A 369,451-nucleotide genomic window follows, 5' to 3' on the forward strand; every position below is an offset into this window, starting at 1 on the left:
TTCCTGAAATGATCGTGAAAATCGGCAGGCTTAATTGCGGAAATCCGGGAGAACTTCCCAAAACGGTGCGGGGCGAGGGTGGGGACGGGACGGAGAGTCGTCGGGCCTGATCGAGGACGGGAGGTGACGGGGACGGCGGATCTGGGTCGTGATGCGTCGGGCGGGATCGGCCCGGGTGCTTCGGTCGAAAACGGTGAGCTAGGGTTGGGGGTGCGTGCCTCGGGGCGAGTGCGCCGCGAGCGGGCTTCGAGGCGCGGTGCTCGATCGCGAGGCCCCGTGCCGGTCTTGCCCGGCGGGCGATGGCCACCGATTTTCGACAGGAATAGCGCCACGATGACCTCCCTTTCTTGCTCCCGGCGATGGCTGGGGATCGGCCGACCGACGACGATGGCCCCGTGGTCGAGGCTCCCCTCGCGGCCCCGATGGCGGGACCGGGGGCGGCTTGGGCGACGGCGTCGCGGGAAAGGGTGGACGCCGGGGATGGAGGGGCTGGAGCGGCGCGAGGTCCCGGCGACCTTCCAGGTCCAGGACGTCGCCGATTTGATCGCCAGCATCAACGCCGCGAACGCGAACGGGGACGAGCGGAACGTCATCGAGCTGGGGCCGGGGACGTACACGTTGACCGAGGCGCAGGACAACTGGTTCGGGCCGAACGGCCTGCCGACGATCACCAGCGACCTGACGATCGTCGGGAATGGGGCCGTGATCACCTGTGCCCCGACGCAATATGACGAGTTCTTCCGGATCTTCTGCGTCTCGGGCGGTCCGGGGCTGGGCGGGCTGCCCCTGGGGTCGCTGACGCTGGAGGGCCTGACGCTCAGCGGGGGAGTCGCCCAGGGGGGCGACAGCGGCACCGGGGGGGGAGGCATGGGGGCCGGCGGGGCGATCTTCAACATGGGGACGGTCAACCTCGTCGGGGTGACGATCGCGGGGAACTCGGCGATCGGGGGGAGCAGCGACGGCTCGGTCTCGACCTCCGGCGGCGGGATCGGCGAGGATTCGCAGTCGGACGGCGGGGGAGGGTTCGGTCCGCTGTTCACCCCCGGCTCGAACGGCGGCGCGGGCGGCCTGAACGGGCCCGACGGCGCGGGGGGCGGGGGTGGGTTCTCGGCCGCGGGAGGGTCGGCGCCCGGGGAGAGCGGCGGGGGGGGAGGCGCGGGGGGCGGGCTGAGCCAGCTCGGCGGGGCGGGGGGTAACAGCCCGCGATACAACGACCCGGGCGGGGCGGGGGGCGACGGCGGCGGGGGAGGCGCCGGAGCGTTTCCGTACTCGTTGTCGTACGGGGGGGACTTCGGCCAGGGGGGGATGTACTCGGGGCCCTTCTACACGGGGGTCAACCGGATCTTCTTCTACGGCGGGGGCGGCGGGGGGGTCGGCGGCGGAGGCGCGGGGGGCGGTGTCTTCACCGACATGCACAAGGGGAAGGACACCGGGGGCGGCGGCGGCGGGTTCGGCGGCGGCGGGGGCGCCGGCAATGGGGCCGGGGGTTGGGGAGGGTTCGGCGGCGGCGGCGGGGGCGGATACGGGCACGGCGGCTACGGCGGCGGATCCGGATCGGGCACGACCGGCGGCGGGGGGGCCGGCATGGGCGGGGCCATCTTCAACCTGTACGGCAGCGTCAGCATGGTCAACAGCACCCTGACGCAGAACTCGGCCGTCGGCGGGGGGGGCATGGGGTATTCCGGCAGCGGGCTCGGCGGCGCGGTGTTCAACCTGAACGGGACGTTGACCATCGTGAACTCGACGCTGGCGAACAATGCCCTCGGATTCTATGGGTCCTCCTCGGGGGATGGGCAGTTGAACGGCGCCGCGGTCTACAGCCTGACCTTCGGCTTCCTGCCGACGGGTGAGCCGACCAGCTCGGCCGTGAACGTCGGCAACAGCATCCTGGCCGCGACGAGCACGAGCGCGATCGCCCCGATCGTGTCGTACGGCATCACCGGTCCGTCGACCATCAACGCGATCGGCCCGAACCTGGCGACGAAGGTTCCGGACCTCTCGGCGATGGACCTCTCGGCGAGGAGGGCGGCGCGATCGGCCGCCGTGGGGGGATCGACCCTGTTCTCGACCGGATCGGCGGCCGGGAGCTTCGTCGGGGTCCCATTCACGATCGGCAGGCCATGGCTGGCCCCCCTGCGGTCGAACGGCGGTCTGGTCCCGACGATGCGATTGCTGCGGGGGAGCCGGGCCATCGACGCCGGCGACCCGGGCCTCACCGCGCGGGACGGATTGGCCCTCGACGCTCGGGGGGACGGATTCCAACGCTGGATCGGCCGGTCGGTCGACCTGGGGGCGTTCGAGTACCAGCCGCCGACCACCTCGACCACCCTCGCGATCGGCCCCGACGCCGGCCCGACCGGGGCGGGTGCCGGCGATCGGCTGACGGCCCGGGTGATCGGGGTCGCGCCGGGGTCGAATATCCCCCGGGGCTTCGTGATCTTCCGGGCCGGCCGGGCCCTGCTCGGCCGAGCACCGCTGGTCGACGGCGTGGCGAGCCTCTCGGTTCCGACCCGGCATATCCAGGGTCGCCCGGTCATCGCGCGGTACGTGGGGGCGATCGAGGGGCGATTCGACTTCGCGCCGAGCGTCTCGGACGTCGTCTGGCGGCATCGGGTCGGGGCGAGGGGCCGATGATCGATGATTGGTCCGGCACGCGGACGCCAGGGTGAAGGAGAAGGGGACGATCGAGATCCTCGGTTCACGGGCGGGAGCGGGCCGAGGTAGGCCGCCGAGGGGGATGACCGGGCTGAGCCGAGGGATCGCGGAACATGTAGGCCTTGGGGATGCTCGACGCGGGGGGAGGGGCGGCGCGGTCGGTGAGGAAGCGGCCGAGGATGAAGTGGCGGACGGCGCGATACGGGCGGCGGACGAGGCTGTGGAGGATGAGGATGGCCCCCTTGCGTCGGGCGGAGGAGAGCTCGGCGTCGGTGAAGTCCTCGGGGCGCTGGCGGCGGTGGAGCTTGCGGAGGTGGTAGCGGTCGACGCGCTGGAGGTAGGAGACGATCGGGCGGCCGAGCCATCGGGGGAACAGTTCGAGGGCGATCTGCAGGTCGATGATGGCGGGGGAGCCGTCGGGGAGGACCAGGACGTTCTCGGGCTTCGAGAGGTCGTTGTGCGAGACGCCGCGGCGGTGGATGGCGTCGAGGATCCGGAAGAGGCGGGGGAAGTAGTCGGCGTCGACGCGGCGGCGCTGGCCGCGGAAGAACTCGCGGAGGTTGACGCCGTCGAGGTACTCGCGGACCAGGCCGTTCGGGCCGAACGATTCGAGGAACGCGGGGACGCCGTCGACCCCGGCGAGGCGTCGGAGGTAGTGGCGCTCGCGGTGGGCGAGATAGCGGCCGAGCAGGGAGAGCGGGGGGAGCCACCAGGGGTCGGTGTGGTAGATCTTCAGGAGGATCTGGGCCGGATTCGGGGAGTCGTCGGCGACGCGGCGGTAGAGGCCGGTGACGGCGTAGAAGTCGGACTTGAGGGTTTTTTCCAGGGCGTAGGCCTCGCCGCCCAGGAGCGTCGCCGAGTCGGGCAAGGCCTGTCCGCGGAGTGATCGGTAGCGGACCCAGTCGGCGTCGGGCATGGGATTCGGCCTCTCCTTCGGCTCGGTCAGACTCCTTCTGTTGAGGAATATCGTCCGACCGGGCAAAAAGGTCCAGAGAACGTGGGGGAGATTCCGGGCGAGAGGGGGGGGAACGGTGGGGGATGGGAGGGGCATTGTGCGCAGGGACGCGGAGGTGCGGAAGAGAGGATGGGAGGAGTGGGGAGGGGCGTCGGGATCGGACGACCTGTCCGGGTTCTCCGCGACTCGACGTCTCCGCGGGAGGTCGCTTCCCCCGCCGTCGGGGGTTGGATTCCGCGTCGAGGGCTGGATTGACGGTCGGGGGGGCGGGTGTTAGGGTCTGGGGACCTCTCTCAGCCCTTAGAAGGCGGCGATGATCGCCCATGAATCGCAGAGTGACCGACGCGGGACCGTTTGATCGGTATGAGCGGAACGGATTCGACGAGATGTTCGCCGAAGACGGTCGGCCGCGCTTGCATTACGATGCGCTTTACAATCGCCTGGCGACCCTGAGCGCCGAGGACATGGAGTCGCGGCACCACATGGCCGACCTGGTCATGAGGCGCCAGGGGATCACCTTCACGGTCTACGGCCGGGGCGAGGGGCTGGAGCAGATCATCCCGTTCGACCCGATCCCCCGATTGATTTCGAGCGAGGAGTGGGAGACCCTGGAGCGCGGGCTGGAGCAGCGGGTCCGGGCGCTCAACGCGTTCGTGCACGACGTGTATCACGACCGCCTGATCTTGAAGGATCGGGTGGTGCCGGCCGAGCTGGTGGTGGGGGCGTCGGGGTATCAGCGGGAATGCGTCGGGTTGCGTGTGCCGCGCGACATTTATATTCATATCAGCGGGATCGACCTGATCCGTGACGAGTCCGGCCGCTTTTTGGTGCTGGAGGACAACGCGAGGACGCCGTCGGGCGTCAGCTATGTGTTGAACAACCGGCACGTGATGAAGCAGGTCTTCCCGTTCCTGTTCCAGCAATACAACGTCCGGCCGATCGACGACTACCCGGCGAATTTGCTGGCGACCTTGCGGGCGATCGACCCGAGCGGCCGGGACGACCCGACCGTCGCGGTGATGACGCCGGGGGTGTACAACTCGGCCTACTTCGAGCACAGCTTCCTGGCCCGGCAGATGGGGGTCGAGCTGGTCGAGGGGCGCGACCTGTTCTTCGACGGCGGGTTCGTGTACATGAGGACGACCCGGGGGCCGAGGCGGGTGGACGTGCTCTATCGCCGGGTGGACGATCGGTCGCTCGACCCCTTGGCGTTCGACCGGAACAGCGTGCTGGGGGTGCCGGGGCTATATGGGGCCTTGCGGGCCGGGAATCTGGGCCTGGCCAATGCGCTCGGCACGGGGGTCTGCGACGACAAGGCGATCTACCCGTTCGTGCCCGAGTTCGTGCGGTATTACTTGCGGGAGGAGCCGATCCTGGCGAACGTGGAGACGTTCCGCCTGACCGAGCCGTCGCAGCGGCAGCACGTGCTGGCGAACCTGGAGAAGCTGGTGGTCAAGGCGGTGGACGGGTCGGGGGGTTACGGCATGCTGATCGGCCCGAACTCGACGAAGGCGCAACGCGACGAGTTCGCCCGGAAGATCGAGGCCGACCCGAGGCGGTTCATCGCCCAGCCGACGATCAGCCTGAGCCAGCACCCGACCTTCGTCGACGGTCGGCTGGAGGGGCGGCACATCGACCTGCGGCCGTTCGTACTCTTCGGCGACCAGGTGAGGGTCCTGCCCGGCGGCCTGACGCGGGTGGCCTTGCCGAAGGGGAGCCTGGTGGTGAACAGCTCGCAGGGAGGCGGGACGAAGGATACGTGGGTCTTGCGGGGGGAACCTCCGGAATCGATCAAGGGTCCCGCTGAGCTTCAAGGGGACGAACGCTAATGCTCAGCCGGGTTGCCGAGAACTTGTACTGGATCAGCCGCTATCTGGAGCGGGTCGAGAGCGTCGCGCGCTTGCTCGACGACAGCTTCCAACTGGAGCTGGACGCCGCGGGTTTGCATGCGGCGGCGCTGGGAGAGCGGCCGGTGGAGAGCGTGCTCTCGATCCTCGGCTGCAAGGAGCTGTTTCGCCAGCGGCACCCGAACGGGGGCCGGGCCGAGGTCCTGAAGTTCCTGACGTTCGAGCGCGAGCACGCCGACTCGATGCTGTCGATGATCGGCCGGGCCCGCGAGAACGCGAGGGGGACGCAGGAGACGTTGAGCGCGGAGGTCTGGGGACAAATCAATCGTTTGTATCTGTACCTTTGTGGAAGGCCGGCGCGCAGGAGGTATCGGACCAGCCCGTCGCGGTTCTTCGAGGGGATCAAGCGGTCGTGCATCCTGTACACGGGGCTGGTGGAATCGACCCTGCCGAGGTCGGAGGTCTATCACTTCCTCCAGTTCGGCCGGTATCTGGAGCGGGTGATGCAGTTGAGCCGGATCCTGGGGGTGAAGGTCCAGGCGCTCCGGCAGGTGGAACCCCTCGCGGCGGGGTCGCTGCGAGTCGTATACTCGACCAGTCTCCTGCAAAGTTGCTCGGCGTACGACGCATACATCCGGCAGGCGCATGAGCAGATCGATCCGTTGGGGGCGGTCGGCTACCTGATGCTTGACCCCGATTTCCCCAGGTCGATGCGGTTCGGGGTCGATCGGGCCTGCGGGGCGCTCCGGGCGATCTCGGGGGGGGATGAGCACGGGTTCGCGACCGAGGCGGAACGCCTGCTCGGCCGATTGGGGAGCGACCTGAGGTTCCTCGACCTGGACGAGGTGGTTCATCGCGGGCTGGATTCGTTCTTGAACGAGGTGCTGACGACCTGTCATCGGGTGGCGCACGAGGTCCACCAGACCTATTTCCTGGCGTGAGTGCGGGCGATTGGGGCGATCGCGGGCGCCGGGCGACGGCACGCGATCGGGTTCGACGCGTCGATCATTGTGCGGAGGCGGTTGGCGATGTTGCTGCGGATCAATCACGAGACGCGCCTGACCTACTCCGAGCCGGTGTCGGAGACGATCTTCGAGGTGCGGATGGCGCCGCAGTCGGACGAGGACCAGACGGTGCTCGGCTACCGCTTGCGGATCAGCCCGAGGGGCCCGGTGACGACCTTCCGGGACGGGTTCGGCAACCGGGTCGATCTGTTCAACCTGACGGCGCCGTATCGCGAGCTGGTCCTGCACGCGACGAGCTACGTGAGGACGCACCGGAGGCTCGGCGTGGCCGGCTTGGCGGGGGTGCCCTGGCCCGGCCGCGGGCCGATGCCCTCCGAGGCGTTGGAGTTCCTATTGCCGAGCCAGCAGGTGGCGCACACGCCGGAGGTTGACGCCTTCGTCCGAGGATTGCCCGAACCGCAAGGGACGCTGGCGGACGTGACCCGGATGGTGATGGAGGCGGTCGATCGGCGGATGGCCTACCAGAAGGAGGCCACGACGGCGTTGACGAGCGTGGAGGAGGCGCTCTTGCTCGGCCGGGGGGTCTGCCAGGACTTCGCCCATTTGTACATCGCCGCGTGCCGAGGATTGGGATTGCCCGCGCGTTACGTGAGCGGATATGTGCATCAGACGGGGGAAATGGCCACGCATGCCTGGTGCCAGGTCTGGGCCGGGGAGCCGTCGGGCTGGGTGGACGTGGACCCGACGCACGGGGTATATCCGGAAGATGATCATGTGGTCACGGCGATCGGCCGCGATTACGCCGACGTGCCGCCGAACCGGGGGATCTTCCGGGGGCAGGCCGAGGAGTCGATCCACGTGATGGTGACGGTCGAGCCGGTCCACCGGATCCCGCCGCAGTGGCAGGAGTGGGGCACCCCCCTGCCCTTGAACGACGGGTCGAAGGGCTCGGGGGGCGGGGAAGGGTCGTCGTCGCGGTCGTCCCCCCGGCGTGGGAAGTCGCTGGGGCTGGGGCATCGGCCCGACATGCCGCCGGGCCTGCGTCAGCAGCAAGGCCAGCAGCAGCAGTGACGCCTCGGCCTGGGCGGCGCCGGATCGACGGCCGAGCGACGCGGACGTATTGAGTATTGAGCATCGAGTATTGAGTGAGGAGCCCCGATCGTGCCGAGCCGACACGCCGAGTTCACCCGGACCACGAAGGAGACCGACATCCGGCTGGGCCTGGACCTGGACGGGACCGGGCAGGCGACGATCGCGACGGGGATCGGGTTCCTCGACCACATGCTGGAGGGCTTCGCGCGGCACGGGGCGTGTGACCTGACGGTCTCGTGTGCCGGCGACCTGCACGTCGACGACCACCACTCGGCCGAGGACGTGGGGATTTGCCTGGGGATGGCGATCGACCGGGCGCTCGGCGACCGCTCGGGCATCCGGCGCTACGGGCACGCGATCTTGCCGATGGATGAAGCCCTGGTGCTGTGTGCCATCGACCTGGGGGGCCGCCCGTATTTCGCCTGGGAGGCGGCGATGCCGACGGCCAAGGTCGGGACGTTCGACACGGAGCTGGTGCCCGAGTTCTGGCGGTCGGTGGCGACGCTCGGGCGCATGAATCTGCACGTGAGGGTGCTAGCAGGTTCGAATACGCATCACGTGATCGAGGCGATCTTCAAGGGGCTCGCCCGGGCGCTCCGCGACGCCTGGGAGGCGGACCCGAGGTGCGGCGGGGTGCCGTCGACGAAGGGGAGCCTCTGACGCAAGGCGAACCGCACGCTCCCCCGTCTCGGATGAGCGGGACTCAGGGCCGGGCTGGGCGTCGAACGCGAGGACCCCTCACCCCGACGTCGGGGAGAGGGTGGCAGAGTTCGCTCGTCCGAAGGGGGACGGAACGGTCAATCTGAGAGCGCTCAGGAGAGTTGCTTGACGATGATCCGGGAGCCCTGGACGTCGACGACCTGGATCAGGCTGTCCTGCTCGATGAAGTTGCGCTCGGCGGTGACCTCGGCGATGATCTCGCCGAAGCGGGCGCGGCCACTCGGGCGGAGGACGGTGGTGGTGCGGCCGGTCTCGCCCAGGAGGAAGGCGAAGGGGGACTCGGGCTCGAAGACGTCCTTCTCGACGTCGGTGCCGGAGAAGCTGAAGGGGTCGGACTTGAGGATCAGCTTGTCGAACAGCGGCAACGACGGGAAGAAGCGGCCGAGCAGGACCGCGCCGACGACGACCGCGGCGATCGAGACCATCAGCAAAATGAGGGTCCGGCTGAGCTGGCGGTACTGGAAGTCCTCGGTCGGGATGATGAAGCTGTGGCTGGCCATCACCACGCTGAAGAGGATGAGGAAGACGCCGCTCATGCCGAAGACGCCGAACCCGGGGAAGACGAAGAGTTCGAGCGCCAGGCAGAGCAGGCCGACCATGAAGAGGATGATCTCCAGGCCGTCGGCCGTGCCGCCAAGGTAGCGGCTCCAGAAGAAGAGGAGGAAGGCGAGGCAGGCCGTGATCGCGGGCAGGCCGATGCCGGGCAGCTTCATCTCGACGACGAGCATGAAGAAGCCGACGAAGAGCAGGAGGCCGCTCATGAACGGGGTGTTGAGCACGCCGACGAGCGAGTCGACCCAGGACGGGCCGCGGAGGCGGACCAGGTCGTCCCCCAGGCCGTAGAGCGCGGAGAACTCCTCGTCGCTGGCCAGGACGGTGCGGGCGAGGTCGAATTTCTGGGCGTTGGCGGCGGTGACGGTCAGCAGCTCGTCGCCGAGCACGAGGGTCCCCTGCTCGATGTAGCGGTCGGGGTCGGCCTGGATCGCCTCGCGGTCGACGAGGGTGACGGCGGCGGTCTGGGTGTCGATCGCCTCGACCACCTCGACATCGGGCCTGACGAGCGCCCGGGCGACGGCGGTGGGGTAGCCCTTCTGGTCGGCGAGGGCGGCGAGCCGGTCGGCCAGGACCTCGCGGTCGCGGTCGCCGAGCGGCTCGACCTTGCCGCCGCCGGTGACCGTGGCGTCGATCTTGCCGAGCTTGCCGTCGTCGTGGAAGACGATCTCGTCGCAGGCGAGGGCCAGGAGCGAGCCGACGCCGAGGGCGCGGTCGCGGACGTAGGCGACGGTCTTGACGGTCTCGAGGCGGAGGATGCGCTGGGCGAGCTCGTCGGCCGGCTGGATCTGGCCGCCGGGGGTGTCGAGCTGGAAGACGATCAGATTGGCGCCTGATTTCTCGGCCCGGGCGATCTGGCGGCTGATGAACGACTCCTGGATGCCGTCGATGGGCCGGGCGACCTGGATCCAGACGGGTCGGAGCGTGTCGGCCCCGAGGGCGGTGGAATCGGTGATGCGGTCGAGGTCGTAGATGCGGGCGAGCTGGCCGCGATCGGCGGCGAAGCTGCGGACGATCCCCTCGCTCCGGGCGGCCTCGGCGGCGAGCTTGCCCCGGGCGCCGGCCTGCCAGACCGGCTCGGTCGAGAGGACGGCGTTCTCGGTCTCGAACTGGGGGAGGCGCGAGCGGAGGACGTAGTCGGTCCGGCCGTCGGCGGTACGCACCCGGAGCAACTCGTTGGACGGGTCGAGCATGCCGACGATGAGGTCGGGGGGGCGGCCCTTGGTCCTGGCGAGGGTCTCGGCGAAGCCGATGAGCCCCTGGTTCACCTCCTCGCCGGCGGGGGTGATCGGCCCGAGCGAGGCGGAGGGGCCGAGGACGATCTCGTCGCAGGCGAGGGCGACGAAGAGGGCGTAGCCGGAGAGCGGCTCGGGCACGTAGGCGACCGTCTTCTCGGCCCGTGAGAGTTTCTGGGCGATGAAGTCGGCGACCTGGATGCAGATTCCGTAGTCGCTGGTGCCGGGGCGGATCTCGAAGACGAGGATCGGCTCCGCGCCCCGGGCGGTCGCCGATCGGACCACGGTCTCGACGGCGCTCCTGAGGCGATCGGCCCGGGCGGTGTCGATCGGCTGCTCGACCTGGAAGAAATGCCCGGGCGTCTGCTCGCGATCGACCGCCTGGCCGATCGCGGCCGAGGCGACGCCGAGGACGCCAGCGACCAGGGCGATCGGCAGGGTCATCCGGGAGGACCGCGACCGATCAGGCGAGAGCACTCTCATAGACGCCGGACTCCCCCGATGCTCAGGCTCCATCGACACGATCGGGCGACCGATCCGACCCGGCCCATCCCGTCCGAGACGGGCCGCCCCCGACGAGGGCCGAGCGGGCAGCGATCGGGTCGATTGAGCGAGCGAGCGAACCACGGGTCACCCGCCAAGGGCGAAGACGATCCGTCACGATTGACGCCGTTCGGAAGTCCAGGGCGTCTCGGTTGAGGTGATTATAGGCCGCCCGTCGAGGGGGAGTCAAACCTGCAACGCCCGGCGGACGGGCCTCGGGATCCGGTCGCAAGCCGGGAGGATTCTCGCGCATCGATCGCAAGGGGGCGAGAGGGCGCCGCGTGGCGACGCCCCGATCGTTCGGACGGTGCGCCTTTGCTGCGTCGCGGGAGGTCACCGGTGCGACAAACGGGGCCGGGCGGGGACTGAGGACTTTCGGGGAGGGTTCGGGCATCGTATTCTGACCCGCGATCGCGTGGCGAATGGTCGGGATCGGCGGCGCCGGGATCGGATCGAGTCGGATTGAATGGAGATGGGACGGCCGGTGCGGGCTGCCTCGGTCCTGGACGCTTCGGGCCGGGCCGAGCGGGCCGCGATCGGGTCCTTTCCGGGGGAGACGGCGTGATGGATCGTCGCCAGTGGCTTCAATGCTCCGCAGCGATGGCGGGGGTCTCGGTGACCGGCGGGGCCGTCGGGATCGGCCGGAGCGATGATCGGCCCGAAGGGGCCCTGGAGATCGGGTCGCGTCGAGAGTTGTTCATCGATCGATTTCTGGTCGACCGGCTGGGGGGGGCCGCCTCGTTCGCACTGGCCAGGCCGCGAGACGAGGGGGTCGCGCTGGCCTTCGATCGCCCCTGGGAAGGGGCCTTCTGCGGCTATGCGACGGTCTTGCAGGACGACGGGCGGTATCGCCTGTATTACCGGGGGCTGCCGAAGTCGGGGAGGGACGGCAGCGCCGACGAGGTGACCTGCTACGCGGAATCGACCGACGGCCGGTCCTGGGATCGGCCGGAGCTGGGGCTGTTCGCGTACGAAGGGAGCCGGGCGAACAACCTGGTGCTGGCCGACCAGGCCCCCTTCTCGCACAATTTCTGCCCGATGATCGACCCGAGGCCGGGGGTCGCCGCCGACGCCCGCTACAAGGCCCTGGCCGGGACCGGCAGGACGGGGCTCTGGGCGTTTACTTCGCCCGATGGCCTGCGGTGGGATCGGGTCGGCGAGGGGCCGGTGATCTCGGACGGGGCGTTCGACTCGCAGAACGTGCCCTGCTGGTCGGAGCACGAGGGGCGATATCTGTGCTACTTCCGGGTCTTCAAGGACGGATTCCGGAGGGTCGCGCGGACGACCTCGGCGGATTTCCTGGACTGGAACGGGCCGGAGTTGATGACGTACGACGACGACCGGCCGATTGAACATCTCTACACAAATCAGACAAGCCCCTACTTCCGCGCCCCGCACCTGAACGTGGGGATCGCGGCGCGGTTCATGCCGGGGCGTCGGGTGATCTCGGCGGAACAGGCCGAGGAGATCGGGGTCGACCCCGGATACTTCAACGACTGCTCGGATGCGGTTTTGCTGACCACTCGGGGCGGATCGGTGTACGACCGGACGTTCATGGAGGGGTTCCTGGTGCCGGGGATCGGGCCGGAGAACTGGGTGTCACGGACGAACTACCCGGCCCTGAACGTGGTGCAGACGGGCGAGGACGAGATGTCCTTCTACGCCAATCAGAACTACGGGCAGCCGACGGCGCACCTGAGGCGCTATTCCCTGCGGCTCGACGGGTTCGCGAGCATCCGGGCGGGCTACGACGGCGGCGAGGTGATCACGAGGCCGATGATCGCGGACGGGGACGCGCTGCTCCTGAACTTCGAGACGTCGGCCGCCGGCGGGATCCGGGTCGAGGTGCAGGACGCCGAGGGGGCCCCCCTGCCCGGCTTCGCGCTCGACGACGCGGTGGAGACGATCGGCAACGAGATCGAGCGGCCGGTCTTCTGGGAGGGCGGTTCCGACGTGTCGTCGCTGGCAGGCCGGCCGATCCGGCTGCGATTCGTGTTGAAGGACGCGGCGGTGTACGCCTTGCGATTCCGAGGGCGGGCCTGAGGGACGAGGAGACGACCGTGACGATTGTCGAGCTTGAGGTCTGCCCGCTGGTGGGCGCGACCGTGGACGGGGGCTGGCCGCAAGGGCACGAGCCGCAGGAGAACCTGCATACCCTGGTGATTCTCCGGGCCGAGGGCGGGCTGGAGGGGGTCGGGAGCTGTTTCACGTCGGGGGCATTGGTGTCGGGGGCGGTCGAATTGCTCTGGCCGATGCTCAAGGGGCAGTCGGCGGCGGAGCCGGAGCGGGTGTCGGAGACGCTCCGGCAGTCGAGCTTCTGGCAGGGGCGGGGCGGGTCGGTCGAGCACGCGATCAGCGGGATCGACCTGGCCCTGTGGGACCTGATGGGGAAGATCTGCGGCCAGCCGGTGTCTCGGCTGCTGGGGGGAGACTACCGGCGTTCGATCAAGCCGTATGGATCGATCCTGTTTGATGAGCCGGAGCCCTTGCGGAAGACGCTGGCCGACGTGGTGGGCCGGGGATTCCGGGCCATCAAGCTGGGATGGCGCCCGTTCGGGCGTCGGGACCGGGGCTTCGACGAGCTGCTCGTGAAGACGGCCCGCAAGGAGGTCGGGGACGAGGTTGACCTGATGGTCGACGCGGGGGGGAGCGAGCAGTTCTGGCCGCACGGCGTGAACTGGGCGCGGAACACGGCGGAGATGCTGGCCGACTACAACATCGTCTGGTTCGAGGAACCGCTGCCGCCGGACGACATCGACGGGTATGCCGAATTGACGAGGGTCTCGCCGGTGCCGATCGCCGGGGGGGAGGTGCTGACGAGGCGGCAGGCGTTCGTCCCCTGGATCGAGCGGCGGGCGGTCGACATCCTCCAGCCCGACTGCACGAAGAATGGGGGCCTGACCGAGTCGAGGCGGATTGCCTGGCTGGCGAGCGAGCACAACGTGCAGGTGGTGCCGCACGGCTGGAACACGGCCGTGGGCCTGGCGGCGGACCTGCAATTCTCGGCCTCGATCCCGGTGGCGCGTTACGTCGAATATCTGACGCCGTGCGCTTATCTGGATGCGATCACGGTCGAGCCGTTCCGGATCGACGACCGGGGCCACCTGGAGATCCCGACGGCGCCGGGGCTGGGGATCGAGCTGGACCCGGATGCCTTGAAGCGGTTCTCGCCGACGAGGAAGGTGTTCCGATGACGGCGTCGCGGTCGCCGGAAAGGGCAAACGCATGAGTACCCGATCGGTCGTGATGCCGGAGGCGCTGGACCTGGAATCGCCGGGGCGCCGAGATTACTGGGTGGCGCTGGAACACGACACGATGTGGGGGGTGCAGATGATCCCCCTGACCGTGTTCGTGGGGCCCCGCGCGGAGGCGGTCAAGGGGCTGGTGGCGTTCGGGTCGACGCACGGGAATGAGTACGAGGGGCCCTCGGCGATCAAGGGGTTGCTGGGGGAGATCGACCCGAAGCGGGTGCAGGGGCGGATCATCCTGGTGCCGGTGCTCAACCCCGAGGCGTTCCGGACGGGGACGAGGGACAGCGTCGGGGCCGACGGGGTGAACCTGAACCGGGCCTTCGTGGAGGGGGCGGGGCATGGCGCGCCGCTCGGGGGGATCACCCACCGGATCGCGAAGTTCGTCCGGGATCGAATCTGGCCCCATGTGCATGTGGTGCTCGATTTGCATTCGGGGGGCCAGCAGATTCGGTTCGACCCGTGCGCGAGCTTCCACCCGATCGACGACCCGGAGCAGGCGAGGGCGACGGCCGAGACGGCCCGTTGGTTCGGGACGCCGCTGATCATGGTCTATCAGAACCGGACGCCGGGCTTGCTGACGAGCGAGGCGGAGCGGCTCGGGAAGATCACGGTGGGGACGGAACTGGGCTGGGGCGAGGCGGTGCTGTCGCAGGGGGTCCGCTACGGACGGCAGGGGGTGCTGGCGGCGGCGATCCACCACGGGCAGCTTGAAGGGGAGATCGAGCCGATCGACCACCACGCGAGCGGGGCGCAGAAGTGCGCGGCGATCGTGGACTTCGAGTGCTACGTGCCCGCGCCGTTCTCGGGCCATTATGAAGAAGTGTTGCGGTGTGGGACCCGGGTGAGACGCGGGGATCTGGTGGGTCGGCTGCACGACTTCGCCCGGATCGACGAGCCGGCCTGGCCGGTCGAGGCGCCTCTGGACGGGATCGTGGTGGGGCAGGCGTGGGGTGCTCGGGTGCGGCAGGGGCAATTCATCTGCTGCGTGGGCGTCGAGCAGCCCTGGTGACGGGGAGGGGTCGGTCCATGAGCACTGACGATCGGATGCGTCCCACGAATGTGCGCTGGGGCGTGTTCGCGATGGCGTGCGGGATGTCGTTCCTCCTGTACCTGCACCGCTATACCTGGAACATCATCGGGCCGGAGTTGCAGGAGTCGTACGGGTTCTCGAACACGCAGGCGGGGTTCCTGTTCTCGTTGTTCTATTACACGTACGCGGCGGGGCAGATCCCGAGCGGAGTGATCGTGGATCGGTTCGGCCCGCACCGGTTCCTGGTGGCGAGCGTGGTGGGCTGGTCGATCTCGCTGGCGGCGCTGGGGCAGACCGGGTGGCTCTGGCTCCTGGGGGGCTGGCGATTGCTGTTCGGGGCGACGCAGGCGGGGTGCTATCCGGCGTTGACGAAGGTGACGCGCAACTGGTTCCCGGCCGCCCGCCGGACGGTCTTGCAGGGGTGGATCGCCACCACGTTCGGGCGGTCGGGGGGCGCGCTCTCGCCGATCCTGCTGGGGACGGTGTTGATGGGCTGGTGGGGCCTGTCGTGGCAGTCGGCCTTGCTGGTGCTGGGGGGGATCGGGGTCGTCTATGCGGTGGTCTTCGCCGCGTTCTTCCGGAATACGCCGGAGGAGCACCCCGGGGTCAACGACGCCGAGCGCGCGTTGATCGAGGCGGGGCCGCGCGGCCGGGCGTCGACCGATCGGGCGGTCCTGCCCGCGGGCCGGGCGCTCCGGAGCCGGAGCATGCGATTCTTCGTGCTCCAGCAGTTCCTCGACGCCGGGTCGGACGTGGTGTTCGTGGCGTTGATCGGGACGTACTTCCTGCGGGCGCGCGGCTTCGACATCGGCCAGACGGGGTGGCTGGCGAGCCTGCCGCTCTGGGGAGGTGCGCTGGGCGGGATCGCCGGGGGATGGCTCAACGACCGCTTGATCGCCCAGACGGGCAATCGCCGATGGTCGCGGAGCGGGGTCGGCTTCTCGGGCAAGGTGATCGGCTGCGTGATGCTGGCCCTGGTGGTCGGGCAGTCGAGCGGGGTGGCGGCGGCCTGGGTCCTGATGGTGGCCAAGTTCTTCAGCGACTGGAGCCAGCCGACGGTCTGGGGGACCTGCACCGACCTGGGGGGGCGGTTCAGCGCGACCGTCTTCAGCATCATCAACACGGCCGGCACGCTGGGGGGGGTGGTCATGCCGATCGTCTTCGGCCTCGTGCTCGACGCCTTCACCACCGAGGCGACGGGGCCGGAGGGGGCGGCCGTGACCACCGACTGGGGCCCGTTGTTCTTCGTGCTGGCGGCCATGTATCTCGGCAGCGGCCTCTGCTGGCTCCTGATCGACTGCACGCAGTCGCTCGATCCGGAGGAGTGAACCCGTTTTTTCCCACAACCGTCCACACGGACGACGGAGATGAAACACGATGTCCCGATCGGCGACGGAATACCGCTACAACCGCCTGACCTGGCCGGAGATCAACGAGGCGATCGCGCAGGAGAAGCTGATCATCCTGCCCACCGGGTCGACCGAGCAGCACGGCCATCATCTGCCCCTGGACGTGGATCTGTTCCTGTGCGAATCGGTCTGCCTGGAGGTCGGCAAGCGGGCGGCCGATCGGGTCCTGGTCTTGCCGCCGATCTCCTACGGCCTGAACCTGCACCACATCGACTTCCCGGGGACGATCCACATCGAGCCGGATGTGTTCATCAACTTCTGCCTCAATATCACCAAGAGCGTGGCGTATCACGGATTCAAGAAGATCCTGATCGTCAATGGGCACGGGTCGAACGCCCCGCTGATCGACCTGATCGCGCGGAAGACGGTGCTGGAGACGGAGTCGCTCTGCTTCGCGACCACGTATTTCTGGTTCCTGATGGAGGCGTTCGAGAAGGTCAGGGAGTCGAAGGTGGTGGCGCATGCCGACGAATTCGAGACGTCGCTCTACTTGCACCTGGCGGGGGACCGGGTGCAGATGGACAAGGCGGTCGAGGACAATGACCGGATGGGCCGATATGTGAGCAGCGACAGCACGATGAATTACTTCGTGCGGTTCAACGACTACTGGGGCCGCTGGACGAAGACCGGGGTGCACGGCGACCCGACCAAGGCGACCGCGGAGAAGGGGAAGATCATCTTCGAGGCCGCGGTGGACGGGCTGGTCGGCCTGGTGGACGAGCTGCGCGCGTGGCCGATCGAGCGGAGGGCCGACATGCACACCCACCCCGTCCAGTCGCAGATCCGCTGGACCTGACCGGAACCAGGCGGTTCGGATGGGTTCCCGTCGCGAAGTCTGGTACAATCAATGTTGAATCTCTCCGGCTTGTGTTCGCGCGTGCCCCCGATCACCGGTTCGCCCAGCGGAAGAACTCGCGATGGATATCCTGAGAACGATTGCCTGGGTCTGCCTCCTGGTGCTGTGCGGCCGGCAGGCGCACGCGGGGCTCGATGACCGGGCGGGGGCCGACTTCTTCGAGTCGACCATCCGCCCGATGCTGGTCGAGCATTGCCTTTCCTGCCACGGGGAGGAGAAGCCGAAGGGGGGGCTGTCGCTGACGAGCCGGCAGGCGATGCTGATGGGGGGGCATTCGGGGCCGGCGGCGGAGCCGGGGAAACCGGGCGAGAGTTTCCTGATCGAGGTGCTCCGGTACGATTCGGAACCGAGGATGCCGCCGAAGGGGAAGCTCTCGGACCGCGAGATCGAGGCGATGACGCGATGGGTCGAGCTGGGCATGCCCTGGCCCGAGAGCCCGGAGCCGACGACCACCGCGACGCCCGGTCAGGCACCTTCCGAATCGCTCGGATCCCTGGAAGACGCCGTGGCGGCCCACTGGGCATTCCAGCCGGTCCGGGCGGTGACGCCCCCCGAGATCCGCAACCCGGGGCTGGCCCGCACGCCGATCGATCACTTCATCCTGAAGCGGCTCGAGGACGAGGGGTTGGCGCCGGCCCCCGAGGCGGACCGGCGGACGTTGATCCGGCGGCTCTCGGTCCACCTGACCGGGCTCCCGCCGAGTGCGGCGGAGGTCGAGGCGTTCGAGCGGGACGACGCGCCCGGGGCGTACGACCGCCTGGTCGACCGGCTGCTCGATTCTCCCCGGTTCGGCGAGCACTGGGCGAGGCAGTGGCTCGACCTCGCGCGCTACTCCGACACGAAAGGGTATGTGTATGCCCGCGAGGAGGCGTCGTGGATTCATGCCCGGACGTATCGGGACTGGGTGATCCGGGCGATCAACGAGGACTTGCCGTACGACCGGTTCCTGACGCTTCAGGTCGCCGCCGATCAGGTGGCCGACGACCCGAGCGACCTGGCGGCGATGGGATTCCTGACCCTGGGGCGGCGGTTCCTCGGGGTCAAGCACGACATCATCGACGACCGGATCGACGTGGTGACGCGGGGCATGCTGGGGATGACCGTGGCGTGTGCTCGCTGTCACGATCACAAGTATGATCCGATCCCGACGGCCGACTATTACGCGCTCTACGGCGTCTTCCGCAACAGCGCCGAGGCGGTCGTCCCGGCGTTCGACGCATCGGCACACCCGGGCTCGAGCAATGCGTTCGAGGAGGGGTTGCGGGAGCGTCGGGCCGCGCTCGAAGATCGGCTGGCGGGCGAGCGGGCGGAGGCGGCGGATCGGGTCCGGGCACGGGTGACGGAGTACCTGCTCGCGCAGCTGGCGCTGGGAAAGTACCCGGACGAGGCGTTCAGTCAGATCCTGACGGCGGAGGATCTCATCCCGGCATCGGTCCATCGGTGGCAGGAGACCCTCGATCGGGCGGCGATCACGGGGGATCCGATCTTCAAGCCCTGGCATGACTATATGAACCTGCCCGCGGCCGAATTCGAGGGGCGTGCCCGGGCGATTTCCGGGGCACTCGCCGAGGGCGGGGCTGGTCGGGTGAATGGGAGGGTCGCCCGGGCGTTCGAGACGGGCCCCGCCGATCGGGCCGAGGTGGCCAGGCGTTACGGGGAGCTGTTCGAGGGCGTGATCGCGGACTGGGAGGAGCGACTGGCCAGGGCGGAGGAGCGAGGATCGGCGCGGCCGGCGGGGCTGGACGACCCCGACTCGGAGGCGATCCGGCGGGTGCTCTACGGCCCCGACTCTCCCTGCGAGGTGCCCGACGAGTCGCTGGTGAATATCGAGTTCTTCTTCCCGACGCAGACGACCTCGGAGCTGTGGAACCTGCAAGGGGAGGTCGATCGCTGGTTGCTGCGATCGGACAAGGCGCCCCCGTTCGCGACGATCCTGGAGGACCGGGACGCGATGATCGAGCCCCGGATCTTCCGGAGGGGGAACTCGGCGAGCCCGGGAGAGGTGGTCCCCAGGCGGTTCCTGCAGGCGATCGCGGGGACGGATGCCGAGCCGTTCGTGCATGGCAGCGGTCGGCGGGAGCTGGCTCAAGCGATCGTCGACCCGTCGAATCCGTTGACGGCGAGGGTCGCGGTCAATCGGGTCTGGATGGGCTACTTCGGCGAGGGCCTGGTCCGATCGCCGGGAGACTTCGGCACCCGGGCCGAGCCGCCCAGTCATCCCGAGTTGCTCGACTGGCTCGCGTCGCGATTCGTGGCAGGGGGCTGGAACGTGAAGGATTTGCATCGGCAGATCGTCCGGTCGGCGACGTTCCGGCAGTCGGCGAGGGGGCCGAGCGATCCCGAGTTGGCGGCCCGGGCCGAGCGGGTCGATCCCGAGAACCGGCTCCTCTGGAAGATGCCGCTGCACCGCCTGACGTTCGAGGAGTTGCGCGACGCCATGCTGAGCGTCTCGGGGGCGCTGGACGATCGGATCGGGGGGGCGGCCGAACCCTTGTTCTCGCCGCCGTTCTCGACCCGGAGGACGGTGTACGGCAGGGTCGATCGGGAGGACTTGCCGAGCATCCTCCGGGTGTTCGACTTCGCCAATCCGGATCTGCTCATCCCCCAACGCTCGGAGACGACGGTGCCCCAGCAGGCGCTCTTCTTCCTGAACCATCCGTTCCTGCTGGATCGGGCGAGGGAGTTGGCCCATCACCCGGACGTGCTGGGGGCCGGCGGCGGGGCGGAGCGGGTGCGACGACTGTACCGCAGGATCTATCAGCGCGACCCGACGGCGGCGCAGGTCGAGGCCGCCCTGGCCCTGGTGCGGGCGGCCGAGGCGGGGGAGGCGGCGGAGGATCGGTCGCGCACCTCGGACGATTGGCAATACGGGTACGGGACGCTCGACGAGGAGTCGGGGCGGGTGGCGGGGTTCCGGCCGCTCCCCTTCTTCTCCGGAGGCGCGTGGCAAGGGGGTTCGTCGTGGCCGGACGGCGAGCTGGGATGGCTCCAGCTCACGGCGGAGGGGGGCCATCCGGGGAACGACCGTGATCATGCCGTGATCCGTCGATGGGTCGCCCCGAGAGGGATGAACGTCCGGGTCGAGTCGACCTTGATCCACGAGGTGGCGCAGGGCGACGGGATTCGGGGGTTCGTCACGGGCAGTCGCGCGGGGCTGCTGGCGAGGGCCGAGGTCCTGAACGACCGTGCCCGGCTCGACGCGGAGGACGTCTCGGTCGGGCCCGGCGATACGATTGACTTCGTGGTGGATCTGCGGGATTCGCTCAACAGCAACCAGTTCCTCTGGTCTCCCGTCGTGACCGAAGTGTCGGGCCTGGAGCCGACGACCTGGGACGCGCAGGATGATTTTTCCGGGAGGGGTGTCGAGCGCCTCGGACCCTGGGAACAATTGGCGCAGGTGCTGTTGATGGCCAACGAATTCTCGTTCGTGGAATGATCGTGCTCGGCCGCGAACCCTGGGAGCGAGTCTGATGAATCATCCGGAGCAGGATCGACCGCAACTGACCCGACGCGCCCTGCTGGCCCGATCGGGCCTGGGGCTGGGGGCACTCGGGGCGCTGGGGGTGCTGGCGGATTCGGGGTCGCTGGGCGCCGCGCCTCGCGGCGCGGAGTCGGGGAGCCTGGCGCCCAGGCCGCCGCATTTCGCGGGCAAGGCGAAGCGGGTGATCCACTTCTTCCTGAACGGCGGCCCCTCGCATGTGGATACGTTTGACCCGAAGCCGAGTCTGAGGAAATATGCCGGGCAGGCGCTCCCGGAGACGCTCCTGACCGAGCGGAAGACGGGGGCGGCGTTCCCCTCCCCCTTCCGGTTCCGGCGCCATGGCGAGAGCGGGATCGAGGTGAGCGAGCTGTTCTCCGAGACGGCGAGGCACATCGACGACATCGCCGTGATCCGATCGATGTACGCCCAGGTGCCGAACCATGAACCGTCGCTGATGCTGATGAACTGCGGCGATTCGGTCCAGTCGCGGCCGAGCGTCGGCTCGTGGGTGATGTACGGCCTGGGGACCGAGAATCAGAACCTGCCCGGATTCCTCGCCCTCTGCCCCGGGGGCTACCCGATCAAGGGGGTCGAGAACTGGCAGGCGGGGTTCCTGCCGGGCGGGTATCAAGGGACCTACATCGACTCGAAGCACCAGACGATCGACCGATTGATCGAGAACATCGAGCACCCGCACGTCGCGACCGAGGCCCAGCGGAGGCAGCTCGATCTGCTCGGATTGCTCAACGCCGAGCATCAGCAGACGCTGGATGACAGCCGGCTCGATGCGCGGATCCAGTCGTTCGAGCTCGCCTTCCGGATGCAGATGGAGGCGGCCGAGGCGTTCGACCTGTCGAGCGAGCCGACGCACATCCGGGCCCTCTACGGGGAGGGGGTGCACGGCCGGCAGACGCTGATCGCCCGGCGGTTGGTCGAGCGCGGCGTTCGGTACGTGCAGCTCTGGCACGGCGCAGGCCAGCCCTGGGACAATCACGACCAGATCGAGGCCAACCACCGCCGGCTCGCGGGCGAGATCGACCGCCCGATCGCCGCGCTGCTGACCGACCTGAAGGCCCGGGGACTCCTGGACGAGACGCTCGTGCTCTGGGGTGGGGAGTTCGGCCGGACCCCGACCGTGGAGTTGACGGCCGACGGGAAGTCGATGCAAGGGCGCGACCACAACCACTACGGGTTCAGCGTCTGGATGGCCGGCGGGGGGATCAAGGGGGGGACGACCTTCGGGTCGACCGATGAGTTCGGGTTCCGGGCCGAGCGTGACCCGGTGAGCGTCCACGACCTGCACGCGACGATGCTGCACCTGCTCGGGTTCGATCACGAGCGGCTGACCTTCCGCTACGCCGGTCGGGACTTCCGGCTGACGGACGTCCACGGGCGCGTGCTGCACGAGATCGTCGCCTGACCGGGGGCCCGTCGCCGGCGAGGGGGCTCGAAGGCAAGGACGCGAGCGTCGAGGCGCGACCGGGCGGGACGTCCCCGAGGGGGTGTCGTCTCGTCGCGATGCGTCGCTGCGCGATGTTCAGGCGTGCGGCGCACGCGGACACCCCGCAGACTCACGCAAGGGGAGGGCGAGCGGGGCGGTTGCGAAGGGGCTTGAATGGGAGTGAAGCGGAGAGGGTGGGATTCGAACCCACGGTACGGTTTGACCCGTACACGGCATTTCCAGTGCCGCACCTTCGACCACTCGGTCACCTCTCCCTGATCTAACTGCTTCGGAACAGGTTACTTGCGTTGGATGGATTTGTAAAGACGTCCTGCGGCCGATTCCGCAAAAATCGCGGCCCCTCGGGCCGGTCCCGGTCGGCGATGGGCACGAGTGTACGATACGCGGGCGATCGGGGGCAAGGGGAAGGGCTCGAATCGAACGGGCCGGGTGGGCGGGGGGCGTCCCGCCCGGTTCCCTCGCTTTTCCGGGCAGTTCATGTATCCTGGAAGCAGAGGACGAATTGGACGACTGGTCAACGTCCAGATCGGCCCGTCGGCGTGGGTCGGCCGGTCTGCCGTCGGAAGAGACCTCCCCATGTTTCGAGAGGCGCGTTCTCGGTCCCGGAGTTACGGGATCGCGGTGGGAGCCGCACTGGTCGCCCTGCTGGTGAGCCTGGCGTTGAGGCCGGTGACAGGGGCGTATCAGGTGACCGGCCTGTTCCTGCTGGCGGTCGCCGGGGTGTCTCGGCTCGGGGGCGTCGGGCCCTCGATGCTGACCCTGGTGCTGGGGGCGGTGGCGAGCGTCGGCGTCGCGCTCGGCGCCGGTGTGCCACCCGGGGCGAGCGGGGCGGCGTTCGGGGTCGACCTGCTCGTTTATGGGGCGGTCGGGTCCTCGCTGGTGCTCCTGGGCGGCGGCCGGGCGCGGAGGAGGTCGCGGGACCGATCGCCCGATCGGATCGACCTGGACTGGGAGGGGCGTGAGCAGCGGGGCGAGGCCTCGGCCCCCCAGGTCAGCGCCCGGCGCTTCCGGCTGCTGGCCGACACGATGCCGCAGATCCTCTGGGCCGCCCGGTCGGACGGCGTGGTCGAGTCGTTCAACGGGCGCTGGTACGAGTATACGGGGATGAATGCCGAGGAGGCGCTCTCGCGCGAGGGATGGCTCACGGCGGTCCATCCGGAGGACGAGCCCCGGATTCGGTCGCTCCGAGAGCGGGCGTTCGGCCAGGGGGATCTGCTCGAGGCGGAGGTCCGGCTGCGACGACACGACGCGACGTACCGCTGGCATTTGGTCCGCTCGGTGCCGGTCCGGGACGAGTCGGGGAGGTTGATGCAACGGTTCGGCACGGCCACCGACATCGACGACCGCAAGCAGACCGAGGAGCGGCTGCGGGGCAGCGAGGAGCGGCTCCGGCTGGCGCTCCAGGCGGCCAGGATGGGGACCTGGTCCCTGGAGATCGGCGGCGATCGAATCGAGTGGTCCGAGAACGTGGATGAGGTGCTGGGTGTCCCCCGGGGGGCGGTCGGCGGCTCGGTCGAGGGGTTCTGCCGCCTGATCCACCCGGAGGACCGGGAACGGGTCGAGTCGGCCGTGGACCGGGCCGTCGTCGAGCGATCGGGGGACGAGATCGAGTTCCGGGTGATCCGGCCGGACGGCTCGGTCGGCTGGCTGCTCGGCAAGGGGAATGTCGAGTCGGAGGCGGCCGGCGGGCCGGCCCGGCTGCTCGGGCTGGTGATGGACATCACGGGGCGGAAGGAGGCGGAGCGGGAGCGATCGGCCTTGCTCTCGAGGCTGACGACGCTGGTCGACAACACGCCGCTGGGCGTGATCGAGTGGGATGCGCGGTTCGTCGTGACCCGGTGGTCGGGGCAGGCGGAGAAGCTGTTCGGCTGGACCGCGGCCGAGGTCCTCGGCAAGCGGATCGACGAGATCCCGCTCCTGTTCGAGGACCGCGAGCAGGTCGAGGGGATCCGGGACCGGCTGCTCGACCCGGCCAGCCGGTTCGTCGTGGCCCAGAACCGCAACCGGAGCCGAGCGGGCGACGAGCGGTCGTGCGAGTGGTACAACTCGGTGCTGCACGACGAGTCGGGCCGGATGGTGGCGGTGCTCTCGCTGGTGCTCGACGTGACCGAACGCCGCCGGATCGAGGAGCGGCTGCGATCGGAGCGGGAGCGGGTGCAGCTGGTGGCCGACGCGGTCCCGGCGCTGATGTCTTATATTGACAAATATGCATACTATGCGATGAACAACCGCTCCTACGAGACCTGGTTCGCGGTCCGCAGGGAGGATGCCCTCGGGAAGCACATGAGGGACGTGCTGGGCGAGAACGCCTGGGAGACGCTCATTCCCCATGTCGAGGCGGTGCTGACGGGGAAGGTGGTCAATTACGAGGCGGAGGTCCCGTACCGGGAGGGCGGGACGCGCTGGATCAACGCCACCTATATCCCGGACGTGGGGGAGGGAGGAGAGGTCCGGGGATTCGTGGCGCACGTGACCGACATCACCGAGCGGCACCAGCGCGAGGAGCAGTTGCGCGAGAGCGAGGCGCGGTTTCGGCAACTGGCCGAGGCCATGCCCCAGATCGTCTGGGTCACCGACCGGGAGGGGAAGGTCACCTACCTGAGCCGACATTGGGAGGCCTACACGGGGACCTCGATCGAACAGGGGATGGGGGACCGATGGATCGATTGCGTCCACCCGGACGACCGCCCGGCATTGCTCCGGACGTGGCACGCATCGATCCGGGAGGGGTCGCCCTATCGGGCGGAATATCGCCTGAGGGACCGGGACGGGGTCGACCGATGGCACATGGATCTCGGGGTCCCGGTCTACGACGCGACGGGCCGGGTACTGCGCTGGTATGGCAGCATCACGGACATCGACGAGCCGAAGCGGCTGGCCGAGGCGCTGCAGGACGCCGACCGGCGCAAGGATGAGTTCCTGGCGACCCTGGCGCACGAGCTCCGCAATCCCCTCGCCCCGATCCGGCACGCGGTCGCCTTGCTGAGGAGGCAAGGGCCTCCCGATCCGGAATTGATGGCCCACCGCGACGTGATCGACCGCCAGATCGCCAACATGGCCCGGCTGCTCGACGACCTGCTCGACGTGTCCCGGATCACCCGGAACAAGCTGGAACTCCGCCGCGAACGCATCGACTTGCAGGCGATCGTCCGGATGGCCGTGGAGACGAGCCGGCCGCTGATCGAGGTGGGCGGTCATGCCCTGGTCGTCGACGTGCCGCCCGGGCCGATCATGCTGGACGCCGACCCGACCCGGCTGTCGCAGGTGATCGCGAACCTGCTGAACAACGCCGCGAAGTACTCGGACTCGTCCGGGACGATCACGCTGAGCGCCCGAGAGGGGGACGGGGGGGTGGAGGTTTCCGTCCGGGACACGGGCATCGGGATCGACGAGGAACACCTGGGCCGGATCTTCGAGATCTTCTCGCAGGTCGAGCCGGCCTTGCACCGGTCGCAGGGGGGGCTCGGCATCGGCCTGGCCCTGGTGAAGGGCCTGGTCCACCTGCACGGCGGCTCGGTCGAGGCGAGGAGCGACGGGGTGGGGACCGGCAGCGAGTTCCTCATCCATCTGCCGGTCGCCGGCCCCCTGGAATCGCCCCGTCCCGCGGTCGCCCCCGAGGAGCCGGGGGACTTCGCGTTCGCCCGCCTGCTGCTGGTGGATGACCATCAGGATGCGGCCCGGACGCTCGGGAAGTTGCTCACGCTGTCAGGGCTCGAGGTGCAACTGGCGTACGATGGGGCGTCGGCGATCGAGCGCGTCGCGACATTCCAGCCGGAAGTCGTCGTCCTCGACATCGGGCTGCCCGACATGGATGGTTACGAGGTGGCCCGCCGGATCCGCAAGCAGCCGGGGGGACCGGCCCGGACGTTGATCGCCCTGACGGGATGGGGGCAGGAGTCTGACCGCCTCCGGTCGCTCGAAGCCGGGTTCGACACCCACCTGGTCAAGCCCGTGGACCCGGAGGAGCTGATCGCCCTGCTGCATCGGGTGAGCCCGAAGCCCCTCTCCGCGTGACGAGGGCCCGGGATCGAAGACTCCCGGGGACGAGGCGGCGGTTCGTGCTCGACCATGCCGAGGGGAGGACGGGCGTCAGGCCGGCTCGCGCCTGGACAGTCCTCGGGCCGGGCGTTACGCTCCGATGCGATCGCGAGCGAGGGATCGCCCGGCCGACGCGGTCGGGGAGAACGGGCTCGCGGCCTCGCAAGGCTCCTGGCCCGGACATCGGAATCGGGCGACCCGGCCCGATCGACCTGAGAAAGCACGAAGAGATGATGATGGCACTTGAGCGATCGCGTCGGGCGTTCCTTCGGCTCTCCTGCGCGGCGGCGGCGGCGACGAGCACGGCCCTGCTGGCGCGATCGGGGGGGGCGAGCGTGGGGGACGACGAGGGGGGGGAACTGCTGGCCTACGTCGGCACGTTCAGCTCACCGCTGCGGGATGTCTTGCCGACGCAGGTGGATTTGCCGCCGGGCAACGGCCGGGGGATCCACCTGTTCCGCGTCGATCGGCAGACCGGGGCGTTGACCCCCGCCGGCCTGTTCGAGATGGGGACCAGCCCGAGCCACCTGGCCATCAATGCCGACGGGACCCGGCTCTACTCCGCGAACGAGACGGACCGGATCGACGAGGCCAATCAGGGCACCGTGAGCGCCTTCGCGATCGACCCGGCCGACGGGCAGCTGGCGATGCTCAACACCGAGGCGTCGGGCGGGGCCGGGCCGACCTACGTGAGCATCCATCCGTCGGGGCGGTTCCTGCTGGTGGCGAACTACTTCGGCGGCTCGGTCGCGGTGCTGCCGATCCTGGAAGACGGTCGACTTGGGCCGGCGACCGACATCAAGGTGGACGAGGGGGAGATCGGCCCGACACGGGCTACGCACGCCCCGCCGGGCAGCTTCGCCATCAGCGGCCACGATCGGACCCATGCGCATATGATCGAGGCGCATCCTTCGGGAAGGTTCGTCCTGCACGTGGATCTTGGGCTGGATCGGATCTTCATCTGGGACTTCGACGATCAGGACGGCACGCTCAGCCCGACTGATCCGGGGGGCGTCTCGCTTCCCCCGGGAGACGGCCCCCGTCACTTTCATTTCCATCCGAACGGCCGGTGGTTCTACTCGATCCAGGAGGAAGGGTCGACGATCGTCCTGTTCGACTTCGACGGCGAGACGGGGGCGTTGAGCCCGAGGCAAACGATCTCGACCCTGCCGCCGGGGTTTGCGGGCAGTAACTTCTGCTCCGAGATCCTGGTGTCGACGGACGGGAAGTTCGTCTATGCCGGGAATCGGCTGCACGACAGCATCGGGATCTTCGCGATCGGGCCGGACGGCACGTTGTCGATGGTCGGCGACGAATGGACGCGGGGGAATTACCCGAGGAGCTTCGCCTTCGACCCGACCGGCAGCTTCCTCTACTGCTGCAACCAGCGGGCGGACCACGTGACCGTGTTCGAGGTGGATCGGGACGGGGGCGGATTGACCTTCACCGGCCAGTACACGCCGGTCGGCAATCCGTCGTGCGTGGTGTTCCTCGACCTGGCCGCCGCGCGGCCCGGAAAGTAAGGGAGGCCGGGCGACACGCTCCGATCGTCGGCTCGGAGCGTGTCAAGGCGAGCCAATCGTGGACCACGGCCCGGAGCCCGGGGGCCGGGGCGGCCTCCGAGGGTCTCGGCCGCATCCGTCATCGGCCGGCCCAGTAGGCGACCTCGGGGGTGTACCGGTCGCCGGAGGCGATGCCGGGCGGGAAGGACGCGTTGAGGCGTACGAGTTCTTCGGCGTTGAGGGTGACCGAGACGGCCCGGATGTTGGCGTCGAGGTGGGTCCGGCACTTCATGCCGGGGATGGGGATGACCTGGTCTCCCTGGGCGAGGACCCAGGCCAGGGCGACTTGGGCCGGCTCGACGCCGTGAGCCAGGGCGATCTCCTTGAGAGGCTGGAGCAGGGCGAGGTTGCGGGCGAGATTCTCGTCGGTGAAGCGGGGGTTGGCGGCGCGCCAGTCGCTGGCGGTGATGGCCTCGCGGGTGGTGAGGGCGCCGGTCAGGAAGCCGCGCCCGAGGGGGCTGAAGGGGACGAAGGCGATCCCCAGCTCTCGGCAGGCGGGCATGACGTCGGCCTCCGGCTCGCGGGTCCAGAGGGAGTACTCCGACTGCAGGGCGGCGATGGGATGCACGGCGTGGGCGCGCCGGAGAGTCGACTCGGCGATCTCGGAGAGGCCGATGGCCCGGATCTTCCCCTGGGCGACGAGCTCGGCCATGCCGCCGACGGACTCCTCGACCGGGACGTCGGGGTCGATCCGGTGGAGGTAGTAGAGGTCGATGACGTCGGTCTTGAGTCGGGTGAGGCTGGCCTCGCAGGCGGCCCGGATCCGTTCGGGGCGGCCGTCGACGCCGACGACTTCGGTGCCGTCGGGGCCGGGGCGTTTGACCCAGCCAGTCTTGGTGGCCAGGACGAACTCGGAGCGGCGGCTGGAGAGGACCCGGCCGACGAGGGACTCGTTGTGCCCGTTCTCGCCGTAGGAGTCGGCGGTGTCGATCAGGGTGATCCCCCGGTCGAGGGCCGCGAGCAGGGTCGCCTCGGACTCGGCCTCATCCGCGGGGCCGTACGAGCCGGACATCCCCCAGCACCCGAGGCCGATGGCCGAGGCACGCAGGCCGCTGGATCCAAGATCGCGGTGTTGCATCAAGACAGTCCCCCAGGTTGATCGCGAGACGGTTGCTGAATTCGGGCCGGTTCGAGCAACGCATTCGAACACACGTGCTCAGGATTGATCAAGGGCCGGAGGATTCGGGAGGCCGACGGCGGGCCCGGCGCGTGACGAACAGTTCGAGGCTGCGGCCCGCCCGCGAGAGGATGACGAAGGTGAGCAGGGCGATCAAGACGGCGGTCGCCGGGCGACCGAGCCCGACGGCCATGCCGAGCGACGCCGTGAGCCAGATGCCGGCGGCGGTGGTGATTCCCCGCGTCCGGGTCGCCTCGCCCGATCGGAAGATCACCCCGGCGCCGAGGAACCCGACGCCGGTCAGGAGCCCCTGGATCACCCGGCTCAGGTCCCCTTCCCGGATGCCGAGTTGTTCGGAGACGAGCACGAAGGCGGCCGAGCCGACCGCCACGAGCATGAACGTGCGCAGGCCGGCCGGCCGCGCATGGATCGAGCGTTCCAGGCCGATGATGCCCCCGAGGAGGGCGGCGAGCGAGAGTCGGATGAGCGCCCGGAGGAGGCCCGCCAGGTCGCCGAACTCGGCGAGGTCGCGGCCGATGGCGTCGAGGAGCAGGTGCCGGAACGCGTCGATCATGCCCGATCCTGGGAAGGGGGGGATCGCCGTCGGGTGGGCGGGGATGGCGCGACCCGCCGGATCGGCGGTCCGGGCGGATCGATCGGGGTCGTCGAAGCAAGCGGGAGCGTATGGGAATCGAACCCACCGACGACCTGTCTCCAGGCCGCCCAACTGGTTTTGAAGACCAGGGCCGGCACCAGCCGTGCGTCCGCTCCCCGAGGGGTTGAACGACTCGATCGTATCGGATCGCCGCGAGCACCGCGAGGGGTGCCCGGCCCGATCGGGCGGCGCGGGCACGACCGCCGGCCGTGAACCTCGGCCCGATTCGGGTCCGAGGGGAGTGGCCGGTGAATGGCGGGCCGGCGTCGGCGAATGACGATTACGGCCGTCGAGGCGGGAGGCCGGCGGGGTCTTCACCGGGAGCCTGGCCGCCGTTACGATGCTCCCGGCGAATCACGCCGAAGGCTCGCCGACGACATGACCATGACGCCACAAATGACCCGTTTTGTGTTCCGATCAGGAGTTGCACGCGATGGCCTCGGACCCAACCGCTAAAGATCAGAGGCAGCCTCCTCAGATGATCGAATCCGTCAAGATCTTCTCGTATCCGAAGGTCATCTTCCTCTGGCCCACGATGGTCTTCGCCTTGATCTGTGGGACGGGCATGCTCATCGTCGGCGACCTGAAGCCGGAGCCGGCGGTCCTGCCCGAGGCGACCGCAGGGGTCGGGGCCGAGGAGCCGGCCGGGCCGGTCGCCCCGGTCGAGCCCGCCGACGACGCCGTCGAGGAGGCGGCGGCGATCGAGCCCGACGGCGAGGTCACCGAGGTGGCCGTGACCCCGGAGCCGGACGCCGAGGTCGAGGTCGAGGGCCTGGCGCCGGCCGACGCCGAGGTGCTGGCGACGGCGGAGGACGTGCCGCCGGGTGCTCGCCGCTTCTCAAGCTGGCAGAACATCTTCGGCGCGGTCTTCCTGATCGTCTTCGCCGTGAACATGATGGTCATGTCGCTCGACTTCCCGAGGTTCACGCTGATCGCGGTGATCCTCTTCGGCCTGACGATCACCTTCCTGCTGCTCTACCTGGCGTCGCAGGGGGTGGACTTCCTGTCCCCCTTGACGGCCCTGTCGCGGCACCTCTACTTCACGGCCAACGCGGGCTTCTTCTTCGCGATCGCGTTCATTCAAGGGATCATGTACGCGATCATCTGGGCCACCCGGTATCTCGATTACTGGGAGATCCGCCCGAACGAGGTGCTGCACCACCACGGCCCGCTGAGCGACCTGGAGCGGTTCCCGACGATCCAGTTGAAGTTCTCGAAGGAGATCCCGGACATCCTCGAATTCCTGCTCGGGCTGGGGGCAGGCCGCCTGGTCCTGAACTTCTCGACGAACGATCGAGTCGTGACCCTGGACCACGTGCTGTTCATCAACTCGAAGGAAGATCAACTGAAGCGGCTGATGAGTCAGCTCCAGGTGCGGATGCCTGGTCAGGAATTCTGATCCCGACGTCCGGTCGTACCCGAATCGCGCTGTCTGCCTGATCGCCCTTCCGCCTGGAATGGGCGATCAGGCCGCCTCGCGTCGGGGGGCCTGATCGGCGAGCAACTCGTCGCGGACGGGGCCGAGCAGGGCCGCTTCGAGGTCGCCGAGCCGGCGGGCGATCTGGGCACCGTCGAGGATCCGGTGGTCGTAGATCAGCTTGACGGTGACCCGGCCATCGGGGTCGATCGGGCCGTAGGTGAGGGTCGTGGTCAGGGGGCTGATGGGGTGATACGACTCGGCCCCGAGGCTGCCGTAACTCGACAGGCCGAACGTCCCGAGCCGCTTGGCCCGCTTCGGCCCCGAGACGTGGAGCGTGCTCCACCAGAGGAAGCGGCGGATGGGGGCCGGGTAGCCGCTGATCCGGAGCATCTGGCGGAAGAAGCCGACCTTCTCGATCGGCCAGGTCCGATACTCGTCGAGCGATTTCTGGAGCTCGGCGATCGACTGACGCTCGGGTGCCCGAAACAGGCCGACGACGATGACCGGTTCGCCGTCGTGCTCGCGTTCCATGGCCAGCGAGGCGATCGAGAACGGGTGCTCGTAGAGCCTCAGGTTGGGGACGCTGAGCAAGGCGTGACGCAAGGGGGGGTGAGCCTCGCAGACGATGCCGAACCCCTTGAGGAAAAGCACAGCCCAGGACGGCCGGAGCGGGTGGGATCGCCGGGCCTCGGCCAGCGGCCCGAGGTTCATCGTCCGACCGACCGGCACCGAGGGGACCTTTGACGCATAGTGCATCATGTCCAGGATGAACCGGCGAGGGCCGGAGAGCGGCAGCGATCGTCCCTTGGGCTCGGGCATCCGTGCACCTGCGCGTCGGGAGGGTGGAGTCTGATGAACGCCCGAAACCTTACGACGATCGGGAGTCTTCGGGAAGGGGAATCCGGGGGCTCCGGCCGGCCGCTCCGGGAGAAACCGGGGGCTCCAACCTAAGGGAACGCAAGCGGATGAACACGAACGCGACGGTCCAGGTGCACCTGCTCCCCGCCCTGATCCCCGACTCGGCCCTGGCGGGTGGGGTGGCGGTCGTGGTCGATGTCTTGCGAGCAACCTCGGTGATGGTCCGGGCGCTCGCGTCGGGATGCGAGGCGATCATCCCTTGCCTGGAAATCGAGGAGGCGAGGCAATCGGCCCGGGCGTTGCCGGGCGGGTCGGCCGTGCTGGCCGGGGAGCGCCAGGGGGTGGCGATCGAGGGGTTCGACTTCGGGAATTCGCCGGGCGATTTCACCCCGGAGGTGTGCCGGGGGAAGACGGTCGTGATGACCACGACGAACGGGACGAGGGCGATCCTGGCCAGCCTGGAGGCCGATCGGGTCCTGATCGGGGCGTTCGCCAACCTCAGAGCGATGCGGGAGGAGCTGAGCCGGGAGGATCGACCGATCCACGTCGTCTGCTCGGGGACGGATGGATTGATCAGTTTTGAGGATACGCTGCTGGCGGGTGCGATCGTCGGCGACCTGGAACGGGTCCGGGGAAGGACGTTGGCGAACGACTCGGCCAGGATTGCGGCCCTCGCCTGGTCGAGCGTGACCTCCGGGAGCGAGGATCTCGATGAGGTGCTCCGCACCGGCCGAGGCGGGCAACGGGTGACGGAACTCGGGCTCGGTCGGGACATTGTCGAGGCCGGCGCGGTGGACACGATCGACATCGTACCGGAATTGCGGCGCGATCCGCTCCGAATTGTGAGGGCGGGGGCGACCGGAGCGGCCGGTATCGGTTAGAATCGTGACTCGATTCACAGGCGGCCGGACGCGGCGGGAGTCCCCGTCGGCTCGATCGAGGAGCCGATCCCGCCACCTCATCTCCGAATGACCTCCCTTTTTTATTGAAGAGCGGGGCGGCCCATGCCAAGGTCTGCCCCAGGAGACGCGACCCGATGGACATGGAGAAGATCGTTTCCCTTTGTAAGCGTCGCGGGTTCATCTTCCCGTCGAGCGAGATTTACGGGGGCATCAACGGCTTCTGGGATTACGGCCCCCTGGGCGTCGAGCTGAAGCGGAACATCAAGGACGCCTGGTGGCGCGATTGCGTCTCGGGGCGGGATGACATGGTCGGGCTCGATTGCTCGATCATCATGAACCCGAGGGTCTGGGAGGCCTCGGGGCACGTCGGCGGGTTCGTCGACCCCATGGTCGATTGCCGGGCGTCGAAGGAGCGTTACCGGGCCGACCAGCTCTATGTCTTCGGCCTGGCCCGCGAGATGCCCGACCCGAGCACGGCGCAGCATGCGTACGAGGGGGCGACCGGCCGGATGTTCCCGGACTGGGTCGAGGTCTGCGTCTCGGGGGTCGGCGCCTCGCCGCTCGACGCCTGGGAGGCCGTGCGGCCGAAGGCGGCGAAGCTCCTGAAGACCAAGCCGGCCAACCTGGGCGAGCCTCCCGCCGCGACGACGGTCCTTTACATCCACCTGGCCCCCGAGCAGCGCGACCGGGTGCAAGGGCCCGCGGCCGACGAGCCGGGCACGTTGACAGCCCCCCGGCAGTTCAATCTGATGTTCAAGACGAGCGTCGGGGCGCTGGAGGATGCATCGAGCATCGCCTACCTGCGGCCCGAGACAGCGCAGGGGATCTTCGCCAACTTCAAGAACGTGGTGGACACGAGTCGGGTGAAGCTGCCGTTCGGGATCGCCCAGATCGGCAAGAGCTTCCGGAACGAGATCACGCCGAGGAATTTCACCTTCCGATCGCGGGAATTCGAGCAGATGGAGATTGAGTTCTTCTGCCGCCCCGAGGAGTCGGAGCAGTGGTATGCTTACTGGCGGGACGAACGCTTCAACTGGTACGTGAAGCATGGTTTGCGGAGCGACCGGCTCCGGCTCCGGGATCACGACCCGGACGAGCTGGCCTTCTACTCGAAGGCGACGGCCGACATCGAGTATGAGTTCCCATTCGGCATCAGCGAGCTGGAGGGGATCGCCCACCGGAGCGATTACGACCTGAAGCAGCACCAGCAGTTCAGCGGCAAGGACCTGACCTACTTCGACGAAGAGACCAAGCAACGCTTCCTGCCGCACGTGATCGAGCCGTCGGCCGGGGCGGACCGGGGGACCTTGGCATTCCTCTGCGAGGCGTACACCGAGGACGAGGTCGGGGGCGAGTCGCGGACCGTCCTGAAGTTCCACCCGAGGTTCGCGCCGATCAAGGCGGCGATCTTCCCGCTCGTCAAGAAGGACGGGATGCCGGAAAAGGCCAACGCGATCTATCGGGATCTGAAACGGCGGCACAATGTTTTCTATGACGAGAAGGGGGCGATCGGCCGCCGGTATCGCCGCCAGGACGAGGCAGGGACCCCTTACTGCATCACCGTCGACGGCCAGACCCTGACCGACGGCACCGTGACGATCCGAGACCGCGATTCGTTGGTGCAGAAGCGGATCCCTTCGGAAGGGCTCTCCCGCTTGGTGGAGGACCTGCTCGACGGCTCGACCGAGATCAACGCGATCGGCTCCTGACCAACGAGGAAACGGAGGGCCAGACCGAGCGTAAGGCTGGCCCTCCCCTGCCCCTCGACCTGACCGCCCGACCCACGCCCCACCGCGCAACACGACGACGAACCCGTTCCCCACCGCGACGAGACAGGATTTCGCATGGAGCCGTGCATCAATCAGGCCACGACGCTCGGAACGCCGTTCGAGGCGGACCTCCCGGCGTACAGTCGGGTTGGCTGGCAGGCGATCGAGCTTTGGCTGACGAAGCTGGAGGAGTTCCTTCGCAATCACTCGGTGGCCGAGGCGCGCTCGATGCTCGACGGCGAGGGGCTTCGCCCCGTTGCGGCGTCGTTTCAAGGGGGCCTGATGCTCTCTCAAGGGGCGGAGCGGAGCACGCACTGGGATCACTTCCGCCGCCGGCTCGACCTCCTGGCCGAGTTGAACGTGCCGACGCTGGTGGTCGTGCCCGACTTCGTCTCGGTCCCCGGGCCGGACGACCTGGCCCGGTCGGCCGCCTCGATCACAGAGGCCGCCGAGCTGGCGGCGACCAAGGGGGTGCGGCTGGCCCTCGAATTCCAGAAGACGGCGCGGTTCTGCGCGAGCCTCGACACGACGGTCGCCCTGATCGCCCAAAGCGGGGCGCCGAATGTCGGGGTCTGCTTCGACGCGTTCCACTACTACACCGGCCCGAGCAAGTTCGAGGATCTCGGATACCTGACGGCCGAGAACCTGGCACTGGTGCAACTGAGCGACTTGAGCGGGGTCCCCCGGGAGCTGGCGAGCGACTCGGATCGGATCTTCCCGGGCGACGGCGACCTGCCGCTGGGGCCGATCCTGGAGCATTTCGGGCGGATCGGGTACCAGGGGCCGGTGTCGCTGGAGGTGCTGAACCCCTTGTTCTGGGAGATGCCGGCCGATCGGGTGGTGGGCATTGCGCTGCAGGCGATGGAGCGGACCCTGGGAGATTGGTTGACGCTTCCCGAAACCGAGGCGACGGAGGCGGAGGGCTGAACCGTGTCGATCGTCATGGTCAACCGATCCCCGGTGGCGATTTACCGGGAGGAACAGTGGTTTCACGGCTGGATCTATGCCGTCTTGCTGGGCATGGCGGGGCTGGCGCTCGGCGCGGTGCTCTGGTCATGTGACCCGAACAGCCTGATCGACGCCCTGCAGACCCACCGCGCGTTCCCTCTGGCCGTCGCCGTGGGCCTGAGCGTGCCGCCGATGCTGGTCGTCGGCCTGCTCCGCATGACCACGGAGGTGCACCCGACGGAGCTTCGCATCTGGTTCGGCCTGGTGCCGACCTACCGCCACGTGGTTTCCCTGACCGAGATCCGCGGCGTCGAGCCGACCACTTACCGTCCCCTGGCCGATTGCGGCGGGTGGGGATTCCTCCGGAGCCGCAACGGCGACCGCGTCTTCACGGCCCGGGGAGACCAGGGGGTGCGGATCACCCTGCACGACGGCTCGACGCTCCTGATCGGCAGCCAGCGGCCGGAGGAGTTGGCGAGGACCTTGAACCAGGCCGTGCGCGACCTCTCCTGATTCGCGTCCGGGCGGTCGAGCCGGGCTCGATGCTTCAGATCGTGAGGGCTCGATCGCGAGCGACGACCGGCCAGCGGTCGACGACCTTGCCGCCTTGAATCACGAAGGCTTCGCGGTGCAGGGCGCAGGTCGGGCAGATGTGCACGGGGATGGCCAGCACGGGGGTCCCGGGGGGGAAGTCGGACGCGGCGGGGGTCTCGACCATCAGGTGCTCCTCGTTCTGGCGGCCGAGTTTGGCGTCGGGGATCCCGAGCACGGCGACGCGGTCTCCGACCGGGTCGGAGGCGACGGACTTGGTACCGATGTCGAGGCAGAGCAGGCCCGGTTTGGGTCGGCTGGCCACCCGGCCGAGGAGCAAGGCGGCGGGGGTGAAGGGGAGGTCGCCGAACTTCGCGCCGTAGCCGACGTCGTGCAGGACGATCGTCCCGGGAGAGCATTCCAGGCGGGGCAGGTCCAGGCCGGCGTAGATCGGGAACGGCGGCGTGCCGCCCATGACGATCCGGGGGACGGGGAGCCCCCGGGCTTCGAGGCGGTCGCGCATGGCGGCGACCCGCTCGACGATCGCCATGACGAGCGATCGGCGCCGTTCGGGGTCGGGGTCGGAGGAATGGCCGTCGTAGGCGTGCAGGCCGTCGGGTTCGAGGCCGGGCAGGCGGCTGATCTCGGCGTAGAGGGCGTCGGCCTCGGGGCCGGGGACGATCCCGGTGCGGTCCATGCCGACGTTCAGGTCGATGAGCGTGGGGAGCGATCGGCCGACGCGGGAGACGGCGTCGGAGAGGGCACGGGCGGGCCCGGGTTCGTCGACGACGGTGCGGAAGGTGGTGTCGGGGTAGGTGGTGAGGAGGCGGGCCATGCGATCGACATTCGGCCCGACCGGCTGGTAGGCGAGCAGGACGTCGGGCGCCCCGGACTGGGCGAGCATCTCGGCCTCGGCGATGGTGGCGCACTTGTGCTTGGTGATGCCTTCGTCGAGGGCCATGCGAACAATGGCCGGCATCTTGTGTGTCTTGACGTGCGGGCGGAGCCGATCGGGATCGCCGACCATGGCGACCATCTTCCGGAGGTTCTCTCGAACGATGTCCACGAAGATGACGAGCGAGGGGCTCGGGATCTGGGAGAGGTCGTCGATGCGATACCGCTCGGCGGCCTGTTCGGGGGCGAGCAAGGGCATGGTCGGGTGGCCTTCGGGGGATTGATGATGGCCCGCCTGCAACGGCGTCGATCTGGCTCGGGCGGCTGGTAATCGGGCCGCGCTTTCGAGACAATATCGGCTTTTCCGCGATCGGGCACAACCCACCGCAACCCCACCCACCTCAACGCAACGCGAGGCACCGCCCCTCATGGCATTCGACACCCGCCACCGCAGCCGAATCCTCCTCGACGGGCCGAGCCGGGCCGCCGCCCGGTCGTATTTGAAGGCGATCGGCTTCACCGATGACGACCTGCACAAGCCGATCATCGGGATCGCCAACACCTGGACCGAGACGATGAACTGCAACTACCACCTCCGCACGCTCGCGGAGGACGTGAAGCGAGGCATCCGCGAGGCCGGGGCCACGCCGATGGAGTTCAACACCGTCGCCATCAGCGACGGCATCACCATGGGCACCGAGGGGATGAAGACCAGCCTCGTCAGCCGGGAGGTGATCGCCGACTCGATCGAGCTGATGGGCCGCGGCCACTACTTCGACGCCGTCATCTGCCTGGCCGCCTGCGACAAGACGATGCCGGGCAGCGCGATGGGCCTGATCCGTCTCGACGTGCCCGGCCTGGTCCTCTACGGCGGCTCGATCGCGCCGGGGCGTTACCACGACAGGGACGTGACGGTCCAGGACGTCTTCGAGGCCATCGGCGCCCACTCCCGGGGCCGGATCACCGACGAGGATTTGCACGAGCTGGAAGGGGTGGCCTGCCCCGGGGCCGGCGCCTGCGGCGGCCAGTTCACGGCCAACACGATGGCATTGGCGTTCGAATTCCTGGGGATTTCGCCGATCGGGACCGCCAGCCCCCCCGCCACCGACCCGAGGAAGAAGGAGGTCGCCTTCAAGGCCGGCAAGCTCGTCGTCGAGCAACTGACGACGGGGCTCAAGCCGAAGGATCTGCTCACCCGGTTGGCCTTCGACAATGCCATCGCGGGGGTGGCCGCGACCGGCGGCTCGACCAACGCGGTGCTCCACCTGCTCGCGATCGCCCGGGAAGTGGGCGTTCCGTTGACGATCGACGACTTCGACACCGTCAGCAGCCGGACGCCGACCCTGGCCGACCTGAAGCCGGGCGGCCGGTTCGTCGCCGCCGACCTGGACCGCGCCGGCGGCGTCCCGCTGGTGGCGAAGCGGCTGATCGAGGCCGGGAAGCTCGACGGCGCTCAGGTGACGCCGAGCGGACGGACGATCGCCGAGGAGTCGGCCGTGGCGGTCGAGACGCCGGGCCAGGAGGTGGTCAGCTCGCTCGAACACCCCCTGAAGCCGACCGGCGGCCTCGTGATCCTGAAGGGGAATCTGGCCCCCGAGGGGTGCGTCATCAAGGTGGCCGGGTCCGAGCGGAAATACCACCAGGGGCCGGCCCGGGTGTTCGACTCGGAGGAGCAGGCGATGGCCGCCGTGCTCTCCGACCAGATCCAGCCGAACGACGTGCTGGTGATCCGCTACGAGGGGCCGGCCGGCGGCCCGGGGATGCGGGAGATGCTCGGGGTGACGGCGGCGATCGTCGGCGCCGGTCTGGGCGAGTCGGTCGCCCTGATGACCGACGGCCGGTTCAGCGGCGCGACCCGGGGCTTCATGGTCGGCCACGTCGCCCCCGAAGCGGCCCGAGGCGGGCCGATCGCCGCGGTCCGGGACGGCGACGTGATCACGCTCGACATCGCCAACCGGCGGCTCGACGTCGCACTCTCCGACGACGAGCTGAAGGCGAGGCTCTCCGAATGGTCCGCCCCGAAGCCGAAGTATGACACCGGCGTGATGGCCAAGTACGCCGCGTTGGTCTCATCGGCCTCGGAGGGGGCCGTGACCCGGGTCCCGGTGCCGAAGCCGGATGCGAAGATCTGATCCCGATCCGTCCGTCGCGACGAGAACGGAAATCGGGGGAGCCTCGGGGATCGCCATGCCATCGCGGGCGGTCCCCGAAGGCTCCGGGCGTTCGGCGATGGCCCGCGAAGTTCGGCAAGATTGTGTTTGACACGCCGAATGGCCCCGTTAGGATAGGAATAGCTCGAACCCGCCTCGCGTCGTCCCTGTCGAGACGCACTGGCCTCGGTCGGCGCCGATCTGTCGGGCCCTCCGCATCGAGGTTCGTCATCCCCGCCCGTGCTCTGGACGACCGACCATCTCACGCGTGTGACCGGCGATCGTGCGTCGCGATCCCCTCGGCGGGCCCTGGTCCCGGCGATCGTGGAACGACCGGATGTGATCGCCGCGTGCGATCGCGCCCCGGCATTGCGATCTCCCCGGGCGATTCCGGCGAGGTGTCGCCGTGTTCTGGAAGCTCTTGCTGACGATCGCCGTCATCCTGCTCCTCTTCGGGCGGACCTCGGTCCTGCACCATCCGATCCTCCGGCTGGTGCTGCCCCGATCGTGGGTGACGGCGCTCTCATTGCTGCCGACCTCCGCGCCGAGGCGCGGACCGCCGAGCCGCCGGGAGGGACCGGCCCCCGCCGAGGCCGACCCCGAGCCCGCGGTCGATGCCCGATCGCGCCGATGGCTCGACGGGAAGATTCGGCTCATCCTGTTCGCGCTGTTGCTGCTCGGGATCGCCGCCTGGATGGCGACCCGGGTCGTGATCATGGCGGACACCGACGCCGGGGCAAGCCTGCCGGCGCCGTGAGCCCACCGCTCGGTCCCGCGTCCCGCGTGCTGAGTTGACCGGTTTCCCAACGAACCCGACTTCCACCCCAACGTACCCCGATCGTCGCTGACCCTCGACCCGATCCATTCCGGAGGCTCCCCCGATGTTTCACGACCTGTTCACCGTCGCCGTGCTGCACATGTTTGGCCCCTGGGAGATGGCGGCGATCGCCATGGTCTCGCTCCTGATCTTCGGCAACCGGCTGCCCGGCGTCATGCGGTCGCTCGGCAAGAGCGTGACCGAGTTCAAGAAGGGGATGAACAGCATCGAGGAGGAGATCGAGGAAGGGGCCGCCGCCGACTCGAAGAAGCCCGAGCCCGCGGCCAAGGACGTCTGAGTGACGGAAGAAGGCGCCTGGGACGATCTCGCCGACCCGCGCCGCGGGTCGTCCCTCGCGCCCCCGACAGGGCGAGCCCGCATTGACTTCTCGTAGTGTGGAGTGCTTCCGATGCTCTATGCCTTGCTTCCCGGGGTTGGCCCGCAGGAAATGCTCGTGATCGCGATCCTCGGCGTCTTGCTATTCGGCAAGCGACTGCCGGAGGTCGGCAAGTCGCTGGGCAAGGGGATCGCCGAGTTCCGCCGAGGCTTCAGCGGCGTCGAGAACGAGCTGCGGTCGATCGGCCGGCAGGCGACCTCGACCGCGCCGACCCCGTCGCGATCGTACAGCGGGAGCTCGACCGCGAGCAGCACCCCGGCGGTGACGAACGACCTGGCACCCGATCCGACCGTGCCCAAGTTCGAGCCGCCGACGGCCGCCCCCTCCCCCGCCCCTCGGGGCCAGACGGCCTCGGCCTACGACCCGCAACCCTACCACGACTGATCGCTCGGCCGGGGGCCGTGCGGATGATCGGCCCCGTCGACGCACCCCGGGGAGCGTCACGAGCCGCCGCCGACCTTCCGGCTCCCGATGGCGGCGAGGATGGCCTCCGGGTCATACACGCAGCCCCCCCAGGTTCCCCCGCCGAGGGACTGGAGCGCGGCCCAGAGGTGGGTGTCGTCGGGCAGATCGGGATCGGGGGAGAGGTCGGGGTGGGGCGATCGCTCCACCAGGATTTCTGCACCGCGTTCGGGCCCGAACTCGTCCGACCCGACGCCGACCAGGTCGACCCGGCCGGTCAGGCGATTGCGATCGACCTCGATCCGGATCAGGTCGCCGTCCCGGACCCGGCCGATGGGGCCGCCCGCCAGGGCTTCCGGCCCCACGTGACCGAGGCACGCACCGGTCGAGACGCCCGAGAAGCGGGCGTCGGTGATCACGGCCACATGCTTGCCGAAGGGGAGGTGTTTCAGGGCGGAGGTGATCTGATAGGTCTCCTCCATGCCGGCCCCCATCGGCCCTCGGCCCATGAGCACGATGATCTCGCCGGCGGCGATGGGAGCCTGCCCCCCCTGCCCCTTGATCGCGGCGACGGCGTCGCGTTCCCGGGTGAAGACGCGAGCCGGTCCGACCTTGCGGTAGACCCCGTCGGCATCGACCACGGAGGGATCGATCGCCGTGCTCTTGACCACCGAGCCGAGCGGCGCGAGGTTGCCGATCGGGAAGGTGACGGTGCTGGTCAGGCCGCGTTCCCGGGCCCGGTCGGGGCTCATGATCACGTCGTCGGGATCGACCCCGTCGAGCCGATGCAGGGTCTCGCGGAGGCGGGCCCGACGTTCGGAGCCGCGCCACCAGTCGAGCACCCGGCCCAACGACTCGCCGGAGACGGTGAGGACGGTATCATCGATCAATCCCAGGTCGCGGAGGTGGAGCATGACCTCGGGCACCCCTCCCGCCAGGAAGGCGCGGACGGTCGGGTGGTCGTCGGGGCCGTTGGGCAGGACGTTCACGAGCCGGGGGACGCGACGATTCACGTCTTGCCAGTCGTCGACGGTCGGGCGTCGGAGTCCGGCCGAGAATGCGATGGCGGGGATGTGCAGCAGGAGGTTCGTCGAGCCGCCGAACGCGGCATGCACGACCATCGCGTTGCGGACGGCGGCATCGGTCAGGATGTCGGACAGAGGCACCCCCCGGTTGGCCATCGCGGCGGCGGCTCGGGCGGACCGGCGGGCCATGTCCTCCCAGATCGGCTGACCGGAGGGGGCGAGGGCGGCGTGGGGGACGGTCATGCCCAGGGCCTCGGCCACAACCTGGGTGGTGGCGGCCGTCCCCAGGAACTGGCAGCCGCCGCCGGGAGTGGCGCAAGCCCGGCACCCGAGGTCGGCGGCCTCGGCCAGGCTGAGTTCCCCGTGGACGTAGCGGACGCCGATGGTCTGGATCTTGCCGGCGTCCTCGCCTCGGGCCGGGGGCAGGGTCACGCCGCCGGGGACGAAGACGCAGGGGATCTGCTTCGAGCCGGCCAGGGCCATGAGCATGGCCGGAGCCCCCTTGTCGCAGGTCGCGACGCCGATGACCCCCCGACGGCGCGGGAGGGAGCGGATGAGACGTCGCATGACGATGGCGGCGTCGTTGCGGTAGGGGAGGCTGTCCATCATCCCGGTCGTCCCCTGCGATCGACCGTCGCAGGGGTCGGTGACGGCCCCGGCGAACGGCAAGGCGCCGAGGGAACGCAGCTCGTCGGCCGCGGCGCGGACGAGCAGCCCGATTTCCCAGTGCCCGGTGTGGTAGCCCAGCGCGACCGGCCGCCCCTGGTCGTCGCGGAGGCCGCCCTGGGTGCTGAGGATCAGGAACGGGTCGTCGGCGGCCGTGGCCGGGTCCCAGCCCATGCCCGTATTCTGCGAGAGGCCGAACAGGTCGCCCGAGGGCCAGGAGCGGAGCATCTCGTCCGTCAAGGGGAGCGATCCCGCCGGCCCGTCGGCGCGGGTCTGGACGTCGAGGCAATCGCCGGGGGCGTCAACGATCTCTGGGAAGGTGAAGGAGCGGGTCCGGTCCATGGTCTTCGGAACCTCGGGCGAGGGGCGGCCAGTCAGCGACCGGTCGGCATGCAGTCCTTGATGACGATCGCCCCATCGTAACCCGTCGGCCCGGGGATCGCACGGGCTTGGCACGCAAGATGCTCAAGTAGCGGAATGTCACGCTCGCAGGGCATACGGTCCGAGGGCAACGCGGCCCCGGAGGCTCCGACCCGCGAGGAAATCCAAACGAGGTGAGTCATGGATATGATTGGATCGGTCATCGGCTGGATTGTGTTCGGTCTCGTGGTGGGGTTGCTGGCCCGCCTGCTGCACCCGGGCAAGGACGAGATGGGGCTGCCGGCGACCATCCTCCTGGGGGTGGCCGGGTCGTTGCTGGGCGGCGGATTCTGGTATCTCCTGCAGGGGGGAGGCGACGGCTTCAGCCCGGGAGGCTTCTTCTCGGCCCTGATTTTTTCGATCGTCTTGCTGGCGGTCGGGCTGTTCGCGAATGACTCTCGGAAGCGGAAACTCCGGGGTTGATCGCAGCCTCGCCGCGGATCGGGGACGGCCGGGGGTCGGTCTGCTCGCGAAGTCACTTCCACCACGAGGCAATGATGGCGACCACGAAACCGACCCGAGTCCGGGCGGAACGGATTCCCTCCGAGGCGAACGCCGACGACCTCCTGCTCGACCGGCTCGCCTGGTTCATGGATGCGAATTTCCGGATCCCGGGGACCAAGATCCGGTTCGGGGCCGATCAGCTCGTCGGGTTGATCCCGGGGGTCGGCGACGTGACCGGCGGCGCCGTCCAGGCGGCCCTGATCCTGATGGCGATCTACTATTACAAGCTGCCGAAGTCGGTGATCGTCCGGATGGTCATGAACTCGGTGCTCGATACGACCGTGGGGGCCGTTCCCGTCCTCGGCGACCTGTTCGACGTGGCCTTCAAGGCGAACATGCGTAACGTGAGGCTGCTCCGCGAGGCCAACGCGAAGCAAAGGGGCGCGACCGGCACCCCTTTCCGTTGAGCCGATCGCGCGGCGAAGAAATCGTCGCCCGGCCCCGGGGTTCAGGACAGTTCCTGGATGGCGTGGCCAGAGTCCACCAGTCGGATCGGCTGGCCGTCTGGGGTTTCGAAGCGGTGCTCGGGGTTGATCCCGAGGGCGGTGAAGACGGTCGCGGCCAGGTCGCTCGGTGAGACCGGGCGATCGACCGGCTGGTCTCCGTGGGCGTCGGTCGCGCCGAGGACGAGGCCGGCGGGAATCCCGCCGCCCGCGAGGAGCAGGCTGTTGGCCCGGCCGTGGTGGTCGCGACCGCCGGCGTCGTTGATCCGCGGGGTGCGGCCGAACTCGCCCATCATGAGGACGAGCGTCTCGTCGAGCAACCCGCGCTCGTGGAGGTCGGCGATGAGGGCCGACACGCCCCGGTCGATCGGCGGGGCGAGGGTGTCGCGAAGCATCGGGAAATTGTCGAGGTGCGTATCCCAGCCGACCGGCCCCGCCCCCTGGTCGTTGACGGTGACGAAGGAGACCCCGGCCTCGACCAGGCGCCGGGCGAGCAGGAGTGACTGGCCGAGCTGGGTGCGGCCGTAGCGCTCGCGAACCGGCTGAGGCTCGTCCCCGATCCGGAAGGCCTCCTGGGCGGCGCCGGAGGTGAGCAGGTCGAACGCCTGGTCGGCGAAGGAGTCTCGGCTGGTGGTCAAGGGCGTATCGATGACGGCGTCGGCGGCGAACCGGTCGAGCGTGGCGACCATCGATCGTCGGCGACGGAGGCGATCGAGCGTGAGGCGGTCGGGCGGCGTGAGGTCGCGGACGCGGAAGCCGTCCTGGTTGGGGTCGCCCCCGACGGCGAAGGGGTCGTATGCAGGGGTGAGGTAGCCGCTCGAGGCAAAGAGCGGTGCCGACGGGATGGCCGTGTGGGGCGGGAGGGTGCTGGCGTCGAACCCCCGGACCTTGGACACGACGCTGCCCATGCTCGGATAGACGAGGGCCGGGCTGGGTCGATAGCCGGTCAGGAGGTGGTGCGAGGCGCGGTCGTGCTCGGCCTCGGGAGAGGTCATGCTGCGGATGAGGGTCACGCGGTCGAGGACCCGGGCGAGCTCGGGGAAGATCTCGCTGATCCGGACCCCCGGGACGGAGGTCTCGATGGGATCGAACTCGCCGCGGAATTCGCCCGGGGCGTCGGGCTTGGGGTCGAACGTGTCGATGTGGCTCGGGCCGCCGGAGAGCCAGATCAGGATGCAGGACTTCGCCCGGGGCGTGCCGTCGAGGGTCGGCCGCGTCCCGTAAGCGTTCTGGCGGGCGGAGAGGGAGCGGAGGCGGAGGACGTCATCGAGGGCCAGGCCGAATGCGCCGAGCACCCCGGCCCGGAGCACTGCTCGGCGGGAGGGTCCGGGGCAGGAGCGGGACGGAGGGGTTGATCGCATGGCAAGGTCCCTTGTTCGATGGGGTCATTCGCCGTCCGCGACGGTCGGAGGGCGGGCCGGCCGATCAGTGATTGAACGCGAACTCTCGGGAGTTGAGCAAGGCCCAGAACAGGTCCTCGGAGGCGTCCCGGACCGAGTCGGCCTCGTCCAGCAGGGCGGACCAGTGCTCGGATTCCTCGGCCGAGGGCTTGCGGCAGAGGGTACGCAGGTACAGATTCTCGACGATCTCGGCGTGGCTCGGTTCGAGTTCGAGGAGGCCGGAGAGGTAGCCGTCGAATCGGCCGATGCGGTCGTCGATTGCGTTCCCACCGACGAGGAGGAGTGCCTGCCGGAGGCTCAGGGTCGGGGTCGCCACGGTCGAGCAGCCGGCCACCCGGGGGCAGCGGCCGAAGGTATCCAGGAGGACGCTGGGGATGGCCGGGTCGCTCACCTGGACGGCCTTGCTCGACCGCAAGGTCCCCTGGCTGCCCCGGCCGAGGTTGAAGAGGAGTTCGGTGTCGGTGGCCTGGGCCAGGGCGTCGGCCATCTGGTGCGCGGTCAGCGGACGCGGGGCCTGGTGAGAGAAGAGCCGGGTGTCTCCCTCGTTGCCCGGGATGGGGCGGGACGACAACCCGTACGCCTCCGAGGTGGCGATGGTCCGGATCAGGTGACGCAGGTCGAAGCCGTGGGAGACGAAGTCGTCGGCCAGGGCGTCGAGCAGCTCGGGATGGACGGGGGGATTGGAGTCGCTCAGGTCGTCGCTCGGGTCGGCCAGGCCCCGGCCGAAGAATTGCGCCCAGGCCCAGTTGGCCGCGGTCCGGGCGAAATAAGGATTCTCGGGCGCGACGATCCAGTCGGCGAGGACGGTGCGGGGGTCGATCTCGGCGTCGACCGAGGCGACCTCGCCGCCCGGGAGGGTCGGGACCGCGGGCTCTCCGGTGCGGAGGTGGGCGATCGTCCCCTCCGGGTTCACCCGGACGTCACCGGGCGCCATCATCCCATCCCCACCGGGGATTGCGCGGCCGACCTTGGCGAAGAAGGCGGCGAGGCCGTAGTAGTCGTCCTGGGTCCAGCGATCGAACGGATGATCGTGACACTGGGCGCAGCGGAAACGGAGCCCGAGGAACCGCTGGGCGGTCAATTCGGCCTGCTCGCGGGCGTCCTGCCCTTCGAGGGCGTAGTTGACCGGCCCGCCGTCGAGGGCATTCGGATTCCCGAGGGCCGTGAGCAGGGTGTGGACGAATTCGTCCCAGGGGGTGTTGGATGCGACCTGTTCCTTGACCCAGTCGTTGTAGCGATAGACGCCGTCGCCGAAGCGGGCCTGGCTGATCTGGAGCAGGTCGCCGAGCTTCAGGTGCCAGAAATCGACGAAAAGGGGGTCGGCCATCAGGCGATCGACGAGCTTGACGCGGCGGTCGGGGTCCGGGTCGTCGAGGAAGGCGCGGACCTGGTCGGGGCGCGGCTGCTGCCCGGTCAGGTCGAGCGAGACGCGGCGGAGGAAGGCGGCGTCGTCGGCCGGAGGGCTGGGGGGGACATTGAGCGCCTCGAGCCTGGCGAAGAGGTGTTCGTCGATCAGGTTGCGGCGAGGGATCGCCGTGAAGTCGAACTCGAGCCCCGGATTCATCCGGGTGCCGATCCGGGTCGAGATGACCGAGGTCCGGTAGCGGACGATCAGATCCGTCTCCGCGCGGCGAAGCAAGGTGACCAGGCCGCGATCGTCGACCGTCGCGGTCGCATCGTCGCGGACCTCGAAGCGGGAGAGGCGAGTCACATCGCGTTGCTGGCCGTCGGCGAACCGGGCGACGACCCGGACCTGGTGCGTGCCGGGTTCGGCCAGCCGGAGGTCGCCCGGGACGACCTCGACGGCGACGAGCTGGCCGTGGTCGGCGCCCCGATGCTCGGGGGCGCCGGCGCCGATCCACTCGCGGACGGTCCGATGGGCCTCGGAATTCGAGGGGAGCGCCGGCCCTCCGCCGTGGGGGATTCGGCCCAGCCCCTTCAGGAGCATGAGGCTCGAATCCGGGTCGGTCAGGGACAGGCGACGCCCGCCGGCGGCTCGCGTGAGGGATCGATAGTCGGCGGCCGGGTCGTATCCGAACAGGGAAAGATGGAAGCCGTTCTGGCCATCGGCCTTGCCGTGACAACTGCCGCCGTTGCAGCCGAATCGGGTGAAGATCGGGACGATGTCCGTCGCGAAATCCCAGGGGCGCTCGGCGGATCGCTCGACGACGACCTCGGCGGAGACCGAATCGCCGTCCTCGAAGATGGCCGTCACGGTCTCGGTGCCCCCCTGCCCTCCTTCGTTCGGGACGAGGTAGCCGGACGGCTCCAGTCGGACCCGATCGTCGGAGGAGGTGCGCCAGGCGACGGCTTCCCGGGTCACGTCGCGTCGCGTGCCGTCGGGGTTCATCCGGGTCACCAGGACCTGCACCCCGGTCGCATCGGCCGGCAGGATCACCGAGGAGGGCTCGAGCACCAGGGTCGGTCGACGAGGAGCCTCGGCCGGCTCCGAGGCGGGGGCGAGATCTGAATTGGGTTCGTTTGGCGCCGGGGGTGCTGGGCGATCCGCGAGCGAATCGGCACCGGGCCCCTCGGCGGGCCGGCCTGAACCCCCACCGCATCCGGAGGCGAGGAGCACCCCGGGGAGGAGCAGCAGCCAGGACAGGCGCACCATGCGAGAAGGCATTCGACTGGTCTCCTCTCCTGACCTGCCGATCATGACCGACCGACTGGCGAGACGGCAGGACGCTCGATCCGAAGTTCTGAACGACTCGAACGCCGAGAGATTCGTTCGTTCAATCCTAATCTTCTCGGCGATTCGGGAAAAGAAAAATCTGACAAGCGTCGGAGGAAGTGCGGCCCGGACGCTTCGGCGTGGTGAATAGCACTCGATTCGCGAGTCCGCACGCGCGGACGGTTGACGAGCGATACCGACAGGGTATGATCTCACAGACATTTCAGTCCAGACCGAAATGGATGAAGCTCTCGTGGAACTGACACCGGCGGCCTTGAAATTCGTGTTGCACTGGGGAGAGATGGGCCAGGCGTGGGGGATCAACCGCACGATGGCGCAGGTGCATGCCCTCCTGTTCATCTCGCCCGAGGCGTTGGATGCGGCGGCGATCAGCACCTTGCTCGGCGTGAGCCGGTCGAACGTCTCGACGAGCCTCAGGGAGCTGATCACCTGGGGAGTCGTGCGGCGGGTGCATGTGATCGGGTGCCGCTGCGACCGGTTCGAGGCCCTGAAGGACGTGTTCGAGACGTTCCGGGTCATCATGGCGGAGCGGAAGCGTCGGGAGATGGATCCGACGATCGCGCTGCTGGAACATTGTGTCGACGAGGCCAAGGCTGCCGGGCCGGACGAGGCCTATACCCGGGAACAGCTTGAGAAGATGCTTGAATTCACGCGGATGGTGACCCTGTTCTACAGCCACATCGACCGCTTGCCGACCCCTGCCCTCCAGGCCCTGTTCAAGGGGGGAGCGACTCTCTCCCGGCTGTTCGGACCCAGCCGGAACGGCCCGGACGCCGGATCGGGTCGGGCGTCGATCCCGGTCGGGTCTTCGGCCACCTCCGATTCCGAGTGATTCCTTGCAGGTGAGGGCGGGACACGGGGCACGAGGCGGGGATCAGAAGGGGACAGAGCCTCCGGCGCCGGAAGGGGTCCCGGGCCGAGCGGGTGGGGAGTCCGGCGCGGCATTCTGCCCTGTCGACGACGAGCCGGCCGCCCGGGAGGCCGGGGCGGGCGGCGGGGTCGTCTCGGTCGAGCGGACCAGGGGGCTCGCGGCGGGGGCGACGGCGGATCCGTCGGGAGCCTGCGATCGCTGATAGGCGTCCAGGAACGCCTGGTACGCCTCGTCGTCGAGATAGCGTTCGATCAAGGCACGCGTCTCGGCCAGCTCGGCCTGGGCGGTCCGGGTGAGGATGGGGACCCCGCGCTCCGCCTGCGTCAACTGCGCGGTCTCGGAGAGCCGGGCGAGGCGTTCTTCGAAGTCGCGACGGGGGGGAAGCTGCTCGTACTCGTCGAGCAGGCGCTTAACCTCATCCCAGGCCTCGCCGGTGGCCCGGGCGTCGAGCCGGGCCTCCAGCACCCCGCGCCGGGCGATCAGGTCGACGATTTCATCCTGGAGGGCTTTCAGGCGGAATTCGAGGGCGACGGCTTCGGGACGGGGTTCGACCGGGATCTCTCGTTCCTCGGGGGTTTCGCCCGGCAGGACCGGGAACTCGCGGAGCGGTTCGACCCCGGCGGCGAGCAGGCGGAGCATGACGAGCTTGTCGGAGAACTTCGGCGGCAGGGTGATGCGCCCTTCGCGGTCCGTCGTGCCGACCTCGGACGCGACCCGATCGCGCAGGCCGCGAGCGGTCAGGACATACCCGGCGGCGGGGAGCTGCTGGTCTCCTTCCCCGGACACGAACCGGAATCGGGTCGGGACATCCGCGGGATTGAGCCCGAGCGCGACGAGTCGGTAGCGGCCGGCGACCTGTTTGGGCAGGGGTTGCCTCAGGCCGCTGACGATCTGGCACCGGGCGAGGGAGCCCTCGACCTCGTCGACATGGAGATAGGTGAAGGGGATGGACCGGATTTCCCGGATCGTCTCGTTCGGCCCGAGGAAGATCCAGTAAGGGCGGAAGACCAGGCCCGGTTCGGCCACGCGTCCGAGCCGATCCGGGGTCGGCAGGGCTGCCCCCTGCACCCGCAGCTCGGCCCCCGGATCGGATCGGACGACCTCGGCGACGGGCGCGAAGACGCGACGCGTCAGCTCGAACAGGGAGCGAGCCGCATCCTTCGGGAAGGGGGCCGGCTGGCGATAGAGCGGCCCGAGCTGCCGGACCGTGGCGTCGTATTCTCGACCGACGAGGGTCAATCCCCCCCCCGTCGGCGCCGGCTCGACCCGGAGGAACCACCCTTTCTCGACCCCGTCGACCAGCGGGCCGACCAGCTCCGGCTCGAGCTGCTGGGGCGACCGGCCGCGCAAGGGGCCTTCGTCGGGTTGGATCTCGATCTGCCAGGGGGACCCGACGAAGCGTTGAGCGAGGGTCAGCCACCGATCGACGAGGGCCCGGGTCGAGCCCTGGCCGAGCCGGGCGGCGGGGTCGACGGAGAACCAGACGCGGATGGAGTACGGCCGACGCTCGATCTCGGCCGAGGCGGCCGGCTCGGCCGACGCCGACGCGTCCTGGCCCGAAGCGTCGCCGACCGCGAACCAGCCGCCCAGTCCGAGCAAAAGAGGGACGATCGTGCCCCTTCGCGCGAGGGGGAAAAGCCGCATCATGGGGTCTCTCGGGAGAACCAAGGGTCGATCGTCCACGACTCAATCCCCTCGTACAACTCGCCAGCCTCGGCCGGGGGGCCGTTCAAGCGGGCCCGCCAGGCGAAGTGCCCTTGCAATTGCCAGAGGGGGAGGATCGGAAGTTCGTCGCGCGTCTCGCGGTCGATGGCCAGGAGCTGCTCGCGGGCCGACGGGAGATCCTGCACCTGTTCCAGCTGGAGCAAGAGCTGCAAGATCCGGGCGCTGGCCAACGCCCCGAGGCCATCGGCCTGGGGAGGGGCGGAATAGCCGGGACAGAGGATCGGCCCGATCTCGAGGACCGGGTCGGTGATCGGGGCGACGCGATAGGCGAGGTCGAATCGGAGCCCCTGGCGCAGGTCCCGTTCCAGGTCGGATTGAGGCCGCTCGACCGGCTTGAGCACCACGCCAGCGTCGGCGCAGGCCTCGACCAGTTTGGAGGCGACCGCCCGGGCGGACGGGATGGATGGATAGGAAAACGTCAATTCGATGACGTCGATCCCCATCTCCTGCTTGGCGGCCCTCACGAGCATCTTGGCCAGCAGCGGGTCGTGGGTCAGCGGGGGGACCTCGGGGTCGTCGGCCGCCGAGCCGGCGGGGAATGGGCCGTCGCTGGGGATCGTCGAGTCGTTGAGCGGGGCGCGGAGGATGCCTTCCTGGAGCAGTTCCTTGCGGTTGATCGCGAAGCTCAGGCCGCGGCGGAGCGATCGGTTGCGGAGCACCGGGTTGCGGCCATCGATCGCGATCCAGTGCATCCGGGGTGCCCGGTACCGGCCGACCTGGATGTCGGGATCATCCTCAAGTAGGCGAAGCTGGTCGAGGGGGACCGCTTCGAGCAGCGAGACCTCGCCGCGTCGCAGGGCGGCCACGGCGTCGGCGGGGGTCTCATAGCGGCGTTCGTTGATCCGGGCAAGCGTCGGGGTCCCCTCATCGACCTGATCGGCGCGGTCGATCCGGGCGGATGACTGCGAGAGGGGGCCGAGCGTGAACGGGCCGCTCCCGATCGGCCTGGGGCCGGAAGGGGTCCAGACGAGGCCGTCTCGGCCTGCATGGGCGGGCCCGACCGGCAGGAGGAGCCACGCCGCGGGATCGAGCGGGGTGCGCCTGAGCGTGACTTCGAGCGTCGTCTCGTCGATGGGCCTGACGCGCGTCAGCAGATTCGACCACCGGGCATCGTAGCCGATCGTGCTGGGCAAGGCGCGATCGGTCAGGGTCCGGGCCACGTCGATGGCATTCACCGACCGAGAGCCGTCGTTCCAGGAGATCCCCTCCTTGATCCGCAATTCGAGTCGACGGCCGATGTCTCCGACCGTCAACTCGGCGGCGATTTGGCCGGGGAGTTCGCCGCGCGTGGCCTGCTCCGACGACTCCGCGAGCAGGGGACGGTAGAGCAAGTTCATGACCCGGGCGTCGGCCGGGCATTCGAGGAACGGCCCGGGGCGTCGGGGAACGTCGAGCACGGCGACGTCGAGGACGGGCGCCTCCAGGAAGGCTTCCCGATACCGCTCGGCGATCGCGTCGTCGTTGGGCCAGACGCGGAGGGCGTCGGCAAGCCGCTCGACCCGGTCGGGGCCGCTGAGGCGTTCGGCCTCGTCTGCCCGACGCTGGGCGAGCGAGATGAGGCGTTGCCGCATGCGGTCGACCTCGGGGGCGTCCGGGGTTAGGCCCCTGAGCTCCTCGAGCACGCGACGGGCCAGGGCATACGACCCCTGTTCGATGGCCGATTCGATGCGTCCGGCGTACCCCTTGGCGAGCAGGGGCTTGAGGTTCGGGGTGTCTGGGGCCCGCTCGTACAGCTGCCCGAGCAGCCGGAGTCCGTCGTCGACCTGGCCGCGGTCGAGGGCATGCTGGCCTTCGAGGAAGATGATGCGATCGGCGGTCTCCCGGAGCCCTTTCCAGTTGGGATCGCGCGATCGGACGGCCAGGACCAGCTCGAAGGCCCGGTCGAAGTCGTTGGACTGGGCGCGGCGGAGGGCCTCGGCCAGGAGGATGTCGTCGAAGTAGTCGGCCGACCGGATGGAGGTGATCTTGACGTAGTAGTCCCTCGGCTCGTCTTCCTGGGTCCGGATGACGATGGCATTGTCGCTCGGGTCGCGGTTCAGCTCGGGGGCCTTGCTGACGAGCAGTCCGCCCACGCGCTCGAATCGGGGGGATTCCTTCGCTTCGGCCGCTCGGATCGCCTCCTTGTCCGGCAGCGGACGCGGGCTGACGGGGTCGACGAACAGCACGGTGCCGTCGATCAGCGTGAGCCGGTCGAAGGGGGGATCGCGCAGGAGGTCGCGATTTGCGGGAATCGAGACGTCGGGCAGTTGGGTGCCCCTCAGCTCGGCACCGAGTCCCGCCAGGACGACACTCCCGAACGTGACCAGCAAGGACATGGTCCGGGCCGAGCGTCGAGGGCTTCGCATGAGGGTCCGATCCATTGAGGTGACTCGGAACGAGACGGAGGGGGGACAGGACGCCCCCTGAGATCATCGTATCGTGCCAGCGTTGTGGAGGAAACCGTCGGAAGGCCTCAAAGGTCGGGGACGGCGAATCGCCCGACGAATTGCGTGACCTGGGGCAGGGCTCGCCGTAAAATCGTCGCGACCTGCAACGTCCGAATTTCTAGAGTGGGAGGATGCCCGGGCGCCGTCGCCGCGGCGTCTTCTGGGCGTTCCCCCGGAGATGCGTTGGAGCTGCACGATGATTCGATTGAGGGCCCTGGGCGTCGGCCTGCTTGCCCTGGTGTCGGGTGTCCTGGCGGGCACCGCGACCGCGACCGCCGAGACGAAGTTGCTCCGATTCCCGGACCTTCACGGATCGACGGTCGTTTTCACCTACGCGGGAGACCTCTGGACGGCGCCGGTCGGGGGAGGGTCGGCTCGCCGGGTGACGACGCATCCGGGGCTGGAACTCTTCCCGAAATTCTCGCCCGACGGGTCGCAGATCGCCTTCACCGGGCAGTACGACGGCGACGAGCAAGTCTACGTGATTCCCAGCAGCGGGGGCGTCCCGCGGCGATTGACGCACTATCCGGCCCGAGGGCCCCTGCCCCCTCGATGGGGATACGATAATCAGGTCTACGGCTGGACTCCGGACGGCTCGTCGGTCGTGTTCCGATCGATGCGAGACGGCTGGGACCTGAGCGACACGAGGCTTTACACCGTCTCGGTCGAGGGAGGGCTGCCCCAGGCGCTGCCGATGCCGGTTTCCGGCGGCGGGGATCTGTCGCCAGGGGCCGATCGGATCGTCTACTCCCCCCTGACCCGGGAATTTCGATCGTGGAAACGCTACGAAGGGGGATGGGCACAGAACCTCTACATTTTCGACCTAGAGAGCGCGGAGCTGACCCCGGTCTCGCACTCGAACCGGACCGAGCGGGACCCGATGTGGATCGGGGACGCGATCTACTTCGCCTCGGATCGATCGGGGACGCTGAATCTCTACGAATTCGACCCTGAGACGGGAGAGACGACCGCACTGACCGAGGAGACGACCTGGGATGTCCGCTGGCCGAGCAAGGCCGACGACGCTCGGATCGTCTTCGAGAAGGCGGGGCAGCTGCACGTCCTGGATCTCGACTCGGGGGACGTTCAGCCGGTTCCCGTGACCGTGCCCGACGACGCCCTGCCCCGCCGCCCGCAGCGGGTCGACGCTTCGGACGTCCTGGAAGACTTCGAGCTGAGCCCGAAGGGCGAGCGGGCCCTCTTCGTGGGGCGGGGAGACGTCTTCAACGCCCCGATCGAGCACGGCCCCACGAGGAACCTGACGCGATCTCCGGGGGCTCACGATCGCGCGGCCCGATGGTCGCCGGATGGAGCGTCGATTTTATATGTCTCCGACGCATCGGGCGAGGAGGAGCTGTATCTGGTGCCGCAGGATGGCATCGGCGAGCCGACGGCACTGACCCGGGAGAGCACCGGGAGGAAGCTAAACCCCCTGTGGTCGCCCGACGGCGCACGGGTCGCGTACTCGGACCAGACGGGCACGATCTTCGTGGTCGAGGTCGAGAGCAAGGAGGTGGTCGAGGTGGCGCGAGAGGCGTCGGGCCGATCACTCGATTATGCCTGGTCTCCCGACGGTCGTTGGCTCGCGTTCAGCCTGAGCGAGCCGAGCGATTTCCGCGTGCTGAACCTCTGGCAGGTCGGCGACGAGGGCCCCACACCGATCACCGACCCGATGTTTAACGCCTACAACCCGGCCTGGGATCCGGCGGGCGAGTTCCTCTACTTCCTGAGCGATCGCGACTACGCGCCTCAGATCTCGACAATTGAATGGGATTACGCGTTGAATCGCGAGGTCGGGCTGTTTGCCATGGCCCTGCGGAAGGACGTGGAACACCCATTCCCCCCCCGGATCGACGAGGTGACGATCGACGAGGATGAGGAGGATGAATCGGATAAGGAAGGCGGGGACGACGAGTCGTCGGACGGGGAGGATGGGCCGGACGAAGACGCCGAGGAGGACGAGAAGGAGGACGAGGAATCGTCCGCGAAGGAGCTCGCGATCGACCTCGACGGGCTTGCATCCCGGGTCAGCAGGGTGCCGGTCCCTGCCGAGAACTACTCGGGATTGTCGGCGACCGGAGGCCACCTGCTCTATGTTCGTTCGGGGCCGTTCTTTTACGGCCGCGATTCGGGGGTCACTCCGACGCTGGTGATCTTCTCGATCGAGGACCGCGAGGCGACGGACCTGGCCGAGGATGTCGGCGGGTACGTGCTCTCTGGGGACGGGACGAAGGTCCTGGTCCGGAAGGGAGGGAGCTTCACGCTGCTCGACGCGAAGCCGGGAGGGAAGGATTCCGGGACATCCGTCTCGACCCAGGGCGTCCGGCTCGATCGCGTCCCGGAGGAGGAATGGCCGCAGATCTTCGACGAGGTCTGGCGCCGGTTCCGCGATTATTTCTACGTCGAGAACATGCACGGCTACGACTGGGAGGCGATCCGGGAGCAATACCGCCCGCTGCTCGACCACGTCGGGCATCGATCGGATCTGAATTACGTGATCAGCGAGATGATCGCCGAGCTGAACGTCGGCCACGCCTACATCACGGGGGGGGATTACGAGGTCCCGGATCGCCCGGCCGTGGCGCTGCTCGGCTGCCGATTCGAGCTGGACGAGGAGGCGGGGCGCTACCGGATTTCCCGGATTTTCGCCGGCCAGAACGAGGAGGAGACGTATCGATCGCCGTTGACCGAGGTGGGGGTCGACGTGGACGAAGGCGACTATGTCTTCTCGATCGACGGCGTCGATCTGACGAGCGATCGCAACCCGTTCGAATTATTGCGGGACAAGGCGTCGCAGCCGGTGACGCTGGAAGTCAACGACGGGCCGGATCGCGACGGCTCGCGATTCGTGACGGTGAGGCCGAGGGCGAGCGAGACGGATCTGATCTATCTGGCCTGGGTCGCCGAGAATCGCCGCAAGGTGGCGGAAGCCTCCGATGGACGCCTCGGCTATCTGCACATCCCCAACATGGGGGCGGAGGGGCTTCGGGAGTTCATCAAGACCTTCTACCCCCAGATCCGCAAGGAAGGGCTCGTGGTCGACGTGCGCAACAACGGGGGCGGGAATGTCTCGCAGATGCTGATCGAACGACTGGACCGGAGCCTCCTCGGGACGCGATTCAGTCGGCATCAGGACCGGGTCGGGACCTACCCGAACCAGGTCTTCTACGGGCACATGGCCTGCGTGATCAACGCGAACAGCGCCTCGGATGGTGATATTTTCCCGGCTCGGTTCAAACAGGCGGGGCTCGGCCCCCTGATCGGCAAACGGACCTGGGGAGGGGTCGTGGGGATTACCGATCACGGACCGCTGATCGACGGTGGAGGGGTCAACGTGCCGGAATTCGGCACGAACGACGTGGACGGGTCGTATATCATCGAGGGCTATGGGGTCGATCCGGACATCGAGGTGGAGAACGACCCGGCTTCGGTGATCGACGGGGAGGATCCGCAACTCGATCGGGCGATCGCGGAGATTTTGCGGGCGATCGAGGAGGAACCGCGGACCCTGCCCGATCGGCCACAGGACCCGGTGAAGCGCGACTGAGGGCCGGAGCAGGACCGGCGGAAGCGTCGGTATCGCCCCCGGGGAGGGGGGAGACGGGACGTGCTCGATCCCGTGTTCCCCCTCCCCGGGAGTCGCAGAGGGCGTCGAATTCGTCGAGGGCCCACGGCGACGGGGCAGCCCCCCGATCACGACCGGTGAAGGACGCCGCGACGCCTGGCCGAGCCGGGATCGAACCGTGGACTGATGGGCCGGAACGCCCCGAAGGTCATTCGCATCGACAAGCAGGAACGGTATTTCTGGCATCCCGCGTCCAGGCCGGTCAACGGGCCTGATTGAGAGTGCAGCCATGGCGTCCGGTTCGGTCGAAGCATTCTATGATGGCCGAGGCATCCCGGTCGAACTGAGCGAGGTCGAGCAGGCGCTCGATCAGCTCTGGGGCCCGGCGGCCGAGAAGACGGGGGGGCCGGAACTCGACGCCCCGGCCGTCACCCGGGTGGTGCTGGCCAACGTCGTGATCGTGAATCTCGGGCCCGCCCGGCCCGGGATGGACGAGACGATCGAGGCGATCACGACGCAGTACCCCTCGCGGTTGATCGTGCTCGGGACCGATCCCGGGGCGGGTCGCAAGCTCCGGGCCGAGGTCTCGGCGCAGTGCCATCTCCCGGCACCGGGACGACCGCAGGTCTGCAGCGAGCAGATCATCCTCCGGGCCAGCGTCGAGGGGCGTGATTTGCTCCCCGCCGCGGTGCGGTCGCTGGTCGAGTCCGACCTGCATTCGGTCCTCTGGTGGTGTGACGACCCTCGGGAGGCCCCTGCGTTATTCGAGCAACTTGCCGGGGAAGCCACCCGGGTCATCCTCGACCTGCCCGATCCGGCGGCGGATCCGGCGGCGCTGGCCGCGGCGATGGAACCGAAGGGGTGTCAGACGGCCAGGGACCTGGCCTGGTTCAGCCTGACGACCTGGCGGAGCCTGATCGCCGACCAGTTCGATGCGGCCGCGCTCGGGAACCTGAAGCGGATCGGCTCCATCCGCGTCCGATCGGTGGGCGAGGTGGGCGAACGACCGACCCGGTCCGCGGCGTGGTTGGTTGCCTGGCTGGCAGGGCAACTGGGCTGGAAACCGGAGGGACACCCCCGCTCGACGGGCGATGGTCGAATCGAGGCCAGCCTCCGGGGGCAGGACGGGGCGGTCCGGGTGGTGCTGGAGTCTGGCCCGAGCGAGCCGGGCGCCCTTCCTCGGGTCGCCGAGGTCGAAATCGGCCTTCGTCCTGCGCCGAACGCGGTGACCACCCTGAACATCCAGTGTGATGGCGAGGGGACCTGCGAGCTCTGCGTGACGGACGATCAAGGAGCGGGTTGCGCGTTCCCGAGGCTGGTGAAGGTGCCGGTGGCCGAGACGGCGCGACGGGTCTCGGCGGCCTTGCTCACGGATCGCTCGGATCCGCCGTACCATCGAGCGTTGCCGATCACCCTCTGGCTCCTCGGGGATTGAGCCGGCGGGAGCGGGGTGCGCGTCCCCTATTCCAAGTCGAGCGGCGGGACGAATCGCCCGAGGACCTGCGAGAAACCGTCGGCCAGCGTGACCGCCTCGGGAAAGAGGTCCTGGGGGGAGGGGCCGATCGCGAATGCGAACGCCTCCTGCTCCAGATTGACCCGGATCAGGCCCATCGGCACGACCCGAGTGCGCGAAGGGCTCGGGAGCGCAAGGGGCAGGAATTGCTCGTCCGAGGGAGTGACCGGGTCGGTCGTCACGACGACCGTGGTCAGGCCGACCACGAAGCCGGGCCCCCCGGATGGCCATGGTGGGTATCGACCATGGACCGCACGAGCGACCCGGAGGAGGAGTTCGCGATGCGAGGCGGCGGTCGCCGTCACGTCTCTCGGCTGGTGCACGATCGCCACCACGCTGAGCGCCCGGCCGACGACCGGAATCCAGTGGAGCCGGACGGCCCGGACCTCGTAGCGGAGGACGTCGAGCGGCGGATCCTGGAAGTCTTCCCCGTCGTCACAGGAGCAGTGCAACGGTCGAAGGAGGCGGGAACACAGATCAAAAAACTCCTCGTATGTCATCCGATGAGGCCCTGCTCCCCCCTGGCGATCCGAACCTGAGTGGCCGTAGGATAGCCGCTCGGCACCGTTCCGGCCACGTGCCGGCCCTGAGAACTACGAGCCCCAGTCTCGATTCCTTGATGCCTCATCGGGAGGACCGCAATGATTGACCGATTCACGAAGGCCGCCCTCTTGCTCGTCGGTGTGACAGGTCTCCCCGCGATGGGTGCGGACGTGACCGTCAGCCTGGTCGGCGGCGGGGTCGAACTGACCGACGCGCCGGTGTTCCTCGCGATCGAGGATGCGGGGGTCCAGCCGGGATCGTATTCGCTGAAGCCGGTCGAAGCTGATGGCGAAGCCCTCACGGCGCAGGTGGTCCGGGTCGGCGATGCGCTGGCGATGGCCATGGTGATCCCGTCGCTCGGCGCCGAGGAGACGATTCAGTATTCGATGTCGCCGTCGTCGACGTCGGCCGAGGGGGTCTCGATCACGGCCGAAGGGGAGGATCTGCGGGTCGAGATCGACGGCGAACTCTTCACGATCTATCGCGCCGCAGACGGCCCGAAGCCCTACTTCTTCCCGGTCATCGGCCCGACGGGGACGCCGATCACGAGGGCTTACCCGATGGAGGATGTGGAGGGGGAGGACCGCGACCATCCCCATCAACGATCATTCTGGTTCACGCATGGCAATGTCGATGGCGTGGATTTCTGGGCGTCCGATCCGCTGAACCGGCCCAACCCGAAGTTCGGGACGATCGCCGAAATCGACCGACCGGGGGTCGTCGAAGGCCCCGTCGCGGGGGTCATCGAGACGATCAACGCCTGGAAGGGGCCGGAGGGCCAGGTGCTCTGCACCGATCATCGCGTCTGGCGCACTTACGATCTCGACGGGGTCCGGGTCATCGACTTCGACGTGACGATCGCTGCAGGCGACTCCCCGGTCACCTTCGAAGACACGAAGGAGGGGACCTTCGGCCTGCGACTCGCAACATCGATGAACGTGAATAAGAAGATGGGAGGCAGGATCGTCAATGCCGAGGGCGTCGTCGACACCGACGCCTGGGGCAAGGCCTCGCCCTGGGTGGATTACACCGGACCGATCGGCGATGAGACCCTCGGCGTCGCGATCCTCAATCATCCCAGCAGCTTCCGATTCCCGACGACCTGGCACGTCCGAGATTACGGCCTCTTCGCGGCCAACCCGTTCGGCTACCGCGATTTCAAGTACGCCGACTCGGGGACGCATACCATCGCGCCGGGCGAATCGATCGCATTCCGCTATCGGGTGATCCTGCACCGGGGAGACACCGAGGCCGCTCAGATCGCCGGCGCCTTCGAGGCCTACGCGCATCCCCCGAAGGTCACGATCAGCACGACGGAATGACCGGCCGGTTCCCTCACCTCGATCGGGCGTTTCCGGAACGGTGCTCAGTCGACGGAGACACGTCGAGTCTCAATCCTGGAAACGCCCGGGGGGCGGCGCCTCGGCCGGGAGCGCCGAGGAGAGCCATGAGCGTTCCGCACCGATGACCCCGTGGACGGGCTGGTCGTGCGGTTCGGTCGGGATCTCGTCGACCCATTGAGGCTCGAGCACCATGGCGAGGCGGGGTGTCGGCGGCCTGAGCAAGGGGAGCAGCCGATCGTAATAACCGGCCCCCCGGCCGATCCGGAATCCCCGGGCATCGAACGCGATACCGGGGATCAAGGCCCAGTCGATCCGGTCCGCCTCGATTTCGGGCGACCCCGGCTTCGGCTCGGGGATCCCGAACGGCCCGGGCACCAGGTCGTGCGCGGGGTCGTCGAGCTGGTAGAGTCGGAGTCGACGTTCCTGGCGATCGACTCGGGGGCAGGCCACGGTCTTGCCCCGCTCGATGGCGGTCGCGATGAGCGGGAGCGTCGGGAATTCCTCGGGGAGGTGAGCGACGAAGAGGAGGACCGTCGCAGCCCGATCGAAGCCGGGGAGGCTCGGGAATCGCTCGAGGAGGGCCTTCTCCTGCCGCGCCCGGTCGTCCGGGTTCATGGCCAGGATGCGATCGACGATCAGTCGGCGCATCTGGGTCTTGGCGACGCGAAGGGGATCGTTCGACACGGAGAATCATCCCCTCGGTCGCAAAAGCCAAGAGCCCGTGCTTTGCTTCCCCGGTGGGGGAGACAAAGAACGGGCTCGATGGATACCTCCACCCTAATGCCGTCCAGGGCGGTTTTGAGAACCCGCAGTTCAGGTGGGACGCTCAGATCCGCTGGCAAAGCCGAGGGATCGTACGGGCCCCTACGGGTCTTAGCGTTGGTTCTCCAATAAGCGACACCCCTCGCGAACATGGCAGAGGGCCTGGCGAACCAGACGACAAAACTGTAGCACGTCGGGCCCGACTCATCAAGAGGTGGGGCTCCGATCGGTCGGGTTCGGGGAGCTTGCGACGCGAAGCCGCTGGATCTGATCGCGGATGCGAGCGGCTTCCTCATAGTCCTCCCGAGCGACGGCGAGCTGGAGCTGGTCGTCGAGGCGCTCGACGGGGTCGGTGCGTCGTTCCCGGTCGATCTCTCGACGCAGCTTGCGCAGGAGGATCAATTCCTGAGAGGTGTTGAGCTGCTCCTGCTGGTCGTATTCCCGGAAGAATCCCTTGATGGAGGCGATCGCCTCGTCGAGCACGTCGATCGCGGTGCGATGGTCGCCGCGATCGATCGCCTGATGGGCCAGGGCGCGTGCTCGCATCATGGTGACATAAGGGCGGTACTGGTCGAAGGCGAGCTTGTCGCGGTCTCGGGTGGCGTACGCCTTGACGAAGTCGAAGAGCCGAAGATTGCGCTCGGTGTCTCGCGAGACGAGGTCGTAGCGCCCGAGATGAAAGAGCGCGACGTAGCGGTGGTAGAACTGGACGCCCTCGCGCATCAGTTCTTCGCACTCGGCGGGTTCGAGCGAGAACGGCCCGGTCGTCGCGGACTGTTCCACGGCCCGAGCCTCGTGGTACTCCAGCAAAGAGTCCGCGCCGAAGGGTTTCTTGCCGTCGGGCCTGCCCTCGAGTTCCATCTGGAGGACGCCGAGATCGAGGCGCATCTGGAGTTTGTCCCGGCCGTCGAGGCCGGCGACGATCCGGACCTGGAAGTCGTCGGGGTCGTGGTCCCATCCGGCCAGGATGGGTCGAATGTCTTTACTCACGGTCAGAACCTCTCGGCCGTTCGTCCGGCGATCGGCGCCGAAGGGGCAGGAGCCGAATCAACCGGAAAACCTTTCTAGAGAAGTCTATGTCGGGTCGATCGATTCGACCAATAAAAAGACGCCGCGACTCCCCGGGGAAATCGGTGAGGAGTCACGGCGTGGGATTCGATCGAATCAGGGCGAGGAGGAGCGTGGAGAGCGGACGCCTCAGAGCTCGTTCCCGTCGTGAATCATGGGCTCGAGTTCCTTGGTGTTGCGTTCGACGGCCAGGACGATCGTTCGCTCCTCGACGCCGTCGGGGCTCGACGACACGGCCGGGATGATCTGCCGGCTGTCGGGCAGGCTGAAGCGGACGCTGAAGGAGCCGTCGGGGCGGAGTTTGACCGGCTCACCCTGGAGCGTGACCTTCGCGTTCGGCTCGGTGGTCCCGTAGACGATCAGCTCCGCGTCGATCTCGAAGTGGAAGTTGCGGTCCCCGTGCGAGCCCTGGAGCGCCCCGGTGCCGAGGCTCGAGAAATTCAGGGGGTTCATCGGCCGTCGGAGGCGTTCCTCGAAGATCTCGAGGAGGTCGCGCGAGGCGGACCCGCCGTGGAGCGATTGCTTGAAGATGGTCTGGTACTGGGAATCGACGCTGGCCCAGTGCTCGTCGAGCAGGTCGTTGCAGCCGACCCGGGGGGTCGTGACGACGTTCGATCGGGCCAGGACGAAGAACCGCCCCTGTCGGGACAGGTAGCCGATGTCGACGCGGTACGAGCGCGGGGGTTCGCAGACGTCGATGTACCAGTTATTCACGCCTCCATGGATCGGGATGTCCCGGACCACTCGTTCGGCGTTCGAGGTGGTGTCCTCGCTGGTGACGTCCATCAGCCGGAGGATGGGGCGGGCGCGATGCCATTCCTGCCCCATGGCGGCCTGGGCACGCCCCAGGGTGGTCCGGCTCAACTCCCAGTAGGTGTGCAGCCAGTAGGGATCACGCACGGAGGTGATGATGCGGTCCTTGACGCAGCCATGGTCAAGCGTCCTGGGAGGGGAGGCCTGGGCCGAGGCTGCTTCCGACTCCGATTCCGGCGAATCGGGGCGGGGGCGGCGGGGACGGGCGTCTCGGGACTTGACGTCGCCCGTATTCTGTTTTTTGATGCCGGAGGAGCGGCCAGGCAATGACGAGGGGGCGATTGCGGTGGTGAGTGCTCGGACGAGCTGGTCTTTTCGCATCGCATGCCAACCGGGGATTCCCCGGTCTTTCGCCATCCGGGCCAGCTCCTTCTTGTTGCAGTCCTTGAGCGTCTCGACAGTCATCTCTGGCCACTCCGAGTCCGAGCCGCAGGCGGGGGCCGGTGCGGCCCGTCGTGGTCATCGCGGACATCATCCGTGAGTGGGCCGATCCGGAGAAATCCTTATCTCCCGGACTGCGAACTGGCGGAAGCGACCGGGACGTTCACCTGCAAGCGGGGACGAGGAATTGCCGGAGTTGCACGAGACATACCCACCAGAAACACCGAAGGCGGCCGTCTGATTCCCCGTCTCGGGAACCAAATCGCCGCCTTTACGAGGAAGATCGAGTCGTGAGTAAGCGTGTGCCCATCGGCAAGCCCTTCATCGGCTTAGAGGGGGACGCGGACAAAGCTTCCAGCTACGATTTAGATACCATTGATAACCACTTCTTGTCAATGAAAAAATTGTCCAGGGTGTCCGTCAGCGGACACTTGCGACGAGTTGGCACAGTTTCCGAGGTCTTCGGGGTGCCCCGGACACCGATCTGTGAAAAATTTCTCAAAGTGGGCACCTGGGGAGTTGACAGCACCCGGCCGGCCGATGTATCAAGTGATTCCAACGGGGATCACCGGAAGGTATTCGCGACCCGTTTCCCGGCGCGGCCCTGATGATCCCGAGCGGATTGTTCCCGAGCGCGTCACGCGTCCTGTTGCGAGGCGGGACTGAGGTGAGTTGATTGCCTTCCCCATCATCCCCTGGTCCGGTGTCGGCGGGGCTCATCTGGGCCTATCGGATCTCGACGTTGGGCCTGGAGTTCTCGCTGCCTGCCCTGGCAGGCTTCGCGCTCGATCGCCGCTGGGGTACCGCCCCGACGGCGACCCTGGTGGGGGCGGGCCTGGGGTTCCTGCTGGGCATGCTCCACATGATCCGGCTCGCCTCCGCGACGCACTCCGATAAATCGCGAGAGTGATCGCACCCCGGATTCGGACGACCTTCCCCCCGACGAATCACTCGAAACTCAACGACCACCTATGGCCGACGAACACGCACACGAACACAGCCCGCTCGACCACGTGATCGACCACCCGACCCTCGAGGTCCCGTTCGTCGGCGAACTGGATCTGCCGATGGTGTTCGGGATCCAGGTGACGCGGTTCATGGTCATGGAGACGATCGCCGCGCTGCTGCTGCTCGCGGTGTTCATCCCCCTCGCCCGGCATGCCGCTCGGCAGCAGGTCACGCGGGGGCGGTTCCTGAACATGTTCGAGTCGGTCCTGGTCTTCATCCGGGACAAGATGGCCAGGCCGGCCATCGGTCATCATCACGCCGACCAGTTCCTGCCCTATCTCTGGACCGTCTTCTTCTTCGTGCTGCTGTGCAACCTGCTGGGGATGATCCCCGGCGGGGCGTCGGCCACGGGGAACATCAACGTCACGGCCACGCTGGCCCTGATGACCCTCGGCGCCGTCGTGGTGGCGGGGGTCAAGGAGATGGGCCCGGTCGGGTTCCTGACGAACCTCGTGCCGCACATGGACGTCCCCTGGATCATGAAGCCGATCCTCTGGCCCTTGATGTTCGTCATCGAGGTCGCCGGCCTGTTCATCCGGCACGTGGTCCTGTCGGTGCGATTATTCGCGAACATGCTCGCCGGCCACATCGTGCTGGCGGTCATCCTTGGCTTCACCCTGACGGTGTCGCAGGCGGCCCTGTACATCAAGGGCCCGGTGATTGCCGCCAGCGTTGGCGGCGTGGTGTTGTTGAGCCTGCTCGAACTGTTCGTGGCGTTCTTGCAGGCTTACATCTTCACCTTCTTGTCGGCGTTGTTTATCGGTGCGGCCGTCCACTCGCATTGAGTTCGCGGCGGACGGGCAATCCAGCGGCGGGTGTCCGCTGGTGACCACGCCCTCGCCCCATCGATCCCCTGCCCCACAACCCATTGAGGAGTGTTCCCCCCCATGTCCTTCGCGAAGATCGCCGCCCCGATTCTGGTCTTCACTGCCGCGCTCTTGGTCCCCGCCATCGCTTCGTTCGGCCAGGACGGATCGGCTGCCGTCGCCTTCCAGGCTGAGTCGGCCGAGGATGCGGCCCGGATCGCGAGCGCCGCCTCGCCCAAGGGTGCGTTCGCCGATTCCCGGGCGCTGGGCGCCGGCCTGGTGATCATCGGCGCCGGCTTCGGCATCGGCCTGCTGACCCGCTCGGCCGTCGAGAGCATGGCCCGCCAGCCGGAGACCGCCGGCAACGTCCAGACCGCGATGATCATCTCGGCCGCCCTGATCGAGGGTGTCTCCTTCTTCGCCTTGATCATCATCGGCTTCATCCTCACGGCGTACTGAGTCGTCGAGCCTGGGATCGATCGTCCGGGGCTCCTTGACCATTCAAGGAGTCCTCGGGCGATTCATCCGCGCAACCTCGTTGTTCCCCTTCTCTTCCCTTCGCACTCCCTGATCGCCGCGAACCGACTCGATCGCGAGGCCCCCCTGCGATGCTCCGGCGCAAGCTTTCGGCCCTCGGGCCACTGATGACGACGCTGCTGACCCTGACCGCGATCTGGATCGCCGGTGCGTCCCCCGCACTTGCCGAACCGCCGATCGAGGACGCTGTCCCGGCCGAGGCAGGTCACGGAACCGACGTACACGCAACCAGTGAGGGCGAGATCGATATCCTCGCCCCCGAGCCTTCGCTCGCGATTTACACCGTCACCGTCTTCCTGCTGTTGCTGGTGTTGCTCTATCGGTTCGCCTGGGGGCCGATTTCCAAGGCCCTGGACGACCGAGAACGATCCCTGGAATCGGCATTCCGGGACGCCGAGAACGCTCGAGCCGAGGCGTCGGCCCTGCTGGAGCAGCATCGCAAGCAGATGGAGCAGGTCCAGGATCAGGTCAGACAGATCATGGACGAGGCCAACCGCAAGGCCGAGACCGCCTATCAGGAACGACTCGGCCAGGCCCGGGCCGACGCCGAGGCGACGGCCGAGCGAGCGACCCGAGAAATCTCGGCGGCCAAGGAACAGGCGGTCGCCGAGCTTTACGAACGCTCTGCCGACCTCGCCGTCGCCGTCGCCGGGCAGGTGCTCCGGCGGGAGATCGCCGGTGACGAGCACCGCCGCCTGATCGAGGTGGCCTCTCAGGAGCTCCAGGCGGTCGGGCCGAACGGCCGAGGAGGTTTGAGCTGATGAGCAGCATCGAGCCTCCCGTCGACGTCAGCGGGACCGTCTTCGAAGAAGGTGCTGAGGAGATCGCCCACAGCTACGCGGTCGCCCTGCTGAATGTCGCCGAATCGGGCGACGAGGCAGAGCTGGTGCTGGACGAGCTCGATGAGTTCGTCACCGACATCTTCCAGCACCAACCCGCCTTCGCCCGCCTGCTCTCCGGGGGAATCTCGGATCAGCAGCGTCGGGATCAACTGCTGGTCTCGACATTCGAGGGCCGAGCCCATCCGACGCTCCTGAAATTCCTTAGGGTCCTGAACCGTCGGGATCGACTCGGCCTGCTCCCCCTGGTCGCCCGAACCGCGCGGGCGATCTGGGACCGACAGAACAACCGCATCCCCGTGACGATCCGATCCGCCGTTCCTCTGGACGCCGATCAGCGTGCCTTGCTGCAAGACCGGCTGGTCTCGCTGGCCGGAGGGGCGACCCCGATGATCACCGAAGAGGTCCGGCCGGAACTCATCGGCGGCCTCGTGGTTCAGATCGGGGACCAACTCTACGACGCCTCGATCCGAAACCAGTTGCGACGCATGCACGAGGTGCTCCTCCGCAGTCGGGCCGGAGAACTTCGCAGCCGCCTGGATCTCGTGGTCGACTGACCCGCCCTGAACGCTTCCCGAAGACTGCCGTCGGTAACGTCGAACGATCCCGTTGCCGCCGCCTTTGAGCGATCCCCCCCATCGAAGGTCGACCCATGAAATTCCGATCCGACGAGATCACCTCACTTATTCAACGCGAGATTCAGGAGTTCCGGGCCGATGTCGACCGGGTCGAGGTCGGCCGGGTGCTCGAGGTCGGCGACGGCATCGCTCGCATCCACGGCCTTTCCGGCATCATGGCGGGAGAGGTCGTCGCCTTCGAGAACGGGATTCGGGGCATGGCCTTGAACCTCGAAGAATCCTCGGTGGGTGTGATCATCCTCGGGGATTTCAAGCAGATTCGGGAAGGTCAGACCGCGACGGCGACCGGCGAGCTGCTCAGCGTCCCGGTGGGAGACGGCATGGTGGGCCGCGTCGTCAACCCGCTCGGCGAGCCGATCGACGACGGGGGGCCGATCCTCACCGAGATGCGGCGGATGGTCTTCTCCTCCGCCCCGGGCATCGCCGAGCGGCAACCGGTCGATGAACCGCTGCAGACCGGCATCAAGGCCATCGACTCGATGATCCCGATCGGCCGGGGCCAGCGCGAGCTGATCATCGGCGACCGCAAGACCGGGAAAACGGCCGTCGCCATCGACACCATCCTGAATCAGAAGGGCCAGGGGGTCATCTGCGTTTACGTGGCGATCGCCCAGAAGGAGTCGACCACGGCCCAGCTGGTCGACATCCTCCGACGCGAAGGCGCCATGGATTACACGATTGTGGTCGCCGCCGGGGCGAGCGACCCTGCCCCGCTGGCGCACATCGCGCCGTACGCCGGTTGCGCCATGGCCGAATACTTCATGTACGAGAAGGGGATGGCAACCCTTTGCGTGTACGACGACCTGTCGAAGCAGGCCGTCGCCTACCGCGAACTGTCCCTGCTGCTGCGGCGGCCGCCGGGCCGTGAAGCCTATCCGGGCGACGTCTTCTACATCCATTCCAGCCTTCTCGAACGATCGGCGAAGCTGGCGGAGAAGTATGTCATCGTCCCGGAGAGCGCCCCGACCGAGAACGCGAACGACCCCGTGGCCGAATCCTGGGGCGTCAACGGCAAGGTTTATGTGGGCGTCCCCGGCAAGGAAGAGGCCGCTCATGACCTGAAGGCGAACTACGCGACGGGCCACAAGATCGCGAAGACCGCGAAATCGGGGGGCTCTCTCACGGCCTTGCCGTTGATCGAGACCCTCGAAGGTGAAGTCTCGGCTTACATTCCTACCAACGTGATCTCGATCACCGACGGGCAGATCTACCTCCAGCCCGACCTGTTCTTCGCCGGTGTTCGTCCGGCGGTGGACGTCGGCATCTCGGTCTCCCGCGTGGGCGGCAAGGCCCAGGTCCCGGCGATGAAGAAGGTGGCCGGCGGACTACGGCTCGACCTCGCGGCGTTCCGGGAGTTGGAGGCTTTCGCCCAGATCGGCACCGAGCTGGACAAGGCGACCCAGCAGCAGCTCGACCGGGGCTATCGCATGGTCGAGTTGCTCAAGCAGCCGCAGTATCAGCCGATGAACGTCGCCGATCAGGTGATGAGCATCTTCGCCGGCTCCGAAGGGTTCCTCGACACCTTGCCCGTCTCCCAGGTCCAGCAATTCGAGCAGGAGTTCCTTCGGTTCATGGCGACCGAAAAGAAGGACCTCCGCGACCGTCTGGTCCAGGAGAAGAAGTTGACTGACGAGATCGTCTCCGGACTCCGGGCGGCGCTCGAGGAGTTCCGGACGCGTTACTCGACGACCCATCCGTCTCAGGCTTCGAGTGCAACCGCCGCGGTCGCATCGGCCTGATCGGTTCCGATCGGACGATCGTCGGCCCCTCCTTCCGTGCGACGCGTCGTTGATCCTGAGGGGTTCAGGACCGCCCCTGAACGGCGATGCTCGAACCCAACCCCTCGGGTCACGGCGCGTTGAAGCGACTGGACCTTATTGAATTGGCCTTCTCCGCCGCTGATTCGACCCCATCGGATCCGGCCCATCCTTTGAAGAGACGTTCCTGATCATGGCCAAGGCCCGAGCGATCATCAAACGCCGCAAGTCGGTCCAGAATATCAAGAAGATCACGCGGACGATGGAGTTGATCGCCACGGCCCGCTTCCGCAAGGCGCTGGACCGTGCTACCGAGGCCGAATCCTACACCCGCAAGATCGCCGAGATCGTCAACGACCTGAGCGAAACCTCATCGACTCAGGTCAGTCACCCGCTGCTGGAGCAGCGTGATCCGGTTCGCCGCGTCGGCATGCTCGTCCTGACCAGTAACCGGGGACTCGCCGGCAGTTACAACGGCAACGTCCTTCGCCTCGCCACGCGCAACTACGAAGAATTCCAGGAGACCGGAACCACCACCTTGCTCGAAGTCTCGGGGAAGCGGGGCATCAACTTCCTCCGGTTCCGTCGGATCGCGGTGGACACGACCTACACGCAGTTCGAGGATCGACCCCAGTTTGACGAGGTCGAGGCCCTGGCGAACCGTTATCTCGGGATGTTTCTCCGGGGCGAGATCGATCGATTCGAGGTCGTTTACACCAAATTCGTCACGGCTTCCAAGCAGATTCCGGTCAGCGAGACCCTGCTGCCGATGACCGTCGATCGCGCGAAAGAAGACATCAGTCGTCATTCGGAGAAGAAGACGGCGGGCGCGGGCAGTCGCTCTCGGACGCCCTACGAGTTCTTGCCGGACCCGGGAAGCATCCTCGAGGAGATCGTCCCGGCCTCGTTCAAGGTCAGATTGTTCAAGTGCTTCCTCGATGCCGCCGTCAGTGAACAGATCATGCGTATGATTGCGATGCGAGGAGCCACGGAAAACGCCGACGACATGGTCAAGACCCTGACGCGACAGTACAACCGCGCCCGTCAGTCGCAGATTACGCGAGAATTGTCTGAGATCATCGGTGGCGCTGCAGCGCTTGGTTGATCGGTGCGTTGAATTCCTCGCGCCGACCGCGCCGGAACCAGAATCGATCGAATCTCCCCCCACGCTTTTGAATCCAAGGGTAACTCCCCATGGCCACCGCCACCGCTACCGGACGGATCACCCAGGTCATTGGATCGACCTTCGACGCCGAGTTTGACGAGGGTCATCTTCCCGAGATTTACTCGGCCTTGAAGGTCGAGACCGAGGTCAAGGGGGTCACCGTCAGCCTGACCGGCGAGGTGCAGCAGCACCTCGGTGGCAATCGTGTCCGCTGCGTCGCCCTGGGAAGTACCGACGGACTGGTCCGGGGCATGGATGTCGTCGACACCGGGGCGCCGGTCAGCGTCCCGGTCGGGACCGAGACGCTGGGGCGTGTCTTCAATCTGCTCGGCGAGCCGATCGATGGCCGCGGTCCTGTCCCCGCGCAGGAGCACTGGCCGATCCACCGGCCCGCCCCCTCGTTCGACCAGCTTTCGCCCAAGACCGAGGTGTTCGAGACCGGCATCAAGGTCATCGACCTGCTGACCCCGTTCGTCCGGGGCGGCAAGATCGGCCTGTTCGGCGGTGCCGGCCTGGGCAAGACCGTCATCCTTCAGGAGCTGATCGCCCGAATCGCGAAGGTCCACAGCGGCTATGCCGTGTTCGCCGGGGTGGGGGAGCGGACCCGGGAGGGGAATGACCTCTGGCTCGAGATGCAGGAGACGAAGACCGGTACGGGCGCCGACGCCAAGTCGGTGATCGACAGCACGGTCATGTTCTTCGGCCAGATGAACGAGCCCCCGGGTGCCCGGCTCCGCGTCGCCCTGTCGGCCCTGACGAATGCCGAATGGTTCCGGGATGCCACCGGGGCCGAGACGCTCCTGTTCGTCGACAATATCTTCCGGTTCAGCCAGGCCGGCTCCGAGGTCTCGGCCTTGCTCGGCCGGATGCCGTCGAACGTCGGCTACCAGCCGACGCTCGCGACGGAGATGGGGGCCTTGCAGGAACGGATCACCTCGACCACGAAGGGCGCGATCACCTCGGTCCAGGCGGTGTACGTGCCGGCGGACGACCTGACAGACCCGGCGCCGGCCACGACCTTCGGCTTCCTCGACGCCTTCATCGTCCTGGCACGGTCGATCTCCGAGAAGGGGATTTACCCGGCGGTCGACCCGCTCGGGTCGACCAGCCGGATCCTCGACCCCCAGTTCATCGGGGTCGAACATTACGAGGTCTCGCGACGGGTCCAGACGATCCTCCAGCGGTACCGCGAATTGCGCGACATCATCGCGATCCTCGGCATCGATGAGCTTTCGGAAGACGACAAGGTGATCGTGCATCGCGCCCGGCGGATCGAGCGGTTCCTCTCGCAGCCGTTCTTCGTGGCCGAGGTCTTCACCGGGAAGGCCGGCAAATACACCCCGCTGGCCGATACGATCCGGAGCTTCAAGGAATTGTGCGACGGCAAGTGGGACCACCTGCCCGAGAGCGCATTCCTCTACGTGGGTGCGATCGAAGAAGCGGAGGAGCAGGCGAACCGGATGGCTCGCTAAGCGACCCATCCCCGGTCGCCGTCGGGCGAACGATGGGGGACGAATCCCGCGTCGTTCGCCCGATCGAGCCGCGGACTATTGGTGACAGTTGATTCGTTGATCCACGCTCCGAGCCTGTCTTGCAGCGAGCCTGACCCGGGAGAACTGAGCGGCCATGTCCACGACCGCGGCCCTGATTGAACCTGAGGAACCGTTCGATGTTCCACCGGGTAATCCAGTGAAGAAGGATCATCACGGCGTTCGCTGTCTGGTGGTGACTCCCGAGGCGACCATCCTCGAGGATGTTGCCGAGTTCGTCGCGCTCCCCCTCTTCGATGGTGAGCTTGGCGTACTCCCGGGCAGGACGCCACTGATCGGCCGGCTTGGTTACGGAGCACTCCGACTCCGCACCGGGACGTCGGAACGCCGCTATTTCGTGGATGGTGGGTTCGCCCAGGTCCGAGACGACGTGGTCACCATCCTGACGTCCCGGGCCATGCCGGTCGAGAAGATCGATCCGGCGACCGCGCAGCAGGAACTCGAGGCCGCGAAGGCCAGGAAGGCGACCTCGACTCTGGAACTGACCGAAAAGTCCCGAGCCGAAGATCGCGCCAGGGCCCTCCTCCGACTCGCCGCCAAACCGACTTCAACCCACTGACCCTGGCACGCTCAGGTCGTCATCCGTCGAGACGCCAATCAAAGGTCGCCCTCTCGTTCGGAGGGCGACCTTTTTTTCGTATCGGGGGCCAGAGCGGGTCGTCCTCCTTGATTCCCGAGCCTGGTCATTCCGAGACGGGGTCGAGGGTCGGATCGCGAAGCATGCGCAAGGTCCCCGGAGACGAGGGGAGGACCATCGTCCGCTCGACCGGGCTCGGCCCGCCGGCGGGGAGCGGCGTCAGATCGAGTTGCTCACGTGACGCCCCATCGCCTCGGGCCCGACGGTGCAACGTCCCGCCGAGCGTGGACAACCAGACGTCCTCTCCTTCGATGATCGGGGGGCCGGACAGGGTATCTCCCTCCAGATCGATCGTCCAGAGGCGTTCGCCGCCCACTCCGAACGCGATGACCTTGCCCGAGGCATCCGCGACGAGGACGGTCCCGGAGTCGAGGTCGGTGAACGGCCCGAGGGCGACCGGCGCATCCAGTTCCCAGGCCCCTGATGGGCTGAGATCCCGCGAGGCGAGCGCACGGATCCAGCCGTCAGCCGTTGCGAGGAAGATGGTATCACCCGTCGATCCCGGGGGAGCAACGAGCGGTTGCCCGAGCGCGACCTCGTTTTCGATCATCAGCCGGGGGCGTTCTCCATCGTCCTTGATCACACGTCGGACGACCCCGCTTCGGTCGGCGAGCGCGATTGCGTCCGAGTCGATCGGCACGGGATCAAGCCAGGCGATCGGCCCATCGCCGGTGAAGGTCGGGAGGAGGGGGTCGGCCTTGGGGCCTCCAGTCGTCGGGTCGATCAGGTAGACCCGGCCATCGACCCCGGGCACGAGCAGATCATCCTCCCAGATGAGAGGGCGGGCGCTGAGGGGAGAGGGAAGCGTGACCCGCGACAGGGTGGCCCCGTCGTCCTGCCTGACGAACAGGTGATCGGTGTCGGGAGCGGGGATGATCAGGGTCGCGGAGCCGGCATCGATGCGTCGGAGCTGTCCCACGGGGAGACGACGGTCTCCGGGCCTCGGGATCGGCTCGACGACGAATCCTCCGTCCTGCAGATCGTCGACCGGGATCAGCAACCGACTCCCGTCCCCGGAAAGCGAGGCCAGTCCTCGACGATCGAGCATCGGCTCGGGCGGAGACGGCCAGGGAGAGCCGAGGATCGTCCTCCAGGCGACCGATCCATTTCGGGGGTCGACCGACCAGAGCGCGGCACCTCTGCCCCGCTCCGGGGCCTGGGTCAGGATCATCCGGTCGTCCCGGATTTGAGGAGCTGCGAGCGCGGCGCCGGCCTGCGAGAGGGTCCAGGCGGTGGCGAGGGTCGCTCGCTGCGGGTCCAGGTCGTAGCGAGCCGATCGGGCGGAGGCGACCCAGAGTTCTCGGTCGGTCCGGGCGTAGGTGAACGTCGGCCCGAGCCTCGTCCCTTCCGGCTCGATCCGGGTGATCAATCGAAGGGGATTTTCCTGCTCATAAGGGCCGATGGCGTAAACATCGATGCTCCCTCGGTCGCTGACGGCCCAGAGCACCTGCCCGGAGGATGCCGGGGTGTCCCACGTCCAACCGACATGATCCACGCGCTGTCGCAGCCGAAGACGAGTCCCCTCCGCCTCGATCTGGAACAGGGACCAGCGGCCGGATTCGGGCCGGCGGTTCTCGGCGACGAGCAGATAATTCCCGATTCGGGCCGGGGACGCGGCGGCAAAACCGAGATCGTGGCCGACGTACTCGACCGCGACGCACTCGACCGGATCGCGCCGGACCACGAAGGCCACCGCCGCCTCGCCGAGGACGTAATAATGCCGCCCCAGGTCATCCGCGACGGGGGTCTTCGCGAGAGGCCGTCCCAGATCGATCGACGCCTGGCGTTCGCCGTTGACCAGATTGATCAGCACGAGCCGCCCCGCTGCCGTCGGCTGCGCCAGTTGATTGCCGAGAATCAACGGAGGATCGACGACCGCTTCCCCCAGTTCCTGCCGCCAAACGAGTCGGCCATCCTGCCCCGCGAGTCGCAACAAATCCTCATGACGGGAATCGAAGACAAGAACATCGCCGCGGGCCCCGGGAATCGGGATCGGCGGAAACGGGCAATCCAGCCCGACGGGGACATGCCAGACCGGGGCGCCGTTGGAGGCATCGAGGGCATACGCGAACCCATCGGCGACGGCGTACGCGAGCGAGGGGTTCTCGGTCGCAGGCTCCATCGTGGAGCGGAGGACGAGGGAGGTCGGGGGGCCGAGCGGGTCGGGCCGAGGTTCCGCGGAGGCCCGCACCCTGGAGAGGTCGACGGACGTCTCGGCCCGGATCAGCTCGTTGGCGGATCGGAGCCGAGTGATCACCTCGGGGTCGTCGGCCTGATCGGCGTACTGGGTGACGAGCACATCGCGGGCTTCGTAGGTCGCGTCGGGGTCGCCGGCGTCGAGCGCGGCATCCATCGCGCCGAGCGCCGTCTTCCGGGCCTCGTTCTTCAGGACCGAGGCACGAGCCTCCTCGAGCCTCGTCGGCACGTCGGCCCGTTCTCGGGCCAGCATGGCCGCCGAGCCGCCGATGCGATCGTGCAGCGTGACCGCGTCCTCGGCCAGTTCGAGGGATTGACCATCGGCAAATCGCTGGGCACGATCGACCAGCCCGTTGGTCACATCCAGCACGGCACCGGCGAGGTCCGCCCTGGCGTCCGGATACGCGGGCTCCTCGCGGAGGTCCTCGAACATCGCGCCGGCCGCATCAAGGGCATTGGCCCACGCGGGGTTGCTGCCCGTGGTGAACTGGCGGACCTGGGCCAGGGCGCTCAGGACGCGAGCCTCGGAGACGAGCGAATGCCGGGGATAGTTCTCGACATAGAGGTCGAACCGTTCGATCGCATTGCGATATTCGGCGTTTTCGAGACTCTCCCTTGCCTTGGCGAAGGCTCGATCGGCGGCCATCTCCCGGATGATCCCGAACAGGCCGAAGCCGAGCGAAACGAGGATCGCCAGGGTGAGGACCAGGATGATGACGACCGGGGAGGAGAGCACCCGCTCCTCGCCCGGGGCCTGATCCTTGCCGGTCAGCACGGATCGGACCCATCGAGCGGGCAGCATCAGCAAGGGATGCGGTTTGCCCCGGTTGCTTTCGGGAGGGGCGGCCGCGGAGCCCCGCTCTCGGGCCGATGGCGTTGACGCGGCGGCTGGGCTGGATGAAGCACGTCCTCGACGTCGAGGCGGAGGGGCAGGTTGTTCGAGGATCTCCTCGACGTCATCGAGGGCCGATTCCAGGGAAGGAGGCTCGACCTCGCCGGCCATCGGGCCCATCTGGCCTGCCCATCCGCCCGCCACGGGGGCACCGGGGCGTGCCTGAACGCGTGTCTTCTCGAACTGGGCGGGCCCGTCGTCCGGGGTGATCAGGAAGATCCGAGCCTTCCCGATCCGGAGCTCGCTCCCCTGGCGAAAGCTGGAGGAGACCACCCGCTTCCCGTCGACCTCGACGGTGCTGGCCTCTGGCGTGGCCTCGACCTTGTAGCGGTCGTTCTTCCATCGGAGCCGCCCGTGGAAGGGCATCGCCTCGCGGTCCTGGATCACGATGTCGCATTTCGGGTCCGAGCCGATGAGAACTTGCTGACTCGGGGAAATCGTCAGGTATTCGACACGGCCCTTGCCGTCGTGAATCTCCAGCGTTGCCATGCGGGGCGTCCAGGGGGGTGATGACGGTTGATGAGCGAGAGGTGTCGGTCGGTAACTCTCCAGCGAGCGGCCCCGGACGGCGATCCGCCGGGGTTCAGTTCAGCGGTTGCTGATCGATGACCTCGAAGGCGAAACGGTTGCCGGCCGGGACCACGCTGAATTTGGTCGTCCGGATCTCGAGCGGCTGCAAGCCTTTGTATTGCTGCTCGAGTCGAGAGAGGATCTGCTCGACCTGTGCCGGGAAGAACTGGAAGATCACCCCGCGCTGGCCGACGTCGATCCCGGCCTTCCGCAGCAGCTCGATGTCCGATTGCCGTCGCCCGCCGCCCTGCCAGAGGAAGTACAGCCGGTCGTCGTTCCCGCGGTTCGCGACCCGGACGTCCGGCCGAGGCTTGTTGAAGTTGGAGACGTAATGCATCTGGTTGTCGAGCACGGTCGCCATCTCGACCCCGAAGAAATCGAGCAGCCGAGCATATTCGTCGAGCGTCTGACCGGGGTTGTAGATGATGCTCCAGCGTTGCTCTCGTGGGACCCCGCCGTCTCCGGCACCCAGGCCATAGGAGGCGGCCCCGGTGCCGAGCTTCGAGGCCCGGATTCCGGTGGCGAGGGCCCCTCCCTCGGGCATCTCCTCGGCCAGGTCGGCGAATTCCTGATTGGCCAGCGCATCGACCATGGCGGACGGGACCTGTTCGAGCGACGGCTCCTCGAAGTCCGCCGGGGAGAGTTCCGCGTTCGAGGCGAAGGCCGCGGCGGCGGCGTCGGGCACGTCGATTTGCTCGGTCGAGTTCTCCTCGCCGTCGAGCCGGCCGCCCCCCCCGCCGTAGACCTCGATGATCTCGATCTCGGCCGGCACGCTCCGGGCGTAGGAACGATTCGTCAGGTAGATCAGGGCAAGCCAGCCGACGATGATCACCGCGCTGATGATGACGGCCATGAGCAACGAGGTGACACGGTCGTAGTCCGTCTCCCCTTGGATCTGAGGCTGGAGGCTTCGAGACGCCTCCCCCTCCCCTGCGGAGGCGGGGGGAGGGGGAGCGGCAGCAGAGGGCGCGGGAGATGGATTGACGGTCATGGGAGCGATCCCCTCGCGGGGTCAAGGGCGATCGGGGGCGTTGGCGCGATCGACCGAAAGGGCGGGTTGGATCGAATCATACCAGCGCCGCCAATCGGCCGCGGCGGCTCGTTTCTGCGCGTCGTCGGCTCCGGCCGGGAGTCCGCCGCCATCGAGCCTCCGACTCAGGAGCCGAAGGCCGTAGTCGGCAGTGGCGGCGACCTCGTTGTTGCGATCCTCGATCGCCGCGATCAGGTCGGGGACCACGTCGAGGTCGCCCGTCCGGGCCAGGGCCCAGGCGGCCGTCAATCGCTGCGCGGGGATGCCCTCGATCAGCAGGACGCGGAAGCGATCCTTGTACGGCTTGAGGGCGAGCGGACCGCTGGTGAAGTAGCGGTCGATGAGACCGGCGAGGGCCGATTCACCCTCGTCGGCTCGGGGGTCCTCCAGGATGGAGAGCATCTCCTCGATGGCCCCGTTCATGGGTCGGACGACGACTCGCCCCTGCGCCACGGTCAGGTTCTCGAGATTCTCGGGGAGCCCCCGGCCTCCGAGCAAGGTCCCCGACCCGAGCCGCTCAACCTTGATCCGCTCGAGCGTCTTCTCGGTCGCTCGCGTCAGGAACAGGACGGCCCAGGAGGTATTGGCGACCGCCTCGAACATGGCGTTCCAACTGCCGTTGCCTGTCTGATTCGCGGTGATGTACTGCGCACCGACCCGGAACCAATCGACCGAGCCGAACTGGGCCAGGTTGCCCAATCCGCCGACCCGTTCGCAGCCATAGAGACCGTAGAAGATCGAGGGGCCGAACAAATTCGATTGGTCCGGGCGGTAGTTGCGGGCAAGCCAGGTGATCCCTTGCCCGATCGCCTGATCGAGCTGGGCGTCGGTCAGGCCGACCCGGAATTCGGCCTGGTCGGTCTCGGGGACGAGCGGGACGAGCAGCGGGCTGGTGGTCCGCTCCCGTCGCTTCCGGTAGGGGGCAAGTTGCATCTTGCAGATTAAGAGGCTGCCGGTCCCCGCGGCGGTCATCGAGACGGTGGGGGGGCTCGGGGCATCGGGATGGTAATTCCAACCGCCGCCACGCTGGACCGACATGTACCACCGGGCCGCTCGCTCCCAGACGCTCGGGGGGACGCGGACCCCGGCGCTCTCCGCCTCCCAGAGCCCGAGGATCGCGTATTGGGAGATCGAGCAATCGCCTGTATCACCTGATCGGCCGTCGTAGTCCCAGGCGCCGTTGCTCTTCTGCTTGGCGATCAGGTACGAGGCCGCCGACTGGATCATCGGGCGGTAGACGTTGGGGTCGAGATTGACCAGCATCATGCAGGCGATGCCGGTCTCGTAGATGTCGGCCCCGCCGGACCGGGCTGGCCGGTAACCTTCGCTGTTCGAGGCGCTGAGGGCGTTCTGGATCGTCTGGACCAGAGCGGGGTCATCCGTCGGGACACCGGCCTTGAGCATCGCCAGGGCCGCGAGTGCCGACTCCCCGGGGGTGACGGACGGCCCCCGCGATTTCAGGAATGCAACCCCCTGAGAGATGGAACCGTCCTGCGCCCCCGCGGACGGGCATGGGTTCAGGGTCGCGAGCGGAATCAGCAGCGCGAAAATGATCTTGTGGGCGAAACCACGCATGATGCCCCAGAGTCTCGCGGATCGAGGAACATCGGGCCGGAACACGCATTGTTGATTGATTATTCAGGAGCCGTCGGCCGGAGTAAAGGCCGACGGCTCTTTCGTCAGTACTCAGTCGCGCAGGATCGGCCGGACTTCGAAGCGTCGGCAGTGCAACTCGGCCCCTTCGGACTGGAGGAGAATCTTGCCCTTCGTCAGGCTCGCCTCGGTCCCGACGTTGACGACATAACCGTTGACGATGTTGGTGATGGTCGCCCCGTCGCAGATGACTTCCATCGTGGTCCACTCACCCGCCGGGCTCTCGACGTCTCGGGGGCCCCGGACGTTGATCACGTCCTTCCACTCCGGGTCGCGGCCCCACCAGTTGTAGCGGCCCGAGTCTCGGGTCACGGGCTTACCGTCGACGGGGTCGTAGTAGAGCTGGTTCCCCTCGCCTTCCCGCACCACGCAGGTCAGGCTCGGGCGCTCCGCCCCCCCGACCATGATGAAGTCGCCGCACCCGCCTTCGATGATCTGGCACTCGATCGACTCCATCCAGCCGGAGCCGGCGGCGCCGTCCTCGCCAACGCAGTGCAGGAGGAGCCCGGAGTCGCGCGACCTGTCGACCCGGGGGGGGAAGGTCTTCGGGCCCCATCGCCATTCGATGATCAGGTGGTAGTTCTCGAATTCCTCGTCGGTGATGATGCCCCCGAATTCCTCGCCGGAAATCCGGAGCATGCCGTCGACCACGCTGAAGACGTCCTTGGGATCGTCGTATCCGCTGTCTTTCAGGTACGTGTAGAACCCGGAGAGATCGTTCCCGTTGAACTGGAGGACGGGCTCACCTGACCGGATCTCTGGGCGATCGAGTGCGAAGGCGGGAATATCCCCACGGTCCTGGACCGAGGGGGAGGGGCTGACAGCCGCGGCCAGCAGGGCCACGCCGAGGGAGGTTGAGGAGATCATCGGGATGCTCGATCGTGTTAGCGGGAGGAGGGGGACACTCAGGTGCGCTGACGATGGACCTCGGCCCCGAGCGACCGACAGAGCGATTCGACGCGGTCGATGGAACCGGGATCGGGGCACGGGATGGAGAGAACCATGCCCTGGTGGCCCTCGATCCGGTCCGGCGGGGTCACGCCGAGACGGTCCGAAGGGATGCCGAGGCCGACGAGTCTCTGGATCGCCAGATTGCCCTGGGACGAATTCCGGAAGAAGGCGACGATGCGAGAAACGGCGTCCGCCGCCTGCATCTCGCCCGGGCGGACCATGGGAGGCTCGATCATTGTCGCGCGTCCAACCGGGTCAGGATGGTGTGAAGCTCGCGGATCGAGGTCATCGTCGGCACCTCGATCCGGGTCTCGGAAAGTCTGCCAGGCATGTCGAGGCGACGCAAGGCACTGCCGAGCCCGCGAGCAACCGCCGGCTGACAGCGGCCCTCGGGGGTAGATCGGCGTGAGGCATCGTCACTCGTCCTTCGGGGCGGAGGCGAGCGCCCTGAGGTCGTTGGCGACAACCGCCATGGTCGCATACCGATCTTCCTTGCGGCGAGCGAGACAGCGATCGATGACCTTGGACAGGTCGGCCGGGAGATTGGGGGCGACGTCGGCCATGCGGAGGGGATCGGCGTTCATTCTGGCCCGAATCATGGCCATCTGGTCGCCGGCCATCTCGTAAGGGAGCCGGTTCGTGAACATCTCGAATGCCATGACACCGAACGAAAAGACGTCGATGCGGCGGTCGGTCGACTCGCGCCGGATCAACTCGGGGGCCATGTATTGGAGCGTGCCGGTCCGATTCCCGGGGCGGTGGAAGTGCGGCTCATCGGGGACGGCCAGGCCGAAGTCGATGATCTTGACCACATTCTCGCGGTTCACCAGGACGTTCTTCGGCCCGAAGTCGTGGTGAATGAACCCTGCTTTGTGAACGGCGTCCAGGCCTTCGGCGGTCTGGATCAGAAGCCCGACCTTGTTGCTCAGGTCTCGGGCGCCGATTTTCCGGATTTCGGAGAGGCTGACCCCCTCGACGAACTCCATCGAGAGCCAGTGCTCCTTCTTGGTCGAGAGGCCGTAGTCGAAGGTCAGCACCACGTTCTTGTGCCGGATTTTCGAGCCGATGAAGCCTTCGGGCGGGCGGCCTTCCCGGGAGGCCCGGGCCAGCGCCTCGGCAGTTTTCTCGCTATTCTGGACCTTGAGACAGACCGACCGTTGCTGTTCGTTGTCCAGGGCCTTCGACACGTGAGACATGCTGCCCTGGCTAGTTTCCGCCAGGACGGTGAACCGCTTCGCCAGGTTCACCCGCTTCATCTTCGGGATCGGGACGGCCTTCACCTTCCCGGCGAGTTCGGGGGCTTTCTTCGATTCCTTCGATCCGAATAGCTTTCCGAACATCGTGCCGTCGTCTCCCGAGAACGGGTCGGCCCGATTCTGGGGCCGATCGGGTTGAGACCATTCATCGAACCCGCGGGTCGATCGTATCGTAGCCTAAAGGACCGGGAAACAGGCCCCTCCGCGAATTCGAGACGCGGCGTCGAGTCGGGCTTGCTCTCCAATCTCAAGAGGATTCTACGGCGAGCCGGAGAGCCTGGTGACGCTCGGGTTCTCGACGGATTGCCCCGACTCGACCTCGCGGAATCGGTCGATCCGCGCCGCCCAAGGTGATCTTGGGTTATCGTCGAGGGGCCACCTCCGGTAGAATGAAGAGGCGGCGAAATCGATTCTCGCCACTCGGCTCGGTCCATTCCCTCCCCCGTTCCACTCCCTTTCGTCCTTCAAGGAGGCCTGATGAGCGACCTGATGGTCATCGCGTTCGGCGCCCTGATCGCAGTCGGTTCGACGAACTCCGCCCCGCAAGACCAGCCGGCGCAGCAACCGGCCGCCCGCCCCGCCCCCGCCAACGCGGACCTCTCCGACCTGAATTCCAAGGCGAGCTACGGGTTCGGCCTGAACATCGGCCGGACCCTGAAGATGCAGTCCGAGCAGTTCCAGCTCGACGCCAGCCTGGTCGCCCGAGGCATCGTGGACGGCCTGAACGATGCTCAGCCCATGCTGACCGATGAGCAACTGGCCCAGGTCATGGAAGAGTTCGAGCAGCAATTGCTCGCCCGGCAGGCTGAGGCCGAGCAGGCGATGCTCGAACAGAACAAGGAGAAGGCGGCCGAGAACAAGACCGCCGGCGACGCCTATCGGGCCGAGTTCGCGAAGAAGGAAGGGGTCAAATCGACCAATTCCGGCCTGCTCGTCGAGGAACTCAAGGCCGGGGACGGCGCCTCGCCGACCCTGTCCGACACGGTCACGATCCACTATAAAGGCACCCTGCTCGACGGTTCTGTCTTCGACTCGACCGAAGGGAAGGAACCCATGACCTTCCCGGTAGCCGAGTTCATCGAAGGGTGGAAGCAGGCGCTCCAGTTGATGAGCGTCGGAGACAAGTGGAGAGTGGTGATTCCGCCGGAGCTGGCTTACGGCGAGTTCGGGACCCCCGGGGGGCCCATCCCTCCGAACTCCACCCTGATCTTCGAGATCGAATTGCTGGGGATTAGCGGCGAATGACCGCAGTGTTCGAGATCGCCGATCACGAACACCTCCCGTCGGGTAGTCGCCCGTCAGCCCTCGATCGATGATCCAGCAACGAGCACGTTGTCATGGATGCCCCTTCAAGTTGACCAGGCAGCCCCGGATGCTCCGGCAGCCGGGGCTGCTCGCATCGAAGTCCGTTTCTCTCGAAACCTTGCTGCGAAAGGAAATCCTTCGAATATGAGGATCTACGTCGGAAATCTGAATTATTCGGTGACGTCCGAAGAACTGCGTGCCATGTTCGAGCCGTTCGGCACCGTCGAGTGGGCCGAGGTCCAGACCAAGATGCGGACCGGCCGCTCCCGGGGCTTCGGTCTGGTCGACATGCCCGACGACGACCAGGCCCGATCGGCGATCGACGCCCTGGATGGGAAGGACATCGACGGCCGTGCGCTCTCGGTGAACGAATCGCGTCCCCGCCGCTCCGTGCGCGACCTCTACGCCGGGGGCTGGTCTGCCTCCGCCCGCCGCTGAGTCGCCCGAACCGTCCCTCCGCGGCCCGGCGTGTCGCTGCCGGGCCGCTGGCGGGACCGAGCGTCCGATTGCCTTGGATCACGGCCGGTCGTATGCTTAAGTTCAATGTACCGGGCCGGTCCGGTCCAGTTGCCCCGGTTTCTGCCGATCCGCCACTTGCCCCGCTTGCGTCATGAACGCCTCGAATGAAGGTCGCACCCTTGCCGTCTTTATCGACCTGGAAAACCTCGCCCTGGGGTTTGAGAACCAGAAGAAGCCTCGGTTCGACATCCACAAGGTGCTCGAACGGCTGGTCGAGAAGGGCAAGATCATCGTCAAGAAGGCCTATTGCGACTGGAGTCGCTACCAGGCATACACGGCCCCGTTCCACGAAGCCGCCATCGAATTGATCGAGATCCCGCGTCGCAGTCAGACCGGGAAAAACTCGGCGGACATCCGTCTCGTGGTCGATGCCATGGATTTGGCCTGGAGCAAATCCCACATCGACACCTTCGTGATCGTCTCCGGAGACTCGGACTTCTCGCCGCTCGTCTCGAAGCTCAAGGAAAATGACAAGCACGTCATCGGTCTTGGGATGAAGGGCTCGACCTCGGAGTTGCTCCGGGATAATTGCGACGAATTCATCTATTACGAAGATCTGGAACGGATCGAGAAGGACGAACGCGAGGCCGTCGAGCAACTCGACTCCTCCATCCCCGAGAAAAAGCGGGAAGTGTTCGCCCTCCTGATCGAGGCCTGCAACGCCCTCACCCGGGAGAACGCCGATGTTCTCTACGCGTCGTTGATCAAGGAAACCATGCGTCGGAAGAAACCCTCGTTCGACGAAGGGTATTATGGTTACCGGTCCTTCACTCATCTGCTCGAAGACGCCGACAACGCGGCGATCGTCGACATCGAACGGAGCCCGAAGAGCGGCACCTATGTGGTCACGCGATTCGGAGACCGCAAAGCGATCCTCAACGGCAGGGCGCGCCCATCCAAACGGTAGCCGCCGGCTCGATTGCCCGCTGGCGATGCCCTGCGAGCATCCACCCCAGAGCGATCATGGGCTGCCCCCCGTGGTGTGACCGCGGCGAGCAAAGGCTTCGGGTTGGGTTCGCGATCTGTCGCGATACCCTGGGACCTCCGTGAAACCCCATGATCATCTCGTCCCGCCGATCGATGCGCATTCTGGTCGTTCCCCGAGAGGGTCGTCGGCCGCTCTTCTATTACGAGCCTTCGATCGATGATGCCCCGACGCCGGATTCGTCGACCGATCGCGGAGGACCGCACCGGCAGAGCAGGTTCCGGGCCTGGGTCGGCCGTTGTGTCGACGGTGCTCGACACCTCGAGCACCATGTACCAGGCCGACTCCAGGCGCCGATCGCCTGGCTGAAATCGCGATTGCCGGCCGACGAGCGGCTCTTGATGGCCCTGAGGCACGCCGACAGGCTCGTGTTCGTCCATCCCCCCTCGCTCGCGTTCGAGGACCTGAAATCCTTTTGGGCGGGCTATCTGGAGAGCCGATTCCAGCGCCGGATGATCTGGTTCGTGGTGTATCTCCTGTTGTTCATCCCATCCATCCTCCTTGCCGTGCTTCCCGGTCCGAACGTCGTCGGTTTCTGGGTGACGTATCGGCTGGTGGCTCACGGCATGGTGCTCTACAGTCTGATCCGGGCATCGCGGGACCGACTGGTGCTCGAATCGGAGCTCTCCGAGATTCTTGACGGTCCAATCTTCACCGATCGCCGCGCAGCCGAGCGTGTCCAGTCGCGATTCCACCTGTTCGGTCTGAAGAAACAGATCCGCCGTGCCCGGATCTGGCAGCGACTCCTCCGAAGGCGATCGCCTCGCCAGGTTGCTTCATCTCGAGTCGAGGGCTGACGGTGAGTCGAGACTCGGTCACTGCAAGGCTGATCCTGCCGAACGCGCTGACCTTCCTCAGGTTCGGCCTGGCCGCGGTCTTCCCGGTCGTTCCACCGGCCTGGAGGCCGGTCATCCTGATCGTCGCCGCCCTGAGCGACGCTTGCGACGGGGCGTTCAGCCGATTCTTCCACTCGGCCAGCACGTTCGGTCAGATCCTCGATCCGATTGCTGACAAGGTCTTCGTAGGGGTGGTCCTCGTCACGCTCCTCATCGAGCAATCGCTCTCCCTCCCCGCCTTGATCTTCGTGGCGGCGCGAGACCTGGCGGTGGCGTTGGGTGTGATCGTGGCCCTGATCCGGATCGGCTCCGACGCGATCCGCCGGATGCCTCCGCATCTCCTCGGGAAGGCGGCCACGGCGTTTCAGTTCGCGTTTCTGTTCTGGGTGGTGTACGATCAATCGGTCCCGACCCCGCTGCTGGCGATGACCGGAGCGATCAGCGTGGCCGCGGGAATCGACTATCTCAGGAACCCTCACTGGAAACGGCCCGAGAGCGCGGCGCATCACGCCGCTCCCGACGATGCGACTGCTGACCTATAACATCCACAAGGGGATCGGGGGGCGAGACCGCCGCTATGACCTGGACCGGATCGTCTCGGTGATCGCCCAGGAAGAACCCGACCTGATCTGCCTGCAGGAAGTCGCCGAGGGGATCCCCCGGGCCGGTGGCGAAGACCAGAACGCGTTGCTGGTGGCGTCGTTCCGGGGGTACACCTCGACCTACCAGACGAACCACCGATTCCGAATCGGATCCTACGGCAACTTGGTGCTCTCTCGATGGCCCATCCGTCGGGCACATGACGTCTGCCTGCAGTACCTCAATCGGAAGAAACGAGGGGCCCAGCTCGTCGTGGTCGATTCGCCCCACGGGGCATTTCACCTCGTCAACTGGCACCTCGGCTTGCATGAAAGCACGAGGCAGTGGCAGGCCAGCTATCTGCTGGAGCACCATTGCTTCCGAGAATCGTCTCACTTGCCGACCATGATCGTGGGCGATTTCAACGACTGGCGGAACACGCTGGCCGACGGCCCCTTCGCCCGGCACGGCATGAGGCAGATCACGGAACCGCTGCATCGCTTCCGATCGTTCCCGGCCTACCTGGCGATGAGCGCGCTCGACAAGGTCTTCTGCTGCGACCAGGTCGACGTCACCCACGCGGAAGTCGTCCGTTCTCCCCTGGCCAGGCGGGCGTCGGACCACCTGCCGCTCGTCCTCGATTTCTCCGTCCGGAATCGGACCGACTCGACCAATGGGTTCGGACGATCGATCGAGCACCGGGTCCGCCCGGACCCCCAGCAAACCTGAACGACCGGCCAATCCGTCTCAGGCGACCTCGCGGCGGTCCCCCTCCAGGGTCCGGGCGACCACCGACCAGACCCGGTCGGGGGAAAGCTCATCCATGCACTCCATCCGGTCGCAACGTCGGACGCAGCTCGCCGCGCACCAGACCCCCGTGCGGACGACCCGGGCCCTGGCGCCGTAAGGGCCGGTCTTGTCCGGATCCGTGCAGGTGAAGATCGCGATCACCCGGGCTCCCGAGGCGACGGCCAGATGGAGCGGCCCCGTGTCGTTCGAGAGCACCAGATCCGAACGCTCCATGATCGCGGCCAGCCTCATCAATGAGGTCTGGCCGGTGAGGTCACGGATGGGGAGGCCGAGCGGATCGAGTTCCCTCCGGATCGCGGCGGCGAGCGGTCGATCCTCGGCGGCCCCGACCACGATCAGTCCCGCGCCGAACCGCCCGACAGCCCTCCGGGCGACCTCGGCATAATGGCCCGGTGGCCATCGCTTGGTCAGCCAGCGGGCCCCCGGATTGAGCACCAGGAATGGCCTCGGCAAGCCGGCGAGCGCCGACGTCGCCCACTGGCGATCCTCGTCGTCGATGGCCAGGTCGAAGCGAGGCGAGCCGTCTCTCGCTCCCAGGGCTTTGGGAATGGCCAGGAGCCGATCGACCGCGTGGGAGGCATCGGACGACACCCGATGGGTGTAGAAGAGAGATGCCCCTTCACGGGCGTCGGCCCGGCCGATCCGGACGGGGGCGGCGGTCGCGAAGGTCATGAGGCCGGATCGGAGGAGCCCCTGGAGGTCGATCGCCAGGTCGAAGCCCCGGCGACGGAGATCGACGACGAAGCGCGAGGTCAGCGCGAGCCCTCGGGGCCCGAATCCGGCCCGGGACCGGTCGAACGGGATCACGTCATCCAGCGCCGGATGCCCCCGGACGAGGTCGACCAGCCCCTGGTTGATGACCCACGAGAAATGTGCCGAGGGCCATCGCTCCCGGAGCGTGGCCAGGACGGGGAGCGCATGGATGACGTCGCCGAGGGCACTCGGCTTGATGAGGCAGACGCGACGAGGAGACAGGGCTCTCAAATCGACAGTCGAGGACGCGGCCGGCATGATCCAACTCTCCCTCCCCCCGGACGATCGGGGCCGGTATGCTAACCAGGAGAGCACTCCTCGCCTATCCGAATCGAAGCCTTCGGGAGTCCCGGAGCCATGACCGCCTCGCTCCTCCTCGCCATCGTGCTGAGCACCTCCCATCAAGGCGAGGTCACGGTCTCGCCTGATCCCGAGGAGGCGACGGTCCCCGAACTCTTCCGCATCGCGCCATCGACCTTCGGTTTCGACCTCCGGATCCTGCGCCAGACCCCGCGGTATGTGGTGTCGAAGCTGACCTTCCCCTCCCCCGTTGTCAGCCCCGACCCGCAGAACAACACGGTCCACGCCGAGTACTTCCAGCCGAGGTGCCCGGGGAAGCGGCCCGCGGTGGTCGTCCTGCACATCCTCGGGGCTGACTTCGCGCTCTCGCGGTATCTGGCGGCCAGGCTCGCGGAGGAAGGGGTGGCCGCCCTGTTCGTCAAGCTTCCCTATTACGGGGAACGACGACCGGCGAATCTGAATGTGCGATTCCTCTCGTCGGACCTCGAGCGCTCGGTCATCGCCATGCGCCAGGGGGTCTGCGATGTCCGGCGGGCGGCCCGGTGGCTTGGCGAACGGGTCGAGGTGGATCGCTCCCGGATCGGGGTGACCGGGATCAGCCTCGGGGGGATCGTCTCGTCCCTCGCGGCCGGGGTCGATCCCCGGATTGGTCACGCCGCGATTTTACTGGGAGGGGGCGGGTTGGCCGAGATCCTCTGGGAGATGCCCGAGGCCGAGGCGCGGAACTCCCGGACCGCCTGGATCGAATCCGGTCGCACGAAGGAGGACCTCGCCCGCCTGATCCGGCCGTTCGACCCGCTCACTTACGCACCAGGCCTCCGGGACAAACGCGTGCTCATGATCGCCGGGCGAGCCGATGAGGTGATCCCGCCCTCGGCGACGACCCGGCTCTGGGAAGCAGCGGGGCGGCCACCGATTCGATGGCTCGACTGCGGGCATTACTCGGCGGCCGGGTACCTCCTGCCGGTCTTCCGGGACGTGGTCGCGTTCTTCGCCGCGGAGCCCTGAATCGGGATGGCATGACGTTGAGATTCGATTGATCAGAACGCGATGGGCGGGTATGGTTCGGCCGATCATCCGATCAATACCGGCTGCGGGGGACGGGCATGACTGCCAGGGTGACGAGCGTCTTTCTGTATGTGAACGACATGATCCGGTCGCGAGACTTCTACCACGAGGTCGTCGGGGCGACGGTGGTCCAGGAGCTGGCCGAATACGACGGCGGGCCGATTGCCCTCGTCGTGCTCCGCCTCCACGACTTCACCATCATGCTCCACCCTCAGGACGCCCACGACCAGGAATTCCGCGACCAGCGGGTCGGCCTCGGGATCCATCTCCAGCTCAGGGTCGATCAGGTCGACGCCTTCTACCAGCACTGCATCGAGCAAGGGGCGATGCTGAGCCTCTCAGGCGAGCCGGTGGACCAGGCCTGGGGGTGGCGAGAATTTGCCCTCAGAGATCCCGACGGCTACGTCTGGTCCATCTATCAGGATCAATCGGGGGGCCAGTGGACGACCGCCTGATCGGCCCCTCTAGTCATTCGTTGGGACGACGAGATCGGCGTGCGCGGATCGTCACGGAGCCGCTCCTCCCATCGCGAGGAACGCCGCGCTCGCCGCGATCCCGGCGGTTTCGATCCTCAGGAGATTGGGCCCCAGGCCGATCGTCCGCCATCCGACCGCCCGGGCCGCCTCGATCTCCTCGTCGGTGAACCCTCCCTCGGGACCGATCGCGAGCACCACGCGGGGAGCCGGTCCATGGCGGGCGATCGGATCGCCCCCGGGATGCGCAATTAATCGAAGCGCCTCGGCCTCGGTCGCGAGGAAGTCGGACCACGAGGCCATCGGCTCAAGCTGCAGGACGTGGTCTCGACCGCTCTGCTTGCACGCCTCGACCACCAGGCGGCGGAGCCGATCGAGCTTCGACGTCCGAGGGTCGACGACCGATCGTTGCGTCCGAAGCGGGATGATCCGGGCGACTCCCAGCTCGGTCGCCTTCTCGATCAGCCAGTCGAACCGGTCTCCCTTCGGGACCGCGGTGGCCAGGGTGACGTCACTCGTCGGCAAGGGTCGGGGAGGAAGCCGGTCCTCGACGACGAGTTCGAGGCCGTTCCGTCCGGCTCGGTCGACGCGAGCGAGCACCACCCCTCCCAGTCCATCGAAGACCTCGATGCGATCTCCCGGACCGACCCGCCGGACGCGGGCCAGATGGTGGGCCTCCGGCCCTGTCACCTCAAGGCGATCGCCGTCGAGGGCATGGGGGTGATAGACGCGTTCCATTGGGAGATTGATTCGAAAGGGGAGAAATCGAGCAAGACCATCAGTCATCCTAACCGATTCAAAGCACAGAGTGAGACGTGCGCAATCGTCCGTTCGGATGACTGCCTCGCGTTGAACCGGGGAAGGAACGTGCACCAATGACCTGGTTACGCCATTGGGACCTGCGGTTTGACCCGTTCCGGCCCGGGGCCGTCCCATTTGTCTCGATCCCGGGGCATGAGGAAGCGGTTGCCAGGCTCGTCCATCAGGTGGAACAGGGCGATCGGACGGGAGAGGTCCGGGGAGTCGCCGAGCTCGGGAAATCGGTCATCCTTCACGAGGCGCTTCGACGACTCAAGCGGCCGGGCCGGCGCCTCTGCGTCGTTCGCCGCCCGTTCGATGAAGGGGCGATGATCCGGGGGCTTTGCCTCGGCTTCGGCAAGCGGTTGGATGTTGGAATCTCCGTCGCTGAGGGGATGGGGCATCTACTGGACTGCTTCCGACTCGACCAAGCACAGAACAAGGAGATCGTCCTGGCGATCGACGGGGACGACCTGATGGCCTGGGAGTCGGACCGCAGGGTGGTCGACCGGATTGAGGCCCTCGGGCATCAAGGCGGTGGTGCGGTTGCCGTCCTGCTCTCGGGGCGGTCTGAGATGAATGATCACGCCCGATGGGCGGTGCGACCGCGACTCGAACGCCTGACGCGACGGGTGACGGAAACCTACGTCCTTGCGAAACTGCACGCGGCCGGCCGCTCCTCTCCCGTGTTTACGGACCGGGCGATCCTGAGGCTGCATGCCGTGGCCGAGGGCTTGCCGGGTGTCATCGACCGGCTGTCCAGCCTGGCATTGAAGGCCGGTGCGCTCGATCAACGGCCCTCGATCCCGAGCGAACTCGTCTCTGGGATCGCGCAGGAAACGGACCGCATGGCCGATCCGATCGCCGCCCCGAACTAGCCAAACGGCTGCGGACCATGATAGATTGATCGTTCCGCGTCGATGGCCCTTTGCCACAGTCCGAGCGACCCCACCGCTGCTCATGGATCACCCGACGACCGCCACCGATGTTCCGTTGAAGAATCGTTCCCTCGCGGCGCTCCTCGCGTTGACCTGGCCCGGCCTGGGCCACCTCTATCAAGGGCGGAACGCGAAAGGGTTGCTTTACTTCGTCTGCATCTTCGGCCTCTACGCGGTGGGTTTCGCCCTGGGGGAAGGGGCGAACGTGTACTGGACCTGGGTCAATCCGCTCCGGAATCCGGAGCATTTCCGGCTCTACTACCTCGGCCAGTTCTGGGTCGGGCTGCCCGCCTGGCCGGCCTTGATCCAGGCGACCTTGATTCACCAGGGATACCAGCCGTTATTCAACGGCTTCATGGCCGCCCCGATGCTCGACCCCACCATGGACAACGGGGTTCGAGAGGTAATGCAGGAGGTCGTCCGCCGCGTCTTCTCGCTCCATCAGAAGTACGGGGGCCTGAAGGAGATCGGCGACATCTATACCACCATCGCCGGCCTGCTGAATGTCCTGGCGATCTACGACGCGTTTGAGGGGCCGGCAGTTCGGTCAGGACCGACCTCGTCTGCCGAGGCTCCCTCGACGACAACGACCGAGGCGGAGTCGGCCTGATGATGATCCCATCGCTCGGGTTCTTGCCCCTCCTGGGCCTGATGAACGCCTACTGGTTCGCTCCCCCCCTGATCCTGGTGATCAGCCTGGTCTATGCGGCCTCGCGGCACGAGGCGTGGCCCTTGATCTTCCGACACGCCACCCGACTCTTCCTGATGATCGCCGGCATCCTGGCGGTCGTCACGGTGATCCTGCTCGTGATCAACACGCAGGTCTGACGATCGATCAGCGCGAGGATGGCCTGAAATTGTAAGGGTCGTCCTCCTCGTCGTCCAAGCCCGGATCATGCCCGTAGGACGGGTCGAGGATGACGGGCCCGAAGGCGTCGAGGAGCGGGTCGAGATGGACGTGCGGGAGCGACGGCGCCTCGACCCTCGGCTTCGGAGCTTCGGTCTGCAGTGATTCCGGGGCCGCCCCCGGCGACGGGGCGTCCGTCTGCGGCTGCGGCTGGGTGTGGGCGGCCGGCGGGGCCGGGGAGGTGACCGTTGCCTGAGCAACCGGCTTCGGTCCGGCATGGTGAGGCGACCGATCTTCGAGCAAATGCCCCACGTCGGCCCGTTCGCCGAGGTAGTAGCGCCGGACATCGGGATTTTCAAGGAATTCGACGCGATTGCCCTCGGCCACCACGCGCCCTTGATAAATCAGGTAGTTCCGGTCGGTGACTTCGAGCGTCTCGCGGAATTCGTGGTCGGTCAGCAAAATGCCAATGTGAAATTGCTCGGCCAGCTCTCGGATCGATCCCTGGATCTCCTTGACGGTCTTCGGGTCGATTCCCGCGAACGGCTCGTCGAGCATGATCAGGCTCGGCTCGGTGATCAGGCACCGGGCGATCTCGAGGCGGCGCTTCTCGCCACCGGAAATGAATTGGGCCTTCGTCGACCGGATGTGATCGAGCCCGAACTGATCAAGCAGCTGGTCGCGTCGCCGTCGGCGTTCCTTGCGTCCCAGATCGGAACGCGTCTCCAGGATCGCCATCAGGTTGTTTTCGACCGAAAGCTGGCGGAAGACGCTGGTTTCCTGGGGGAGGTACCCGAGTCCGGCCCGCGCCCGGCGATACATCGGCAGATGGGTAATCTCGTGACCGCCGAAGGTGATCGAGCCGCCATCGGCGGCGATCAGGCCGATGGTCATGCGAAAGCTGGTCGTTTTCCCGGCGCCGTTGGGCCCGAGCAGGCCCACCACCTGCCCCTGCTCGACTTCGAAGTCGACGCCGCAAACGACCTGACGCTTGCCGTACCACTTCTGCAGGTCGCGGACTTCCAGCAAGGCCATGGGGCCGATCCTCCTTGATCGGTGCCGGGGACGCCCGAGAGCGTATTCACCGAATCCACTGCATCCGTTCGAAATAAGGGCGGAATGGGATTCGGAAGTCCCTCGAGACGCGGATGTCGGGGCCGAACGGTCGTCCGTGAGGCCAGTAAACGAAAAACGCCTTCCCGACGATTAATTCCTCGGGCACTTCGTGGGGGGCGCGTTCGGCGGCGGACCAGGGGCCGATCTCCCAGCGTTGGCCCGCGTCGTCGTAATAGACTCCCTCCGCCTCCAGCTGAGACCAGGCCCGACTGTCCTTGCTCCGGGGGCTGTTGTCGCCCATCATCATGTAACGGCCGGGGCGAATCGCGAAGGTCCGCGGGGCATCAAGCCGGGCGAGTTCGGGGAATCGAGCCGGGTCGGCCATCGCGAGCTGGAGCCATCGGAATTCGTTCTGCCGAAGCATCCCGAAACTCTCAAAATCCGAGGCGTTCGGCTCCAACGTATAGTAGATGTCGCGATGCAGGACAAGGCCGCTTACCCGGAGATCGGCCGATTCGGCACCGATTCCGACCGGCTCCAGGTCGGCGGTCGTCGGCACGAGGGGCTCCGATCGGTCCGCCTCATACGCGAGGCCATCGCCGAACGGTGTCCGACCGTCGACCCAGAGGGTCAACCGGTCGTCGATGTTGGCGAAGGCCAGCCGGTAACGCCCGGTGCGGTCGATCGGGCACGGCGCCGGCTCTCCGAGGACCGTGTCGTCTCGGGTCAAGGTGGCCAGGCCTTTCGCGAGGTCGATGGTGCAACGGTTCGAGACACCCGCCTCGATCAGCTCGAGAATCAGCTGGCCGCGAGGCGCCTCGACCTCCAGGTCGAACTCGATCGACAGGTCGCTGACCCAGTGGGCCTCGACCACGGGGGCGCCGCTGTCTCTCCGCCATTGATTGGAATTGTAGGAGGAGAAATCATCGATCAGCGACGGCGTCGGGGGGCGTTCCGGGGCCCTCCCGCGGAGGATCGCCTGCCACTGGTCCTGATCGGGAATCAGGTGACGGTAACGGAGCCAGGACATCCGAGCGCCTTCCCGACTCTGTGATAGAAACGTCCCGGGGTCCTCGGCCGACTCGGTCCAGGCATCCGGCCCGGAGGGGGCCCAGCGGTGCCACTCCGGGAGCGACTTCAGGGCGATCGGGCGATACCGGTCGTCGTAGACCGGGACTTGCATCGCCCGGAGATGGCGCAACGGCTTCCGGAGGATCTCGAAGGGCGAGTCGCTCTCAAGAGGTCGGGCAAACAGGTTCCCGCCGTGAATCATCAGCTCCTCGCCGGGTAAGCCGACGAGTCGCTTGATGTAGTTCTGCTCGGGCGCCTCGGGGTAATGGAAGACGACCACGTCCCAACGCGCGGGGCGCCCGGCCATCGGGAGGAACGAGAGTTTGTACGGGAACTTCATCACCAGGATGCGATCGCCGTTGAAGCTCGGGAGATCGTCCACCTGGGTCCTGAGCCGGCAATTGGAGCAGGTGCCGAAGGCCACGGGCCGGCCCGTTCGCGGTTCGTCGGCGGCGTTGACCGTGAAGGTCACCCCGCACTGGGGACACTCGACCTCCTTGTGACGCCCCATCAGCGTCGGGGCCATCGACCCGGTCGGGATCACGAAGGCCTCGGCCGAGAACCCCCGGATCAGCAGGGCGAGCATGAACGCCACGACGATCGATTCAATCGTTTCGCGATGCGATTCCGCCGGCCGGGCCGCTTCGGTGCGAGAGGAGGAATCGGGTTTCACCTTGCGGCGGTCGGCGGTCCGGGTCATGGGGCTCCCCTGCGATGGGTCAACGTCGAGCGGCTGGCTGGGCTATCGAATGTATCGGATCTCGCGAGGGTCGGGAAGCCAGTACGGCTCGCCGCCGAAGACCCGGACGGGCACTCCCTGGCTGGGCAGGTGGACGAGGAAGGGTTTCCCGAGCAGCATCGATCCCGGCACGACGGGACTTTCCTCCCAGAAGCGCGAGTCGTTCGAGACCGGGCTGTTGTCGCCCAGCACGAAGTATTCGTCGGTTCCGAGCGAGTATGGCTCCCCGACTCCAAACGGTCGAGAAGGGCTCTGCGAAAGCCCATCGGTGTAGTAGACGTCCCGGAAGACCTTGAGCGCGTGCACCCCCACTCCCGTCCCGAGGACCCCGAGCGCGACCGGAGGCTCATCGATCCGGGCGGGAATGGGGCGAGATTGCGGGGGCTCCAGGTCGAGCGGTTCGAAGAGCGGCTCGCCATCGAGGGCCACGATCAGGCGATGGTCGAAGAACGACGCTTCGAGCGTCCTCGGGCCCTTGCGCACCGCCCAGGCGGCGGCGACCCCGGCGGCGCGGTCTTCGGTCCGGAAGTCCCTCCCCAGGAAATCGACCTGAGGGGGGGCGCCACCATCGAGCGGGATGGTGAGGACCACCGGATCCGCCCCGGAGAGGAATCGGACGGTCAGGGCCTCGGTCCCCGGCGCGAGTTCAAGGCGAGCCTCGATCGAAAGATCCTGGACCCGACGTCCCGAACCCAATCGGGCGCCGTTGTATGCGACGAAGTCGCGGACGGGACCGTAGTGGGAGCGATCGGGATCCACGTGCCTGTACTCGAGCCAATCGATCGCCCGATCGGGAGGCCCTGGTCCGGGGGCTTGATGTCGAAATCCGGGGCCATCGGCCGTCCATCCCGAAGGTCCGTTCGACTCGTTCCGGAACTGCCAGCGCGGGAACCATTCGGGGCCCGGCGGGCGATAGCGGCTGTCATGCACCAGGAGCCGGACGGCCTTTTGCTCGTCGATTGCTTTCCTGGCGATGTGGCCGTCGACGAAGATATCGCCGTTGCGAATCTCGATTGCTTCCCCCGGCAGCCCGACGACCCGCTTGACGTAAGCCTGATCGGGTTCCGAAGGATTCAGGAAGACCACGACCTCCCAGCGTTTCGGAGGCCGCCATCGGAAGAAGTTCTTCTGGACGAGGAGGCGGTCCCCGGTGCGATCGACCGCGGGGGCCTCTTCGAGATCGGCCCCGCAATTGGGGCAGAGCGGCCGGCCGGCATTGCCATCTTCATCGACGCCCAGCGCGAAGACGAACGCGCATGAGGTGCACGAGACGTCGCGATGGACACCGAGCAGCGTTGGCGCCATCGAGCCGGTCGGGACGATGTACGCCTCCGCGGCGAAGGTCCGTACGAGGAGCATCCCGATGAAGAGGATCGGGATCGATTCGATCAACGGCCGGGACGCCGAAGGAATCGACTCCTGCCGGTCGGCCATGCCCTGAGAACGAGCGACGTTGCATCCGGGGGTCGGCAACGTCACCTGACACTGGGTCTCCGGCAACCGATCGGGTGTCTCGATCTGATTCATTCGACGCCCCGAATCGAGTCAATGCCCATCCGAGAGGCATTCGCCCCCCGGGAAATCGCCGAGTCTGGCAGAGAGATCGCCAGGCGACGGTGGCTCCGAAAGCGCGTGATGCGGCAGTGGGAACGCTCAGGATTCTCCGGCCTCGAGGACCGACAGGAAGGCCTCCTGGGAGATCTCGACGTTGCCGACCTGCTTCATGCGCTTCTTGCCTTCCTTCTGCTTTTCGAGCAGTTTCCGCTTCCGGGTGATGTCGCCCCCGTAGCACTTGGCGGTGACGTTCTTGCGGAGCGCCGAGATCGTCTCGCGGGCGATGACCTTCGTGCCGATCGCCGCCTGAATCGCGACCTCGAACTGGTGGCGGTCGATCTCCGACTTCAGCTTCTTGACGAGCTTCCGCCCCCTGCGATCGGCGAAATCACGATGGACCACCACCGAGAGCGCGTCGACCCGGTCCCCAGCGACTAACACGTCGAGACGGACCAGATTGTTCGGCCGATAACCGATCAACTCATAGTCCATCGTGCCGAAGCCACGGGTGGCGGACTTGAGTTTATCGTAGAGGTCGTAGATCATTTCTGCCAGGGGCAGCTCGTAGGTCACGATGACCCGGGTCGTGGTGATGTAGTCGGTCTTGATGTAATTTCCTCGGCGTTCCTCGCAGAGGGACATGATGGCCCCAATATTATCGGACGGCACGAGGAAGTTGACCCTGGCATAAGGCTCTCGGAATTCTTCAATGTCACCCGGTTCGGGGATCCGGGTGGGGTTCGAGACGTAGAGGGTCTCCCCCTTCTTGGTGAGGATCTCGTACGTGACGTTCGGAGCCGTCTGGACGAGCGCCAGGTCGCTTTCTCGTTCCAGACGCTGCTGGACGATCTCCATGTGGAGCATGCCCAGGAACCCGCACCGAAACCCGAAGCCCAGGGCATCGGACGTCTCGGGCTCGAACGTGAAGCTCGAGTCGTTGAGCGCGAGCTTCTGGAGTGCGGTCCGGAGATCCTCGAACTGGTTGTGCGTCGCCGGGAACAATCCGCAATAGACGACCTGACTCGGCTCCTGATAACCGGGAAGCGCCCGGGCGGCCGGCCGGTGGGCGTCGGTGATCGTGTCACCGATCCGAACATCCGAAAGTTGCTTGATGTTCGCCACCACGAATCCGACCTGCCCGACCCCGAGCTCCTGACAGGGAACCTCCCGAGGCCGGAACTGCCCCAGGCCGATCACTTCGTACTCGCGCTCCATCGCCATCAGGCGAATCTTCTGCCCGACCCGGATCACACCGTCGATCACCCGGACGTAGACGACCACCCCCTGGTAGTCATCATATTTTGAGTCGAAAATCAAAGCCCGGAGCGATCCGTTGACATCCCCCGACGGGGAGGGAATGCGGTCGATCAGGGCTCGGAACAGCTCGGGGACGCCGTTCCCCGTCTTCCCGCTGACCGAAAGGATCTCGTCGGGATCGAGGCCGAGGGTGTTGAACACCTCCTCCTTGATCTCGTCGGGCCGAGCCGCCTGCATGTCGATCTTATTGAGCGCCGGCACCAGGGCCAGGTCGCCCGCGATGGCGAGGTAGGCGTTGGCGACGGTCTGGGCCTGGACCCCCTGGGTCGCATCGACGAGCAGGATCGCCCCTTCGCACGCGGCGAGGCTCCGAGACACCTCGTAGTGGAAATCCACGTGCCCCGGCGTGTCGATCAGGTTCAGCTCGTACCGCTGACCGTCCTGATCGTAATGCAGGCTGACGGCGCGAGCCTTGATGGTGATCCCTCGTTCGCGTTCGAGGTCCATGTCATCAAGCAATTGCTCTCGAAATTCGCGTTGCGAGATCGCGCCGGACTGGAGCAAGAGCTGGTCGGCGAGCGTGCTCTTGCCGTGGTCGATGTGGGCAACGATCGAAAAATTGCGGATGAACCTGGGATCGAAGGCCATGGGCAGTCCAGGCAGAAGGCCAGGGACCAGTCGATCCGGCGGACCGAGCTGGAGGGGCGAGCGGAATCGGGGCGTGGGACGTCGAAGGACAGGGCATCGGCTCTCGGGACGAGAGCCGGGCAACGCCGTGGAAGACAATCGTCCTCATATCATAGCAACGGGAGGCACTTCAGGCGAGTCGATCCCCCCTCGAAGACGAGGATGACTCGATTTTGAGGTTCGGTCGTCGATGAGGCGGCGGAACCGTCTCAGTCGTCTCGCGTCGCACCGGTGCCGAAGCTCATGCGTGCGCAGCCGGCAGCGCCGATGTAACCTGCTTCCTCACCGAGGGTTGCGTAATCAATCGTGGTGTTAGATGCGGGCAGGGGGAACGCCATGCGTTTGACGCCCTGGCGGATCAACTCCATGAACTCTGGTCCCGCATTTGACATGCCGCCGGCGAACAAAATGATATCCGGATTGATGGTGTGCATCATGCAGACCGCGCCGACCGCGAGATAATGGGCGGTTTCTCTCATAAGACGCGCGGCGACCGGGTCCCCGGCGAGCGACGCCTCGTTGATCGACCGGGCCGAGAGGCGTCCCGCGGCGAGATGCTTTCGCAGGACGGTCTCTTCGTCCGCGATTTCCAGCGCCTCTAGCGCTCGTTTGACCAGGGCCGTCGCCGAGGCATAGGCTTCCAGATGCCCGTAGCCGCCGCACCCGCACTGCCGGCCGTTTTCCATCTGGATGACGATGTGCCCGCACTCACCACCGTGGCTATGACGGCCTTCGATAATCCGCCCTCGCTCGACGATCCCGCCACCGACGCCGGTCCCGAGGGTGAACAGGACGAGGCTCGTCACCCCCTTGCCGGCCCCCGTCCAGTACTCGCCGTAGGCGGCGGCGTTGGCGTCGTTCTGGAGGACGGTGGGTTTGCCAAGACGTTCGGCGAGCAGGTCCCGGATTGGTAAATTTTGCCATCCCGGGAGGTTCGGCGGGTCCAGGAGCATGCCGGCCGCGATGTCCATCGTACCGGGAGATCCGAGCCCGACGGCCGCAATGTCGTCCCAGCTTAACCCACTCGCTTCGACCGCCCGGCGACCGGCCTCGGCGAGGGTGGCAATTCCTGCTTCCGGCCCACGATCGGCATGAGTTTTGATACTGATCGAGGAACGAGGTTGACCGGCGTCATCAACGACCCCGCTCTTGACGTTCGTCCCACCCAGGTCGATTCCCAGATAGAAGGGCGGGCGGCCTACCGATGCACTCATGCCGTTCCTCGGGCGACGTGTCGATCGCGTTCCAAAACGCTCTGGAGGGGAGTACGATGCTGGCAGAGCAACTGTAACGGCCCCTTCAAAATCGGTCAATCAAGGGTCCATCACGACCTTGCAAGCGGGCAGCATTCGACCGGGTGAGCGTCGCGTGCTCGCCCGCAATCGGAGCAACAGCCCACTCGTTCCGAAGTCCGCCCAGGCCCGCTCGCCAGACACGAAGGAGGAGACGATCCGGGTCGTCGGCCTCCTCGATCCTCCTCGAGTTGCATCCATGAGACGCCGCAAAATCTTGGTCTGGGGCCTCCTGGCCCTGGTGTCGTTGTCGGTAAGCCTGGCCGCGGCGCAACAACGGTTCCTCCAGGACCGGCCGTTGCCCGATCGGGTGAATGTCCGATACGGCCCCCATCATCGCCATCGGCTCGACTTCTGGTCGTCCGGGACCGATCAGCCGTCCCCCCTGGTGGTCTACATTCATGGAGGGGGTTTCCAGGGGGGCGACAAGCGAGGCATCCCCGTCGATCTGCTCCAGGAGTGCCTTCGATCCGGCATCTCGGTCGCCTCGATCAACTATCGCCTGTCGCATCACGCCCCCTACCCCGCCCCGATGCTCGATGGCGCCCGAGCGATCCAGTTCCTCCGATCCAGGGCCGACGAATGGCACATCGATCCGGAACGGATCGCGGCCTCGGGCGGCTCGGCCGGAGCGGGGATTGCGCTCTGGGTCGGGTTCCAGGACGACTTGAAGCAGCCGGAGAGTGACGACCCGATCGAGCACTTCTCCAGCCGGCTCCGCTGCATGGCGGTCTTCGGGGCCCAGACGACCTACGATCCTCGGGTCATTGCGACGATCGTCGGCGGCAGGGCGCATGAGCATCCGGCCCTGACCCCGTTCTTCGGCCTCTCCGGCGAGCAGCTCGACACCCAGGAGGTGCACCGACGTTACCAGGAGGCGTCACCCGACACCCACGTCTCCGCGGATGACCCGCCGGTGTATCTGGTTTACAACGAGCCAAGAGGGCCGCTCCCCCCCGACGCTCCGCCCGGCAAGGGGATTCACCATCCGAATTTCGGCGCCTATCTGGCGTCAAAACTCGATGCTTTCGGCATCGCGTGCGACACGGAACACGTCGAAGACCTGGCGGACCGAGGGACCTCGCCGCATCTCCAGATGGTCGAATTCTTCCGCCGGCAATTCGGGATCGCGGAAATCGAGGCGCCTTCGGAGTCTGAGTGATGCAACGGAACCGGCTGGGACCCCGACTGACTCGCCGCCATTGGCTCGCGAGCACCGCGACGATCGCACTGCTGGGCTCGGCCCGGGGATCCGCCGCAGCGACACCGAGCAACGAACCGGAACAGGAGCGCCTCGACAGGCTCCGGCAGCGGGCCGCCGAGGCGGGCCTGCCGGAGCTTCGGCTCCACGAAGGGGAACGTTACATCGCCCTCGGCTCGGCTCCTGATGATTTCATGCTCGGGGCACTCCGACTCTGCGAGGGCCTGGCGGACGATTTCCTGGGCCATTTCCAGGCGAGGGATTTCAAGGTCGAAGCCCCGGCGACCCGCATGACCATCGTTGCCCTGGCCCATCAGGACGAGTTCAACCGGTTCCTGGGGACGGATCTCCCCGGCGACGTGACCGGGATCTACGAGATCGTTTCGAATTACCTGGCACTCTACGACGGCCGCAGCGGCAGTCCGGCCGGACCTCGCGCCGAACGAGCGAACTCGATCACGCTGTTTCACGAGGCCACGCACCAGCTCACCTTCCAAACCGGCTTGCTTGACCGGACGAGCGATATTCCCCTCGCCATCCTGGAAGGTCTCGCGATGTATGGCGAGGTTCGCCGACCCAATGGCAGGGTCAGGATCGGGGCGGTCAACCAGGAACGACTAGGAGTCCTCGTGGGAGAGTTGCGACGAGGAGGTTCGCTCCTCCCCACTCGAGACCTGATCGAGACCGATGGCCTGTTCGGCGGGGATTCGACCGTCCAGCTGGCGTATGCCCAGTCGTGGCTGCTGATCTACGCCCTCTTGCGAGAGCAGCGGGCGGCCGATCGCTTGCGGAGCTATCTGGAGGCGATGAATAACCCCCAGGAGCCCCGCGCCCGTCTGGAAGCGGCAAGCAAGAGCCTCGGAGATCTCGACGAGCTCGACGCGTACCTCCAGAGCCTACTTGTCCGGCTCGGCCGGGGACGCTGAACCGAGCCGGAGCGAGCGAGCGTCGTATTGACGGCCGGAATCAGCCGAGGACCGGATTCAATCCCATGTTTTCCCGCATCTCGGCGCGGTGCTTCTCGTAGTGCATCAAGAGGCGTCGATCCTTGCGGTGCTGCCGTTCTTTCTTCGCCTGGGCACGGACGAACAGTTTCCGGAAGCCGGGACTGGTGAGCTCTCCCCGTTTCGCGTATCGGGCTCGCAGTCTCCTGGCCGGCTTCTCGCCGAAGGCTTCAATCAGCTCATCCTCGAGCGAGAGGAAGAACTGGACGTGCCCCGGGTCCCCTTGTCGGGCAGAGCGACCGGCGAGCTGGCGATCGATCCGGAACGATTCGTGACGCTCGGTCCCCAGGACGTGAAGCCCCCCGAGCCGGGCGACCTCCTCGCCGAGCTTGATGTCCGTCCCTCGACCCGCCATGTTCGTGGCGACCGTCACCCGTCCGGGCTGGCCGGCCTGGGCCACAATCTGGGCCTCGATCGCGTGATTTTTCGCGTTCAGGATTTGATGCTCGATCTTCGCCTCGTTGAGCAACGCGCTGAGCTTTTCCGACTTCTCGATGGATCGGGTCCCGACCAGGACCGGCACGTTCTTCTTGTTGAGGCGGACGATCTCCTCGGCGACGGCCCGGAATTTCTCGTCCTCGGTCGAGAAGACCCGGTCCTTGATCCAGGTCCGGCGGCTCGGCTTGTTCGTCGGGACCGGGAAGACGTGGACCGTGTAGGTCCGGCGCAACTCCGAGGCGTCGCTGCGGGCGGTACCGGTCATCCCCGAGAGTTTGGAATAACGCTTGAAAAACTCCTGGACCGTCACGCGCGCCGCGGTGATGGTTTCCAGGGTGATTTCGATCCGCTCCTTGGCCTGGATGGCCTGGTGCAGGCCGTCTTGCCACTGGCGGCCCGGCATGAGTCGGCCCGTGAACTCGTCGACGATCACCACATCGGGCTGCCCTTTTTCGTTGGGCGCGACGACATAGTCCTTGTCCCTGATGTAGGCGATCTGGGCACGCAAGGCCCGCTCGACATACTCGTAGAGCAGATCGACGGTCAGCATCGAGAAGGCGGAGTGTCCGGCCTTGGCCTGGACTTTTCGGCGGCCCGAAGCGTTCAGCTCGGCCTTGCGCTCCACCGGGTCGTATTTGAAGTCCTTGATCCGGACGAGCGTCGCGGCGATCTCGTCGGCGCCGAAGTAGGCCGAGGCCTCTTCCTGCGTCGGCTGATTGTTGGCGCCGATGATGAGCGGCGTCCGGGCCTCGTCGATGAGGATGCTGTCGGCCTCGTCGATGATGGCGTAGTGGTGGGCCCGCTGCACCGGACGAGCGGCTTCGGCCGTGGTCGAGCCGGCGACGAACGCTTGCATGAAGGTCTTGCGGTGATTGTCGCCGTGCTGGAACTTCTTCAACTGGTCCCGGAGGAAGTCGAAGCCGAACTCCTTGCCGGTCCCATAGGTGATGTCGCAACCGTAGGCGGCCCGGCGGATCGAGTCATCCTGGCCGGTCTGGATACAACCGACCGTCAGCCCGAGCTTTTGGAAGATCGGCGCGTTCCATTCCGCGTCGCGGTGGGCGAGGTAATCGTTCACCGTGACGACGTGGACCCCTTTTCCGCTCAACGCATTGAGGTAAGCCGGGAGGGTGCAGACGAGCGTCTTCCCCTCGCCGGTCTCCATCTCGGCGATCGATCGGTGATGGATCGCGATCCCGCCCATCAGTTGCACGTCATAATGGCGCATGCCCACGGTGCGCTTGGCGGACTCTCGGACCAAGGCGAAGGCCTCGACGAGGAGTTTGTTGACCGGATCTCCCTGGCGGGCTCGTTGCCGGAGGGCATGACTCCGAGCGACGATCTGCTCGTCCGATTCGCGCTGCAGCTTCGGCTCCAGGGCATTGATCTGTTCGACCAAGACCGCGAACCGACCGTACCGGGCCGGATAGGTCGGCCCGGCAATCCCCTTCGCACGGTTCAGCCAGTTGGGTCCCAGTCGATTCGACATCGCCCCGATCTCCCGAAGCTCCCGGTGTTCCGAGTTCACGCCGATCCGACCATCTCCCCCAGCCTGGGCGAGCGGAGCTGACGGACCCTGCTTGAATCAACGGGACGCCGAACACCCGGATCTTCCCGGGGCGACCGCCAGGGCTTGAGGGACCGGTTCGAATCAGATCGGGGGGAGCCAGACCGGGCCTCTCGTGGTGAAGCCGAGCGCGCCCTGGTCGAGCGGGCGGTCGATCCCGCCGCTGGAGATCCAGTTTCGGAGCATCTCCCACTTCTCGATCGCCGTCGGCTCGCCCGATCCCTCGGCGCCGGGGGCGGCGTCCCAAACGACCCAGAGGACCCGACCGTCGGCGAATTGGTGATAGATGTAGAGTTTTCGGGGGTCCCCCTGGAAGGGGTGGATTCGCCGGAACGGGATGGTCTGCCCGGACCGCGTCTCGGGCCAACCATCGCGGTCGGCCTGATCCAGGAGGAATCGAGCCAGCCGGGCCGCCGCCTCGGCGGCCCGGTCGGACTGGACAAGTTGATCGGACGGGTCGGGCCGTGGCCAGGGCTGACCGATCGTGATCGTCTGGGGGACGGACAGGCCACTCAATACGACCAACTCCGTCGAGAACGTCCGCCCCGAATCGGAGTTCACCGGGACCCGGTCGAGGATCAGTCCCGTGCGATCGATCACCAGATAATCGCGACCGGCGGGATGCCCGGCGGCGTCGGGGGGGTCGATCGGCGCGATCGCCACCGGACGTCGGTAGTCGACGGCAACGCTCACCCCGTTCGGATAGGAGCGTTGGATGCCTCGCACTCGCTCGACCCAGTACACATTCTTGAACGCCCGCTCCACGGCCCCGAGGTCCAGATCCAGGACCGACCCCTGATCGAATGCCCGGAGCGGCTCGGCGACCGCGGACAGGACCCCGCGTTTCCCCGATCGGAGCCACGAGGGCGGTTCCGGATCCAGGGAGATCTGCGCAATGGCCCAGTCGTACTCCGGGCGGTCGTGGACCCAGGCGCGGACACGTCCCGGCAGCCCACTCACGACCAGCAAGCTGAGGCCAAGCACGGCGACCGCAACCAGCGCGGCATGAGTACCCCGAGGACCGAGCACGCCGACCATCAGCGAAAGCCAGGCGGCTCGATCCGCAGCGGGGGGGGGAGTGTGTTCGTCGGCATCCGTTGCCAGGCGAAGCATCGTCCAATCCTCGGACCAGGAGCGGGGCCCAAACCGGACTCGGGCCCGTTCCTTGGCTGGATCGGCTTACCAGATCTGGATCTGGAGTTCGAGTTCGTAGCCGAACTGGCGCAGGACCTCCTCACGCGTGAAGTCGATCAACTCCAACACGTCGGAGACCGTCGCGCCGGGTTCCGCGATGATGTAATTGGCGTGACGATCGGAAACCTCCGCCCCGCCGACCCGATGGCCGGACAGCCCCGCCTGGTCGATCAACGTCCCCGCCGAGATCTCGGGCGTCGGGTTCTTGAAGATGCAGGCCGCCGACTGATGGCCGTACGGCTGGTTTTCCTTCTTGACGATCCAGACGCTGCGCATGCGGCGGACCACGGCCTCGGGGTCGTCTGCCTCGAGCTCAAGCTCGGCGGAGAGGATGACGCAATCATCCAGATTCGATCGCCGGTACGAGAAAATGAGGTCATCCTGTTCCCGGGTCCGGATCTGGCCGTCGGCCTCCAGGACCGTGGCCCGTCGGACAAATTGCCCGATGGCCCCCTGCCTGCCGCCGCTGTTCCCCCGGATCGCCCCCCCGATGGTGCCCGGAATCCCGGTGAGGGTCTCGAGCCCGGCCAGGCCGGCCCGGGCCGTCTGCGAGATCAAGGCGGTCATCGGGACCGCCGATCCGGCGATCAGGCGATTCCCGACGATCTGGACGTCGGAAAACGAGGGACTCTCAAGGTGGATCACCAGCCCTCGAACCCCTTCGTCCCGCACGAGGACGTTGGACCCACCGGCGAGCACTCGCCAGGGAAGATTCGCCCCCGCGCAGGTGCGGACGAGCGTCGCGACTTCCTCGGCCGTACTGGGACGCGCGAAGAAATCTGCCGGACCACCCAGGCGGAACCAGGTCAACGGGGCCAACGGTTCGCTGGCCCTGACCACTCCAGGAAACTCGTCGAACGGCTGCATCGTCGGTCGACACCTCGGCCGAAAGCGGGCCGACGCTCTTTCAATCGCTGGAAACGACCGTTCCAGCTCGTGGCGAACGCCTTCCCTGGCGATAATTGAGGCATCCTAGCCCCAAACCTCGCGGTGAGTCAAGATGGAGGGGCAAGGAATCTCGACCCCACCGTATGGATTCCTCGGCCGCGTTTGAGGGGCCGAGGCGCATCCGTCTCCCGGCCAAGTGACTCAGCGGTCCTCATCCACCTCGGCCCCGGGACCGAGCAGGGCGTTGAAGAAGGGGCGGAACGAGCCGTGGGGCTGCCCCCGGTGTTGCGCGGGGAATCCGAACAGGACGACACGGCCGTCACCATAGGGGAGATCGACGAGCGCGGCCTTACCTTCGAGATACTCGGGGCCGAGCAACCAACCGCTCTCCAGGAGGTCGGTCGAGGCATAGCGGCAGGCAATCGCCCCGGGATCCGGGGCGTCATCGCCCAGCTCGAACCCCTTCGAGTTCGAGAAATAGATCGAGCCGTTCACCGGCATTCCGGCCGTCAGGTAGGATGCCCGCCCCCCTTGATCGTACTCGACGGCGAGGATCGAGCCCGGGCAATAGAAGTCGTTCGAGGAAATGCCGGCCAGCGTGTTCTTGACGGGGAGATCGAGCATCTCGATCGCGACGGCGGTCGAATCATCGAGGCAAACCAGGCGGCCACCGCGTTCGACGAATCGCCGGATCGACTTGACCCCTTCACCGGCCAGGCCGCCCACGTAGGCTGGTTCCGACTGGTCGGGGCGGTAGCCCTCCATGAACGTCCGGCGGCCGATGGAGGGCAGGACGATCACGTCGAATCGATCGTTCAGGTCGCCGATGGTCAGATCGGCGTTGCGAACCGTCTCATAAGGGATCTCGAATCGTTCCAGCACGAGCCGCGTCCAGCCCTCGTCCATGCTGGGGACCCAGGGCTGATAGAGGCCGATCCTCGGTAGCTCCCATCGCATCCGTCGAGGTCCATCCGGGTCATCCGCATCCTCCGACGGCCCCCTGGCGTCTTCCCAGGGAGAATCCACGGCAATCGCGATCGATGACCGCTCCGGAAGGATCGAGTCGAGCACCCGTCGCGTCTCCGCTGTCGCCGGGATGCGCAGCGTGTGGGCCGGGAACTCGCGGTCGCCGATGACGACCGGTTCGACGATCCGCTCGACCGCCTGGCCGTCGGCAAGGAGCGAGAAGACGACCGTGAAATCGTCATTCGAGCGATTGAGGAGGTAGAAGGCGTCGGCCGCCTCGGCGTCTCCTTCGACCCGTCCTCCGACGGTCTCCACGTCCTCGACCGCCTCGGTCGAGGCGTCGAAGCGCTCGGGGATCGTCGCGACCTTGACTCCCATCTGCAGGGGAAGGGTCCAGCCGGCGACATCGTAGGGACGCTCGGGTCGGCCGTCGGCTCCGATCCGATCGGGATAGACCTGCCGCTCCATCATGTCCTTCAGATGCGCCCGATACGGTTGCGAGGCGAAAAGGATCCAGGAGTCGGCGGGATACGATACCCCCGCGGCTTCGAAGGGCTCGGTCGCCCGATGAACCTCGATGCCGGTGGCATGGAGGATCTCGACCATGGCCGCGGCCGTGCCGGGATCGCGCTGGTCGGCCGAGACGACCCAGGCGAAGGGCGGCCGTTCGACCCCTGCTCGGATCTGGTCGAGCGCGATGGCCCGGTAGTTCGACTGGAACCAGTCTCCGTAGCGTGCGGCCAAGGTCAGGAGGGCCCGGGCGGCGATCAACTCGTACTCGACGATGTCGGCGATCCGCCACCAGCCACCGGGCCAGGGGTCGACGAAGGTGACCCTCGGCTCATGGTCCGGAAAGCCTCGGCTGCCACCTCGGAGGTCGGATTGACTCTGGAAGATCGGCGAGGCCAGTTTCACGCTGGCGGCCTCGGTCAGGATTCCGACCATGTTATGCCGCTGGGGGACCGTCCGATTGCCCCCGTTCCACCAGTTGTCGTACATGGAGTGGGTCGCGACCCCTTTCTTGCCGCCCTGCGCCAGGTCGGCCGCCATGTGCGCACCGATCAGGAAGATTCCCTGGCTGATCCGGGGGTCGAGGTTGGGGTTCACGGGATCGAAGAACGGCGGGACGAACAACCGAGGCCCGGTCGACCCCATCTGGTGAACGTCCCAGGTGATCGTCGGGAACCATTCCTCGTAGAGGAACCGGGTCAGGATGCGAGTCTCGTCCAGGTTGAGCATGAACCAGTCGCGGTTGGTGTCGTGCCCCGCGTACGGATGATAGAGCCAGGGCATCCCGGATCCTTCCCAGGGGGTCCCCTTCGATCGTTCGTACCAGTCGTGGACGAGATCGACCCCATCCGGATTGACCGACGGGATGATCAGGAGAATGGTCTCGTCGAGGATCGCCCGGGTCTCGGGATCATCTCGCGTGGCCAGCTCGTGCAACAGCGTACAGGCCATGAGCGTCGAGGCGGTTTCCGAGGAGTGGATCGTACAGGTCATCAGGACCGTCGCTTTGCTCTCGGCGATCAGCGCCTCGGCCTGCTCCTCGGAGACGCCCGGATCGGGTTGCGCGAGTCGACGCTGGATCGACTTGTACCGGTCGAGATCGGCGACGGTTTCCTCGGATGAAACCACCGCGGCGAGGAAGGGCCGGCCCTGAGTCGATCGGCCGATCTCGACGACCTCGACTCGATCCGAGGTGCGGGCCACCTGCTGGAAGTATTCCACCACGTCCGACCAGGGGGCGAGTCGGAAGTCGGCCCCCGGCTCGAACCCGAGGACCTGAGCAGGGGCCGGGATCGTCCGCTCCTGCGCCTCGACCGATGGCCAGGCCCCCATCGCCAACAGACCACTGGCAATCATCACCAAACCGTTCGACCTCATGGGGCCTCCTCTCTCATCGGAGTCTTGGAGCGGACAATCGAAAGCGTCGCCACATGATCAGGCCCCCAGCGAGGCAATGCAACGGTCGGCCCAGGGGTGAGGCCGGTGCTCGTCCTGTCGGGCCGGGCCAGCAGACTCCAAGGAAAACAGACGCGAACACGACACATTCCTTTGATGACACCCGCTCCCGGCTTCGAGGCGATTCTGCGTCCCCGAGCACCGCCCCCGGGGCCTCGCGGTCGGTTTGACCTTTCTTGCTCCCCGATCGTATGATCCCAACAGACGCATTTCGTTCCATCGAGTGAGCACCGCGAGAGTCCGGACCGTCATCGGCGGGGCCGTCTCGCGGCACCTTCGCTCATCCCCCGGGGTGTGGTCTCGGTCTGACTCGTACAGGTCATGTCGTTCGCGAGTTGCACCGCTGGAGCCCCTCATCATGCCTCCCGCAGCCCCGCTCTCTCGAAGTGAACCGAGGATCGTCACCGATCGACTGCCCGGCCCCCGGGCCGCCGCCTGGATCGCCCGGGACGAGCGAGTGACGTCCCCCTCGTACACCCGGATGTATCCCCTGGTGGTCCGGCGGGCTCGCGGGGTGATGATGGAGGACCTGGACGGGAATCGCTTCCTCGACTTCACCGCGGGAATCGCCGTGACCAACGCGGGCCACTGCCACCCGAGAGTGGTGAAGGCGATCCGCGATCAGGCACGACGCCTGATCCACATGTCGGGGACCGATTTCTATTATCGCCCTCAAATTCGACTCGCGGAGACGCTTGCCCGGCTCGCTCCCGGTCCCGGGCCGAAACGCGTCTTCTTCGCCAACAGCGGGGCCGAGGCCGTCGAGGCGGCCCTCAAACTCGCGCGCTTTCATACGGGTCGTCCCCGGGTCGTTGCATTTCGGGGAGCCTTTCACGGCAGGACCTACGGCGCGATGAGCCTGACGGCGTCCAAGTCGATCCAACGGAAAGGCTTCTCGCCCCTCGTCCCCGAGATTCAGCATGCCACCTACGGCGATCTCTCCAGCCTGGACGTGCTGTTCCGAACGACCTGCCCGCCCGAGGAAACCGCGGCGATCTTCGTCGAGCCGATCCAGGGCGAAGGGGGATACATCGTCCCCCCCGACGATTTCCTGAGGGGCTTGCGGACCGTCTGCGACGCACACGGTATCATGCTCGTCCTCGATGAGATCCAGACGGGCATCGGGCGGACCGGTCGGATGTTCGCCTCGGAGCACTGGGGGGTCCACGGCGACGTGGTCTGCCTGGCCAAGGGGCTCGCCAATGGCCTGCCGCTGGGGGCGATCGTCGCCCCGGAATCCATCATGGACTGGCCCCCGGGGAGTCACGCGAGCACCTTCGGCGGGAATCCCGTCGCGTGTTCGGCCGCGCTCGCCACGCTCGGCCTGATCGAGCGGCGATACGCCGAGAATGCCCAGGATCGTGGCCTGGAGCTGGCAGAGGGCCTGAGGGAACTGGGCGAAACCCACCCCTGCCTCGTCGACGTTCGGGGCAAGGGCTTGATGATCGGCGTGGAAATCGGCTCCCCTGATGGCCCCCTTCCCGGTTTCCGGGATCGAATTATTCTGGAAGCCTTCCAGCGAGGTTTGCTGCTCCTTCCGTGCGGACCGAGTACGATTCGATTCTGCCCACCGCTCTGCCTGACCAGGAAGCAGGTCGCGATCGGCCTCGACCTCTTCCGATCAACCCTGGCTGCCATGTGTGGGGGGTGCCCGTCGTCCCCGTAACGCTCCAGGATCAGGCCCTCTCCCGCCGGACACGATCATCCGGCCGATGGGGCATCGTGAATTCGCTTCGATCCGAACGTTCTCCGAGTGATTCCCATGTCGACCGCGTCGCACGGTTCCACCGCTCAGTCCTTCGATTGGCAACGATGGCCCGAAACCGAACAGTTCCTCGGCAAGGCGGTCTGCGCGGCCCTCGGGGGAAACGCCTTCGCCGCCGAACTCGATCGGCGGATGGCCGCCGAGACGAGCACCCGGATTACCGACTGGATCGATCATCTGGTCCTCAATGACCGCCCGAATCTCGTCGAAGGACTGGCCCGACTCGGTTACGAGCGGACGCCCGAACCCTATGGAGTGAATGCGCCGACCTTCCGTCACCCGGGGGGACAGTTCCCGCCCCTCGCCGTCGTCCCCGGTGCCGGGGGCGGCCCCCAGGTTTCCTCGATCGCCTTGAAGGTCGAGTCGATCGCCTCGTTCAGTGAGGCGAATCGATTGGGCCTCGCGATCGTCGGCTACCCGGTCGGTCCGTATCGCTTCGCGAAGGTCGAGGTGATGGGGGCAGAGACCTCGATGATCGTGGTGGAGCGTCGGGGCTATCTGGGCTTCGAACCGTTCCCCAGCTCCTGGGCCCAGGGAGGCCGCATGGCCCCGCACTCGACCCGAGACGCCCTGGCCGCTCGGGAGCTTTGGCAGGCCCGCCGACGCCATTTCCCCGACGACGCAGAAGGGTTCGACGTCGCCGAAGAGGTCCTGGGTCAGGTCCTGGAGCGGGCCGGGTCGACGGACCTCGCCTGCCATCTCATTTTCGAAGTCGAGCGTGAGTACTGGCAGTCCCGGAATACGGCGGCACGGGTCCAGAAGCGTCGACAGGATCGGCTCGGGCTGGGCTGGGCCAATCACGACCACCACACCTTTCGCTGCTCCCGGCGCTTCTTTCCCAGGGTCATCGGCATCTTCGAACGACTCGGTTTCACGCTCCGGGAGTCGTTCCACGCCGGGAAGGAGGCCGGCTGGGGGGCCCAGGTCCTGGAGCATCCGACGACCGGCATCGTGATCTTCGCTGACCTCGACCTCGCTCCCGAAGAAGCCGAGGATGACTTTGCCCGGAAGGCCCTGCCCGACTTGCCCCAGCCCCATACGGTGGGCCTCTGGGTCGGACTGCACGGCGAGTCGCTGCTCGATGCGGGGATGCACCACCTGGAGGCCCAGTTCGATTTCGATGCCCTTCGCATTGCGCTGCAGGACGAGGCCGGCATCGAGACGATGAAACCCTTCAGCGATTTCTCGTTCCTCCGTCAGGCGTTCACCCGGGGCGAGCGATGGCCTGTGCAGGCTCATCGTGCGGACCGCATGCGCGATCTCGGGTGGATCGATGAGGAACAGCATGCTCGGTTCCTCTCCGAGGGAGCCATCGGCAGCCACCTCGAAAACTTGCAGCGGCGGGAAGGGTTCAAGGGGTTCAATCAGCAGGCCGTGAGTGCGATCATCGCCGAAACCGATCCGCGACGGCTCTGATTTGTCCGTGCCTCGTCGCCTGACTCGGCCCGAGCCTCGTGTTAGAATGACTCTGGGAACCTCTCGAGGATCCCGGGCGTCGAAGGCGTTGAGGCCTACCCGGCCACCGATCTCACCGGCCCGTCCTGCCAGGAACGGTCTGAATCCACGTCTCCATCAAGGTTTGTGAATCATGATCGATGCGATCGCACCGGCTTGGGCGCGGAACCTCGGCCGAGGGCTCGCTTTGCTCCTGATCGTGGGAGGACTCGTGTCACTCCCGACGACGTCGGCCCGGGGCCAGCAGCCCGACGACCAGGCAAACGGCGAGGTCGACCAGGATGCGCCGATCGACGGCGAGATGACCCCGGAGAAGCAAGACCAACAGGACGTCCTTGCAGACTCGATCTACGTCGATCCCGTCGCCGCGTCGATCATGCGCGGTCGGTACGACCAGCTGCACTCGACCGTGCTCGTGCCCCCGAACACCGACCGGACGATCGCCCAGATGGCCCGGGGCGGAACTCGACTCGATGCCGGGCTGATCGATCGCTTCATCAAGTATGCGGCCCGACAGTTGACCGACCACGATAACATCAACGCGGTCATGTCCGGTGGCCAGCAGAGTCGTATCCAGTCCATCGAGGACGCGGGCAAGTATCTCGCCCTGCCGTACGCCGAGGTCCCCGCCAATCAGCGCGATCGGCGGTTCCTCCAGGAGTTCAATTCCCGGCTCCTCGCGCTGGCCCCCGAGCTGCTCAAGAACCACCTCTACGCCCGGGTTCAGGTCATGCAGGCCCTGAGCCGGATCGGCGATCCGGTCGCCTTGAGTTTGCTGATCGAGCAGCTCCGCAATCCGGAACAACCCCTGATCGTGAAACAACTGGCGGCCGAGGGCGTGCGTCGGATCGCGGTCGAGGCGGGCGACTCGCTGTCGACGGCCGATCGCGAGAACGCGGCCAATGCGCTCGTCGAGTTCCTCCGAGACAATCCCGAGGCCTACTGGTTGTCCCACACCCGGGCGCTGCAGGCCCTCGGGACGCTCCGCCGCATTTCGGGGGTCGAGAATCGCGATCAGGCGGTCTTTGCCAATGAGCTGCTGGCGGTCCTGAGCTCGGCGGATCAACGCCCCGAGAGCCGGGCCTGGGCGGCCTGGGCGCTCGGGATGCTGGAAGTTCCCCCGAATTACCCGCAGCTCAATTTCTCCCTCGCGGCGTACCAGGTCGGCACGCTTGCCGTCGAGATCGGGCAGCGGATCGTCGACCTGAGCGATCCTCGAGAGCTTGAAGCGTACAACCCTGAGCGGGTGAAGTACCTGACCGCCTTGATCGTCGCCCCGGTCTTCTCGTCGCTGGACGGGGCCCCTGAGCTCCGGGGCTCCGGACTGCGCAACACGCGGGGCCTGGGGCCGCATCAGCAGTACGTGGTCCGAGTCCACCAACTCATCCGGCAACTTGCGGTCGCGTCGGTCGAACTGACGAACGCCCGGGGGGCGCAGATCACCGGGGCTCGCGATCGCGTGATCGGTCGGCTCAACGAACTGCGCACCTTCCTCAACGAGAACCGCCCCGAGGATGGGACCTTCATCTCGGGGGGCCGGGAATTCGCACTCCAGGATGCTTCTTGACCGCGATCGGACGATGAATCAACCGCCCTCGGCGTTCGAAATCCCCGTTTCGCTGGTGCGAGACTACCAGCAGATCAACCGGGAAATCCTCCTGGCCCTCGACTCCGGTCATCGGCTCGTCCGATTGACCGAGGTCGAGGGCCAGCGTTTGCTTGCGTCCGGGCTCCGCGGGCCCTGGGACGCGGTCATCGAGGTGATCGGGAATGCCGGCCCCGAGCTCGGGGCGGGACTCGATGCGCCGGGAGTGACCATCCTCTGTCACGGATCGGCCGCCGACGGCGCCGGTCGCGGGCTCCGGTCGGGCCGCCTGGCGATCTCAGAGCGATCCGGCGATGCCCTTGGCGCCTGGATGTCGGGGGGCGCCATCGTGGTCCGAGGGGCGACCGGCCATCGGGCCGGCCTCCGCCAGCGGGGCGGGACCCTCGTCTTGCTGGGCGAGGCGGGCCGATTGCTCGCCGATCGCCACTCCGGCGGCCTGATCATGGCCGATCCGGGCGTGATCACCTCGGCCTCGGGTCGTGGCCGTTCCGAGGGCCTACTGGTCCCCTTGCCGCAACACTCCCGGGGTTTCGACGCCCTCTCAAGAGCCCATGCGAACGGACTCCTGAGTACCCTTCGAGGACTCCCTCGGGAGTTCCGCCTCGCGTTCGACCTCGGGCCCCTCCCGGATTGATCCTCGTGGCGGCCCCGTTCCTGAGGGGCCCTTCAACGGCGATCGTGATGCGTACTCGATCCGGCACCAGGTGCGGGAGAACTCATTGAAGTCCGATCCAGGCTCTGCCCGAAGGTGGGTGTATTCGTGGCTCCTGGCCCTCCCTCTCATCGGAGTCGGTTGCGCCGAGGAGTGGGGCGTGGAGTGGATTCCAGGGGCCGAGGTGTCGGGGCGGATTCACCGATCGGGTGACCCTCTGACCCGCGGATGGCTGGAATTCCTCCCCGTCGACGGCGCGATCGGCCGCCTGCGATCGGTGCCGATCCGTCCGGACGGGACCTTCCTCGCCGACGGGGTCGCTCCCGGATCGGTCGCAATTCGAGTGATCGGGGCCGACCTCCCGGCCTCGGACGAATCGATCTTCGGTCAGATCTACGTGATTCGTCGGGTCGTATTGGATGCCCAGGCGAACAAGTTCGACATTGACCTCGATCAGGAACGGCGTCGATTGTCGTCAGGCCAGCCTGACTGAATCGACGGACCTGGCCCGGAAGGCTTCGGGGGAAGGGAGACATTGCGATGTCACACCGCTGGCATCTCCGACCAAGTGACCCGGCCCAGGTCGCTTGGTTCGCCGGGGAAACTCGCGTCCCCCCCCTGGTCGCGCAGATTCTCCTGAATCGGAAGATCAACGACCCGGAGAAGGCGAGAGACTACCTCGAAGTCCGTCGGAAGAAACTGCACGACCCCGAGCTGCTCCCCGGCGTGGTCGACGCGGCCGATCGCATCGTCCGGGCGATCGAGCAAAATCGAAAGATCGTCATTTACGGGGATTATGACGTCGATGGCGTCTGCGGCACGAGCATCCTCTGGTCCTGCCTCCGCCTCGCGGGTGCCAGGGACGTCGACTATTACATCCCGAACCGGGTCGAGGAGGGCTACGGCCTCAACGGAGAGGCGTTGAGCCGGATCGCCTCCGAGCATGCGGACCAGGTCGTCGTCACGGTCGATTGCGGGATCACCTCGGTCAGGGAAGCGAAGCTGGCCCGATCGCTCGGGATCGAGTTGATCGTCACGGATCACCATACGATCGGGCCCGAGCTGCCCGAGGCCGACGCGCTGGTTCACCCGAGATTGCCGGGCGGCTCATACCCCTTCGGCGAGCTCTGCGGGGCGGGGGTGGCGTTCAAGCTCGCCTGGCAGGTCTGCAAGAGTTTCGGCGACGGCAAGCGGGCGTCCCCCCACCTCCGCGACTTCCTCCTCAGCGCCTTCGGCCTGGTCGCGTTGGCAACCGTGGCGGACATGGTGCCGCTGGAAGATGAGAATCGCATCTTCGTCCGGTACGGGCTGGACACGATCCACGCCGACCCGTCGCTCGGACTGACTGCCCTGATGCGGGTGGCGAACTGCCTGGGCAAGAAGAAACTGACGACCGGCAGCGTCGGGTTCGGACTGGCCCCCCGGATCAACGCGGCCGGCAGGCTCGAATGCGCCATGATGGCCGTGGAAATGCTGACGACCTCCGACCCGGCTCGCGCCGAGCATCTGGCCGCGGAGCTCGACGCCTGCAACCGGCGCCGTCAGGAGATCGAGCACACGATCGTCTCCGAGGCGCGTCAGATGGTCGACGCCCTGGGAGGCCTCGGGGAGCGAGGAGCGGTGGTGCTCGGGCATCCGAAGTGGCATCCAGGGGTCATCGGCATCGTTGCGGGCCGCCTCGCCGAGCTCTACCACCGCCCGAGCATCGTGATGGCCCTCCGAGACGACCTGTGCCAGGGTTCGGGGCGATCCATCCCGGGCTTCGATCTGTATGACGCGATCCGGTCCTGCTCCGAGGGCCTCCTCGGTTTCGGGGGACACCGCGCCGCCGCCGGTCTCCGCATGAAGCCGTCCGACTTCCCTTCCTTCGCGGAGCGGTTCGAGCAGCACTGCCGGACGGCGTTGACGGATGAACAGAAGCAACGCCGACTCGACATCGATGCCGAGGTCCGACTGGCCGACCTGAGCATCAAGGTCGTCGAGTGGATCGAAGCCCTGGAACCTTACGGCATCGGGAACCCGCGTCCGATCCTCTCGACGACTGGGGCTCGGATCGTGGGCCAGCCCCGGATCGTGGGGGAACGCAAGAATCATGTGCAACTCCGGCTCTCGCAGAATGGGACGACCGTCAAAGCGATTGGCTGGAATATGGCCGAGAAGCTCGGGGCGTTAGCCGCCGGTACCGAATGCGCAATCGCCTTCCTTCCGTCGATCAACGAATGGAATGGCCGTCGAGAAGTCCAGCTCGAACTTCGCGACGTTCAGGTCAGCCCCGGCGGAGAACAGACTCATGCCCGATCAGCCTGATGTGCGTGCCCGGGAACTGGCAAACCATCTGAGGCAGCGAGGGATCACCGATGCGAAAGTCCTCGAGGCGATCCTGAACGTCCCCCGCGACCAGTTCGTGCCGCCGGCGATGCAATCAGACGCCTGGGAGGATCGAGCGCTGCCGATCGCCTGTGAGCAGACGATCAGCCAGCCGTTCATGGTGGCCCTGATGACCCAGGAACTCGCGCTGACCGGTGCCGAGCGGGTGCTCGAGGTCGGGACCGGGAGCGGATACCAGACCGCCGTCCTCTCGAGACTCGCCCGGGAGGTCTTCACAGTCGAACGCCATGCCGCCCTGTCTGAGGCGGCTCGGGAGATGCTCGATGGACGCCTGAAGCTGACCAATGTGCGGTATCGCGTCGGAGATGGTACGATCGGATGGCCGGACGCAGCCCCCTTTGACCGCATTCTGGTCACCGCGGCGGCGCCGGATCTCCCAGAAACGCTGTTTCAACAACTGGCCGAAGGGGGACGTATCGTGATCCCCATCGGCTCGGAATCTCAGCAACAGCTCAACGTCATCGATCGCAGGGATGGCAAACCGGTCCACTTCCGCTCGGTCTCTTGCCGGTTCGTACCCCTGGTGGGAGAGCACGGCTGGGACGGCACCGACCGCACGCCTCGCACTCAATAAATCCGGTCACCACACCTCGGACGATCGAACTGTCTATAATCCGCTCATGGGACGCGGCGTCTGGTCTGCACGATCGACCGGTGCCCAGGCGAAACGATATTCTTCGAGTTTCAAGGGCGCTTTTCCCATGGTTGAGCGACGTTTCGTGTTTCCCGGCGTCATCGAGCTGAATGTGCAGGCTCGTCGTCGCCTGGGGGTCAATATCTACCTGATCGATGGGGGGGACGGGTACATCCTGATCGACGTCGGGTTCCTTGATGAGCTGGGCGACGTCCTGGAGTTGATTCGTCAGATGAATTACAGCCTCTCCGCGTGCAAGATGATCGTCGCGACGCATGCCGACGCCGATCACACGCAGGGGCTAGCCCGGGCCCGCGACCTGTTGAAGTGCCCTGTGGTCGCCCACCCGAAATCGGTTGCGCCGCTGGAATCGGGAGACGAGGTCACGACCTACGCCCGGATCGATGCCCAGAACATCCACATCCCCATGCCCCCCTGCAAGGTCGACCGGACAATCGATGAGGGGGACATTCTCGAGGTCGGCGACAAGCGGCTCGAGGTCTGGAGCACTCCGGGCCACACCGCCGGACAGCTCGCGTTTCGGATGGGAGAGCTGCTGTTCTCCGGTGACAATATCTTCCGGGACGGCAGCGTGGGTGTCATCGATGCGCACCACGGGTCGAACCTGCCCGATTTCGTGAAAAGCCTCCGGCGGATCCGGGGCGCGGATGTCGAATTCCTCCTCCCGTCGCACGGCCCGATCTTCCGGAAGGACAATGGCCTGATCGACGCGACCATCGCCCGGCTGGAGACGTACATGCACCTGGCCGACTTCGGCACGTGCGCCGTCGATTGGCCGCTGCTCGACGAATGGGAAGAAGAACTCGCCTCGGGGAGACTCCCCGGCTAATCGGACCGCATCGGCCCCTCGAAATCGACTTCCCCTGGCATCAGGCCCGGCCCACGATACTTTCGTTGACGCTGGGTGTTTGATAGGACGGCTGGCAACGATCGAGGTCGCTCGGCAGGCCTCCCGGTAGTGTCCGGGGACGCGCGAACGTCGATCGGAAGCACCAACGCCGTCCCAGGGAGACTTGCTCGATGCCACGATCTTATCAACTGGCGCTTGCACTCGGCCTTTCGGTGATCCTTTCCGCCCCGGTCCTGGCGCAGCGCCCCGGAGGCCCCGGGCAGGGTGGGCCGGGTCGGCCAGGCGGGATGAGGGGGATGCAGGGAGGACTGGTACAGATCCTCTCCATGCCCCCCGTCGTCGACGAGCTCGAACTCTCCGAGGAGCAAACCAGCAAGGTCCGCACGATCGCGGATCAATTCCGCGAGGAGCTGATGGGCCGAATGAGGGAAACCCGCGAAGCACTGGCGGATCTCGGGCCGGAGGCGCGTCGCGATCGCTTCGAGGAGATGACCAGGACCCTCGATGAATCCGCCCAGGAACGACTTCAAGAGGTGCTGGAACCCGAGCAGATGACCCGGCTCCGCCAGATCCAGCTCCAACTGCAAGGGGTCCAGGCCTTTGCGAACCCGAGAGTCAAGGAATCCTTGAAACTGGATGACGAGCAGCAATCGAAGCTCTCCGAGTTGATCGAGGCGTATCGATCCGAGACGCAATCGCTCATGGCCGACGCGAGAGAAGCCGACCAGCGTGGCCAGGTCATGCGCGATCTGATGGAATTGCGCCGCGAGACCCTCGACAAGGCGATGTCAATCCTGACCGATGAGCAGAAATCCTCCTGGGACGAACTCACCGGCGAGACGTTCCAGATGGGGCCCGGCGCGGGGGGGCGGCGAGGCGGCTTCGGACCGGGTGGGCGTCCCGGACCCGGCGGTCGTCGAGGGCCGGGCGGTCCTCCGAGTGCTCGTTGATCTGACGATCGGCGTGAGCACCTTCCGCTGATGTCGAGTGGATCAGCCTCGGCGTCGGGAGCCCTGGTCGTCATCCGGGAGGCTCCCGACGTTCTCTTCAGTCCTCGGGATGAACCTGAGTTCGCAGAGTACCGATCCAGGTCCCGTCCTCGCCTCGTACGGGTTTGACGAGGATCGCGTCGTTCAGCGGGGGGTCGCCACTCGCCTTGATCCAGGATGCGGGCCCCTCGATCCTGAGATCAATCGTGCCCTCGCGATTCGTCGCACCCTGATCGTCCTGCAACGCCCATGTCTGGCCATCGACCGCCAGGATCACGGGCGTCAGGTCATCGGGGACATCCTGCACCTCGACGCGACGCAGCCAACCCTCCCGTGTCGGTTCAATCACCTCCGTCACCCGGAGACCGGGGTGGCTGGATGCATGGAGATCATAGTGGAGGCGAACACCGTTCCCCTCGAACGTCAATTCCTGGAACGTCCCGAAGCGATCCCTCCGTAGCTCGGGAAATGAGAGTCGACCATCGGGCTCCTGCAAGAGGATCGGGGGCAGTTCGTCTCGCGCCACCCAGAGGGTCCTCCCTTCTGGGTGCCATTCCCAGAGGCGTCCTTCCTTCGTCCGAGAAAGGAAGCCCTGATCCCACCACTGCACCCAGATCAACTGATCCGTATCGAACAGGACCGAACGATCCCCCTTCAAGCCGATCGCCAGGCCCCTGGGATAATACGCCAGGGGGGCATTATCCGGCAGAATCATGTCCCTGACGACCAGGGCACGATCGCCCTGACGCTCGAGGAATTGTCGAGTCGATGTTGAGGCGTTCTCGACCAGGCCGGGGTTGCCGAGTGCTTCCCAGACCGCTCCCAGTTGCTCGGAAATCGTCCCCTCAATCCCCGGCGCGGGCAGGAGGAATTGCGGCATGGCCGTTCCCGGCAGGATGCGCTGCGGATCGCTGAGCCAGCGATCGAAATACGGTCGCGACATCCGTTGGTGGGCCAACGCGAGATCCGGTCCGAGCGTTTCCGCCTCCCCTCCTGGCGGAATCTTCCCATCCAGCACATGACAGGACAGGCAGCCGAACCCCTGGCGCCCGAGTAGGGTGATGCCCACGTCGGGTCCGGGATGCATCGGTCCGAGTTTGGTCTGCTCACGCTCGGCCGGGTCAACTCGGTCATGGTCTCTCAAGTAGCTCGCGATGGCTTCGGCCTCTCCAGGCTCGAAGTCGAAGCGAGGCATCCGGACCGAGAGCCAGGGGCGAGCCGTGGGGGCCTCTCCCCGAATGGCGAGATCGAGTGCTTCCGGCTTCAGCTTCGCCCCCACCTGAGAGAGGTCCGGAGGCGTCAAGGTCCCCTTGAACCCGTTCAGTTCTCGGTCCTCGGCGAGGAATCGCGCCAGTTGCGCCCCGAGGGCTTCCCCTCCCCGGCCATCTCGGGCGTGGCAACCCAGGCAGTTGTGCCGACGCAGTCCGTCCTCGGCTCGGGTCCAGGACGAAGGGGGAGCAGATCGCAGGGAGGATTCCGAAAGAAAGGTCCTCAGGGCCAGCCGTTGCTCCTCCTCAAACCCGAACCGGGGGACGCCGAATGGCGGGTTCGTAGAGAGGCACCCTCCCTGAAGATCCGCTGTCCGATCGAGAGAAACCGACGAGGGGATCGCGCTTACACCCGGGATCTCGTGACAGGATGCGCATCCCACCTTCTCGATGAGAACCCTTCCCCGGCCCGAGTCACCCGCAGGCTGAGGCCGCTTGAGCTCTGGCAAGCCAACGCTCTCGTCCGAGGTGAGGTAGGCGGCGAGGTGTGCCGCGGCATCCGTCGAGAGGCCAAGATGCGGGCGATGCCGACCGGGCTGAGATCGAGACGGCCCTGCGAGATAGCTCGCGACGGATTCGAGGGTGCGCTTGGCCCCCAAATCGGACAGATCAGGGGCGACATCGATGTGATCCGGGCGTTCGTCATCCAAGTCCCGCGTGTGGCATCCGAGACAACCGGCCGAACGGAAGAGCAGTCGTCCTCGCCCCGGGTCCGCCACGTTGATCGCCATTTGCGCCTCGCGATCGAGATCGGTCGGCTTCTCCGCCTGCGAGTCGAGGGCTGCGAGCACGTCGGCGACCTGCTGGTCATCGAGACCGAAGCCCGGCATGGGCGTTCCTGGTCGTCGGTCCTCGGGATCGAGGAGCCAATCGATCAACCAGTCGTCGTGAATGGAGTGGACCCCCGAGAGTGAGGGCCCCATGGTCGGGTGCGGGGTCAACCCCGCGATGGCATGGCAGTTGGCGCACCCGACCCGATCCGCCAACTGCCGACCACGTTCGACGGGATCCGCGTCCGGGGTCTGTCCCGCCTCGTGATAGACTTGAGACGGGGGCAGGTGCTCGAACCCAAACGACGGCCCTCTCCAGTCGATGACAAGTCGACGGTCCGGCCCCTGGTGAACGGATCGGACTCGGATTGGAACCAAGCCAGGCCGCAGCGTCACGGACTGGGAGACGAACGCAGCACCGCCCTCGGTGCTGACGGCGACATCCCCGAGTTCCAGGTGAACCAGTCCATCAGAGTCGATCCGAAAGCGGTACGATCCCGGCTCTCTGACCAGAAGCCAGCCGGCCCATCGGGCCCGGAAACCTTCGATCGGCAATCGAGGGTCAGGAACGGTCGCCCCCCATCGGTCGACCAGAGTCGATGCGACGCGAGTCACCTCGGGTTGATCGTGCTCTCTCGGCATCCAGCGCACGACCAGGCCGGGAACGAGTTCCTCCGGATCGGGTTGCTCCTCGTCGGCCTGCGTGCTCAAGCCAATCGAAGGGAGCCAGAGGACGAGCCCAATCACGCCAGGGAGCATGCGAACGAACTGCAGGGGGAGGTCCATTGGTCTTCCGGGAGCAACGCGGAGTTGAGGATCGCGAAGGAGAACCGAGTCTAGTCCCGCATCGCCCGGCCCTGCAAGTCAACGCCACAAACGAAGACCGGGCCGGGAGCACGCGAGCGTCTCCCGACCCGGTCAACATGTGCGAACACGTTCTTCAATCGGGCCGGTCAGCGGACCCCGAGTGCGGGATCGGCGGGGTTCGGCAGGATCCCGGTATTGGTTTGCTGCCCCTGGAGCGGGATATTGAGGAACCTCAAGCTCTGGGACGCGAAGGAGTAAATCTGGATCCCGTTGACCACCGTGAAGAACGGCTCGGCGATGCGGTTGAGGAACACGCTGGTCCGCACGATCGGGTCGCGATAGACCACGATCCGGTCGCCCGGCATGAGCTGGTAATTGGTCGTCGTGTCGCCGGCGTTGACGATCGCCGCGAGATTGACCGGGAGCACCTGGGCACAGCAGGCCCCAGGCGGGGCCGGCCGCACCAGCCGGATGTTCTGCGTCGCCGCCGTCGGGAGCAGGCCACCCGCGTAATTGATCGCATCCAGCACCGTCTCGTTGCCGGTCAACACCAGGCGGCCCGGCTGGATGACGTCTCCCTGAATGTAGTAGACCTTGCTGTTATACGAGGAAATGTCCACGAAGATACGATTCGATTCCGTCGGTGGAATCCGCTCGTATTCCAGGGTGTCGGGATTCAGCTCGATGAGCCCGAGTGCCTCATCCGTCAGGAATTGACGGAGGTGGATGATGACCTTTTCCTTGACTTCCGAGACCGTCAGTCCGGCCACGTAGATTTCGCCGTAGAAATCGAGCGAGACCTTGCCATCAGGTCGGACGAGCCGCTCACCCGTGATCGGTCGGCCAGGCAACGCCTCGAGCACCTCGATCCGGATCAGATCCGGCGGCTCGACCACATATTCTGGCATCGAGGTCTTTTCAAGTTCCCTCGGGAGGTTGCTCTGCGCAATTTTCTCCTCGGGGGTCCTGACCGTCTGGCATCCGCAGGCGATCAGGGCGAGCAGCGGCACGACCCAGGGCAGCCGCCATCGAGCCGTCCGTGTGCGATCCATGCGAGACTCCTGCCCGTCGAACCGGGTCCGGCCGTCGGTGGGTCGACTCAGCCCCCCGCCGACTCCTCGGGGGGAACGACCACAAGCACAATGCTCGGGGACGGCCACCCTCCCTCCTGATCTCCGGAGCTTTCCCCTTGACAATTAAGTCAGGGGCAAGCTCGACTCACACTAACCATCGGCAAGAAAGGCCCGAGGCTCAACTCCGATCTCCTCAACGCCCCGATTCCCTGTTCCTTCGACCGAAAAAGTGCCGGTACCGATCGGACTGCATTGGCCGCGCGGGTGCATTCGATCGCCCGATCAGGGTTGATCGGCCGAAGTACTGGGCCGCAGACGCCCCCCCCGGTCGTGACTGATGGTAGGGCGACCGAGGCCGCTCCGTCCCGGCCTCGCTCCGCTGTTCCTCTCGCCGTTCGAGGATCGCCGACCGCTGCCGGGCCGCGAGCGCGAAGAGCGAGAGCCCGCGATTCCCGGTCACCCCGGGCCACGCAGGAGTCGTGAGGTAAGGGTCGGCGAACCGGGTCTGGGGCGTGCGAGCCCGATCGAACTGCTGGGCATTCCCGACAGCACCACCAAGCCCCATGCCCAACACGACCAGGCACAGGCGGAGCAACGTTTGGCGCGGCATTGAGATCCCCTCTTCCTTGAGATGAGTCACCTTCCTCCGCGTTACCATCGTTCCAGGCGCACGCCGGACATCACATTCCTCCGAAACATTCGTCGCCTCCGATCAACTTGATTCGGAAGGCCAACGGGCACCGCTCGGTCTCACGAGGCGGGTTACGCCGGCTCTGAACTCGCCCCGAGAGCGCAAGTGCCACTTGAAGCGTCTCCGAACGAATGGGAGAACAGCCAGTCCTCGCCCATCTTGCCCGAATTTCCAGCAGGACGTGGTTTCCCCCATTTACTGAAGGTTGCTCCGGGGATTGCCCGATCGTTGTGTTGAGAGGCTGGGGAGCGGGACTCAGGGAGGTCTCGGAGCATCCCGAAGCCAGGACACTATGCAGCGAGGCGAGGGCAATGCGATTCAGGAGGAAAACCCGGGGATGGGGCTGGGGAGCCTTGCTGGCGGTCGTCCTGGCTCCTTCGGCCGCCCAGGCCCAGTTGTTCCCGAACCTGCCGACCCAGAAACGAGCCCGGATCGATTGCGCCGAGGAGCTCCCGGTCTACGGGATGTATCGGCATAAGTATTACGGGTATTATCCGACCTGCTGGCGCCAGTTCCCCCCGGGATGGGGTTGCCCCAGTACGGAATCGCCCGATTGGCAGGCGGAGCTGGCCCGGCAGCCGCTCGATATCCCCGAAGACGAGTTCGCAGGGCTCGACGGACTTGGTGCCGACCCGTTCGGCGATCCCGCGGATGATGACCTCCTGCCGGAGCTCCCCCGGCAACGATCGCCGTTCGAGTTGGATCAGCCGGGAGCGGGGGAATCTCCGCCCGATGCTCCTCGACGTGCCCCCTCGCCCTTCGGGGCGGATCCGTTCGAGACGCCGGATCGTGGCGGACCTGCGCCCTCGTCCCCTGCCCCGTCTCCGTTCGATCTCCCGGGAGCCTCGTCGACGGGGCCGGATGCGGCCCCCTTGCTCAACCCCCCGATCACCTCGGGACTTTCCGAATCCGAGGGCACTGACCCCATCGCATCGCTCCCGCGACTGCCTCACGCCTCCGAACTGGCGGTGCTGCCGGATTCCCGACCAAGGCCAATCCGACTCCCGTCAGAGTCCGGGGCAGCTCCGTTCGTGAATGCCTCGACCATGAGTGAGGTTCCGCAAGAGGTGATCGGGGCGGACGTAACCATGCCGAACGCACTCACCTCCCGACCCGTCGGCCCACTCGCGACGGATCCCCTCGCACCGCCTCATGACGTCTCGGCGGGGGTGATCACCGACCCCAGGGGAGTCCAGTATGCTCCTGCCCTCGGGGGGGCTGAGGTCCCGGTCGAGATTGAGTACCCTGAGGCACGTCCCAGGCGACGTCTCTTCTCGGGACTCTTCGGGCGAGGTCGATAATCGATCCCCTCGGCCGTTCCCAACGCGAGCGAACTTCACTCACGCCGTCCTCGCCCCATGGGCGAGGACGGCGTCTCGTGTTTGTAGGAATGCTCGATTCTTTGTTCTTTGTCCCGCTCTCGCACGCCATGACTCCACCACCGCGATTGATCGATCACCGTTTGAGCCAAGGAGCAGCGACCCGGCACACGCGATCAGCTCCGGTTCGATGGGGCCCACGGGTCTGCCGCCAGACAGGTTCTCGGCCATTCAGCAGCGATGACGAGCCTCCGTGCATCCTCAACGGTTCTGGGTCGTCACCCTCGGCCTCACCGAAACTTCTTCTCGAATCCGATCCGGTGACCGAGCCCTCGCTTGCCGAGCACGATTGGCGGCCGGCACGGACCACCAGGGGAGTTGCCGAACCGACGCATTTTCCCTGCTCTCACACGAGCAAGACGGCGACGGTACGACCAACCTGGGGGCCCAAGGCAGACCCGGTTCGAGAGAGGATCAGTCGAGGGATTGGACGGGTTTTCCGCCACGTCGGTAGGCTTAGGTTTTCGAAGAATCGAGGCTACCATCACCGGTGTCGGCCGGCTATAGTCAGTGGCATCCCATAGATCGACACCGTCATAAGACGATCGCCCTGCGTGGAGCTGGTGGGCCTCGTCCACGAAGCGGGCCCAGATATCCCATCTGGACGCGCTTCCACCGGGAGGTGGCTTCTGGGCGTTTGTCTCTGCTGAACACGGAGGGTTCGCGTTGAATGCCGGGGGAGTGATCGCTCGAAGCCCGATTCTCGACGCCCTGAGCGACGCGATCATCGTGATCGACCGGAACGAGCGGATTGTTCTGGCGAATCGCATTGCGGAAGAAACTACCGGACGCCCCCAGGGATCGCTGACGGGGATGTTCCTGAAGGATCTTCTCCACCGATCAGAGTGTGATCAGGACATCATTCCGCTTGCGAACCCGAGGAAGGCTCACCCTCTCGACTTCCAGGCGACGTTGTCGCGTCCGGACGGCTCGAGCATCGCGATCGATTGCCGATTCGGTTCGACGTTCCGCGAGGCAGACGACGACCTGACCGTCGTGACCCTCCGCCCCAAGGTCGATCCGTCATCCGGACGAGGCCGGGCTGCCCTGCTCGATTACCTCAGGATGACGGCCCGTCTCACCGATCGGCTCGGATCTCGACCGAGTCTTGAGCTGGTCCTGGCGACCGCCATCGAGACATTGATCCAGGATTTCGGGGCAGCAATGGCGCGCGTCTGGCTGTTCGATGCCGTCACGCAGGACTATCGGCTCGCCGCGTCGGGGGTCCCTGGAGAAGCCATCAGCATCGACCCCTCGTCTGTCGACCAGGCGGACAGGCTCCCGCCCGAAGTGATCGAAGTCGCCCGCAGCGGCATGCATTTCTTCGTCGAAGATCTCCAGACCGACCGACGTTTCGATCGCGACTGGATCGCGGAACACCAACTCGGATCGCTGATCGCCCTGCCATTGAGCGTCGCGGGGGAGCGACACGGGATCCTCGTCGCCGCGATGCGATCCGAGCCGAGCGACGAATGTCTTGATGCGTTGCTCGGATTTGCGTCCATCATCTCCGCCTCGCTGAACGACGTGCAGCTTCTCTTCGGCGAGCTTTCAGCCCGCGTCGACGCCGAGGCCGAACATCGGCGTTTCCAATCGATCGTCGATCTGATCCCGATTGGAGTCGTGCTCGTCACCGGCCCCAACCCGCGCGTTTCCCTGATCAACCCCGCCTGCCGGGAGCTCCTGGGCAAGGACGATCTGGGGCCGATGCCCCTCCAGCAGTTCTCCAGACTCTTCCCCGCTCGATCGCTCGACGGTTCGCCCATCGCCGAATTCAATCGCCCCTTGTGGAGGGCCTTTTATCGCGCAGAAGAGGTCCGAGAGACGATCCGATACGTTCGGCCCGATGGGGTGGAGCGCATCTTCGAGGTCATCGCCCACCCCTTCCCCACGGTCGATGGCGGCGCGATCGCCACCTACCACGACATCACCGAACGAAGCGAGTTGCAGTCCGATCTCTCCATGAGAGCCGCACAACTCAAGGCCCTGCTCGACCACCTGCCCGTGGGGGTCGCATACTTCGACCTCGACTGTCGGTGTCGAGCCTGCAACGGACCGGCCTGGCGGATCCTCGGCCGATCACGGTCGCAGATCATCGGCGCGACGGCCTCGGACCTCTTCGCAGACTCGCCGGGATTGCTCTCTGCCGTCCGTCGATGCGTGGCCGACCTGGAGCCCCACGTCCAGATCAATGCTCCCTGGACCGAGTCGGTCGGCAGCGATTCCATCCGGTACCTGGAGTGGCGGTTCGAGCCGCTCCTGACCTCGAATCGAGAACCGATCGGGGCGCTTGCCCTGATCGGCGACGTCACGGCCCGGAAACGCACGTCCGACGCGATGCAAAAGGCCAAGGACGACGCGGAGCGATCCGCTCAGAACAAATCCCGGTTCCTCTCGGCGATCAGCCACGACCTTCGTACTCCGGTCAATGCGCTCAACTTGCTCGCCGAAACCATCGCTCGGAGGCTCGATGAACTCCCCCAAGACGCTGAGCTCAACCAGCTCTCGAATTACCTCAAACGGGCATCGGGCAATCTCGCCGAGCTGGTCAGCGACCTCCTCGACCTGACCTGCTTCGATTCCGGGGTGATCCATCAACAGCAGGTCGAGTTCCCGATCGAAGAATGGCTCGACTCGACACTCGGCCCGATGCGACTCGCGGCAGAGGAGAAGGACCTCGCGTTTTCCTGGGAATTCGAGGGGAATAATGGCTGGGTCCGCGCCGATCGCGTCAAGCTCGGGAGGGTGCTGTCGAACCTCGTCGGGAATGCCATCAAATTCACGGAATCAGGCTTCATACGGGTCAAGGCCTCCCTGCCGTCGGACGGTCGCCTCCAATTCTGCGTGGAGGACTCTGGGCCTGGGATCCCCGAGACTCAGTTGGGACAGATCTTCGACGAGTTCGCGCAGCTCCGGAACCCCGAGCGAGACCGCTCCAAGGGAACGGGCCTCGGGCTAGCAATCTGCAGGCGTCTCGTCGAGGCCGTCGGCGGCCGCATGGATGTCTCCAGCGATTCCGGCCAAGGAAGCCAATTTCTCGCCGTGTTCCCGGTCACTCCCCTGCTGTGTCCCCCCGGATCGTCCCCTCCTCTGGAACATGTCCCGACGGAGGGCCCAGCCCCGGGCAGGCGACCCCGCGTCCTTCTGGTCGAGGACGACGAGACGACCCGATTGCCCATGAGTCACCTCCTTGAGCTGTCCGGATTCGAGGTCGTGACCGCCTGCGATGGGCCAGAAGCGCTCGATATTCTCGGCTCCGAGCGGCCCAGTCTGGTGCTCTTGGACCTCATGATGCCCCGGATGGACGGCATCGAAGTGCTTCGACGAATCCGATCGACTGATCGCCTGGCCGATCTTCCCGTGCTGATCCTTTCAGGGGATGTGCTGGATGATCGGATTCAACAGCTCCATGCACTCGGCGTCAGCGGCACGCTTTCCAAGCCGATCGACTTCGACCGCCTGCTCTCCGTGCTTGAAGAACTGCTGCTTCGACCTGCATGAAGCGTTTCGCGAGGAAGGCCGAGGCTGAGGCCGGAGAGCGACTACTCGAGGAGTACGTGCTCGTCGTCGATCAGCACCAAGCGTCGCTCAAGTCAATTTCACCGCACGTCAGCGTTCAACAATGGCCTGGACGGGCTTCTACGTGAACATGGGCACCTGTTGATGCTTGAAGACGCTCCTTGAACTTTGGTCCTGGAACCCAGAAAAAAAACCGACCGAGTCGACTCGGTCGGTCGAAGAATTTCCCGGCGAAACGTCCGCGAGGAAGCTCAAACACGCGCAGGAAAGTTTGTCATGTTAGTGACCACCGCTTGAGTGGTGCGCGTCCGTCTCACCAGCATGAGTCCCGTCTTCGAGTGCGGTATCCGGATCCGGGAGTCCTCCGAAATACGCAGCGGCGATCTCGCGGGATTCACCCGAGTGAAGGACCGGCGAGATCCAGTCGCGACTCAGGAAATCGGACAGCGAGAAGGCGATGAGGATCAGGAGCCAGAACGTGCCGGAGCCGGCAAACAGCCACGTCAAGCGACTGCTGTATCTGAGATGCATGAAATACAGCATGATCACGACGGCTTTGATCGTCGCGATGGTCAATGCGATCGGGATCTCAAGCAGCCCGAGATCGAGATACAAGGCGACCACAACCGTGAGGACCATCAAGGCCATCAAGATTGCAAAGACGATCAAGTTCGCCCGGATCGAGAAGACGTGCTGGCTCATTGGTTAATCAGGTAGAGGATTGGGTAGAGGAAGACCCAGACGATGTCGACGAAGTGCCAGTAGAGGCCAAGCATCTCGATCTGGGTGGCGCCGCCGCCAGTAAACCATCGTCGCTGGACGAGGACCGCCATGATCGCGATGATCACAATACCGATGATCATGTGCAACGCATGGATGCCGGTCAGGGTGAAGTAGAACGACCAGAAGAGGATCTGCCGCCCGGGATAGCGCTCGAGGTCGAAATTGATCCCCGGGATGAGCGCCTCGTGGTAATCGTGGATCCACTCGTAGGCCTTGACTCCGAGAAACGCCGAGCCAAGGACGATCGTCGCGACCAAGAACAGGACCGTGTTTCGCTGCTGCCGAAGTTGGGCAGCTCGCACGGCCAGCGCCATGGCCAGACTGGAGACGAGCAATACTGCCGTGTTGTAGGCCCCGAGGATGGGGTCGAGGTGCTCGCTCGCAGCCTTCATCGCCGGTTCGTAGAGGGTCTGGACGACCGCGAAGGCGCCCAGGACCCCCCCGAAGAACAGGACCTCGGTCGAAAGAAACGCCCACATACCGAGGCTGGAACTTTCGTGCTGCTGCTGCAGATCTTCGAAGTGATGGTACAGGTACGTGTCGTCCTGACCATAGGTATTGTCGTGGGCGGTTGCCGATGCACTAGACAATGCCTTGCTCCTGCACTGCGCGGTGCGAGTCAGCGTATTCCTGCAACTCGTAGTCGTAGGGACCGCTGGTCACAATCTTGGTATCGAGGAAGTTGTGAGTCGGGGGCGGGCTGGCGGTTTCCCATTCGAGCCCTGAGGCCGCCCAGGGGTTGGGGCCTGCGATCTTACCGACCTTGAGGGAGATGAGCAAATACAGCAATGGCATCATGTACCCGACGGCCAGGACCGACGCGCCGGCGGTCGACATGACGTTCAGGACCTGATACTCCTCGGGATACTCGTAATAACGACGAGGCATCCCGATATAACCCAGCAGGAACTGGGGGAAGAATGTCAGGTTGAAGCCGATGAACACGGTCAAGGCCGAGAGCGCGCCCCAGAACTCGGAGTACATGCGGCCGGTGATCTTCGGCCACCAGAAGTGAAGCCCGCCCAGATACGCCATCACCATCCCACCGACCATGATGTAGTGGAAGTGGGCCACGACGAAGTACGTGTCATGCACATGGACGTCGGTCGCCATTGTGGAGAGGACCAGGCCGGTGAGCCCGCCGATGGTGAACAGGCCGATGAACCCCAGGGCGTAGAGCATGGGGGTCTTGAACGAGACCGACCCTTTGTACAGGGTCGCGGTCCAGTTGAAGACCTTGATCCCGGAGGGGACCGCAACGAGGAAACTCAGCACCGAGAAGATCATGCCGGCGTACATCGACTGGCTCGAGACGAACATGTGGTGTCCCCAGACCAGGAAGCCGAGGACCGCGATCGCGAGCAAGGCGCCCGCCATGAACGTATAGCCGAAGATCTTCTTGCGGGCGAAGGCGGTGACAATCTCACTGATCACGCCGAAACTCGGCAGGATCATGATGTAAACCGCCGGGTGGCTGTAGAACCAAAAGAGGTGCTGAAACAGGAGCGGATCGCCCCCATAGGCCGGGTCGAAGATCCCGACCTTGAACAACCGCTCCACCGCGACCAGGATAATCGTGATCGCCAGGACAGGCGTGCCGAGGACGATGATCAGGCTCGTCGCGTAGTTCGCCCAGATGAACAGCGGCAGTCGCAGCCATGTCATCCCCGGCGCTCTCATCGTGTGGATGGTCACGATGAAGTTGAGGGCGGTCAGGATCGAGGAAAAGCCGACGATGAAGATCCCGAGGGCTGCCGCGATCACCTGGGTGTTCGAGAACATGGTCGAGTAGGGCGTATAGAACGTCCACCCGGTATCCACTCCTCCTGCTACCAGGGCATAGAGGGTGAAGAGACCGCCGATCATGTAGATGTACCAGCTCATCAGGTTGAGCCGGGGAAATGCCAGGTCGCGGGCGCCGATCATCAAAGGGACCAGGAAGTTCCCCAGGACTGCCGGCACGCCAGGGATCAGGAAGAAGAACACCATGAAGACGCCGTGGATCGTGAACGACCGGTTGTAGTCGTCGGGTGACCCGAAGACGTCTCCCCGCGGCGTCATGAGCTCCAGTCGGAGCAACGAGGCCGCAGCCCCGCCGAGCAGGAAGAACACCGTGATCGAGATCATGTACAGAAGACCGATCCGCTTGTGGTCGGTCGTCAGGAGCCAACTTTTGATGGTGTAGTCGGCTCCCAGGTAACCCATGCTCGAATCCGACTCTTTGATCGCCTGAGAGTCATCGGATCGCGGTGCTGAATTCATTGGTCCGTACCTCCGTTCGCCGACGCCCCACCCATGAAGTCGGTAATGTTGGACGAGGCCCCTTCTCCCTCAGACATCCCTCGATCCGAAAGCGTCCGGCCCGCGCGGCCCCGACCGATCGACTTGATGTAGGCGACCAGCTTCAAAAGGTCTTCCTCCGGGATCTGGCCCGCGAAGGACGGCATCAAGGGCTCGTAACCGGAGACGACTTCATCCATCGGGCGTAGGATCGAGTCGCGGACGTAGCGTTCATCCGCGACGATGATTTTCGAGCCGCTCTGCGGGTCCTTCGGGTCGTTGAGGAGGGGTACCGGTCCTCCGAAAACACCCTCGAGTGGGGGGGCCTTGACGGTCGAGTTGGCACCGTGGCAACCGCTGCAGTGATATTGACGGAACAGCGCCTCGCCCTCGGCGGCGAGCCCGTTCGTCTCGCTGCTCCCTTCCAGCCAGGCCTCGTAGGCGGAGGGTTCCATTACGGTGACCCAGCCCCCCATCCGAGAGTGTTCCGTCCCGCAGTACTCGGTACAGAACAGCCGGAACCGACCAACCTTGGTCGGATGGAACCACATCGTGGTGTATCGTCCCGGGAGGACGTCCTGCTTGGCCCGGAAGTCGGGGATGAAGTAGCTGTGGATCACATCCTCGGAAGTCATGATCAAGCGAACCGGCTTCCCCGCCGGGACGTGCAATTCGTTGATCTCGCTGCTCCCTTCGGGATGCTGCGCCTTCCACATCCACTGTTTTCCAGTGACGTAGATCTCGATCGAATCCGCAGGGGGACTGATCAACTCGAAGTAGATAATCGCCCCCCAGATGAAGAGGCCGATTCCCATCAGAGTCGGGACCGTGATGTAGATCGCCTCGGCCAGGGGGCTCGAGTCGCGAATGTTGGAACGGTCTGCGTTCGAACCGCGCCGATATTTCACGGCGAAGAAGAGCACGAAGAAGGCAAACGCAAACGTAAACGCCGCGCTGATCAGCACGAGCCCGATGTAGAGGGCGTCGACCTTCGGCGCGAACGTTGATGCTGAGTCGGGGAAGAGTGGGAATTCCCACATAGTTCCATGTTCTCGCTTAACGGTCCGAGTGGGCGTTCGATGTCTGAGTCATCGCTGCGGAGGAAACCGCTGACCTCCGCCGGTCCCTGACAAACATGGCAAGCATGAATGAACCAAGACTGAGCACGGTGACCATACCCAGGAATCGGACAACATTCATGATCGCGAAACTGTACGACCCGCTTTCCGGGTCGTACACGTAGCAGAGCAGCAGTGCCTGCTCGACTACACCACCAATTGTCCCTTCCGAGGCATCCGAGAGTGCCAGCCTGAGATTGCGAGCGGGATAACTGATCCCGTAGACATATCGAGAGACACGTCCGTCTGGGGTCAGGAAGACCAGGCCCGCGGCATGGGCATACAGCTTGGATTCGGGGTTGTAGCTGTACGAGAAACCGACCGATTCCGCGAGGGCATCGATGGCGGATTGATCCCGGGTGGTCAGGAAATGCCAACCGCTCCTCGCTTCATCGCCGGCGAAGTGGTACGCCCGCATCACCGCCGCTTCTTTCGATAATGCGGACTGAGGGGTGTCATCGGGATTGATGCTGACGCTGATCACATCGAACGCCTGTCCGACCGTGTAATCGTTGAGGACGTTCAGGCTCCGCACCAGGCCGTCGAGCACTTGGTTGCAGAGCAACGGGCAGTCGAAATAGACCAGGTTCAGGATGACCGGACGGTCGCCTATCAGGTCACCGAGTCGAACGTTCTCACCGGACTCGGTGACGAATTGGAGATCCAGGGGAACCTGAGCACCCGGTTTCTGTTCGAAGCTCACGCGACGGAGGATGCCGGGCTGAGGAGTCAGTTCAGGTTGTTCCGTTCGTGTCGGCGAGGGCTGACCGAACGCTGGGGCTGCGAAAGAAAGCCCCAGCGTCAGCAGGAATGCCCGACCGCCGACGTGCAACGAACGGAGGTAGTCATTCATTCCGAAGTTCCTCCAGGTCCCGACGACCGCGTGGGCAGGCCCTGTTCTGCGACAATCGAGAGGGCGCGATCGATCGGAATATGAGCAACACCGGTCTCGCGGTCGACCCATCCGTAGGAACCGAGGCGATCATCGACCTCGCGACGCATGATCTCCATATCCCGACTCGGTTTCTCCTGGAGCCGAGGCCCGGGATAGAGTTCATCATCGTCCAACACGAAGAGAGGGGGACGTTGTTCCGCGAGTCGATCCTGGGCCTGGTTGAAACGGTTCGTCAGAAACGCGATCGCGACGAAGACGATCACGACAACGACGGTCAATCCGACCGTGAACATTGCGATCGGCCCGATGTGGATCCGATCCTCCTGATAGCCACGAGCGTGCGGGTTGAGCGAGTCATCGTGATGGACGTGGTCAGCCATGAGTCGGGCCCCCCCCCGAGTGAGCCGCATGGGCAGCGTCGAAACGTCGAAGTTCGACCAAGGCCGGGTCATGATTGGCGAGCAGAGGCCGAGCGTTCAGGAAAAAGACGAAGGCTGCCAACCAGAGGCCACCGAGTCCCAGGATCGCCGCAAGGTCGAACAGATGAGGGACCGGGCTCCGGTATCCAAGAGAAGGCCCGAGGAGCCAGAACAGGTCCACCATGTGGATCACGAAGATGAACGACGCGATGGCACGCAGCCGCACGGGGTTCTCCTTGTTCGACCGGAAGAGAAGCACGAAAAACGGCAAGAAGAAGTGGAAGACCGCCAGGAAACCGACCACGTACTGCCAACCGCCCTCTGAACGACGGAGATACCAGGGGATTTCCTCGCTGAGATCACCACTCCAGACAATCAGAAACTGGCTATACGAAGTGTATGCCCAGAGCATCACGAAGGCGAGCATCAGGTTGCCGAGATCCCTGAGCCGCTTCGGCTGGGGGAGTTCCCCGAGCGCACCCCGTTCAGCGAGCAAAGTGGTCACGATGTTGAGCAGGGCAAACGTCTGGAGCCCCATCCCGACGATCAGCATGGCCCCGTAGATGGTCGAGTACCAGTCGGGATCGAGTGCCATACCCCAGTCGAACATCGCGAACGTGCCGGTCAAGAAGGCGAGAATGAGCCCAGGTGCCCCCAGCAATGCCATCTTCCGGGTCGGCAATGCCGGGTTCGAAGCGCGATCCTGCTCGTTTGACCATCGGATCAATAGGAAGGCCAGAATCCCCCAGATCACGAAGTATCCCGCCGACCTCCCGTAGTAAAAGGGAAGTTGGTACCAGAGTTCCTTGTGATTGAAATGCGAAGTGTGGCCGTGCTTCTCGGAGTCCCCGTGATCGTGTTCAGACTCGGTCGACGCGTGCGCGATATCGGCGTGCTCGGCCGCGTTGTCGACCTCGTCCGCGTGATCGTGGGAATCGGCCTCCGAATCGTGACTCATCCCATGGTCGGCGCCTGCCCAGGGGTAGATCTGGCTCACGCCGAACGCGATCGGCAAGAACAAGGGGGTCATCAACACCAAGGTCGACGCCCCCGCTTCGAGCGGCCGGCGGAGGATGAGTCCCCACGTCCCGCCCGCGAGGTGATTCAGGAGCAAGAGGCTCAGGCATGCGAAGGGCAGCCCGAACCAGAAGATGTAGGCGAGGAGATAGGAGCGGAGCACCTGCTGGACGTCGTAGAAGGCACCCAGGATGCAGACCAAGAGCCCAGCGATGCCCACAATGCCAGCGATCCGAAAAATCTGCTCCAGGCGACTGGCCAGCGGATCGCCGTTCCCGTCACCACCACCGAATTTTCCAAGGAAACTCGTCACTGGGCCGCCTCCTGGGACTGCTCAACCCGCTGCCGGTCGGCCTCGTCAAGGCTGTCAATAGGAGCATTCTGACTCAACTGAAGGGCTTTGATGTACGCGACCACCGCCCAGCGGTCCTGGGGCTTGATCCGATGTGCATAGGAGTACATCGCCCCATAACCTCGGGTGATCACATCGAAGAAATGGGCCACCGGGATCTCTCGGAGGCGCTGTTCGTGCAGGCTGGGGGGCTTCGGCATCCCTCGCTGCACGATCATCCCCTGCCCGTCTCCGATCCCCCCGTGACAGGGCGAGCAGAAGACGGTGAACTGGTCGCGGCCGCGTTCGAGCACCGCTTCATCCACGGGGAAGGGGAAGGTCGTTGCCAATTGACCATCCTCCTGGCCGTAGTAGAAGTGCTCGTCCGTTCGAGACCAACCGCGTGCCACCGTACCCGGGACCAGGGGGCGTGCGGAGAGACCGTCGGGGAAGAAGACGCTTGGCTCGAATGTGTCGTAGCGCGGTTGATCGTACATTTCGGAACGGCAGCCGACAGTCCCGGAGGTACCGATCACTAGGAGCACGAGCGTTGACCACATTCGACGGCTCGATCGGACTCGCGACGCTTGCGATGAATGGATCATTGTCGCACCTCCGAGAGGGATTCGGGTTCGAACCCCTCGAGGAACGTCCGGGTCTCCTGCTCATGGAACTGCTCGTCGTCCCATCGGATGAACAGGAAGAACCGATCGTGAGAGGCGCGGACGAATTTCTCCACGCCGAAAACCGGGTGATAAGGCATTGGGAGCCCGTTCAGAAACAACATGCCGAAGACTGCCGCGAACGCAGCGGCCAGGATGGTGCATTCGAAGGTCACCGGGATGAACGCCGGCCAGCTGTTCAGCGGTTTGCCGCCGATGTTCAGGGGATAATCGATCACGGAGGCGAAATACTGCATGGTGAACCCGCCGAGTCCACCGAGCAGTCCGGCCGTGAAGACGATCGCCGGGATCCGGTTCTTTCGAAAGCCGATCGCCTCGGCGAGGCCCTCCACCGGGAAGGGGGAGTGGGCCTCCATCCGCCGATAGCCGGCCTCGCGAGCCTTGGTCGCCGCGCCGACCAGTTCGGACGGCGATTTGAACTCAGCGATGTACCCGTAGAGTTCAGGGTGGGTCTCGTCCATCGTTCAGTTCCACTCCCGATCAGGCGTGCGACGAGTCGCTAGTGCCGTGTCCGTCGTTGCCAAGACTCTTGCGATGATCCACTTCGTACGCCAGTTCCTGCATCTCGCTGATCGCAATCGCGGGAAGGACCCGGATGAAGAGGAACAGAAGGCAGAAGAAGACGCCGATCGTCCCGAGGTAGAGCGACCAGTCCCAGAACGTTGGGGTGTACTCTTGCCAGTTCGCGGGGACGAAATCCTGGCTGGTGCTGGTGATCACGATGACGAATCGTTCGAGCCACATGCCGACGTTCACCACGATGGAGATCACCCAGAGCACGTACACGTTCCGCCGGGCGAACCGGAACCAGAGCAATTGCGGGATGACGATGTTGCAGGCAATCAAGCTCCAGTAGTAGGCCCAGTAAGGGCCGAAAGGCCGGCCAGGCCCGAGCATCATGAAGAACTCATATTCATTCTCGCCGTACCAGGCGATGAAGTCCTCCATCAGGTAGCCGTAGGCGACGATCAGGCCCGTGGCCAGCATGACCTTGGCCATGTTGTCCAGGTGGCGATCCGTGATGAAATCCTTCAGGTTGTACACGGCCCGGAGCGGGATCGCCAACGTCAGGACCATGGCGAATCCCGAGAAGATCGCCCCCGCGACGAAGTAGGGCGGGAACACCGTCGTGTGCCATCCGGGGACCACGCTCACGGCGAAGTCGTACGACACGATCGTGTGCACCGAAACGACCAGGGGCGTGGCCAGGCCCGCCAGCAGCAGGTACGACGTCTGATAACGCGCCCAATGGCGGGCCGAGCCGCGCCATCCCATCGACATCGCCCCATAAATCAGCTGTGCGAACTTGTTTTTCGCACGATCGCGGAGGTTGGCGAGGTCGGGGAGCAGGCCCACGTACCAGAAGAGTAGGGAGACGGTCGCGTACGTCGAAACCGCGAAGACGTCGAAGACCAGCGGGCTCCGAAACTGGGGCCAGAGGGCCATCGTGTTCGGATACGGCATCAGCCAGTAGAACACCCAGGGACGGCCCAGGTGGAGGATGGGGAACATGCCGGCACAGGCGACGGCGAAGAGGGTCATCGCCTCGGCGAACCGGTTGATCGAGGTCCGCCATTCTTGCCGCAGCAGGAGCAAGATGGCCGAGATCAAGGTCCCCGCGTGACCGATGCCGATCCACCACACGAAATTGACGATTGCGAAGCCCCACATCACGGGGACGTTGAGGCCCCAGATGCCCGTACCCTTGAGGAAGAGCACGGTGACGGACATCAGGAACAGCATCACAAACGCGAAGGAGATCGCAAGGCCGAGGACCCAGCTCTTGCGAATGCGGTCGAGCAGGACAACTGCGGTCAGCTTGTCCGAAACCGTCGCGAAGGTATGCCCGGGGCCAATGATCGGCATTTCTTCAACGCCGGCCCGCCCCGTCAGATCGTTCTCACTTGCCATCGACTCCGCCTCACGCCGTCGCGATCTCGGGATTCGGGTTGGTCACGCGAGCCAGGTACGTCGTGCGAGGCCGAGTGTTCAGGTCCTCGGCCAGCATTCCGTAATTGCGCGGCGACTTCTTGAGCCGGGTCACCTGCGCCGATTCATCGTTCAGGTCACCGAAGACCAGGGCCTGGGTCGGACAGGCGGCCTGGCAGGCGGTGACGATCTCGCCGTCCCGCACGCGTCGCCCCTCGATTTCCGACTGGATCTTGCCTTCGTAGATCCGCTGAACACAGTAGGTGCACTTTTCCATGATGCCTCGAGAACGGACCGACACGTCGGTATTGTTCAGGAGCACCAGGGGGGAGAAGCCCGATCCGAGTTCCGACTGCTTCAGTTGGATTTCGGGGTAGTTCAGGAAATTAAACTTCCGGACTTTGTACGGGCAGTTATTGCTGCAATACCGCGTGCCGACGCAGCGGTTATAGACCATGTTGTTCAGGCCCTCGTGGTCGTGCACGGTCGCCCCGACGGGGCAGACCGGCTCGCACGGAGCCTTCTCGCAGTGCATGCAGAAGCGCGGCTGGTACGCAATCTTGGGGTTCGCGAGATCGGGCTCCTGGCCAGCGGGCGTTTCGATCGCGAAGTAGCGATCCACCTCCATCCAGTGCATGACCCGGCCCCGGATCACTTCCCGCTTGCCCACGACCGGGATATTGTTCTCAGCCTGGCAGGCGACGACGCAAGACGCGCAGCCGACGCAGCGGTTCAGATCGACGGTCATTCCCCAGGCGTATCCCGGATGACCGTTCCACCCGTCCCCCCGGTCCGCCGAATAATCGTATTCGGGGTAAAGCGAGTCGGTCGTCTCTCCGTGACGAGCGGAGAAGTGCTGGTTGAGGTGGGCGAAGTCGGGCCGAGCCTCGTACTGCTCCAGCGTCGCCTCGCGGTACAGGTCACGCCCGTCGAGGGCGCCTTGCAGTTGCGTGGAAGCCAGCTCGTACTTCTGGGGCGTCCGGTTGATCGACACCCCCGGAACGATCCAGGGGAAGGCAGACGACCGGAGGGAATAGGCGTTGAACCCGGTCCCGTTCCCGACCCGGCCGGCCCGAGTCCGACCGTACCCGAGGTGCAGGGTGACGGCCCCTTCGGCATGCCCGGGCATCACGAAGATGGGGACATCCAGGGTCAAATTCCCCAACGTCAACCCGACCACGTCCCCGGATTGCGAGCCCGCGAGCGGACCGCCGGAGGCCTCCTCCACCATCGACGCCGGGACCATCAAGGCATTGTCCCAGGTCAATTTGGTGATCGGTTTCGGGCATTCCTGGAGCCAGGCGTTGTTGGCAAATCGGCCGTCGAAGACCGTCGGGTCGGGGGCGAGAACCAGTTCGAGCGAGCCCTCGACCGGCTCGAAATCCTCGGCCGTCGCCAGCTTCGTGGGGTCCGCGATCGACACCTCGACCCGCTGGCTCGCCGTGTCCGCGATCATCCCGTCGTGAAGGCATTGTCTCCACGTCCGAGAAAATGCGTCCGTGTCCCCACCGCCCTCGGAATCCGAAGCGTCCCCCCCACCGAGCTCGTCCCGCCAGTAGGCCTCGACCAGGGCACGCCCATCAGGATTCCGGTCGCCGCGGATGGCCGCGACCACCTCGATGCTCGATCGGCCGCCGAAGAGGGGAGCGATCAAGGGCTGGACCAGGGACACGGTCCCATCGAAGGCCCGACCGTCGCCCCAGGCTTCCAGGAAGTGGGCCTGCGGGACATGCCACTGGCACAGTTCTCCCGTCTCGTCCAGGGTTAGCCCCAGGTGCACCCGGAGTGTGCCCTCGGCATCGAGCAACGCCTCTCGGAAATTCAGGTCGGCCGGCGCATCATAGACGGGGTTGACCTCGAGCATCACCAGCAAGTCGACGGCGCCGGCGTTCAGGTCATCCACCAACTCTCGGAGCCCTTCCCCCTGATTGTCCGACGGGGCAACCGGCTCGATCCACTCGATCGTCTTGCCGAAGTTCCCGAGCGCCTCGTTCATCGCGTGGGCGAGCGCGTGGACGACCGGAGGCTGCCCGTCACCGACCAGAACGAGCGAAGCTCCCGGATGCCCTCGCAGGTCGCGAGCGAGCGGCCCGATCCAACGGCTCGCCTCCTCGGGGAGGGAATCCGATGGCTCCGGAAGGCCCGTGATGCCCAGTTCCTTGGCCAGCATCAAGGCGAAGTCCTTGATCCGGCTCGCCGCGAGCGGCAATCGATGGTCGGCGTTCGACCCGGTGAGCGTCAGGTTGCACTCGACGGCGTAGTGCCGGCTCATCCCATCGGGGTGATCGGGATTCCGACGATCCGCGTAGCCCCGAGCCTGCACCAGGTGGCCCGGGCCGTAAGCCAGGAAGTCGGCGTCCAGCGTCAGAAGCCGATCGGCGCGCTCGACGTGCGGGATGGCGTGCCGGTCTTCGCCGAACGCCCGGATCGCCCCGTCCCGGGCATGATCCCGGTTCACCGGCTCGTACTGAATCCACCGGGCGTCCGGGAACTCGTCGAGAAGCCCTTGAATCTGCGATCGGAGCGTCGGCGAGGTGATGGTCCGGGTCAGGAGCCGGAGCCCATCGCCCCCCCCCTTCGCCTTGAGCTGCTGGTACTGCTCCACCATGGCGACCTGGAATTCCTCCCAGGTCTTCGGCCTGCCGTTGCGAAGGACCGTCTGGGAACGATCCGGGTCGTACAACGAGAGCAGTTCCGCCTGGCAGAAGAGGTCGGTCGACCCCACCGAGGCGTTGATCGGCGTGGCGTCTGCCCGGGCCGCCTGGTTGACCTGATCGACCACCTCCGCCGCGAGCGACGCTGGGGACGCCGGATGCAGGCCATTCCCCTCGATCTTGATGGGGCGGCCTTCCTGGCTCTCGACCAGCAGGCCGATGCAGTCGCCGGCGAGGCTCATCGAGGTCGCGAAGAAGAGCGGCTTCCCCTGGACCAGCTCCTCGGGAGCCTTCACATAGGGGACGATCTTCTCCTGGGGCTGGAACGCGCAACCACTCACCCCAGCCAGGGCGAGCGACGCGGCCATCAGCTTGAGGAACTGGCGACGACTCTCGGGATCGTCCCAGGAGTCGGCCTGCTCGGGGAATTCCCGCTGCATGTAGCTGAGGAACTCATCCGTCTCGGTCAGCTCCTCCAGGCCACGCCAGTACCGCGGCCCGGTCGCCCCTTCGAGTCGGGAGCGAATGCGAGCCAGGTTCAACGGCGTCCGCTTCGGAGCGTGCTGGGACTCTCTCATCGGTGGCAAACCGCGCAATTGGTCAAGGGAGTGTTATGGCCGAGCGTGGGGACCTCGTACATCGCAGCGAGGAGCTGCCCGAGTTCCTCCTGCGAGACGTACTCGTCGGACGCCAGGAACTCCAAGGTCTCGGAACCGGCCTCACGCTGAACGAACGCCTTGACAGCCTCTTGGTCGTTGTCGACCGACCATTCAAGGTTATAAATCTCTTCCTTCGGGCGCAGGTGTTTCTCCGGGTTTCGGTGGCACTCGAGGCACCAGCCCATGCTCATCGACTCTTCCTTCCAGGCCAGCGGCATCTGGTCGACGCGGCCGTGGCAGGAATAGCAACCGACCCCCTTGTTCACGTGAATGGCGTGATTGAAGTAGGTGTAGTCGGGCACGTCGTGAATCCGATTCCACTCCAGCGGACGGTCCAGCGCCAGGCTCTCCCGAACCGGGGCCAGCATCGGGCTGTCGGTCCAGATCTGGGAGTGGCAGCTCATGCACGTGTACGTGGGAGGCAGCCCGGCGAACGACGATTCTTCCACCGACGTATGGCAATAACGGCAATCGATCCCCAACCCCCGAACGTGGTGCTCGTGAGAGAAGGGGACCGGCTGCGATTTGACCACATGGACATCGGTCTGGTACGGCGACCGAATCACCAGGTGGGTGACAAGAACCGCCCCCAAGGCAACGAACGCCCCGCCGAAAATGCTCGCTCGGGCAAGCGTATTGGCGCTCGGGTGAAAAATCTGAGGCATTGCTCTCCTCGACTCGCCGACCAAGGCAAGACCACTCGGGCGACTGTCCGCCGGAGTCCCGCCAGCCAGGACTTCCGCCACTCTTTAACCCCAGGCGCCCGGAAAGGCAAACCTTAAGGTCACCAGCACCGCTCGTGATTTATTTCACGAAGTTTCCGAAAAAACAAGGATTGCTCTCGAATCCACAGGCATGTGGCTCGCCGACTCAAGGGCATCGATCACGTTGTTCTGGATTCGGAGGCAACCCGCGAAGAACCTGCAGGCGGGCGGCTGATAATGCGGGTCAGTTCAAGGAAGATCGTTGTGTTGAACCAACACCGTTTCCAATAGACTACCCAACGAGCAGTTCGAGGACAAGACACCGGTCCGGCATTCGATTCGAGATTTCGCCGTATTTTCCCTTTCTCTCGCCCCCTCACGGGTTTAGAACTTGGTTTCGGCCGTTTCGCCCCGCCCCACCCTCGGGTTGTCCCACGGAAAACGATTGCGTTCTGCGACCTCGATTCGTCAAGTCTGGTCGCCTGAGAAACGATTGCGGAATCCCGACTCCGGGGAGAAGGCGAGCAACCAGGGAGCCGGTTGCATCGTATTCGGTAGGTCACACCGAAGGAGATTCAGGCGATCCCGGCTGAGGCTCACTATCCACTCCCGTAATGCATTCGATTCCGATTGTCCGACCGCATGGCCGGGATAAGCGACCACGGTCACCAGGCCCCCAGGAACGACCCGGGCCAGGGTGGCCTCGATCGCGACGATCGTCGATTCCGGTCGGGTCGCGATGAAATGATCCCCACCGGGAAGATAACCGAGGTTAAACATCACGACCTTCGGCCGAGTCGTCGAGCCGTCGCGGGCAAGGACGTGATCGATCCTCTCGTGTCCGGCCCGGACCAGCAAGACCCGGTCGGTCACCCCGGCCTCGGCCAGACGTCTCCGCGCGGCCCTGAGTGCGACTGACTGGACATCGAGTCCCAGCACCCGCCCCGTCGAACCGACCTGTCGAGCTAGCCAGAGGGTGTCGTGCCCATTCCCGACCGTCGCATCGATCGCGAAGTCCCCTCCAGAAAGCGTCCGAGCCACCAGAAGACGAGCCAGTTCCACGATCCGAGGCAAGCCGCTCACGCAGGCAACTCCTCAAGGTGACGTTGTCGATCACACTCGGCCGGGTCTTCATCGAGTGCAACGGACAGGGGATGCTGGCCAGCCTCGTCCCCTCCATCTCCTCGGACCGCGATTTCGTGATCTCAGGCCCGCACGTCCTCGCTGCTCGGCGAGAACCACCGTCCGGGGCGGAGAAATGCGAGGCTCAGCATGAGGATCCAGAGGCCGACGAGGATGAGTGCCGGCCATCGGTCCACGAAGGCGATGGCAGATCCGTCGGCCGCCGTCAGCACCTGGATCAAGCGTTCCTCAAGTGGGCCCCCGAGGATAATCCCCAGGACCACGGGCCCGAGCGGGATGGCCCGCCGTTCGAGGAAGAAGCCGAGCAGCCCGAAGACCAGCATGACCCCGATGTCGAACGTGCTTCCATTGATCGCGAACGAGCCGAGCACGCAGAACAGGAGAATCACCGGCATCAAGATCCGCCTGGGCACCTGAAGCACCAGCCCCCCGGCCTTGATCGCGGCCAGACCGACCGGCAAAAGGACCAGGTTTGCAAGAATGAAGATCAGATACAGTCCATAGACGAGAGTCGCTTGCTTCTCGAAGATCTCCGGCCCTGGCGTCAGGTCCTTCATCATCAACACACCGATGACGATGGCGGTGACCGAATCCCCGGGGATGCCCAGCACCAGGGCCGGAATCCAGGCGCCCGCCAGCGCGGAGGAGTTGGCGGTCGTGGCGGCACCGAGATCATCCAGCGCCACCTCATCGTCGGCCTCATCGGATGATGCGGCCGTCCGACGACCGATCCCGAGCGAGACCCAGCTTGCGATGTCCGCACCGGCCCCGGGAAGCATCCCGATCACCGCGCCGATGGTCCCGGATCGAAGGCTGACGACCGGCCGACTCACCCAGCGGCGGATTGCACCCGGGACCTCCCTGAGGGGATGGCCAGGCGAAATGCCCCCCGCCGCGGCGTGCCGATTCGTCGGCGTCTCGGACCCTGGCAACAAGGTCAGCAGATTCTTGAACACTTCCGAGACGCCGAACAACCCGATCATTGCCGGGATGAAACCAATCCCCTGATACAATTGGGGGTTCCCGAAAGTGAACCGCGACTGGGCGTGCACAGCACTCAGGCCGACCGTTGAGACGAGCAATCCCAGCAACACGGCCAGCGCCCCCTTGATCGGGGCGCCGTGCGAAACCACGACGGCGCAGGTCAGCCCCAGGACATATAGCCAAAAGTGTTCCGCGGGGCTGAACAGGGTCCCGACCTGGGCGAGCTGACTGCCGAGGAAGATGAGCACAACCGCGCCGAAAAGCCCTCCGCCGATACTGGAGATCAAGGCCGTCACCAGGGCGGCATCCGCCCTGCCTCGGGCCGCGAGACCGCTGCCGAGATCGGCGTACGCGGCCGAGGCGGGCGTCCCGGGTATCCGCAGCAAGATCGTCGGGATGTCCCCCGCGAAGATGGCACAGGCGACCATCGTGACGATGGCGGCCAGCGCCGGGAGCGGCGGCAACCAGTAGGTGATCGGGACCAGCAGGGCCATGGCCATCGTGGCGGTCAGCCCCGGTACCGCCCCGACAAACACGCCGTACAGCGCCGAGGCAAGAATCACGATCCAGATTGTCGGGTCCAGCGCGACCTGAGCGGCCGCCTCCACGATCGCGGGATCCATCACTCCGAAGTCCCCTCTCCGGCCTCGACCGCCGGCGTCACCATCCCAGCCATCCCCAGGGAAGCGGCACCCGCAAGGCCACCGCGAACACCTGATAGGTCATCGGAGCAAATACCAAAGCGACCGCCAGGGCGACGGGCGTCTTCACCCCGAGGCCGCGCAACAGGGCCACCAGCAAGACCCCGGCCGTCAGCACGTAGCCGACCCGATCAGCCAGGATCAGGTAGCCGAGCACGAAGCCCACCGCCATCCCCATGCGGATCATGCCCTCGCGATCGATCCGAGACGCCTCGCTCGACCGCCTGAGCCCCCCCTGCACCGCCAGGATGACCAGCACCATTGAGAGCAGGACGACCAGGATCCCCGGGAAAATCATCGGGCCGTATCGGGTCGAACGGACCGACTGAAACGCGTCTCCCGTCAGGATCACGCCCAGCTGCTGGTCAAACGCTTCCATGATCTCCCGGAACGCTTCAGGACCGGCGGGGGAGACGTTGAAACCCGTACTCTCCATGAACCCGAGGTACTCGTCGCCCTGAACGACCTGCTGAATCGCCGACTCAAGGCGTTCGGCCCGCTCCTCAGGCACTCCCAGGGGCAGGGCGAGCCCTCGCCACCCTCCCATCGTCCAGTCCGATCCCTGCTCCCGGAACGTCGGGACGCTGAGAAACCCCTGCACGCGATCCTCGGCCATCACACCGAGGCTCCGAATCCGGCCGGACTCCAGCAGGGCGGCGGCCTCGGGGAGGCTGCAACAGACCACCTCGACACCCCCGGACATCAACGCGTCGAGCGAGGGCCCGGCTCCATTGATCGGGACCCAGAGGATGTCGCCGGCATCCAACCCTTCGTCATTGAGCCAGCCGGCCAGGCTGACATGCCAGATCCCCCCCTGGGCCGTGCCCGATGCCCTCAATGCTCGCGGGGACGCGACGACGGCCTCCTTCAGCTCCGAGATCGACTGCCACGGAGCATCGGCCCGGACGAACAACGCCGCGTCGTCCCGATTCAGCAGCATCAAGGGTCGGAACGCGTCGGGGGTGATGTTCGTCAAGCCCCGCCAGTGCAGCATGTTCAGCTCGACGGTCACCATCGTCATCGTGTAGCCATCCGCCGGGGCAAGCGCGCCCCGAGTATGGCCGGTCACCCCCGATCCCCCGGTGGCATTCACGACATTGACCGGCACCCCGAGATCCCGTTCCAGCAGGGCGGCCACCGTCCGGGAGACGGTGTCCGTGCCTCCCCCGGCCGACCAGGGACAAATCAGCATGATCGGCCGATCCGGGTAGACTTCACTCTCGGAACAGCCGCTGAGTACAAGCAGCGTCAGCATCCAGATCGGCAGCCGGATGTGGGGGGCCTTGGGGCGTGTCATGAGGTACTCGGCAACATGGGGGATTTCGCAACCCGGCAACCGCTCATGTGTCAGAGAGTCGAGACATGATCACGTCGATTCAAAACGATAAACCACGAGTGATCGAGGCCGCAATCCCGAACAACCCTCAATCAGCGTCACGTCCACCCGGCGAGGAGCGGGATCATCCGGGGCTCAGAATGGGTGCCGAAGATTGAGCATCCCACTGTAAATCACCACGGCCGCGGCGGCGATGATCCCGATCCGGAGCACCAGCTTCCCCCGCCCTGCCCTGGCATACTCGACCCCCTCCGCGATCACGACCACCCCGGCGATCAGGAGGAACTTGTACGCGACCAGCCCCTTGATGTTGTACCGGTGGAACACCCAGGCCGCCACCGGGTTCGACTCGATGAATTGGGGGCCGCGGGCCAGCAACGCCCAGGTCAGGAACACGTCGAGCACGCTGAGCAAGATCAGCCAGGCGATCTCCGACTCCAGGAGAAGGTGCCGGGTATGCCACGCAGACTGCCCTGAGTCCTGGCGACGATCGTGCTCACTCATCGCAGAATCCGGAAACGAGATGACGTCGATCGGTCAGCGTGGCCACTCGGCGCCGTCCTGGATGAATCTGCCCCATCGATCTCGTGCCCGAGGATGACGCCTCAACCCTCGACTTGCAAGCGTCTCCCGAAGTTCGCCACGATTGACAGGAGACCCAACCGGCTCGTAGCGTGGAACGGCCTTGCCCTCATCATCCTTGCGATTGGTTCCGATGTCCTGCTTGGTGAGCACTCATGACCGCCCCCCGAAAATCCGCTCGTCGCCAGGCGCTCGAAGAAAGTCTCGCGGCCGATCCCTCCGACACCTTCCTTCGCTACGGACTCGCCCTGCAGTGTCTCCGAGAAGGAGACCTCGATGAGGGCCGGGAACGACTCGAAGCCCTGATCGCCGATCATCCCGACGACCAAGTCGCCGCCTATCAGCAACTCGGCCAATCTTACATGGACGAGGGGGATTCGGAACGCGCCCGCGACTACTTCACTCGGGGAATCGCCAGGGCCCAGGTCGCCGGAGACCTGAAAGCCGCGGGAGAGATGCAAGGATTCCTCGAACTGCTCGGCTGAGCGTTCTCCCCCAACGTGCCGAGCGTCGCCGTCATGGTGTCCACCTTCTCGTTTCCCCTCCGCATCCTCTTCGGTGACGGCGCGATCTCGGAACTCCCCGCCGAGCTGGCCTCGCTCGACGTGCGCCGTCCCCTCATCGTGACCGACCCGGGGATCGTCGCCGCCGGCCTCCTCGATCGGGCCTTGCACGAGATGGCTCGGGGCAGCGGCCATCGCTCGGCCGTTTTCGTCTTCGCGGAGGTCCAGGCCAATCCCCACGAACGCGACGTGCTGAATGCGCTGAATCTCTATCGCGAAAACCGGTGCGATGGCCTGATCGGCCTGGGTGGCGGCAGCCCGATCGATGCCGCCAAGGCCACTCGGCTGCTCGTGACTCACGCCGGCCGGCTGGCGGATTACGACGTCTCGACCGGTGGCACCGCTCGCATCCGGGCCGACCTCCCCCCCATGATCGCCGTGCCCACGACGGCCGGGACCGGCTCGGAGGCCGGCCGAGGGGCGCTCATCCAGCTTCCCCAGACGGGCCGGAAGACCGCGATCCTCAGCCCCCACCTGTTACCGAGCGTCGCGCTCTGCGACCCCGAACTGACTCGCGAACTGCCGCCGGTCCTCACCGCCGGGACCGGCATGGACGCCCTGACGCATTGCATCGAGAGCTTCCTCTCGACGACGTATCACCCCATCTGCGACGGGATCGCGCTGGAGGGCCTCCGGCAGGTCGCGAGGGGGCTGGAGCCGAGCGTCCAGGACGGGTCACAACGCGACGCGAGGCGGAGCCTCATGATGGGAGCCCTGCTCGGCGGGGTCAGCTTCCACAAGGGCCTCGGGGTGATTCATTCCCTCTCCCATGCCCTCGGCTCGGACGGTCGCGCGCACCACGGCACATTGAACGCAGTGCTCCTACCGCACGCCTTGCGGTTCAACTTCGAGGCGGCTCAAACGCGACTGGCCGACCTGGCCGCGCAGCTCGGCCTGGGCCGAAGCGGAGACGGCCCCGGGCATCTCATCACCCTGGCCGAGATTCTGCTCGCTCGCCTGCCCTTGCCTCGACGGCTCGGCGAGATCGACGGGCTCGATCGCCGCCGGATCCCCGAGTACGCCCGGCTCGCGATGCTCGATCACTGCCACCGGACCAATCCCCGTCCCTGCGACGAATCGTCGTTGATCGGACTGCTCGAAGCCGCCTGGTGACGGTGTCCGATCTTCGACGACGATGGCCCGTTGAACCCTTATCAAGGAGGACAACGGGCCGCCCATCGGTCAGAGACGGTCGGTCAGGCCCCGATCAGAACTGATCCGCGCTGATGACCTCGCCACCCCGGACCGTGTTCAGGCCGACCCAGATCAGGGGGTTGATCGTGTCCTTGAGGAAGCGGACCGAGCCGTCACCGAGGACCACGTTGATCCCCCCGGCGTGCCGACTCCGAGCAGCGGCGAACGCCTGACTGTCCCCGGCATCTCCGGTGCAGGGCAAGCGATCTTCGGGGACGCAGAAGATCGGCCGGTTCAGGAAATCGCCCCCTTGAACGAGATCCAGGTAATCCCGGAACTGGTTCGGGGCGAAGCGCGTCATGAACGAGCCGCCACCAGGAACACTCGACCACATGACGCCCCGGACATCATAGCGGTCGCCCTGGAGCACTTCCGCGATGAACACCGTGTTGCTCGTCCCGTCTCGCACGTCGGCCAGCTTGACCGTGCGGTGGCCGAAGGCCGACTGGAGATACTGCTGTGCCCCGATCGCCTCCTGCCGCCAGTTGGTGTTCCCCCAGCTCACCGCATAGTTGCCCTTCGTGAACACGGGGCCGCTGAGCAGGCCGCCCTGATATTGGGGCGTGATCTGGAACTGGCGCTCCTCGTCGCTCGGGCACTGGAAGATCGAGATCTTCGTCCCCGTCACGGTGCTGTTCGCGAAGAGGCCCAGGGCGGGAGCCAGCGGCCCGCCGATGCCCCAGTCCGTCGGCACCCCCTCGGCGCCCAGCTCGAAGTTGAAGGCGTTATAGAGCGCCTGCTGCTCGAACTGGGGCAACATCAGGATGAACCACGTCGTATTCGGCGTCCCGGAGAAAATCGTGGGGAACGCTGGCCCCGGCGGGCCGGCCCGCCAGATGCGACCGGGTGCCAGCGTATTATGGATATCGTGATAATTGTGCAGCGCCAGGCCGAGCTGCTTCAGATGATTCGTGCACTGCGCGCGCCGGGCCGCCTCTCGGGCACTCTGCACGGCGGGCAACAACAGTGCGATGAGCACGCCGATGATGGCAATCACAACAAGCAACTCAATCAGCGTAAAGCCGCCGCGAGATCGTCGCATGGACGCGACCTCCTCATCGAGAACGGTGAGCGAACAACCGAACGAATGAATGGGGAACCCCGAAGAGACAGGCGGGTCCATCGTGTCAAGAACAGACCGATGGCTCCCAACCTCATCCTAGTCGAGCAGGCAGCCGAAAGCGAGCACGATCCCATGAATTCTCCAAAGACCGCATGGAATCCCTTGACCCGATGAGTTCATCCACCCGGTACAGAAACAGACCACTCCCGGAGTCCCGAGTCAAGCACTCCTGGCATGATGAGGTCAAGAATCATCAAACCTCCTCAATCCAGCGATCCGTACCGAATTCCCCTCCCCGATCGAACCACCCCACCGGAGCCGGAGGCCCCGTCCATGAGTCATGACCCATCCCGTGCGATCGTCCTCCTCAGCGGCGGTCTCGACTCCTCGACCGTGCTGGCGGAATGCCTCGATCGGGGATTCACGCCCTATGCCCTCACGGTGCACTACGGGCAGCGTCATCACGTCGAGATCGAGGCGGCGAGGCGTGTCGCCCGCGCCTTCCGGGTCGCCAATCACATCGAACTCCCCCTCGACCTCCGCCCCTTCGGCGGCAGCGCGCTGACCGACCGGATCGAGGTCCCGAAAGACCGGAACGAGGCCGAGATCGCCGAAGGGATCCCCATCACCTACGTCCCGGCCAGGAACACCGTCTTCCTGTCGCTCGCACTCGCCTGGGCCGAGGCGATCGCGGCCTTCGACATCTTCATCGGCGTCAATTGTGTCGACTATTCCGGGTACCCCGACTGCCGCCCGGAATTCCTGACCGCCTTCGAATCGCTCGCTCGAGTCGCGACCAGGGCGGGAGTCGAGCACGAGGGACGCTTCCGCATCCACGCCCCGCTGATCACCATGACCAAGGAGCAGATCATCCGGCGGGGGCTCGATCTCGGCGTCGATTACGGCCTGACTCACAGTTGCTACGATCCGGACGAGCGCGGGGTCGCCTGCGGCCGATGCGACTCCTGCCGCCTCCGGCGCGACGCCTTCGCCCGACTCGGCCTGAGCGACCCCGCCCCCTACCAGTCCTGAACGATCTTGCAAATGCCCGAAGGCCCGCCTCCGCTCGATCGCGGAAGTCGGGCCTTCACAAACTCGACGCGTCGTGTTCGGGTCCGGACAACGATCAGTCGTAGATCCAGGTAAACCCGGGGGCGATCAGCCGGAACTCGCGTTCGCGGACGTCGAACTCATCCCCGGGGGTCGAGAAGTCGAGGCGGAGCGTCTTGTACCGCACGCCCGAGTCCTCCCCATCCGAATCGTCGCCGTACTGGAGGCCGTCCGAGAGCCCTCGGATGAAGACGGAAAGCGCATCGGATCGGGCGATCTCGTCGTTCAGGATCCAGAAGGCCACCCCGTGGACCGCGTCATCCACTTCTTCCTTCGTGCTCGGGGGAATCATTCCGGTGACCGAAACCGCCCCCAGCAGCGGGGCGCCCACGATCGGCGGACGCGTGTGCTCGCGGGCCTTGACCACCTCGACCGCCTGCGGGAGCACCACATCCGGGAATCGCTTCCCTTCGTCCGTCTCCAGGAAGAACTGGGGGACGAACATCCGAGGCTTCCCGCTCTGGTTGATCACGCGGTAGTAGAGGTAGAGGACCGTCCGACGCCCCATCCCGGGAACGTCGATCGTCCGCGTCCGGAGCGGCTTGAAGCTGAAGTCGAGGACCCAGATCCCCTCGCGCAGCCCCGTGTCGGCGGTGGCCGAGCCGGTGTTCGATCCAGACAGAGCTTCCCCCGCCTGGAATTCCCCCGTCACCTCGCCGAGGGTCAGCGTCCCTCGCAGCCCCTGGTCGTCGTCGGCCAGAATCGTCCCGCTTGCCCCGCTCTCCTGGCCCGTGACCTGTTCGCCGATCGAGAAATTGGCGACCTGGTCCCGATAGTCGACCTGAGGGGCCTTGTCCCGGGGCAAGGGCGTGGCATCGATGATCGTCTCATTCACCCGGGCCGCTCGCGGGACCTCGACCGTGGGCAAGGTCTGCGAGAGCGAAAATTCGGGGATCGTCGGTAACCCATCGTCCTGAACTGCTGCCCCAGCACTTCCAAACGGGTACCCAAGGGCGAGTCCGCACGCAAACAACCAGGGAACGTGACTTCGCACAGAAGGGACCTCCCGCATCGAGGGATCGGGTGGAAAGGAATCGGAAGCGAGGAATGCAGTCCGAAGGCAGGCCAATCGACGTGAGTCTCCTCATTCTAACAACAGAATTACACTTACGTCAAGCCGACCGCGAGCACCTCGCCCCGCTCCCCCTTCCGGTTCGACCATCTGCACCATCAAGGACGGCCCCGGACGGTCGCGGAGCCCGGAATTCGCCGGGTGCTCACGACCCTGAGGAGCCGCCGGCGACCGGTCGCGAGGGGGCTCCGATCAATCGGCCCGGCGGACCGTGACCCGCCTGCCCTTGATCGTGCTGGTGCGGAGCGCCGCGACCACCTCGCCGGCGACGTCTTCAGGGACCTCGACGAACGAGAAGCGGTCGGCGATCTCGATCGCGCCGATCATCCGGCCGCTGATCCCGGCCTCGTTGGCAATCGCCCCGACCAGGTCCCCGGGCCGAACGCCCGACTCCCGACCCGCCCCGATGTAGAGCCGGGCCACCCCCGAGCCGAAGCCCGCGTTCGAGGACTCCGACCGGCGAGACTTCCGGGGGCCTTGCTGCCCCTCCCTGGCGGGCCTCCTCGGCTCCCGGGGGGGGCGACGATCCCGGCTCGATCGCTCCGATCGCGGGGCGACCACCGGGATTTCCTGGTCGTCCTCCTCGTCGTTCCCGAGCGCATTGTGCGCGAGCTTCAACGCGGCAAGGGTCACGGTCAGCACGTCGAACTCGCCGGTCAACGATTCCAGGACCACGCGGAAGCGGTCCAGCTCTCCCTCGATCAACGTCTCTCGGACGGCGGCCACGGTCAGGTCGAGCCGCTTCGAGCGAACGTCCGCGACGGTCGGCACCTGGGCCAGCTCGATCTTCCGCTTCGTGGCCCGCTCGAAATTCTGGAGCAGCCGGTGCTCCCTCGGCTCGGCCAGCGTGATGGCCACCCCCTCTCGACCGGCTCGGCCCACCCGGCCGATCCGATGGACGTACGATTCCGCCTCGGTCGGGGGGTCGTAGTTCACCACGTGAGAGAGCTGCTCGATATCGAGCCCCCGGGCCGCCACATCCGTGGCGATGAGCAGATCCGCGTTCCCCGACCGGAACTTCTTCATCACCCGATCACGCTGCTCCTGCGACATCCCCCCGTGCAGCGGCTCGGCCCGATAGCCCCGGGCGTTGAGCATCTCCGCGAGCTGATCCACCTCGTCGCGCCTCCGGCAGAACACGATCGCCGAGGTCGGATTCTCGAGGTCGAGCACCCGCCCCAGCGCCGCGATCTTGTACGCCCTGGGCACGAGGTACGCCAGCTGCCTGACCTTCGGGATCGCCCCGGCCGGGAGCTTCTCCTTGGCGATGGTGATCTGGACCGGGTCCTTGAGGTGCCTCCGCGCGATCGCGGCGATCCGAGGGGGCATGGTCGCCGAGAAGAGGACCGTCTGCCGAGCCTCCGGGGTCGCCCCCAGGATGGCCTCGATGTCATCGGCGAAGCCCATGTCGAGCATCTCGTCGGCCTCGTCGAGGACGACGGTCACCACCCCTTGCAGGGGCATCGTCCCCCGCTTGATATGGTCGAGGGCCCGGCCGGGGGTCGCGACGACCACATCGACCCCGCGCTGCAGGGCCCGGAGCTGGGGCCCGTACGCCTGGCCCCCGTAGATCGGCAGCACCTCGATCCCGAGCTTCTTCCCGTAGCGATGCACGGCCTGCGCCACCTGCATCGCCAGCTCTCGGGTCGGGACGAGGATCAGGCACGACGGCTTCCCCCGATCGGGGCCCGCCACGCTCAAGCGTTGCAGCAAGGGCAACGCGAAGGCCGCCGTCTTCCCGGTCCCGGTCGCGGCCTGGCCGACCAGGTTCCGCCCTTCGATCAGCGGCGGGATCGTCTCCCGCTGGATCGGCGTAGGTTCCTCATAGCCAAGTTCGGCGAGCGTCTCCGCGAGGCGGGCGTCGAGGCCAAGCGCGTCGAACCCAGGGCCCGCGTCGTTGGAGATCGGAGTGGACATCCCAGACATTTCCTCTTGAAGTTGCAGGGGTCGAACCCGACTCACTCGTCTGAAGGCAGTTCGACCATCAAAACGGACCAGTGTAACAAAGTCCCGCAATCCGTGAGGGGTCCGAATGGGAGAATTCGGGTTCTCGGCCCGGCAGCCGCCCCGCGGGCCAGCCCCGGCCGTCAGGCACCCTGTCGCAATCGCCCCGAAGGGCCGCTAGAGTCAGGGACACCTTCCCCGACCCCGATCCCAGCGTAACGCAAGAACGCCCGAGGCAGGTCATGAAACGTCGACGGTTCTTCCAGGCAACAGCGGCCGGGCTCGCCCTCTCGGCCGGGGCTGGGTCGGCGAACGCCGCCGCCGCCATGCAAGGCAAGCGAGTCGGCCTCATCGGCACCGGCTGGTACGGCAAGGTCGACCTCTTTCGGCTGCTCCAGGTGGCCCCGGTCGAGGTCGTCGCCCTCTGCGACGTCGACGCGAAGATGCTCGCCGAGGCCGCCGAGATGACGGCCGATCGCCAGCAATCCGGCAGGCGCCCCCGCACCTACGGCGATTACCGCACGATGCTCGACGAGAACGAACTCGACATCGTCCTGATCGCCACCCCCGACCACTGGCACGCCCTGCCCATGATCGCCGCCGTCGAGCGCGGGGCCGACGTCTACGTCCAGAAGCCGATCAGCGTCGACGTGGCGGAGGGCAAGGCCATGCTCGACGCCGCCCGGAAACACGGCCGGGTCGTCCAGGTCGGCACCCAGCGCCGGAGCACCCCCCACCTGATCGAGGCCCGCGATCGCATTGTTCGAGAGGGTTTACTCGGAACCATCGGTCATGCCGAGGTCTACTGCTATTATCACATGCGCAATCGGAGCCGGGCCGCCGACACCGCCCCCCCCGACCACCTCGATTGGGACATGTGGACCGGCCCCGCCCCCATGCGACCGTTCAACCCGATCGTCCACCCCCGCGGCTGGCGAGCCTTCACCGAGTACGGCAACGGCATCATGGGCGACATGTGCATCCACATGCTCGACGCCGTCCGATGGATGCTCGACCTCGGTTGGCCGAGGCGGATCGCCTCGACCGGCGGCATCTACATCGACCCCGGCAGCCGGGCCAACATCCCCGACACCCAGACCGCGACCTTCGACTTCGACCAGTTCCCGGTCGTCTGGCAGCACCGCTCCTGGGGCCACCCGGTCGACCCCGACTATCCCTGGGGTGCCACCATCTACGGCGACAAGGGGACGCTCAAGCTCAGCGTCCACCGCTACGACTTCATCCCCCTCGGCGACGGCCAGCCGATCCACGGCGACGTCCTCTACGAGCTGGACGAGTACCCCGAAGACCGGACCGAGAAGGACCTGGAGCAGCACGTCGCCCCGGCCGTCCGTCGCCACATGCTCGACTTCCTCGCGGCCATCGAGTCGAGGGGCAAGCCCGTGGCCGACATCGAGCAAGGGCACATCTCCTCGGCCTCCTGCATCCTCGCGAACCTGGCGATGGATCTGGGCCGGACACTGACCTGGGATGCCGACCGCGGCCAGGTCGTCGGCGACGACGAGGCGAACGAGCGGCTCGCGCGCCCCTACCGCCAGCCCTGGACCCACCCCGGTTCATCCCCCGCCTGAGGCCTCCGACCGGACCGCGGCCGATTGCCCCCGCCCCCGGCGTTCATCCCAGAGCGTCGGGGATTTTCACGCGCGGCTGTCGGCATCGGGCCGGGGTTTCCGAATGATCGTACGGATCGGGCTACGCCGCCCGGTCACTTCGGGAAAAATTTCGGGATCGCACTGGTACGACCTGCGGCCGATCTGTTATAGAGTTGCCGTGCCATGGCCTTTGCCGGACCTTCAGGATGAGCGTCACGACGAGGCAAATTTCCGCTCCCCACCAGGGCACTCACCTCCGAGCGAACCGCGCCATGGACGGCACCTTGTGACAGAGTGATACGTCACCCCTTGAGGATGGAACCCCGCGTGCTCGCCGCATTCGCGAGCCCGACCGCAATTCACCTTTGCCAACCGATCTTCTGCCGAGCGGAAGGGTTGTGAATGGATTCGAGCGCGCGATCCCTCGCGACGCTGCATCTTGCACGGAGGAGAAACCGATGTCCGTCCGCTGGAAACCCCTGATCGTTCTCTCAGGGCTCTTTGTGACCGTGGCCCTCGGAGGGCTCGCGGCCTTCGTCCTCGTCTCCGGCCAGTCGAATGTCGAGGATGTCCTCACCCAGGCCCGCTCGGCTCGTGAGGCCGGCAAGTTCGAAGAGGCGGAGATCTACTACCTCCAGGCGAATCAGATCGAATCCCGCAACGCCGAGGTCCATGCCGAGATCGCCGACTTCTACGGCGACTGGATCGCCCAGGCCGACGCCTCGAAGCGGTCGCACTACCAGGGATTGCGGCTCCGGCATCTCCTCGAAGCCACCAAGTTCGACAAGGCCGCCCTGCAGCCCCGCCTGGCCCTCCTCTCCGAGAGCCTCAAGGGTGACAACACCCCCGAGCAGATCCACTGGGCTCGCCAGGTCATCGCGCTGGCGCCCAACGATCTCGACGCCCTGTACGTCCTGGCCATCGAAGCCCTCGACGAATCCCCCACCAATATCAAGGAAGCCGATCGCCTGGTCAAAGCCCTGCAGGAAGTCGCCGCCGACCGCGATCGCACCTCCTGGGTCGAGGCCCGCATCGCCCAGTATTCCAAGAATTCCGCCGAGCTCCAGCGCATCCTGGGCACGGCCCTCGATCGGGAGCCGGTCGCCTCGGCCGACGAGATCGACCAGCTCAGCCGCCTCCGCCTCCTCGTCCTGCAACTCGAATCCGCGAGCGGAGTCGAGGGGCAGGACGCCGTCCTCGAGCGCATCCTCTCGCAGAACGAGCGCATCCTGGCCCAGGAAGGCATCCAGGGGACCCGGATCGTCGAGCTGCAACGCCTCGCCCGCCGGGTCCGCGAACAACTCCTGAACGTCGAGAACAGCACCGCCGAGGCACGCTGGGAGCCGCTGGCCGAGGTCATCGACCGCGGGTTCCAGGCGGCGCTCACGTCGGACGAATTCGTCGGCGTCTGGATCCACCAGGCCTATGCGGAGCACCTGAACCTCCGGGGGCACCGGGTCGCCTGCCTCGACGTGATTCAGAACGCCCTGACCCCCGAAGTGATCAAGGACGCCTCGCTTCAGGACGAGGTCATGCGTCTCCGAGAGACGGCGATCAAGGCCGCCCTCTCCGACTCCGGCGACGCCGGCCGCTTCGACAAGGCTCAGCCCCACATCGAGGCCCTGATCGCCGGCACCCGTCCCGAATACCAGGGACTCGGGCACCTCTTCCAGGGGGTCATCGACCTCGAACGCTCCGGGCTGACCGGCCCCCGCTCGGGGTCGGGCGCGACCGAGGCTTCCCGGCCGCTCACCGAGGCTCGTGACCATCTTCGCGAGGCGACGCTCAAGCTGCCCGACGTCGCACTGGCCAAGGCGCTTTATGGCGTCTCCCTGCTGATGTCCGGCGAGACCTCGCTCGGCCGTCAGCACCTGCTCGAAGCCCAGCGTATGGGGCCGCTCGAAGCGCGGTATCAGATCTGGGCCGCCTGGAGCCTGCTCGAAGCCGGCTACCCCGAAGAGTCCGAGCGGATCGTCAACCGCGTCATCGAGCTCGGCAACCGAGATCCGGGCCTGGCCGCGCTTGCCGGCACGCTTCAGCTGCTCCAAGGGGAGATCGCCCGCAGCCGGAAGTCCCCGAAGGATCTCGAAGTCGCCCGGGCCGCCTACGCCGGGTCGATCGTCGACGGAGACGAGGTCCCCCCCGCCGTCTCGCTCCGTCTGGCCGAGCTGACCATCGCCCTCGACGGTCCCGAGGCCGGCCTGGCCCAGCTCGACGACATCCGACGGCACGGCGGCAGCACCCCTGCCCTCGAAGCCCTGGCCGTCTCCACCCTGGTCGAATTGGATCGGATCGACGACGCCCTCGCGACCCTCGACGCCGCCCGAGAAGTCTCCCCGGACGACTCCCAGCTTGCCGTCCTCCACGCCGCCATCGCCCTGAAGCAGGACAAGGCCGAAGAGGCCGACGCCCTCCTCGCCGCCTTCCTCGCCGACCACCCCGACGACCTGACCGTCGCCCAGACACGGGCCCGGATCCTCTCCGGGGTCCTCGATCGCCCGGATGAGGCCCGGACCGTCCTGACCGAGATCGGCGAGCGGACCGGGGTCACCGCACCCTTCGTCCAGCTCGCCATGGTCGACCTGGCCAGGAACGACCTGGCCGCCGCCTCGAAGACCGTCGAGCTCATCCGCAATCGCTGGCCCGAAGCCTCGGCCGGCGACCTGCTCGATGCGCAGATCGCCCTGGCCGAACGCGACTTCAGCGCCGCCTCCAAGCACCTCCAGGCCGCCATCGAGAAGGACCCGAGCAACAAGGTCGCGCTGTTCTGGAAAGCCCAGCTCGACAGCCGAGGCGCCGCCCCGTCCCGAGCCGCCGAGGACTTCGAGAAGCTCGTCCGAGACGGCACCATGAAGGAGCTCGGCAACGGGCTCTCGCTCGCCACCGCGGCCGAATGGTCACTCGCCGCCATGGCGATGGAGAACAAGGACTTCGACAAGGCGATCGCCCGCCTCGAATCCATCGTCCAGGGCGAGAACGCCGGGTCGATGGAGCGGGCCGCCCGCTGGCAACTCATCGCCGCCCGGTCCGAGAAAGGGCAGTGGCCGGAGGCCCGCAACGACCTGGTCGCCCTGCTCAAGGAGCCGCAATCGACCATCGACGAGCGAGTCCAGGCCGCCGACTTCTTCCGCCGCAACGGCGAGACGAAGAACGCCGAGCAGCTCGTCGATCAGGTCCTCGACCACAAGCCGGGCCACGCCGGGGCCGTGATCATCAAGTCCTACCTGCTCAGCGAGCAGGGCAAGACCGCCGAGGCCCTCGATCTCCTCCACGCCGCCATCGAGCACGAGGAACAGCCCCCGGCCGTCTACCTCATGCTCGCCGCCTTCGCCGGCGAGGCCGAGACGTCCGGCGACGCCATCGCCACCATCCGCAAGGCGCTCGAACAGGGCCTCGAGGCCCATCCCCGGTCGATCGAACTGCTCCGATCGGTCTACGAGGTCATCCGACGCGCCGACGGCACCGACGCCGCCCTCCAATTCGTCGAGGCGCGCACCGCCGACGACGCCGACGACGACCGCATCCAGCGCCTCCTGGTCGACCTCTATACCCACGAGGGTCGGCTCGACGAGGCCGAGTCGCTCCTCGGGACGCTCATCGAGCGGCAACCGAAGAACGCCCGCCTGGCCGCCGGGATGATCACGATCGTCAGCACCAAGGCGAGCCAGGCCGCCCGACAGAACCAACGCCAGGAAGAGCAGGAACTCAACGCCCGGGTCTTGAAGCTCCTGGAAACCTTCCGGGCCCAGTTCCCCGACGACCTCCGCTTCCCGCAGGCCGAGTGCGAGCTGGCCATCCGTCAGGCCGATTACACCAAGGCCGAGGCCGTCGCCCGGGAGATCGAAGCGCTGAACCCCGAGTCTCCCATCGGCCCCCTGCTCCGGGCCCAGGTCTACCGCGATCAGGGGTTCGACGAGCGGGCGATCCAAGCCTATCGGGATGCACTGGAGCAGAACCCCCTCCGCGACGACATCCGCATGGTCCTCGCGCAACTCCTGCTCGACCTCGGTCGGGCCGATGAGACGCTGACCGAGGCCGCCCGGATCCTCGACCGCGCCCCGGGGCGACCCGATGCCGTCCTCCTGAAGGCGTCCGCCCTCGCCTCGCAGACCGGCACGGCCGAGCAGATCGATCGCTGGCGAGACCAGGCGGTCACGCTCCTCGAAGACGCCATCGCCAAGGATCCGAACTTCACCAAGGCGTATCTCGAGGTCGCCCGGATCAGCCACCTCCGCGGCCGGGTCGAGGACTCGATCGCGACCCTGACCGCCGCCCGGGAATCGTTCCCGAACGACGAGCAGCTCCTCTCGGGGCTGATCCGGTACCTGGTCGAACCCCCGGCCGATGGTTCCGCCTCGGGCGAGGCCCACCTCGCCGAGGCGCTCCGGATCGCCGACGAGATCGGCCTGGATAACGCACCGGGGACGCTGGCGCTCGCCCTGGCGCTCGGCTTCCACCGCGGCGGCCGGTCGGACCTGGCCAAGCCCTGGGCGGAACGGGCCGTCTCGCTCATCGACGAACCGCTGGTCCACCTGACCTACGGCGACATCCTCCTCTCGTTCGCCGAGTCGCAGCGAGACGCCGGCTCGGCACGCGGCCTGTTCGAGGAGGCGGTCGGGATGTACGACAAGGTCCTCTCCCGAGACTCGAAATCGATCGAGGCGGTCAACAATAAGGCCTGGATCCTCCATCGCCACCTGGGCAAGGACCAGGAAGCCCTCGACCTGATCGAAGGGCTCCTCAACCGGGTCGAGCAACGCACCCTGCCGGGCGAATTCTTCGACACCCTCGGCGCCATTCAGCAAGCCGTCGGGCGCAACAAGGACGCCGAGCAGTCCTACACCGAAGGCCTGAAGAAGTCTCCCGACCTTGCCGTCCTCAATTTCCACCTCGGCCGCCTCATCGCGACCGATCCCGAGCGATCGGCCCGCGCCAACCAGTACCTCACCCGAGCCTGGGAGGCCCGCGCCCAGCTTTCGGGCGAGGATACCGCCGAGCTCGAATCGCTGATCAATCGCGTCGGCCACTGACGCAACTCCCGGGGCGTCACCACCGTCCCCTCTCGATCGCGAACAGGTCCCCCGCCCCCGCGAGCTTCGCCTCCGAGCGACTCGCGGGGGCGTGTTCGTTGATCGCGAGTCAAATCCCGGGGCATTCCGCCTTCAGGGCCTCGATCAGGCGATCCACTTGCCGCTCATCGTGGCTCGCCGCCAGGCTGATGCGCAGCCGGGCCGTCCCTCGGGGCACCGTCGGCGGCCGGATCGCGGCGACCAGCATCCCCGAGGCGAGCAGCCGGGCCGCCGCATCCATCGTGCGATCGACCTCCCCGAGGATCACCGGCACGATCGGCCCCTCCGACTCCAACACCGGCAAGCCGATCCCCCTCAACCCCTCCCTCAATCGCCGACCGAGGCCCTGGACCCGTTCCCGCCTCCAGGGCTCCTCCCGGATGATCCGCAACGCCTCGCGAGCGGCCCCGGCCGCCGCGGGCGGCATCGCCGTCGAGTACACCAACGTCGGCGCGTGATTGTTCAGATGATCGACCAGCCGCCGGCTCCCCGCCACGAACCCCCCGACCGATCCGATCGCCTTCGAGAGCGTCCCGACCCGGATCGGGACGCGCCCCGCCACGCCGAGCGCCTCGCTCGCTCCCCGGCCCTCCGGGCCGAAGACCCCCGTGCCGTGCGCCTCATCGACCAGCAGCATCGCGCCGAATCGCTCGGCGATCGCGACCAGTTCCGGGATCGGCGCCAGGTACCCGTCCATGCTGAACACGCCGTCGGTCGCGATCAATGTCCTCCGGAATCGCCCTCGATCGCGTTCGAGCAGGTCTGCCAGCCGCCCGTGATCGCGGTGCGGGAAGACCCGCAGGCTCGCCCCCGAAAGGCGGGCCCCCTGGACCAGGCAGGAATGATTCAGCCGATCTCCATACACGGCGTCTCCCGAGCCGACCAGCGAGGCAATCGTCCCCAGGTTGGCGGCGTAGCCGCTCGGGAACACGGCGACCGCCTCGGTCCCCTCGAACGCGGCCAGCTCCTCCGCCAGGGCCTGATGGACGCCCCTCCATCCGCTCACCAGCGGAGAGGCCCCCGCGCCCCAGCCGTATAGCCGCGCCGCGTCCACTCCCGCGGCGATCACGCGAGGGTCGCCGGCAAGCCCGAGATAATCATTGGAGCAGAAATCGACCAGCCTCCTGCCGTCCCGCTCGATCCATCCCGGAGTGGCCGCCCCGTGGGTCACGATCGACCGTTGCAGGTTCGGTCGCGAGCGGGCCTCGGCCACCTCGTCGATCCAGGCCAGCGGGTCAAGAGTCATCTGATCGTCCTCCTCTCGGGACCCGTCCCGGGCGATCTCGCCTCGGCCCCCCCGGTCGGCGTACCACGAGCACGGCGAGATGCCCACCGAAGCCGAGAGACAGCTTCAAGGCGGCCCGGATCTCCCGGGATCGGCCGACCCCGGGAGTCCCGTCCAGGTCACACGCCGGGTCGGGATCGGTCAGATTCACCGTCGGCGGCACGAACTGATCGCGGATCGAGAGGCAGGTGATCGCCAGTTCGGCGGCCCCTGTCCCCCCGAGCAGGTGGCCGATCTGCGCCTTGTTGGCGGAGCAAGAGACGGAATCGGCATCGGCCCCGAGGGCGTCTCGAATCGCCCGGCATTCGAGCGGATCGTTCACGCGGGTCGCCGTCCCGTGCACATTGATGAGGTCAATCTCCCCGGGTTCCACCGCCGAGCGCCGCAGCGACTCCTCGATCAGCCTGGCCAGCCGAGCCGGGTTTGGGTCGAGACTCGTCAGGTGGACCGCGTCGGAGCCGAGCGCCCCCCCCGCGATCTCCGCGTACGGCAAGGCCCCGCGATCCCGGGCCAGATCCTCACGCTCGAGGACGAGCACGGCCCCCCCCTCCCCGACCAGGAATCCGCTCCGCGACCGATCCCAGGGGCGGACCGCGAACCTCGGCTCCCCTTCGACCCTGGCCATCGCCCCCATCCGGTCGAATGCCCCCAGCACCAGCGGCTCGAGGGATCGATCGACGGCGCCGGCCAATGCCAGGTCGCAGACCCCTTGCCGGATCAATTCCGCCGCGCGCAGGACCGCGACCACTCCGGTGGCACACGCGGCGATCGGCGAGAGCCGGGGCCCTTGCAGGTCGAACGCGCGGCCGATCGCCCGGGCCCCCGCGTCGGGCCAGGCCTCGCTCCAGTCACCCGGCGAATCGGCCGTCCCGTGGCGCACCGACAGATGCCGGCGGATCAGGCTCGGCACGTCCCCCTTGCTCAGGCCGACCACCGTCGCGGCCCGGGTCCGATCGAAGGGGAAGGCCCCCGAGCCCAGGAGCCCGGCATCCTCCAGGGCGGCGCGGGCCTCGACGACCCCCGGCCCCTCGCCGTCTCGCTCCGATGCGGGCATCGGGAACCCGGCCCAGACGCGCCCAGGTCCGGCGTCCAGATCCAGGAACGCCGCGGCCGACCGCCCCGACCGGAGCCCCTGCCAGGTGGACTCGGTGGTGGGACCGAGCCCCGATCGAAGGCCGATCCCCGTGACGACGACCCGGGGCGATCCCATCCTCGACGACTCTGCCATGACTCAGACACCGGACCCGCCGGCCCCGAGGAGGGGGCTCAGCGCGGATCGGCCTCCATCGGCTTCAGGCCGAGCTGATCGAACATCAGGCGGTCGGCATCCACGTCCGGATTCGGCGTCGTCAGCAGCTTCTCGCCCGCGAAAATCGAGTTGGCCCCGGCCAGGAAGCAGAGCGCCTGCTCGGCCTGGCTCATCGACATCCGACCGGCCGAGAGCCGGACCCGCGCCGTCGGCATCAGGATCCGGGACGTCGCGATCGCCCGGACCATCGACCACACGTCCAGCTTCGACTGACCGGCCAGGGGAGTCCCCTCGACCGGCACCAACGCGTTGATCGGCACCGATTCCGGGGGCTCCGGCAGATTCGCCAGGGTGTGCAGGAGGCTGATCCGATCGTCCTCCGACTCCCCCATGCCCAGGATCCCGCCGCAGCAGACCGAGACCCCCGCCTCCCGGACGTGCCGGAGCGTCTGGAGCCGGTCCGAGTAGGTCCGCGTCGTGATGACCCGGTCGTAGTATTCCTCGGACGTGTCGAGATTGTGATTATACGCGTCCAGCCCCGCTTCCTTGAGTCGCAACGCCTGGTCGGCATTCAGCATCCCGAGGGTGACGCAAACCTCCAGGCCGCCCAGCCCCTTGATCCGGCGGATCATCTCCAGTACGCGCTCGAACCGGGGGCCGTCCTTCACCTCTCGCCAGGCGGCCCCCATGCAGAACCGCGTCGAGCCGTCCGCCTTGGCCGCTTCGGCGGCGGCGACCACCGCGTCCACGTCCATCAACGGCTCCGCCTTCACCGGCGCCTCGTAGTGGGCCGACTGCGGGCAATAGCCGCAATCCTCCGGACAGCCGCCGGTCTTGATCGAGAGCAGGCGGCAGACCTGGACCTCCCCGACCTCCTGGTGCCGCCGGTGCACGTCCGCGGCGCGTAGGACCAGCTCCAGCAAGGGCGTCCGGTAAATCGAGGCAACCTCGTCGATCGAGTAGCGCGGGGTCGAGGCAGTGAGCATAATTGGCTTCTTCGGCGGGTCAGGCGGAGGGCGAGACGAGTCGGCCGCCGGATTCCCCTCGGCGGCCCGGACTTACACGAACGAATCGAGGACGACCCGTCGGGATCAACGGCGTGCCGACAGGCTGACGACGAACATGATCGCGAGGCAACCCGCCCCGGCGGCCAGGTACCCGAACAGCGGCTTGCCTTCGCTCTCCTCGCCGGCCACGGGGACACCGGCCTCTTGCGCGATTGCGGCCGCGGGAGCAGCCAGGCCGAGGACCATCGCCAGGACCAGCCCTCGGGCAATTCGGGTGAACAGGCTCATCGAGAAGATTCCTTCGAGGTCTGGGACGAGGTCGAGGTCGATCCGGGCCGAGCGTCCCCGGCGGTCATCGGCAACCAGTCGTCGAGCGGTCGGACGCGCTTCCGGAAGGCGAGCCGGGCCATGGCCACCGCCTTCCACGCCGGGCCTCGCGATCGCAGGTGCATCAGGTAGTCGTCGAGGCCGACCGCCCAGAACCGATAAATCCGCCCCCGGAACGAGAATCCCCCCTCTCCCGGGGGGAGCCCGAACGCCGGCGGACGCTCGGCATACACGAACGCAAGGACCGACTGGAACGACGGCCCGAACAGATCTTGCCAGCGGACCAGGCCGTCCAGGTCGTCGGTCGTCACCCAGTTCTCCCACCGGCGTCGGCCCGAAGCATTCTTACCGCGTTTGCCTTTGACTTCCACCACCAGGTTCGGGCCGAGCCTGGGATAGAGCAGAAAATCCGGAGATTTCAAACCACCTTCCGGCGCCAACGACCGCTTCGCCTCGTCGACCGCGACGCACGGAACCTTCCGGGCGCGGATATACGCCTCGAAGGCCGCTTCATAGTGATTGGAGCGATTGGCCATCACCGTCTCAATCCGGGTCGAGTCGCCTGGCCTCCGGTTCGATTCGCGAGCAGGCCTTCCGGGGCGAAATCGAAGGCAGGCGGTGATCGGGTCGCAAGTCGCCGCCGGATATCTTATCCGGCCTCGGCCGATCCCGCGAGCCATCGACGCCGCCAATCCGGCGACGTTCTTGCCCTCGCGATTCCCGCAGAGGATCGCCTGCCGCTTGGCCCGACCGGAACCGCGGGCCTCCGAACGCCGGTCGGCCGCTCAGGGCCGGTGCCGAACCTCGACGGAACCGTCATCCTTCCCGATCAGCACCCGGCTGGCCATTCCCAGGAAGAAGCCCGTCTCGACGACCCCCGGGATGGCTCTGATCCGACCGTTCAGCGTGCCCGGGTCCTCGTCCAGGTCCGAGAGGTCGACGTCGATCGTGTAGTTGCCGTTGTCGGTCGGGATCGGTTGACCTTCCTGGGCCCGCAGCTCCGCCTGGAGCCCCAGCCGCGCCAGCTTCCGCTGCACGAGCGGCAGGCCGAACGGGACGACCTCCACCGGGAGTTGCCGGCAATAACCCCGGCCGAGGCGGTCGGTCAGCTTCTCCTGGCCGACCAGGACGATCAGGGTGCGGGACGACGCCGCCACGATCTTCTCCCGGAGCAGGGCACCGCCCAGCCCCTTGATCAGGTCGAGCCGGGGGTCGACCGCGTCGGCGCCGTCGAACGTCGCGTCGATCTCCTCCACGTCGCCGAGGCCGAGCAGCGGGACCCCCACCTCTCGGGCCAGGGCCTCGGTCGCCCGGGACGTGGCGATCCCCCGCACGTCCAGCCCCTCCCTGACGTGCTGCCCCAGGCGTCGCACGAATTCCGAAGCGGCCTGCCCGGTGCCGAGGCCGATGACCGTCCCATCGACGACCAGCTCAAGCGCCTTCTCCGCGATGCTCACGACTGCGTTCCCTCGATTTTCGTCGCACGCCCCGACTCGAATCGACGGAGCACGCCCCCCGGATGACCCCGCCCCTACGATGACAGACGCTCATCCCCCTGGCAAGCTGTCCGACTCGTTTTCGAGGCCCCATCGCATCCCATTCCGATCCGATCTTCCCCCAGCCCCGTCCCCTCCCGATCGAGCGCCCTTCATCCCGATCCGACAACCGGTTGACCGCGACCCGGAATTGCTACAATCGATCGTCCGCGAGCGTCGTCCTCTCCGTCCGACCGCCTCCCTCAGCAGCAATCCACCCCCGCGATGAACCTCCCCGCCATCATTTTCGACTTCGGCAACGTGGTCGGTTTCTTCGATTATGTCCGGGCCTGCGAGGCCATCGCCCTCCCCCGGGGTCTCGATGGTCCGGCCCTGCTCCGAAACGCCCGGGAACGCGGGCTGAACGAGCTCGTCGCCCGGCTCGAAATCGGCCAATTGCCGGCGGAGGCGTTCGTCTCCTCGTGCTGTTCCTTGCTCGAACTCGACGCGCTGACCCCCGACGAATTCCGCGACGCCTGGTCCGACATCTTCTGGCCGAACGAGTCGCTCGTCCCCCTGATCCGGCGGCTCAGCGACGCCGGGCATCCCCTGATCCTCGGCTCGAATACCAACGGCCTGCACGCCTCGCGGTTCCGGGGCCAGTTCGCCGACACCCTCGCCGCGTTCGATCGCCTGATCCTCTCGTATGAGATCGGCCACCTGAAACCGTCGATGGGCTTCTACCGTGCCTGCGTCGAGGCCGCCGGCGCCGACCCGGCGCACTGCATCTTCATCGACGACCTGCCCGAGAACGTCGAGGGGGCACGCCGGGCCGGGCTGCACGGCCTCTGCTACCGCGACACCCCGACCCTCGAGGCCGACCTGCTGCGGCTCGGCGTGGCCGCGGCGGCGCGTGAATCCTGACCCACCGGCGGTCGCAATCGCCCCGTCCCCGGCGTCCCGCCGCGGGGGAATCCCGGGCAATCCTGGAACATCCCGATCATCCCGTCCGATCCTCAGCCGCCGGGCCCGATCCGCGTCCCGGGCGTTTGACTCGGCCGCCCCAGGCCCCACACTCCTAATCGAGCCACGGCCCAACGGAACGTCCAGCCGCTCGGGATTGTTGCGACAAACACACCCCTTGATCTCACTTCGAAAAAATCCCACGGACAGGGACTTGACTCGCCCCGGGGCACGGCGCCATGATTGGGTGAGTGCATTCATGCCATCTACGTCCGAGCGTTTCGATCGAACCAACTGTCCCGACCCGACCGAAGGCCCCCGAAGCTTGGGGGATCCGGCGGCCGATGACATTGGGGGAGGTCGGCGCGCGGGGCGGCATTCCATCGCGTCGGGACCCCGGCCGGGTTCGGCCGGGACGTTGGAACACTTTGGGATCTGATCGCACCTTATCTCCGAGCATCCCCCGGGAGAAACTCCCCGTTCGTCGCGGGGCATCGTCGGCACGCCACGCGATTGTCCGGCGGACGAGTGGGGGGGCGGGACCAATTCCAGGAGTCGTTCGATGGGCAGCTTCAAGGGTGACAAGCGCAAGCCGGGCCGGAATCGTCCTCGCTCCCTCAGCGGGCTCGCTCGACGCGACATGAGCCCCGAGCGTTTGGAAGAGCGGACGCTTCTCTCATCAGGGTTCACCACTCCCCAGCAGGTCACCGCCGCGGCCCTGAGCGGGCCGGTCTTCGACACCGGGGGCAAGCACCTCTCGGAGCTCTTCGAGGCCAGCCGCGTGGGCGGCAACGCCCTGCAGCAGACGATCGCCGCCAAGTCGCAGTTCATCACCTTCCGCAACGGCCTGGTCGGGGTCGACATCTACAGCGACCGATCGCTCGGTTTCGATCGGCTCTCGAAGACGTTGACCGATCTGGGCATGCAGATCCTCGCGACCGACTCGCGCAACCAGATCGTCGAAGGGTTCTTGCCGCTCAATCAGCTCGGCACGGTCGCCCAGATGGCCGGCGTCCGGACCATCAACCCGATCTTCACCCCGGCCGTCCGGTCGCAGGGCTCCGCCTCGAACCAGGCCAACGAGGTCATGCGGGCCGACGTCGCCCGCGGCCAGTTCAACGTCGACGGCAGCGGCGTGACCATCGGCGTCATCTCTGACAGCGTCGACCGCTTCCAGGGGGGCCTGGACGACTCGATCAACACGGGCGACCTGCCGCCCCGACCCCGGATCAACGTCCTGCTCGACGAGCCGGTCGGAGGGAACAACTCCGACGAAGGCCGGGCGATGCTGGAGTTGATCTACGACATCGCCCCGGGGAGCGACTTCGCCTTCCACTCCGGATTCGTCGGCGGCCCCGTCACCTTCGCCGATGGCGTCCGCCGGCTCGCCCGGGAAGCCGGCTCCGACCTGATCGTCGACGACGTCGGACTCGTCGGCGAGCCGGTCTTCCAGCCCGGCCTGATCGCCCAGGCGATCACCGACGTCACCAACGAGGGCGTCACCTACTTCAGCGCCGCCGGCAACGACGGCGACCAGGGCATCGAGACCAACTTCCGAGGGGTCAACGCCACCGTCAACGGCGTCGGTGCCGGCCGGTTCCTCGACTTCGACCCCGGTCCGGGCGTCGCCACCACCCTGCAGGTCACCACGAATCAGGCGAATTCCCGGGTCGTCATGTGGTGGGATGACCCCTGGTTCACCGGCAATGCCGCGACGAACCTGGACTTCTTCCTCCTCGACGCCAATGGCAACGTCGTCTCGTCCGGCGTCAACAACAACATCGGCAGCGCGACCCCGCAGGAATTCGAGGTCATCCCCGCGGCCGGGACCTATCAGCTGGCCATCCGGGTCACCGGCGGCCCCGACCCCTCCCGCGTCCGGTTCCAGACCTTCTTCGACAGCCTGACGGTCGACCAGCAATACGGGAACGCCGGCACCACCACCTATCCGACGACCTTCGGCCACCCGGCCCACTCCGACGCGATCGGCGTCGGCGCGGTCAACTTCTTCGACGCCCCCCCCTTCTCCACGCAGTCGCCGACCCCGACGGCCGACTTCACCTCGCTCGGCCCGGTCCTCTACTTCTTCGATGCCGCCAGCAACCGGCTCCCCCAGTCGCAGTTGCTCCTGAAGCCCGACGTCGCCGGCCCGCAGGGGACGAACACCAGCTTCTTCGGCAGCGACATCCCGCAGGACCCCGACACCAACCCGAACTTCTTCGGGACCTCGGCCGCCGCCCCGAACGTCACCGGCCTCGCGGCCCTGATGAAGCAACTGAACCCGACGTCCCGGCCGGACGACATCCGGCAGGCCCTGACCACCACGGCCACCCCGGTCAACGGCACCCCGGCCCGGGCCTGGGACAACCGCGGCGGCTTCGGCATGGTCGACGCCGTCCGGGCCATGACGGCCATCGATCAGCTCCGCGTCGTCGCCTCGACCCCGGCCAACGTGGCGGTGCTGGCCTCGGCCCCCTCGTTCATCGAGGTCGAATTCTCGAAGGCCATCGACCCGTCGACCGTCCAGGCGTCCGACCTGACCTTCCCCACCACGCCGAACGGGGTCACCATCTCCGTCGGGACCCCGGTGGTGGTCGACCCGATCCGGGTCCGATTCCCGATCACCATCAACACCGCCTCGCCCGAGGTCCAGGTCAACGGAACGTACGTCTTCCGCCTCGCCGACAACGCCATCCAGGCGCAGGACGGCAGCGAGCTGGTCGGCCTCGACCGCGCCTTCTCCATCAGCGACGTCACGGCCCCTCGCGTCACCAACACGATCCTCCAGGGCCGCATCCTCGTCGTCCAGTTCAGCGAGGCCATGCGGGCCTCGACCATCAATCGGGGGACCGTCCAGCTCGTCCGGACCGGCGGGGTCGGCGAGTTCGGCCGTCCCGAGAACCGGGTCGTCACCGACGATCCCCGGGCGCTCTTCTTCTACGACGCCCCCAACAACCGGGCCATCTACGACCTGCGCGGCCTGCCGCAGACGGCCATGCCGTCCGACATCTACGCCTTCGTCGTCAGCGACGCGGTCCGAGACGCGACCGGCCTCCGGCTGGACGGCAACTTCAACGGCCAGTTCCCCTCGGGCGACGGCGTCCAGGGCGGCACCTTCGTCCAGAATCTCGGCGGCCGGATGGTGATGGCCCCCCAGATCGTCCAGCTCGGCCTCACCGCACAGTCCGACACCGGCCTGCCCGGCGATCGCAACACCAACCAGGCCCGGCCGACCTTCTCCGGATTCGTCGCGGCCCCGTTCCCGGCGACCAACGCCGGGCTCCAGGTCGCCGTCCAGTTCGTGCAGGATCGGGCCGGCGGCCTCGACCTCGACGTCGGCACCGACGGCCAGGGCTTCGTCGGCTCCCCCGACCTCATCGTCACCACCGACGCCTCCGGCTTCTTCACCTTCCAGGCCCCGGAAAACCTGCGGCAGGGCTTCCACCAGGTCCGGATCGTCGTGGTGGGCGAGTCGGACAATTCGTCGGAGGACGGCGAGGCCAGCCGCGCCGACCTCTCCTTCCGGGTCGATGACACCGGCCCGCTGGTCACGGCCAGCTCCATCCCGATGGACTCCCGGATCTCGAACCTCCGCAACATCACCCTCAACTTCTCGGATCCGATCCGGCCGACCGACCCGAACGACCCGCTCGCGGTCCCGGCCCAGCTCGACATCCCGGCCCTCGACCCCCGGACCGCCGAGAACCTGGGGAACTACTCGCTCTACAACCTCGGGCCCGACCGGACCCTGGGCACGGCCGACGACATCGACCTGTCGCGGTTCATCCAGAGCGCGACGTTCACCTCGACCACCAGCCGCGGCGTCTCGACCGATCCCTACACGGCCCAGGTGGAGCTGAACTTCTCCGACGGGTTGCCGGAAGGCCGCTACGTGCTCGTCGCCCGGACCCAGGGCTCCGGCTTCTCCGGCATCCGAGACGCCGCCGGCAATCCGCTCGACAACAACACCGGCCAGGCCGGCAATCAGAGCTTCTTCACCTTCTTCGAGCTGCAGCCCGAATCCGCGTTCGTCAGCAACTTCACCGCCTTCAGCCCCTCGCTCACCAACCCGGGCCAGATGGTCCCGAGCGGGCCCCGGGCCTTCTACGAGGTGCAGGTCCCGGGCTTCACGCCCCGGGCCCAGGCCCCTCCCACCATGTTCCACATCGATTTCTCCAACACCCTGGAGGATCGTGACTACACCAACGCGGTGCAGCTGATCCGGTCCGCCAACACCGCCGGCGGCGATCCCGACGGCGACTTCGGCCTCAACGGCACCACCGGCTTCACCACCGTCTCCGGCCTCACGGTCGAGCTGGCCAACTCGGTCCCCGGCGCCACCTTCGGCCAGCCCGGCTTCCGCAACCGCCTGGTCGTCCGGATGCCGGCCGGCCAGCTCCCCGCCGACTACTACCGCGTGGTCCTGCCGAACACCGGCACCGAGATCATCCGGGACGTCTTCGGCAACCACGCCGACCTCGAATTCCTCGGCAACCAGAAGCCGACTGGCACCGACTACGAAGTCTTCATGCCCGATGGCACCTATCGCGAGGGCCTGACCGGCGACGGCGTCGAGGGCGGCACCTTCGTCACCGGCTTCGTGGTCGTACCCGGACAGCGGGTCGACTCCAGCGGCCGCGTCCGGGGCAATGTGATCTACACCCGCCCCGACTACCAGGACGACCCGTTCCTCTCGTCCGACGACCCGGACGGCAGCGTGCAGCGCCCGTTCGCCACGCTCCTGCCCGAGGCCCGGTCGAACTCCCTCAACGGCGGCGACCTGAACTCGGCCGCGAACTTCGGGACCGGCTTCAACCCCCTGCTCGACCGCAACGGCAACGGCCGGTTCGACCGCTCCGCCTTCTTCGAGGCCGAGCAGAACAGCTCGGCCGGCCCGGTCGTCATCGTGGCCCTGCCCGGCATCCCTCGCCCCGGCACCGGCGACTTCGACACGGTCCAGGAGACCTTCGTCATCGCCCCGCCGGCCGGGATCGACCCGACCATCCCGGAAGGCAACGCCAGCGGCTCCGTGCCGGAGATGACCACCCTGGTCTTCAATCCCGGCTCGGCCCTGAAGATGTTCAACGCCTCGCTGTTCGTCCAGAACCAGGGCTCGGCGCTGCAAATCCGCGGCGGCTCGAACCCGGGCGAGACGGTCGTGATCACCTCGTACCTCGACGACTCGGTCGGCGGCGACACCAACCGAGACCGCGCCAACACGACCGCCCGGGGCGGCGACTGGGGCGGCATCGTCTTCCGCAACTACGACGACGTCTCGAACGGCCGCGCCGCGCTGGCCGGCCAGTTCCCGGTCGACGGCAAGCTCGGCCTCTCGGGCGCCTCCGACGTGATGTCGCTGATCAATCACGCGAACATCCGGTTCGGCGGCGGTGCCGTCCCGCAGACGATCGGCACGCGGTACGACACGATCACCCTCTTCAACAGCCGGCCGACGATCACCAACACGGTCGTCTCCGAGAGCCGGGGCACCGGCGGCTCCCAGGCCGCCATCTCGGCCGACCTCGACTCGCTCCGTGAAGACGCGATCGCCCGAGGCCCCCTGATCCGCCGCGTCGACTTCGTCGAGAACTCGATCAACGGCATCCTGCTCCGGCCCGCGGTGGGGACGCTCCAGGCCCAGGAGACCGACGCGCAGTTCTTCCCGAACAACCCGTCGTCGCTGGGCGGCGTCCGGAACTTTGTCATCGACGACCCGATCCCGTACGTCCTCAACTCCCAGGTCATCATCGGCCAGCGGCTCAACACCCTGACCGGCGGCGTCCAGGGCGGCATCGGCAGCCGGCTCTACGTCCAGCCGGGCATGATGGTCAAGGCCAGCCCCGGCTCCTCGATCGCGGTGGCCAGCGGCAACGCCAGCCTCAACATCGGCGACCGGACGTACATCTCCCAGTACGACGCCAACCCGAACTTCGGCCCGAACAGCCCCGGCTTCCGGCCGAGCGACCAGGGCGACGCCAAGCCGCTGTTCACCACGCTCTTCGACGACGCGGCCGAGACCTTCTTCTTCGACCCGACGACCGGCGTCCGTCGCACGATCGTCCCGGCCAACGCCACCGACGGCAACTCGAACAACCCGCAGCCGTCGCCCGGCAACATCACCTCGGCGCTCCGCTGGGGGAGCATCTCGGTCACCCCGGGCGCCCGGGCGGTCATCGACGAGGCCGAGTTCCGCTACGGCGGCGGCCGGATCATCGTCCCCGGCGGCGGCCTGGGCAACCGCCAGGTGCTCAACCTCTCCGGGGGCGGCGCGGGGGCCTTCGTCTCGGTCACGAACAACGACTTCTACGACAACTTCGACACCCCAATCCTCGTCTCGCCGAACCAGTTGCTCGCGGCCGACCCGACCCGCCCGCTGCTCTCGGGCAACCCGTTCTTCCGCGGCAACGTGATGCAGCGGAACTCCATCAACGGCCTCGGCGTCAGCACCGGCGGCTTCGTCATCCCCCCGGTGAACTTCCAGGGCGACTTCTACGCCGAGAGCGTCCCCGCGAACTCCTGGAGCCCGAACCAGAACGTGGACGCGGTCTGGGATGACACGGACATCGTCCACGTCCTCCGCGGCACGGTCATCCTCGCCGGCTGGAGCAACGGGGCGGGCGGCAAGCCGCTCCCGAACCCGACCGCCTTCGAGGAGGAGCTGGAACCGGCCGTCTCCCTGACGATCCAGAGCGCCTTGCCCGACTCCCTGCTCGCCAATGGCGAACGGATCGCCCGGCCCGGCGAGGAGATGGTCGTCAAACTGTTCAACGACACGCCGATCGGCAACCCCGGCCCCGGCGACGCGATCGACCCGGCCCTGGGCAGCCAGACCGGAGGCGTCGCGATCAACCTCTTCGGCGCCGGCTTCAACGTCGGCTACGACGACGGTGTCGAGGACGACGGCCTCGGCCCCTTGATCGACCCCGGCTACGGCAGCCAGATCCGCATCATCGGCATCGGCTCGAACGAGTCGACCGGCCAGCAGCGGGTGCCGGTGGTCATCACCTCGCTCCGCGACAACACCGCCGGGCCGGTCGTCCGGGGGATCGATCAGTCGGATACCTGGTTCGCCGACTTCCGCGGCCGCACCCTCGATCTCGACACGCCCGTCGCCGGAGACGGCGGGATGATCGGCATCGGTGGCGGCAGCCTCTTCGACTACAACCTCCTCGACCCTCGAAACGGCAGCCTCATCGACAACGCCGACATCCGATTCTTGCACCGGATCGAGTTCCAGGGGGGCGGGCTGATCGACGTGCTCGACGTCGACGCGAGCGAGGCCATCGACATCGACGACTCCCCGAGCTTCCAGCGGCTCGGGACCGATCCGGAAGTCCAGTACAACGCCCTGCACGGCTGGACCGTCTCCAATTCGAATCTCTCCAGTTTCAGGGACGCCGGCATCCTCGCCGATCAGGGCTTCGACCTGATCGCTCGCCGCCTCATCCGCGTCGGCGATCAGCTCTTCATCAACAACCTCCCCGATAATCCCGCGACCCAGCGCATCGGCGGCCAGCGTGGGCAGCCGACCAACCTGTTCTTGGTCAATAACACCATCGCCGACATGCCGGTGGGCGTCCGGGTCAACGCGACGACGGGCAACAATGAGACGTCGCAGACGCCCACGTCGATCGTCATGCTGCACAACACCTTCTACAACAATGGTGTTGCCTTCCGGGCCGAAGCCCCGGTTTATGCGGGCGGGCCGCCGCCCAACAGCCTGTCGCACGTCTACTTCTTCGGGATGAACAACATCTTCGACGGGGGGACGATCGGCAGCCAGGCCGGGGCCGCGGCCATCCGGACCAACGGCATGGTCGGCGGCAGCGAGCTGCTGTTCAACGTCTTCCACAACTACACGTCGAACGTCGAGATCAATAACCCCGCCATCTCCGGCTTCGGATTCCTGGGGAACAATAACCCGATCTTCGGCGACCCGCTGTTCCTCGACCCGCAGAACGGCAACTTCTTCCTGCAGCCCGGCTCCGTGGCGATCGACGCCGCGATCAGCGAAATCGGCCCGCTGGCCATCGGCAACATGCTCCGGCCGATTTCCAACCAGGTCCTCGATGCCAGCGGCGGGATTCGGAACGCAACCGGACGAAGCAACCCGTTCGGCAGCCTGGGCAGCCCCTCCTCGACGCTCGACGTCATCACCTTGCCCGGCACCCCCGGCCGGGGGTTCGTCGACCAGTTCATCCCGGTCCTGCAAGGCACCCCCGGCGGCGTGCTCGGGCCGGCGTCCAGCGCCGCGACCTTCGCGTTCCGGCCGCTCGGCGGCGAACGCGACCTGGAGGGCTTCCTCCGGATCGACGACCCGAACACGCCGAACCTCGGCTTCGGCAGCCGTCCCTACTTCGACATCGGTGCCCGCGAGTTCCGGATCTTCAATCCCCCGGTCGTCACGAACCAGGGTGCCCCCGACGTCAACGGCGACGGGGTCGGCGACGGCGTCTTCGCCGCGATCATCGACCCGTCGACCAACAGCCCGCAGAACATCAGCATCTACACCCCCGGCGGCGTCGCGGGCGTCAACCAGTCGCCGCAGTCGATCAGCTTCCAGATCAACAAGGATCTGGACCCGCAGACGGTCAACAGCCAGACGGTCGTCCTCCAGGCCTCCGGCGGCGACGGCATCTTCGGCAACGCCAACAGCCCGTCCGACCGCACCATCCCGCTCTCGGGCCTGGTGAGCTTCGACCCGGCCACCAACCGGCTGGTCATCGAGCTGGCCTCGGCCAACCTCTTGCTCCAGAACGACCTGTACCGGATCACGCTCATCGGCACCGGCGGCAACGTGATCCGAGACCGCCAGGGCAACGCCCTCGACGGCGAGAACATCGCCACCGACGGCCTGCCCGGCCCCCTGCCCTCGGGCGACGGCTTCCCGGGCGGAAACTTCATCCTGCCGTTCACGATCGACACGAGGGCTCCGGAGGTCATCCCCGGCTCCTTCCGCCTCGACCCGACGAACGACCCGACCTTCCCGGTCGGCATCACCAACGTCGACATGCCGACCTTCGTCGGCAGCGTCACCGACCTGTTCCCGCCGGTCAACCCGCTGATCAACCAGACGGTGGTGCTCGACGTCGACAGCAACGGCGACGGCGTCTTCGACCTGCTCGGGGTCGGACAGGCCATCACCGACGCCAACGGCAACTTCGTCATCACGGCCGGCCAGGCCCTGCCCGACAGCCCGTTCAACGTCGGCCCCGACGGCATCTTCGGCACCTCCGACGACACCGGCTACAGCCGGGCCCGCGTCCGGGTGACCGACGTCTCCGGCAACGAGTCCGACCCGGACGACCCGAACGCCATCATCCGGTTCGTCGTCGACACCCGATCCCCGCGGATCACCTCGACGACGCCCGAAGACGGCTCACAGGTCGACAGCGGCGGCTTCCGCGTCTCCTTCACGGCCGACGAGAACCTCCTGCTCTCCAGCCTCACGGCCCCCGGCTCCATCCAGGTCGCCGGCGCCGGGCAGGACGGCATCTTCGGCACCGGAGACGACCGCACCGCCAGCGTCGTCCTCTCGTCGCTCAACGTCGAGTACCTCGCCACGTCCCCGAGCGGCCCGGTCCGGGTCAGCTTCGACGTGACCGGGGCCGATGCCAACGACATCTACCGGGTCACCATCAACCCCTCGGTCACCGACCGGGCCGGCAACCCGATCGAGGGCGGCGGCTTCAACCTCGACATCATCGTCTTCACCCCGGGCCAGGAACGCCTGCTCTTCGTCGGCTCGCCGACCTCGGGCAACCCGACCGGCTCCCGCAACAACCCGTTCCCGACGATCGCCGCCGGCCTGGCCGAGGCCACCGTCGGCGACACCGTGGCCGTCCTGCCCGGCACCTACAACGAGGCGGTCACGCTCAAGTCGCTCGTCCGCCTGGTGTCGGCCGACCCGTCGAGCACCGACGGCAACGTCGTCCCCGGCCGGGCCCAGGCCACCATCATCCGGGCCCCGATGAATCCGAACGGCCCGGAGGTCACCGTCTCCGGCACCGACCTGATCGGCCTCGGCGGCGATGTCGACACCGAGCTTCGCGGCTTCGCGATCGTCTCGCCGCTGTCGAACGTCAGCAGCGGGCAGCTCCAGGAAGACTCGACCGGCCTGCTGCTGATCAACTCCGGCGGCCTCTTCCACCGGAACATCATCATCAATGGCGGCCGCGGCATCGACATCACCCCTCGGTCCTCCGGGTCGAACCCTCGGGTCGAGAGCAACGTCTTCGCCGGCAACCGCACGGGTCTGGTCATCATGGACGGTGACAACACCGACCCGATCGCCCCGGTCCGGGTGGCGAACAACACCTTCGCCCTGAACAACGGCGGCATGGTCGTCTACGACGCGGCCCTGAACACCGGCTCGATCCTGCTGGCCGACGTGGTCAACAACATCTTCTGGCAGAACAACGCCCGGACCCCGGGTGCCACCGACAGCCACCTGGCCGTCTACCCGCCGGTCGCCCAGGTCCGCGGCAACATGTTCGGATCGAACCCGAACAACCCGCTGCTCGGCTTCCCGGTCGGTGCCCTCAGCACCACCCCGAACCCGGCCGCCGCGTTCAACTTCATCGGCGAGCCGGCCTTCGCCGCGGCCCGAGACCCGAGGCCCGGGTTCGACGGCCCGACGATCACCCTGCTCGACGGCAACTTCGGCCTGACCCCCTCCTCGGCCGCCATCGACGCGGCCCTCGGGCAGGCGGCCCCCTCGGTCGACTTCCTCGGCCGGGCCCGGGTCGATGTGCCGAACCGCGGCTTCGTCAACCTCGGGCCGGCGGACGTCGGGGCCTACGAGTTCCAGCCGTCCAGCCAGGTCATCATCCCCGGCTTCCCCGGCATCCCGGGATCGCCGATCTCCCCGACGCCGACCCCGACGCCCCCGGGCTCGATCCTCTTCGGTGCCCCGGCCCCCGGCTCGACGAGCCAGCCCGGCTCCCCGGTCAACGTCGGCTCCGGCAACCCCTCCGTCACCTTCCAGCCGGGCACGGGCGTCGGGCGGGCCGCCCAGACCGGCGGCACGCAGCAGGCGACCGCCGGCCAAGCCCGCCGCGACCGCGACGCCCTGCGGGGTCTCCTCACCGGGAAGCAGACCAAGGTCGCCGAGACCAACGCCCCGCAAGGCAAGCGGGCCTGGCACGACCTGATCGCGCTGACCCGCTTCCGCCGCGGAAACTAATCGGTTCCGCCAGGCTCTTGTGACAACGCTCGCAGGCGAGCGGTCCCTTGCTCGGGACCGCTCGCCTGTTTCTTCGTTTCAGAACAGTGAAACAGCCTTGCGATCACCCCCGCCCGAGGTCGGAGACCCACCCGCGTCTCACGGTCGATCCCGAGTCCCCATGTCCGGCCCTTCAACGGTCCACCCACTCGGTCTGAGTCTGGGGAGACGGCCAGAAATCGGCAGCGAGGCGTCCTTCACAGGCACCCTTTGCCTGACTGATCCATCATGAAGCAAAGGGCCACCCACGGCGAATGGATGGCCTCGGATTCGAGGACATGCTTCGTCAGGACTTGCCCGCGCAGCCTTCACCTTCCAGCGCCGGCTTCTTCTCCGTGATCACGGGACACTTCGGCGATTCTTCCGCGTTCAGCGGGGTGAAGTCCTTCCACTCGTCGGGCACGTTGTCCTCGTGGAAGATCGCCTCGACCGGGCATTCCGGCACGCAGGCCTCGCAGTCGATGCACTCCTCCGGGTGGATGAACAACATCTGCGCCCCTTCATAGAAGCAATCGACCGGGCATACCACGACGCAGTCGGTGTACTTGCAGTCGAAGCATGGCTCGCAGACGATATGCGCCACGTTGCGCTCCTTTGTTTTCTGATGATCGTGAGAGAGTCTTGGAATCGAATGGACCGAGCGTTCGGCCGGATCGACCTGGGAGTCAACACCAATTGTAAAGAGTTTGCAAGTCCACTGCACGCCGACCCGGGCGTCCATCCGGGGATTCCCGGCCGAAACACTCCCGCAATGCGGCTCCCTGCTCGATCGACCCATCCCCTCCCGAAAGGGGGCTGCGGCCTGCCCCCCCACCCACCGGAAACCCAGACAACCGCCCTGGTTCGCGCTCGTCTTTTGCTTGACGCGCCCCGCCGATCCGCCCTATGTTGAAGAATTGACGGAGATTCGGCGGACACTCTCGCCGGATCGGTCCTCCTCGTGCCCCGGTCCTCCCGCCATCGCCTCCGAGGAGCAAGCCCTGTGCGAGTCCTCCCCTCCCGCTTCTGCTCCCGCCTCGGGCTGGCCATCCTGGCACTGAGCCTCGCCTCCGTCTGCCATCGAGCCGCCCTTGCCGACACGACCTCGCTCCATTCTCTCGCGATCGAACCGCCTTCAATTCAGCTCACCGACCCGAGCGATCGCCAGCAAGTCGCGGTGACGGCCCGCTTCGACGACGGCTCCGTGCGCGATGTGACGACCGAGGCCACCTTCTCGGTCGAAGGCCCTGCCGTCGCCCACGTCACCCCCTCCGGCCTGGTCACCCCGGCCTCGTCGACCGCCGACGGCCCGACGCGGCTGGTCGCCCGCCTCGGAGACTCCTACGCCGAGGCCGACATCACGGTCGCCCCCTCCGATGCCCCCCGGCCGATCAGCTACCGGCAGGACGTCGCGGCCGTGCTCTCGAAGGCCGGATGCAACATGGGGGCCTGCCACGGCAACCTCAACGGCAAGGGCGGCTTCAAGCTCACCCTCCGCGGCGACGACCCCGGCCAGGACCTGCTGACGATCACCCGGGGCGTCTTCGCCCGCCGGATCGACACGACGGCCCCCGAGTCGAGCCTCATCCTCCTCAAGGCCCTCGGCCGGCTCCCCCACGAGGGCGGCCGACGCTTCGGACCCGACGACATCGAGGCCCACATCCTCCGCTCCTGGATCGCCGGTGGCGCTCGCGACGACCTCGGCGCCGTCCCCGAGGTCACCTCCCTCTCCATCTTCCCGGCCGATCGGATCAACGCCGCCCCTGCCTTGACACAGCAGGTCATCGTCACCGCCACCTTCACCGACGGATCGACACGCGACGTCACCCGCCTGGCCGCCTTCGACGTGGACGACCCGACGGCCGTCGCCGTCTCTCCCTCCGGCCTGGTCCGTCGCAGCGGGTCGGGAGAGTCCGTCGTCTCGGCCCGATTCCTCGGCAAGCACGCCGTCTCCCGGCTCGCCTTCCTGCCCGATCGCGCGTCTTTCGTCTGGGACGGCCCCGCGCCGAAAACCCCCTTCGACGAGGCCGTCTTCGCCAAGCTCGAAGCCCTCACAATCCACCCCTCGCCCCCTGCCCCCGATCACGTCTTCCTCCGCCGCGCCTATCTCGACACCATCGGCGTCCTGCCCACCCCCGACGAGGCCCGCGCCTTCCTCGACTCCGACGACCCCGACAAGCGCGCCCGGCTCGTCGACTCCCTGCTCGATCGCCCCGAGTTCGCCGACTTCTGGGCCCTGAAGTGGGCCGACCTGCTCCGCAACGAGGAGAAGACGATGGGGCCGAAGGGCGTCTGGGCCTTCCAGCGCTGGCTCCGCGACCAGATCGCCGCCGACGTCCCCCTGACCGACTTCGCCGAGGCCCTGCTCACCGCGTCCGGCTCCTCCTGGGGCAATCCCCCGGCCAGCTACTACCGCACCAACCGCGACCCCGAGACCTGCGCCGAGAGCTTCGGCCAGATCTTCCTCGGCGTCCGCTTGCAGTGCGCCCGATGCCACAACCACCCCTTCGACACCTGGACCCAGGACGAGTACTACGGCCTCGCCGCCGCCTTCGCCAACATCGAGCGCAAGGAGGTCAACAACTCCCGGCGCGATCGGCTCAACTCGCACGAGATCAACGGCGACGTGCTCATCCACCTCAAGGGTTCCCCCCGGATGACGCACCCGGTCTCCCGAGCTCGCGTCGATCCCCAGGCCCCCGGCGGCATCCTCCTCGAATTCGACGACAACGACGCGCGCGCCGCCCTCGCCGACTGGCTGACGCAACACGACGAGCAGTTCGCCCGGAACATGGCCAACCGCGTCTGGTTCCACCTGTTCGGCCGAGGCGTCGTCGACCCGGTCGACGACTTCCGCTCCTCCAACCCGCCCAGCAACCCCGCGCTCCTCGACGCCCTGACCGACGCCTTCATCGCCGGCGGCTACCGCGTCAAACCGCTGATCCGCCAGGTCATGACCTCCGCCGTCTACGGACTCGACTCCACCCCCCGCCCGACCAACGTCGACGACGAGGCCAACTTCGCCCGAGCCCGGATCAAGCTCCTGCCCGCCGAGGTCCTGCTCGACGCCATCGCCTCGGCCCTCGACCGCCCGAGCGACCTCGACGGCGTCCCCCCCGGCACCCGCGCCGTCATGCTCGCCGGCGCCAACACCGGCCCCGAATTCCTCGACGCCTTCGGCAAGCCCGACCGCCTCCTCACCTGCGAATGCGAGCGATCCGAGGAAACGACCCTCTCCCAGGCCTTCCAGCTCATCAACGGCTCGTCCGTCCGCGCCATCCTGGAAGATCCCGATAACCGCCTTGGACAACTCCTCGACTCCCACCTCAGCGACGAGGCCATCCTCGACGAACTCTACCTCGCCTCCCTCTGCCGCTTCCCCGCTCCCGAGGAACGCAAGGGTGCCCTCGACTATGTCTCCTCCGCCGAGAACCGCCGCCGAGCCTGGGAAGATCTCGCCTGGGCGCTCGTGAATAGCAAAGAGTTCCTCTTGCGACGCTAGACGACTCGCTCGATCGCCCTGCCCTCCCCCCTCCGACCGGGAGATCGCCCGATGAACCGCGGATGCCCCGACTTCCAGGCCGCCTGCCGACTCAACCGCCGGAGCCTCCTCCGCGTCGGGAGCCTCGGCCTCGCCGGCCTCTCGTTGCCGAACGTCCTGCGGGCGGCCTCCGGCCCGAGCACGCCCTATCGCCCCGCGACCGCGAAGAACGTCATCTTCCTCCACCAGTTCGGCGGGCCGAGCCACATCGACACCTTCGACATGAAGCCGGACGCCCCCGAAGGGATCCGCGGCGAGTTCTCGCCCATCGCGTCGGCCGTGCCCGGCGTCAACGTCACCGAACACCTCCCCCGGTTTGCGCAGGTGATGGACAGGGTCGCGCAGATCCGATCCGTCCACCACCGGATGAAGAATCACAACTCGGCCAGCTACTACAGCCTGACCGGCCACGCCCCCCCGCTCGACGACATCCGCCTGCGCGACACGCTCGAACTGTTCCCGTCCTACGGTTCCGTGGTCGCGAAGCTCCGCCCGAGCGACGACCCGGCCGTCCCGTCCTACGTCTCCTATCCGCACGTGATGCGCGACGGCAGCGTCACCCCCGGCCAGCATGCCAGCTTCCTCGGCAAGTCGTATGACCCCTTCTTCATCGGCCAGGACCCGAGCGAGCCCGGCTTCCGCCTCCCCGAGCTGGACTTGCCCGAATCGACTCCCCTCGGCCGCCTCGACGACCGCCGCGGCCTGCTCGACCTGATCGACCGCCAGGCCCAACTGCTCGAATACGACGCCACCGCCCGCGGCATCGACGACTTCTACGGCCGGGCCCTTTCGATGCTCGCCTCCCCCCGGGTCAAGGGTGCGTTTGATCTGAGCCAGGAGCCCGACCTCATCCGCGACCGCTACGGCCGCACCACCTATGGGCAGTCCTGCCTGCTCGCCCGCCGTCTGGTCGAGACCGGCGTCCGGTTCGTCACCGTCTACTTCTCCCGATCCATCGGCGGCAACGGCTCGAATGGCTGGGACACCCACCAGGACAACTTCAACGACCTGAAGAACCGCCTCCTGCCGATCACCGATGTCACCGTCCCCACCCTGATCCAGGATCTCGACGACCGCGGCCTGCTCGACGAGACCCTCGTCGTCTGGATGGGCGAATTCGGCCGCGGCCCGAAGATCGGCGACCGCGACGGCAAGGGGCGCAACCACTGGCCCAGTTGCTACACCGTCCTCTTCGCCGGCGGCGGCACCACCGGGGGCGCCGTCTACGGCTCCAGCGACCGCATCGGCGGCTACCCCTCCACCGACCCCGTCCCCCTGGAGAGCATCGCCGCCACCATGTATCATGCCCTCGGCATCGACCCCGAGACCGAGGTCTCCGACCGCCTCAACCGCCCCCTCGCCATCGCCTCGCAACGCCCGATCACCGAGATCTTCTCCTAAATCACCGAAGCGGAGGTTGAGCCACGGATGGAACACGGATGAAACACGGATTCAAACCAATTGAATCATCGAATCGGAGCGCAGGGCACCTCTAACCCTCGCGCCCGCCCCTTCCGCCATCCCGCCCCCTCTGCCTTCCCAAAACTCTCCCTTTCCCTTCGCTCCCCATCCGTGTTCCATCCGTGTTTCATCCGTGGCACCAAACTCCCCCTTTTCCTTCGACCTCGTTGACCCTCCCATGAGCGACCCCCCGACCAACATCCGCGCCCACCAGGCCGACCAGGCCCTCGAACTCTCCTGGGATGACCTCGGCACCTCCCGCGTCCCCTACCACTTCATCCGCAGCGAGTGCCCCTGCGCCTCCTGCAAGGACGAGTGGACCGGCGCCCGCATCCTCGACCCCGCTACCATCCGCCCCGACCTCCGCATTGAGGCCCTCGAACCCATCGGCAGCTACGCCGTCCGGATCGCCTGGAACGACGCCCACTCCTCCGGCCTCTACACCTGGGACCACCTCCGCGACCTGACCCGGCGCCACGAAGCCAACACGAAGACGTCCTGACTCTCGCCCTGCGTTGGCCGGTTCGACGCTTCGAGGGCCCTCCAGCCTGTCGGGGGGAGGGGAGGCAGGGAAGTCACTCGATTCAGGGCTCCTCCCCGTCCCGTTCCCGCTTCAGTCGCTCGACTTCACCCCGCAACACCCGCAATTCCTCGAAGAGCATCAGCGTCTGGAATCGGGAGGTCATGGGGCCGCGATCGGCCGTGACCACGAGGTAGCCGTCCGGATGGAGCCAGTAAATCAGGTCGATTTGGTCCAGGAGCAATCGGAGCGTCGTCTTCAGCGGGACCCCTTCCAGCGTGAGGCGAGTGGTCGATCCGAGCGATCGCTCGACCATCTTCAGTCCGAGCTCATCGACCACGATCGGCACGCCTTCGGGGAATCTCGGGGAAACCGTCGCGTCCCGGACGAACTCCAGGACCTCCGACAGCGGCGTCTCCTCGCCAAAATCCAGGTCCAGCGGCTCCTCCAGCACGTTTGCCACCGCGGCAGACGCCTCGCCCCGCGGCTGAAGCAATTCCGCCTCTCGGGCCTTCCGCTGTTCCTGGACCTGCCGAAATCGTTCGAGATAATCCGGCTCGACCTGCCCCGAAGAACGCTCGCTCGCCGCGACGCTCATCATCAGCATGACGCCCGCCTGAATTGCCCGGCACTGGAATCGGCTCCCCATCGTCGGTGCTCCCTTCCCAGGAGATATGGCGATCCTGGCCGAGTCCGCAACTCATCGCCGCGATGGCCTCGATTCCAAGTCATGACAACCCTATCATACGATTGCAACCCCCTGACGGGTTGAATTCCGGACATTCTCCGCGACCCATGGACTACCCCCGGTGCCCCCTCACCTCACGATCGCCATCCCCACCTTCAACGGTGCCCGTCACCTCGCGGACACGCTCCGGTCGATCCTGGAGAACCTCCCAGGCCGTCCCTGCTCGCTGGTCCTCTGCGACGACCGTTCCGACGACGACACCCTTGCCATCGCCGCGCGCGAACTCGGGGATCGTGCCCGGATCCTCGTCAACCCGGAACGCCTCGGCCTCGCCGGCAACTGGAACCGCTGCGTCGCACTCGCCGAAACCGACCTCGTCACGATCATCCATCAAGACGACCTCATCCTCCCTGGCCACTTCTCCGCCCATCTGGCCGCCTTCGACCGCTCCCCAAACCTCGCGATGACCTGCGGCGCGATCCAGGTCATCGACTCGGCCGGCCTCCCGATCCCCCCCTCGGTCATCGAACGCCCGGACCTCGGCCCGACCGATCGCCTCTTCCCCCCCGGCACTTTCGTGGCCGAGCTGGCCGCGCGGAACCCGGTCCGATGCTCCTCGGTCATGCTCCGGGCCGAGGCCCTGAACGAGGTCGGCGGCTTCGACCCGGCCTATCGCTATGCCGTCGACTGGGACTGCTGGCTCCGCATCGCCCGCCGCCGGCCGGTCGCCTGGGTCGCAACCCCTACCGTCGCCGTCCGCTGGCACCCCGAGAGCGAGACCCACCGCTTCCGCCGCGGGACGGCCGACCTCGACGAGGTGGCCGCCTTGCTCGATCAGGTCCATACGCTCGACGCCGCCCGCTTGCCCGACCCCCGTGCCTCGCGTCGGGCCGCCGATCGAGCGCTCTCGGCCGCCTACCTCAACCGATCCCTCGACGCGCTCCACGCCGGAGACGCCCCCCTGGCCCGCTCGTGCCTCCGTCGCTCCCTCTGGCTCCATCGCTCCGCCCTGGGTCGCATCCTCCGCGACCCTCGCCTCGGCCTCCAGATGGCCGCCCTGGCCCTCGCTCCCCGCCTGGCCTCTCGACACAATCAGCGTCCCGGAGCCCCGTCGGCGTGACGAATCTCCCGACACGCCCGATCCAGGACCACCCGGCCGGCCCGACCCAGGCCGGCCGGGACCGACCCCCTGGACGGTTCCGAGGAAAATGTGACTACCGCCCTGGAAATTCTCGATCATTCTGGTGTCAGGCGATCCCGAACGACGTCCCGATCCTCGCGGGCGTCATGGTCGCCTGCCCCCTGCTCCTTGGCAATTCGCCCCGCCCTCACGCTCCGATTGCTCCCTCGTGGTTCGTCGTCCCCCGCCGGCGCGAAACAAAGCCACTTCCGTCGGAATCCGCCGCACGAAACGAACCCGTTCCCTCACGTCGATTCTCGGAACGAACCCAATTCGAATCCCGCAAACCCCGACTGAGAAAGCAATTACCGGAAAATCGCCCGAGCGCTCCCGAGCGTTCCCTGTGCCGTCCCGAGCGCGTGCTCGGGGGCGTTCCACGACCATTCGCCCTCCCCCCACCCTGGCCCCCGATCGTGCCGGGTTCGCGGTCCGGGCGGGGCACGATCGCCGGAGAATCCAGATCGTGCTCGAACTTCCCCCGCCCCGCACCGTACAATTGATCTGCTCAGGACCGAAGCCCCAGCCAGCCATCCCTCGACTCGCAAAACCCGACCCCTGGCGATCGCCCCTCATGGACCTCGTTCAACTGCAACCGACCGATGCCGCTCGGGACGAGCCGAACCGTGCTCTGACCCAACTGCCCGTCCTCGACGATGACGCCCCTTGCGCCCTCCCGCCGCTGCCCGCCACCCGGGCGGAAATGGACGCCCGGGGCTGGGATGCCGTCGACGTCGTCTTCGTCACCGGAGACGCCTACGTCGATCACCCTTCCTTCGCCAACGGCATCCTCGCCCGGGTCCTCGAGGCCGCCGGCTACCGGGTCGCCGTGCTCGCCCAGCCCGACTGGAAGAGTGCCGACCCCTGGCGCACCTTCGGCCGCCCCCGCCTGTTCTTCGCCGTCAGCGCGGGGAACATGGACAGCATGATCAACCACTACACGGCCAACAAGAAGGTCCGCAACGACGACGCTTATAGCCCCGGCGGCCGCATCGGCCTGAGGCCCGACCGCGCCACCCTGCCCTACTGCCAGCGGGCCCGCGAGGCCTTCCCCGGCGTCCCGGTCATCGCCGGAGGGGTCGAGGCCTCCCTCCGACGCCTGGCGCATTACGATTACTGGAGCGACACCGTCAAACGCTCCATCCTGCTCGACGCGAAGGCCGACCTCGTCGTCTTCGGCATGGGAGAGCAACCGATCCTGGAGATCGCCCGGCGGCTCTTTGCAGGAGAAACGGTCAGGGACCTCCGCGACATGCGGGGCGTGGCTTATTCCCTCGGCGCGAAGGAAGAACCCCCGGCCGATTGCCTCGTTTTGCCGACCTTCGAGGAGGTCAAGACCGATAAGGTCCAGTTCGCCAAAGCCACCCGGATCATCCACCACGAAACCAACCCGCTCAACGCCCGACGGCTCGTCCAGTACCACGACCGCCAGGCGGTCGTCTGCAACCCCCCGGCCTTGCCCGTGACCGAGGCCGACATGGACCGCATCTACGGCCTCCCGTACACCCGGCGGCCGCACCCGATGTACGGCGACGAGCCGATCCCGGCCTTCGAGTCGATCAAGGACTCCGTGACCATCATGCGCGGCTGCTTCGGCGGCTGCACCTTCTGCTCGATCACCGCGCACCAGGGGCGGATCATCCAGTCCCGCTCGAAGGACTCGGTCCTCAAGGAACTGCACGCGATTGGCCAGGACCCGCAGTTCAAGGGGGTCGTCTCCGACATCGGCGGGCCGACCGCCAACATGTACCAGATGAAATGCACCCGTCCGGAGGTCGAGGCCGTCTGCAAGCGTCAGTCCTGCGTCCATCCGAAGATCTGCAAGCTCCTGGGCACCGACCACGGCCCCTTGATCGACCTGATGAAGGAGAGCCGCGCGATCCCCGGGATCAGGAAGGTCCTGGTCGCCTCGGGGGTCCGGATGGATCTGGCCCAGCAATCCCCCGAGTACCTCCAGCAACTCGCCGCCCACCACGTCGGCGGCCACCTGAAAGTCGCCCCCGAGCACACCGACCCCGAGGTCCTGAAGCGGATGAAGAAGCCGGAGATCAACGATTACGAATCGTTCGACTCCGCCTTCCGCGCCGCGAGCCGGCGGGCCGGGAAGACCCAGTACACGGTCCCCTACTTCATCGCCTCGCACCCCGGCAGCGACCTGAAGGCGATGATCAACCTCGCCCTGTTCCTCAAGCGCAACGGCTACAAGCCCGACCAGGTCCAGGACTTCATCCCGGCCCCGTTCGACGTGGCCACCTGCATGTACTACTCCGGCCTCGACCCGTTCACGGGAGAGGAAGTCTACATCGCCCGGCACCTCCGCGACCGCAAGCTCCAGCGCGCCTTGCTCCAGTTCTTCAAGCCCGAGAACTACTTCGAGGTCCGCGACGCCCTGCTCAAGGCCGACCGATCCGACCTGATCGGCTCCGGCTGCGACTGCCTCATCCCCGCCCAACCTCCGAAAGCCGCCCTGCGAGCCCGGATGGAGCGCGCCAACAAATCCATCGCCGAAGGACGCTACGTGCATCAGATCGACGCGAAGGCGAAGTCACCCGGCCCCTCCGCCGCCGCCGCTTCGTCGGGGAACGACCGCCCCGGCAACGGGCCACGCTCGGCAGGCTACCGTCCCGGCCGCTCCGGCGCCCGGAGGCGCAAGCGATGAGGCATCCCCGACCCGCCCGAGGCCGACGCCCCGGCCCCACTTCGACCCGCCCCCCTCGGCCCGACCGGAATCAAGGACCTGGCGAGGAAGACCCGACAGCCTCGCTCGTCGCTCACGCCGTCCCCGCGCCCGACCTGGCGAGGGCGACGGCGTCGATCGCCTTGCAGGCCGAATCCGCCCTCTTCGTCGATCGCAGGAGGCCCGAGTCGCTCATCGCGGCATCCCTGAAGCGGCACCGCGCCTTCTCGCTGGTCGACCGCCTCTTCGTCTCGCGATCCATTGACTCGCTCTTCCGCTGGCGGGGCTGGATCGAGCCGCTCCGACTCGACCCGATCGAGGCCAGGCTCCTGGTCGCGGTCCTGCTCGATCGCCCGGACGTGCCCGAAGCCTGCCGGGTCTGGGCCAGGCACCTGGGCGTCGATCCCCGCTGCCTCTCGCCGATCGGCAACGCCCCGAGCTGGGCCCGGCGGGCCGAGGCCTTCCGGCGCCTCGTGGAACAGCCCCGGGCGACGACCGAGCCCTGGGCCCTGTTCCCCCGATGGCTCCGGGACGAGCTGCTCGAACCGCCCGGCACCCAGCCGCTCAAACACCGCGTCGCGGACCTCCTGCAGACGCTCCAGCGACCCGGCCCCTCCTGGGTCCGCGTCTTCAAGGGGCGGCCCGAAGCCATCTGGGACGAACTCCGAGGCGCCGGCTGCCCCCCGACCGTGCACCCGCACCACCCCGACGCCGCGACGATCGATTCGGGCACGATCCTGCAGACGCTCGAACCGTTCCGGCGCGGCGACCTCGTCTCGCAGGACCTCGCCTCGCTGGCGGTCGTCGCCTCGTGCGATGCCGATCCCGGCGAACGCTGGTGGTATGCCGGCAAGCCGCGAGGCGAGCGCGCCGTCCTGCTCGCCGACCGCATGGCCGGAAAGGGGACGCTCATCGTCGCCGAGCTCGACCCCCGCAACCGCGCCCGGACCGCCCGAATCGCCCAGAAGGGCCCCTACTCGAACGTGGCCACCCGCATCTGGGACGGCCGCCACGTGGTCGGCAAGCCGGCGACGTATCACGGGGTCTTGCTCGAACCCCCGAGCTCGGGGCTCGGCCTCTGGCGCCGTGACCCGTCGCTCCGATGGCAGACCGACCGGGAGCAGCTCGATCGGCTGGTCGAGCAGCAGGCCGGACTCCTCCGCGCCGTCGCGGCCGGCGTCCGCCCGGCCGGCGTCCTGATCTACGCCGTGCCCTCGCTGGTCCGATCCGAGACGACCGCCCAGGTGGAGCAGTTCCTCGCGAGTCATCCCGACTTCCAGCTCGAACCGTTTCCCGACCCGATCGACGGGACCCCCACCGATGGGACCTTCGTCCTCTGGCCCGGTCGGTCCGACACCGAGGCCTGGTTCATCGCTCGAATGATCCGATCGCCGCAGTCCCGAATTCAGGAAATTTCCCCCGAAAACCAGGAGGTCTAGGCGTTCTGATTTCCTCGATTTCGCCACAAAAAGCCTCATATTGACGAGTTTCAGCAAGATAAGGCTGAAACGACACTTTCTCGATCACGAAAGCGAATTTGCCATGATGGATGAGCCTTGACACTGTCCAAGGCTTCACCCCATAGTGCATGGAGACCGCAGGGACACGACCGTCTTCGTGAAGCGAACATTCGTCATCGCTCGGATCTGAAGGAGCCGTCTGATGCCGCTCTATGCTCCTCACACACCACCCGACCTCCGCTTTCATCAACTGCTTCGCGAGGCACGAGATGGGTCGACCGAGGCGCGATGGCTCGTCGTTCAGATGTTCCGGACGATGATGCTGAGCATCGCGAACGACGAGGTCGATCAGGCCGTCCAGGTGCGCGAGGCCCCCTCGGACATCGTGCAGGAGACGATCGTCGAGGCCCAGCGCGACCTGGATCGCTTCCACGGGATGACCGAACGCGAGATGAAAGGGTGGCTCCGGACCGTCCTGAAGCGCAACATCCAGAACCTGCACCTGAAATACCGGACGATCAAGCGCGACCTCAATCGCGAGCGGCCGATGGAGCTCCAGGCCCAGTGCAACGAGCCCAACCTGGCCGATCCTTGCCCCTCACCGAGCACCGTGCTCGACCAGCGTGAGCGGCTCCAGGGGATCGACCGGGCCTTGAAGACCTTGCCAGAGCACTATCGTCTCGTCATCGAGCTCTACTATCGGAAGGGCCTGTCCTTCGCCGAGATCGGCAAGTTCATGGTGAAATCCGAAGGCGCGGTCCGCCAGCTCCACGCCCGATCACTCCACGAACTCAGCAAACGGATCAAATAAAGGCCGGAGCAGACTCGATCGTCGTCGATCGAAAAGCGAGAGGGAGCGACCTCCTGGTTCAAACAGGACGTCGCTCCCTCCGACGATCCGGGGTTCACGGCGTTGCATCGACCCGGACCTGGGCGAGATCCTCTCGCGGTGCGGTCTCGCTCTCGGGGGCTTCGGCGTCCGATCGCCCCGGGGTCGGTTGATGGATGGCGGCCACGGCGGCCTGTCGGCTCGCGGTCTGGAGCGGACCCGGAATGCATCCCAGCACCAGACTCAGGATCGCACAGGTCCCGATCGCAGCGACGACCGGCCAGCTCGGGCGAGGACGATCGGCCACGCCAGACGCCTCGGCCGGCGTGCCGTAGTACATGGCCGCGACGATCCGGAGGTAATAGTACGCACCGACGGCGGCATTGAGCACGCCGATGAGAGCCAGGAGCCGGAGCGACGGGATCCCCTGGATCGGCGCCGCGTTCCAGGCCGAGGCGAAGATCAGGAACTTGCCCCAGAACCCGGCAAGCGGCGGCACCCCAGCCAGGCTGAACAGGCAGATCGCCATGGCCAGGCTCAGCAGCGGTCGGGTCCGGGCGAGTCCCGAGAGATCATCGATGTTCTCGGCCCGCTCCCCCACCCCTTCGAGCAGCAGGATCACCCCGAAGGCACCGAGGGTCATCAGAGCATAGGCGGCCAGGTAGAAGATGATCCCTTCGGCCCCGGAATTCGGGCCGAGGTTCGCGGGGTCTTCGACCGTGGCAAACGCCACCGCGATCCCGATCATCAAATAGCCCGCGTGGGCGATCGAGGAGTACGCGAACAGCCGCTTCAGGTTCGTCTGCACCAGGGCCACGGTGTTGCCCAGCACCAGGGTCGCGGCGGCGATGATCCAGGCGAGGAACACCGCCCGTTCGGCCAGCATGGGGTCGCCCACGCTCACGACCGAGGTCAGGACGCGGAGCATGGCGACGAACCCGATTCCCTTGGGGATCCAGGCCAGCAGCGCGGTGATGATGGTCGGGGCCCCCTGGTACACGTCGGGGGCGTAGAAGTGGAACGGGACCGCCGCGACCCGGAATCCGAGCCCCGCGGTGATGAACACCACGGCGATCAGGCCGAATGCCACGTTCCCGGAAGTAATGATCCCTTCACCTTCATGGAGCAAATACGCGAGCGCCTTGAGATTCGTCACCCCGGTCAGCCCGTACAGATAGGCGAACCCAAAGAGCAGTAACCCGGTCGAGAAGACGCTCAGGAAGAAGTACTTGGTGGCCGCTTCCTGCGCCGGACGATCGCGCCTGGGCAGGTAGAGCAGGAGATAGGTGGGGATCGAGATCAGTTCGAGTCCCACGAACAGGAAGACCAGTTCGTTCGCCGTACTCACGAGCATCGAACCGGCGACGATGAAGAGCATGGCCCCGAAGAACTCGGGGGCACGATCATCGCCAATCTGGTTCGAGCCCATGGCCAGCAAGATCAGGCCGGTGAGCAGGAACGCGAGCCTGGCATAGAGCGAGAGCGCGTCGTTCAACGCGACCGCGCCGTAGACGAAGTCGGTCGTGTCGTACCGGGCGACCGCCAGCAAGGCCACGAGCGACGCGATGATGGCCGCTCCGGAGAGCCCGGCCCACAGCGAACGCCCCCATCGCACGAACGGTCCCGCCACCATGATAGTCGCGGCGGAGATCGAGAGGACGATCTCCGGCAGCAAGATCAGGAGCGTCCGGGAGAGTGTTTCCGACTGATCGGGAGTCATTGGGCGATCACCTGCGCCGGTCCGGCGAGAAAGGCTCGAGGCTGCACGTTGTCGCGCTCGGCCGAGACGGTCTGAGTCGAATCCTCGGACCGGGCCGCCCCCACCTCGGGGAATCGAGCGACGATCGGCTCGACCGAAGGAGTGATCCGGTCAAAGAACGGTTTGGGATAGACGCCAATCACCACGATGAGCACCAGCAAGGGGGCGAGCCCCGCGATCTCGTACCACCGGACCGGCGGGACCTGGGTGTCGTGCGAACCGGCATGCCCGTGGTGGTCAGGCTCACGGAGCGGGCCGAAGACGACCCGCTGGAGCATCACGAACAGGTAGTAGGCACCCAGGATGATCCCGAACCCGGCAAATACCGCGGCGGCCGGGAACCGGGCGAAGCTGCCGACCAGGATCGGGAACTCGCCGACGAACCCGTTCAGGCCCGGGACCGCGGCCGACCCGAGCGAGGAGAGGATCAGGAAGAACGCGAGCAGGGGCATCCTGTTCCAGACGCCCCCCATCTGGCTCATCTCCCGGGTGTGATATCGCTCATACAGGATCCCGACGCAGGCGAAGAGCGCCCCGGTCGTCAGGCCGTGATTGATCATCTGGAGCACGGCGCCATCGACGCTCACCAGGGTCATCGAGAACAGGCCGAGCGCGATGAACCCCATATGGCTGACCGAGCTGTACGCCACCAGCCGCTTGACGTCGGACTGGGCCAGGGCGGTGAGGGCCCCGTAGAGGATGCCGATCACGGCGATGGTGACGAGCACCGGCGCCAGCGCCGCGGCCCCCATCGGCGTCATGGCCAGATTGAAGCGGAGGAAGCCATAACCGCCGACCTTGAGCAGCACGCCGGCGAGCAAGACCGAGCCGGCCGTCGGGGCTTCGACGTGAGCCAAGGGGAGCCAGGTGTGGAACGGGAAGAGGGGGACCTTGATGGCAAACCCGGCGAAGAGCAGCAGGAAAATCAGGACCTGCGGCTGGAGGAGGAAGGCGCCGTACCCCTCCGTCCCGACGGTCGTCTGCGTCTGAGTCCAGTCGTTCCAGGGGAGATTGGCCAGGCCATTGGTCAATTCCGGGATCGAGAAGGTCAGGACGTGCTCGGGCGAATACTGGTAATGGACGACGATCAGGGCGATGACGCCCAGCAGCGTCAGCAGGCTTCCCGCGAGCGTATACAGGAAGAAGGTGATCGAGGCTCGCTTCCGTTCGGGCCCGCCGAACAGGCCCACCAGGAAGAAGAGCGGGATGAGGGTGAACTCGAAGAAGATGTAGAACAGGACGACATCCAGGCTCGCGAACAGGCCGAGCAGCCCGGTCTCGAGGAACAGCAGGAGCGCGTAGTAAGTGGGTGACCGATCGACGATCGACGACCAGGAGGAGAAGACCGCCGTGATCATCAGCAGGGCGGTCAGCGTGAACAGCGAGAGGCCCAGGCCATCGAGCCCCATCGCGAACCGGATGCCCGGGCCGTCACCGACGGAGACCCAGGACAACCCGTAGTGCCCCTCACTCGACTGGGTCGAGAACTGGGGGGCCGCCGAGCCGACCTCGAAGGCGATGGTGAGGATGAGCGAGAAGGCGAGGGTGACGAGCGTCATCGCCAACGCGACCGATCGGGCGACGGTATGGTCGAGCCTGGGCGCGAGCAAGAGCGCGAGCCCCCCAATCAGGGGGAGCAAGACCGTGATTACCAGAAGCGTTGCCATCTCGGATTCCTTCTCACCTCGGATCGACGCGGGGGCTTGGAGCGGGGCCAGACTCTCGGTCTTCGAAGGGTCAGCCGACGAACATCAGGAGGATCAGCAGGGCGGCGATCCCCATCGCGGTCACGACGGCGTACGACTGGATCAGGCCGTTCTGGAGCGGTCGGAGCGCGTCCTGGCCCACCAGGCGGGGGACGAAGGCCACGAACTTGACCAGCCCGTCGATGACATACACGTCGAAGTAGCGACTGATGGTGGCGAGGAGCCGCGTCGGTGCCACCACCAGCATCGCGTACACTTCGTCCACATAGAACTTGTTCCACGAGGCGTTGGCCAGCGGCCGGAGGGCGCCGGAGATCTTCTCGGGAAGCTCGGACGGGCGAGCGTACATCAGCATGCTCAGGCCCAGCCCGATCAGCGCGGCGAGCGTCCCCGTGATGGCGGTCGCCCAGTCGAATTCATGCTCGTGGTGTTCGAGCAGCTCGAACGTCGGCGTCGCCTCGACGTGATGCGCGAACCAGTGGGTCATCGGCCCGAAGAGGATGCCGACGAGGACGGCGCAGGCGGCCAGCACCATCAGCGGCACGGTCATGATCGGGGGGGATTCGTGACCGAAGTGGGAGTCGTGCCCATGATGATCGCCGGCCCCGTGCCCGTGGTGGTCTTGCGGGACCGGTTCGTGGGTCGAACTCGCGACCGGGTCGGGCAGGTCAGCAGGGCGATGAGGGATGGCGTCGGGACCGGCCGCCGAGGCGCCGGGGACGCTCCGGTGAGCCCCCATCGCCGACTCGTAGCGCGAGAGCTCGGAGGACTCGGGAGCCGGGGTATCGACCCCATAGGCCGGCCCGCCCGAGGAGACATGGGGATCGTGGGATGCTTCGGCGATGGCATGGGGGCCGCCAGGACTGGGCAGCTTCTCGGGACCCCAGAAGGTCTTGAAGAAGGCCCGGCCGGTGTAGAAGGCCGTCAGCAAGGCGGTGAAGGTCGCGACCCAGTAAATTCCGAGATAAAGCCCCGCGTACCTGACCCCTTCATCGTGCCCCGCGGCGCTCAAGGCGGCCAGGATCTCGTCCTTACTCCAGAAGCCGGCCAGCGGGAAGAGACCGCAGAGGGCCAGGGCCCCGATCGCGAACGTCCAGCAGGTGTAAGGCAGCCGGTGGCGAAGCCCGCCGAACTGCCGCATGTCGATCACGCCGCCCATGGCGTGCATGACCGATCCGGACCCGAGGAAGAGCAAGGCCTTGAAGAAGGCGTGCGTGAACAGGTGGAACACCGCGGCGATCACCGCGAACTGGGCGATGTGCCCCACCGCCGCCCCCAGGCCCATGAACATGAAGCCGAGCTGGCTGACCGTCGAGTAGGCGAGGACTCGCTTCAGGTCCGTCTGCGTCAAGGCGATCAGCGCCGCGAGCAGGGCGGTGGCGCATCCGATCGTCGAGACGGCGGCCTGGAGACCCGGTTCGGCCGCCAGCAGGAGGCTCGATCGGGCCAGCAGATACACGCCCGCCGTCACCATGGTCGCGGCGTGGATGAGCGCGGAGACGGGCGTCGGGCCTTCCATCGCATCCGGCAGCCAGACGTAGAGCGGGAGCTGGGCGCTCTTGGCCGTCGCCGCCCAGAACAGGAGCAGGACCACCCAGAACAGGGCCGACTGCCCGAGGAACAGCGGGGTCGAGGCCAGGATGTTTCGGGTGTCCAGCGTCAGGATGTTCGAGTAGCTCAGGTCGTGGTTCGGCGCGTAGGTCCAGAGGAGGAACAGGGCGATGGCGAACCCGAGGTCGCCGATCCGGTTCACGAGGAACGCCTTCTTGGCGGCCTCCGCGGCCTCCGGCTTCGCGTACCAGAAGCCGATGAGCAGGTAGCTACACACCCCGACGCCTTCCCAGAAGGCATAAGTGAGCAGGAAATTGCTGGAGAGGACCAGGCCCGTCATCGAGAAGACGAACATCCCGAAGACGAAGAAGAAGCGCGGATATCCCGGGTCGCCCGCCATGTAACCGGCCGCGAAGATGGCGACCAGGCAGGCGACGAAGGTGACCATGCCGAGCATCATGGTCGTCAGGCCGTCCACCCGGAACTCGATCGGGACGATCAACGCGGCGTCTCGGAGGTCGTCTCCGGCGGCATCGCCCGATGCGGTCGTCTGATCGATATTCAACCAGGTGTAGACCTGGGTGGTCTCGGAACCGTCGGTCCCGAGGAGGATCGTCAGGCTGAGCAGGAACGAGAGGGCAATACCAGCGATCACCGGCAGGTGGTTCCAGCCCTGCAATCGCCGGCCGCCGACGAAGGCGATGAGCCCGCCCAGGAGGGGCAGCAGCGGGATCAGCCAGACGTTGCGGATCAGCGACTCAACCACGACGTTGCTCCCAGGGCTGGCGGGGGTGCGGCGGTTCCACGCCGGACGGGGTCAGGTTCGGATAGCTTTCGGGGCCGGGCAGCGGGACGTAAGGCTCGGCCTTATCGGTGTCGAGCGACTCGGGCAGGCCCGACTCGCGGAGACCTTGCCAGAGCGAAATATCAAGCGACCGGTTCCGGTTGAACAGGACCAGGATCAGGGCCAGGGCGAGGGCCGCCTCACTGGCGGCGACGGTCAGCATGACGATGGTGAAGACCTGGCCGGTCCAGTTGCCGTGGAACCGACTGAACGAGACGAGCGTCAGGGCCGTGCCCTGGAGCATCATCTCGGCGGAGAGGAACATGACGATCAGGTTCCTCCGCGAGAGGAACCCGAGCATGCCCAGCGACATCAAGGCGGCGCCGAGAATCAGGTAATTCGAGAGCTGATCGAAGGAAAATGCGTAGTCCGTCATGGATTCAAGGGCCTCAGTCGGTTTCTCGCTCCATGGAGATGGAGAATCAGCTCACGCATCAGGCGGTTCCGGCAGGAGCAGACGAGGAGGATCCCGGGGCCGAGCCATTCGAGCGATCGGGCCGGACCGGGATCCGAGGCGTCGCGATGGCGACCGCGCCGATCAGGGCAATGAACAGCAGGAGGCCGATGACCTCGACCGCCAGCAGGTGATCGGTGAACAGCGTCCCGCCCAGCCCGGCGACGTGCGGGGGCCGCTGTCCGAACTCGTGCGGTTCCGGGAGCCGGGCCGTCTCGCGAACGGCCGTGGCCGCGACCAGGGCCACCGGTTCCGTGGCGGGATCACCTTTGACCAGGTCATTGACCGAGACGACGGGGGAGGGCGTCTCCTCCGTCACGCCGGAGCCGGTGGCGACGATTGAAGCGACCAATGCCCCCAGGAGCAAGAGGCTCGTGAAGGACGACGCCAGGGGTCGGCGGGCGCTGCGGTCGTAGATCGCCTGCCCGTGCGATTGCGCCAGCATCAGGACGAACAGGAAGGTGACGATGATCGCCCCCGCGTAGACGATGACCGTCCCCGCGGCCAGGAACTGCGCCCCGGCCAGCAAGAACAGGCCCGAGCTGGCGAGCACGACCGTCGCGAACCAAAGGGCCGAGTAGACCGGGTCTCGGGCGGTGATCATCAGGACCGCGCCGATCAGCGAGAGCAGGCTGAAGGCGTAGAAGAAGAGGGTCGGCAGCAGCGGACCCGGCGGCGTCAGGAGGGGCAGGAACAGCAGCAGCGCGATCCCTGCCAGCAAGGCCCCCACCGAGGTCACCCGGGTGGTCCGAGACCCGCCGTGGCGATGGGGCAAGAGGAGCCACATGCCCACCCAGCCGAGCGCGACGATCGCCAGGATCCAGCCAAAATCGCGAGTGTCGAGCAACGTCACGGGGTCAGCTCCTGGAGGGCATGTCTGCGGAGGATTGGGATCGAGGGCCAGGCCCCCCGGGTTCAAGCGGAGAGGTCGGCAGGGCGAGCGTCGCCGGGGGGTTGCCCGACTGCATCGGCTCGGCATCCTTGGTCATGTCGAAGACCGACAGGAGCTTGGTCTTGTCGTAGATCATCTCTTCCCGGCTCAGGCCGGTCAGGTCGTAGAGGCCGGTCAGCTCGATGGCGTCGACGGGGCAGGCTTCCTCGCACATCCCGCAGTAGATGCAGCGAAGCTCGTCGATCACGAAGCTCTCGGGATACTTCTCGCGGTCGTCCCACTCGGCCGGGGCCGTGGCGCCGACAATGTCGATGCAGTGGGCCGGGCAGGCGGTGGCGCAGAGCATGCAGGCGACGCACTTGACGCGGCCCTGCTCGTCCTTGTTCAGGCGATGCACGCCGCGATAGTTGGCCGAGGGGACGTGCTGCTCCTCAGGATACTGGACCGTGATGGCCTTGCCGCCCAGGGACGCGCCGAGGATGTGACGCCCGGTCACGACCAGCCCGCCCAGGATCTGCGGCAGGTAGGTCTTCTCCAGCAGGGTGAGCTTGGGCGGCTCGAGACGCTTCAGGTTGGGGTCGTCCAGTTTCATGAGAGTCCTCCGGGAGTGAAAGGGGTCGGGAGTGTCCGCTGCGGTTAGCCGATACCCCGGAAGAGTTGCAGCAAGATCATGGTGACAATGAGGTTGAGCAGGGCCAGGGGGATCATCCCCTTCCACGCCAAATTCATCAGTTGGTCGTAGCGGAAGCGCGGCAAGGTCCAGCGAATCCACATGATGAAGACGACCATGAGGAAGACCTTGAAGAACAGGACCCCCACCTTGATGACCGCGGGGATCCAGCCATTCGAGCTGAGGTCGAAGAAGAGCGGGTCCCATCCCCCGAGGAAGAGGATGGACATGAGGAAGCTGACCGTGATGACGTGCAGATACTCGCCGAGGAAGAACATGCCGAACTTCATGGCCGAGTATTCGGTGTGGAATCCACCGACGAGTTCCTGCTCGGCCTCGGCAAGGTCGAACGGGAGGCGATTCGTCTCGGCGAAGGCGCTGATGAGGAAGATCAGGCAGCCGAGCGGCTGGACGAGGATCCCCCAGGCGGGGATGAATCCCCAACCGTTCTCGACCTGCCACGACATGATCTCGCCCAAGTCGAGCGACCGGGCCATCATCACCATCCCGATGACGGAGAGCCCGAGCGGGATCTCGTAGCTGATAATCTGGGCGCTGTTCCGCAAGCCACCGAGGAACGAGTATTTATTGTTCGAGGCCCAGCCGCCGAGGATGACCGCGTAGACCGCCAGGCTGCCGATGGCGAAGACGTAGAGGATCCCGATGTCGACGTTCGGGGCGATCTGGAATTCGATCGCGTGCCCGTTGACCGTGGGGGCATCGGCCCCGACCGGGCCGAACGGCACGACGGCGAAGCCGATCGTCGCGGCGACGATCGCGATGGCCGGGGCGAGAATGTAGATCGGGCGGTTCACATACCCGGGGATCACGTCCTCCTTCAGCAACATCTTCGCGCCATCGGCGAGGGGTTGCAGGAGGCCGAACGGCCCGGCCCGGTTGGGGCCGACGCGGTCCTGGGCCCAGGCCGCGATCTTCCGCTCGAGCATGATCATGTAGGCGACGGCACCCTGGAACAGGCCGACGATCACTACGATCTTCACCAGGATAACGATGATCTGCCAGGTCGCCATTGCCCGATTCTTCCTTCGATTGGCTTCAGGGATTGAAAGTCAATGCACCCCGTCACTACTGACGGGCCATCATCGAGCCAATGTGACCTTACCCCGGGGGGCGTGCCAGGGGTCGACATACACGGCCATGCCCCCGGTCGGAGTCTCTGCGTCATCGAGCGGGAGCCCGAAGGCAGGGAATTCTCCCTCAAGGCGACTCACCGCCTCGAACCCGGGGACCTGCTGGGCCAGCTCCGCCAGGACATCCCCCGAGGAGACCGGGCCGCCGCCCGGGCGTTCCATGAGGATCGCCAGGATGTCGAGATCGGGCAGGCTCCCGTCCCTCGGCGGCAGGGCGGCGCTTGCATATTGCAGCCGACCGCCGGCGTTGACGTAGCAGCCGGCCTTCTCGGCGAAGGTCGCGGAGGAGAGGATCACATCCGCCAGGCCCGCCAGGTCCGTCGGCCAGACGTCCTGGACGACCAGAAACTTCGCGGCGTCACGCAGCGAGGTCATCTCCGGGCCTTCGTAGACGGGGTCGTGGCCCCCTCCGGTGATCACCAGGGCGTCGAAGGGTTGCGAGGCCGCATCGGTGCGGAACCGGTCGAACGGGATCACCGAACCCTGGAAGTGCTTGAGGATGCGCTCGACCCCGTTCCGGTTCGGGCACTTCTCGGCATGGATGGTGAAGGGACGCGAGACGACGAAGGAGGTGTCTCCGGTCCGGCCCGCCCGCTGATCCGGCGAGAAAGTGACATCGTCTCCCTCGACCGGGTACGGCCCGAGCACCAGTTGTGCCGATTCACTGAGCCCCTTCACATAGGAGCAAAGGAGGTAGGCTTCCTCCACCGTCAGGAAGGGAGAGACGACGGCGGCAATCCGACCACCCTCGGTGGCGATCCCTTTCAAACGCGTCCGGGCCACGTCGAGGGCCCGGTCAACAGGTGCTTCCTGAAGCGAGCCGCCCTCTCGCACATACATCGCCGGCAGCAGGTTCGCGTCGTTGGCCGACTTGTAGCTGTAACGGCCCTCGTCGCAGATCCAGTAGTCGTTGACCTTCGGATTGTAGCGGGCCCTGAGCCGCCAGATCTGCCCGCGGTTCTCCTCGGCCGTGACGTTGCAGCCGGTCGAGCAGCGGGTGCAGATCGACTTGTGCTGGTCGTTGAACCAGAAACGCTGCTTGTGGAGGAAATCCTTGTCGAGGAGGGCGCCGACCGGGCAGAGGTCGACCACGTTGCCGGCCAGCGGGTTGTCGAGCGGATGGTCGGGGAAGGTCGTGATCTCGGCGTGGTTGCCGCGCCGCTCGACCTGCAGCTCGTTGGTCCCGGTGATCTCCCGGGTGAACCGGACGCAGCGGGTGCACATGATGCACCGGTCCATGTTCAATTGAATCTGATCCGAGACGTCCTTGCGGGGGTTGACGGTCCGCTCCTCGACGAACCGGTGGACCGACTGGCCGTGCTTGAAGCTGTAATCCTGCAGCCCGCACTGGCCCGCCTGGTCGCAGACGGGGCAGTCGAGCGGGTGGTTGATCAGGAGGTACTCCATGATCATCGACTGGTGCGCCTGGACCTCCGGGCTGTCGGTGACGATCACCGTCCCGTCCTTGGCCGGCGTCTGGCACCCGGGGACCATCTTGGGGATCATCTTGATCTCCCCGGTCTTCGGGTCCTTGGCGCCGACCTGGATCTCGCACATCCGGCAGTTGGCCACGACGGAGAGGGCGGGGTGCCAACAGTAGTACGGGATCTCGATCCCGAACCGCTGCGCCGCCTGGATGGCGTTCAGCCGCTCGCCCTCGGGCAGCGTGTACTCCGTACCGTTGATGATGATCGTGGCCATCGAAGGTCCTGGGCGTCTGGGAACCGTTCAGTGCGTGAGCGGGAACGATCGAACCGGTGTGTGGTCAAGCGGGGCGGGCCGATCAGGGCCCGGGCGTCAGCCGAGGGTTGTGCCCCGGGGCATTCGGCAGGGCCAGCGGCTCATTCGGTTCGGGCATGCTGGTGTCGAACCGGGAGGGGGAGACGCCCTGGAAGATCGCCTCCTGGAGCGGGGTCGGCCGCGCCTCGGGGCTCTGATGCGTGCGGATGTAGTCTTCCAGTTCGGGCCGGAACTTGGCCAGGGCGTTCTTGATCGGCCAGGCGGCGCCGTCGGCCAGGCCGCAGATGGTGGTGCCGGGGGTCAGGCCCATGTTGTTGGCGAGCTGGCCCATCAGTTCGAGGTCTTCGGGGCGGCCGCCGCCGGCCTTGATCCGCTTCATCGTCTTGTAGAACCAGGTCGTCCCCTCGCGGCAGGGGGTGCACTGGCCACAGCTTTCGTGGGCGAAGAAGCGGCAGGTGTTGTACAGGACGTCCATGATCGGGGTCTGGTCGTCGATCACCGTCACCGCGGCGGTCCCGAGGCCGAGGCAGCCGGTCTTCCGGATCTCCTCGAAATCGAGCGGGACGTCCAGTTCCTCGGCGCTCAGCAGGCCCATGCTGATGCCACCGGGGACCGCGGCCTTGGCCTTGCGACTCTTCCAGACGCCACCGCCATGCTCCTCGATCAACTGCCGGGTGGTCACACCGAGCGGCAGTTCGACGCAGACCTGCTTGTTGACGTGGCCGGAGATCGTGTACAGCTTCGGGCCGTAGCTCTTGGGGTTCCCGATCGACTTGAACCAGTCGACCCCGCGCTCGATGATGTGCGGGACGCAGCACAGCGTCTCGATGTTATTGACGACCGTCGGCTTGCGGAAGGCCCCCTCGACGGCCGGGAACGGCGGCTTGATCCGGGGCCAGCCCCGCTTCCCTTCGAGGCTCTCGATCAGGCCCGTTTCCTCGCCGCAGATGTACGCCCCGGCGCCCCGGTGGACGTAAATCTCCAGGTCGAAGCCCGAGCCGAAGATGTTCTTGCCGAGGTAGCCCGCCTTCCGGGCCTCGGCGATCGCCTTCTCCATGATCCGGGTGGCGGTGATGTACTCGAACCGGTTGTAGAGATAGGCGGTGCTCGCCTTCGTGGCGAAGCAGGAGATGATGATCCCCTCGATCATCTGGTGGGGATCGCGTTCGAGCAGGTAGCGGTTGTTGAAGGTCGCCGGCTCGCTCTCGTCGCCGTTGACGCACATGAACGTCTGCTGGCGATCCTTCGGGAGGAAGGTCCACTTCAGGCCGGTCGGGAACCCCGCGCCTCCCCGCCCGCGAAGCTCCGAATCCTTGACGAGCTGCACCACCTCATCCGGGGACATCGTGGTCAGGGCCTTGCGAGCGGCCTTGTAACCGCCCCGAGACTCGTAAACCTTGAGGGCTTGGCTGTCCTCGACGGCGAAATTTCGCGTCAAGACGGGTTCGAATGCTGCCACGGTCGTCACGCTCCCAGATCGATCGTTTATATTGGGCGGCCGGATGAATGTTGAGACGTCAGGACCTGGCGGGTCATTCCTCGGCGGCGGGGGCCCGCGACGGGTCCCGCACATCCCGGATCATCTCGGCAACCTTCGTCTCGTCGAGCGGCCCGTAGATTCGCCCGTCGTCGCAGAGGGCGGCCGGGGCGTGGTCGCAGATGCCGAGGCATTCCGCGAACTCGACCGTCAAGGCCCCGTCCTGGGTCGTCTGCCCGGAGCCTCCCACCCCCGCGGCCTTGCAGGCGACGTCGAGCAACTCGTCGCCGCCGCGGAGCATGCACGAGATGGATCGGCAAATCCAGAGGCGCTTCTCGCCGATCGGCGCCTGCGGGAAGAAGCCGTAGAAGCTCATCGTGTCGTGCACGTCGGCCGGCTTGAGGTCGAGGATCTCGGCGATCTCCTCCATCGCCCGGTACGGGACGCATCGCAGGTGCTCGTGGACGATGTGCAGCGCGGGGAGCGTGACCGCCCGCTTGTCGGGGTACCGAGGGATGTACGCGCGGATCTTTTCCCGGATCGACTCGTTGAGCAACGGGGCGGTGCTGGGACTCTCGGCAGCGGGCATCGGCGTCTTGGTCCTTCTTCGACAAGAGGCGAAGGGCGAGGGCGTTCGGTACGGAACCCCCGGGAAATCCTCAGCGATCCAGTTCCGCGGCGATGATGCTCAGGCTCCCCAGGATCGCCACCACGTCGGCGATCAGGTGATCCTTGATCAGGTGCGGGAAGACGGCAAAGTGGATGAACGAGGGCGGGCGGGTCCGGGTCCGCCAGGCGACCTGCGACCCGTCGGCCACGAGGTAATACCCGAGTTCGCCGTTCGGGCTCTCGACCGCGGCGTAGACCTCGTCGCGAGGGGTGTCGGGCCCACGGTTGGGCATGATCAGCTCGAAGTGCTGGATCAGGCCTTCCATGCTGTTGTACGCGGTCCCCTTGTCGGGCAGGGGGAACTTCTCGGAGATCGGCACGTTGGCCGGCCCGCCCGGCAGGTTCTTCATCGCCTGGCGGATGATCTCCAGGCTCTGGACCATCTCTTCCATGCGGACCTGGAAGCGGGCGTAGCAGTCCCCTTCCGTGGCGTAAGGGACCTGGAATTTGAAGTCCGGGTAGGCGAGATACGGCTCATCCTTGCGCAGGTCGTACGTCACGCCGCTCGCCCGGGCGATCGGCCCGCTGCAGGAGAGGTCGACGGCCATCTCCTTGGTCAAGACGCCGACGCCGCGCATCCGGTCGAGGAAGATCCGGTTGCGGAAGAGGAGCTTCTCCATGTCCTTGAGCACCTTGGGAGTCTGCTGCATGACTCGCTCGATGCGCTGAAGGACCTTGTCGTCGAAGTCGTAGAGCACCCCGCCGACCCGGGTGTAGCCCGGATGGAACCGATAGCCCGACATCTGTTCGTAGACGTCGTAGATCAGCTCGCGCAGGTTGAAGGCGAAGAGGAAGGCCGTGAACGCCCCCAGGTCGAGCGCCGCCGCCCCGGTGCAGAGCAGGTGGTCGCTGATCCGGGACAGCTCGCCGATGATCACGCGGATGTACTTGCACCGCGGCGTCAGCTCGATGTCCAGCAGCTTCTCGACCGCGTGATGCCAGGCCACCTCGTTCATCGGCGGGCTGATGTAATTCTTGCGGTCGGCGACCGTCACGTACTGGTTGAACGTCAGGTGCTCGCCCAGCTTCTCGAAGCCGGAGTGCAGGTAACCGATGTGGGGCGTCGCCTTGACGATCCGCTCGCCATCGAGCTCCAGGACCAGGCGCAGGGTCGTGTGGGTGGCCGGGTGTTGCGGGCCGAAGTTGAGCGTCCAGTGATATTCGTGCTCGCCCGTCCCGAAGGTGGCGTCGAGGTCGTCTTCGAGCAGATTGACCGGCATTGCTGGACCTCGCGGGTAAGAAAAGGGTGCTGGACGGTGCCGGGATCGAAGTCAGATCACCCGGTTCTGGAATCATTTGCAGGGCAGGAGCAGCGGCGGGGCCAACCCGCGCCGAACATTCGCGGTGCCGGACCAGGGTCAGGACTGCTCTCGGGTAATTTTCGGGAAGTTGTGGCGCTCGCCCCGCCCCCGGAGCGGGTAGTCCTTCCGCAACGGGTACGAGGTGAACTCATCGGGCATCAGGATGCGTCGCAGGTCGGGGTGCCCCTCGAACCGGATCCCGTACATGTCGAACACCTCTCGCTCCATCCAGTCGGCCCCCCCCCACAGGGGCATGGCCGAGGGGAGCGACGGGTCCGGGTCGTCCACGCCCACCTTGATGATGATCCGCTCGGAGGTCTCCTGCTTGAGCAGGACGTAATGCACCTCGAACCGGGCCCCCTCCGACCGCTCCGGGTAGCCGAGGTAATCGACCCCGCCCAGCTCCGAGAGGAACGCGTAGCCGGCCTCTTGCTTCAGGAACGTGAGCACCTCGATCAGGCCCGACCGCTCGACGAGCACCCGGAGATTCCCCCGAAACGTCGACGACCGGATCACGGACGCGACGAATCGTTCGGTCAACTGCTCGACAATCGGATGCGAGGTCATCGAGGTCTCCGCGCTCATCAACGGCTCCGGACGTTCGGGCACTCGTGCTCAGGGGGTCGATCGGCCAGGGGAACGGTCAGCGAGTCTCATCGATGCCGAGCGACGCGTCGCCGCCGGGAGACTTGTAGCCGAACCGCCCCTCGTCGCCGCGTTCGGGGGCGAGGGCCAGGCCCGCGGGCAAGTTCCGCTTCTCGGCGAGCATCTTCTCGCGTTCGGCCAGCTCGGGCAGGCCGGTGCCGAAGACGGTGCCGCCGGCCTGGATCTTCGCCTGCATGTCCATCAAGGCCCGCAGGATCTGCTCGGGACGCGGGGGGCAGCCGGGGATGTACACGTCGATCGGGATGAACCGGTCGACCCCCTGCACGACGGCGTAGGTGTCGAAGATCCCCCCGGTGCTGGCGCAGGCCCCCATGCTGATCGACCACTTCGGCTCGGGCATCTGGAGCCAGATCCGCTGCAGGACCGGCAGCATCTTCATGGCCACGCGGCCGGCGACGATCAGGAGGTCGCACTGCCGGGGGCTGAAGCGCATCACCTCGGCGCCGAACCGCGAGATGTCGAAGCGGCTGGCCCCCACGGCCATCAGCTCGATCCCGCAGCAGGCGGTGGCGAACGGCATCGGCCAGAGGCTGTACTTCCGGGCCGCGCTGACGACGGAGTCGACCGTCGTCATGATGACGTTCTCGGGAACCTCGATTCCGCCCTTCGTTGCGGGCATGGCCGCGGCAGGACGATTGGTCAGAACCGGGCGGGACGAGGCCGGGACGGAGCCGCCGGTGTTCTGGTTCATCGCCATTCGTAGACCCCCTTCTTCCAGGTGTAGGCGAATCCGGCGACCAGGATTCCGAGGAACGCCAGGACGCCGAAGAAGGCCATCGTCCTCAACTCCAGCGGCACGCCGAACGACGCCCCGAGGGCGGTCGAGGTCTCGTCGCGGTGCCACTGGCCGACGGCCCAGGGGTAGAGTAGCAGCAGTTCCACGTCGAAGATGAGGAACTCGATCGCCACAAGGTAGTACCGGATGTCGAACCGCTGCCGGGCATCGCCGATCGGGTCCATCCCCGACTCATACGGCATCTGCTTGACCCGGTTCGACTGCGTCTTGCGGCGACCGGGGCTCAGCAGGAAGCTCATGGTGAGCATGCCCACGGCCACGGAAATCCCCACGAGGATCAACAAAAAGATCGGCGTGAATTCCAGGCCCACACGTCCGCTCCCATTGCACCGGGCCGATCGCCCAGTCGAGGTGACTGGCGCCCGATTGTGAACAGTTTCACAAGAGGGTCGAAAAAAATAGCTCGGTCACGCCGTTGCCCGGGCGACAGCCCAGGCAATCGGGACCGAACCAAAAGGCCGAACCGAGCTTCGGGAAACGATCGGGCGGGGCCCGCGACGCTTCACGACGCTCGGCATGATTGTAAGGTTCGAGGACGGCCCGTCAAGACGCCAGCGGCCGCTCAGTTCGAGTCCGGGCGGACGATGCCGACCGAAACGGCCCGCTGATTGATCGCGCGGGACCACTGGGCGAGGTCTTCGTATGAGCGGACGGTCCGGGGCAAGCCCCCCGCTCCGGCGCGGTCGGCCGACTGATTGGGAAGGCCGGGAGCGGACCCGCCTCGACCGGCACCGGGTGCCCGGGGATCGCGACGGTTCGTCGGAGACATGCCCAGGCTGATCCGACGGCTCAGATCCTGATACTGCTGCCGGAGTTCTGCCTTGCGTTCCGGGTCGGTCTCCCGCATCGCCTGGAAATAGAGCTCCTGCCGGGCCTGCTGCATCCGGGCGAATTGCTCGTCGGCCTCGGCATTCGGCCGGTAGACGCGGCCGAATTCCTCGTCGTAGCGTCGATACACGTCGTTCGAGGGGGAGAGCAGGTCGAGGTCGGACGTGCCGAACCGCGTCGAGGGGGACGGCAGGTAAGAAGGGCTCGTATACGAGAGATCCCAGGGCACCCCGATCCCGGGGACGCTCCCCATGCCCGGGGGCGTGACCACCCGGCTCCGCCCGGGGCCGAACTGGGTGGCCATCGGGATCGTCGAGGAACGATAGGCGGCGCGGAACGGGTCGAACGGGTCGCCGTTGAATTGTGCCTTGCCGGCGGGCGCCAGCACGAAGACGGCGACCAGGAAGAGGCCTCCGGCGGTGATCCGTCCCGAGGATGCTCGAAGGGCGCCTCGCATGGCGTTGATCCTTGAGTGACGGCCGGCGAAGGGGGGACTCTGGGTCATCGTCGATCCTCCGCGAGGCCGCGATTGACGATCCGATTTCGCGCACTCCTCAGAAATGGTAGCAGCGCGGGCGAAGGCGGGTCAGCATTTTCCCGGAAGTCCCGCCGGGCAATTCGGTCATCCGAGCACGACCAGATTATCCCGATGAACCACTTCCTCGTAATCGGCGCGGCCCCGGAGTTCCTGGATCTGGTCGGTGCGCAGCCCCCGGATGGCCCGCGTTTCTTCGAGCGAATAGTTGCACAGCCCTCGGGCGAATTCGTGCCCCTGGAGGTCCCGAATCCCGACCACGTCCCCTTTACGGAACTGGCCTTCGAGCTCGACGATCCCGATGGCCAGCAGGCTCCCCCGGCCCGACTCCAGCGCGAGCCGGGCGCCGTCGTCGACGACCAGGAAGCCCCGGGGACGAGCCGTCAGGCCGATCCAGCGGCGTCGGGCCTGCTGCGTCGCCCCCGAGGCCGGGATCAGGGTGCCGACGGGCCGGCCGTTCAGGACCTCTCGGATCGGGTCGGGTCGCAAGCCGGAGGTGATGATCACCGACCCGCCGGCCGTCGCCACCAGCCGGGCCGACTCCAGCTTGCTCTTCATGCCCCCCGAGCCGAGCATGCTCCGCCCGGGCCCGACGTGCTGCTCGATCGCCTCGTTCAGATCGTGAATGACCCGGATCGGCTCGTTGCCGAGCGGAGAATCCCGGGCCTCGGCCTGGGTCGGGTCGCAGCGGAGCAGGCCGTCGACCACGCTGAGGATCACGAGCAACGGCGCCGAGAGCAAGTTCGTCACGAGGGCGGCCAGGTAGTCGTTATCACCGAACCGGATCTCGTCGACGCTGACCGTGTCATTCTCGTTGATGATGGGGATCGAGCCGTATTCGAACAACGTCAGCAGGGTATTGCGGACATTGAGGTAGCGGACCCGGTCGTCGAAGTCCGATCGGGTCAGCAGCAGCTGGGCGGCGCTGAAGCCGTGCTTGCGGAAGGCCTCGTCGTAGGCCCGGATCAGGTGGGCCTGGCCCGAGGCGGCGGCCGCCTGCAAGTGCCGCAGGTCGGTCGGCCGTCGGGCGAGGCCGAGCCGGCCGATCCCGGCGCCGACGGCCCCCGAACTGACGAGAGCGACCCGCTTTCCGGCCAGCACGACCTCGGCGATCTGGTCCGAGAGATCGGCGATTTTGGCTTCGTCCAGGGTGCCGTTCGGCGCAGCGAGAACACTGGTCCCAACCTTGATGACCCAGATTGGCGACGAGTGTGCAAGGTCTTCCCGGACCAGGTCCCGCTCCATCCTCATCTCTCCGTCTGGAGCATGCCGAAGCAAAGAGACGATCCGGCACGATCTGCCGAGACTGGGCGTCTCCCGCAATTGAGTCTCTCCAGGTGCCCGATTATAATGATGTTCGCTTCAAGGCCCAGGGCACTCGAAGTCGATGCAAACGGTCCTTCCCCCCCCGGGAGAGAACCCTTTGCTCGCCGGATCTCTCGAACGGCCAATCCGGGCTCCCTCCCCCCCGTAAGACCGGCAGGACCTTCGCGACCATGGGTGAACTCCATCACGAATGCGGCGTGGCCGCCATCGCTCACCTGGACCACGAACACGGCCCGCCCGTCGCGCAGACCCCCCGATCGCCCGAGCACGCCGCCCGCCTGATCCCCCGGATGCTGCTCGACATGCAGAACCGCGGGCAGCTCGCGGCCGGGATGACCAGCTATCATCCCCAGCGCGACGCGATCCTGGAGACGTACAAGCAGCTCGGCACGGTGGCCGAGGCCTTCCGGCTGAACCATCGGGCCAAGTTCGAGGCGATCATGCGCGGCATGGACGGCCCGGCGGCCATCGGCCACGTCCGCTACGCCACCTGCGGCGGCGACCAGCGGAGCCTGGCCCAGCCGTTCGAGCGGGCCCACGGCCGCAAGTCGAAGTGGTTCGCCGTGGCCTTCAACGGCCAGCTCACCAACTTCCAGGAGCTGAAGGAGGAGCTGCTCGCCCAGGGAGACTATCACCTGAAGCGGGACACGGACACCGAGATCCTGATGCACTCGATCAGCTACGAGTTGCAGAACGAAGGCCCCGAGATCGACTGGGTGGGGGTCTTCACCCGGCTCTCCCAGCGCTTCGACGGCGCCTACAACATCGTCCTGCTCTCGGCGACCGGCCAGCTCGTCGTGGCCAGAGACCCGCTCGGCCTCCGTCCCCTCTGCGTCGCCCGGGAAGGCTCCCTCTTCGCGGCGGCCAGCGAGAGCGTCCCGCTGTCGAATCTCGGCTTCACCCGGATCGAGTCGCTGCCTCCCGGCCACCTCGCCGTGGTCGACCGCCACTCCGTCCGGGTCACGAAGTTCGCGGCGACCCCCAGGCGCGCCCACTGCTTCTTCGAGTGGATCTACTTCGCCAACGTCGCCAGCACCCTCGACGACTGCTCGGTCTACCTGAGCCGGGCCCGCCTCGGCCGCGAGCTGGCCCGGATGGAGGACGTGCCCCGCGACGCCGAGACGATCGTCGTCCCCGTGCCCGACACGGCAAAGGGGGCGGCCGATGCGATGGGATTCGAGCTGAATATCCCCTCCGTCGAAGGCCTGATGCGCAATCGGTACCTCGGCCGGACTTTCATCGAAGGGACCGCCGACCGCGAGGCCAAGGTCCGGCTCAAGTACACCCCCCTGCCCGAGGTCCTCTCGGGAAAGCGGGTCCTGCTGGTCGAGGACAGCATCGTGCGGTCGACCACCATGAGGGCCCTGGTGCACGAGATCCGCCGCCGGGGCGGGGCCCGCGAGATCCATCTCCGGGTCGCCTGCCCGCCGATCATCGCCCCGTGCTTCTACGGCATCGACATGTCGACCCGGGACGAGCTGATCGCCCCGCACTACGCCGACCTGCCCGACGGCGGCCTCTCCGAGGAGGCCCAGAATCGCCTCGCCCAGGAGCTGGGCGCCGACAGCCTGCGCTATCTCCCGGTCGAGGCCATCGCCCGGTCGATCGGCCTGTCCCCCAATCACCTCTGCCTCGCCTGCGTGACCGGCCGATATCCCACGCCCGCCGGGCAGCGGCTCTACGACCTCGAACTCGAAGGCGCCGCCTGCCACCAGAACGGTGCCGGAGGGATTCGGGCCTACGAGTCACCCCGTCGCGTCGAAGGGTCCGTCTCCGGCGAGTCGTGACCCAAGGAGCGTCGAAACGAGGAGACTCTCCTTCGGCGATCGCCCCACACCGGCCGCCAACGAAAAACGGGGGTGACGAGCCTGTCTCAGGCCATCGTCCCCCCGCCGTGCGTTCACGATTCGAATCGACCTGGCGCTTCTGCCGTCGCTCAGTCGGCCGTGCCCGAGTCGAGCGTCCGACGGGCATTGGTGCCGGTCCCGGCGATCGCCGATCGCATCTCGGTGTCCGCCTGGACATTCTTGAGCGAGTAGTAGTCGCCGATCCCGAGTTGGCCCCGGCGGAACGCCTCGGCGATCCCCTTCGGCACCTCGGCCTCGGCCGCGACCACCTTGGCCCGGTTCTCCTGCACGGCGGCCAGGTTCTCCTGCTCAAGGGCGATGGCGGCCGCGCGGCGTTCCTCGGCCTTGGCCCGGGCGACCCGCATGTCGGCCTCGGCCTGGTCGGCCTGCAGCCGGGCACCGATGTTGTCGCCGACGTCGATGTCGGCGATGTCGATCGAGAGGATCTCGAAGGCGGTGCCCGCGTCGAGCCCCTTCTCCAGCACACGCTTGGAGATCATGTCGGGGTTCTCGAGCACCGTCTTGTGCGTCTCGGCCGAGCCGATGGTGGTCACGATCCCCTCGCCCACCCGGGCGATGATCGTCTCCTCGGTGGCACCGCCGACGAGGCGGTCGATGTTCGTCCGGACCGTCACGCGGGCCTTGGTCTTGAGCTGGATGCCGTCCTTGGCCACCGCGTCGACCGTCTGCCGCCCCTTGGCGGGATCGGGGCAGTCGATCACCTTCGGGTTGACGCTCGTCTGGATCGCCTCCAGCACGTTCCGGCCGGCCAGGTCGATGGCCGCGGCCCGCTTGTAGGTCAACGGGATGTCGGCGCGTTGCGCGGCGATCAGGGCCCGGATGACATTCATCACGTTCCCGCCGGCGAGGTAGTGGGCCTCGAGGTTCTGCCGAGTCACCCCGTCACGATCCGTCACCCCGGCCTGGACGGCCATAATCTTCGACCGGACGATAATGTTCGGGTTGACCTTCCGGAAGGTCATCCCGATCAATTCAATCAGGCCGATGTTGGCGTTGGTCGTCTTCGACTGGATCCAGAGGTTGAAGTACTTGGCGAACAGGATGAAGGCAAACAAACTGATAATCGAGACAAAAAGCACAAGAAACACAAGCAGGACGAAGGTATTATTCCCATCCTGCTGGGCGATCAAGGGAGCGAACATCGGCGAAATCCTGAGGTTGAGCCCTGGTGGGGACGAACCGACGGCACTGCATGGTGAAGACGCTTGCCTATAGGGTGTGGACGAATCGCCCTGGTTTTCAAGATCCTACCGCCCCCGACGCGCCGATGATGATGGTTGCATCGCGGCGCACTTCGACGCAATCTCCCGCACGGTCACGGATGCCCGATCGAACACGACGGCCCCCCGCGATCCGTGCCCGAGGGCGGCCGACCGTCTCCCGAGACTTGACCCACCGGCCCCGGGGGCGTACGGGCCGCGACCATGCCGTAATGACCGTCAGCTATTGACCTTACGCCCAATTCATTCTAGACTTCGAACAGATCAGTTGGGACCATCGCCAGGATCGAGAAGCACGCCATGGCCGAGTCGGACGACCTCCCGTTGGACCTGATTGCCGTCGGGGCACACCCCGACGACCTCGAAATCGCCTGCGGAGGGACCCTGGCGCGGCTCTCTGACCTCGGCTACCGCGTCGGCATGGTCGACCTGACCGATGGGGAGCCGACCCCGGGCTCTGCCGGCCCGGATCTCCGCGCCCGTGAGGCGGATCGCGCCGCGAAAATCCTGGGCGTTTCGGTCCGGGTGAGCCTGAATCTCCCCAACCGTCGCCTCTTCGACGGGTTCGAACCCCGGATCGCGCTGGCGAAAGTGTTCCGACGGTACCGGCCTCGGGTGGTCCTCGGGTTCGGGGGCAAGACGATTCTCGCCTCGCCGGATCACTACCAGGCCATGCTGATCACCGATGCCGCTGTGTTCTATAGTCGCTTGTCGAAATGGGATGAGTATTTCGACGGGCTACCGCCACATACCATCACGAATCAGTTAAGTTTCCCCATCGCGCTTCATCGCCTGGATGCTCCCGATTCTTCCGGGTACATTGTGGCGGACATCGGCGACACGCTCGACCGGAAGCTCGACGCGATCAAGGCGTACGAAACCCAGTTCCCCCCGTCGAAGGCTCGGCTCTTCCAGACCGTCGAAATGATGAATCGCTACTTCGGATTGACGGCGGGGTTCGAGGCCGGCGAACTGTTCATGCACTATCGGTCGTTCGGGGTCGATGATCTGATGCGCTGGGCGGCCCCGTCCCCCGTGGCTGCGCCGGCCGAGGGCGGGACGGCCCATCGATCGGGATGATGACGGATCGACGTCGCGTTGGAGCGTCTCTGCGTCCGCGAGTGTCCCTCGCCTTTTTCCCTCGCCGCGAGTTCGCAAAGGGAATCCGGTGTCTTTGAAGAACTGGTTGAAGCGACTCTGGCAATCCAGCCCTCCCCGGGGGCGTTCCCCCGCCCCGGGGGCGCTCGGCGGGGGTACCCGGAGCACCGATGCTTCGCGGCCCTCGCTCCGCTTGCGATTGCGCGTCGGCGTCGTCACCACGACCGGGAACGTCCGCAAGCACAACGAGGACAATTTCTTCGTCCCCGGGTTCGGCAGCCTGGCCTCCTGGCCCGATGGCCTGGAATCGAGTGTCGAGGTGATGCTGCAGCCGGTTCCCGGGCCGCCGCACGCCCTCGAGAACGGGACGGCCCGGGGAGGGGCATCCGGCCCGGTCCGGTCCGACGTCGCCGGCCCGTTCATCGTGGCCGACGGCATGGGGGGTCAACTGGCCGGCGAGCAGGCGAGCCGGATCGCCGTGGAACTGATCCCGAAGGAATTGCTGCATCGGATCGACGCCCAGGACGACCGGGAGGCGATTCGCCAGGCGATCGCGGCGGCCAACCGGGAGATCATCGCCCAGGCCCACGTGGTCCCCGAATGCTCGAACATGGGGACGACCGTCGTCGTCGCCGTCTTCCGCCCCGGCCAGGCCCTGATCGCCGGGATCGGCGACTCGCGCGCCTATCGCCTCCGGGGCAGCAAGCTGGATCGACTCACCCGGGATCACGACCTGGCCTCGGCTTTGATCTCGGCCGGGACGATCCGGCCCGAAGAGGCCCGGAATCACCAGTTCCGCCACGTCCTCTACCTCTACCTCGGCAGCCCCGAGGCCCGAGACGGCCCGGAAGACGTCCGGGTCGAAGAGCTGCGCGCCGGCGACCGCTTCCTGCTGGCCTCCGACGGCCTCACGGGGGTCGTGACCGACGAATCCCTCTCGGTCATCCTCGCCCGGCAGGACGATCCGCACCTCATCGCGAAGGACCTGGTGCAGACGGCCTTGCTGAACGAGTCGCGGGACAACATCACCTGCATGGTCATCACGGTCGAAGGGTTGGGCGACGAGGCCGAGAACGGTCCGAACGTCGCGGCCGCCGGCGACCCTGCTTGAGATCTCAGACCTCGATGCCCGACCCGCGGAGCTTGCCAGGAGGCATGGTCCACGCCCCTTTCCCCGATCCGGGTCTTCCCCAAAGGTCCCCCGGCCCATGCTCCGGCTCGACACCTTCGCCCAGTGCCTGATCAAGAGTCGCCTGCTGCCCGCCGAGGAAGTCCAACGCCTTCGAAGCGAGTTGGCGGCCGGCACCGATCCGGATGCCGTCTCCTTCGCCCGGATGCTCGTCGACCGCGGCGTCCTGACCCGATACCAGGCCAATAAGCTCCTGAACGGCCGGACCTGGGGCTTCTTCCTCGGCGATTACCGCATCATGAAGCGGCTCGGCGAGGGCGGGATGGGCAAGGTCTACCTCGCCCGCCGCGAGCGCGACCACCTGCGGGTGGCCATCAAGGTCTTGCCCCCGAAGAAGGCCCTCGAAGACGAGCAGGCGCTGCACCGCTTCTATCGGGAGATGGACCTCTCTCGGCGCGTCCGACACCCGAACCTGACCCGGACGCTCGAAGTCGGCTCGGTCGGCGATGCCCACTACATGGTCATGGAGTACGTCCCGGGAGACAGCCTGTACAACCTCGTCAAGGGGATCCACGGCGGCTCCGGCCCCCTCCGGTTCGACGAGGCCGCGCGATACTTCGTGCGGGCCCTCTCCGGATTGCACGCGGCGCACGAGGCGGGCCTGGTGCACCGCGACATCAAGCCCTCGAACCTGATGGTCACCCCCGAGGGGGACGCCAAGATCCTCGACCTCGGCCTGGCCAAGTCGATGGGGGAGGAAGGCGCCCTGACCCACCCGAACGCCGTCGTCGGGACGCTCGACTACGCCAGCCCCGAGCAACTGGCCGACGCCTCGCAGGCCGACCGCCGCAGCGACCTCTACAGCACCGGCTGCACGATCTACTTCGCCCTCGCCGGCCGCCCCCCGTTCGAAGGGGGAGACATCGTGAGCAAGATCTTCCGCCACCGGATGGAAGATCCGGACCCGCTCGAACGGCTCTGCCCGGACGTCCCCCCCGCCTTCGCCGCGATCGTCGCCAAGGCGATGGCCAAACAGCCCGAGGACCGCCACCAATCGGCCCTGGAACTCCGGGCCGACCTGGCGCGCTGGACCGACCCCCGGGCGCTCCGCCAGGCCCCCTCCGGCTCGAAGCGGACGTTCCGCCCCCCCCCTCCCGAACTGGACGACGACGACATCCGCCTCGACGGCGACCCCAGCCAGTTCTCGGGCCTGGGGGCGATTCGGGACCTGGGCCAGGCCGAGATCTCGGCCCCGCTGAGCAAGCCCCCCGTCGTCCCCCGGACGGCCGTGATCATCCGGGATGACGAGCTCACCGCCGACGACGACCCGGACGAATCCGGGTCGTACCCGAGCATCCCGACCATCCCACTCCCCAGCCGCACCGACGACGACCGGGTCGTCCGGATCGCCTTCACCATCCTCGGGGTCGTCGTGGTCCTGATCTTGCTCGCGGTGATGGTCTCCAACTTCTAACGCGCTCGTGGTCGGCCAGTCCTCCCGCGCCCCGATCACGGTCCGCGGATCCCGGACCTCGCAAACCGGATCCGGGCCGAGTAAGCTGACGAAAACGCTGGCCCCCCGCGCACCGGCCCATCCCGGCAAAGGTCCGGGGCCCGGTGCTTGCGGTCCTCGACCCGGAGCGATTCCCCCATGCGTCACCGATCAGCCGTGCTCCTCGGATTCATGGCAGTCACAACCACCCTCCCCGTCATCGGGGCCCGAGGGCAGGAGAACGACCCCGTGCGGATCTACGTGGGCACCTATACCGAGGGGGACGATCAGGGCATCAACCTCCTGGAGATGGACCCCGAGTCCGGGGCGATCGAGCTGAAGGGGGTGGTCGCCGCCACCGAGAACCCGTCCTTCCTGGCGATCCATCCCGGCAAACCGCTGCTCTACGCGGTCAACGAGGTCGAGCAGTTCGAGGGGGAATCGAGCGGGGCCGTCGGCGCCTTCCGCATCGACCCCGAATCGGGCGAGTTGACCCTGATCAACCAGGTCTCCTCGAAGGGCGGGGCCCCCTGCCACATCGTCGTCGATCCGTCGGGCGAGAACGTCCTGATCGCCAACTACAGCGGCGGGAACGTGGCCGTCTTGCCGATCGAGGACGATGGTTCCCTCGGCGAGGCCAACGCGGTGCAGCACGAAGGCTCCGGCCCGAACCCGAGGCGTCAGGCGGGGCCGCACGCCCACTCCATCAACCTCGACGCCAGCGGACGCTTCGCCGTGGCGGCCGACCTGGGGATCGACAAGTACCTCGTCTACCGGTTCGATCCCGAATCCCACACCCTGGCCCCCAACGATCCCCCCGCCACCTCGGTCGAGCCCGGCGCGGGGCCGAGGCACTTCGACTTCCACCCCGACAACCGGCTCGCCTTCGGCATCAACGAGTTGAATTCGACCGTCAGTGTCTTCCGATTCGACCCCGAGGCCGGCACCCTGATGGAGACGCAGGCCGTCACCACCCTCCCGCTCGACTCGGACGTCTCCAACTCCACGGCCGACGTCCACGTCCACCCGACCCGCCCGTACCTCTACGGATCGAACCGCGGCCACAACAGCATCGCCATCTTCCAGATCGACGAGGAGGCGGCCACGGTCACGCCCATCGGGCATCAACTGACCGGCGGCTCCACCCCGCGCAACTTCGTCATCGATCCGACCGGCCGCTTCCTGCTCGCGGCCAACCAGGCGACCGGCTCGATCGTCGTCTTCCGGATCAATCAGGAATCGGGCCTCCTGGAGCAGACCGAATTCCAGGTCGAAGTCCCCTCGCCCGTCTGCCTCAAGTTCGCGCCGAACGGCCCGTGATCCGGGCCCCTCGTCGCACCGATCCGCGTGTCGAGCCGGCCGTTCCCCCCGTCCCTGGGGCAGGCGGCCGGCTCGCGCCCTTCCGGACGATGGCCGTCAGGGCTCCGTCCCCTCCGTCACCTCTCGAACGCAACGGAAGATGATGTCCATCATCCGGTCCAGTTGGTCGTGATCGATGCTCAGGGGGGGCATCACCACCAGGACGTCCCCGAGCGGACGGATCAGGAGACCCAGCTCCCTGGCCCGGAGACCGACCCGAGCCCCAACCTGCCGATGCCACGGGAATTCGGCCTTCGATTCCCGATCGAGCACCAGCTCGATGCCCGCCATCAAGCCTCGCTGGCGGAGGTCGCCCACGTGCGGCAAGGCGGCGAACTCTTGCAAACGCGATCGGAGCAGCTCGACCTTCGGGCCGAGCCGCTCCAGCGTCCGCTCCTCCTCGAAGACCCTCAGGGTCGCCAGCGCCGCCGCCGCTCCAAGGGGGTTGCCCCCGTACGTGTGGCCGTGCTGAAACGTCTTCCCGTCGGCCGCCGAGGCATTGAAGGCCGCGAACACCTCCTCCGTCGTCAGGGTCGCGGCCAGCGGCAAGTACCCGCCGGTGATCCCCTTCGCCAGGCAGAGGAAGTCCGGCGTCACCCCTTCCTGTTCGCAGGCGAACATCGATCCGGTACGCCCGAAGCCCACCGCCACCTCATCGGCAATCAAAAACGTCCCGTGCCTCCTGGTGATCTCGCGGAGCCCCCGGAGATACCCCTCGGGATGGACGACGATCCCCGCCGCTCCCTGGACGATCGGCTCGATCACCACCGCGGCGACCTGCCCCGGATGCGCGCCGAGCAGGCGGTCGACCTCGTCCAGGCAGGCCATGCCGCAATCCGGGCGCTCCAGGCCCAGGGGGCACCGGTAGCAGAACGGGATCGGCGCCCTCAGGACCGGGAAGAGCAGCGGGCGGAACATCGTGTGGAAGCGATCCACCCCGCCGAGGCTCACGTCCCCGATCGTGTCGCCGTGATATGCCCCGCCGAGCGCGACGAACTGCGATCGCTCCGGCTCGGGGTCCGGCTTCTGCCTCCAGTACTGGAAGGCCATCTTCAGGGCCACTTCGACGGCCGTCGCGCCGTTGTCCGAGTAGAAGACGCGGGTCAACCCCCCGGGGGCCCGCTCGACCAGCTGCCGGGCCAGCTCGACGGCCGTCGGGTGGGTCAGGCCCAGCAAGGTCGTGTGGGCGATCGCGTCCAGTTGCTCCCGGATCGCGGCGTCGATCGTCGGGTGTCGGTGCCCGTGGACGTTGCACCAGAGCGAGCTGACCCCGTCGAGGTAGCGATTCCCGTCGGAGTCGATCAGCTCGGCCCCCTCGCCCCGTTCGATGATCAGCGGCGACGCGGCCGCCCAGTCGGCCTGGGCGGTGAACGGGTGCCAGAGGTGATCGAGATCCCAGCGGCGAAGCGTGTCGGAGTCCGGGCGAGAGGTGGGCATGGCGACGGGCGGGCGATTCGATCGCCTCGCGGTTCATCCTTTCTTGCGGAACCAGACGGTGGCCCCTGCGCCACAGTCGAGGAAACGGCTGGCATCGCCATTGACGAGCGAGACCTCCAGCCATCCCGAGCTGCCGACCAGGCTCACCAGGGTCCCGGGGGGTTGCAGGCCATACGTCCGGGTCAGGCCCTGGATCCGATGCCCGGCGATCTCGATCTCCCAGTCGTCCGGGGCCGAATCGCCCAGCAACTCCGACGGGATATTGGTGATCAGGTTCCCGAACGAGTCGCCGAAGATCACCTCGCCGACCACCTCGGCGTCGTCCCTCCTCGGCTCGACGGCCGGCAGCCGCGTGATCCCGTGCCTCGGCGGGCCGAGTTCCTGCGGAGGACGCCCGAGCAGCAGGTGGGCCGCCGCCGGCGCCAGCAGGTCGCGCCCGTGGAAGGTATTCGAGACCGGCTCCCGGGCGATCGCCCGGTTCTCCAGCTCGAACACGTCTTGCACGGAATACTTGCGGCCCACGTAGGTCAGGAACCCGTTGTCGGGGACCACGAACCACTGCTCGGCCAGGCGAGCCGCGATCAGGCGGCGTTGCGTCCCGACCCCCGGGTCGACCACACCCAGGTGGACCGTCCCCGGGGGGAACGCGTCCACCACGCAGGCGATCACGAAGGCGGCCTCCAGCACGTTCTGCGGCCCGATCCGGTGGCTGACGTCGACGAGCTGCACCTCGGGGACCCGAGAGAGCACGACCCCCTTCATCGCGGCCACGTACGGTCCGTCGCCGCCGAAGTCGGTGGTCAGGGTCAAGATGGGCGATCGCATCGAACGGTCCCTCCCGATTCCCAGGGGGCCGAGGCTCCGCTCCTCAGCCGGTCAAGGAGGACGCATCCGCCTGGTGCTGCACCGTGATTCGAGACGAGATCCCGCCCCGGGGCGTGAACTGCCCCACGACGGTCATCCGCCGCGGCGAGCAGGCGGCGACCAGGTCGTCGAGGATCACGTTGATCGAATGCTCGTAGAAGATGCCGCGGTCCCGATACGCCTGGAGGTACATCTTCAGGGATTTCAACTCGATGCAGTGCGTATCGGGCACATATCGAATCGTGATCGTCCCGAAATCGGGCTGGCCCGTCTTGGGGCACACGGCGGTGAACTCGGGGCAAACAATCTCGATCTCGTAATCCCGTCCGGGAAACTGGTTCTCGAAGGTCTCCAGCGACATGCTCTGCTCCCAGGCCAGGCCCGCCTTGCAATGGGACGGTCGGCAGGCCCCCTCTTGATCCGTTGCGATCACGATTGCGACCCGAGCATTGTACCCCAATCCCCGATCCCCCGTCCCCCCTTCCCTCCCCGACACCTTGCGACCGCTTCGAGGGGACGGATAACTTAGGGAACACTTCGTGATCCCAAGGCCGATGACCTGCAACTCCTCTCCCACCCGGGTCGTGCCGCGCGAGATCCGACGGCCTTGCTCCTCCAATCCTCATCAATCCTCCCCAAGGCACGGAACACAGAGACACCCCTCATGACTCGACCCCCGGAACCTCGGTCGCGTGTCCGTCGGGACATCCCCGCGACCCTCGCCGCGACGCTCTGCCTTTCGCTCCTCGCGCCTGCGATCGCCCGGGCCCAGGGGGCCGAGCGACGCCCCGACTATCAACCCGCCGCGGTTGCCGTCACCGGAGCGACCATCGTCGCCAGCCCCGAGCAGACGATCGAAGACGGCACGGTCGTCCTCCGAGGCGGCCTGATCGAGGCCGTCGGCCCCGCCCTCGAAATCGAGGTCCCCTACGACGCGGAGACGATCGAGGGCGACGGACTCGTCCTCTACCCCGGATTCATTGATCTCTACACGACGATCGGCCAGGACGAAAACGTCCCCCGATCCGCCACCGGCCTGAGTCGGCCGATCCCGCTCGACGAATTCCCGCAGGCCAGCACCCCACCGGACAACCGGAACGGCCTGACCCCGGAATTCCGCGTCTCCTCGGCCCTGAAGCTTGAGGAGGGCGCGGTCAGGAGTCGCCGCAACCTCGGCTTCACCGCCTTGCTCTCGGCCCCTTCCGGGGCCATCGCCACGGGCCAGAGTGCCCTGGTCTCGCTCGGCGGGCTCGGCCGCCGCGAGTCGATCGTCTCCGAGTCGGTGGCACTGCACCTGAACCTCGCCAACCCCCGGGGCCGCGAGTATGGCCTGTTCGAGGCCTTCGGGATCCGCCACGACGAACACTGCGCCGGCCACACCCACAGCCCCCAGGACGAGGCCTTGATCCACCTGATCGAGGAGGCGATGGCCGCCGCCGGCCCCCCCGATTCCGGCGGATACCCCGGCGCCCTGATGGGGGTGATCGCCCACCTCCGCCAGGCGATGCTCGACGCCGAATACCACCACAAGCTGCTCGAATACGCCCGGGACAAGGGCGGCCCGCTCCCCCCCTTCGACCCCAGCCTCGACGCCCTCTACGCGGCCCGGACCGGCGCCCTGCCCGCCTGGTGGCAGGCCGAGAGTCAGGACGCGATCCACCGGGCGCTCGATCTCGCCGGGGAGTTCGGCACCGGTGCCGTCCTGGTCGGCGGCCGAGACGCCTTCGAGGTGATCGACCGCCTGAAGGAGCGGAAGACCCCGGTCGTGCTCCGCGTCGACTTCCCGAAGGAGCCCGAGGTCCCCTCCGAGGACGAATACCGCCGGAAGCCGATCGCCGAGCGTGATCCCCCGCTCCGAGAGTTGCAACAGGCCAGGGCCCGCTGGGACGATCGCGTCGGGGTCGCCGGCAAGCTGGCCGAGGCGGGCATCCCCTTCGCCTTCTCCAGCGACGGCCTGAACCGGGTCGACGACTTCCACGCCAAGGTCCGGCAGGCCATCGCCGGCGGCCTCGACGAGGCCGACGCCATCAGGGCCCTGACCCTCGACGCCGCCCAGATCGCCGGCGTCGCCGATCGCCTCGGCACCATCGAGCCGGGCAAGCTCGCCCACCTCGTCGCCTGGGACGGCTCCTACGGGTCGAAGGACTCGAAACCTCGGTACCTGTTCGTCGATGGCGAGAAGTTCGAGATGAACGCGGGCGATCGACCCCGCAACTCCGCTCGGGACGAACAGGACACGTCGGATGACGACGACGAATCCGACGATTCGGACGACGAAGCCGACGAATCCGACGACGAGGACGACGATTCGGACGATGAGGACGACGACGAATCGGAGGAGGGTGAGGAAGCTGAAGCCGAATCCGACGAGGAACCATTCGTCGATGTCGCGACCGAGTTCGACGAAGACCGCGTCCCCTCGCTGACCACCGGCGGGAACGTCCTGATCAAGGACGCGACCATCCTCACCGTCAGCAACGGGACGATCCCGAAGGGGTCGATCCTGGTCGAGGACGGCAAGATTGCCGCCGTCGGCGAGTCGATCGAGGCCCCCGAGGGCGTGACCGTGATCGACGCGGCCGGGATGGTCGCCCTGCCCGGCATCATCGACACCCATTCGCACATGGCCATCGAGGGGGGTGTTAATGAAGGCTCGCTGTCGATCAACCCTGAGGTCCGGGTCAAGGACGTCGTCACCGGTGACGACGTGACCATCTTCCAGGCGGCGGCCGGTGGCGTGACCGCCGCCCGACTGCTCCACGGGTCGGCCAACACGATCGGCGGCCAGGATGCCGTGATCAAACTCATCTACGGCAAGCCCGCCCGCGACTTGATCCTGCGGGACGGCCCCCAGGGGGTCAAGTTCGCCCTCGGCGAGAACGTGACCCGCAAGCGATCGAGCAACCCCGATCGCTTCCCGTTCACCCGCCCCGGCGTCGAGGCGGTGCTCGTCCGGGCCTTCGAGGAAGCCCGGGCGTACCAGGCCCGCCGCCGGGCGTTTGCCGACGCCGTCGCCGCCGGCAAGGACGTTTCCCCGTTCCGCCGCGACCTGCGCCTCGAAGCCCTCGCCGACATGCTCGACGGCTCGATCAAGATTCACAGCCATTGCTATCGGGCCGACGAGATCCTGATGCTCCTGCGCACCGCCGAGCGTTACGGCATGAAAGTGCAGTCGCTCCAGCACGTCCTCGAAGGCTACAAGATCGCCGCCGAGATCGCCGCGCACGGCGCGAGCAGCTCCACCTTCTCCGACTGGTACGCCTACAAGGTCGAGGCCTACGACGCCATCCCCCACAACGCCGCCCTGCTGACCGAGGCCGGCGCGGCCGTCTGCATCAAGAGCGACAGCGGCGAGGAGGTGCGTCACCTCTACGTCGAGGCCGCCAAGATGGTCCGCTACGGCGGGGTCTCCGAGGACCAGGCCCTCGCCATGATCACCCTGAACCCCGCCCGTGAACTCGGCCTCGATCACCGCCTCGGCTCGATCGAGGTCGGCAAGGATGCCGACATCGCCCTGTTCAACGCCCATCCCCTCGACGGGTTCGCCCAGTGCCAGCTCACGCTGATCGACGGCGACGTGGCGTTCCAGCGGCATCACGACGACGACGGCTCAATCCTCCGGCCCCGAGCGGGCAGCCATGAGCAAATGCCCCAGGCACCTGAGGCCGTCCGGGCGCAGCAGGTCGAGATCCCATCAAACCCCGATGGCGTCTACGCCCTGACCAACGCCACGATCCACCCCGTCAGCGGCCCGATCATCGAGGGCGGGACCATCATCATCGAGGGGGAGACCATCGCCGAGGTCGGCGGCGCCGAGACGGCGGTCCCCGAGGGCGCCTCGACCATCGACCTGGGCGGGCTCGATGTCTGGCCCGGCATGATCGACTCCGGCAGCGATCTCGGCCTCAACGAGATCGGCAGCATCTCCGCCACTCAGGATGCCCAGGAGCTTGCCCCGTATCAGCCCGAACTGCGGGCCAGCGTGGCCATCAACGCCGATTCGGCCCTGATCGCCGCCAACCGCCTCGCAGGCGTCCTCTCCGGCTTCGTCCGTCCCACGGGGGGGACGATCTCCGGCCAGGGGGCCGTGGTGGATCTGAACGGCTGGGTCTGGTCCGAGATGGTCCTGCAAGACGAGCTGGCACTTTTCGTTAACGTCCCCCCTGCTCCTCCGGCAAATCTCGATGACGTGCTCAGCCGCGTCTCGCCCCAGTTCGCCGAACGCTATCGAGAACGCTTCCGCGACCGCGAGAAACGCCTCGATGAATTCAAGGGACTTTTCGAGTCGGCCCTGCGGTTCGACGAGGTCCGCCGGGCCGCCCTGGAGCGGGGCGAGTTCCCCCCGGTCGACCCCCGTCTGGAAGCCCTCGTCCCGTTCGCAAGGGGCGAGAAGCCCGTCGTCTTCGCGGCCAACGGCCGGGGAGAGATCCTCTCGGCCCTCGACCTGGCCGACGAACTCGGGCTGAAGGCGATCATCAGCGGCGGCGCGGATGCCTGGAAGGTCGCCGATCGGATCAAGGACGCCGGCGTCCCGGTCCTGGTGACCGGCACCCACCGCAACCCCGGCCGGAACGATCCCTACGACGCGGCCTACGCCAACCCCGCCTGGCTCGTCGAGGCCGGTGTCAAGGTCGCGATCAGCTCGACCGGCGACGCATCCGAGGTCCGCAACCTGCCGATGGAAGCCGCCATGGCCGTCGCGTACGGCCTGCCCGAGGAAGACGCCATCAAGGCCGTCACCCTCGTCCCGGCCGAGATTTTCGGCGTCGCCGACCAGCTCGGCTCGATCGAACCCGGCAAGCGGGCCAACCTCGTGATCGCCGCCGGCCACCTGCTGCAACCGACCACCGAGGTCAAGCACCTGATCATCGGTGGCCGCCCCGTCGCCCCCGAGAGTCGCCAGACGGAACTCTACGAGCGCTATCGTCGCCGGCTCTCTGAGATCCGGGACGGCACCAGCCCCATCGGCCTCGTCCGGGAATCGGGGTCGCCCGCGCCCGAGGTCGGTGAGACCACCTTCTCGACCGACGAGACGTCGAGCGAGAATTCTCAGGCGGAATCCCGCTGATCGATCGCAGTCCGCATCCGGGGCCGTCTCCCCGCCCTGCCTCGCGGGGTGACGGCCCCCGGCCCGTTCGATCCCTTCATTCTCCCGGAATTGACGACAGGGGGATCGCCTGATAGGCGATCCCGGACCACATCACGTCGGGACTCCAGAAATCGTTGATCCGCCCGAGCTGCTCCACCGATCCTCCATCGGCCAATCCCCGAATCCGCACCATCGAATCGGGCAGCGTCCTGCGGAACCCCTCGGCCTGCTCGGCGGTGAGACTGGCCCCCGAGTCCACCATCCCGAGCATCGCCAGCACGCGAGGCGGGGGGGCACCGGCGCGTTCCGGTTCGATCGCGATCCGCAAAAGTTCAAGCAACTCAGAGCGCGTCAACAGCACGCCGATCGCATCCGGCGGCAGTTCCCCAAGTCGAACCCACCCCCACCGATCGACCGCGCCCCACGGCTCGGCCCGGTCCCAGACCGCGACCCTCACCGCGTCCGACCCCCATTCCACGATCGGCAGCGGCGTCCCGTCGAGCGAGAGGCTCGATCCTCGCTCGTCGGCCGGGTCGGTCCGCAACCTGATTTCCGATCCCACCGGACGCACCACGAGTCGCGTGTCCCAGGGGAGCACCGCGTCGGCCTCGACCCAGCCGATTGGCTGGCGGTTGCCGATGCGATAATGCGTCGGCGTGCCGCCCAGCGGCCAGACGTCATACACGTCGGCGAAGATTCGGCGGCGAATCGACTCGACGACCGCCCCCCCAGGCACATCGGTCACGCTCACCCCTTCGCGCAGGACGAGCACCTTGCGAGCGATCGCCCCCTCGCGCCGCATCGGCTCGGTCGATTCCGGGAACGGCGGCCCCGACCGCAATCGATCGATCCCCGCCCAGACCGGCTCACTGACCGAGGCGACCCAGTCCCTGCCCCGCCACGCCAAAAGGCCGAGCGCGACCAGCACCACGAGCGTCGGGAGAGGATAGCGGATAGGCGGCGGCGTCATCGATCCCCTCTCAGCCGGGCGAGCGATCGGTGACGCAACCATCCCGGCAGCAATGCCAGGCCGACCAGCAACACGACCAGCACCAGGAACAGCCGCGGCCATCCCGACGCCGGGACCACCATCCCTCGGATGAACACCTCCGCCTGCGCCCCCACGGTGGCCGATCGGTAATAGACCGCCACCGGGCGGAGCGTCCCGTCGGGCAAAGGGCGATCCGTCCGGTAAACCAATCGATACAATTGCCCGAGTCGTTCCGCCAGTTCCTCGTAGATGGCCCGGAGCTGGTCGGCGTTCCTCGCCGGCAGGTACTGGCCCCTCGACTCCGCGGCCAGGCGTCGCAGATCGCTGCTGGCGATCTCCTCCTCGCTCCCCAGCCCGAGCGTATGGACCGGCAGCCCCACCCTGCGCGCCGCCAGGATGGTCGACTCCAGATCGGCCTCCCGGCTGAACGTGTCCTCGCCGTCGGTCATGGCCAGCACGGCCCTGCGGCCCGATTGCGTTGCGATCAAGTCCAGCGCCTCGACCACGGCGTCATAGTACCGCGTCCCTCCGATCGGTTGCAGCTCATCCACCGATGCCTGGACCCGTCTCACGTCCGTCGTGAACGGGCAGATCACCCGAATCTCGTCGCTGAATGCGATCACCGCCACCCGCGACCCGATCGGCATCACGCCGAGGAACGTCCGCACCGCCTCCTTCAGGGCCCCGATCCGATTCTCCTCCTCCATGCTTCGGCTCTGATCGACCACCAGCACGACGGTCGTCTCCACCACCTCGCGCGAAGTCGGCGCCTCGAATCGAAGGATCTCGACCGGCTGATCGTATTCCGTCACGCGGAAGTCCTCCTGACCGGCATCGACGAGCGCCGATCCATCGGGCCGATTGACCTCGAAATCCAGCGTGATCTCCGGAAATCCCGACTCGTCCACCTGGCGGACCACCACCCGGATCTCGTCGTCTCCGGTCGTTTCTTCGGCCTGCACGATGGCGACCTCGTCCTCCTCCCCCTCGTCCTCCTCCCGGCCCGCTCCCGGCAGCCGCAAGACCCGATCCAGCTCGAACGCCAGGTTCGACTTCCTGAGGAAGAGGAGCGCGAGGCAGGTCTCAGGCAGCGATTGCCAGCTCCCCGGCGGCCAGCCGCCATTGGGCAGCTGACGGTTCAACAGCGACTCTGCCCCCAGCTCATACCAGTCCAGGCCGTCCAGGCGGCTCAACCCCAGCGCGACGCACACCCGCTCCAGCGACCACAGGTAATAGACATCCGTCCCCGGCCCGATGAACCGCGCATCGGCCGCGACCTTCTCGAGCGCCCGTGCGAAGACCGGATCAGCGATCAAGGCATCCCCGCGCGCCGATGCCGTCAATCGTTCGGCGAGCGAGGGCCGAGACGCCGAGATCGCGAGCCCCATCAGGCCCGCGCAGGTCATCGCCGGGGCGCTGGCGATCCCCGGCCGATACCCCCAGCCCCCGTCCGGATTGACCGTCGATCGCAAGTGGCCGTCGAGCGACTCCAGCGCCGCGTCCGAATTGTACGCGTGCCGCCCCCCCGTCCAGATCCCGAGCAACGCGAACTGCGTGTTCGACAGGTCGCCCGCCCCCCCGAGAAATCCCCGTGGATTGCCCGGCGGCCTCGTCCCCCCTCCCGAGCCCGCCCCCGTCTCATACGCCGTCCCCAGCGGAACGCGGTACGACCAGAAGCCCTCGGTGTGGCCTCCTTCCAACCGCCTCGCGAGCCGTTGGATCAAGGCATCCAGCTCTCCCCGATTCGTCCCCTGCAATCGCGAGAGGAACAGGATCGCCAACGCCAGGTCATACGTCTGATCCGACGAGAGCGCCAGCTCCCGCACCACCTCCGCGGCCCGCGCAATCGCCTCGTCGTCGGGCGTCACCCCATTCTCCATCATGGCCAGGCCGCACAGCGCCGTCATCCCGAGCCGGTGGTCGTGGGCCAACCGATAATCCCAGTGCCCCGCCCGCGATTGCTCCCGCCTGAGATACTCCACGCCGAGCGCAGCCGCCCGATCAATCCTCGGATCAAGCCCGCCCTGCTGAGCCCTCGCACCGAACGACACTCCGCCCAGCGTCAACGTCAGGACCAGGCTCAGTGTCAGTCTCAGCGACGCCGTCACCACCGGCGCCGCCGCTCGAAGCGCGATCATGATGCCCCCCCCTGGCCCCGACGCCTCTCCGGAACAACCGTCAGGGACCCGGCACCCAGCATCGCCCCGAACACTCCCCAGATCAGCACGACAACGCTCAGGCGTTCGGGGAGGATCGCCGCAACGAGCGGCTCGGTCGCCTGACAGCATGCAACCAGAATCGCAGCAATCAGCACGCCAGCAAATCCCCCCGCAAATACCCCCGACGGCGATTCCCATACTCCCCCCCGCCGGAAGCAGCCGATCCCGCCGACGATCCCCCCCAGGACGGCGAGCACCGCCGCAGGCCCAGGGAGCAACGCGACAGGGGAGAACCCGCTCGCCGCCCCGATCGCCAGCCGCACCAGCAAGGCAACCGCCGCACCTCCCAGAATCCTCGATCGCCTTCCCCTCGCCTCCAGCCATCCGCTCGCCTTCTCCCAAAGCGAATCAAATGCCTCACTCCCCTGCCCCGGACCGCCGGCCGGGCCCTCGGGGTCTTCCCGGTGCGGGGTCGGCGCCTCCACCACCACCGCAACCCGAGCGCCCCCTCCGTTGCTCTCCACCACGACCGTTGCGTTCAGCCGACCCGGAAAGGGATCGGGCGTCACGACCGTGCACACCACCTCCGTCTCATCAATCGTGGTAAACTCGCGCAGATGCTCAGAAGCCACGCGCAACCACGTGACCCCCTCCGGCTCCACGCGCACCCGAGAGCGAAGCAGTCGATACCCGACGTTGGACACCCGGAAGGTCTGCCGGGTCGTGGCCCCCGGCCGGGCCTTCACGCGCAACGTCCGGGGGTGGACCTCCAGCTCGGGATGACTCGGCTTCGAGGTCGGGATCGCACCGAGCCAGGCATCCAGCCGATCATCGGGCGACCCGGGGGCATCGGCCCTGGGAGCCAGGTCGCCCCGGCCGGCCGAGATGAGGTACGACGCCAGCCGGCCAGAGGTCAGCTCGTCCCGCATCGCCTCCCATCGTTGTGCCGAGACCGTGATGAAGTCATCCCAGCCCCGGCAGACCGCCCCCCCCTTCAGCGGGAACGCCAGGGGAGCCACCCCCCCGGTCGAGGGCCGAGCCGGCGCCACCGAGCCTCGAACCGGGGACGGCTTCTCTCGACCCGCCGCAGCCCCGATCCCCGCGGGTTCGGCCCCCGGGGGCGGGTTTGATGCCCGAGCATCAGGCTTAAACGCATGACGAACCATCCGCAACTGGAGCCCTCCCAGTTGGATCACGTCCCCCTCGTCCAGCGGCTCAGCCTTGCCGGGGAGCACTCGACGACGATTGAGAAACACCCCCCCGGGACTCTCCAGATCGACGAGCACGACGCCGGTTGGCGTCACCTCCAGGGCCGCATGCCGCGCCGCCATCTTCCGAAGCGAGTTGACCTCCTGCTCCGACAGGTCGATCCCCCCCGCCCCCCCCGGGGCATTCCCGAGCACCACCCTCCCCGGGCGCACCGGGTAACGCCGCCCGACCTCGCGACCGCGCACCACCTCCAGCAACCAGGTCACCGACTCGGGCGAAGCATTCATCAGCAGCTCGACTCGCACTCACCAGGACGTCTTTGTAGAAATACAGGCCCACTCCCCGATCGCCGTCACCCCCGGCTCCGGTAGAGCAGGGACGTGCGGCCCAGCTCGATCCGGTCGCCGTCGCTCAGGCGGACCTCGCCCCCCACGGCTCGACCGTTCAGGCGAGTCCTGCCCTCCGGGTCCAGGTTCCGGAGCAGATGCCCCCCCGCCGTCCGCTCGATCTCGGCATGACGGCGACCGATCGACGCGTCGCCGAACAATCCGATCTCCGCCCGTTCATCCAGTCCGACCCGCGCCAGCGCCGTCCCCAGCAGGTACGAACGCCCCTCCTGCCGGCCGTTCAGGACCATCACCCACGACCGCCTCAGCACCTGTTCCACCAGGGCCAGGAACACCCCCAGCCCCGCCCCCAGGATCGCCACGCCCAGCCCCTGGCTCAGGTCGTAACGGTTCCCGAGTTGTTCACGCAGGACTTCGAACAGGAACCCGCCCACCAGGCCCCCCAGCCCGCCACCGATCAGGCCATACACCAGCCGCTGCCTCGATCGCGCGGCGATCCCCTGGCTCAGCCCGATCCCCAGCCCGAGGATCGCCCACGCGACGGCCCGACCGAACGGCCCCCCGCGCAGCCCCCCCAGCGCCATCTCGCCGAGCATCAGGCCGAGCATCCCCCCCATCGCCCCGGCGATCGCCCCCCAGGTGGCCGCCCGGGCCAGCTTCAGCAACGCCCCGTCCCGGATCGGGTCCACCGCGTTGAGGAAGAAGCCGATCGTCCCCCCCAGCGTCGCCCCCGCCAGGAGGTCCCGGATCCACCAGAGCCGATCCGCCTGCCGGACCGCGTCGAACGGACGGACCAATTCCACATAGCAATACAGGCCCACCACCGCGCCGAGCGCGCCGGCCACGGCCATCGCATAGACCTGACGGGCGTTGCTGCGCACGGCCCGGGCGAACGATCGGGGCTCTACCGACTCGACATGAGGCATCGATGGGTCATCCGTCTCGTTCCATCAAACGGAGGGAACGCCCCCCCTCGGCAATCACCCGGGCAATATGTCCGAACGCCTGCACCAGCTCACCCCGTCGCGCGAAGATCGACCCCTCCTCGGTGCTGGCCAGCCGCCGAAGGTAGTCGAGGTCCGCGTCGCCCGTGCCGATGGCGACGATCTCGACCCCGTCCTGCTTGGCGAGGTCGGCCCGCTCGACGGCCGATTCCGGGGCGTCCGGGTAGCCGTCGGTCAGGAGCACGAGGTATCGGGTCCGATCCAGCTCGGTCAGGTGGGCATGGGCCAGCTCGATGGCATCGGTCAGGTTGGTCGTCCCCTCGGCCACCAGGCGATTGATCGCGGCCAGCACCCGCCGCGCGTTGTCGGTCGCGTCGGCCTGCAGGTCGACCTGGTCCGAGAACGAGATCAGGCCGACCTCGGTCTGGGTGAAGTCGCAGCGGTCGAGGAAGGCCCTCGCCGCCTCCTGCGCCTCGACGAGCGGCTCTCCCGCCATGCTCGACGACACGTCGATCAGCAGGAAGATGCGGATCGGCCCCGCGTCCCCCTCCACCGCCCTCGACTCGGGCGGCCTGCCCAGCCACGACAGGTCATCGGGGACCGGCTCCACCGCGACGGCCAGGGCGTGCCTCGTGTCGCGCTGCTCCCCGGACACCTGCACCACGCCGTCGCGATCGTAGGAGAGGGAGACATCCACATCCACCTCGGCGTCCGTCGCCTGGATGCCCGTGAACACATATTTTCCCAGGATCGTGCAGTCGAGGGGGTCGGGGCTCTCCCCCTGCGTCAGGTAGACCTCCATCCGATCGTTCGCGCCGCCGTGCGTGGCCAGGCGGTACGATCGGGTCTCGCCCGCCGGGATCGGCCGATTGCGCGGGATCACCTGATCATTGACATAGCGCGACCCGTCGGGGCTGATGGCGACCGTCCCCAGGCTGTGCGACATCACGTCCCTGATCCGTTTCGCCCCGGGCAGCGTGAAGGACGGGGCCGGCGCGGCCCTGGCCCCCCCCAGCGTGAAGCGCGGGCGAGCGTCTTCCGGGTGATCCTCTCCCGCCAGGATGGCCGCCTGGATGACCGCACCCAGCGCCACAACCTCGTCGACATTGACGCCCGCCCGGGGAGCCTGGCCGCTCATCTCGCTCACGAACGCCCGGACCATCGGCATCCGGGTGGATCCACCGACCAGCAAGACCCCCGACAGGTCGGCCCAGCGCAGGCCGGCCGCCCGGATCGCCTCCTCCGTCAGGGCCCTCGTCCGGTCCATCAAGGGGAAGGTCATCCCCTCGAATTCGTCTCGGGTCAGCTCGAAGCTCCGCCGCTCGGCCCCCAGTTGCAGGGTGACCCGCGTGGCCGACCGCTCCGAGAGCTGCCACTTCGCCTGCTCGCTCCGCACCAGGACCTCGTTCAGCGCGATCGGGTCATCCAGCGGGTCGAACCCGGTCTCGGCCTCGAACCGCTCGGCCAGGAACGTGGCGATGCGATCGTCCCAGTTCTTGCCGCCGAGGTCGTGGTCCCCCGCCGTCGACCGGACGACGATTTCCTCGGGCGTGATCGCGGCCACCGTCACGTCGAAGGTCCCGCCGCCGAGGTCGTAGATCAAGACCGTCTCCTCGACCCCGCTCCGCTGCAGGCCATACGCCAGGGCCGCGGCGGTCGGCTCGTTGATGATCCCCATCACCTCCAGGCCGGCCCGGGTGCCGGCGTCGATCGTCGCCTTCCGCTGCGCATCGGCGAAATAGGCGGGGACCGTGATGACCGCCCGGGTCACCGGTTCGCCGATGGCCGCTTCCGCGTCCTCTTTCAGCCGGGCCAGGACCAGGGCCGACAATTCCGTCGCGTCGTAATTGCGGTCCCCGAAGCGCAGGGAGAACAGGGGATTGCCCATCTGCGGCTTGAAGAAGCTGGCGATCTGGTCGTCGCCCAGCCGGGCATACTCCCTCGCCTCCTGCCCGATGCTCGGCGGATCGGTGCCGAAGTAGAGGACCGAGGGGGTGATGGTCGCGCCGTCTCGATTCGGGATGACTTCCGGACGGCCGTAGGCGTTGCGTCTCGCGACGACGGAATTGGTCGTCCCCAGGTCGATCCCGACGAAGGCGCTCATGTCGTCACCACTCCGCAATCGACCGGGGAGCCGCTGTCGTGCACGGGCCGAGGCGTCACCACGCTCAGAAGGCTCCCTGGACTTCCAACGCTTTCATGCCCAGGGCGAACATCACGAAGCCGATCGTCGATCCCGCGAAGAACGGCCAGAGGTCGTCGAATCGCGTCACCAGGTAATAGCCCGTATAAATCGGGATGAACAGATACAACATGCCATGCAGCATGTCCTCGCGGAAGGCCGCGTACGCCCCCACGAAGTAGCCAATCGCCGTCAGGAGCAGCCCCATCCCGATCAGGGCCATCCCCCCCCAACCCCTGAACCCCGGGATGACGAACGTGGCCACCGCCAGCACCAGGCCGACGACCAGGATCCCGACGAGCAGCTTCACCCGACCGTCGCCGCTCCAATCCCGGATCTCCTCCCGAGAGGTCTTCGGCTTCCGCGGCTTGGGCCGATACCGATCGACCGGGACGTGCTCGAGCGAGCCTTCGCGATACGACGGGGTGAAGGTCGACCCGCCGTGTTCGGCCCGATTCGCCAGCACCACGGGGGCCGGCCCCCGCTCGGGCAGCTCGGCCAGGTCGTAGGCATTCGCCGCGGCCTCGCCCGGCTCCGGCAAGACAAAAACAGCCTTGCAGTGCTTGCAACGGACCGATCGCCCGGCCCAGTCGCTCCGGGCCTTGCCCGGGGCCGCGCACGAGGGGCAGACGAACTCGAACGTGGTGCTCATCGGCGGGTCACTCTCCGTCGGGGCGATCGCTCCGGCCCGGGCCCGTCACACGCGCATCGGGTCACGAGACCTGCATCAACCGAAGCGCGGTCGACCGTTGCTCGACCTCCTCGGCGCTCATCACGGCCTCGGTCTCGAACTCGACGTCGATCGACCCGCCGCCGGTCAGGTCCTTGGCCGTCACGGTCAGCCGGCCGTCGCGCGTGATGCCGAAGGTCACCCGGATCGGGCTCTTCGCCGGGAGGTTGTCGGGCAGGTGCAACTGCGCGACCCCGACTTCCTGGCAGTCTTCCGGCTCGGGGCTGTCGCGCTCGCCGGCCATCACCCGGATGTCGACCCCCGCCTGATTGGCCTGGTCGGTGCCGAAGTCCTGGGTCTTCTCCATCGGCACCTCGCCATTGCGCGGCAGGAGATAGACGACCACATCCTGCCCCTCGTCGTTCCGGGCGATCACCCCGAGGCTCTTGGACAGCACGTTGACGATCTGCGTGCTCACCAGCTCCCGGACGGGGCCGGTCAGGGTGAATCCCGTCTCCTGCTCGATCTTGTCGAGCGCCTCCTGCATCTCCTGCTCGCTGACGGCCGAGGGGTCGAACGCCCCCGACTCACTCCCCGTACCCGGCAGATAATTGACGACCTGTTGCTGAATCGACTCCTTGAAGCCGTACAGCGCGGCCCCCTTGGCGACCGCCTCGTCCGGGTCGAAACTGATCGGCTCGATCCCGAACTCGGCGACCAGGCGATCGTGCACCTGAGGCATCCGGGTGGCCCCGCCCACGAGGATGAGCGAGTCGAACGACTCGAACCCCTTCGCCTTGGCGTCGGCCAGCATCTCGCGGGTCAGTTCCAGCGTCCGGTCCATCAGGTGCCGGGTGATCTCCTCGAACGCCGCCCGGTCGAGCTCGACCCGGGCCGACTGCCCGGCGTGGGTCACGCGGAAGGGCGCCTTCTCGCGCTGGGTGAGCGTCTTCTTGCCCCGCTCGGCCTGGAGGAAGAGATCGTTCAGGACCTCCGAATCGTCCATCGGGTCGCTGTCCACGCCGGTCTGCTCCCGGAACTGATCGGCGAGGGACATCACGATCGCCTCGTCCCAGAGGGTGCCGCCGAGGCGGTGATCGCCCCCGGTGCAAATCACCCGGATCAGGCGATCCTTGATCTCGATCATCGTCACGTCGAACGTGCCGCCGCCGAGGTCGTACACCAGGACCACCTGGTCGCGTTCCTGCTCCAGGCCGTAGGCGATCGCCGCGGCCGTCGGCTCGTTCAGCACGGCCCGGACGTTCAGGCCCGCCAGCGTCCCGGCGTTGGCCGTCGCCTCGCGCTCGGCGGTGCCGAAATAGGCCGGGCAGGTGATGACGACGTCGGTGATCTTCTCGTCGTCCCCCAGGCCGAGCGCGACCTCGGCGTCGCCCACCACCTTGCGCAGGATGAACGAGCTGATGTCCTCGGGGCTGTAGGCCTGCCCCTCGTACTCGAAGACGTAATGCGGGTCGCCCATGTGCTGCTTGACCCGGCTGACCACCCGATCCGGCTCGACCTTCGCCGACTCCTTCGCCGTGTTCCCCACGATGATCGCATCGCCGTCGAACAGGACCACCGACGGCGTGATCCGCTCGCTCTCCTGGTTCGGCACGATCACGGGCTTCCCGTGCTCATCGACGTAGGCTATCGCCGAATAGGTCGTCCCCAGGTCGATGCCGTAGACCCGCTTCATCGGCTCGCTCACGGCGCAAGTCCTTGTTAGCAAGAAAATTGGAGGCTTACTAGAGTTTCGGATGGATCGATCGAAATTCTTCTTAAAGTATTCGCCCCGTCGAGTCTCCTATTTTAGTGCATCTCCGAGTCCATCGCAGTAGTGCTGTTCAAAACTACCTTGTAGAAAGGTTGTCGCCATCAATCCACACCGTCCAGCGTTCATGGAGATGGTGCTTGATCGGACTGAACCCATGTGAGAAAATCTCCGGATGGGGCAGATATTATTTCGCGCAACCTTCCATTTACACTAGGGTTAGACGATGGACCTTATTGATCATCTCTCACAAATCGCCGCTCGAATTCCCGCACATCGTGTTCATCTGGCAACTGAGGAAGCGACGAAAAATGCCTTGGTGCTCCCCCTAATCAACGCTCTCGGATACAACGTCTTCGATCCCACTGAGGTCGTGCCCGAGTTTATCGCCGATGTAGGCACAAAGAAGGGTGAAAAAGTCGACTATGTGATCATGCGAGATGGAAAGCCAGCTATTCTAATCGAATGCAAGTCAGTCGGATCTAAATTAAGCCTAAATCACGCTTCGCAACTCTTCAGGTACTTCACCACCACTGACGCGCGTTTCGCCGTGCTGACAGACGGTATCGAGTACCAGTTCTACACCGACATCGAAGCGCCAAACAAAATGGATTCGCATCCATTCTTCGAATTTTCCATGTTGAGCCTCGACGGAAAGATCGTCGAAGAAATCAAGAAATTTTCAAAGCAAGCTTTTGATTTGAACAACATTTTGTGCAATGCAAGTGAGTTGAAATACAAGAAGCAAATCCGAGGCCTGCTCGCAAACGAGATGAACTCGCCTTCAGACGAGTTTGTGAGGCTCTTCACCAAGCAAGTCTACAACGGCCCCATCACAACGAATGTCAAACAACAATTTTCCCAACTCGTTGGAGACGCCTTTCGCGACTTCATAAAAGAGATGGTCCAGCAGCGAATCCAGACAGCACTCGACGGAGTCAGTCCGGTCTCCTCCTCAATCACATCCGACTCCCGCACCGACGATTGCCAAGAGAATGAAGAGGAAATCGTCACCACCGAGGAGGAAACCGAGGGGTATCACATCGTCCGAGCGATTCTCTCGAAGCACGTTAACCCTCGGCGAATCGTGATCCGTGACACGAAAAGTTACTGCGGAATCCTCCTCGACGACAATAATCGCAAACCGATCTGCCGACTTCGATTCAATTATTCTCAGAAATATGTAGGGCTGTTCGATGCCCAGAGAAACGAGGAGAAGATTCCGATTGAGGCACCAACAGACCTGTTTAAATATGAATCCAGACTTGTTGACACGATCATCTACTACACCAACCAACAACAAAAACCGAAGTCGGAAGATCTCGCACCTCAAAATGGTGAGAGCCTCGAATCCTTACCAAAAACCGAACTAAGCCAAATTTGAGTCACCGCAAAACTCAAGATTTTTTTACGGCATTTCCAAAGCTCGAAGAAGAGAGAGGAATGAGGTGGTCGACCAACCCGAAATCGGATGAGTCAAACTCGCTTCATTCCTCTCTCCAGCGATCAACCGCTGAGTTCACGGCGAACGAATCAGCCCTCCGGGGTCATCCCCAGCACCACGTCGAACCGCGCCTCCAGCTCCCCGATGCGGGAGGCTTCGATCGGCTTGAAGTCGACGAGCACCGCCTTGCGATCGTCCGGGTCGGTCATCCGTCGCAGGATGCCGTCCTCGTCGTTCCCCGGGTGCCCGTCGATGTAGCACTGGGTGGTGAGCAGCGCCTCGCGGCCCTTCCAGATCTTGAAGTGGATGTGGGGCGTCCGGCCGGGATACGGCACGGGCTTGATCGTCCGGAAGTAGTACGAGCCGTCCGAGCCGGTCAGGAAGCGTCCGAAGCCCTGGAAATTCGCGTCCCGATCGCTGCGGTTCGCGCTGCCCGTGTGCAGGTAGGCACCGTGGTGGTCGACCTGCCAGATCTCCACCAGGGCGTTGCGCACGGGCGACCCCGACGCGTCGAGGATCCGCCCCGACAAATGCGTGACCTCGCCGACGGCCGGCGTGATCTCGTCGTTGATGATCAACAAGTCGTTGTCCGTGTCCAGCGGGAGCTGGTTCGGATAGAACGGCCCTTCGGTCTGAGGGGGCGTGCGGACCAGCTCCTCCGCGAAGGCCCCCCGGACCATGAACATGGCCGCGCCGAACGACAACCCGCCAATCATCTGCCGCCGATTGACACCGCGATGCTCCCCGAGTCCCATGCCATTGCTCCTCGTGCGCCGTCATCCGCCCCCCGACTCTCGGGGAGCGGACGAAACAGGGAAAAAACGAAAGGTCCTTCCGGAGAATGAGCGACAAATCGCGGCCGATCGGCTCATCGACCGTCGTCCTCGCCCCGGGACCCCGCCTCAGGACGGGGGAGGATCCCCCGCCGATCCCGCCGATCGGTTCAGGGCGAAGACGGACACCAGCTCGGGCCGGATCACCTTCTCGTCCAGGACAAACCCCGGCCGCAGCCGGGCGGCGATCCGCTTCGCCCGCCCCGGGTCGTCGGTCGCCACGGTCGAGACGGCCCGTTGCCGACGCGGATCGAACGTCTGCTCGTCGGTCCGGAACGGCTCGACCCCCTGGCGGTAGAGGACGTCCTCCAGGCCTTGCTGCACGTCTCGGAGCACCTGAATCGCGGCGGCCTCCGCCAGCGCCTCGGCCATCTTCCCCAGGTCGTCGTGCAACTGAATCAGGTCGATGAAGATGGGCCTGGTGATCTTCAACAGCAGGTCGTTCTTGTAGTCTTGCAACTCCGCATGGAGCCGGTCCACCACCTTCTCCCGACTCGACTCCGCCCGTGACTCCCGGTCCACCACCGCCTGGAGCTTTTCGAGGCGCCCGCCGAGATGGGCAATGGCATCGAGCACCGGGGCCATCGGGTCGACGGCCGGCGGCCCCGCGTCCCCTCTCCCCGAGACGGCCTCCGCCTCGACCGGTGGTTGCTCCCAGGTGTCCACCACCTGATAGGCCGAGGCCGCCAGGATCAAGGAAACCTCCACCCCTTCCGGCTCATCGGCCGCGGCTGGCGTCTCCTGCGGATCGGCGAGGACCTCGGAATCGTCGCGATGAGACGGGTCGCTCATGATCAGCTCAATCCCAATTGAAAGGAAGAAATCCGGCCTCGACCCCGCGAAGTTCACGATCGAATCAGGCCTTGCTGCCGGAGCAACCAGAGCAGCGGACGCTCGACCAGCAAGGGGGTCGGCAGCGGCTGGGCCGCGTCCTCCTCCGCCCCGGCCGCGTCCCCCAGCGCCGAGCAGGCGAAGAACCGATGCCTCGGGAAGTCGATGCCCAGATGCTCCAGGAACGACACCTGATCCCAGCGCCTCATGGCAGCCTGGACCTCGTCGTGAATCAGTTGATCGCTCAGTTGTTCGACGTTCTTCCCCGGCACCGACGCCGCGACCTCGTGCAGGGCGGTCCCGGGGGCCATCAACGGCCCCCAGCGGTCGAGCTTGTTCAGGCAGATGGCCAGCGGCACCCGCACCGGCGTCCGATCGAAGAAACCGGCGAGCTTCGAGAGATCCTCCCGGTAATCGGCCGGCGGCGCGATCGCCTCCTTCGGCGTCAACCGGATGCGGGGGTCCGACGCCACCTGCGGCAGCCGCATCGGGTCGATCAACAGGAGAAGCCCCTTGGCCCGCTGGATCAGGTGCCCGGCCTCGCGCCTCAGGACGGAGAAATTCATCTCCCAGTCCTCGCCCGCCATGTCCGAGAACGACAGTAACGGCTCCGCCCCCCCCTTGCCCCGCCGCTTGACCCGATACACCAACGGCTGCAAGACCCTCCGGTTCATCTCCAGCGGGGGCGTTGGCATGTGGGCCTGGCGGGTCACTTCCCCCCACTGCCCCACCCCGATCCCTTCCATCGCCGACCCATACGTCACGTCCTGATATTCCTGCCGGTAGCGGCGGCGGACCTCCTCGTCGATCGGCTCCAGCAGCAGCCCGCGCTCGGGGCCGACGTGCTGATTCAGCTCGTGCAAGACGACCGTCATGAACGTCGTCTTGCCCACCGATTGCGGCCCGAAGATCGTCAGGTGCCCCGGCCTCCTGGCGATCGCCGCCTCGGGCATCCGCTGATGACACCTCGGGCACAACCGGCAATCGGCCTTCCCCCCGCATTGCGGGCAGTCGAGCGATCCGGGCAGGATCATCCAGTCCCACCGGCGTCGGAACCCTCGCCTCGGGTCCTGCCTCGGGTCGACCCACCACGGGCTTCGCACCATCGAATCCGCATGCGATCCGAAGAAGGTGCGCGTCAGGATCGGGTCCTCGACCTGCCGGCCGAAGTCCGTCTCGCAGACCGGGCTGTCGCACTTGATGTGCAGCTCGAAGGCCGCGAACCGCTCGAAGCAGAACGGGCACTGGATGCGCCGAAGCGGGTCGAGTCGCGTCAACAGGTCCAGCGGCATCGGCAGACTCGGATTGACAGGTCGAAGGATCCCGATCGAGGTCCGTCCGCCTCCCTCGCCGGGGCGGGGCGATCAATCAATCCATCGTCGCTCAATCGCCCGGGCGGTTCAACGGTGCAGGCCGACCCCGGCACCGATCGGCCCCGACCCGAGATCGACTGTTCATCGCCGCCCGGGCCGACTAAGATCGAATTCAATCCGCCCCATCGTTGGATCCGATCCGAGCCGGGCCCTTGAATCGCCCTTCGGTCCTGATGTCACGTCGCTTCCCCCTCGCCGCCTGGGTCACCCTGAGCGCCGCGTTGGCCGCCGCGGGTGCCTCGATCCGGTTCGACGGCAGCTATCGGGTCTCCGATCAGCTCGTGCTGGGCATGCTCTTCTTCGTCTCGGCGTTCATGCTCACCGTCGCCCTGATCTGCTGGCTCCCCCTGCTCCGCAGGCTCCCCGACGCCCGATCGACCGGCCGCGCCGTCGCCCTCTTCGTCCTCGCCCCGGCCCTCTCCATGGGCGTGCTGGCGAGCATGGCCTTCGAGTCCGAGGCCGCCGCCGCCGCCCGGCAGCGGTCCCACCTGATGCTCGTCGCCCGGATCATCATCGACGACTACGAGGCGCGGGGCCGCATGCCCGTCTTCTTCGACGACGCCCTGCAACGCTCCGGAGCCACACTCCCCCATCGCGGCGACGCCGACGGTCGCGCGCTCGTCTATCGCAAGCTCGACCCCGACTCGGCCCTGCTCTGCGCCCCCAATAGCCGGGTTCACCTCGAGATCCATCGAACCCAGACCCGCTTCCTGACCTGGCCCAAAGGCCATCCCGACCCCTGCGGCAATCGCTCCGACGCCTCCTACTTCTCCGACCCCGACTCGGTCCCCGGGGCGGCAGACGATCCCTCACCCCCGACGGCCGAGGCCCCCGGCGCAGGCACGCCGGGTCCTCGCTGATGTGCCCTTCGCGCGAGCGGCCGTCGACCCGATCGCCCGATCGCATCGACGGCCGCTCGTCGGTTCATCCGGCTCGAATCAGGCGCCTGCCGCCTTCTTCAACGCCTCGATCGCCGGGGCATAGTCGGGCTCGCTCGCCACTTCCTTCACGTATTCGACGTGCGTGATCGTCCCGTTCGGGTCGACCACGAACAACGCCCTGGCGAGCAAGGGGACCGGCACCCCCGCCATCAAGACGCCATAGTGCTCGCCGAAGCTCTGGTTGTGCAGGTCGGACAGATTCGTCATGTTGCCGACCTTCGCCTCGTCGCAGAAGCGGGCCATGGCGAACGGCAGGTCCGTGCTGATCGTGTACGCGGCGACCTTGTCGCCCAGCTCGTTCAAGGTCTTCGACAGGGTTCTCGTCTGCGTGCTGCAGACCGGGGTGTCCAGCGACGGCACGACGCTGAACAGCCTCGCCTTGCCGCCCGTGTCCTTCAACGTCACCACTGCAAGGCCCGAATCACCCTTCGTCACGCACGAGAACTCCGGGGCCGAATCCCCCACGTTCAGCCGAGGCCCGACCAGTTCGACCGGGTTCCCCTTCATCGTCACTTCGCCGCTGCGCGTTCCTGCCATCATGTCCCTCGCTGTTGAATGACCTGCTCAGACCCCATATCCATGACGATCGCGAATGATCATCGTCTCCTCAAGCCTGCGCGCCCGCCAGGGTGCGCCGCAGGCAATCAAGGCTCTGCCTCGCCGTCTCCTCGGCCCCCGGGGCGAAGTCGAAGACCTCGACCGACACCCAGCGGTCGTATCCCGAGTCCACCAGCGCCTTCATAATCGGCCCGAAGTCGGTGTTCCCCATGCCCGGCCCCCTCAGGTTCGGGTCGTTGGCGTGGAAATGGCCGGCATACGGCGCATGCCGCCGGATCAGGTCGGGGACCGTCCCCCCCGGGTCGCTCGACATCGCCTTCACGTCCAGGTGCAGCGTCACGTTCGGATGCCCGACCCGCTCGATCAAGGCCCGCGTCTCGGCGATGCTCGTCAGGAAGTTCGTCTCCTCGCTCGTCAGCGGCTCCATGCACAGCTCGACCCCGTGCGCTTCAAGGTCGCCGGTCACCGTCTGGAGCACCTCGACCGCGAACCGCTCGCCGTCCTCGCGGGACAGGTCCATGGCGATGTCCCGCTGCTTCGGCGAGCCGAAGACCATCACCGACCCGCCCATCTCTCTCGTCGCCTCGATCAGCGCCTTCAGGTAGTCGATCGTGTTGAACCGGACCGTCGGGTCGGGGCTCGTCAGGTGATACCCGTCCGTCTTCGCCAGAAGCCAGTGCAGGCCGATCGTCTCCAGGCCGCTCTCCTCGATCGTCTGCTTGATCTCGGCCCGGCGGTCCTTCCCCAGCATCGTCACCAGCGGCGCCAGGGTGAACGGGGCCAGCTCGATCCCGTCGTACCCCAGTTCCTTGACCACCGCGCAGGTCCGGGCGAGATCCCACCCCTCGAACAACTCGTTGCAAATCCCGAATCGAATCATCGCCTGGTCCTGTCCTGAGAAAGGGTTCCCGATCGCTTCGCGCCGATCGACCGATCAGTCACGACTGCAAGTCCCTGTGAATTGGATTCCACCCCGACGACGGTCCCGCCCTGCCCCCCGCCGTCTCCCTCTTCCGACCCTGGGCGAGGCGATTACCCGGCGGAGTCCGAGAATCGCCCCATTCTCGCCGATTCCTCGGCCGAGGCCACCGTATTGGCCAGCAGCATGGCGATGGTCATCGGCCCAACCCCCCCCGGGACCGGCGTGATCCACGAGGCCACCTCGGCCGCCTCGTCAAACACCACGTCCCCGCACAGGCTCCCGTCCTCTTTGCGGTGGATGCCCACGTCCACCACCACCGCCCCCGCTTTGATCCAGTCGCCCCGGACCATCTCGGGCCGGCCGACCGCCGCGATCACGACGTCCGCCTCCCGCACGATCTCCGGGATCTCCCGGCTCGCCGAGTGGCAGACCGTCACCGTCGCGTCGCCGAACGCCCCTTTTTGAAGCAAGAGCAGTGCCATCGGCTTGCCCACGATGTTCGACCGCCCCAGCACCACCGCCCGCTTCCCCTTCGTCTCGACCCCTTGCCGACGCAGCAGCTCGACCACCCCGAGCGGCGTGCACGACGCGAACCTCGGCCGACCGATCGCCAGCAGGCCGACGTTCTCCGGGTGGAAGCCGTCCACGTCCTTGCCCGGGCTCACCCGGTCGATCACCCGATCCGGGTCGATCTGCCGGGGCAGGGGCAACTGCACCAGGATGCCATCCACCGCCGGGTCGTCGTTCAGGCGATCGACCACCCCCAGCAGCTCCGCCTCGCCCGTCGAGGCCGGGAGCCGCAGCACCGTCCCCTCGATCCCGACCTCCCGGGCCGCCTTCTCCTTGTTCCTCACGTAGATCGCGCTGGCCGGATCGTCCCCGACCAGCACCGCCGTCAGGCCCGGCACCTTCCCGTGCTGCTCCCTGAGCACCGCCACCCGGTCCCGAAGTTCCCCTCGGATCACCCGGGCCGTCTCTTTGCCGTCGAGGATCTGCGCCGACACCGCTCTCACTCCCATCCCATCACCCTGTCCCGCGGGCCGGCCCGCCAGGGTGAAGTTTCCTCATGTTCGTCCAGGTGATGGTCTTCGAAGGCCCCCGATGGGCTACGTCCGACGTCTCGAGGCGGTCAATCGTCCAGAGGCTCCGAGTGCGACGGCTCGTCGCACTCCCCCGGCCCCAGCACCCGAATCGTCACCTCATCGCCCGGGCCGAGTTCCTCTTGCAGCCACCGCACCGATCGACCGTCCGCGGTCCGACTGGCATGGACGATCAGATCCGCCACCTCGGTCGGTTCCTCGCTCGTTCGGGACTGCCAACGAAGAACGTCTGCCGCCAGGGTGCCTGGTCCGACCGAGCCGACCACGCAACGCCTCTCGCCATTGACGAGGATCTCGAAGCGAAGCCCTTCGGATCGCATTCCCCCTCCGCCGCCCCATCCCGGAGCGAGCAAGGCCCGACGTCCGCCCGAACCCTCCTCCCTCACGCCACGGCCGAGTATATCCCCCCCTCCGCGCCCCGGCGACCCCTCGCCGATTCTCCGGAGAATTGCCCAACCTTTCCTGAATTTCGCCCCTCCTCTCCACGATGATAAGAGAGGACCCGTTTCCCTCGACTTCCCCCCGCACCCGATGAAGCGGCCCGTCCCCGCAGACTCCGACCGACCGCATCCAGCCCCCGCTCCGCGCCCGAAGCGAGGCGCCCGGGGTGACGGGTGGCCGTCCGGCGCCCACGACAATGCGCTCGATCCCCCTGCAGCGACTGCACGATGGGATTCTCCCGGCCAATGACCATCCCCGAACCCGTTCCCCGTCACCTGTACCGCCCCTCCTCGGCCCAGATCACCCGTCAACCAAGCCGCAGGACCGCCACCTGATTTGACGAAACGAATTACGATGCGCCACCTGAAATTCCTCCCAACGAACCACTTACGACATCTCACCGATCTCCCCATCGGCGCACCGACCGGCGCACCGGGTCGCGCACCGACCGGTGCATCTCCCGTCGCATCCGTGCTCTGCCGATCGACCGTACCCAGACCGGCACCACGCTCCCGCCCCCTCTCGCCTGTTGCAGTCCTGGCTCCGTCGCATTCAGGACCGCGATACACGAAGCGAAGCGGACCCGGGTTCGAGAAAGCCCTCTCACGAAACGACTCAGGGGGTCCCGCGCCGCGTTCAACCGGCGCACCGTCCGGCGCACCCGGGGCGCACCGATTGGCGCACCCGACCCGCCTCGCATCCAACCGCCTGCTCCTCCCGAGGGACATGGTTTGCCGTCGCGGAGTCCACCCTCGCGCGTCGTCCCCCCTCCGCGCAGGATCGCGGCTCCAGCGACCTGCGGGTACCCTCCCCGTTCACGAAACGGATCGAGCCGATTCACCACAAACCCTACTCTTGCAGACAGTTTGGGAATTCCATGCGACGCAAATTGTGCGCATCAAGCGGCGCATCTCGGGCGCATCCGGCGGCGCACCCTCCGCGTCGTTCACCTCGTCGCGAGCAGTCGCTTGCGTGTCTCGATCTCCCTCCTCGGCAGGCCCTCCGCCCGATCGACCCCGCACACGCCCTGACGATTGCCGCCGGACAGGATTCCCGAAACGAATCGGCCTGATTCGCCCCAGCATCATTCACAACAAGCCTTTACGCCCAATCGGTCCCCCTCCATCGAGGCGCACCGCGGGCGCACCGTCCGGCGCACCCGGGGCGCACACCGGCACCCGGGCAAAGTCCCATCGAATTGCCTCCGATGGCCCGATTCGCGAAAATCGATCGGGCAGCTCCTGGTAAGATAAGCATGCTGGCCGGCCCCAACGGGCCGCCGAACTCAAGATCCTCCCCCGGACGTGTGACGACCTCTCGACGCTCTCCTCCTACGAGTCCCCGCCACTTCAATGTCTGACCTCGATCGTCCCGACCCTTATCGTTACGACGTCGTCGTCATCGGCGCCGGCCACGCCGGCCTCGAGGCCGCCCTCGCCTCGGCCCGCATGGGCAGGCGGACGGTCCTGCTGACGCTCAATGCCGACGGCGTCGGCCAGATGAGCTGCAACCCGGCCATCGGCGGGGTCGCCAAGGGGCAGATCGCGCGCGAGGTCGATGCCCTCGGCGGGGCCATGGGACTTCTGACCGACGCCGCCGGAATCCAGTTCCGGCTCCTCAATCGCGGCAAGGGGCCTGCCATGCACAGCCCCCGCGCTCAGTGCGACAAGAAGGCCTATCAGGTGCTCGCCAAGCTGATGGTCGAGCGGCAAGCGGGCCTGACCCTCCGGCAGGAGATGGTCGAGGGGATCGTCGTCGAGTCCGGCCGCGCGGTCGGGGTCCGGGTCCGAGGGGGAGCCATCTACCGGGGCCGCGCCGTCGTCGTGACGACCGGGACCTTCCTCAAGGCGCTCATGCACACCGGCGAGCAGCAGACCGCCGGCGGCCGGGCCGGCGACGTTTCCGCCGAGGGGCTCTCGGGGAACCTCCGCGAGCTCGGCTTCGAGCTGCAGCGCTTCAAGACCGGCACCCCTCCCCGTCTGAACGGGCGCACCATCGACTTCGCCGCCCTCGAACCCCAGCCGGGCGACCCCGAGCCGGTCCCTTTCTCCTTCCTCACCGACCGGATCGAGCAGCCGCAGCTCGACTGCCACCTCACCTACACCAACCCGACCGTCCACGACCTCATCCGCGAGAACCTGGACCGGGCCCCCATGTACTCCGGGCAGATCCAGAGCACCGGCCCCCGCTATTGCCCCTCGATCGAGGACAAGGTCGTACGCTTCGCCGACCGCGAGCAGCACCAGATCTTCCTCGAACCCGAAGGGAGGCAGACCCTCGAATACTACTGCAACGGCATCTCCACGAGCCTCCCGAGGGACGTCCAGGAGGCGATCATCCCTCGGATCCGCGGCCTGGAACGGGCCGAGATCATGCGGTTCGGCTACGCCGTCGAATATGACTTCGCCCCCCCGACTCAGCTCCAGCCGACCCTCGAAACCAAACTCGTGCCCGGCCTCTACTTCGCCGGGCAGATCAACGGCACGACCGGCTACGAGGAGGCCGCCGCCCAGGGGATCGTCGCCGGCATCAACGCCGCCCTCGCCAGCACCGGAGACGAGCCGATGGTCCTCGACCGCACCCAGGCGTACATCGGGGTCCTGATCGACGACCTCGTGACCAAGGGGGTCGACGAGCCGTACCGGATGTTCACGAGCCGCGCCGAGTACCGCCTCCTCCTCCGCCACGACAACGCCGACCTCCGCCTCACCGACCTCGGCCGCCGCCTCGGCCTGGTCGACGACGACCGCTGGTCCCGCTTCGTCCGCCGCCGCGACCGGATCGAAGCCCTGCGCGACCAGCTCCGCTCGGTCCGCGTCGATGCGGTGTCGCTGGAGCAGATCCTCCGCCGCACCGAGGTCTCGTGGGACGACCTGAAGGCACTCCACCCTACCCTCTCCGAATTCGACGGCGACGGCACCGGGGCGGTCGAGCAGGCGACGATCGAGGCCAAGTACGGCGGCTACATCGCCCGGCAAGCGCTGGAGATCGAGAAGGTCCGCCGCCTCGAAGACAAGGCCATTCCCAGCGATTTCGACTACGACCGGATCCCCCAGCTTCGGAACGAGGCGAGGGAGAAGCTCCGCCGGGTCCGGCCGCGGTCGGTCGGCCAGGCCGCCCGGATCAGCGGCCTGAACCCCGCGGACCTCTCGACGCTCATCGTCTTCCTGAAGCGCCGAGGCCCGTCGGACGGCGGCAGCCTCCCCCGACCCCCGGCCACCCCGGCCCCCGTCGACGGGTCCTCCGCCGCCGAATCCCCGACCCGCGACGAGCGCGTGCCCCTCCCATAGTCCCTTGTCCCCAGGGTCGGCCGGGGACCTTCGAACCCTCCTTGTCACGTTGTCTTCTCTGGGTTGACAGGACCAGAACCTATCTTATAATTGGCGATGTCGGTAAATTCGGCAATATCGAGAGTTTTGACCAGCTTTGCGGGATCAACAGGCCCCGCGGGGCTGAACCCGTCGCCGCCAATCGGGTCGGGGGATCGAATCTCGGGGCCGAGGTTTCGGCGTCGTTGTTGCGGGCGAGTCCGTGATCAGGGAGGAGTCGAGGGCGCCCGGCGAGGTGGCTCTCGCGAACCGGACGGGAGGTCCGGCCCGCGAGGTCGAGCCGGATAATAGCCTGGGGCTCGTGTCAAGGGGGCGATCCCGACGATGAAGACCGTTTTCACCACCGGTGAGGCAGCGAAGATCTGCAAGGTGAGTCAGCAGACGATCATCCGCTGCTTCGACTCCGGCCAGCTCAAGGGCTTCCGCGTGCCCGGGTCTCGGTTTCGTCGGATCCCGCGCGACGCCCTCTACCGCTTCATGAAGGAAAACAACATCCCGACCGACGCCCTGGAGAGCGGCCGTCGGCGGATCCTGGTGGTCGACGACGAGCCCGAGGTCGTCCAGATCATCAAGGATGCCCTGCTCGCCGACGGCCGCTTCGAGGTCAAGGACGTCGACAACGGCTTCGGCGCGGGGATGATGGCCAAGGAGTATCACCCCGACCTGATGGTCCTCGACATCATGCTCCCGGACATCAACGGCAAGGCCGTCTGCGAGCTGGTCCGCCGCGACCCATCGATGTCGGACATCAAGATTTTCTGCATCTCGGGCATGATCGAGGAAGACAAGATCGGCGAACTGCACGAGTCGGGGGCCGACGACTTCATGTCCAAGCCGCTCGACGTCGATGAACTGATTCGACGCATCTGCAAGCTGCTCGACATCGAGGCGACCCGGGAATCGTGACCGCCGGACCGACCCGACGCGGCTCCGCTTGACCGGAATCGCCAAACGTCCTACGCTCTCCCAACCGCCGCACGACGCGGCGACCAGTCCGCCGGGCCGGGACCCCTTCCCCCGGCCCTTTCGGGAAGGAGCCCGACCGGGTGCAAGGGTTTCGACCGACCTCTGATCCGCCGCTCTGCCCCTCGCGGAGCCGCTGGGACCGGCTCGATGGCCTGCCCATCCGCCCGTCCTCGCTGGCGCACCTCGTCCGCCCCCAGCACCCAACCCGAACACATCAGCACCCGTCCATCTCAAATCGGGCGATCGATCCCGGCGTTGCCCTCTGGGAAGCGACCTCCGGCCCAGGCGCCGGGCCGGCAGGTCGACCGGGCTGGTCGTGGTGGGCCGAGGCCGACGGCCGCGGCTCGGAGGCTCGCGACCGACTCTGGCGGTTCTGCGTCGCCTCGTCCCGGGCGGCGCACCGCCTGGCGGCCGAGGGGGGCGATCCCGACCCGGAGGCCGTGGCCCGCGCCGCGTTGCTGCACCCGCTGGCCCTCTGGGCCCTCGCGGCGGCGGCTCCCGATCAGCTCTCGGAATGGATGGCGACCGAGTCTGACGCGGACCGGGCTCGGCTCGAGGTCCGCTGGTTCGGCCGGCACGCCGCCGGCTTCGGCTTCCACCTCGCGACCCGATGGGGGTGCCCCCCCGAGCTGAGCGACGCCGTCCTGTTCGCCGGCCTGGGGTCCGAGGTCCCCGCCGAGGCGTCGCACGACCCGGTCCTCCTCCGTTGGGTCCGGCTCGGCCGATCCTGGGCGATGCGGACCCCCTGGGCACTCCCCGGCCCTCGACCCGAACCTGCTCCCACCGACCTCCAGCGGCGATGGCTCGTCGCGGCCGTCCAGGCGCAGTGTTCGGGAGGACTCTGCCCGCCCGAGGCCCCGATCCCCCCCCTCGACTCGCTCCGCGAGTCGTTCACGCAGCGCCTCCGGGCCGACCAGCTCGAGGCCGAGCTGGCCCAGCTCTCCGAACGCTTCCAGGCGGTGATGGCCGGCTGCGGGCAGCCCCCGCCCGAGCCGATGGCGGGCCCGACGCCCTCCACCCTCGACGCGATGGCCGAGTTCGCCGCCGGGGCCGCCCACGAGCTGAACAACCCGCTGGCGATCATCGCCGGGCGGGCCCAGTTGCTCCAGGCCCGGACCGACGATCCCGAACACCGGGCCGCGCTCCAGACGATCATCGCCCAGGCGAGGCGGGCCCACCAGATCCTCAGAGACCTGATCTACATCGCTCGGCCACCGGCCCCGAGGGCGATTCCCTGCGTCCCGGATCAGGTGCTTCGGGGCGTCGTCGAGGACCTCTCCGCCGAGGCGAGCCATCGGAAGGTCCTCCTGTCCTGCCGGACACCGGAACCCGGGCCGACGGTCTCGACCGATCCCGAGGCGCTCCGCCATGTGGCCGAGGCCTTGATCCGCAACGCCCTGGAGGCCACCCCCGAGGGCGGGCAGATCCTCGTGCAGTCGCTCGGCGATCGCCAGTCGGTCGTCTGGACCATCGAGGACCAGGGGATCGGGCTGGACGAGGAACGCTCGGCCCACCTGCTCGACCCGTTCTACTGCGGCCGACAGGCGGGGCGAGGGCTCGGGCTCGGCCTCCCTCGGGTCGCCCGCTTCCTCCAGCAGGTCGGCGGTTCGCTGTCCTGGGTCGAGACGGCCGACGGGGGGACCCTGATCCGGATGGCCTTACCGATCGGAACCGACCAACGGGCAGAACAGCCCTCGCACCGTCGTCAGAGGCTTCGGGACGCGAGCTGAGCCCGGCCGGCTCGACGACCGAGCCGGCTCAGGCGATTCGGGCCCCCAGGACCATCTGATCGGCGATCTCGTGGCAGTCGGAGCAGAGGAAGGTCACGTTCAACGGTTCCTCGTAGCTCCAGTGATGCCGCTGGAGCCGCTGACGCCTCCGGCACCAGCTACAGACCTTCGGCCGGGCGATCAGGCCCAGCTGCTCGGCCAACGCCGCCGCGTACCGCGCCGATCGCGTCCGGAGACGCCGCGGTTTCTCGGGGTGAAGGCAGACATCGAGATGACGGCGGAGCCGTTCGAACTTGGCGCGGTGCCGGTTCGGGCCTCGTTTCATCGTCGGAATCTCTCGAAGGGATCAGGGGGCCTGCCAGAACGGCAACTGCGGTTCCCACCACCTTCGGCGTCGCTCCGTCCAACGAACCTCCTGCGACCGACGCTCCGATCGAGTTGTCGCCTCTATTCTACGGCAAGGATCAGCCCCTGACCACCGATATTGTCAAATTGGGAGATTTGGCGAACCCGAAAAGACCTCGTCCGGGTCGGGCTCGTCCCGCCGGCCAGCCTCCCCCGCTCCACAAGGGGGAGGCTGGCCCGGCGATCAGGTGAGCGAGGGGGCGGCGAGGTAACGTTCCCGGGCGATGAGCGAAGCGCCCAGCACCCCGGCGTCGTCGCCGAGTTCGGCCTGCTCGATCTGGACGCGGCGGTCGGGGTCGGCCATGGCCTGGCCGCGGGCGGCGTTGCGGACGAGCTCGACGAAGGGGGCGCCGAGCGCCTCGGTGACGCCTCCGCCGATGATGACGATCTCGGGGCCGAGGACGTTGATCAGGCCGCCGAGGGCCAGGCCGATGAACCGGGCAGCCCGCTCGACCTCGTGGACGGCCACGGGGTCGCCCGATCGGTAGGCGTTCGAGAGTTCCTTGCTCTTGAGCCGGGAGTTCTTGTTGCGCACCACGTCGCGCAGGGGGGTCGAGGCCCCTTTGCGGATGGCCTTGTGGATGCGGCGGGTGATCGCGGTGCGGCTGGCGACGGCTTCGAGGCAGCCGCGACGGCCGCAGCCGCACTTGGGGCCGTTGGCCTTGACGATCAGGTGGCCGATCTCGCCGGCGTTGCCAGTGATGCCGGAGACGATCTCGCCGTCTCGGATCAGGCAGCCGCCGATCCCGGTGCCGACGAAGGCGGCCACGATGTCACGATAGCCTCGGCCGGCGCCGAGCTTGAATTCGCCGTAGCCGCCGACCCGGACGTCATTTTGGACCGCGACGGGGACGCCGAAGGCCTGCTGGAGCGTCTCCTTGAGCGGGAATTCCACGACGTTGAGGTTCGGGCTGGATCGGATGACGCCGGCCTCGACGTCGAGCGGGCCGGGAGAACCGATCCCGACGGCGGCGATGGCGGACGGGTCGAGGCCGGCCGCGGCCAGGGCGTTGCGGCCGACCTCGATCAGGGCGTCCTGCAAGGCGGCCCCGCCTTCCCGGGCGGGGGTGGACTCCTTGGCCCGGCCGAGGATCTGGTTCTCGGCGTCGACCACACCGGCCAGGATCTTGGTGCCCCCGAGGTCGATCCCCAGGACCAGCGGCCCTTCGGCGTGCGTTGTCATCGGTTTACGCTCCGTGGTTGCTCTTTGGTCCCGAATCGCGACATCGCGGTGTCGTTCTCGTGATGAAGTACCAGGGTCGGGCACCTCGGGAAAGTGGCAACCCCTGTTCCGATTGGCTTCGTCGCTTAATCATCGAGTTGAAGCCCGATCTGATGGGCCAGATCCTGCGCGAGCCGGACGCGATCGGCGGGGACGACGATCCCCCTCGCGGTGATCCGATCGAGGTGCTCGACGATCCTCCCGCGTGATCGCATGTCGAGATCCCGGGTCATCCAGCGGGCCAGGGACTCCAGCGCGTAATCGTTGCCGACGGGAGGGTCGAGGGCCATGACGATCCAGGAGAGGAAGTCGTATCGGTCGTCGGGATCGAGCCGGGCGACCGGCGGCGCCTCGCGTGCTCGATCGGGGTTCCGCCAGCGCATCAGGTCGTTCCAGCGCGTCTCGGAGGTCTTCCCGTCCCAGTGGAATTCGGTGAGGGCGAGGACGCATCGCCAGCGAAGTTCCGCCTCTTCGGACAGCCCGGCGGGCGCGGCCGCTTGCCGCGATTCCGGCTCGGGCTCGGGGACGAGGGGGGGCAGGTGTTCGTCTCGGATGGACGGAGACGACTCGCGTGGCCTTTGCCGGGTGAGCCACGCCTCGATGTACGACCGACTGCGCAGATCCTTTAGCGGAGCCATCGGGATCTGCCTGGCGAACGCCTCGCGGAGATCAAACTCCCGAGAGTCAAGCCGGGGTGCCGACCACCACGAGAGCGGCCGAAGGGTCCAGAGTTCGGCCGCGTATTCGGGGACGATCAGCGCGAGCCGAGGCCCGTCGCAGGCGTTCAGGAGGATTTCGAAGAACCGATCGGAGTACTCTCCCTTGTCGAGGACTCGCGTCCAGCGCCGGGCGACCTCGATCGCCCGGGACGGGCGATCGGCGAGGAGGTCGCGGCCGAGGTCGTCGACCAGGGTCGAGGCGTAGCGGTCGTGGCGCAGGAGGGCGGCCCGGAGCTGCCAGGGGGCCTCGGGATCGGCCGTGATCCGGGTGGTCTCGGCGACGATCAGCGAGGCAAGCCCTGAGTGCCGGAGGTGGCGATCGTCCGAGCGGTCCAGGCCGAGCCAGTCGAGGCACTGTCCCATCGCCTCGATCCAGAGTCCGGGATCGGGCAGATACTGGAGCAAGACCTCCGCGAGCGGCCGGGCGAGTTCGGCAAGCCCGGCCGACCCCGGCTCGAACGCATCGGACCAGCAGCGCCCGCAGCGTTCGAGGATGGGCCGACAGGGGGGGAATTCCTCCTCGGCGAGGCGATCGATCATCAGGTCGAGCACGGGCCCTCGGTCGGCCTCGGGAAGGCGGCGGAGGAGGGACTCCGAGGGGAGTTGGCGACCCCCGTCGAGCAACCGGAGCAACTCCCGGGCATCGTCGATCCGAGTGATCGAGGCCGGGGTGATCGAGGATCGGGAACGGGCGAGGTCGAGCCAGGCGGCGAGCGTGGTGGGATTGTGCTGGAGGCTCTGCGCGAGATCGAGCGGCGAACCGAGGCGTTGGAGGTACCGATCGGCCCGGAGGGGAGCGATCGCGTCGCGATCGGGCTCAGGAAGTCCGAGCACGAGCCGCTCGACCGCCCAGCGGAATGCCCCGGGGGGGGCGTCGTCGCGATCGGCAGCCTCCAGCACACTCTCGGCGAGCGCGGGATGGAGCCGAGACGGGACGCGGCCGCGGAGGGCTTCCCCCGCGTCTCGGAACGGATCGTCGGCCAGGAATCGGGCGATCCTGGCGGCGATCCACTCCCCCTGCCCCGCCTGGCGACGCTCGAGGGCCCAGGTTTCGAACTGAGCGAGGGGGTCGGGGGTGGCGGCGATCATCCGATCGGCGGTGACGGAGGCGACGGCGGCGGCCTGGTCGAGTCGCCTGGCCTCGTCGCCGATCAGGTCGAGGACGACGGGCAAGGTCTGGGGAAGCTGCATCGCCTGCCGGAGGACCTGGTCGAGGGCGTCCGGGTTCGCCCGGTCGAGAACGAGGCCGACGGCGTTCCGGGCGCGGAGCGGGAGGAGCACGCGGGGATCGAGGGTCGAACGGCGTTCCATCCAGTTGAGGGCAAACAGGCCGAAATCGGTCGGGACGGTGCGGATGAGCCCATCGAGGAATCGGGCCAGCAGGTCGGCCGGGGCGATTCGCTGGACGATGGCGTGGAGCCTCTGCTCGCGATGGATGGCAGGCTCTCGGGCCCAGAAGTAGGCGGAGACGGCCCCCCAGAGCGTCGCGTCGGCCGCCTGGGCGTCGGCCCAGGTCTCGGGGGCGAGGAGCAGGAGCCAGAAGGCGTCTCGGGCGGACGGGTCGCGGCTGGCCTCCCGAACGAGCGGGCGCCACCATTGGGGCCGTCGCGGCTCGATCAGATCACGCAACAGTCCGGCCTGAGCGGTCCAGGCGACCTGGCGGGCGAAGGCTTGCCATTGCTCCGCCGTCGCCGGGGCGGGACGGGGCGATTGGGCGACCTCGGCCAGGCCGATCAGGCCATCGAGCCAGGCGTCGGACCAGAGGACGGCGGGATCGTCGGGCCTCCGGGCGGACCGGGCTCGGGCCTCGGTGAGCGTCCAACGCTCATGGTCCTGGGGATCGCCGGAGAGGAACCAGGTGGCCAGGGCGCGAGCCCACCTCGGGAGGTCGGGCGCAGGCGACTCGATTCGCGCGGCGGTCAGATCGACGACAGGCCCGAGGCCGGAGAGCATGGCTCGCTGGGCGGGATTCGAGGAGGGGACCGTGCCCTGGATCCGGAACCCGGGGAGTTCCTCGGGCCGGTCGTGGTAGGTGGAGAAGGTCAGCTCGGCCCGGAGCGGCGCGGGGACGGCAAAGGTGAGGGCGGCGATCCGGGGCCCGAGGCGTTGCGGCTCGTCGATGAGGACCAGGGTGCGCGCGGTCCGGGCGGCCTCGGCCACCCGGGCGAGCAGGACGGCGAGGGCCTCGGGATCGAGGTCGAGCAAGGGTGCGACGAGGGGAGGGCTGGGAGGAGCGATCAGATCCCTCGGGCCGAGCGTGAGGTCGTCCGGCCGACGGCCTCGGCTCGGTTCGGGGTCGGAACGCCGCCAGCACGGCCGGTCGTGCAGGCCGGCCGGCCAGCAGGCGATCGCCTCCCATTCCGAGGGGTCGAGGCGGAGGCCGTGGGCGAAGTGGCCGCCGGGGCGTCCCCAGAGGCCGCGCTCGGTTTCATATTCGCGGGCGCGGGGTTCGAGCCAGGCCACCTCCGCGATGCTGCCGACGCGTCGATAGCGCAGGGTGCCGGGGGCAAGCTGCTTGCCGTTGGACGCCGCGAGGAACGGGCGGAGCGAGAGGTGCCGGACGTCTCCCGAGGGAGGGTAGCCGGAATCGAGCCGCTTGATCTGGAAGCCGTTGCTCGCACCGAGCCCGTAACCGATCGGGCATTGCGTGTAGTAGATCTGCTCCATCCGGTCACGGCCCCATCGGCTCGCCATCGAAGGTGAGGACGCATTCCATCATACCCGATGGGCGCGTCGGCAAGACGAGCCTGCGGGTTCGGGGAGGGGTTCGGGCCGATTCCCGAACGACGAGGGGCGATCGATCACTCGTACCGCGATTTCCCCCGGCCCGAGGGGGTCCGGGCGGCCGACGCGGCGAGGGCGTCCGGAGTCCTGATCACCTGGGGGATCAACTCATCAACGGTGACGTCCCAGTTCATCTGGCCGATGGCCACGACGGCCTTGTTCTTCCGGGCCTCGATCCGGACCACCCGGCCGGGGCGGTCGTAGCCGAGCCGGGGGACGACGACGCGGTCGCCGGGCTGGAGCCGGGCGCGGGCCTCGGCCAGCCGGGCGTCCTGCTCGGCCTGGGATTGGAGGTCGGCGAGTTTCTGGGAGAGGGCGGCGCGGGTGCGTTCGGCCTCGGCCTGCTGGGCCATCGCCTCCTGCCGGGCCTGCTCGGCCTCGAACCGGAGGCGCTGGACGACCTCCCATTCGGGGGAGCCTTGCCCTTCGTCCTTGGACCGCTCGATGTATCGGGCGGCGCGGTCGACGAGATGGGCGGGCATGGCCAGTCGCCGGGCGATCTGCAGGGCGTTGGAGGCCCCGATGTCGCCGATGTGGACGCGGTAGCGAGGGCGAAGCGTCTCGATGTCGAACTCGACGGCGGCGTTCTCGGCGTGGGGGTTGGAGAAGGCGTAAGTCTTCAGGTCGCCGATGTGGGTGGTGACGATCGCCCGGCAGCCGATCTGGTCGATCTCGTCGAGGATCGCCCGGCCGAGGGCGGCCCCCTCGGCGGGGTCGGTGCCGGCGCCGAGCTCGTCCATCAGGATGAGGGAACGCTCGGTGGCCCGTGAGAAGATCTCGGTGATGCGACGGACGTGCGAGGAGAAGGTGGAGAGGGATTGCTCCAGGCTCTGCTCGTCGCCGATGTCGGCGAGGACGTCGTCGAGCAGGGAAAGCTGCGACCCCTGGTTGGCCGGGATGTGCAGGCCGCACTGGGCCATGATCGCCAGCAGGCCGACGGTCTTGATCGCCACCGTCTTGCCGCCGGTGTTCGGCCCGGTGATCACGAGGATGTTGAACTGGAAGCCGAGATGGACGTCGATGGGGACGACCGACCGGGTGGGGATGTCCGGGCGCGATCGCGCGGCTTCGGACGAGGAGGAGGAATCGCCGGCCTGGCCTGCCTGTAAAGACTCGCCGCGTTCGCGACGTCGTTGTTCGAGGGGACGACCGGACAATCCCCCTCTGAGCCGGGCGGCCTCGTCCAGCTCCTCGGGGGCTTCGCCCGCGTCGCGAGGCGAATCGGGTTCGACGTCCGAGACGTCGGGCACAAGGCCCTGGCCGACGGGAGGCTGGAAGAGCGATCGGTCGAACGCCTGGTTCGGATCGACCCAGGGGGCCAGGCGGGAGCCGACGGGGAGCTCGTGGAAGCCGCGGAACGATCCGGGAAGCTCGGGGGGCGAGGGCCGGGAGCCGACCGGCATCTGATGGAACCCGACCGAGAAGCCGGGATCGGGCGAGGGCGAGGACGAGGGCGCGTCGGCGAGGTCGGCGGCGCCCGATTCGGGCCCGCCGGGGGGGGATTCGGTCGAATCGTCGTGATCGGCGGTTCGACCGGCCTCGGCCTCGGCCCGGAGGCGTCGGGCCTCCTCGCGGAAGAGGTGCTCGAGGATCGGGTGGCGAGCCCCTCGGAGGAGGATGCGCCCCTCGGTGTTCAGGTCGGGGGGGGTCATCCGGTAGTCGAGGCTGTAGCGCCCTCGGCAGAGGACGAGGTCGAGCGTGGCCATGACCTCGAAGGAGGCCGCGAGCGGGTCGGCGACCTGGCCGACCTGGGCGCTGAGCCATCGGAGGATCCGGCGGACCTCCTTCGACTCCTTGGCCCGCAGGTAGGAGAGCTGGGCCGATTGATCGGCCACGGCCTGGGGCTCGATGTAGACCGTCTCGTTGCTGGCGCTGGTCCGGTGGACCGAGCCCTTCAGTTCCCCCCGGAAGTCGCGGGCGACCGGCAGGACGTAGTGCTGGCCGACGACGGTGAAATTCGGGTAGCGGAGGATGCGGCGGATCTCGGGCGATCGGAGCATCCGGCGGAGGGTCTCCTGGATGCGTTCCTCGACGCCGCCGATCTCCCGACGAATCTCGGAGAGGCGACGACTGGCGGTGTCGAGCACGCGGCCTCGGGGGTCGAGGCAGCCGTCGATGGCGTTGGCGAGGCCGGAGAACTCGCCGATGTCGTGCTTCAGGGCGCCGAGCCTCGGGAACGAATCGCCGACGCGGACGAGGTAGCGGTCGACCTCGGCGATGATCCGGAGCGAGGAGGCGATCTCGGCCAGTTCCTCGGCGGCCAGGGTGGCGCCGATCGCCGATCGCCGGACGGCGCCCCGGACGTCGAGCAAGCCGGCGAGCGGGGGGGTGAGCCCGGCGGCGAGGGCGTCGGTCATCTCGGTCGTCAGGGCCTGCTGCTGCCGGACCTCTCCCAGATCGAGGCTGGGTTGCAGGGCGAGGGCGGCGGCCCGCCCGAGGGGAGAGGCCGCGTAGGAGGCGACCAGATTCCGGACGCGGTCGAACTCGAGAAGCTCCAGCGTATGCGTATCCATGATCCCTCGACGACACAGCCCGATCGGAGCGGGTTCGGCTCGATCCGGGTCACCTCATCGGAATGCGGCGAGACCTCGACCGGTCGATTGTCGCACGAATCGGCGACAGGCTGCCAGACGAGTCGAGGGGATCATCGGGGCGCGGCCCGGACATCGGGCGGCTGGGTCTCGTCGAGCCGGGCCTGGGCGAGTTCCTCCCATCGGTCGATCTCGAAGCCGTGATCCTGCCCGGTGATGAGTTTCAAGGTCTGGTAGCTGGCGGCCCGGATGGCGGGGTCGGGGTTCCGCATGCCCTCGACGAGGGTGAGGCCGATGCGTGGGTCGGCCGGGGAAAGGTCTCCGAGGGCCTCGATGGCGGCGACCCGGCAGTCTCGGCTGACGTCGGTGGTCATGACGCGGGCCAGGAGCGTCGCGTCCTCGATCGTGCCGGTCTTGCCGAGCGCGCGGCAGGCCTCGGTGCGGACGATCGGATCTTCGGCCAGTGCGGTCTTGCGGAGCACGGTCAACGCTTCGGGACGATCGAGCGCGCCGAGCGTCCGGCAGATGGCCGCCTGAGTGGCGACCGATTCCTGGCCACCGTCGAGGGCGGCGACGAGTTCGCGGACCGCTTCGGCCTTCTGGCCCTCGTCGCTGTAGCAACCGGGGTCGGCGAGCCGGGTGAAGGCGGCGTAGCGGACGTTCGGATTGTCGCTCTCGCGGACATGCCGGAGGAAGCTGGAGGCCGTCGTGCCCAGGAACCCGACGCCACCGCATCCGGCGATCACCGCGACGAGGCAAAGCGCCGTCGGCGTCAAGACCCATCGGCGAGGCGGAATCGTCGGAACGCTCTGACCTTCCATGGACGGGGCTCCCACCGCGATTGCGGAGGATCGAGTCGGGAGGAGACCGGGGGCCGTCGATCGGGGGCGGATTCCGAGGGTGTGCGAGCCGGTCGGACGTGACCAATGGCCCGGGATCATGATCGGGGATCGGTTCGGGGTCAAGGCCAGCTCGGGTCACTCTTGCCGGCGTGGCTGGTGGTCCGAGGCGGAAGGGCTCGGTATGCTCAGCCGCTCAGGCCGGGCTCTCCCACGGCCGGTACGCTCGAAGCTCGGAACTTGACCCTTGATCCAAGTCGACTTGCCGGAGAGGCGTCATCATGATGGACCCGATCGATCGCCGGAGCCTGCTCTCAGCCGGAGTGGCCGGGATGTGTGCCGCGACCCTGGGATTGGGGGCTGCCCCCAGACGGGACGTCGGAAACGGGAAGCCGGTCGTCGTGGCCAGCGCGAACGGCTTGCGGACGGTCTCGAAGGCGATGGAGTTGATCCTCGCCGGCGCCGACCCGCTCGACGCCGCCGTCGAAGGGGTGGCGATCGTGGAGGCCGACCCGAGTGATCAGAGCGTCGGCTACGGCGGCATGCCCAACGAGGACGGCGTGGTCGAGCTCGACGCCGCCGTGATGCACGGCCCGACGGCCAACGGGGGGGCCGTCGCCTCGCTCCGGAACATCATGCACCCGGCCGCCGTGGCCCGCCTGGTCATGCAGCGCACCGATCACTGCCTGCTGGTGGGCGAGGGAGCCCTGCGCTTCGCCCGGATGCACGGCTTCCCCGAAGTCGACCTGCTGACCGAGGAGTCTCGCAAGATCTGGCTGCACTGGAAGGAGACGCTCAGCGACCGGGATGACCGCTTCCCGCCGCCCGACGACCAGCTCGATCCGGCGGTCCGAGGGTTCTACGGGATCCGAGGTACGGGCACGATCCACTGCTCCGCCCTGGACACGCACGGCAACCTCGGCTGCGTGACCACGACGTCGGGCCTGTACTTCAAGATCCCGGGTCGCGTGGGCGATTCGCCGATCCTGGGGGCGGGTCTCTATCTGGATAACGAGTTCGGATCGGCCGGATCCACCGGCCGAGGCGAGGCGAATCTGCTCAACTGCTCAAGCCTCCGGATCGTCGAGGCCCTGCGTGCCGGCAAGGCTCCGCAAGACGCGGCGCTCGAGGCGTGCAAGCAGATCGCCCGGACGAACCTGAACCCGATGCTCCGGGACGACCAGGGGCGTCCCAATTTCGACGTCACGTTCTACTGCGTCCGAAAGGACGGGAGCTTCGGCGGCGCGTCGCTCTGGTCTGGTGCCCGCATGGCGGTCCACGACGGGGACGCCGCGCGACTCGTCGATTGTGCCGCGCTCTACGAACGGGGCAAGGACGACTGATCGGCCCGCATCGTCGATCAGGGGATCGAACGCGTCATCGCCTTCGAAGAGCCCGGTCGAGGACGCCGCGGCGATGCGACCGTCGGGAGGTCCCGGGCTCGGCTCGTCTCGATGGAGACCGATCCGCATGGATCAGCGGAGTCGCACACTTCCCTGATCCATGCGAGATGACGGCGGAAGTCGACTCAGGCGGGGGTCGAGGCGGCGAGGTGCTTCTTCCCCGCGGCCGTCGTCAGGAAGGGGATCGCGCCGGTTTCCTTGTCCTTCGCCCCTTTCTTGACGAGCTTCAGCTCGCGGAGCTTGTCGATCGACCGCAGTTCGGTCTTCTGAGCGGGGACGTAACCGGCGTCGCCGACCGAATCGATCTGGCGGAGGATCTTCTCCTGGGCGTCGGTCAGCTTCAGGGGCTTCTTGGTCGCGGGCTTGGAGGCGGGCTTCGACTTCGCCGGGGTCGCTTTCGTCGAGGTCGCCGAAGGGGCCGCGGCGGTTGCCTTGGTGGAGGTCTTCGACGCCTTGGGGGCGGCAGCCTTGCGGGCCGTCGCCGGTCGAGCCGCGGCGGCCTTCGCCTTGGCCGGGGCCGCCGAGGTCTTCTTCTTGGTCGCGGTCTTTTTCGCCGCCATCGTCTCTCACCCTCAGTGGAAAGGAACCGACTGGCCGGAACCGGTCCACCGGCCTTCGCTGTGAGTTTCTTAGCGAAATATAACACGCCTGTGAAGACGGCGAAGCCGCCGAGATACCGCTTTTCCCAGGAGTTCCGGCCGTTCGTCGGCGATTTCCAGGGATCTATTTCAAGTTCAATTTTATAGCAATATTCTTTTTTTGAGGATCCTGTGACATGAGTAAATCCTGCACTAAATCCAGAAACCCTTTGTTTTTGCTCGGGATCGCGGGCTCCGCAGGCGTGAGGGTGTTTCCCGGTCGATCGCTCGAAGGGGTTCTCGACGCGCGCCAGGCCGCGGCCACGACCCCTGCAAAAAATTTTGGAATCGCACCTCGGATTTTCCTCGACCAGCCGCGTGAGAGGACCGGGTCGGGACGCGGATCAAGAGGTAAACGTCTCGGCGACTTCTCACCCAGGGAGGGTCAGGGGAGGCCCGACCCATGCGGCCGCGATCGAGCCCGGCCGGGGCGCGCGGGGTGGACTGATTCGGCGGCGACGCGAGCGCGTGTGCCCGGGAGGACGAGCGAGGAGGGTCTCGAAAGACGATCCGGGAAACCCCATTCGCCCGGAGGACGTTGCAGACGAGCGGGTCGGCGACGGCATGAATTCGCGAGAACCGCGTTGAGAAGGGCCGTCGTCATCCCCATCGCGTCGGAAGTCCGTCGGCCCATCACACCCCGATGTCCGTCTGTGTCGCGGGATCGGTCCGGCGTGAGGGCCTGGGAGGGTCTTCAATCGTCTCGACCACGGTGGATCGTCAGACCGCAGTTCGGGCAGCGGATGTCGTGCGCGTTCGCGACTGAGGTTGAAGGCCGGTCCCGGGTGGTCACGGGGTGTCCACAACGGGGGCATCGGGCCTCGCGGAACCGCTCTCGCAAGAAGAGGGCGACCTCGTCGAGCGCGATCAACCCGCCGACCAGGACGATCAGGAAGGCGAGGAGGTCGAGCGGGAGCCCTCGGCCGGTCGAGACACTGAGCACGAGGTCCCAGACGGCCATCGCGGCGAGCGCGAGCAGGGCCACCCGACCGATCAGGGCAGAGAGCCAGAGCAACCCCGACACCAGCCGATCACGCCCGGTCTCACGGGTCAGCATGATCTGGGCGACCAGGGCCATGGCGACCGGGATGATGATGCCTTCGAGGAACAGGAACTGGACGATCCCGTAGTCTGCGATCGCGTTCGATCGGACGGCGGGGACGATGCAGGCCAGGGCCGCCGCCGCGAAGACCGGAATGGTGAGCAGTTGTGCGAGTGTCAAACGAGGCTGGGCCTGCGGCTTCATCAATCGTAACCCGACACTTCGGGATCGCACTCGGGAGACGGTTCGAAGCAGTCACCCCGGCCCGGCAGTTGGCCCGAGGGCAACGCGGCCACGGATGACTTGCCCGGTCCTGCGGCGTGCGGGGGCGCGTGTCGAGATCCACCTTGGCATTAGAAGGAACAGAGGGAGCGGACATACGCGAGGCTGCCGTCGTTGGCCCAACCGTCGAGCTGGGCCGGGTCCTTGAGCTGCTGCCCCCGGGGGCGGTCGACGGCCAGGAACGCGCTGGAAAGATCGGGAAGGGCGGTCAGGTCTCCCCAGAGCTTCTCGAACTGGACCACCGGGAAGACATCCTCCTGGGCGTGCCCCCAGCGCCGCTTGACGTCCTTGATGGTCACATACGTGGGGACGCGAGCGGCCATGGTCCGGATGGCGGAGGCGACACGCTCCGGGTCCCCGCTCAGGTCGCCTCGGGTCAGGCCAAACGCGGCGAGCAGGCGGTCGATGTGGACCCAGGTGGTCATCGAATTGTAGTAGCGGAGCAAGAATTCGACCTCCTCGCGAGGCTGGGCCAGGCCCTCCAGCAGGCGAAGCCGGCCGTTCACCCGGGCCAGGCCGCCGCCGCGGTCGTCGAGTCGTCGGGCGATGACCTCGAAGGCCAGGGTCGCCCCCGACTCGCGGACCCTGGCGAAGATCCTCGGATCGAGATCGGCGCCCAGGGTGTCAATGTTATGCACGAGCAACCACTGGAGCCGAGGGAACTGGCCGAGCAGCCGGGCCAGCGTCCCGTTGCGCAGGAGGTTGGGGACCTCGTAGAAGTGGCCGGGAGGATTGAAGCGCTGGAGGGGAACGTTATCGACATAATCCGACCCCTCTCCCCGGGCCTGGGCCCAGCCGAGGATCGCCCGGCGGCCGGCCTCGCGGACTTTCTGCTTGTTCTCATCCAGGGTCTCGTGCGCCTGTTCTTCCCAGAGGAACGTGAGGTCGCGCGTCATCGGGATCAACCGCTGGCCGATCGACTGCCCGCGCGAGAGGACGACCGGCCCGTCGTGCCCGTAGTTGCCGGTCAGCCCCAGATGGTGCTCGATGGCGGAGTGGGTCAGGTAGCTGGTCGTCACCACATGAGGGATGGTGACCCCGAAACGTTGCATGGCGCGCCGGGTCTTCGCGAGATGGATCTCCAGGAAGCTGCGGTGCCTGCCGTCGAGCATGACGAACGGATTGACGGCCTTGACCACGCCGGCGCCGGTCGTCCATCGGCTCCCCACGCCGGCGGCGAGGCTAACGACGGCGATCTCGCCGAGACTCTCCCCAAGGGACGGGCTCGGGGGGTCGTCGAACACGCCTCGGGCGTCGATCAGGTCGTCGTCGTGGACGTCTCGGATGTCGGTGTCGACCGGCAAGCGATTGCGAGCGAGGCCGATCCGGCCGCGCTGGAGATCCTCGCGAAGCTGCTCGTGCTGGACGGGGTCGAATCCGTTCTCGCGGCGAATGCGGTCGGCCTCGGCATTCCAGTCGGCCGAGGTCGGGTCGAGCGCGGATCTCGGGACCGGAAAGAGGGTGTTGATCGTGGTCCGGAAGAGGCGGAGCAGCTCATTCGTGTCGGCGCTGCGCGAGGCGAACTGGTCGATGTCGACCCGGCGCTGGGGATGGACCTCGGTATGCCCCTGGGTGATCATCCGGGGGATTTGCAGCGAATAATAACGGGGGGGCATGAGAGCCCGGTCGGCGTCGAAGAGCTCGGCGACCGTTCCCAGCGGGTTGATGGCGAAGTCGTAGACGACCGGCTCCATCGCGAACGGCAGGGCATCGTCGAGACGCTCCTTGACCCGTTTCAGGATGGCGAGGGCCTCGGCCCGGAAGGCGTCGCGGCGATGCGGGGCGACGAAGAAGGCCATGCCGCCCCCGGACATGCCTCCGAGCATCAGGAAACCCCAGAAGTCGCCTCCGAGGTAGGCCTTCGCCTCGGCGATGATCGACTCGGTGAAGCGATTCGTCACCCAGGGGATGATCCGTTTCAAGGGGCCGTCCCAGTTCTGGGTCGTGAGCTGCCCGAGCGTCCTCACATCGGCCGACCGGACGGCGGCCACGATGCCTTCGAAGATGCGGAGGGCCTCCTGCCGGGCCTCCCATTCCTCCTGCCCGCGCAGGAGGTACTTCTCGGTGACCATGTTGAGGATCGGCCCGACGTTCTGGGCCATCCCCCCGTGGACGAGCACGAGGCTGTTCGCCAGCGCCTCATGGAACGACGAGCCCGCTCCCTCCTGGTCGAGCAAGGTATGTTTCGGAAGGAGGCGTCCCCGGCTGATGCCGAACTCGGGGTCGTCCTCGCCCGCCGGGACACCCTCGATGAGCTTGATCCCCGGGAAGATGCCCCCGGAATCCTGCCAGCCCCCGCCGGAGCCGCCGAGCCACTCGCCGAGGATGGCCCGAGCGACGACCACCGGGGCTTCTTCCGGGTCCAGGGGCCCGCAGAGCGATCGTGTCTGGCAGGTCGCGCGCATCAGCAAGGAGATCAAGGAGGCGAGCAGGTTCGTCGAGACCGCGAGGCGGGACCCCTTGGGGATGTCGTTGACCTTGCTCACCACCTCAAGGCCGTGCCCCGGGCGGATGACCCGGTCGAGGACCTGTTGCAAGGTCGTCGAGGACCCTTCGAGCGACGGGGGGACCAGGCCCGAGGCGATGACCCCCGCCTTGACCAGGCCGAGGTAGTCGTTGCCGAAGTTGAACAGCTCTTCAAGCGAGGCGACGTCCTTCGAGTCGTTCAGGTCGAGGCTCGAGAGCCTGAGGATCGGCTCGTCGATGACCCGGCAGTACGTCTCGATGGGGGGTCTCGGCCGGGCATCGCGGCCGAAGACGCCGAGGTCGACCGAGATGTTGAGGACCCGTGCCCCCTCGGGGAAGTCCATGCCCAGGAAGAAGATGTCGGACCAACCGCTGTGCGACAGGTCGAGCCGGACCGGGGTACGCTCGACCAGGATCGGAGCAAGCTGCCCCTCCCCTGATCGGTCGAGCAGCCGCGAATGCAGGCGCAAGGGATGCTCGTCGGCCGATCCGACCCGGAACATCCAGCGGTTGCCCCGGCAGCTTCGCACGGATCGTCGCACCTGGTCTGCGAGCGTTTGCAGGGCGATCTCCTCGTAGGCCCTGGCCAGGGCACTGGCGATCGTCCCGTTCGGCCCGTCGCGACGGACGGCGGCGCGGAAGGACGAGATCGCCTGCTCGAAGCGGCGTCGCATCAGGTCGTCGACGCCTTCGACCGGGATCCAGCCGGTCGAGGGGAGGTCTGGGGCCTCCTGCAGGACGTAGCGGTAAAGGGTATGCAGGAAGAGGGACGCCCGCACGCGCTCGTAGAGGTTGGTCGATCGCCTTCGGAAACGCTCCAGTTCCTCGCAGTGGGCGAGGATCTCGGCGGTCGAGTCCCCGGCGATCAGGGACCGGAGGGAACGATCGCGAAGCTCCGGGTCGGTCGAGGTGATCGTCTCGATCAGGGATTTCGCGTCAGCCATGTGAGGGAGTCCGGTCCACCGGTCGAAAGGGAGAGTCGGAAGCGAGTCGGGCACGCGGGACGACCGTGGCGGGACTGGCCGAGGGGGTCCGGCATGCATTGCGTAATCGGCGAGGCAATGCGAGGGGGGCGTCAGTTGAGTCGAATCAGGGCGACCGCCGATCGGCCGTCTGCTCCCGGGCGACCGACTCGACGAGCATCGTCAAGACGCGATCCCGATCGGCCCCACTCAGGGCGAGAGCGATCTGGGCTTCGACATAACCGAACTTGATCCCGAGGTTGTGCCTGGAACCGACGGTCTCGAGCGCCAGGTATTTTTCGCGGTCGGCCAGGCTGTTCAGGGCCGGGGTGAGCTGGATTTGATCCCCCTCGCGGTCGCCCTGGCGCACGAGGTCGTCGAGGAGTTCGAAGATGGTCGGCGTCAGCACGTGCATGCCGAAGAAGCAGAGGTAATAGCCCGCTCGGAGTCCCGGGACCTGCAGCCGAAGCTCGGCGAGCGTGGGGTTGGGCTTCTCGACGATCTCGTCGATCTGGTAGGCGTCGGTCCGGTCGTGCAGGCGACGGCCGGTCAGGGTGCCGTACTGATGGATCAGGTGCTCACGAGTGGCCTGGACCGCGGAGACGGCACACGACTCGGACGAGGCGAGCTCGATCAGCTGGCGAGCACACCGCCGGGACTCGCGCGAGATGTAGAGGTGGTCGCCAAGCAGGAGGAGGAAGGGGTGGTTGCCGATGAACTCCCGGGCGCACCAGACCGCGTGGCCGTAGCCCTCGGGCTCGTGCTGCTCGACGAATCGGATGCGCGAGTCGAGTTCGCCGACCTTCCGGATCTGTTCCTCGGCCCACGAGACCCCTCGGAAGGCGGATCGGAGATGCTCGACGATCGATCGGAATTGCGATCGGTACCGAGCCTCGTCTCCGGGAGCCGAGACGACGCAGATTTCCTCGATACCGCTGTCGATCGCTTCCTCGGCAATGATCTGGAGCAAGGGCTTGGTCAAGCCGTCCCGATCGACCAGGGGGAGCATCGCCTTCTGGACCGTGTCGGAGGCCGGATATTGCCTGGCCCCTCGACCGGCAGCCGTGATCACCGCCTTGCGAATCTGCACAACGTCCCCTCCTCGACCACCCTCGAACCCGACCGCGATCCGGCCGCCGTCACCCTCGACGCGAGGCCAATCCTCAAGCGATGCCTCACGATACTGTCGGCCCCCGTCGGAGAACAAGGGAGATGACCCTTGACGACCCTGGGGTCCGCCGGTAACATGACGCAGGTCTGGTTCAGGGGATGTAGCTCAATTGGTTAGAGCACCGGCCTGTCACGCCGGAGGTTGCGGGTTCGAGCCCCGTCATCCTCGCTAGGACTGCAAAGCCTCGGGTGTTGCCCGGGGCTTTTTTTTTCGCCAAGCCGAACGAGCCAACCCGCTCGCGATCGGTCGGAGAGGACTCCCCTCGGCCGCGAAGCCACTGCGAGGTGTCGCGGCGGTGGGAACGACCCACTGACGTCCTGCGCCGATGGGCTGGCGGAGTGAGTCACGCAGGTCGTGAGCCGGGCCCCGGCAGGGCCTGGAATTTCGCCCCTGAGCGGCCCGTCTGAACTGAGGAGCCTCCGCGATGGATGCGTCTTACGGCGACATCTCGAAGATGATCGACCACTCGTTGCTGAACCCGACGCTGACCCTGCACGACCTGGACCAGGGGTGCCGGCTGGCGGTCGCGTATGACGTGGCGAGCGTCTGCATCATGCCCTACGCGATGGCGCGTTGCACCGAACTCCTCTCGGGCAGCACCGTGCAGCCGAGCACGACGATCGGCTTCCCGCACGGGGGTCACACGACGGCCGTCAAGGTTGCCGAGGCCGTCCGGGCCGTCGCCGACGGCTGCCAGGAACTGGACATGGTCGTCAACATCTCCAAGGTCTTGAGCGAAGCCTGGGACGACGTCCGGGAGGACATCCGCGCGGTCATCGAGGTGGCTCACGCCGAGGGTCGCAAGGTCAAGGTGATCTTCGAGAATTGCTACCTGGCCGATCATCACAAGGTTCGGCTCTGCGAGATCTGCGGCGAGTTGAACGCCGACTGGGTCAAGACCTCAACCGGCTACGGGTCCGGAGGAGCGACCCGGGAGGACCTGCAACTGATGCGATCGCACGCGCCGGCGCACGTGCAAGTCAAGGCGGCCGGCGGGGTGCGCGACCTCGACACCCTGCTGGAGGTGAAGGCGATCGGCGTGACGCGCGTCGGGGCGAGTCGGACCGCGGAGATCCTCGACGATTGCCGGCGGCGCCTCAAGCTCGATCCGATCGCAGACGGTAGCGAGAAACCGGGAGCGGCCGCAGGCTACTGATGCGGCGATCCTGCCGACGCAAACGCGGCGTTCGGGATTGTTGAAGCTCAATGTCGGACCGGTTCCGCGCATCGGGGTTCGGCCGTTCGGAGCACCTGCCACCAGGCAGAGGCAGCCTCATCGGCCTCGCAGCAGATACGATCGGAGTCTCGCTCCGCGATCGCCACGAACCGTTGTCCTGGGCCGGGCGATGTCTGATGCGTCGTCCAGCCTCGGCGATGCAGGAAGACCCGGGCCGCGAAGGCCGGCGGCAGGCCGACGAGATCGGAATCGAGCAACCCGAACATGCGCCGGTGAGCTTGAACATGCGGGGACATCTCGTGTGAGGGTTTCCCCCCCTCCCTTTCCTCAAGCTCCGACGGATCATCCGGGGAGGGAGCGGCAGACGCCCCTCAAATCCGTCGCGTTTTGAGCGATTCAATCCAGGACCGAATGGTCGTTGAGCGGTCTGGGACGTGAGCGGGACTCGCTGAATCGATGGGGATTCTCCACCATCATCGTCATCCGGCCCCCCGCGTCACCAGCGAGAGTCTCGGAATGATGAGCGGATGCCCTCCGATCCGATCCGACCTCCCCGGTCCCCCGATGAGGACGAGTCGAAGGGAGGCGCCCCTCGCGCGGGCTTTCGGTTCAATCGAACAGGGTCCACCTCGGTCGCTCCGGGGGCGGAGGCTCGGGGAGCTCGAGGATGCGGCGGAGCTGCCGGACGGTCTCCGGGGAATGACCGGCGTAGTGGTTGTTCGCGAACACGAAGACGGGCGCGCGTCGGGCCAGGGATTGAATCACCTCGGCCGTCTCGGCGAGGTCTGCGGAGCGGTCCAGGACGATCCGGTCCCAGGACGTGGTCACGCGCTCGATTCCCTGGCGGTCGCCCAGCAGGCGAAGGAACGAGAAGGGGCCGGTCATCGGGTCGAGCTGCTCAGCGACCTGCCGGGGGGAGGGCATCCAGGACTGCTCAGTGAGGGTCAACGCCGCGCCGTGCGAGGTCAACACGCTGGCCAGGTCGTCGTTGATCCAACGGGCGTTGCGGACTTCGACGGCCAGGGGGACCAGTCCGAAGGGCCATCGAGCGAGGAAGGCGTCGAGCACCTTCAGGAACTCGGCCTGCGTCCCGAACGCCGAGCGGTTGAAGTAGCCCATTTGCAGCAACACGCAACTCAATTTCTCGCCCAGCCCGAGGATGGAGGAGACGAACTCCTCGACCGCCTGGTCGCAGTCCTTGAGCAGCTTCTCGTGGGTGATCGCCCGGGGCGCCTTCAGGGCGAACCGAAAGGTGCTGGGGGTTCGGTCGTACCAGGATCGGACCATGCCGGGAGAAGGCGCCCGGTAGAAGCTGGAATCGACCTCGACGATCGGGAAGCGATCGGCGTAATAGGCAAGGGTGTCGCCGGAGTGGAGTCCGGGGGGATAGAAAACGCCTTCCCAGTCAGGATAGCTCCACCCACTGCAACCAATGAGAATCGGGTGGTTCGTGGTGCCGGTGGTGTTCATTCTTCCATGATACGCGACCGCTCCGCGTGATCAACCGGCGAGAGCGATCGGGCACGGCATGCCCTGGCCGGTCAGGCGGCCGGTCGGCCGAAGACCTGGACGTAATACGGCTGCCCCATCGCGTTGCGGGCGATCGCCACGCCGAGCTCGGTGTACTCATCAGAGAGCAGGTTCTCCCGGTGCCCGTCCGAGGCGAGCCAGCCCTCCACGGCGAGCGACGGCGAGGCGTAGTTGAATGCCAGGTTCTCTGCCAGGGCATCGAACCCGTAGCCGACCGCTCGTGCTCGATCGGCCAGCGTCGGGGTCTCGGTCTCGGCCAAGACGTGGGAAATCCGATTCAAACGCGCCATGTTCTCGGCGTGAAGGCGGCTGGTCTGCTGGAGCGACTCGCTGACGACGAACGGCGGGAGTCCGACCTCGGCTCGGGCCTGATTGGTCTGGGAGACGATCGCCCACTCGTCGAGCGTCAGCGCGATCGATGTCGGGGGGCTGCCGGGGAGGGGGACCTGGGCACCGGTCCCCGGGAATCCGGCGTCCGGGGCGAAGGCCGGCACCGGATCGGCGACGGCGCCGAGTGGGGGGAGTGGGTCGCCGACGCCGTTGATCACATTCCAACCGGGGCCGGCGTCGATGAGATCCGCCCCGCCGCGCCCCTCGATCACGTCATCGCCGGCCCCGCCCATGATGGTGTCGTTGGCCGAACTGCCGAGCAGGGTGTCATTCCCTTCACCGCCGTCGATCCAGAAGGGCAAGAGAGGGAGCCCTCGGTCATTGACGGTGACGAGGTCGTCCCCTGCCTTCGCATTCACGGCAACCAGATCGAAGCGCGTGGCGGGGAACCATCGGGGAACGCCTGCGACGCGCACCACCGGGATGGTTTGCGTCCCCAGGCGGAAGGGCCGGACGGTCACGTCGACCTGGTCGTCGGCGTCGGTCCCCACGATGAAGAGGACGCGATCCTGGATCGCCACCGAAGGCGCGGAGGAGAGCAACACGCGATCATCGAGCCGTTCCAGGCGGGGTTGCATCCTTCGGCGACGTTGGCGATGAGACACAGGGCCACCCCTTGGCAAGACGATGGACGCAGAAGCCGGGCGAATACAAGGCCGATCCCGAGATCGGGTCGAAATCGGGCCATTCAGAGACGCGAGCCCGGCGGCATCGAGTGCTCCCCGACGACGGGAAGATGCGGGATTGAACCAGGCCTGTCAACTCGATCGTCATCCGAGGGGTTGGAATCCCAGGGAAACCGGGTCGGCTTGACCATCGCTTCCGCCCGCTCTACGATGGACAGATGTTGACGCAAACCTCGGCCAAGACGGCCGATCCGACGACCGAGCCTTTCCGAGGGTCGCCTGACGTGACCATCCTTCTCAACGGCGAACAGCGCACATTTCCCGGACCGCTCAGCGTGGCCGAGGTCCTCAATCATCTCGATGTCCGGCCCGAGTTCGTGGCGGTCGAGGTCAATCGCGTGCTCGTCCCCCGCGCCCGCCATGCCGAGGCGATGCTCGGCGAGGGGGATGAGGTCGAGGTGGTGACACTGGTGGGCGGGGGTGCCACGGAGGCCGGAGGGTTCGGCCCCGATGCGCTCACGATCGGCTCGCACCGCTTCCGGAGCCGCCTGTTCGTCGGGACCGGCAAGTACGCGACCCTCGACCTGATGCGTGAGTGCCTCGACGCCAGCGGGGCCGAAGTCGTGACCGTCGCGGTGCGCCGCGAGCGGTTGTTTGACAAGGAGGGTCGGAACCTGCTCGATTACCTCGACCCGGCTCGCTACACGATCCTCCCCAATACGGCCGGCTGCTTCAACGCCGAGGAGGCGCTCCGCACGGCGAGGCTCGGACGCGAATTGCTCGAAGGGCTCGAGAATCCGGGGGCCGACTGGGTGAAGCTCGAAGTCCTGGCCGACCCGAGGACCCTGCTGCCCGATCCCGTCGCCACGCTCCAGACGACCGAAGTTTTGGTCAAGGACGGCTTCACGGTCCTCTGCTACACGAGCGACGACCCGGTGATGGCGCGGCACCTGAAGGCCGCGGGGGCGGCGTCGGTCATGCCGGCCGGGAGTCCGATCGGCAGCGGTCAGGGGGTGCTGAATCCGAACAACATCCGAATCATCCTGGAGGACCTGAAGGGAGACGACCCTGATTATCCGGTGATCATCGATGCCGGGGTCGGAACCGCGAGCGACGTGGCGATTGCGATGGAACTCGGCTGCGACGGCGTGTTGTTGAATACCGGGATCGCCTCGGCCGCCGATCCCCTTCGGATGGCCCATGCCATGCGACTGGCCTGCGAGGCCGGCCGCCTCGCGGGGGGAGCGGGTCGGATCCCGAAGAAGCTTTATGCGACCGCGTCGAGCCCGACCGAGGGGATGATCCATCGGCGTTGAATCGGTGGATCACCGTGGGGAAGATCGGCCGCGAACCGGATGGAGTTGGGGATTCGCGGCTGGCCTAGAGAGCCCCGATCGAGCATTCGGGGAGCCGAGGGAGGGCTCCGGTGCTTCATGCCGAAGAATCAGCTTGGGGTTCCGGGAGCATCGAAGAGGACGGCGATGCCAGCAGGCCTCGCCGTTGGCTCCTCTGGTCGGCGAGCGTCTCGGTCGCCTGGCTCGTCTTCGAATTGACCGCGAATCCGGCGCTCGCGGTCGGCGTCGGGAGTCTGAAGCCGACGCTCAGTGCGATCGGTGCCGCTGGCAGGGGTGCCCGGCACGAGTCGAACCGGGCGAGGCGGATCGCCGAGGCGTTGTTTCAGATCGCCTGGGGAATCTGGCAGTCGACGGCGATCGCGTTGGGATTGATGGTCGGAATCGCCTTCGGGGCCTCGTTGCTGGAGACGTTCGTCGGCGTGCCCGCCCCCCGGGAAGCCCCCGTCGAGTTCATGACGGCAGGGCTGATCATGCTTTCCGGGGCTGGTTCGGCGACGCTGGTGACGATGGCCGCGATCGTCGTCGCGAGGCGGGGCCGGGTGCAGGTCTGGGTTGGCCGATCGCGCAACCGGGTGCCGCTGATCGCCATGCTCGGACTCCTGGTGGGGATTTTTACGGTTTCGGTCGCCGTCTGCTGGCTCCCGTTGGTGTCACCGCCCGACGCGGCCTGGTGGATTCCGAGCATCCTGGCGGTCGAAGTCCTGTATTTTTGCGTCGTGCTGCCGATCATCGTCCTTTGGGGGCGTGACGCGATGGTCATTCGGATCACCGCTCGCCGGCCGGGGGAGATGTCGGGGGTGGACTTGCGAGATCCCGAGGCCACCTGAGATCCCGATCCGTGAAGACCAAAGGTCGGTCGGGAGGCCGAGCATGACCGAACTCGAATTCAACCCGGGCCCGATCCTCGGCCCCGGCGGCGCCGTCAACCGACGTATGCCGGGCTATGAGGCTCGCCCCGAGCAACTGGCGATGGCCGAGGCCGTCGCCCGGGCGATCGGCGAGGGGGGCCACCTGGTCGTGGAGGCGGGCACCGGCGTGGGCAAGAGCTTCGCGTACCTCGTGCCCAGCATCCTGGCGGCGGCCGAGGGAGGAAAGAAAGTCGTCGTCTCGACCCACACGATCAGCCTCCAGGAGCAGTTGCTCCAGAAGGACCTGCCGTTCCTGCGGGCGGTGATGCCGTGCGAGTTCACGGCGACGCTGGTCAAGGGCCGGTCGAACTACGTCAGCCTTCGCCGGCTGGATACGGCCGGCAGCCGGGCGATGGCGACCTTCCAGCACCCGGACGAATTCGACCAGTACAACAGCGTGAAGGCGTGGGCGAGACACACCGACGACGGGAGTCGATCGGATCTCGATTTCCGGCCGCTCTCGGCCGTCTGGGACGCGGTGGCGAGCGAGAACGGCAACTGCCTCGGGAAGCGTTGCCCGCGATTCCAGGACTGCTATTATTTCAAGGCACGCCGTCGGATGCGGACGGCGAACATCCTCGTGGTCAACCACGCCCTCTTTTTCAGCGACCTGGCGCTCCGGGCCGAGGGGTTCGGCCTGCTGCCCGATTACGACGTGGTCGTCTTCGATGAGGCCCACACGCTCGAAGCGATCGCGGGCGATCACCTCGGGCTCCGGATCACGTCTGGTCAGGTCGATTACCTGCTCGGCAGGCTTTACAACGAGCGGACCCGCAAAGGGCTGCTCGCCCACTTCGACCTCGACGAGGCGATCGACGCCACCCGGCCCGCCCGGATTGCCGCGTCGGCCTTTTTTGCCGCCGTCACGCGTTGGCGAGAATCCGAAGGCCAGCCGAACGGCCGGCTTCGCAGGCCGATCGGCCTTCGGACCGAGCTTCCCGAGACCCTCAGGCGGTTGGCGAGCAAGATCTTTGAGGGGGCGAAAGAGATCGAGGACGAGGGGCAGCGGCTGGAACTGACCGCCGTCGGCGACCGTTGCGACCTGACGGCCATCAGCATCGATCGTTGGCTGGAGCAGTCGGAACCGGACGGGGTCTACTGGGTCGACCTGGAGGGGACGCCGCAGCGGCGTCGGGTCTCGCTCGCGGCGGCGCCGATCGAGGTCGGGCCGGTGCTGAACCGGCTCCTGTTCCAGGAGACGCGGACCTGCATCCTCGCTTCGGCGACGCTCTGTTCCGGGTCGCCCCCCGACTTCCGGTTCATCCGGACCCGCCTGGGGCTGAGCAGCGGTGAGTCGCTCCAGCTCGGCAGCCCCTTCGAGTACCGGGACCAGGCCCGCCTCCATCTGGTCCGGAACATGCCCGATCCATCGGACGACCCGAAGGGATTCGAACGCGCCTGCCTGCAGGCCATCCCGACCTACCTGGAAATGACCGGGGGCCGGGCGTTCGTGCTGTTCACGTCGTATCGGTTCATGGAATCGGCCGCGAAGGCGTTGCTCCCCTGGTTCATCGAGCGGAACATTCCGCTGTATTCTCAGCGTGACGGCCTCCCACGCTCGAAGATGATCGAGTCGTTCCGATCGAACGTGGGGAGCGTCCTGTTCGGCACCGACAGCTTCTGGCAAGGGGTGGACGTGCCGGGGGAAGCGCTCGCGAATGTCATCATCACCAAGCTGCCGTTCAGCGTCCCGGAGCGGCCCTTACTCGAAGCGAGGCTGGAGGCGATCCGGGCCCGAGGGGGCAATCCGTTCCTGGAGCATCAGGTCCCCGAGGCCGTCTTGAAGCTCAAGCAAGGGTTCGGGCGATTGATCCGATCCCGGACCGATCAGGGGATCGTGGTCATCCTCGACCCCCGGGTCTTGACCAAGCCCTACGGTCGGGCGTTCCTCGACGGCCTGCCCGATTGCCCCAGGTCGATCGACCCCCAGCCTCCGGGGTCGTCCTCGCGCCGATGATGGCCCCGCCCCGGCAAGCGAGGCCCCTCGGAGTCGGGCCGAGCGGGCCGCTCTCGGCGATCCTCTAGGATGAGCCGTGATTGAGGGGTACAATTCTTCCATTCCAAGGCTGACCGGCGCGTTGGACTCACCAGGCCGTCGCCCATTTTTCTTCCGTGACCGCCTCTTCGCAACGGACCGTCGCTCCATGCTCGCCAAGCGGATTATTCCTTGCCTCGACGTCAACGAGGGCCGGGTCGTCAAGGGCACGAACTTCCTGAACCTGAGGGACGCCGGAGACCCGGTCGAGGTCGCCGCGCGTTACGACGCCGAGGGGGCGGACGAGCTGGTGTTCCTCGACATCACGGCCAGCCACGAAGGCCGAGGCATCCTCCTCGACGTGGTCCGTCGCACGGCCGAGGTCTGCTTCATGCCGCTGACGGTCGGCGGGGGGATTCGGACCCTCGACGATATTCGAGCCTTGCTGAATGCCGGGGCCGACAAGGTCTCAATCAACTCGACCGCCGTCCGCGATCCAGAGTTCGTCCGCCGGGCCGCTCGGCGCTTCGGCAGCCAGTGCATCGTGGTCAATATCGACCCGAAGCGGGTGTCGCGGGGCGAGCAGGAAGTCTGGGAGGTGCACATCAACGGCGGACGCATCCCGACCGGCCTCGAGGCCGTCTCCTGGGCCCGGGAGGTGCAGCGGCTGGGGGCCGGCGAGATCGTTCTTACCAGCATGGATGCCGACGGCACGAAGAACGGGTATGATCTCCCCATGACCCGGGCGGTGAGTGACGCGGTCACGATCCCGGTGGTGGCCTCCGGCGGGGCCGGTCATCCGGAGCACCTTCGGGCCGCCCTGGTCGAGGGCGGGGCCGACGCGGCCCTTGCGGCGAGCATCTTCCACTATCGAGAATTCACCATAGCCGAGACCAAAGCGTATCTCGCTCGTCATCACGTTCCCGTCCGAGAGCTGGCTTCAGGATGACGACGATTCGGCGGGTCTCGCCGCGTCGAGGGCCTGAAGAAGGTCTTTTGACTCGGACGGCTGCCCCTTGATCCCGTTCGCGACCGATCACGTTCCCGAGATCCTCCCTGAACGATTCGCCCGGTCCCCCGTCGCAGGAGAGCCACCATGGCCACCGGTATCGATGCCCAGACGATCGAGCCCGTCAATCCCAGCGAGCCGGAAGCCAACAAGCTGTTCCGGATGGTGATGAAGCACAAAGGCTCCGACCTTCACCTGAAGGTCGGGGTGTCTCCGGCCATGCGATTGACCGGCGTGCTCCGGCAGATGCAGCTCCCCCCGCTCACCACGGCGGACATGGAACGACTGATGTTCCCCCTGCTCTCGGCCCGGCAGAAGAAGATCCTCGAGGAGGAGGGCGGGGTCGACTTCGCCCACATCCTGACGGAGCCGGACGGGTTGGAGACCCGGTTCCGCGTGAATCTCTTCCGCCAGCGCGGGAAGCTCAGCCTGGTTGCCCGCCGCGTGAATAATCAGGTCCCCGACTTCGAGGGGCTCGGCCTTCCGCCGGTCCTCGCCGAGATCGCCAGCCACGACCAGGGGATCGTGATCCTGGCCGGCGTGACCGGTTCCGGGAAATCGACGACGATTGCGTCGATGCTCGAGTACGTCAACGCTCGGGAACGCTGCAATATCGTGACGATCGAGGACCCGATCGAGTTCACCTTCGTCGACAAGAAATCGATCGTCCACCAGCGAGAGGTCGGGATCGACGTCATCGACTGGGACACGGCCCTGAAGCACGCGGTGCGGCAGGACCCGGACATCATCCTGGTCGGCGAGATGCGGGACCGCGACACGTTCAACGCCGCCATGCACGCGGCCGAGACGGGCCACCTCGTCTTCGGGACGATCCACGCCTCGTCGGCCCCGTCGACGATCGGTCGTATCCTCGACCTCTTCCCGCGCGACATGCACCCGGCGCTTCGGCAGTCGATGGCGTTCAACCTCCAGGCGATCATCGCCCAGAAGCTCCTGCCGACCGCGAAGGACTGGGCGGAGAAGACCGGTCAGACCCGGATTCCGACCTGCGAGATCATGCGGACCAGCCCCACCGTCCGGAAGCTGATCCTCAACGAGGAAGACGGCAAGCTCGGCGACGCGATCCGGATCGGCAAGGAAGACGGGATGCAGGACTTCACGGAGAGCCTGAAGCAACTCGTCCAGGCCGAGAAGGTGGAACGGGCCACGGCCTTCGAGGTCGCTCCCAGCCCCGAGGCGTTGAAGATGGCGCTGAAGGGGATTACCATCGCCCAGCCTGGTATCCTTTAATCATCCCGCGTCCAGGGGGCCTCGTTGTCGAGGTCCCCTCCCGCGGTGCGTCGCGTGTCTCGGTTCTCGGGATCCGGTCCCCCGTTTCTTGTCTCCACTTCGCCGCTTCGGAGTTCCACTCATGATCCGCCCGCGCCTGGTCCTGGCGATGATTGCCCTGGCGCTCTTCGGCCTCGCTCACGGGGCCGAGGCAGCCGAATTGCCGGGGTTGCTTCTGGCCCAGTCCGCGGCCATCAACGCGCTCCGAGGTCCCGGCCTTTACCTGAACCTGTTCAAGTTCGTCCCGGTGGTCTTGATCTACCTGGCCTGGGTCAAGACGGTGGACTGGGTAGACGACGACACCCGGGAGTTGCAGAACATCCGGTTCGAGATGTGGAATTCGCTGGTCTTCTTCAGCGGGATCCTGGGGTTCCTGCTCGTCTGGATCATCCCCTTCTATCCGATCGGCCTGGTCCTGCTGCTGATCGCCTACCTGGCGCCGTCGTTGACCTATGCCTATTCCCGCAATCAGACCGTGCCCGATGACGAGAAGGTGCTGACGGCCTATCACTTCGGCGAGCTGATGAACGGCCTGCTGAAGCGCCGGATCTTCAACAAGGAACAGGGGACCGACTACCACGGCGGGCCGCCGATCACCTTCATGGGCAAGTCGTCCACGGGGAAGGTGGACGAGGATCGGGTGGCGAAGGCCGAGGGCTCGCCGCAATTCATCGGGGCCAAGGAGCTGGTCTACGACGCGATCCTGCGGCGGGCGACCGACATCCACCTGGAACCGGGGCCCGACCAACTGGCGGTGCGATATCGGATCGACGGCATCATGCACGCCGCCGAGCCCTTCGATCGCCCGACCGGCGACGCGGTGATCAACATCTTCAAGGTCCTCTGCGCCATGGACATCTCCGAGAAGCGGAAGCCGCAGGACGGCTCCTTCGCGGCGAAGTTCGAGGGGCGCGAGATCGACTTCCGCGTCGCGACCTCCGGCTCGAAGGCCGGAGAGAAGCTGGTCATGCGGATCCTCGACAACGCCGCCTCGGTCGGCCGACTGGAAGAGGTGGGCATGCGGCCGAAGATGGTCGCGTCGATCCGGGAGATCGTCAACCAGCCGCACGGCATGTTCCTCTGCTGCGGGCCGACCGGATCGGGCAAGAGCACCACGCTCTACGCCTGCCTCCGGGAGATCGACCGCTTCCAGAAGAACATCATCACCGTCGAGGACCCGGTCGAATATCACATCGACAACGTCACCCAGATCGAGATCAACACCAAGGCGGGCCAGACCTTCGCCCAGCAGTTGCGGTCGATCCTGCGGCAGGACCCCGACGTGATCATGATCGGCGAGGTTCGCGACCAGGAGACCGCCACGATCGCCTGCCAGGCGGCGACGACCGGGCACATGGTCTTTTCGACCGTCCACGCCAACGACACCGTGACGGCGCTGTTCCGGATGCTCGACCTGGGGGTCGAGCCGTTCATGATCGCCAACTCGATCACGGCGATTCTCGGCCAGCGGCTGGTCCGGCTGCTCTGCGAGACCTGCAAGGAACCGTACAAGCCGAAGGCCGAATTCCTGAAGAAGGCGAATCTCCCGCCGGACAAGGTCGACGTCTTCTACCGTCCTCCCAAGGAGCCGGAACAGGTTTGCCCGATGTGCGGCGGCACCGGCTACATGGGGCGGACCGGGATCTTCGAACTCCTGCTGATCACCGACCCCATGCGCGAGCTGATTCGGGAGAACCCGTCGGTGAAGGCGATCAAGGACGAGGCGCGCAAGAACGGCATGATCTACCTGACCGAAGACGGCCTCCGCCAGGTGATCCAGGGGCGGACGTCCATCGAAGAACTCATGCGGGTGGTGAAGTAACTCGGCGTCACAACTCCTTTTCTTTCCCACCTCGCTGCGAGGTCCGAAGGGGACTCAACCGGATGGAAATCGTCGTACAGCTCGGCATCGTGGCCGTGTTCCTGGGGTTGACCTACACCGTCATGAGCGAGGGGCTCTGGGGGGCCGCGCTCGTCTTCTTCAACGTCCTGTTCGCCAGCGTCATCGCGTTCAATTTCTACGAACCGCTGGCGACGCTGATCACGGAAAACGCCGGATCGTGGTCGTACGGGTATGCCGATCTCGCGTGCCTGCTCGTGCTGTTCCTGGTGTCGTTCGTGGTGCTCCGACTGACCACCGACTCCCTCGGCCCCACGATGATTCGGTTCCCCATGCCGGTCTTCCATGCCGGTCGCATCGGGTTCGGGCTGGCGGCCTCGGCGGTGGCGACCTCGTTCATCATCCTGGTCTTCCACACCGCGCCGGTCCACAAGAAGATATTCGATGTGGTGGGACACGACACCCGGCCCCCGTTCGGAATGGGCCTCGATCACCGCTTCCTGGCCTTCTTCCAGCACACGACCGGATATCCGTTTTCCACCTACGACGAGACGGCGATCGACCCGTTCGGCGAGTTCGAGAACAAGCGTGTGTTCGATCCCGAGGGCCGATGGCTGATCGACCAGGAAGATGCCCGACCCTTCGGTGAGGGGTGGAGGCAGGAGACCTCCTCGCAAGGCGGCACGGACCCAGGCGCCGCGGGCTCATCTCCGGGAGGGGAGATGCAACCTGGAATGCCGGGAGGGGCGGGCCCGGGCATGCCGGGCGGCGGCCCCGGAATCCCGGGCGGGACCGGGGGAGCCGCCGTCGGGATCGCCCCCACCGGTTGACGTCCGGGTCGGCTCAATCTCCAGCATCCGAGCCGATGCCTTGCGATTCGGGGGGGCCGTCACCAAGCCGAGCGAGGGCTTGCTGGGCCTCTCTGTGAAACGGGTCAACCTGGATCGCGGACTGATACCAGGCCCGGGCCTGCGGCGTGAAGCCGATCGCCTCGCAAACCTGACCGAGTTCGACATACCGATCGGCATCCGGACTCCCGTCGTATGTCGGCAGGGTGTTCAGCAGGTTGTTCAGCCGGTTCACCTGGGTCAGTTGCCCGGTCACCGCGGTCGCCTCGTCTCGTTTCCCCGATTGATTCAGGGCCTGGGCCAGCCCCGAAAGCGCGTCTCGGTCGTTCGGTCGCAGCTCCAGGGCGGCCCGATAGGAGGCGACCGCGGCGTCGAGGTCACGGGTCTGAAGCGCCAGCTTTCCTCGGAGCAGCGCGATTCCCGGATGATCCCTGGGAGCTTCGGCCAGCAACGTCCGGAGCGTCGGGACGTCTCCGCGCTCCAGGGCGAGGCGTCCGAGGGCAGCCCGGGAATCGGGGTCCGAGAGGTCGAGGGGGGCAAGCACCGTCTCCGCCTCCTCGAATCGCGTCAGTTCGAGCAGGGCGTCGGCCAGCGCGATCCGGGATCGGGTGTCATCGGGGTCTGCCTGGACCGCTCGGGAGAGGGTCTCGACAATCTCTTCGGGAGTCCACTGCACTCCTCGAATCAAGGACCAAACGAATGCTTCCTTTGGAGAGAGCGGCCCGAGTCGGGCGAGCTGGGTGAAGATCTCCTCGATGGCCTCGGACTGCGACCGGAAGCCGTAGATGAAGATCAGTTCACGGTAGGCTTGCGTCAGGTTCGGGTCGCGTTCGATCGCCCTGAGGAAGTACTCCTCCGCGATCCTTAGCCGGTCCCGACGCAATTCAAGCTGCCCGGCAAGGAGCAGGGCCTGGGAACGGAGCGCGCTCGACTCGGGAAGGTCGTCGAGGATCGCCAGTGCCTCGTCCGTCTCTTCCTGAGCGATGGCGACCTGGGCGTTCAGCATCCGGTCGGCATCCGTCGGCGGACGGAGTCGCGCGAGCCGATCGGCGGCGCGTTCGGCTTCGGCAAATCGGCCGGCTTTCAGGCTTTCCTGGGCGTCTTGCCACAGTTGGTCGGGGTCTGGGCTGGGCCTCAACAGGAGCACAAGGCCGAGCAAGCCCAGGACCAGCCCGGCTCCCAGCAGCAGGCGCCGTTTCCATCCCGGGGCATCGGGTTCGAGCCCAGGGTGATCGATCGGCTTCGGAACCGTTCCGCCAGGCTGCTCGTGAGAATTCATGATGAAGGCTGTGCGCGATAGGATCGAGACGACGAGCCGACACGGGTGTGCCGATCGCCTGACGACGGCCGCTCCAGGGTCATCCCTGCGGCCGGCTCGCCAGGATCAATTGTCCCCACCCCCCGACTCACGGGCAAGGGGACGCGATCCGATCAGGGGAGTTGCTTCAGCTCGAGCAGCTCGAAGGTGGGGGGCTGCTCTGCTCCGGGGCGGAGCGGGCCGGGAGTGAGGCGATAGGTCGCCATGGTGTTCGACCGGGTTTCCAGCACATACAACGGCGCCCAGCCCGTACCTGTCCCCAGCCCGAGCTGACCGACGGTCATCACGAACCGAGGGGTTGCCCCTCGTGGGGGCTGGAAATCCGCCACCAGATCGCGAGTCGCGAAATCACCGAGGACCTCCGTGCCGGAGACCGTCTGTTTCAGGGCCGGGATCGTCGCCAGGAGTCTCCCGCGCGAATAATCGAGGTAGTAGACCGCGTCCGTGGTGCTGAGTTGCCTGGTCACGCGGTCCATCTCGACCGAAACGGGCCCGGTGGCGAGGATCGAATCGCCCGAGCGATCCCCCTGCCCCGCCCGGAGGCTCGGGGTAGAATAGGATGCCGCGAGCCATCCCAGAAGCAGGCCGCCCAGCATTCCCATCACGCAAGGCACGAGGGATCGAATCGCCATGCTACCAGCCCTTCAGCCCTCGGATCGGGATTCGACGTTTCGCGGTCATTGTGCGACGATCCGTTCGATGGGTCCAGCCGAGAATCGGCCCGTGATGCTGAGCGCCACCGGGATCGTCGTGGCGGTGTTGCTGGGAATCGGCCTCGCTCGGTCTGGCGAGGCGTCCTCGACCCCGAGCAGCGGGGTTGATGTCCAAGCGAGCAGCTCCAGGTCGCTTGAGATCCTCTCGACCGAGTCGGAGGCGCTGGAAGCCCTGGCAAACCGGCTGGAGTCGACGGGAGACGCCTCGCACGCTCAGGCCGTTCGGGCCTTGATCGAGCCATCGCCGCGGCCTGACGGACCGAATCGTTTCATCCCGATGCCTGAGATCGTCCCGGCCGGGGACGATGTTTCTGACGACGCGGACACGATCCCTGAAGTCGATGCCATTCGATCCGAAGCGGCGACGCAGTACGAAGAACTCGCGAACCAGGCCTTCGAGGCCGGGCAACTCGCGCTTGCGGATGCGAGTCTCCGAAACCTCCTGCGCCGGAGGCCGGACGATACCGAGGCACGTCGGTTGCTCGGCTACGTCCCGCACGAAGGAGGATGGGCCACTCCGCACGCGATTCTGAGGCTCGAGAATGGAGACATTCCCCATCCGGACTATGGCTGGATTCCGGCCGAATGGGTCCCCAACCTCGAGCAAGGGTTGCTGCCGGCCGCCCCTCGGGTGGGGAGGGCGGGCATCGAATGGGTCCCGGCCGCGGAAGCCGATGCGGCGCGGCAGGGAGCGGTGACCAACGGCTGGCAGATCACGACGCCGCACTTCAAGATCCAGGCCAGCGTCCCCCTGGATGAAGGGATCGACTTCGGCCGCCGCCTCGAAGCCTTTTATGATCTCTTTACGTCGGTCGGGGCCGATCTGATTGGACCTCAACGACTGCAGCTGGCCCAGTTGAAGCGGTCAGCCAGCGCCACGGCCCCCCCGAATGCACCCCGCCAACACCGGGTCTTCTATTTCGGGACGAAGCAACAATACGTCGATTACCTCGCGCCTCGGCTCAGAGATCCGGGGATCAAGGACACGCTCGGGATCTACCTCGACACGCAGAAGAGCAGCTACTTTTTCAAGGACGAAGGAGGCTTGCTCCCCGTCGAGGCCACGCTCTATCACGAGGTGTCTCACCAGCTCCTCTTCGAACTGGCGGGATCGTCGGAGTATCTCCGAAACGCCGGAGACTTCTGGGTGTTCGAAGGGCTGGGGACCTATTTCGAGACGGTGGCACCCCAGGATGACGGCACAATCCACTACGGGGGACGCATCGGCCCTCGTTTCGAGGAGGCGCATCGTCGCCATGTGGAGCGAGATGAATTAATCCCGGTCGGACGATTCGTCTCGCTCGATCGCGTGGCCTTCAATGGAGGCAACGGGGGTGATCCCCATCTCCACTATGCGCAGGCGATCGCCTTGACCGTGTATTTGATGGATCACGATCACGGGCGGGACCGCGAGGCGTTCCTCGATTACGCTCGCAATGCCTACCGGGGCCAGCTTCGTCCCGGATCGGACCGGAGTCTCGCCACCCACCTGGGCCGATCGTTCGACGAGCTTGATGAGGAGTTTCGGGCGTTCGTCGCCCGGCCAATCGGTCGCGATCGGATCGAGCACTCGGCGTTCACTGAGACCTCGGCCATTGTGACAGGCCAGGGTCGTTACGCAGAATCGACGCCCTGAGGGCTGCTCCGACTCGGAGATCAGCTCGGGCGTCGATGATCGGCGAGCGGCAGCATCTTCAATCGGTTTCCGTTCGATTGAGGAAACCGAACCGGAAAACGCAGCCCCCTCCTACGCGAATTGATGGAGGAGGGGGCACCGTTCCCCGGCTCTGCATGCAAACAAAGATCGCTCGGAACCGGCGAAACGATGCCCTCGGGGTCTCCGCGCGTCTATCGTCGGCTCACTCACCCACGTAAGGCAGCAACGCCATGTAGCGAGCCCGCTTGATCGCTTCGGCGGTGGCGCGCTGGAACGCGGCGCAGTTCCCGCTCCGCTTGCGAGAGAACATCTTGCTCTGGTTCGTGAGCATCTTCTTCAGCAGGCTCATATCTTTGTAGTCGACGTAAGCCGGCCGGGGGCATCCCTCGGGGGTGCAAAAACGGCAACGATTCTTGCGGCTTCGTCCGAAGCGTTTACGAGGCATTGAGGTTGCGTCCTCTGACGTCGAAACCGGGGAGTCGATCCAAGCCCTTTGAATTCAGGTGCAAGGGTAAACCACAAAGTCTATCATCGGACGAGGTCGGCATCAAGATCAACGCGCCGTCGGAGCCTGGCGAGGAACAAGTCGTGTCGCACACGTCCGGTCAGAAGAGGGTTTTCCCGAGGAGAATCAGGGCAATCCACGCCAGGGGCCAGGTGGCCATGAGGATCACCGCGACCTGATCGGTCCAGTTCTGGGCGCGGAGGCTCGCCTGAGAGCTCTTCGGGCCGATCCCTCGCAGGAGCAGGGCGGCACCGATCGGCAAGACGCCGAGAAGCGGATGAACCGACATCCTGGTCGGGACCACCAGGGCGGTGAGGGCGAGCCAGTAGGAGCCGATCAGGAGCCAGGCCAACTGGGCCCAACTGAGCTGCCGGGTCGCGTCGTTCAACCCTCGACGGTCGATCAGCAACAGGACCGGCCCCGCCATGGCCAGCCCGAGCCAGAGGTGAAGTAACCCGACCACCACCCCCACTTCAACCGACATCGTACGGCTGGTCGGCCAGAGGGATCGAATCAGCAGGGCCGCGGTCCCGAAGCCCACGATGAGACCGGTCAGATCGATTAATCGCGGACCTCGATGGCGGTTGCGGGGGTCGGTGTTGCCGGGTGCATCGGTCACGCATCCCCTCCCTCGATCAGCGGTCCTCGGGAAGATCCGGCGGGCAGGATCGTCTCAGGAAGGCGTGCCCAGCACGACCATCCCGAGCGCACACTGGAGCGGCCAGGCCACCGCAAGGGTAAGACCGATCCGGTCGGTCCAGCTTACCGAGGTCTCCTGATCATGAGGAGCCGAACCATAGGAGACCATGACCCATCGAGCCCAGACGATGGCCAGGGTTGCGAGGCTGGAGACGCCGATCCCCGTCACCAGAACGACCTCGTGAAGCTGTCGAGCGAGATCGCGGTGGTCGGGATCTCTGGAACCCGTCACGATTCGAGGGAGGGCGGCCAGGACCCAGGGAGTCCCCAGCAGGACCCAGAGTCGGTCTCCCAGCCGAGGGGCGATCCCCGGATGGCCTGACAACCGGCGGATCAGGGCGAAGAACGGCCCGGAGGCGGTCAACGCAACCCCGGTGAACGTGAGCCACATCATGACCCACGCGGTCCCCGTCAGGGGGCCCGGCGGAGCGGCCTGCTTCAGATGTACCGAAGCGATGGCCGCGCCGATGACCAGGGCAATGCCGTCGAGCAGCGTGAACCCTGCCCCAATCGCCTCAGCCCGCTTGATCGATCCTTCGGAATCGTCATTCATGCCAGATCGAGGCCCTCGAACATTGTCCCACTGGAGCGGGCCGGATTAAAATGATTCCGTGCCGGCGTCTCAAAGTGTGCGTCGTCTCGGTGAGGGCCGGCAGCGGTCCGACCATGCTCCGTTTTTCCCCTTTCAGTAAAGGATCGCTCTCCGTTCGAGGCCGCGTCAATGCGTGTCCTCGGGACTGAGACGTCATCGCCATGCCCCTGCCCCGTGTCGTCATCGTCGGTCGGCCCAATGTGGGGAAGTCGTCGCTCCTGAACTGGATCGCGGGGCGCCGGATCGCCATCGTCGACGATGTGGCCGGCGTGACGCGCGATCGCGTGACGACCCTCGCCGAGCTTCCCCAGGGACGGAACAGCCGATTCGTCGAGCTGATCGACACCGGAGGAGTCGGGATTGTCGACCGCGACGATCTGAGCGAACACGTGGAACGCCAGATCGAGACGGCGCTGGGAGAGGCCGATGTCGTGATCTTCGTCGTCGACGTCCGGGACGGGATGATGCCCCTCGATGAGGAAGTTGCCCGGCGACTCCGCTATGTCCAGGCTCCCGTCATCCTGGCCCTGAATAAGGCCGATGATCCCAAGTTCGACGCCCAGGGTCAGGAATTCTACAAGCTCGGTCGCGGCAAGCCGATCCCCCTGTCGACGCACCAGAATCGCAACAAGTCCGAGCTGATCTCGCTGATTCTCGAGCACCTTCCTCCGGAAGACGACGGGTCGAGGGTCGCGTCGGAGGCCATGAAGCTCGCCGTGGTCGGCCGGCCCAACACGGGCAAATCGACGTTCATCAATACGCTTGCCCACGCAGAGCGGATGATCGTCTCCGAGATCGCCGGGACCACCCGAGATTCGGTCGATGTGCGCTTCGAACTCGACGGGCTGCCGTTCGTTGCGATCGACACGGCCGGGGTGCGTCGGAAGGCGAAGATCCGCGATGACCTCGACTTCTACTCGATCCATCGCGCCGAGCGATCGATCCGGCGGGCGGATCTCGTTTTCCTGTTTATCGATCCGACCCAGGGGGTCACCCGGCTCGACAAGCAACTGGCCGACTACATCACGAAGCAATACAAACCCTGCGTCATCGTCATCAACAAGTGGGACCTCATCCTCTCGGACCTGACCGGCCCGGCTCGGGGTGAGACCGGCCGATATGCCACGATGGTGCAGCATGCGTTCAAGGGGATGTCGTATGCCCCCATCGCGTTCATCACCGCGCAGACCGGGAAAAACGTCAAGGCGTTGATCAACCTGGCCCAGGCGATGTATAAGCGGGCGCACCGGCGGATCGGCACGGGGACCTTGAATCGGATCCTCCGAGACGCGGTGACCGCCCACGCCCCACCGGTCCGAGAGAACCGCGTCCCGAAAATCTACTTCGCCACCCAGGTCAGCGTGGCCCCGCCGACGATCGTCCTCTTCGTCAATCGGCCCGGCCTGTTCGACCCGACCTACCAACGCTATCTGCTCAATGTGTTCCGGGAACAGCTGCCGTTCAACGACGTGCCGATCAAGCTCTATCTCCGGGCCCGAACGCAAACCGATCCCTCGAAACCCCGTCTCGAAGACGAGGAACCGCCGGACATCACCGCGCGGTCGGCCTCTCGCGAATTCGAGATGGACGAGCTGGACGAGGAGATCAACGACCTACTGGGAGAATTTGAGGACGAGTCGCTCTGATGCATCCGCGGGCGTGGGGCCCTTCTCAAGCACCCTGACGCGCTCGGAAGCAGGACGACGACCGATCCGCACCGCGCATGAGCGAAACCCCTCGGCCGTTGCAAGGAACGACGGAGGGGTTCTCGAATCGAGGCGAGTTAACTTGCAACGAGAAGCGCCACAGGCTCTTCCGCGTCTTCGAGTTCGACCGTATCGGTCCACTCCTCGGGATCGCCGGCATCGGCCCGGAGTTGGGCCTTCAGCCGCTTCCGAGCGGTGTGGAGCCGACGCTTGACCGTGCCGATCGGCACGTCGAGTTCTTCTGCAATTTCGATGAGCGACAGCTCCCGAATGTAGAAGGCCACGAGGGCCTCGCGGTCGAGCGTTTTGAGCTGATTCAGGGCGTCCCAGAGCCGTCGAGCACGCTCCTGCGAGATCAGTTCATCGAGCGGCTCGTGCCGATGAACGGCCGCGCCGTCGAGGACCTCGTCCTCGATGCTCGAGGGAGGCACACGCCGGGTCGCCCGGTTGATTGCCATCCGGACGGTCACCTGTCGGAGCCAGCCGGCGAACCGCTCCGGTTCACGCACCTGGTCCAGGCGTCCCATGACGTGCAGGAACACCTCCTGGGTGAGTTCCATGGCCTCGCTGGAGTTGCCGAGCCGGCTCAGGGCGACCGCGTACACGGTGCGCTGGAACTGCTCGACCAGCTGGCCGAACGCCTCACGATCCCCGTCCCGAGCCCGAATCACCAGGGCTGCGGTGCTCGACCAGTGGTCGGTACGGACCTGCTCCTCAGAAATCAAAGCGATCACGATGGTGTCTTCCCATCCTCCGGGTCTCACCAAATCGCCGGGCGCCTCCTGGAATCGTCTGGAGGGGCGCAGGGCGATCTGGCGGCGTCAGGCGGTCCACAGGTGCGGGTCGCTTCAGGTTGGCTCGTGCTTCGCGGCTCACGGCCGTCGTGCGGGGCTCATCCTCGGCGAGCGGTACGCCGGGACGAGGCACGAGGACCGGGAGCGGCAAGCAGAGCCAGGCACGGAACGACCCGGACCCGACGGTGACGGCTCGGGCACATGGCGTCCTCGCTTCGGCAGCTTCGATGCGAGCAGGGCTCGATTTCGAGCGGTCGAAACGGGGCCAAGCGCGGGCCAACTATCCGCTCGGCTCTCAAGGAACGACGCGTGGTGACGGGCTCGCCAGCGGATCAGTCCCGCCATCGGAGATCGAGCGGGGACGATCGGAGGGCTTGCGAGCCCGAGTCAACGCACCGTCACGGTCAATGAGGTGGCCGGGGGTTGGCGTTCACCCCCCCATCAGGGCAGGCCGCGCGAAGGCGGTCTGCACCGAGACAGGAGCGTGATCGATGCTCATTGCGACGGCATTCAGGGCGGTAGCCGCCCGGCGAGCCACAGCGTTCTTGGTGGCCAGGCCGAGCGATACGACACGCCGTTTGGGGACGGCACGACGTACAAAACCCCTGAGACGCGCGGGCAAGAGACAGAGCGACCACGAACGAGACGAGTGAGACCGACCGGATCCCGGCCAGCCTTCGCCTCGCGGTGAACCCGGAATTGGCTCAATGCCACGAATCCGAATCGATTCGGACTCCCGGACACTGAACGGCATTCCGGCGGACATCATGGGCCCGACATGGAGGTGGAAGCGTTTGTGGCAGCGAGGGGCGTACGCCTGCGCCGTGTTGACATCCACCACCAGGGCGAGCGACCGCGAGCCGTTGATCAGCTGGGTCTGCGTGGCCGATTGGGTCAGGTTGGTGTGATTGGTCAACATCGCAGGGTCCTCACAGCCACCTCAACGAGGTGGAAACGGTGGTGAGGCGACATTCAGATCGGCGGTAGCGTGACCGCCGTCGGAGGACCGAGCCGGAAAGCTCGGCCGTCGCAGGAGAAAACAGTCCTCGAACAGAATCGGACGAACGAAACCCAAGACGAACAGCCGGGACAATCACGGCAACACGCCATGATTCCCCCGGGACGAACTTCCGGAGGATGAGCGGAGTCTGCGGATTGCGAATCCAGAGCCACCGCACGCGAGCATAGACTGGGCTCGCACTCGAGATGTTCGCGCCTCCCCGGAAACTTTTTCGGAAAATCGGATTGCGAATCCGTTCTCCCTCTTCCTTCGAGATCTTTGCGATCAACGCGACAGGCTGTCAACCATGTCGAGCGGTCCGATGATGTCACCGCTCAACCACGACATCCGATTTTCTATGCCATGGATGCCCGATTGGGTCAATTCCGCCCCCATTGGCCGGCGAATCCCGCGGCACCGACCCCGACCCTCCCCGGCAAGAATCGCTCGGCAACCGCGGCCATCCGGTCCCGATAGGCCAGTTCAAGCGAGTCGGGGTCGACCCTCGCCATGGCCCCGGGCAAGGGTGTTCGACGGGTTCGGGTCCCCTGCCCCGTCCCGTCTCCGCCGATGAAATGGTCCAGGACGACCCCATCGGCCACCGCGGCAATCCTCCGGAAAAAGGCCTCGGGATCGAGGATCGGCAGGAGCGGGGACACAGTGATCACGACCATCAGCCCCGACGCCTTCAGGCTGGATGCGGCCTCAAATCGCCGATCGATCGAGCTCCCGTGGCCAGGGAGACCGGGCAGGCGATCGCGATCGGTTTCAATCGAGAGATGGACCCGCAGTGTGCATTGTTCCGAGAGGCGGGCAAGTTGAGGCCCATACTGACGCACGAGGTGCGAATGGGTCTGGATGATGAGCAGGTCCGGTGGGCTCGCTTCCATCGCGGAGAGGACGGCGCGGGTCACCCCGAGTCGGGATTCCTGCGGGGGGAACGGCTCCGTCGCGCTGGAGAGGAAAATCCCGAAGCGATGCGACTGACGCCTGGCCCATCGTCGCTCTCGATCGACAGTCAGTCGATACCGCTCCGCGGCATTCATGCGCGCTTCGAGAAACGACCCCCAGGGCCTACCATTGAGGAGATGGCGGGCGTGCTGGACGTAACACCCGACACCACAGAGGGTCGCACCGAACGCGCAGCCTCGGTAGGGTTGCAGCGAGTGAGACGCGATCCCCTCGAGGTAGCCCGAGGTTCGCGTCAGGATGGAGTGGACCTGGCCGGGTTCGACAATCATTGCGGCAATCGCGATGGTGGCCCTGGCCCGGGATTGCTCGAGGCGAGCGACTCTACCCTGGGGCAGGCGTTGCATGATCCATTATACTGGTCGCGGGTCAGAGCACCCGGTCGCATCAGAACGATCCTGACGAGAAGGTCACCCCGTGGCACTAGACCAGATCACGATTCTCGGGGCCGGGGGGATGGGGACCGCGATGGCCGTCCTCCTGGATCGATCCGGACATCGGGTCCGACTCTGGGCCCGTCGTCCGGAATTCGTCGAGCAGCTTGCCCGAGCCGGGCAGAACGAGCGTTATCTGCCCGGAATCCCGCTGCCTGGGACGATTCGCTTCACCAGCGATCTCGAGGAGGCACTCCAGGGGTCGCACCTGGTGATTGCGTCGGTCCCTTCTGCCTTCCTGCGGCAGACACTCAAGCTGGCAAGCGCGGTCCTCCCCCCTGGCTTGCCAGTTGTGAGCGTGATCAAGGGGATTGAACAGCGATCCTTCGCCCGCCCGAGCCAGATCATCCTGGAGGAGTTGGGGGAGCGGCCCGTCTCAATCCTGAGCGGCCCGAGCCACGCGGAGGAGATCGCTCGGGGGCTGCCGACCTCGGTGGTCGTCGCCGGGACCGACGGGCCCCTGAACCGTCTGGTCCGGGACACCTTCAATACCGATCGGTTTCGGGTCTACAGTAATCCCGACGCGATCGGTGTCGAACTGGGCGGTGCGCTCAAGAATGTGATCGGCGTGGCGGCAGGCATTTGCGATGGTCTCGGATTCGGGGATAATGCCAAGGCGGGGCTGCTCACGCGGGGGCTGGCCGAAATGACCCGCTTCGGCTCGGCGATGGGTGCTCGGCCCGCGACCTTCCTGGGACTTGCAGGGGTTGGCGACCTGATCACGACCTGCTACAGCCCGTTTGGACGCAACCGAGCGTTCGGCGAACGAGTGGGGCGGGGTGAGACCCTGGCCGAGATCCAGGCGTCGAGCCCCAAGGTCGCCGAAGGGGTGCCGACCTGCCTTGGTGTCTCGGAACTGGCCCGAGAGCGGTCGGTCGACATGCCCATCACCACGGCGCTTCGCCAGATCCTCTTCGAGGGCAAGTCCCCCGGCGAAGCCGTTTCTGATTTGATGGATCGAGAACCCAAGGATGAGTGGCCGTGATCCCCGAGTCATTTCCGCCGGCATGCGCGATCGCGTTCAAGGAATGGGCGGGTGTGTGCGATGCGCTCGCCCAGGGCCGTCAGTCGCTGATCCTCCGCAAAGGAGGGATCGCGGAGGACGCCGGCGTGTTTCGTCCCGAGCACTCGAGTTTCTGGCTGTATCCCACGCATCTCCATGAAGTACAGCAAGGATTGCGAGACGATGGCCCTCCGACCTCGGCTCGGGCGGTGCCTCCCGGCATGCTTGAGCTGCCCGCACTGGTTCAGGTCGAGTGCCTCGTCTGGGTCGACGATGTCGACCGCCTGGACGCAGTCAGCGAGCTGCACGTCTGGACCGCCGAGACCGTCTTGAAGCGCTTCGCATACCGGAAACCGGGGCTCTGGGTGCTGGGGGTGCGGGTTTTCCGAGCCGAGCCGCCGCCTCGGATCGTGGTGACTCCTGAGCAGACCGGTTGCAAGAGCTGGGTTCCGCTCGGCGATCCTGTGGGGACCGATACGCTGATCCCGACCCTGGACGATCGGACGCTTGATCATCGACTGGAGCGAATCCGGGCCCTGGCCGGGGCCGATCGGGGAGCATTCTGATGGTCGATCCGGGAGACCTGGATTCCGATCGACCGACGCTGCGAAGTACCCCTGTCACGTCCGGTCTCGCGTTGATCTGGATCGTGCTCTTCGTGCTTCTTGCCATCGCTCGGGACGAGCCGATCCAGCCGAGGTCGATGCTCTACGGGGGGTTCGTCTCTTCTGAGATCAGTCATGGCTTCGGCGATGTTACCCCCCAAGGAATCTACGGGGGGCAGTTCTGGAGAACCCTCACCGCGACCTTCATCCACTTTAACCTCCTGCATCTGACGCTGAACCTGATCGCGTTCGTCCAGCTGGGCAGGGTCGTCGAGTCGTGGTACGGCTCGTGGCAATTCCTGGCGATCTATGTCCTGCTCGGCGCGGGGGCCAACCTCCTCGCGAACCTGCTGAGGCCGTGGACCGGCGGCATCTCGGCCCTGATCGTCCACAGTGGGGGCGGATCGACCATCGTGCTCGGGCTGATCGGGCTGGTCGCGGTGGTGGGATGGAGGAATCCGGCGGAATTCCCGAAACGAGCCCCCATCTGGATGGCGGCCATCCTGCTGGCCAATGCCTTGCTCGGATTCATCGTGCCGAATATTGACAACCTCGGCCACGCGGCGGGGGCGGTGGTGGGAGGACTGGTGGGGCTCCTGGACCGCCGATTACTTCGTTGGAAACGGTCGCGGAGAGCGGCGGTGGCCGGCGTCCTCGGGGTCATCATGCTCATGAGCGCGGCGTTCGTCCAGATGCAGCATCGACAGGCCGAGCAAGAGACCTTGGCTCGCATTACCCACTGGGGACGCATGCTGCAGGTGCTCTGGAGGCTCGACCAGCAGTATCGGGCCCTGGCACTCCGGGGTCTGAACCCCGTTTTCCTCGTCGCCCCCAAGGAACCGAATCTTGCGAGACGGCCGCCGCTGGTCATCCCGGAAGACCCGGCAGAGGCGGCAGACCGTCGCCGAACGCTCCTCGAATCGCTTCGCCAGCTGACGGAGAACCCCGCGGGGCTCGATCGGGGAGACACCGCCGAGTCATACCGAACCGTCCGCCAGCTCGCTGCTCGGGCCTGGTTCAAACCGCCGACACCCGATGAGTTTCTGCTGTTCGAGCAGACGCTCGGCTCGCTAACTCAGCCCATACTCAAGCGATGGGATCGTGCGCAACGGAACCTGGTTCGACTGAAACGGCCCGAGCCGGTGTTCGGGGGACGACTCCTCAATCGACTGGCCCGCCGAGGAGCACCGCGCCCGGTCGATGTCGAGGACGCCCGAGCTTCCCCTTCAACGCCGCCACGAACTCCGACATCGAACGAATCGGAGCCGGGAACTCCGTGAAGTAACAGCCCACGGTCATGGCATCGTGCGCATCGCTCGACCCGGTGGCGCCCATGCTCGGATGGCGATGGAGCATGGCCTCGATCTGGACGCGCATGTCCGGCAGGACGTTATTGCTGACCAGTTCCAGTCCATCGAAGATCGGGCCGTGTTCGGTGACGATGGCGTCGAAATCCTGGTCCCATCGGAACGGGTGGGCGGCGACGATGGCGGCGCCCTGCGCCCTGACAGCGGCGAGCAAGTCCGCGAGCCGGACCCCCGGCGGGCAATCATCCAGGTCGGTCAGTCCATAGACCAGGAAATGCCCCTCTCGGGCCGACACCTCGACGCCGCCGAGCACCGTCATCCCGTCAGATTTCGCGGAAAGCTCGGAAAGCTCATCGGGATCCCAGAGGCGATCGTGCTCGGTGATCACCACGCCATCGAGGCCGACGCGTTTTGCCTGCTCGATCAGTTCCTCGGGTTCCATGAAACTGTCGGGAGAGTGTCGGGTGGTGTGCAGATGATGGTCAATCTTGAACATGGACTTCCGAGGGTTTTGTGAGGATCGGGACGTTGGAAATTAAGCGAATCAACCTTCTGGGGTTGCTCCGGTTCGCCTTGCAAGGGTCATTATTCCGTCCAGAGCAGACAGGGACGCCGGGCTGGAGGTTCGCGTATCAGTTGATCAACCGTGGGATCTCAACACGTTCGGTTGAGCCGGATCGGAGGCTCGGATCGCCGGATTCAAGGTCGTCGCCAAGGGTCGATCGGCGACGAAGTGGACCCCTTGCGCGTCGACGCGGACGTGACTGGAGCCGCCCATCCAGTCGCCAAGCACGATCATCCGGCCCGGTCCGATTGCCTCATCGAACACGTCGTGCACGTGCCCGAGGAGGACCAGATGTGCTCGCCCCCCCTCGATCGTTCGACGGGCATGGGCACGATAGGTCATGAGATGGCGGTGATGCGTCGCGGCGAGTGACTGCGCATTGGAGCGTTCGAGCCGATCCGCCAGTCTCCGAGCGATCGGGCCAGGGATCGCCTCGAACGCGGAGAGGAAGGGACGGCTCTCCATCATCGCCTTCCAGGGCTTGCGAGCACCGAGCCGATGCCCGTGCACTGCCGAAATTTTGACTCCATGCCGGGTGCCTTCCCAGGGACGGTCGACGCATCGGGCACCCAAACTCTTCTCGTAGAAGGGGGCGAGCCAGGCGTCGTGGTTGCCGGGCAAGATGAGGAGCATCCCGCCCTGCCTTCGGAACTCGGCCAAGGCGTGAAGGCCGGGACATCGCAGGGGGGCATCGTGTCGCTGGCGACTGGAAAACCAGAAGTCGCAGAGGTCGCCGACCACCGTCAAGGAGTCGGCCGGGCTCAAGGAACGGACGAATGCCGCAAATCGTTCCGACCGCTCGACATGGTCGAGTCTGAGGTGGACGTCGCTCACGAAGTAGTCGGCCACGGGATCGATCGGACCTCGTTCGAGATGAAGACGAATTACGCTTCCCAGGGGAACCCGGCGGTCGAGGTAGCCCTCGGCCTTCGGGCGGGCTTGACCCAGAGTTTCCCGAGCGGAGACGCCTGGCTCGCGGTATGGAGTTTCGCGCGTCGATCGCGTTGTCGGAGCGCCTCCCTGGCGACCTTGACCGCGAGTTCCGGTCGATTGCAGTGCTCGCTCAGATGGAGCATCACGACCTGAGTGACCGCGCCTGGTCCCGATTGATCAAGGACGGCCAGCAGTAATTCGGCGGCCTGATCGTTCGAGAGATGCCCGCGATCCCCCAGATTCCGCCAGATCAGTGCGGGAGACCGCCCCGAGTGGCGCTCCATCTCGACATCGTGATTGAACTCGATACCCAGGAGGTCGACATCGGCGAGGGCCTCGACCGTGCGATGATCCCAGCATCCCGTGTCGGTCAAATACCCCAGGGTCGACGGGCGGCCCCTCCTCCCGACTCGACCTTCGAATCGAAATCCGAAGGTCGGGCCGCTGTGCCGGAGCGCGAAAGCTTCGACCCAGAGCCCGGGAGAAACGAGGAGCGGTCGGTCGTCGAAGAATCGGAGCAGGCCCAGCCCGGCCAGTTCCCGAAATCCCGGACGATGGCCGGCCTCCTCCCAGTGGTCGGGATGGCAATAGACCGGGATCCGAAACCGGGCCATCGTGCGAAGCGTCGCATCGTGCGAGTGGTCACCATGCGTATGCGTGATGATGGCCCCCGAAATCCGATCCCAATCGGCACCGACGGCTTCGAGCCGATGGCTCAGCGAACGGGGGCCCAGCCCCACGTCGACCAGGAAGCAGGAGCCGTCGAGCTGGAGCAGCGAGGCATTGCCTTTCGAGCCGCTGGCCAGGACCGTGAACCCGAGCGCCATCGGCGATCTCCGTATCCTCCCTGACATCTCCCCACGCAATCCGGCCCGGTCCCGAGTGTCCCGTTGCCTTCGGGGCCTCCTCATTGTATCAGTGAGACGAGACCTGTCCACCCGGCCAGGGGGGACGACGATCGACCGGGCCCACCGGGAAAGGAGCGCTTCGTGGCCTCAGTGTTCGAGTCGAAACACCCGTTGATTCACGAGAAGATCGCCGCCCTCCGATCGATCGAGACGACACCGCCCAATTTCCGAGCCCTGGTCCGAATCCTGGGGACGCTGCTCGGTGTCGAAGCGACCACGCACCTTCCGACGCGATCGCGAACCGTGCGGACCCCGCTCGGGGACGCGATGGGGAGAGAAGTGGACGGCCCCCTTGCAATCGTCCCGATCCTCCGCGCGGGCCTGGGGATGGCGGACGGGCTCCTCGACCTGATCCCGGATGCCCAGGTCTGGCATATCGGCCTGTTTCGAGACGAACACACGCTGAAGCCGACGGAATATTTCAATCGGGTCCCTCAGGACAGCCAGGCCCGCATCGCCCTCGTCGCCGACCCGATGCTGGCGACCGGCGGTTCTGCCGTTCGAGCCTGCGAGATCCTGAGAGACTCGGGCGTCTCGGACATCCGGTACCTGTGCCTGATCGCGGCCCCTGAGGGGATTGATCGCCTCAGCTCCGCCATGCCCGAAGTCCCCATCTATGCGGGGGCGATCGACGAGCGACTGACAGAAATCGGTTTCATCTATCCCGGCCTTGGAGACGCGGGCGACCGTCAATTCGCGACCGACTAGGCCGAACACACTCGGTTCTCCGGTTCAGGAGTCACGGCGTCGCCGCTTGCGATCCCGGTCTCGATCCAATGCAGCCGCTTCGCCCAGAAAACCTGATGAACGAGGGCGTCGGTCAGGCTCTTCCCGAACCGTGAGACCGCATCGTCTTGCGAGCAGGCCTGATCCGACGGCATGATCACGAGAACCGTCGAGCCGAATTCTTCGCCATCGAGAATCTTCACTCATGACTCCGCGAGCCGTCGACCTGATCCGTCGGAAACGTGATGGCGGTACCCTCGACCCGTGCGAGATCGAGTGGCTGATCAAGGGGCTGAAAACCGGAGAGGTTCCTGAATATCAGTGGTCGGCGCTCTTGATGGCGATCCTCTGGCGGGGAATGACCCGGGAGGAGACCGAGGCCCTGACGGCGAGCATGATGGACTCGGGGACGATCGTCGATCTCTCGATGATCCCAGGCCGGAAAATCGACAAGCACAGCACCGGCGGGGTGGGAGACAAGACCTCGCTCATCCTGGCGCCGATCGTCGCGGCCTGCGGCGTCCCGGTCCCGATGGTCTCGGGGAGGGGGCTCGGCCACACCGGGGGGACGCTCGACAAGCTGGAAGCAATCCCCGGATTCCGGATCGATCTGGATCTGGACGGTTATCGTCGCGTCCTGGACGCGTGCGGCCTGGTCCTCATCGGCCAGACGAAGGAAATCGCCCCGGCGGACAAGCGCCTGTACGCCTTGCGCGACGCGACCGCGACCGTCGAGTCCATACCTCTGATCACCGCATCGATCCTCTCGAAGAAGCTGGCGGAGGGGATCGACGGCCTGGTCCTCGACGTGAAGACGGGCGACGGGGCGTTCATGCAACGGGTTGAAGATGCGAGAGCCCTGGCCGAATCGATGTGCCGGATCGGGCAAGGGCTTGGGAAGGACGTGGTTGCCCTGATCACCCGGATGGATGAACCCCTCGGCAAGGCCGTCGGTAATGCGGTGGAGATCGCCGAATGTGTTCGATGCTTGCGAGGCGAAGGCCCTTCAGATCTCCGGGACCTGTCGATTGCTTTGGCCGCCGAGATGCTCGTCCTCGGGCGGGCCGCTGCAACGCTCGAAGAGGCGAGAGCCAGGTGCTTCCAGGTGATCCACGATGGGTCGGCGCTCGACCGGTTTCGGCGGGTCGTTGAAGCCCAGGGAGGCGATCCGAAGGCGATCGACGACCTGACGCGCCTGCCGCTCCCGAGGGTCCTTCGAGACGTGCCGGCACCTCGAAAGGGATTCGTGACGGCGGTTCGCGCCCGGCCGATCGGGCACGCCGCCATGCTTCTCGGCGCAGGCCGGGCAAGGGCAGAGGACAGCATCGATCACTCGGTGGGCGTTTTGCTCAACAAAAAGTGCGGGGATCGTGTCCACCGGGGGGAGCCGCTCTGCACGATTCTCGCGAACGCGGACGATGCAGCCTTGCAGGAGGCGACCAGGATGATTACCGAGGCATTTGAAGTGGGCGAATCGGCGGTGCAGGTGCCGGAGGTGATCCTCGAGCGACTCGATTATTCGATTTGAGAAATCAACGGAACTCCATCCGAAGCGGCTCGGTTCGGCCCGATTTGGTGTAGGGACGGCCCGGCGAGTCGGTTAAACTGCCTGCACTTCAGGATCGTAATCCGGCTGTGAATCGGGTTTCTGACACGTTCGCATGGGGTGTCTCGACATGGCGTTGCAATCCGGGCCGTTCGATCTGTTCAAGGTTCCCGACGAACTCAACGCGATCCTGGCGGAATGTCCCGGCTGGCACCTTGCGCGCAATGTGGAAGAACTCGCTGAGCTGGCGGTGAACGACGCGGTCGAAGGGTGGCATGAGGTCCGCTACGACGTTCCCGGGCAAGGGTCGATTGTCGAGGCCCGGGTTTGCCGAGTGACGAACGGGATCGCGGCGAATTACCTCGAACCCTACATGCGCCGCCGAGACCCGGATTGCATGGTCATCGGCGACGATGAGCCGACGAACAAGCCCCGGTATGCCGAGCGGTTCGGCCAATCCTTCGACCAGACCCGTCGCGAGACGTTCGACTGGCTCAAGACGCAGCAACTGGCCCTGTTCCCGTTCGTCTCGGGGGTGCCGGATCAGGGGATCGATGCCGTCGCGGTGGTCCCCGCCAACGCGGGCTTCTTCGGGTTCGGCCTGGCGCTGCTGCAGGGGATCCTCGATCCATCGGACCTCTCGCCGGATTTCAATCCCAAGGCGGTTGTCTATGTCGCTCCGCCGTTCCGGCATTCCCATTTCCAGGGCAAGCAGGTCGTTGTCCACAATCGTCTGGAATCGCTGCACGAGCTGTTCAGCTACAACCTGTACCCCGGCCCGAGCGCGAAGAAGGGGATCTATGGCGTCCTGCTCGCCATCGGGGAACGCGAGCAGTGGGTGACCACCCATTGCTCGACCGTGCGGGTGGTGACTCCCTACGGAAGTCGCCTGACCATCATGCACGAGGGAGCGAGCGGCGGCGGCAAGAGCGAGATGCTCGAAGAGATCCACCGCGAGCGGGATGGCCGGCTTCTGTTCGGTACCCGGAAGATCGACGGCGACGAGCGGCACCTGATCCTGCCGCGGGGGTGCGAGCTCCATCCGGTCACCGACGACATGGCCCTCTGCCATCCGAGCCTCCAGAACGACGACGGACGGTTGACGCTCGTCGATGCCGAATCCGCCTGGTTCATCCGCGTGAACCACATCGACCACTACGGCGTCGACCCTCATCTGGAGGAGCTGACCATCCATGCCGAGCGACCGCTCCTCTTCCTCAACATTCAGGCGGTCCCTGATGGGACAGCCTTGATCTGGCAGCATATCGAGGACGAGCCGGGCAAGCCGTGTCCGAACCCCCGGGTCGTGGTGCCCAGGCAGTTGATCCCCGGGATCATCAACGGCCCTGTGCGAGTGGATGTCCGGTCGTTCGGCGTCAGGACTCCCCCCTGCACCCGGGAGAAGCCGAGCTTCGGGATTCTCGGGCTGTTCCACATCCTTCCGCCGGCCCTCTCCTGGCTGTGGCGCCTCGTGGCGCCACGAGGTTACGCCAATCCGAGCATCGTGCAGACGGAGGGGATGAGCTCCGAAGGGGTCGGCTCGTACTGGCCCTTTGCGACCGGGCGCAAGGTCGATCAGGCGAATTTGCTGCTGAAACAGTTTCAGGAAGGCCACCGGATGCGGCATATCCTGATCCCGAATCAGCACATTGGTGCCTGGAAGGTCGGGTTCATGGGGCAGTGGATCGCCCGGGACTATCTGGCCCGTCGCGGCCCGGATCCATTCCCGCCGAGCACGGTCCAACCTGCTCGATGCCCGCTGCTCGGCTATGCGTTGAGTTCCATGGTGATCGAGGGCCAGGATATCCCGCCGATCTTCCTCCAGGTCGAGCGTCAGAGCGAGGTCGGAGAGCAGGGATACGATGCAGGCGCCAGCATTCTGACCGAGTTTTTCCGGGACGAACTCAGCAGTTATCAACGATCGGAGTTCGATCCCCTGGGGCGGCAGATCATCGACTGCATGCTCGACGGAGGGTCGGTCAGTGACTTCGATGCGCTGATCCCTGGCCTTCCGATCATCCTCGACGAAGATCTCTGATCATCGAGCCATGTCCCGCTGTTCGAGCGACCACCTGGGCGGCTCACCCTCAACGATGGCCGTGGCATCACTCTGGTGAAGTCCGAGGCAAGCGAGTTCCAATACCATGGCCCGAGCTGTTTGGTTCCTGCCGCTCATCCTCTTGCTGTGGTCGGCAGTGACTGCGGGCCAGGGACCTGAGGCGGGCGGCGGCGTCCCGCCGATTTCGGAATCGGGCAGCGTATCATCAGAAGACACTGATAAGACTGGAGTTGCCTGGGGCAGGCTTCAAGGTTTTCTGGGGATCATCGGCATCGTGGGGCTCGCGGTCGTCCTTTCCGAGGATCGGAAGGCCATTTCGATCCGGACGGTCGTGCCCGGCCTCGTGATCCAGGTAGGGTTGGGATTGCTCCTGATTCTTGTCCCTGCGGGGCAGCGCATCATGGAAGGGGCGTCGGGCCTGGTGGTCCTGGTCCTCAACTGCGCGATCGTCGGGGCGGAGTTCGTCTTCGGCCCGAGCCTGGTTGATCCCGCAGGGCCGGCGGGATTCGTGTTCGCATTTCGGGTGCTCCCCACCGTGATCTTCGTGGCCGCACTCTTTGCGGTGCTCTATCAGATCGGGCTCATGCAGATCATTGTCCGAGGGTTCGCCTGGATCATGGCCAAGCTCCTCGGATCAAGCGGTGCCGAATCGCTCAACGTGGCGGCCTCGCTTTTCCTGGGTCAGACGGAAGCACCTCTGACGATCAGGCCGTTCCTCGCTCGACTGACCCGGTCCGAGTTGATGGTCGTCATGGTCTCCGGGATGGCACTCGTTTCGGGGGGCGTGCTCGGCGCCTACATCGAGGCCGGTGCCGCCCCGGGGATCCTCTTGACGGCGATTCTCATGAATGCTCCCGCGTCGATCGTCCTGGCAAAAATCCTCGTCCCTGAATCAAGCGTTCCCCTCACGCTCGGGCGAGTCGACGCCGATACCACGCCGCGTGATGCCAATGTGATCGACGCCGCCGCGCGAGGGACCCGGGAAGGATTGCAATTGGCGCTCAACATCGCGGCGATTCTCATCACGTTTCTCGCCCTGATTGCGCTCGTCGACGCAGGACTCGGGGCGTTGGGCGGACTGGCGACGGATTGGTCGAGCGGCCGACTTGCGCTGGAAGGCCTGTCGTTGCGGATGATCCTGGGGACGCTGCTCGCCCCGGTCGCCTGGATGATGGGAGTCCCCTGGGGTGATTGCGTTGGAGTCGGGGGGTTGCTCGGTTCTCGGCTCGTCCTGAACGAACTGGTTGCCTATGGGCAACTCGGAACGATGGCGGCCCAATTGCAACCTCGGTCGGTGACCCTTGCCACGTTCGCCCTTTGCGGGTTCGCGAACCTCAGCTCGATCGGGATTCAGGTGGGGGGTATCGGGTCCCTGGTCCCGGAACGGCGGTCGGATTTGGCCCAACTGGGGCTACGGGCCTTGCTGGCGGCCACGCTTGCCAACGTGTTGACGGCGAGTATCGCCGGAACGTTGCTTCCTTGAGGATGCTCATGGTTTATGACCACGCTTCCGAAGCGGCTGACGCGATTCGAGGTCGGGTCACTGGGGCCATCGAGGCTGGTCTCGTGCTCGGCTCCGGACTCGGAAATCTGGCGGATCGGCTGCAAGACCCCACGATTTTCCCCTATCACACGTTGCCCCATCTGCCGGCCCCGACCGTGGCGGGACATGCCGGGAGACTGCTGATTGGTGATCTGGGCGGTTGTCGGATCGCCTGTTTTCAGGGCCGCTTTCACGCGTATGAAGGCCATGATCTTGAGACCGTGACCTTCCCAATCCGGATTCTTCAGCGGCTCTCCGTTCCTCGGGTGATCCTCACGGCGGCAACGGGGGGAATTCGAGAAGATCTCGCGCCTGGTTCGATTGTCTGTCTCTCCGATCACCTCAACTTGCTCGGGACGAGCCCGCTGCGAGGTTCGAACGATTACCGGCTGGGACACCGGTTCCTCGATTTGACCGGGGTCTACTCCGACCGCCTGCGGACCCTCGCCATCGAGGAAGCACACCGTCTCGATCAGACGATCGCCTCGGGAGTCTATGCCTGCATGCCCGGCCCGCACTACGAGACCCCTGCCGAGGTCCGCATGCTCCGCACGCTCGGGGCCGATCTGGTCGGGATGTCAACCGTGCCGGAGGCGATCGTGGCTCGCCATGGCGGCCTAGAGGTGCTTGGGCTGGCCATCGTGGCGAACTGGGCCGCTGGGATTAGCCCAAACCCGCTCTCGCACGCGGAGGTCCTGGAAACCAGCCTGGCGGTCAGCGGCCGATTGGCGGACCTCATCGAGGCAATCCTCGCTCGCGTTGCAAGGGAGTTGCCCCCTCCGACCGACCTGGCGTGAACTGACTCATCTCCTCACAGGTTCCGAGTGAGATAGACCCTGTTTGGAGATGAGATGGATATGGGATCGCGTCAACGGCCCTCGTAGGCTCGGTCGAGGAGATCGATCGGGTGTTCCACGGTGATCGTGGTTCCGTATTCCTTGGCCTTCCGAGCGATCTGGAGAATGCAGCCCACATTGCCAGTGACAACCGCCTCGGCCCCGGTCGCGAGGATATGTTCCATTTTCCGGCGTCCGAGGCGCTCTGACATCTCCGGCTCGGTCAGATTATAGGTTCCCGCGGCGCCGCAGCAGATCTCGGACTCTTCGAGCGGGACGAGTTCCAACCCCGGGATCATCTCGAGAAGCTGCCTCGGCTGCGTCCGGACCCGCTGCGCATGGACCAGGTGGCAGGCGTCGTGATACGTCACTTTCCGGTAGGGGACCGCGTGGGCCGGCGCGATCGGACCGAGCTGAATGAGAAACTCGGAGACATCTTTGACCTTGGCGGCGAATTGCAAGGCCAGGGCATGGTCTTCCTGGGGCAGCAGGTGGCCATAGTCCTTCAACATCGCGCCGCAACCGGCAGCGTTGACAATGATGGCATCAACCGAGTTCAGGTCGAAGGCTCCGAGATTCGCCCGGGCCAGATCGAATGCAGGCTTCTCCATCCCCGAATGATAATGGATCGCCCCGCAACAGGCCTGGTTTCGGGGGATTACGACCTCGCAGCCGTTCCGTTGGAGGACTCGGGCCGTCGCGGCAGTGGTCTGTGGATACATCGCATCCGAGACGCAACCGAGGAATAAGGCGACGCGGGCGCGTTTCGGGCCGATCGGAGGGAGCACCTCTGGCAGTTTCGCCCCCCCCGACGCAAGCCTCGGCAGCATCGCCTGCATGCGACGCAAGGTCGGTGGGAGCAGGCGGGTGAGACCGACTTTCTCGAGCGCGTCGAGCACTCCGGCTCGCTGCAAAAGCCGGGCGGGAGCGAGCGCGATCTTGACTCGCTCGCCGTAGGGAAAGAGGTGCCGCAGGATGAGGGTTTGCAGCCAACTCCGCCGACTGGCAGGCGCCGACTGGTGCAGCGCGACCTTGAAAGGCTCGATGAGCTGGCCGTAACGGACCCCCGAAGGACACGCGGTCTCGCACGCCCGGCAGTCGAGGCACAGGTCGAGGTGACGGCGGACGTCCTCACTCACGCCAAGTCGGCCGTCGACGACCGATCGCATGAGGTAGATGCGCCCCCTGGGGCTGTCGTTCTCGTTTCCGGTTTCGACATAGGTCGGGCAGCTTGCGGTGCAAAGCCCGCAATGGATGCATTCCTGGAATCTCCGATAGTCGATTTTCGAGGCCAGCCAGTCCAGGTCGACCCCGGCATCAACTGGCCGGGTGGCCGAAGAGGACGGGGCCGGGAGAGGCACAGAGGAAGCACCCGTCCGAGTCGAAGTATCGGCGGTCGTCATGGAACGGCTCGCAGGCAGAGGGAAAGAACGAGGGCGATCGAGGCGGGGAGAACGATTTCGGAGATCGTTCCATTGTATCAAAGGAACCGGCCCGGGTTCATCGCGTCGGCGGGATCCAGGGCTCGCTTGATCATCCTGGCCAGCTCCCAATCACTTCGAGGGACTCCCCAAACGTTGAGCTCGGCCTTGCGATCAGTCGGGCATCGGGGAAGGGTCAGGTTTCCCTCCGCCGACGTGGCGAGCTTGCGGAGACGATCGATGTCGCGAGCAAGTTTGCCGATTGGAACGTCGGGACGAGCCAGGCCCCATACGATCCCACTGCCCGCATGGCTTTGCGCCGCCCAGCGGCTCGGGTCTACCTCGGTGAGGAAGCGAGTCACCGCTGATGGCAAAAGAGAGGCCTTGAAGCTGACATCGGCATCAGTCGCGGGATAAGTCGTGATCGCTTGCAACAGTTGGTCTGCTTGGGCATCGCGCACCTCGGAGAGTTCCTTCGCGGAGGCAAGCTCCTCACGAAGGACTTCGAGTTGCCACCGCACCACCTCTTCAGTCCCCTCGACACCAATCACAAGGATCTGTCCGGACGTCGGGAGCCCTTGATTCGTCTCCCGAATCACGGCTTCGGCGGCGGTGCCATTGAGGAGTTCGAGAACGACCGGCCGAGCTCGCGAGGTCGTAAGAGCCGCAAGGACCGGCTCCAGTGGCTCCTCGATCGGCCATCGTGTCCAGAGCACCGCTGTCTGCTCGGGCTTCGGGCGGGTCTTCAAGGTCAATTCGACGAGAACACCGAGCGAACCATACGACCCGGTGAGAAGCTTCGGGAAATCGTAGCCCGCGACATTCTTGACGACACGTCCACCGCCCTTGATCAGCTCCCCTTGTGAGGAAACGAACGCGACCCCGAGGATCTGGTCCCTTGGTCGGCCAAGGCCATATCGACTCGGTCCACTGGTATCCGTTGCGTAAATCCCGCCCAACGTCGCCCGATCAGGAAATGGCGCATGGAGCGGCAGTCGCTGTCCTTCGGCGCCGAGCAGTTCTTGCAACGCGCCGAGAGTCATCCCCGTCTCGACCGTGATGGTCATGTCCGCAACCGGGTAATCAATGACTCGATTGAGTTCTTGTAAATCGAGCACAATTCCGGGACGGGCCGGAGCCCCGCCGCATTCCAGTGCGGTCCGGCCTCCTTGCGGATAAATCGCGGCCCCCTCGGCGACGTGCTTCCGCACGCTGGCGGCCAGAGAATCACGATCCGAGGGCCGTTCCGCTGCCAGGCCGAAGCGACCATCTCCCAGGGGGAACTCATTCGAGGATTCGGGCCAGTTCATCGAACACTCACCGATCGTGAAGGGAGAGACAACGTCGTCACCGAATCGCAGGGGCGACTCGGCGCCAGGAGATCAAACCGCCCCGTGCATCGCGGGCCTGTGTAGGAGAAACGGCGGCTTCAAGGGTAATCGCACGGTGAACTTGGAACCACCACCCGGAGCAGCATCGACCTCGATGCGACCGCCATGATCCTGGACGATTCCATAGCTGATCGACAGGCCGAGGCCCGTCCCGACGCCGACGGGTTTCGTGGTGAAAAACGGGTCGAAGATGCGGTCGCGGATCGCCGGGTCGATCCCACAACCATTATCGAGGACCTCGATGAGGACCTCCCCCGCTTCCGGATCACTCCGGGACCGAATGACGACCGATCCGCCCGCCTCACACGCATCGATCGCGTTTACGATCAGGTTCATCAAAACCTGGTTGATCTTGGCCGCGTGGCACAATACGGGGGGCAGATGCGTCAACTCGGGCAGGAGTTCCACCTGCTGCTTCTTGGCATACCCCAGAATGATATTAATGGACGACTCGATGCCGACGTTGAGATCCACCTCGGAGAGGTCGCCTTCATCGAGCCTGGCGAAGGCCCTCAGATCCTTCACGATGTCGTGAATGCGCCGCAAACCGTCGCGAGTTCGCTCCAGGATCCCGCGGAGATTCTCGAGGGTATAGTCGATGTCAATTTCTTCGCAGAACCTGTGAATATCACGATAGAGATCAGGCTGACTTGCTTGAATCAGGCGATCCGCCGATCGATAAAGCCGCATGAGATCGTGCAATTCCGAGAGGTCGCGCTGGAGGACGGCGACGTTGTTTCCGACGAAGGCGAGGGGATTGTTGATTTCGTGTGCAACCCCCGCCACGAGCTGGCCCAATCCGGCGAGTTTGGCGGATTCGACCATTCGACTCTGGGCCTGTTCTCGTTCCTCGAGGGCTCGTCGTTCGGAGCGAGCCATCTCCTGGAGCAGCTGGTTCTGAGCACGCAGGAGGTCTTCCGCCATCTTCCGATCGTGGATGTCGCTGATCGAACCCGCCATGCGGATCGGCTGGCCGCTTTCATCCCAGACGGCCTGCCCGCGAGCAAGGAACCAGCGGTCTTCCCCGGATTGGGTATGGAGTCGGTATTCCACGTCGAATGGCTCTCCCCCATAGAGATGCCGACGTGCGGCCTCTTCGACCCGAGGTCGATCGATCGGGTGGAGGAGCTCGAGGAACGTTTCGATCCGGTGGGGGAATGGATCGTCTTCACCGAATCCGAGGAGGTGCTTAAACCTCGGGGAGTAATAGGTGATATTGGTTCTCGGATCCCAGTCCCAGAGACCATCATTGGTCCCTCGGACGGCGAGCGCGAATCGTTCCTCGCTCTCCGCCAGTGCCTCAAGCGTGCGATACTGCTCGGTCACATCCCAGAAGATACATTGAAGGCCAACGACCTGGCCGGAGGGATCTCTCAGGGGAGACTTGGTCACCTGGACCCGCTGGACTTCCCCTTCCGTGGTGACGTGCCCTTCGACATCTTCCAGGGCCTCCCCGCTCTGCATGACGCGGAGATCATCGCGCCGATACTTCTCCGCCAGTTCTTCGGGGTAAAAATCCCGGTCTGTACGACCGAGTATCTCGTTCAATTCCCGTCCGAGCGAGTTGCAAAACCGTCGATTCGCGAAGGTGAATCGACCCTGGGCATCTTTCCGGAAGATGTTTTGAGGGAGGTTCTCGACCAGCGAGTGGTAGAACGCCTCGGACACCAGCCAGGCGTCTTCTGCCTTGCCTCGCTCGACCGATTGGGCACGGAGTTCCTCATCGAGCCGAGCCGCTCGGCTCCGCAGCATCCTGATCGACGTGAGCGCCGCGATGAGCAACGCAACCAAGAGGACGATGCTCACCAACGTCAGGGGATGCTCGACCGGAAACGCGGCTTGTGCCGGCGCCAGCACCAATGGGGCCGCGGCGAGGCCCGAGAAGCCTCCCTGGAATCGGCCCGGGCCCGAAGAGATCGGGTTACCCCTCGATCGAGGTGTTGCGATCATGGCTGGTGAAGTATCGGATGTCTTGACCGGAAAGGACACGATCGACACGTTCCTGGATCAGCCGGAGCAGGTCAACGACCGACTCCTCCATCGAGGCATTTCTGGCCCCTTCAGTGACGAGAATTTCCCCCTCGAACGCGAGCTTGTGCAGGGCGAAGCAGAGCGATCGGTCGAGCACGGACGCATTACCCTGCTCAGCCTCAAGCTCCCCGAGTGCCCGGAGCAATTCAGGGCCGACGCTGGGGTCAAGCCGTCCCTCCCGCCGGATCGAGGTCAAAAAGGCGCCAGGGTCGCTCCCTCGCAATCCGGCATGACGCAAGATCACGTCAGCCGCCGTTCGCCCCGCGACATTCTCGGATTCGTTGGAATCGACGGGCGGATCATTGAAGGCTGGTCGGTCCGGGCCGGGCAAGCCGGGACTTGCAGCGACATCGATTTGATCGAGGACCGTTGCAGTCCACTCCGCGAGGTAATCGGGATCATCTGCGACCGTCCGCGATCCCTCCGTACGACCGTCGCGACCGATCACTCGATGCGAGTCAACGGTGCGCTCCTCTGCGGCAGCGATCGCCTGGGTCAGCAACGATTCGCAATAGAGCTGTATGGTCTCGACACGGGCCCGAGAAGCCTGTTGTTCGGCCAGGTCCAGGGCGGCGACCGGCAGGTACAGGACAATGCGCTGAGGTTCCGCGGTGGGATCAGGCCCTTTCCGTTCGTGTGTCCGGAAGGTTCCTGGAACCTGCCTGCGGCCCGGTGGTTTCGAACGTTTGCTCACGGTGCCACCCCGCATCGTGGCTCGCTTGACGCCACCTTCGATCAGGCAGACGCCCGCCGCCCGGGGCTTTTCCGCTCGATGCAACCGACACCGATCGGCAGCATCTTCCCGGGGCTACAGCGTCCTTCAGGATTGAAGACGTCACGGATGGCGACCATTGCGTCCAGGTCGGTTGACGAGAAGAGCCTGGACATGAATTCCAGTTTTTCGACGCCGATCCCATGTTCCCCCGAGACGCTGCCACCGCTTGCAATGCACTCGTCGAGAATCTCGTGACTCGCGTCGAGGACTTTCTGAATCTGTCCCGGATCCCGCTCATCAAACAACAAGATCGGGTGGATGTTACCATCGCCGGCGTGGAACACGTTCGCGATCTTGATCTGGTACTTTTCCCCGATCTCCGTGATCCGTCGAAGAATATGAGGCAACTTGGTCCGCGGGACAACGCCGTCCTGCGTGCAGAAGGTCGGACTCAGCCGGCCAATCGCCCCGAAGGCAGACTTGCGGGCTTTCCAGATGGCGACATACTCGGGCTCTTTCCGCGTGGTCCAGGCGATCGCGTTGTTCACGGAACCGCCCTTTTCGCGAACGATCTGTTGGACCGCCTCGGCTTCCCGATCGAGACCTGCTTGCAACCCGTCCACTTCGATGATGAGCACGGCCCCGGCCTCGGTCGGGAATCCGAAACCGAACGCCTCCTCGACCGCCCGGATCATCAGGTTGTCGAGCATTTCCAGGGCGGCCGGGACGATCCCCGCCCCGATCAATCCGCTCACGGTCTCCGTCGCCTGATCCACCGTCTCGAAGACGCCCAAAAAGGTGCGCCCCGCCTCCGGGTCTCTCGTAAGGTTCACGATCACCTTGGTGACGATCCCGAAGGTCCCCTCGTTGCCAACCACCAGCCCGGTCAGGTCGAGCCCGGGAAGATCCTGGACCGCCCCACCGATCTCGACCACCCGCCCATCGGGCAGGACCAGTTCGACCCCCCGGACGTGGTTGACCGTGACGCCGTATTTAAGTGTGTGCGGCCCGCCGGAATTGGTCGCCACATTGCCACCGACCGTGCACGCCGTTTGGCTGGAGGGATCGGGGGCGTAATGGAACCCCGAACCGGCGAGCGCCCGGGTCAGCCAGACATTCACAACGCCCGGTTCAACGACCGCGTACCCGTCGCGAAGATTGATCTCCAGGATGCGTTTCATCCGTGTCAGGCAGATCATGACACCACCGCCAACCGCCAACGTCCCGCCAGAAAGACTCGTCCCTGCCCCTCGCGGGACGAACGGGACCTCATACTTCTGGCAGAGCTTGACGATCGCGACGACGTGCTCGGTCGTAGTCGGGAAGACGACAACGTCAGGGACGTTCTTCTCGATGACGTAACCGTCGCACTCGTAGACGATCAATTCATCTCGATGGTGCAACAGGTTTTCCTCGCCGACGACTCGAATCAACTCGGCGCGGAGCGATGGGGAGATGTCAACAGTCTGAGCGAGGGCCATGGCATCATCTTCACGGAGGCATTGCACGGAGCATCCCCGCGGCCAGTCACCTGCCGCCGCAGGAGGTTCCCCTGCAAAGGGAGAGGGACCATCGTTGAGGATTCCAGCTTAACCTCTGACCGAGGCTGATTGCCACATCATCCCCGGCCCCTCGTCCCTTCTACCCCAAATCAAATGGCGGGCAGATCGGATGACTCAGCCCCGGTCCTCGGCGCAAGCCAACCATCGATCCTCAGTCTTCGCTGGGTTCCCGAGGGGCAACGGACTCCTCGAGTTGGATGCTCGATCCGACGCAGAGATCGCAGTGACCGCAAGGAGGCTCGATCGGTTCCTCCTGGCCGAAATAATCGAGCAAGACGGACCACCGGCAGCGTCGAGACTGGGCGTATTCGTTCATCTGATGTTGCTTGAGCCGCCCCCGTTCTTCTCGCTCTCGGAATCGAGACGCCAGCCGATCGGCCTCACTCGGAAGAAGCTGAGAACGATTCGTCCGATAACGCTGCCCCTTTTCAAGCCGAACGAAGCCGAAGCGTTCGAGCATCCCAAGGCAGATGCGGAGCCGGTTCTTCGGAAGCGGGCTGATCGGCATCAACTCCGAGAGATTCGGGGCACGAGGCTCATCGGACATGCGCGAGACGGTATGAAACGCGTTCATCAAATCCTGGGCTTCGGGCATTTTCCCGCGGAAGAAGGATTGAAGAGACTGATCCGCGGGATCATAGAGCAGGATACCATTCGCAGGATCACCGTCCCGCCCTGCCCTGCCGAACTCCTGATAATACGCCTCGATCGTCCCCGGAATGTGGTAGTGAACCACATAGCGGATATTCGGCTTGTCGATCCCAAGACCGAACGCATTGGTGGCGATGAGTGCCTGAATCTCATCCTTCATGAATCGGTTCCGGGCTTCCTCCCGCTTGCGGTGGGACTTCCGCCCATGGTAGGACTCCACATCGAAGCCGTTCGTAGCGAGGAGTTCGGTTAACTCCTCCACTGCCTTGACCGTCGCGCAATAGACGATGCCCGTCCCGTCGACCTGTTTCAGGAGTTGGAAGAGGGCCTCCTGCTTCGCCTCATCCCCCGCGGCGGGGACGACAGACAAAGCGAGGTTCGGCCTGTAAAACCCGGTATGGACCACCTCCGCGTCATGAAGGTGCAACGATTCAAGGATGTCTTCGAGCACCTCCTTTGTCGCGGTGGCCGTCATGGCCAGGACAGGAGGGTTCCCGAGGTCATCGATCGCGTGGCCGAGTTCGAGATAGTCCGGGCGGAAATCGTGCCCCCAATGACTGATGCAGTGGGCCTCGTCGATGACGAACAGGTCAAGCTTGCGACGCTTCAGCACCGCTCGAAATTCCGGGTCGGCCATCCGCTCTGGAGTCGTGAAGACAAACTCGGGCAATCCGACCTCGATGGCTTCCTCGGCCAGCCTGGCCTGACGATCGTTGAGCGTGCTGTTGACCTCGGCCACGGGGAATCCGCGCTGAGCGAGGGCATCGGCCTGGTCTTTCATCAGGGCCAGGAGCGGGCTGACCACGACCGTCGTCCCTTCGAGCGCAAGGCCTGGGAGCTGATAACACAGGCTCTTCCCCGATCCGGTGGGCATGACGACCACCGTGTCTTTCCCTTGCATCGCCGAGGCCACTGCTTCGACTTGCCCATCCCGAAACCGCTTGAAGCCGAAGTGCTCGCGGAGTTTCCCCCGCAATGACATCCGCTCCGCCTGAGACACAATAATGGACATGGGGCGTTCTCGAATTGCCTCGCCAGAAGACCAGGAGAGGAGCCTCGTGGTCCTGATCTCGATGGCGAAATCATGAAGCAACTCCCGGACCAAGATCGGACGAGGCAGATCCGAACCGTCGCGGTGAAACTCGGCATGCGGGCATCGAGGTATCTCTGAGAAACATCCCTGGCCAGATGAAGCCCCGACGCTCAGAGGATTCCCATGGATTCGGAGCGAATGGTCCCGCTCAATCGACGAAATTTCTTATCGGGGGCCGCGGCCCTCGGCCTTTCGTCGGTGAGTCTATCCCCCAATCAGGCAGCCGAGGTCGGCCAGCGTCCCGCGTACTCGGGTCCGAAGGTGATTCTCGTCCGGTTTGGAGGGGGAGTCCGCCCTCAGGAGACGATCGCGTCTGAGGAGACCTACAGCCCGTTCCTCAAGAAGGTCCTTGCTCCCCGGGGAGTCCTCTTCCCCCGAATGGAAATCGCCGACGCTCCCGGCGTCGAGACGAACCACGGCCACGGGACGCTTTACCTGCTGACCGGGCGTTATGACCGGTACGAGGACGTTTCGGGGAAATTCCTCGGTGCCCGCTTCGAGGCTCAGGTCCCGACGCTGTTCGAAGCGCTTCGGAAACACTTCGATGTCGATCCTCATCAAGCCGTCATCGTCAACGGCGAGGATCGTACCGACGAAGAATTCTATGCATTCAGCAACCATCATCTCTTCGGCGTTCGGTTCCGATCGACCGTTCTCAGCCTCTATCGCTATAAGCTGCACGTGCTCCGCTCGGACCTGGTACAGGGCCGATATTCGGGGGAGGAAGAGCGCGTGAAGCGTCACGAGCTGCAGAAGCTCGAATCCATCGATCATCGCGCCAAGGACGCCGAGCCGACGACTCCCGAGCTCGACGCATTCTGGGATTCGTGGACCGATTACTTCGGTCGCACCGGGCTGGTGAACCCTCGGGGTGACCGACTCCTGGCGGAACTCGGTGTCTGGGCGATGCGAAGACTGCAACCCGCCCTGATGATGGTCAACTTCAACGACCCAGACTATGTGCACTGGGGAATCGCCTCGCACTACACTCGGGGGATTTCGATCGTCGATGAAGCCCTTCGAAGACTCTGGGAAGAGGCGGAACGACTGCCAGCCTACCGAGGGAACACCGTGTTCGTGGTGGTCCCTGATTGCGGGCGAGACACCAATCCCTTCGTCGCCGTCCCATTCCAGCATCACTTCAACGCACACCATATCTTTGCCGCGATCGCGGGACCCGGAATTGATCGTGGGCGAATCGTCGATCGCGTCGTCGAGCAGGCAGGAATCGCCGCCACCGTCGCCGCCATCATGGGCTTTCCCATGCCCTTCGCTGACGGTGATCCGCTCGAGGAGGCCTTCGGATGAGCACCCTCGTCGAGTCTCCTGCACTGTCAGTCCTTGCCGACCAGCACACCGGCCCCCGATACCGACTGGTTCATCCGATTCTCCCCGGATTCCGCATCCTCCTGACCTTACTCATCGGGATCCTCCTGTGCGGAACCCCTTGGACTGCGATCCTCGTCGTCGGATGGACGTTCCGACTCATGAGGGTTCGCATCCTCGAAGGCTGGCGGAGGCAGCCCACCTCAGCCGGGGCGATTCCGCGACATGCTGGCAACAACCCTCCCGATGAACCCGCTCCTCCCGGGAGACTGCCCCGCTGGCTCCTCAGCGAACGATTCCGCGACACCCTTGTCCGGAAGGCTCCCGATGCGTCACCGCCGACTCGGCTGCGGGTGCTTTGTCGCCTCCCGGGCGCGCTGACGGAATCACTCCGAGACAACCTTCGATGGGGGGTCATGGCGTCGCTTTGCACGCTCATCCTCACCTACCCCGCGTGCGTGCTCTGGCTTGGTTCCTGGTATGACGGTTGGAATAACTCGTTCGCGAAGGGATACGAGAATGCCCTGGTAGGCCTCCAGGCCGGTTTGTTCGCCCACCTCCTGTTCGTCGGGGCGATGCTCTACGTCCCGATGGCCTGGGCACACCTGGCGGCCTCGGGTCAATTCCGGGCCTTCTTCCAGTTTCGACTGATCGCTCGATTGGTCTGGAGCAAGGGTTGGGCCGTCGCGGGGTTTGCAGCGGTGTTCTCGCTCGCCACGATTCCAGTCATGGTACTGCGATCGGCACCGTTCGCGTTTGTGCTCGCGAATCCAGATGCCTGGGCACGCGCGGAACCCGCCGAGGTCCTTCGCGTGATCCAACGGTACCAGTTGGCGGCAGGGATCTATCTCTTTCCCACCTATGTCTTGCTCCACCTCCTGACGGCGCGACTCTATCGCGCGGCCCTGGTGAAGACCTTGACAGAGCATCCGGAACTTTCAGGTTCTCTGCCGGACTCCCTCCGAACCTTGCTCTCGGAATCTCGTCCGACCCCAGGAGCACACCCTCGTCATCCTGTGCTTCAGAAGGTCCGATGGGGTGCGCAATCGACCTCGAACCTGTTCGGCGTGCTGGCGGCGGCAATCCTCTGGTTCACCGTGATTGCTCAGATTTATGTCGGGCAGTTTCTCAACTACATTCCTTGGGCGGGTTGGCTCAATCAGCCGCTCATTCACATCCCCTGCTTGCAAGTCATCCCGAAGACTCTCGGGTAGATCATGTCCGTACCAAGACAGGGAAAGGTGGCGATCGAGATGGTCGTTACCATGAACTATAAGGACCCGGACGGACCTCGGATGGCTTCGAGGTCCAGCACGATCGACTCGTCTCGTCCCGCGATGATGGGGACGGTCCCGACCCAGTCGCGCGGCATCGACTGATCTCGAGGCTCCAGGCCAAGCGATCTGGCGACCCATCCCATGAGCCGAGCCGGATGAACTCCTTCCGCTCGGAGCGTGGCGAGCTTGACCGATTCATCCCGCTTGGCGAGTCTCCTCCCCGTCTGATCCCCCACGAGCGACACATGACCGAACCGAGGAGCCGTCAGACCGAGGGCGCTACTGAGTAACAGTTGGCGAGGCGTGCTCGACCGGAGGTCATCCCCTCGGATGACCTGATTGACCCCCATGGCAGCATCATCAACCACGACGGCGAGCTGATACGCGACGCTTCCATCCGATCGCCCCACACTGAAGTCACCGACCGTAGTCGCCGGATTCTCGGCGACACTCCCGAGAAAGAGGTCGTGCCAGGGGATCGCTTCATTCACGACGCGAAACCGCCAGGTATAGGGCCGATCTCCGAGTTTCGCCGCGTCGTCTGGCGATCGGTGCGAGCAGGTGCCCGGGTAGACCGGTCCCTCCTCACCCTGGTGAGGAGCCGATGCCATGCGTTGAATCTCTGCCCGGGTACAGGTACAGGGGTAGACCAGATTCGCTCGCTTGAGCCGATCGAGCGCTTTCGCGTAGTGATCGAATCGAAGCGATTGAAGATAGGGCCCGGATTCACCCCCCACGTCCGGGCCTTCGTCCCAGTCGAGCCCGATCCAGCGGAGATCGACCATCGCCTGCTCGATCATCCCGGGTCGGAGCCTGCTGGTGTCGAGATCTTCGATCCGAAGTACGACCTTCCCCCCGGCCGATCGGGCCATCAGCCAGCAGACCAGGAAGGTCCGCGCATGACCGACATGCAAGCCCCCCGTCGGAGAGGGGGCGAATCGCCCGACAACCTGAGTGATTGGACGGTCTGAGGGGCCGGTTCCAGGCGGTCCGACGATCATTTGAACTCCATCGAACACTCAATAGACGACTCGGAACTCCCCCGGATGGGGAGTTCGGCTGGTCCGGTCTCTCTCACCATCGTACAATCCTAGGGTCGAGTCCCGATGGGGTTCGACGGTTGCCCCCGAAACAGACCCTCTGGAGTCTTTCCGACGATGGATGCTGAACTGAAACGCGAGGCGCGGAGCGTGATCGACCGGATCGTCAACTTGCGAGACTCTCTTTGACTTGGCCGACAAGCAAGCCCGTCGCGACGAACTCGAGCAACAAATGGGGCAGCCCGACTTCTGGAACGACCAGGAGCAAGCCCAGACGATCATCGGCGAGCTCAAGACGCTCAACGGAGTCATCAAGCCGTTCGAGGAATTGATCACTCAAGGAGATGACCTTGAGGCGATGATCGAACTCGGCGATGAGGTTGGTGACGACTCCTTCGACGACGAGTTGCGCCAGGCGACCGAACGCGCCCTCCGAGACTTCGAGACGTTCGAACTCCGATCGATGCTTTCCGGGCCGAATGATCACCGGAACGCGTATGTCTCGATCCACGCGGGAGCAGGTGGGACCGAGGCGTGCGATTGGGCCGAGATGCTGATGCGCATGTACATCATGTGGTCGGAAGCCCACGGCTACAAGGTCGAGATCACCGACCGGGAAGATGGCGGCTCGGCGGGCATCTCGATGGCCACGCTCCACATCACCGGGAACCTGGCCTACGGGTACTTGAAGTGCGAGACCGGGGTGCATCGCCTGGTGCGGATCAGCCCGTTCGACTCTCAGGCCCGTCGGCAAACCTCGTTCGCCTCGATCGACGTCCTGCCCGAGGTGGACGACTCGATCGATATCGAGATTCGAGACTGCGACCTCGAACGCGAGGTTTTCCGCTGCGGAGGTCCTGGCGGACAGCACCAGAACAAGACGGAATCGGGCGTGCGATATCGCCACGTCCCGACTGGTGTCACGGCCGAATCCCGATCGGAGCGATCGCAGTTCAAGAATGATGCCAACGCGATGGCCCTCTTGAAGTCGAAACTCATCAAGATGGAGGAGATGAAGCGCGAGGCCGAATACGCCAAGTTATACGACGAGAAGGGGGAGATTAGTTTCGGAAGTCAAATCCGCAATTATGTCCTCCAACCGTATCAACTGGTGAAGGATCTTCGCACCAGTTACGAAGTCGGCAACCCTCGCGCCGTGCTCGACGGCGACATTGACGGCTTTATCGAGGCCTACCTTCGCATGAAGCTCGAACAGGGGGAAACTACCCCAGCATCTTAGTCGGCTGGGGCGTTACGCTGATCACATCTCCCTTTTCCCTCCTCCGGCCTGGATCCAGAGCGGGCTGACTGTACCTCGAGGCGACCTGGGGTCAGTCCGCTGCTGGATCACTCTGGCGGCCTGGCGAATATATCGATTATTCAGCAGTCTGTGTGATGCTAAAACTCGACGAGTCGGACGAACGCCGTGCCATCCTTGCTCCGGGATTTCGACTGAGCTTCACATGGACTGGTGATCGCTGGGCCCATTCGCTCGACGTCGCGCACGACGCTCAATTCCGTCAGATTGCCACCTCCCTGGAAGGCGAGGCCGACGAGGGGCGGATCGTGAGCCCCGCCCTGCAACAGTTGCAATTCCAGCAGGCTCACGAGCACCCAGAGATCCTCCAGGCACTGCTCGTCGGCCTCAGCGGTGCTCATCATTTTTCTGTCGTTTTTACCGTGCAGGAAACGCGGGATCTGATTTGCGTCTCGGTCGAGGTCGCCGATCGCTGTCGACTTGATCTCCAGGCGCTCGCAAGTACTTACGCGGTCGATCTCCCTTCGAGTCAGATCGTCGAAGCTGACACCGCCGGGGTTTCTTGGAGCCTCCCATCGAGCCCGAATGCGCCGCTACGCTTCGAGTCGGTCGCTCCTGCTCGAACGGACCTGCGAGAGGCAGGACGACGCGGTTGCCAGATTCAAGCCTGCCCCGCCGTCGTGTCAGGACTATCGACGCACTGCTGGGCTTACCGTTGGGTCTTCCGCACTTCTCACTGACATCTACGTCAACTAAAACGACGCAACTGGTCTCGATCGGACCGAGACCAGTTGGCTCCTGCTGAGTGTCGGCAGCAGATTCCGGACGTCCTCACTCGCTCAACGGCGTGAGGATGATCTCACGGAACTCGATCGGGGCACCCTCGGATTGGAGCGATATGGCCCCCTCGGTCGCCGAACAGTTGGTCGCCTGGTTCACACGATCGCCGTTGACCGTCACGGTGATCGTGTCTCCCTGGCAAACGATGACCATGGTGTTCCATTGGCCGATCGGGTTTTCCGAATCGTCGGTCAGGTTCAGGTGGCGCCGGCCCATCTTGCGCTCGTCTTCGTTCTCGACATCGAGATCCGTACCGATCACCCAGAAGTCCCCAGCATCCCCCCGATGCAGCTGGACCTCGATGGACTTCGGCCAGATTCCGATCGCACCCGGTTCTGAAGTATGGACAAGAACGCCACTGTTGCCCCCTTCGCTGCCCTCCGGGAATCGCCACTGGAGCGAGAGTTCGTAGTCCCGATACTCGTCCTCCGTCTTGATGTATCCGACCGGCTGGCCTTTGCAATGCAACACCCCGTCCTGGACACTCCAAACATCCTCGGCCTTCGCATTCTCATCGGCGAGGACCGCAGTCCAACCGCTCAGGTCGTTCCCGTTGAAGAGCGCGATGGGCTCGTTCGCCAGCGCAGCGGTCGGAGAAAGCAGCACGAGGGCCGCAACGAACGTTCGGTGGATCATCAGCGGTGTCCTGTGAATCATTTTTGCTTGTCTGGATGCGTGAAAGTGCTCAGCAGAGGCTCGCGAGCGACGCTGAGACCATCTCCATCGTGGAACCGATCATATCAGACCCGAGAGAGTGATGCGTCTCTCTCATCGCCCAGACGCCTCTTTTTGCGGTGCAGGCTGGAGCATGGCGGCTCCCTGGGGAGCGTGCTAGACTCGCCCGAAGTTCAGACGAATCTCCTGGGCAATCCCATCGGTTGACCACCGAGAAGTGGCTGAGGTGGAGTACGCACCCCCATGAATCCGACCAATCGCATCAGTCGTCGTGCGGCGATCCGGACGCTTTCAACCGCCATGATGGTTGGCAGCGTTGCCGGAACCCGGCCAGTGACGCTTCGGGCTCAGGAGGCCCCCCAAGGCCCCCCACACGTCCTGCCGCAAGGTGAGCTTCCTCGCGACCCTCGGATCGGGCCGCTGAAGGATTTGAATGGGTACTTTCCCTTTCACGTCCCCGGGTCGCTCGAGCAGTGGCAGGCCAGGGCCGAGGAGGTCCGTCGACGAATCCTCGTCTCTGCGGGCCTCTGGCCCATGCCCACGATGCCCGAGTTGATCCCGATCATCCACGGTGCCGTTGATCGCGAGGAATATACGGTCGAGAAGGTCTATTTCGAGAGCGTGCCGGGCCTTTACGTCACAGGGAGCCTTTATCGACCCAGGGGAATCGACGGTCCCAGGCCGGCAGTGCTGAGCCCGCATGGCCACTGGGAGGAGGGTCGATTCCACGACCACGGCGATGAAACTGTCCGCCGCGAGCTCGATTCGGGAGCCGAACGGTTCGAGGTCGGTGGCCGTCACCCCCTTCAGGCCCGATGCGTCCAGCTCGCCCGAATGGGGTGCGTGGTCTTTCTCTACGACATGCTGGGTTACGCGGACAGCGTCCCGATCCCGTTCGAAATTGCTCATGGGTTTTCGGAACAGCGTCCTCAACTGAGTCGCACCGACCGCTGGGGGCTCTTCAGCGCTCAAGCTGAACTCCGGCTCCAGAACGTGCTGGGTCTGCAACTGCTCAACTCGATCCGGGCGCTCGATTTTCTCAGCGAGTTGCCAGACGTGGACCCTGATCGCATTGCCGTCACCGGTGCCAGTGGCGGCGGCACGCAGACCTTCCTCCTGGCTGCCGTCGATCCCCGTCCCGCCGTGGCGTTCCCCGCGGTCATGGTCTCGACCGCCATGCAGGGCGGATGCACCTGCGAAAACGCGAGTTACCTTCGGATCGGGACAGGCAATGTCGAGTTTGCCGCCCTCATCGCGCCTCGGCCACTCGGGATGACCGGCGCGAACGATTGGACCCGGGAGATCGAGACGAAAGGGCTGCCCGAGCTGCAACGGCTATTCGAGCTGACCGATGCCCCGGGGAACGTCGTCGCACAGCATTTCGATTTCGGTCACAACTACAACGCACCAAGCCGAGCAATGATGTATGCCTTCATGGCAGAGCAGCTTGGTCTTGCCCCGGATGCCTCGGTCGAAGAACGCGACTACCAGCCGTTGACTCGTGAGGAAGCGACCGTCTGGGATCTCGGGCACCCGAAACCACCCACCGACGAAGACGCGGAGGTTCGGCTTCTCGCCCTGCTCGACGCCGACGCTCGGGCGAAGCTTGAGGACATTCGACCCGTCGATACCAAGACGCTCTCCGAATTCCGGGAGATCGTCGGCGGGGCGATCAAGACGATGGTCGGGCGATCGTTCCCCGAAGCAGGCGACATCGTCTATGACAAGCATCGGGAGATCGACCGGGGTGATTGGCTCGAAACACTGGCGCTTCTGCGCTACGAGCCAGAGGCTGAGATCATCCCCACCGTCTTCCTCTATCCCAAATCCTACCGGGGACGGGTCGTCGTCTGGCTTGACGAACGCGGGAAGTCATCGTTGTATGACCGGGAGGGGCAGCCGATCGGCCCGGTCCGTCGGCTCATGGATCAAGGCATCGCCGTCGTCGGCTGCGATCTCCTCGATCAGGGGGAGTGGGTCCGGGAAGAGCCTCCGACTCGGACGCGAACCGTCGAGAATCCCAGGGAATTCCTGGGGTATACGCTGGGATACAACCATCCCTTGTTCGCTCAACGGGTGCACGACGTGCTCTCTGTCCTGGCCTTCGTTCGGCACCATGACTTCAGCCCCGGGCGTGTCGAGTTGGTCGCCACGGGTGGGGCTGGTCGTTGGGCGGCGGCTGCCGCGGCGGTGTCGCCGGGGGCGCTCGATGCCCTTGCACTGGGAACATCAGGCTTCCGATTCGGTCGAATCACCGACCACCGCGACCCCGATCTCTGGCCGGGTGCCCTGAAATACGGCGATCTCCCGAGCCTTCTCGCGCTCTGCGCCCCAACCCCACTCTGGATCTCGGGAGAGGGGCCTCAGCTTCCTGGCATCATTGTCGATGCTTACAACGCCGCATCGGCCTCGCAACCCTCGGCCTTCCACGGGGAAGGCAACCAGCAAGAACCGGAGGCCGCGGTCTCCTGGCTCCTCGACCGAGAGTGAGATGGTACTTCTCCATCTCCAGCACCGACACCGGCGGGTCACGGTGCTGGAGAGCAGTCGCTCAGGGACGGGGCACGATCCGAATTTCGAACAAATCCGACCAGTTCTTTCCCGTCACAAAAAGGCGCTGACTCTTCGGCTCGTAAGCGATGCCGTTGAGCACGGCGTTGCTTCCAATCGCCTGTCGAGGGCGGACGTTGCTCGCGTCGATCCACCCGACGATGCGCCCCGACCGCGCAGAGATGCGGGCGATGGTCGTCGTGTTCCAGATATTCGCGAGAATTTCCCCGTTGATATACTCCAGCTCGTTGAGCTGATCGACGGGCCGACCCTCCGGGGTCGCGACCCTGAGCGATCGGACAGGCTTGTACGACTCGGGATCGAGGAATCGCAAGGTCGCCGTCCCGTCGCTCATGATCAAATGCTGATTGTCATGAGTCAGCCCCCAACCCTCGCCCGCGTAGCGAAATCGCCCCCGGAGTTCGAAGGTTTCCTTATCGAAGATCAGTCCTGTACGCTCTTGCCAGCTCAACTGAAGGATCCTGTCCTTCCAGATCGTAATCCCCTCTCCGAAAATCTCGTCGGGCAACGCAGCCTCCTTCAAGACCGTCCCCGTCTCCAGTTGCACTTTCCGGAGGCGAGACCTGCCATACTGACCGGTGCCCTCGTACAGTTGCCCGCCCGAAAATTCGAGCCCCTGGGTGAAGGCGTTGAGATCGTGTGGGTACACCTTCACGATCTCAACGCCGTAAATCGGCACCCGACTCGTCTGAGTCGCAAGCCAGGTTGCCCATGCCCCTGCGCCGCCCACCGCCAACGTCACTAACACCCCAAGCCACAGGCCGATACGATTCCGACGCGACCAGCCCATTGCTGTTTCCGCCGATGAGGGTGTTGGGACTTCGTACCGATTCCTGTGATTCGTCGCGTGCCGTGGGGGGTTCACGAGGAGCATATCAGAGCCTCAGTTCTCATCGTCGGCGGATCGGGGAGTGATCGTTTCCAGCAGGCGAGCGATCCCGGCTCGGGCGATCTCTGCGTCCTGTTCTCCTGTCGCACCACCGACCCCAACCCCGCCGATGATCTGCCCTTCGACGACGATCGGGACACCACCATAGAGTGTCGTCACGGTGCCACCCGATGCCGACGCCGTGAGTTGGAGACTGACATTCAGCAAGACATCGGGAATCTCGGCCCCGGGTGGCACCGGGCCCGTCGGCTGCCGAAGCGTGGCGGCGGCGATGGCCTTGGTCATCGAGGTATACGAACTGGCAGACCGGGCGCCATCCATCCGGGCGAAGGCGATCGGGTGTCCGCCATCATCCACCACCGTGACATTCACCTTCAAGCCCATCGCCTCGGCCTTGGCCTTGGCCCCTTCGAGGATCGTCTGGGCACCTCCGAGCTTCAGACGAATGCCTCCCCGTTCAATCATCGAGTCCGATTCGACCGCCTCCTGAGCACTACTCCTCTGCACCCCCTGGAACACCAAGGACGCAATGACAACCCCCTTTACGACCGAACGGAACATTGAGCAATCCCCGATTGAGCACTTCATGGTGTTGAAACTCCGACTCATGGCGTGATGCGGCGCGAACCGAGCATCCACTCAACCAGCTCCGGTTCCGAATAGGCACGGTCCCAACTATTGTGGCCGACGCCGCGATACTCGGTATACCTGACCGGTGCGCCGATCTCCTTCAACGTTCGGGCCATCGTTCGCATCCCCCGGACAAAGGGGGCGCGATCGTCGTCGCCTACAAACCCCCAGGTCGGGATGGCTCGAATCGACTCGGCCTGCTCGGGATCGCCGGGCCCGCAGACGGGCACGAGAGCCGAGAACCGGTCCGGGTAGGTCGTTGCGAGCGACCAGGTTCCCATCCCCCCCATCGAGAGCCCTGTCAGGACGATTCGACTGCGATCGACCGCGAAATCGGCCAGGACCTCATCGAGGATCGCCATTGCTCGCTGCCCATCGGGCGAACTGGCCGCCCAGGTTTCCCGGGCCTGGGGGAACACGGCGATGTAAGGGTGACCGGCCGGATTCTTCGCGATACTCGGCCCGAGTCCTACCTGGCTCGGAATCACCCCATCGTCACCCCGCTCCCCGGCTCCATGCAGGAAAAGGACGATCGGAAACGCCCGATCGCCGTCGTATCCTTCGGGCACGAAGACCGTATAGCGTGCCTTCGATTCGGTCCGCAGCGTCCGGAGGTGAAAGCCCGGTGCTGCAGGATCCCCACCATCCACCGGGCGAGGCAGGGGCTGCACGAGGAGATCCCTGAACTGGATCTCCATCGGCCCTCCCGAGTGGAGCTGGACCGCAAAATGGCCGGTCGAAGCGATCTCCCGGTCCGCCTCGGCATAATCGACGGACGAGTGCCCGTTGAGGCTGAGCCTGATCTGATCTCCCATCGCCCGGATGATGTACTGGTTCCACCCGTCGACCCGGACAGACGATCGAGCCTGGTCCGTTGCGGATTCAAGCACTCGATTACGCCTCGATTCGTCGTAAAGACTCCCCCAGTAGTCTTCCCCGATGTCCGCCTGATAGCCGATCATCTCGTGACCGGGCAGCCGATCGCTCCGAAACTGGATCCCGCTATTGCCCGCCCCATCGACCAGTCGGAATGAACAGCGGAAATTGAAGTCGCTGAACTGTTCCTCTGTTGCGAGAAATTCGTTCCGGTCGAGTCCCGGAGATGAACCCACGAGCATCCCGTCACGGACGGACCAGAGCGAATCGTCCCCTTCCCAACCCGTCAGATCCTGGCCGTTGAAGAGCGGGAGAAATCCGGCCGTCTCGACCACCGGAGGCAATCCTTCGAGGAGGTCCGACCATCGCAGCAAGATGGTGGCCATGTAGGTTCCCCCGAGGGTCGCCGCCTCCTGTTCAGGACCGGGTGCATAGCCGCCGTCGTCTCGCCGACACGATTCGACGAACCGACGCAAGGCGGCGAGGTCAGGGGCCGCTCCCATCATGTATGCCGCCCGCATCACCCGATACGAGGCCGAGAGATCGGTCCCGCCTTCTCCCGAGGTCCAGCCCCCGTCCTCCTGCTGACCGGCCCGGAGCGATTCGACGACGGCCTCTCGTCGGTCGAGATCGTGGCCCATTCGCAGCAACGCGGCCGCAGTGCCCCCCGTATCGAATGCGAGACTCGGGCCTTCACCCCAGGTCCCGTCGTCGTTCCGTGACTCCAGAAGCTCAGCGGTCCATTCCTCACGCCTGGGCGACGGCCGGCCCACCGCCTCGAATCCGGCGATCGCGATGCGCACCTCGGGGAAGGTCTTCGCGTGCGTCGCGAGGAATTCGGAAGCCCGACTCAGCAGCTCTTCATCGTCGATCCGAAGCTCTCCCAGCGCCATCAATCCGGAAGCCGTGGACCCAACGTCGGCGGTCCCATCAGGCGTTTGCGCGAATCCTCCGGACGCCGGATCGAAGCACGACCGCACGAAGTCGAGACAGCCCAGAACGTCCGGGATCGATCCGGCCGTGTACCGGAGCACTCGGACCGCGGCGGTTGTCGCCCCGAGCGAGGATTCCCCCCCCGGCTCCGCGGCAAACCCGCCATCGGGGTTCTGCCTCATTGCGGCGAATTGGGCCGTCGCGTCACGCTCGACGACGCTGAGTGACTGGGCCACGGCAGGCGAAGTGAGGATCGCCAACCCAGCGAAGACCCCGAGCAGGTTTGTCTTCATGGCGAGTCGATGGGCTCAAGGGAAGGAGGTCAATGGTGATGAGAAGCCGACGCTTCCGATGGATTCGACGGGCCTGGACCGAAGTGAATGGCTTCCCCCGTCTCGCATCGCATCGCATCGCACTTCCGGAGATTCCTCAGCTCAGTGTAGCAAGAGTTCCCGGAGGGGATAAGTGACGCTCCCCGGCCGCTGTAATCACCCTGTTCGACCACCGAAGCGATATGACCATCCCCCGGAGTCGGGCGGCCCAAACGCAAAACGCCGCGCAGAGGAACCCTCGAGGGGTTCCGGCGCGGCGATTGGGCCATCTCGGCGACATCCCGAACCGATCGGGGACAACCCGCGTCAGCCTTCGAGCTGTCGAGCGATCCGGTTCACGGGGACCCCCTCGACCAGTTCGGTCGGGAGCAAATCGGGCAGGACGTACTGGAGCACGTAGGCGTCTTCGCCCGTGTCCTCGAAGGCTTCTCGAACGACTTCGACGGCCCTGAAGTCGAGTGCCCGGAAATAGAGCTGGGCCGGGAGGTTCGATTCCCGAGTCTGAAGCAGGATCTTCGTCCGGCGATGGCTCGACAGCTTGCCGACGAGCTTGGCCACCATCTGCCGGCCGACCCCCATCCGTCGGTACTCGGGAGCGACCGCCAGATTCAACACCTGGAGCCGCGACTTGTGCAGCTCGTAGATCATGAATCCGACGACCCGTTCCCCGCACTCGGCGACCATGCCAATGCAGTTGCGCTGGCGGAGCACGCGGAGGAACTCCTCCTCGCACCAGGGGAATTCGTAACTCGCATGCTCGATGGCCAGGACCTCGGGCATATCGCGTCGGATCATCCAGCGAATGTGCACGCGGACCTGGGCCTTGGCGGTGGGCACCGTGCTCATCGAGCCTCCCTCCGTGGACAAATTAAAGACGGCGAGCCCTCAGCATCCTGCCGAGGACCGACGTGGAGACAGTGGGATCCGATCCGCGGAACGGTCCGCGGAGGATGGGTTGGAGGTGATCCCTGGCCGGGCCCGAAGGCCCCGCGAAATCGCGATGGGCCGGAATCCTCCGCCAAGGCGGGGCGGATTCTATCGGAGCCTTCCGGGGCTGCCAACCCCGCTTCCTCCGCTCCCTCCCAATCGATGGCCCGGATGATTCCGGGCCATTTCTCACACCCTCTTATCGGCCGGATCGGAGCCGATCCTGAGGGGCTCACGCTCAGAATCGCCCGAAGGAATATGCCTTATTAGAAGGATCAAAATCCGCATCGGAGAGTCCGACATTGATCTTCAGGTCGGAGTAGATGTACTCCTCCAGCAACGGTGCCGGTTGCCCCTCGCGGGCGGGCCAGTCGTAGGCCTCGAACCGCGTCGGCAGTCCGAGCTCGTGATCGATGTAGAGCCGGACTTCGTGGAAGACGAAGTCGGGGCGGCGATTCCGGTGCCTGCAGACGATCATGGTCGAGGGCCGCTTGTTCACCAGGACCGTTTCCCGGATCGTCACGTCGCTGTCCCTCGCGCTCATCTCTCGATTCCAACCCTCGGTCAGGGTCTCGATCATGAAGCCGATCCCGGCGTCCGTGATCGGATGTCGGTTGCCGCTCATCGCTCGTCGGCTCATCGGATCGAGATGCACCGTCCCCGCCAGGAACTTGTTGAACCCGACATCGTGGACGATCGCCTTGCCGCCATTGCGGCCGTGCACATAGATCGCCTCGCGTCCGGCTGTCGGCTGCTTGAATTTGAAATAGACGCTCTGCGGGCTGGTCCGAGCCTTCATGCTCATCACCTCATAGCCGGAGAGCCGGCCTCGAATCCGCTCCCGCTTGATGAAGGTGCAGGTGTAGTCTCGGACGGTTGCGAAGCGGTGTTTGCTCTCGGCGAGCGCCGCCTTGGCATAGCCGATGGGGTCCTCGGAAGGGTCGAAGTCGGATCGCCGGGTGTTCAACCCGAGCGGCATCCGGTCGACCGCATTTGCATTGGCGATTCTCAAGGGAACCGGCTCCGGTGTCACGTCCGAGCCGTCATCCTCCGTCCCCGAGCCTGATTCGGACTCCGTGCCCGCGGGATCGACGGGAGAAGCTGGCGCGCCGCCAACCTGGGAACCCGGGCCCGAAACGACTGGAGGCGGATCGGCCAGAGTCGCCCCCACCCCTTCCCCGACGATTGCGTTGGCAACACTCGCATCGGTCACCAGCGAGCTACTGCCCAGCACGACGACCCAAGCGATCAGTTTTCGGGTCCGTCCGGTTCGGGTTGTTCCCTCTGCTCGCATCGCGCAGCCCTCCCAGCCTGTCTCGAATCGGGTGCATCCCACACGGTTTCGGTCTGGGGCGACCACGGGAGTTCATCGAGACGCGCGTTCTGGCAGACCAGGTCAGACCTGAACGTCGCGCGGGAGGTTCATCAGCAGGAGGTCGCAGTCAACACGGGAATCTAACACGCAAACCTCGGACCGAGAAAGCCCAAAGTCTTTCTCCTCATGAATTTCGATCTCCACCTGGTGATGTCGGACCGGTTCTTCCGGATCTGCCGAGGGCCTGCCGCCGCGTCGCTGGCCCTCTTTTTTCAAACGCGCCTGCCCTCGTTACAATCTGAGGATCATCGCGTCGCCCGGGCACCGACCGGATTCGGCAGTTCTCATTTCAAGGATCTCACCCACATGGAATCGATCGGCCCCCAGGACTCAGGCCCATTCGTCGAATCGTTTCTCTCGCCGATGTTCGACCAGTGGTCGTACCTCATCGGCCGTCCAGGTCGGCAGGACGTCCTGGTCGTCGATCCCGGTTTTCGGACCACCCACCTGCTCGAGGCCCTCCGACGCCGATCGCTCCGACCGGCTGCGATCCTCAACACCCACGGGCACTCGGACCACATCGCCGGCAACCGTGCGTTGAAGGAAGCGTTTCCCGACGCTCCTCTGATCATCGGACGGAATGAGGCCCATCTGCTCACCGACCCCGTGGCGAACCTGAGTGCCGCATTCGGCCACGAACTGACCAGCCCACCTGCGGACCGGCTCGTGGACGATGGCGAAACCCTCGATCTTGCGGGCTTCCTCCTCGAAGTCCGAGAGATTCCCGGCCACAGTCCCGGCTCTGTCGTCTTCGTGGCCCGCGACGAATCGCCTCCGATCGTCATCGGCGGCGACGTTCTCTTCGCCGGTTCGATCGGTCGCTTCGATTTCCCCGGGGGTGATGGGCGGTTGCTGGTCAGCGGGATTCGAACGAAACTCTTCAATCTCCCCGACGAGACCCGAGTCCTCCCCGGGCACGGACCCGAGACCACGATCGGGATCGAGCGCCTTCGAAACCCCTACGTCGGCGAACGGTCAGAGCTCGACCGGCTCGATTGATCGACCGTTCGCAGGGGAAAGACCTCGACGTCGACTCCCGACGCGTAATGGATCAACGGCTCCTCGCGCGACCGCTCGAACCCGGAAGCGGCGAGCAAGCTCTCCTCCAAGGCCAACAGTTCTGCATCCTGAACGGGATAGGACTGATGATGGACCCGACCGCTGTACAACCGCCCTCGTGCGAAGGCATAGAGGATGTAGCGCTCCAGCAGGAAAAAGGCGAGCGTCCCCGGGACGGCTGACGCCGGCGTGCCGGTCGGCCGGTATCGGATCCGACATGCCCCCGAAGCCCCGCGCCCCCTTCGAGCCGAGACGTAATCGATCACGCCCTCCGCCGCCTGGTCGCGGTCCAGGCTCATCCGAGCCCACCTGTAGGGCAGATGGAACGTCGACCGCGCGAGCCAGACGGCGACGGGATTCGCCGCGTCCAGGCTGAAGAACCAGACGCCAGGATTCCTCCCCTTCTCATGCACGTACGTCCGGACGTTGACTTCGTGGAAGTTCGAGAGCCAGGGCACCGCAGGCAATCCCACCGGCCGGACCCCTCGCATGGTGAACGGCACCAACCCGAGATACGCGTCCCCCTCGAAGGTGTCCACCTCCAGCCCTGGAGGGAGCGTCTGTGCGACGATCTCGGCGGGGACTTTCCAGTGCAAGAACAGCAAATCCAACCAGCGCTGGCGCATGACGCACCGACCTTCGGGACGACGCGTTGGTTCCATTCGATCCATGACGCCCTCGAAGTCGAAATCGTCGCACACGTGACATCGCCTTCCCGATCGTCGGGCATCGCATCGACGCCCTGATGGCCAACGCCATCGATCGAGGTTCTCATCCTCGGGTTCATCCAGGCGATCCGCAAGCGTTGATCGAAACGGAGAAGACGCGTGGCTGTGTGGGCAATCAGCGATCTGCACCTCTCGTTCGCCAATCCGCAACGCCGGGATCAGTACGCTGCTCGGTGGCAGGACCATGCCGAATCGATCCGGAACCAGTGGATCGCGGCCATCGCCCCTCGCGACCTGGTCCTCATTCCGGGTGACATCTCGATGGCCTTGAACCATCGGGATCTCCAACCCGATCTCGACTGGCTCGGTCGATTACCCGGCATCAAGATCTTCTCCCCAGGCAACCACGACCGGTGGTGGGGGAAGTTGAACAACCTCCAGCGGATCCTCAGACGTTCCCAGCGAGCGGTCGATGGGAACGTCATCGTCGAATCGGGGGCGGTTGTCTGCGGGGCGAGAAGCGTCGATGTCATCGATCTCGATCATGCCAGTGTCCCTCAACGACAGCAGCACGAGCGAATCATGTCCACGGTCGAGGCGATGCTCGACGAGGCGACCGCTCGACGCGAACCGGGAATGCCGCTCTATGTGCTCTGGCATCATCCCCCGTTCGATCAGCACGGACGACCCGGCCCCTGGGTCAGTCGGTTCGAACACGCGGAAGTCACCGCCTGCGTCTATGGCCACCTCCACGCCGAATTGCAATGGTCGTTCGCCGTGCAGGGGATCGTGAGGGGCGTGCGGTATCATTGCGTCTCCGCGGACGCGGTCGGCTTCCGTCCCCTTCGCATCGATCGGCCGAGTCTGGCTCCCGGGACTTCCGACTGAGTGGAATCCCGACTTCCCATTTTTCGATCGTTCATCCGAGAATGGGTGAACAACTGCCACCTCAGCGTCACCGACCCGCGACACCGACAAAACAGGTCTCTCCCTAAACGCCTTCCCCAAAATAGGTTAACAACAGAAACCCTGTCCAAGAAGGGCGATGGCACCGTGTTTGCGTTCCGAGGACGATTGCCACCTGGTGATCGACCAGGAAAGGGCGACAATCCCCTGAAGACACGCATCGAGGGAGAGGGTGTCATGCTGGTGCTCAGCAGGAAGCTCGGCGAGAAAATCGTCATCGGCGAGAACATCGTCGTGACCGTGGTCAAAATCGATCGGAATCAGATTCGGCTCGGGATCGAAGCGCCGAGCGACGTCCCGGTCTATCGCGAGGAGATCGCCCCGAATCAGAATCCTCCGCGCATCCGAGAGACCGTGCTTCGCTAATCGATACGGTCAGGACCAGGCAACGTATTCGCTCACTCATTCGGACTCGGCCGATTGCTTGCTCGGCCAGACCGACTGGAGTGCTAACGCTGCCTCCTCAACGATTGCCTCGGGATTGACGGCGACATCGTGTCCCATCCTGCCTCCCCCTCCCCCGACGATTGGCTCGGGGAAGACCGGACCCGAATATTCCAGTTCCGCGAGCGTTCGAAGCAGTTGACGACAGGGCACCCTCCCCGCCGGCGAGGGGAGTCTGCGCTGCTCGTCTCGAAGCTCGGCCAGGCAGTTTGAAGCATCGCTGTGCATGTCACTGACATGGACTGACACGACCTCATCCGCGCCATAATGACGGACAATCTCGGGCGATTCCTCCGCGGCGTGGAGATGGAACCCATCGACCGTGAGCCCAACATCGCACCCGTGGTCGCGAAGCGCGGCGAGCAGGGGTCGGAGTCCTTCGAGCCGATCGATGAACCGCAGCCCTCGGCCCGATCGGAAGGAGGAAACCCCGATGGCCTCCAGCCCGAGCCGGTGGCCGTGATCGTTCACGATCTTCGCGATCGGGACCAGGCGCTCCAGATGCCATCCCATCGCGGCGTCTCCGGGGCGTTCCTGATCGAGGACCAGGGGATCGAGGATCTCCGGGAGAACCCAGGTCCCGGTCCGGTTCAGGCCCAGTTGCTCCGCGACCCGGGCATACGCGGGCAATTGCGCGAGATCGCGTCGGAACCGATCCCGATCGCCTCTCCAGTCCATGGGCAAGGGCCACGTTCCCGCCCGGAGGCCGAGGTCGCTCATCATCGAGCCGAGGATCAACGCGTCGTCGTGCTGCTCGACCAGATCCCGGACCAGCAACTCGACACCCTGGAAGCCGAATCGGGACGCAAGCTCGATCGCCGATCGAGCGTCACCGCCCAGGCCGAGCATCCGGAGGCTGAGGGAAGGCCACATGCTGTTGCTCTCAGCAGGTTCATCACGCCCGATCCGTCGAGCCTGGGGAGGCATGGTATTCGGCGTTCCCCTCGGCCGTCCAGTCCCGTCTTCTCCCCAACCGGAATCGGTTCAACTCGTTTCGTCGAGGTTGGATCGCCGCTCTCTTGGCGCGGGGGGTTCCGACGCGGGACAATCATCATCCATGCGGCGGGACTTTGGTCGGATTGGCTGACGTCGTGGCGATCGCGGTCGAGTCCGGCTTGGGCGGAGGTGGGCGGGAGCGAGAGCGAGGATGCTGACGTCCTGGATCGAGGCGGCGGCAAGCGGGCGGCTCGGTGGTCCGATCCGAGCCGGGATGTGGGGCACGGTCGTGCTGGGATCGCACCCGGCCGACCATGACGAAACCCAATGCTGGCTGGAACTGATCGTTGACGACGAGTCGCTCGGACTGCTTCCCGCCTACTGGCTCGAAGACCGGGGGGTGAATAGCCTCTGGCATGCGCCCGTCCCTCCCCAACGGATCGGGTCGCGGCTGCGCTACCGGCCGATCGCGATCCGAGGAGGAGAATCTCCCGCCGAGGGTCCCTGGAGAGAGTTCCAGGTCCGCCCGAATCTCCCCGATCGCACCGAATCGTCCGAACCGCTCACGATCGGACTGATCGGCAATCGCCACCTGACCGCCCGCGTCGACGAACGGGCGGCCACCTTCGACCTGTTCTTCCCCACCGTCGGATTGCACTCGAACGTCCGGCCGGCCGAAGGCGATTTATCGAACAGCCGTTCCCATTTCCGGACGATCGTCGGCGGCCTCGCCCTGGGTTCCCGGCTCGATTGGTTCGCCGAGCGGATGAGTTGGGACGCCTCGCAGCACTACCGCCCCGAGACGAATCTCCTCGAAACCGAGTTTCGATGGCGTCGCGGACCGGTCCGGGTCGTCGCGGTCGATTTCGCCGCGATGGGCCCAGACTTCCCCCGGACCGGCGGGGGCCTCGAATCCAGGGGCCAGTACATCAAGCGCTTCCGAATCTTCAACGAAAGTGCCGAGCCGCTTTGCGCCATGTTCGGCCTGTATGTTCATGCCGAAGTCAATGGGGGCATCGGCGAGCCGAGCCTCAGCTGGCAGGACTCGGGCCGCTGCCTGCTCGCCGCCAACCGAGGGCACAGCCACGCGAACCGCAAGCTCGCCCGAGACGCCACGGTCGAATTCGCCATCGGGCTCGATGACCGAGGCCCCGTCGATTGCGAACCGACAGGCCCGAGCGAGGCGATCGTCTTCCGGAATCTGGAGCTCCCCCCCGGCCGAGAGGTCTGCGTCGACGTTCTCATCAGCGGCGCCTTCACCGGGTGGCGGGGAGATCAAGGCACCTTCGAACACTGGCTCCGCCCCGCGTTGGATTGGTTCCGCTCGGTCGATCTGGACAAGGTCGAAGACTCCGCCGCCGCGGAGTGGGTCGGGGTCGTCCAGTCCTTGCCGGTCGTCGAGTCCTCTCGGCCGGGGCATGCCGAAGTCCTGAGACGATCGGCCCTCGCCGCTCTCCTGCATTGCGACAGAGAACACGGCTCGATCGCCGCCGGTTTCGACCGGGGAATCAACGCATACTGCTGGCCCCGAGACGCCCTCTGGGCCACCACCGCGATGGACCGCCTCGGGATGCCCGAGGTTACCGAGCACTTCTTCGAGTGGCTCGGCAGAGTCCGAGGTCGCACCCAGGTCAATCGAGCCTGGTTCATGAAATATACGCTCGACGGACTCCCCGAGTGGGAAACCCCCGCGATCGATCAGACGGCGCTGGTTTCCTGGGCGTTGGAACGCCACGTTCGTCGGACCGGAGATCTCGAATTCGGGCGGAAGCACTGGCCATTGGTCGAGCGCATGGCCAATGTCTGCCTCCATGGTGATGGGCACCCGGGCCTGAGGTGGTGCGAGGACCTCTCCCTGTTCAGCTCGGCCGGCCTCTGGGAAACCCGCTTCGGCGCCTACCTCTCGAGCAACGCTTGCGTGGTGGCCGGGCTCCAGGCCGCCGTCCGATTGGCCCGCCTGCTCGATCCGCCCACGGCCGAAGCGTTGGTCGAACAGTGGGCGGATCGCGCCGATCGGATCTGGAACGTGGGGATCCTCGGCGAAGGAGACGAGCGCGACCATCCCGGCCTGGTCGACCCCAAAAGCGGCCGATTCCTGGAGGGTCGGCGCATCTCGACCCGCCTCGGGTTCTGGTCGAACCAGCCCGGCTCCTGTGTGGAACGCTCAGCGGCGCTCGACATCGGGGTGCTTGGCCTGGCCATCCCGCTCGATCTGCTGGCCGCCTCCGACCCCCGACTCCGGCGAACAGCCGGGGCAATGCTCGTGCACAACGTCAACCGGGCCGACCCCGGCGGCCTGACTCGTTGGGCACCCGACCCGATCCGGCTCGATGAAACCTCACTCGCCCCCGGTGATTCCCAGCGAGAGACCCCTTCGTCCCTGGCAACCCTCTGGATGGCCCGCTATCTCATCCGACTGGCCCGGGAGACGGGGGAAGCCAGGCATTGTGCCCAGGCCGTCGAATTCCTCGATCGGATGATCGCTCGGCTCGGGCCACTGGGCTTGAGCCTGCGGCCCGGCCCGCGCTCGAACCCGTTTTCCAGCAGCCTCGCCCGCTACTTCCAGGGGGTCTGGGGGCTGCACACCATGCTCATCGACACCATCCTGGATCTCGTGGAGCTCGACTACGACGCCATCGACCGTCGCCTCTCCTTGAGGCCGATCCTTCCCCCGAGCTGGCCCCGAATCGGCATCACGCGAAGCCTCCCGTGCGGCCGCCTCGGATTCCGGTACGAGCGTCCCGTGGGAGGCAGGGCGCACCGGCTCCTGCTCTCGGGTCGTCTGGAACACGCGATCCGGCTCGATGTCGACCTGTCGTGCCCCGGCCTGGGCACGCTCGGGCCGTGGTCCGCTCGACCCTCGATCCCCCCTCCTCCGCTCGACCTGGCGACGGGACGACTTTCATGGTCGATCCTGCTGCCCCCAGGCGAGGTCGACGCCGAATGGGCCTGGGGCGATGACGGCGGTGATTGGATCTCGGCGGTCTGACTGCTCGATCGCTCCCGACCGCCTCAGCGACGAGGCGATGCTCGGCAGCCAGACCGCCCTCCGGTCAACGGACAGAGGCCGCCCGTCAGCCCCGATCGGGGGTGTCCGGGTTCCAGTTCGGGTCGATCCCAGCTTCCTTGCGGAGGAAGTCGATCACCGACGCGACTCGCTGTTGCTCGGCGGTCCGTTCGACATCGGACCGCAAGAAGAACTGGAGATTGGACATCACGTTCTGGAAGTCGATCCCGGTCGACGCAAGGACGTCTCGCCCGCCACTACTATCGGCCCGACCGTAAAAGGCCAGCACGTAGATGGCGTCTTCCTGTCGATCCGGCGCGACGGCCACGCCATCCGCCCCAGAGTCTCCCAGCCCAAACAGGGCGTCGCGGAAATCAGGGCCCGGATCGATCGGAGCGAATGCGTTGTCCTGCTCAACTCGCCGTCGAGGGCCGGTGGACCGCGTCACCAGGCCCTCCTCCGCCGCGATCCGGTCGAGCGTGTCCGAGGGGATTCCCCCCTCTTCCGTCTCTTCTCGGACGCGATCGGCCAGCGCTTCGGCCGCCTCCGTCGCAAGCGATCGGGCTTCGACCCGACGCCAGAGCGCCTCGACCAGCCCCTCGGGCATTTGCTCGAACGTGCGGTCGGTCTCGGGAAAATCGAGCGTTTTCCAGGCGAGGTAACGCCGCCCTTCCGGATCGGTGAACTCCCGAGGGTCGAACAGGGGGCTGTTCTCGTCGAACATCACATCGGCGAAGGCCCCGAATTCGGTGGGGGTCGCGGTGTCTGGCCGCTCGAGCCCCTCGACGGTCCGGGTCAGATGCTGGACATTCCGGAGCAAGCGGTACGAGGCATCGGCCCAATCCAGGCGGGCCAGGGCGAGATAATCCTTCCAGGACTCGGGAATCCCCTGGGGATCGAGCAATTGCTGGAAGGTGTCCGGGTCGGCCAGCGGCCGGGTCAGGCCGATCCGCACGAAACCGATCGCCTCCTCGCTCTCGGCAGCGGTCCCGAGCGCCTCGATCAGGGGCTGAGCGGCCTCGGTCTCTCGGAACAGGTCCTCGAGGTTCGGCAGCGATTCCCGGTCGACCTCCGGTTCGAGTCCGGTCTGGATCGCATCGAAGTCGTTCGAGATCGAATTGCCGAAGACGTTCATCGACTCCTTGACCTGCTCGAACAGATCTTCAAGTCGCTCACCCAGGCGCTCCTGGATGCGCTGATCGAGAATCTGGGCGACATACTGCCGCTCGTACTCGGCCGGGTACGACAGCTCAACACCCTCCTCCCCTTCCGGATCGGTGAACGGATTCACCGGGAGGGACTGGGCGAATCGGGCGGCCTCCCGTTCCTGAACTTCGGCTCGATATTGTTCGAGGACGTCCTCCTCGAACCCTTCCTCGGCCCGGATATCCTGCTCCAGCGGCTCGCCCCGGATCTGTTCTCGGAGCAGGTCAATGGCGTTGAGCCCGAGCGTGAGGTACTCCACCTTCACGCGACGAGGGACCTTGAAGCCGATCCTCCCGGTGGTCGGGTCGGCCAGCCGATCCTTGTGCTCGTCGAAGAAGTTGCGGAGCGTCTGATCATCCGGTGATTCGACCTCGTCCAGGAAATCACCGACCGGGAACGAGACATAGCGGGACTCGACCTCGACCAACTGGTTGCGGTACACATCGAACGCATCGAGCGGCGTGTCCATCGACTGGGCGAGCAGCTCGAGCGTCTGCAGGATCCGCACCTGATCCGAGACCTCGGACAGGAAGTCCGTCTCGGTCATCTCCCGTCCGAATGCCTGGTTGAAGATGAGCTGGAGTTGTTCGGCCAGGTCGACCGGGTCGAACGCCGGCAAGGTCGGCTGGAGATTCCGATAAAGCTCGTGCTGCATCCGCGCCTGCTCGAAAATCCAGTTGCGGGCCAGGTCGGGGGTCCGGGGGATCCCCATCGCGTCGGCCTTGCGTTCCAGGAGCATCGCATCGACCATCGCGGCGTCATCGGTCGCTCCGAACGGGGGCGGGTTGAAATAGGGGACCAAGGGCACCCCACCCAGCCGGAGCGCGAGTTGAGAGAGCACGTAATTGGCCCGAATGCGCTCGAGCCGGAGTTGCTCCAGATCGCTCGTCCGGACCGCTCGACCTCCCATCTCGACCACGATGCGGTCGACGGTCGTCGGCCGGGCATAGTCGTTGAACAGGCGAGGGAGGGAATCGGCCAGCACGAAGGCGAACATGGCCAGGATGGCCAACGCCGCCAGCATTTTTCGTTGATGTCGACGGAAGACCTGAAACGGCATGACGTTGTCCTCGATGACACTCGGCAATTCGGGCCACCAAACCCTGATCGGGTGCGGCGATCTTCGACGACGACGTCGGGGTCGCGTCGGCCCACTCCGCCCTGCTGACCTCTTGTCCATCACCTCTTGACAGCCGCGACGATGCTCGCTAAGTCAGAATGGCGATGCGGGTCGATCAATCGTGCCCGAAAGGACGTAGTGTACCAGGGATGACCACCACGACGGAACGGCACTCCCGCGGGTTGAACCGCCCGCAATCCGCTTTCGTCGCGAGGAACTTCCCCGACGCCTCCTTTGTCCTACGGTTGCGGAGTGCGGCAGGTTGCGCCGATGATCCCGTCGACCGGGTATCGGGCCTCTCGGTCTCCTGACCGGCTCGGATCCTTCGCGAGCGTCCGCAGGCGTTCGCAACGGGTCTGATCGGCCCGCGCTCCGCGAGTGTTGCCATCACCGAACCGCTTCGAAATCGTCTCCCGGCCCGCCAGGGTCGGGGGCCCCCTGGGGTTGATCGCCGCGTATGAATGTCGTCATCGTCGAATCGCCTGCAAAGTGCCGGACGATCAACAAATACCTGGGCGACGAGTATCAGGTGCTCGCCTCGTTCGGCCACATTCGAGACCTCCCTCCCAAGGACGGCTCGGTCCGGCCCGACGAGGATTTCTCGATGGATTACGAGATCCAGCCCAGCTCGACCAAGGCCGTCAAGGCGATCGTCGATGCCGTCAAGCAGGCCGATGCCCTGATCCTGGCCACCGACCCCGACCGCGAGGGCGAGGCCATCTCCTGGCACGTCCTGGAGATGCTCCGCCAGAAACGGGCCCTGCGCAAGGGCCTCCAGGTGCGCCGGGTCGTGTTCAACTCGATCACCAGGGACGCGGTCCTCGACGCGATGGCCCACCCTCGCGACCTCGACATGGCGCTCGTCAACGCCCAGCAGGCCCGCCGGGCCCTCGACTTCCTGGTCGGCTTCTCCCTCTCCCCCGTGCTCTGGAGGAAACTCCCGGGGAGTAAATCGGCCGGGCGCGTCCAGTCGGTCGCGCTCCGCTTGATCTGCGACCGCGAAGACGAGATCGAGCGGTTCATCAGTCAGGAATACTGGGATGTCCGCGGAGCGTTCCTCAAGCAGGATGAGACCCGATCACGATTCCTCGCCCGCCTGACCCACTTCGAGGGCAGAAAGCTCGACAAGTTCGACATCCCCAATCAGGCGGAAGCCGATCGGGTCGTCGCAGGTCTGACGGGCAAGGACTATGCGGTCCGGTCGGTCGAACGGAAACAGGTCCGCCGCAACCCGAACCCGCCGTTCACCACCTCGACGCTCCAGCAGGAAGCCTCCCGCAAGCTCGGCTTCGGTGCCAAGCGCACCATGCAGGTCGCCCAGCGGCTCTACGAATCCGGCCGCATCACCTACATGCGGACCGACGGCGTCGAGATCGCCCCGGAAGCCCTCAGGGCCATCCGGTCGCAGATCGAGGGGCAATTCGGCAAGGAATACGTCCCCGACTCCGCCCGCGTCTACAAGAGCAAGGCCGCCAACGCCCAGGAGGCCCACGAGGCGATCCGGCCGACCGATCTCTCGCTCCTGCCCGCGAGCGTCTCCAAGGACGTCGAGGCCGACGAGGCCAAGCTCTACGACCTCATCTGGAAGCGGACGATGGCCAGCCAGATGGCCACCGCCATCTTCGACCAGGTCGTCGCCGAGATCGACGCGACCGACCGCTCGGCCACCCTGCGGGCCGTCGGCACGACCATGAAGTTCGACGGCTTCCTTCGCCTCTATCGCGAGGGCCGCGACGACGCCTCGGAAGACGACGAGGAGAGCGGCGCCTTGCCCCCCCTGAGCGAAGGCGAAGCGGTCGACCTTTCCGACATCCTGCCGGCCCAGCACTTCACCGAGCCACCTCCACGCTTCACGGAAGCCAGCCTGGTCAAGCGGATGGAGGAACTCGGCATCGGCCGGCCCTCGACCTATGCCAGCATCATCTCGATCCTGCAGGACCGAGACTACGTCAAGCTCGAGAGCAAGCGCTTCTTCCCGGAACCGCGCGGCCGGGTCGTCACCGCCTTCCTCACGCACTTCTTCCAGCGGTACGTCGAGTACGACTTCACCGCGAACCTCGAGAACGAACTCGACCGCGTCTCCGACGGCCAGATCGACTGGAAGGAGGTCCTCCGAGCCTTTTGGGACCATTTCGCCTCGAACGTCGAGAAGGCCAAGGGGCTGGAGATCACCAACGTCATCTCCGAGCTCAACGAGGCCCTCGCCACGCTCCTCTTCCCCGGCGAAGGGGACCTGGAGGAACGCCGGAAGTGCCCCTCCTGCGGCACCGGACAGCTCTCGCTCAAGGTCGGCAAGTACGGGGCGTTCGTCGGCTGCTCGAATTATCCCGAATGCCGCTTCACCCGCGAGCTGACCAAGGACAAGGACAAGGGGGACGGCTCCGCCGACGGCGAGGCGGCCGGTTCCACCCCCGTCGAGCCGAAAACGCTCGGCGAGGATGCCGAGGGGCAGGCGATCACCCTCCGCAAGGGCCCCTATGGCTTCTACGTCCAGCTCGGCGAGGGGAAGAAGCCCAAGCGCGTCTCCGTCCCCAAGGGGATGGACCCGGAATCGGTCACGATCGAGCGGGCGGCCGGGCTCCTCTCCCTCCCCCGAAACCTGGGCAAGCACCCGGAGACGAACAAGGTCGTCAAGGCCGGCAGCGGCCTCTACGGGCCTTACGTCCTCCACGAGGGGAAGTACACGACCCTCCGCCCCGAGGACGACGTGCTGACGATCGACCTCGACCGCGCCGTCAAGCTGATCGCCGAGGCCCCGAAGAAGCGAGGCGCCGAGCCGATCAAGGTCCTCGGCGAGCACCCGGAAGACAGCCAGCAGGTCGCCGTCTTCGAAGGTCGTTACGGGCCGTACGTCAAGCACGGGAAGATCAACGCCACGATCCCGAAGGACCGCAAGCCGGACGAGATCACCCTCGACGAGGCCATCCCGTTGCTCCAGGAAGCCGCCAGCCGGAAATCGAGCGGCGGGGGCCGTCGCAAGACCACCACTCGCGGCAAGTCCAAATCCTGATCGCCCCGCCGATCACCGCCGGATTGAGGCCGATGCTCGGTCGCCCCTTCTTCATCGCCGAAGCAGGGGCGGCGAGCGTTCGGTCACCGTCGCGTCGGAGCGATCGGCTCACGCTCACGAGTCGAGCGGCTCGTCCAGCGATCCCGTCTTCAGATCGCCGGCCATCGCGATTGCCGTGGCCGTGGCATAGGTCCGACAGTGGGACAGTGTGATCAAGATCTCACCGATCCCGCGCTGTACGGCCGCATCGCGGGCCCCTCCTCGGACCAGGACCTTAGGCCCGCCCAGGCCTTCCCGGCGGATCTCCATGTCGGTCCAGCAAATCCCGCGGACCCAGCCGGTCCCGATCGCCTTCAAGATCGCTTCCTTGGCTGCCCATCGGCCGGCAAAATGCTCGAACGCGTGCTTGCGTCCCTGGCAATAGCGAATCTCGCGATCGGTGTAAACACGACGCAGAAACAACTCACCATGCTGCTCGATCATCTTGCCAATCCGGGGCACCTCGATAATGTCGGTCCCAATCCCCAGGATGTTCATGCGCGGTCGACCCTCGATGTTCGGGGCGATCCATCCGAGCGGCTGGCCCCGTTGATCCCGATAGCGATCCCCGAGTGTATCCGAGTCCGACCCACCAGGCCAATCCGACCTCCCTCGGCCTGACCGATCGAGGCTCGATGACCCGCCGGCTCGCCTGCATCGACCCGCGGGAATCAGATCGCGGCGCATGCCCCCCGATGTTATACTTCCATTGGATGCGATACGGACGTACCGCTCTCGACGCCAACCTGCCAGGGACGGATCGCTGATGGATTTGCTCTCCGACTTGACGGCCCCCCAGCGAGACGCCGTCACCCACGTCAACGGCCCGCTCCTGGTCCTCGCCGGGGCCGGGTCCGGCAAGACCCGCGTGATCACGCGACGCGTCGCCTCGCTCCTCGGCCACGGCATCCCGGGGCGGCAGATCCTGGCCCTGACCTTCACCAACAAGGCCGCGACCGAGATGAGAGAGCGGATCGCCGCCCTCGCCCCCGATCACGGTGTCTGGGTCGGCACCTTCCACGCGCTCTGCGCCCGGCTCCTGCGCGAATTCGGGCCGAAGATCGGCCTCGATCGCGGCTTCACCATCTACGACCAGCCCGACCGCCTCCGCGTGCTCAAGTCGGTCATGGAGCAACTCGACCTGCTCGACGCCGGCGTCGCCCCGGAGAAGGTCGAGGCCGCCATCAGCCGGGCCAAGAACGACATGCTCGACCCCGAGACCTACCTGGCCCGCCGCGGAGACGGGGCCGACCACGTCTCCGCGGTCGTCGGCCGGGTCTTCAAGGGGTATCAGGCGCGTCTGCTCGAGTCGTCGGCCGTCGATTTCGACGACCTGCTGACCCACGTCGTGACCCTGCTCCGCCAGGATCAGGAACTCCGCGCCCGCCTCGACGCACGCTACAAATATATCCTCGTCGATGAGTATCAGGACACCAACCTCGCCCAGTACGCCATCGTCCGGGCCCTCTCGGTCGACACCCCGAATCTCTGCGTGACCGGCGACCCCGACCAGTCCATCTACGGGTGGCGAGGCGCGAACCTCAACAACATCCTCGAATTCGAGCACGACTACCGCGGCTGCAAGGTCATCCGCCTGGAGCACAATTACCGCAGCACCAAGAATATCCTCCGGGTCGCCGACCACGTCATCCACCACAACCGCCGCCGGAAGGCCAAGGTCCTGACGACCGAGAACCCCGACGGCGACCCGGTCGAGCTGACCACCTTCGCCAACGAGACCGAGGAAGCCCAGTCGATCGCCTCCACCGTCGCCGACCTGGTCCGCGATGGGGGGTACTCGTTCGGCGAGATCGCCGTCTTCGTCCGGGTGACCGCCCTGACCCGAGGCCTCGAGTCCGCCTTCCGTTCCCTCGCCATCCCCTACCAGGTGGTCGGCGGCGTCTCCTTCTACGAGCGAGTCGAGGTCAAGGACGTCCTCGCCTATCTGAGCCTCCTGAACAATCCCAAGGATGACATCGCGTTTCTCCGGGCGATCAATGCCCCCCCCCGGGGGCTCGGGAAAGTCAGCCTCGACCGGCTGCAAGGCTACGCTCGCGATCGCGGCATCCCCCTCAGCTCAGCGGTCCGAGAGGCCGCCTCGATCGCCGGCCTGACCAACAAGGCCCGCGCCGGGCTTCGAGATTTCGTCCTCCTGACGGACGAGCTCGCGGCCCTGAGCGACCACTCGTCGGCCGAAGAACTCACGCGGAAGCTCATGAATCTGAGCGGCTATCGGGATTACTGGGCCAATCAACCGAAAGGGGACGGCGAGGACCGCGTCGCGAACCTCGACGAACTCGTCTCCGCCGCCCGCCAGTTCGACCTGGAACACCCCGAGTCGACCGTGCTCGACTTCCTGGCCGACGTCACCCTCAGCTCCGCCGTCGATCGCTGGAAGGACGAGGGAGGGGCCGTCACCCTGATGACCCTCCACGCCTCGAAGGGCCTGGAGTTCCCCGTCGTGTTCATCGTCGGCCTCGAACAAGGTCTCCTCCCCCATTCCCGGGCCTCCGACAACGACGCCGAGCTTGAAGAAGAGCGTCGCCTGTTCTTCGTCGGCATCACGCGCGCCCAGCGCGAACTCCGGCTGAGCCACTCCCGCGTCCGGGAGTTCCGCGGCCAGCGATCGGTCGCCATCCCCTCGCAATTCCTCATGGAATTGCCCGAAGGACCCATCCGCTACCGCGACCTCTCCGGCGCCGACGAGGAGATGCCCCTCTCCTCCCGCCGAGCCGCCCGGGCCGCATCCTTGCCCCCCTCTCGGCCCGTTCCCTCGGCCCCGACGGAGCGATTCCGGCTGACGACGGCCGCCGCGCTGGCGAACCCCTCCGGCTCCGCCCCCCGTCCCGAGGCCGAAGCGAGCGGTGACCTCGCCGCCTTCCGCCCGGGAGTCCTGGTGCTCCACCCCCAGTACGGGCTCGGGAAGATCGTCTCCATCGATGGGGCCGGCCCGAACCGCAAGGGGCGGGTCGCCTTCACCGTCGGCGGCGAGCGCACGTTCGTCCTGGCCCGGTCTCCGCTCCGGCCCGTGAAACGATCCTGAGGAACCACCGCCCGCCCCGCCTGCCGAACCCGGCGAGTCGCCCCGGAGTCAGGCCGGAGTGCCCCGCTGCTCGCCGACTGCCCTGCCGATCGATCTCGGCCCGTCCCGGAGTTGCTCGTCCATGATTCGCCTCGGCGTCAACATCGATCACGTCGCGACCCTTCGACAGGCCCGAGGGGGCCGCGAACCCGACCCGGTCTGGGCCGCCGCCCTCTCCGAGCTGGGGGGGGCCGACGGCATCACCGTCCACCTGAGGGAGGATCGCCGGCACATCCAGGACCGCGACCTCCGCATCCTGAGAGAGACCGTCCGGACCCGATTGAATCTCGAGATCTCCCTCGCCCCGGAGATCGTGGCCATCGCCCTCGACGTCCGGCCCGATCAGGTCACCTTCGTCCCCGAACACCGCCAGGAAGTCACGACCGAAGGCGGCCTCGACCTCCTCAGTCATTGCGATCGGGTGGCCGACGCGGTCGCCCGGTGCAAGGACGCCGGGATCGAGGTGAGCCTCTTCCTCGACCCCGACCCGTCCCAGGTCGAAGCCGCCGCCGCCGTCGGCGCCGTCGCCGTTGAACTCCACACCGGCCGCTACGCCGACGCCCCGGACCATGCCTCGCGTCAAAAAGAACTCGACGCATTATTCGACGCCGGCCTTCGGGTCCGGCAGGGCGGCTTGCTCCTCCATGCCGGACATGGCCTCACGCTCCAGAATGTCGCCGACGTGGCCCGGATTCCCGGGATGCTGGAGCTGAACATCGGCCACAGCATCGTCTCCCGCGCCGTCTTCCTCGGATTCGAACGGGCTGTTGCCGAGATGAAACGGGCGATCCTCGACGCGGTCGCCGCCCCCCAGCCAGGACGTTGACCGCAGGCCTCCCCGCGATGGGCGGCACGAAGTAACGATCGATCCCGCCGCCGCCGCCCTCGCGCCGTTCCGTCGAAACATTTCCACTTGAAATCAACACAAGATGCCGAGATCCGGGGTCTTGGCGGTCGGTTCTTCCCGTATCATCACTGTTTTCGGTATGATGTGGTGGAATTTCGACGGGCGTACGCGGTTCTCTCTTCCCCCCTCCGATTGACTGAGTTCGAGGCGTGACGATGCCGACCAAGGGTGAACGTTTCAAGGGTTGCACCGTTGCTCTCGTGACTCCCTTCCGGGATGGGGAAATCGACCTTGATGCGCTGAAGGGCCTGGTGGACTGGCACCTCGAGCAGGGCACGCCCACCATCAGCCCGGTCGGGACCACCGGGGAATCCCCCACCCTCTCCCACGACGAGCACGAGCGGGTCATCGCCGCCGTCATCGAGCGGGCCCAGGGCCGTGCCCGGGTGATGGCCGGGACCGGTTCCAACGCGACCAGCGAGGCCGTCCGGCTGACGAAATTCGCCGAGAAGGCGGGGGCCGATGCCGCCCTGCTCGTCTCCCCCTATTACAACCGCCCCAGCCAGGAAGGGTTGTACGCCCACTACGCCCGGATCGCCGAGGCGACCGACCTCCCCCTGGTCCTCTACAATGTCCCCGGCCGGACGGCCCGGAACATCGACCCCGCCACCGTCGAGCGGCTGGCCCGGGTGGCCCGAATCGTGGCCATCAAGGAGGCGAGCGGATCCATCGATCAGGTCAGCGAGATTCGACTTCGTACCGACCTGACAATCCTCTCGGGTGATGATTCCTTGACCCTTCCCATGCTTTCCGTCGGCGCCGAGGGGGTCGTCTCGGTCGCGGCCAACCTCGTGCCCCGCCCCATCATCGCCATGATCGACGCCTTCGATCGGGGCGACCTCGCCGAGGCCCGCCGCATCCACCTCGAAGTGTTCCCCCTCTGCCGCGACCTGCTCTCCATCGCGGCCAACCCGATCCCGGTCAAGACCGCCATGGGCCTCCTGGGCCGCATCGACGGGTCCATGAGGCTCCCCCTCTGCCCCCCCGAGCACGCCGGGATCGAGACGCTCCGCGCCTCCCTGCGGGACGCCGGATTGCTCGGGGCTTGATCAAATCATTCAAGCAAGACCCGCCCATGAAAGTGATTCCGCGTCAATTCCATGGATCGAATGACGTGAAATCACTTGTCTAGTTCGCATGAACCGTGTAGGATGTGTGCAGACACTCCGGTATCGGGATTTTGCGGCCCTCGCCCAACCCGTCATTCCGAGAGATCCGCCGGCCAGCCCTCCTTTTGGGAAACCTTCCTCCTCTGGCCTCGCGGCACATGACTTGCTCATTCCCTGTTCGTCCCGATGCATCGGCCGGGGATATCACCCACTTCGGCTGAAAGCGAGCGCCTCCGGGCTTCCGGAGCGTCCAGCTTTTCCACGGACCAACGGGTTCACATCGCATCACCGAAGAATCGGACCCCCCAACCATGGCTCGAAAAAGTTCCAAGGCGACCGAAGGCACCAATGGCACCGCCGCGGTCGAAGTGCTCCCACCCGTTTCCGACCAGTCTGTCCGGGAGCTGGCCCAGGTCTTCAAGCTCATGAGCGATGAGACCCGCCTGCGGATCCTGCTCTACCTCGCACGCAGCGGCGAGCTGCACGTCACCGATCTCTGCAACCGCCTCGGGCAGAGCCAGCCGGCCGTCAGTCATCACCTCGCCCTGCTCCGCGTCTCCGGCCTGATCGAGTCGCGCCGCGAGGGGAAACACAACTTCTACAGCGTTCGTGCCGAGCAATTCGGCGAGCTGCTGACCCAGCTCTTCTCCAACGCCGGTCGCATCCCGCGCAAGATCAAATTCCACCGTTTCCAACTGACGGTCGATTGATTCTCCGACGGACCCGCAATCGGCTTCCCGCCGGTTTCGCTCGAACCGGCGGTTCGCCTTGACCGCATTTCCAACTCTTTGCAAAATCACGCCTCGTTCGAGTCTCGCCCGATCGGCTCGCAGCTCATCCTGCCGAGCCCTGGGCGGCCGTCCCGTGCTCGGATGCGCGGGGGCTCTCTTGAGCAGCAGCGGGAGCGGTCGCGCCCCGATGCCGAGCGACCTCGGCATCACCACCGCAGGCCCCCCGGACATTAGAGGAAGGAGCCGATCCGATGCCGATTCAGACCCGTGCGGTGGCCCTCGTCGGTTTGGGGCTACTTGGCCTGACCCCCTGCCCGAGCCTCGCCCAGCAACCCGCCGACCCCCAGGTCCAGCGCACGACCGCCGACGCCGGTCAGCCCGCTCGCTCTGCGGCCGTCGCCATGGCTCCCGCCGTCATCGCCGGGATCGACATGGAACGGGTCATCAACGAATACGACCGATACAAGGAGTCGAGCGAGAAGTTCAAGGCCGAGGCCATGCAGAAGCAGAAGGAGCTCGAGCTGCTCCTCGCCGAGGCCAAGGGATATGCCGAGAAGCGCGACTCCTTCGGCGTCGGCACGCCCGACTACCAGAAGTTCAGCGACCTGCTCGCCGACACCCAGGCCAAGTTCGAGGCCCAGAAGCAGAAGATCGCCGCCGACTTCACCATCCGAGAGTCGAACGCCGTCGCCGAGATCTACAACGACATCCGCTACGTCGTCGATTTCATCGCCAAGAAGCGCGGCGTGACCTTCGTGGTCCAGATCGGATCCAACGACAAGATCAATGGTGAGAACCCGAACGATGTGATGGCCGCCGTCGCTCGGAACGTCGTCTGGAACGACCCCACGGCCGACATCACCGACCAGGTCGTCTCCACGCTCAACGCCTATCACCAGCAGCGGAAGTCTCAGTCACCTCAGGGTGGTGCTGCGAGCCCAGCCCCTGCCCCCGCAACGCCTGCGTCCGCCCCCGCTGCCGGTGGCAACTGAGATTCGACGCCCGGGGGGTCGGGCGGTCCCGTGTCTTCGGGACCGAATGGTCCCCGACCCCTTGCCGTCACCGACCGGTTCGCCAGAAAACCGTACGCGGACGATTCGGACCGAGCCACACCGGTCGCCCCCCCTTCTCTCCGCCCGGCGGTGCCGATCGAACCGACGGGCTCACCCGATCAAGGAAAGATCACGCCGGCATGAGCACGCGAGGATCGCGACCGCAGCGGACGATCGCCCGAGACGCCGAGGTCCGGGGCATCGGCTACCTCCTCGGATCGGACGTGACCGTCCGGTTCCGACCCGCCGACGCCGACTCCGGCATCCAGTTCGTCCGGGTTGACCTGCCCGACCGGCCTTCCGTGCCGGCCCTGGCCAGCTTCGTCGAACCTCGTGAGCGGCGCACGGCCCTCCGTCGCGGCGAGGCCGTCGTCGAACTGGTCGAGCACGTCCTGGCCGCCCTGGCCGGGCTTCAGATCGACAACTGCACCGTCGAGCTGGACGCCCCCGAGACGCCTGGCATGGACGGCTCCTCGCTCGCCTTCGCCCGCGCCATCGCCTCGGCCGGTTCGGTCGAACAAAACCAGCCCCGGCAGGTCCTCGTGATCGACCGGCCCGTCACGGTGCGGGACGGCAAGGCCACGGTCGCCGCCTACCCGGGCGATCCCGACCGCCTCGTGCTCTCCTATCAGCTCGACTACGGCCACGACTCGCCGATCCCCGCCCAGGCCTACTTCGCCGAGCCCTGCCCCGACCGCTTCCTCCGAGAGATCGCCCCCGCCCGGACCTTCCTCCTGGCCGCCGAGGCCGAGGCCCTCCGCGCCTCCGGGATCGGCTCCCGGACGAGCGAGGCCGACCTCCTGATCTTCGGCGCCGACGGCCCGATCGGCAACTCACTGAAGTTCCCCGACGAGTGCGCCCGCCACAAACTTCTTGATGTGATGGGCGATCTTGCCCTGCTTGGCAAGGATCTCGTCGGGCACGTCGTGGCCCATCGCTCCGGACACGCCCTCAATGTCGAGCTTGCCCGGGCTTTGCTCGCCGCCGAGGCGGACGCAACAGACCAGGATTCGGAACCGGAATCCGAGTGCTGCTCGATCGCCAACGCGACCCCGGCGATGGACATCGGCGCGATCATGCGACTGATGCCCCACCGCTACCCGTTTCTCCTGCTCGACCGCGTCCTCTCGATCGACCCCGGCCGACGGCTGCTGGCATTGAAGAACGTCACCTTCAACGAGCCGTTCTTCCCCGGCCACTGGCCCGACCGACCCGTGATGCCCGGCGTGATGATCCTCGAGGCCATGGCCCAGGCCGCCGGCATCCTCATCAGCCATCGGTTCGACCCCGAGCGTCACATGGCCATGATCGTCTCGATCGACGACGTCAAGATCCGGCGTCAGGTCGTCCCCGGCGATCAACTCGTCCTCGAAATCGACCGCTTCCGGGCCCGCTCGAAGATGGCCGAGGCGCACGGCGTGGCCCGGATCGGCGACCAGGTCGCCGCCGAGGCTCGGCTCCGCTTTGCCGTCCTGCCGGCCGAGCAGGCCGCCGCCTGATCCCCGACGATCCTCCGGGGGCAGGCCTTGAAGATGTGTGTCTGCTCTCAGGATCACCGCGAACCTCGCTCCTCGACCGGCAATTGCGTTCCAGGGAGGGAATGCCCATGGCGATTCGAATCGCCGACACGGCGACGGTCGACCCAGGTGCCGACTTGGCCGACGACGTCGAGATCGGCCCCTACTGCGTCGTCGGCCCCGACGTGAGGCTCGGCGCCGGCACCCGGCTGACCGCCCACGTCTGCCTCCTCGGGGTCGTCCGCATGGGCGACCGCAATCGCGTCGGCCCCTTCTCGGTCATCGGGTCCGACCCGACCCCTGGACGTTCTCCCGGCCGGGTCGAGATCGGCGACGACAACGCGATCCGAGAAGGCGCCTCGATCGAGGCCGGTTCCGATTCCGGCCCCGAGGCAGGCACCCGGATCGGCTCCCGGAACCTGCTCGGGCCGCACGTCGCGATCTCCGGGAATGCCTCGATCGAGCACGATGTCCTGCTCGGCGCCGGGGCCCGGCTGGGCATGATGGCGAAAATCGAATCGTTCGCGCAGCTCACCGCCGGCGTCGACGTCCACCCCGCCGCCACGGTGGGTGAGCACGCCTTCGCGGGGGGACCGGCTCGGGTGTTCCGGGACATCCCCCGCTACATGCTCGTCGACGGCAGATCCGCGAAGGTCCGGTCCATCAACCTCATCGGCCTGAAGCGCCGAGGGTTCTCGCGGACCTCGATCCGGTCGCTTCGCGAGGCCCACCGCCTGATCTATCGCGCCGGCCTCGACCTGAACGCCGCGGCCAACCGATTGGTGGACCTCGGCCAGATGACTCCCGAGGTGATCCGGCTCCTGGAGTCGCTGCACGCACAGCGATCCGGCCGGCATGGCCGGGCCCGAGAGACCCTCCGACGCTCGCCGGAGACCGTCGAGGCGACAGTCGGACAGGGCAAACGTCCCGTGGGTTGACTCATCGCGATGGCCTCGCGACGAACCGCCCGGATGGCTTGAAGAAGGAGCGGAAGGTGACGACCAAGGATCGGTTGCGGGTCGGAGTCGTGGGAGTGGGGCATCTGGGCAGGCACCATGCCCGGATCCTCTCGGGGATCGACGGGGTCGAGCTGGTCGGGGTGGCCGATGTCCGGACCGAGCAGGCGATCGCCGTCGCCGGCCCCCTCGGCACGTCGGCCTTCGACGACTACCGAGAACTCCTGGGCCGGGTCGACGCCGTCTCCGTCGCCGTGCCGACGACCCTGCATCACGAGGTCGCCGGCGCCTTCCTCTCCCGGGGCATTCACGCCCTGGTCGAGAAGCCGCTGTCCACGACCGCCGCCGAAGGGCGAGACCTCGTGGAACTGGCCCGGAAGTCCGGGGCCGTCCTGGCCGTCGGCCATATCGAACGCTTCAATCCCATCTGGGAAGCCGCGATCGACCGCTGCCCCCGCCCCCGATACATCGACGCCGAACGCCTCGGCATCTACACCTTCCGATCGACCGACGTCGGCGCCGTGCTCGACCTGATGATCCACGACATCGACCTCATCCTCTCCCTCGTCAAGGCCCCCGTCGCGGCCGTCTCGGCCCTCGGGACCCCCGTCTTCGGCGGTCACGAGGACCTGGCCCAGGCCCGCCTCGAATTCGAGGACGGCTGCATCGCCGACATCTCCGCCAGCCGGGCCAGCTACCAAGCCGCCCGACGCATGCGACTCTGGGGGGCCGAAGGGTACGCCTCGATCGACTTCGCCTCCCGACAGGCCACGCTCGTCCGCCCTTCGGAATCCCTCCGACGGGGCGAGATGAACCTCGACGGCGTCGACCTCTCACGCCCCGACGCCGTCCGCGACCACCTGTTCGGCAACGTCCTGCAGGTCGATCAGATCAGCCCACCCGCCCCCGTCGATCAGCTCACCGCCGAGCTGACCGATTTCGTCCACGCGGTCCGACTCGGCCGCGCCCCCCGAGTCCCGGGCAGCGAGGCCCTCGACGCCCTCCGGGTCGCCGAACAGGTGCTCCACGGGCTGCGGTCCTACCGCCTCGACGCCGGCACCGAAGTCCCGGGCGCCCCCCACCTCCGCTCCTCCTCATCCACCACCAGCGCCGAGCCTCACGCCGCCCTCTCCGGCCCGAAACTCTGGAAACTCCGCGGGCCGGGGAGCCCGTCCCGATCCCCCCGGGTCTGAGCCACGGCACCCGAGCGGCCCGGGACCCGCCGATTCTCCTCCCTCGCGGTCGGGCTTCACTTGAAGCAAACGATCGTCCATCGGTATGATTGATCCCTTCAACGGCCGCGCCCCGGCGCGGCTCTGTTCATTCTCCCTCCGACACGGACTCGAACCCATGGCCGCGCCAGAAACCGCCGACCGCCCCGCCCCCGATCCCCGCCTGCGCGTTCTGAAGAAGTTCAAGGGCCGCTTCCTGCCCCGAGGGCCGCTCCGCGATCGGCACCGCGAGTTGATGAAGCGCTGGGAGTCGGGCGACGACCATGGCGGGGTCACCTTCGAGGAACTCAGGGCCCTCCTGACCGACTGGCGGGCCGACCAGGCCCTCCGCCGGAATCCGAAGGGGGCCAGGGCGGAAGCCTGACGCCGCCCCCCGTCCTTCCTCGGAGTGCGTCCTCCGGCCGGGCCGAACTCCCCTCGCCCGGCTTGCGATCCTCCCCTGCGCTCTGGTCGAATAAAGGGGATCCAACCCTTCGCCCGCGTCCCCATCGGAATCGGAGCCGCAACATGATCATCGGGGTCCCCCGAGAGATCAAGGACGATGAATACCGCGTCGGCCTGCTCCCCGTCGGTGCCGAGGAATTGACGGCCGCCGGCCACACGGTGCTCATCGAGTCCGGGGCCGGACTCGGCAGTGGCCTGCTCGACGCGTCGTACGAGGAGGTCGGCGCGACCATCGTGGCCAATGCACAGGAGATCTGGTCGCGATCGGACCTGGTGATGAAGGTCAAGGAGCCGCAAGCCGCCGAATGGCCGGAGATGCGATCCGGCCAGGTCGTCTTCACCTACTTCCACTTCGCCGCCGACGAGGCCCTCACCCGGGCCGTGATCGACAGCGGGATCACGGCCATCGCCTACGAGACGATCGCCGACGCCCGCGGCCACCTCCCCCTGCTCACCCCGATGAGCGAGGTCGCCGGCCGGATGAGCATCCAGCAAGGGGCCAAGTTCCTCGAACGCCCCCAGGAAGGCCGGGGGATCCTCCTCGCCGGCGTCCCCGGGGTCGCCCCGGCGGAGGTCGCGGTCCTCGGCGGGGGGATCGTCGGGTCGAATGCCGCCAAGGTCGCCTCGGGCCTCGGGGCCAATGTCCGCATCCTCGACATCAACCTCGACCGGCTCCGCTACCTCGACGACATCATGCCCCCGAACGTGACCACCCTCTATTCCGACCGCCACACGATCCGCGAATCGATCGAGCGGGCCGACCTCGTCATCGGGGCCATCCTGATCGCCGGTGCCCGCGCCCCTCGGCTCGTCACAAAGGCCGACCTGGCCCGGATGAAGCCCGGCGCGGTCGTCGTCGACGTGGCGATCGACCAGGGCGGCTGCTTCGAGACGAGCCGACCCACCACCCACCGCCACCCGACCTACGTGGTCGACGACGTGGTCCACTACTGCGTGACCAACATGCCCGGCGCCGTCGGCCGGACCAGCACCTACGCCCTCTGCAACGTCACCCTGCCTTACGCCTTGAAGCTCGCCAACCAGGGCTGGCGGACGGTTGCGGAACACTCCCCCGGCATCGCCCAGGGAATCAACGTCGTCGCGGGACAGGTCACCAACCAGGCGGTGGCCGAGACCTTCGACCTGCCGTTCACCCCCTGGACCAGGACCGCCTGACCCACTTGCCTCCCCTGCCCTCACCGAGATCCTTTTCGGAGCACCGACTCATGGACAACGGCCACGAACACGACGCCGAACACGAAGAAATCGACGCCACCGAACTGTTGAGCGAACTCGGGGCCGACGCCCGGACGCAAATCTTCCTCTCGATGCGTCAGCAGAACCTCGAACTCCTCGAGATCGCCGCCCGGGTCGCCGGCTACGGCAGCGACCACGGCCCGCTCAAGGGGGACGAGTCCGAGAAGGCGATGCGGACCATCTGGAAGCTCTATTCCGAATTCTACTCCTGGATCGACCCCGAGGAGATCGAGGAAGACGAAGAGGAAGACGACGAATGACCGTCGGGCCCCCCGCCTCCGAGGCCGACCCCGGCCCGACGATCGAGACCGTCGGCTGGGTCGGCTCGGCCCAGGACGGCTTCGTCCGCCTGATCGACCAGACCCTCCTCCCCGGGACGTTCGTCCGGATCGATTGCCGAGACGTCGAGCAGGTCTGGGAAGCGATCAAGATGCTCCGGGTCCGCGGCGCGCCGGCCATCGGCATCGCCGCGGCCTTCGGCGCCTTGCTGGGGGCCCGCGCCCGAGGGACCGAGTCGGTCGATTCGGTCCGTGCTGCCCTGCTTGAAGCCTCTGCCCGCCTGCGGACGAGCCGCCCCACCGCGGTCAACCTCTTCTGGGCCCTCGACCGCATGGACCGGGCCGTCGAGGCCGAAGCCCCTCGGGCCTCCGATCCCCACGCCTTGCTGGATCGCCTGCTCGCCGAAGCCCGGGCCATTCAGGATGAAGACCGGGCCATGTGCCGATCCATCGGCCGCTTCGGCGCCGACTTGCTCGGCCCGGGCCAGGGGGTGCTCACCCATTGCAATGCCGGCGGCCTGGCCACGGCCGACTACGGGACCGCCCTCGCCGTGATCTTCTCCGCCGCCGAGCAAGGCAAGTCCGTCCACGTCTTCGCCGACGAGACCCGGCCCTTGCTCCAAGGGGCCCGGCTGACCGCCTGGGAACTCCAGCGGCGCGGGATTCCCGTCACCTTGATTTGCGACAACATGGCCGCGCAGGTCATGAAGGAAGGGCGTGTCCAGGCCGTCGTCGTCGGCGCCGACCGGATCGCGGCCAATGGCGATACCGCCAACAAGATCGGCACCTACTCCGTGGCGCTGGCGGCCCGAGCCCACGACATCCCCTTCTATGTCGCCGCCCCGTCGAGCACCTTCGACCTCTCCTTGACGGACGGTTCCGCCATCCCCATCGAACAACGCGACCCGCGCGAGATCACCCACGGCTTCGGTCTCGCGACCGCGCCCGAAGGCATCCAGGTCTACAACCCCGCCTTCGACGTGACCCCCGCCTCATTGATCACCGCCCTGATTACCGAACGGGGGGTGATCCGCCCGGTCGGTCGTGAGGCAATCCGAGAGGCGATCGGCCCCTGATCGTGGTTCCTTCGAGGAGGTGCCGCGGTCGCCGTGCCTCCCCATTCGGGATCGCTCGACCGCGCCGCTCTCGTGATTCCCGCTGCTCCAAGGTCCGGGGGAAGCGTCGATGAGGCCACAGATCTCCATCACCTCACTCCTGAAGCAGGTCCTCGAAGACTATTATTGCTCGTTCGTCCCCCTGGTGGGGTATGAAGTCCTCTATCGAATCACCGGCCTGATCCTCATCGCCCCGGCAGGTGCCTGGATCCTGCGATCGCTCATCGGGATGACGGGCCGCTACGCGGTCGGCAATGTCGAACTGATCGCCTTCGCCTTCTCGCCGCTGGGGATCGCCATCATCCTCGTCGCGGGCGTGATGGGCGTGTTCAACCTGTTCCTCCAGTATGCCGGGGCCATCATCATCGCCGACGCCAGGCTCCGGGGCCGTCATCTCTCGACGTTCGGCGCCTTCTGGCGGGTGCTCCTGAACATCCCTCGGATGGTCCAGCTCGGCGTCTTGCAGATCGCCCGATACGCTTCGGTCGCCCTCCCGGTCTTCGCGGTCGTCGGGGCGGTCTACTGGTTTCTCTGGTCCGGGGCCGATCTCTATTTCCTGACCAACGTCCGCCCCCCTCGATTCTGGTTCGGCGCCGGCCTGGCCGGCCTGGCAGTCGCCGTGGGATCGGTCTTCCTCGCCCGCATGGTCCTGCGATGGTTGGTCTCGCTCCCCCTCGTGCTGGTGGAAGGTCGCCCGCCCGGAGACGCCCTCCGAGCCAGCCGACAACGGACCGCCGGTCAGGCGCCGAGAAACCTGCTGGTTCTCCTCCTGACCACGCTCGCCATCTCGTTGCTCGGCCTTCTCGCCGCCGGGGTGTTCGCGATGATCAGCCTCAGCATCCTGAATCTGGTCCCTGATCGCCTGGACGCCACGATCCCGGCCCTCGCGCTCCTGCTCGGAATCCACCTCATCCTGTTCGAGGCCGTAGAGATCACGGGATCGATCCTGGTGGGGCTGGTGATCTTCCGGATCGCCCACGAACACGGCTTGGTCGAGCCGGATCGCCGCCACACCGGGATCTCGGCACGCAAGTCGCTGCGATCCCTCTCGAAGCGTCGACGCGCCCTCCGGAAGGGGCTGGTGGGGGCCATGATCCTCGTCGTGATGTCTTCCCTGGCTGCCCTGGGCCTGCTCGCGACGGTCGGCGTCTCCCCCTCCGTCACCGTCACCGCGCATCGCGGGGCGGCCCACGACGCCCCCGAGAACACCCTGGCCGCCCTCCGGGCCGCCATCGCCGCCGGCGCCGACGCGGCCGAGATCGACGTGCAATTGACCGCCGATGGCGAGGTCGTCGTCTTTCATGATGAAGACCTGATGCGACTGGCCGGCGACCCCCGACGCCTCTCCGAGCTGACCCTTCAGGAAGCCCGGGCCTTCGATGTCGGCTCCTGGTTCGGCCCCGAGTTCCGGGGGGAACGCATCCCGACGCTCGACGAGGCCCTCGACGAGGCGGGGGACCGACTCGGGCTCAACATCGAGCTGAAGCTGACCCGGACCCAGACGGATCCCGCCCCCCTGGTCCGCGCGGTCGTTGACGCCCTCGATCGGAAGCAGGCCCACGCGCGATGCGTCCTCTCGACCCTGTCCTATCCGGCGCTCGCCGAGGTCCGTCGCCAGGCCCCGAGCGTTCGCGTCGGCTTCATCGTGTTCGAGGCCGTGGGAGATCCCACCCGACTCGACCTCGACTTCCTCAGCGTCCGCGACGCGCTCGCCACCGACGACTTCATCGCCCGAGCACGCCGCCGAGGGCGGCCGGTCCACGTCTGGTCGATCACCGACCCGGACCACTTCGTCACGCTCGTGAACCGGGGGGTCGCCGACGTCCTCACCTCGAATCCATCCCTCATGGTCGCTCGACGGGCCGAGCTTGAGCAATTGAACGACCTGGAACGCCTGCTCCTCTGGTATCAACGCATCCTGGGGGACCGATAGTGTGTCACTCGGTCGGCGTCGTTGCCGGCTGCGGTTTCCGATTCCAGATTTCGACGACCCCGAACCGTCGAGCAGGCTCGTACCACCGGCGAACCGCCTCGGCCATCTCCGGGGAGACGAGCCCCGGCTCGGGGCCTTCCCAATCCGGCGACCAGATCACCACCGAGTCGTCGGCCGAGGCCAATTGATCGATGAAGACCTGATCATCCCAGCCGACCTGGCTCTTCCAGAGCAATCCCGACTCGTTTCGAAAGACCGGCACTCGTCCCGCGACCCCGACGGCCGAGAGCTGATAGCTGAGCAGGTTCGCGACCCTGGTCGAAGCGCCAAGTCCGTCCCGGAGGTGATCAATGGCGTCTTGGTAATCTGACCAGGGGTAGAGCCGGGCCTGGTAGGCCGTCATGTGATGGACGTACCCCGGCGGCGGTGACGGCGACGGAGCCTTGCGATCGAACAAGGCCGCCACGGCCGCCCGCGGGTTGCAGAATTCTGGCTTGGCGGGCACCGCGACGGCCAGCACGACCACCGCCAGGGCCAGTCGCACCCGACCGGTCAGCCCCGTTCGCAGCAGCACACAGGCGGCGATCAGGCCCAGCATCACCGACCAGACGACCCATCGGGGATGGTCGAGATAGTCATGCGGGAACGGGTGCAGAGGCTTGTACATCAGCACCCCGGCCGCCGCCAGCAGCCAGATCCTCGCCTCGCGACGGATCGCGCCGCCACTGGACCGCGCGAGCAGCCCGAGCACGACCGGCACGGCCAGCCACCGCAGTTCGGCGGCCTGGCGGACCACCCCCGCGATCATCCCCAGGGGGGTCGCCCGGCTGTATCGGCTCCCGTAGGACGCGAGCCGGACCCCCTGCAGGAACTCATCGAACACCCCTTGAATGACGAGCGGCGAGAAGGCCAGGGCCACCCCGACCGCCACCAGCCCCAGCCACCGGGCGACCGAGGACACGGCCCTGCCCCGATCCGACCCCGCGACCGCCCAGACCAGGGCCGGGAGGAAGACGATGACGTGCGGACGGAACGTCAGCGCGGCGGCGGTGGCGAGGGCCGACGCCGCCCGCCCCCATCGCCCCGGCCAGGTCGTCGGCACCAGCAAGGCGACGGCGACGCACCAGGTCGCCTGCCAGTCGCGCTGGGCCACCAGCGAGAAGTTCAGGTTCGCCAGGTACCCCAGCAAGGCCGCAAAGCCGACCAGCCCCGGCCAGGCCAGGGCGAAGTGCCGACGCGACCAGAGCACGAGCAGGAGGCCGACCGCCACGACCATCGCGGCATCGAGGGCATAGATCGGCCAGGTCTTCCCCGGACCGAACACGGCGATCAGCCCCCGGAACAGCAGGATCTGGCCGGGAAACGCGAAGGCGGTGACGTCCCGGTAGGGAAGTAGCCCCTCGGACCAGGCCAGGGCCATCGCGGCGTTGGTGTCCAGGTCGGGCCACCAGGGCCAGGTCAGGTAATGTGGCACCCAGCTCGCGAGCATCAGCAGGCAGACGAGGCCGGTGACCGGCGCGAGCAATCGTCGGGCACACCGATCGGCCCACTCGTCGGGCCGATCCCCAAGGGCGGCCGAGGAGCCGCATGAAGAAGCGTTCGACTGAAGAGATGATGGCAATTGAGGCATGACGGACCCTCCGTGGTCCCCTGAGGCGGCATCCCTTCCTCATTGCGGAGTCCCGAGGGCCCCGCGGGGAATTCCCCAGGGCCCTCAGGGCATGCGGAGGACTCTACCCGAGCCGGGCGGTCGTGTCGAGGACCCGGCCCGGGTCAGGCCGTCACATCAACGGTGGCCGTGAGGCTGGATGTAGCCGAGCTTCAGCAAGGCCTCGATGATCTGGTCGGCGCACTGCTCGACCGAGAGCTTGCTCGTGTCGAGCGTGACCTCGGGGTTCTCGGGGGCCTCGTACGGGTCGTCGACGCCGGTGAAGCCCATCGGCTTGCCGGAGGCGACGGCGTTGCGGGCCTTGGCGTAGAGGCCCTTCACGTCGCGCGACTCGCAGACGTCGAGCGGGGTGTCGCAGAAGACCTCGACGAAGTTCCCCTTCGACATCTTGCGGGCCTCGTCCCGCGTCTCGCGATACGGGCTGATCACCGAGCAGAGGATCGTCCCGCCGTGCTGGGCGACCAGGCCGGCGACGTAACCCACGCGGCGGATGTTTGTATCCCGGTCTTCCTTGCTGAAGCCGAGGCCCTTCGACAGGTGGGTCCGGATCTCGTCGCCGTCGAGCATCGAGGCGTTCCGGCCGTACTCGGCCAGGCGCTCGGTCAGGGCGTGGGCGATCGTGCTCTTGCCCGAGCCGGAGAGCCCGGTGAACCAGATCGTCAGGCCCTGATTGAACTTCGGCGGGTTCGTCTCGCGGAGGATCTCGGCGACCTCGGGGCGGCTGAACCACTCGGGGAGGGGCACGCCCTTGGCGAGGTAGTCGTCGCGGACCTGGGTGCCGGAGATGTTGGCGGTCTTGACCCCCTCGGGGACCTCGTCGACCGGGCAGTAGCGGTCCTCGTCGGGCAGGTAGACCATCAGCTTGAAGTCGACCATGCCCATGCCGATCTCGTCGCCGTACTTCTGCATGGTTTCCTGGGCGTCGTACGGCCCATAGAAGGGCTTGCCCGAGGAATCGTTGCCGGGGCCGGCGTGGTCGCGGCCGACGATCAGGTGGGTGCAGCCGAAGTTGCGGCGGATGATCGCGTGGAAGAGGGCCTCGCGAGGCCCGGCCATCCGCATCGCCAGCGGCAGGAGGCTGAGGACGACCGAGTTCTGATCGTAGTAATCGTCGACCAACGCCCGGTAGCAGCGGACCCGGGTGAAGTGGTCGACGTCGCCCGGCTTGGTCACGCCGACGACCGGGTGGATGAGCAGGCCGCCGCCGACCTGCTTGGCCGCGAGCTTGGTCAGCTCCTCGTGGGCCCGGTGCAGGGGGTTGCGGGTCTGAAAGGCGACGACCTTGTCCCAGCCCTTCTCGGTGAAGTGGGCGCGGACCTGGGCCGGGGTCTTGCGCAGCTCGACGAAGTCGTAGTGCGGCGGGACGCGGATGACTTCCAGCTTGCCGGCGGCGTAGTGGCCCGGCTGGCGGTTCAGATAGGCGACGGACGGGTGCTTCGCGTCGGTCGTGCCGTAGGCCCCCTTGGCCTCGGCCTCCTTGTCGTAGGCGTAGATCTCCTCGACGTGGAGGAAGGCGAGCAGGTTGCCGTAGACGTCTCGGAGGGCCAGCGGCTTGCCCACGGTCACCCCCTGCGAGGGGTCGACGGGCAGGGTGACGGGCAGCGGCCAGAGGGTGCCGTCGGCCAGGCGCATCTCGGCGACGACGCGCTCGTAGTCGGCCTTGCCCATGAAGCCCCGGAGCGGGGAGAAGCCGCCCGTGGCCAGCAATTCCAGGTCGCAGAGGCCGCGTTCGTCGAGCGTGATGCTCGGGTATTCCTGGGAGGTGGCCCGCATTTCGGCGGCGCGGGCGTCATCGACGATCAGGTCAACCAGCGATCCGCCGTAGGGGGTGTTGGGACCGGGGTGGGAGGTCGGGGCAGAAATCGTCAGGGTCTCCTTCTGAAAGACTCCTTCAATCGGAGTCAGAACCAATTTCGAGCAATTCCGAATCGTAACAGAGCACGGTCATCGGGTGCGACGCCAGGCGGCCCGGGGATGTCGCGGAGCGGCATCAGATGACCCAGTCGCGCGGGGCGGTTCGCTCCGCGACATCGGCGAGGGTGATCCGATCGAGCACGGCCTGCTCGGCGCGTCGGATCTCGTCCCAGACCGAGGCGAGGGCCCGGGCCTCGGGGGCCTGGGGTTCGCGGTGCGGCTCCTCGGGGCCGTCGATCGCGAGCAGGACCTCCCCGATCGAGATGCGATCGGGGGACTTCGTCAGGCGGTAGCCCCCCGAGGCCCCTCGGACGCTGGACACCAGGCCGGCCCCCTTCAGGTGGAGGAGGATCTGGACGAGATAGCGTTCGGGGATGCCCTGGCTCTCCGCGATCTCCCGGATGCGCATGGGGGGCTCGTCGGGCCGATGACGGGCGAGGGCGAGCATCGCCAAACAGGCGTATTCGGCTTTCGCGGAGAGTTTCATCAGGGGGTGGCGGATCCAGGAGGCATCGTCATTCGTACGCGAGGCCCGGGAGGTGTGACCGGGCCGTTCCGGGAAGAATCCCGACGACGGACCCGCCGCCCCCGAGGCCGGGCCGGGCGAGCATGGCCCCGGCTCGCTTCGCGAGGGAGGGGCTAGAGCTGGCTGCTGTCGAGGGAGTGGAGGCCGCACTCGGTCTTCGCCTGGCCGGCCCAGCGGCCGGCCCGTTCGTCGGTCTCCCCCTCGGCGACCGCTCGGGTGCAGGGCCAGCAGCCGATCGACGGGTAGCCCTGGTCGTGCAACGGGTTGTACGGGATCGCGTTGGCCACGACGAAGGCCCAGACGTCGCGGCGAGACCAGCGGAGCAAGGGGTTGACCTTCACCAGGTCGAACTTCGCGTCCCAGCCGACGACATCCGCCCTGGCCCGGTCGGCGGACTGGTCGGCGCGGATGGAGGAGATCCAGGCATCGTAACCGACGACCGCCCGGCGCAGCGGGACGATCTTCCGCTCGAAGCAGCAACGGTCCGGCTCCTTGGAGTAGACCGGCCCGCCGTTGGCGGCCTCGAACTGGGCGACCGTGGTGTCGGCGCCGACCAGCTCGACCTCGATCCCGTAGCGCTCGGCGATCCGGTCGCGGAGGCGGAGCGTCTCGGGGAACTGGTAGCCGGTGTCGAGATTGAAGACGCGGACCTGATGATCGGGGTCGACATGCGAGAGCATGTGGAGGATCGCGCACCCCTCGGGGCCGAACGCGGTGGCCATCGTCAGCTTCGGGCCGAACGTCTCGACCGACCAGCGGAGGATGTCCCAGGCCGAGGCGGATTCCAGGCGACGGCTCGCGTCCGCCAGATCGACCTTGAGATTCGGGGGGGCTTCGACCGACATGACTCGACCTCAATCCGATGCGGTTGACCTCGAATGTTCGCAATCTTAGCCATGATTCGCATGATGGTCAACATTCCGGCCCGATTCTCGACAAGAGGAGCGGCACGAGCGGGGAAATCCCCGAGGAATGCCGGGGAAATCGCTCCACAACTGGTGTGTGGCAATCAGGTTGAGAAAGAGCCCGCCGGGCCAAGCGATCGGGAACCCCCGGCAAACCTCAGTCCAGTGCGAAAGATTGTACGACCTCCGCCGCCGGATCGATCGTCGATCGCCCGATCCGGCGGCGGCGAGGCTCAGACGGCGGCGGGGGCGGCGGCGGGGGCATCGCTCGGCACGGGATAATCGCGGGTGAACTCGGCGATCTCGCCCCGGATGCGATGGGCGAGGGCCTCGTCGTCCGGGGCGTCGAGCGCGGCGACGATCCAGGAGCCGACCCGGCGGATGGCGTCTTCCTTCATCCCCCGGGTGGTCAGGGCGGGGGTGCCGATCCGGATGCCGCTGGGGTCGAGCGGCTTGCGGGGGTCGAACGGGATGAGGTTCTTGTTGACGGTGATGCCGGCGCGGCCGAGGGCGGCCTCGGCGATCTTGCCGGTCAGGCCCTTGGTCGAGACGTCGATGAGGATCAGGTGGTTGTCGGTCCCCCCCGAGATGAGGCGGAAGCCGCCCCTGGCCAGTTCCTCGCCGAGGGCCCGGGCGTTGGCGATGACCTGGGAGGAGTAGGCCTTGAAGTCGTCGGCCAGGGCCTCGCCGAAGCAGACGGCCTTGCCGGCGATGACGTGTTCGAGCGGGCCGCCCTGCAGGCCGGGGAAGACGGCCATGTCGATCTTCTTCGCCCAGTCGGCGCGGCACATGGTCAGGCCGCCCCGGGGGCCTCGGAGGGTCTTGTGGGTGGTCGAGGTGACGAAGTCGGCGGCGGGGACGGGGCTCGGGTGCAATCCGGAGGCGACGAGGCCGGCGATGTGGGCCATGTCGACCATGAACAGGGCGCCGACCTCTCGGGCGACCTCGGCGATGAGGTCGAAGTCGATGACCCGGGAGTAGGCGCTGGCCCCGGCCAGGATCAGCTTCGGCCGGTGCTCGCGGGCGAGGCGGGCGATGGCGTCGTAGTCGAGCCGCTCGGTCTCGCGGTCGACGCCGTAGCCGATGGTCTTGTACCAGCGTCCGGAGAAGTTCAGGGGCATGCCGTGGGTCAGGTGGCCGCCGTGGGCGAGGTCCATGGCCAGCACGGTGTCGCCGATCTCGAGGGCGGCGTAGTAGACCGCCAGGTTGGCCGAGGCGCCGGAGTGCGGCTGGACGTTGGCGTGATCGGCCCCGAAGAGCTGCTTGGCCCGTTCGATCGCCAGGCGTTCGGTCGTGTCGACGTGCTCGCAACCGCCGTAGTAGCGGCGTCCGGGCAAGCCCTCGGCGTACTTGTTGGTGAGGACCGACCCGACGGCCTCCATCACGGCTCGGCTGGTGTAATTTTCCGAGGCGATCAGCTCCAGCTCGTCGCGCTGGCGGCGCTCCTCGGCAACAATCGCGCGGAAGACCTCGGGGTCGCGGTCGGAAAGAAACGTCATCCGTGTACTCCAGCCGAATCGAGTCGGAGAGGAAGTCGAGAAGACAAGGGGGCGGTTCTGAGACATCGTATTATCCCGACCCGGTGCGAACTCGGCACCCTCAATTTGCAGGGAGGGTTCGTCGGAGAGGGGAGGTCGGAGCCGATCGGGTTTGCTCGCGAGGTCAGGCGGTGCGCCCGGGTGCGCGTCGGAGTGCGCCCTTGGTGCGCCCATTGACGAGGAGGCGTTTGAGGCGGATTTTCTGTTGCTGGTTCATGTTATGGCGAAGGTCGGGGCGTTCGTTTCGGAAATGTCGGGGGCGATCGTCGAGGACAATTCGGGGCGACCTGTTTGGTCGGCTGAGGATGACGCCAGGCCGCTGGTGTTTACAGGGTCGAGTGGTCGGTGTGCTGAAGGTGCGCCGCTCGGTGCGCCGGTGGTGCGCTTAGTGTGCGCCGCTCGGCGCGCCCCTGAAACGAGGCTTCTGAAATACATAACCGTCGATTGCGGAAGGAGTTTCGGCGAATCACCTCGATTCGTTTCGTTCGAAGAACCTGGGTTCGTTTCGTTGAAGACCCGGCGCCTTGGGTTCGGGGGACCCACCAGCTGGAATTAAGCATGTGTCCCGGGAGGTCGTCGGAGTTTGGTGCGCCTCTCGGTGCGCTGGTGGTGCGCCTCTCGGTGCGCTGGCGACAAAGGGGGTGCGGGAGACCCAAATGATGAAGGATTCATGATTTCTGTCGATGCGGGTCATTTCGTTTGGGGATGTTCAGGAGGTCCAGATCGAGGAGAAGAAGTCGGGTTCAATCCGAGGCCAATTCCGTCGCGTCCGCAATCACAAGAAGGGAGGCGTCGAGGGTCATGGTCGCTGAGCGAGCTGGGAGATCGGGCAAACAGAGATTCAAGCCAGTGGGGGAGCGAACGCGCGGAGGGACGAGCCCGCCGACAAGATCATCGGGAATTGTCGGGGGGGCAGTCACAAAACGTTGGTGGGGATACCTGGATCAGGTTGGAAGGGCGGGGCGAGTCGGGAGGGGTCTGGACCCGAGAAGGGCCCCGAGAGGAAGAAGGGGGAGAAGAATTGAGCGGTTTGAAGGCATCCGGAGACCGACCGCCAACGGGAGCGGATGGCAGTCGGTCTCCGGCAGGGTTTGAGCGGTATCCGCCCGATCCGGGCGTCCGGATCGGGGGACGGAGCCACCTCCTGTGGGAACGGAGGGTCAGTCGAACATGTCGGCCTCGCGGTCGCCCCGGGAGAGGAGGTAGGCGAGGAGGTCGAGGATCTCGTCCTGCTCCAGGGTGTTGAGCAGGCCCTCGGGCATCATGGAGACGGGAGAGGGCTGCATCTCCTCGATCCGGGAGCGGGCGACGCCTTCGAGGGCGTTCGGTTCGAGCATGTTGGTCATGATCATGAGGTTGTCGGCGTTCAGGTTGACGATCCGGCCGGTGACGATCCGGCCGTCCTCGGTGGCGATCATGACGGCCTCGTACTGATCGCTGATCTCCTTGCTCGGGACCAGGATCGACTCCAGGAGGTCGTGGGGGCTGAAGCGCCCGGCGATGCCGGTGAGGTCGGGGCCGACGGCGCCCCCTTCGCCGGCGTAGCGGTGGCAGGAGAAGCAGGAGGTCTCGGCGAAGAGTCGGCGGCCGCGGTCGTAGTCGCGCCCCCCGCCCAGGCCGTCCTCGATCAGGCCGGTCAGCTCGTCGATGGTCCATTCCTTGACGAACGGCCGCTGGACGGCGGCGACTTCCGTCGTGACGGGCTGGGCCTCGATGATCGGTTGCAGGGCGACCCGCTCGGGCTCGCTGAGGGCCTCGACCGCCTCGTTCTTGATGTTCCGGACGAAGTTGGCGAAGCTCGACCCGCCTCGGTAGTTGGCGGCCTTGAGGAACCAGCGGAAGTAGCGCTGGCGGAGCTCGGGGGTCCAGCCGGGTTGGATCGTCCGGAGGGTCATGGCGTAGTCGATCTGCTCCTCCTGGGTCGGGGCCGCGTCGAGCAGCTCGACAATCTTGCCCGCGGCGGTCGGAGACTGGAGGTAGGCGAGCAAGCGGGCCAGGTCGGTGTTCAGCTCGACGCCGGACGCGGGGAACTCGGGGTCGAAGCGGGCGATCAGGCTCGCCCGGGTCTGGTCGTCGGGCGGCCCCATGCGGTTGAAGAAGACGGCGTAGACCCGGAGCAGGTCGAGCTTCTCGGCGTAGGTCCGCTCGTCCCAGGTCAGGGAGACGCGGTCGAGGGCGTCCTGGATGCGCTGCTTGAGCAGCATGTTGACCGGGGGGTCGGTCGGGCGGCGGTGGAACGGGTCGGGGGCGGAGACGCGGACCAGGGCGAGCAGGGCGTTGGTCGCGGTCCGGGGGTCCTGCTCGGTCAGGGCACGCTCGGCCCAGGCGTTGGCGTCCTGGAATTCGAGGGCCGCGCGGGCAGCAAACCGGACGAAGCGGTCGGGGTGGCCGAGGTTCGCCCAGGCGAGGTCGACGGCGGCCGGGTCCTGCTTGCCGAGGGACGATTCGAGCCGTTGGCGCAGGTCGCGCAGCTCGGTGCCGGAGTCGTCGGCCGCGACGGCGGTGGCGGTCGATTCGTCGCCGACGTAGGTGACCCGGTAGAGGCCGGAGGTGGTCCGACGGCCGCCGACGGCGAAGTACATGGCGCCGTCCTTGGGGTTGATGACCAGGTCGGTCAGGGCGAGCGGGGTACCGGTGATGAATTCCTCGGCGGTGCCGGCGTAGGTGGAGCCGTCGGGTTCGAGATGCACGGCGTAGAGCTTGCCGTAGCTCCAGTCGCAGATGTAGAGGGCGTCCTGGTACTTCTCGGGGAACTTGGCGCCGTAGCCGAAGACGATGCCGGTCGGGGAACCGGGGCCGATGTCGACGGTGGCGGGCAGGGTATCGAGGTAATAGGACGGCCACTTGCCGGTGCCGTTGCGCCAGCCGTAGTCGGAGCCGCTGACGGCGTGGTTGACGCGGGTGGGGCGATACCAGGGGGTGTTGATGTCCCACTCCATGTCGGCGTCGTAGGTGAACAGCTCCCCCTGGCGGTTGAAGGCGATGTCGTAGGGGTTGCGGTAGCCGACGGAGATCAGCTCCCAGGTCTCGCCCTCGGGGTCGACCTTGTAGATCGCCCCGCCGGGGCCGAGGACGTTGGCCATGAAGCCGTTGCCGTCGGGCATGCGGGGCAGGAGGTGGTCTTCTCCCCAGACGGGGGGGACGCGGGTGGCCTGGAAGTCGGTGAGCTGGGTGCCGTTGCCGCAGACGACGAAGAGGGCGTCACCTTCGGGGCTGGGGATGATGGCGTGCGGGCCGTGCTCGCCGCCGCCCTGGAGCGGGCGGAGCTGCCTGACCGTGTCGAGGTCGCCGTCGCCGTCGGTGTCCTGGACGCGGTAGAGGCCGCTCTCGTACTGGCCGCCGCGGTTGACCATGACGTAGAGGCTGTCGAAGGCCCAAAGAAGCCCCTGGGCCTCGCCGATGTTCACGTCGATCGGCTCGACGACGACCTCGCCTCCGTCGTCGTCGATCGGGGGGAGGGTGACGCGGAAGAGCTTGCCGTACTGGTCGGAGACGATGAGGCGCCCCTCGGGGTCGACGGCCATCGAGACCCATGAGCCCTGCGTCTCGGCCGGGACGGAGTGGAGCAGCTCGACCTTGAAGCCGTCGGCCACCTTGAGCAGGTCGGCGTCGGTCGCGCGCTGGCCGGGGGGAGGCGTCTGGGGCCTGCGTCGGCCTTTCTTGCGGGCGGGGGCGGCGGCGGCCTGGTCATCGGCGTTGTCGAAACGGCGGAGCGTGATGTCCTTGAACTGGACGGTCATGGGGGGGCCGGCGTGGACCTGGAGGGCGAGGATCCCTTCCAGCTCGCGTTCGGATTCCTGGTTGTCGGTGATCTCGGCGACGGTCTTGCCGTTGAGCTTGTGGATGAGGTGGGGACCCCGGGCGATGATCGTCAGCTCGTTCCAGTCGGTCAGATCCAGTTCGGGGCGGGCGGACTCGGTCTCGCCCTCGACCTTCTTCTCCCCCTCGGCGGTGACGACGACGCGCTGGCCGCTCTCGGCCACGATGCCGCGGCCGCGCTCGTCGTAGAGCATGCCGTTGTAGCCGGGGCTGGGGTGGATGTCGGCCTGGTAGCCGCCGACGACGAACTCGCCGGCGTCGGGGAAGCGACGGCTGCGGTACTGGATGCCGGAGTTGTTGTTCCCTTCGAGGCGGAAGGTGGCACGCAGCTCGAAATCGCGGACGGGGTCGCCGCGATGGATCAGGAACTGGTTGGCCTTGAGCGGTGCCTCGGCGGAGGTCCGGCCGGTCAGCAGGCCGTCCTCGACGGACCAGAGATCCGGGTTCCCTTCCCAGCCGGAAAGGTCGTTGCCGTTGAACAGCGATTCGAATTCGCCATCGTCCTGATAGGGCGGAAGCGTGGCCGCCCCTCCCAGGAGAAGCGACAGGACCACGGCGGCCGACGCGCCGAGCAGGGCGGTCGGTCGGGAGAACGATCGGGACATCGCACGATCCTCGAAGCAGAGCGGTGGGGAGGGAGACAGGCCCGGGGGACCACCGGGGCGACGCTCCCGAGGCCCGAAGCGCTCGCGGGCGGGGCGGCGCGGGGGCAGCGGCGGGAGTGGGTCTGATCCGGCGATGCCAGGACAGGAACGATGGGCGTCACGGGCCGATCGCGGCATTGCCCGGCCGCGATGCTCCTTCGTCCCATCGTCTCGCACGGATCGCCTCGGCACAAGGCTTGAGTGTCCCGGGAGGTCGGCCGGGCGCGGGGGCAATCGGGCCGCGTCGGGTCGGCCGGGATCGGCGGATCAGAGCTCGCCGTCGAGCCCGAGGCGATGATAATAATGTTCGACTGTGTCCTGATTCTCGAGCAGCCAGTCGATCGACGGCTCGTGCCGCATGGCCTTGCGGATGACCTTCGCCGTGGCCTCGCGGTGGACGCGAAAGAGGGCGTCGTGGTCGAGCGACTCGACCTCGACGACGCTCGGGTCGAGCCAGACGGAATAGATGATGCCCAGGTCGTTGGCCTTCGCTTTGGGGATGTCGCCGGCCCGGACGGCGTCGAGCACGCCGTTGGCCACGGCGGCCTGCACGGTCCCCATGAGGATGTTGGTGTAGCGAGGGTTGCTGACCGTGACCTTGCTGACCATGACGGTCGCGGGGCGGACCTGGACATCGCTGTTGAGGATGGCGAAGACGCGGGTATGGCCCTTCACCTGGTCGCCGATGAGGTTGGCCAGGGCCTGGCCGACCGGGCCGTCGAGCTCGCCGATGACGACCTCGGGCTCGGCGGCGAGATGATCGGCGTCGCCTTCCACCAAGGCCTCGCCCGTCCGCAGGAGGATGCGGTCGCTCATGTGAATTCCAGGCTCCGAACGACGAGGAGGAGATCCGGCCTGGCCGGGACGGGCCAGGCACCCTTGAAATTGCCCGATCGCCCCGGCCGCGGCTCGCGATGCCCCGGGCGGGCGGGCGTCGGGGATCGGATTGTGAGTGGGGCCTTCGGATCTCGCAAGGCCCTGATCCCGGATCGAAGCCTTTCTTCTTTTTCGATTTGAGGTTCAACACGACGCGCGGGAGGCGGGTTTCCGGAGCCGGCTTGACTCTCGAGTCGTCGACACAATACGGTTGATGCAGGTCGAATCGATGTGAATTCGATCGTGAGAGCACGCCGCGGTCTCGTCTCCGGCTGGAACGACTCGTTTGATGAGTGTTCGCGACGCCTGCATCTGGCTGACCTTGCTCGCGTCGGTGGCGGCCGGCGGCGAGGTCGTGTGTCAGCCGGGGGACGACGGGGCTCGGGCCCCGATCCTCTCGGGAGAGAGGGCCGGCTGGGACCGGCCGGCGCGGGAGGCGCCGACGGGCCGTCAGCCCGCGACGGCCGAGGGATCGGCCCCGGCGACCGCCTCGGAATCGGAAGAGGACGTGGGCGGCCCCGGCCTGGTTGCCTGGGAGCCGCAGGCCATCGTGCCGTTCGACCCGAGCCGACTGGGATCGGCCCGGGCCAGCACGCTTCCGCTCGTCCGGGCCCCTCGCCCGATCGCCCGCCTCCGCTGCTAACTCGACCCGGCGGGATCAGCCCTCGCTCGCTGCGCCGCGCGCCGAAAGGGCTGCGCGAGCGATCGAGCGAGGGTGGTGTGAGAGTGATGAGTGCGGGTCGCGTCCCCGAGGGCTGGGGGCGTGACGAAGGCTCAATTTGTCCGTCTCCGACCCGTCCGGCCGCCCCCGGTGTCCTGAGGGCGGTCTCCGTCTCCGAATCGGTCTCGTCCGGGCGATCCCCGCGACCAGGACAGGAGTTTCACGGTGATGATGTTGCGAAGCAGTCGCGCGGGCCGCCGCGTCGTTGCGGCCCTGGTCCTCGTCCTGGCGGGGGCGTCGGGGCCGGGGTTGGCCTCCGGTGCCGACGTGATCGGGACGGTCAAGGAGGTCGATCCGGAGTCACGGTCGGTCGTGGTGGTGCAGGCGGGCACGGGGCGCGAGGTGACCGTGACGGTCACCCCCGGGACGGCGATCGAGGTCCACGGCCGTCGGGGAATCGACCTGGACCATCTGGAAGTCGGGGCGAATGTGATCGTCCACGACGACGTGGTGGCGGCGGCCATCCGGGTCGAGAACGAGGTCATCGGCGTGATCCGGGCCGTCGACGCGGACGCCGGGACGCTGGTCGTCGAGGAGCCGGGGGCGGACCAGCCGATGGTCTTCCCCCTCCCCGCCGAGGTGATCGTCCGGCACTTCAGGGGCAAACAGATCGGGATCGACGACCTGAGCCCGGGACAGCCGCTGACGGTCGTCCACTCGCAAGGGGTGCCGACCCGGATCACCGTCGAGGACCTGCCGGCCGGGATGGTCGGAGAGTTCTGGGACAACTTCCGCCACAACCTGTTCAAGCCCTTGCTGCTGTTCTTCTACGCCGGGTTCCTGATCCCCTTGCTGGGGGTGAAGTTCGAATTCCCGTACGTCATTTATCAGGCATTGACGATCTACCTGCTCATCGCGATCGGCTGGCACGGCGGCGAGGAGCTGGCGGAGCTCGACCCCTCGTCGATCGGGACGGCGGTCGGCTTCATGGGGGTCGGCTTCGTGACGAACCTGTGCATCGGGCTGCTCGCGTATGGCCTGCTGAGGACCTTCACGAGGCTCCGGCGGGTGGACGCGGCCACGGTGGCGGGCTACTACGGTTCCGACTCGGCCGGGACGTTCGTCACCTGCCTCGGGGTGCTGGCGTCGTTGCACCTGGCCTATGCGCCCTACATGCCGGTGATGCTGGCCGTGATGGAGATCCCCGGGTGCCTGGTCGCCCTGGTCCTCGTCTCGATGCTCCGCAAGCGGGGCCTGGACGCCGACGGCAACAGCGAGGGAGAGCCGGGTTACGCCCCCGGCGCCGGCCTGCCGTCCGACCCGGCCGTCGCCCACCGGCACGACCTGGAGGTCGAGGACGAGGAGAAAATGGCCCTGGAACGCGGCTACAGCGAGCACGAGGAGCATCAGGCCCGGGGCCGATCGGGCCGTCGGGAGGGGGAACACATCGCCCCCGCAGGCGCCGGGCAGCCCGGCCTTCTGAGCAAGGAATTGCTGCACGAGGTTTTCTTCAACCCGGGGATCTACCTGCTGTTCGCCGGGATCCTGATCGGCTTCATCAGCCGGTTGCAAGGGACCGACGTGACCAGCCCCGACGACCGCGTGTTCCTCGACCTGTTCCCGGGCCTGCTCTGCCTGTTCCTGCTGGAGATGGGGATGACGGCCTCGAAGAAGTTGAAGGATCTGAAGGTCGCCGGCCCGTCGTTCATCGCCTTCGGCCTGCTGGCGCCGAACGTGTTCGCCGCGATCGGCATCGGCGTGGCGCACGGGTACGCGATGCTCCTGGGAGAGCCGTTCGACCTGGGGACGTACGCCCTCTTCGCCGTGCTCTGCGGGGCCGCCTCGTACATCGCCGTCCCGGCGGTGCAGCGCCTGGGAATCCCCGAGGCCAGCCCGACCCTCCCGCTGGCCGCCTCGCTGGGGCTGACCTTCAGCTACAACGTCACGATCGGCATCCCGGTCTACATCGAAATCGCCAAGATCGTGACCAAGACCTGGCCGGTCTGAGCAGACTGCCTCTGGGATTCCGCCTCGGTCGATTCCGGAGTATCGGGGGGGGGACACTCCTCGTTCATCAAACAAAGAAAGCCCGCTGAGTCAAGGAGACTCAGCGGGCCAGGTCAGTACCGAAGGTGGGACTCGAACCCACACGGGTGTTACCCCACCGGATTTTGAGTCCGGCGCGTCTGCCATTCCGCCACTTCGGCGAGAGCAAGCGATCGATGGAGGGAACGGGGCGGATCGTCCAATCGGTGGAAAGGAGTTGGCCCGTCACGTTCTGGTGGGAATTCTAGCACAAGGCTCGGGGGATCGGTAGGGGGTGGTCCCGGGGGATTGCCGCGAATTGGGGGGAGGGGAGGCGAGTTGACCTTGCAGGCCGATGCAGGTCACAATGCCGTCTCGAAGCGTGGAGTGAATTCGAGGGGCGTGTTCGCTCCTCACAAGGCGCCGAGCGATTAAATTAAGAATACGAGCCCGCACGCGATGAATCAGCAGGAACTCATCAAGCAACTCCGAGACGACAACAAGACCAAGATCGTCATGCTGATCGCTGACGGCCTGGGAGGATTGCCCATCGAGCCGGGCGGGCCGACCGAGCTGGAGGAGGCGAAGACGCCGAACCTGGATCGCCTGGCCGCCGAGGGGACGGTCGGCTTGAGCATCCCGGTGGCCCACGGCATCGCCCCGGGGTCGGGGCCGGGGCACCTGGGGCTCTTCGGGTTCGACCCGCTCGAATACCAGATCGGCCGGGGGGTGCTGGAGGCGCTCGGGATCGGCGTGGAGGTGGGGCCGCGGGACGTGGCGATCCGCGGGAACTTCTGCACGATCGACGCCGAAGGGCGCGTGACCGACCGCCGCGCCGGCCGGATTCCCACGGAGGTCGGCGAGAAGCTGGTGGCGAAGCTGGCCGCGGGGGTCAAGATCGACGGCGTGGAGACGCTGGTCGAGCCGGTCCGGGAGTATCGCCTGGTCGTCCGCTTCCGGGGGGAAGGGCTGGGGGACAAGGTGCTCGACACCGACCCGCTCCAGACCGGCCTCCATACGCTGGAGCCGAAGGCGACCGACCCCGGCTCGGAGAAGACCGCGAAGGTCGCGGCCGAGTTCCTCCGCCAGGCGAGGGAGATCCTGAAGGACGAGCGGCCGGCCAACTTCCTGATGATGCGAGGGTTCGCCAAGTTCCCGGACATCGCCACGATGGAGGAGGTCTACGGCCTGAAGTCGGCGGCGATCGCGGTCTACCCGATGTATCGCGGCCTGGCGAAGCTGGTGGGGATGACCGTGGTCGAGCCGGGCAAGACCCTGGCCGATCAGTTCGCCGTGGCCAGGGCGCAGTGGGAGAACTTCGACTTCTTCTTCATCCACTACAAGTACACCGACAGTACCGGCGAGGACGGCAACTTCGCCGAGAAGGTCAAGGTGATCGAGGCGCTCGACCAGGAATTGCCGGCCCTGATGGCCCTGAACCCGGACGTGGTGGTCGTCTCGGGCGACCACTCGACGCCGAGCCGGATGAAGTCGCACAGCTTCCACCCGGTCCCGCTCCTGATCTGGGCCCCGGCGACCGTCCGGCCGGACGAGGTGACGAGCTTCGGCGAGCGGCCGTGCATCCGAGGGGGCCTCGGCCAGATCCTCGCCAAGCACATCATGCCGCTGGCGATGGCCCACGCGAACCGCTTGCAGAAGTTCGGCGCCTGAGGCTTTGTGCGCAAAAACGGACCTCCCGGGGCGAGCCTCGTAACGCTCGCCCTGGGAGGTCCATCGGATCGGAGGGTGCGGCCCGTTGTCGGTCGCTTCGCTCAGCTCAGAAGCCGGACGTCGGGGTGATGGCCAAGGTCAGCTCTTCGCCGTCGCGGCGGACGAGGAGTTCGACTTCCTGGCCGGGTTCGACCTTCGAGGCGGCGGCGTAGGCGTCGGCCACATTGACGGTCCAGCGGCCGTCGAGCGTGGTCATGACGTCTCCCGGCCGGAGTCCGGCGAGCGAGGCGGGGGAGTCGGGGACGACCGAGGCGATGATCACGCCGTCGGGGAACTCGTCGTCGGCGTTCTCGAGCGCCATGCCGAACAGCGCGGCCGGTTCGAGGATGATCCGACGGGCGACCTTGGGGCCCATCATGCGGTCGGGCAGGTCGCTCATGAAGTCGCGGATCTCGTGCTCGACCGGCTCGAAGCTCATCACCTTCGCCTGGTAGTCGATCGTGGTCTTATAGCGGGCGAAGAAGGAGTGCCCGACCAGGCCGTCGATCGGCTTGTTGAGCATCCGCCCGAGGGCCGAGACGACCGGGTGATCCATGACGATCACCGGCACGTCCTCGGTCGAGAGGTCGCCGACCTGCATGGCGTCGACCTCGGCCTCTCCCCGGGCGGCGAAGAGGAAGGCGAAGGGGGCGTCGCCGTCGACGATCTTCGCCCTCTTCGCGGCGGTGTTCCCGATCAGGGTGACGGGGGAGCCGACGTCGAAGATCAGGTTGAACGGGCCCTCGCCATTCAGCGAGACGGCGACGAGCATGTGGTTCGAGGGGAGCATCTCGAACGGCACGTCGACCTTCGCCTCGGGGTCGGCCACGGCCTGCGGCGCCGGGTCGAGGCATTTCGCCCCGGTGCCGAACAGCATCAGGGCGGCGGTGACCATGGCGATCGGCCGGCGTCGGGGGGTGGGTGCGTTGCGGCTCATGGTGGTGTCACAGCCCCTTTCCGGCGGTGAGGGTGAGTTTCTGAGGGTCGGCACCGGCCTCACCCTCGGCGGGGACGAGATGGACGTCGACGCGGTCGCCGGGCTCGACCTGCCCGATCGCCGATCGGGCCTCGTCGAGCGATCGGACCGATCGCCCGAGGACCCGGACGAGCCGGGCGCCCGGGGCGACCCCGGCCTCCTCGGCCGCGGAACCGGGCAGGACGCCGGTCACGAGCAGGACCCCGTCCGCCTCGCTCAATTCGAGCCCCAGGAACCCCCGGGGGATGAGCTGGTCTTCCGGCTGCTTGCCGACGAAGACGGCGGTGAGCTTGGCCACGCCGCCGAGCAGGCCCATGGCCTGGACCTCGGCCGGGGCGTTGTTGGCGCGGCGGCCGGGGTCGGGGAGGTCTCGGGGGTTGTAGTCAAGCCGGGTCCAGGTCATGCGGTCGTCGGTCGGGTCGATCTCGATCTTGTACCGGGCCAGGACGTTGAAGCCGAGCATGCCGTCGATCCGGACGCCGGGCAGCCCGAGGGCGTTCATGCCGACGAGTTGGAAGATGTCTTCGACCCGGGCCTGCACGTCCTCGAGCTCGGCCCCCCCTTCGAATTCGAGGCGGTCGATCCGGCTGAAGTAGCGGCGGTCGTTCAGCTCCAGGCCAGAGGACTTGGCGGCCTCCTCGGAGAGGAAGAGGGCCGGTGCGCCGGTGTCGACGACGAGGTTGAACGGCCCCTTGCCGTTGATCCGGGTCCGGACGATGAAGTGGTTCGTCTCGGTCAGGCGGTAGGGGATGCGGAACGTCTGGCCGATCTGGGGGTCCTGCCTCGCCTCGGCGACCGAAGACGTCGCCGAGAGGAGGCCGGCACTCGCCAGCAGCGGCACAAGCAGCAAAGACCTGGGTCGCGACATCGCCGTCTCGTCTCGGGGGAAAAGAAAAAGGGGGTAGGTCCTGGCGCAGCATAACGGATCGGGTGAACCCATCTATCATAGATGGAAGAGCTTCGGTCGGACAGAGCCGGGGGTGAGAAGC

General features: G+C 66.5%; 274 protein-coding genes, 4 tRNA genes and 1 pseudogene. 132 read left to right on the top strand and 147 right to left on the bottom strand.

Going from position 1 to position 369,451, the window contains the following annotated elements:
• The first annotated feature begins 333 nt into the window (after positions 1 to 333).
• The gene (locus AB1L88_RS04110; RefSeq protein ID WP_367095362.1) at positions 334 to 2,634 is read left to right on the top strand and encodes a choice-of-anchor Q domain-containing protein; all 2,301 of its coding nucleotides are present in this window, start codon (positions 334 to 336) and stop codon (positions 2,632 to 2,634) included.
• 64 nt (positions 2,635 to 2,698) lie between these two features.
• On the opposite strand, the gene AB1L88_RS04115 is transcribed toward AB1L88_RS04110, so the two are convergent.
• A complete protein-coding gene (locus tag AB1L88_RS04115) occupies positions 2,699 to 3,571 on the bottom strand; it encodes a hypothetical protein (RefSeq protein WP_367095363.1) in 873 nt (290 codons plus the stop codon).
• A 362-nt stretch (positions 3,572 to 3,933) separates the two neighbouring features.
• Between AB1L88_RS04115 and AB1L88_RS04120 the strand changes: the two genes are divergently transcribed.
• The 4 genes from AB1L88_RS04120 (at position 3,934) to hisB (ending at position 8,174) form a co-directional block, all read left to right on the top strand.
• Complete coding sequence (locus tag AB1L88_RS04120; protein WP_367095364.1) at positions 3,934 to 5,439, top strand: circularly permuted type 2 ATP-grasp protein; 1,506 nt, start codon at positions 3,934 to 3,936, stop codon at positions 5,437 to 5,439.
• Positions 5,439 to 6,398, top strand: a complete 960-nt coding sequence (locus tag AB1L88_RS04125; protein WP_367095365.1) for an alpha-E domain-containing protein — start codon at positions 5,439 to 5,441, stop codon at positions 6,396 to 6,398. The genes AB1L88_RS04120 and AB1L88_RS04125 overlap by 1 nt, the downstream gene beginning before the upstream one ends.
• Positions 6,399 to 6,485: 87 nt before the next feature.
• Entirely contained in the window at positions 6,486 to 7,493 is a 1,008-nt protein-coding gene (locus AB1L88_RS04130; protein ID WP_367095366.1) for a transglutaminase family protein, read from the top strand.
• 87 nt (positions 7,494 to 7,580) lie between these two features.
• Entirely contained in the window at positions 7,581 to 8,174 is a 594-nt protein-coding gene (gene hisB, locus AB1L88_RS04135; protein ID WP_367095621.1) for an imidazoleglycerol-phosphate dehydratase HisB, read from the top strand.
• A 152-nt stretch (positions 8,175 to 8,326) separates the two neighbouring features.
• Here hisB and AB1L88_RS04140 read toward each other — a convergent pair whose 3' ends face one another.
• Entirely contained in the window at positions 8,327 to 10,504 is a 2,178-nt protein-coding gene (locus AB1L88_RS04140) for a serine protease (RefSeq protein ID WP_367095367.1), read from the bottom strand.
• Between the two features lie 624 nt (positions 10,505 to 11,128).
• On the opposite strand from AB1L88_RS04140, the gene AB1L88_RS04145 reads away from it, so the two are divergent.
• The 7 genes from AB1L88_RS04145 (at position 11,129) to AB1L88_RS04175 (ending at position 22,011) form a co-directional block, all read left to right on the top strand.
• Positions 11,129 to 12,607, top strand: a complete 1,479-nt coding sequence (locus tag AB1L88_RS04145) for a hypothetical protein (RefSeq protein ID WP_367095368.1) — start codon at positions 11,129 to 11,131, stop codon at positions 12,605 to 12,607.
• 17 nt (positions 12,608 to 12,624) lie between these two features.
• Entirely contained in the window at positions 12,625 to 13,758 is a 1,134-nt protein-coding gene (locus AB1L88_RS04150; RefSeq protein ID WP_367095369.1) for a mandelate racemase/muconate lactonizing enzyme family protein, read from the top strand.
• Between the two features lie 31 nt (positions 13,759 to 13,789).
• On the top strand, positions 13,790 to 14,824 hold the full coding sequence (locus AB1L88_RS04155; RefSeq protein WP_367095370.1) for a succinylglutamate desuccinylase/aspartoacylase family protein: 1,035 nt from the start codon (positions 13,790 to 13,792) through the stop codon (positions 14,822 to 14,824).
• A 17-nt stretch (positions 14,825 to 14,841) separates the two neighbouring features.
• The gene (locus AB1L88_RS04160; protein ID WP_367095371.1) at positions 14,842 to 16,173 is read left to right on the top strand and encodes an MFS transporter; all 1,332 of its coding nucleotides are present in this window, start codon (positions 14,842 to 14,844) and stop codon (positions 16,171 to 16,173) included.
• Positions 16,174 to 16,222: 49 nt separating this feature from the next.
• Complete coding sequence (locus tag AB1L88_RS04165; RefSeq protein WP_367095372.1) at positions 16,223 to 17,050, top strand: creatininase family protein; 828 nt, start codon at positions 16,223 to 16,225, stop codon at positions 17,048 to 17,050.
• A 121-nt stretch (positions 17,051 to 17,171) separates the two neighbouring features.
• Positions 17,172 to 20,546, top strand: a complete 3,375-nt coding sequence (locus tag AB1L88_RS04170; protein WP_367095373.1) for a PSD1 and planctomycete cytochrome C domain-containing protein — start codon at positions 17,172 to 17,174, stop codon at positions 20,544 to 20,546.
• A 34-nt stretch (positions 20,547 to 20,580) separates the two neighbouring features.
• Positions 20,581 to 22,011 carry a DUF1501 domain-containing protein gene (locus AB1L88_RS04175; RefSeq protein ID WP_367095374.1) on the top strand — a complete coding sequence of 477 codons (1,431 nt, stop codon included), beginning with the start codon at positions 20,581 to 20,583 and terminating at the stop codon, positions 22,009 to 22,011.
• 207 nt (positions 22,012 to 22,218) lie between these two features.
• On the opposite strand, the gene AB1L88_RS04180 is transcribed toward AB1L88_RS04175, so the two are convergent.
• A tRNA-Ser gene (locus AB1L88_RS04180) sits at positions 22,219 to 22,307 on the bottom strand.
• A 367-nt stretch (positions 22,308 to 22,674) separates the two neighbouring features.
• Here AB1L88_RS04180 and AB1L88_RS04185 point away from each other — a divergent pair.
• Together AB1L88_RS04185 and AB1L88_RS04190 are read left to right on the top strand one after the other, a co-directional pair.
• Positions 22,675 to 26,067, top strand: coding sequence for a PAS domain S-box protein (locus AB1L88_RS04185; RefSeq protein WP_367095375.1), 3,393 nt, complete (start codon positions 22,675 to 22,677; stop codon positions 26,065 to 26,067).
• 257 nt (positions 26,068 to 26,324) lie between these two features.
• A complete protein-coding gene (locus tag AB1L88_RS04190) occupies positions 26,325 to 27,614 on the top strand; it encodes a lactonase family protein (protein WP_367095622.1) in 1,290 nt (429 codons plus the stop codon).
• 118 nt (positions 27,615 to 27,732) lie between these two features.
• On the opposite strand, the gene AB1L88_RS04195 is transcribed toward AB1L88_RS04190, so the two are convergent.
• From AB1L88_RS04195 to AB1L88_RS04205, 3 genes are all read right to left on the bottom strand, one after another.
• Entirely contained in the window at positions 27,733 to 28,731 is a 999-nt protein-coding gene (locus AB1L88_RS04195) for an aldo/keto reductase (protein ID WP_367095376.1), read from the bottom strand.
• An 88-nt stretch (positions 28,732 to 28,819) separates the two neighbouring features.
• Positions 28,820 to 29,344, bottom strand: coding sequence for an MgtC/SapB family protein (locus tag AB1L88_RS04200; RefSeq protein WP_367095377.1), 525 nt, complete (start codon positions 29,342 to 29,344; stop codon positions 28,820 to 28,822).
• A gap of 100 nt (positions 29,345 to 29,444) precedes the next feature.
• Positions 29,445 to 29,542 (bottom strand) — tRNA-Sec (locus AB1L88_RS04205).
• Between the two features lie 361 nt (positions 29,543 to 29,903).
• On the opposite strand from AB1L88_RS04205, the gene AB1L88_RS04210 reads away from it, so the two are divergent.
• Complete coding sequence (locus tag AB1L88_RS04210) at positions 29,904 to 30,824, top strand: hypothetical protein (RefSeq protein ID WP_367095378.1); 921 nt, start codon at positions 29,904 to 29,906, stop codon at positions 30,822 to 30,824.
• A gap of 66 nt (positions 30,825 to 30,890) precedes the next feature.
• Here the strand turns inward: AB1L88_RS04210 and AB1L88_RS04215 are convergent, their stop codons facing one another.
• Positions 30,891 to 31,664 carry a hypothetical protein gene (locus AB1L88_RS04215; protein WP_367095379.1) on the bottom strand — a complete coding sequence of 258 codons (774 nt, stop codon included), beginning with the start codon at positions 31,662 to 31,664 and terminating at the stop codon, positions 30,891 to 30,893.
• A gap of 146 nt (positions 31,665 to 31,810) precedes the next feature.
• Here AB1L88_RS04215 and AB1L88_RS04220 point away from each other — a divergent pair, with 146 nt between their 5' ends.
• From AB1L88_RS04220 to AB1L88_RS04235, 4 genes are all read left to right on the top strand, one after another.
• The gene (locus AB1L88_RS04220) at positions 31,811 to 32,584 is read left to right on the top strand and encodes a 2-phosphosulfolactate phosphatase (protein WP_367095380.1); all 774 of its coding nucleotides are present in this window, start codon (positions 31,811 to 31,813) and stop codon (positions 32,582 to 32,584) included.
• Positions 32,585 to 32,739: 155 nt separating this feature from the next.
• A complete protein-coding gene (locus tag AB1L88_RS04225) occupies positions 32,740 to 34,314 on the top strand; it encodes a glycine--tRNA ligase (protein ID WP_367095381.1) in 1,575 nt (524 codons plus the stop codon).
• Between the two features lie 135 nt (positions 34,315 to 34,449).
• On the top strand, positions 34,450 to 35,301 hold the full coding sequence (locus AB1L88_RS04230) for a sugar phosphate isomerase/epimerase family protein (protein WP_367095382.1): 852 nt from the start codon (positions 34,450 to 34,452) through the stop codon (positions 35,299 to 35,301).
• A gap of 3 nt (positions 35,302 to 35,304) precedes the next feature.
• Positions 35,305 to 35,835 carry a hypothetical protein gene (locus tag AB1L88_RS04235; protein ID WP_367095383.1) on the top strand — a complete coding sequence of 177 codons (531 nt, stop codon included), beginning with the start codon at positions 35,305 to 35,307 and terminating at the stop codon, positions 35,833 to 35,835.
• 34 nt (positions 35,836 to 35,869) lie between these two features.
• Here AB1L88_RS04235 and AB1L88_RS04240 read toward each other — a convergent pair whose 3' ends face one another.
• On the bottom strand, positions 35,870 to 37,006 hold the full coding sequence (locus AB1L88_RS04240) for a D-TA family PLP-dependent enzyme (RefSeq protein ID WP_367095384.1): 1,137 nt from the start codon (positions 37,004 to 37,006) through the stop codon (positions 35,870 to 35,872).
• Positions 37,007 to 37,175: 169 nt separating this feature from the next.
• Between AB1L88_RS04240 and ilvD the strand changes: the two genes are divergently transcribed.
• The 4 genes from ilvD (at position 37,176) to AB1L88_RS04260 (ending at position 40,495) form a co-directional block, all read left to right on the top strand.
• Positions 37,176 to 38,879 (top strand): dihydroxy-acid dehydratase, encoded by a 1,704-nt coding sequence (gene ilvD / locus AB1L88_RS04245; protein ID WP_367095385.1) that lies wholly within the window; start codon positions 37,176 to 37,178, stop codon positions 38,877 to 38,879.
• 424 nt (positions 38,880 to 39,303) lie between these two features.
• Entirely contained in the window at positions 39,304 to 39,654 is a 351-nt protein-coding gene (locus AB1L88_RS04250; protein WP_367095386.1) for a hypothetical protein, read from the top strand.
• 124 nt (positions 39,655 to 39,778) lie between these two features.
• Positions 39,779 to 40,012 carry a twin-arginine translocase TatA/TatE family subunit gene (locus tag AB1L88_RS04255; RefSeq protein WP_367095387.1) on the top strand — a complete coding sequence of 78 codons (234 nt, stop codon included), beginning with the start codon at positions 39,779 to 39,781 and terminating at the stop codon, positions 40,010 to 40,012.
• A gap of 111 nt (positions 40,013 to 40,123) precedes the next feature.
• Positions 40,124 to 40,495 carry a twin-arginine translocase TatA/TatE family subunit gene (locus AB1L88_RS04260; RefSeq protein ID WP_367095388.1) on the top strand — a complete coding sequence of 124 codons (372 nt, stop codon included), beginning with the start codon at positions 40,124 to 40,126 and terminating at the stop codon, positions 40,493 to 40,495.
• Between the two features lie 56 nt (positions 40,496 to 40,551).
• Here the strand turns inward: AB1L88_RS04260 and AB1L88_RS04265 are convergent, their stop codons facing one another.
• On the bottom strand, positions 40,552 to 42,546 hold the full coding sequence (locus tag AB1L88_RS04265) for a YjhG/YagF family D-xylonate dehydratase (protein ID WP_367095389.1): 1,995 nt from the start codon (positions 42,544 to 42,546) through the stop codon (positions 40,552 to 40,554).
• Between the two features lie 219 nt (positions 42,547 to 42,765).
• On the opposite strand from AB1L88_RS04265, the gene AB1L88_RS04270 reads away from it, so the two are divergent.
• Positions 42,766 to 43,047, top strand: coding sequence for a GlsB/YeaQ/YmgE family stress response membrane protein (locus tag AB1L88_RS04270; protein WP_367095390.1), 282 nt, complete (start codon positions 42,766 to 42,768; stop codon positions 43,045 to 43,047).
• 74 nt (positions 43,048 to 43,121) lie between these two features.
• Positions 43,122 to 43,535, top strand: coding sequence for a DUF4112 domain-containing protein (locus AB1L88_RS04275; RefSeq protein WP_367095391.1), 414 nt, complete (start codon positions 43,122 to 43,124; stop codon positions 43,533 to 43,535).
• A 41-nt stretch (positions 43,536 to 43,576) separates the two neighbouring features.
• Here AB1L88_RS04275 and AB1L88_RS04280 read toward each other — a convergent pair whose 3' ends face one another.
• Both AB1L88_RS04280 and AB1L88_RS04285 read right to left on the bottom strand, forming a co-directional pair.
• Positions 43,577 to 44,932 (bottom strand): DUF1501 domain-containing protein, encoded by a 1,356-nt coding sequence (locus tag AB1L88_RS04280; RefSeq protein ID WP_367095392.1) that lies wholly within the window; start codon positions 44,930 to 44,932, stop codon positions 43,577 to 43,579.
• A 64-nt stretch (positions 44,933 to 44,996) separates the two neighbouring features.
• A complete protein-coding gene (locus AB1L88_RS04285; protein WP_367095393.1) occupies positions 44,997 to 47,387 on the bottom strand; it encodes a DUF1549 and DUF1553 domain-containing protein in 2,391 nt (796 codons plus the stop codon).
• Positions 47,388 to 47,898: 511 nt separating this feature from the next.
• On the opposite strand from AB1L88_RS04285, the gene AB1L88_RS04290 reads away from it, so the two are divergent.
• Positions 47,899 to 48,498 carry a MarR family transcriptional regulator gene (locus AB1L88_RS04290; protein ID WP_367095394.1) on the top strand — a complete coding sequence of 200 codons (600 nt, stop codon included), beginning with the start codon at positions 47,899 to 47,901 and terminating at the stop codon, positions 48,496 to 48,498.
• A gap of 42 nt (positions 48,499 to 48,540) precedes the next feature.
• Here AB1L88_RS04290 and AB1L88_RS04295 read toward each other — a convergent pair whose 3' ends face one another.
• Together AB1L88_RS04295 and AB1L88_RS04300 are read right to left on the bottom strand one after the other, a co-directional pair.
• Positions 48,541 to 50,136 (bottom strand): hypothetical protein, encoded by a 1,596-nt coding sequence (locus AB1L88_RS04295; protein WP_367095395.1) that lies wholly within the window; start codon positions 50,134 to 50,136, stop codon positions 48,541 to 48,543.
• A gap of 44 nt (positions 50,137 to 50,180) precedes the next feature.
• Positions 50,181 to 52,607, bottom strand: coding sequence for an ABC transporter substrate-binding protein (locus tag AB1L88_RS04300; protein ID WP_367095396.1), 2,427 nt, complete (start codon positions 52,605 to 52,607; stop codon positions 50,181 to 50,183).
• A 277-nt stretch (positions 52,608 to 52,884) separates the two neighbouring features.
• On the opposite strand from AB1L88_RS04300, the gene AB1L88_RS04305 reads away from it, so the two are divergent.
• Both AB1L88_RS04305 and AB1L88_RS04310 read left to right on the top strand, forming a co-directional pair.
• Positions 52,885 to 56,235 carry a S41 family peptidase gene (locus tag AB1L88_RS04305; protein ID WP_367095397.1) on the top strand — a complete coding sequence of 1,117 codons (3,351 nt, stop codon included), beginning with the start codon at positions 52,885 to 52,887 and terminating at the stop codon, positions 56,233 to 56,235.
• Between the two features lie 307 nt (positions 56,236 to 56,542).
• Complete coding sequence (locus AB1L88_RS04310; protein WP_367095398.1) at positions 56,543 to 57,688, top strand: glucose-6-phosphate dehydrogenase assembly protein OpcA; 1,146 nt, start codon at positions 56,543 to 56,545, stop codon at positions 57,686 to 57,688.
• A gap of 26 nt (positions 57,689 to 57,714) precedes the next feature.
• On the opposite strand, the gene AB1L88_RS04315 is transcribed toward AB1L88_RS04310, so the two are convergent.
• A complete protein-coding gene (locus AB1L88_RS04315; protein WP_367095399.1) occupies positions 57,715 to 58,266 on the bottom strand; it encodes a hypothetical protein in 552 nt (183 codons plus the stop codon).
• A 141-nt stretch (positions 58,267 to 58,407) separates the two neighbouring features.
• On the opposite strand from AB1L88_RS04315, the gene AB1L88_RS04320 reads away from it, so the two are divergent.
• Entirely contained in the window at positions 58,408 to 59,631 is a 1,224-nt protein-coding gene (locus tag AB1L88_RS04320) for a PmoA family protein (RefSeq protein ID WP_367095400.1), read from the top strand.
• Between the two features lie 69 nt (positions 59,632 to 59,700).
• Here the strand turns inward: AB1L88_RS04320 and AB1L88_RS04325 are convergent, their stop codons facing one another.
• From AB1L88_RS04325 to AB1L88_RS04335, 3 genes are all read right to left on the bottom strand, one after another.
• Positions 59,701 to 60,336 (bottom strand): 5-formyltetrahydrofolate cyclo-ligase, encoded by a 636-nt coding sequence (locus AB1L88_RS04325; protein ID WP_367095401.1) that lies wholly within the window; start codon positions 60,334 to 60,336, stop codon positions 59,701 to 59,703.
• 285 nt (positions 60,337 to 60,621) lie between these two features.
• Complete coding sequence (locus tag AB1L88_RS04330) at positions 60,622 to 61,404, bottom strand: UvrB/UvrC motif-containing protein (RefSeq protein ID WP_367095402.1); 783 nt, start codon at positions 61,402 to 61,404, stop codon at positions 60,622 to 60,624.
• A 207-nt stretch (positions 61,405 to 61,611) separates the two neighbouring features.
• Positions 61,612 to 62,700 carry a DUF4912 domain-containing protein gene (locus AB1L88_RS04335; protein WP_367095403.1) on the bottom strand — a complete coding sequence of 363 codons (1,089 nt, stop codon included), beginning with the start codon at positions 62,698 to 62,700 and terminating at the stop codon, positions 61,612 to 61,614.
• Between the two features lie 652 nt (positions 62,701 to 63,352).
• Here AB1L88_RS04335 and AB1L88_RS04340 point away from each other — a divergent pair.
• The 9 genes from AB1L88_RS04340 (at position 63,353) to atpC (ending at position 71,535) form a co-directional block, all read left to right on the top strand.
• The gene (locus AB1L88_RS04340) at positions 63,353 to 63,586 is read left to right on the top strand and encodes an AtpZ/AtpI family protein (RefSeq protein ID WP_367095404.1); all 234 of its coding nucleotides are present in this window, start codon (positions 63,353 to 63,355) and stop codon (positions 63,584 to 63,586) included.
• Positions 63,587 to 63,647: 61 nt separating this feature from the next.
• Positions 63,648 to 64,469 carry a F0F1 ATP synthase subunit A gene (gene atpB, locus AB1L88_RS04345; RefSeq protein ID WP_367095405.1) on the top strand — a complete coding sequence of 274 codons (822 nt, stop codon included), beginning with the start codon at positions 63,648 to 63,650 and terminating at the stop codon, positions 64,467 to 64,469.
• Between the two features lie 237 nt (positions 64,470 to 64,706).
• On the top strand, positions 64,707 to 64,949 hold the full coding sequence (atpE, locus tag AB1L88_RS04350) for an ATP synthase F0 subunit C (protein ID WP_367095623.1): 243 nt from the start codon (positions 64,707 to 64,709) through the stop codon (positions 64,947 to 64,949).
• A gap of 185 nt (positions 64,950 to 65,134) precedes the next feature.
• Positions 65,135 to 65,788 (top strand): F0F1 ATP synthase subunit B, encoded by a 654-nt coding sequence (atpF, locus tag AB1L88_RS04355; protein WP_367095406.1) that lies wholly within the window; start codon positions 65,135 to 65,137, stop codon positions 65,786 to 65,788.
• Entirely contained in the window at positions 65,788 to 66,423 is a 636-nt protein-coding gene (atpH, locus tag AB1L88_RS04360) for an ATP synthase F1 subunit delta (protein WP_367095407.1), read from the top strand. The genes atpF and atpH overlap by 1 nt, the downstream gene beginning before the upstream one ends.
• Before the next feature lie 95 nt (positions 66,424 to 66,518).
• Positions 66,519 to 68,243, top strand: a complete 1,725-nt coding sequence (atpA, locus tag AB1L88_RS04365; RefSeq protein ID WP_367095408.1) for a F0F1 ATP synthase subunit alpha — start codon at positions 66,519 to 66,521, stop codon at positions 68,241 to 68,243.
• Positions 68,244 to 68,454: 211 nt separating this feature from the next.
• Positions 68,455 to 69,366 carry an ATP synthase F1 subunit gamma gene (gene atpG, locus AB1L88_RS04370; RefSeq protein WP_367095409.1) on the top strand — a complete coding sequence of 304 codons (912 nt, stop codon included), beginning with the start codon at positions 68,455 to 68,457 and terminating at the stop codon, positions 69,364 to 69,366.
• Positions 69,367 to 69,455: 89 nt separating this feature from the next.
• Positions 69,456 to 70,898, top strand: a complete 1,443-nt coding sequence (atpD, locus tag AB1L88_RS04375) for a F0F1 ATP synthase subunit beta (protein WP_367095410.1) — start codon at positions 69,456 to 69,458, stop codon at positions 70,896 to 70,898.
• A gap of 154 nt (positions 70,899 to 71,052) precedes the next feature.
• On the top strand, positions 71,053 to 71,535 hold the full coding sequence (atpC, locus tag AB1L88_RS04380; protein WP_367095411.1) for an ATP synthase F1 subunit epsilon: 483 nt from the start codon (positions 71,053 to 71,055) through the stop codon (positions 71,533 to 71,535).
• A gap of 124 nt (positions 71,536 to 71,659) precedes the next feature.
• Here atpC and AB1L88_RS04385 read toward each other — a convergent pair whose 3' ends face one another.
• The 6 genes from AB1L88_RS04385 to AB1L88_RS04410 form a co-directional block, all read right to left on the bottom strand.
• The gene (locus tag AB1L88_RS04385; RefSeq protein WP_367095412.1) at positions 71,660 to 75,190 is read right to left on the bottom strand and encodes a PQQ-binding-like beta-propeller repeat protein; all 3,531 of its coding nucleotides are present in this window, start codon (positions 75,188 to 75,190) and stop codon (positions 71,660 to 71,662) included.
• 94 nt (positions 75,191 to 75,284) lie between these two features.
• Positions 75,285 to 76,262 carry a hypothetical protein gene (locus AB1L88_RS04390; protein WP_367095413.1) on the bottom strand — a complete coding sequence of 326 codons (978 nt, stop codon included), beginning with the start codon at positions 76,260 to 76,262 and terminating at the stop codon, positions 75,285 to 75,287.
• 21 nt (positions 76,263 to 76,283) lie between these two features.
• Positions 76,284 to 77,876, bottom strand: a complete 1,593-nt coding sequence (locus AB1L88_RS04395) for a hypothetical protein (protein ID WP_367095414.1) — start codon at positions 77,874 to 77,876, stop codon at positions 76,284 to 76,286.
• Between the two features lie 111 nt (positions 77,877 to 77,987).
• Entirely contained in the window at positions 77,988 to 78,821 is an 834-nt protein-coding gene (locus tag AB1L88_RS04400; protein WP_367095415.1) for a DUF1080 domain-containing protein, read from the bottom strand.
• A gap of 38 nt (positions 78,822 to 78,859) precedes the next feature.
• Complete coding sequence (locus AB1L88_RS04405) at positions 78,860 to 79,141, bottom strand: hypothetical protein (protein ID WP_367095416.1); 282 nt, start codon at positions 79,139 to 79,141, stop codon at positions 78,860 to 78,862.
• A 180-nt stretch (positions 79,142 to 79,321) separates the two neighbouring features.
• Positions 79,322 to 80,245 carry a serine/threonine-protein kinase gene (locus tag AB1L88_RS04410; RefSeq protein WP_367095417.1) on the bottom strand — a complete coding sequence of 308 codons (924 nt, stop codon included), beginning with the start codon at positions 80,243 to 80,245 and terminating at the stop codon, positions 79,322 to 79,324.
• A gap of 393 nt (positions 80,246 to 80,638) precedes the next feature.
• Here AB1L88_RS04410 and AB1L88_RS04415 point away from each other — a divergent pair, with 393 nt between their 5' ends.
• The 6 genes from AB1L88_RS04415 to AB1L88_RS04440 all read left to right on the top strand — a co-directional run bounded on the left by AB1L88_RS04415 (position 80,639) and on the right by AB1L88_RS04440 (position 85,114).
• A complete protein-coding gene (locus AB1L88_RS04415; RefSeq protein ID WP_367095418.1) occupies positions 80,639 to 81,406 on the top strand; it encodes an FKBP-type peptidyl-prolyl cis-trans isomerase in 768 nt (255 codons plus the stop codon).
• 204 nt (positions 81,407 to 81,610) lie between these two features.
• Complete coding sequence (locus AB1L88_RS04420; RefSeq protein WP_367095419.1) at positions 81,611 to 81,904, top strand: RNA-binding protein; 294 nt, start codon at positions 81,611 to 81,613, stop codon at positions 81,902 to 81,904.
• Between the two features lie 172 nt (positions 81,905 to 82,076).
• On the top strand, positions 82,077 to 82,892 hold the full coding sequence (locus AB1L88_RS04425) for an NYN domain-containing protein (protein ID WP_367095420.1): 816 nt from the start codon (positions 82,077 to 82,079) through the stop codon (positions 82,890 to 82,892).
• 419 nt (positions 82,893 to 83,311) lie between these two features.
• Complete coding sequence (locus AB1L88_RS04430) at positions 83,312 to 83,767, top strand: hypothetical protein (protein WP_367095421.1); 456 nt, start codon at positions 83,312 to 83,314, stop codon at positions 83,765 to 83,767.
• 2 nt (positions 83,768 to 83,769) lie between these two features.
• The gene (locus AB1L88_RS04435; protein ID WP_367095422.1) at positions 83,770 to 84,348 is read left to right on the top strand and encodes a CDP-alcohol phosphatidyltransferase family protein; all 579 of its coding nucleotides are present in this window, start codon (positions 83,770 to 83,772) and stop codon (positions 84,346 to 84,348) included.
• Positions 84,329 to 85,114, top strand: a complete 786-nt coding sequence (locus tag AB1L88_RS04440) for an endonuclease/exonuclease/phosphatase family protein (RefSeq protein ID WP_367095423.1) — start codon at positions 84,329 to 84,331, stop codon at positions 85,112 to 85,114. The genes AB1L88_RS04435 and AB1L88_RS04440 overlap by 20 nt, the downstream gene beginning before the upstream one ends.
• Positions 85,115 to 85,132: 18 nt before the next feature.
• Here the strand turns inward: AB1L88_RS04440 and AB1L88_RS04445 are convergent, their stop codons facing one another.
• Positions 85,133 to 86,206 carry a glycosyltransferase family 9 protein gene (locus AB1L88_RS04445; RefSeq protein ID WP_367095424.1) on the bottom strand — a complete coding sequence of 358 codons (1,074 nt, stop codon included), beginning with the start codon at positions 86,204 to 86,206 and terminating at the stop codon, positions 85,133 to 85,135.
• A 99-nt stretch (positions 86,207 to 86,305) separates the two neighbouring features.
• On the opposite strand from AB1L88_RS04445, the gene AB1L88_RS04450 reads away from it, so the two are divergent.
• Together AB1L88_RS04450 and AB1L88_RS04455 are read left to right on the top strand one after the other, a co-directional pair.
• Positions 86,306 to 87,256: an alpha/beta hydrolase gene (locus tag AB1L88_RS04450; RefSeq protein ID WP_367095425.1), complete on the top strand. Its 951-nt coding sequence runs from the start codon at positions 86,306 to 86,308 to the stop codon at positions 87,254 to 87,256.
• A gap of 98 nt (positions 87,257 to 87,354) precedes the next feature.
• The gene (locus AB1L88_RS04455) at positions 87,355 to 87,771 is read left to right on the top strand and encodes a VOC family protein (protein ID WP_367095426.1); all 417 of its coding nucleotides are present in this window, start codon (positions 87,355 to 87,357) and stop codon (positions 87,769 to 87,771) included.
• Between the two features lie 51 nt (positions 87,772 to 87,822).
• Here the strand turns inward: AB1L88_RS04455 and AB1L88_RS04460 are convergent, their stop codons facing one another.
• Positions 87,823 to 88,527, bottom strand: a complete 705-nt coding sequence (locus AB1L88_RS04460) for an RsmE family RNA methyltransferase (protein WP_367095427.1) — start codon at positions 88,525 to 88,527, stop codon at positions 87,823 to 87,825.
• Positions 88,528 to 88,664: 137 nt separating this feature from the next.
• Here AB1L88_RS04460 and AB1L88_RS04465 point away from each other — a divergent pair, with 137 nt between their 5' ends.
• The 3 genes from AB1L88_RS04465 (at position 88,665) to AB1L88_RS04475 (ending at position 90,353) form a co-directional block, all read left to right on the top strand.
• On the top strand, positions 88,665 to 89,465 hold the full coding sequence (locus tag AB1L88_RS04465; protein ID WP_367095428.1) for a hypothetical protein: 801 nt from the start codon (positions 88,665 to 88,667) through the stop codon (positions 89,463 to 89,465).
• 115 nt (positions 89,466 to 89,580) lie between these two features.
• Entirely contained in the window at positions 89,581 to 90,135 is a 555-nt protein-coding gene (locus AB1L88_RS04470) for a DUF6677 family protein (RefSeq protein ID WP_367095429.1), read from the top strand.
• A complete protein-coding gene (locus AB1L88_RS04475) occupies positions 90,135 to 90,353 on the top strand; it encodes a hypothetical protein (protein ID WP_367095430.1) in 219 nt (72 codons plus the stop codon). Before AB1L88_RS04470 ends, AB1L88_RS04475 begins: the two co-directional genes overlap by 1 nt.
• 7 nt (positions 90,354 to 90,360) lie before the next feature.
• Here AB1L88_RS04475 and lptB read toward each other — a convergent pair whose 3' ends face one another.
• The 5 genes from lptB to AB1L88_RS04500 all read right to left on the bottom strand — a co-directional run bounded on the left by lptB (position 90,361) and on the right by AB1L88_RS04500 (position 97,950).
• Complete coding sequence (lptB, locus tag AB1L88_RS04480) at positions 90,361 to 91,407, bottom strand: LPS export ABC transporter ATP-binding protein (protein WP_367095431.1); 1,047 nt, start codon at positions 91,405 to 91,407, stop codon at positions 90,361 to 90,363.
• A gap of 46 nt (positions 91,408 to 91,453) precedes the next feature.
• Positions 91,454 to 93,199, bottom strand: a complete 1,746-nt coding sequence (locus AB1L88_RS04485) for a S26 family signal peptidase (RefSeq protein ID WP_367095432.1) — start codon at positions 93,197 to 93,199, stop codon at positions 91,454 to 91,456.
• 42 nt (positions 93,200 to 93,241) lie between these two features.
• A complete protein-coding gene (lepB, locus tag AB1L88_RS04490) occupies positions 93,242 to 94,765 on the bottom strand; it encodes a signal peptidase I (RefSeq protein ID WP_367095433.1) in 1,524 nt (507 codons plus the stop codon).
• A 126-nt stretch (positions 94,766 to 94,891) separates the two neighbouring features.
• On the bottom strand, positions 94,892 to 96,697 hold the full coding sequence (lepA, locus tag AB1L88_RS04495) for a translation elongation factor 4 (protein ID WP_367095434.1): 1,806 nt from the start codon (positions 96,695 to 96,697) through the stop codon (positions 94,892 to 94,894).
• A 248-nt stretch (positions 96,698 to 96,945) separates the two neighbouring features.
• Positions 96,946 to 97,950 (bottom strand): ROK family protein, encoded by a 1,005-nt coding sequence (locus AB1L88_RS04500; protein WP_367095435.1) that lies wholly within the window; start codon positions 97,948 to 97,950, stop codon positions 96,946 to 96,948.
• Positions 97,951 to 98,227: 277 nt separating this feature from the next.
• On the opposite strand from AB1L88_RS04500, the gene AB1L88_RS04505 reads away from it, so the two are divergent.
• On the top strand, positions 98,228 to 99,190 hold the full coding sequence (locus AB1L88_RS04505) for an alpha/beta hydrolase (protein WP_367095436.1): 963 nt from the start codon (positions 98,228 to 98,230) through the stop codon (positions 99,188 to 99,190).
• Positions 99,190 to 100,155: a DUF1570 domain-containing protein gene (locus AB1L88_RS04510; protein WP_367095437.1), complete on the top strand. Its 966-nt coding sequence runs from the start codon at positions 99,190 to 99,192 to the stop codon at positions 100,153 to 100,155. Before AB1L88_RS04505 ends, AB1L88_RS04510 begins: the two co-directional genes overlap by 1 nt.
• Before the next feature lie 40 nt (positions 100,156 to 100,195).
• Here AB1L88_RS04510 and AB1L88_RS04515 read toward each other — a convergent pair whose 3' ends face one another.
• The 4 genes from AB1L88_RS04515 to AB1L88_RS04530 all read right to left on the bottom strand — a co-directional run bounded on the left by AB1L88_RS04515 (position 100,196) and on the right by AB1L88_RS04530 (position 107,173).
• Complete coding sequence (locus tag AB1L88_RS04515; protein WP_367095438.1) at positions 100,196 to 102,160, bottom strand: preprotein translocase subunit SecA; 1,965 nt, start codon at positions 102,158 to 102,160, stop codon at positions 100,196 to 100,198.
• 162 nt (positions 102,161 to 102,322) lie between these two features.
• Complete coding sequence (locus AB1L88_RS04520) at positions 102,323 to 103,351, bottom strand: hypothetical protein (protein WP_367095439.1); 1,029 nt, start codon at positions 103,349 to 103,351, stop codon at positions 102,323 to 102,325.
• A 66-nt stretch (positions 103,352 to 103,417) separates the two neighbouring features.
• Positions 103,418 to 104,299, bottom strand: coding sequence for a UDP-N-acetylmuramate dehydrogenase (murB, locus tag AB1L88_RS04525; RefSeq protein ID WP_367095440.1), 882 nt, complete (start codon positions 104,297 to 104,299; stop codon positions 103,418 to 103,420).
• Positions 104,300 to 104,521: 222 nt separating this feature from the next.
• The gene (locus tag AB1L88_RS04530) at positions 104,522 to 107,173 is read right to left on the bottom strand and encodes a M14 metallopeptidase family protein (protein WP_367095441.1); all 2,652 of its coding nucleotides are present in this window, start codon (positions 107,171 to 107,173) and stop codon (positions 104,522 to 104,524) included.
• Between the two features lie 436 nt (positions 107,174 to 107,609).
• Here AB1L88_RS04530 and AB1L88_RS04535 point away from each other — a divergent pair, with 436 nt between their 5' ends.
• From AB1L88_RS04535 to AB1L88_RS04575, 9 genes are all read left to right on the top strand, one after another.
• The gene (locus AB1L88_RS04535) at positions 107,610 to 108,917 is read left to right on the top strand and encodes an acetyl ornithine aminotransferase family protein (RefSeq protein WP_367095442.1); all 1,308 of its coding nucleotides are present in this window, start codon (positions 107,610 to 107,612) and stop codon (positions 108,915 to 108,917) included.
• A 96-nt stretch (positions 108,918 to 109,013) separates the two neighbouring features.
• Positions 109,014 to 110,432 carry a hypothetical protein gene (locus AB1L88_RS04540; RefSeq protein ID WP_367095443.1) on the top strand — a complete coding sequence of 473 codons (1,419 nt, stop codon included), beginning with the start codon at positions 109,014 to 109,016 and terminating at the stop codon, positions 110,430 to 110,432.
• A gap of 172 nt (positions 110,433 to 110,604) precedes the next feature.
• A complete protein-coding gene (locus AB1L88_RS04545) occupies positions 110,605 to 112,038 on the top strand; it encodes a hypothetical protein (protein ID WP_367095444.1) in 1,434 nt (477 codons plus the stop codon).
• 13 nt (positions 112,039 to 112,051) lie between these two features.
• Positions 112,052 to 112,711 (top strand): glutamate synthase, encoded by a 660-nt coding sequence (locus AB1L88_RS04550; protein ID WP_367095445.1) that lies wholly within the window; start codon positions 112,052 to 112,054, stop codon positions 112,709 to 112,711.
• A gap of 178 nt (positions 112,712 to 112,889) precedes the next feature.
• Positions 112,890 to 113,222, top strand: a complete 333-nt coding sequence (locus AB1L88_RS04555; RefSeq protein ID WP_367095446.1) for a hypothetical protein — start codon at positions 112,890 to 112,892, stop codon at positions 113,220 to 113,222.
• 47 nt (positions 113,223 to 113,269) lie between these two features.
• Entirely contained in the window at positions 113,270 to 115,036 is a 1,767-nt protein-coding gene (recJ, locus tag AB1L88_RS04560) for a single-stranded-DNA-specific exonuclease RecJ (RefSeq protein ID WP_367095447.1), read from the top strand.
• Positions 115,020 to 115,691 carry a protein-L-isoaspartate(D-aspartate) O-methyltransferase gene (locus AB1L88_RS04565; RefSeq protein ID WP_367095624.1) on the top strand — a complete coding sequence of 224 codons (672 nt, stop codon included), beginning with the start codon at positions 115,020 to 115,022 and terminating at the stop codon, positions 115,689 to 115,691. Before recJ ends, AB1L88_RS04565 begins: the two co-directional genes overlap by 17 nt.
• Positions 115,692 to 115,818: 127 nt before the next feature.
• A complete protein-coding gene (locus tag AB1L88_RS04570; RefSeq protein ID WP_367095448.1) occupies positions 115,819 to 116,601 on the top strand; it encodes an MBL fold metallo-hydrolase in 783 nt (260 codons plus the stop codon).
• A 191-nt stretch (positions 116,602 to 116,792) separates the two neighbouring features.
• A complete protein-coding gene (locus AB1L88_RS04575) occupies positions 116,793 to 117,572 on the top strand; it encodes a Spy/CpxP family protein refolding chaperone (RefSeq protein ID WP_367095449.1) in 780 nt (259 codons plus the stop codon).
• 97 nt (positions 117,573 to 117,669) lie between these two features.
• Here AB1L88_RS04575 and AB1L88_RS04580 read toward each other — a convergent pair whose 3' ends face one another.
• From AB1L88_RS04580 to AB1L88_RS04590, 3 genes and pseudogenes are all read right to left on the bottom strand, one after another.
• The gene (locus AB1L88_RS04580) at positions 117,670 to 118,914 is read right to left on the bottom strand and encodes a hypothetical protein (protein WP_367095634.1); all 1,245 of its coding nucleotides are present in this window, start codon (positions 118,912 to 118,914) and stop codon (positions 117,670 to 117,672) included.
• Between the two features lie 759 nt (positions 118,915 to 119,673).
• Positions 119,674 to 120,435, bottom strand: a pseudogene (locus AB1L88_RS04585) (PA14 domain-containing protein); the annotation flags it as partial.
• 167 nt (positions 120,436 to 120,602) lie between these two features.
• Positions 120,603 to 121,508: a polysaccharide biosynthesis/export family protein gene (locus AB1L88_RS04590; RefSeq protein WP_367095450.1), complete on the bottom strand. Its 906-nt coding sequence runs from the start codon at positions 121,506 to 121,508 to the stop codon at positions 120,603 to 120,605.
• A gap of 2,772 nt (positions 121,509 to 124,280) precedes the next feature.
• Between AB1L88_RS04590 and AB1L88_RS04595 the strand changes: the two genes are divergently transcribed.
• The gene (locus tag AB1L88_RS04595) at positions 124,281 to 127,100 is read left to right on the top strand and encodes an ATP-binding protein (RefSeq protein WP_367095451.1); all 2,820 of its coding nucleotides are present in this window, start codon (positions 124,281 to 124,283) and stop codon (positions 127,098 to 127,100) included.
• A gap of 297 nt (positions 127,101 to 127,397) precedes the next feature.
• On the opposite strand, the gene AB1L88_RS04600 is transcribed toward AB1L88_RS04595, so the two are convergent.
• From AB1L88_RS04600 to AB1L88_RS04670, 15 genes are all read right to left on the bottom strand, one after another.
• Complete coding sequence (locus tag AB1L88_RS04600; protein WP_367095452.1) at positions 127,398 to 127,820, bottom strand: cytochrome C oxidase subunit IV family protein; 423 nt, start codon at positions 127,818 to 127,820, stop codon at positions 127,398 to 127,400.
• Positions 127,817 to 128,491 carry a cytochrome c oxidase subunit 3 gene (locus AB1L88_RS04605; RefSeq protein ID WP_367095453.1) on the bottom strand — a complete coding sequence of 225 codons (675 nt, stop codon included), beginning with the start codon at positions 128,489 to 128,491 and terminating at the stop codon, positions 127,817 to 127,819. Before AB1L88_RS04605 ends, AB1L88_RS04600 begins: the two co-directional genes overlap by 4 nt.
• A complete protein-coding gene (ctaD, locus tag AB1L88_RS04610; RefSeq protein WP_367095454.1) occupies positions 128,484 to 130,106 on the bottom strand; it encodes a cytochrome c oxidase subunit I in 1,623 nt (540 codons plus the stop codon). Before ctaD ends, AB1L88_RS04605 begins: the two co-directional genes overlap by 8 nt.
• 53 nt (positions 130,107 to 130,159) lie before the next feature.
• On the bottom strand, positions 130,160 to 131,221 hold the full coding sequence (coxB, locus tag AB1L88_RS04615; protein WP_367095455.1) for a cytochrome c oxidase subunit II: 1,062 nt from the start codon (positions 131,219 to 131,221) through the stop codon (positions 130,160 to 130,162).
• Between the two features lie 16 nt (positions 131,222 to 131,237).
• Positions 131,238 to 132,152 carry an SCO family protein gene (locus AB1L88_RS04620; RefSeq protein WP_367095456.1) on the bottom strand — a complete coding sequence of 305 codons (915 nt, stop codon included), beginning with the start codon at positions 132,150 to 132,152 and terminating at the stop codon, positions 131,238 to 131,240.
• 414 nt (positions 132,153 to 132,566) lie between these two features.
• Positions 132,567 to 133,943 (bottom strand): hypothetical protein, encoded by a 1,377-nt coding sequence (locus AB1L88_RS04625; protein ID WP_367095457.1) that lies wholly within the window; start codon positions 133,941 to 133,943, stop codon positions 132,567 to 132,569.
• A complete protein-coding gene (locus AB1L88_RS04630; RefSeq protein ID WP_367095458.1) occupies positions 133,940 to 134,458 on the bottom strand; it encodes a cytochrome c in 519 nt (172 codons plus the stop codon). Before AB1L88_RS04630 ends, AB1L88_RS04625 begins: the two co-directional genes overlap by 4 nt.
• A gap of 104 nt (positions 134,459 to 134,562) precedes the next feature.
• A complete protein-coding gene (locus AB1L88_RS04635) occupies positions 134,563 to 135,105 on the bottom strand; it encodes a DUF3341 domain-containing protein (RefSeq protein ID WP_367095459.1) in 543 nt (180 codons plus the stop codon).
• 19 nt (positions 135,106 to 135,124) lie between these two features.
• Entirely contained in the window at positions 135,125 to 136,555 is a 1,431-nt protein-coding gene (gene nrfD, locus AB1L88_RS04640; protein ID WP_367095460.1) for an NrfD/PsrC family molybdoenzyme membrane anchor subunit, read from the bottom strand.
• A gap of 10 nt (positions 136,556 to 136,565) precedes the next feature.
• Positions 136,566 to 139,805, bottom strand: a complete 3,240-nt coding sequence (locus tag AB1L88_RS04645; RefSeq protein ID WP_367095461.1) for a TAT-variant-translocated molybdopterin oxidoreductase — start codon at positions 139,803 to 139,805, stop codon at positions 136,566 to 136,568.
• Positions 139,802 to 140,551, bottom strand: a complete 750-nt coding sequence (locus AB1L88_RS04650) for a cytochrome c3 family protein (protein ID WP_367095462.1) — start codon at positions 140,549 to 140,551, stop codon at positions 139,802 to 139,804. Before AB1L88_RS04650 ends, AB1L88_RS04645 begins: the two co-directional genes overlap by 4 nt.
• A gap of 507 nt (positions 140,552 to 141,058) precedes the next feature.
• On the bottom strand, positions 141,059 to 141,673 hold the full coding sequence (locus tag AB1L88_RS04655; RefSeq protein WP_367095463.1) for a class I SAM-dependent methyltransferase: 615 nt from the start codon (positions 141,671 to 141,673) through the stop codon (positions 141,059 to 141,061).
• Positions 141,674 to 141,795: 122 nt separating this feature from the next.
• Entirely contained in the window at positions 141,796 to 143,340 is a 1,545-nt protein-coding gene (locus tag AB1L88_RS04660; protein ID WP_367095464.1) for a tripartite tricarboxylate transporter permease, read from the bottom strand.
• Between the two features lie 37 nt (positions 143,341 to 143,377).
• Positions 143,378 to 144,715: a tripartite tricarboxylate transporter substrate-binding protein gene (locus tag AB1L88_RS04665; RefSeq protein WP_367095465.1), complete on the bottom strand. Its 1,338-nt coding sequence runs from the start codon at positions 144,713 to 144,715 to the stop codon at positions 143,378 to 143,380.
• Positions 144,716 to 144,889: 174 nt separating this feature from the next.
• Positions 144,890 to 145,258 carry a DUF5658 family protein gene (locus tag AB1L88_RS04670; RefSeq protein WP_367095466.1) on the bottom strand — a complete coding sequence of 123 codons (369 nt, stop codon included), beginning with the start codon at positions 145,256 to 145,258 and terminating at the stop codon, positions 144,890 to 144,892.
• Between the two features lie 233 nt (positions 145,259 to 145,491).
• Here AB1L88_RS04670 and AB1L88_RS04675 point away from each other — a divergent pair, with 233 nt between their 5' ends.
• Together AB1L88_RS04675 and AB1L88_RS04680 are read left to right on the top strand one after the other, a co-directional pair.
• Positions 145,492 to 145,821 (top strand): tetratricopeptide repeat protein, encoded by a 330-nt coding sequence (locus tag AB1L88_RS04675; RefSeq protein WP_367095467.1) that lies wholly within the window; start codon positions 145,492 to 145,494, stop codon positions 145,819 to 145,821.
• A 33-nt stretch (positions 145,822 to 145,854) separates the two neighbouring features.
• Positions 145,855 to 147,012, top strand: a complete 1,158-nt coding sequence (locus tag AB1L88_RS04680; RefSeq protein WP_367095468.1) for an iron-containing alcohol dehydrogenase — start codon at positions 145,855 to 145,857, stop codon at positions 147,010 to 147,012.
• A gap of 94 nt (positions 147,013 to 147,106) precedes the next feature.
• Here the strand turns inward: AB1L88_RS04680 and AB1L88_RS04685 are convergent, their stop codons facing one another.
• Entirely contained in the window at positions 147,107 to 148,135 is a 1,029-nt protein-coding gene (locus tag AB1L88_RS04685; protein WP_367095469.1) for a DUF1559 domain-containing protein, read from the bottom strand.
• A 354-nt stretch (positions 148,136 to 148,489) separates the two neighbouring features.
• Here AB1L88_RS04685 and queC point away from each other — a divergent pair, with 354 nt between their 5' ends.
• A complete protein-coding gene (gene queC / locus AB1L88_RS04690; RefSeq protein WP_367095470.1) occupies positions 148,490 to 149,188 on the top strand; it encodes a 7-cyano-7-deazaguanine synthase QueC in 699 nt (232 codons plus the stop codon).
• A 94-nt stretch (positions 149,189 to 149,282) separates the two neighbouring features.
• On the opposite strand, the gene AB1L88_RS04695 is transcribed toward queC, so the two are convergent.
• On the bottom strand, positions 149,283 to 150,101 hold the full coding sequence (locus AB1L88_RS04695; RefSeq protein WP_367095471.1) for a hypothetical protein: 819 nt from the start codon (positions 150,099 to 150,101) through the stop codon (positions 149,283 to 149,285).
• A 429-nt stretch (positions 150,102 to 150,530) separates the two neighbouring features.
• Positions 150,531 to 152,264 (bottom strand): DEAD/DEAH box helicase, encoded by a 1,734-nt coding sequence (locus AB1L88_RS04700; RefSeq protein ID WP_367095472.1) that lies wholly within the window; start codon positions 152,262 to 152,264, stop codon positions 150,531 to 150,533.
• A 260-nt stretch (positions 152,265 to 152,524) separates the two neighbouring features.
• Here AB1L88_RS04700 and AB1L88_RS04705 point away from each other — a divergent pair, with 260 nt between their 5' ends.
• Positions 152,525 to 153,874, top strand: a complete 1,350-nt coding sequence (locus tag AB1L88_RS04705; protein ID WP_367095473.1) for a Gfo/Idh/MocA family oxidoreductase — start codon at positions 152,525 to 152,527, stop codon at positions 153,872 to 153,874.
• Between the two features lie 479 nt (positions 153,875 to 154,353).
• Positions 154,354 to 158,925, top strand: a complete 4,572-nt coding sequence (locus AB1L88_RS04710) for a tetratricopeptide repeat protein (RefSeq protein ID WP_367095474.1) — start codon at positions 154,354 to 154,356, stop codon at positions 158,923 to 158,925.
• Between the two features lie 109 nt (positions 158,926 to 159,034).
• Here the strand turns inward: AB1L88_RS04710 and bioF are convergent, their stop codons facing one another.
• From bioF to rpiA, 6 genes are all read right to left on the bottom strand, one after another.
• Complete coding sequence (gene bioF / locus AB1L88_RS04715; RefSeq protein WP_367095475.1) at positions 159,035 to 160,210, bottom strand: 8-amino-7-oxononanoate synthase; 1,176 nt, start codon at positions 160,208 to 160,210, stop codon at positions 159,035 to 159,037.
• Entirely contained in the window at positions 160,200 to 161,477 is a 1,278-nt protein-coding gene (locus tag AB1L88_RS04720; protein WP_367095476.1) for a beta-ketoacyl-[acyl-carrier-protein] synthase family protein, read from the bottom strand. Before AB1L88_RS04720 ends, bioF begins: the two co-directional genes overlap by 11 nt.
• A gap of 38 nt (positions 161,478 to 161,515) precedes the next feature.
• Positions 161,516 to 162,484 (bottom strand): biotin synthase BioB, encoded by a 969-nt coding sequence (bioB, locus tag AB1L88_RS04725; RefSeq protein ID WP_367095477.1) that lies wholly within the window; start codon positions 162,482 to 162,484, stop codon positions 161,516 to 161,518.
• 105 nt (positions 162,485 to 162,589) lie between these two features.
• A complete protein-coding gene (locus AB1L88_RS04730; RefSeq protein WP_367095478.1) occupies positions 162,590 to 162,793 on the bottom strand; it encodes a hypothetical protein in 204 nt (67 codons plus the stop codon).
• Positions 162,790 to 163,368 (bottom strand): HYExAFE family protein, encoded by a 579-nt coding sequence (locus AB1L88_RS04735; RefSeq protein ID WP_367095479.1) that lies wholly within the window; start codon positions 163,366 to 163,368, stop codon positions 162,790 to 162,792. Before AB1L88_RS04735 ends, AB1L88_RS04730 begins: the two co-directional genes overlap by 4 nt.
• Positions 163,369 to 163,617: 249 nt before the next feature.
• A complete protein-coding gene (rpiA, locus tag AB1L88_RS04740; protein WP_367095480.1) occupies positions 163,618 to 164,289 on the bottom strand; it encodes a ribose-5-phosphate isomerase RpiA in 672 nt (223 codons plus the stop codon).
• A gap of 303 nt (positions 164,290 to 164,592) precedes the next feature.
• Here rpiA and AB1L88_RS04745 point away from each other — a divergent pair, with 303 nt between their 5' ends.
• Complete coding sequence (locus AB1L88_RS04745) at positions 164,593 to 165,231, top strand: HAD family phosphatase (RefSeq protein ID WP_367095481.1); 639 nt, start codon at positions 164,593 to 164,595, stop codon at positions 165,229 to 165,231.
• 601 nt (positions 165,232 to 165,832) lie between these two features.
• A complete protein-coding gene (locus tag AB1L88_RS04750; protein ID WP_367095482.1) occupies positions 165,833 to 176,455 on the top strand; it encodes a S8 family serine peptidase in 10,623 nt (3,540 codons plus the stop codon).
• Positions 176,456 to 176,780: 325 nt separating this feature from the next.
• Here the strand turns inward: AB1L88_RS04750 and AB1L88_RS04755 are convergent, their stop codons facing one another.
• Positions 176,781 to 177,077 carry a 4Fe-4S binding protein gene (locus AB1L88_RS04755; RefSeq protein WP_367095625.1) on the bottom strand — a complete coding sequence of 99 codons (297 nt, stop codon included), beginning with the start codon at positions 177,075 to 177,077 and terminating at the stop codon, positions 176,781 to 176,783.
• Positions 177,078 to 177,476: 399 nt separating this feature from the next.
• Between AB1L88_RS04755 and AB1L88_RS04760 the strand changes: the two genes are divergently transcribed.
• The 3 genes from AB1L88_RS04760 (at position 177,477) to AB1L88_RS04770 (ending at position 181,977) form a co-directional block, all read left to right on the top strand.
• Complete coding sequence (locus AB1L88_RS04760) at positions 177,477 to 179,975, top strand: DUF1549 and DUF1553 domain-containing protein (protein ID WP_367095483.1); 2,499 nt, start codon at positions 177,477 to 177,479, stop codon at positions 179,973 to 179,975.
• Between the two features lie 51 nt (positions 179,976 to 180,026).
• Positions 180,027 to 181,415 carry a DUF1501 domain-containing protein gene (locus tag AB1L88_RS04765; RefSeq protein WP_367095484.1) on the top strand — a complete coding sequence of 463 codons (1,389 nt, stop codon included), beginning with the start codon at positions 180,027 to 180,029 and terminating at the stop codon, positions 181,413 to 181,415.
• A gap of 238 nt (positions 181,416 to 181,653) precedes the next feature.
• On the top strand, positions 181,654 to 181,977 hold the full coding sequence (locus AB1L88_RS04770) for a DUF971 domain-containing protein (RefSeq protein ID WP_367095485.1): 324 nt from the start codon (positions 181,654 to 181,656) through the stop codon (positions 181,975 to 181,977).
• Positions 181,978 to 182,059: 82 nt separating this feature from the next.
• Here AB1L88_RS04770 and AB1L88_RS04775 read toward each other — a convergent pair whose 3' ends face one another.
• On the bottom strand, positions 182,060 to 182,644 hold the full coding sequence (locus AB1L88_RS04775) for a hypothetical protein (protein ID WP_367095486.1): 585 nt from the start codon (positions 182,642 to 182,644) through the stop codon (positions 182,060 to 182,062).
• A 160-nt stretch (positions 182,645 to 182,804) separates the two neighbouring features.
• Between AB1L88_RS04775 and AB1L88_RS04780 the strand changes: the two genes are divergently transcribed.
• From AB1L88_RS04780 to AB1L88_RS04795, 4 genes are all read left to right on the top strand, one after another.
• Positions 182,805 to 183,803 carry a glycosyltransferase family A protein gene (locus AB1L88_RS04780; protein ID WP_367095487.1) on the top strand — a complete coding sequence of 333 codons (999 nt, stop codon included), beginning with the start codon at positions 182,805 to 182,807 and terminating at the stop codon, positions 183,801 to 183,803.
• Between the two features lie 760 nt (positions 183,804 to 184,563).
• Entirely contained in the window at positions 184,564 to 186,519 is a 1,956-nt protein-coding gene (locus AB1L88_RS04785; RefSeq protein WP_367095626.1) for a YgiQ family radical SAM protein, read from the top strand.
• Positions 186,516 to 187,976: a hypothetical protein gene (locus tag AB1L88_RS04790; protein WP_367095488.1), complete on the top strand. Its 1,461-nt coding sequence runs from the start codon at positions 186,516 to 186,518 to the stop codon at positions 187,974 to 187,976. Before AB1L88_RS04785 ends, AB1L88_RS04790 begins: the two co-directional genes overlap by 4 nt.
• 223 nt (positions 187,977 to 188,199) lie before the next feature.
• On the top strand, positions 188,200 to 188,808 hold the full coding sequence (locus tag AB1L88_RS04795; RefSeq protein ID WP_367095489.1) for a sigma-70 family RNA polymerase sigma factor: 609 nt from the start codon (positions 188,200 to 188,202) through the stop codon (positions 188,806 to 188,808).
• A gap of 94 nt (positions 188,809 to 188,902) precedes the next feature.
• On the opposite strand, the gene AB1L88_RS04800 is transcribed toward AB1L88_RS04795, so the two are convergent.
• From AB1L88_RS04800 to proB, 16 genes are all read right to left on the bottom strand, one after another.
• The gene (locus tag AB1L88_RS04800; RefSeq protein ID WP_367095490.1) at positions 188,903 to 190,546 is read right to left on the bottom strand and encodes an NADH-quinone oxidoreductase subunit N; all 1,644 of its coding nucleotides are present in this window, start codon (positions 190,544 to 190,546) and stop codon (positions 188,903 to 188,905) included.
• Complete coding sequence (locus AB1L88_RS04805) at positions 190,543 to 192,252, bottom strand: NADH-quinone oxidoreductase subunit M (protein ID WP_367095491.1); 1,710 nt, start codon at positions 192,250 to 192,252, stop codon at positions 190,543 to 190,545. Before AB1L88_RS04805 ends, AB1L88_RS04800 begins: the two co-directional genes overlap by 4 nt.
• Positions 192,253 to 192,322: 70 nt before the next feature.
• Positions 192,323 to 194,608, bottom strand: coding sequence for an NADH-quinone oxidoreductase subunit L (gene nuoL, locus AB1L88_RS04810; RefSeq protein WP_367095492.1), 2,286 nt, complete (start codon positions 194,606 to 194,608; stop codon positions 192,323 to 192,325).
• Positions 194,601 to 195,062 (bottom strand): NADH-quinone oxidoreductase subunit NuoK, encoded by a 462-nt coding sequence (gene nuoK, locus AB1L88_RS04815; protein ID WP_367095493.1) that lies wholly within the window; start codon positions 195,060 to 195,062, stop codon positions 194,601 to 194,603. The genes nuoL and nuoK overlap by 8 nt, the downstream gene beginning before the upstream one ends.
• 58 nt (positions 195,063 to 195,120) lie before the next feature.
• Complete coding sequence (locus AB1L88_RS04820; RefSeq protein WP_367095494.1) at positions 195,121 to 195,993, bottom strand: NADH-quinone oxidoreductase subunit J; 873 nt, start codon at positions 195,991 to 195,993, stop codon at positions 195,121 to 195,123.
• Between the two features lie 4 nt (positions 195,994 to 195,997).
• Positions 195,998 to 196,624, bottom strand: a complete 627-nt coding sequence (locus tag AB1L88_RS04825; protein WP_367095495.1) for an NADH-quinone oxidoreductase subunit I — start codon at positions 196,622 to 196,624, stop codon at positions 195,998 to 196,000.
• A 44-nt stretch (positions 196,625 to 196,668) separates the two neighbouring features.
• On the bottom strand, positions 196,669 to 197,733 hold the full coding sequence (gene nuoH, locus AB1L88_RS04830; RefSeq protein ID WP_367095496.1) for an NADH-quinone oxidoreductase subunit NuoH: 1,065 nt from the start codon (positions 197,731 to 197,733) through the stop codon (positions 196,669 to 196,671).
• Between the two features lie 69 nt (positions 197,734 to 197,802).
• On the bottom strand, positions 197,803 to 199,554 hold the full coding sequence (locus AB1L88_RS04835; protein WP_367095497.1) for a molybdopterin-dependent oxidoreductase: 1,752 nt from the start codon (positions 199,552 to 199,554) through the stop codon (positions 197,803 to 197,805).
• 82 nt (positions 199,555 to 199,636) lie between these two features.
• Positions 199,637 to 201,052 (bottom strand): NADH-quinone oxidoreductase subunit NuoF, encoded by a 1,416-nt coding sequence (nuoF, locus tag AB1L88_RS04840; RefSeq protein ID WP_367095498.1) that lies wholly within the window; start codon positions 201,050 to 201,052, stop codon positions 199,637 to 199,639.
• Between the two features lie 73 nt (positions 201,053 to 201,125).
• Complete coding sequence (locus AB1L88_RS04845) at positions 201,126 to 201,659, bottom strand: NAD(P)H-dependent oxidoreductase subunit E (RefSeq protein WP_367095499.1); 534 nt, start codon at positions 201,657 to 201,659, stop codon at positions 201,126 to 201,128.
• A 70-nt stretch (positions 201,660 to 201,729) separates the two neighbouring features.
• The gene (gene nuoD, locus AB1L88_RS04850) at positions 201,730 to 202,959 is read right to left on the bottom strand and encodes an NADH dehydrogenase (quinone) subunit D (protein WP_367095500.1); all 1,230 of its coding nucleotides are present in this window, start codon (positions 202,957 to 202,959) and stop codon (positions 201,730 to 201,732) included.
• Positions 202,960 to 203,097: 138 nt separating this feature from the next.
• Entirely contained in the window at positions 203,098 to 203,625 is a 528-nt protein-coding gene (locus tag AB1L88_RS04855) for an NADH-quinone oxidoreductase subunit C (protein ID WP_367095501.1), read from the bottom strand.
• A gap of 58 nt (positions 203,626 to 203,683) precedes the next feature.
• Positions 203,684 to 204,325, bottom strand: a complete 642-nt coding sequence (gene nuoB, locus AB1L88_RS04860) for an NADH-quinone oxidoreductase subunit NuoB (protein ID WP_367095627.1) — start codon at positions 204,323 to 204,325, stop codon at positions 203,684 to 203,686.
• Between the two features lie 68 nt (positions 204,326 to 204,393).
• Positions 204,394 to 204,813: an NADH-quinone oxidoreductase subunit A gene (gene ndhC, locus AB1L88_RS04865; RefSeq protein WP_367095502.1), complete on the bottom strand. Its 420-nt coding sequence runs from the start codon at positions 204,811 to 204,813 to the stop codon at positions 204,394 to 204,396.
• A gap of 251 nt (positions 204,814 to 205,064) precedes the next feature.
• Positions 205,065 to 205,787: a hypothetical protein gene (locus AB1L88_RS04870; RefSeq protein ID WP_367095503.1), complete on the bottom strand. Its 723-nt coding sequence runs from the start codon at positions 205,785 to 205,787 to the stop codon at positions 205,065 to 205,067.
• 165 nt (positions 205,788 to 205,952) lie between these two features.
• Positions 205,953 to 207,110 (bottom strand): glutamate 5-kinase, encoded by a 1,158-nt coding sequence (gene proB / locus AB1L88_RS04875; RefSeq protein ID WP_367095504.1) that lies wholly within the window; start codon positions 207,108 to 207,110, stop codon positions 205,953 to 205,955.
• A 251-nt stretch (positions 207,111 to 207,361) separates the two neighbouring features.
• On the opposite strand from proB, the gene AB1L88_RS04880 reads away from it, so the two are divergent.
• The gene (locus tag AB1L88_RS04880) at positions 207,362 to 208,978 is read left to right on the top strand and encodes an amidophosphoribosyltransferase (RefSeq protein ID WP_367095505.1); all 1,617 of its coding nucleotides are present in this window, start codon (positions 207,362 to 207,364) and stop codon (positions 208,976 to 208,978) included.
• A gap of 149 nt (positions 208,979 to 209,127) precedes the next feature.
• Here AB1L88_RS04880 and floA read toward each other — a convergent pair whose 3' ends face one another.
• Positions 209,128 to 210,201 (bottom strand): flotillin-like protein FloA, encoded by a 1,074-nt coding sequence (gene floA, locus AB1L88_RS04885; RefSeq protein ID WP_367095506.1) that lies wholly within the window; start codon positions 210,199 to 210,201, stop codon positions 209,128 to 209,130.
• Positions 210,202 to 210,579: 378 nt separating this feature from the next.
• On the opposite strand from floA, the gene AB1L88_RS04890 reads away from it, so the two are divergent.
• From AB1L88_RS04890 to AB1L88_RS04905, 4 genes are all read left to right on the top strand, one after another.
• Positions 210,580 to 211,359 (top strand): PIG-L family deacetylase, encoded by a 780-nt coding sequence (locus AB1L88_RS04890; RefSeq protein ID WP_367095507.1) that lies wholly within the window; start codon positions 210,580 to 210,582, stop codon positions 211,357 to 211,359.
• An 88-nt stretch (positions 211,360 to 211,447) separates the two neighbouring features.
• A complete protein-coding gene (locus AB1L88_RS04895; RefSeq protein ID WP_367095508.1) occupies positions 211,448 to 212,488 on the top strand; it encodes a protein phosphatase 2C domain-containing protein in 1,041 nt (346 codons plus the stop codon).
• Between the two features lie 97 nt (positions 212,489 to 212,585).
• Complete coding sequence (locus AB1L88_RS04900) at positions 212,586 to 213,980, top strand: serine/threonine-protein kinase (protein WP_367095509.1); 1,395 nt, start codon at positions 212,586 to 212,588, stop codon at positions 213,978 to 213,980.
• A 177-nt stretch (positions 213,981 to 214,157) separates the two neighbouring features.
• Positions 214,158 to 215,318, top strand: a complete 1,161-nt coding sequence (locus AB1L88_RS04905; protein ID WP_367095510.1) for a lactonase family protein — start codon at positions 214,158 to 214,160, stop codon at positions 215,316 to 215,318.
• A gap of 96 nt (positions 215,319 to 215,414) precedes the next feature.
• Here AB1L88_RS04905 and bioA read toward each other — a convergent pair whose 3' ends face one another.
• Genes bioA through queF form a run of 3 tightly spaced genes read right to left on the bottom strand, consistent with a single transcriptional unit; the run spans position 215,415 to position 218,019 of the window.
• Positions 215,415 to 216,794, bottom strand: a complete 1,380-nt coding sequence (bioA, locus tag AB1L88_RS04910) for an adenosylmethionine--8-amino-7-oxononanoate transaminase (RefSeq protein ID WP_367095511.1) — start codon at positions 216,792 to 216,794, stop codon at positions 215,415 to 215,417.
• 33 nt (positions 216,795 to 216,827) lie between these two features.
• Entirely contained in the window at positions 216,828 to 217,619 is a 792-nt protein-coding gene (locus tag AB1L88_RS04915) for an SAM-dependent chlorinase/fluorinase (RefSeq protein WP_367095512.1), read from the bottom strand.
• 43 nt (positions 217,620 to 217,662) lie between these two features.
• Positions 217,663 to 218,019, bottom strand: a complete 357-nt coding sequence (gene queF, locus AB1L88_RS04920) for a preQ(1) synthase (protein WP_367095513.1) — start codon at positions 218,017 to 218,019, stop codon at positions 217,663 to 217,665.
• 303 nt (positions 218,020 to 218,322) lie between these two features.
• On the opposite strand from queF, the gene AB1L88_RS04925 reads away from it, so the two are divergent.
• Positions 218,323 to 222,726, top strand: coding sequence for an amidohydrolase family protein (locus AB1L88_RS04925; RefSeq protein WP_367095514.1), 4,404 nt, complete (start codon positions 218,323 to 218,325; stop codon positions 222,724 to 222,726).
• Positions 222,727 to 222,802: 76 nt separating this feature from the next.
• Here the strand turns inward: AB1L88_RS04925 and AB1L88_RS04930 are convergent, their stop codons facing one another.
• The 7 genes from AB1L88_RS04930 to AB1L88_RS04960 form a co-directional block, all read right to left on the bottom strand.
• The gene (locus AB1L88_RS04930; RefSeq protein WP_367095515.1) at positions 222,803 to 223,717 is read right to left on the bottom strand and encodes a hypothetical protein; all 915 of its coding nucleotides are present in this window, start codon (positions 223,715 to 223,717) and stop codon (positions 222,803 to 222,805) included.
• On the bottom strand, positions 223,714 to 225,876 hold the full coding sequence (locus tag AB1L88_RS04935; RefSeq protein ID WP_367095516.1) for a VWA domain-containing protein: 2,163 nt from the start codon (positions 225,874 to 225,876) through the stop codon (positions 223,714 to 223,716). Before AB1L88_RS04935 ends, AB1L88_RS04930 begins: the two co-directional genes overlap by 4 nt.
• The gene (locus tag AB1L88_RS04940; RefSeq protein WP_367095517.1) at positions 225,873 to 227,393 is read right to left on the bottom strand and encodes an FHA domain-containing protein; all 1,521 of its coding nucleotides are present in this window, start codon (positions 227,391 to 227,393) and stop codon (positions 225,873 to 225,875) included. The genes AB1L88_RS04935 and AB1L88_RS04940 overlap by 4 nt, the downstream gene beginning before the upstream one ends.
• Before the next feature lie 65 nt (positions 227,394 to 227,458).
• Positions 227,459 to 228,379: an FHA domain-containing protein gene (locus AB1L88_RS04945; RefSeq protein ID WP_367095518.1), complete on the bottom strand. Its 921-nt coding sequence runs from the start codon at positions 228,377 to 228,379 to the stop codon at positions 227,459 to 227,461.
• A 7-nt stretch (positions 228,380 to 228,386) separates the two neighbouring features.
• Entirely contained in the window at positions 228,387 to 230,501 is a 2,115-nt protein-coding gene (locus AB1L88_RS04950; protein WP_367095519.1) for an Hsp70 family protein, read from the bottom strand.
• A 64-nt stretch (positions 230,502 to 230,565) separates the two neighbouring features.
• Positions 230,566 to 231,231 carry a hypothetical protein gene (locus tag AB1L88_RS04955; protein ID WP_367095520.1) on the bottom strand — a complete coding sequence of 222 codons (666 nt, stop codon included), beginning with the start codon at positions 231,229 to 231,231 and terminating at the stop codon, positions 230,566 to 230,568.
• A 61-nt stretch (positions 231,232 to 231,292) separates the two neighbouring features.
• On the bottom strand, positions 231,293 to 232,957 hold the full coding sequence (locus AB1L88_RS04960; protein ID WP_367095521.1) for an Hsp70 family protein: 1,665 nt from the start codon (positions 232,955 to 232,957) through the stop codon (positions 231,293 to 231,295).
• Positions 232,958 to 233,246: 289 nt separating this feature from the next.
• On the opposite strand from AB1L88_RS04960, the gene AB1L88_RS04965 reads away from it, so the two are divergent.
• Complete coding sequence (locus AB1L88_RS04965; RefSeq protein ID WP_367095522.1) at positions 233,247 to 234,404, top strand: type I restriction endonuclease; 1,158 nt, start codon at positions 233,247 to 233,249, stop codon at positions 234,402 to 234,404.
• Positions 234,405 to 234,553: 149 nt separating this feature from the next.
• On the opposite strand, the gene AB1L88_RS04970 is transcribed toward AB1L88_RS04965, so the two are convergent.
• From AB1L88_RS04970 to AB1L88_RS04980, 3 genes are all read right to left on the bottom strand, one after another.
• On the bottom strand, positions 234,554 to 235,219 hold the full coding sequence (locus AB1L88_RS04970) for a protocatechuate 3,4-dioxygenase (protein WP_367095523.1): 666 nt from the start codon (positions 235,217 to 235,219) through the stop codon (positions 234,554 to 234,556).
• Between the two features lie 147 nt (positions 235,220 to 235,366).
• On the bottom strand, positions 235,367 to 236,089 hold the full coding sequence (gene grpE, locus AB1L88_RS04975) for a nucleotide exchange factor GrpE (protein WP_367095524.1): 723 nt from the start codon (positions 236,087 to 236,089) through the stop codon (positions 235,367 to 235,369).
• 53 nt (positions 236,090 to 236,142) lie between these two features.
• Positions 236,143 to 237,420, bottom strand: coding sequence for a hypothetical protein (locus AB1L88_RS04980; protein WP_367095525.1), 1,278 nt, complete (start codon positions 237,418 to 237,420; stop codon positions 236,143 to 236,145).
• A gap of 233 nt (positions 237,421 to 237,653) precedes the next feature.
• Here AB1L88_RS04980 and AB1L88_RS04985 point away from each other — a divergent pair, with 233 nt between their 5' ends.
• Positions 237,654 to 238,361, top strand: a complete 708-nt coding sequence (locus tag AB1L88_RS04985) for a hypothetical protein (protein ID WP_367095526.1) — start codon at positions 237,654 to 237,656, stop codon at positions 238,359 to 238,361.
• A 78-nt stretch (positions 238,362 to 238,439) separates the two neighbouring features.
• Here AB1L88_RS04985 and tpx read toward each other — a convergent pair whose 3' ends face one another.
• The 4 genes from tpx to AB1L88_RS05005 form a co-directional block, all read right to left on the bottom strand.
• On the bottom strand, positions 238,440 to 238,979 hold the full coding sequence (gene tpx, locus AB1L88_RS04990) for a thiol peroxidase (RefSeq protein WP_367095628.1): 540 nt from the start codon (positions 238,977 to 238,979) through the stop codon (positions 238,440 to 238,442).
• A 70-nt stretch (positions 238,980 to 239,049) separates the two neighbouring features.
• Positions 239,050 to 239,880 (bottom strand): sugar phosphate isomerase/epimerase family protein, encoded by an 831-nt coding sequence (locus AB1L88_RS04995; RefSeq protein ID WP_367095527.1) that lies wholly within the window; start codon positions 239,878 to 239,880, stop codon positions 239,050 to 239,052.
• A 152-nt stretch (positions 239,881 to 240,032) separates the two neighbouring features.
• A complete protein-coding gene (gene folD / locus AB1L88_RS05000; protein WP_367095528.1) occupies positions 240,033 to 240,926 on the bottom strand; it encodes a bifunctional methylenetetrahydrofolate dehydrogenase/methenyltetrahydrofolate cyclohydrolase FolD in 894 nt (297 codons plus the stop codon).
• A 125-nt stretch (positions 240,927 to 241,051) separates the two neighbouring features.
• Positions 241,052 to 241,342 carry a hypothetical protein gene (locus AB1L88_RS05005; protein ID WP_367095529.1) on the bottom strand — a complete coding sequence of 97 codons (291 nt, stop codon included), beginning with the start codon at positions 241,340 to 241,342 and terminating at the stop codon, positions 241,052 to 241,054.
• A 1,473-nt stretch (positions 241,343 to 242,815) separates the two neighbouring features.
• On the opposite strand from AB1L88_RS05005, the gene mnmG reads away from it, so the two are divergent.
• The 3 genes from mnmG to AB1L88_RS05020 all read left to right on the top strand — a co-directional run bounded on the left by mnmG (position 242,816) and on the right by AB1L88_RS05020 (position 247,488).
• Positions 242,816 to 244,753, top strand: coding sequence for a tRNA uridine-5-carboxymethylaminomethyl(34) synthesis enzyme MnmG (mnmG, locus tag AB1L88_RS05010; RefSeq protein WP_367095530.1), 1,938 nt, complete (start codon positions 242,816 to 242,818; stop codon positions 244,751 to 244,753).
• A 363-nt stretch (positions 244,754 to 245,116) separates the two neighbouring features.
• Positions 245,117 to 245,698, top strand: coding sequence for a response regulator (locus AB1L88_RS05015; RefSeq protein WP_367095531.1), 582 nt, complete (start codon positions 245,117 to 245,119; stop codon positions 245,696 to 245,698).
• A gap of 140 nt (positions 245,699 to 245,838) precedes the next feature.
• The gene (locus tag AB1L88_RS05020) at positions 245,839 to 247,488 is read left to right on the top strand and encodes an ATP-binding protein (protein ID WP_367095532.1); all 1,650 of its coding nucleotides are present in this window, start codon (positions 245,839 to 245,841) and stop codon (positions 247,486 to 247,488) included.
• Positions 247,489 to 247,516: 28 nt separating this feature from the next.
• Here the strand turns inward: AB1L88_RS05020 and AB1L88_RS05025 are convergent, their stop codons facing one another.
• From AB1L88_RS05025 to AB1L88_RS05045, 5 genes are all read right to left on the bottom strand, one after another.
• Positions 247,517 to 247,813 (bottom strand): hypothetical protein, encoded by a 297-nt coding sequence (locus tag AB1L88_RS05025; RefSeq protein WP_367095533.1) that lies wholly within the window; start codon positions 247,811 to 247,813, stop codon positions 247,517 to 247,519.
• A gap of 264 nt (positions 247,814 to 248,077) precedes the next feature.
• Positions 248,078 to 249,076 (bottom strand): ROK family protein, encoded by a 999-nt coding sequence (locus tag AB1L88_RS05030; RefSeq protein ID WP_367095534.1) that lies wholly within the window; start codon positions 249,074 to 249,076, stop codon positions 248,078 to 248,080.
• 125 nt (positions 249,077 to 249,201) lie between these two features.
• Positions 249,202 to 252,501 carry a hypothetical protein gene (locus AB1L88_RS05035; protein WP_367095535.1) on the bottom strand — a complete coding sequence of 1,100 codons (3,300 nt, stop codon included), beginning with the start codon at positions 252,499 to 252,501 and terminating at the stop codon, positions 249,202 to 249,204.
• Positions 252,502 to 252,635: 134 nt separating this feature from the next.
• Positions 252,636 to 255,131 (bottom strand): DNA strand exchange inhibitor protein, encoded by a 2,496-nt coding sequence (locus AB1L88_RS05040; protein WP_367095536.1) that lies wholly within the window; start codon positions 255,129 to 255,131, stop codon positions 252,636 to 252,638.
• A 131-nt stretch (positions 255,132 to 255,262) separates the two neighbouring features.
• Positions 255,263 to 255,970, bottom strand: a complete 708-nt coding sequence (locus AB1L88_RS05045; RefSeq protein ID WP_367095537.1) for a HEAT repeat domain-containing protein — start codon at positions 255,968 to 255,970, stop codon at positions 255,263 to 255,265.
• A 299-nt stretch (positions 255,971 to 256,269) separates the two neighbouring features.
• On the opposite strand from AB1L88_RS05045, the gene AB1L88_RS05050 reads away from it, so the two are divergent.
• Positions 256,270 to 257,331 (top strand): N(4)-(beta-N-acetylglucosaminyl)-L-asparaginase, encoded by a 1,062-nt coding sequence (locus AB1L88_RS05050; RefSeq protein WP_367095538.1) that lies wholly within the window; start codon positions 256,270 to 256,272, stop codon positions 257,329 to 257,331.
• A 185-nt stretch (positions 257,332 to 257,516) separates the two neighbouring features.
• On the opposite strand, the gene AB1L88_RS05055 is transcribed toward AB1L88_RS05050, so the two are convergent.
• The 4 genes from AB1L88_RS05055 to AB1L88_RS05070 form a co-directional block, all read right to left on the bottom strand.
• Positions 257,517 to 257,951 (bottom strand): hypothetical protein, encoded by a 435-nt coding sequence (locus AB1L88_RS05055; RefSeq protein WP_367095539.1) that lies wholly within the window; start codon positions 257,949 to 257,951, stop codon positions 257,517 to 257,519.
• A gap of 772 nt (positions 257,952 to 258,723) precedes the next feature.
• A complete protein-coding gene (locus AB1L88_RS05060; RefSeq protein ID WP_367095540.1) occupies positions 258,724 to 259,275 on the bottom strand; it encodes a hypothetical protein in 552 nt (183 codons plus the stop codon).
• A gap of 149 nt (positions 259,276 to 259,424) precedes the next feature.
• On the bottom strand, positions 259,425 to 262,763 hold the full coding sequence (locus AB1L88_RS05065) for a UTP--glucose-1-phosphate uridylyltransferase (protein WP_367095541.1): 3,339 nt from the start codon (positions 262,761 to 262,763) through the stop codon (positions 259,425 to 259,427).
• A gap of 145 nt (positions 262,764 to 262,908) precedes the next feature.
• On the bottom strand, positions 262,909 to 263,871 hold the full coding sequence (locus AB1L88_RS05070; protein ID WP_367095542.1) for a sugar phosphate nucleotidyltransferase: 963 nt from the start codon (positions 263,869 to 263,871) through the stop codon (positions 262,909 to 262,911).
• A gap of 175 nt (positions 263,872 to 264,046) precedes the next feature.
• Between AB1L88_RS05070 and AB1L88_RS05075 the strand changes: the two genes are divergently transcribed.
• A tRNA-Asp gene (locus AB1L88_RS05075) sits at positions 264,047 to 264,120 on the top strand.
• Positions 264,121 to 264,376: 256 nt separating this feature from the next.
• Positions 264,377 to 265,108 (top strand): deoxyribose-phosphate aldolase, encoded by a 732-nt coding sequence (gene deoC, locus AB1L88_RS05080; RefSeq protein ID WP_367095543.1) that lies wholly within the window; start codon positions 264,377 to 264,379, stop codon positions 265,106 to 265,108.
• 630 nt (positions 265,109 to 265,738) lie between these two features.
• Here the strand turns inward: deoC and AB1L88_RS05085 are convergent.
• Positions 265,739 to 266,599: a DUF72 domain-containing protein gene (locus AB1L88_RS05085; protein ID WP_367095544.1), complete on the bottom strand. Its 861-nt coding sequence runs from the start codon at positions 266,597 to 266,599 to the stop codon at positions 265,739 to 265,741.
• 71 nt (positions 266,600 to 266,670) lie between these two features.
• Complete coding sequence (locus tag AB1L88_RS05090; RefSeq protein ID WP_367095545.1) at positions 266,671 to 267,627, bottom strand: CAP domain-containing protein; 957 nt, start codon at positions 267,625 to 267,627, stop codon at positions 266,671 to 266,673.
• A 269-nt stretch (positions 267,628 to 267,896) separates the two neighbouring features.
• On the opposite strand from AB1L88_RS05090, the gene thiS reads away from it, so the two are divergent.
• The 7 genes from thiS (at position 267,897) to AB1L88_RS05125 (ending at position 276,882) form a co-directional block, all read left to right on the top strand.
• Positions 267,897 to 268,991, top strand: a complete 1,095-nt coding sequence (thiS, locus tag AB1L88_RS05095) for a sulfur carrier protein ThiS (RefSeq protein WP_367095629.1) — start codon at positions 267,897 to 267,899, stop codon at positions 268,989 to 268,991.
• Positions 268,992 to 269,101: 110 nt separating this feature from the next.
• On the top strand, positions 269,102 to 269,857 hold the full coding sequence (locus AB1L88_RS05100; RefSeq protein ID WP_367095546.1) for a hypothetical protein: 756 nt from the start codon (positions 269,102 to 269,104) through the stop codon (positions 269,855 to 269,857).
• Between the two features lie 43 nt (positions 269,858 to 269,900).
• Positions 269,901 to 271,895, top strand: a complete 1,995-nt coding sequence (locus AB1L88_RS05105; RefSeq protein ID WP_367095547.1) for a helicase C-terminal domain-containing protein — start codon at positions 269,901 to 269,903, stop codon at positions 271,893 to 271,895.
• A gap of 187 nt (positions 271,896 to 272,082) precedes the next feature.
• Positions 272,083 to 272,862 (top strand): imidazole glycerol phosphate synthase subunit HisF, encoded by a 780-nt coding sequence (hisF, locus tag AB1L88_RS05110; protein ID WP_367095548.1) that lies wholly within the window; start codon positions 272,083 to 272,085, stop codon positions 272,860 to 272,862.
• A gap of 147 nt (positions 272,863 to 273,009) precedes the next feature.
• The gene (locus tag AB1L88_RS05115) at positions 273,010 to 274,173 is read left to right on the top strand and encodes a PilT/PilU family type 4a pilus ATPase (RefSeq protein ID WP_367095549.1); all 1,164 of its coding nucleotides are present in this window, start codon (positions 273,010 to 273,012) and stop codon (positions 274,171 to 274,173) included.
• Between the two features lie 121 nt (positions 274,174 to 274,294).
• A complete protein-coding gene (locus AB1L88_RS05120) occupies positions 274,295 to 276,034 on the top strand; it encodes a GspE/PulE family protein (RefSeq protein WP_367095550.1) in 1,740 nt (579 codons plus the stop codon).
• A 62-nt stretch (positions 276,035 to 276,096) separates the two neighbouring features.
• A complete protein-coding gene (locus tag AB1L88_RS05125; RefSeq protein WP_367095551.1) occupies positions 276,097 to 276,882 on the top strand; it encodes a hypothetical protein in 786 nt (261 codons plus the stop codon).
• Positions 276,883 to 276,895: 13 nt separating this feature from the next.
• Here AB1L88_RS05125 and AB1L88_RS05130 read toward each other — a convergent pair whose 3' ends face one another.
• Together AB1L88_RS05130 and AB1L88_RS05135 are read right to left on the bottom strand one after the other, a co-directional pair.
• Positions 276,896 to 277,906, bottom strand: coding sequence for a tetratricopeptide repeat protein (locus AB1L88_RS05130; protein ID WP_367095552.1), 1,011 nt, complete (start codon positions 277,904 to 277,906; stop codon positions 276,896 to 276,898).
• A 425-nt stretch (positions 277,907 to 278,331) separates the two neighbouring features.
• On the bottom strand, positions 278,332 to 278,850 hold the full coding sequence (locus tag AB1L88_RS05135) for a hypothetical protein (RefSeq protein WP_367095553.1): 519 nt from the start codon (positions 278,848 to 278,850) through the stop codon (positions 278,332 to 278,334).
• Between the two features lie 94 nt (positions 278,851 to 278,944).
• On the opposite strand from AB1L88_RS05135, the gene AB1L88_RS05140 reads away from it, so the two are divergent.
• Complete coding sequence (locus tag AB1L88_RS05140) at positions 278,945 to 280,567, top strand: DUF1570 domain-containing protein (RefSeq protein WP_367095554.1); 1,623 nt, start codon at positions 278,945 to 278,947, stop codon at positions 280,565 to 280,567.
• 223 nt (positions 280,568 to 280,790) lie between these two features.
• Here the strand turns inward: AB1L88_RS05140 and rpsR are convergent, their stop codons facing one another.
• From rpsR to AB1L88_RS05155, 3 genes are all read right to left on the bottom strand, one after another.
• Positions 280,791 to 281,033 carry a 30S ribosomal protein S18 gene (rpsR, locus tag AB1L88_RS05145; RefSeq protein WP_169981172.1) on the bottom strand — a complete coding sequence of 81 codons (243 nt, stop codon included), beginning with the start codon at positions 281,031 to 281,033 and terminating at the stop codon, positions 280,791 to 280,793.
• 160 nt (positions 281,034 to 281,193) lie between these two features.
• The gene (locus AB1L88_RS05150; protein WP_367095555.1) at positions 281,194 to 281,712 is read right to left on the bottom strand and encodes a hypothetical protein; all 519 of its coding nucleotides are present in this window, start codon (positions 281,710 to 281,712) and stop codon (positions 281,194 to 281,196) included.
• A gap of 54 nt (positions 281,713 to 281,766) precedes the next feature.
• Positions 281,767 to 282,345 (bottom strand): hypothetical protein, encoded by a 579-nt coding sequence (locus tag AB1L88_RS05155; protein WP_367095556.1) that lies wholly within the window; start codon positions 282,343 to 282,345, stop codon positions 281,767 to 281,769.
• A gap of 200 nt (positions 282,346 to 282,545) precedes the next feature.
• Between AB1L88_RS05155 and der the strand changes: the two genes are divergently transcribed.
• Entirely contained in the window at positions 282,546 to 284,030 is a 1,485-nt protein-coding gene (gene der, locus AB1L88_RS05160) for a ribosome biogenesis GTPase Der (RefSeq protein ID WP_367095557.1), read from the top strand.
• A 137-nt stretch (positions 284,031 to 284,167) separates the two neighbouring features.
• On the opposite strand, the gene AB1L88_RS05165 is transcribed toward der, so the two are convergent.
• The 3 genes from AB1L88_RS05165 to AB1L88_RS05175 all read right to left on the bottom strand — a co-directional run bounded on the left by AB1L88_RS05165 (position 284,168) and on the right by AB1L88_RS05175 (position 287,125).
• Entirely contained in the window at positions 284,168 to 284,824 is a 657-nt protein-coding gene (locus AB1L88_RS05165) for a sigma-70 family RNA polymerase sigma factor (protein ID WP_367095558.1), read from the bottom strand.
• A 490-nt stretch (positions 284,825 to 285,314) separates the two neighbouring features.
• A complete protein-coding gene (locus AB1L88_RS05170; RefSeq protein WP_367095559.1) occupies positions 285,315 to 285,803 on the bottom strand; it encodes a hypothetical protein in 489 nt (162 codons plus the stop codon).
• A gap of 461 nt (positions 285,804 to 286,264) precedes the next feature.
• Positions 286,265 to 287,125, bottom strand: a complete 861-nt coding sequence (locus AB1L88_RS05175) for a hypothetical protein (RefSeq protein WP_367095560.1) — start codon at positions 287,123 to 287,125, stop codon at positions 286,265 to 286,267.
• 145 nt (positions 287,126 to 287,270) lie between these two features.
• On the opposite strand from AB1L88_RS05175, the gene AB1L88_RS05180 reads away from it, so the two are divergent.
• The 3 genes from AB1L88_RS05180 (at position 287,271) to AB1L88_RS05190 (ending at position 290,175) form a co-directional block, all read left to right on the top strand.
• Positions 287,271 to 288,272 (top strand): NAD(P)H-dependent glycerol-3-phosphate dehydrogenase, encoded by a 1,002-nt coding sequence (locus tag AB1L88_RS05180; RefSeq protein WP_367095561.1) that lies wholly within the window; start codon positions 287,271 to 287,273, stop codon positions 288,270 to 288,272.
• Entirely contained in the window at positions 288,269 to 288,856 is a 588-nt protein-coding gene (locus tag AB1L88_RS05185) for a DUF1802 family protein (protein ID WP_367095562.1), read from the top strand. The genes AB1L88_RS05180 and AB1L88_RS05185 overlap by 4 nt, the downstream gene beginning before the upstream one ends.
• A 92-nt stretch (positions 288,857 to 288,948) precedes the next feature.
• Complete coding sequence (locus tag AB1L88_RS05190; protein WP_367095563.1) at positions 288,949 to 290,175, top strand: rhomboid family intramembrane serine protease; 1,227 nt, start codon at positions 288,949 to 288,951, stop codon at positions 290,173 to 290,175.
• On the opposite strand, the gene AB1L88_RS05195 is transcribed toward AB1L88_RS05190, so the two are convergent.
• From AB1L88_RS05195 to AB1L88_RS05205, 3 genes are all read right to left on the bottom strand, one after another.
• Positions 290,057 to 290,698 (bottom strand): PHP-associated domain-containing protein, encoded by a 642-nt coding sequence (locus AB1L88_RS05195; protein ID WP_367095564.1) that lies wholly within the window; start codon positions 290,696 to 290,698, stop codon positions 290,057 to 290,059. The two genes, AB1L88_RS05190 and AB1L88_RS05195, sit on opposite strands and share 119 nt — an antisense overlap.
• Before the next feature lie 144 nt (positions 290,699 to 290,842).
• The gene (locus AB1L88_RS05200; RefSeq protein ID WP_367095565.1) at positions 290,843 to 291,616 is read right to left on the bottom strand and encodes a UDP-2,3-diacylglucosamine diphosphatase; all 774 of its coding nucleotides are present in this window, start codon (positions 291,614 to 291,616) and stop codon (positions 290,843 to 290,845) included.
• Between the two features lie 35 nt (positions 291,617 to 291,651).
• Positions 291,652 to 292,527 (bottom strand): MBL fold metallo-hydrolase, encoded by an 876-nt coding sequence (locus AB1L88_RS05205; RefSeq protein ID WP_367095566.1) that lies wholly within the window; start codon positions 292,525 to 292,527, stop codon positions 291,652 to 291,654.
• 162 nt (positions 292,528 to 292,689) lie between these two features.
• Here AB1L88_RS05205 and upp point away from each other — a divergent pair, with 162 nt between their 5' ends.
• Entirely contained in the window at positions 292,690 to 293,316 is a 627-nt protein-coding gene (upp, locus tag AB1L88_RS05210; protein WP_367095567.1) for a uracil phosphoribosyltransferase, read from the top strand.
• On the opposite strand, the gene AB1L88_RS05215 is transcribed toward upp, so the two are convergent.
• A complete protein-coding gene (locus AB1L88_RS05215) occupies positions 293,313 to 293,537 on the bottom strand; it encodes a hypothetical protein (RefSeq protein ID WP_367095568.1) in 225 nt (74 codons plus the stop codon). The genes upp and AB1L88_RS05215 overlap by 4 nt on opposite strands.
• 2 nt (positions 293,538 to 293,539) lie before the next feature.
• Between AB1L88_RS05215 and AB1L88_RS05220 the strand changes: the two genes are divergently transcribed.
• The 4 genes from AB1L88_RS05220 to AB1L88_RS05235 all read left to right on the top strand — a co-directional run bounded on the left by AB1L88_RS05220 (position 293,540) and on the right by AB1L88_RS05235 (position 299,279).
• Entirely contained in the window at positions 293,540 to 294,862 is a 1,323-nt protein-coding gene (locus AB1L88_RS05220; protein WP_367095569.1) for a thymidine phosphorylase, read from the top strand.
• Positions 294,863 to 295,010: 148 nt separating this feature from the next.
• Positions 295,011 to 296,918 carry a DUF4914 family protein gene (locus tag AB1L88_RS05225; RefSeq protein WP_367095570.1) on the top strand — a complete coding sequence of 636 codons (1,908 nt, stop codon included), beginning with the start codon at positions 295,011 to 295,013 and terminating at the stop codon, positions 296,916 to 296,918.
• A 283-nt stretch (positions 296,919 to 297,201) separates the two neighbouring features.
• Positions 297,202 to 298,422 carry a nucleoside transporter C-terminal domain-containing protein gene (locus tag AB1L88_RS05230; RefSeq protein WP_367095630.1) on the top strand — a complete coding sequence of 407 codons (1,221 nt, stop codon included), beginning with the start codon at positions 297,202 to 297,204 and terminating at the stop codon, positions 298,420 to 298,422.
• 8 nt (positions 298,423 to 298,430) lie between these two features.
• Positions 298,431 to 299,279, top strand: a complete 849-nt coding sequence (locus AB1L88_RS05235; protein WP_367095571.1) for a purine-nucleoside phosphorylase — start codon at positions 298,431 to 298,433, stop codon at positions 299,277 to 299,279.
• A 71-nt stretch (positions 299,280 to 299,350) separates the two neighbouring features.
• On the opposite strand, the gene AB1L88_RS05240 is transcribed toward AB1L88_RS05235, so the two are convergent.
• The 6 genes from AB1L88_RS05240 to AB1L88_RS05265 all read right to left on the bottom strand — a co-directional run bounded on the left by AB1L88_RS05240 (position 299,351) and on the right by AB1L88_RS05265 (position 308,101).
• On the bottom strand, positions 299,351 to 300,721 hold the full coding sequence (locus AB1L88_RS05240) for a (Fe-S)-binding protein (RefSeq protein ID WP_367095572.1): 1,371 nt from the start codon (positions 300,719 to 300,721) through the stop codon (positions 299,351 to 299,353).
• 77 nt (positions 300,722 to 300,798) lie between these two features.
• Positions 300,799 to 302,049, bottom strand: coding sequence for an FAD-binding oxidoreductase (locus AB1L88_RS05245; RefSeq protein ID WP_367095573.1), 1,251 nt, complete (start codon positions 302,047 to 302,049; stop codon positions 300,799 to 300,801).
• Positions 302,050 to 302,121: 72 nt separating this feature from the next.
• A complete protein-coding gene (locus AB1L88_RS05250; RefSeq protein WP_367095574.1) occupies positions 302,122 to 304,080 on the bottom strand; it encodes a PAS domain-containing protein in 1,959 nt (652 codons plus the stop codon).
• On the bottom strand, positions 304,052 to 304,855 hold the full coding sequence (locus AB1L88_RS05255) for a hypothetical protein (RefSeq protein WP_367095575.1): 804 nt from the start codon (positions 304,853 to 304,855) through the stop codon (positions 304,052 to 304,054). The genes AB1L88_RS05250 and AB1L88_RS05255 overlap by 29 nt, the downstream gene beginning before the upstream one ends.
• A gap of 41 nt (positions 304,856 to 304,896) precedes the next feature.
• A complete protein-coding gene (locus AB1L88_RS05260) occupies positions 304,897 to 306,357 on the bottom strand; it encodes an FAD-linked oxidase C-terminal domain-containing protein (RefSeq protein WP_367095576.1) in 1,461 nt (486 codons plus the stop codon).
• A 232-nt stretch (positions 306,358 to 306,589) separates the two neighbouring features.
• Positions 306,590 to 308,101, bottom strand: a complete 1,512-nt coding sequence (locus AB1L88_RS05265) for an ATP-dependent DNA helicase RecQ (protein ID WP_367095577.1) — start codon at positions 308,099 to 308,101, stop codon at positions 306,590 to 306,592.
• 459 nt (positions 308,102 to 308,560) lie between these two features.
• Between AB1L88_RS05265 and AB1L88_RS05270 the strand changes: the two genes are divergently transcribed.
• Together AB1L88_RS05270 and AB1L88_RS05275 are read left to right on the top strand one after the other, a co-directional pair.
• On the top strand, positions 308,561 to 309,490 hold the full coding sequence (locus tag AB1L88_RS05270; protein WP_367095578.1) for a hypothetical protein: 930 nt from the start codon (positions 308,561 to 308,563) through the stop codon (positions 309,488 to 309,490).
• Positions 309,491 to 309,669: 179 nt separating this feature from the next.
• A complete protein-coding gene (locus AB1L88_RS05275; RefSeq protein WP_367095579.1) occupies positions 309,670 to 310,722 on the top strand; it encodes a DUF4013 domain-containing protein in 1,053 nt (350 codons plus the stop codon).
• Positions 310,723 to 310,778: 56 nt separating this feature from the next.
• Here the strand turns inward: AB1L88_RS05275 and gluQRS are convergent, their stop codons facing one another.
• Positions 310,779 to 311,786, bottom strand: a complete 1,008-nt coding sequence (gluQRS, locus tag AB1L88_RS05280) for a tRNA glutamyl-Q(34) synthetase GluQRS (protein ID WP_367095580.1) — start codon at positions 311,784 to 311,786, stop codon at positions 310,779 to 310,781.
• Positions 311,787 to 311,942: 156 nt separating this feature from the next.
• Between gluQRS and prfB the strand changes: the two genes are divergently transcribed.
• Both prfB and AB1L88_RS05290 read left to right on the top strand, forming a co-directional pair.
• A protein-coding gene (gene prfB, locus AB1L88_RS05285) for a peptide chain release factor 2 (RefSeq protein ID WP_367095581.1) occupies positions 311,943 to 313,065 on the top strand; the annotation gives its coding sequence in 2 pieces (ribosomal slippage) (positions 311,943 to 312,011 and positions 312,013 to 313,065; 1,122 coding nt in all).
• A gap of 155 nt (positions 313,066 to 313,220) precedes the next feature.
• A complete protein-coding gene (locus AB1L88_RS05290) occupies positions 313,221 to 313,823 on the top strand; it encodes a hypothetical protein (protein ID WP_367095582.1) in 603 nt (200 codons plus the stop codon).
• Positions 313,824 to 313,914: 91 nt separating this feature from the next.
• Here the strand turns inward: AB1L88_RS05290 and AB1L88_RS05295 are convergent, their stop codons facing one another.
• Complete coding sequence (locus tag AB1L88_RS05295; RefSeq protein WP_367095583.1) at positions 313,915 to 314,559, bottom strand: DUF1080 domain-containing protein; 645 nt, start codon at positions 314,557 to 314,559, stop codon at positions 313,915 to 313,917.
• Between the two features lie 573 nt (positions 314,560 to 315,132).
• Here AB1L88_RS05295 and AB1L88_RS05300 point away from each other — a divergent pair.
• Positions 315,133 to 317,088 (top strand): acetylxylan esterase, encoded by a 1,956-nt coding sequence (locus AB1L88_RS05300; RefSeq protein WP_367095584.1) that lies wholly within the window; start codon positions 315,133 to 315,135, stop codon positions 317,086 to 317,088.
• 61 nt (positions 317,089 to 317,149) lie between these two features.
• Here the strand turns inward: AB1L88_RS05300 and AB1L88_RS05305 are convergent, their stop codons facing one another.
• The 5 genes from AB1L88_RS05305 to AB1L88_RS05325 all read right to left on the bottom strand — a co-directional run bounded on the left by AB1L88_RS05305 (position 317,150) and on the right by AB1L88_RS05325 (position 322,768).
• Complete coding sequence (locus AB1L88_RS05305) at positions 317,150 to 317,959, bottom strand: glutaminyl-peptide cyclotransferase (RefSeq protein ID WP_367095585.1); 810 nt, start codon at positions 317,957 to 317,959, stop codon at positions 317,150 to 317,152.
• A 93-nt stretch (positions 317,960 to 318,052) separates the two neighbouring features.
• Complete coding sequence (locus AB1L88_RS05310; RefSeq protein WP_367095586.1) at positions 318,053 to 318,697, bottom strand: heme-binding protein; 645 nt, start codon at positions 318,695 to 318,697, stop codon at positions 318,053 to 318,055.
• Positions 318,664 to 320,790 (bottom strand): family 16 glycoside hydrolase, encoded by a 2,127-nt coding sequence (locus AB1L88_RS05315; RefSeq protein WP_367095587.1) that lies wholly within the window; start codon positions 320,788 to 320,790, stop codon positions 318,664 to 318,666. Before AB1L88_RS05315 ends, AB1L88_RS05310 begins: the two co-directional genes overlap by 34 nt.
• A 345-nt stretch (positions 320,791 to 321,135) precedes the next feature.
• Entirely contained in the window at positions 321,136 to 321,675 is a 540-nt protein-coding gene (gene rimI, locus AB1L88_RS05320; protein ID WP_367095588.1) for a ribosomal protein S18-alanine N-acetyltransferase, read from the bottom strand.
• A gap of 319 nt (positions 321,676 to 321,994) precedes the next feature.
• On the bottom strand, positions 321,995 to 322,768 hold the full coding sequence (locus AB1L88_RS05325) for a DUF1571 domain-containing protein (protein ID WP_367095589.1): 774 nt from the start codon (positions 322,766 to 322,768) through the stop codon (positions 321,995 to 321,997).
• 726 nt (positions 322,769 to 323,494) lie between these two features.
• Between AB1L88_RS05325 and AB1L88_RS05330 the strand changes: the two genes are divergently transcribed.
• Positions 323,495 to 324,130, top strand: coding sequence for an MBL fold metallo-hydrolase (locus AB1L88_RS05330; protein WP_367095631.1), 636 nt, complete (start codon positions 323,495 to 323,497; stop codon positions 324,128 to 324,130).
• On the opposite strand, the gene AB1L88_RS05335 is transcribed toward AB1L88_RS05330, so the two are convergent.
• Positions 324,091 to 324,816 (bottom strand): DUF2071 domain-containing protein, encoded by a 726-nt coding sequence (locus AB1L88_RS05335; protein WP_367095590.1) that lies wholly within the window; start codon positions 324,814 to 324,816, stop codon positions 324,091 to 324,093. The genes AB1L88_RS05330 and AB1L88_RS05335 overlap by 40 nt on opposite strands.
• Positions 324,817 to 325,017: 201 nt before the next feature.
• On the opposite strand from AB1L88_RS05335, the gene AB1L88_RS05340 reads away from it, so the two are divergent.
• Together AB1L88_RS05340 and csrA are read left to right on the top strand one after the other, a co-directional pair.
• Positions 325,018 to 325,746, top strand: coding sequence for a metallophosphoesterase (locus tag AB1L88_RS05340; protein ID WP_367095591.1), 729 nt, complete (start codon positions 325,018 to 325,020; stop codon positions 325,744 to 325,746).
• Positions 325,747 to 326,001: 255 nt separating this feature from the next.
• Positions 326,002 to 326,190: a carbon storage regulator CsrA gene (gene csrA, locus AB1L88_RS05345; RefSeq protein WP_367095592.1), complete on the top strand. Its 189-nt coding sequence runs from the start codon at positions 326,002 to 326,004 to the stop codon at positions 326,188 to 326,190.
• Between the two features lie 36 nt (positions 326,191 to 326,226).
• On the opposite strand, the gene AB1L88_RS05350 is transcribed toward csrA, so the two are convergent.
• Entirely contained in the window at positions 326,227 to 327,141 is a 915-nt protein-coding gene (locus AB1L88_RS05350; protein WP_367095593.1) for a TIM barrel protein, read from the bottom strand.
• Between the two features lie 274 nt (positions 327,142 to 327,415).
• Between AB1L88_RS05350 and AB1L88_RS05355 the strand changes: the two genes are divergently transcribed.
• Positions 327,416 to 330,193 carry a glycosyl hydrolase gene (locus tag AB1L88_RS05355; RefSeq protein WP_367095594.1) on the top strand — a complete coding sequence of 926 codons (2,778 nt, stop codon included), beginning with the start codon at positions 327,416 to 327,418 and terminating at the stop codon, positions 330,191 to 330,193.
• Positions 330,194 to 330,278: 85 nt separating this feature from the next.
• Here the strand turns inward: AB1L88_RS05355 and AB1L88_RS05360 are convergent, their stop codons facing one another.
• On the bottom strand, positions 330,279 to 332,477 hold the full coding sequence (locus AB1L88_RS05360) for a hypothetical protein (protein ID WP_367095595.1): 2,199 nt from the start codon (positions 332,475 to 332,477) through the stop codon (positions 330,279 to 330,281).
• A gap of 517 nt (positions 332,478 to 332,994) precedes the next feature.
• On the opposite strand from AB1L88_RS05360, the gene topA reads away from it, so the two are divergent.
• The gene (gene topA / locus AB1L88_RS05365) at positions 332,995 to 335,547 is read left to right on the top strand and encodes a type I DNA topoisomerase (RefSeq protein WP_367095596.1); all 2,553 of its coding nucleotides are present in this window, start codon (positions 332,995 to 332,997) and stop codon (positions 335,545 to 335,547) included.
• Between the two features lie 114 nt (positions 335,548 to 335,661).
• Here topA and acpS read toward each other — a convergent pair whose 3' ends face one another.
• Complete coding sequence (acpS, locus tag AB1L88_RS05370) at positions 335,662 to 336,084, bottom strand: holo-ACP synthase (RefSeq protein ID WP_367095597.1); 423 nt, start codon at positions 336,082 to 336,084, stop codon at positions 335,662 to 335,664.
• A 268-nt stretch (positions 336,085 to 336,352) separates the two neighbouring features.
• Between acpS and AB1L88_RS05375 the strand changes: the two genes are divergently transcribed.
• From AB1L88_RS05375 to AB1L88_RS05435, 13 genes are all read left to right on the top strand, one after another.
• Positions 336,353 to 338,629 (top strand): UvrD-helicase domain-containing protein, encoded by a 2,277-nt coding sequence (locus AB1L88_RS05375; protein WP_367095598.1) that lies wholly within the window; start codon positions 336,353 to 336,355, stop codon positions 338,627 to 338,629.
• Positions 338,630 to 338,750: 121 nt separating this feature from the next.
• Positions 338,751 to 339,494 (top strand): pyridoxine 5'-phosphate synthase, encoded by a 744-nt coding sequence (locus AB1L88_RS05380; RefSeq protein WP_367095599.1) that lies wholly within the window; start codon positions 338,751 to 338,753, stop codon positions 339,492 to 339,494.
• Positions 339,495 to 339,730: 236 nt separating this feature from the next.
• On the top strand, positions 339,731 to 340,624 hold the full coding sequence (gene dapA / locus AB1L88_RS05385) for a 4-hydroxy-tetrahydrodipicolinate synthase (protein WP_367095600.1): 894 nt from the start codon (positions 339,731 to 339,733) through the stop codon (positions 340,622 to 340,624).
• Positions 340,625 to 340,995: 371 nt separating this feature from the next.
• On the top strand, positions 340,996 to 341,394 hold the full coding sequence (locus tag AB1L88_RS05390) for a metalloregulator ArsR/SmtB family transcription factor (RefSeq protein WP_367095601.1): 399 nt from the start codon (positions 340,996 to 340,998) through the stop codon (positions 341,392 to 341,394).
• 272 nt (positions 341,395 to 341,666) lie between these two features.
• Positions 341,667 to 342,407, top strand: a complete 741-nt coding sequence (locus AB1L88_RS05395) for an OmpH family outer membrane protein (protein WP_367095602.1) — start codon at positions 341,667 to 341,669, stop codon at positions 342,405 to 342,407.
• A 200-nt stretch (positions 342,408 to 342,607) separates the two neighbouring features.
• A complete protein-coding gene (gene lpxC / locus AB1L88_RS05400; RefSeq protein ID WP_367095603.1) occupies positions 342,608 to 343,966 on the top strand; it encodes a UDP-3-O-acyl-N-acetylglucosamine deacetylase in 1,359 nt (452 codons plus the stop codon).
• Between the two features lie 107 nt (positions 343,967 to 344,073).
• Positions 344,074 to 344,922 (top strand): acyl-ACP--UDP-N-acetylglucosamine O-acyltransferase, encoded by an 849-nt coding sequence (locus tag AB1L88_RS05405; protein WP_367095604.1) that lies wholly within the window; start codon positions 344,074 to 344,076, stop codon positions 344,920 to 344,922.
• Between the two features lie 56 nt (positions 344,923 to 344,978).
• Positions 344,979 to 346,133, top strand: a complete 1,155-nt coding sequence (locus tag AB1L88_RS05410) for a Gfo/Idh/MocA family oxidoreductase (protein WP_367095605.1) — start codon at positions 344,979 to 344,981, stop codon at positions 346,131 to 346,133.
• A gap of 157 nt (positions 346,134 to 346,290) precedes the next feature.
• A complete protein-coding gene (locus AB1L88_RS05415) occupies positions 346,291 to 346,536 on the top strand; it encodes a hypothetical protein (RefSeq protein ID WP_367095606.1) in 246 nt (81 codons plus the stop codon).
• 143 nt (positions 346,537 to 346,679) lie between these two features.
• On the top strand, positions 346,680 to 347,792 hold the full coding sequence (ald, locus tag AB1L88_RS05420; protein WP_367095607.1) for an alanine dehydrogenase: 1,113 nt from the start codon (positions 346,680 to 346,682) through the stop codon (positions 347,790 to 347,792).
• Between the two features lie 50 nt (positions 347,793 to 347,842).
• Positions 347,843 to 348,133, top strand: coding sequence for a hypothetical protein (locus AB1L88_RS05425; protein WP_367095608.1), 291 nt, complete (start codon positions 347,843 to 347,845; stop codon positions 348,131 to 348,133).
• Positions 348,130 to 349,227 (top strand): S-methyl-5-thioribose-1-phosphate isomerase, encoded by a 1,098-nt coding sequence (mtnA, locus tag AB1L88_RS05430; RefSeq protein ID WP_367095609.1) that lies wholly within the window; start codon positions 348,130 to 348,132, stop codon positions 349,225 to 349,227. The genes AB1L88_RS05425 and mtnA overlap by 4 nt, the downstream gene beginning before the upstream one ends.
• A gap of 109 nt (positions 349,228 to 349,336) precedes the next feature.
• Positions 349,337 to 351,199: a glycerophosphodiester phosphodiesterase family protein gene (locus tag AB1L88_RS05435; RefSeq protein WP_367095610.1), complete on the top strand. Its 1,863-nt coding sequence runs from the start codon at positions 349,337 to 349,339 to the stop codon at positions 351,197 to 351,199.
• Positions 351,200 to 351,203: 4 nt separating this feature from the next.
• Here AB1L88_RS05435 and AB1L88_RS05440 read toward each other — a convergent pair whose 3' ends face one another.
• From AB1L88_RS05440 to fae, 7 genes are all read right to left on the bottom strand, one after another.
• Positions 351,204 to 352,829: a hypothetical protein gene (locus AB1L88_RS05440; protein WP_367095611.1), complete on the bottom strand. Its 1,626-nt coding sequence runs from the start codon at positions 352,827 to 352,829 to the stop codon at positions 351,204 to 351,206.
• Positions 352,830 to 352,985: 156 nt separating this feature from the next.
• Entirely contained in the window at positions 352,986 to 354,731 is a 1,746-nt protein-coding gene (locus tag AB1L88_RS05445) for a bifunctional sulfate adenylyltransferase/adenylylsulfate kinase (protein ID WP_367095632.1), read from the bottom strand.
• Between the two features lie 127 nt (positions 354,732 to 354,858).
• A complete protein-coding gene (locus AB1L88_RS05450) occupies positions 354,859 to 355,269 on the bottom strand; it encodes an Rrf2 family transcriptional regulator (protein ID WP_367095612.1) in 411 nt (136 codons plus the stop codon).
• Between the two features lie 152 nt (positions 355,270 to 355,421).
• Positions 355,422 to 356,153: a phosphoadenylyl-sulfate reductase gene (locus AB1L88_RS05455; protein WP_367095613.1), complete on the bottom strand. Its 732-nt coding sequence runs from the start codon at positions 356,151 to 356,153 to the stop codon at positions 355,422 to 355,424.
• Between the two features lie 293 nt (positions 356,154 to 356,446).
• Entirely contained in the window at positions 356,447 to 357,712 is a 1,266-nt protein-coding gene (glyA, locus tag AB1L88_RS05460) for a serine hydroxymethyltransferase (protein ID WP_367095614.1), read from the bottom strand.
• Between the two features lie 1,199 nt (positions 357,713 to 358,911).
• Positions 358,912 to 362,175, bottom strand: coding sequence for a family 16 glycoside hydrolase (locus AB1L88_RS05465; RefSeq protein WP_367095615.1), 3,264 nt, complete (start codon positions 362,173 to 362,175; stop codon positions 358,912 to 358,914).
• A 306-nt stretch (positions 362,176 to 362,481) separates the two neighbouring features.
• Positions 362,482 to 363,030: a formaldehyde-activating enzyme gene (fae, locus tag AB1L88_RS05470; protein WP_367095616.1), complete on the bottom strand. Its 549-nt coding sequence runs from the start codon at positions 363,028 to 363,030 to the stop codon at positions 362,482 to 362,484.
• A 349-nt stretch (positions 363,031 to 363,379) separates the two neighbouring features.
• Between fae and AB1L88_RS05475 the strand changes: the two genes are divergently transcribed.
• Both AB1L88_RS05475 and AB1L88_RS05480 read left to right on the top strand, forming a co-directional pair.
• Positions 363,380 to 363,733 carry a hypothetical protein gene (locus tag AB1L88_RS05475; RefSeq protein WP_367095617.1) on the top strand — a complete coding sequence of 118 codons (354 nt, stop codon included), beginning with the start codon at positions 363,380 to 363,382 and terminating at the stop codon, positions 363,731 to 363,733.
• Between the two features lie 783 nt (positions 363,734 to 364,516).
• Complete coding sequence (locus tag AB1L88_RS05480) at positions 364,517 to 365,758, top strand: sodium-dependent bicarbonate transport family permease (RefSeq protein WP_367095633.1); 1,242 nt, start codon at positions 364,517 to 364,519, stop codon at positions 365,756 to 365,758.
• Positions 365,759 to 365,875: 117 nt separating this feature from the next.
• Here the strand turns inward: AB1L88_RS05480 and AB1L88_RS05485 are convergent.
• Positions 365,876 to 365,958: transfer RNA gene (locus AB1L88_RS05485), tRNA-Leu, on the bottom strand.
• Between the two features lie 277 nt (positions 365,959 to 366,235).
• On the opposite strand from AB1L88_RS05485, the gene AB1L88_RS05490 reads away from it, so the two are divergent.
• A complete protein-coding gene (locus AB1L88_RS05490) occupies positions 366,236 to 367,447 on the top strand; it encodes a 2,3-bisphosphoglycerate-independent phosphoglycerate mutase (protein WP_367095618.1) in 1,212 nt (403 codons plus the stop codon).
• Between the two features lie 106 nt (positions 367,448 to 367,553).
• Here AB1L88_RS05490 and AB1L88_RS05495 read toward each other — a convergent pair whose 3' ends face one another.
• Complete coding sequence (locus AB1L88_RS05495; protein WP_367095619.1) at positions 367,554 to 368,423, bottom strand: PDZ domain-containing protein; 870 nt, start codon at positions 368,421 to 368,423, stop codon at positions 367,554 to 367,556.
• Positions 368,424 to 368,430: 7 nt separating this feature from the next.
• On the bottom strand, positions 368,431 to 369,330 hold the full coding sequence (locus AB1L88_RS05500) for an aspartyl protease family protein (protein ID WP_367095620.1): 900 nt from the start codon (positions 369,328 to 369,330) through the stop codon (positions 368,431 to 368,433).
• Positions 369,331 to 369,451: the final 121 nt, after the last annotated feature.

Source organism: Tautonia sp. JC769 (assembly GCF_040717455.1).
Taxonomy (GTDB): domain Bacteria; phylum Planctomycetota; class Planctomycetia; order Isosphaerales; family Isosphaeraceae; genus Tautonia.

Bases quoted from the DNA above. Each gene is read 5' to 3' on its own strand.
- AB1L88_RS04110 (WP_367095362.1), top strand. From the start codon at position 334: ATGACCTCCCTTTCTTGCTCCCGGCGATGGCTGGGGATCGGCCGACCG.
- AB1L88_RS04115 (WP_367095363.1), bottom strand. From the start codon at position 3,571: ATGCCCGACGCCGACTGGGTCCGCTACCGATCACTCCGCGGACAGGCC.
- AB1L88_RS04120 (WP_367095364.1), top strand. From the start codon at position 3,934: ATGAATCGCAGAGTGACCGACGCGGGACCGTTTGATCGGTATGAGCGG.
- AB1L88_RS04125 (WP_367095365.1), top strand. From the start codon at position 5,439: ATGCTCAGCCGGGTTGCCGAGAACTTGTACTGGATCAGCCGCTATCTG.
- AB1L88_RS04130 (WP_367095366.1), top strand. From the start codon at position 6,486: ATGTTGCTGCGGATCAATCACGAGACGCGCCTGACCTACTCCGAGCCG.
- AB1L88_RS04140 (WP_367095367.1), bottom strand. From the start codon at position 10,504: ATGAGAGTGCTCTCGCCTGATCGGTCGCGGTCCTCCCGGATGACCCTG.
- AB1L88_RS04145 (WP_367095368.1), top strand. From the start codon at position 11,129: ATGGATCGTCGCCAGTGGCTTCAATGCTCCGCAGCGATGGCGGGGGTC.
- AB1L88_RS04155 (WP_367095370.1), top strand. From the start codon at position 13,790: ATGAGTACCCGATCGGTCGTGATGCCGGAGGCGCTGGACCTGGAATCG.
- AB1L88_RS04160 (WP_367095371.1), top strand. From the start codon at position 14,842: ATGAGCACTGACGATCGGATGCGTCCCACGAATGTGCGCTGGGGCGTG.
- AB1L88_RS04165 (WP_367095372.1), top strand. From the start codon at position 16,223: ATGTCCCGATCGGCGACGGAATACCGCTACAACCGCCTGACCTGGCCG.
- AB1L88_RS04170 (WP_367095373.1), top strand. From the start codon at position 17,172: ATGGATATCCTGAGAACGATTGCCTGGGTCTGCCTCCTGGTGCTGTGC.
- AB1L88_RS04175 (WP_367095374.1), top strand. From the start codon at position 20,581: ATGAATCATCCGGAGCAGGATCGACCGCAACTGACCCGACGCGCCCTG.
- AB1L88_RS04190 (WP_367095622.1), top strand. From the start codon at position 26,325: ATGATGGCACTTGAGCGATCGCGTCGGGCGTTCCTTCGGCTCTCCTGC.
- AB1L88_RS04195 (WP_367095376.1), bottom strand. From the start codon at position 28,731: ATGCAACACCGCGATCTTGGATCCAGCGGCCTGCGTGCCTCGGCCATC.
- AB1L88_RS04200 (WP_367095377.1), bottom strand. From the start codon at position 29,344: ATGATCGACGCGTTCCGGCACCTGCTCCTCGACGCCATCGGCCGCGAC.
- AB1L88_RS04210 (WP_367095378.1), top strand. From the start codon at position 29,904: ATGATCGAATCCGTCAAGATCTTCTCGTATCCGAAGGTCATCTTCCTC.
- AB1L88_RS04215 (WP_367095379.1), bottom strand. From the start codon at position 31,664: ATGCCCGAGCCCAAGGGACGATCGCTGCCGCTCTCCGGCCCTCGCCGG.
- AB1L88_RS04220 (WP_367095380.1), top strand. From the start codon at position 31,811: ATGAACACGAACGCGACGGTCCAGGTGCACCTGCTCCCCGCCCTGATC.
- AB1L88_RS04225 (WP_367095381.1), top strand. From the start codon at position 32,740: ATGGACATGGAGAAGATCGTTTCCCTTTGTAAGCGTCGCGGGTTCATC.
- AB1L88_RS04230 (WP_367095382.1), top strand. From the start codon at position 34,450: ATGGAGCCGTGCATCAATCAGGCCACGACGCTCGGAACGCCGTTCGAG.
- AB1L88_RS04240 (WP_367095384.1), bottom strand. From the start codon at position 37,006: ATGCCCTTGCTCGCCCCCGAACAGGCCGCCGAGCGGTATCGCATCGAC.
- ilvD (WP_367095385.1), top strand. From the start codon at position 37,176: ATGGCATTCGACACCCGCCACCGCAGCCGAATCCTCCTCGACGGGCCG.
- AB1L88_RS04255 (WP_367095387.1), top strand. From the start codon at position 39,779: ATGTTTCACGACCTGTTCACCGTCGCCGTGCTGCACATGTTTGGCCCC.
- AB1L88_RS04260 (WP_367095388.1), top strand. From the start codon at position 40,124: ATGCTCTATGCCTTGCTTCCCGGGGTTGGCCCGCAGGAAATGCTCGTG.
- AB1L88_RS04265 (WP_367095389.1), bottom strand. From the start codon at position 42,546: ATGGACCGGACCCGCTCCTTCACCTTCCCAGAGATCGTTGACGCCCCC.
- AB1L88_RS04270 (WP_367095390.1), top strand. From the start codon at position 42,766: ATGGATATGATTGGATCGGTCATCGGCTGGATTGTGTTCGGTCTCGTG.
- AB1L88_RS04275 (WP_367095391.1), top strand. From the start codon at position 43,122: ATGGCGACCACGAAACCGACCCGAGTCCGGGCGGAACGGATTCCCTCC.
- AB1L88_RS04280 (WP_367095392.1), bottom strand. From the start codon at position 44,932: ATGCGATCAACCCCTCCGTCCCGCTCCTGCCCCGGACCCTCCCGCCGA.
- AB1L88_RS04300 (WP_367095396.1), bottom strand. From the start codon at position 52,607: ATGCGAAGCCCTCGACGCTCGGCCCGGACCATGTCCTTGCTGGTCACG.
- AB1L88_RS04305 (WP_367095397.1), top strand. From the start codon at position 52,885: ATGATTCGATTGAGGGCCCTGGGCGTCGGCCTGCTTGCCCTGGTGTCG.
- AB1L88_RS04310 (WP_367095398.1), top strand. From the start codon at position 56,543: ATGGCGTCCGGTTCGGTCGAAGCATTCTATGATGGCCGAGGCATCCCG.
- AB1L88_RS04315 (WP_367095399.1), bottom strand. From the start codon at position 58,266: ATGACATACGAGGAGTTTTTTGATCTGTGTTCCCGCCTCCTTCGACCG.
- AB1L88_RS04320 (WP_367095400.1), top strand. From the start codon at position 58,408: ATGATTGACCGATTCACGAAGGCCGCCCTCTTGCTCGTCGGTGTGACA.
- AB1L88_RS04335 (WP_367095403.1), bottom strand. From the start codon at position 62,700: ATGACTGTCGAGACGCTCAAGGACTGCAACAAGAAGGAGCTGGCCCGG.
- atpB (WP_367095405.1), top strand. From the start codon at position 63,648: ATGGCCGACGAACACGCACACGAACACAGCCCGCTCGACCACGTGATC.
- atpF (WP_367095406.1), top strand. From the start codon at position 65,135: ATGACGACGCTGCTGACCCTGACCGCGATCTGGATCGCCGGTGCGTCC.
- atpH (WP_367095407.1), top strand. From the start codon at position 65,788: ATGAGCAGCATCGAGCCTCCCGTCGACGTCAGCGGGACCGTCTTCGAA.
- atpA (WP_367095408.1), top strand. From the start codon at position 66,519: ATGAAATTCCGATCCGACGAGATCACCTCACTTATTCAACGCGAGATT.
- atpG (WP_367095409.1), top strand. From the start codon at position 68,455: ATGGCCAAGGCCCGAGCGATCATCAAACGCCGCAAGTCGGTCCAGAAT.
- atpD (WP_367095410.1), top strand. From the start codon at position 69,456: ATGGCCACCGCCACCGCTACCGGACGGATCACCCAGGTCATTGGATCG.
- atpC (WP_367095411.1), top strand. From the start codon at position 71,053: ATGTCCACGACCGCGGCCCTGATTGAACCTGAGGAACCGTTCGATGTT.
- AB1L88_RS04385 (WP_367095412.1), bottom strand. From the start codon at position 75,190: ATGGCAACGCTGGAGATTCACGACGGCAAGGGCCGTGTCGAATACCTG.
- AB1L88_RS04390 (WP_367095413.1), bottom strand. From the start codon at position 76,262: ATGACCGTCAATCCATCTCCCGCGCCCTCTGCTGCCGCTCCCCCTCCC.
- AB1L88_RS04395 (WP_367095414.1), bottom strand. From the start codon at position 77,876: ATGCGTGGTTTCGCCCACAAGATCATTTTCGCGCTGCTGATTCCGCTC.
- AB1L88_RS04400 (WP_367095415.1), bottom strand. From the start codon at position 78,821: ATGATCTCCTCAACCTCCCTCGGCGTGGCCCTGCTGGCCGCGGCTGTC.
- AB1L88_RS04405 (WP_367095416.1), bottom strand. From the start codon at position 79,141: ATGATCGAGCCTCCCATGGTCCGCCCGGGCGAGATGCAGGCGGCGGAC.
- AB1L88_RS04410 (WP_367095417.1), bottom strand. From the start codon at position 80,245: ATGTTCGGAAAGCTATTCGGATCGAAGGAATCGAAGAAAGCCCCCGAA.
- AB1L88_RS04415 (WP_367095418.1), top strand. From the start codon at position 80,639: ATGAGCGACCTGATGGTCATCGCGTTCGGCGCCCTGATCGCAGTCGGT.
- AB1L88_RS04420 (WP_367095419.1), top strand. From the start codon at position 81,611: ATGAGGATCTACGTCGGAAATCTGAATTATTCGGTGACGTCCGAAGAA.
- AB1L88_RS04425 (WP_367095420.1), top strand. From the start codon at position 82,077: ATGAACGCCTCGAATGAAGGTCGCACCCTTGCCGTCTTTATCGACCTG.
- AB1L88_RS04430 (WP_367095421.1), top strand. From the start codon at position 83,312: ATGGCCCTGAGGCACGCCGACAGGCTCGTGTTCGTCCATCCCCCCTCG.
- AB1L88_RS04440 (WP_367095423.1), top strand. From the start codon at position 84,329: ATGCGACTGCTGACCTATAACATCCACAAGGGGATCGGGGGGCGAGAC.
- AB1L88_RS04445 (WP_367095424.1), bottom strand. From the start codon at position 86,206: ATGCCGGCCGCGTCCTCGACTGTCGATTTGAGAGCCCTGTCTCCTCGT.
- AB1L88_RS04450 (WP_367095425.1), top strand. From the start codon at position 86,306: ATGACCGCCTCGCTCCTCCTCGCCATCGTGCTGAGCACCTCCCATCAA.
- AB1L88_RS04455 (WP_367095426.1), top strand. From the start codon at position 87,355: ATGACTGCCAGGGTGACGAGCGTCTTTCTGTATGTGAACGACATGATC.
- AB1L88_RS04460 (WP_367095427.1), bottom strand. From the start codon at position 88,527: ATGGAACGCGTCTATCACCCCCATGCCCTCGACGGCGATCGCCTTGAG.
- AB1L88_RS04465 (WP_367095428.1), top strand. From the start codon at position 88,665: ATGACCTGGTTACGCCATTGGGACCTGCGGTTTGACCCGTTCCGGCCC.
- AB1L88_RS04475 (WP_367095430.1), top strand. From the start codon at position 90,135: ATGATGATCCCATCGCTCGGGTTCTTGCCCCTCCTGGGCCTGATGAAC.
- lptB (WP_367095431.1), bottom strand. From the start codon at position 91,407: ATGGCCTTGCTGGAAGTCCGCGACCTGCAGAAGTGGTACGGCAAGCGT.
- AB1L88_RS04485 (WP_367095432.1), bottom strand. From the start codon at position 93,199: ATGACCCGGACCGCCGACCGCCGCAAGGTGAAACCCGATTCCTCCTCT.
- lepB (WP_367095433.1), bottom strand. From the start codon at position 94,765: ATGAATCAGATCGAGACACCCGATCGGTTGCCGGAGACCCAGTGTCAG.
- lepA (WP_367095434.1), bottom strand. From the start codon at position 96,697: ATGGCCTTCGATCCCAGGTTCATCCGCAATTTTTCGATCGTTGCCCAC.
- AB1L88_RS04500 (WP_367095435.1), bottom strand. From the start codon at position 97,950: ATGAGTGCATCGGTAGGCCGCCCGCCCTTCTATCTGGGAATCGACCTG.
- AB1L88_RS04505 (WP_367095436.1), top strand. From the start codon at position 98,228: ATGAGACGCCGCAAAATCTTGGTCTGGGGCCTCCTGGCCCTGGTGTCG.
- AB1L88_RS04510 (WP_367095437.1), top strand. From the start codon at position 99,190: ATGCAACGGAACCGGCTGGGACCCCGACTGACTCGCCGCCATTGGCTC.
- AB1L88_RS04515 (WP_367095438.1), bottom strand. From the start codon at position 102,160: ATGTCGAATCGACTGGGACCCAACTGGCTGAACCGTGCGAAGGGGATT.
- AB1L88_RS04520 (WP_367095439.1), bottom strand. From the start codon at position 103,351: ATGCTTCGCCTGGCAACGGATGCCGACGAACACACTCCCCCCCCCGCT.
- murB (WP_367095440.1), bottom strand. From the start codon at position 104,299: ATGCAGCCGTTCGACGAGTTTCCTGGAGTGGTCAGGGCCAGCGAACCG.
- AB1L88_RS04530 (WP_367095441.1), bottom strand. From the start codon at position 107,173: ATGAGGTCGAACGGTTTGGTGATGATTGCCAGTGGTCTGTTGGCGATG.
- AB1L88_RS04535 (WP_367095442.1), top strand. From the start codon at position 107,610: ATGCCTCCCGCAGCCCCGCTCTCTCGAAGTGAACCGAGGATCGTCACC.
- AB1L88_RS04540 (WP_367095443.1), top strand. From the start codon at position 109,014: ATGTCGACCGCGTCGCACGGTTCCACCGCTCAGTCCTTCGATTGGCAA.
- AB1L88_RS04545 (WP_367095444.1), top strand. From the start codon at position 110,605: ATGATCGATGCGATCGCACCGGCTTGGGCGCGGAACCTCGGCCGAGGG.
- AB1L88_RS04550 (WP_367095445.1), top strand. From the start codon at position 112,052: ATGAATCAACCGCCCTCGGCGTTCGAAATCCCCGTTTCGCTGGTGCGA.
- recJ (WP_367095447.1), top strand. From the start codon at position 113,270: ATGTCACACCGCTGGCATCTCCGACCAAGTGACCCGGCCCAGGTCGCT.
- AB1L88_RS04565 (WP_367095624.1), top strand. From the start codon at position 115,020: ATGCCCGATCAGCCTGATGTGCGTGCCCGGGAACTGGCAAACCATCTG.
- AB1L88_RS04570 (WP_367095448.1), top strand. From the start codon at position 115,819: ATGGTTGAGCGACGTTTCGTGTTTCCCGGCGTCATCGAGCTGAATGTG.
- AB1L88_RS04575 (WP_367095449.1), top strand. From the start codon at position 116,793: ATGCCACGATCTTATCAACTGGCGCTTGCACTCGGCCTTTCGGTGATC.
- AB1L88_RS04590 (WP_367095450.1), bottom strand. From the start codon at position 121,508: ATGGATCGCACACGGACGGCTCGATGGCGGCTGCCCTGGGTCGTGCCG.
- AB1L88_RS04600 (WP_367095452.1), bottom strand. From the start codon at position 127,820: ATGAGCCAGCACGTCTTCTCGATCCGGGCGAACTTGATCGTCTTTGCA.
- ctaD (WP_367095454.1), bottom strand. From the start codon at position 130,106: ATGGGTTACCTGGGAGCCGACTACACCATCAAAAGTTGGCTCCTGACG.
- coxB (WP_367095455.1), bottom strand. From the start codon at position 131,221: ATGTGGGAATTCCCACTCTTCCCCGACTCAGCATCAACGTTCGCGCCG.
- AB1L88_RS04620 (WP_367095456.1), bottom strand. From the start codon at position 132,152: ATGAATGACTACCTCCGTTCGTTGCACGTCGGCGGTCGGGCATTCCTG.
- AB1L88_RS04630 (WP_367095458.1), bottom strand. From the start codon at position 134,458: ATGTACGATCAACCGCGCTACGACACATTCGAGCCAAGCGTCTTCTTC.
- AB1L88_RS04635 (WP_367095459.1), bottom strand. From the start codon at position 135,105: ATGGACGAGACCCACCCTGAACTCTACGGGTACATCGCTGAGTTCAAA.
- nrfD (WP_367095460.1), bottom strand. From the start codon at position 136,555: ATGGCAAGTGAGAACGATCTGACGGGGCGGGCCGGCGTTGAAGAAATG.
- AB1L88_RS04645 (WP_367095461.1), bottom strand. From the start codon at position 139,805: ATGAGAGAGTCCCAGCACGCTCCGAAGCGGACGCCGTTGAACCTGGCT.
- AB1L88_RS04650 (WP_367095462.1), bottom strand. From the start codon at position 140,551: ATGCCTCAGATTTTTCACCCGAGCGCCAATACGCTTGCCCGAGCGAGC.
- AB1L88_RS04660 (WP_367095464.1), bottom strand. From the start codon at position 143,340: ATGGATCCCGCGATCGTGGAGGCGGCCGCTCAGGTCGCGCTGGACCCG.
- AB1L88_RS04665 (WP_367095465.1), bottom strand. From the start codon at position 144,715: ATGACACGCCCCAAGGCCCCCCACATCCGGCTGCCGATCTGGATGCTG.
- AB1L88_RS04670 (WP_367095466.1), bottom strand. From the start codon at position 145,258: ATGAGTGAGCACGATCGTCGCCAGGACTCAGGGCAGTCTGCGTGGCAT.
- AB1L88_RS04675 (WP_367095467.1), top strand. From the start codon at position 145,492: ATGACCGCCCCCCGAAAATCCGCTCGTCGCCAGGCGCTCGAAGAAAGT.
- AB1L88_RS04680 (WP_367095468.1), top strand. From the start codon at position 145,855: ATGGTGTCCACCTTCTCGTTTCCCCTCCGCATCCTCTTCGGTGACGGC.
- AB1L88_RS04685 (WP_367095469.1), bottom strand. From the start codon at position 148,135: ATGCGACGATCTCGCGGCGGCTTTACGCTGATTGAGTTGCTTGTTGTG.
- queC (WP_367095470.1), top strand. From the start codon at position 148,490: ATGAGTCATGACCCATCCCGTGCGATCGTCCTCCTCAGCGGCGGTCTC.
- AB1L88_RS04700 (WP_367095472.1), bottom strand. From the start codon at position 152,264: ATGTCTGGGATGTCCACTCCGATCTCCAACGACGCGGGCCCTGGGTTC.
- AB1L88_RS04705 (WP_367095473.1), top strand. From the start codon at position 152,525: ATGAAACGTCGACGGTTCTTCCAGGCAACAGCGGCCGGGCTCGCCCTC.
- AB1L88_RS04710 (WP_367095474.1), top strand. From the start codon at position 154,354: ATGTCCGTCCGCTGGAAACCCCTGATCGTTCTCTCAGGGCTCTTTGTG.
- bioF (WP_367095475.1), bottom strand. From the start codon at position 160,210: ATGACTCTTGACCCGCTGGCCTGGATCGACGAGGTGGCCGAGGCCCGC.
- AB1L88_RS04720 (WP_367095476.1), bottom strand. From the start codon at position 161,477: ATGGCAGAGTCGTCGAGGATGGGATCGCCCCGGGTCGTCGTCACGGGG.
- bioB (WP_367095477.1), bottom strand. From the start codon at position 162,484: ATGCTCACTGCCTCGACCCCGCGCTACTCGATCGACGAGGTTGCCTCG.
- AB1L88_RS04730 (WP_367095478.1), bottom strand. From the start codon at position 162,793: ATGAGCCTGTTCACCCGAATTGCCCGAGGGCTGGTCCTGGCGATGGTC.
- AB1L88_RS04735 (WP_367095479.1), bottom strand. From the start codon at position 163,368: ATGGCCAATCGCTCCAATCACTATGAAGCGGCCTTCGAGGCGTATATC.
- AB1L88_RS04745 (WP_367095481.1), top strand. From the start codon at position 164,593: ATGAACCTCCCCGCCATCATTTTCGACTTCGGCAACGTGGTCGGTTTC.
- AB1L88_RS04750 (WP_367095482.1), top strand. From the start codon at position 165,833: ATGGGCAGCTTCAAGGGTGACAAGCGCAAGCCGGGCCGGAATCGTCCT.
- AB1L88_RS04765 (WP_367095484.1), top strand. From the start codon at position 180,027: ATGAACCGCGGATGCCCCGACTTCCAGGCCGCCTGCCGACTCAACCGC.
- AB1L88_RS04770 (WP_367095485.1), top strand. From the start codon at position 181,654: ATGAGCGACCCCCCGACCAACATCCGCGCCCACCAGGCCGACCAGGCC.
- AB1L88_RS04775 (WP_367095486.1), bottom strand. From the start codon at position 182,644: ATGGGGAGCCGATTCCAGTGCCGGGCAATTCAGGCGGGCGTCATGCTG.
- AB1L88_RS04785 (WP_367095626.1), top strand. From the start codon at position 184,564: ATGGACGCCCGGGGCTGGGATGCCGTCGACGTCGTCTTCGTCACCGGA.
- AB1L88_RS04790 (WP_367095488.1), top strand. From the start codon at position 186,516: ATGAGGCATCCCCGACCCGCCCGAGGCCGACGCCCCGGCCCCACTTCG.
- AB1L88_RS04795 (WP_367095489.1), top strand. From the start codon at position 188,200: ATGCCGCTCTATGCTCCTCACACACCACCCGACCTCCGCTTTCATCAA.
- AB1L88_RS04800 (WP_367095490.1), bottom strand. From the start codon at position 190,546: ATGACTCCCGATCAGTCGGAAACACTCTCCCGGACGCTCCTGATCTTG.
- AB1L88_RS04805 (WP_367095491.1), bottom strand. From the start codon at position 192,252: ATGGCAACGCTTCTGGTAATCACGGTCTTGCTCCCCCTGATTGGGGGG.
- nuoK (WP_367095493.1), bottom strand. From the start codon at position 195,062: ATGACGGACTACGCATTTTCCTTCGATCAGCTCTCGAATTACCTGATT.
- AB1L88_RS04825 (WP_367095495.1), bottom strand. From the start codon at position 196,624: ATGAAACTGGACGACCCCAACCTGAAGCGTCTCGAGCCGCCCAAGCTC.
- nuoH (WP_367095496.1), bottom strand. From the start codon at position 197,733: ATGGCGACCTGGCAGATCATCGTTATCCTGGTGAAGATCGTAGTGATC.
- AB1L88_RS04835 (WP_367095497.1), bottom strand. From the start codon at position 199,554: ATGGCCACGATCATCATCAACGGTACGGAGTACACGCTGCCCGAGGGC.
- AB1L88_RS04845 (WP_367095499.1), bottom strand. From the start codon at position 201,659: ATGCCCGCTGCCGAGAGTCCCAGCACCGCCCCGTTGCTCAACGAGTCG.
- nuoD (WP_367095500.1), bottom strand. From the start codon at position 202,959: ATGCCGGTCAATCTGCTCGAAGACGACCTCGACGCCACCTTCGGGACG.
- AB1L88_RS04855 (WP_367095501.1), bottom strand. From the start codon at position 203,625: ATGAGCGCGGAGACCTCGATGACCTCGCATCCGATTGTCGAGCAGTTG.
- nuoB (WP_367095627.1), bottom strand. From the start codon at position 204,325: ATGCCCGCAACGAAGGGCGGAATCGAGGTTCCCGAGAACGTCATCATG.
- AB1L88_RS04870 (WP_367095503.1), bottom strand. From the start codon at position 205,787: ATGCGAGGCGCCCTTCGAGCATCCTCGGGACGGATCACCGCCGGAGGC.
- proB (WP_367095504.1), bottom strand. From the start codon at position 207,110: ATGGAGCGGGACCTGGTCCGGGAAGACCTTGCACACTCGTCGCCAATC.
- AB1L88_RS04880 (WP_367095505.1), top strand. From the start codon at position 207,362: ATGGGTGAACTCCATCACGAATGCGGCGTGGCCGCCATCGCTCACCTG.
- floA (WP_367095506.1), bottom strand. From the start codon at position 210,201: ATGTTCGCTCCCTTGATCGCCCAGCAGGATGGGAATAATACCTTCGTC.
- AB1L88_RS04890 (WP_367095507.1), top strand. From the start codon at position 210,580: ATGGCCGAGTCGGACGACCTCCCGTTGGACCTGATTGCCGTCGGGGCA.
- AB1L88_RS04900 (WP_367095509.1), top strand. From the start codon at position 212,586: ATGCTCCGGCTCGACACCTTCGCCCAGTGCCTGATCAAGAGTCGCCTG.
- AB1L88_RS04905 (WP_367095510.1), top strand. From the start codon at position 214,158: ATGCGTCACCGATCAGCCGTGCTCCTCGGATTCATGGCAGTCACAACC.
- bioA (WP_367095511.1), bottom strand. From the start codon at position 216,794: ATGCCCACCTCTCGCCCGGACTCCGACACGCTTCGCCGCTGGGATCTC.
- AB1L88_RS04915 (WP_367095512.1), bottom strand. From the start codon at position 217,619: ATGCGATCGCCCATCTTGACCCTGACCACCGACTTCGGCGGCGACGGA.
- queF (WP_367095513.1), bottom strand. From the start codon at position 218,019: ATGTCGCTGGAGACCTTCGAGAACCAGTTTCCCGGACGGGATTACGAG.
- AB1L88_RS04925 (WP_367095514.1), top strand. From the start codon at position 218,323: ATGACTCGACCCCCGGAACCTCGGTCGCGTGTCCGTCGGGACATCCCC.
- AB1L88_RS04930 (WP_367095515.1), bottom strand. From the start codon at position 223,717: ATGACGCCGCCGCCTATCCGCTATCCTCTCCCGACGCTCGTGGTGCTG.
- AB1L88_RS04935 (WP_367095516.1), bottom strand. From the start codon at position 225,876: ATGATCGCGCTTCGAGCGGCGGCGCCGGTGGTGACGGCGTCGCTGAGA.
- AB1L88_RS04940 (WP_367095517.1), bottom strand. From the start codon at position 227,393: ATGAATGCTTCGCCCGAGTCGGTGACCTGGTTGCTGGAGGTGGTGCGC.
- AB1L88_RS04945 (WP_367095518.1), bottom strand. From the start codon at position 228,379: ATGCCTCATGTCGAGTCGGTAGAGCCCCGATCGTTCGCCCGGGCCGTG.
- AB1L88_RS04950 (WP_367095519.1), bottom strand. From the start codon at position 230,501: ATGAGCGCCTTCGTCGGGATCGACCTGGGGACGACCAATTCCGTCGTC.
- AB1L88_RS04955 (WP_367095520.1), bottom strand. From the start codon at position 231,231: ATGAGCACCACGTTCGAGTTCGTCTGCCCCTCGTGCGCGGCCCCGGGC.
- AB1L88_RS04965 (WP_367095522.1), top strand. From the start codon at position 233,247: ATGGACCTTATTGATCATCTCTCACAAATCGCCGCTCGAATTCCCGCA.
- AB1L88_RS04970 (WP_367095523.1), bottom strand. From the start codon at position 235,219: ATGGGACTCGGGGAGCATCGCGGTGTCAATCGGCGGCAGATGATTGGC.
- grpE (WP_367095524.1), bottom strand. From the start codon at position 236,089: ATGAGCGACCCGTCTCATCGCGACGATTCCGAGGTCCTCGCCGATCCG.
- AB1L88_RS04980 (WP_367095525.1), bottom strand. From the start codon at position 237,420: ATGCCGCTGGACCTGTTGACGCGACTCGACCCGCTTCGGCGCATCCAG.
- tpx (WP_367095628.1), bottom strand. From the start codon at position 238,979: ATGGCAGGAACGCGCAGCGGCGAAGTGACGATGAAGGGGAACCCGGTC.
- AB1L88_RS04995 (WP_367095527.1), bottom strand. From the start codon at position 239,880: ATGATTCGATTCGGGATTTGCAACGAGTTGTTCGAGGGGTGGGATCTC.
- AB1L88_RS05005 (WP_367095529.1), bottom strand. From the start codon at position 241,342: ATGCGATCCGAAGGGCTTCGCTTCGAGATCCTCGTCAATGGCGAGAGG.
- mnmG (WP_367095530.1), top strand. From the start codon at position 242,816: ATGTCTGACCTCGATCGTCCCGACCCTTATCGTTACGACGTCGTCGTC.
- AB1L88_RS05015 (WP_367095531.1), top strand. From the start codon at position 245,117: ATGAAGACCGTTTTCACCACCGGTGAGGCAGCGAAGATCTGCAAGGTG.
- AB1L88_RS05025 (WP_367095533.1), bottom strand. From the start codon at position 247,813: ATGAAACGAGGCCCGAACCGGCACCGCGCCAAGTTCGAACGGCTCCGC.
- AB1L88_RS05030 (WP_367095534.1), bottom strand. From the start codon at position 249,076: ATGACAACGCACGCCGAAGGGCCGCTGGTCCTGGGGATCGACCTCGGG.
- AB1L88_RS05035 (WP_367095535.1), bottom strand. From the start codon at position 252,501: ATGGAGCAGATCTACTACACGCAATGCCCGATCGGTTACGGGCTCGGT.
- AB1L88_RS05040 (WP_367095536.1), bottom strand. From the start codon at position 255,131: ATGGATACGCATACGCTGGAGCTTCTCGAGTTCGACCGCGTCCGGAAT.
- AB1L88_RS05045 (WP_367095537.1), bottom strand. From the start codon at position 255,970: ATGGAAGGTCAGAGCGTTCCGACGATTCCGCCTCGCCGATGGGTCTTG.
- AB1L88_RS05050 (WP_367095538.1), top strand. From the start codon at position 256,270: ATGATGGACCCGATCGATCGCCGGAGCCTGCTCTCAGCCGGAGTGGCC.
- AB1L88_RS05055 (WP_367095539.1), bottom strand. From the start codon at position 257,951: ATGGCGGCGAAAAAGACCGCGACCAAGAAGAAGACCTCGGCGGCCCCG.
- AB1L88_RS05060 (WP_367095540.1), bottom strand. From the start codon at position 259,275: ATGAAGCCGCAGGCCCAGCCTCGTTTGACACTCGCACAACTGCTCACC.
- AB1L88_RS05065 (WP_367095541.1), bottom strand. From the start codon at position 262,763: ATGGCTGACGCGAAATCCCTGATCGAGACGATCACCTCGACCGACCCG.
- deoC (WP_367095543.1), top strand. From the start codon at position 264,377: ATGGATGCGTCTTACGGCGACATCTCGAAGATGATCGACCACTCGTTG.
- AB1L88_RS05085 (WP_367095544.1), bottom strand. From the start codon at position 266,599: ATGAACACCACCGGCACCACGAACCACCCGATTCTCATTGGTTGCAGT.
- AB1L88_RS05090 (WP_367095545.1), bottom strand. From the start codon at position 267,627: ATGCAACCCCGCCTGGAACGGCTCGATGATCGCGTGTTGCTCTCCTCC.
- AB1L88_RS05105 (WP_367095547.1), top strand. From the start codon at position 269,901: ATGACCGAACTCGAATTCAACCCGGGCCCGATCCTCGGCCCCGGCGGC.
- hisF (WP_367095548.1), top strand. From the start codon at position 272,083: ATGCTCGCCAAGCGGATTATTCCTTGCCTCGACGTCAACGAGGGCCGG.
- AB1L88_RS05115 (WP_367095549.1), top strand. From the start codon at position 273,010: ATGGCCACCGGTATCGATGCCCAGACGATCGAGCCCGTCAATCCCAGC.
- AB1L88_RS05120 (WP_367095550.1), top strand. From the start codon at position 274,295: ATGATCCGCCCGCGCCTGGTCCTGGCGATGATTGCCCTGGCGCTCTTC.
- AB1L88_RS05125 (WP_367095551.1), top strand. From the start codon at position 276,097: ATGGAAATCGTCGTACAGCTCGGCATCGTGGCCGTGTTCCTGGGGTTG.
- AB1L88_RS05130 (WP_367095552.1), bottom strand. From the start codon at position 277,906: ATGCTGAACGCCCAGGTCGCCATCGCTCAGGAAGAGACGGACGAGGCA.
- AB1L88_RS05135 (WP_367095553.1), bottom strand. From the start codon at position 278,850: ATGGCGATTCGATCCCTCGTGCCTTGCGTGATGGGAATGCTGGGCGGC.
- AB1L88_RS05140 (WP_367095554.1), top strand. From the start codon at position 278,945: ATGCTGAGCGCCACCGGGATCGTCGTGGCGGTGTTGCTGGGAATCGGC.
- rpsR (WP_169981172.1), bottom strand. From the start codon at position 281,033: ATGCCTCGTAAACGCTTCGGACGAAGCCGCAAGAATCGTTGCCGTTTT.
- AB1L88_RS05155 (WP_367095556.1), bottom strand. From the start codon at position 282,345: ATGAATGACGATTCCGAAGGATCGATCAAGCGGGCTGAGGCGATTGGG.
- der (WP_367095557.1), top strand. From the start codon at position 282,546: ATGCCCCTGCCCCGTGTCGTCATCGTCGGTCGGCCCAATGTGGGGAAG.
- AB1L88_RS05170 (WP_367095559.1), bottom strand. From the start codon at position 285,803: ATGTTGACCAATCACACCAACCTGACCCAATCGGCCACGCAGACCCAG.
- AB1L88_RS05175 (WP_367095560.1), bottom strand. From the start codon at position 287,125: ATGATTGTCGAACCCGGCCAGGTCCACTCCATCCTGACGCGAACCTCG.
- AB1L88_RS05195 (WP_367095564.1), bottom strand. From the start codon at position 290,698: ATGTTCAAGATTGACCATCATCTGCACACCACCCGACACTCTCCCGAC.
- AB1L88_RS05205 (WP_367095566.1), bottom strand. From the start codon at position 292,527: ATGGCGCTCGGGTTCACGGTCCTGGCCAGCGGCTCGAAAGGCAATGCC.
- AB1L88_RS05220 (WP_367095569.1), top strand. From the start codon at position 293,540: ATGACTCCGCGAGCCGTCGACCTGATCCGTCGGAAACGTGATGGCGGT.
- AB1L88_RS05225 (WP_367095570.1), top strand. From the start codon at position 295,011: ATGGCGTTGCAATCCGGGCCGTTCGATCTGTTCAAGGTTCCCGACGAA.
- AB1L88_RS05235 (WP_367095571.1), top strand. From the start codon at position 298,431: ATGGTTTATGACCACGCTTCCGAAGCGGCTGACGCGATTCGAGGTCGG.
- AB1L88_RS05240 (WP_367095572.1), bottom strand. From the start codon at position 300,721: ATGACGACCGCCGATACTTCGACTCGGACGGGTGCTTCCTCTGTGCCT.
- AB1L88_RS05245 (WP_367095573.1), bottom strand. From the start codon at position 302,049: ATGAACTGGCCCGAATCCTCGAATGAGTTCCCCCTGGGAGATGGTCGC.
- AB1L88_RS05250 (WP_367095574.1), bottom strand. From the start codon at position 304,080: ATGATCGCAACACCTCGATCGAGGGGTAACCCGATCTCTTCGGGCCCG.
- AB1L88_RS05260 (WP_367095576.1), bottom strand. From the start codon at position 306,357: ATGGCCCTCGCTCAGACTGTTGACATCTCCCCATCGCTCCGCGCCGAG.
- AB1L88_RS05265 (WP_367095577.1), bottom strand. From the start codon at position 308,101: ATGTCCATTATTGTGTCTCAGGCGGAGCGGATGTCATTGCGGGGGAAA.
- AB1L88_RS05270 (WP_367095578.1), top strand. From the start codon at position 308,561: ATGGAAATCGCCGACGCTCCCGGCGTCGAGACGAACCACGGCCACGGG.
- AB1L88_RS05275 (WP_367095579.1), top strand. From the start codon at position 309,670: ATGAGGGTTCGCATCCTCGAAGGCTGGCGGAGGCAGCCCACCTCAGCC.
- gluQRS (WP_367095580.1), bottom strand. From the start codon at position 311,786: ATGATCGTCGGACCGCCTGGAACCGGCCCCTCAGACCGTCCAATCACT.
- AB1L88_RS05290 (WP_367095582.1), top strand. From the start codon at position 313,221: ATGCTAAAACTCGACGAGTCGGACGAACGCCGTGCCATCCTTGCTCCG.
- AB1L88_RS05295 (WP_367095583.1), bottom strand. From the start codon at position 314,559: ATGATCCACCGAACGTTCGTTGCGGCCCTCGTGCTGCTTTCTCCGACC.
- AB1L88_RS05300 (WP_367095584.1), top strand. From the start codon at position 315,133: ATGCCCACGATGCCCGAGTTGATCCCGATCATCCACGGTGCCGTTGAT.
- AB1L88_RS05305 (WP_367095585.1), bottom strand. From the start codon at position 317,959: ATGGGCTGGTCGCGTCGGAATCGTATCGGCCTGTGGCTTGGGGTGTTA.
- AB1L88_RS05315 (WP_367095587.1), bottom strand. From the start codon at position 320,790: ATGAAGACAAACCTGCTCGGGGTCTTCGCTGGGTTGGCGATCCTCACT.
- rimI (WP_367095588.1), bottom strand. From the start codon at position 321,675: ATGAGCACGGTGCCCACCGCCAAGGCCCAGGTCCGCGTGCACATTCGC.
- AB1L88_RS05330 (WP_367095631.1), top strand. From the start codon at position 323,495: ATGTTCGACCAGTGGTCGTACCTCATCGGCCGTCCAGGTCGGCAGGAC.
- AB1L88_RS05335 (WP_367095590.1), bottom strand. From the start codon at position 324,816: ATGCGCCAGCGCTGGTTGGATTTGCTGTTCTTGCACTGGAAAGTCCCC.
- csrA (WP_367095592.1), top strand. From the start codon at position 326,002: ATGCTGGTGCTCAGCAGGAAGCTCGGCGAGAAAATCGTCATCGGCGAG.
- AB1L88_RS05350 (WP_367095593.1), bottom strand. From the start codon at position 327,141: ATGTGGCCTTCCCTCAGCCTCCGGATGCTCGGCCTGGGCGGTGACGCT.
- AB1L88_RS05355 (WP_367095594.1), top strand. From the start codon at position 327,416: ATGCTGACGTCCTGGATCGAGGCGGCGGCAAGCGGGCGGCTCGGTGGT.
- AB1L88_RS05360 (WP_367095595.1), bottom strand. From the start codon at position 332,477: ATGCCGTTTCAGGTCTTCCGTCGACATCAACGAAAAATGCTGGCGGCG.
- topA (WP_367095596.1), top strand. From the start codon at position 332,995: ATGAATGTCGTCATCGTCGAATCGCCTGCAAAGTGCCGGACGATCAAC.
- acpS (WP_367095597.1), bottom strand. From the start codon at position 336,084: ATGAACATCCTGGGGATTGGGACCGACATTATCGAGGTGCCCCGGATT.
- AB1L88_RS05375 (WP_367095598.1), top strand. From the start codon at position 336,353: ATGGATTTGCTCTCCGACTTGACGGCCCCCCAGCGAGACGCCGTCACC.
- AB1L88_RS05380 (WP_367095599.1), top strand. From the start codon at position 338,751: ATGATTCGCCTCGGCGTCAACATCGATCACGTCGCGACCCTTCGACAG.
- dapA (WP_367095600.1), top strand. From the start codon at position 339,731: ATGCCGACCAAGGGTGAACGTTTCAAGGGTTGCACCGTTGCTCTCGTG.
- AB1L88_RS05390 (WP_367095601.1), top strand. From the start codon at position 340,996: ATGGCTCGAAAAAGTTCCAAGGCGACCGAAGGCACCAATGGCACCGCC.
- AB1L88_RS05395 (WP_367095602.1), top strand. From the start codon at position 341,667: ATGCCGATTCAGACCCGTGCGGTGGCCCTCGTCGGTTTGGGGCTACTT.
- lpxC (WP_367095603.1), top strand. From the start codon at position 342,608: ATGAGCACGCGAGGATCGCGACCGCAGCGGACGATCGCCCGAGACGCC.
- AB1L88_RS05405 (WP_367095604.1), top strand. From the start codon at position 344,074: ATGGCGATTCGAATCGCCGACACGGCGACGGTCGACCCAGGTGCCGAC.
- AB1L88_RS05415 (WP_367095606.1), top strand. From the start codon at position 346,291: ATGGCCGCGCCAGAAACCGCCGACCGCCCCGCCCCCGATCCCCGCCTG.
- ald (WP_367095607.1), top strand. From the start codon at position 346,680: ATGATCATCGGGGTCCCCCGAGAGATCAAGGACGATGAATACCGCGTC.
- AB1L88_RS05425 (WP_367095608.1), top strand. From the start codon at position 347,843: ATGGACAACGGCCACGAACACGACGCCGAACACGAAGAAATCGACGCC.
- mtnA (WP_367095609.1), top strand. From the start codon at position 348,130: ATGACCGTCGGGCCCCCCGCCTCCGAGGCCGACCCCGGCCCGACGATC.
- AB1L88_RS05435 (WP_367095610.1), top strand. From the start codon at position 349,337: ATGAGGCCACAGATCTCCATCACCTCACTCCTGAAGCAGGTCCTCGAA.
- AB1L88_RS05440 (WP_367095611.1), bottom strand. From the start codon at position 352,829: ATGCCTCAATTGCCATCATCTCTTCAGTCGAACGCTTCTTCATGCGGC.
- AB1L88_RS05450 (WP_367095612.1), bottom strand. From the start codon at position 355,269: ATGAAACTCTCCGCGAAAGCCGAATACGCCTGTTTGGCGATGCTCGCC.
- AB1L88_RS05455 (WP_367095613.1), bottom strand. From the start codon at position 356,153: ATGTCGGTCGAAGCCCCCCCGAATCTCAAGGTCGATCTGGCGGACGCG.
- glyA (WP_367095614.1), bottom strand. From the start codon at position 357,712: ATGACGTTTCTTTCCGACCGCGACCCCGAGGTCTTCCGCGCGATTGTT.
- AB1L88_RS05465 (WP_367095615.1), bottom strand. From the start codon at position 362,175: ATGTCCCGATCGTTCTCCCGACCGACCGCCCTGCTCGGCGCGTCGGCC.
- fae (WP_367095616.1), bottom strand. From the start codon at position 363,030: ATGAGCGACCGCATCCTCCTGCGGACGGGCGAGGCCTTGGTGGAAGGC.
- AB1L88_RS05475 (WP_367095617.1), top strand. From the start codon at position 363,380: ATGAGTGTTCGCGACGCCTGCATCTGGCTGACCTTGCTCGCGTCGGTG.
- AB1L88_RS05480 (WP_367095633.1), top strand. From the start codon at position 364,517: ATGGTCGGAGAGTTCTGGGACAACTTCCGCCACAACCTGTTCAAGCCC.
- AB1L88_RS05490 (WP_367095618.1), top strand. From the start codon at position 366,236: ATGAATCAGCAGGAACTCATCAAGCAACTCCGAGACGACAACAAGACC.
- AB1L88_RS05495 (WP_367095619.1), bottom strand. From the start codon at position 368,423: ATGAGCCGCAACGCACCCACCCCCCGACGCCGGCCGATCGCCATGGTC.
- AB1L88_RS05500 (WP_367095620.1), bottom strand. From the start codon at position 369,330: ATGTCGCGACCCAGGTCTTTGCTGCTTGTGCCGCTGCTGGCGAGTGCC.